Genomic DNA, 450096 nt, shown 5'->3' with positions numbered 1-450096 from the left:
GTACACGCGAGCCGGGGCACTGGTATTTTCATGACCACCCTGCTTGGGGTTTTGCCGGGGTCAGGCGGGCATGGGTGCCGCGCCGGTTCGCTTCAATCGCCACATCGGTTGCAACATAAAACCATATCGATAGAATCCATCTGGTCTTTTTTTGAAACCACAGCGGCGATGCCGCAACCGCCATGACTCACTACCGCACCACCACCGTCGACGGTCTGAAGATCTTCCATCGCGAGGCAGGCGACCCGGCCCTGCCCGCCCTGCTCCTGCTGCACGGCTTTCCGGCCTCGTCCTTCATGTACCGCGGGCTGATCGAGCAGCTGGCCCATCGCTTCCACGTCATCGCGCCGGACTACCCAGGCTTCGGGCACAGCGATGCGCCCTCGGTCGCGGAGTTCAGCTACACCTTCGACAGCCTCGCCGACATCGTCGGCAAGCTCACCGACCAGCTCGGCCTCGAGCGCTACGGCCTCTACATGCAGGACTTCGGCGGCCCGGTGGGCTTCAGGCTGGCAAGCCGCCGCCCGGAGAAGGTCGATTTCCTCGTGGTGCAGAACGCCAACGCCTACGAGGAAGGCCTGCCCGACAGCTTCTGGGGACTGGCTCGCGAGCTGTGGCGAGACCCGTCGCCCGCCAACTACGCGCGCATCCGCGACGCCGCCATGTCCGACGAAGCCCTGGCGTGGAACTACACCCACGGCGTGAAGGAGCTGGAGCGCATCGACCCCGACAGCTGGCTGCTGCAGCGCGCCCTGCTGGCGCGCCCCGGCAACAAGGACGCGATGGCGGCGCTGCTGCACGACTACGGCAGCAACCTATCGCTCTACCCCGCCTGGCAGGCCTACTTCAGGCAGCACCAGCCGCCGACGCTGATCGTCTGGGGCGCCAACGACGTGATCTTTCCGCCCTCAGGCGCCTATCCCTACCAGCGCGACCTGCGGCGGGTCGACTTCAAGCTGCTCGACACGGGCCATTTCGCGCTCGAAGAGCTCGGCGAGGTGATCGCCACCCACATCGAGCATTTCCACGACGCGCTGAACGCCTGAGGAACCCGGTCATGGAACTGAACGTCGATGCGGCGGGGGCGCGGCCATGCCCCGAGCCGTCGATATCGGGCGCGCTGGCGCTGCTGTTCGCCGTCGCCTGCGGATTCGCGGTGGCCAACGTCTACTACGCCCAACCGCTGCTGGACACGCTGTCGCACACCTTCGGCATCCGGCCCGCCACGGTCGGTGTCGTCATCACCATCACGCAGATCGGCTACGGGCTGGGGCTTCTGCTGGTGGTTCCGCTGGGCGATCTCGTCGACCGGCGACGGCTGATCGTCGGGCAATCGCTGCTGTCGGCGGTCGCCCTGCTGGCGGTGGCGCTGGCGCCGGGCGCGTCGGTGCTGCTGCCGGCGATGGCCGCCGTGGGCGTGCTGGCGGTGGTGACGCAGGTGCTGGTCGCCTATGCCGCGAGCATGGCCGCGCCGGGCGAACGCGGTCGCGTGGTGGGCACGGTCACCAGCGGCATCATCCTCGGCATCCTGCTGGCGCGGGCGGTCTCGGGCACGCTGTCGGATCTCTTCGGCTGGCGTTCGGTGTACCTGGCGTCGGCGGCGGCCACGCTGCTGGTCTCCGGCCTGCTGTGGATGGTGCTGCCGAGCCGCGCGCGGCCCGCGCCGGGCATCTCCTACGTGCAGCTGATCCGCTCGGTGTTCGCGCTCTTCGCGCAGGAGCCGGTGCTGCGCATCCGCGCCGTGCTCGCGATGCTGATCTTCATGGCCATCACCATGATGCTGACGCCGATGGTGCTGCCGCTGACGGCGCCGCCCTTCTCTCTGTCGCACACGCAGGTGGGCCTTTTCGGCCTCGCGGGTGCGGCCGGGGCCCTGGGCGCGGCCCGAGCGGGCCGTCAGGCGGATCGTGGCCGCGCGCAGCGCACCACCTTCATCGGCCTGGGGGCGATGCTGCTGTCGTGGCCGCTCATCGCGATGCTGCCGTGGTCCATCTGGGCAATGGTGGCCGGCGTGGTCGTCATCGACTTCGGGCTGCAGTCGGTGCACGTGGCCAACCAGAGCCTGATCTACCGCGTGCGCCCCGAGGCGCAGAGCCGACTGACGGCCGGGTACATGATCTTCTACTCCATCGGGTCCGCCACCGGATCGATGGCCTCGACGATGGTGTACGCCCATGCGGGCTGGAACGGCGTCTGCGTTGCCGGGGCCCTCGTCAGCGGCGTGGCGCTGGCATTCTGGGCGCTCACGCGGCACCAGACGCCGCAGGACACGGCCTCCTGAAGCCGCAACGGCTCAGTCCGTGGTGGCGAGCGGCGTGTTCTGCGCCGTGCGCAGGCCGAAGCGATCCTGCGCCTGCTGCCGGTAGGCCGAGGGTGTCATGCCCTTGAGCTGCAGGAAGCGGCGGTTGAAGTTGGCGAGATTCGCGAAGCCCACCTCGTAGCAGATGTCGCTCACCAGCCGGTCGGACACCTGCAGCATCTCGCAGGCCTTGGCCACGCGCAGCCGCGTGACGAAGTCGGTGAAGGTGGCGCCCATGTGCCGGTGGAACCAGCGCGAGAAGCTGCTCTCGGCCATGTTGGCCACGGCGCACACTGCCGGCAGCGAAAGGTCCTCGGTCAGGTGCCGGTCGAGGTAGTCGAGCACGCGGCGCATGCGGGTGTTGGCGCTCGGGTCTTCCCCGGCCGGGTCGGCGGTGCTGGAAATCTGGCGCCAGTCGGGCCAGCGGGCCAGCTCGTGCAGCAGGCCGATGAACTCCGCCAGCCGGGCCATGCCCTCCTGCGCCTGAACTCGCAGGAAGCGTTCGCGCACCAGCGAGTGGATACCGAAGAACTCGATGCCCAGCTTGGCCCGGTCGAGCATCGGCAGCACGGTCTTCAGCTCGGGAAACAGGTCGGTGCCCTTGCGCAGCGGCTCGTCGCGGAAGTGGATGACCATGCTGCGCTCGGCGATGCCCTCGGGCGGCACGTCGTGCGAGATCCAGGTGTGGGGCAGCCGGGCGCCCACCAGCGCCACGTAGCCGGGCTCGAAACGGCCGATGTGGTCGCCCACAAAAGCGTCGCCGCTGCTGCGGTTGATGCACTGCAGCTCGTATTCGTCGTGGTAGTGCCAGCAGTCGAAGGGCCAGGGCACGCCGTGCTGCAGGCAGCGCACCGAACTGCCGCCCGCCGGCTCGAAGCCGAGCCGGGGGTCGCGCATCAGTTCGTGCTCGAGTTCCGGTTTTCGCGCTGCGTTATGCCTCATGTTCGACAAGCCCTCGCGCGCAGGCCGGCGGCGCAGCCTTCAGGCGCCGGCGACCTTCATGCGGTTCACCAGGACCGATCCGGTGGTCTTGGCGCCGAAAGTGTAGGCATCCGCCCCGATGGCTTCAATACCCAGCAGCATGTCCTTCAGGTTGCCGGCGATGGTGATCTCCTGCACCGGGAAGGCGATCTTGCCCTTCTCCACCCAAAAGCCGCTGGCGCCGCGCGAGTAGTCGCCGGTCACGTAGTTCACGCCCTGCCCCATCAGCTCGATCACGAACAGGCCGGTGCCCAGCTTGGCGAGCATCGCGTCGAGGTCGTCGGTGTGCTTCGTGAGGCGCGAGCTGAGCGTGAGGTTGTGCGAGCCGCCGGCGTTGCCGGTGGTCTTCATGCCCAGCTTGCGGGCCGAGTAGGTCGAGAGGAAATAGCCCTCGAGGCGACCGGCGTCGACCACCTTGCGTGCCCGGGTGGTCACTCCTTCGTCGTCGAAGGGGGCGCTGCCCTTGCCGCGCAGCAGGTGCGGGTCTTCGGCCACGTCGACGTGCGCCGGCAGCACGGGCTTGCCCAACGAGTCGAGCAGGAAGGTGCTCTTGCGGTACAGCGACCCGCCGCTCACGGCCTGCACCAGCGAGCCCAGCAGGCCCACGGCCAGCGGCGACTCGAACAGCACCGGGCATTCGGTGGTCTTGATCTTGCGCGACTTCAGGCGGCTGAGCGCGCGCTCGGCGGCGTAGCGGCCCACGGCCTGCGGGCTGGCCAGTTCGTCGGCCGAGCGCATGGAGCTGTACCAGGCGTCGCGCTGCATGTCGTCGCCCTTGCCGGCGATGGGCGCCACCGAGATGGAATGCCGCGAGCTGGCGTAGCCGCCCCTGAAGCCATGCGTGTGGGCGCTGAAGAAATGGCTCTGCTGGGCCGAGACGCCCGCGCCTTCGCTGTTGGTGATGCGCTTGTCGGTCGACAGGGCGGCCTCTTCGCATTCCAGGGCCAGCTTCGCGGCTTGCTCGCTGGTCACGTCCCAGGGGTGGAACAGGTCGAGTTCGGGCTGGACCTTGGCGATGTCTTCCTCGTCCGGCAGGCCGCTGACGGGGTCTTCGGCCGTGAAACGGGCGATGTCGTAGGCCGCCTGCACCGTCTGGGCGATGGCCGCCTCGGAGAAATCGGAGGTGCTGGCGTTGCCGCGGCGGTGGCCCACGTAGACCGTGACGCCCAGCGACTTGTCGCGGTTGCGCTCGACGTTCTCCAGCTCGCCCTTGCGCACCGAGACGCTCAGGCCGCAGCCCTCGGAGGCCTCGGCCCCGGCGTCGGTGGCACCGAGCTTCTTGGCATGCGCCAATGCGGTGTCGACCAGGTTTTCGAAGAAGGATCGGCTGTAGGCGAAGCCGGAATCGGCGCGCGAGGAGGATGTCGTCATGTGGTGGCTATGATACTTGCGCCCCCCATTTCCGGTTTTCCCCCAGCTTCCCGCCGCGCGTTGCAACGCTGCACGGCGCGGCCCAGAATCCATCCCATGTCCCGCAAACCCAAAAAAGGCTATTACGTCCGCGGCCATTTCGTGGCCGAAGGCAGCGAGCTCGACCTCGAGCTCAAGCGCGAGCTCAAGGGCTCCGACGACGCCAGCCGCACCGACCTCAAGCGCGAAAGCGAAGAACTGCAGAAGCTGGGCGCCGAGCTGCTCACCCTGCGCGCCGGCCTGTTCGACGCGCTCCAGCTCGACGAAAAACTGGTCGAAGCCATCGCCGAGGCCAAGCGGATCACCAATTTCGAGGGCAAGCGCCGCCAGATGCAGTTCATCGGCAAGCTCATGCGCAAGCTGGAGCCCGAAGTGCTGGAAGCCGTGAAACAGGCCCTGACCGAGCAGAACACCGTGCCCGCGGCCGAAGTCGCCGCCCTGCACGAGGCCGAGCGCTGGCGCGACCGGCTGATTGCCGACGACGACGCACTCGGCGGCTGGATCGAAACCCACCCCGCCACCGATTCGCAGCAGTTGCGCGCCCTGGTCCGCCAGGCCCGCAAGGACATGAAGTCCGGCCCCGCCGGCGAGGCCCCCCGTCAGGGCAAGGCTTACCGCGAGATCTTCCAGCTGGTGCGCGCCCAGCTGGCTGTGCATGGCGGCGACGACCATGCGGCAGCTGCCGCCGCACAGGACCGGGAAGAAGACGCATGAGCGAAGCCGGCACTTTCGACCCGGTGCGCATCGGCATCGTCTCCGTCAGCGACCGCGCCTCCAGCGGCACCTACGAGGACAAGGGCCTGCCTTCGTTGAAGGATTGGCTGGGCCGTGCGCTGAAGAACCCCATCGAGTTCGAACCCCGCCTGATCCCCGACGAGGCCGAACGCATCAGCGCCACGCTGATCGAGCTGGTCGACGCCGGCTGTTCGCTGGTGCTGACCACCGGCGGCACCGGCCCCGCCTTGCGCGACGTGACGCCCGAGGCCACGTTGGCCGTTGCGCACAAGGAAATGCCGGGCTTCGGCGAGCAGATGCGCCAGATCAGCCTGCGCTTCGTGCCCACCGCGATCCTCTCGCGCCAGGTGGCGGTGATCCGCGACAAGAGCCTGATCATCAACCTGCCCGGCCAGCCGAAGTCGATCGCCGAGACGCTCGAAGGGCTGAAGGACACCGAGGGCGTGCAGGTGGTGCCGGGCATCTTCGCGGCCGTGCCCTACTGCATCGACCTGATCGGCGGGCCCTACCTCGAGACGGACGACTCGGTCTGCAAGGCGTTCCGGCCGAAATCGGCCATCCGCGCCCGCTGAGGCTGCTTACTGGGCCTCGCGCCCCCTGGCTTCCACGTCCTTAAGGCAGGCGTTGATCGCCGCGTTCGACGCGAGTTCGTAGCAGCGCGCGGCGGCTGCGCGCATCGCCTTCTGCTGCTCGTGGCGCTCCTGCGCGCTGTCGATCTGGTAGCTCATGAGCCACTTCATGGCGAAGGCGAGCACGATGCCGAAACCGATCGCGATGCCCACCACCGTCGACCGCCAGGTCCTCACGCGCGCGGCGGGAGGCGCCGCTGCGTAGCCGACATCGAAGGCCATGGGCGGCTGCGCCGACGAGCCGCCGTGGACCTTGCGGCGCTGCGACGCGCGCGCCTCGGTCTTTGCTGGGGTGAAAGACTTGTTGTCGTAGCGGCTGCTGCTCATCGATCTGCGTGCATGGGAAGGTAGTCCGGGCGCGATTGTCCAACACCCCGGCCCGGCAAGCTGAAATGGCAGCCCCGGCGCTACTTCACCGGAATGAAGAACGGCACGCCCTTGTTCTTCACCATGGTCACGATGAACTTCGCCGGCTTCGTAGCGCTCGCGTTGCGTCCCACGGTATGGATATCACCCGGGCCCTCGTAGAAGGTCTGGCCGGGCGTCAGCGTAACCTCCTGGCCACCCTTCACGCCCATCACGATGGAACCCTCGATCACGTAGACGAATGCGTGGGCGTCGTGGCGGTGGACGGGGTCGACCGAGCCAGGCGGAAAGTCCACGGCGAGCACGATGGCCTCCTTGCCGGGCATGTCCGCCAGGTCCTTCGTGCTGAGCACGGTCACGGCGGCTTCGGGGGCTGCCGAGGTGGGCATCGCGGCGAATGCGCCGAGGGCGATGCCGAGCGGGATGCAGATGGTCTTGATGAGACGGGTCATGGCTGTCTGTCCTCCGCGCTCAGGCCGCCGCGCGCTGCGCCAGCCATTCGTCGAAGCGGATCGCCCCCAGGCGCGGACTGGCGCCGGGCGTCAGCGAGCGGTCGTCGAGGCGCACGCCGAAATAGCGGGCCCCAGGATCGGTCACGACCCTGCGCGTGTCGCCCGTCGCCTCGAAGAAGCGTCGCACCAGCGCATCGAGCGGAACGGCCTGCGGCCCGGCGATCTCGATCCGGCCGCGTGCCGGGAGCTCGGTCACGACTTCGGCGAGCGCCGCGGCGACGTCGTCGGCCGCCATCGGCTGGATAAGCGCGTCCGAAAGCCGCACAACGCCGTCCTGCACGCTGGACGCCGCGATGCCACCCACGAACTCGAAGAACTGCGTGGCCTGCACGATGGTGTAGGGCACGGGCGAAGCCTCGATCAGGTCTTCCTGGAGCTGCTTGGCGCGGAAGTAGCCGCTGTCGAGCAGGCGCTCGGTGCCGACCACCGACAGCGCGACGTGATGCGCCACGCCGGCCTCCACCTCGGCCGCGAGCAGATTGCGTCCCGAGGTCTCGAAGAAGTTGCGCACCGCCTCGTCCTCGAACGAGGGCGAGTTCGCCACGTCGACGACGACCCGGGCGCCCGCGAGCGCCTCCTTCAGGCCCTCGCCGGTGAGGGTGTTGACGCCCGTGGAGGGCGATGCGGCGTTGACGTCGTGGCCGGCCTGGCGCAGCCGTGCGGCGAGCCTGGAGCCGATGAGGCCGGAGCCTCCGATGATGACGATTTTCATGGTGATTCCTTGGTCGAGAAAGAGTGCGAAAGGAGCGCCCCGATGGCGACCCTCGCCTGCAAGACGTCCGGCCGCACGCGCCTGTGACAGCCGGATCGCTCTTTCTTCCAAAAAATCGGCCTCGGAACCTTTCCTAGGCCTTCGCCGCCCCGAAACCGTGCGTATCGGCCGCCTGCTCGCATGGCACCCGCTCGACCTGCACGGTGGAGTGGTGGATGTCGAAGCGCTCGGCGAGCATCGCGCGCAACTGCTGCGTCAGCGGCGCCATGTCGCCCGTCTCCGGCGCGCACACCACGTGCACGCTCAGGTTGACCTTGCCACTCGACAGCGCCCACACATGCAGGTCATGCAGGCTCGCGACGCCTTCGCTGCCGAGCAACGCACCCTCAACCGCCGGCAGGTCCACCTCGTCGGGCACGCCCTCTAGCAGCACGTTGAGGCTCTCCCGCAACAGCCGCCAGGTGCGCGGCAGCACCCAGAGGCCGATGGCCACGGCGATCACCGAGTCGACCCAGCCCCAGCCCGTGTAGCGGATGACGATGGCGCCGACGATCACGCCGATGGAGCCCAGCATGTCGGCCCACACTTCCAGGTACGCACCCTTCACGTTGAGGCTCTCGTCCTTGCCGGAGGCCAGCAGCCGCATGCCGATGAGGTTGACCACCAGCCCGCCGGCGGCCACCAGCAGCATCATGGTCGACTGGATCTCGGCCGGCGCCGAGATGCGCCGGTAGGCCTCGTACAGCACGTAGATCGCCACGAAGAACAGCAGCACCGCGTTCAGCACCGCCGCCAGGATCTCGAAGCGGTAGTAGCCGAAGGTGCGCCGCCTGTCGGCGGGCCGCTTGCCGATCCAGATGGCGGTCAGCGAGATCGCCAGCGCCACGGTGTCGGTGAACATGTGCGCGGCGTCGGACAGCAGCGCGAGGCTGCCCGACACCAGTCCGCCCACCACCTCGGCGACGAGATAGACCGAAGTCAGCAGCAGCGCCCAGCGCAGTGCCTTCTCGTTGCCGCCGGTGGCGTGCGAATGCTCATGTGCCATGGGAACCTCGCAGTGAAGGACCTGAAGGATCGAGCGGCGCGCCGTGGGCCTGCTCCCGCCCTTCCACCTGCGCCTCTTCTGCCTCTTCTTCGTCGCGCCGGTGCGCGATGCGGTAGAGCAGCGGGAGCACCAGCAGCGTCAGCGCGGTCGACGACAGGATACCGCCGATGACCACCGTGGCCAGCGGCCGCTGCACCTCGGCGCCGGTGCCGGTGGCGATGGCCATCGGCACGAAGCCCAGCGAGGCAACCAGCGCGGTCATCAGCACCGGGCGCAGGCGCGTGAGCGCGCCTTCGCGGATGGCGGCGTCCAACGGCAGGCCGCCCTCTCTCAGGTTGCGGATGAACGAGATCATCACCAGCCCGTTGAGCACCGCCACGCCCGACAGCGCGATGAAGCCCACTGCCGCCGAGATCGACAGCGGAATGCCGCGCATCCACAGCGCCACGATGCCGCCCGTGAGCGCGAACGGAATGCCGGTGAACACCAGCAGCCCGTCCTTGATGTTGCCGAACATCGCGAACAGCAGCGTGAACACCAGCAGCAGCGACACCGGCACCACGATCTGCAGCCGCTGCGTGGCCGAGGCGAGGTTCTCGTACTGCCCGCCCCACACGGTCCAGTAGCCGGTGGGGATCTTCACGTTGCGCATGGCTTCCTCGGCCTCGGCCACGAAGGAGCCCAGGTCGCGCCCGCGCACGTTGGCGCTGACCACGATACGGCGCTTGCCGTCCTCGCGGCTCACCTGGTTGGGGCCCGGCGCGATGTCGAGCGTGGCCACCTCGCCCAGCGGAATGAAGCTGGTGCGCAGGCCTTCGGCGCCCGCGCCCTTGGGCAGGGCCACGGGCAGGCGCTTGATGGCTTCCAGGTCGGTGCGCAGGTTCTCGGGCAGGCGCACGATGATGTCGAAGCGCCGGTCGCCGTCGAACAGCGTGCCCGCCTCGCGCCCGCCGACGGCGGCGGAGATCGCGTCCTGCACGTCGCCAACATTGAGGCCGTAGCGCGCGGTCTTGCTGCGGTCGATGTTCACCGTGAGCATTGGCAGGCCCGTGGTCTGCTCGACCTTCACCTCGGCCGCGCCGGAGATGCCGTTGAGCACGCCGGCCACTTCGGCCGCGGTCTTGTTCAGCACGTCCATGTCGTCGCCGAAGATCTTCACCGCCACGTCGCTGCGCACGCCGGAGATCAGCTCGTTGAAGCGAAGCTGGATCGGCTGCGAAAACTCGTAGTTGTTGCCCGGCAGCTTCTCGACTTCTTCCTGCACCGCCGCGAGCACCTCGGCACGCGTGCGGCGCGGCTCGGGCCAGTCCTTCTCGGGCTTGAGCATGATGTAGCCGTCGGAGATGTTCGGCGGCATCGGATCGGACGCGATCTCCGCCGTGCCGGTGCGCGCGAACACGCGCTCGATCTCCGGAAACTTCTTCTTCAGCGTGCTTTCGAGCTGCTTCTGCATCTCGACCGACTGCGTGAGGCTGGTGCCCGGAATGCGCAGCGCCTGGATGGCGAAGTCGCCCTCGCTCAGGCTCGGCACGAACTCCGTGCCCAGGCGCGTGGCCAGCAGGCCCGACAGCACCACGGCCACGGCCGCGAAGGTGATGACCAGCGGCTTTGCCGACATCACGCGCGCCAGCAGAGGCTCGTAGGCGCGCTTGGCCCACAGCATCAGGCGGTTCTCCTTCTCGCTGACCTTGTTGCCGATGAACAGCGCCACGGCAGCGGGGATGAAGGTGATCGACAGGATCATCGCGCCCAGCAGCGCGATCACCACGGTGAAGGCCATCGGGTGGAACAGCTTGCCCTCGACGCCCGTGAGCGCAAAGATCGGCAGGTACACGATCATGATGATCAGCTGGCCGAACAGCAGCGCGCGCCGCGCCTCCTGCGAGGCCGCGAACACCTCGTGGAAGCGTTCGCTGCGCGTGAGCGGCCGTCCCTTGTGGGCCTGCGCGTGAGCCAGCCTTCGCACGCAGTTCTCCACGATCACCACCGCCCCGTCGATGATGATGCCGAAGTCCAGCGCGCCCAGGCTCATGAGGTTGGCGCTGACCTTCTGGTTCACCATGCCGGTGAAGGTGAAGAGCATCGACAGCGGGATCACCAGCGCGGTGATGATGGCCGCGCGGATGTTGCCCAGGAACATGAACAGGATCGCGATGACCAGCACCGCGCCCTCGAACAGGTTCTTCTTCACCGTGGCGATGGCCTTGTCGACCAGCACCGTGCGGTCATACACCGTCACCGCCTTCACGCCGGCGGGGAGCGTGCGGTTGATCTCCTGCATCTTCTTGTCGACGGCCTGCGACACGGTGCGGCTGTTCTCGCCGATCAGCATGAACACGGTGCCCAGCACCACCTCGCGGCCGTTGTCGGTGGCCGCGCCCGTGCGCAGCTCCTTGCCGATGCCGACCTCGGCCACGTCCTGCACGCGCAGCGGAATGCCGTTGGCGTTGCCGAGGATCACGTTGCCGATGTCCTCGGCCGACTTCACCTGCCCCGGCGCGCGGATGAGGTACTGCTCGCCGCGCTTCTCGATGTAGCCCGCGCCCACGTTGGCGTTGTTGCGCTCCAGTGCGAGCACGATGTCGCTCATCGTCAATCCGTGGGCCAGCAGCTTGGCCGGATCGGGCGCGATCTGGAACTCCTTGGCGAAGCCGCCGATGGAGTTGATCTCGGTCACGCCCGGCACGTTGCGCAACTGCGGCTTGATGATCCAGTCCTGTATCTCGCGCAGGTCTGTCGGCGAGTACGGCTTGCCATCGGCCTTCTTCGCGCCCTCTTCCGCCTCGACGGTCCAGAGGTAGATCTCGCCGAGGCCGGTGGAAATCGGCCCTATCACCGGCGAGATGCCGCGCGGCATGCTCTCGCGCGCGGACTGTATGCGCTCGTTGACGAGCTGCCGCGCGAAGTAGATGTCGGTGCCGTCCTTGAAGATCACCGTGACCTGCGAGAGGCCGTAGCGTGAGAGCGAGCGCGTCTGCTGCAGGCCCGGCAGGCCGGCCATGACGGTCTCGATCGGATAGGTCACGCGCTGCTCGGTCTCCAGCGGGGAGTAGCCGGGCGCGGCGGTGTTGATCTGCACCTGCACGTTGGTGATGTCGGGCACGGCGTCGATGGGCAGCTTCTGGTAGCTGAAGATGCCCAGCGCCGCCATGCCGAACACGGCGAGCAGGACCAGCCAGCGCTGCTCGATGGAGAAGCGGATGATTCGTTCGAACATGCGGGCTTCCTCAGTGGGTGTGCGTGGCCGAGCTCTTGCCCTGCTGCGACTTCACGACGAAGCTGCCGCTGGCGGCATAGGCCGCGCCGGGCTTCAGCCCGCCGACGATCTCGATGCGCTTGCCGTCGCTGCGCCCGGTCTGCACGTGCTGCGGCAAAAAGCCGCCGGGTACGCGCAGGAACACGGTGGGCTTGTCTTCCACGGTCTGCACCGCGTCGGCCGCAACCGTCACGGGCGCCTCCGTCTCGGAGGCCACCAGCTCGACGTTCACGAACAGGCCCGGGCGCCAGATGCGCTCGGGGTTGGTCAGCGTGACGCGCGCCGTGGCGGTGCGCGTCTGCGCGCCGATAAGCGAGCCGACGTACGACACCTTGCCGGTCGCGGTCTGGTCGAAGGCGGTCGAGCGGATCTTCACCTGTTCGCCGATGCGCACCAGGTTCAGGTTGTTGGCGGCCACGCTGATCTCGGCCCACACGGTCGACAGGTCGGAAATGGTGAAGACGTTGACCGCCTCGCCAACCGATTCGCCGAGCGAGATGTGCTTTTCGACCACCATGCCGTCGAAGGGCGCGCGCAGCTCGTAGCGGCCCAGTGCCGACGAGGCGGGCGTGGCGCCCAGCGCCAGCAGCTTCTGGTTGGCGTTGGCAACCGCGATCTGCGCCTCCTGCATGGCCTGCTGCGCCTGCAGGTAGTCCTGCTGCGGCGAGATCTTTTCCTCCCACAGCTTCTTCTCGCGCTCGTGGGTGGTGCGGGCCAGCTCCAGCCGGCGCTGTGCCGCCTGCAGTTCGCTGCGCTGCTCGGAAAGCCCCGGGCTCGACAGCACCGCGAGCACCTGCCCGCGCTTGACCTCCTGGCCCAGGTTGGCAGACACGCTGTCGACCACGCCCGCCACGCGCGGCACCACATGGGCCGTGCGGTCTTCGTTGAACTTGATCTCGCCGGGCAGCTGCAGCGACAGCTTGATGCGCGCGGGGCCGGCGTTCTCGATCGTGATGTCCGAGGCCTTGACCTGCTCGTCGGTGAAGGCGATCTTTTCCTCGTCCTCCTTGTGCGCGGCGGACTTCTCCTCGCCCTTGGCTTCGCCGGAGGCAGCCTTGGTTTCGCCCTTTTCTTCCTCGGCGTGGTGCTCCTTGTCGCCGTGGCCCTTGGCCTCGCCGTGGCTGTGGTCGTGGTCCTCGCCGGTCTTGGACTCCTTGTGGCCCTCTTCCTCGTGATGCTCCCCGTCGCCATGGCCGGCGGCCTCCGAATGGCCCGCTGCCTCGGGCTTGGCGGGCGCGCTACGCAGGATCAGCGCCCCGGCGCCCACGCCCAGCGCGAGCACGGCCGCGATGGCGATCAGCTGCTTCTTGCCGACACGCTCGGCGAAAGACTTGCGTTCTTCTGTGTTCATGATCTGTGAGTTCCTTGCTTGTCAGCGCGTGTCAGCGCGCCACGGGCGCCGTCGTCGTCGCGGGAGAGATGTCGCCACCTTCGCTGCCTTCATTGCCCAGCAGCCGGTCGAGATCGCCGGCCGCGCGGTGCGCGTCGGCCAGCGCGAGCAGGTATTGCGCGCGCACCTGGAACAGAGTGCGCTGCGCATCGAGCGCTTCCAGGAAGCTGAACTTGCCGAGCTCGAAGCCCTTGGTCGCGGCTTTGTAGGCGCTCTCGGCGCCGGGCAGCGCGTCGCGCTGCAGCGTCTCGGCGGTGGCGTGCGCGGAGCGCAGGCGTTCGGAGGCCTGGGCCACCTCGGTGCCGAGTTGCAGCTCGGCGGCGACGAGGTCGTCGCGCGCCTTTTCCTCGCGGCTCAGGGCCTCGGCGACGTTGCCCCGGTTGGTGTCGAAGATCGGCAGCGGCACGGAGAGGCCCAGCACCACCTGGTTGCGCCGGCTGCTGCCGGTCTCGCCCTCGGAAGCCGGCACGCGCTTGGCGCCGAGCGAGACGGTCACGTCGGGAATGCGCCTGGCCCGTTCCAGGTCGGACAGCGCCTTGCGCCGCTCGACCTCGAGCCGCGCCTGCCGCACCACGGGCGCGGCAGCCATGCGGCCGGCCACGTCCTGCTCCGACGCCATGGCCGGCAGCTGGTCGACCGCGCCATCCACCTGCGTGAAGCGCGGCGCCGGGTTGCCCCACAGCGCGGCCAGCTGCTGGCGCGCGGAGCGCAGCGTGCCCTCGGCCTGCATCAGCTCGACGCGGATGCCCGCCTCGGCCACGCGCGCCTTGGTTTCCTCCAGCGGCGAGACCTTGCCCGCCGCCACGCGATTGGCCGCGGCGCGGGTGGCCGTTTGAGCGAGCCCCACCGAATCCTGCGCGAGCCGCAGGCGCTCCTGCGCGGTCAGCACCTCGAAGAAGGCCGTGACGGTGGCCGCGCGGATCTCGGCGCGGCGGCCGGCCAGCGCCGACGCGGCCTGGTCGCGCGCCCGCTCCGCTGCCGTGACGCGGGCCGAGCGCTTGCCGCCCAGTTCGATGGGCTGGCTCAGCTGCAGCGTGGTGGTGCGGTTGTCGCGGCGCAGGTCTTCGAGCTGCGCGTCGAGCGTGGGGTTGGGCCAGGCGCCGGCCTGGACGATGGCGGCCTCGGTGGCCTCCTGCTCGCGCAATGCGGAAGACAGGCCGGGGTTGGCCTGCAACGCCATCGCGATGGCGCTGCGCAGGGTCAGCGGGCCCGCGGGCTCCTGCATGCGGGCCGCCGCGCCTGTCTGCGCGGCCTGTGAGTAACGGGGACCGGCTGAGGCCTGCGAGACCTGTGAAAAAGCCGGGGGCGCCGCCATGGCCAGCACGGCCAGCGGCACGAAGAGCGTGCGCATCGAATTCTCCTGGGTTGCGAAACAACGGACGGACGAATTCGGCGAGAGCTCGGCTAGCTGATGGTTGGTATCAGGAAGGGGTGGTTTTCTCTCGCCGAATCAGGAGGCGAGAGACCAGTCGGGACGGACCGGAACGTCGGAGACATGCGAGGCGAAACGCTCGTCGGGCGTCGCGCGCAGCGGCTGGGCCACGCGTGCGACGGATTCCAGCGGCTCGTCCAGCGCGTCGGCGTGCTGGGCATGGCCGAAATGGCAGACCGCGCAATCGCCGACGACGGCATTGGGCTGGGTGCTGGAGTTCTTCTGCGCGCCTTCGCCGCTGTGGCTGCGGTCGGTGCCGCGCGTCTCGCTTTCGTGATGGCCCCAGTGATCGGGCCGCGTGTCGCGCTCATGCTGGCAGTACGCCGATGCCGACGCCCAGCTGAACTGGAACGGCAGCAGGACGAGCATGAAGATGAGGAACCAGCGGCGCATGGAGGCAAAAAGTATATCGGCGGCCCCTGTCGGGCATTCCGGCAATGGCCCTGCGAACAGCAGGCCCGGCGCAATGTATGACGCCCGGGCGGGGCTTTGTCCGTCAATAGGATTACCAAAACGTAACCCGCGTATCGAAAGTGCTTCGATACCATCGCGCAATGCGAATCCTTGTCATCGAAGACGAGCCCAAGCTGGGCGACTACCTCAAGAAGGGCCTGGAGGAGAACGGCTACGTCGTCGACATCGCCCGCGACGGCATCGAGGGGAAGTACCTCGCCACCGAGGGCGAATACGCGCTGATCCTGCTCGACGTGATGCTGCCCGGCATCGACGGCTTTGCCGTGCTGCAGGCCATACGGCGCACCAAAAACGTGCCTGTGCTGGTTCTCACGGCGCGCGACAAGGTCGAGGACCGCGTTCAGGGGCTGCAGCAGGGAGCGGACGACTACCTCGTCAAGCCCTTCTCCTTCTCCGAGCTGCTGGCGCGCGTGCAGGCCCTGCTGCGCCGGGGCAAGCCGCAGGAATCCACCGTGCTGCGGCTGGCCGACCTGGAGGTCGACCTCGTCAGCCGCAAGTGCGTGCGCAACCGCACGCGGCTGGACCTCACGGCCAAGGAGTTCACGCTGCTGCTGGTGCTGCTGCGCCGTCGCGGGCAGATCCTTTCGCGCACCACGCTCGCCGAGCAGGTGTGGGACATGAACTTCGACAGCGACACCAACGTGGTGGAAGTGGCCATCCGGCGCCTGCGCAGCAAGCTCGACGATCCGTTCGAGGTGAAGCTGCTGCACACCGTGCGCGGCATGGGCTACGTCCTGGAAGACCGCTCCTGGGCATGACTTGACCGCCCGGCCGCAATCCCTCCAGAGCCGCCTGTCGCTCTGGTTCGCCGCCCAGACCCTGTTCGGGCTCAGCGTGATCTGCTTCGCCATCTACCTCGTGACGGCCTGGAACTTCGGGCAGAAGCAGGAGGAAGAGCTCGACCACAAGGCGGTGCTCGTGCAGCACCTGCTGAGCGAGGCCGAGAAGGGCGGCGACCTCGCCTTCCTGCGGCACAAGCTCGAGGATTTCTTTTCGATGCAGGACGACGTGCGGCTGTCGATCTCGGCCGGCGGCACGCAACTCTTCGAATCGAGGCCCGCCGAAGGCGGCCGCTGGATGCTGCGCGACGTGAAGGTGCCCTGGACGCAGGCCGGCGCCACCACGCAGCTCTCGGTGCGCATCGGCGTGAACACTGCGCAGGAGGCGCAACTGCTGCGCCGGCTGGCGTGGACCCTGGTGGGCGCCGTTGCGCTGGGCACGGCGCTGGTCTCGCTCACGGGCATGTGGCTGGTGCGGCGCGGCCTGAAGCCGCTCAAGACGCTCACCGAGCGCACCGCGGCCATGGCACCAGACAAGGCCAACCAGCCCATCGACGCCACCGACTTCGCCGAAGAACTGCGCCCCTGGATCACCCAGTTCAACGCGCTGCTGCTGCGGGTGCAGCGCGCCTACGTGCAGCTCGAGTCCTTCAACGCCGATGTGGCGCACGAGCTGCGCACGCCGCTGGCCAACCTGATCGGCTCCACCGAGCTCGCGCTCACGCGCCCGCGCAGCAACGAGGAGCTGCAGACGGTGCTCGCATCCAACCTCGAGGAAGTCGGCCGGCTCTCGGGCATCGTCACCGACATGCTGTTTCTCTCGCAGGCCGAGCGCGGCGCGCCGATGCGCACGCGAGCGGCGACGAGCCTTGCGGCACAGGCCGGCGACGTGATCGACTTCTACGACGCCATGCTGGAAGAAGCCGGCCTGCGCGCCGAGGTGCGCGGCGACGCCATGGCCGACGTGGACGCGGCGCTGGTCCGCCGCGCGCTCTTCAACCTGCTGGGCAACGCCATCCGCTTCGCGACTGCGGCTTCGACGATACGCATCGAGATCGGCGAGGAGAACGCAGGCGAGTTCGCAGTGGCGGTGGTCAACAAGGGCCGGCCCATCGACCCGGCCGCCCTGCCCCGCCTGTTCGAGCGCTTCTACCGGGCCGCGCAGGCCCGCGACGGCTCGACCCGGCACCACGGGCTGGGCCTGTCGATCGTGGAGGCCATCGCCCGCATGCATGGCGGGCGGGTGTTCGCGGCCAGCGGGGGCGGCGAGACGCGCATCGGGTTCACCGTCGCGCGTCAGTGACCGGCATCAGGGCTTGGCTGCGTGCGCGGCGTCGGCCGCCACAGCCGGCTTGCGGCCGATGAAAAGATTGATCAGCGGCCCCGTCATCGCGGTGGTCGCGAGGGCCATCACAAGCAGCATCGTGAACAGCTCGGGGCCGATCAGCCCCGCGTCGAGGCCGATCTTCATCACGATGAGTTCCATCAGCCCACGTGCATTCATGAGCGAGCCGGTGGCCAGGCTGTCGCGCCAGCCGTAGCCCGCCATGCGCGCGCCGGCAGCGCCGCCGGCGATCTTGCCCACGGTGGCCACGCCCACGATCAGCAGCATCGCGCCCAGGCTGGCACCCGAGAAGGCGTTGGGCGTGGTGCCCAGCCCGGCGAGAGCGAAGAAAAGCGGCATCAGCACCACGATGGAGATCGGCTCGATGCGCTCGGTGAGCGACTTCAGCAGGCGGTCGTCGCGCGGCAGGCAGGCTCCGAAGAGGAAGGCGCCGAACACCGCGTGCAGATGCAGCCACTCGGTGGCGAGGGACGTCGCGAGCAGGCCGATCATCAGCGCCGCCATCACGGTGGTCGAAGGCTCGCCCTCGGGCGCCTTGACGCGCAGCAGCCACGCGAAGGCCGGCTTGAGCCCGAAGAACAGCGCCGCCAGCACCACCGCCATGCCCAGCGTGATCTTCAGCAGCCCCTGGTAGCCCTCGCCCGCACCGACCATCGCGACCACGAAGGCCAGCAGGATCCAGGCGAACACGTCGACCACCGCCGCCGCGCCCAGCGAGAGTTGGCCGAAAGGCGTGCGCGTCATGCCGCGGTCCTTCAGGATGCGCGCCATCACGGGGAAGGCGGTGATCGACAACGCCGCCGCGATGAACAACGCGAAGGGCCAGAAGCCGACGCCGGCCGGCGCGAGCGAGGGATGCAGCGCCGGCGCGATCGCGAGGCCCAGCGCCATCGGCACGACCACGCTCAGCACGCCCACGTAGCCCGCCGAGCGAAGCTGCTCGCGCACGCCCTTCGAAGCCCGCAGCTCCAGGCCGACCACGAACATGAACAGCACCAGCCCCAGGGTGGAAAGCGACGAGAGCCCCTGCAGCGACTCCTTGGAGAACAGCTGCGCATGCAGCGAAGGAAAGAGCGCCCCCATCACGACCGGGCCGAGCATCAGGCCCGCTGCCATCTCGCCGACCACGCCGGGCTGGCCCACGTGGCGAAGAACCCAGCCGCAGAAGCGGGCGGTGACCAGGATGACGATGAGCTGCAGCAGGAGCGAAGTGACGGACATCGAAGGACTGGAGTCGGAGGGGATATCCGGCCTATGTTAGTTCGAAGCCGTGTCGTCCAGCCAGCGGTTGGCCCACTGGTTCAGCGGCAGCAGGCGCCGGACGAGTTCCGCGCCCGCCTCGGTCAGCACGTATCCCGCGCCCGCGAGCTCGACCACGCCGGCCGCGCGCAACTCCTTGAGCCGGTCGTTCAGCACCGAGGGCGACATCTGGTCCGTGCTCGTGCGCAGCGCCCTGAAGCTCTGCGGCAGGCCATCGCGCAGCTCCCAGAGGATGCGCAGCGTGCCCTTGCGGCCGAGCTGCTCCAGCAGCCGCATGACGGGGCGGCGCGATACGGCGGGTTGTGCTTCTTCCATGACGAGGCCTTGCTTGATCGATCAGGCGAGTGTACGCGCTTGCGCTACGCAATCCGTAGCGATAGACTGCATCCAACCGCTACGTATTTCGTAGCGATTTCAGCCTCATCGCCATCAAGGAGACTCCTCGTGACCGACACCACCGAACACCACCCGCCGCGCATCCCTCCACTCGAAGCCCCCTACCCCGAGCCCATCGGCGAACTGCTCGTGCGCATGACGCCGCCGCAAGCGCCAGAAGTACTCGCGCTGTTCCGCGTGCTGGCCGTGAACCCGGCACTGGCCGAGCGCACGCTGGACCTGGGGCGCTACCTGCTGGGCCGCAAGGCGGCCATCAGCCTGCGGGAACGCGAGATCGTCATCCTGCGCGTCTGTTTCCGTTGCGGCGCCGAATACGAATGGGGCGTGCACTGGACCGGCTTCGCCGATGCCGCCGGCTTCAGCGACACCGACCGCCGCGCGATGGCATCGGCCGACGGCGACCTCACCCTGCTCGCTCCGCGCGACCGGCTGCTGGTGTCGATGGTCGACCAGCTCCACGACACCAGCGACGTGGACGATGCGCTCTGGGAGGCCCTGCGCGCGCACTGGAGCCACGCGCAACTCATCGAGCTGATGATGCTCGCGGGCTGGTACCACTCGGTGAGCTACGTGTGCAATGCGGCGCGCGTGCCGCTGGAGAAGTGGGCGGCGCGTTGGTGACGTGGCGTCCGCAGCATGGTGCTTTCCGTTTGACCAGCCCCGGAGCGAACGCTACGATCACTTCGATGTTTGCTTTCGCATCCTTGTCTTCCCTGCTTTTCCGCGCATGCTGTCTGAGCCTGCCAAGGGGAGTCTGCGGCTAGCGCTTCGGTTCACGTCCGCATCCCTGATGGCCACCTGTTGCAAGACCGGTGGCCATTTTGTTTTTCAACGACCACCCTCGCATCACGAAAGGCCCGCATGTCCGTTGCCCTGTACGACACTTGGTCGCGCTCCCTGCGCCCGTTCACGCCCTTGCAACCTGAGCATGTGGGCCTGTACTGCTGCGGACCGACGGTGTACGACTACGCGCACATCGGCAACCTGCGCACGTACGTTTTCGAAGACGTGCTGCGCCGCGTGCTGGAATTGAACGGCTACCGCGTGCGGCATATCGTCAACATCACCGACGTCGGTCACCTTGTCTCGGATGCCGATGAGGGCGAAGACAAGATGGAGAAAGGGAGCAGGCGATCCGGAGAGACTGCCTGGTCCATTGCGCAACGCCATACGGCAGCCTTCCAGTCCGACTGGCGGGCGCTGAATCTGCTGGAGCCAGCAGAGTGGCCGCGTGCCACTGACCACATTCCCGAGCAGCTGGAATTCATCGCCGCTCTCGAACGCAAGGGCTACACCTATCGGACCTCCGACGGCATCTACTTCGACACCGTGAAGCAGGACGACTACGGCCATCTCGCCCGCCTCGAGCGCACAGGCCTGCAGGCCGGCAAGCGAGTCGCAATGGGCGAAAAACGCAATGTCTCGGATTTCGCCCTCTGGAAATTCAGCCCCACGGACAGCAGACGACAAATGGAGTGGGACAGCCCCTGGGGACGCGGCTTTCCCGGCTGGCACATCGAATGCTCGGCCATGTCGGCCAAGCACCTGGGCCCGTGGTTCGATATTCACTGCGGCGGAGAAGACCACATCGGGGTGCATCACAGCAACGAGATCGCGCAAACACAGGCATGCCACGGCACCCGGCTTGCCAACTTCTGGATGCATGGCCATTTCCTCACGCTGGACGACAAGAAGATGGCCAAGACGGAGGGCGACTTCCTCCGCCTGCAGACATTGATCGACCGAGGCTTCGACCCGTTGGCCTATCGCTACCTGTGCCTTACCGCGCACTATCGGAGCACGCTGCGCTTCACCGAGGAGGCCATGGGCGCGGCGCAAGCCACACTGGAGCGGTTGCGCAACACGTATGCAAGTTGGCCCGAGGGCGGCACGGCACACGAGGGCTTCGTGGCCCGCTTCAATGCAGAGGTGAACAAGGACCTCAACCTGCCGCGCGCTCTGGCCGTTCTGTGGGAGTTGAGCCGAAGCGATCTATCGGCAGCGACACGGCGGGCCACTGTCGATCATTTCGACGCGGTGCTCGGGCTGCGGTTGTGCGACTGGCAGGCAGACTCACCCGAGGTACCTGCGGATGTAGTGGCCTTGCTGGATCAACGCCGGGAGGCCCGTGCCGGCAAGGACTGGGCACTGTCCGACCATCTGCGCGATGCACTTGAAACGCTGGGCTGGCAAGTCGAAGACAGCGCGGAAGGGCAGCGGCTGCGCCGGGACGGGAGCGCGGCAGAAGGAAGCTAGACCCGCCTGCGGCGACCGTCGATGCGGGACGGGCCGCAGGGTCTGCCGACAGGCCTCCTCTTCACTGGTGCCTTGCCTTAGCCGCGCGCCTTGTCACCCGAAGGCACGCGCATCAACCGCAACCCGTTCGCCACCACCAGCAGACTCGCACCCATATCCGCGAACACCGCCATCCACATCGTCGCGCTGCCGAACACGGCGAGCACGAAGAACACGCCCTTGATGCCCAGCGCCAGCGTGATGTTCTGCCACAGCACCGAGTGCGCGCGGCGCGAGAGGCGGATGGTTTCGGGGATGCGGCGCAGGTCGTCGTTCATGATGACCACGTCGGCCGCTTCCATCGCGGTGTCGGTGCCGGCGCCGCCCATCGCGAAGCCGATGTCGGCCTGCGCGAGCGCGGGAGCATCGTTGATGCCGTCACCGGTCATCGCCGCTGCGCCGTAGCGCTGCTGCATGGCCTTGACGGCGTCGAGCTTCTCCTCGGGCAGCAGGTTGCCGCGCACGTCCTCGATGCCGGCGTGGGCGCCGATGGTCTTGGCGGTGGCGGTGTTGTCGCCGGTGAGCATCACCGGCACCACGCCGAGCGCGCGCAGTTCCGCAACTGCAGCCTGCGACGACTCCTTGATGGTATCGGCCACGGCGAACAGCGCGAGCACGGCCTTGTCGGATGCCAGCAGCGTGACGGTGCGGCCGGCTTCCTCATGGCGCTTGAGCTCGGCTTCGAGCGACGGCGTGCAAAGGCCGCGCTCCTCGATCAGCCGGTGATTGCCCAGCACGTAGACCTGCCCCGCGTGCGCGGCCTGCACGCCGCGTCCGGGCAGCGCGGTGAAGTCGGAGACTTCGCCCTGTTCGCTCTTCAGGCCCTCGGCGATGGCCTTCGACACGGGGTGGTCGGAGCGGCCCGCGATGCTGGCGGCAACGACGAACACCGCTGCTTCATTGCCCGCATCGCCGATCAGCGACGACTCCACCAGCTTCGGCTTGCCTTCGGTGATGGTGCCGGTCTTGTCGAGCGCCACCGCCTTGAGCTTACGCGCCTCCTCGAGGTAGGTGCCGCCCTTGATGAGAATGCCGCGCCGCGCGGCCGAAGCCAGCGCGCTCACCACCGTGACCGGCGTGGAGATCACCAGCGCGCACGGGCAGGCGATGACCAGCAGCACCAGCGCCTTGTAGACCGACTGCATCCAGGTCCAGTCCATGAAGAACGGCGCGAACACTGCAATGGCCAGTGCCAGCACGAACACGGTCGGCGTGTAGATGGCGGCGAACCTGTCGACGAAGCGCTGCGTGGGCGCGCGCGAGCCCTGCGCTTCCTCGACCGCGTGGATGATTCGCGCGAGCGTGGTGTTCGACGCCACCGCCGTCACGCGGAACTCCAGCGCGGCGGTCTGGTTGATGGTGCCGGCGAACACCTGGTCGCCGACGGTCTTGTCGACCGGAATGCTCTCGCCGGTGACCGGCGCCTGGTCGATGGCGCTGTTGCCTTCGGTGACGATGCCGTCCAGCGGCACGCGCTCGCCGGGACGGATGCGCGCGACGGCGCCGAGTTCGACCGCGCTGGCCATCACGGTCTTCCAGCTGCCGTCGGCCTGCTTCACCTCGGCCTGCTCGGGCGCGAGCGCCAGCAGGCTCTGGATGGCGTTGCGCGCGCGATCCACGGCACGGGCCTCGATGAGTTCGGCAATGGCGTAGAGCGCCATCACCATGGCGGCCTCGGGCCACTGGCCGATGATGAAGGCGCCGGTGACGGCCACGGCCATCAGGGCGTTGATGTTCAGCCGCCCGCGCACCAGCGCGGCGAAGCCCTTCTTGTAGGTGTCGAGGCCCGCGAGGCCGATGGCGCCCAGCGCCAGCAGCATTCCGGCCGCCATGAAGCCCTTGCCCTCGAGCCCCATAAAGGAGATCGACTCGGCCGCGATGGCCAGCACCAGCGCCGCGACCAGGCGGGCCAGGCCCGCGCTCATGCCCGCGATGCGTGCCGGTGCGGCCACGGCAGCCTGCGCGCCTGCGGCGGGGCCGGTTGCGTCGCCCAGAGGCTCGGGCTTGAAGCCGGCCTTGCGGATGGCTTCGAGCGCGTTGGGCAAGGCTGCGGTATCGGCCGTGATCGCCATCGTGCGTTCGCCGAGGCGAAAGCGCAGCGCCCTGACGCCCGCGACCGGTTCGAGCGCGCGGCGGATCTCCGACTCCTCGACTGCGCAGTCCATCGTGGGAATGCGAAAGAGCAAGGCGCCCTTGGGAATGTCGCCCGTGTCGATTGCGGGCGACGAGCCGCAGACCGGGTTGCCGCAGCACGATGCCGCGGCTGGAGGATGCGCGTGCCCATGCGAGTGATCGTGACCGTGGCCATGCTCGTGGCCGTGATCGTGCGGATGAAGGGCCGGCGTCACCGGCTTCAGGGCGTTCTGGTTCGTCGTCATGGAATCGATTGGAAACCCTGAAGCAGGTGTAGAGTCAACCACCCATCTCCACCCTTTCATTTGCCGCATCATGAAAATCGGTGAACTGGCCAAGGTCGCGAACACGCCTGTCGAGACCATCAGGTACTACGAGCGCGAGCAGCTGCTGCCCGAGCCCGCGCGCACCGACGGCAACTACCGCATCTACGACGAAGACCACGCCCAGCGCCTGGGCTTCATCCGCCGCTGCCGCTCGCTGGACATGACGCTCGACGAGATCCGCAGCCTGCTCAAGTTCCGCGACGCGCCGCAGGAAGACTGCGGCGAGGTCAACCAGCTGCTGGACGACCACATCGGCCACGTGGCCGCGCGCATCGCAGAGCTGAAGACGCTGGAAAAGCAGTTGAAGGCATTGCGCCAGCAGTGCTGCGGCCCCGAGTCGGCGAACGCCTGCGGCATCCTGCAGGAGCTGGACACCGCAGCGCTCGCGCCCGAGACCTTCGGGCAGCACGCGGGCCACGTGCACGGCTCGCTGCACGGTACCGGAGCGAAACGCTCGGCCTGAGGAAGGTCGAAGGCCGGACCGGCGCACGCAACGCTACACTGCGCTCCCTCATCCTTCCGAACATGGCCCGCCGGCATTCCATCCATCGCTGCCTGACCGCGCTTCTCGTGGTCATGTCGCTGCTGTTCTCGCAGCTGGCACTGGCAAGCTATGTCTGCCCGGGCACGCCGGACACGGATTCCATGGCCGAGATGATGGCGACGGGCGCTCCCTGCGAAGGCATGGACATGGCCCAGCCGGTGCTGTGCTTCCAGCATGCGGCCGACATGTCGCTCTCCTTCGAGCCCGTGAAGCTGGCCACACCCTCGCTGCCCGCCATCGTGCAGGTCGTGGTCCTCCCGCTGGTGCTGGCGTCGGAAGGCCATGCCGTTCCGCGGCAGGCCGTGCCCGAGCGGCAGCATCCGCCGCCCGATCCCGTTTTTCTCTCCACGCTCAGACTGCGAGTCTGAAATCTCCGTCGACTGACCGGTGCTGGCGCGGCTTGTCCGCCCGCCAGCGATCACCTCGTTCGTCCGCGGAGTTTTCATGTCCATTCTTTTCCCGCGCGCGGCCGTGCTGGCCGTCGCGCTGCTGCCGTACCTCGCGACGGCGGCCCCCCTGTCCCTCGAGGAAGCGCTGCGGCTCGCAGTCCGGCGCTCCGAAACCACGCGCGCCGCCCGCGCCGGCGCATCCAGCGCCACCGAAGCGGCGCATTCCGCCGCGCAGCTTCCCGACCCCACGCTGCGCATCGGCATCGACAACCTGCCCGCGACCGGCCCCGACCGCTTTCGCACGACCAGCGACTCGATGACGATGAAGCGCATCGGCATCAGCCAGGAATGGCTGTCCGCCGAGAAGCGCGCCGCGCGGCAGGCAGCCGCCGACGCATCGGTCGGCCGCGAGACGGTGCTGGTGCAGGCCGCTGCAGCCGACACCCGCCGGCAGGCCGCGCTCGCCTACGTCGATGCCTTCTACGCCGGCGAGAGCCTGAAGCTCGCCAGGCTCATGGAGCACCATGCGCACGAAGAGCTCGAGGCATCGCGCGCACGCCTGTCCTCCGCCACGGGAAGCAGCCAGGAAGCGCTGGCGCTGACCGGCGCAAGAGGCGCTTCCGAAGACGAGACGGCCGACATCCTGCAGCAGCAGGGCACCGCCGCCATCGCGTTCGAGCGCTGGACCGGCGTGCCGCCCGACGAACTGCAACCTCCCGGCGCCATCGCTCTGCCTTCCGAGGAAAGCTACGTGGCCGCGCACCCCACGGTCGCGGCGATGCAGCGCGACCTCGAAGTGGCAAGGCGGACCGCCGATGTCACCGCGTCCGACCGCAAGCCCAACTGGACCTGGGAGATCGCCTACGGCCAGCGCACCGGCTATGCCGACATGGTGTCGGTGGGCGTGAGCATCCCCCTGCCCGTCGCGCCCGGCGAACGCCAGGACCGGAACACCGCCGCCAAGCTGGCGCTGGCCACGAAGGCCGAGGCCGACCTGGCCGAAGCAACCCGGGCGGCGACGGCCGAATACCGGTCGCTGCGCAGCGATGCCCAACGCCTGGAGCAACGCGTCGACCGCTATCGCGCCGGCGTCGTCGTTCCCGCCGGCCAGCGAACCGCGGCCGCGATGGCTTCGTACCGGTCCGGCCAGGGGAGCCTCGTCTCACTGTTCGAGGCACGCCACGCCGAAGTCGAGGCGCAACGCAAGCTGCTGACGCTGCAGCGCGACCTTGCGAAAACCCAAGTCCAACTGGCCTTCCGGCCGCTCACTGCCGAGGTGGCGCAATGAACAGAACCCGCATGATCGGCGCGTCGCTGCTGGCCGCCCTGCTGCTCGCTACGGGCGCCTTCTACCTGGGCCGCAAGACGGTGCAGCCCATGGACACGCCGCCCGCCATGTCGGCGACAGACGGCCGCAAGGTCCTCTACTGGCACGACCCCATGGTGCCCGGCCAACGCTTCGACAAACCCGGCAAGTCGCCCTTCATGGACATGCAACTGGTGCCCGTGTACGCGGACAGTTCGACCGGCACGGCCAGCGAAGGCGGGGTGCAGGTCAGCCCGGGAGTGCGGCAGAACCTCGGCATCCGCCTTGCCGACGTGCGAAAGGCTGAAACCTCCGCGTCCTTCGACGCGGTGGGCAGCGTGCAATTCGACGAGCGGCTCAACGTCGCGGTGCAGACGCGCGTCGCCGGCTATGTCGAACGCCTTTCGGTGCGCGCGCCCATGGAGCGCGTGCGCAAGGGGCAGGCACTGGCGACCGTCTTCGCGCCGGAGTGGCTGGGGCCGCAGAACGAGTTTCTGGCGCTCAGGCGATCAGGCGTAGCGCCGGAACTCGTGGCGGCAGCGCGCGAGCGCATGCGGGCCATGTCCATCCCCGACGAGCTCGTCCGCCGCAGCGAGCAAAGCGGCACGGCGCAGGCGCGCTATGTGCTCTCGGCGCCGTCCGATGGCGTCGTGGCCGAGCTTGGCGTGCGCGAAGGAGCCGCCGTCACGCCGGGCATGACACTGTTCCGCATCGCGGGGCTCGAGAAGGTCTGGGCGGTCGCCGAGATTCCGGAAGCGCAGGCGGCGCGTCTCGCGCGTGGCCAGAAGGTCAAGGCGGTGCTCCAGGCGGATGCGACCCACTCCTTCGACGGAACGCTCGAAGAGCTGCTTCCCGAGATCAGCGGCTCGACACGAACCCTGAAGGCCCGCTTCGAGGTCGACAACCGGAACGGCGGGCTCACGCCCGGCATGCTGCTGCGCCTGCAGGTGACCGGCCCTGCCAGCACGCGGCTGGTCGTGCCCGCCGAAGCAGTCATCCGCACCGGCAGGCGCGCCGTCGTCATCGTGCGCAAGGCCGATGGCGCCTTCGAGCCGCGCGATGTGTCGCTTGGCGCGGACCTGGGCGACGACACCGAAGTCCTCGCGGGCCTGAACGAAGGCGAGCAGGTGGTCGCCAGCGGCCAGTTCCTGATCGACTCGGAAGCCCGTCTGCGCTCCGTGCTCGGCAACATGGCGGCCTCCGCACCTCCCTCCGCACCGCCCCCCACGCCTGCGCCCGCAGCCACGCCGGCCACGCCGGCCACGACGATCCACAAGGCGGAAGGCAAGGTCGAGAGCGTGGCGCCCGACGGCATCACCATCTCGCACGGCCCCGTCACCACGCTGAAGTGGCCGGCCATGACGATGGGCTTCGCGAAGGCGTCGCCGGATGCCTTCGCCGGAATCAGGCCCGGCGACCAGGTGCGCTTCGAATTCATGGAAGGCGGCCCCACGGGTTACGAGCTGGTCTCCGTCCAGCGCGTGCAACAGGGCGCCAAGCAATGATCGCCGCCCTCATCCGCTGGTCGGTCGGCAATCGCTTCCTGGTGCTGATCGCGACCCTGTTCCTCGTAGCCGCGGGCTGGTGGTCCGTCGCCCGCACGCCGCTCGACGCGCTGCCCGACCTGTCGGACACGCAGGTCATCATCCGCACGCCCTTCCCCGGCAAGGCGCCGCAGGTGGTCGAGGATCTCGTCACCTATCCGCTGACCACCACCATGCTCAGCGTGCCGGGCGCGAAGACGGTGCGCGGCTACTCGTTCTTCGGCGATTCCTTCGTCTACGTGCTGTTCGACGACAAGACCGATCCCTACTGGGCGCGCTCGCGCGTCGTCGAGTACCTCAACCAGGTGCAGGGCAGGCTTCCCCCGGGCGCGAACGCATCGCTGGGCCCCGATGCCACCGGCGTGGGATGGGTCTACGAGTACGCGCTGGTCGACCGCACCGGCACGCGCGACATCGGCCAGCTGCGCGCGCTGAACGACTGGTTCCTCAGGTTCGAGCTCAAGACCGTGCCCGACGTGGCCGAGGTCGCCAGCATCGGCGGCATGGTGCGTCAGTACCAGGTGGTGATCGATGCCGACCGCATGCGCGCGCTCGGCATCACGCAGCAGACGGTGGTGGAGGCGCTGCAGAAGGCCAACCAGGCCTCGGGCGGCTCGGTCGTCGAGTTCGCCGAGGCCGAGTACATGGTGCGCTCTCGCGGCTACCTGCGTTCACTGGACGACTTCCGCGCCATTCCGCTTTCGGCGACGGGCGCCACGCCCGTGCTGCTGCGCGACGTGGCGACGGTGCAGGTCGGCCCCGAGATGCGCCGCGGCATCGCCGAGCTGGATGGCGAAGGCGAAGTGGCCGGCGGCGTGATCGTCATGCGCTCGGGCAAGAACGCCCGCTCGACCATCGAGGCCGTCAAGGCGAAGCTCGAGAAGCTCAAGCCCGGCCTGCCGCCGGGCGTGGAGATCGTGCCGACCTACGACCGGTCGCTACTGATCGACCGCGCGGTGGAGAACCTGCGCGGCAAGCTGGTCGAGGAGTTCGTCGTGGTGGCGCTGGTCTGCGCGGTCTTCCTGTTCCACCTGCGCTCGGCGCTGGTGGCGGTGGTGGCGCTGCCGGTCGGCGTGCTGGCTGCCTTCATCGTCATGCACTGGCAGGGCGTCAACGCCAACATCATGTCGCTGGGCGGCATCGCGATCGCCATCGGCGCGATGGTGGACGGCGCCATCGTGATGGTCGAGAACGTGCACAAGCACCTCGAGGCCTTCGAGACGGCACAGGGCCGGCAGCCCACGACGGCACAGCGATGGCGGCTCGTCGCCGATGCTTCCGTGGAGGTGGGACCCGCGCTCTTCTTCTCGCTGCTGGTGATCACGCTCTCGTTCGTGCCCGTGTTCTCGCTCGAAGCGCAGGAGGGACGGCTGTTCTCGCCGCTGGCCTTCACCAAGACCTACGCGATGGCGGCGGCGGCCGGCCTGTCGGTGACGCTGATCCCGGTGCTCATGGGTTACCTGATACGCGGACGCATCCCGCACGAGGAGGCCAATCCGGTGAACCGCTTGCTGATGGCGGCGTACCGGCCGGCGCTGGAGCTGGTGCTTCGCTTTCCCAAGGGAACGCTCGCCGTTGCGGCGCTGCTGCTTGCGCTCACCGCCGTGCCGCTGAGCCGGCTCGGCGGCGAGTTCATGCCGCCGCTGGACGAAGGCGACCTCCTCTACATGCCCTCGGCGCTGCCGGGGCTGTCGGCGTCGAAGGCCTCCGAGCTCCTGCAGCAGACCGACCGCCTCATCAAGACGGTGCCCGAGGTCGCCCGCGTGTTCGGCAAGGCCGGCCGCGCCGACACCGCGACCGACCCCGCGCCGCTGGAGATGTTCGAGACCACCATCCAGTTCAAGCCCAGGTCGCAATGGCGCGCGGGCATGACGCCGGACAGGCTGGTCGAGGAGCTGGACCGCGCGGTCAAGGTGCCGGGCCTGACGAACGTGTGGGTGCCGCCCATCCGCAACCGCATCGACATGCTGGCCACGGGCATCAAGAGCCCCGTCGGCATCAAGGTGGCGGGCGCGGACCTGGCGACCATCGATTCGCTGACCACGCAGATCGAGGCGGCGGTCAAGGGCGTACCCGGCGTTTCGTCGGCGCTGGCGGAGCGGCTCACGGGCGGGCGCTACATCGACGTCGATGTCGACCGGCTCGCCGCCGCGCGCTACGGGCTTTCGGTGGCGGACGTGCAGGCCGTGGTGTCGACGGCCATCGGCGGCGACAACGTCGGCGAGGTCATCCAGGGCCGCGAGCGCTACCCCATCAACGTGCGCTACCCGCGCGAGATCCGCGATTCGCTGGAGCGGCTGCGGCAGCTGCCCTTCGTGACCAACAAGGGCGCGCAGCTTCTGCTGGGCGACGTCGCGCGCATCGCCGTCGAGGACGGCCCGCCCATGCTGCGCAGCGAAAACGCCCGGCTGTCGGGCTGGGTCTACGTCGACGTGCGCGGCCGCGACCTGCGCTCCGCCGTCAACGACATGCAGGCGACCGTCGACAAGGCCGTGAAGATGCCCTCGGGCTATGCGGTGTCGTGGTCGGGCCAGTTCGAGTACCTGGAACGCGCGACCGAGCGGCTGAAGCTGGTCGTGCCGGTCACGCTGGCGGTGATCTTCGTGCTGCTGTACCTGCTCTTCAGGTCGTTCGCTGACGCGGCCCTCGTGATGGCGGCCGTGCCGTTCTCGCTCGTCGGCGGCTTCTGGCTGATCTGGGCGCTGGGCCATTCGATCTCGGTGGCCACGGCGGTCGGCTTCATCGCGCTGGCCGGCGTGGCGGCCGAGTTCGGCGTGGTGATGCTGGTCTACCTGAAGAACGCGCTGGCGCGGCGCCTCGAAGCCGGCGAGCCGGAGAGCGACGAGACGCTGCTCGCCGCCATTCGCGAAGGCGCCGTGCTGCGCGTGCGGCCCAAGGCCATGACCGTGGCGGTCGTGATGGCCGGACTGCTGCCCATCATGTGGGGCAGCGGCACCGGCTCGGAGGTGATGACCCGCATTGCCGCGCCCATGGTGGGCGGCATGGTCACCGCGCCGCTGCTGAGCATGCTCGTCGTTCCCGCCGCGTGGTACCTGCTGCGCCGCCGCGGCCGCGCGGCACGGCCTTCCGTTTCCCTTCCCCCCGATCTCAACCAAGGAGCTACCCAATGAAAGTCTCGCACGCCCTCGCATTCGCACTGTTTGCCGCCTCGGCTGCCGTCGCGCACGCTCAGATGCCGAAGGACGACATGTCGTCCATGAAGATGCCGGCGCAAGGCCAGCCGGCCCAACAGGCGGGCGCCATGATGACCGACGCGGTCGTCCAGAAGATCGACACAGCCAAGGGCCTGGTCGTGCTCAAGCACGGCGACATCCCCAACCTCGCCATGCCGGCCATGACCATGGGCTTCGACGTGGCCGACAGGAAGATGCTCGACGCGATCAAGCCCGGCGACAAGGTCCGGTTTCATGTGGAGGTCGTGAAGGGCAAGCCGACCGTGACGCAGCTGGAAACTGCCCGCTGAACGACGGCCTGTGACGGGCCACGACGGGCGCGGCCTTTCGGCAAGCGCCCGTCGCCCCGTTTACTTGCCGATCAGCTGCGTGAGCTTGTCGGCCTCGAAGCTCTCGTCGCGCGCCGCGTCGCCCGGCACGCAGTCCTTGCTGCCGGGCTGGGCCGACAGCTTCTCGATGGCCTGCCACAGCAGCGCGATCTGGTGCTCCTGGCCGGAGGCGTTGTCGATCAGGCCTCGCAGCGCCTGGCTCAGCGGGTCGTCGTTCTGCGTCACGCCGTAGGCCGAGAAGCCCATGCGCGAGGCGGTTTCCTCGCGCCGCGCGGCCGCTTCGGCCTCGATGATGCGCGCCGGGTTGCCCACCGCCGTGGCGCCCGCGGGCACCGGCTTGGTGACCACCGCGTTCGAGCCCACCTTGGCGCCGTCGCCCACCACGAAGCCGCCGAGCACCTTGGCGCCCGCGCCCACCACCACGTTGCGCCCCAGCGTCGGGTGCCGCTTGGTGCCCTTGTAGAGCGAGGTGCCGCCCAGGGTCACGCCCTGGTAGATGGTGCAGCCGTCGCCGATCTCGGCCGTCTCGCCCACGACGACGCCCATGGCGTGGTCGAAGAACACGCGCTCGCCGATCTTGGCCGCGGGGTGGATCTCGATGCCGGTCAGCCAGCGGGCCCAGTGCGCGATGAAGCGCGCGGGCCACTTGAAGCCATGGGTCCAACAGGCGTGCGCCCAGCGATGCAGCACCACGGCATGGAAGCCGGGGTAGACCGTGATCACTTCCCAGGCGCTTCGGGCGGCCGGGTCGCGTTCGAGGATGCACCGGATGTCGGCGCGCAGTCTGGAGAACATCGCTGCCTTATGCCTTCTGTCTGTTGTCGTTATATCGATAGGGGCCGCGCAGTCTAAGGCCCGGGGTCTTCGCGTACGGGCGATGGGGTTTTAGTCAATCCGTCAGGAGCCCGCGCCACCCCTGGGCGGGCGCGTGGCGTCGCTCATGGCCTTGGCGATGCCGCGCAGGATGTGGATTTCCTCGGGCGTGGGCTGGGCGCGGTTGAAGAGCTGCCGCAGCCTGGGCATGAGCTTCTTGGGCGCCTCGGGGTCGAGGAAGCCGATTTCCACCAGCGAGCGCTCCCAGTGGTCGAGCATGCCGGCCACGGCCTGCGCGTCGGCCGCCTGCACGGGCTGGATGGCCTCGCGCACCTCGTAGCCGCCCAGCGCCAGCCGCCATTCGTAGGCGATCACCTGGATGGCCGCGCCCAGGTTGAGCGAGCCGAACTTCGGATCGGTGGGGATGCTCAGGGCCACGTTGCAGCGGTAGACGTCCTCGTTCCGCATGCCGAAACGCTCGGAGCCGAACAGGAAGGCCACGTGCTGGTCGCCCTTTTCCCCCTCTTTCGCGAGCGGCTCCAGGTGTTCCCGGGGCGTGCGGGTGGGCGGGCCGAAGTCGCGCGGGATCATGGCGGTGGCGCACATGTGGGTCACGCCGTCGAGGGCCTCGTCGAGCGTCTCGACGATGCGGGCGTTGGCCAGCACGTCGAGCGCGCCGCTCGCGCGCTGGATGGTTTCCTCGCGCCGCAGCACGTTGGCCCAGCGCGGGGCCACCAGCACCAGGTCGGAAAAACCCATGGTCTTCATGGCGCGGGCGGCGGCGCCCACGTTGCCGGCGTGGCTGGTCTGGATCAGGATGAAACGGGTGCGCATGACGGGTTTGGAGACACTAACGGGCGGAGCCGGTAAAATCCCCCGATTCTCGCCGCCCGCATCGCCGGGCCGTCTCCGGGGGCCCTCCCCACCGTTCTTCCCACAATCCAATGTCGTCCCCCAACCTGCATCCCATGCTCAACGTGGCCGTCAAGGCCGCACGCGCCGCTGGCGCAATCATCAATCGTGCCGCCCTCGACGTCGAGGCCGTGCGCATCTCCCAGAAGCAGGTCAACGACTTCGTCACCGAAGTCGATCACGCCAGCGAGCAAGCGATCATCGAGACGCTGCTCGGCGCGTACCCGGGGCACGGCATCCTGGCGGAAGAATCCGGCAGCCAGTACGGCGCCAAGGACTCCGACTACGTCTGGATCATCGATCCACTCGACGGCACCACCAATTTCATCCACGGCTTCCCGGTCTACTGCGTGTCCATCGCGCTGTCGGTGCGCGGCAAGATCGAGCAGGCGGTGGTCTACGACCCCACCCGCAACGACCTCTTCACCGCCACCAAGGGCCGCGGCGCCTACATGAACGAGCGCCGCATCCGCGTCTCGAAGCGCACCCGGCTCAACGAGTGCCTGATCTCCACCGGCTTCCCCTTCCGTACCGGCGACAACTTCAAGCAGTACCTGGCCATCATGGCGGACATGATGCCCCGCGCCGCCGGCCTGCGCCGCCCCGGCGCCGCCGCGCTCGACCTGGCCTACGTGGCCGCCGGCTTCACCGACGCCTTCTTCGAGACCGGCCTGAACCCCTGGGACGTGGCCGCGGGCTCGCTGCTGGTCACCGAGGCCGGCGGCCTGATCGGCAACTTCACGGGCGAGCCCGAGTTCATCGACCAGCGCGAATGCCTGGCCGGCGCCCCGCGCGTGTACGGCCAGCTGGTGCCGCTGCTCGCCAAGTACTCCAAGTTCGCCACCATCGACGAGAAGCTGCGCGCCAGCGACCGCGTGCGCGCCGTGTCCGCCTCCACCAAGGCCAGCAAGGCCGACGAATCGGTCGACCTCTACGCCCGCAGCACGGTGCCGGGCTTCGCCGACGAGGCCGCCGAAGCCCCGGCTCCGGCAGTCGCAGCGGCGGCTCCCGCTCCCCGCAAGCTCACGCGCGTGCGCCGCGACGCGCCCGCCAACGGCGCGCCCTCCGAGGGCAACTCCTCCGCCAAGTGACGATGCTGGGGCCCAGCAACGCCGCGCCCCGGGTCCGTGCCGCTCTGCGCATCGCGCTGAGCCACTACGTCGCGAGCGGGCTCACCGTCGCGCTGGGCCTGCTCTTCATCTCCGGCGGGGTCCATCTCTGGCTGGGCACCCTCGCGGCCTCGGCCGCCGCCACCGGCGTGATCGTCACCGCGCCGCCCGACCTGCCCGGCCCGCGCCGCGGCAAGTTCCTGCAGATGCTGCCGGCGCCGCTCATCGGCCTGCCGCTGTTCTTCGCGGTGCAGATGCTGCACAGCGCACCCATCCGCCTCGGCCTCGTGCTGGTGCCCGCCACCTTCATGGCCTTCCTGGCCATGGCCTGGGGCAAGCGGGGCATCCCGATCGCCATCGCGGTGATGTTCTCGATGGTGTTCTCCATGGCCACGCCGGCGCCCACCGGCATGGCCGACGCCATCGAGCGCACCTGGCACTTCGGCATTGGCGCGGGCCTCTACGTGATCTGGGCCACGCTGGCCAACCTGCTGCTCAACGGGCGCTTTCGCACCCAGTCGGTGGCCGACGTGCTGTATTCGCTGGCCGCGCTCATGCGCACCGAGGCCAGCCAGTTCCTGCCGCAGGATGAAACCCGCGACGTGCGCGACACCCCGGCGCCCATGCTGGGCCAGCTGCTGCGCGAGCAGGCCGCGCTGGCCGACCAGCTGCAGGCCACGCGCGACATCGTGCTCGAGTCGCCGCGCACCCCGCGCCGCCAGCGCCTGGCGGCCATGCTGGTGATCGTGCTCGAGATGCGCGACCAACTGCTGGCCAGCGAACTCGACCTCGACACCCTGCGCGCCCACCCCGCGCATGCCGAAGCGCTCATCGAGATGCGCCGCGTGCTCGAGGAGCTCTCCGACGAAACCATCGCGCTGGCCGATTCGCTCCTGCTGGGCCGCCAGCCCGACGCCGTGGCCGACCGCCGCCCGCGCCTCGCGGCCATCCACGTCTCGGCGGACGACAGCACCGCCAGCGGCGGCCACATCGGCCCCACGGCCGCCATGCTCGCGCGCGGGCTGGCCAGTCGCATCGGCCACATCAACGACGAGGTGCTGCGCCTGTCGGCCATGGCGCGCGGCGACGCCGAGCCCAACCTCGCCGTGGTGCGCGCCAACTGGCAGCTCTTCGTGAGCCCCACCGACTGGTCGCTGCGCCCCTTCTTCACGCTGTGGAGCTGGGACCAGCCGCCGCTGCGCCACGCCATCCGCGCCGCGCTGGCCATCGCTGCCGGCTACGCGATCGCGGTGTCGATGCCATGGGGCTCGCACGACTACTGGATCCTGCTGACCATCGTGGTCGTGCTGCGCGGCAGCCTCTCGCAGACGCTGGAGCGCCGCAATGCCCGCGTGGCCGGCACGCTGCTGGGCTGCGTGCTCGCCGTCGGCCTGCTGTCGGCACACCCGTCCGCGCTGATGCTGCTGGTCATCGTGACGGTGGCGCAGGCCATCGCGCACAGCTTCGCGGTGCGGCGCTACCTCATCACCGCGGTGGCCGCCACGGTGCTCGGCCTGGTACAGGCCCACATGCTGAACGTGGGCATCGCGCCGATCTTTGCGCTCTTCGAGCGCATCGCCGACACGCTCATCGGCGCGGCGCTGGCCTGGGGCTTCTGCTACGTACTGCCCTCGTGGGAGCGCACGCAGATTCCGGCGCTGGTCTCGCGCGTGCTCACGGCGCAGGCGCGACATGCACGGCTGGCGCTCGGCCTCGGCCAGCTCAAGGCCATCGACAGCAGCCCCGAGCTCGAATGGCGCCTCGCGCGCCGCGAAGCCTACGACAGCCTCTCCGCGCTGGTGCAGGCCACGCAGCGCTCGCTGTCGGAGCCGCGCGCGGTGCAGCCGCCGCTGGAGCCGCTTGAACACCTGCAGGCCCACAGCTACCAGCTTCTCGCGCAGCTCAGCGCGGTGAAGTCGATGCTGGTGCTGCGCCGCGACCGCCTCACGCCGGCGGAGGTCGAGGGCCCCATCGGCCGCACCGCGCAGCGCATCGAGGCGGCCATCGGAACTATTCCAACCACCGGTCCCTCCCACCCCGAGAGCGCCGGTTCGACCACGGTCGGCGGCCCGATCCCCCTGCCCGACCCGTTCGACAACGACATCAGCCCCTGGCTGCTTCGCAGGCTCGACCTGGCAACGGCACTCGCCACGCAGCTGCGCGACGACGCGGCGCGCATTCTTCAACCTCTGAACGAGACAACAGAACAAGCGAAGACGACCACCGCCTGATGACCAAAGAGATACTCGCCCACCCCTGGTTCGGCACCTGGATTGCCGCGCTGATCGCAGTTCCCCTCTCTCTTCTCGCCCACCGCATCGTCGGCCTCGTGCTCAGGCGGATCACCCGCCCCGCGCCGGCGCTGCATGCGATGGTGGTCAATTGCAGGGCGCCCGCGCGGCTGGTGTTCCCGCTGGTGGCGCTCACCGTGGTGTGGCAGGGTGCCCCCGACGACCTGCGCTTCATCGGCAACGTGCGCCACCTCACCGGCCTGCTGCTCATCGCCTCCACCACCTGGCTCGCGGTGAAGGCCATCAGCGGTTTCGCCGAGGGCGTGCTGGCGCAGCACCCTTCCGACATCGCCGACAACCTGCAGGCCCGCCGCGTGCTCACGCAGACGCGCGTGCTCGCGCGCACCGCCATGTCGGTGGTCGTGGTGGCCGGCGGCGCGATGATGCTCATGACCTTCCCCGGCGCGCGCCAGGTGGGCGCGAGCCTGCTGGCCTCGGCCGGCGTGATCGGCATCGTGGCCGGTCTGGCGGCCAAGCCGGTGTTCAGCAACCTCATCGCCGGCCTGCAGATCGCGCTGGCGCAGCCCATCCGCATCGACGACGTGCTGGTGGTCGAGGGCGAATGGGGCCGCGTCGAGGAAATCACCGGCACCTTCGTGGTCGTGAAGATCTGGGACGAGCGCCGGCTGATCCTGCCGCTCACCTACTTCATAGAGAAGCCGTTCCAGAACTGGACGCGGCATTCGGCGCAACTGCTGGGCGCGGTGTTCATCTACGTCGACTACGGCATGCCGCTCGCGCCGCTGCGCGCGGAGGTCGAGCGCATCGTGAAGGCCGCGCCCGAGTGGGACGGCCGCTTCTTCAACCTGCGCGTGACCGACGCCACCGAGCGCACCATGCAGATCCGCGTGCTGTGCACGGCCGCCACCTCGGGCCTGACCTTCGACCTGCGCTGCAGCGTGCGCGAAGGCCTCATCGACTTCATGCAGCGCGAGTACCCGCAGTTCCTGCCGAAGATGCGCATCTCGGCCGACGGCCTGCCCGAGCGCGAACAGCTGCAGCCGGCGCAACAGGGACAGGCCCCGGCCTGATCCGGCCTTGAAGCCAGAGCCAGCCCCGGCCCCCGAACGCAAATCAGCGCTCACGCGCGCGCTGCTCTATGCCTTCGCGGTGCTGTGCCTGGTGCTGGGCCTCATCGGCGTGGTCGTGCCCGGCATGCCGACCACGGTGTTCATCCTGATGGCCGCATGGGCCGCCGCGCGCAGCTCTCCGCGGCTGCATGCATGGCTGCTGAACCACCGCCTCTTCGGCCCGCTGCTGCACAACTGGGCCAACGGCCGCACCGTGAGCCGCCGCGCCAAGTGGAGCGCCACCGTCACGATGACGGTGTGCGCCGTGATCGTCTCGTTCACCGCGCATCGCGCGTGGTTGGCCGGGCTGGCCATCGGGTGCATGGCCTGCGTGCTGGCGTGGCTGTGGTCGCGGCCGCTTCCTCCGCCCTAGCGGCGAGCCTGCTTGTCCACGTCCGGCGCGGTGATGGCGCGCGCCGGAATCGGTACCGACATCACGATCGACGTGCGCGTCTCGCCCAGGTGGTTGATGCTGCTCACGAAGGCTTCGAGGTGCTCGATGTCTCGCGCGACCACCTTCAGCACGTACGAGTCCTGCCCCGTCACGTGGAAGCATTCGAGCACCTCGCTCCTGCCCTCCAGCAGCTTCAGCAGCCGCGCCTTGTCGGGCTGCGGCGTAGTCATGCCGACGAGCGCCATCACCGTGTAGCCCGCCTTGCGCGGCGGCACCACGGCGCGATAGCCGGCGAGCACGCCGGATTCTTCCAGCCGCTTCACGCGCTCCGAGGTCGAGGGCACCGACAGGCCCACCTGCCGCGCCAGCGCGGTGAGCGAAGTGCGCGCATCGGCCTGGAGCACTTCGAGGATCTGCCAGTTCTTGCTGTCGATTTCCATGGATTTCAGGCTCCGGCGAGTGATTCTTCTTGAATTTCAGGCAAGAGGCGCATTCCGCCTGAGCTTCGCCATTCTCTTCAGGCGAAGGCGTAAAGACAATTTACAAATGGACTCTACCCTCTTCCTCAAGGCCCTCGTCATCGGCCTCTCCATTGCGGCGCCCGTCGGCCCCATCGGCCTGCTCTGCATCCAGCGCACCCTTGCGCACGGCCGCACCATCGGCTTCCTCAGCGGACTGGGCGCCGCGCTGGCCGACGCCTGCTACGGAGCCATCGGCGCGCTGGGCGTATCGGCCGTCATCGCGTCGATGGTGGCCGCGCGGGTGCCGCTGGCGCTGGCCGGCGCCGCCTTTCTCGCATGGATGGGCGTGCAGCTGCTTCGCGCGCCGGTCGCCACGCAGGCTCGCCAGGCGGCAGACGCCACCACGCCGCTGAAGGCCACGCTGTCGGTCTTCCTGCTGACGCTGGCGAACCCGATGACGATCCTGTCCTTCGTCGCGGTGTTCGCCACCATCTCGACCGGCCACGCCGGCGGCAGTGGCGGCATCCCGGCGGCGACGATGGTGCTCGGCGTGTTCCTGGGCTCCGCGCTGTGGTGGCTCGGGCTGTCGACGATGGTGTCTTCGGTTCGGCACAAGCTCAGCGCGAAGACGATGCAGTCGATCAACCGGCTCTCGGGCGCGATCCTGCTGGCCTTTGCGGTCTATCAGCTGTCGACGCTGCTGCCGCGCTGAGCCGGCGCCACCGGCTTGCGGCGCATCGGCGGAAGCTCCAGGTTCGTGAAGGCGCGCAACAGCCATTCGACCGGCCCGTAGACGAAGCGGCCCAGCCACCAGCGGCTCAGCACGAGCTGCGCCGCGAAGATGACGAAGGCGATGCCCGTGGCGGCCAGCGGCCCCATGGTGCCGATCAAGCGCAGCCCGTAGGCCAGGAAGAGCCACGCGCAGACGAGCGACTGCAGCAGATAGTTGGTCAGCGCCATGCGCCCCGCCGGCGCCAGCACGCCTTCGAGCACCCGGCCGCGCGGCGTCATCATCAGCAGCACCATGCCGGCCGCATAGGCCGCCGTGAGGAAAGGCGCCGTCAGCAGCGTGGCTGCGAGCCCGTAGAGTTCCTTGACCGCGTTGTCCAGGCGGATCGACGGGAAGGCATACACGGCCGCACCCGGCAGCCCGATGACCAGCCCCCACAGCAGCAGGCGCCAGAACAGCGGCCGGTAAGCATCGGCATTCACGAAGAGCTCGCGCCGCCCCGCGATGAAGCCCGCGAAGAACATCGCCAGCGCGGTCGGCGCCTGTACCAGGCCGGTGATCCACCAGATCTGCGACAACTCGCGCAGGTGCTGCACGATCACCGTGAAGGGCGTTCCGCGATACGCGGCCAGCGCGGCGACGGCATCCGCATGGGCGGTGCGCGTATCCGACGGAATGCCGGCCTTCGTCAGCAGGAAGCCGATGCTCGCCCACAGCAGCGAGGTGACCAGCACCAGCCCGATGGCGCAGCGCGACATGAAGACATCGCCGCGCCGCCGCAGCATCAGCAGCACCGCCCCCAGCACCGCATAGGTGGTGAGGATGTCGCCGTGATACAGCGCCACGGCATGCACCAGCCCCAGCACCCACAAGCCCACCAGCCGCCGCCCCATGCGCGGCGCGAAAGCCTTGCCGTCGCGTTCGGCCGACTGCATCTGCAGCGTGAAGCTGTAGCCGAAGAGGAACGAGAACAGCAGGTAGAACTTGGTCTCGAACACCAGCGTGCGCACCAGCAGCGCCGCGCGTTCGAGCACCGACTGCGCCATCGGGTCGGGTATGCCCGCGCCGTAGTAGGTCGAGGAAAAGCTCGCGATGTTCACCACGAGGATGCCCAGCAGCGCGAAGCCGCGCAATGCATCGACCAGCGACTGGCGCTCTCGGCCTCGCGTGACCCCGGGTGGTGCCGGAGGATTGGGTAGCGACGACATGTGTTCTTTCTGCATGCCCTGCATGCTTCAGGCGGCGGTGAGGCCGCCGTCGATGACGAGCTCGCTGCCGGTCACGTAGCGCGACTCGTCGCTGGCGAGATAGAGGATGGCGTTGGCAACGTCGAGCACCGTGCCCGCATGGCCGAGCGGCACCGCGCTGCGTCCCGCCGCGCCGAGGACAGCGCGGCGCCAGAGCCTTCTCAGGCTGCACGCCACGCCGCCGCCAGGCTGCTCCGCTTGCTGCTGCTGCGCGCGGGCGTTCGTGCTCCAGATCGGCGTGTCGATCACGCCCGGGTGCAGCGAATTGACCCGCACGCCGTTGCGTGCGCGAGCGCACTCCAGCGCCACCGACTTGGAGAGCATGCGCACGCCGCCCTTGCTGGCCGAGTAGGCCGACAGCCCCGCATTGCCGACCAGGCCGGCCGTCGACGACATGTTGACGACGGAGCCGCCGCCCGACCTCGACATCAGCGGCACGCCGTGCTTCAAGCCCAGGAACACGCCGTCGAGATTCACAGCGAGCTGGCGGCGCCAGTCTTCCACGCTCATCTCGAAGGTGCTGCCCGCGAGCGCGATGCCGGCGTTGTTCACGAGCACGTGCAACGCGCCGTGGGCGGCAATGACCACGTCGATCACATCCTTCCACGCGGCCTCGCTGCTCACGTCGTGCACGACGAACATGGCTCGCCCGCCCGTGGCGCGCGCAAGGCCGGCGGTTTCCTCGCCGCCCTTCGCGTCGATATCCGTAGCGACGACGGTCGCGCCCTCGGCGGCCAGCCGCAGCACCGCCGCGCGCCCGATGCCCGACGCCGCGCCCGTCACCAGCGCCACCTTGCCGAACACGCGGCCGCTGGCGCGGTCCCATGCGGGGCGCTGCGCCGGTGCGAACGCGTACACCGATGCGGGCGCGGGCATGAAGGCGCTCATCGGGCGCTCCCGGCCTTCAGGAAGCGGCTCACCACGAGTCGCAGCATGGGTGCTTCGCGCTGCGGATCGAAGCCCGGGTCCATGGCGAGGCGCGAGAACACGCCGTCGATCAGCGCGACGATCCAGCTCGCGGCCTGTTCGGGTTCGAGGCCTGCGTCGACCTGCCCGCTCGCCATGGCGCCGCGCAGCAGCCTGGCGATGTCGGCGCGGGTCTGCGCGTCGCCGGCTGCCATCTGCGTGTTGATGGCCGGGTTGCGCGTCGCTTCTGCGGCGATTTCGAGTGCCAGCCGGGCGTAGGTCTTGTCGGCCGCAAAGGCCATCACCGCGTCGAGAAAGTCGAGCAGCGCCTCCAGCAGGTCTGAAGACTCGTCGAGCGCGGCGAAGTAGGCGGCGGTGTCGGCGCGCTCCTCTTCCACGATGGCCTCGACGATGGCGCTCTTGCTGTCGAAGTAGTGAAAGAGATTGCCGGGGCTCATGCCGGCCTCGGCGCAGATCTCGGCGGTGGTGGTGGCGTGGAAGCCGCGCCGTGCGAAGCAGTTGCCGGCCGCCTCCATGATCTGGCGGCGCTTGGCCTGCTGGCGTTCGGGGTCGATCTTTCTCATGGCGCTGACTTGGGGTTTGCGGTCATGCGCCAATTATTAGACTAACTAGTCGATCTATTTATTAAGAACCCCTGAAGCCTTCGGGACAACCGGGTTCTTTCGCTTGGCCACCACCTCTCGGATCGCCTCGATCAGCAGTCGCGCGCCCTCGCCCGGCGCGTCGCTGCGCCGCACGGTGAGCCCCACCGGCCCCTCGGTGCTGGTGGTGTCGATTGCAAGCCGCTTGAGTTCCCCGCGCGCGATCAACCCCTCGACCGCGCCCTGCGGCGCGAACCACACGGCGTCGGAACGCTGCAGCAGCCCCAGCACGAAGCTGGTGTCGGTGGCCTCCACCAGCCGGCCGGGCAGCGCCATGCCCTGCGCGATGAGGAATGCATCGGCCGTGTGCCGGATCAGCGTGCCCGACACCGGCAGCACCAGCGGATGGCCCGCCAGCGCATCGAGCGGCGGCTTGCGCCGCGCCGCCAGCGGGTGCCCCGGCCGGGCCACCAGCAGCAGCGGCTCGCTGTAGAGCTGCTCGAAGGCCAGGTCGGCCATGGCCGAGGCCTGCGCGAGGCGGCCCAGCACGAGGTCGATTTCGCCCTGGCGCAGCTGCGTCATCAGCTGCGCGTTGGTGCCGCTCACCACGCGCACCCGCAGCGCGGGATGCGAGGCATGCAGCGAGACGACCACCTCCGGCAACAGGTTGGCCACCATGTTCGGCAGCGCGCCGACGGCCACGCGCAGTTGGTCGGCCTCGGGCTGGTCCATGGCCAGCCCCAGCCCTTCGCGCAACCCGCGCAGCACCGAGACGGCATGGCGCACCAGCACCTCGGCGGCCGGCGTGAGCTCCACGCCCCGGCGGCGGCGCAGCAGCAACTGGCGGCCAACGATCTCCTCCAGCTCGGCAACCGTCTTGGAGACGGCCGGCTGCGTGAGCGACAGCGCCTTGGCGGCGCGCACCAGGTTTCGCTCCTGCGCCACCATCACGAGGCATTGCAGATGGCGCATCTTCAGGCGCGCAAAGTTCATGGCTGACACGGCGTTTCCTTGGGAGAGTGGCTGCTTCAATATAACCAGCCGGAATAGCTGGCAGAAGAGCTTTCAGTTGTGCCGCCTCGGTCGCGCACCTAGAGTCGGCCGGATAACGGAGACACGACGACATGACGACCACCGGTTCGCGCTACACGCCCTACACCTTCTTCGACGGCACCCGCCGCCGCCTCGCCATTGCCGCAGCCTGCGCGGCGCTCGCCCTTGGAGCCACCGCCACCGGCGCCTTCGCGGCCGACGCGCCCTACCCCACCAAGCCGGTGAAGTTCCTTACCAACTTCCCGGCGGGCGGCCCCATCGACATCCTCGCCCGCGCACTGGCCGACGCGCTGCAGAAAGACCTGAAGCAGCCCTTCATCGTCGACAACCGGCCCGGCGCGGGCGGCAACATCGGCGCCGACTTCGTCGCCAAGGCCCCGGCCGACGGCTACACGGTGCTGATGGGTATCGACAGCACCTTCACCATCAACCCGCACCTGTACGCCTCGATGCCCTTCGCGGCCAAGGACCTGAAGCCGCTGATGATCTTCAGCTCCTCGGGCCTTGCCTTCGGCGTGGCGCAGGGCGTGAAGGCGAAGACGCTGCCCGAATTCATCGCCCAGGCCAAGGCCGAGCCCGCCACCTTCAGTTCGGCCGGCAACGGCAGCCCCGGCCACATCGCCGCCGAGATCTTCGCCAGCGAGACGGGCGCGAAGATCACCCACGTGCCCTACAAGGGCAACGCGCCGGCCGTGCTGGCGCTGATGGGCGACGAGGTGCAGGCCGGCATCCTGGCCACGCCGGGCCTGCTGCCGCAGATTCAGGCAGGCAAGCTGCGCGCGCTGGCCGCGACCGGAAAGCAACGCTCGCCGCTGCTGCCGCAGGTGCCCACCGTGGGTGAGCTGGGCCTGAAGGGCCTGGAATTCGAGGTGCTCTACCTCGCCATGGTGCCCGCCGCCACGCCCGAGCCGGTGATGCAGACGCTGCGCGGCTCGCTGCAGAAGGCGCTGGCGCTGCCCGAGATCAAGTCGCGCCTTTCCTCTCTGGACATGGTGCCGCTCGGCGAAACCGGCGGCGCGGCCAGCGAGCACCTGGCGGCCAGCCAGGCCCGCTACGGGCGCATCGTCAAGGCGACGGGCATGAAGGTCGACTGAGCAGCAGAGCGCAGCAAGAATCAGAGCAAGGTGCGGAGCAAAGGGTAAGTCCGGGGAATGGTTGATTTGAACAATCGAGTGCCGCGTCTTCAGAATCGTCCGCAACTGCGGATCTCGCGGCCACACTGGCGCGCCATCGCCTGAACGACGAAGACAAGGACTTGCTCACCATGCTGCCGACCCAATCCCTCCCCATGACCCGCCGCCTCGCCGGCATGCTGGCCATCGCCGGCCTCACGACGGCTTTCGCCACCGGCGCAGCCGCTCAACAGCAACAACAGCAGGTCAAGTTCGACACCCCGCTGCACATCGTGGTCGGCTACGCCCCCGGCGGCGCCACCGACCGCGTGGCGCGCATCGTGGGCGACAAGCTCACCTCCCGCCTCGGCGTGCCCGTGGTGGTCGACAACAAGCCCGGCGCGGGCGGCCGCCTTGCCGCGCAGCAAGTGAAGGCCACGCCCGCCAGCCAGAACGTGCTGATGCTCGCCAACCCCGCCGTGATGGTGGTGGCGCCGCTGGTCTTCAAGGACAACAACTACGACGCCGAGCGCGACTTCGTGCCCGTGTCTTACGTCAACGACTACAACTTCGCGCTGGCCGTGTCGCCCACCCTGCCCGTGCGCGAGCTGAACCACCTGCTCGCCTGGATGCGCGCCAACCCCAACCAGGCCAACGTGGGCGTGCCGGCAACCGGCAGCCTGCCGCACTTCTTCGGCCTCATGGTGGGCGAGAAGGCCAAGGTGCAGACCCAGGTGATCGGCTATCGCGGCTCGGCCCCGCTGCTGAACGACGTGATCGGCGGGCAGGTGCCCGTTGCCGTCGACACCGAAGACGTGGCCGTGCCGCAGCACGCCGCGGGCAAGCTGCGCATCCTCGCGATCTCGGGCGCCAAGCGCTCGCCCTTCCTGCCCGACGTGCCCACCTTCAAGGAAGCCGGCCTCGACCTCGCCGCCACCGGCTGGAACACCTTCTTCGCACCGGCCACCATGCCCAAGGAAAAGGCCGAGCGCCTCGCCGTCGTGATCCGCGAAGTCATGCAGGACCCGGACACCCAACGCAAGTTCAAGGACTCGGGCATGACGCCCGTGGTGAGCACCCAGGCGCAGACCGCCGCGATGCTCAAGGCCTACCGTGCCCAGTGGGCGCCGGTCGTCCAGAAGTCGGGCTACCAACCTTAGGACAACCCCCAGTCTTCGCGCACTTCGTGTCGCTTCGCCAACCCCCTTCCAGGGGGCAACACCAGCGGCCCGGCAAAGCCGGTTCCGCGGTGTTCCCCGAAAAGACCTCCGAGCCTCGAAAGCGCGATCAATTTATGACCAGACCCAACATCATCTTCATCGTGGCCGACGACCTCGGCTATGCCGACCTCGGCTGCTACGGCGGCCGCGACGCGGCGTTCGGCCCCGTCTCGCCTGTGCTCGACGGCCTTGCCGCCAACGGCCTGAAGCTCACCCAGGGCTACTCGAACTCGCCCGTGTGCTCGCCCACGCGCTTCGGCATGATCACCGGCCGCTACCAGTACCGCCTGCGCGGCGCGGCCGAGGAGCCCATCAACAGCAAGAGCCGCGGCAGCACCACCCTCGGCCTGCCCACCGACCACCCCACCCTGCCTTCGCTCCTGAAGGCCAGCGGCTACCAGACCGCCCTCATCGGCAAGTGGCACCTGGGCTACCCGCCCACCTTCGGCCCGCTGCGCTCGGGCTACGACGAGTTCTTCGGCCCCATGTCGGGCGGCGTCGACTACTTCACCCATTGCGACTCCACCGGCCGCCACGACCTGTGGTTCGGCGAGGAAGACAGGCAGGAAGAGGGCTACCTCACCGACATCCTCTCGAAGCGCGCGGTCGACTATGTGGAGCGCATGGCAAAGCAGGACGCCCCCTTCTTCCTGAGCCTGCACTACACCGCGCCGCACTGGCCGTGGGAAACGCGCGACGACGCAGCCAAGGCCCCGAGCATCAAGGACAACCTGTTCGACCTGGCCGGCGGCAACATCAACGTGTACCGCCGCATGATCCATCACATGGACGAAGGCATCGGCTGGATCATGGCCGCGCTCGAGAAGCACGGCATGGCCGACAACACCCTGGTGGTGTTCACCAGCGACAACGGCGGCGAACGCTTCTCCGACAACTGGCCGCTGGTGGGCGGCAAGATGGACCTGACCGAAGGCGGCATCCGCGTGCCATGGATCGCGCACTGGCCCGCCGTGATCGGCAAGGGCGGCGAGAGCACCCAGCTGTGCATGACCATGGACTGGTCGGCCACCATGCTCGACGCAGCCGGCGTGGCCGCGCACCCCGACTACCCGCTCGACGGCGTCTCGCTGATGCCCGTGCTCAAGGACGCGTCGAAGAGCTTCCGCCGCCCGCTGCACTGGCGCATGAACCATCGCGGGCAGGAAGCCATGCGCGACGGCGACTGGAAGTACCTGAAGGTGGACGGCAACGAGTACCTGTTCAACATTCCCGGCGATGAGCGCGAGCGGGCGAATCTGGCGAAGAAGGAGCCGGAGAGGCTGGCTGCGATGCGGGCGGACTGGCAGGCGTGGAATGCGACGATGCCGGCGATTCCGGAGGATGCGACTGTGAGCCTTGGCTACTCGGTGAAGGACATGCCGCAGAGGTGAACGGCGACGGCGGGGCTACCACTCTGCCGTTTCGTCAGAGATGCCAGGCAGCGCGTGTGAGCCTGGCCACCTACCGGCAACGCGCGGAACAGAAAAACTACGCCGCCCGCTGGCCGAAAGCCAGAGTGCTGGAAGCCTGATCGCGCGGCAGCGCTGAGGGCGGGCGGCCCGCCAGCCGGCGACTCTCGCGTGCCAGGTGCGGCTGATCGGCATAGCCGGCCTCGGCGGCCAGATGAGCCAACGACGTCGATGGCTCCGCACGCGCCAGCTGCAGAAAGCGCTGGTAGCGCAGCACGCGTGCCAGCGTCTGCGGGCCGTAGCCGAAGTGCTTCACGAAACGGCGGCGCAGCGTGCGCTCGGGCTGCTGCAGGCGCTCGGAGAGCCAGCGCAGCGGCGAGTCTTCGGGGGCCATGCCGGACTGCAGCAAGCGGAAGGCTTCGGCCATCGCGGCATCTGGCGTGAGACTGGCGGCTGGCTGTGGCCGCACGGCCACCTTGTGCATGAATTGGGCAGACGAGTCCGCGGCGAGGCATGCCGCCGCGCGCGCACCCCACAGGTCGCGCAGCGCAACGCGGCGATCCGCGAGCGCGCTCATGTCGATGCCCAGCCACGCGGCCGCCGCGCCGGGGTGGAAGCGCAGGCCCAGCACCTGCGCGCCGGGCCGCAGCGCTTCGGCATGCGGTTGCCGGTCGGGGCCGGCCACGCGCACCACGCCATCGATCCACTGCAGGTCGATCGAGCCGTCGGGCACCACCAGCAGCGGCAGCACGCCGCCGGCATCAGCGGGCAGCACATGCATCCACTGGCAGGCAAAGATGCCGCGCAAGGAAGGCGGCACCGGGGCTTCGGCATAACGGCCGACCTCCTGCGCGAGCGGTGGCGTGGCCGTTTTGTTCAAGTCGGCGGGCATGGCGTGGAGCAATCTCGGGGCTTCCATTGAACAACAACTGCGAAGCAGGAGCCTCCCGCATGAAAGCCCGTATTTCCGTTCTCACCATCTGCGTAGACGACCTGGAGCGCGCGCTGCGCTTCTACCGCGACGGCCTGGGCCTGGCGACGCCGGGCATCATCGGCCAGGAATTCGAACACGGCGCGGTCGCCTTCTTCGACCTGCAGCCCGGCCTGAAGCTCGCGCTGTGGCCGCGCGACAGCCTGGCGCACGACAGCGGCATCGCCTCGCCCGACTTCACCATCGGCCACAACCTGCGCAGCGAAGCCGAGGTGCAGGCCACCATGGCGCAGGCCGAGGCCGCCGGCGCGACCATCGTGAAGCCCGCGCAGAAGACCTTCTGGGGCGGCTTCGCGGGCTACTTCCAGGACCTGGACGGGCATCTGTGGGAAGTGGTCTACAACCCGGCCTTCCTGCCGGAGGACTGAAGCGGGTAGGACGCCAGCACCTCGTGCCACACGGGCCGCGTCTTCAGCCACGAACGCACGAACTGAAACTCGCGCACCGGCCAGCGAACAGGCGGCATGGGCGGCGCAGCGGCCCCCGATGCCTTGCGGGCGATGGTGATGTGCGGCGCCCAGTCCTCATGGCGCCCCGACAGCCACGGCGCGAGCTGACGCACGACGGCCTGATGCAACCGGTCGAGCGCGGCGTTCGGCTGCGGGCGCACGATGGCGATGCCGTTGTGGGCCCAGACGCCGGACCAGTCCAGCAGCAGCTCGAAGTCTTCTTCCATGCGCAACTCGCCCAACGCCTGGCGGATGCCTTCGACGGCGGCATCGCCCTGCGGCGAGATGTGGCACAGCGTCATGTGCAACCGGTGCGGCTTTGGCAAGCTGGGCTTTGGCTGCGTGCGCCAGACCCACTGCGCGCGGTGCTCGGCGATGGCGGCCTGCACCGCCTCGTCGGGCTTGAGCCAGGCGTAGAGCATTGGCATTTCCAGTCGCGCGCGGCGCGCGGCATCGGCGGGGGTGAAGGGCTCGATGTCCATGGTGGGTGTCATTGGACACTAGGCGGCGGCTTGGCTGCCCCGCCGCCCTCCGGGCTTAGCGTCGGCCACCTAGCTCCGTGATCAGGTCTTCGACGCCGCCATAGATCGGCTCCAGAGGATGATCTCGGCAGTACTTGTCTAGGTACGCCAGCACCTTTGTGGGGGCAAGGGGCTTGTTTGGCGTCTGTATCCGAGCCACGTTGTTGAAGGCGCTGATGAAGCCCCATGACCACTGAACAATGCCGTCTTCATAGACGATGTTCTTGTTTCTTCGCCATGCGATGTGCTTATCGCAACCTTCGGCGCCAAGGCCGTGGAAATAGACCAGATCTTCTTTAGCGGCAGCGGCCAACGAGGTCGTTGCACAAGCGATGAGAACCGCAAGGACAGGGCGTCGCATTCTTCCTCCAGAATTTTCGTCCCGCCATTTTCCTTCGCCCAAACCCGCCCCCCCAGACGAGGTTGCGGCTTGAAATTGAACGCCGGACGCGACGCGCGAGGCCAGATCACTCTTTCAGGGGATGGCGCGATGTCGCGCTCGAAAAAACAATTCCTGTCACACAGGTTGCGTAGCGCACAGCCATCCGGAGCAAGGCATTTCTCCTACTCCAGCTATCTGCCCCGAGGTGTCTAACAAAGGCAACGCGAAGACCGACCTGCATTTCGACAACAGTCCCTGGGGAGGCTCCCGCATGGCAATAGTCAAAACCGTTCTCACCCCCGCTGTCGCCGTCGTCAACCGTACTGCCGGCCACTACGGAATCGGCGAGGTGATTGGCTTGAGTGTGCAGGTGAAGCCTGCCACCTCCAACATAGCAACATTCGGTGGCATCACATGGCGTCGGGCCGGCGGTGTCGCGGGAACACTCACTTTGGTCAATCCGGCTGCAGGCACAGCCACCTTGACCCTAGGCAGCACAGGCGGAACGATGACACTGGAAGCATGGAGCGTTAATCCGCTTGCAAAGCAGGCAACCGTCAACATTACGGTAGTCGCTCCAAATGACGTACTCTTCAAAAGAGTGGCAGGAGGGACGATTGAACACACACAGTATCAAGCGAGCGCCGGCTTTATCGGTGAAGCCGACATCCTGCCTTCCGGCGTCTCATTCGCCAACGTCGAAGTGCGCGAGGGCAGCTTTCATGGAGTTGGCAGCGGGGCTTTCGCAAACTTGAATGGCATTAATCATCCGCCGGGCCCGTGGGCTGGAATCGTCTGCACAGCAGCTACCGGAAACAACCAATGGCAGGTGTATGACCAAGTCCGCTCCGGATGGGGCGCGCACAGGACGACGCCCCAGGGCGCTCCAATACTTGACTTGCAGGGGCGGCTAACCTACGAGGCTGCAAGCTTTGAATGGAATATCCCCTGGCATTACAGGATTGTCGGTACCGTCGGCAATGGGGTGATATTCCGCTACATGCTTCACAAGCAGACTGTCAATATGGCTGGCCGCGTCACCATCAAAAAACATAACTCGGAGACCTGCGCGGCGAACTGGGGAGATCCGACCTCTACTTTTGGACTGCCCGGTATTGGTTACCCTTGAAGAACTGCAGTGCGCCTTCTTGCAGCGCTCACTGAGGCTGCCAAGGCGACCGCCAAAAATGAGCGCGCCACGCGAAGACTGTATCCAGCTAAGACACAAAAAATACGCCAACAAAATAATTGAGATCCATGCTAGAAAAAAGTACATTCAAACTCGGGGCCGCCAACTTCGGCTCGTCCACTGCGGGAGATATATATGAGTGACACAGAAGAATTAGTCCGAGTTAGGTCAATAAAAGTCTCAGGACTCTTCGGACTCTATATTCACAACGTCAACCTGACAGCCGATCGAGTAACAATCATTCATGGACCAAATGGCGTCGGAAAAACGGTCTTTTTAAAACTGACACACGCCTTCATTTCTGGGCGTTATGCTGAATTTGCGAAAATACGCTTCGACACTTTTGAAGTAATGTTCAGCGACGGAAGCGTAGCCGAATTGATATCCGTTCGATCAAAAGAAAAAAGCACAGCCGACTCCATTATTGTGAAATTCACAGACTCCAAGGGGGAGTCGGCAACGGCCGAACTGCAAGGCGACGCACTCAACATTCAAAAACATGCAACCAACCTTGCAGAACAGCTACCCTTTGTGACTCAAGTTGGGCCAGATGAATTTATTGATCGCGGCTCCGATGAATTTTTGACCGCCGAAATACTTATAGAGCGCTATGGAGATGCTCATCCGAGAACTCGCGCAAAGCTCACTTCCAAAGAACCCAAAGGGCTTCGTATTCTTCGAAATAGAATTAAATCTCACTTCATTGAAGCACAACGGTTAATTAGAGTAGCGCACGCAATCGGCCCAGAGTACCGATACCGCCCCTCTTCGTCCCGCATGACTGAGACTGTTCAAGCATATTCTGAAGATTTAAAAAAACAGATTGATGCAACACTGGCCAATTACGCCAAACAATCACAAAAACTAGATCAAAGCTTTCCTCAAAGACTTATTGAAGGAAGTGTTCAACCATTCCCCCTGAATATTTTAAAAGAAGAAATGCAACGCGTTGAGGCTTCGCGTAGCCGTCTTCGCACAATTGGATTATTAGATCGAGGAGAAGAGGCGCAAAACCCGTACCCACTTCAAATCGCGCAACTGGACAACTTAGATCCAACACAAATCTCGGTCATGTCGGTCTATGCAAGAGATACCGTCATGAAGTTAGAAGTTCTCGAGAACCTAGCATCTCGCGTCGAACTCCTTTTGAATATTTTAAATAAAAAATTCACCAATAAAACGGTCGGCATTTCACGTGAATTCGGCCTAATCGTCAAAGGATCGGACAATCAAAAAATAGCCATTAATGCGCTCTCCTCGGGAGAGCAGCACGAAATTGTTCTACTCTACGACTTGCTCTTTAAAACTTCGCCAAACACTCTTGTCCTCATTGATGAACCCGAGCTGTCTCTACACGTTAGTTGGCAGAGAAGCTTTCTCGATGATTTGCTAGAAGTAATTAGGCTCGCAAGATTCGACGTCTTGCTCGCGACTCATTCCCCGTACATTGTCGGCGACAGATCAGATTTAATGGCGGTACTATCTTCTGGCCAATCTGAATCGACTTTTGAGTAGGCACACCAGATGTTCACAAATAAAACCCCTGGCGTGGTAGTTGCCGAAATAGAAATGCTCCGCGCGGCAAATAAAATTACAGGATTTATTGTTGAAGGTCATGATGACTCTCGTTTTTGGAGGGCGCGCACCGCGCCCAAAAGGGTAACCATAATCGATTGCGAAGGGAAAGAAAATCTCATTGAAGTGGCCCGACACGCCTCTGAAGCTGGGAAAGATTATGTAGTTGGTATCTACGATGCCGATTTTGATAATCTAAGCGGAATTCGTCACTACGCCGATTTGCTCGCAATCACCGACGAAAACGATCTTGAGATTACCTTACTCAGAAGCCCTTGTTTAAATCGACTTCTTGATCATCTCGCCGAGCCAGAGAAAGTAATTTCATTCGAACAGTCAATCAATGCAACCGTAGCCGACCACATTGAATCAATTGCGCGGAAATTTGGCGAATTAAGGTTCATCAACCATCGAAATCGTTTGGGTGTAAACTTCGAATTCCTTTCGCCATATCGCTTTGTTCGAGCAGCGGATTGGAGTCTGAATCTAAACGAGCTGCACGAGCAATTTCTGCAACTATCTGGTTTAGCCAAGGAGGATCTTGATATTCATCTCGCAGGGCTGCAGAGATATGGAAAATGGATTCTCGTGCAAGGGCACGATTGCGTCAAAATCCTGACCCAAGGAATGAAAAATGTCTTGGCAAAACGACAAAGCACGGAAGCAGATATAACCCGCATGCTAGCGTTGGCGTTTGATGATGCGCAGCTTGCGGCTACACGCATGTATGCTGAATTGACTCAAATGGAAAGACGACTAGGAATTCAGTTGCTAAAAGAATAGCATTCAAAATCCCAAAGGAAGATTTTTCGAATCCTATTCATGCAAATTGCCCAAGCATCTTTGCATTATTAGCTCAATATCTTGCGAGCTTATTTCACAGCTAGTTTGATATTGAACCAAGCTCGCACAGCAACGCTGAAAGACAACAATCATTGCAAAACAATGCCGCTTCTAGCGTGACGCTGCGCGAACCGACTCTCACGACTGCACCCCAGCCGCATTGGCACCCGCAGGGGGTGAGCGGCCCATCGCACGCAGGCTGGAGCAACACATCCGAAAGCCTTACCCCTTCCCACTTACCTGGAACAACATCTCCGCCTCCCGAGCCAAATCAGAGGCAATCCAGAGCATGTGATCCCGATGCTTCTCCCCCGCCTCCTCGAACCACCCGTTGCCGTCGCCATAACAGCACCACAGTAGCGAGTTCAGCTGCGCCAGTTTGATTTCGAGTAGTTCCCTTGCCTCGTCGGGCGTCGGGGTCGGCGCCGTGGGCTTGGTGGTTGTGCCGCGCGTGGTGCTGCGGCGGCGGGAAGATTTGGGCGTGGAACGCCCGGCCATAATTCGCGTAGCCATTTGGTGTGCCTTCCTTCCAAGGTGTTGCACGTCATGTGGTCAGACGGTCAGGGTGTTTGCGCGCCCTGGCCGTCGCCTTTTGTGCCTCACGTTCGCACCAGTGCACCGAGGAGCACCGGCAACCCGCCGTGAGGTAGGCGGTTCATCAGTTCACTTGGTCAGCTGTTGGGGAGAGCTCCTTTCACGATCAGTGTTCGTCGCCCACAAGGAGGGGCGTCTTGCGACAGGGGCATTCACTGTAGAGAAGTGAAGCCGCGCAAGAGAAAAAGATTTCGTCGAGGATTTCTCGAATCGGCGAGATATCTGCCGGGGCGCTGCGACAAGAAACAAAGCTCTGACGTTTGGCGTGTCCCCGGGAGTTTTCAGGAGCGCTTCTGGGCCGTCATCAAAGCGCGACGATCAGCGATCTACGTCTGCGGCGTAGATGTCCAGGTCCAGCTTGATGCTGCGCTGCCCGAGCGAATGCAGAGTGGCTGGAGAAAGGCTGACTCCTTCGTTGTGCTCTCGCATGAACAGGCCACAGAATAGATCGAGCCTGTACTGTCTTGCGATGAGGCTCCAGACTTGGAGGTCTTGAGTCAGCCTTGCAAGCAGCTCCGCAACCTGTCTGTTCACGTCTTCAGGCTCGGCATCCTTTGCGTGCAGCTGCCAATGCCCGAAGGTTGCGATGCGCGTGCCGCTACCTGCGGCTATTGCATCGCCCTTGCGGTATGCGCGCGTGGGCGAGCGGCCTAGAAGTCGGGTGATTTCTTCTGGGTCCAGCGCGTCGCCTGCGACGCGCAGCGTTGCCACTGATCGGGAAATGTTGGCCATGGTTCGTTGCGGAGATGGGCTGCCGAGAGCCTACCGCTCGCTCTCGCGCGCCTTCCTCAAAACCGGATGATCCACTCGCCGCGCAGATACCGATACTGATAGCTGGGCCCCGCGAACGTGGTGCTGCGGCTGTAGCCGGCACCGAAGCGGAACACATGCGCTCCCCTCACCGGGCTTTGCAGGCTCACGTCGAGGAGCCTCGTGGGTTGGCTCATATCGTGGTTGATGGTCTCGTTGCCGAGGCCGGCCGTCACGGAGGCGGTCCATCCCTGGAAGCGGTGGCGCCAGCCGATGGCGAACATCGACTCGCTGTAGCTCGTGGGATTGAAGTAGGCCCTGTCGACGTCGTCGTGGGTGCTTCGGTATGTGCGGTAGCGCGCCTGCAGTGTGAGGCCGAGGTCGAGCGAGGGCTGGTAGATGAGCCGCACGCGCCCGTGGTCTCGCCGGTTGCCGTCTGAAAAGTATTGCTGCGCGAGCAGACCCACGAGGGTGAAGTGGCTGCCGAGGCCCTGGTCGACTGCGACGCCGACGAATGTGAAGTCGATCCCCCTGTCCAGCGATTTCGGGGTTTCGACCCAGTCGCGCGTGACGAGGAATTCGACCGCGGTGCTTTTCGTGGGCGATATGCGATAGCTGCCGTCGAGCGTCAGCAGCGTGTGGCCGCCCTGCTCGAACACGCCGGCCTCCATGGTGCCGCCGTCGGCAGTTCTGGTTTCTATGTTGCGGGCGAGGAACGTGAGCTTCTGGCCGCTTCTTCGCCAGCTGTCCTGCTTGTATTGGTAGTCGCCGAGCCTGAAGCCCAGGAAGCGGTCGGCATTTTCAAAGGCGGGAAAGAATTCGACCGACACGCGGCGCGACTGGAAGTGGTCGCTGTCGTTGGTCAGGAAGAACTCGGGGCCGAAGGCCATGGTGGTGGGCTTTTCCTTGTTCTCTTTTTCTTCCTGCGCCTTGCAGGGCGCGGCAGCAATGAGCATGAGTGCCGGAAGAAAAAGAAAAGCGGCGGCCGAATGCCTCGATGCCCGGGTCATTTGGTCCCCCAGGCCTTGGGCCTTTTGAAAAGCTCGTCCAGGTATCCGAGAACGCTGGCCGGCTGCAGGATCAGGCTGTAAAGCAGCACGTAGATGAAGAAGCCCTGGAAATTCTTTCGCACGACAAGACCCGTTTTCTTGAACATCCGGCGCTCGATGGAAAACATCAGCAGGCTCAATGCGAATGCGGCCGGTATGAGCGCAAGGGTCATCGGGCCGACGATCCAGAAATAGCCGAAGAGCGCGAGCACCAATCCCGGCATGAATCCGATGGTGTAGGCCAGGTCGAGCCACGGAAAAAGCAGGTTCCAGTAAATGAAGAAGGTCGACAGCCGCGGCTGCAGAAGAATGCCCGGGTGCTTGACGAAGGCCTCGGTCATGCCGCGCGCCCAACGCTGGCGCTGCTTCACCAGTTGCCGGATGCTGGTGGGCACGTTGGTGAAGAGGCAGGCGTCCTCGCAATGGCCGATGCGGTAGCCGGCCTTCAGCAGGGCCCAGGTGAGCACGATGTCTTCGCCCACGCATTCGGGCCAGCCGCCAACCTCGGTGAGCGCGTCGCGGTCGTAGAGAGAAAACGCGCCCTGTGCCACCAGCGTGCCCTGGAAGAGCGACTGCACCCGCTTGATTGCCGCAATGCCGTGGAAGTAGTCCCACTCCTGGCAGCGTGTGATCCAGTTGAAGCGCGAATTGCGCACCAGGATTTTTCCGGCCACGGCCCGCGTATTGGGCGGGTCGGAGTGGTAGCGCTCGACGATGCTGGTGAGCGCGCCCTTGTAGAGGAATGAATCGGCATCGACCGTGATGACGATGTCGTGCAGCACCTGCTTGAAGCCGATATTCAGGGCGCGCGCCTTGCCGCCGTTCTGCTTCAAATCGACGAAGGTGATCCACGGATATCGGGCGCAGGCGCGCTCGACGACGGCGGCGGTGCCGTCTTTGGAGCCATCGTTGATCACGATGACCTGCAATTCGCCGGGATAGTTTTGCCGCTCGATGCTGACGAGGGTTTCCTCGATGGAGGCTTCCTCGTTGTACGCGGCAATCAGGATGGAAATCGGGGGATACGTCAAGAGCGTGGAATGCGGCGGCCTTTTGTCCAGAAGCAGGCTGATGGCCAGGAACGCATTCATGAACCCCGGAACAATGGCAATGCCGTAAACCAGAAAAACAGCCAGCACGGTGCCGATATGGCTTTTCAGGTCGGTCAGCCAGGCCTGCGCGGCCCAGATCGAAAAGGCAACCCACGCCGCGGAGCCAATCAACGCTATAAGAAACTTACCTGACACGGGCAGGTAAATCATCGAATGCGCTGTCTTTTGGCTACTCTCGTTCATATCGCCTTTTGACAATTCCGCGAAATGTAATCTTCCGCGGAGGCGATGAATAGTCTGGTTACCCCTTCAATGCATGTTTGCAACAGTCGCGCACCGGCGTGCGCGAGTGCTGTTGCTATTTACGAGGGATCGAACCCCGGCGCCGAATTGATTTCGTTCGGCTTGTAGATCTTGTGCTGGGCCACACCGCTGCCCGCATCGGTCACCACCAACAGGCGCCACAGCGGCTCGCGCGTGGAGCAGGCGGTTTCTTCCTTGCTGAGCTTGAAGCCGGGAACGCCGGGCGCGGTGCCCTTGACGGTCACGCGCAGCAGGGTCTGGCCCTTGGCGTTCGACACTTCGAGGTCGAAGCCCTTGCCGGTCATGTTCTCGGCCTTGTAGCCGTAGCCGGTGAAGTGCTTCACCACGTATTCGAGGGCGGCGGCCTGCACTGCCTCGGGCGTGGCCTTGTCGTCGTCGGCTGCCTTGGCGGCGGCGGAGAGTTTCTGCGGCACGTTGCCGCGCTCCCTGGCGGTCTGCACTTCGGCTTCGCTGGGCGCCCAGCCGCGCGGGCCGCGCACGAGCACGGCGAGCTTCTGGTCGGGCTCCCAGCTCGCGACGTGCCATTCGTCGTCGTCGCGCACGCGGGTGGACACCTTGGCGTCCTTGTTGCTTTCCACTTCGAGAATCGCGATGCGGTTGGTCTGCACCACGGCGCGGAAGCCGCCGCCGGCGTCATGGCTGCGCTTGAGCAGCGCGAGGCGGTCCTTGGCGCGCTGCACCTGCTGGGCGCTGCGCTCGCCGCCGCCGGCGCGGTGGTGAACGTCGAGCGACTCGAGGTAGAACCAGCGCCCGTTGGCGGCCACGTTCACCCATTCGGCCCAGATGGTGGCGATGACGTTGTCGCCGGTAGCCAGCCATGCGTGCTCGAATGGCTTGTCGCGCGCGTCGAACACACCCATCTTGGCGACGATTTCCACCGGCGTGAGCCGGGGGCCTGAGAGCCGCATCTCGTCGATCACAGTGAGTACGCGGGAGTCGACTTCCTTGTCCATTCAGCGGAATTTTCTTGAGGTTGATGAGGTTGGGAGAGGGGGCTGGGAGTATGCCGCATCGCCTGCCGCCGGCCTGCGAGTGACCTGTGGACGGGCGCATCGGTATGGCACGATCCGGGGAATGAACGAGCCGTCACGCCGCATACCGTATCGCACCTGGCCGGGGGCGCTGGCGGTGCTCCTCGCCATCGCGGCCTACGTGGGCGGCCTCACCTACTGGGACCGCCACACCTCGGGCAACCGCCCTCTTCCCGCGGGCAAGACGGTCGAGGCGGGCCAGGCCCGCTTCGTGCCGGCCGAGGGGTGGGAAATGGACGTGTCGCGCTCCAAGGCGGGCCAGTCGCTCATGCTCTTCAAGGGCGGCCACAAGTTCCTGGTTTCCACCTTCCCGTGGGCGGGCGGGCCCGATGGCCCGCTGGTGCGCCAGCAGCGGCTGATGGAGCGCGGCCAGCGGCTGCAGATGGACGGCGACGTGTCCGACTTCGTCACCTCCTGGGGCCTGCAGGGCAAGACCTTCGCGTACTACGGCTCGAAGCTGGCGGGGCGCTTCTGGCAGGTGGTCGACCAGCGGCGCAAGTCGCTGGTGCAGATCGATTTCTACGGCGCCAGCGACGGCATGGAAGAGGCGCTGGCCGACGCACGCAGCATGCTCGATTCCATGGACCTGGAGGCGCCGCAGTGAACGCGCCCGTCTTCGACCGGAACGACCAGGGCATTCCCACCAACCAGGACACCGGCGCGTGGCCGGTAGGCACCGACTCCTTCTTCCAGCCGCGGCGCGTGGCCTTCTGGGTGCTGGTGGCGCTGATCGTCAACGGGCTCTTCTACCTGGCCTACATGTTCTCGATCGGCTTCCGGGTGGTGCCGGTCACCGCATTGCTGGGCCTGACGGTGTGGGGCATCTACACGCTGCTTTTCGTGCTGGCCTTCGGCACGCTCGACCTGCTGGAGCAGCACCCGCCCGAGGCGTACGTGCTGGCCTTCGCGTGGGGCGGGCTGGGGGCGGTGTATTTCGCGGCGCCGGCGAACATCGCCATACAGAGCCTGTGCGCGAAGCTGGTGTCGCCGGAGTTCGTGGCGGTGTGGGGGCCGGCCATCGCGGGGCCGATCACCGAAGAATTCTTGAAGCTCATGGGCGTGATCCTGCTGGTGCTGGTGGCGCGCAACCAGTTCCAGACGTACCTGTCGGTGCTGATCGTGGGCGCGATGGCGGGGCTGGGCTTCCAGGTGATCGAGAACCTGAGCTACACGGTGCGCTCCTCCATCCACTTTCCGCTGGAGAACCAGGTCTATCCGGTGCTGCTCAACCTGTTCACGCGCGGGCTGCTGAGTGGGCTGTGGAGCCATGCGGCCTACACCACCATCGCTTCGTTCGGCGTTGCGTGGTTCCTGCTGCATCCGCAGCGGCCGATGGTGGCGCGCATCGCGGTTGCCGTGCTGTGCTTCCTGCTCGCCTGGGCTATGCACTTCATCTGGAACTCGCCCTTTCTCGAAGACCTGTTCGACGGCGGCTACGGCGAAATGGCCGTCATGCTGGTGATCAAGGGACTGCCCGCGATCATCGTGGCGGGGCTCTTCTGGCAGGTGGCCGCGCGCGAGAACGGCACCTACCTGCACGCGCTGGCGGCCTGGTTCGTGCCCGAGCGCGACCTGATCCGCGACGACGAATGGGTGCGGCTGGGCGCGCCCATGCAGCGCTACAAGGTCCGCCGCGAAATGGGCTGGACCTACGGCTGGCGCGCCAGGCGCCTGAAGACGCACCTGCAGCGCGAGCAGTTGCGGCTGATTCGCAAGGCGGCCACTTACGGGCGCGGCGCGCAGACGCTGCGGCACGAACTGGCCGTGCGGCGCCTGCGCGCCAAGCTCGATCCGATCATCGAAGCGCGGACCTGAGGGGTGCTTCCGCCCCGGGGCGGCAGTCGGGCGGATGCGTTGGAAGCAGGCAACTCCTGCCCTTCGCCGCGAAAAAGATTGCTAAAGTTGTACGCGTCATGCGTCGACAAAAAGAACAACTCGGGCTGCGCCTGCTGATGCTGTTGGTACTGGCGGTACTGGCAGCCGGATGGAGTGCCTCCGCCCGTGCCGTGACGCTCATCGACCAGGCCCGGCTCACGCTGACCCTGCGCGGCCACGAAGCCACCGCGCCGAACCCCGACTCCCCCTCCGAACCGCACACCGTCTCGCTGCCCTACAACTGGGACCAGCGGCAAGGCGCCGTCGACGGCGAGGCGCGGTTCGCCTTCGACGTACCCGTGACCGACCCGGCCATGCCGCAGGCGCTGTTCGTGCCGCGCATCGGCAACAGCTTCAGGGTGCTGGTGAACGGGCGCGAGCTGGCGCGGTTCGGCACCTTCCCGCCGGGGCCCTACGACGATGCCTCGTTCACGCCGCAGTACTTCACGCTGCCCGCTGCGGGCTCTGCCGGGCCGCATCGGGTGGAGATCGTCGTCGCCGCGCAGGCCGCGCGCCAGGGCGGGCTCTCTCCGGTGGTGGCGGGCAGCGAGGCCGAGATTCGCCCGCTGTACGAAGACGCCCTCTTCTGGCAGATCAGCGGCGGGCGCTTCATCGCCATCGTGAGCGGCGTGCTCGGGGCGCTCTCTCTGCTGGTGTGGCTGCGGCAGCGCGAATCCGTTTATCTCTTCTACGGGCTGGGCGAGCTGCTCTGGTCCGTGCAGACGGCGCGCGTGCTGTTCACGCACGCGCCGTTGCCCTGGCCGTGGTGGGGCGTGGTGCCGCTGGCGGCGTTCCAGGCGGCGGTGCCGCTGCTGTGCCGCTTCGCGCTGGCGGTGGTGGGCAAGGGCGACACCCGGCTCGCGCGCTTCCTGGGCCTGCTGGCCTTGCTGGCGCCGGTCACGGCCACGATCGGCATCACGGTGCCGTTGCTGTGGCTGATGCCGGCGTGGCAGCTGCTGTTCTTCCTGGCCGGGCTGGCGATGGTGGTGGTGGTCGTGAAGGTGGCGGTGCGCAGCTCGGTGCTGGAGCATCGCGTGCTGGGCGTGGCGGTGGTGCTGGTGGTGCTGAGCGCCGCGCGCGACAACTGGGTGATGCGCACATCGCCCGAGGCTTATGCGGTGGTGCCGTGGATCCGCTTCGCGTGGGTGGGCTTCGCGATCTCCCTGGCCTGGGTGATCGCCGAGCGCATGCGCAAGGACGTGCGCGCCATGGCGCAGATGAACGCCTCGCTCGAAGCCGAACTGGCCGAGCGCAATGCGGCGCTCGAAGCCGTCTTCGCTCGCGAACGCGAGGGCGAGAAGGCGCGCGGCGCGCTCGAGGAGCGGCAGCGCCTCACGCAAGACCTGCACGACGGACTCGGCGGACAGCTCGTCGGCCTGCTGCAGATGGCCCAGCAGCCCGGCGCCGCCATGGGCGACGTGGCGCTGCACCTGCGCGACGCGGTGGACCAGCTCAAGCTCACGGTGGACGCCATGCACGGCTGCGAAGGCGACGTGGCCTCCGCGCTGGGCAGCGTGCGCTACCGCCTGGGGCCGCGCCTGCAGGCGGCCGGCATCGACCTGCGATGGGACGTGGGCTCGCTGCCGACCATGACGGGCTGGAGCGCGCGCGAATCGCACCAGTTGCAGATGCTGCTGTTCGAGGCCTTCGGCAACCTGATGGCGCATGCACAGGCGACGCGGGCCGGCCTTGGCGCGAGGCTGGTGGAAGGTTCGGGAGAACGTGCCATCGAGATCGAGCTGCACGACAACGGCCGGGGCTTCGACACGCAGGCCGCATTCGCTGGCAAGGGCCTCGCAAACATGCGCACGCGTGCCGCGGCGCTGGGGGGCACGCTCACCGTTCGCTCGCAGCCCGGGGAAACCAGCCTGCTGCTGCATCTGCCCGTTCCGGCAGAAGCATCAGCGCCGGTCGAACCCGGGCCGGAGCTGGATCAGCTGCCGATGCGGCCGGCGAACGGCACGCTGCGATAAGGACTGCGCGCCCCGCTCAGCAGCATGCGGTTGGTGCGCAGCAGGTTCTCTTCGCGCGCATCGGAATACTTCCAGATCAGGCCGCCGGCGATGTACGCCGCGCTCACCTGCGACCAGTCGGTGTATGCCTCGCGCACCTGCTTCGCAAGCCCGCCGGCAAAGCCCGCGAACTCCGCGCGCTCGATGTAGCCGAGCTGCACCGCCCAGCGCGACAGGCTGGCCAGGCGCACGGCGTCCCATGCGACCAGGTCGGATATCTGATCGGGCGAAGCCTTGAAATGCTTGCGCAGCGCGTCGACCCAGCTCTGGCTGCCCGTCATCAGCTGGGCCAGCTCCGCCATCGGCTTGCCGCTTTGCGCCGCGAGCTCGCGATAGTCCAGGCTCTTGCGCGCCTTGATCTGGAAGAACGAGGGGAAGAAGGCGTCCATCACCATGCGCAGGACGGCGGGCGTTTCCTGCGTTGCCGTGTCGATCGCGGCAATGGCCTTCCACAGGGGCTTGTAGGCCGAGCGCTGCCCTTCCTCGACGAGCCATCTGGCGGTCTGCTCGAAGCTGGCGCGGTCGTGCACGCTCCAGACCTCGGCGATGCTGTCGCGCAGCACGTCGCTGTCCTTGCCGGTGGGCACTGCGTTCATGAAGTCGCCGTTGAAGGCGGAGAGCGGTGCACTGAGCGTGACCAGCCACTGCTCTTCGCCCACGAGCACGTCGGCGGTATCGAAGTGAAGCTCCTGGTTGTCCATCAGCGCATGGCCGAGCGCATCCATCATTCCCATGGAAATTCCTGTGATCGAAGACAGAAGGGAGCTGCCCGGCCGGCGAGCGGGTGCCGGCCTGGCGCGACCCGCGCGCCGCAGCCCGGAAAGGGAGCGATGCTACACAGAAGCGCCGGCCGGGATTCTGATGAATTCTTCGCTCGCGCTTTGGCACTCGGCGGAACGGGAAAGGGAGACGGGCCCCGCGCCCTCCTCCCTTTCGCTTTTTCCGCGGCCGTGAAGCCCGGGACTACTTGCTGAAGCTCAGCGCGCTCGTCAGGTCGCCCATCGGACGGCTGCCGTTCTTCACGAGTGCGGCGTCGCGCTCGACCAAGCCCTTCAGCGGCGGCAGCGACCAACGGTGCGTGATGAAGCGCAGCGTGGAGGCGGTGTCGTACTGGGTCTTGTCGACGAAGCCCTTCTTGGCGAACGGCGAGACGATGAGCGCCGGGATGCGCGTGCCGGGGCCCCAGCGGTCGCCCTTCGGCACGGTGGCGTGGTCGTAGAAGCCGCCGTTTTCGTCGTATGTGACGACCACGAGCATGTTCTTCCACTGCGGGCTAGCCTGCAGCTTGGCGAGTACGTCGGCGATGTGCGCGTCGCCGTCGGCCACGCTGGCGTAGCCGGCGTGCTGGTTCAGGTTGCCCTGCGGCTTGTAGAAGCTCACGGCGGGCAGCGTGCCTGCGGCGACGTCCTTCAGGAAGTCGGCGTCGAAGTCCTTCAGGTGGGCGGCGCGTGCGTCGGGGTGAGCGCTCGGGTCGAAGGCCGCGTAGTAGTTGAAGGGCTGGTGGTGGAACTGGAAGTTCGGCGTCTGCGCGGCCGGCGGCACGGCGGCCGGGAACTGGCGGTTGCCCGTCGCGATGGCCGTGGTGCTCGTCCACGCACCGCCGTACCAGGCCCAGCTCAGGCCCTTGGCGCTGAGCAGGTCGCCGATGGTGGCCTGCGTCTGCGGCGGCAGCGTGTTGGCCTTGGTCGGGTCGGCGAACAGTTTGCTCGTGTCGGTGCCCGCCGGCGCGTTGCCGCTGGGCTGGAACGGCGGCTGCATGGTGTTCACGGCGTAGAAGTTGCCGGCGGCATCCTTCGGCGTGAGCGTGCTGTCGTTGAGGTACGTGGGCGCGGCGTTGAGCACCGAGGTCGACGCGTTGGCGGCAGGCGTGAGGCGCACGAAGTTGCCGTTGGCATCGGTGTCGATGGCCGAGATCGAGGCCTTGGCCGGCGAGGTGCTGGCGTCGGCGTTCGGATACAGCGGCGCACAGGCGCACACGAGGTACTGGTGGTTCAGGAACGAACCGCCGAAGGCGCCCATGAAGAAGTTGTCGGCCAGGGTGAAGTTCTTCGCCACCTGCCACAGCTTCATCTTGGTGCCGTCGTAGTAGCCCATGCTGAGGCCACCGGCATCGGAATAGGCGGCGAACTTGTCGTTCTTGCCGCCGTTGATCTGCATCTGGTTGTTGTAGAAGCGATGCACAAGGTCGCGCGAGATGACGGTCTGGTCGATCTTGGTGCCGGTGTTGAAGAAGCCCGCGTCGGCGTCGATCTGGAACATCTTGTTGGGCATGCCCACGGTCTGCTGCTGAGTGATCGTGGTGGTCTGGCCTGAGGCAGTGACACCGCCCCACACCGGCGGCAACGTCGGCAACGTCGAACCGTCGAAGTCCTTCTGCGGCTCCGGCGTGGCGGTCGACGACGTGGGGTTCACGCCCGGAATGCCGTTGGCGCCGGGGAACAGGCCGTACAGGTTGTCGAAGCCGCGGTTTTCCGCGTAGATGACGACGACGTTGGTGATCTGGTCGAGCGCGAAGCGGTTGCGCAGCGCGGCGATCACGTCGCCGCCCGGGCCGGCTTCTGCCACTGCTTCGGCGATGCGCTCGATGGACTGGTCGATCTCGTTCTGCAGCGCGGTCCTGATGGCCGGGTCGCTGATCTTGTTGTGGTCGGCCAGCAGCTGGGCTTCGGGCACGCCGAGGCGTGCAGCCAATGCGGTGCGGGCGGCCGCGAGGTTGCCGCCGTTGGCATCCATCAGCGCGACCAGCTCGGTGCTGATGGCGCTCACCACGCCGTTGGCGGCGGCCGGCGCACGGAACACCAGAGGCTGCGTGACGGCGGTCTCGGTGTTGGTGTCCGGATCGAAGCGCTTGCTCGAGGTGCCGATCTCGACCACCAGGGCGCCCTGGCCCGAGAGCGTGAAGGCGCCGTTGGCGTCGGTGGTGGCGCTGACCTCGCCGCTGTCGCAGCGGCCGTTGTTGTTGGCGTCGATGCAGACCTTGGCGTTGCGGTAGTAGCTGCCGGTGACCACGCCCGAGGTGGTCGGCGTGGCGCTGCCGGAAGGGAATGCGAGGAAGCCGGGGCCGTTGTCGCTGCCGCCGCAGGCCACGACCATCGCTGCCGCCGCGATGGCCGTGGGCCAGGGGGTCAGGTGGCGAACCAATTTGCGCCCGCGAGAGGACGCCTTGCTGGATTGGGAGGGGGTCATCATGTGTGGAGTTATGAGATGTGGATGAACCAGACCGGCGGTCGGGCCGCAGGATGCTCTGCCCCGGCCGTGACAGCGGCATTTCAGATGCACAGACGGCCAGGAGGTCAGGCCGGAGTCAGGTATTGATCAGGCTTCTTTGCGGCTCCTGCAGCCGCTGTTCGAGGTGTTTCGCGCGTTGCCCGATCGCGCGGCCAACACGCGGCCATCCACTAATTCGCCCCTAAGTCTTTTGCCTTTTGACTGACACAGGGCAAACCTAGATTCATCCGCGATCCGCAGCGGCGGCGCCAACTCACGGCGGCGTCGCCTGCTGTTTCTCGCGCTCCTCCCACACCCGAAAGAAGAAATTGAAAGCCACTCAAAAAACCAGATCCGGCTTGCTGTACCCCGCCCTGACCGTGCTCGCCGCTTCGCTGCTGGCGGCATGCGGAGGCGGCGGCGATTCAGCGCCTGTCGCGTTCCTCCCGCCGCCCGCCAGCCAGCCTTCGGGCTCGGGCAGCACCACCGTCAGCGGTGTGCTCACCGCCAGCGCATTCAAGCCCGGCAGCAGCACAGACCCGGTGATCGCGGCCGGCTACTACGCCGGCGCCACCGTCTGCGTGGACAGCAACGGCAACGGCCATTGCGACAGCGGCGAGCCGGCAGCCGTGACGGATGCCGGCGGCAAGTTCAGCCTCTCGCTGTCGGGCCCCTCGGCGCTCATCGCCGACATCGGCACCGGCGCGAAGAACACCGCCACCGGCACCAGCGTGCCGACGCGCGAAGTGCTGCGCGTGACGCTCGACCAGGTGAAGGAGCAAGGCACGTCGGTGGTGGTGAGCCCGCTGTCGTCGGAAGTGGCCCGCCTCGTCGAGGCCAACGGTACGAGCTACGCGACCGAGAAGCAGAACCTGGCCACGCGCCTGGGCGTGCCGGCTAGCGCCGTGCTCGCCGACGTCAACGCCGCGGCGGCCGGCGTGCAGACCGCCCTGCTCGCGGAATCGAACGCGCTCAACAACCGCTTCGCCTTCGCCACCACCAAGTTCGACCGCGGCGACCTGTACCCCGACGCGCTCGCCAACCCCGGCGGCGACCCGCGCCTGAGCGGCATGGCCGGCGTGACCGCGGCCACCGCCACCGTGGCCGACAACCGCAAGAAGATCACCTTCCTGCAGTCGCAGCAGGCCGCCTTCAACGTGGAAGGCGTTCCGCGCTACGACAACATCTTCATCGTGATGCTGGAGAACAAGGCCACGATGTCGATCCTGAACTCGGCCTACGCGCCCAAGATCAACGGCTACCTGAAGGCCGGCAACCAGCTCGCGAGCTACTACGCCACCGGCAACCCGAGCGAGCCGAACTACACGGCGCTGGGCGGTGCGGACGACTGGGGCATCACGGATGACGCGCAGTGGAACTGTGGCGCGACCGGCACCAACGCCGTGCAGGACACGCCAACACCCGATGCCTCCCAACCGGGCCTGAGCAAGTCGCCGTTCTCGGCCACTTGCGCACAGGCCACCAACCACAACATCGTCGACAAGCCCAATCTCTTCAATGCCATGACGAGCGCCGGCCTGACCTGGCGCACCTACAGCGAGTCGATGAACCCGGGCCAGGACTTCCGCACCGACAGCGTGGCCGACAACAACGTCACCGCAAAGGACAACGTGTATGCCCCGGGCACGCTCGGCGGCAACGCCGCAACCATCGGCGACCCCACGCTGGTTCTGCCGCTGCCGGCGGGCCTGTACAAAACCAAGCACCACCCCGGCATGGCCTACCAGAACGTGCGCAGCGCGCCCGAGTGGAAGTACAGCAACCGCACCATGGGCGGCGGCCAGTGGGACACAGCGCTGAAGAACAGCCTCGACTACACCATTCCCGCGAACTACGACTACGACCAGCTCGGCACCGACCTGGCCAGCGGCAATGTCGGCAACCTGAACTTCCTGGTGCCCGACCAGTGCGACGACATGCACGGCATCAGCGTGAAGGGCGTGGGCGGCACCGGCACCGCCAGCGACTGCAGCAGCGTCGCGAACAACGTATCGGCCAGCTCGGTCTCGCCGATCATCACGCGCGGCGACAACTACGTCGACTTCACGGTCCAGCGCATTCAGGCTTCGCCGCTGTGGAAGAACACGCAGAAGCGCGTGGCCATCGTGCTGATGTTCGACGAAGGCAATGCCACCAGCGGCTTCAACTCCTGCTGCGGCTGGAACGTGGCGAACAGCACCAAGGCCAATCCGATCAAGCAGAACGCCGACGGCACCTGGTCCGTGGATGCCACGATCACCAACTACACCAATGGCAACCGCGGCCACGGCGAGAGCATCTTCGGCATCCTGACGAACCAGCCCGACGCGCCGAAGGGCGTGTCCGACAGCGATGCCTACAGCCACTTCTCGTTCGTGCGCACGCTGCAGGACATGTTCCAGCTGGCGGACCCGGCCATCGACGGCTCTTACATGAACCGCTCGAAGTACACCGAGGCCTTCATCGCCCAGAACATCCTGAACCTGCCGGAGTACACGGGCAGCGCCGACACGCACTTCGACAGCGTGCGCCCGATCAACCATGCCTTCGTGATCCCGGCCGGCTACACGCAGAAGCAATCGGGTGACGTGTCGACGACCGCGCAGGTCGGCCCCGATGCAAACCAGTTCAACGTCTGGTCGCTGAAGCAATGAGCGAGCACCGTTCGGGCCCGAAAGGGCCGGCGGTGACGCGCGCGGGCTGGCTCGGCCTGGCGACGCTGGCAGTGGCCGGCGTCGCGGGCGGGGTGCTCATGTCATGCGGCGGCGGGGGCGGCGCGGCGGCTGTCGCCTTGCCGCCGGCAGCCGCGCCAGCGGCACCGGCAAACTCGCCGGCGGCACCCGCTGCTGCTGGCAGCACGCTGAGCCTCGCGGCGCAGGTGGGCCAGAAGATGTTCTTCGACAAGAACCTCTCCGGCTCGGGCGCGATGTCGTGCGCGAGTTGCCATGACCCGGCGCATGCCCACGCGCCGGCCAACGACCTGTCGGTGCAGCTCGGCGGCGTGCACATGGACCAGGCCGGCCTGCGCGCGGTGCCTTCGCTGCGCTACAAGGACATCACACCGGCCTACGCCGATCTGCTGGACAACCCCGACGGCATCAGCGTGCCGGGCCCCGGCGGCGGCTTCACCTGGGACGGCCGGGCCGACACGCTGGCCGCGCAGGCGCGCATTCCGTTGCTCGACCCGATCGAGATGGCCAACGCGAGCAGCGCCGACGTGGTGAACAAGCTCAAGGCGGCCGACTACGCGCCGCTCATGGCCAAGGCCTTCGGCGAGAAGGTATTCGACGACAGCGACGCCGCATTCGCCAATGCGCTGCTGGCCCTGCAGGCCTACCAGCTGGAGGACACGAGCTTTCATCCGTACAGCAGCAAGTTCGACCTCTACGCGGCCAACAAGATCGGCGGCAACCTCACTGCGGCCGAAACGCGCGGACTGAAGGTGTTCACCAACCCGAACACCGGCAACTGCGCCTCGTGCCACTACCAGGGCGCGGGGCTCAACGGCAGCTCGGCGCTGTTCACCGACTTCTCGTACGAGGCGATCAGCGTGCCGCGCAACGCGGGCATTCCGGCCAACAACGACCTGAAGTACTTCGACATGGGCGTGTGCGGCCCGCTGCGCACCGACCACGCACCGGCCGCGCCGAATGCCGCGAACAGCTTCTGCGGCATGTTCAAGGCGCCGACCATGCGCAACGTGGCGACGCGGCAGGCCTTCTTCCACAACGGCGTGATGCATTCGCTGGAACAGGTCATCCGCTTCTACAACACGCGCGACACGCAGCCCGAGCTCTGGTACCCCACCGTCGGCGGAACGCCCAAGGCGAAGAACGACCCGGACTTTCCGACCTATGGCCTGGTCACCACGCAGTACACGGGCGGCAAGGTGCAGAAGTACGACGACCTGCCGCCGGCCTACGCGCCGAACATCGACACGCAACTGCCGATGGACGGCCGCGCCGCCGGCACCGCACCGCCCATGTCCGAGCAGGACATCGCGGACCTGATCTGCTTCCTGAACACCCTCAGCGACGCGGACACGAAGCCCGCAACGCCCGTCAAGCCTGGGGCCTGCGTCAATTGATTCACCTGCATTCATGAACAACAAGATTCTTCCGGCCGCCCTGGGCGCCGCCCTCCTCTCCTCGCTCGCGCTGCTCTCGGGCTGCGGCCCGCAGCAGCCCGAGGCCAACCTGCAGAACCTCACGGCGGCAATGAACGCCTACCTCGCGAAGAAGGGAGACCTGTGCCTAGGCAAGACCCGGTGGCCCATCGACGTGCCGCAGCGCGAGGCCGGCACGCGCGCGCGCAATGCGCTGCAGATGCCCGTGCTGGAGCGGCTGGGGCTGGTGAGCGCCTCGAAGGCGAAGGTCGAGGACGAGAAAGACAAGGAGGCCGGCGAGATCGAGGTCACCCGCTATGCGCTGACCGGTGAAGGAAAGAAGTACTTCCTCGAGCGCGAGCCGCAGGGCGACTTCTGCGCGGCCCACCTGACGCTCGACAAGATCGTCGGCTGGGAAGCCCGCAAGGACACAAAGGAGCCGTCGGAGGTGGTGGTGACCTACACGTACAGGATCGACGCCGCCCCCTGGACGGGCGACACCGAGGTGCAGAAGGTGTTCCCGATGGTCGACCGCGTGGTGCGCGGCGCCGGCACGATACAGCTGAAGCAGAACTTCAGGCGCACCGACACCGGCTGGGTTCCGGCGGAGGTCTGAGCCCGCCGATGACGGACACGATGCTGCATTTCCAGCCCGCGCTGGGCGACTGGATACTCCACAACCTGCGCCAGGGCTGCACGGCCGCCGACGTGGCCGGGGCCATGCGCGCGCAGGCCATGCCGGCCGACGCGGCGAAGGCCATCGTCGATGCCTTCGTCTTCGCGCTGCGCACGGGGAGCCCGCTGCCCGTCGATTCGGTGAAGGTGGAGCCCGCCTTCCGCCACGAAGCGCCGAGGCTGGCGGCGGGCACGGCGATACGCACCTCGGACAGGCTCGTGCGCGTGGCCGCGCGCGCCACGCAGCCGGCACTGGCGGTGCTGAACGACGTGTTCAGCGCGCAGGAATGCAAGGAACTGATCGCGCTGGCAAGGCCGCGCCTGGCGCCGTCGACGACGGTCGACCCGCTGACGGGATGCGATCTTGCGGGCGACAGGCGCAGCAGCCAGGGCATGTTCTTCCGGCTGCGCGAGAACCCGTTCATCGCGCGGCTCGACCAGCGGGTGTCGGAGCTCATGAACCTGCCGGTGGAGAACGGCGAGGGACTGCAGGTGCTGCACTACCCGCAGGGCGCGCAGAGCATGCCGCACTTCGACTTCCTGGTACCGTCGAACGAAGCCAACAAGGCGTCGCTGGCGCGCAGCGGACAGCGCGTGAGCACGCTCGTGTGCTACCTCAACGAGGTGGAGGAAGGCGGCGAGACAGTGTTTCCGGAAACCGGCTGGTCGGTATCGCCGCAGCCCGGCAGCGCCGTGTACTTCGAGTACTGCAACAGCCTCGGGCAGGTGGAGCACGCCTCGCTGCACGCCGGAGCGCCGGTGCTGCGCGGCGAGAAATGGGTTGCGACCAAGTGGATGCGGCAGCGGCGCTTCGTCGCGGCGGGAGAGGCCGCCGCCCTGTCACACGGCTGACTTATTGGCGGCCGATTCTTCCCGGCTTCCTTGCGGCCCTGCCCGCCTTCCTCCCAGCTTCACGTGCCCGCGATTCCCCTTTTTCACCGCCGCCCGGCCCTGCTGGCCGTGGTCACGCTGCTTTGCGGATTGCTGTCGGCGTGCGGCCGCGACGAGTCGCTGTCGTCACCGACGCCTGCACCGGCGCCACAAGCGGCCCCCAAGCCTGCCGCGGCGCAGCCCGCCTACGTCGGCGCCACCTACGCGCCCGTGCCAGGCCGCCCCCAGCCCAGCGCCGCGCAGCTCACCGAGATCGGCCGGCGCATCTTCTTCGACGGCAGCCTCTCGGCCTCGGGCAAGGCGTCGTGCGCGAGCTGCCACGATCCGCAGCACGCATGGGGGCCGCCGAACGCACTGTCGGTGCAACTCGGCGGCGCCGACGGCAGGCAGGAAGGCCCGCGCGCCGCGCCCTCGCTGCGCTACCTTGAAACGCTCACCGCCTTCTCCGAGCACCACCACGACAACGACGGCGACGACAGCATCGACGCAGGCCCCACCGGCGGCCACATGTGGGACGGCCGCGCCGGCTCCGCGCACGAGCAGGCGGGCATGCCGCTGCTCTCGCCCGCCGAGATGGGCAACTCGTCGATGGCGGAGGTGGCGGCCAAGCTCGAGCGCGCGACCTATGCGGACGACCTGCGCAAGGCCTTCGGCAACGACGTGTTCGGCAGCCCCGAGGCCGCCTTCAAGGCAGCCGGCCTTGCGCTGGAGGTGTTCCAGCAATCGCCGAAGGACTTCTATCCGTTCACCAGCAAGTACGACGCGGTGCTGCGCGGACAGGCGAAGCTCAGCGTGGCCGAGGCGCGCGGGCTGCGGCTCTTCAACGACGAGAGCAAGGGCAACTGCGCCTCGTGCCACATCAGCGAGCGCACGCAGGACGGAGCATTCCCTCTCTTCACCGACTTCGGGCTGATCGCGCTCGGCGTGCCGCGCAACCGCAAGCTCAAGGCGAACGCCGACCCGGCATTCCACGATATGGGCCTGTGCGGCCCCTACCGCACTGACATGAAGGACCACCCGGAGTACTGCGGACTGTTCCGCACGCCCACGCTGCGCAACGTGGCGGTGCGGCAGAGCTTTTTCCACAACGGCGTTTTCCATTCGCTGGAGGAAGCCATCCGCTTCTACGCGCAGCGCGACACCGCGCCGCAGCGCTGGTATGCGCGCTCGGCGAACGGCATCATGCAGCAGTACGACGACCTGCCACCGCAGTACCACGCCAACATCAACACCGATGCGCCCTTCGGGCAGAAGCGCGGCGGCAAGCCGGCACTGACCGAGGCGGAGATCCGCGACGTAGCGGCCTTCCTGCGCACGCTGACGGACGCGGATCAGAAGAACGCGACGGCAGCGCCCACCGCACCCGCCACGCCGGTCGCGAAGCAGCGCGGCTAGCCGCCGCCCATCCGATCGACGTTCGCGCTGAGCCGCGCCAGCAGCGCGGTGAGCTGCTCGACTTCCTCGGGGGAAAAGCCGGCCAGCACTTCCTGCGCGTGCGAGTCCATCAGCGCCTTGGCCTTCGGCAGGCGCCGCGCGGCCAGCGGGGTCAGCGAGATCAGGCGGCTGCGCTTGTCGACCGGATCTGGCACGCGCTCGACCAGCCCGTCGCGCTCCATGCGGGCCAGCAGCTGCGCCATGCTGGGCTGCTCCACCTGCGCGATGCGCGCGAGCTCGGCCTGCGACAGCGCCTTGCTCTTCTTGAGCGACACCAGCACCGGCAGCTGCCCCACCGCGAAGCCGAACTCGCGCAGGCCGCCGTCGGCGATGCGGGTGAAGCCGCGCGTCACGCGGCCGATGAGCTTCAGGGGATGGGAGGCTTCGTCGTCGGTCATGGACGGTATTCTATCTTCATAGGCTCCTATGCTAATATGAATAGGAACCTATCCTTTCAGAGAAAACGATCCACATGCAGACGCATCCCCGAATTGCCATCATCGGCGCCGGCCCCGGCGGCCTCGCCCTGGCGCGGCTCCTTCATCTTTCCGGCATCCATGCCACCGTGTTCGAGCGCGAGGAAAGCGCCCTCGCGCGGCCCCAGGGCGGCACGCTCGACCTGCACGAAGACTCCGGGCTGCTGGCCGTGCGGCGCGCCGGGCTGGAGAGCGAGTTCCTGCGCATCGCGCGCTACGACGACCAGGGCTCGCGGCTGCTCGACAAGTCGGGCCGCGTCCTGTTCGAGGAGCCCGACTCGTCCGCCGGCAATCGTCCCGAGGTCGACCGCACCGCGCTGCGCGACATGCTCCTGGCCTCGCTGCCGGCCGGCTGCGTGCAATGGGGCTGCGCGCTCGTCGACATGCGGCTGCAGGAAGGCGGGCAATGGAATCTCTCGTTCGCCAACGGCGGCGAGGCAGGCCCCTTCGACCTGGTCGTCGGCGCGGACGGCGCATGGTCGCGCGTGCGCCCGCTGCTGTCGCCCTACAAGCCGCAGTACAGCGGCCTGACCTTCATCGAATTCGGCATCGAGGACGTGGACCGCAGCCACCCGGCCATCGCGCAGCTGGTCGGCCGGGGCAAGCTGGAGGCGCAGGGTGACGGCAAGGAAATCATCGCCCAGCGCAACGGCAACGCGCACATCCGCGGCTATGCCATCTTCCGCGTGCCGGCGGACTGGGCGTCGAAGCGCTTCGACTTCTCGTCGCCCACTGCGGTGCGCAGTGCGCTGATCGACGAGTTCTTGGGTTATGCCGACGCCATCACCGACCTCTTCCGCGCGAGCAACGACCAGTTCGTCGCGCGCCCGATCCACGCGCTGCCGGTCGGCCATTGCTGGGCGCCCCGGCGCGGGCTCACGCTGCTGGGCGACGCGGCGCACCTCATGTCGCCGTTCGGCGGCGAAGGCGTGAACGCGGCGATGCGCGACGCCGTCGAGCTCGCCGCCTCGCTGGCCCAGGAGAACGACTGGACCGCGGCCGTGACCCATTACGAAATGCAGATGTTCGAACGCGTCATCGAGGCGGCGGAAGGCTCGGCCGAAGCCGCCGCCGTGCAGATGTCGCACGTCGGCGAGGCCCTGACACTGGCGCACCTGCAGGAACACCGGGCCGGCGCGAGCTGAGCACCCGGCGCCGGGGCATCCGGCGTGTATCGATTTGACTTTATCTTAGATATATCTAAAATAATTCCGATACACCTTAGAAAGGATGCCCCACATGAGACATTTCCACCTCGGCCATCACCACTGCCGCACCGCCCGCGGCGAGCATGAAGACGGTCTTTCCGGCGGCCGCGGACACCGCGGCGGGCGTGGCGGCGGACGCGTGTTCGGCCACGGCGGCCTGCGCTTCGTGCTGCTGCAGCTCATCGCCGACAAGCCCTCCCACGGCTACGAGCTGATCAAGGCCATCGAAGACCGCCTCGGCGGCAGCTACGCGCCCAGCCCCGGCGTGGTCTACCCCACCCTCACGCTGCTCGAGGAAATGGGCTACCTCAGCGTCGAGACCGCCGACGGCAGCGGCCGCAAGAGCTACAGCATCACCGACAGCGGCCGCGAATTCCTCGCAGCCAACCGCGAGATGGCCGACGCCATGATGGCCCGCATGAGCGGCGGCGTCGACGGCGCCGGCCCGCGCGGCGGACGCCCGCCGCAGGTCACTCGCGCCATCGAGAACCTCAAGCTCGCGATGCGCATGCGCCTGACGGGCGCGCCACTGACCGAGCAGCAGGCCCACGAGTTCGCCGCAGTGCTCGACGCCGCGGCCCAGCAGATCGAAAAGATCTGAAAGGCCTGCAATCCGAATCCCAACCAACCCTGTCTCGCAACAGGATTTCCGCAATGACTGACTTCAGTACATCACCAGCGTCCACCGCGCCCGTCGCACCGGATCGCACGCCCCGCCGGGTGCGCCACGACCTGCGCTTTCGCCGGCTCTCGGTGAAGACCGTGCAGCGCGTGACGCCGCACCTGATCCGCGTCACGCTCACCGGCGACGACCTCGCCGGCTTCACCAGCCTCGGCTTCGACGACCACGCGAAGATCTTCTTCCCCGACGCCGCCGGCAAGCTCACGCTGCCCACGGCCGGCCCCGACGGCCCCGTGTGGCCCGACGGACGCCCGACCATGCGCGACTACACGCCGCGCCGCTATGACGCAGCCGCAGGCGCGCTCGAGATCGACTTCGCGCTGCACGAAGCCGGTCCCGCGACGCAGTGGGCCGAGCAGGCGAAGCCCGGCGACATCCTCGGCGTGGGCGGCCCTCGCGGCTCGTTCATCGTGCCGACCGAATTCGACTGGCACCTGCTGATCGGCGACGACACCGCCCTGCCCGCCATCTCGCGGCGCCTGGCCGAACTGCCCGCCAGCACGCGCGTGGTGGTGCTGGCCGAAGTCGACGGCGAAGCCGACGAGCTTCCGTTCGACACGAAAGCCGAACTCACGCTGAAGTGGGTGCACCGCCGCGGCGCCGAGCCGGGCCTGAGCCCCGTGCTGCTCGACGCGCTGAAATCGATGCAGCTGCCGGCCGGTGACTTCCATGCCTGGGTGGGTTGCGAATCGGCCATCGCCAAGGCACTGCGCACGCACCTGGTGGGCGAGCGCGGCGCGAACCCGAAGTGGACCCGGGCATCGGGCTACTGGCGCCGCGGCGCGGCAGCCACGCACGATTCGCACGACGAGTGATTGGTCTTGCTCCTTCCCCCTCTGGGGGAAGGTTGGGTTGGGGGCAAGCGGCGCTTGATGATCCGCTGAAGACGGATACGCAGTCTGCCCCCACCCCAGCCCTCCCCCAGCGGGGGAGGGAGAAACTCAATGAGGTACTTCAGCCGGGCCCGATGCGGTCGCGCTGCGCCTGGGGCTGCGAATGAGCAACAGCAACGGAATCGCCAGCACCGTGATGATCATCATGATGGCGAAGTCGTCGAGATAGCCGATAAGCGCGCCCTGCCGCGTCACCTCTGCATTGAGCAGCGCGAGCCCCGTGGCGGTATCGGGCGACATCATCTGCGGCAGCGTCGACAGCGCGACGTTGCCCGGCGCAACGGTCGCCGCGATCTGCGCATGCGCCTTGCTCGAGCCTTCGGTCAGCAGCGCCTGCACGATCGAGATGCCGACGCTGCTGCCGATGTTGCGCAGCAGGCTGAAGATCGGCGTGCCCTGGTTGCGCAGCCTCGGCGCCAGCGTGGCGAATGTGGCGGTGGAAAGCGGCACGAAGGTGAAGCCGATGCCCAGCCCCTGGATGAAGCCCGAGACTACGATCAGCGTGCTGTCCATCTGCAGCGTGAGCCGAGTCATCTGGTAGAGCGAGAACGCAGTGAGGCCGAAGCCCAGCGCCATGATCGCGCGCACGTCGATGCGCTGCACCAGCCGCCCGACGATGATCATCGCGATCATCGTTCCCACGCCGCGCGGCGCCGTCACCTCGCCGGTGTAGATCACCGGGTAGCCCATCAGGCCCTGCAGGAAGTTGGGCAAGAGCGCCATCGTCGCGAACAGGATCATGCCGACGATGAAGGCGAACAGCAGGCCGGTGACGAAGTTGCGGTCCTTCAGCAGGTCGCGGTCGAAGAAGGACACGCCCTGCACCGTCCATGTGTGGACCACGAAGAAGCAGAAGGCCACCAGCGCGGCCGCGGCCTCGAGCTTGATCTCCCACGACTCGAACCAGTCGAGCTGCTCGCCCCGATCCAGGAAGAGCTGCAGCATGCCGATGGCGATGCTCAGCGTGACGAAGCCGAAGATGTCGAGCCGCTCGCCCTGCGGCCGGCTTTCGGGCAGGTAGCGCGCGATGCCCCAGAAGGCGAAGACGCCCACCGGCAGGTTGATGAAGAAGACCCAGCGCCAGTCGAAGTTCTCGGTGAGCCAGCCGCCCAGCAGCGGCCCGAGGATGGGCCCGACCATGATGCCCGCGCCCCAGATAGCCATGGCCTGGCCGACCTTCTCGCGCGGGTTGATGTCCAGCAGCACCGCCTGCGACAGCGGCACCAGCGCCGCGCCGAAGATGCCCTGCAGCAGCCGCGCGGCCACGATGCCGACCAGCGAGGTCGCCAGTCCGCACAGCGCCGAGGCCACGGTGAAGCCGATCACCGAGATGATGAACACGCGCCTGCGTCCCCAGTGCCCGCACAGCCAGCCCGTGAGCGGCAGCGCGATGGCCGAGGCCACGATGTACGAGGTGAGCACCCAGGTGATCTGGTCCTGAGAGGCCTGCAGGCTGCCCTGCATGTGCGGCAGCGCCACGTTGGCGATGGTGGTGTCCAGCGCCTGCATGATGGTCGCCAGCATGATCGAGATGGTGATCATGCCGCGGTGCGGCACGGTGGTTCCCGGTGCGACGCTCACGGCTTGCGGCCTTCGCCGGAGGTGATCTCCACGAGGCTGCCGTGCACCCTGGCGAGCAGGCCCAGCAGCTGGGCGCGTTCGGCCTGCGACAGCACCGACATCACGCGGGCGTTGAGCCCGTCGCTGATGCCGAGAGCACTGTCGAGCGCCTTCTCGGCGCTGGGCTCCAGATGAATCTTGTTGACGCGGCGGTCGGTGGGGCTGGGCTCGCGGCGGATCCAGCCGGCCGCGGCCATGCGGTCGCACAGGCCGGCCACGGCCATCGGGGTCAGGTCCAGCCGCTGCGCGAGTTCGGCCTGCGAGAGCGGCTCGACCTCGTCGGGGCTGCCGTGCATGGCCAGCACGCCCAGCAGGCGGCACTGTGCGCTGGTGAGTCCGATGCGCTCGCGCGCGAGGCGGTCGAACTCTTCGCCGTAGAGCTTGCCCACGCTCTTGACGAGAAAGCCGAAGCGCTGGGTGAAGTCCCTTTTCATAAGGGACTCGATTATCTACATGTTTATTAGTTGGGCCTTAGCAGCCCATCCTCAAAGCCACCCGGCACGCCTGAACCGGTAGTAGAGATAGCCGCAGGTGCTGACGATCAGCCCCAGCGCGATCCCGTAGCCGTAGCGGAATTTCAGCTCCGGCATGTTCTCGAAGTTCATCCCCCAGATGCCGGCGAAGGCGGTGCACACCGCGAAGATGCTGGCCCAGGCCGCGAGGCGCTTGGTGACTTCGCTTTCCTCGATGGTGACCATCGACAGGTTCACCTGTATCGCCGTGCCGATGGTGTCGCGCACGGCGTCGATGGAGCCGTTGATGCGCCCGAGGTGGTCGCCAACGTCGCGGAAGTACTCCTGCGAGCTCATGCAGATCTGCGGCACGCGGCCGCCGTGCATCTTGCCCGCGGCCTCCAGCAGCGGCGCCACCGCGCGCTTGAGGATCATGCTGCGCCGCTTCAGGTCGTAGAGCTGCTTGATCTTGTCGCGCGCCGCGCCGCCCTGGCCGAAGATCTGCTGCTCGATGGATTCCAGCTCCACCTCCAGCGCGTCGATCACCGGAAAGTAGCGGTCGACCACCGCGTCCATCAGCGCATAGAGCACGAAGCCCGCGCCGTGGCGCAGCAGATCCGGCTCGCGCTCGCAGCGCTCGCGCACGCCCAGGAAGCCCTGCTTGCTGCGGTTGCGCACCGACAGCACGTAGTTGGATCCGACGAACACGTCGACCTCGCCCACGTTGGTGCAGTGCTCGCCCTCCTCCGAGGGCTCGACCAGGTGCATGACGACGAAGAGCGAATCGCCATATTCCTCCATCTTCGGGCGCTGGTGGCCGTGCTGGGCGTCTTCCACCGCCAGCGGATGCAGGCCGAATTCATGCTGCATCACGGCCAGCTCCTCGGCGGACGCGTCGCTCAGCGCCACCCACACGAAGCAGCCCGGCCGGCTGATGTAGTCGCTGATGTCCTCGACCGATATGTCGGCGAGCTTGGAGCCGTTTTCATAGGCGACGCAGTTGATCAGCATCGATACCCCTCGGAATTCACGTTGGTGGAAGCTTTCGATGGTGCCACGGGGCCGCCGCGATTCCGGTTCTGCCACCGCCGATTCAGCCCGGTCGGCTAGAGTTCGCGTGGATCTGCGTGGCAGGTGAACAAATGAACAGGGGCACAGCGCGAAACGGGCGCTGCGCCGACAGGGAGAGGGAAGGCCGTGAAAACAGGTTCGTTCGGGGAGTCGCTCAAGTGAAGCGGGACGTTCGCCTTGCGAAATTCCTGCTGCTGGCCGTCATTGTTTCGGTGTCGGCGGCCACGGGCTGGCAGCTGTACGCGTCGCGCGACCAGACGCTGGCCGCGGCCGACACCAACAATCTCAACCTGGCCAATGCGCTGAACATCTACGCCGAGGGCGTCTTCACCCAGAGCGACATGCTTCTGCAGGGCGTGGCCGAGACGCTGAAGGGCGAAGGCGACGAGCCGGAGCGGCTGCAGCGCGTGCAGTCGCTGGTCGAGCGCCAGAAGCGCCTGCTCGACCAGCTCGACGGCCTCGCCGTCCTCGACGCCCGGGGCAACTGGCTGATGTACTCCAAGGGCCGTATTCCGCCGGGCACCAACAGCGCCAACCGGGCCTACTTCATCCACCACCGCGAAACGCGCTCGAACGACGTCCTCATCAGCCCGCCGATCCGCAACCCCTTCACCGGCGAATGGGGAATCACCGTCAGCCGGCGCTTGGAAGACGGCAAGGGCGGATTCGCCGGTGTCGTCGTCGTCGGCCTGGGCCTGCAGAACTTCCTGCGCGCGTTCGGCACCATCGCCCTTCCCGGCACCGGCACCATCGGACTGACCACCAACCACGGGCAGATGCTGGTGCTCTACCCCTACAGCGAAAAGGCCATCGGGCTCGACTTTTCCGGATCGGCCAATTTCCAGCGCCACTTCGGCGGCACGTCAGGTACCGCGTCGTTCCGCTCCAGCATCGACGGAATGAAGCGGCTCTACGCATTCCGCAAGAGCGACCGCTACCCGGTGCTGACCACCGTGGCGCTCGGCCGCGACGAGGCGTTGAAGGCCTGGAGGCACCAGGCGCTGCTGACGATCGGCGTGGTGGGGGCCTTGCTGGCGATCGTCGCCGCCGTGGGCTGGCGGCTGATCGTCAACATCCAGCGCCGCATCAGCGCCGAGGCTTCGCTGCTGGCCGCGCGAGAAGACCTGCTGCGGGCCAACCGCCGGCTGGAGGTCCTGGCCACGCAGGACCAGCTCACCGGCCTGGCCAACCGCCGCAGCTTCGACGAAGTGCTGGCGCACGAGTGCCGCCGCGCGGCCAGGGAGGGCACGGCCCTGTCGCTCCTGCTGCTGGACCTGGACTACTTCAAGCGCTTCAACGACGCATACGGCCACGTGGCCGGCGACCAGTGCCTGAAGGCGGTCGCCACGGCATTGAGGCGCAGCGCCAGGCGCCCGGGCGACCTGGTGGCGCGCTACGGCGGCGAGGAGCTGGCGGTCGTCCTCCCGCGCACCGACCTGCCGGGCGCGCGGAAGGTCGCCGAACAGATACTCGCCCAGGTCCTCGCGCTCGACATCCCGCACAGCGCCAGCCAGCATGGACGGGTCACGGTCAGCATCGGCGTGGCGGCGCTGGAAGCCCGGCACTCGGACGAGCCGGAACAGCTGCTCGTCGAAGCCGCCGATCGCGCGCTGTACAAGGCCAAGGAAAGCGGGCGCAACCGCGCCGTGAGCGAGGAAGAGTTCGCCGATGCCTGAGGGTGCGCCCGGCACCGGCGCAACGGCCTGGAGATACGCGCATTGAACGTAGAATGCCCGCGGCACTTTCATCCGTGTCCGCACGCGTCGCGGCGCCACGCTCCCCATGCCCTCCCCGAGCAAGCCATCCAGCCCGGCACCCGCCGCCGTCCGCGACGCCCGCATTGCCGCAGGCCTCACGCAGACCGAGGCCGCGCAGACGGTCCAGGCCTCGCTGCGCGGATGGCAGCAATGGGAGGCCGGCGACCGCTCGATGGCGCCCGGCCTGTTCGAGCTGTTCATGCTCAAGACGAGGCAATGGCAGCTCGGGGGCAATCGCCATGCCGACTGAACGCAGCGCCGCGCGGAGAATGCCTACGAATGTCCCTCACCTGCCCCGGAGCCCGGCGGCATGGATCGCAAGCTACTGATTGAAATGAACAAGACAGACCTCTCTGGGCACACGCCGATGATGGCCCAGTACCTGGGCCTGAAAGCCGACCATCCGGACACCCTGCTGTTCTACCGGATGGGCGATTTCTACGAACTCTTCTGGGCCGACGCCGAGAAGGCCGCGCGCCTGCTCGACATCACGCTCACCCAGCGCGGCCAGTCGGCCGGCCAGCCGGTGGTGATGTGCGGCGTGCCCTTCCACTCGGTCGACACCTACCTGGCCCGCCTCATCAAGCTGGGCGAATCGGTCGCCATCTGCGAGCAGGTGGGCGAAGTCGGCGCAAGCAAGGGGCCGGTCGAGCGCAAGGTGGTGCGCGTGGTCACGCCCGGCACGCTGACCGACACTGAACTTCTCAACGACAAAAGCGATTCGCTGCTGCTCGCGGTGCACGCGGGCTCGCGCAACTTCTGCGGGCTGGCCTGGCTCAGCGTGACCGGCGCCGAGCTGCGGCTGGCCGAATGCCCCTCCGACGCGCTCGAAGCCTGGATCGCCCGCATCGCGCCGAGCGAACTGCTCTACAGCGCCGAAGTGACTCCCGCCTTCGAGCAGCGGCTGAAGGCCGCGCGCGCCGCCACGCCCTTCACGCTGTCGGTGCGCCCGGCCTGGCAGTTCGACGGCGGCCTGGGCGAGCGCAAGCTCGCCGAGCAGATGGGCAGCAACAGCCTGGCGGCATGGAACGCCGAATCGCTCGCCAACGCGCACGCCGCGGCCGCCGCCCTGCTGGGCTATGCCGAGCACACCCAGGGCCGCGCGCTCTCGCATGTTCAGCGCCTGTCGGTTGAGCGCGACGGCGACCTGATCGAGCTGCCGCCCACCACGCGCCGCAACCTCGAACTGGTGCAGACGCTGCGCGGCGAAGACTCGCCCACCATGTTCTCGCTGCTCGACACCTGCATGACGGGCATGGGCAGCCGGCTGCTCAAGCGCTGGCTGCTCGCGCCCCGGCGCGACCGTTCGGAGGCACAGGGCCGGCTCGAGGCCATCGGCGCGCTGCAGGCCACGGTGCTCGGGGCCACGGCCGCTCCCTGGCGCACGCTGCGCGAGCAGCTCAAGAACACCAGCGACGTGGAACGCATCGCCGCGCGCATCGCGCTGCGCCAGGTGCGCCCGCGCGAACTGCTGGCGCTGCAGCTGGCGCTTTCGAAGGCGGAGCATCTCGCCCCGCTGCTGCCCGCTTCGTCGGCGCTGCTCGGCCAGATCGCCGACCGGCTCGCCCCGCCGCCGGGCTGCGCCGCCCTGCTGACCAGCGCCATCAAGCCCGATCCGTCCGCCCTGGTGCGCGACGGCGGCGTGATCGCCACCGGCCACGACGCCGAGCTCGACGAACTGCGCGCCATCAGCGAGAACTGCGACGACTTCCTGCTCAAGCTCGAGATCAGCGAGCGCGAGCGCACCGGCATCAGCAACCTGCGGGTGCAGTTCAACCGCGTGCACGGCTTCTACATCGAGGTGACGCAGAGCGCGCTCTCGAAGGTGCCCGACAACTACCGCCGCCGCCAGACGCTGAAGAACGCCGAGCGCTTCATCACGCCCGAGCTGAAGGCCTTCGAGGACAAGGCCCTGAGCGCACAAGACCGTGCGCTGGCCCGCGAGAAGTGGCTCTACGAACAGCTGCTCGACGCGCTGCAGCCCTCGGTGCCCGCGCTCACGCAGCTCGCCGGCGGCCTCGCCACGCTCGACGCGCTGTGCGCGCTGGCCGAGCGCTCGCACACGCTGCACTGGCGCGCGCCGAGCTTCGTTTCGCACCCGTGTATCGAAATCCAGCATGGCCGCCACCCGGTGGTGGAGGCGCGGCTGGCCGAGAAGTCGTCGGGCGGATTCATCGCCAACGACACGCAGCTCGGGCCCCAGCAGCGCATGCAGGTCATCACCGGCCCCAACATGGGCGGTAAGTCGACCTATATGCGGCAGGTGGCGATCATCGTGCTGCTGGCCTCCATCGGCTCGCACGTGCCGGCGGCCGCCTGCCGGCTCGGGCCGATCGACGCGATCCACACCCGCATCGGCGCGGCGGACGACCTGGCCAACGCGCAGTCGACCTTCATGCTCGAGATGACCGAGGCCGCGCAGATCCTGCACAGCGCCACCGCGCAGTCGCTGGTGCTGATGGACGAAATCGGCCGCGGCACCAGCACCTTCGACGGCCTGGCGCTGGCCGCCGGCATCGCCGCCCAGCTGCACGACCGCAGCAAGGCCTTCACGCTGTTCGCCACGCACTATTTCGAACTGACCGAGTTCCCCGCCACGCACCACGGCGCGGTGAACATGCACGTGAGCGCCACCGAGGCGGGCCGCGACATCGTGTTCCTGCACGAAATGCAGCCCGGCCCGGCCAGCAAGAGCTACGGGATCCAGGTGGCCCGGCTGGCGGGCATGCCCGCGGCGGTGGTCAACCACGCGCGGCAGGCGCTGGAGGCACTCGAATCGCAACATGCGCAAACTCGTGCACAGGTCGACCTGTTCGCGCCGCCCCCGGTGGCCGAAACACCCATGGCCAGCGCCGTAGAATCCGCGCTGGCCGCGCTCGACCCCGACACGATGAGCCCGCGCGAGGCCCTCGATGCCTTGTATGCCCTTCAGAAACTGAACAAACGTGAACTCGGCGCCGCATGACCCGGCACAGTTCATGCCAGATGAACCTGAACCCATGACTTACTGCGTAGGCATCAAACTCAACGCCGGCCTGGTGTTTCTTTCCGACTCGCGCACCAACGCGGGCGTGGACCACATCAGCACATTCCGCAAGATGATCGTCTACGAGCAGCCGGGCGACCGCGTCATGGTGCTGCTGTCGTCGGGCAACCTGAGCATCTCGCAGTCGGTGCGCGAAATCCTCCAGATCGAGGAACTGCGCGAAACCCGCGAAGACGGTACGCAGGGCGACCCCATCACCATCTGGAACGCCAAGAGCATGTTCGACGCCGCGCGCGTGCTGGGCTCGGCGGTGCGCCACGTGTACGACCGCGACGCCGAAGCCCTCAAGCACGCGGGGCTGGACTTCAACGTGTCCTTCATCTTCGGCGGGCAGGTCAAGGGCGAGGGCATGCGCCTCTTCCTGGTCTACGCGGCCGGCAACTTCATCGAAGCCACCACCGAGACGCCCTACTTCCAGGTCGGCGAGTCGAAGTACGGCAAGCCCGTGCTCGACCGCGTGCTCACGCCCGAGACGCCGCTGGACGAAGCCGCCAAGTGCGCGCTGGTGTCAATGGACTCGACCATGAAGTCGAACCTGTCGGTCGGCCTGCCGCTGGACATGGTGGTCTACGAGGCCAACAAGCTCGAGACCGACCGCGTGATCTGCATCGACGCCGACAACCCCTACTACCGCATGGTGCACAACAGCTGGGGCCAGAAGCTGCGCGAGGTGTTCGACAGCATCGAGGACCCGGTGTGGGATGACAGCCAGACCGAGCACCCTCTGAAGATGCCGGCCACGCGCCACAGCCCGCTGCGCAAGATCTCCACGCCCGACGAAAAGCTCATCTGAAATGATGCCCCCCGGCTTGCCACTTCGTGTGCTTCTCCACCCCCCGAGGGGGCGGCTCGGCCGCCTTGGGGCGGCCCGGCGGCGGCCGTGATGCCCCCCGTCGTCTTCTCGCACGGCAACAGCTTTCCCGCGAGCACCTACCGCGTCGTCCTCGACAGTCTGCGCAACCGCGGCTTCGAGGTCGATGCCATCGAGAAATTCGGGCACGACCCGAAGTACCCCGTTACCGACAACTGGCCGCACCTGGTGCAGCAGCTGGCCGACTTCGCCAAGGCTCGCGCCGATCGCGCGGGCGGCCCGGTGTTCCTCATCGGCCATTCGCTGGGCGGATTCCTGAGCCTGATGTGCGCCGCGCTGCACCCGGAGCTGGCGCGCGGCGTTGTGCTGGTCGACTCGCCCATCCTCGGCGGCTGGCGCGCGAACACGCTCAACGTGGTCAAGCGCACGCCGCTCATGAAGAGCGTCTCGCCCGGCGCCATCAGCCGCAAGCGCAAGAACAGCTGGGAGCACCGCGAGGCGGTGTTCGAGCACTTCCGCGCCAAGAAGGCCTTCGCGAAGTGGGACGAGCAGGTGCTGCACGACTACATCGACCACGGCACCTTCGACGCGGACGACGCCCGCGCCCTGAGCTTCGACCGCGACGTCGAAACCGCCATCTACAACACCCTGCCCCACAACCTGGGCGCGCTGCTGCGGGCACACCCGCTCAAGTGCAAGGCGGCCTTCATCGGCGGGCGCCAGTCGGCCGAGATGAAGCGCGTGGGCATGACGATGACCCAGCAGGTCACCAAGGGCCGCATCGCCATGATGGACGGCACGCACCTCTTCCCGATGGAAAAGCCGCTGGCGACGGCGGCGGCCATCGAGGCCGCGCTGCGCAACCTCCTCTGAGGGGCTGCAGCCCCGTCACGCCTGCGTGACGTGCACCCCGGGCCTGCGGCCCGCGTTCCACTTGCCCCCGAGCGCCCGCTCGATCTGCGCGGCCAGCTGCAGCAGCAGCCCGTCGTTGGCCTGTGCCGCCTGCGCCTGGATGCCCAGCGGCATGCCGTTTTCCTGAGCAGCCATCGGCAGCGAGATGCCCGGCATGCCGCACAGGTTGGCCAGCGGCGTGTAGGCGAAGTTCTGCCAGAGGTTGGCGAACCAGTCGTGTACCGAGGGGTTCGTGCTGGTCGTGAGGTACTCGCTGGTGCCCACCTTGGGCGTGGGCAGTGCAGTGATCGGCGTGAGGATGATGTCCCAGCGCTGGAAGAAGTCGCCGAAGGCGCGCGAGGTGCTGTTGAACACCGCCTGCATCTTCGCGCGCTCGGTGTACGAGGTGTGCAGCCCGGCTTCCCAGATCTTGATGTTGATCGGCTCCAGCAGCTCCGCCGGCGGGCGCTCCAGCCCAAGCCGGTGCAGGTGGCCGTCGATGACCTGCGCGAAGTTGCTGATGTAGCAGGTGGTCTGGGCGTCGAAAGCCGTCTGGAAGTCCACCTCCGGCAGCACCCACTCCACATGGTGGCCCAAACCTTCGAGGAACTTGCCGACCCGCTCCAGCTCGGCAACGAAATGCGGCGTGGCGCGGAAATCGCCCCACTCGTGCGACAGCGCGATGCGTAGCCGCCCCGGGTCGCGCTTGATGAGCTCGCTGTACGGCTCGGCCGGCGACCAGAAGGGCATGAACTCGCCGGGTGCGCCGCCGCGGCAATGGTCGACGAAGGCGGCCGTGTCGCGCACCGTGCGGCTATGGCAGCCCTGGATCGACACCAGCCCCGAAAGATCCGACAGCCCCGGCGCCAGCGAGAACACGCCGCGCGACACCTTCAGCCCGATGTTGCCGTTCACGCCCGCCGGAATGCGGATGGAGCCGCCGCCGTCGGTGGCGTGCGACAGCGGCAGCACGCCGGCGGCCACGATCGCCGCGGTGCCGGCCGACGAGCCGCAGGTGGTGTATTCGAGGTCCCAGGGGTTGCGCGTGACGTGGAAGGCGTTCTCGGCCGAGCTGCACACGCCGAACTCCGGCGTGGTGCTGCGGCCCACGATGTTCAGGCCCGCCTTGCGCAGCTGCCGGGTGAGGAAGCTGTCGGTCGCCGGGCGATGGCCCTGCATCATCATCGAGCCGAACTCCTGCAGCCGGCCCTTCAGCGTGGGGCCCAGGTCCTTCATCAGGTAGGGCAGGCCCGCGAACACGCCCTCGGGGTTCATGCCGTCCTTGAGCGGATCGGCCACCACGTCGTCGAAGACCTCGACGACCGCGTCGAGCTGCGGATCGAGCCTCGCGATGCCGGCCGCCGCCTGCGCGGCCAGTTCCACCGCCGTCACGTCGCCCTTGCGGACCCGTTCGGCCAGGCCGATGCCGTCGTGATCGGCCCATTCGCTCCAGCTCATTGCCAGCGTCATTCGCAGTGCTCCATTTCTTGTTCGTTGAGGAAAGTGCGTCCGATTTTGCCGAGCGTGTCGGCGCGACGCATACTGGTGCGTCCTTGGGTGAGCAGGAACGAAGGACAAACAAGCGCACCGCATGACCGACGCCGACACCGCCTGGATCGCCACCACGCTGACTGCCTCGCGCCCGCGCGCCGTGGCAGCGCTGCTGCGCTACTTCCGCGAGCTCGACACGGCCGAGGAAGCCTTCCAGGAAGCCAGCCTGCGCGCCCTGCGCCACTGGCCCGAGAGCGGCCCGCCGCGCGACCCGCTGGCCTGGCTGATCTTCGTGGGGCGCAACGCGGCGCTCGACGAAGTGCGCCGGCGCAGCCAGCACGAGCCGCTGCCCGAGGACGATGCGCTCGTCTCCGACCTAGACGACACCGAAGCCGCCCTCGTCGAGCAGCTCGACCAGGCGCACTACCGCGACGACGTGCTGCGCCTGCTCTTCGTCTGCTGCCATCCCGAGCTGCCGCTGACGCAGCAGATCGCGCTGGCGCTGCGCATCGTCTCGGGCCTGTCGGTGCGCGAGATCGCGCGGGCCTTCTTGGTCGGCGAAAGCGCGATGGAGCAGCGCATCACCCGCGCCAAGAAACGCGTGGCCACGGCGGGCATTCCCTTCGACACGCCGGGCCGGCGCGAGCGCGACGAGCGGCTGGCCGCCGTCTGCACCACCGTCTACCTGCTCTTCAACGAAGGCTATTCGGCCAGCGGCGGCGAGGAGCACGTGCGCGCCGCGCTGTGCGAAGAGGCGATACGGCTCGCGCGCCTGCTGCTCGAACTGTTCCCCGGCGAGCCCGAGCTGACGGGCCTGCTCGCCCTCCTCCTGCTGCAGCATGCGCGCGCCGACGCGCGGCTCGACGCCGGCGGCATGGTCGTGCTGCTGGAAGACCAGGACCGCGCGCGCTGGAACCGCGCGCTCATCGACGAAGGCCTGGCGCTGGTCGAAGGCGCGCTGCTGCAGCGAAAGCCCGGTCCCTACCAGCTGCAGGCCGCCATCGCCGCCACCCATGCCCAGGCCGCGCGCGCCGAAGACACCGACTGGGCCGAGATCGACCGGCTCTACGCCGCGCTCGAAACCCTGCAGCCCTCGCCCGTCGTCACGCTCAACCGGGCGGTGGCGGTGCACAAGCTGCACGGACCGCAGACCGCGCTGGCGCTGACCGAGCCATTGGCGGGCGCGCTGGACGGCTACTTCCACTTCCACGGGCTGCAGGGCGCACTGCTGATGCAGCTGGAGCGCGCCGACGAAGCCCGGGCCGCATTCGCGCGCGCCCTCGGCATGGCCCGCACCGCCGCCGAGGCCGCGCACATCCGCGCGATGCTCGACCGCCTCGGCACGCCCGGCTGACCCGCTTCGACTCACCCGCCACGAACCACGGAAAGAAAAGGAAGACCATGCTCTATTCCATCCTCATCTACGGCTCCGAATCCACGGTGGCCGCCTGGGAGCCCGGCGTCGAAGAGGAGATGCTCGAACGCCACACCGACCTGCGCGAGGACCTCCAGGGACAGGGCAAGCTCGGCACCGTGCTGCGGCTGATGCCGAACGTGGCCAGCACGGTGCGCCGCGCGGGCGACCTGCATCCGCTGGTCACCGACGGCCCCTTCACCGAGACGAAGGAGCAGCTCATGGGCATCTACGTCGTGGAGTGCGAGTCGGTGGAGGAAGCCACGCATGCCGCGCACCGGCTGGCCTTCGAGGGCGGCGTGTTCGAGATCCGGCCGGTCACCTGGTACGACCCGGGCGTGATTCCGGCGCGCATTCCGCAGGTCTGAAAGAAAAAAACTGACGCGTTGTCGGATCGGGCCGCCGCTGCCCGTCCTTGGCTGGAACGCACGCATTTCGCGGGCGGCAAACCAAGGAGAAGACGATGCCTCAGACATTCAAGGACAAGTGCGTGGTGGTTCACGGTGGCAGCGGTGCCATCGGAGGCGCGGTGGCCCGCGCCTTTGCGCGCGAGGGCGCCAGGGTGTTCATCACGGGGCGCGACCGCGCCAGGCTAGACGCGGCGGCGCGGGCCATCGAGGCCGAGGGCGGGCGCGCCGAGGCTGCCGTGGTCGATGCGCTCGACGAGCAGGCCATGCTGCGCCATGCCGCAGAAGTTGCCGGGCGCGCCGGCGGCATCGACATCGCGCTCAACGCCATCGGCGTCATGCACGTGCAGGGCACGCCGCTCGCGGCGCTGGCGCTGGAAGACTTCTTTCTTCCCGTGCAGGCCTACACCCGCGCCTGCTTTCTCACGGCCAAGGCCGTTGCGCCGCACATGACGAAGCGCGGCGGCGGCGTGATTCTTTCGGTATCGACGCCCGCCTCGCGCCTGCCGGGCCCGGGCTACCTGGGCCACGCGGTCGCCTGCGCAGGCGTGGAGGCACTCTCGCGCCACATGGCGGGCGAGCTGGCAGCCTTCAACATCCGCACCGTGTGCATCCGCTCGCACGCCATTCCGGAGGCGGTGACGGCCGGCTCGCACGCCCGCGAGGTTTTCCGTCCGGCTGCGGAGAGCATGGGGCTCACGGTCGAGCAGATGCTCGCGGCCAAGCCGCCCGGCCTGCTGGTGGAGCGGTTGCCTTCGCTGGACCAGATGGCCGCCGCCGCGTTGTTCGCGGCCTCCGCGGGCGCCGCCGCGATGACCGGCGCAGTGCTCAACATGAGCGGGGGCATCACGCTGGACTGAGGCCGTGCTCGAGCGGGCTCCCTAGAATCGCCCGGGTCACTCCCGAACCTTGCCGATCCCGCATGCAGCCCGACTTCCCGTCAGCGCCCGCGCTGGCCGACGCCCTGATCGTCGATCCGTTCTACCTGGCGATCTCCGTCGATTTCGAGCACGACATGCCGGCGCGCAAGGCGGTGCTCGCCGACTACTTCGCCTACTCGCTGGGCGAGGCATCGCGCACCGGCCGCTACCTCACGGCCAGGGATGCCCGGCTCGGCGCTGCCGCCTGGCTGCTGCCTCGCGCCGATGCGGTCGATGCAACCGAATCGGCGGCGAAGGGCGAATACCTCGCCGGCGCACTGGGCCCGCGCGGCCACGACAACTACCGCCGCATCGTCGATTTCATGGCTGCGCGCTCGCCGGCCGTGGTGCCGCCCGAAGCCTGGTACCTGTCGATCCTCGGCATCTCGCCGGCCGCGCAGGGGCGCGGACTGGGCGCGCGGCTGCTGGCGCCCACGCTGGCCGAGGCCGACGCGGCGGGCGTGCCCTGCTTCCTGGAGACCTTCACGCCGCGCAGCGTGGCCTTCTACGAGCGGCTGGGCTTCAGGGGCGCGGCGGAGCACCTGGAGCCGGTCACGAATTCGGCCTACCTGATCATGTGCAGGCCGGCGCGGCAGTAGTTGGCAGCAAAACGGGAAAATAAGTAGATACGCTCCACTCGCCGCGTCAGCCTGGCCGAAGAATCCGCCGCATGTCCTCTCTCCCCGTCGAAGACGCCGAACCCGTTTCACTGAGCCCCACGCTGATCGTCGAGGACGAGCCGGCCATGCAGGAGCGCCTGCGCCGCGTGCTGTCGTCGCTCGGCTGCGACGAGAGCCGCATCGCGGTGACCGACAGCGTCGCCGGCGCCCGGCAGCTGCTCGACGGGCACGAATACGGCGTGGTGCTGGTGGACATCGGCCTGCCCGACGGCAGCGGGGTGGAGCTCATCGGCTGGCTGCAGGCGAACCGGCCGGCCATCCCGGCGGTGGTGATCTCGGCCTGGCGTACCGAGGAGATCATCTTCGCGGCGCTGCGCGCCGGTGCCATCGGCTACCTGCTGAAGGAGCGCGACGACATCGAGCTGGGCATCGCGCTGCGCAGCATCGAACAGGGCGGCGCGCCCATCGATCCGAGCATCGCGCGCCACATCCTCGGCTGGCTGGCCACGCACCAGCCGCCGGCCGACGCGCCCGCGCCGCCGGCAGGCGACGCGGCGGCGGCCGATGCACCGGCCGCGCTGACGCGCCGCGAGCGCAAGATACTCGAGCTCGTGTCGCAGGGGCTGAGCAACCGCGACATGGCCGAGTCGCTCTCGATCTCCAGACTGACCGTGGAATGCCACACCAAGAACATCTACCGCAAGCTCGCCGTCAGCTCGCGCACCGAAGCCGTCTTCGAAGCGCGAAGGCATGGCTTGCTGCGCTGACCGGCGCGATCGTTCTGCTTCTTCTCGCGGCCTGCCCGGCCCTCGCACGGGCAACCGCGACGGCCGCGCCCGAACTGCGCGTGGAGGCCGTGCGCGGCGCCGGCTGGAACGACACAGCCCCGCCCGCCGCAGGCTGGACGCCCGTGACCCTGCCCGACAGCTGGGCCACGCGCTGGCCCGGCTTCGATGGCGTGGTCTGGTATCGCCTCACGTGGAAGCAGCCCGAACAGGTGCATGAAGCCGGCCTGCTGCTGAACTACCTGAACATGGCCGGCGAGGTCTCGCTCAACGGCACGACGATCTCGCGCGACGAAAGCCTGGTCGAGCCGCTCACGCGCGCCTGGAACACGCCGCGCTACTGGCTGCTGGCGCCGCCGCTGCTCAACCCCGGCACCAACACGCTGCTGGTGCGCGTGTCGGGGCTGGCGCCCTACCAGGCGGGGCTGGGGCCGGTCGAGATCGGCGAGCCGGCGGCCGTGCAGTCGCGCTTCGAGCGCGAGCGGCTGGTGCGGCGCGACCTGCAGGTGCTGGGCCTCGCGGTCAGCGCGGCGGTCTCGGCCTTCTTCGCCGCCTGGTGGTGGCTGCGCCGGCGCGAGACGGCCTATGGCTGGTTCGCGGCGATGTCGGTGCTGTGGCTGCTGTTCGCCTACAACCAGATCGCGACCAGCCCCTGGCCGTTCGACTCCAATCACCACTGGCAGGCGCTCAACACCTCGCTGCTGCTGGTGTTCAGCGTGTCGTACCTGCTGTTCGTGCTGCGCTACTGCGGGCGCCGCCTGCCATGGCTCGAACGCGCGGCCGCGCTGGTGGCGCTGGCCGGCGTGCTCGACCTGTGGCTGGCGCCAGAGCCATCGCTGGCGGTGCACCGCGCCATCTGGACGCTGGTGGGCGGCCTCACCGTCATCGTGGTGAACAGCTGCGCCCTCGTGTACGGCTGGCGCCATCGCGGCAGCCCGGTGCGCTCCATCGCGCCCTTCATGGCGCTCTCGGCGGTGACGGGCGCGCACGACCTGCTGGTGTTCACGCAGGTGATCGACAGCAACATCTACTACACCAACATGTCGTCGTACGTGCTGCTGCTGGGCATGGCACTGACGCAGGCCGCGCGCTTCGCGCAGAGCCTGCGGCGCATCGAGAACTTCAACACCGAGCTGATCGAGGAAGTGAACGCGGCCAAGGCCGAGCTGGCGGCCACGCTTGCGCAGCAGCATGCGCTGGAACTCGCGCACGCGCGCATCGGCGAGCGCGTGAACCTTGTGAGCGACCTGCACGACGGCCTGGGCGGCATGCTGGTGGGCAGCATCGCGACGCTGGAGCGCAAGCCCGAGAACCTCAGCGCGCCCGAGCTGCTCGCCATGCTCAAGCGCCTGCGCGACGACCTGCGGCTCATCATCGATGCCACCGGCCGCGACGACGGCGCCCGCGCGCTCGGCGAGCTGCTGGTGCCATTGCGCCACCGCAGCTCGGAGCTGCTCGATGCCAACGGCATCGACTGCCGCTGGCAGGTGTCGGGCATCGACACGCTGGAACTGCCGCCCTCGCAGAGCCTGGACCTGATGCGCTTCCTGCAGGAGGCGCTGACCAACGTGCTCAAGCACAGCGCGAGCCGGCGCGTGGACGTGACGGTGGCGCGCGCGGGCGCCGAGCTTCAACTCAGCGTGCGCGACGACGGGCGCGGCTTCGCCGTCGAGGACCAGACGGCCGGCGCCGGACTGCGCAGCCTGCGCACGCGGGCGCGCCGCCTCGGCGCCGAACTGCATCTGCAGTCCCGCCCTGGCGAAACCAGTGTGGCGCTGCGCATGCCGCTGGCCGGCTGAGACTTCAAAGCTCCAGCACCAGCCGCCCCTCGCAGGCGCGCGAGCAGCAGGACATCATCTTGGTGTTGGCGTCGCGCTCCACCCGAGTGAGCACCACGTCGCGGTGATCGACCTTGCCGGAGAGCACGCGCACCTCGCAGGAGCCGCACAGGCCTTCTTCGCAATCGCTCTGCACGTCGACGTTCGCGGCGCGCAGCGCGGTCAGCAAGGTCTGGTCGGGCGGCACGGTGAGGACGAGGCCCGAATCCTTCAGCTCCACCTCGAAGGCATGTTCCTTCGACGGATCGAGCGTGGCCAGCGTGGACTCGAAATGCTCCACGCGCAGCGCGCCCTCGGGCCATGTGGCGCAGCAGTCTTCCAGCGCCTCGAGCATGCGCAGCGGGCCGCAGGCGTAGACCTGCGCGCCTTGCACCGGTTGCGCGAGCAGCGCCCGCAGGTCGTTGCGCCGCCCTTCGTCGGCGGCGTGCACGTGCAGGCGTTCGCCATGCAGCACGGCCAGCTCGTCGACGAAGGCCATGCTCGCGCGGCTCCGGCCGCTGTAGTGCAGCTCGTAGTCCATGCCGAGCGCTTTCGCGCGCCGCGCCATCGCGCTCACCGGCGTGATGCCGATGCCGCCGGCGATGAAGATCGCCTTCTTCAGCGACTCGTCGAGCCTGAAGTGGTTGCGCGGGCCGCGGATGCGCAGCCGGTCACCCTCCTTCACGTTCGCGTGCACCCACGCGGAGCCACCGCGTCCGCCCGGCTCGTGCAGCACGGCGATCTCGAACGCGCCCGTGTCGTCGGGGTCGCCGCACAGCGAGTACTGGCGCGACAGCTCCGGCGTGCCGCATTCCACGTCGATGTGCGCGCCGGCAGTCCAGCGGGGCAATGCCTTGCCGTCGGGCGAGACGAGGCGCAGCTTGACGATGCCGTCGGCCACCGGCGTCACGCCCTGTACCACCACCGGCCGCGCGATGGAATGCGCCGAGGGCTCGCCGATGCGCACCGGCACGCGCACGTCGCGCAGCCCCGGGTTCGCGCGCTCTGGGTTGGCCGCCGGGTCCCATTCCACCCACAGGTGCTCGGGCCCGCGGAAAGAGGTGTTCGGCACGTAGGTGAAGCGCTGCTCGGAAAGGCGCATGTGCGGCAGCCGGCGCGTGAACTCCTCGAGGAAGATCTGCATCTCCATGCGCGCCAGGTTCTTGCCCATGCACTGGTGCGAGCCGTAGCCGAAGGTGAGATGGTCGCTGGCGTTGTCGCGGCGGATGTCGAACAGGTCGGCATCGGAGAAATGCCCTTCGTCGTGGTTGGCCGACGAGGTGACGATCAGCAGGCGCGAGCCGGCCGGCAGGTCGACGCCGCCGACCTGCGTGTCTTTCGTGACCATGCGGCGCCACGCCGCCACCGAGCCGTTGTGGCGCAGGCATTCCTCCACCGCGTTGGGAATGAGCCCGGGGTCCTCGCACAGCTCGCGCCACACATGGGGGTGCTGCAGCAGCAGCTTCACCGCGTTGGCCGTGGCGTTGGCGGTGGTCTCGTGGGCGGCGACGATGCCGGCCATCATCATCGAGTGCAGGTACGAGTCGGTCACGACCTCGGGGTGCTGCATCTGCTTGCGGATGCCGTACTGCATCCAGCCGGGCGCGTCGGGGTCCTGCCGCATCTTGTCGAGCACCTTGCCGGCGTACTGCCAGAAGTTGCCGACCGCGTGCGCCACCGCCACCTGCTCCTCGGGCTTCGGGCGGCCCCAGGTATTGACGGTGTGCGCGATGGAGTACTTGCGCAGCGTGTCCATGTCTTCCTCGGGCACCCCGAGGAAGTGCAGCGCCACGGTGAGCGGGATCTCCCACAGCATCTGGTCGACGAGGTCGGCGCGGCCGTCGTCGATGAAGCGGTCGACGTACTCGCGCGCCAGCTCGCGCACCATGGGCTCGTGGTGCTTCAGCGCCTCGGGCGTGAAGGGGTCCATCAGCGCGCGGCGGCGCGGCATGTGGGCGGGCTCGTCCTCGTTCACCAGCGTGCGGTTGAGCGCGAAGCCGTACGAGGCCAGCACCGCGTTGGCCTCCTCGCCGGTGGGCGTGATCTTCTCCAGCGCGATCGACGGGCTGAAGGTGATGTTGTCGCGGAACACCGCCTTGATGTCCTCGTAGCGCGTGAGCACCCAGTAGCCCAGCTTCGGGCTGAAGAAGATGGGCTCCTGCTCGCGCGCCCAGCGCACGTACTCGGGCGGGTCCTGCTGGTAGCCGTCCTCGAAGGGATCGAAGCCGGCGGCGCGCTGGCTCACGGGGCAGCCGGTGGGCGTGCGCTCGGAAGACAGCGGGCCGTGCGCGACGGGACAGCCGGAGGTACGTGGAGGCGAGACGGTATCGGCAGACATGGCGAAAGACTTCAGTCGAGGGTGATCTTCAGGTCGCGGATCAGCTTGTGCCAGCGCTCGGTCTCGCTCTTGAGCAGCGCGGCGTACTGCGCGGGAGTGTTGCCCACCGGCTCGACGCCGAAGTCGACCATGCGCGTGCGCACCGAGGGCTCGTTGATGGCGGTCACGAGCTGGCGGTTGAGCGTGTTCACCACGTCGGCGGGCGTGGCCGAGGGCACCACCACGCCGACCAATGCGGCGGCCTCGACGTTCCTGTAGCCGAGCTCGGCGAAGGTGGGCACGTCGGGCAGTTGCGGCAGGCGGGTCGGGTTGGCGACCGCCAGGGCCTTCACCTTGCCGCCCTTGATGAAGCCGGAGCCCGCTGCGAGGTCGACCATCATGGCCGGCAGCTGCCCGCCGACCACGTCGGCCAGCGCGGGCGCCGCGCCGCGGTACGGCACGTGAACCATGAAGAGCTTGGCCTCCACCTTCAGCAGCTCCATCGCCAGATGGTGCGGGCTGCCCGCACCGGCCGAGGCGTAGTTGATGCCGCCCGGCTTGGCGCGGGCCTGGGCGATGAAGTCCTTGGCAGAGTTGAAGCCAGAGTTGGCGCCGACCACCAGGATCATCGGGAACTTGCCCATCAGCGTGACGGGCGCGAGATCCTTGGTGGGGCTGTAGCTCAGCGACTTGTAGAGCGCGGGGTTGAACACCAGCGTACCGTTGTCGGCCGACAGCACCGTGTAGCCGTCGGCCGGCGCGCGTGCGGTCTCGGCGGCGGCCAGCGCGGTGTTGCCGCCGGGCTTGTTGTCCACCAGCACCGGCTGCGCGACCTGGGTGGACAGCGTCTGCGCGACCGTGCGCGCCAGGAAGTCGGAGCCGCCGCCGGCCGCGTAGGGAACGATCCAGCGGATCGGCTTGGCCGGAAAGGCCTGCTGGGCGCTGGCGCCCGCGGCGACGGCAGCCAGCGAAAGAGCCGCGAGGCAGCGGACGAATTGCTTCTTCATAAGGGAGTCTCCGTACTGGATTTTGTGTATTGCGTAATTATCATACGCATTGCGTAATTCATGGATCGCGGGTTTACCCGGCCACATCGACCGAGCACCTAACATCCGAGCGTCATGACCCAGCCCTCGCCATCCGATTCCTCCCCCGCCCGCGAGCGCCGCCAGCGCGTGCAATCCGCCGAAACCGGCATGTCCGTGCTCAAGGGGCTGGCGCACCTGGGCGGGCGCAGCAGCCTGACCGCGCTGTCGGCGCACGTCGCGGAGAGCCCGGCGAAGGTGCACCGCTACCTCGCCAGCCTGATGGAAGCGGGCCTCGTGCTGCAGGACGCCGCCTCGCAGCACTACTACCTGGGCACGGAGGCGATCCAGATCGGCCTGGCTGCCATGCGGCAGGCCGACCCGATCCGCGCGGCCGAGCCCTGCCTGATCCGGCTGCGCGAATCGCTGGAGGTGACCTGCTTCGTGGCGGTGATGGGAAACAAGGGCCCGACCATCGTGCGCTTCGAGGAGCCGGGCCTGCCGGTCACGGTGAACGTGCGCGCCGGCTCGGTGATGTCGATGCTGTGGTCGGCCACCGGCCGCGCCTTCCTGGGCCTGCTCGACGAATCGCGCGTGCTCGCGCTGGCCGAACAGGAGCTGGGCGAGGCCACGCCGGAGATGCGCGCGCAGCTCGACCCGAAGGACCCGATCGGCCAGCTGCGCCGCGAGGTGCGGCAGGCGCGCTGCGCGAGCGTGAAAGACACCTACCTGCGCGGCATCAGCGCCGTGGCGGCGCCGGTCTACGACTATGCGGGGAGGGTCTGCGCCGTGATCACCGCGCTGGGTGCCACCGGCGGCTTCGATCCGGCCATCGACGGCCCCATTGCGGCGGCCGTGCGGCGGGAAGCGAAGGCCGCGAGCGCCCTGCTGGGCGCCGCGGACTCGACGGACTGAAGTTTCAGGGCCGGATCACTCGGCCCAGACGACCGTGCCGGTCCAGGCAGTGGCCAGCACCAGGATGCCGAAGGCGATGCGGTACCAGGCGAAGGGAATGAAGCTGTGGCTGCTGATGTACTTCAGCAGCCAGCGCACGCACAGCCAGGCGCTGATGAACGAGAACACCAGACCCACCGCGAACAGCGGCACGTCGGCCATCGACAGCGCCGCGCGCTCCTTGTAGATGCTGTAGAGGCCCGCACCGATCAGCGTCGGGATGGCGAGGAAGAACGAGAAGTCGGTCGCCGCCTGGCGCGAGAGGCCCAGCAGCATGCCGCCGATGATGGTCGAGCCGCTGCGGCTGGTGCCCGGGATCATCGCGAAGCACTGCACCAGGCCGACCTTGAGCGCGTCCCACGGCGTCATGTCGTCGACATGCTCGACGCGCACCGATCCGGGCGGGCGCTTCTCGGCCCAGAGGATGATGAAGCCGCCGATGATGAAGGTGCTGGCCACCACGGTCGGAATGAACAGGTGCTCCTTGATGACCTTGCCGAACAACAGGCCCAGCACCACGGCGGGCAGGAAGCCGATGAAGATGTTGAGCGCCAGGCGCTGCGCCTTCGGCTGTCGCGGCAGCGCCACGACGGTGGATCGGATCTTCTGCCAGTAGACCAGGATCACCGCGAAGATCGCGCCGGTCTGGATGGCGATCTCGAAGACCTTGCCCCGGTTGTCGCCGAAGCCGCCGAGCAGGGAGCCCGCAAGGATCAGGTGGCCGGTCGAAGAGATGGGGAGAAATTCGGTGAGACCCTCGACGATGCCCATGACGGCGGCCTTGGCCAGCAAAACAATATCCACGCGTACTCCTTTTCAAGTGCAGTCATTATCACGAGGGGACAGGTCAGCCTCGGCTCAGCATCCCCTGTTTCGGTGATGTTCAGGCCCCATCCATTGACACACAGTGACGTCTCAGGGTGTGTCAGAGATGCCCGAAGGAGTTATCGGTAATGCGAACGTTCACGCGCGGCGACAGGCTGGAAGAACACGCGTCGACTTTCGACGACCACGGCGAGGACCGCCGCAAGAACGCCCAGGACCTCGAACGCGAGCAGCGTGCCTCGATGCGGCGCGTGGTCGAGGCCACGGGCGCATCGGCCCACGAACTGCAGCAGCTGATGCAGCGGCTGCTCGACATCGACCGCGCGGGCTCCAGCGCGGGCATCGTCGCGCAGGGGCACATCGCGGCCGACCGCATGCAGTCGGGCATGGCAACGCTGGACCTGGGCGACGGCCACGTGGCCGAGCAGCGCGGCGACGCCGTGCAGAGCATCGATTTCTGGCTGCTCGAGCCGCTGGACCCCGCGCACGACAAGAAGTGGTACGCCCGCTGGAAGTTCTGGAGCTTCATCCTCGGCGCAGCCGGCTCCGAGGCCGCGCTCACCCTGCAGGGGCTGGCGCTGCGGCCCACCGAGCCCGGCGACACGCATGCCGACCTGGTGGCCAAGGCGCGCAAGGTGCTCGAGAGCTGGCGCCGAACCTCCGAGCCGCTCTTCTGGGCGGCCATGGAGTGCTACGTGCGGCAACAGTCGTTCTCGCTCGAGACGCAGGCCTACCTGATGCACTGCATCGCCGTCGTGTTCGCGGGCGATCCGATGAAGCTCTCGAACGAGCAGAGCGAGCAGCTCGCGGGCGTGCTCGCCGACACGTACTGCGACGCGCTGGGCACCTCGGCGTGCATGCCCTCGGCGGACATCTACCGGCGCCTGTCGCAAGGGCTGGAAGCGACCGACCGCGAGACCGGCCTGGTCCGCAACCTGGGGCGCAGCGACGCGGCCCAGATCGCAATGACGGCGCTGTTCTCGGTGATCGAAGGCTCGCGCCTACGCTGAGCCCGCCCCGGTGCGCCGGCGCAGCGCACGCACCGCGCTGTCGACCGTGGTGAGCACCGGCAGGCCGCTGGCGGCCTCGCAGGCCTCGCGTGCCCGCGCCATGCTGAATTGCGCCAGCGCGATGCGCGTGCAGCCGCGTTCACGCAGCGCGACGGCCTGCGCGGCGATCAGCGCGTCGTGCCGCTGGGTATCGCCTGCGTTCAGGGCGTCGAGCGCGCCTTCGGCCAGCGCGGTTTCGAGCGCGACGTTCGAAGGAAACTCCGGCGGCATCGATGCCAGCGTGGGCGCGAAGGTGGCGATCAGGCCCAGCCTGCCCTGCCCCTGCACTGCTTCGTCGATCATGGCCTCGTTCGGCTTGAGCACCGGAATGCCCGCATGCCGCCGCGCCACCGCCTCGATGCACGGCCCGAAGGCCGAGCAGGTGAAGAGGATGCCCTGCGTACCCGTGTCGACCGCGTACTGCGCGAGGCGCTGGAAGCGCTCGTGCATGACGTCGTCGAGCCCCTTGCCGTTGCGCGCCAGGTCGGCCGAGAGGCTGTCGTCGAGCAGGTTCATGCGCACGGCCGCCGGCCAGTCGCGCGCGAAGGCTTCGTTGATGGGCGCGACGGAATGCGAGAGCGCGTGGATCAGGGCAATGCGGGTCATGGATTCAAGGCAAGAGTTCAGATGCCCTTGGAGGAAGGATTCGCGAAGGCGTCCTTCGTCTCGGCATTCAGCGGGTAGTTGATGTTGATACCCTTGGGCGGGATCGGCGACATGAACCACTTGGCATAGAGCTTCTCCATCTCGCCCGACTTCATCATGCCCGAGACCACGCGGTCGACCAGCGCCTTGAAGGCCGGGTCGTCCTTGCGGAACATCAGCGACTGGTTCTCGGTGCGCAGGCTCTCGCCGGTGATGATGAAGTCCTTGGGGTTGCGCGCATTCGCGATCTGGCCGGCCAGCAGGATGTCGTCGAGCACGAAGGCCTGGGCGCGGCCGCTTTCCACCAGCAGGAAGGAATCGCTGTGGTCCTTGCCCGCGAGGCTGTTCACCTCCAGGTTGCGGCCGCGGTCGGCTTCGCGCAGCAGGCGGAACGAGGTGGTGCCGCTGGTGGTGGCCACCGTCTTGCCCTGCAGGTCGGCAATGCTCTTGATGCCCGAATCGGCCTTCACCAGCATGCGCACGTTGTAGCGGAAGATGTCCGGCGAGAACGCCACCAGCTTCTGCCGCTCGACGAGGTTGGTGGTGGAGCCGCACTCGATGTCGACCGTGCCGTTCTGCACCAACGGAATGCGGTTGGCCGAGGTGACGGCCTGGTACTTGATCTCGACGGCCGGGATCTTCAGTTCGCTCTTCACCGCCTCGACGATGCGGTTGCAGATCTCGATGCTGTAGCCCACGGGCTTGAGGTTGCCGTCGAGGTACGAGAAGCCGAAGGACGATTCGCGGTAGCCGAAGGTGATGGAGCCGCTGGCCTTGATCTTGGCGAGCGTGTCGTTTTCCTGGGCCTGCGCGGCCGTGAGCGGCACGAGGGCGGTGAAGACTGCCGCGAGCGCAGCGACGAAGGGAAACAGCGGACGAAGCTTGGGCATGGAACGCTCCTCGGAACGATGGTTGAAGAAAAAACGAACGGGAAAGTGGTAGCGCTCAGCGCGCCGCTGCGGTCGCTGCCGCGCGCGTGACCGCGTCGATGGAGGCCGCGAGGCGTGCGGCGATCTCCTGCAGGTCCTGCCGCGTGGCGATGAAGGGCGGCGCCAGCAGCACGTGGTCGCCCTGGCGGCCGTCGACCGTGCCGCCGAAGGGGTAGCACAGCAGGCCGCGCGACATGGCGTCCTTCTTGACGGTGGCGTTGACCTTCAGCGCCGGATCGAACGGCGTCTTGCTCGCGCGGTCGGCCACCAGCTCGATGCCCCAGAAGAAGCCTCGGCCGCGGATATCGCCCACGTGCGGATGCGCGCCCAGCGCCTCGGCCAGCATCGCGCCGAAGGCGATGCCGTCTTCCCGCACCTTGGCGACCAGCCCGTCGCGGCGGATCACCTGCTGCACCGCGAGCGCGGCGGCGCAGGCCATGGGGTGGCCGAGGTAGGTGTGGCCGTGCTGGAAGAAGCCGCTGCCCTTGGACATCGCCTCGACGATGCGGCGCTGCGCCAGCACCGCGCCCACCGGCTGGTAGCCGCCGCCCAGGCCCTTGGCGACGGTCATGAGGTCGGGCACCACGCCCTCCTGCTCGCAGGCGTGCAGCGAGCCAGTGCGGCCCATGCCGCACATCACCTCGTCGAGGATCAGCAGCACGCCGTACTTGTCGCACACCGCGCGCACGGCCTTGAAGTAGCCCGGCACCGGCGTGAGCACGCCGGCGGTGGCGCCGCCGACGGTCTCGGCCACGAAGGCGATCACGCGGTCGGCGCCCTGCGCGAGGATGGCCGCTTCGAGCTCGGCCGCGAGGCGCAGGCCGTACTGCTCGGCGCTCTCGTCGGCGCGCTGCTCGCGGTACGGATAGCAGGGCGACACGTGCGTGGCGGGCACGAGGATGGGCGCGAAGGGTTCGCGCCGCCAGGCGTTGCCGCCAACCGCGAGCGCACCGAGCGTGTTGCCGTGGTAGCTCTGACGGCGCGCGATGAAGTGGGTGCGCTGCGGCTGGCCGATTTCCACGAAGTACTGCCGCGCCATCTTCAGCGCGGACTCCACCGCCTCGGAGCCGCCGCTCACCAGGTAGACATGGCTCATGCCCTCGGGGGCGGAGCCGATCAGCTCGTCGGCCAGCTGCTCTGCCACTTCGCTCGTGAAGAAGCTGGTGTGGGCGTAGGCCAGCTTGTCGATCTGGGCGTGCATGGCGGCCATCACCTCCGGGTGCGCGTGGCCCAGCGACGACACGGCCGCGCCGCCCGAGGCGTCGAGGTATTCGCGGCCCTCGGCGTCGCGGATGAACATGCCGTGGGAGCTCACGGCGACGGGCGGGGTCTGGCGGAGGTGGCGGTGGAAGACGTGCGTCATGGCGGCTGGCGATCCGGGGCTCGGGTTGGGTTGGGTCGGGTTCTGTTGAATGCTGGATGGAACTAACGTTTCCATTGAATTATTGTTTGGAACATTTGTTCCGTCAACTGTTACGGCAACAGCTGCGGCGGGCCGCCTCCGGTACATTTGTTCCAACAACAGCCGAAAGAGACACGACCATGGGCGCGAAGGAACAGATCCGCCAGCGTTTCAACGAACTGAGCCCTGCCCTGCAGCAGGTGGCGCGCTACGTGCTCGACCACCCCAACGAGGTGGTCACGGGCTCGATGCGCAACGTGGGCACGCGCTCGCAGAGCACGCCCGCCACCCTCGTGCGTTTCGCGCAGCACATGGGCTTCGAGGGCTGGCCGCAGCTCAAGGAGGCCTTCGCCGCCGACATGGGGCTGGGCTCCGAGACCTATGGCGGGCGCGCCAAGCAGCTCGTCGGCCGGGCGAGCGACCAGACGCTGACCGGCGAGATGTTCGAGGTGCAGCGCCGCAATCTCGAGGCCACGCACCAGCAGAGCGGACAGGCGCTGCAGAAGGCCTGCGCGCTGATCGAGAAGGCGCCGGCCGTGCACGCCGCCGGCTTCCGGGCCTGCTTTCCGATCGCCTTTTCCTTCGTCTACGTGTACCGGCTCTTCCGCTCCAGCGTGCACCTGGTCGACGGCCAGGGCGGTTCGCTGGAAATGCAGCAGCGCGCCTTCGCCAAGGGCGATGCGCTGGTGGTGGCGAGCTTCGCGCCCTACTCCCGCGAGGCGCTGCAGGTGACGCAGGCAGCCAAGGCGGCGGGCTGCCGCATCGTCGCCATCACCGACAGCGAGGCTTCGCCGCTGTCGCTGCTGGCGGACGAGACGCTGCTGTTCACGATCCACAGCCCCTCGTTCTTCCCCTCGGTCGCCGCCGGGGTGGCGGTGACGGAAGCGCTGGTCGAGCTGCTGGCCAGCCGCGCGGGCAAGCCGGTGATCCGCCGCATCGACCAGGCCGAGGCGCAGCTGTTCGAGTCGGGGGCCTACCTCACGGCGCCGGCGGTGCGCGGCGGATAGGAAGCGATCGGGTCAGACCAGCGCCCGGGTGCGGGTGGGGTTCTTCTGGTTCAGGTAGAGCACCAGCATGTCGCGCCTGGTGTTGATGTGGTCGCGCATGAAGGCTTCGGATTCGGAGGCTTCCTGCCGGCCCAGCGACTCGACGATGCGGCAGTGCTCCGCCAGCGCCTGCAGGGCCTGTTCGTGCCGGTGCAGCAGCATCGAGGCATCGCGGTTGTGGGGCCGCAGCTTGCTGTCGAAGATGAGCGGCAGCTGGCTGGCCCGCTGCACGGCCTCGGTCAGCCAGCGGTTGTCCGCCAGGGCCAGCAGCTTGCGGTGGAAGGCCAGGTTCAGGTCCTGCCACCGCGCCGCCCGGCCTTCGCTCCACTCCCCGGTGTGGTGCAGGAGTTCGTGCTGCTCGTCGAGCATGGCCGTCAGCTGCGACAGGGCCGTGCCGTCCAGGCCGCGCTCGCTAATCAGGCGGCAGCACATGCCTTCCAGGGTGGCGCGCACGCTGAAGGCGTCGAAGACGTCCTTGGCGTTGAAACGGCGCACCTGGAAGCCCTTGTTGGGCAGATAGACCAGCAACCCCTCGTCGGCCAGCCGCGCCATGGCGCCGCGCACGGGCGTGCGCGACACGCCGAGCTCATTGGCCAGCGTGATCTCCATCAAGTGGGAGCCGGGCGCGATCTCGCCGTCGAAGATTCGGTCGCGCAGCGTTTCGGCCACGGTCAACGCTCGTGTCCGGGAAGGGTCTGGGGGAGTCATCGAAAATCGGGAACTGGGGGCGGCCGGAAGCGGGCCGCGCGGATGGTACGGCGGCGTACAAAAGCTTCATATCCCCTGTTTCCGTAAAAATTTTATTTCGCGACTTTTTCGATGATTACGGAAATTTTCTTAATTTTTGTAAACATACATGTAGCCGAAAGCGTTAGCCCGCCCCTTTCCGGCTTTCGGGCCCCTCCCGGGCCCCGCGGAAGGCCCTGCCGTCAGCCGGCCACCGACCCGGCCGCGAGATGGATCGCGGCCCGGATCCGCGGGTAGGTCCCGCAGCGGCAGATGTTGCCGCTCATGGCGCTGGAGACGTCCTCGTCGCTGGGCTTCGGCGTCTTCCTGAGCAGCGCGCAGGCCGACATCAGCTGGCCGCTCTGGCAGTAGCCGCACTGCACCACGTCGACCTCGGCCCAGGCCTGGCGCAGGGCGTCGGCTTCCTTGCCCTTCAGCCCCTCGATGGTGGTGACCTCGCGGGCCCCCACGGCCTCGACCGGCGTGACGCAGGAGCGCACCGCCTCGCCGTCGAGGTGCACGGTGCAGGCGCCGCACAGGGCCTTGCCGCAGCCGAACTTGGTGCCGACGAGCTTCATTTCGCCGCGCAGCACCCACAGCAGGGGCGTGTCGGGCTCGGCATCGACGGTGGTGGTCTTGCCGTTGACGGTGATCGTGGTGGTCATGGCGTCTCTCTTGCGTAAAAGGTACGAATGTCGGGAATCAGACAAGGCGCAGCGGCAGGCTGCGCAGGCGCTGGCCGGTGAGCGCGAAGACGGCGTTGGCCACCGCCGGCGCGATGGGCGGCGTTCCGGGCTCGCCCACGCCGCCGGGCTCCTCGCTGCCGGCGACGATGTCGACCTCGATGACGGGGCACTCGTTCATGCGCAGCGGCATGTAGTCGTGGAAGTTGCTCTGCTGCACCTGGCCCTTCTCGACCGTGATCTCGCCGTGCAGCGCGGCCGAGAGGCCGTAGACGATGGCGCCTTCCATCTGCTGGCGGACCAGGTTCGGGTTGACGGCCACGCCGCAGTCGATGACGCAGACCACGCGGTGCACGCGCAGCTGCTTCTCGGGCGATACAGACACCTCGGCCACCTGCGCGACGATGCTGCCGAAGGAACGATGGATCGCGAGGCCTCGCGCCCGCTTCGCCCCGTCGGGCCCTGCCGCGGGCGGCTGGCCCCAGCCGGACAGCTCGGCCACGCGTTTCAGCACGCGCATGTGGCGCTCGTCTTTCGATAGCAGCGCGGCGCGGAAGGCCACCGGGTCCTTGCCGGCGGCGGCCGCGCATTCGTCGATGAAGCTTTCCACGAAGAAGGCGTTCTGCGAATGCGCGACCGAGCGCCACACGCCCGTTGGCATGGCCGATTCCACCGGCTCGTGGGCCACGCGCGCATTGGGAAAGGCGTAGGCCGTGTTCCAGGCGCCGTCGGTGGCGGTGTCCATGAGCGAGGGCGCGCCCATGCTCGAGCCGGCCGTGGTGGTCTGCCAGGCGACCAGCGCGCCGGCGGCGTCGAAGCCCGCCCTGCAGCGCGCGACGTAGGCCGGCCGGTAGAAGTCGTGCGCCATGTCTTCCTCGCGCGACCAGAAGAGCTGCACCGGCGCGCCCCCGGTCTCGCGCGCCAGCGTGGCGGCCTGCGTGACGAAGTCGGTGCTGTAGCGCCGGCCGAAGCCGCCGCCGAGGTAGGTCACGTGCAGGTCGACCTTGGCGGTATCGATGCCCAGCGCCTTGGCCACCGCGCCGCGCGTGAAGCCCGGCGCCTGCGTCGGCGCCCAGACAGTCGCCGCGCCGTCCTTGAATTGCACGGTGCAATTCATCGGCTCCATGGTGGCGTGGGCCAGGAAGGGCACGCGGTACTCGGCCTCGATGGTCTTCGCCGCCGAGCGGAGTGCCGCGGCCACGTCGCCGTCGTCGAGCCGGGCGTTGCCGGGCTTGGCGCGCAGCGTCTGCGACAGGCGCTCGACCATTTCCGCGCTCGAAAGACTGGCGGCCGGGCCGTGGTCCCATTCGATCTGGAGCGCCTTCACCGCGCGCATCGCGTGGTACGGCGTATCGGCGATCACGGCCACGCCGCCCGGCGTGGCGCCGGTGCCGATGAGGGTGGCGCCGACCGGATCGAGCGCCATCACCTTGCGCACCCCGGGCAGCTTCTGCGCGGCGGTGGCGTCGAAGCTCGCGACGCGGCCTCCGGTGGTCGGGCACATCGCGATGCTCGCGTACAGCAGGCCCGGCGGCAGCACGTCGAGGCCGAAGATGGCGGAGCCGTCGAGCTTGGCCGCACCGTCGACACGCCGCGCGGGCTGGCCGATGAGCTTGAAGTCGGCCGCCTTCTTCAGCGCCACCTGCGCCGGCAGCGGCTGCTGCGCGGCCTTCGGGGCCAGTTCGCCGAAGCTGGCGCTCCTGCCGCTCGCCTGGTGCAGCACGCGCCCCGCCTCGGCACAGCATTCGGCTGCCGGCACCTGCCACAGCGCGGCCGCGGCCCCCACCAGCATGACGCGCGCCGATGCGCCGGCCTCGCGCAGCGGCATCCACTGGTCGGTGATGCTCGAGGAACCGCCGGTGCCCGAAAGCCCCGGGATCGCGCGCAGCAGCTTGCCCACCACGTGCTGCGTGGAGCGCTTCATCGCGCCCTCGTCGCCGGACCGGAAAGGCAGCGCGTCGAGGATCGCCGCCTGGTTGTTGTAGATGGCGTCGGAGCAGGCCGTCTCGTGGCGGATCTGCTCGAGCGAGGCGCCCATCTCCTCGGCCAGCAGCATCGACAGGCCGGTGTGCGTGCCCTGCCCCATTTCCGACTGCGACATCATCAGCGTGACCGTGTTGTCGCTGCCCACCTTGACCCAGCCATTGAGCGCGACCTGCCCCGGGGCGGTGGGCAACGGCTGGGCGGGCACGAGCCGCGGGGCGGCCGGCGTGGCCGACCAGCCGACGACGAGGGCGCCGACGGCCCCTACCGTGCCGAGAACGAAATGACGGCGTTTGAGCTTGGGCATGACATGGTTCTTTCGTGGGGAAATCTTTTTTCGTTCCGGCGCAGGGTCAGCTCTCGGCGATGCCGCGCCAGAAAGTCTCGAAGCCGGCCTCGCAATAGGCGGCACCGGCCTTCTTGCCGCTTGCCTGCGCGACGAAGGCCATGCTGGTCTCGGCCATCGCGCCGAACATCGCGCCGAGGAATGGCAGCGGCTGGTCGCGGATCAGCTTCTTTTTGATGCAGTCCGTCGAGAGCACCTCGAGCCGCAGGAACGGCGCCATGCCGGCCGCGCGGCTTTCGTCGCTCACCTGGTCGGACACCTTGAGCTGCGACATCACCTTGAATTTCTCCGGGTTGTCGACGCCCCAGTACACGTAGCGGTCCCAGACATGGCGGTACTTGGTCTTGGGGTCGGCCTCCTCGGGCCAGTCGGCGAGCATGACTTCGGCCAGCTCGGTCTTCAGCTGGCGGTAGAGCTCGTTGACCAGCACTTCCTTGCTCGCGAAGTAGGTGAACAGCGTGCCCTCGGCCACGCCCGCGGCGCGCGAGACGGCCGAGGTGGGCGTGCTCCATGCGCCGCGAATGGCGAACTCGGCAATGGCCGCGTCGAGGATCGCGTTGCGCTTGTCTTCGCTCCGGGGTCTGGCCATGGCTAGCGTCGGCCTTTATTGATTGAGTACATACTCAATTATAGGAACGCCTTCCGGTGGCGTGCAAGCGGCTTCAAGCGGCCTACCTGGCAAGAATCCAGGCGGCAATCTGCGCAACGACTTCGCCTTCGAGCCCGTTGAAGCCGTGATACGCCATGGCCTCGCACGGATCGCCCCGGTTCTCCCCGCCCTTGAAGCTCAGCAGTTCCTTCCTCGGCGAGTTGCCGAGCTTCTCCATGAGGGCTGGCACGTTGGAGAAGGCACAGAGCGCGCAGCCATCCTGCTCGTGATGCACGACGAGAACGGGAACGCGGATCTTCTCCAGCGGCATCGCCGGAACGGGCCGCCCCCTGTTGTCGGTGAGGATGGTCGAGCTCAGGACGATGCCGTCCGGTCCTTCAGGGCCCGCCAGCTCCGTGGCGACGTAGGCCGCGGACTGCGTGCCCCGGCTGGTGCCCACAAGCCACACGGGCACCTTCGATTGCTCGCGCATCCAAGCAATGACCGCCTTGATGTCGGCCGCGTGCTCCGGCCTCTGGCGAAAGCCGCTCAGGAAGGGCGGGCTCTGCCGATCGGACGGTGCATCGACCACCGCGACCATCAGCCCCCGGTCCGCGAACAGCTGCCGCGTGCGAACGAGGAAATTCCCGGCGCCCCAGTTGAACGAGCCGTTGGGAAAGATCTGCAGCCCGCCGTGCCCGCCCGCGAGCAGCACCACCGCGGCCTTCGCTTCCGGCGGCGACAGCACGAGCATCCGCTGCGTCACGCCGGGCCTGGTGGGAATGTCGACCACCTTCTGCGTGGTCTGCGCATGGGCCTGCACGACCAGTGCGATCAGGAAACCCGCGATCCAGTACCTGCATCCGCGCATGGGAGATCTCCCGGGAGGGTGGCGTCGAGACCGGATGCTAAGCCCGCGCCGCCGTCGCCGGGAGCCCCGCCCTCCCCCACGGAACCCTTCCACGGAACCCGAAGTCCAACTGCTGTCGCGGCGACTTGTCGCGACAGGAGGCTATGACCATGAAGCAAGTGAAGCATTGGCAAGACCCCGTCAACGCCGTAGCCGGCGCCTGGCTGATCGTCTCGCCCTGGGTTCTGGGCTTTTCGGGCATGACACCCGCCATGTGGACGATGGTGGCGACCGGCATAGTGCTCGGCGCGGTGGCGCTGGGTGCGACCTTCGTGCCACGACAGTGGGAAGAATGGACCGAGGTCGGGCTCGCGGCCTGGCTCGCGGTGTCGCCCTGGGTACTCGGCTTCCGCAGCAATGAAACGGCAATGGTCAATGCGGTGCTGGTCGCCGCGGTGATCCTGGTGCTTGCGCTGTGGGTGCTCGTGACCGACAAGGACTACCTGGGCCACACCATCGACCGCCCGGCGCATTGACCTGACCCCCGGCACGCGCTGCCGATAGCGCGGCCAGGTCCGGCAAGGCGCTCGCGCCGATGCCGGGCCTCTACTTCGATCAACCGCTCACTGCGTGCGGGGAGCGGCGGGTCGAGGTGCTGCCGGCTCCGCGCCGGCGTTGCCGCCGCCCATCCACTCCGCCTGCCAGCCCCCGCCCATCGCCTGGATCAGCGCGATGGCCGTGGTCTGGCGGCTGACCTGCAGCTGCACCAGCGTGCGCCGCGCACTCAGCGCGGCCGCCTGCGCGGTGACCACGTCGGTATAGCTCACCTGCGCGGCGCGGTAGCGGTTCAGCAACTGCTGCTCGGTCTTGTCGGCCGCGGCCGATGCCTCCCGGCGAAAGCCCTCCTGCTCGGCCAGCGTCGCGCTCGCGGTGAGCTGGTCTTCCACCGCCTGGAAGGCCGTGAGCACGGTCTGGCGGTAGCGCGCCACGCTCGACTCGTAGGCCGCCTTGGCCGAGTCGACGTTGGCGGCGATGGCGCCCGCGTCGAACACCACCTGCGCCACCGAGAAGCCCAGCGACCACAGCGAGTTGGCGGAACTGAACAGGTCCTTCACGCGGCTGGCGTTGCTGCCCACCGAAGCCGTGAGGCTGATGTTCGGGAAGTAGGCCGCGCGCGCAATGCCGATCTGCGCATTGGCCGCGGCCACCGAGCGCTCGGCGGCGGCGATGTCGGGCCGGCGCTGCAGCAGCGTCGAAGGCACGCCCAGCGGCACGCCGGGCACCGTGGGAGTCCATTGCGCGGCCGGCAGGCTGAAGTCGGCCGGCGCCACGCCCAGCAGCGCGGCAATCGCATGCTCGTAGGTGGCGCGGGTGCGCTGCAGGCCCACGCGCTCGGCCTTGGCGTTGACGAGCTGCGTCTGCGCCTGCAGCACGTCGGTCTGCGCGGCAATGCCCGCCGCATAGCGGTTGCTCGTGATCTCGAAGGCCCGCTGGTAGCCCTGGATGGTTTCGTCGAGCAGCACGATCTCGGCATCGGCCTCGCGCAGCGAGAAGTAGTTGGTGGCCAGGTCGCCGATGGCCGACAGGCGCGCGGCGGCCAGGTCGGCCTCGCTCGCCTGGGCGTTCGCCTGCGCGCTGCTCACGGCTTCGCGCAGGCGGCCCCACACGTCCGGCGTCCAGCTGGCGCCCAGGGTGGCCGAGAAGGCGTTGGTCGGGCTCGACGTGCTGCTGCCGCCCACGGTGCCCGAGCGCTTGCCGCTGCCGTCGAGCGACACCGACGGGAACAGCGCCGCCCGCTCGCCGCGCACCAGCGCCTGGGCCTGCGAGTAGTTGGCCACTGCCGCGGCGATGTTCTGGTTCGACACCTGCACGCGGCCGGCCAGCTCGTCGAGCTTGGCGTCGCCGAACAGCTTCCACCACTCGCCGCGGTCGAGCGCATCGGCCGGCGCGGCGGGCAGCCAGCCTTCGGCCGCCTTCTGCTCCTTCCAGTTGACGGACGCCGCGGTGGTCGGCTGCTCATAGCGCGGGCCGACCGCGCAGCCCGCGAGCACGGCAGCCAAGGCAAGCGCCGAGAGCGGAAAGCGGCTCGCGCGAAGGGAGGAAAGGGAAAACGATGCGTTCATGGCGATGTTGTTCTCAGGCTTGCGGCGCGACTTTGCTCAGCTCGTGCTCATGCTTGCCGCGACGGCGCAGCTTGTCGAGCAGCAGGTAGACCACCGGCGTCGTCAGCAGCGTCAGCAGCTGGCTAGCGATCAGCCCGCCGATGATGGCCACGCCCAGCGGCCGGCGCAGCTCGGCGCCCTCGCCGAAGCCGATGGCCAGCGGCAGCGCGCCCAGCGCGGCCGCCAGCGTGGTCATCAGGATCGGGCGGAAGCGCAGCAGGCAGGCCTCGCGCACGGCTTCGAGCGGCGTGAGCCCGCGCGAGCGCTCGGCTTCGAGCGCGAAGTCGATGATCAGGATGGCGTTCTTCTTCACGATGCCGATCAGCAGGAACACTCCGATCAGCGCGATGATGGAAAACTCCATGCGGAACATCAGCAGCGCCAGCACCGCGCCCACGCCGGCCGAGGGCAGCGTCGACAGCACGGTGATCGGGTGCACCAGGCTCTCGTACAGGATGCCCAGCACGATGTAGATCACGATCAGCGCCGCCAGGATCAGCATCGCCTGCTGGCCCTGCGACTGCTGCGCGCTCAGCGCGGTGCCTGCGAAGGAGCCGCGCACGTTGGTGGGCATGGCGATGTTGGCCTCGGCCTTGGCGATGGCCTCGCGCGCGTCGCCCAGGTTGGCGCCTTCGGCGAGGTTGAACGAGATGGTGGTGGCCAGCTCGCCGTCTTCGTGGCTCACCGAAGTGGCGACCGACTGCTCCTCGAACTTCGCGACCGCCGACAGCGGCACGAGCGCGGTGGCCGTGTTGCTCAGCACGTTGCCCGACGAGGCATTGCGCAGCGCCGGGTTGGCCGACACCGGCACGGAGCTGCTGCTGGCCGTGCTGGACGACGACGAAGAAGACGATGACGAGGAGGAACCCGTCGTCGTGCTCGCCGCCACCTGCGTGGTCACGGTCTGCCCCGCCACCACCGATGTCTTGGTGGCCGGCACGTACACGTCGCTCAGCGCGTTCGGCCCGCGCGTGTAGCGCGGCGCCCATTCCATCACCACGTGGTACTGGTTCAGCTCGGTGTAGATGGTCGCCACCTGCCGCTGGCCGAAGGCGTTGTACAGCGCGTTGTCGATGGCCGTGGAAGTCAGGCCGAGCCGGCGTGCGCTGTCGGGGTCGACCTTGGCCACCGTCTCCACGCCGTTCTGGTCCTGGTCGGTGTCGATGTCGGTCAGCACCGGCTGCATCTTCAGCTCGTCGGCCAGCTTCACCGCCCAGGTGCGCAGGTCGGCGAGGCTGTCGCTCTTGAGCGTGTACTGGTAGGTGGAGTTGCTCGAGCGCCCGCCCGAGCGCACGTCCTGCACCGTGCCCAGGAACACCCGCAGGCCGGTCACCTGGTTGAGCTGGGGTCGCAGCCGCGCGATCACGGCCAGGCCGCTGTCCTTGCGCTGGCTGGCCGGCTTCAGGTTGACGAACATGAAGCCGCCTCCCGCCCGGCCCGCGCCGGTGAAGCCCACCACGGTGTCGACCGCCTCGTCCTTGCGGATGATGTCGACCACCTGCCGCAGCTTCTCGGCCAGCGCCTGCGACGAGATGCTCTGGTCGGCGCGCAGCCCGCCGTTGAGCTGACCGCTGTCCTGCTGCGGGAAGAAGCCCTTGGGCACGGCGCTGAACAGATACACGTTGAGCCCGACCACCGCCACCAGGATGATCATCACCAGCGCCTTGCTGTCGAGCGCCCAGTCGAGGCTGTGCTCGTAGCGCTTGAGCACCCAGTCGTAGCTGCGCGCGGCGATGCGGCCCAATACTCGGGATACAGGCCCCTGCGGCTTGTTCTTGTCTCGCTCGCCGCCGGGCTTGAGCATCCAGGCGCACATCATGGGCGTGGTGGTCAGCGAGATGACCAGCGAGATCAGCACCGCCGCCGACAGCGTCACCGCGAACTCGCGGAACAGCCGCCCCACCTGCCCGCCCATGAACAGCAGCGGAATGAACACCGCCACCAGCGACACGCTGATCGACAGCACGGTGAAGCCCACTTCCTTCGCGCCCAGCAGCGCCGCCTTCATGCGCGTCATGCCCGACTCGATGTGCCGGCTCGTGTTCTCCAGCACCACGATGGCGTCGTCCACCACGAAGCCGGTGGCCACCGTGAGCGCCATCAGGCTCAGGTTGTTGAGGCTGAAGCCCAGCAGGTACATCACCCCGAAGGTGCCCAGCAGCGCGGCCACCGTCGCCACCGCGGGCACGATGGTCGCGCGCACGCTGCGCAGGAACAGGCTGACCACCAGCACCACCAGGATGACGGAAATGACCAGCGTGAGCTCCACCTCCCGCAGCGAGCCGCGGATGGAGTTGGTGCTGTCAGACGCCACCTGCAGCGTCACGTCAGGCGGCAGCTGCGCCTGCAGCTCGGGCAGCAGCGCGCGCACGCTGTCCACGGTCTCGATGATGTTGGCCGAGGGCTGCCGCGTGATCAGCACGATGATCGCCGGCTCGCCGTTGAACAGGCCCAGCGTGCGCGTGTCCTCCACGCCGTCGAGCACCTCCGCCACGTCCTGCAGCCGCACCGCCGCGCCGTTGCGCCAGGCGATCACCATCGGCGCGTAGTCGCTCGCGCGCAGGGCCGGCGTCTGCGTATAGATCTGCAGCTTGCGCCCGTCGCCCTGCACCAACCCCTTCGGCCGGTTGGCGTTCGAAGCCTGGATGGCGGCGCGCACGTCGTCGGTGCTGATGCCGTAGCGGCTGAGCGCGAACGGCAGCAGCTCGATGCGCACGGCCGGCAGCGAGCCCCCGCCGATCTCCACGTCGCCCACGCCGTCGACTTGCGACAGGCGCTGGCTGACGATGTTCGAGACGGCGTCGTAGATCTGGCCCGGCGTCTTCGTCTTCGACGTGAGGGCCAGGATGATGACCGGCGAAGCCGCCGGGTTGGCCTTGCGGTAGGTCGGGTTGCTCCTGAGCGTGGCGGGCAGGTCGACGCGGCTCGCGTTGATGGCGGCCTGCACTTCTCTTGCCGCGCCGTCGATGTTGCGGCTGAGGTCGAACTGCAGGGTGACCCGGGCGGAGCCTACCGAGCTGGTGGACGTCATTTCGTTGACGCCTGCGATGGTGCCCAGGTGACGCTCCAGCGGGGTGGCTACGCTGGTGGCCATCGTTTCGGGGCTGGCTCCGGGGATGGAGGCTCTTACCGAGATGACTGGGTAGTCGACCTGCGGTAGGGGGGAGACTGGCAGGACGAAGAAGGCGGCTATGCCGGCCAGTGCTACTCCGATGGTTAGCAGGACTGTGCCTATGGGGCGGCGGACGAAGGGGAGCGACAGGTTCATTGCTGCTGCTCCACTTGCTTCGTTTGCTCTCCTTGCGGAGGGCGGAAGCCGGGTCTCGCCCCGGCGGGCGACCTACTTTTCTTTGCTTCGCCAAAGAAAAGTAGGCAAAAGAAAGGCGACCCTACTGTCTGTGTCCCTTCGCTTCGCTACAGGGGCCCTGCGGTGCTCGCGTTTCGCGGGGTCCGCAGAACTCGCTTCGCTCAAACAGCTGCGGCCCTTATCCGCGAAACGCTGCGCTCCTCGGCGCAGCCAGAGGGGATTGAAAACCTGCGGGCCGTCGCGTTGCTCGGCCATCAAGGCACAGCAAGCGCTTCGCGCCTGCTGTGCTTGGAATGGGTCGTTGGTCTTGTTTGGTTCGCTGGGGTTGAATGCGCGGCCGAGCGAAGCGAAGGCCAGTCCAGGCTGTTCAAAAGCCGAGCAAAGCGATGGCCCGGGTGTTCCCCCTCCCCTCTGGCTGCGCCGAGGAGCGCAGCGTTTCGCGGATAAGGGCCGCAGCTGTTTGAGCGAAGCGAGTTCTGCGGACCCCGCGAAACGCGAGCACCGCAGGTTGCCCCGTAGCGAAGCGAAGGGGTCGCAGACAGTGGGGTCGCCTTTCTTTTGCCTACTTTCTTTTGGCGAAGCAAAAGAAAGTGAGTCGGCCGCCGGGCCGAGACCCGGCTCCGGAAAACAAACAACCGACAGGAGGCAATACAACTCAAACCGCCTCCTCCTCAATAACAACCCGCCGCGAACTCCCCCCACCCAGCCGATCAAACGCCAGATAAATAACAGGCGTAGTGAACAGAGTAAGCAGCTGACTGACGATCAACCCGCCGAAGATCGCAAGCCCAAGCGGACGACGCAACTCAGCCCCATCCCCAAAGCTCAACATCAGCGGCACGGCAGCAAACAAAGCCGCCAGCGTAGTCATCAAGATAGGCCGGAACCGCAGCAAGGCGGCTTGGTGAATGGCCTCCCGAGGAGACTTCCCCTGAGTCCTCTCGGCATCGATGGCGAAGTCGATCATCATGATCGCGTTCTTCTTCACGATGCCGATCAGCAGGATGATCCCGATGATCCCGATCACCCCCAGGTCGTTGCCGGTGATCATCAGCGCCAGCAGCGCCCCCACCCCCGCCGACGGCAGCGTGGACAGGATCGTCAGCGGATGCACGTAGCTCTCGTACAGCACCCCCAGCACGATGTACACGCAGACCACGGCCGCAAGAATCAGCCACAACTGGTTGGATAGCGACTTCTCGTAAGCGCCGGAGGCCCCGAGGAAAGTCATCGTCAGGCTGCTCGGCAAGCCGATCTCCTTCGCGGCGGCGCGAATCGCATCGACCGATGCGCCGAGCGAGACGCCCGGCGCGGTGTCGAAGTTCAGCGTGCTCGCCGGGTACTGCGCCACGTGCGTGATCTGCAGCGGCGCCTGCTGCTCCGAGATCTGGGCGATGGCCGACAGCGGCGTGGCCGTGCCCGATCCGGCGATCAGGCTGAGCTGGCCCAGCGTCTGGGGCGTGTTCACCATGCCGGGCTGCGCCTCCAGGATCACCCGGTACTGGTTCGTCTCGGTGAAGATGGTCGAGACGATGCGCTGGCCGAAGGCGCTGTAGAGCGCATCGTCCACGGTGCTCGCGGTGATCGACAGCCGCGCCGCGGTGTCGCGGTTCACGTTCACGAAGGCCGCGAGGCCCTGCGCGCCGGCGTCGCTGCTCACGTTGCGCACCTTGCCCGACTCCTGCAGCTTCGCCACGAGCTTCTTCATCCACTCGGTGACGGCCGCGCTGTCGACGCCCTCGAGCGACATGCGGTACTCGGTGGGGCCGGTCTCGGCGTCGATGGTCAGGTCCTGCGTAGGTTGCAGGTAGAGAGTGACGCCCGCCACCTGCCGCACGCGCTCGCGCAGGCGGTCCATCACCTCCTGCTGGCTGTCGCGGCTTTTCGTCAGGTTGATGAGCATGCTGCCGGTGTGCAGCATGGTGTTGTTGGCGGCGTCCACGCCGACGAAGGAACTGAGGTTCTCGACCGCCGGGTCTTCCAGGATGGCCTGCGCCGCCTGCAGCTGCAGCTGCGACATGCGGTCGAAGGACACGTCCTGCGCGGCCTGCACGCGAGCCTGGAGCTGGCCGGTGTCCTGCGTGGGAAACAGGCCCTTCGGAATCGAGAGGTAGAGCACCACCGTCAACACCAGCGTCAGCAGCGCGACCAGCAGCGTGAGCGCCTGGTGATCGATCACCCAGTGCAGCGAGCGGTCGTAGCGCACCATCACGCCGCTGAAGAAGCGCTGGGCGCGGGCGCCGAAGCCCTTGTCGGAGACCTGCTTCTTCTGCTCGTGCTTGAGCCAGCGCGCCGACATCATCGGCACCAGCGTGAGCGACACCACGGCGGAGATCAGGATGGTGATGGCCAGCGTCACCGCGAACTCGCGGAACAGGCGGCCCACCACGTCGCCCATGAAGAGCAGCGGAATCAGCACCGCAATGAGCGACACGGTCAGCGAGATGATGGTGAAGCCGATCTGCGTCGCGCCCTTGAACGCTGCCTGCAGGGGCTTCTCGCCCTCCTCGATGTAGCGCGCGATGTTCTCGATCATCACGATCGCGTCGTCCACCACGAAGCCGGTGGCGATGGTCAGCGCCATCAGGCTCAGGTTGTTGAGGCTGTAGCCCAGCAGGTACATCAGCCCGAAGGTGCCGATCAGCGAGATGGGCACCGCGACACTGGCGATGACGGTGGCGCGCAGGCTGCCCAGGAAGGCGAAGATCACCAGCACCACGAGCACCACGGCCAGCACCAGTTCCATCTCGACGTGCTCCACCGAGGCGCGGATGCCGGCCGTGCGGTCGCTCAGCACCTCGATCTTCAGCCCGGCGGGCAGGCCGGCCTGCAGCTCGGGCAGCTGCTTCTTGATGGCGTCGACGGTGGCGATCACGTTGGCGCCCGGCTGGCGCTGCACGTTCATGATGATCGCGGGCGACAGCTTGTTGGTGCCGTCGGCCTTGTTGCCGGCCCAGGCGGCGAGCTGGTTGTTCTCCGCGCTGTTGACCACCTGCGCCACGTCGACCATGCGGATCGGCGCGCCGTTCTTGTACGAGACGATCAGGTTCTTGTAGTCGTCGACCGTCATCAGCTGGTCGTTCGAGTTGATCGTGTAGGCCCGCTTCGGTCCGTCGAAGCTGCCCTTGGCGCCGTTGGAGTTGGCCGCCGAGATGGCCGTGCGCAGCGTGTCCAGCCCGATGCCGTTGGCCGCCAGCGCCTGGGTGTTGGCCTGGATGCGCATCGCCGGGCGCTGCCCGCCGCTGAGCGACACCAGCCCCACGCCCGAGACCTGGCTGATCTTCTGCGCGAGCCGGGTGTTGACCAGGTTCTGCACGTCGGTGAGCGGCAGCGTGTCGGAGGTGATGGAAAGCGTGAGCACCGGCGCGTCTGCCGGATTGACCTTGGCGTACACCGGCGGCGCCGGCAGGTCGGCCGGCAGCAGCGAGCCGCCGGCGTTGATGGCGGCCTGCACTTCCTGCTCGGCCACGTCGAGCGTGAGGCCCAGCGAGAACTGCAGCGTGATGATCGACACGCCCGCGGCGCTGGTCGAGCTCATGCGGTCGAGCCCCGACATCTGGCCGAACTGGCGTTCCAGCGGCGCGGTGACGGTGTTGCTCATGACCTCGGGGCTGCCCCCGGGGTAGAGCGTCTGGACCTGGATGGTCGGGTAGTCGACCTGCGGCAATGCCGACAGCGGCAGGAAGCGGAACGCCACCAGGCCGGCCAGCACGATGGCGACCATCAGCAGCGAGGTCGCCACCGGCCGGAGGATGAACGGACGTGACGGACTCACCGGGAAGCCTCCGCGCGATTGCGTTCAGCGCCGCTCGTCATGGGCCGCGCCTGCCCTGCCCGCCTTCGCCGCGGCCTTCGGACATGCGCTGCCAGCGCTCCAGCGCCGCCGGGTCGCCGCGGTCCAGCGCTTCCAGGAAGCGCTTGCGGCGTTCGAGCTGTTCGGGGTTGTCCTTGGCCGAATCGAGCATGCGCTGGCGCTGCTCGGCGGTCGGGAGCTTTGCGGGGGCCGGGGCTGGTTCGGCCGGGGCCTGAGCCGCCGGCGCCGCCGGGGCGGCAGGAGCCGTTGCCGCCGACGGAGCAGCCGGGGCAGCCGGCGTAGCGCCAGGTGCCGCGGGAGCCGCCGGGGCCTGGCCCGGTGCCTCGCCCTTCGACCCCGCCGTACCGTTGGCACCGCCGGCGCCGCCGTGTCGGCGCCCGCCGCGCGCACCGCCGGCGGGTGCCGACGCCGCGCCGGCCGGCCGGTCGACCTGGGTCTGCACCCGCGCGCCGTCCTTCAGCCGGTCGCCGCCTTCGGTCACGACCTGCTCGCCGGCCTTCAGGCCGGACATGATCGCCACGTTGTCCACGCTCGATTCGCCGCGCGTCACCGGACGCTGGGACACCGTGCTGTCGTCGTTCAGCACGTATACGTAGTCGCCGTTGGGCCCGTGGCGCAGCGCCGTGACGGGCACGACCACCGCGCTGTTCACGGTGCGCAGCAGCAGCCGCAGGTTGACGAACTGGTTCGGGAACAGCGCGTTGTCGGCATTGGCGAAACGGGCCTTGGCCTTCACGGTGCCGGTGGCGGTGTCGACCATGTTGTCGAGCGTGGAGAAGGTGCCGTTCGCCAGCCGCCGCGTGCGCGTGCGGTCGAAGGCGGTGGCGTCGAGCTTCGCGCCCTGGCCCAGGCGCTCCTGCACCTCGGGCACGCGGTCCTGCGGAATGGCGAATTCGACGTCGATGGGCGCGATCTGCGTGATGGTCGCCACGCCGTTGGTGGTGCCCGTGGAGATGTAGTTGCCCGCGTCCACCGGCCGCAGGCCGATGCGGCCGCTGGCCGGCGCGGTGATGCGGCTCCAGGCGAGGTTGAGCTTCGCGGTGTTCTCGTTGGCGCGGTCGATGGCCACCGTGCCCTCGAGCTGCTTGACCAGCGCGGCCTGGGTGTCCACGTCCTGCCGGGCGATGGAGTCCTGCCCCAGCAGGGTCTGGTAGCGCTGCAGCGTGACGCGCGCCGCCGCGAGCTGCGCCTCGTCGCGCTGCCGGGCGCCGGAGGCCTGGTCCAGCGCATTCTGGAAAGGCTGCGGGTCGATGGTGGCCAGCACGTCGCCCTTCTTGACCATCTGCCCTTCCTGGAAGAGCACGGAGGTGAGCACGCCCGACACCTGCGGCTGGACGACCACGTTGGCCAGCGGCGTGACGGTGCCCAGCGCCTCCAGCTGCACCGGAATGTCGGCCTGTCGGGCCGTGGCGATGCCGACGGTGCTGGAAGCCGCTCCGCCGCCGCCGCGTCCGGGGCCCCCGGGACCGCCAGGGCCGCCCGGACCTCCGGGACCGCCCTGCCGGCCTCCGCCGGGGAAGCCCCCGGGACCGGCCGCGGGCGTCTTCGAGCGCTGGATCAGGTACCAGGCGCTGCCGCCGAGCACCACGAGCAGCAGCAGGGTCAGCAGGCCGCCCACCCAGCGGCGCCTGCGCACTGTCGGATGTGTCGGAGACACGGTGGAAGGCAGCGGCTCGGTCGGTTTTTCTTGTTCCATGGACGGTGCGTGCGAAAGGTGCGGAAAGCGAACCAGCGTAGTACAGCGCGGAATGGTAGCCCCGCTCTTTGCTGCCCCGTAAAGGGGCGGTAAAGCTGTTCACCAGGCCTGCGCAATTCGCGCCGCCGGGCTGCAATTCGCGCCGCGTGCATGCATTCCGTCGCATGCCGATGGCGGCTGCGGGCGGGCGCCGGCACAGTCTGCTCCATCGATTCCAGTCCCCTTTCAGGATTCCTTCACCTTCCACGGAGTGCCGCCATGCTGATGCAGATCATCCTTCACACGCCCAAGTGGGTCTTCGCCGTGTTCTTCCTGCTGCTGTGGCTCGGCGCCCGGCAACTGCTCACCAACGAGGTGAGCCTGACCCGCGTGACGCTGATGCCCGTCGCCATGGGCGGCCTGTCGGTCTACGGCGTGGTTTCGGTCTTCGGCGACTCCTTCGGCGCCCTGCTCGGCTGGGCTGCCGCCGCGGCCGTGATGGCGGCACTGGTGCTGCAGCGCCCGCTGCCAGCCGCCACCCGCTACGACGCGGCCGCGCGCCAGTTCCAGGTGGCCGGCAGCCCGGTGCCGCTCATGCTCATGATGGGCATCTTCCTGACCAAGTACGTGGTCGGCGCCACGCTGGCCATGCACCCCGAAATGCGCCACCAGCCCGTCCTCGCCCTCGCGGTGCCCGTGCTCTACGGCGCTTTCACCGGTGTCTTCGTGGCCCGCGCCGTACGGCTGTGGAAGCTGGCCATCCGCACTGACGCTATGTCGGCCGCCGCCTGCGCCGCCTAATATTCCCGAGCCACGACTTCCCGGACCGCCGCCATGAACGCGCTCTTGCTGATCCTCAAGATCTCCGTCACGGTGGTGCTCGTCGCCTCCATCGCCGAGGCGCTGGTGCTGTCGTGGCGCAACGGCTGGCGCAGCTACGACTGGAAGGCCGCCGGCGTCTCGGTGTTCGACTTCCTGGTGCGCGAATACCCCCTGCGCTGGCTGCTGCCGCTGGCCTTCTGGACCGGGGCGATGGACTGGTTCTACGCCCACCGCCTCTTCACCCTGCCGATGGACCACTGGACCGGCTGGGCCGCCTGCTTCATCGGCCAGGAGTTCTGCTACTACTGGTATCACCGCGCGGCGCACCGGGTGCGCTGGTTCTGGTGCACCCACGCCATCCACCACTCGCCGAACCAGCTGAACCTGTCGGCCGCCTACCGCTTCGGCTGGACCGGCCGCCTCACCGGCACCCTGGCCTTCTTCATGCTGGCGCCGCTGCTGGGCATGCCGCCCCGAGTGATCCTGCTGATGCTCACGCTGAACCTGCTGTACCAGTTCTGGATCCACGCGACCTGGATCCCGCGCCTTGGCCCGCTCGAATGGGTGCTGAACACCCCCTCGGCCCACCGCGTGCACCACGCCTCGAACCTGGAATACCTGGACGGCAACTACGGCGGCGTGCTGATCGTGTTCGACCGCCTGTTCGGCACCTACATTCCCGAGCGCGCCGACCTGCCCTGCCGCTACGGGCTGGTCAACCCGGTCACCACGCACAACATCCTGGAGATCGAGTTCGGCCAGTGGCGCGCGCTCTTTCGCGACCTCGCCTCGGCCCGCTCGGTACGCGCCTTCGTCGGCTACCTCGTGAAGCCGCCGGGGTGGAAGCCCGACGGCCCCGGCGACACCACCGAGGAGCTGCGCCAGCGCGCGGCCCTGCAGGCGGTGCCGGCCGGGCAGCCGGCCGTCGCCTCCGATTTCCTTCCTGTCCAATACAAGGAACTGTCATGACTTCCTACGCATCCTCCGATTCCTCCCGCTCCGACATCGAGCGCCTCGCCCGCCGCCGCGCCGGCGCCAAGATGGGCTGGTGCATCCACGCCTTCGTCTACGTGCTGGTCAACGTCGGCCTCGTCACTATCTCGGCCGCCAACGGCCGCAGCTGGGCCATGTACCCGCTCATGGGCTGGGGCCTGGGCCTGCTGATCCATGGCGCCGTGGTCTGGTTCATCGCTCCCGGCGGTGGCTTCTACGACCGGCTGGTGGAGCGCGAACGCCGCGCGCTGGGGGGCCGGGACCGGGGATGAGCTCTACGCCGCCAGGCCGTTTCCGCGCGGAAAACATCCGGGACATGCTGCGGCATGGCCTGATCACCGCCGTCTTCTGCTGCCTCATCGCCATCGCAATGACCATCACCGGCGGCGAGAACTGGGCCGGTCATCTGGTCTATTCGCTGGCGATCGGGATGGTCAGTTGGCTGTTCATCGACACGGGGCGGCTCCTGCTCAGCGGGGCCAGTGAAACCCACTGGCCGAACTGGCCCTGGGGCTTCATGCTGATCGCGCTGGGCGTGGCCGTCGGCTTCCTCGTCGGCAACCTCATCGGCGACGCCGTGTTCGGCGCTCCCCGGTTCGACTTCCTCGACATCAGGGGCCACAAGCTGGCCACCGGCGTCACGATCACCATCATCGCGACCGTCGGCATGTGCTTCTTCTTCTACAGCCTCGGCAAGAGCAAGCACATGCAGAGCCAGATCGAGCTGGCCCAGCGCAACGCCACCGAGGCGCGGCTGAAGCTGCTCGAGACGCAGCTGGAGCCGCACATGCTCTTCAACACGCTGGCCAACCTGCGGGTGCTGATCACCGTCGACCCGCCGCGCGCCGTGGCCATGCTCGACCGGCTCAACAGCTACCTGCGCATGACGCTGAGCGGCTCGCGCGCGCTCTCGCATCCGCTGTCGGCCGAATTCGAGCGGCTGGGCGACTACCTGGAGCTGATGTCGGTGCGCATGGGTGCGCGCCTGCGCTACACGCTCGACCTGCCGCAGGAGCTGCGCGACGCGCCAGTGCCGCCGCTGCTGCTGCAGCCGCTGGTGGAGAACAGCATCCGCCACGGCCTGGAGCCGAAGGTGGAAGGCGGAGAGATCGTCGTGCGTGCGCGCACGGAAGCCGGCCAGCTGGTGATCGAGGTGAACGACACCGGTGTGGGCCTCGGCGCGGCGCCGCCCTCGGAAGGCAGCGGCTTCGGGCTGGAGCAGGTGCGCGAGCGGCTCGCCACCGTCTACGGCGCACAGGGCCGCATGAGCATCGGGCCCTCGCCTTCCGGCGGTACCAGCACCACGCTGAGCTTTCCGGCATCCGCCTGAATGCGAACACCCCACGGAACAACAACGACAAGATGACCAACCCTACCGCCCTCATCGCAGAAGACGAGCCCCTGCTCGCGCAGGCCCTCAAGGCCGAACTGGCCTCCGCATGGCCCGAGCTGCAGATCGTCGCCATGGCAGGCGACGGCCGCAGCGCGGTGCGCGAGGCCCTGCGGCTGCTGCCCCAGGTGCTGTTCTTCGATATCCGCATGCCCGGCCTCGACGGCCTCGGCGCCGCCGCCGAACTGGCCGATTGCTGGCCCGCCGACGAAGCGCCCATGCCGCAGCTGGTGTTCGTGACGGCCTACGACGAATACGCCGCCCGCGCCTTCGAGGCCCAGGCCATCGACTACGTGCTCAAGCCGGTGCAGCCCGAGCGCCTGCGCAAGACCGTGGGCCGGCTGCAGCAGGCGCTGACAGCCAGGCAGCCGGCGCCCTCCACGCCGGCCCTGGCCGACGCGGCGCTGGAGCAGACGCTCGCCCAGTGGCGCCAGGTGCTGGGCGCGGCAGGAGCCGGAGCGGCCTCGGCCACGCCCGCTCCGCTGCGCATGATCGCCGCGAGCGACGCCGGCGGCAGCACCGTGCGCATGGTGCCGATCGACGAAGTGCTGTATTTCGAGGCCGCCGACAAATACCTGCGCGTGCTGACCGCCACGCACGAATACCTGATCCGCACGCCGCTGAAGCAACTGCTGCCCCAGCTCGACGCCGACACCTTCTGGCAGGTGCATCGGGCGGTGGTGGTGCGCAGCTCGGCCATCGAATCGGTGCACCGCGACGAGGCCGGCAAGCTGCACCTGATGCTGCGCGGGCGGGCCGAGAAGATTCCGGTCAGCCGGCTGTACGCCCATCTTTTTCGCGCCATGTGAAATCGGGCAGGCGAGCGCCCAAAGAAAAAGCCGGCCCTTTCGGGGCCGGCTTTTTTCATTCAGTCACGAATGCCGTTGCGTTTTAGCGCCAGTGGCCGTGGCCATGACCGCGGTAGTAGCCGCGACCGTAGTAGCGCGGGCCGTAATAGGCCGGCGGGCCGTAGTAGACCGGGGCCGGACGGTAATACACCGGCGGCGGGCGGTAGTAGACCGGCGGCGGCGGTGCGTAATAGACGGGGGCCGGCGGCACGTAGACCGGGGCCGGGTAGTAGGCCGGGCTGCCCACGCCCACTGCCACGCCTGGAACGCCGACGCCGATCGACCAGCTCACGTCGCTGCGGGCGCTGGCCGAAGTGGCGGCGAACAATGCACCGGCTGCCACGGCGCCTGCGGCGGCCCACTTGAAAAAGGTTGAACGTGTGAAGCTCATGATCCTGCACTCCTTGTTTGGTCGGGCTGCGTTCGGGTCTGAACCGCCCATGTGATGTATTGAACGCGGCAAATGCAAAGAGGGTGCACTCGGCATTGTGAAGAAAGTTGCCAAAGGTAACCCATAAGGGGTGACCCCTAAAATGCAACGATGACCTCCCCGACCGACAAAAACGGTACCAAAACGACCGCCGCTCCGAGCAATTTCCTGCGCCACGTGATCGAGAACGACCTCGCACAGGGTGCCTATTCTGGCCGCAAGTGGGGCGGATCGCCCGGCAACGCCGCTCATCATGCGCAGGGCATGGCCGACCCGGCCAAGGTGCGCATGCGCTTTCCGCCCGAGCCCAACGGCTACCTGCACATCGGCCACGCCAAGAGCATCTGGCTCAACTTCGAGCTGGCCAAGGAATACGGCGGCGTGAGCCACCTGCGCTTCGACGACACCAACCCCGAGAAGGAAGACCAGGAATACGTCGACTCCATCCGCGATGCGGTGAAGTGGCTCGGCTACGAGACCTACCTGGCCGACCGCCCCAGCGCCCCCGGCACGCTGCAGCCGCACGAGTACTTCGCCAGCAACTACTTCGACTTCATGTACGAAGCCGCCGAATACCTCATCGGCGCCGGCCTGGCCTACGTCGACGAGCAGACCGCCGATGAAGTGCGCGCGAACCGCGGCGACTTCAACACGCCCGGCACCGACAGCCCCTTCCGCACCCGCACGCCCGAGGAAAACCTCGCGCGCTTCCGTGCCATGCGCGACGGCCAGGTAGCCGACGGCGCCGCCATCCTGCGCGCCAAGATCGACATGGCCAGCACCAACATCAACATGCGCGACCCCGCGCTGTACCGCGTGCGCCGGGCCCACCACCACAACACGGGCGACAAGTGGTGCATCTACCCGATGTACACCTACGCGCACCCCATCGAGGACGCGCTGGAGCAGATCACCCACAGCATCTGCACGCTGGAGTTCGAAGACCAGCGCCCCTTCTACGACTGGCTGCTCGACCGCCTCGCCGAGGGCGGCCTCATCGCCAGCCCGCACCCGCGCCAGTACGAATTCGCGCGCCTGAACGTGACGCACGTGCTCACCAGCAAGCGCAAGCTGCGCCAGCTGGTCGAAGAAAAATACGTCGACGGCTGGGACGACCCCCGCATGCCCACCATTGCCGGCCTGCGACGCCGCGGCTACACGCCCGAGGCGCTGCGCCTGTTCTGCGAACGCAGCGGCACCACCAAGTCGGGCGGCTGGATCGACTACGCCAGCCTCGAGGCCGCGCTGCGCGACACCCTCGACCCCGTCGCCCCGCGCGCCATGGCCGTGCTCGACCCGGTCAAGCTGGTCATCACCAACTGGGGCGAGCTGATGGGCGGTGACGACGCGCTCGACTCGTGCTCGGCCCCGGTGCACCCGCACCACCCCGAGATGGGCCAGCGCCACTTCAAGCTCGGCCGCGAAGTCTGGATCGAGCGTACCGACTACGAGGAAGTGCAGCCCAAGGGCTTCTTCCGCCTGTTCCCCGGCAACAAGGTGCGGCTGAAGTACGGCCACGTCATCGAATGCATCGGCGGCACCAAGGACGCCGATGGCAAGCTGGTCGAAGTGCAGGCCAGGCTGGTGCCCGACACCAAGAGCGGCACGCCCGGCGCCGACGCGATCAAGGTGAAGGGCAACATCACCTGGGTGGCGGCCGCCGACGCGGTGCAGGCCGAAGTGCGTCTCTACGAGCGCCTGTTCGCCGAAGCCCACCCGGGCAGCGGCGAACTGCTGGAAGAGCTGAACAAGCAGAGCCTGGAAGTGTGCTCGGCCTTCGTCGAGCCCTCGCTGGCCAAGGCGGAGCCCGGCGTCGGCATCCAGTTCGAGCGGCACGGCTACTTCGTGCTCGACGCGAAGGCCAGCGGCATCGTCGGCAAGCCGGTGTTCAACCGCGCGGCCGGCATGCGGGACAGCTGGGGCAAGTAAGCCCCACCCGCTGTCCCTCTGTCTCTATTCGGGCCGCTTGTAGACCACCCCGATCACCGCGCTGTTCTCGTCGGTGGTGCACACGGCGGATCGTCCCTGCGGCCCGACCTTCAGGTTGATCGTGTAGACGCCGTCGCGCGGCGTCGTGCCCTTGTCGGCGACGATGCTGCCCGGCGGCACCCTGAGTTCGCGCGCGGCCGCGGTCACGCAGTTCTTCACGCTGGCCTCGGGCGCGCCGCCCACGCGGATGCCCGGGCTGTTGCATGCCGCCAGCAGAAGGCCGGCGATCGCCGCCGTGCACGCTAGTTGGATGGAGCTTCGCATCGTCGTCATACCGGATTCCCCTGTGTCATGAACCAGTCGATTGGAGCCGCCGCAGCCTCCGGAGGTTGCAGGACAGACCCGGGCTATCCTGTCGGCACATGAATCGTCCGAGCCCTTCTTCTCGTTCATCTTCTTCCTCCCGGCTGATCCGCTTCAACAAGCCTTACGGCGTGCTCAGCCAGTTCACGCCCGAGGGCCGCTGGCGCGGCCTGAAGGAGTTCATCGACATTCCGGGCGTCTACGTCGCCGGCCGGCTCGACGCCGACAGCGAGGGGCTTCTGCTGCTCACCGATGACGGCAAGCTGCAGGCCCGCATCGCCGATCCGCGCTTCAAGATGGAGAAGATCTACTGGGTGCAGGTCGAAGGCGAGCCCGGCGAAGAGGCGCTTGCCTCGCTGCGCAACGGCGTGCAGCTCAACGATGGCCCCACTCTCCCCGCGCGGGCGCGGCTGCTCGACCCGCCACCCGAGGTGTGGGAGCGCCAGCCGCCCATCCGCGAGCGCAAGAGCATTCCCACCGCCTGGATCGAACTGGCGATCCGCGAAGGGCGCAACCGCCAGGTTCGGCGCATGACGGCCGCCGTGGGGCTGCCCACGCTGCGGCTGATCCGCGCCGCGATCGGACCCCACACGATCGACGGCCTGGCGCCCGGAACCTGGCGCGAATAGCGCCGCAACAGACAGACCACACGGCCTTCATCCGAACCATTCACGTCTTCCTCTCATGAAGCAAACGCACTCTTCCTTCCCTGCTCCCGCGAACCTCGATCGACGCAGCGTCATGCTCGGCACCATCGGCCTGCTTGCCGCGCTGCCCGCCGCGCACGCCAGCGCCGCAGCCCAAGCCAAGGCATCGAAGAAGCAACCCGCGCCCGCCCCCGAGGTATGGCCGCGCGCATCGCAGGTGCCGGGCGGCGTGGCCCGCCTGTCGCTGGGCCCGTCGGCGAAGCGGCCCCAGGCCTTCGCGGGCGACATCCCCCTGCTGGTGCTCGGCGACGCCATCGAATGGACCGCGCTGACCGGCATTCCCCTCGCCGCCGAACCCGGCGAGGCCGGCATCACGGTGCGCGCCGAAGGCAAGCCCGAGCGCCAGATCGCCTACACGGTCGCCCCGAAGCAATACCGAGAACAACGCCTCACGGTGGCCCCGCGCACCGTCGACCTGTCGCCCGAGGACGAGGCGCGCTATGTCAAGGAGCGCGACCACCTCACCGGCGTGATGGCCACCCTCACCGACATGCGCCCCGACACCGTGCTGAAGATGCGCGTGCCGGTGCCCGGCCGCCGCTCCAGCTCCTTCGGCCTGCGCCGCGTGTTCAACGGCCAGTCGCGCAATCCGCACAGCGGCATGGACATTGCCGCCGGCACCGGCACGCCGGTGCTCGCGCCGCTGCCCGGCAAGGTGATCGACACGGGAGACTATTTCTTCAACGGCGGCACCGTCTGGCTCGACCACGGCGGCGGCCTGCTGACCATGTATTGCCACCTGAGCCGCATCGACGTGAAGGTCGGCGACGTGATGAAGACGGGCGATCCACTGGCAGCCGTGGGTGCGACCGGACGGGTGACGGGGCCGCACCTGCATTGGTCGGTGATGCTGAACCGGGCGATGGTGGATCCGGCGTTGTTCATTGCGGCCTGACACGGAATCGCCGTGACGATGTCCGCCGCGCCCGCCTTCACCGAAGCCTGCCTCGCCACGTCGCTCCGTCCCGGCAGCCGGCGGACCATCCTCGCCCTGCTCAACGAGCGCATGCACCCAGCGCTGCAGGCCATCGTCGCGGCCGAGGTCGCCTCAGGAAATCGCGTCTGCGACGCCGGCGTCGACTGGCCCGACACCGGTTCGGTACATGTCACGCTCGACAGGCACTTCGACAACCGCCATGCCAGCGCCGAGGCCGTCTTCAGCCTCTGCGACGATCCGCACTACTGGCACGCGGACTACAGCACCGTGGACAAGCCCCGGCACCTGCTGATCTGCTGACTGGCTGGCTGGCTGGCTGACCGACCAGCTTCGCGGCCTGAGGGCCCTGGAGCAGCCAAACATTACACTCGGCCCCATGCGCCCCTCCGAAGCCCTGTCGCTGCATCGTGATCGCATCCGCGAGATCGCACTGAGCCACCATGTGAGCAGTGTGCGAGTGTTCGGTTCAGCATTGCGCGGCGAGGACGATACCGACAGCGACCTCGATCTCCTGGTCGAGCCCACGGCGCAAACCACACTCATGGACATTGGGGCCATCAGGCATGAGCTGAAGAGCCTTCTGGGCATGGAAGTGGACGTACTCACGCCCAACGGCCTGCCTCCCAAGTTTCGCGATCAGGTGCTGCGCGAGGCTGTGCCGGTATGAGCCGAAGAGATCCGCAACGGGTGGCAGATTATCTGGGCCATATCCTGCAAGCGATCGACAGCATCCGCGAATACACGAGCGGCGCTACAGCCGGCAGTTATATGGCCGATCGCAAGACCCAGGACGCGGTGGTGCGCAACCTGGAAGTCATCGGCGAAGCCAGCAACAACATCGTGAAGCACCATGCGGAATTCGCGGCGGCCCACCCTGCTGTTCCATGGCGCTTCGCCTACGAGATGCGCAACGCGCTTTCCCACGGCTACTTCACCATCGATCACACCCTTGTCTGGCAAACCATCCAGCACGATTTGCCGTCGCTTCGCGAGCAGGTCGTGCGGCTGTTGGAAACCTGAGCCCCCTGCGACACTGGCTGGCGCAGGGACGCCGAGTATCAGATCGGCTTGGTCAGGTAAACCGCCTCGCGCCCCACGATCGCGCGCTGCGCCGGCATGAAGATCGTGCAGTCGTCGCACAGCGCGCGAATCTCTTCGTCGCCATTGGTCGCGATCAGCTCGCCCTTGGCGAAGGTCTCGAAGCCGATCAGCGGGCGCACGAAGGCGAAGTCGGGCGACCTGATGACGAAGGTCTGCAGCAGCTGGAAACGCCGCTGCGGCTCGGCCGGCGGGGTGGCCGGGTCCTTGTCGACGAGGCCGAAGTAGGCGAGGAAGTCGTAGGTGACGGCGGTGGCCAGGTCGGAGGCCGAGCGCAGGAAATGCTGGCCGCACTCGACCACCATCGCCACGCCCTTGCCGTCGGGGCCGCCGTGGCTGCCGTACTGGATGAGCGGCGTGCCCGAGCCCAGGCCGTCGGGCATCACGAGGTGCACCGAGGGGCGGCCGATGGCCAGCGCGACCTTGGCGTTGCGCTCGAAGCCCGGGTACACCCAGAAAGGCACGACGGGCTGGCTGGTCGAGTGGATGTCGAGGATGTGGTCTGCCGCCTCGACCACCGGGCGCAGGATGCGCGCGCGGCTGAGTTCGGGGCTGTCCTCGGTGCCGTCGAGCCATTCGGGCGACCAGATGCGGTTGAGGTTGTGCACGAGCTGCCGGCTGTCGAAGGGCAGTGCCTCGTTGAAGGATTCGTACGCGGCCACGTTGGCGAAGCTCACGGTGAGCGTGCCGATCTTCGGGCGCACATTGTTGTCGAGCAGGTGCGTGGCGGCCGTCATGCCGCAGATCTCGTTGCCGTGCGTGAGCGCGTTGATCAGCACGTGCGGGCCGGGCTTGCCGGACTCGAAGCGGTGCACGTAGTCGACGCCCACGTTGCCCTTGCGGTAGGCGGAAAGATCGCGCGGGAGGACTTCGAGGGCGGGGGGAGCTTGGGTCATGGGGCGAATGGTTGAAGCGAAGCGACCGGCAAGTTTGCTACAGGGCGCGCGTTCGCGCCCGCCCGCGCGGCAACACCGGCGCGCGACGCTCAACCTTCACCCCGGGCCGGCTACCGGATCTGCTGGTAGTCCACCGGCACCCAGACGTAGCCCTTGCCCTCGGCCCGCACGTGGCCCAGCCCCGGGAACGGCAGGTGCGCGCTGCCCACCAGGTAGCGGCCCTTGGCCGCATCGGCGTACGCCTTCTTGCGCTCGGCCGCCGCCGGCTTGGAGTCGACGTCGAAGGAAATGGTGATCTGCGGCTGCGCGAACTGCACCGCGGCCACGTGCATCAGGTCGCCCCACAACACCAGCTTCTGGCCCTTGGACTCGACGACGTAGATGTTGTGGCCGGGCGTGTGGCCGTGGGCGGGCACGGCCCTGATGCCGGGCGCCAGCTCGGTGCCGCCCTTCATGCCCTTGAACTTGCCGGCTTCCACGTAGGGGTTCAGCGAGGCCATCGCGCCCTGGAAGAAGCCCTTCATCTCGGCCGAGGCCTTCTCCAGGTTGACCTTGTTCAGCCAGAAGTCGGCGTCTTCCTGTCCGGCGTGGATGGTGGCGTTGGGGAACACCAGCTTGCCGTCCTGCACCAGGCCACCGACGTGGTCGCCGTGCATGTGGGTGATGAGCACGTCGTCGACCTGGTCGGGCTGGTAGCCCGCTGCCTTGAGGTTGGCCTGCAGGTTGCCGAGCGTGGGGCCGAAGAGGCCGCCGGCGCCGGTGTCGACCAGCACGAGCTTGCTGCCGGTGTTGATGAGGTAGCCGTTCACCGAAGTGGGCACGGCGTCCTTCTCGAAGCCCCGGTCGAGCAGCTTGCCGACCTGTTCCTGGGTGGTGTTGGTGAGCAGCTTCTTGGGTTCGAGGTCGAGGGTGCCGTCGAAGAGCGCCGTCACCTCGAAGTCGCCGAGCATCATGCGGTAGAAGCCCGGCGCCTGGGTCTTGACCTGCGGCGCGCCGGCCAGCGCCGTGGAAGAAAACGAAAGCATCAGCAGGCTGCCGGCCAGCGCGGCGATGCCCTGGCGCAGCCAGCGAGCGGGTGTTGTTGTCATGGTTCGGCTCCTCGGTGGTTTGAAGGGGCGCCGAGAATAGCCGAGGCAGGCCGGCCCTGCTGGGCGCCTGCCTACCAGTTGACCTCACGCTCCGGCGTGGCCGAGATGTGGTGGATCGACAGGTCGGCGCCGTCGTATTCCTCCTCCTGCGACAGCCGCAGTCCCGCCACCGCCTTCAGCGCGCCGTACACCGCCGCACCGGCCAGCGCCGCCCAGGCCACGCCCATGACGGTGCCGATGAGCTGCGCCCACACGTTCACGCCGCCGATGCCGCCCAGCGCCTGCGTGCCGAAGATGCCGGCCGCGATGCCGCCCCAGGTGCCGCACAGGCCGTGCAACGGCCACACGCCCAGCACGTCGTCGATCTTCCATTTGTTCTGCGTGAGCGTGAACAGCTTGACGAAGATGCCGCCCGCCACGCCGCCCACCACCAGCGCGCCCAGCGGGTGCATCAGGTCGGAGCCGGCGCACACGGCCACGAGGCCGGCGAGCGGGCCGTTGTAGACGAAGCCGGGGTCGTTCTTGCCCATGGCCAGCGCCACCAGCGTGCCGCCAACCATCGCCATCAGCGAGTTGACGGCTACCAGGCCGGAGATCTTGTCGATGCTCTGCGCGCTCATCACGTTGAAGCCGAACCAGCCCACGCACAGCACCCAGGCGCCGAGCGCGAGAAAAGGAATGTTCGACGGCGGATGCGCGCTCAGCGAGCCGTCGCCCCTGTAGCGGTTGCGCCGCGCGCCCAGCAGCACCACCGCCGGCAGCGCCAGCCAGCCGCCCACCGCGTGCACCACCACCGAGCCCGCGAAGTCGTGGAACTCGTGGCCGGTGAGCGAGGCGATCCATTCCTGGATGCCGAAGTGCTTGTTCCAGGCGATGCCCTCGAAGAGCGGATAGACGAAGCCGACGATCACCGCCGTGGCGATCAGCTGCGGCCAGAACTTGGCGCGCTCGGCGATGCCGCCCGAGATGATGGCCGGAATGGCCGCGGCGAAGGTCAGCAGGAAGAAGAACTTCACGAGCTCGTAGCCGCTCTTTGCCGACAGTTCGGTGGCGCTCACGAAGAAATGCGTGCCGTAGGCCACGCCGTAGCCCACCAGGAAATACACGATGGTCGAGACCGAGAAGTCGACCAGGATCTTCACCAGCGCATTGACCTGGTTCTTCTTGCGCACGGTGCCCAGTTCGAGAAAGGCAAAGCCGGCGTGCATGGCCAGGACCATGATGGCGCCGAGAAGGATGAACAGCGCATCTGCGCCCTGTTTGAGTGCGTCCATTGGAGCTTCTTGCGGATTTTTGGTTTGAATTGGTGCGCCGCACCCGAATCAACCAGTGCGGCCGGCCAATGAAGCAAAAATGGTGCCAAAAAGCTCTCTGATGGTGCGAAATGAACCAATAGCGGGCCAATCACGGCCCGTCACGCACCGGATCAGGCCGCGCCGATGCCCGTGCGCAGGGCGTCCCGGTAGCGGCGGCTGCACGGCACGGTGGTGCCGTCGTGCATGTGCAGCCGGGCGTCGCCGCCGTCCAGCGGCTCGATTTCCTTGATGCGCCCCAGGTTCACCGCATGGCTGCGGTGCACGCGCGCGAAGAGCGCGGGGTCGAGCTGGGTCAGGAAGTCGGTCAGCGTGGAGCGCAGCAGGTAGTCGTGGCCGTTGACGTGCAGGCCGACGTAGTTGCCCTCGGCCTGGAGCCAGTCGATGTCGGTGGCGGCGATGAGGAATTCGCGGCGCAGCTTGCGCACCAGGAAGCGCTCGGGGCGCGCGGGCGGCGGTGGTGGTGATGGCGGCGGCTGGGGTGTTTCCGGCACCGGGGGTTCGAAACCCACCGGTTCCGCCAAAGCCGGAGCCGGGGCCGGAGGCGGCATCGCCACGCCCTCCTCCGGCGCGTCGAGCACCCGCGCCTCGCCCTGCAGGCGCAGCAGGAACAGCCGGTAGGCCCAGATGCCGAAGACGATGCTCACGTACCCCCGCACGTCCTTCAGGTACTCGTAGCTCCACTGGCCGGCCCAGCCCCAGAAGTCGTAGCGCTCCCCCGCCATGGCATAGACCAGCGCCCGCAGCCCGAACATGCCGACCACGTGGGCTACGCTGAACACCACGCTCGCCACCAGGTGCAAGCCCAGGAAGCGCGGCAGATGGGTGCGCGCCAGCGGCGACAGCCGGCGCTCGACGGCCGCCAGCACGGGCACCAGCAGCAGCAACACCAGGTGGCTCGACCCTTCCCAGGTCGCGACCTCCCAGTTGGGCCGGGGCACGGCCCGGGTGCGCATGTCGACGATCGCCACCATCGTGCTGAACACGGCGTGAAGGCTCATCAGCACGATCCAGAAAGCCACCTCCAGCGGCCGGCGGATCGGTGCGTAGCGCTCGTACAGATTCTTGCGGGGGTCTCCCATGCGGGGAATTCTCGCGAAAACAGGCCCCCGGGCCGGCTTTTTCGCCCCGGATTTCGTCCCCGCAGGCCACCGCTCGTCACAAAGCCGGGGCGATCCGTCCCCTGGCCGCGCCATGCGGAGGCGGCCGGGCCGAGCATGGCGGCCTTCCCGCTTCGAGGAACCGTTCATGACCGCCGACCCCACCCCGCCCGACCACCGCCGCCACGACATCGACGCCCTGCGCGCGCTGGCCTTCCTCTTCGTCATCCTCTATCACGTGGGCATGTACTACGTGGCCGACTGGCCCTGGCACCTCAAGAGCCCGCACGCGGCCGAGTGGCTGCAATGGCCGATGCGCGTCCTGAACCTGTGGCGCATGGACCTGGTCTTCCTGATCTCGGGCGTGTCGCTCGGCTTCCTGAGCCGGGGCCAGGGCACCTGGGGCCTGCTGCGCAGCCGGAGCCTGCGGCTGATGCTGCCGCTCGCCTTCGGCATGGCGGTGGTCGTGCCCTACCAGGCCTACGCGCAGGGCGTGGCCAACGGGCTGGTCGCGCCAGGCTTCGGTGCCTTCCTGCTGCGCTACCTGTCGATGGCCCAGCCCTGGCCGAAGCATGCCTTCGACGGCGCGGAGTTCGGCATCACCTGGAACCACCTCTGGTACCTGCCCTACCTTTTCACCTACACGGCGCTGGTCGCGCTGACGCTGCCGCTGTGGAAATCCGCCGCCGGCCAATGGGTGCGCCGCACCTTCAACGGCCTGCGCGGCTGGAAGCTGCTGCTGTTGCCGGTGGTGCCGCTGCTGATCTTCACGATGCTGCTGGCCTCACGCTTTCCGGCCACGCACAACCTGGTGCGCGACTTCCACCTGCACAGCCTCTACTTCACGATGTTCCTCTACGGCTACTGGATGGGCGTCGACACCGGCGTGTGGAAGGAACTGGAGCGGCTGCGCCGCGTGTCGCTCGCGCTGGCGGTCGCGGTGATCGCCACCTTCATCGCGCTGCGCGCAGGCGTGAAGGCCCCGCCCTCCGGCCCGCTGATGGACACCCTGCGCGTGCTCTACCTCTGGCTGGCCGTCGCGACCATCCTCGGCCACGGCCATCGCTACCTGAACCGCCCGTGGCCCTGGCTGCGCTGGGCCAACGAGTCGGTGTACCCGTGGTACGTGCTGCACCAGACGCTGATCATCGTCGGCGTGAGCCTGCTGGCGCCGCTCGCGCTCGGCCCGGTGATCGAGCCCGCGCTGCTGGTGGCGCTGACGCTGCTCGGCTGCTGGCTGCTGACGGACGGGCTGATCCGCCGCACCAACCTGCTGCGTCCGCTCTTCGGGCTGAAGCTCAGGCGGCGGCCGCTGGCTTCTTCGGCGCCGAAGCAGGCTCTTCGACCGGAACAAGGATTGCGTTCCCCGTCGCCACGAGCTTGAGCGCATCGGCACCCTCGCCGTCACCCTGCGCATAGAGCTCGGCCACCGCGAACACCTGCTTGCGCCCCGCCTTCACGACCCGCCCGCGCGCCACGAACGCGCGGCCGATGGCGGGCGAGATGCAGTTCACCGAGAAATGCGATGCCAGCACGCGGCCCGCCACGGTGGCGGCCGCGTAGCCGCTCACGGTGTCGAGCATCGCGCCGATCATTCCGGCATGCAGGAAGCCGGCGTACTGGCCCATGTCCTCCTCGCGCCAGTTCATGCGCAGTTCCGCTTCGCCGTTGGCGGCGCTCGTGACTTCGAAGCCGGCCCAGCGGTTGAAGGCGGCGGTCTTGTTGATGGCCTGGATGGTGTCGAGCATGGCTGTGTGTCCTTGTCCTGGGTTGGTGGAAAGACGATGCGGCCACTCTATGAAGCACGCCCGGCATCCGCCGTCGCGCGTGCGACCGGAAACGCCGCGGCGGTTGCATTGGCGACAGCGCCGCCGGGCTGCGTGAAATTTTCTTGACGATGCCTTAACCCCGATCGCCGGGGCCGTCCGTATGAGCTGGGGTCATTCATCACTTCCGCTCCAAAGGCACCCCATGAAAGCATCGACTTCCGCCCTCCTCCGCGCCACTGCCGGCGCCGCCGTCCTGCTGGTCCTGAGCCTCAGCGCCCAGGGGCAGGCGGCAACGCCGCAGGCCCCGGCGGCCGACTCGCGCATCACGCAGGTCAAGGTCTACCCCGGCAGCGCCACGGTGGAGCGCGTGGCCCGCGTCGCGGCCGGCGCGCGATCGGTCACCTTCGCCTGCCTGCCGGCGGGCCTCGACGTGCAGAGCCTGCAGGTGTCGGCCGATGCCTCGGTGCGCATCGGCGAGACCTCGGTGCTCAGCGAGCAGCGCGAACTCTCCGCACGATGCTCGACCAGCCCGCTCGACGGCCGCATCCGCGAACTCGAAGACCAGAAGGCCGCCCTGCAGGCGGAGACCGACGCGCTCGGCATGGTCACCGGCTACCTCAAGGGGCTGGCAGGCGGCAGCGATGCCACTTCAGGCGCTCGCGCACCGATGGACGCGCGCAACCTCGCTGCGATGACCGAGGCAATGCGCCGCGCGGGGCAGGACTCGCTGCTCAAGCAGCACCAGATCCAGCGCAGGCAGGCAGAAATCGACCGCCAGCTCAACCCGTTGCTGGCCGAGCGCACGCGCACCCAGGGCAACGGCGGCCAGGTGACGGCCGTGACTGTGACGCTGGCCGCGGGCGCCGATGCCGACGTGAAGCTCAGCTACCAGGTCAACGGCCCGGGCTGGACGCCCACCTACCGCGCGCTGCTCGACACCACCACGCGCAAGGTGCGCATCGAGCGCCAGGCCCTGGTGGCGCAGGCCACCGGCGAGGACTGGCGCGGCGTGAAGCTGGTGCTTTCCACCGGCCAGCCGCGCCGCGAGACCACCGGCCGCCTGCCCACGGCATGGCGTATCGGCATCGAGCCGCCGCCGCGTCCGGCAGCCGAGATGGCCTACCCCGCCGCGCCTGCAGCGGCCATGGCGCCATCGCCCATCATGGCCAGCAAGTCCATGGACAGCCGCGAGCGCCGGGCGGAGCCGCTGTTCGACGTGAGCGTGTTCGACAACAGCTTCGCCACCGAGTTTTCGGTGCCGCAGGCCATCGACGTGCCCTCCAACGGCCAGCGCGTGACCATGGCGCTGGGCCAGCACGAAGACACGGCCAAGCTCGCCGCGCGCACCAGCCCGCGCGTGGACGCCAGCGCCTTCCTCGTCGCCGAACTCGACCAGCCCGCCGGCGTGTGGCCCGCCGGCCCCATGCAGCTCTACCGCGACGGCGCCTTCGTGGGCAGCGGCCGGTGGAACGCGCCGAGCGATGCGCGCCTGACACTGTCCTTCGGCCGCGACGAACTGGTTCGCGTGCAGGCCGAGCCCGAGCGCGACAACCAGGGCACCGGCGGCTTCGCCGGCTCGCGCGCCGAGCGCAAGGTGCAGCGCGCCTACGTGGTCGAGAACCGCCACCGCACGCCGGTCACGGTGCAGGTGCTCGAGGCCGCCCCGGTGTCCGTCGACGAGAAGGTGCGCGTGGCTTCGGAGTTCTCGCCGCAGCCCGCCGAGCTGGCCTGGAACAAGCAGCCCGGCCTGGCCATGTGGCAGCTCGACCTGGCGGCCGGCCAGACCGCGCGGGTGACGGCCGACTACACCATCGGCTATCCGAAGGACGCGCGCCTGCAGATGCGCTGAGCGGGCACTTTCAGAAGCTCAGAAGTCGAACTTGGCCGATAGCTCGAAGGTACGCCGCGGCGCCAGCAGCACCTGACTGGTCGCGCGGCCGGCCCAAGTGGCGTAGAGCTTGTCGGTCAGGTTGCGCACGCGGAAGCTCAGCAGCACGTTCTGCAAGCGGTAGCTCACCGCCGCATCGAGCGTGGTGAAGCCGTTGATGCGGATCTGGTTGGCGTTGTCGGTGTACATGCGGCCCGTGTGGTTGAGCGAGGCGAAGTACTCGAACTTCGACCCGTCGGGCCGATAGGTGGCGAACAGGTTGGCCACACGCTCGGGCACGTTGGGCGGCGTCTTGCCCACGCGCGAGACGCCGCCGGCCTCGATCAGCGTGTCGTAGCGCGCGTCGAGCGCGGCGAGGTTGCCGGCCAGCGTCCATTCGCGCGTCGGCCGCCACACGGTCGAGAGCTCGATGCCGCGCGAGGACTGGCGCCCGTTGTTCACGGTGTTGCGGGCGTCGTTGGGGTCCCGCGAGAGCACGTTGTCGAGCGCGATCTTGTAGGCGGCGGCCGTCCACTCCAGGTTCGCCTCGGGAATGCTCTGCTTGAAACCCACCTCGGCCTGCTTGCCGCGCGACATCGGAAAAGTCGCGTTCGACGCCGACAGAAGGAACAGCGAATTCACCGGCAGCGTGGCGTTGGTGTACTGCGCATACACGCTCGACTGCGGCGTGATGTCGTACACCGCGCCGATGCGGCCCGAGGTCGAACGGTAGCTGGCGCCGAAGCGCGTGTAGCTGCCCAGGTTCAGGTCGGCGATGCCGCGCTCGACCTCGGTGCGGTCGTGGCGCAGGCCGCCCACCAGCGTGAGGTTGCGCAGCGGCTTCAGGGCGTCTTCCACGAAGACCGAGCTCACCTTCACGTTCGCGCTCGTGTTGGTGCGGTTGCCGGCGCCCGTGCTGAGCGCGGGGTTCTCATTGAACGGCGCGAGGTACGGGTCGAACACCGGCACGCGCAGCAGACTGGCTGTGGCGGCACTGCTGTCGGAGAAGCGGCGCTGGCTGCCGAAGCGCGTCTCGCTGTATTCGCCACCGACGACGAAGCGGTTGTCCATGCCGCCGAGCGTGCCCTTGTGGGTGGCGTCGAAGCGGTTCAGCCAGAAGTCCTGGTCGTGCGTGATCAGCGTCTGGTCGCGCGCGATGTTGGCCGGCGCCACGAACACCGCGCTCTCGGAGTTGCGGAACACGCGGTTCGCCCTGTTGGCCGAGAACTCGTTGCGCCACGACCAGCCGCCGTCGAGCTGGCCCGTGAGGCGCGCGCGCAGCCAGTAGGTTTCCGACGAATTCCTGTCGTCGGGCACGTTGTAGTTGTTGCGGATCAGGCGCCGGTCGATCACGCGGCCGTCGGGCGTGCTGACCACGTTCGTCGGCTGCGTGGCGAAGCTCGCCGGCACCAGCGGTGTGCCCCAATAGGCCTGGTTGTCGTCGCGCAGGTAGTCGAAGGAAAGGTCCAGTTTCACCGAGCCGCCGAAGTCGACCATCAGGCCGCTGGTGAAGTGGTCGATGCGCTCGCCGTTGCGGGCGATGGTGCCGACCTTCGTGTCGTTGCGGCTGTAGTCCAGCCGGTAGGCGCTCGCGTCGCCCAGCGCGCCGCCGAAGCCGAAGGCAGCGCGGGTGGAGCCGTAGCTGCCGTACGAAAGCAACGCCTCCTTGTTCGGGTTGCTGCGGTCGGGCCGCTTGGTCACGAAGTTGACGACGCCGCCGATGGCGCCCTCGCCGTCGATCACCGAGGCCGGGCCCTTCAGCACCTCGATGCGCTCGTAGTTCCAGGTGTCCTGCACGCGGTTGGTCACGCCCGCGCCGGAGCTGCGCACGCCGTCGTAAAGGTACTGCAGGCTGGTGAAGCCGCGCGTGGACAGCGTGGTCGGCGACGACGGCGGACCGCCGCCGGTGAGACCCGTCATGCCGCGCAGCGCCTCGCTGAAGGTGCGCGCGCCGCGCTGCTGGATGGCGTCCTGCGTGAGGATCTCGACCGAGGCCGGCGTCTCGCGCACCGAAAGCCCCAGGCGCGAGGCGGTGCCGCTCGATTCGCCCAGATGCAGGCTGTTGGCATCGCGGCTGCCCTCGACGGTGACGGTGCCGAGCTCCGCGCCCTCCTGCGCGTACGAAGCCTGGAATGCGGTGACGGCGGCCGCCGCCATGGCCGTGCGGATGAACATGGTCATTGGATTGCTTGCTCTGAATTGCAATGAGGAAAGAAAACCGGGGCGCGGCTACGCGACCGAGAAGCGGCGCAGGCGCCACGCGGCCAGGCCGAACAGCAGCAGGCTCGGCACCAGCAGCTGCAGCACGGCGAGCGCGGCCTGTCCGCGCACGAGGCTGGCGGGCTCTTCCTGCCAGGCGAACGCGGGAATGCGATCGAAGTCGGAGGGCGAGAGCGCGTCGCGCGAGTCGATGCGCGCGAAGAAGAAGCGCTTCCATGCCTCGTGGTAGGCGACGGTCTGCGCTTCGAAGCGCGCCTGCCGACGCGTGCCAGTGCCGGCCAGCGCGGTCATGCCCTCGTAGGCCACGGCCGCCGGAGACACCGCGCTGAAGCGGCCCAGCAGCGCCTGCTGCCCGGCCTGCTGCGCGTCGAAGCGGTCGAGCTCGGGCCTGATGGCCTCGTCGACTTCCTTCTCGATCAGGTAGTTGCCCAGCAACCGGCCGGCGATCTCGATCTTGCCCTCGCGCGGCACGAGGATCGCACCGCGGCCGACGTGCTGGTAGTCGGTGCTCATCAGGTCGGCGTGGCGCTTCATCGCCTCGGCGGTCACGATGCGCTGGCGCGTGGCCAGCTCGGTGCGCGAAGGCGCGGGGCTGGCCTGCGTCACGGCCAGGTTCAGCAGCACCGGCGCCACCAGCACGAGCAGCACCCAGGCGATGACCAGCACCATCGCGTTCGTCGCCGATGAGGCACCGAAGGCATTGACCGCCACCACCAGCGCGAACCAGAAGAGCGCGTACGCCCCCACCAGCAGCGCCCACCACCACAGCGTGGCGCCGGGCGAGCCGGCCAGGCCCGCCTGCCGCGCCACCAGCAGCACGGCCACCGGCAGCAGCACAGCGGGGGCCAGCAGCACCGCCGCGCGCACCGTGAGCTTGCCCGCGAGCAGCGTGCGCAGGCGCAGCGGCTGCGACAGCAGCAGGCGCAGCGTGCCGTTCTCGCGCTCGGCCGACAGCAGGTTGTAGCCGAGCGCGAAGATCAGCAGCGGCAACAGGTAGACGATGACGAAAGCCAGGTCGAAGTGCCCGCTCAGCAGATGCCATGGGCTCTCGATGTCGCTCGGGTTCATGAACACCACGCGGCTCTGGCCGGTGACCTTGAACTGGCTCGGGAACAGGTCGCTCTGCCCCAGCGCGACCGGCCCCAGCGGCGCGGTCGGCAGGATCGCGTGATGGCCGCCGTAGCCGCTGGCCATGCGCGACGGGTCGGCCGGGTTCTCGAAGGGCGTGGGCTGCGCGGTGCCGGCGAGGATGTTCTCCAGCAGCACGCGCTGCGCCGCGCGGGCGTCATGGTCGGCCCGGGCGACTGCCGCCTGCGCGCGGTCGCGGCTCGCGGTCTGCAGCAGCCCGTTGCCGAGGGCATAGGCCACCAGCAGCAGGAACAGCGCGCCGACGGCCCACAGGGTGCGCTCGGCGAGCATCAGGCGCCATTCCTGGCGCATCACGGACAGAAGCCGGCGGCCCTGCGGTGGATCGATGGGGAGTGTCATGGTCGTTGTCATGCCTTGCCTGCTTCAGAGCGCGCGCTGGCGCGAGGCGGCGAAGGCGGCAAAGGCCGCCGCCAGCAGCAGGCCGGCGCACAGCACCGCGAAGCTGCGCACCTGGTGGCGCAACGCCCAGCCCGCGTGCGGCAGGTGGTAGTCGAAGGGCGGCACGGTCGCCCACAGGTCGGGCGCGGCCTGGTAGGCGAAATGGCGGTCGCCCAGCGGATCGGCGTGCGCCACGAGGTCTTCGCTCATCAGGTCCTGGATGCGGCGGCGATGCAGTTCGGCCGCGGTGGTGAAGCTGCGGTGGTGCGCGAAGTCGGTGCCCGCCATGCCCATCGAGAAGCTGCGCACGGCGAGGATGGGCAGCAGCAGGCCGCTCCATTCCTGCACCGCCTGCTGCCGCTCCCAGGTGTCCCACAGGCGGCCGTAGTGGCGGTCGTACACGGGGTACGAGGCCTGGTCGTCCAGGCGCAGCGCGATGCCCCACTTGCTCAACGGCACGTCGCGGCCCCAGCGCTCGGTGGAGCCGAAGTTCTTCTTCCAGACGCCGTCGGACACCGTCTTGAGCTCGGCCCCGAGCGCCTGGTTGAACTCCAGCCGCGTCGGGCTCGGAAACCACGCGCGCGACAGCTCCGACAGCACGCGCGGCGCCATCACCGCCTGCGCGATCCACAGCGCCAGCAGCAGCGTGATCGCCATGCGCGAGGTCGACGAGAGGGCCGACACGCCGAGCACCACGAACACGAAGATGCCCAGGTACACGGCATAGCCGAGCGACCAGGCGCCCAGCCGGATCAGAGCGTCCAGCCGCTCGCCCTCTCCCGCGCCGGCGGCCACCGCCACCGCGGCGATAAGCGCGGCCGGCACCAGCAGCGCAGCCAGCGAGCCGGCCAGCGCGAGTGCCTTGCCGCCCAGCAGCCGCAGCGGCGGCACGCCCAGGCTCAGCGTCTGCCGCAGGATGCCCTGTTCGCGCTCGCCCGCGAAGGCGTTGAAGCCCAGCACGATCACCAGCAGGGGCCCGAGCACCTGCAGGATCCAGCCGACCGAGAGATTGCCGAAGCGCTGCAGGCCGGTCGCGTCCTGCGCGGCGTTGAACTTCACTTCGCTCTGGCGGTGCGCCTGCAGCCACACGGTGCTGCCGATGAAGGGATTGATGCCCGCGTCGATCATCGACAGCGCCGCCTCGGGCTTGAAGGCATGCATGCCCTGGTGCGCGGCGTCGTGCGGATGGCGGCGGTCCTGCCGCAGCCAGTCGCGGTAGTCCATGGCCTGCGCGGTGCGCTGCTCGGCCTGCGCGGCGCGCTGGTGCGCCCAGCCCACGGCCAGCGCGGTGAGCAGCAGCACGGCGACCAGTCCGCCGGCCCAGTAGAGGCGCCCGTCGCGCAGGCGCTCGAGGAATTCGCGGCGTGCGATCCAGCTCGTCAGCATGTCAGGCCCTCATGTGCTGCAAGTAAAGGGACTGCAGATCGGTCTTCGCGATCTGCGCCTCGCCGTCCAGGCTCTCGACGAGCCGGCCGCGCTTCATGATCCCGACGCGCGTGGCGGTCTGCTGCGCGTGGAACAGGTCGTGCGTGGTGGTGAGCACGGCCACGCCGCTGTCGGCCGCACTGCGCAACAGGCCCGAGAACTCGCTGGCCGCCTGCGGATCGAGCCCCGAGGTGGGCTCGTCGAGCAGCAGCGCCTTGGCCTGCTTGGCCAGCGCCACCGCGATCCACACCTTCTGGCGCATGCCCTTCGAATACGCGGACACGCGCTTGTCGGCCGCGGCATGGTCGAGCCCCACCTGCGTCATCAGCTCCAGCAGTCGTTCGCGCGGCAGCTCGCGGCCCAGCGCCAGGCCGGCGAAGAAGCGTAGGTTCTCCAGCCCCGAGAGCGGCCCGTACAGCGTGACCTGCTCGGGGATGTAGGCCACGTGCTGCTTGGTGGCCACCGGGTGGCGCACGACGTCGATGCCGTTGATTTCGACCGTGCCGGAACTCGGCTCGACGAAGTTCAGGAACAGGTTGATGGTCGTGGTCTTGCCGGCGCCGTTCGCGCCCAGCAGGCAGTAGATGTCGCCGGCGCGGATGTCGAGGTCGAGGCGGTCGAGCGCGGTGTGCGCGCCGTACTGCTTGGTGAGGCCGATGGCTCGGAGCATGGAAGGGACCCGGTATGAGAAGAAAAAAACGACGAGCGCAGCCGCGCGCCGGCGCATGCGCGCCGAAGCGGTCGTTCAGTGATTGGGAAGCCCGCGGCGCCGGCGATTCAGCCGGGGCGCCGACAAGCGCGTGTGCTCAGCGCTTGTGCCTGTTCTTCGCGCCGCCCTGGCGGGCCTTGAAGCGCGGATTGGACTTGCAGATGACGTAGGTGCGGCCGCGCCGCGTCACCACCTGGCAGTCGCGGTGGCGTTTCTTTGCTTCTTTGAGCGAGGACAGGACTTGCATGGTCGGGATCGGAACCAGAGGATTCGGACCCGCGACTATACGTTATTGAGAATTCATTCTCAATAAATCGAAAGCCGGATGAAAGGCGGCCGGTCAGTGCGCCTTGCCTGCACGCCCCTTGTCGGACGTTGACGCGCCGGCGCACGACGCGCACACGCCGTGCAGCGTCACTTCGTGGCTCTTCACCTGAAAGCCCTTCGGTACCAGGTCGTCCATCGGCCCGGGGCACGAGTGCAGCAGGTACACCTGCCCGCAACTAGAGCAATGGAAGTAGTGATGGTGGTGGTCGGCGTGCTTGGCGCCGTGGCCAGGCTTTCCATGCGCCTCGGGCTTGCACGCCACCTCGTAGCGGGCGGGCTCGCCGGGCAGCTCGACCTTGGCGATCTCGCCGTCCGCCAGCAGCAGCGAGACCTGGCGGTAGACGGTCGAGAGGCTGATCTCGGGAACGATCTCTCGCGCGTGCGCCAGGATCTGGGGAGCGGTGAGGACGCGGCCTGCGTCGCTGAAGGCGGAGAAGACGGCGTTGCGTTGACGCGTGAGACGTTGCATCTGGATTCTGGAGCTGGCTTCGGGGCTGGCTTTGCGGGCGACCGGTCAGCCGATGGTGCGGACCACGTTCCCCTGCGGGTCCCTGATTGTCGTCTTCTGCACCTTCCAGTGCACGGCGCCAAAACCCCGTACCTCGTAGGTACCGGCGACCGGCTTCAGCGTGCGGGCCAGTTCGCGCACGGTGGCGTCGCTCAGTCGCATCACGAGCCTGTCGTCTTCCTCGGAAACGCTGTCGGTCTCGCCATGCTCGAAGACCAGTGCCTTCTCGCGGCTCGCGAAGTGGAAGTCGCGCCCGAAAGGCAGCCGCAGCGGCAGCAGCGCGACCAGCTCGTCGACCTGCCGCGCGCCGAGGGTGATCTCGGTGACGGGCGAGCGCAGCAGCCGCTTGCTCGTCTCCCAGCCGAGCACTTCGGTGAAGAGAAAACCACTGGACGATCCGTCGCGCGCCGCGCCCTCCTCCACGCGCCGGCGAACTTCGGCGTCGTCGAGCAGCGAGGGCCTGGCGAGGTCGGTCACCCACAGCGGCATCGCGGGCAGCAGCGCTTCGAGCAGCTTGCGCGTATCCCATTGCTTGCCGGCGCGCTCCTCGTCTTCCGTGAGGCCGACGACCTGGATGAAGCTCATGCGGCCGTTCGGCGTGTCGATGGCCGGCAGCTCGGGATCGAACACGAAGCCCATCGAGCGGATCAGCGTCTCTTGCTCGAGCGCGATGGGGCCGTTGGCGGTCATCCAGTGACCGTCGTCGAACACGTTGCCGCTCTTGAACACGTAGCGCGCGAGGTTCTGCAGGAAGTTGACGGCCCATGCGGGCGGGTCTTCGTCGTCCGGCTCGCAGGCCAGGCGGAAGCTCAGCTCGAAGCCGTAGCCGCTGGTTTCGGCATCGTTCGATTCCTTGGTGTAGAGCTCGCTGAGCCCGTAGCTCAGGTAGTGCCAGTGCGGCACCGGCTCCATGCGCTTCCACACGCTCACGCCGTCGAGCGGGTCGGGCCCGCCGAGCATCCACTTGATGACCGTGGCGTAGTGCTTCGGCTCCTGGCCCGGGTAGACGCGCTCCAGCGCGGCCGTGATGGCGTCCCAGCCCGGCGAGAGATCTTCGTCGTCGTCGGCGTCCCGGCCTTGCGCTGCTTCGGTCATGTCGCTCCTTGCGCTCCTTGCGATATCGATGGCGGCAAGCCTACACCGGCCCCGGCCGCCCTCAGGCAGATGTCAGGCCCGCATGGCATCCTCGTGCGCCGAACAGACAGAGATAGACAGCTTTTTCAGTGGAGAGAACAACGTGAGATGGTTCCATCGGCGGGATGCGCTGGTACTTTCTGCCGCATGCGCCGCCACCGCCCTGCTGGCCGCGTCGGGCTGCGGGCAATCGCAGGACGCGCCCGCGGCCGCCCCGGCGACGCCGCCGCCCCAGCCGGGCAGCATAGAGATCACGCAGGCGGACATCGACTGGTTCCGCCGCAGCCATGCCGAGTGGGTCGGCTGCGAATCCGGCGCGCCCGCCATCGTGCCGCCCGACATGACGCTCGAGCAGTTCGGCGACGTGCTCGACGGCGGCAGCTCGCCGGTCTTCGACCGCTTCGTGAACGTGGCGGCCGCCTTCTTCCTGCACGCGAACTTCGTGGCCGGGCACTACGCCTTCGAGCCGCCCTTCGAGCAGCGCACGGCCTTCGACGTGACGGCCGAGCACATCCGCCTGCTGCAGCACGCCAACTGGAACAGCTTCGTGATCGACTGCAAGCGCCCCTACGGCGACTTCACGCACTTCGAGATCGACATGGCCGACATCCTGGGCCTGCCGATCACGAAGGACGCGAAGGGCCTCGCGCAGATCGGCAAGGACGCTGAAAAGCGCATGAACGCCCTGCACGCCGACGTCCTGCCCACGCTGCAGGCGTACATCCGCTTCGCGCGACTCAACCCGGGGCGCTACGTGGTGCCCGGACGCGGCATTGCGCAGACGCGCGGGAGGCCGCTGTGCAGGCCGGTGTCGGCCACGCGGCTGGCGATGTATCAGCGTGCGCTGCAGGCGGCCGGCCCGCGCTCAGACTCGCGCCGGGTCGCGGCGCTCGACGAGGCCGCGGCGGCGCTGTTCGCGCTGGATTGAACCGCCGCCCTGCGAACAGGGCGCCGAGCGCGAGGCCGAGGCGTCATCGGGCTCGGCAGGCATCTCCGGCTGCCTCAGGCGTCCTGCCCGGACGCGGCCTCGGGCTTCGGCTTGCCCTTCTGCTTGCGCGCGGCCTTCTTCGCGGCGCGTTCGGCGTCCGCACGCTGGCCCTCGGCCAGCCACACGGCGAACTCCTCGGGCGTCTCGAGCGTGATTCGCCCGAGGTTGCCGGCGCGGAACTCGTGCATCACGATCTCCGCCGCCTTCTGCAGGTTGACGCGGCCCTTGCCCAGCAGCGCGCCGCGCTTGCGGCCGATGGTGTCGAGCAGGGCCTCATCCTTCATGCCGGCCATGGTCTCGGCGTCGAGTTCCACGAGCTTGAAGCGCGCGGCGATGCCGGCGGCGTAGTTCGACTTGAGGTAGCCGAGCAGCTCGAGCGCAACCTCTTCCTCGTCGAAGGCGTTGCGCCCCACCGCGCCGCTGGCCGCGAGGTTGTAGCCGCTCCTGGGCACGATGATGCGCGGCCACAGCATGCCGGGCGTGTCCCACAGGTAGAAGTCGTCGGCCAGCGTGATGCGCTGCTCCAGCTTGGTGATGCCGGCCTCGTCGCCGGTCTTGGCCTTGCGGCTGCCGGTGAGCGTGTTGATGAGGGTGGACTTGCCCACGTTGGGAATGCCGCAGATCAGCACCCTCATCGGCTTGGCCAGGCCGCCGCGGTTGGGCGAGAGCTCGTGGCAGGCCTTCACGATCTGCTGGGCCGGGGTGGTCTGGCTCGCGTCCAGGGGGATGGCGCGGGTGGCCGGCAGCGCGTTGTAGTACGCCAGCCAGAGTGCGGTGCGCTCGGGGTCGGCCAGGTCCTGCTTGTTGAGTACCTTCAGCGTGGGCCGGCCGGCCGTGAGCTCGGCCAGCATCGGATTGGCGCTGGAGCCGGGCAGCCGCGCGTCGAGCAGCTCGATGACCACGTCGATGTCCTTCACCCGCTCGGTGATGGCCTTCTGGGTCGAATACATGTGACCGGGGAACCACTGGATCGCCATCGTGGGCTCTTCTTTCTTTCGCGCTGTCTCTGCCTGTGAATGGGGCGGCCCGCGGGGGCCGGTGCGCATTGTGAACCGGGAACCTGAACGGGAGCTTGTTGCTACGCTTTCCATAGCTGCAGGCGGGCATTCTGCCTTCGCTTTCGGGTTGTTCGCTCCTAGAATCCCTTCGCTGCCAACCGGCACCGGTGCGGCAGTTACTCCAACAACTCCGAGGGAAATCCATGTTCAAGCGCCTTGCCGCTGCCGCCCTGCTGGCAGCCACCGTCGTGCCCGCGTTCGTCACCGTCGCCCACGCCCAGCGGCCCTCCCCGCCGCCCGGCCCGCTGGTCAGCGGCTTCCTGTGCTGCAACATGCGCACCTACGGCGACTCGATCAGCGACATCAACTACGACGAGCAAGGCACGAGCATCGTGGCGGTGGGCACTCCGGCGCGCGTCACGACCTACGACTTCCGCTGGTTCGGCGTGGAGCTCGGCGGCAAGCAGCAGCGCATCAAGAACGACTACAGCCGCAACATCCCGCTGCCCACCTTCGCGCAGCGCTACGTCGTGACCCAGGACCCGAAGCAGAAGCTCGCGACCTTCCCCGCTCCGGTGCGCGACGCCATCCTCGCCGGCAAGGTGATGACCGGCATGACGCGCGAGCAGGTGCTGATGGCCATCGCCTATCCGGTGGCCAGCGAGAACCCCAGCCTCGACGCGCCCGTGTGGCGCTACTGGCGCGACAGCTGGTCGGAGTTCCAAGTGCAGTTCGACGAGAAGGGCCTCGTGAAGGCGGTGGTGGGCGACGCCGTGGCGCTGAGCCGCGTGTTCGTCGCGACTTCGGCTGCGCAGCCTTAAGTTCTCGCGCATTGCGCGTGTCTTGCACACACGCGCATTCCCTTAGAGTTTTTTGCGCCGCGCGGTCATTCATCGCCCCTATGATTTGACCGAGTGCGGCGCCCGAGCGTCGGTCGAATCGAAACCCTTTGATGGAGTTGCCAACGATGAAACCCGTCTCCGAACTGCTCAAGCGCCATGATTCCGCGGCATGGCGCACCTCCCCCGACACCAGCGTGTTCGACGCGCTTTCCATCCTGGCGCGCTTCGAGGTGGGCGCGCTGATGGTGATGGACGGCGAAAGGCTGGTGGGCTTCCTCTCCGAGCGCGACTACACCCGCAAGGTCGCGCTGCAGGGCAAGAACTCGAAGGAAGTGAAGGTGCGCGAGATCATGACGCCCGACGTGATGACCGTCACCCCCCAGACCCGCACGCGCGCCTGCATGGCGCTCATGAGTCAGCGCAAGTTCCGCCACCTGCCGGTGGTCGACGGCGACAAGGTGGTCGGCATGATCTCCATCCAGGACCTGATGGACGACATCATCACGGACCAGGAAGCCACCATCGAGCAGCTGACCACCTACATCCAGAGCTGAGCCGGTCCGCGCCATCGCAGACCCTGCCCGGCGCGCGGGTAGGGAATAGACCTACGCACCCTCCGGCGCCTCATGGCGCACAGTGGGCTTTCGTTCATCCATCCAGCGGGGACACTGAATGCAGATACAGGTCAACACGAGCAACGGCATCACCAACAAGGACGCGCTGGAGCGTTGGGCCGATGCGGAGATCAAGCAGAACCTGAGCCGTTTCGTCGACGACGTGACGCGCGTCGAGGTACACCTGAGCGACGAGAACCACGACAAGGCCGGCAGCGGCGACAAGTGCTGCGTGATGGAGGCGCGCCTGGCGCACCACCAACCGCTCGCGGTGACGCAGCACGCGGCCAGCCTCGACGAGGCCTTCCGGGGCGCGTCGGACAAGCTGAAGCGCCTGATCGAGAACACGCTGGGGCGGCTTCACAACCACCGGGACCGGGGCTCGATCCGCACCGATCCGAACTTCATCGCCGAGTAGCGCCACGCCCGCGCCTGGCGGGCACGGCGGAGGGCTCCGCGGCAATGAGCGGCGGACGGTGGCCGCTGGTCATCCACTCGTCGTAGAAGTCGATCTTGCGATCGACGAGCGACAGCGCCCTCTTCCACTCGGCAATGGTCTGGTTCACGCGCTCGCGGTGCGCCGCGAGCATGTCGCGCCGCTCGCGCAGCGTGACCTTGCCCTGCAGCGCGAGCGCGGTGTATTCGCGCATCTCGGCGATCGACATGCCGGTGCGGCGCAGCCGCTCCATCAGGTCGAGCCAGCCCACGTGAAGCTCGACGTACAGCCGCCGGCCGCCCTCGTCGCGCGCCACGCCGGGCACGAGGCCCTGCGTCTCGTACCAGCGGATGGCGTGCACGGTGCGGCCGGTGCGCGCAGCCAGCTCGCCGATGTGGAAGGGAGTCCCTCTTTCAGCCGGCATGGACGACGGCCGGAGGCAGCAGCGCCTCCTGCACCAGCGCGGTGTCGAAGTATTCGGTCAGCTCTTTCACCTTGCCTCCTTCGAGTCGGTAGACGTAGCAATAGCGGTTGTTGTAGCGCTTGCCGGCCTTGGTGGGCACGTCGCCGCTGAAGAGCACCACCACCCGGTCGCCCTCGGCGATGACGCGTTCGGTCCTGCTCCTGTAGGGCGCGGCGAACTGGGCGAAGAGCGGGTCGAGCAGCTCCTCGCGGATCGCCTTCTTGCCCCGGTAGGTGCGCGACCACGCCGTGCTGCCCTCGAGCTTCCAGCTCGCGTCGTCGGCAAGGCTGTCGACGAAGGCCCGGCCGTTGCCCTTGTCCAGCTCGTCGTGGATGTGCTGGACCAGGGCCTTGTTCTCGATCGTGTTCATGGCTTGATTTCCTCTTGTTGAATGAACCGGATACCCGGTGAATTCATTGGAAATGCTCGAGTGCGCTCTAGGTCAAGCGCGCCATGAACACGGTGCCGGACTGGTCCGGTGGTCAGCCCCGCTTCGCGTTCGCCATGCCCTTGGCGACTTCGTTCGCGCCCTGTGCCGCGCCGCTTTGCGGCACCGCCTCGCCTTCGCGGTCGGTCACCTCCGACAGGCGCGCCGCGAGCTGCTCGGGCGTGTCGGCCTCGATGCCCAGCCAGGCACCCTGCGTCAGCGTGATGTGCGCGGCCTCGAAGGTGCCGGCGCCCGCGCAGAGGACGGTGCGGTTGGGCGCGTCCTGCGCGGCCAGCACCAGCATGGCGGGCACCACGGCCTCGGGGCGGAAGGCCTCGAGCATTTCCTTGGGGAACAGGTCCTCGGTCATGCGCGTGGCCGCGGTGGGCGCCAGGCAGTTCACGCGGATGTCGTTCTTCGCACCCTCGATGCTCAGCGTCTGCATCAGGCCCACCAGCGCCAGCTTGGCCGCGCCGTAGTTGCTCTGGCCGAAGTTGCCGTACAGGCCCGTGGACGAGGTGGTCATCACGATGCGGCCGTACTTCTGCTCGTTCATGAGCGCCCAGACGGCCTTGGTGCAGTTCACGGCGCCCATCAGGTGCACGTCGACCACCAGCTTGAAGTCGGCGAGGTCCATCTTGGCGAAGCTCTTGTCGCGCAGGATGCCGGCGTTGTTGACGAGGATGTCGACGCGGCCCCAGGCATCGACCGCCTCCTTGACCATGGCCTGCACCGCCTCGAAGTCGGTGACCGAGGCGCCGTTGGCAATGGCCTCGCCGCCGGCAGCCTTGATCTCGTCGACCACCGCCTGCGCGGCGCTCACCGAACCGCCGGAGCCGTCGCGCGCGCCGCCCAGGTCGTTGACCACCACCTTCGCGCCGCGCGCCGCCAGTGCCAGCGCATGCTGGCGGCCCAGGCCGCCGCCCGCGCCGGTCACGATGGCCACGCGGCCCTTGAAATCGAGGTTGCTGCTGCCGTTGCTCATGTCTCTGTGTCGCCTTCCATGGGAGTTGCCGTTGTTCGTTGCCGTGCCGGGGGGCTTCCCCGGCGGTCGGCAGCGTGGCGTTTTACCCCAGAAAGCGGCCGCGAGGCAGCCCGCGCGCGACTGCCCCAGTCGCCAGCGCGTCAGGAAAGGAGTCAGGCGGCAACCGCCGCGCGGCTGCGCGGCATGCCCAGGCGCGCGGGCGAGACGTACTGCTCGCGGTAGATCTCGAAGGGCATGGTGTCGGCCGCCTCGATGCGCTTCTGCTCCTGGATGGACTCGGCCGTCATCTGCTCGAACTCCGCCTGCTGCGCCGCCGAGAACGGCAGGCCCAGCAGCGTGGCGCGGGTCTGCTCGGAGCGGGCACGCACGAAGCCGATGAAGGAGTTGCCGTGCTCCTTCTCGATGGCCGCGAGAACGCGCGCCGAAGGCAGGCTGTCGGGGTCCTGCAGCGCGGCCCTGGCGGCGCGCACCGCATCGGCATGCGCCGTGCCGCTGCCCTGCGCCGCGTCGAGCGCGGCGGCGATGGGCAGGCACTGCTCGACCAGCTCCAGGCCCCAGTCGGCCAGCGTCACCTCGGCGCCGTTGCGCCGCAGCTTCAGGCCCGGCTCGCGGCCGCGCGCGGCGGTGAGGTGCTGGTTCTGCGCGAGGTCGGCGATTTCCTGCGGCGTGTCGTCGGGGCTGTCGCTCAGCAGGCAGTGCAGCAGGAACACGTCGATGAAGCGCATGGTCTGCGCGTTGATGCCGACGGTCTCGAAGGGGTCGAGGTCCATCAGGCGCACTTCGACGTATTCCACGCCGCGCTCGCGCAGCGCATGCAGCGGGCGCTCGCCGGGGTTGATCACGCGCTTGGGGCGGATGGTGCCGTAGAACTCGTTCTCGATCTGCAGCAGGCTGGTGCCGAGCTGGTTGTAGTCGCCACCGAGGTTGCGGATGCCGATGGCCTCGTACGCCGGCCACGGGCGCGTGAGCGCGTCCTGCAGCGAGGCGCCGTAGCCCTCGAGGCTGTTGTAGCTCACGGCCAGCGAGGCCTGCGCGTCGCTCTGGTAGCCCAGGCGGCCCATGCGCAGCGAGGTGCCGTGCGGCATGAACATGCTGCCGTCGCCCAGCGGCTGCAGCTCGTGCGGGCGGCCCGCCACGAAGCTCGAACACAGCGCCGGCGAGGCGCCGAACAGGTACAGCAGCAGGAAGGCCTGGCGGCGGAAGTTGCGGATGAGCGCGAAATACTGTTCGCTCGACACATCGGGCAGCGACCAGTTGTAGTGAATGCCCGAGATGGTCTGCATGCGTCGACCATAGCGGTGGCTCAGGCCCATGCGGTAGACGCTCTTGGCGCGCCCCACGTTCGAGGAGCCGTAGCGGCCGATCGGAATGGTCTCGTCGGTGGGCAGGCCGCAGGGCATGCTCGACACCCAGAGGCGCTCGTCGCCCAGTCCGTCGAGCACGCGGCAGGTGAACTGGTGAACCCGCGTGAGTTCCTCGATCGCCGAATCGACGTCCGCGTGCACGCCCGTGATGAGTTCGAGCTGCGATTCGCTGAAGTCGGTGGTGATGTGCGGATGCGTGAGCGCGGAGCCCAGCGCGAGCGGATGCGGCGTCAGCGCGAGCTTGCCGTCCGGCAGCGCGCGCAGGCTTTCCTTCTCGATTCCGCGTCGCATGCCCTTCAGTCGTGCGGCTGAAAGTGCACCCAACCTCTCCTGCAATCTGTTGCTCATATTGTTATGACCCATCAATCTTCTGAGGGGCAGGAAGGTAGCACGGGCAAGCGGGCACTGCTCGTGCAGGGAATCCCGGGGCTGGCTACCCTGTTGCGCGCTATGTTTTTGATAGCTGCCGGCATTCCGGATCCCGCTCAGGCCCTGGAGCGGCCCGCCGACAGGTCGATCTCTTCCGACCGGTACACATGGATTTCCGGCGTGCCCTCGGCCATGGCCGAGAGCGCCTTGGCGAAGGCGCGCGAGGCGTCCACCCGGAAGTGCGCCTGCAGCGCGTCCATGTCGCTCCAGCGCTCCACGAAGGTCAGGCGCAGCGGCTCCTGCACGTCCGTCGACACCTCGTGCGAGATGCAGCCGGGCTCGGCGCGCGAACGCAGCACGTGCTCGGTGCTGATGGCGAGCATGGCCTGCAGGGTGTCCGGCTTGGCCAGCGCGTGTCCGATGACGAGGATCATTTTGCGGCTCCTTCGTGCGAGCGTTGATTCAGGTTCAGCCGAGCACCCGCAGGAGGAAGCGGTTCAGGTCGGCGACTTCTTCCATGCACACCGAGTGCGCCATGGTGTATTCGTGCCATTCGACGGCATAGCCCAGCGTGCCGAGCGCCTCGCGCGTGCGCACGGCCGCCGCATAGGGGACCACCGGGTCCTGCCGGCCGTGGGCGAGAAAAACGGGCGTCTCGTGGTTGGCCGCATGCCGCTCGGCCGCGGTGGTGGCCGCGATCGGCAGGTAACCCGAGAGGCCGACGATGCCGGCCAGCCGCTCGGTGTGGCGCAGGCCCGTCATCAGGGCCATCGCGCAGCCTTGCGAGAAGCCGGCCACCACGATGCGGTCGGCGGCGATGCCGCGGGCCTTCTCGCCTGCGATCACGGCCTCGACGGTCGCCTGCGAGCGGCGCAGGCCGGCTTCGTCTTCCTCAGCCTCGAGGTCGGGCACGACGATGTCGTACCAGGCAGGCATCTGGTAGCCGCCGTTGATGGTCACCGGCATGACAGGCGCATTGGGGAACACGAAGCGCACTGGCCCCACGGCCGAGAGGTCGAGCTCGCCGGCGATGGGCACGAAATCGTTGCCGTCGGCGCCGAGGCCGTGCATCACAATCACCGTGGCGGTGGGGTTGGGGGCGGTTTCGATCTCGATGGGAGGACGGGACATGGTCGGGCGAAGGTATTCGGGAACTCGGATGCCCGGACCTTAGCGCATCCCGGCCCGGGCCTCCGAAACGGCCGGTAGGCCGACTTGCACATCGTTTCGATGTGCGGCCCTGCCGTTACCTCGAGGGGCGAAACGTTGCTATTCGGCCTTGATGCCGACGGCCTTGACGATCTGCGCATAGCGCTCGTACTCGGCCGACACCTGCGTCTGGAACTGCCGCTGCGGATAGCCCGTGGCCTCGATGCCCTGCGCCGCGAGCTCGGCGCGGGCGGCCGGTGCCTGCACGATGCGCCCGGCCTCCGAGGCGATGGCGTCGAGCACCGGCTGCGGCGTGCGCGCCGGCGCGAACAGGCCGAACCAGGTACCCGAGCGGTAGCCCTTGTAGCTCTCGGCCACGGTCGGCACCTCGGGCAGCAGCGCATGGCGCTTCTCGCCGCTGGTGCCCAGCGCCACCAGCCGGCCGCTGCGTATGTGCGGCAGCGCTGGTCCGACCGCGATGAACATCACGTCGACCTGCCCCGCGATCACGTCCTGCATGCCCAGCGGACCGCCGCGGTACGGGATGTGCGTGACGTAGATGCCTGCCTTCTGCTTGAGCAGTTCCATGCTGAGCTGCTGCGGGCTGCCGTTGCCGGCCGATGCGTAGTTGATGTGCCCCGGACGGGCCTTCGCCGCGTGCACGAAGTCGGCCACCGTGCGGAAACCCGTCTTCGGGTTGGCGACGAGCACGAAGTCGATCTGGCCGAGCGACACCACCGGCACCAGGTCGCGCCGCGCGTCATAGGGAAGACCGGCCTGGATGTTGGGAAGGATGGTGATGGGGCCGTCCGCCCCCACCAGCAGCGAATAGCCGTCGGGCTGCGCCTTGGCCAGCCCGTCGGCTGCCAGGATGCCCGCCGCGCCGGCGCGGTTGTCGACCACCACCGGCTGCTTCCATTGCTCCGACAGCCGCTGCCCCAGGTAGCGCGCCAGCACGTCGGGCGAGCTTCCGGGCGTGTTCGCCACGGTGATGTGCACCGGCTTCGACGGATAGGCCGCCGCGGCCGTCTGCGCCTGAGCGGCCACGCCCAGCGAAGCACACGCCAGCAGCACGAGGGCGGGTTTCAGCAGCTTCGACAAAGGGGAATGGGCGCGCATGACGAACTTTCGATTGCAGGAGACAAAGGGCGCGATTCTGTCGCGCCCTCGCCCGCAAGCGAACGACCCATTTGTCAGATGCTTAGGCCGGTTCCGGCATATGCGGCGCCGCGAACCCGGCCAGCTGGCCATAGAAGGCATCGACCTGCTGCTGCGCGCCCTCGCGCATGGCGGCGTTGCGCCGGGCGCAGCTTTCGGCGTCTTCCAGCGCGCCCGCCTCGCCAACCCTGCGTGAAGCGTCCTGCACGAAGCGGCACATCGGGAACCGGCGCTCGCCGAACGCCCGCAGAGAGGCTTCGCCGATGCCGTCGCGCGCCAGCATGTCGGCCAGCACCACGGCGTCTTCCACCGCCATCGCCCCGCCCTGCCCCATGAAGGGCGTGGAGGCATGCGCCGCATCGCCGATCAGCAGCACGCGGCCCGCGTGCCAGGGCAGCGGCGCCTGCACTTCCTCGACCGCCGTGTAGAGCACCTCGGACCCGGCGCCGAGCTGGTCGAGGAACTGCCGGGCCGGCCCGCCGAACTCGGCGAAGCGCTCGCGCATCCGCGCGGGCCAGTCCTCCTTCGGATACCAGCGCCCGGCCGGCTCGCTCACCGTGCCGAAGATGTAGAGCCTGTCGTCGCTGATCGGCATGATGCCCAGCCGCTTGCCGATGCCCATCATCATGATCTTGGCGTCCAGCTCGCGCGGCCGCTCGTGCACGCTGCGCCAGACGCCGAAGCCGGTGTAGCGCGGCGCGATGGGGCCGGCGACGGCCTCGCGCAGCTGCGAGCGGATGCCGTCGGCGCCGACGACGAGATCGAAGCGCTGCGCCGTGCCATCGGAGAACACGACCTCCGCGCGATCGCTGCCTTCCGGCGATTCGATCTTCGTCACGGTGGTGGCCAGGCGGATCTCCACGCCCAGCGCATCGAGCCGCGCTGCCAGGATGCGATGCATCTCCGCGCGCCTGATGCCCGCGATGGGCGCCGCGCCGCCGCTGGAGCGCGGATAGAACACGTCGACGATGGGCTCGCCGTGGTGGTCGAGGTAGACGTTGCGGCCGTCCTCGATGGAGAAGCCCGCCTGCAGGATCTCCGGCAGCACCCCGACCCGGCGCAGCGCCTCCAGCCCGTTGCCGTAGATGAAGATGCCCGAGCTCTGGAAGCGCCACTCGGCCTGCTTCTCGACCAGCGTGACGCGAAAGCCCCGGTCGGCCAGCGCGATGGCGGCCGAGCAGCCCGCGATGCCTGCGCCGACGATCAATACCCGTGCCGCCTGCATCATCGCGCCACCTCGCCACCGCACACGTCGGCCAGCGCCTCGCAGACGCGGGCGATGTTCGACCCGTTGAGCCCCGCGACGCAGATGCGCCCCGACCCCACCACGTAGACCCCGTGGCGCGACTGCAGCATCGCGATCTGCCCGGCCGACAGCCCCGAGTAGCTGAACATGCCGTTGTGCTCGACGAGAAAGCCGAAGTCCTGCCCTGGCAGGGCCTCGCCCAGCATGCGGTGCAGGCCCGTGCGCATCGCGCGCATGCGGGCTCGCATGGCGTCCAGTTCGGCGCGCCACTGCGCGTTCCAGACTGCGTTCGAAAGCACGGCCTCGACCAGCGCAGCCCCTTGTGCCGGCGGGCACGAATAGCTGCGGCGGATCGCCAGCTTGAGCTGCCCCAGCAGCCGCCCCTGGTCCGCCGAGGGCGCGTGCACGGCCAGCGCGCCCACGCGCTCGCCGTACAGCGAGAAGATCTTCGAGAACGAACTCGCCACCAGGCAGGCAATGCCGCGCCGCACGCATTCGCGCACCGCCCATGCGTCCTCGTCCACGTCGTGCGCGAAGCCCTGGTAGGCCATGTCGAAGAAAGGCAGCAGGCCGCGCTGTTCGATCACGCCGAGCAGTGCCCGCCACTCGGCCTGCGACGGATCGACGCCGGTCGGGTTGTGGCAGCACGGGTGCAGCAGCACCACACTGCCGGCCTGCAGCTTCCGCAGCGCCGCGACGGCGCCGTCGATGTCGAAGCGCCCGGTCGACTTCGCGTAGTACGGATAGCTCTCGACGCGGAAACCCGCGCCGGCGAAGATGGCCGCGTGGTTGGCCCAGGTCGGGTCGGGCATCCAGATCGCGGCATCGGGCAGCACGCCCTTCAGGAAATCGGCGCCGACCTTCAGCGCGCCGGTGCCGGCGACGGTCTGCACCACCACGACGTTTCCGACGTTCCCGCCGAAGACCAGTTCGCGTACGGCATGGCGGTAGGCCTCGCCTCCCTCGGTCGGCAGGTAGACGCTGGGGCCTCGCGCCCCCGCGCCCGCTTCACGCGCGGCCCTCACCGATTCGAGCACCGGCACCTGCCCCGCTTCGTCGCAGTAGATGCCGATGCCGAGGTTGACCTTGTCGGGTCGCGGATCGGCCTTGTAGGTCTCGAACAGGCCGAGGATGGGGTCGTCGGCGTACGCCGGCAGTCGATCGAACACAGGAGCTCCAGGAGAAAGAAAAAGAGACAGCCTCAGAGCTGCGTCCGCACCGACCAAAGCTCGGGAAAGAAGCGGTGGTCGACCACGCTGCGCAGCCATCCCACGCCGGCCGAGCCGCCCGTGCCGGGCTTGAAGCCCAGGATGCGCTCGACCGACACGAAGTGCCGCCAGCGGTACTGCGAGAACACGTCGGCGATGTCCATCAGCGCCTCGCCGAGGCGGTAGAGCTCGCTCTCGGGCGTCGGGTCGCCGTACACCCACAGCCATGCCGCCTCCACGCCGGGGTTCGTCACGTAGGGCGCGGACCAGTCGCGCGACAGCGCCTCGGGCGGCACAGCGATGTCGCGGCGGTGCAGCAGCGCGAGCACGTCGTCGTAGAGGCTCGGCGAGTTCAGAGCCCGCTCCATCCAGGGCCACACGTCGGGGTTGTTGGCATGCGCCCGCGCCAGCGGCACCGACTTGTTGCCGAGGATGAACTCCACGTGCCGGTACATGTACGACTGCTGCCCCGAGGCGATGCCCAGCGTGTTGCGGAACTGGTTGAACTCGTGCGGCGTGATGGTCGAGAGCACGTCCCAGGTCTTGCCGAGGAATTCGAGCAGCGCCTTCACGCGCGGCGCCAGCTGCAGCGCGCCGGCCACGTCGTCGGCCCGCACGCGCGCCTGCATGTTGGCCAGCTCGTAGTGGATGGCCTTGAAGGTGAGCTCCTTGCAGTGCGTGATGCACATGAAGACCATCTCGTCGTGGCCTTCGCTGCGCATGTGCTGAAGGCTCAGCAGCAGGTCGTTGCGCTGGTGCTCCAGGTAGGGGTTGCTGGTGCCCTCGAAGGCGGTCAGCGGCTCGCCGTCGGTGTCGCGCACGGTCGTGGCGCGCTGCGTGTTGTCGCCGGTGGCGATGGGCTTCACCAGCGACAGCTCGAGCGCGGGGTTGCGGACTTCGGGAACGACTCTCTTGCGTGGGGTGGTGGCCATGCGCCGATTGTTCGGCGCGTGCGCGGCGGCCTCAACCTCCGGCAGGCCGGATTTGGGCACCGGGCGTACGGACGGCCGGTGCCTTCCTTCTTCAGCCGGGCTCGCCGTGCCGGCGCGCGTACGCGCTGGGCGTCATGCCCGTCCAGCGCTGGAAAGCGCGCGAGAACGCCTTCTCCGACTCATAGCCGACCGCCTCGGCCACCTGGTGCAGGCTCAGCTGCCGGTTCTTGAGCTTTTCGGCCGCCAGCGTCATGCGGTAGGAGCCCAGGTAGTGCATGGGCGTCACGCCCACCAGCGCGCGGAAGCGTTCGCTGAAGACCGTGCGAGACAGGTAGCTGGCCTGCGCCAGCGAGGCGACCGACCACGGGTGCCCCGGCTTCTCGTGCATCAGCGAGATCGCGCGGGAGATGCTCTCGTCGTCCAGCCCGCGCAGGCTGCCGAACCTGCCGCCGTGCTCCTGCGCCTGCGGCTGGGCGTAGAGGTGCTCGCAGAGGATGTGCACCAGCAGCAGGTCGGCCATGCGCGCCGCCGACAGCTGCCAGCCCGGGCGCTGGGCGACGGTCTCGTTCACCAGCGATTCCATGGCCTGCGCGAGCGAGGCGGTGGTGGGAATCTGCGCCTGCCGCAGCACGATCAGCGGCGGCAGGCTGCCGATGATCGAGCCCAGCCCCTGCGCGGGCATCCACAGGTGCAGCGAGAAGAGCTCGGTGGCCGGGCCGCCCCCGCCGTGCGAGAAGACGATGGGATGGTCGCCGTGCCGGCCGACCGAGTGCGCCTCGATCAGCGTGCGAAACGGCATCGGCTCCAGCCCCGGCGCCGACGACACGGTGTGCGCCCCGCCCTGCGGCAGCATCGCGATGTCGTGCGGCGCGACCTGCACCGGCTCGGCGCCGTCCACCGCGATCCAGTACGGCGCGCCGGTGCACATGCGGATCAGCGGGCCGGCGACGCCGGTCGAGTGCAGCGACCATGGGGCGGACAGCGAGAAGCGCGCGGTCACGGCCCTTTCGGACCTGTACGTCGCAAGCACATGGCTGAGTACGTCGCCGTCCCGCTCTGTGTCCATGCTGTTCGTGCCGCCCGGTGGTCTGTCTGTCTCGGAGATGGCGGCGATTATCTGGCATGCCAGGCGGGCGATTCGGCCGCCCGCTACCCATGGCGCCCCGGGATGCAACACAATGGCGTTTCGCAAGAAGACCGCATGAAGACAACGCCCTCGCACCCGAAGCCCCCGCGCGCCGCCCCGTTCGACAGCGAAACGCTGCTGCGCGAAAGCGGCCTGCGCGTGACGCGCGCCGCCCAGACCGTGCTCGAGCTCATCGAGCACAGCTCGCAACCCCTGACGCACGAGGAAGTGGCCGCCGCCTACACCGCCACCGCCGGCGAGGCGCCCGACCGGGTGACGGTCTATCGCGTGCTCGACCGCCTGGTGGAGGCCGGCCTGTGCGACCGCCGCGTGGGCGCCGACCGCGTCAACCGCTTCTCGCGCCACGTGGAAGCCGAGTCGGGCAACACCTTCGAATGCGACCAGTGCCACAAGGTGCTGGCGCTGCCCTCCGACCCGGAGCTGCCGAAGGTGATGGGCCGGCTGGGGCGGGCGCTGCGCAAGCAGGGCATCGACACCCGCCACACCGCCCTCACCCTGCACGGCACCTGCGGCGACTGCGCCCGCTAGCCGCTCTCTAGACGTTCCAAGACGGGAACGGATCCGGGAAGTTCTGCCACCACGAGGCGCCGAAGCGCATCTCGTCTTCCGTGAGCAGGCAGGCGTCGAGTTGGGCGCGCAGGGCGTCCTCGTCCATGCCGATGCCGATCAGCACCAGCTCCTGGCGGGCATCTCCGGTGGCCGGGTCCCAGTTCTTGCGGATGAGTTCCAGCGCATCGGGGTCGGTCGGCCAGTGCTCGCGCGGCACCGCCGCCCACCAGAAACCCGCCGCGCCATAGCGGCATGCGCCACCGGCCTGCGACCACGAGCCCGCGCGCGTGGCGCGGCTGGCGAGCCAGAAGAAGCCCTTGGAACGCACCACGCCCTCCCATTCGCTCTGCACCAGCTTCCAGAAGCGCATCGGATGGAACGGCAGCCGCGAGCGGTAGACGAAACTGCGGATGCCGTATTCCTCGCTTTCGGGCACGTGCTCGCCGCGCAGTTCGGCCAGCCAGCCGGGCGCCTGCTCGGCCTGCTCGAAGTCGAAGAGGCCGGTGTCGAGCACGCGGTCGAGCGCCACGCGGCCGAACTCCGAGACTTCGATTCGTGCGCGCGGGTTCAGGCTGCGCAATATCGCCATCAGCCGCTCGCGCTCCTCGGGCGAGACGAGGTCTGTCTTGTTCACCACCAGCACGTCGCAGAACTCGATCTGCTCGATCAGCAGGTCCACCACGGTGCGGGTGTCCTCGTCGCCGAGCGACTGTCCGCGCTGGCCGAGGCTGTCGGGCGAGCCGTAGTCGCGCAGGAAGTTGAAGGCGTCGACCACCGTCACCATGGTGTCGAGCCGCGCCACGTCGGACAGGCTCTTGCCGTCCTCGCCCGCGAAAGTGAAGGTCTCGGCCACCGGCAGCGGCTCGGAGATGCCGGTGGACTCGATCACGAGCTGGTCGAAGCGCTTCTCCTTCGCGAGGCGCCTCACCTCGACCAGCAGGTCTTCGCGCAGGGTGCAGCAGATGCAGCCGTTGCTCATCTCCACCAGCTTCTCGTCCGTGCGCGAGAGCTCGGCGCCGCCGTCGCGCACCAGCGCGGCGTCGATGTTGACCTCGCTCATGTCGTTGACGATGACGGCGACGCGCCGGCCTTCGCGGTTGTGGAGGATGTGGTTCAGCAGCGTCGTCTTGCCGGCGCCGAGAAAGCCGGAGAGCACGGTGACGGGGAGGCGGTCGGCCATGGGAGGAGGCTCCATATATGCAACAGGATTGCATTATATGAATCCAATGCAACTGCGTTGCATTTGTTGCGATGCCGGGCCTTGGCCTACCATCGGCGGCATGACCGCCCGCTCCGATTTCTCCGCCTTCGTCGCGCCGCCGCCTTCCGGCGAATCCCATGCCGCGGCGGTCGACGCCGCCTCGGCCTGCCTCGACCGCTTCACCGCCGCATTCAACGCATCGGACACCCGCGGCATGGACGCCGAGCTGCACTTTCCGCACGTGATGCTGTCGGGCGCGCAGCGGCTCGACTGGGTCGGCCCGGGCCAGCACCCGCCCGGCTTCTTCGAGGCACTGAAGGCCACCGGCTGGGCGCGCACGCAGTACGAGAAGAAAGAGCCGGTGCTGGCGGGCAACGACAAGGTCCATTTCGTCGTGACCTACACGCGGCGCGACGCGGCGGACGCCGTGCTCAGCACGCACGTCAACCTGTGGATCGTCGTGAGGACCGGCGAGCGCTGGGGCATCTCGCTGCGCTCCTACTGAAGGAAAAGACTCTCCATGCAACTCGTCTGGCCCTCGCGGGAACATCTCTCCAGCTACATCGCCGCGCTCGAGCGCGGTTGGTCGCCCAACAACCTTCGGCCCGAGGCGGGCCGGGAAGACCTTGCACAGATCCACGCCGACCCCGAAAGCTTTCTGACCAGCCTCGTCGACCCCGAAGCCAAGGGCCCGCCCGTCGCGCTGCCCGACGGCGGCACCGTGCCCCGCCTGCCGGGCTACCGGCGCTGGATGTGGGACGGCGAGTTCTGCGGCAGCATCCAGCTGCGCTGGCAGCCGGGCACCAGCGCCCTACCCGACTACTGCCTCGGCCACATCGGCTACGCCGTGGTGCCCTGGAAGAGCGGCCGGGGCTACGCCAAGGCCGCGTTGCGCGCGCTGCTGCCCGAGGCGCGCGCCAGGGGCCTCGACCACGTCGACATCACGACAGACCCCGACAACATCGCCTCGCAGCAGGTGATCCGCGCCAACGGCGGCGTGCTGGTCGAGGAGTTCGTCAAGCTGCCCGGGCTTGGCGGCACGCCGGAGCTGCGCTTTCGCATCGACGTGCGGGCGCTGCGGTAGCGCTACATCTCGAAGGCCGCTACCTGCCGGCCGTCGATGTCGGTGAAGCCGTACTCGCGCGCGAGGTCGGCCACCCGGAGCACCTCGCCGCTCCTGTCCATCACCTTCGGGTCGCCGGCCAGTGCCGCGACGGCCCGCCCCAGATAGCGCGGCGACTCGGTGCGCGACAGCGCGGGCCGCTCCTGCCAGTGCGCCTCGTCGGTCTTGTGGCCGGCCAGCACGAACTCGGTGCGCATCCAGCCGGGAGAGACGGCCACCGATGCCACGCCGTGCGGCTTCAGGTCCTGCGCCATGCCGAAGGCCAGCCGCGTCATCGACGCCTTGGCCAGGTCGTAGAAGAGGCTGCCGCGCAGGTAGTGGCCGCGGTCCCAGAAGGTGGTGGTGACGATCAGGCCCTTCTTCCGCCGCACCATCAGCGGCGCGGCGCAGCGGCTGGCCACGAGGTGGTTGCGCACGCCGCGGTCGAACATCGAGTCCCAGTTGGCGAGCGGATGCTCCCAGAACGGCGCCTCGAACACGCCGTTGAAAGTCTCGTGGCCGCCCCAGGCGTTGTTCACGAGCAGGTCGACGCGGCCGGCCTCGCGCTCCACGCGGGCGAAGAGCGCGGCGACCTCCTCTTCGTTCGTGTGGTCGCAGCGCACCGCGATGCCGCGCCCGCCCATGCGCGTGACCTCGTCCGCCGTGTCGTCGATGCTGCCGGGCACCGTCGCCATGTCGGAAAGTGCCAGCAGCTGGCCGTAGGTGTCGGCGGGCCGCTCGCGCGTGCTGCGCCCGGTGACGTACACGGTGGCGCCGGCCGCGCCCAGCTCCACTGCGATGCCGCGTCCCGCGCCGCGGCTCGCGCCGGTCACAACCGCCACGCAGTCCTTCAGCGGGCGGCCTGCCGTGTTTTCTTCGTTGTTCATCCTGTTCGTTCCTTTGATCCGTTGGCCTCAGAGCGGATGAAGATAGCCAGCGCTCAAACCGCCGTCTTGGAAGAACCCGAAACCGCCTGATCGAGGAACTCGGTCGGCGTGACGCCGCACAGCGCGCGAAACTCGTTGACCAGGTGCGACTGGTCGTAGAAGCCGCCCTCCAGCGCCACCTCGGCCCAGGCGGGCGAGGACTGCAGGCGCAGCGCCCGCAGGCAGCCGTGCATGCGCGCGAGCCGGCTCCAGGCGCGCGGCGAGAGCCCCACATGGGCATGGAAGAGCTGCTGCAGGCGCCGTTCGCCGACACCGACGGCGGCCGCCACCTCGCGCAACGGACGCCGCCCGCCCGAGTCGGCGATGAGCTGCGCGGCATGCATGGCACCGGCGTTGCCGGCACTGCCCCCCGGATTGCCGTCGCGAAGCCTGCGCTGCAGCACGGCCTGCAGCAGCGCCACCCGCGCCGCGTCGTCCCGCGCATCGATCATGCGTTCGAGCAGTTCCGCGCCTTCGCCACGCCAGAGCGCATCGAGATGCACGGCCGTGCCGCCGATCTCCCCGGCCGGCAGCCCCAGCAGCGCGGCGGCGGCACCGGGGCGAAGGGTGACGGAGAGCCCTTCCACCTTCCGCCGCATGCGCACGACGACCGGCGTGGTCGAGGCACCGATGGCCTCCACCGCCTGCCCCTGCTCGTCGCCGACGGAGGGCGCATCGCCGAAGTTGAAGACCAGCCGCACGGCGCCGTCAGGCAAGACGCGCTCGTGCACCTCGTGGCCGTCGGCGAAGCTCTCTCGGTACAGCATGACGTGCGAGACATGCCCGCGCAGCGCGGCCTCGACCGGAAACGCGCGCAGCGTGCCGGCAGGCACGCCCGATTCCGGCCCGTGCAGGGGGTCGTCGTCGAGCCGGAGGAAGAGGCGTTCGGCCATGGGCACCGATTGTGTTGAAAAACCCGCCCGGGCATGGCCGAAAATCGGCCGCCTCGCCTGTCCGAATCGAATGCCTTCCGCCCTGCCCGTTCTCTATTCGTTCCGTCGCTGCCCCTATGCGATGCGCGCCCGCCTCGCGCTGGTCGCCGCCGGACAGCGCTGCGAGCTGCGCGAGGTGGTGCTGCGCAACAAGCCCGCCGAGATGCTCGCGGCATCGCCCAAGGGCACGGTGCCCGTGCTGCTCGCGGAAGACGGCACGGTGCTGGAGCAGAGCCTCGACGTGATGCTGTGGGCCCTGCGCCGCGACGACCCGCTGCGCTGGCTGCAGCCCGCCAACGGCACGCTGCAGGACATGCTCGCGCTGGTCGCGACGTGCGACGACGAGTTCAAGCCCCAGCTCGACCGCTACAAGTACCCCGAGCGCCACGCGGACGGCGGCGAAACCGCTCGCGAGCGCGGTGCCGCCTTCCTGCGCGATCTGGAAGCCAGGCTGGCCCGCTCGCCGCAGCTGGCCGCCTCGCACGCGACACTGGCCGACGCCGCCGTCATGCCCTTCGTGCGCCAGTTCGCGATGGTCGATCAGGCATGGTTCGACTCGCAGCCGTGGCCGCGCCTGCAGGCCTGGCTGTCGGGCTGGACCGCCTCCAGGATCTTCGAGCGAGCGATGCACAAGTACGCGCCCTGGAAGTCCGGCGAGAACGGCGTCGACTTTCCGCCTTCGCCTTAGCCCGCCATCGCCGCCGCCGAGGCCCGCTGGATGCATTCGACGAAATGCTGCGCGGCCGGCGTCAGCAGTTGCCCGCGGCGCTTGATCACGCTCACGCTGAGCATCGGAAGCTCCTCCTCGATCTCCACGCGGCGGATGCCGTGGCGCTTGAAGGTCAGCGTGGCCAGCGGCTCGACGAACAGGCCGACCAGGTCCATCTGCCCGACCAGCGCCAGCGCCACCGTGACCGACTGCCCCTGTATCACCCTCGCCGGCGGCGGCAAGCCCAGCGGCAGCAGCGGCGACACGGCCTCCCGGCCGCTGAAGTGGTCGTCGCCCGGAAGAATCCACTCGGCCTTGTAGAGCTCGCGGATCGAGCGGCTGCCGCGCAGCGGATGGCGCTCGCGCATGCCCACCACCAGCTTCACCGGAAAGAGCTCCATCGCCTCGAACTGCGGGTCGAGCCGGCCTGGCACCACGTGCGCCACCGCGAAGTCGAGCGAGCCTTCGCGCAGGCGGGCCAGCATCCAGGGCAGCACGGTTTCGCTGAACTGCACGTCGACCGCCGGCAGGCGCGCGTGGAAGTCCTTGAAGGCGGCCGGCAGCACCGTGAGCGCAAACGAGGTGCTGACGGCCAGCGCCACCTTGCCGGTGAGGCCGTCGCGGATCTGTGCGATCTCGTCGCGGGCGCGCTGCATGTCGGCCAGCAGCAGCCGTGCGCGCGGCGCGAAGGCCTTGCCGAACTCGGTGAGCTGCACGCCCTTGACGCTGCGCTCCACCAGCGGCGCGCCGACCTCGCGCTCCAGCTCGCGCACGATCTTGGTGACGGCCGGCTGCGAGATGCCCAGCACGCGCGCGGCGGCGCGGATGCTCAACTGCTCGACCACGGCCACGAAGGCATGCAGCTGGTTGGGTTTCATGAAAACAAAAAGTTATCTTCGACGCCCAATTATTGTCTTTTCATGACAGCGGCGAATCTCTAGCATCCGGCGCGGCCAAGGCGTAGACCTTCGACCGACATTCCGAAAAGCAAGCCAACACTGGAGACACATGAGCACCCCAAGCATCCGGCCCGCGCCGTCCCCTTCTCCCGCGCGCCGCCGCCAGACCATCGTGGCCACCACCATCGGCAACGGGCTGGAGTTCTTCGACTTCACCGTCTACGGCTTCCTGGCGCTCGTGATCGGCAAGCTGTTCTTCCCGACCTTCAGTTCCTACGGCCAGCTGCTGCTGACGGTGGCGAGCTTCGGCGTGGGCTTCATCATGCGGCCGCTGGGCGGCATCGTCATCGGCGCGTATGCCGACCGCGCGGGCCGCAAGAAGGCCATGACGCTCACCATCTTCCTGATGGCGCTGGGCTGCGCGCTCATCGCCTTCACGCCCACCTATGCCTCCATCGGCGTCGCGGCGCCGATCGTCATCGTGCTGGCACGGCTCATCCAGGGCTTCTCGGCCGGCGGCGAGGTCGGCGCATCGACCACGCTGCTGGTGGAGCACGCCACGCCGGCCAACCGCGGCTACATGGCGAGCTGGCAGTTCGCCAGCCAGGGCCTGGGCGTGATGCTCGGTGCCGTCGTGGTGGGCCTGCTGACCTTCACGCTGTCGACGGAATCGATGCAGAGCTGGGGCTGGCGCGTGCCCTTCGTCATCGGCATGCTGATCGCGCCGGTGGGCATGTACATCCGCCGCCACCTCGAGGAATCGCTGCACGTCTCGCCCGAGCAGGCCGCCGCGCCGCGCGAGAGCAGCCTGAAGATCGTCTGCACGCAGCACGGCAAGACGGTGCTGGCCGCCATCCTCACGCTGGTGGGCGGCACCACGGCCGCGTATGTCGTGACCTTCTACATGCCGACCTACGCCGTGCGCGAGCTCGGCTTCACGCCGTCGGTGGCGCTCTTCGGCGCAGCGCTCACGGGGCTGATCTCGTTCGCCTTCGCGCCCTTCGTCGGCAAGCTGTCGGACGTGGTGGGCCGCAAGACGCTGATCGTGTGGAGCCGCATCGCGCTGGCGGTGCTTATTTACCCCGGCTTCCTGTGGCTCAACGCCTCGCCCACGCCCACGGTGCTGTTCGTGGTGCTCGGCGTGTTCAGCTTCGGCCTGGTCGTGCAGACGGTGCCCGGCATCACGATGCTGCCCGAGATGTTCCCGAAGGCCGTGCGCGCCAGCGGCATGTCGCTGGTGTACAGCGTGGGCGTGGCTCTGTTCGGCGGCTTCGCGCCCTTCATCAGCACCTGGCTGCTCAACGCCACGGGCAGCAAGCTCGCGCCCGCCTGGTACCTGGTGGCGATGACGGTGGTCTCGCTGCTGGGCCTGATCTGGCTGCGCGACCATACGGGCCGCGACATCGACGCCGCGGACGCCCACGCCGCATCGGCCTGACGATCTTCCCCATCATTCCAAGCACAGGAGTCCCCACCTCATGCAAGCACAAGCCACCGCAGCAACGCGGTTCTTCTCGGGCACCTACGTCGAGGCCCGCGCCAAGTTCCTCGAAGCCGCCGCGCAGCGCGGCGCGGCCGTCGAATCGTTCGTGCTGGAAGCGCACCGCGGCGCACTCGGCGAAGAACTGGCCACCGACGTCGCGCTGATCGGCGCCATCGACGCGAAGAAGGTGCTGCTCGTGAGCTCCGGCACGCACGGCCCCGAAGGCTTCTGCGGCTCGGGCACGCAGATCGCCACGCTCAACGACGCGGACCTGCTCTCGCGCCTGGAGCAGGCCGGCGTCTCGCTGCTGCTGGTGCACGCGGTCAACCCGCACGGCTTTTCGCACCTGCACCGCACGAACGAAGACAACATCGACCTGAACCGCAACCACATCGACTTCGACGCGCCGCTGCCGGTGAACGCCGAATACGCCGATGTCGAGCCGCTGGTGCTGCCCGCGACCTGGCCGCCGACACCCGCCGACGAAGCGGCCGTGGCGGCCTACGTGGCGAAGCACGGCATGCGCGCCTTCCGCGCCGCCGTGACGCGCGGCCAGTACACCTCGCCCGATGGCCTCTTCTACGGCGGCACCGCACCCTCGTGGAGCAACAGGACCATCCGCAAGATCCTGCGCAAGTACGCCGCCTCTGCCACGCACCTCGGCTGGATCGACGTGCACACGGGCCTGGGCCCCTACGGCCACGGCGAGAAGATCTACCCGGGCCGCAACACGCCCGAAGACCTGGCGCGGGCTCACGACTGGTGGGGCGCCGACGTGTTCGCGCCCTTCGCCGGCGACTCGGCCTCGGCCGACGTGTCGGGGCCGGTGATCTCGACCGCCTACGACGAATGCCCGAACGCGAAGATCGCGCCGATGGGCCTCGAGTTCGGCACGCTGCCCGACCTGGAAGTGCTGGACCGCCTGCGCGCCGACACCTGGCTGCGCCGCCACCCCGAGGCGCCGGAAGCGCAGAAGCGCGAGATCCGCACGCGGCTGCGCGACGGCTTCTACTGCGACAACGACGAGTGGAAGGGAATGATCCTGGGGCAGACGCGCGTCGTGCTGCTGCAGACGCTGCAGGGCCTGAAAGCGAGCTGACCCCCAGTCTTCGCGCACTTCGTGCCGCTTCGCCAACCCCCTTTCATGGGGCGACACCAGCGGCCCGGCAAAACCGGTTCCGCGGTGTCCCGCGAATAATCCGAGGCCGGTCAGCCGAAGTCCGGCGCGCGCTTCTCGCGCAGCGAGGCGACGCCCTCGCGCACGTCGGCCCCCGCGAAGCCCATGAATTCGAGCGCCAGCGATGCGTCGAAGGTCGGACCGGCCTGGCGCAGCCAGTTGTTCAGCGCGTACTTGGTGAAGCGGATGGCGCTCTGGCTGCCGGCCGCGAGCCGGTCGGCCACCTCGTAGGCGCGCGGCAAGAGCTCCGCCTCTTCCACCGCGAGAGACACGAGGCCGATGCGCTCGGCCTCCTCGCCGCTCACCGGCTCGCACAGCAGCAGGTGGTACTTGGCCTTGGCCATGCCGCACAGGAGCGGCCAGACGATGGCCGCATGGTCGCCCGCCGCCACGCCCAGGCGGGTGTGGCCGTCGACGATCTTCGCGTTCTTCGTGGCGATGGAGATGTCGGCGAGCAGCCCCGCCACCAGCCCCGCGCCCACCGCCGGGCCGTGCATGGCGCTCACGATGGGCTTGTCGCAGTTGATGATGTTGTAGACGAGGTCGCGCGCCTCGCGCCACACGCGCTGGCGCACCGCGTCGTCGGTGGTCATGTCCTGCACCATGGCCAGGTCGCCACCGCCCGAAAAGCCCAGCCCCTCGCCCCGGAGCACGGCGCAGCGCACGCTGTCGTCGGCCGACACGTCGCGCCAGATCTCGGCGAGCTCGCGATGACCGTCATGGCCCGCCGTGGGCAGCTTGCCGTTGGCCGCCAGCATCCGGATGTCGAGCACCGCGCCGTTCGCTCCGCGGCGCTCGATGGCGAGGGTCTTGTAGCGGGCGGCGTAGTCCATTGCAGGGTCTCTTTCGGTTGTTCGGCTACTTTCTTGCCGCCACTTCCCGGCAGCGCTGCACGTTTGCGTCGAAGCGCGAGGCCAGGCCCGGTTCGCACTCGTCGGAAGGGGCTAGCCTGCACATGCCGACCACAGCGTAGTCCATCACCGCCGCCGTGCACATGGGGTATGCGGCAAGCTCGGGATTGGCCTTGCTCTTGAAGCCCCAGCGCTCCGAGAACTGCACCGTGCGGACCATCGCGCCGTGGAAGAAGCTGCGGTCCTTGGCGGCGATGGCGGCCTCCATGCGGGGCAGCTCCTCGTTCAGGTAGCCGACCGAGTCGAGCGGAAAACCCGAGGGGTCCTGCTGTGCGGTGGCGAAGGACGCGGCGAGCACGAAGGGCAAGGCCGCAAGGGCGCGCAGAACGGGGGAAGGTGCGCGGCGATGAGTGGTGCGGTGGAGGTGCATGGCCCCGAATTCTGCAACGTTTTGAAGCATCTTTGAATTCGCCGCGATGCGCCGGCACCACGCCGGCCTGCGCTGCTAGCGGCCTTTCTTCTGCTTGTCGAACTTGCGCCAGTACTGGAACTCGTCCTCGTGCACCTCGAGATCGATCTCCGAAATGCGCGACTGCAGCCGTTCCTGCACCTCGGCCACAGCCTTGTTGTAGACGAGCGGACCGATCTCCTCGAGGAAGAAGCCGAGCAGCGCACCGGCCCCGATGTTGCCAATGGGCTCTTCCATGTTCTCGCGGAAATAGCGCTCGATGGAGGTGATGGCCTGCTGGCGTGCTTCCTTCGGTATCTCGATGCTCATGGGGTTCGTTCCTCGGGGCGTTCGGGCCGTCGATTGTGCCGTTCGCTACCATGCGCGCTCACAACAACACCGGAGACAGACACCGTGAAGTTCCGCCTTTTCCCTCTCACAGCGCTAGCGGCCCTCGCGGTCCTCGCCGGCTGCACGAACCTCACCCCCACCGTGCCCCAGCGCCAGCTGATGCTGGTCGCCAACGACGAGAAGCAGTCGTGGAACGACGCCGGCGCGGTGATCCTCGGCCCGATGGGGCGCGACACGGTGCAGGTGCTGGACATCGGCACCGATCCGCTGGCGCCCAAGGTGCTCGGCACGCTGCAGCTGGACAACACCATCGCCGGCCCGCCGACCAACCTCGCGATCACGCCCGGCGAAACGCTGGCGCTGGTCGCCAACTCGCTCAACGTGGTCGAGGAGAACGGCGCGCGCAAGCAGGTGCCCGACAACCGGCTCTTCGTGATCGACCTGACCACCACGCCGCCCAAGCTGCTCGACACGCTGCAGGTCGGCAAGCAGCCCTCGGGCCTGTCGATCAACCGCACGGGCGACCTGGCGCTGGTGGCCAACCGTGCCGACAACTCTGTGAGCGTGCTGCGCATCTCGGGCAAGAAGGTGACGCTGGTCGACACCGTGGCCATGGGCGACTCGGTGGCGCACGTGCGCTTCACGCCCGACGGCAAGCGCGCACTGGCGGCCAAGTTCCCGAGCCACAAGATCGCGCTGCTCGAGGTGAACGGCGAGAAGGTCAGCTACAACAAGGTCGACCTCGCCGCCGGCCTGTGGCCCTACAACGTCGACGTGACGCCCGACGGCAAGCTCGCGCTCACCGCCGACAACGGCAACTCGGGCGCCTCCGACGGCCAGGTCGACACGGTCAGCGTGATCGACATGGAAGCCGCGCCGCCGCGCGTGATCGACAAGGTGGTCGTCGGCGACGGCCCCGAGGGCCTGGCCGTGAGCCCGACCGGCCGGCACGCCGTGGCGGTGATCCTGCGCGGCAGCAACGCGGCGAAGAACGCCTACTTCTACAACCGCAACGGCTCGGTGGTGCTGCTGAAGATCGACGGCAAGAAGGTCACGCGCGCCAACGAGGTTGTGGTGCGCGGGCTGCCCGAAGGTGCGGTGTGGAGCGCCGACGGGAAATACCTGTACGTGGGGAATTTCATCGACCAGGACATCACGATCCTGCGGCTCGATGGAGACACGCTGGTGCCGACGGGCAAGTCGTTCCAGCTGCAGGGCCATCCGGCTGCGATGCGCGGGAAAATGACGCACTGACCGACCAGCACTCCTGCGAAAGAACGAAGACCCATGGCGCAACCCAAACGACCTCTCCGCACGCTCGAACGCGGCATCCTCTGCCTCGTGATCGGCGTCGCAGTCCTGCTGGGGCCGCGTTTCCTGCAGGGCACGCGCTGGTTCGAGATGGTGGCGGGGGCCTATCTGGTGGGCTGGTTCGCGGTGGTGCTGGGCGTGGCGCTGATCGTGGTCGAGCTGGTGAAGCTCGGCAGATCGCGCCGGCAATAAGAAACCCGCCTCGCGGCGGGTTTCGTTGGCAGTCGGCAGGCGCGCGTCAGGCCTTCTTGCCGCGCATCTTGCCGACCAGTTCCACCACCGCCAGCACGATGGCACCGGCCACGATGCCCACGCCGGCATTCACGCCCATCGAGCCCAGCGTGCCGAACACGCCGCCCGTGGCCTTGGCCCAGTCTTCGACCGCGTGGCCCAGTGCCGGCACGCCGTGCACCAGGATGCCGCCGCCCACGAGGAACATCGCGGCCGTGCCGGCCACCGACAGCGCCTTCATGAGCCAGGGCGCTGCCGCCAGGATGCCGCGGCCCAGCGCCCGTGCGCCCGCGCTGGCACGCTGGCTCAGGTAGAGGCCCGCGTCGTCGAGCTTCACGATGCCGGCCACGAGGCCGTAAACGCCGATGGTCATGATGAGCGCGATGCCGACGAGCACGCTCAGCTGCGTCGTGAAAGGCTGGCCCTGCACGGTGCCCAGCGTGATGGCGATGATTTCGGCCGAGAGGATGAAGTCGGTGCGCACCGCGCCCTTGATCTTGTCCTTCTCGACCGCCACCACGTCGACAGATGTGTCGGCCACGGCCTTCTCGTGGCGCTGGGTGTCGGCGTCGTGCTCCTTCTTGTGCAGGAACTTGTGGGCGAGCTTTTCGGCGCCCTCGAAGCACAGGAAGGCGCCGCCGATCATCAGCAGCGGCGTGACCAGCCAGGGCAGCCAGGTGCCGATGGCCAGCGCGGCGGGCACGAGGATCGCCTTGTTGATGAAGGAGCCCTTGCACACGGCCCACACGACCGGAATCTCGCGCTCCGCCTTGACACCCGTGACCTGCTGCGCGTTGAGCGCGAGGTCGTCGCCCAGCACGCCGGCTGTCTTCTTGGCGGCTACCTTGGTAAGGACCGATACGTCGTCGAGGACGGTCGCGATGTCGTCGAGCAGCAGGAGCAGGCTGGAGGCCATTGGCAGGATTCAGGCTGAAAAAGAAGCGGCGAGCTTATCCGCAGCCGCTGCCCGCCCCGTCAATACCCGTACGGGGGCGCTCCCCGAACAAGCGCTGGAGCGGGTCCGGGAGCGGTTCAGAGAGCGCCGAGCGCAATGACGAGCACGGCCGCCAGCGAGGCACCGAACAGCGCCAGGCCCACGCGGCGACGGCGATGCGTGAGCATCCACAGCGCCACGCCCGAGATCGACAGGAAGATCAGGCTGCCGGCCAGCGTGTCGACCAGCAGGATCCACGGCAGCGGCATGGCGCCGCCCTTGTGCATGTTGGTGAGCGTGGCCACGATACCGTTGTGCGTGGTGGTGACGCCCACCGAGCGGTTGCCCTGCCAGTACTCGGCCTGCACGATCTCGTTGGGGCCGCCGAAGTTGAACACCCAGTGCGCGGGCTGCGTGAGGGCCGGAGCGCTCTTGTCGCCCTTGTCGGCCCAGGCGACGGGCTTGGAGGGCTCGATGCGGCTGGAGTTGGGCGGGCCGCTCATACGCAGCGCCTCTTGCAGCCATCGGCTCATGGCCTCGGGCGTTTCCGGCACCGGGTCGGGCAGCGCGAGCTGGGCGCGCGTGCGCTCCTGGGCCTGCGGCAGCTTCATCACGTTGCGGTGGTTGAGCCAGATGCCGCTGAAGCCGAACAGCAGCCCCAGCACCGCGCCCCAGAGGCCGAACCAGCCGTGGGTGCGGCGGATCCACTGCACGGCGGCCGTGCGCCGCTGGTGCGAACGCACGCGCGCGGCGTGGCCGAGGGAAGAAGAACCGCCGGCGGCGTCCATGGCGTCGCGCCGGCTCAGGCCACGCTGCGCTTGAGGCGGATTTCCTCGATGCGCACGGTGCCGATGGCGGTGGTCTTGGCGGTCTTCATCTCGCGCTTGAAGCCCGCGAGTTCATGGAAGCGCATGGCGCGGTCGTTGCGGATCGGCACCCAGATGGTGACCGTGGTGCAGCCCTCGTCCTCGAGGCCTTCGCGGGCGGCGTCCCAGAGGGCCACGCCGGCGCCCTTGCCCCAGTGCTCGGGCTTGACGTAGATGGCCCAGATCTCGCCGGTGGTCGGCGGGGTCTTGGGGTCGCGCGAGCGGTCGAAGCCCACGAAGCCCACGATCTCGCTGCCGTGCACCACCACGTGGACCTGGGGTTCGCTGTACTCGATGGCCTCGCGCCACTTGGCTTCGCGCGTGGCGGGAGCCAGGGCGCGCAGTTCTTCCTCGGGAAGGATGCCTTCGTAGGCGGCCTTGACGGAGAGTGCGTGGATTTCTGCGACGGCCTTGGCGTCGCGCAGGGTCGCGGGGCGAACTTCGTAATCTGACATGAATGCGGGAAATCGGATGGAACCGCGTATTGTCGCCTCACCGCTAAACTGCAGCCCGCATACGTCGCAACTACAGGAGAAACCGACATGGCCAAGGGTCAGCAGCGCAGCAACAAGGAAGCGAAGAAACCGAAGAAGGACACCTCGCCGCCCAAGCCCGTGAGCACCGGCGGAATCGAGCCTGTCCGCACGGTCACGACCGAGGTGATTCCCCGCGGCAAGCTCAAGAACAAGTAGACAAGCAAGCAAGTGACGAACGACTCGCCCACGCCACCGCCCGCCCCCGCGGCCACGCAGGCCCAGCCGCGCAATCCGCTGCACGGGGTCACGCTGGAGGCCATCGTCACGGCGCTGGCCGGCCACTACGGCTGGCCGAGGCTGAGCGAGCTCGTTCCCATCCGCTGCTTCACGCACGACCCGAGCGTGGGCTCCAGCCTCAGGTTCCTTCGCAAGACGCCCTGGGCGCGCGAGAAGGTCGAGAGCCTCTATCTCTTCATGCTGCGCGAGCAGCGCCGCGAACAACAACAGCAGCAGCCATGAAGGTCCGGCTCGAGCCTTCGGGCCTCGACTTCGAGACCGACGGCGACATCACCCTCCTCGAGGCCGCGGAAGCCGCCGGCATCGAGCTTCCGAGCTCGTGCCGCAACGGCACTTGCCGCACCTGCATCTGCCTGCGGCTCGCGGGCGAAACCCGCCACGTCATCGAATGGCCCGGCCTGAGCGCCGAGGAAAAGGCCGAAGGCTGGATCCTGCCCTGCGTGGCGCAGGCGCTCGGCGACATCACGCTCGAAGTGCCCGGCGCACGCGCCCTGTTCGCGGATTGATCGCCGTCAGGCCGGCGGCCTGACCGAAGGCGCAGCCACCACCAGCCGGTCGCGGTGCGCCAGCGAGGGAAAGATCCTGAACCAGGTCAGCGCGACCAGCATCGTCCCCACTCCGCCCACCACCACCGAGCCGACCGGCCCGAGCAGCGCCGCCGTGGCGCCCGATTCGAACTCGCCGAGCTGGTTGCTCGCGCCGATGAAGATCGAGTTGACCGCGCTCACCCGCCCGCGCATGGCGTCGGGCGTCTCCAGCTGCACCAGCGTCTGGCGGATCACCACGTTGACCATGTCCGCGCCGCCCGAGACCGCGAGCGCGACCAGCGAGACGACAAAACTCTTCGAGATGCCGAACACCACCATGCACAGCCCGAAGAGCCCGACAGCCAGCAGCAGCGTGCGGCCCACGTTGCGCTCGACCGGCCTGCGCGTGAGCGCGATGGACATCACCAGCGCCCCCACCGCCGGCGCGCTGCGCAGCAGGCCGAGCCCCCAGGGGCCGGTGTGCAGGATGTCCTTGGCATAGATCGGCAACAGCGCCACCGCGCCGCCCAGCAGCACCGCGAACAGGTCGAGCGAGACCGCGCCGAGCACCGGCTTGCGCTTCCAGATGAAGTCGACGCCCGCGAACACCGTGGACAGCGTGACCGGCTCGCGCGCGGCCGGCGTGTAGGCGTAGCGCAGCCGCAGCACCAGCGCGCAGGCGACGGCGAAGAAGACCAGGCTCGCGCCGTACACCACCGCCATGCCCGCCACGAACAGCAGCCCGCCCAGGGCCGGCCCGCCGATGATCGCGCCCTGCATGCCCGCCGAGCTGAAGGCCATCGCGCGCGACAGCATGACAGGCGGCACCAGCAGCGGCGTCAGCGCCTGCTGGGCCGGCATCTGGAACGCCCGCACCGCGCCCAGCACCAGCGACAGGCCCAGCAGAAGGCCGCGCGTGTCGTGCTTTTCGAGCACCGCCAGCAGCAGCACGAGCGCCACCAGTCCCTGCACCGCGAAGCAGGCCGCGACGATGCGCCCGCGATGGTGACGGTCGACGATGTGCCCGGCCAGCAGCGCCAGCAGCAGCGCGGGCACGAACTGGTAGAGGCCCACCAGCCCCAGGTCCCAGGCGCTTCCGGTGAGCTCATACATGTGCCAGCCGATGGCCACCAGCAGCATCTGCGAGGCGGCCGTGCCGAACAGGCGCGCCGTCCACATCTGCATGAAGGGGCGTTCGCGCGTCAGGTCGGAGAAGCTGGGGGGAGAAGCCGCGGCACCCTGCAGGGCGGCGTCGGGAGAGGGGGAAGCGGAAGCTGGGGCGGGGCCGGACATTCGTCCGAGGATAGCCGAGGCCGGATGAGCAGGGCATGAGGGCCGGCGGCGGCCCCACGCGCCACCTCGCGGGCTGCTGTCTACACTCGGCGGCTCCCATGACCGCCCCGCCGCCGCTGCAACCCGTTCACGAAGACGCCCACCTGCTGGTGCTCGACAAGCCCGCCGGCCTGCTCTGCGTGCCCGGCCGCGGCGAAGACAAGCAGGACTGCCTGAGCGCACGCGCCATGCGGCAGTGGCCCGACGCGCTGATCGTGCACCGCCTCGACATGGCCACCAGCGGGCTGGTGGTGATGGCACGGGGCATCGAGATGCAGCGGGCGCTGAGCGCCGAATTCGCCGAGCGCCGGGTGCACAAGCGCTATGAAGCCGTCGTCGACGGCGAAATGCCGCTGCGCGAAGACTGGTCGGTGATCGACGCGCCGCTGATGGCCGACTGGCCGCGCCGTCCCCTGCAGAAAATCGACCCGGCCGGCAAGCCCAGCGTCACGCGATGGAAGGCGCTCTCGGTGTTGCCGGGAGAGCCCGCCGCCACGCATGTACTGCTGGAGCCGTTGACAGGCCGCTCGCACCAGCTGCGCGTGCATCTGCTGTCGATCGGGCATCCGATCCTGGGCGACGCGCTCTACGGCGACGCGGCCCTGCGAGCGCGAGCGCCGCGCCTGATGCTGCATGCAAGCGAGCTGGGGTTCGTGCATCCGGCGACGGGGCAGGAGCTTTGCTTCGAGCGGCCGTCTGGCTTCGTCGTCCCCTGATCCCCGATTCCGCTACGCCGCGGTTTCCGTTGTTGCGGATGCCGCCGCTCAGCCGCCCTTGACGACCAGCACGGGCATGTTCGCGTCCTGCAGCACGCGCTGCGTCACGCTGCCCAGCAGCAGTTTCTCGATGCCGCTGCGGCCGTGCGAGCCCATCACGATCAGGTCGGCCGCGATGGCGATGGCCGTGTCGACGATGCCTTCGTGCACCACGTGGCCGTCGATCACGCGCTGGTCGCTGTGCAGGCCTTCGGCCGCGAGCGCCGCCACGCCGCGCGCGAGAGCCGCATTGGCGCTGGCGGTGGCCGCCGCGAGGTATTCGTTCTGGCCGAGCGCGTAGTCAGCGCCGACGCCGATGAAGGGATAGTTGTCGATCACGTGGATCAGCGTGATGCGGCTACCGAAGGCCAGCGCGAGGCCGCTGGCCTTGCTGACGGCGAGCATGGAAGTTTCGGAGCCGTCGATCGGAACCAGGATGTGATTGAACATGGCGGGACCTCGCTTTCGTTCGCAGACAGACACACGGCCCACATGGGGCCGGCCCCGAATTTAACCGCTGTTGCGCGCCGCAGGCTGTAGGACTGCCCCGCCGCAGGGTGAGTTCAATCCCCCTGGAAACCCTTGGCCCTGCAGGTGATCACGAGCGTGTCGCGCCAGCCCTCGCCGCCCTCCTCGAGCGGCTGGATCGGCGTCGACTCGTGGATCACGCGCGCATCGTCGAGCACCAGCAGCGTCCACGGCTCGGTCATCGTGAAGCGTTCGCCGCGACGCCCGTTGGCTTCGAACACGCGCGTCTCGCCGCCCTTGATGCCGTGCCGGCCCACGAGCGCCACCGCCACGAGATCAACCCCGTCGCGGTGCGCGCCCTCGGGCGTGGGACGGCCGATGCCGCCCGCGGTGTCGATGCGGAACTGATGCGCCTCCACGTACCAGCGCTGCGCCTCGCCGCGCATCTCGCTGCTGGCCCTGCCCAGCTGCTGGAGCAGCCGATGCCACACGGGCTGTGCGACGGTGGCCTCGAGCATCGGCGCGAACCAGCGCTGCATGCCGCCATGCAGCGCGTTGTATTCGACCGGCTGCCAATGCGCGCGATGCGGCACCTGCGCCAGCGTGGCCTGCTCGTCGGCCTCGACCGTGAAGCAGGCATGGCGTCGGGTGCGGTAGCGGCCGCCGTCCTTCAGGTAATCGTCGGGCGGAAGATCGTTCCAGTCCGGGTGCAGCGCTTCGAGCTGCGAGACCGGAACACCGAGCCATTCGCCGACGCCCTGCGGGCTCAGCACGGCATAGCCCTGGTCGCGCAGCGCGGCGGGCAGCTCGGCGGGAGCGATGAACGGGGGGGTGAATGCGGCGGTGGTCACTGGGCGCTGACCTTCACGTCCTTCCAGAACGCGACGCGGTCGCGGATCTCTTCGGCTTCGGGCTTCGGATCGGCGTAGTACCAGGCGGCGTCGGTGTTGAGCTCGCCGTTGACCAGCAGCGAGTAGTAGCTCGCGGTGCCCTTCCAGGGGCAGGTGGACCTGTGGTTGCTGAAGGTGACGAAGTCGCGGTTGAGCGCGCTCATCGGGAAATAGTGGTTGCCTTCGACGAGGACGGTGTCGTCGCTTTCGGCGATGGTTACGCCGTTCCAGGTTGCTTTCATGGGTTGGGGGTCTCCGGGGGCGGCCGGGTGCCGCTTTCGGGGGTTATTGTGCCGTTGCTACGAGCTTGGCCTTTTTCCAGTGCTTATCTGCCCCTGCTAGGGAGTTTGCTTTCCGGGGCCGGGTCTCCGCCCGGCTGCGGACCTACTTTCTTTTGCTTCGCCAAAAGAAAGTAGGCAAAGAAAAGGCGACCCCACTGTCTGCGACCCTCCGCTTCGCTGCGGGCAACCTGCGGTGCTCGCGTTTCGCGGGGTCTCGCAGAACTCGCTTCGCTCAAACAGCTGCGAGCCCTTGTCCGCGAAACGCTGCGCTCCTCGGCGCAGCCAGAGGGGATTGGAAACCTGCGGGCCATCGCGTTGCTCGGCCTTCTGAACAGCCCACACTGGCCTTCGCTTCGCTCGGCCCGGAATCTCAAGCCAATCGCGACCGCTTCAAGCTTCAGCCGCCCCAACGCCTCGTTCCAAGCACAGCAGGCGCGAAGCGCTTGCTGTGCCTTGATGGCCGAGCAACGCGATGGCCCGCAGGTTTCCAATCCCCTCTGGCTGCGCCGAGGAGCGCAGCGTTTCGCGGACAAGGGCTCGCAGCTGTTTGAGCGAAGCGAGTTCTGCGAGACCCCGCGAAACGCGAGCACCGCAGGTTGCCCCGTAGCGAAGCGCAGGGGTCGCAGACAGTGGGGTCGCCTTTCTTTTGCCTACGTTTCTTTGGCGAAGCAAAGAAAAGTAGGTCGGCCGCCGGGCGGAACTCCCGGCCCCGGGAAGCAAAGGCTAAGCAGCAAGCCAATGAACGCTGAAGAGCCTCTCCGGATCCACCCAAACCGCCCCAGGCTTGAATCCAGCCCTCACAGCCAGAGCCCGAAGCCCTTCAACAGTGAACTTATGCGAGTACTCCGTATGAATAGTCTCGCCTTCCGCAAACCCAAACACTTCCCCATTCAGAGAAACGCTCTGAGCCCGCCGGCTCACAAGATGCATCTCGATCCTCTGCCGAGGCGCGTTATAGAACGCCGCATGCGAGAACCCATCAAGATCGAAGTCCGCATCCAGCTCAGCATTCGCCCGCCGCAGCAGATTGAGGTTGAACTCCCCCGTAACCCCCTGCGCATCGTTGTATGCCGCATGCAGGCGCCCAGGATCCTTGACAAGGTCCACCCCGATCAGCAACCCGCCCCCCCGCAACATCCGCGCAGCCAGCTGCAAGAACGCCAGCGCCTCGTCGGGCTCGAAGTTCCCGATAGTCGACCCCGGAAAGAACCCCACTCGCCGCCCCGCCCCGGCCATCGGCGCAGGCAGCACCAACGGCATCGTGTAGTCAGCAGCGATGGGCTGCACCACCAGCTCCGTATAGTCCGCCTTCAACCGCTCGGCAGCCGCCTCCAGGTGCTCGCCGGAGATGTCGATGGGCAGATAGCGCTTCGGCGTCTCCAGCGCATCGAGCAGCAGCCGCACCTTGGTCAGCGACCCCGCGCCGAACTCGACGATCTCCGCATTCGGGCCGATCTGCCCGGCGATCTCGCCGGCGCACTCGCCGAGGATGCGAAGCTCGGTGCGCGTCGGGTAGTACTCGGGCAGTTCGCAGATCCGGTCGAACAGCTGCGAGCCCGCGGCGTCGTAGAAGAATTTCGGCGAAATGCTGCGCGGCGAGCGCGCGAGCCCCGCCTGCATCTCGCGGCCGAACTCCGACAGCGGCGTGGCGGCTGCCGCCGGCGATGCGGCGCGCGGCTTCTGCGATGACTTCGCGGGCACGAAGGACGACAGCGAGGACGAAGAAATTGGATTGCGCATGATCAGATGTCTTTCGCGAGCCGCAGCCCCGTGAACTGCCAGCGCGCCGCCGGCGGGAAGAAGTTGCGATAGCTGGGGCGCGAATGCCCGGCCGGCGTGGCGACGCTGCCGCCGCGCAGCACCAGCTGCCCCACCATGAACTTGCCGTTGTATTCGGCCGCGATGCCCGGCATGGGGCGGAATCCCGGATACGGGTCGTACGACGAGCGCGTCCACTGCCAGACGTGCCCGGCCATCTGCGAGATGCCGGGTGCATCGAACGCGGCTTCCCATTCGAACTCGGTGGGCAGCCGCGCACCGGCCCACTCGGCATACGCGGCGGCTTCATAGAAGCTGAGCTGCGAGACCGGCGCATCAGCCTCCATCGGCCGCACGCCGTTCAGGCCGAACACATGCCAGTCGCCCGCCGCCTGCGACGAGGGCCCGGCGAAGCGCAGGCGGGGATCGTCCTGCGCGAGCCAGTACGCCGGATGCCGCCAGCCGTTCGCCTGCACCGCGGCCCAGCCGTCGGACAGCCACAGCTCGGGCCGCTGGTAGCCGCCGTCGGCGATGAACTGCGCATAGTCGCCGCAGTTCACCAGGCGGTCGGCGATGGCATGAGGCTGCAGCAGCACGCGGTGGCGCGGCGTTTCGTTGTCGAAGGAGAAACCGGCGCCCTCGTGCCCCGCCTCTGCCATGCCGCCGGCCCGCTCGATCCAGCGCACGGCAGGCGGCACGGCGGCCAGCCGCAGCGCGGGGCCGTTCGCGGGCTTGTAGGCGGGCAGCATGGGGTTGCACGACAGCGCATGCAGGATGTCGGTGAGCAGCAGCTCCTGGTGCTGCTGCTCGTGGTTCAGCCCGAGCGTGACGATGGGCTCGATCACGGCCCAGTCGGCCCCGCCCTCTTCCAGCAGCGCCACCACCGCATCGTCCACATGGCGGCGGTATTCGTGCACCTCGTCGAGCGAGGGCCGCGTCAGCAGTCCGCGCTGCGGACGCGGATGGCGCGGGCCTAGCGCCTCGTAGTACGAGTTGAAGAGGTAGAGGAAGCGCGCGTCGAAGGGCTGGTAGCCGCCGGCATGCGGCTGCAGCAGCACGCTCTCGAAGAACCAGGTGGTGTGCGCGAGGTGCCATTTGGTCGGGCTCGCGTCGGGCATCGACTGGATGCACTGGTCTTCGGCGGAGAGCGGAGCGGCAAGCGCCAGGCTCGTGGCGCGCACCTCGCGGAACCTGTCGCGCAGTGCGCCCGCCGCCTGAGTGATCGGCCGGGAAAGCGTCATGGAGTCTCCAGTCGGGTCAGCCGCAAGTTGTAGCCCATCCGGGTCGCGGCGGCACGTAGGACAAAACGCCGCAGGCCTGCCGCCGCGACTTCGGCAAAGAGCGCCAACGGGCGCAAGGGGCAGCCACTGTGGCACAAGACGCCGGGGCGTGCAGGGCGGCTGCGTATCATCCGTCGCATGCAAACGACCAACCCATCGGGCAGGCCCAAAGTCGTCATCGTCGGCTGCGGATTCGGCGGACTCGAAGCCGCGCGCAAGCTGCAGAAGGCGGACGTCGACGTGACGGTGATCGACAAGACCAACCACCACCTGTTCCAGCCGCTGCTGTACCAGGTGGCGACCGCCGGGCTCGCCGCTCCGTCGATCGCGGCGCCGGTGCGCTCGCTGTTCCGCAAGCAGCCGAACATCACGACGCTGCTGGGCGAGGTGGCCGGCATCGATCCGGCCACCCGGTCGGTGCACCTTGCCAACGGCGACCGCGTGCCCTACGACCACCTGATCGTCGCGGCCGGCGCCACGCACAGCTACTTCGGGCACGACGAATGGTCGAGCGTGGCGCCCGGGCTGAAGACGCTGGCCGATGCCTTCGAGATCCGCCGCCGCGTGCTGCTGTCGTTCGAGACCGCCGAGATCACGGCCGACCTGGAAAAGCGCCGCGCCCTGCTCACCTTCGTGGTGATCGGCGCCGGCCCCACGGGCGTCGAGATGGCCGGCACGCTGGCCGAGATCGCCAAGCACACGCTGTCGGGAGAGTTCCGCCACATCGACCCGAGCAGCGCGCAGGTGCTGCTGGTCGAGGGCGGCCCGCGCGTGCTGCAGGCCATGCCCGAATCGCTGAGCCAGAAGGCGCTCGAACAGCTGGAGCGGCTGGGCGTCGAAGTACGCCTGAATGCGCGCGTGACGGCCATCGATGCCAACGGGCTCGAGGTGCAGACCGGTGGCGGCGCAGACGGATCGCCGGTCGACAGCTACCGAATCGATAGCAGCTGCGTGGTATGGGCGGCGGGCGTCGCTGCTTCTCCGCTGGGCCGCATGCTGGGCACCGCCACGGGCGTCGAATGCGACCGCGCGGGACGCATCAAGGTCGAGCCAGACCTGAGCCTCGCGGGCCATCCCGAGATCAGCGTGGTCGGCGACCTCGCCGCCGCCATGAGCCACGCGCCCGGCAAGCCGCCCAAACCCGTGCCCGGCGTGTCGCCCGGCGCCAAGCAGATGGGGCGTGCGGCGGCCGCCAACATCCTGCGCCGCATCGCGGGCCAGCCGACGGTGCCGTTCCGCTATGCCGACTACGGCAACCTCGCCACCATCGGCCGCAATTCGGCGGTGGTCGACCTCGGCACGCCCTTCGGCCCTCTGCGCTTCAGCGGCCGGCTCGCATGGCTGTTCTGGCTGTTCGCGCACGCGTATTTCCTGATCGGCTTTCGCAACCGCGTCGTCGTGATGATGGACTGGGCCGGCGCGTACTGGAGCTTCCAGCGCAACGCGCGCGTGGTAGCCGACGTGCAAGGCAAGAGCGAATCCTGAGGGAGGAAGGCTGGCGATGCTGTCCTTCCTCGTGTGGACCGTCGCGCACGCCGCCGAGGCGCTGTTCTGCCTCTGGGTGCTGCGCTGGGGCGGTGCCGAGCGGCTCGAAGGCACTTTCGCCTCGGGCCTCATCAGCACCTTCGCGCCGCGCTGGAGCGCCGAGGGGCTCAAGCTGGCGGCGCTGATCCTGCTGTTCTTCTGTGCCGTCAGCTTCGCGGCGGGGCTTTTCGTGCCCTCGCTGCGATGCTGGGGAACCTGCTGAAGCGCGCGCGCCTTCAGGTCTTCAGGTCCCGATCACGCCGCCGTCGTTCTTCGTGATGGCAATGGTCGCCGAGCGCGGCCGGCCCGAGCCGTCGGGCCACTTCGACACGGCGAGCGGACGCTCGGGGTCGCTGCGCTCGTTGGCCGGCTCGCCCGGGTGCTGGATGTTGATGAACAGCGTGCGCAGGTCGGGCGTGGCCGTGAGGCCGGTGATCTCGCAGCCGGCCGGGCCGAGCAGGAAGCGGCGGATCTCGCCCTTGGTCGGGTCGCAGGCCAGCATCTGGTTGTTGGGCAGGTTGGCGTACTCGCCCTTGCCCAGCGTGGAGGTCGACACGTCGGTCTCGATCCACAGCACGCCGCGCGCGTCGACCATCAGGCCGTCGGGGCTGCCGAAGGTGTCGCCCTTGATGTTGCCCTGCGCCTCGTAGCGCGATTGCTTCGGGTCGCCCGCGAGCACGAGGTGGTTCCAGGCGAACTTGGTCGCGTCCAGGTCACCGGTTTCCTTCCAGCGGATGATCTGGCCCATCGTGTTGTTGGAGCGCGGATTGGCCGCGTCCATGAAAGGCTGGCCGGCGCCGCCGCGGTTGCTGTTGTTGGTCAGCGTGCAGTAGACCTCCTTGGTGAGCGGGTCCACCGTGGTCCATTCGGGGCGGTCCATCTTGGTGGCGCCCAGCAGGTCGCTGGCCTGGCGCGCCTTGATGAGCACGTCGCCCTGCGTGGTGAAGCCCTTGTCGGCCACGAGGCCGCCCTTGCCCTGCACCAGCGGCAGCCATTCGCCCGTGCCGTCCACGTCGAAGCGGGCCACGTACAGCGTGCCGTGGTCGAGCAGGTCGCGGTTGGCTGCGGCGCCGCCGGGCTTGACCGTGTCGCGGCTCACGAACTTGTAGATGTACTCGAAGCGCGAGTCCTCGCCCATGTAGATGACGGCGCGGCCGTCGTTGGTGAGCGCGGTGGCGGCGCCTTCGTGCGCGGCGCGGCCCAGCGCGGTGCGCTTGCGCGGCGTGGAGGTCGGATCCTGCGGGTCGATCTCGACCACCCAGCCGTAACGGTTCGACTCGTTCGGGTGCTTCGACACGTCGAAGCGCGCCTCGTGCTCGTGCCAGCGGTACTTGGCGCCGTTGCCCTTCTTGATGCCCCAGCGCTTCTGGTGGGCGTCGGGCGTGTCGGTGCCCTCGAAGTAGTCGGCGAAGTTCTCCTCGCAGGTGAGGTAGGTACCCCACGGCGTGTGGCCGTTTGCGCAGTTGTTGAAGGTGCCCAGCACTTGCGTGCCCGAGGGGTCGGCGGCGGTGCGCAGCATGGCGTGGCCGGCGGCGGGGCCGGTCAGCGTCATCGGCGTGAGCGCGGTGACACGGCGGGCGAAGCGCGAAGGCGCGAGCTGCGTCCACTTGCCGGCGCCGTCGCGCTGCAGTTCGATGACCGACACGCCATGCGCGTTCATCGACTTGCGCACCTTCTCGGGCGTCCAGGTCTTCATGCCGTCTGGGTGCAGCAGGCCGTCGTCGACGTATTCGTGGTTCAGCACCAGCAGGCCGCGGTTGGAGCCTTCGAGCGGAAAGAAGGCCATGCCGTCGTGATGCATGCCGGCCTGCAGCGCCTGCTCTTCGGCGGTATTGGAGGCGTCGGCCTTGAAGGCGGGCATGGCGCCCGCGATGCCGGTCGGGTCGCCCCAGCGGTAGAGAACCTGTGTGCTGTAGCCCTCGGGCACGACCACCGTGTCGACGGCCGCCATGGGCACGCTCTTGAAGCCGATGGCACGGCCCAGGCCGCTCACATTGCCGCTGCCGCCGGTGGTGGCGCATCCGGCCAGGGTGCCGGCCGCCAGCGGGCCGAAGAGCCCTGCCACCGCCGCCGCCATGCCGCCGCGCACGAACACGCGCCGGGACGGATCGGAAACTTCATGGATGGTGGGGTTGGCGGAGGGGTTGGAGTCCTCCATGCGGGCGAAGTCTTTGGCCATGTTGTTGTCGCGGGGGATTGTGGGAACCCGAAATGGTCCCGCGGTCCCGTGAATCCGCCGTGACATGGGGCCTGTCGCGGAGGCCCCGGGGGCAATCAGAAGAGGCTGCCCCAGTGGCTGCCGCCCCAGTGCTGCTGCTCCTCGCGCTGGTGCTTGCGCCATTCCCAGGGCGGCGTCGGCCTGGGGTCGGCCCAGAGGCCCGCACGCCGGGACCGGGCGCTGTCCTGCAGCTTGAAGAGCCCGCCGCCGCGCTTGGTGGCCAGGCGGTTGTAGTCGTACACCCAGGCCCAGCCGTCGGCCACCATGCGGCTGCCGGCGTCCTCGCCGTTGCAGCTCACGTCCGCCACGGTGCGGCCGTAGCGGTCGGTGTCGATCTCGGTGATGCGCGCCTGCTCGCCGAAGCAGATGCTGCTCAGCGCCTGCCTGCTGCGCTGGCCGTAGGGCTGGGCTTTTTCCGGCGCGTCGATGGCGGCAATGCGCACCTTCACGCGCTCGTAGGCGCCGATGCGCCCGCAGCGGGCGGTGAGCGTGTCGCCGTCGCTGATGCCGACGACGAGGCAGTTGCGGGGTGCGGCCTGGGAAAGAAGAGGAAAGGCAAGCAGGAGAAGACTGGAAAGCAGCGCGCGAAAGTGCATGAAAGAGCCGGAGAGACCTGGAGATTGGCAGAATCGCCAAACCGATCGAGGCTAAGTGATCCATGCGCCGGGAGGGATCGGGACACAGTTTTTTTCTTTCTCGCGTTCTTCCCAGAACGGCGCTTCGAAGGAGACCCCTCACATGCAGGAACCCACCCGGGACGACTGGTTTTCCGCGGCGAACGACGCCTGGGACGCCGGCGAGCACAAGAAGGCGCTGTCGCTGTTCCTCAAGGCGGCCGCCGCCGGCGAGATTCATGCGCTCAACAGCGTCGGCTACTTCCTCGACCACGGCATCGGCGTGAAGCAGGACAGCGCCGCCGCCCGCGAGTGGTACCGCAAGGCCGCGAAAGCGGGCGACGTGGCAGGCTGCGCCAACCTCGCCATCTGCTACCGCGACGAAGGCAACTTCCGCTGGGCCCGCTACTGGTTCGAGCGCGCCTACTCCAAGGGCGACGGCGACGCGGCGCTCGAGCTGGGCCGCCTCTTCCTCTGGGAAGGCCCGCACAAGAACCACCGCAAGGTCGTCGACTACCTGACGAAGGCGGTGGCGGCGCAGTACGTCACGCCGAACGGAAGGGAAGAAGCCGGGAAGCTGCTGAAGTCGCTGGGCCGCAAGTGAAGTTTCTACGGTATGCGCTGACGCTCCTGGTGTCGCTTGCGGTTCTGGCTCTGATTGCACTCCAGCTCTGCATCGTCGAGCCCGGCGACCTCGCCCAGCCGGTATCCATCGACGAGGTGTCATTCCTCGCCGATGGCGGAACGCTGGTAGTAGAGCTGAAAGGCGCCAACGGCAAGCGCCTCTTCGCGATCCGCCAGGGGAGCCTTTACGTCGAGTCCGACAGGCAACCCATGGCCATCGGGTGCAGTTGCTTCGGTTTCCCCTACGCCAGGAATGTGGCACGCGGCGACGAACGCGAGCGCGCCGTTCAGGCGTTGCTGGAGGGCTGGGTCACAGCCAATACAACCGCCGAAGATCGCGCTCGCATCGAGACCCGCTCGAACCTCGAGCAGATACCCGCCACGGCCTATGGCGTGCTCGAGATGCTGAACTGGATCAGGACGCGCCAATAGAACGAGAAGGACAAGGCAGGCGGGTGGGCGGCCTGCTGCCCGCCGATCTCACTTCGCCTCGCTCTCCGCCTCCTGCAGCAGCCTCCACATCACCTTCCCGCTCCCGCTCTTGGGCAGCGCGTCCACGAACTGCACCTTGCGCGGGATCTTGTAGACCGCCATGTTCTCGCGGCACCAGTCGATGATCTGCTGCTCTGTGGTGTCCTTGTGCGTGGCGCGCAGCACCACCACCGCCTTGACCGATTCGCCGCGGTAGTCGTCCTTGGTCGAGATCACGCAGGCTTCCTGGATGGCCGGGTGGCGGAACATGAGCAGCTCGACTTCGGCCGGCCACACCTTGAAGCCGCTCGCGTTGATCATGCGCTTGAGGCGGTCGGTGATGAAGAAGTAGCCGTCCTCGTCCATGCGGCCCATGTCGCCCGAGCGGAAGAAGCGCTTGCCCTCGAACTCGACGAAGGCGGCCGCGGTGGCGTCGGGGCGCTTCCAGTAGCCCTGGAACACCTCGGGGCCGTGGATGATGATTTCGCCCGATTCGCCGATGGGCATTTCCTTCAGCGTGTCGGGGTCGACCACGCGCGCGTCGGTGCTCATGAACGGAATGCCAAGGCACTGCTGCTTGGGGTGGTCCGAGGGGTTGGTGTGCGAGGGTGCCGCGGTCTCGGTGAGGCCGTAGCCTTCCTGGTACTTCAGGCCGTACTGTTCCAGCAGTCGCTGCGCCACGGCCTGCGGCATGGCGGCGCCACCGCCGCCGATGTAGGTCATGCTCGACAGGTCGTAGTTCGCGAAGTTGGGGCTGGCCATCAGGTCGATGACCATGGTCGGGATGTTGGTCCAGGCCGTGACCTTCCAGCGCGAGATGAGCCGGCCGGCCACGTCGCGGTCCCAGCGCGGCATGATGATCAGCGTGGCCGCCGCCAGGATGGCGGTGTGCATCATGCTCACCACGCCGGTGATGTGGAACATCGGCACCACGGCCAGCACCACCGTCTCCGAGGTCGAGCCGCCCCACATCAGGCCGGCGAAGGCGTTGTGCATCAGGCTCGAATGGTGGTGGATGCAGCCCTTGGGCAGGCCGGTGGTGCCGCTGGTGTAGGGCAGCAGCGCCATGTCGTTGGCGCCCACCACGTGCTCGGGCGGCGTGTGGCCGGCCTCGAGCGCGTCGGTCCAGGCGACGACCTTGCCGCCTTCCAGTTCGGGTAGCGGGTGGCGGGTGGTGAGCCAGTCCTTCCAGGCGGGCGCCGGGGCGTCGTCGCCCGATGCGTCGGCATCGAAGGCGTCGGTGAACTGGGTCACGATCATGTGGGCCAGCCGCTGCTCGGGCGGCAGCGCGTTGCTGGCCTTGGCCAGTTCGCCAGCCAAGTCGCCGGTGATGATGGCCACCTTGGCGTCCGGGTCGGTGATGTAGTGCTTGAGCTCCTCGGCCCGGTTCATCGGGTTGACCGGCACCACCACGGCGTTGGCGCGCAGGATCGCGAAATGCGCGATCACCAGCTGCGGGCAGTTCTGCATGTCCAGGATCACGCGGTCGCCGCGCTTCACGCCCAGCGCATGCAGCGCGCCGGCCAGCCGCTCGGCCTGGGCTGCGAACTCGCGGTAGCTGACGACGCGGCCGCAGAACACCAGCGCGGGCTTGTCGGGATAGCGCGCTGCCGAGGTGGTCAGGTTGTGCCACAGCGAGGTGGCCGGGACGGTGATGGAGTGTGGAAGGCGCTTGGGCCAGAACTTGTGATGCGGGCGTTGTTCCATGGTGGTCACGGGCGGGGGGACGGGAGGACGGAAAGAGGGATGCCCGCCAGCCTAAGCCGCCGCGTGCGCCGCTCCCATCGGGGAAGCCCCCGGGGGGCGTCGCCTAGGCGACGCCATTTTTTCTCACATGCCTGGCCGTCCCCGGATGCGCCCTGCGACTACAGACAAGCGCCGCTTCCCGAGCGATACCTGCAGCCTCCCCTCTCCATCCACCCACTCACCCCACCGAAGGAGCTTCCATGGCAGCAGAAAAGCACGCGAGCGTTCACTGGGAAGGCGCCGGCAAGACCGGAAAGGGCCTGGTCAGCACCGAGACCGGCGCCCTGAAGGACTACCCCTACGGCTTCGCCAGCCGCTTCGAGGACGACAAGCGCGGCACCAACCCCGAGGAAATCGTCGGCGCCGCGCACGCCGCCTGTTTCACGATGGCCTTCGCCTTCGCGCTGGAAAGAGAAGGCCTGGCGGCCACGAAGATCGACACCCGGGCGGCCGTGCGGCTGGCCAAGGATGGCGAGGGCTTCAGGATCGACCGCATCGCGCTCGAACTCGACGCCAGCGTGCCGAACCTCGACGAGGCGAAGTTCCAGCAGATCGCGGCCGCCGCCAAGGCCGGCTGCCCGCTGTCGAAGGCGCTGGCGAGCGTGCCCGAGATCACGCTGAAGGCCACGCTGGCCGGCTGAGGGCGCTGCCTATGATCGTCTCCTCACAAAAACAGGAGACGGATCATGAACAAGCCCATCCGGACCGCGCTCGCGGTCCTTTCCCTCGGCCTCGGCACAACAGCGGCAATGGCCGCCTTTCCCGACAAGCCGATCAAGATCGTCATCGGCTTCCCGGCCGGCGGCCCGCTCGACCAGCATGCGCGCCTGCTCACCGACAAGCTGCAGGCCGTGCTGGGCCAGCCGCTGATCGTCGACTACAAGCCCGGCGCGGGCGGCTCGGTGGGCGCCGACGCGGTCGCCAAGAGCCCGGCCGACGGCTACACGCTGATGCTGGCGAACACCGGCGTGGCGGTGATCAACGGCGCGCTCTACAGCAAGCTGCCCTACAACACGCAGCGCGACTTCGTGCCCATCGCGCGCACCGCCATGCAGCCGCTGGCGCTGCTGGTCACGCCCAAGCTGCCCGTGCAGAACCTGAAGCAGTTCATCGACTACGCCAAGGCGCGGCCCGGCCAGGTCAACTACGGCTCGGCGGGCAACGGCGGCATCAGCCACCTGGTGCCGGAGATGTTCAAGACCGCCACGGGCATCTTCATGGTGCACATCCCCTACCGCGGCAGCGCGCCGGCCTTCACCGACCTGATGGGCGGGCAGGTGCAGTTCATGGCCGAGTCGATCCCACAGGCGGCCAACTATCACAAGCAGGGCAAGGTGCGCGCGCTGGCCGTGACCAGCCGCGAGCGCAACCCCGCCCTGCCCGACATCCCGACCGTGATCGAGTCGGGCGTCAAGGGCTTCGAGGTGGTGGGCTTCTACGGCTTCCTCGCGCCGAAGGACACGCCCAAGGACGTCGTCGCCAAGCTGAGCGACGCCTTCAAGCAGGTGCTGAACAACCCCGAGGTGCGCGAGCGCATGGTGAGCCAGGGCGCCGACCCGGCCTTCCTGGGCAGCGAGGATTTCGCGCGCTTCCTGGCGACGGAAACCCCGCGCTGGGAAAAGGCGGTGAAGGCATCCGGCGCGCGGATGGATTGAGCCCCACGCCGCCGCCCGGCAAGGCTCAGGGCGACGTGGCCGCGTGCCGCTCCAGCTGCACGCGGTCCAGCAACTCGATGGCGCGGTAGCGCACGCGCAGCGTGCCGTCTTCCTCCCACAGCTTCAACTGCCGGTTCACGCTCTGGCGCGACACGCCGAGCATGAACGACAGGTCTTCCTGCGACACCCCCAGCAGCGTGCCGCCGCCCTCGCCCGTGCCCTCCGCGCGCGCGTCCAGCGTGAGCAGGCGATGCGCGAGCCGCACCGGCAACGGCATCAGGATCACGTCGTCGATCCACGCCAGCGCCTGGCGCAGCCGCAGGCACACCAGCCGCGTGAAGGCCATGTGCACGTCGGGATGCTCGGCCACGAGGCGATGGAAATCGGCCGCCGCGACCACCGCCATCTCGGTCGTGTCGACCGCGCAGGTGTCGTAGACGCGCTCCCGCCCCACCAGCAGCGACACCTCGCCGAACCAGTGGCCGGGTTCGAGCATCGCGATCACCGCCTCGCGCCCGCCCGGCGCGACCACGCTCACACGCAGCGATCCGGCCACCACGCCGAAGAGTGCGTCGGGCGACGAGCCCTTGTGGAAGAGCGATTCGCCGCGCGCCAGCGTGCGCCGGTGCGCCACCGCGAGCAGGCGCTGCTGCACGTCCTCGGCCAGCCGCATGTCGCCGTTGTGCACCGGCGAAGGCTGCGCGTCCGGCGGCGTGTCGGGAGATGAAGGGGGCGTGCGTGGCATCGCGGGTTTGTCCGTAGCGGCGATTGCCAACACCGGACAGTCTTGTTTCAGGGGCGTGCCGATAGTACGCAGCGAGCCCGGATAGCCGCATTCGCGGCAACCCGATGTCACCAGCCATTCCTGTCACATGGAGCACACCCCGATGAGCAACGACAACACCCCACGCACCGAACTCCAGGCCCGCCGCGAGCGCCTCGTGCTCGACCACTTCGCCGACGAGACCCGGCAAGACTTCGACGCGGTGCTCGGCACCTTCCCGCATCCGCACTACGAGCTGATTCCCAGCGGGGAGGTGCACGACGGCATGGCCGAGGTGCGCCAGTACTACATCGACACGCGCCGCGCATTCCCGGACCAGCGCCACGAGATCATCCAGCTGCGCCACGCCGACGACTCGGTGGTGGTCGAGTTCTGGCTGCTGGGCACGCACAAGGGTCCGTTGAAGGGCCTGCCGCCCACCGGCAACAGCTTCCGCTGCCGCATGAACGCCTTCTTCATCTTCGAGGGCGACCGGCTGGTGTGCGAGCGCGTGTACTTCGACACGTTGACGATGCTGCGGCAGCTGCTGGCGGGCGTGCCCGCGGAACATGTCGCCGCGCTGGTCGGCGGATTGCTGGGCCAGCAGCCGGCCGCCGCGCGCGCAGCCGAGACGGCGGCCGCATGAGCGCGCTGCGCGGCGACGCGCTCGCGGGCCGGCATGCCATCGTGACCGGCGGCGCGCGCGGCATCGGACTGGCGATCGCTCGGCGATACCTCGCGGCCGGCGCGAGCGTCGCGTTGTGGGACCTCGATGCGCCAGCGCTCGCCGATGCCCTGGAAACGCTCGCGCCGCTCGGCACCGCCACGTCGGCAGTCGTCGACGTGCGCGACGAAGACCAGATCGCCCGCGCATCCGCGCAGTCGCAGGAACGCTTCGGCGGCATCGACATCCTCGTCAACAACGCCGGCGTGCTCGGCCCGACCGTGCCGGCCTGGGAGCACACGCCCGCGCAGTGGCGCAGCGTGCTCGACATCAACCTCACGGGCGCATGGCTGTGCTGTCGCGCGATCGTGCCGGCGATGCTCGCCCGGCGGCGGGGCCGCATCGTGAACATCGCCTCGGTTGCCGGCAAGGAGGGCAACGGCTTCAACGCCGCGTACTCCGCCTCGAAGGCCGGGCTCATCGCGCTCACCAAGTCGCTGGGCAAGGAGCTGGCCTCGTCGGGCGTGCTGGTGAACTGCATCACGCCTTCGGCAGCCGACACCGAGGTGTTCGCGGCCGTGCCTGCCGAGCACCGTGAACAGCTGCGCACCGCCCTGCTCTCGCGCGTGCCGATGGGGCGCTTCGTCGAGGTCGACGAGGTGGCGGCCATGGCCGCCTGGCTCGCGTCGGACGACTGTTCCTTCAGCACCGGCGCGGTGTTCGACATCTCGGGCGGACGCTCGATGTACTGAGTGCGCCCCATCCATTTCGCTTCGCTTCCTTCGAGGCCGACAAGGAGACCCACATGATCCGAGACCCAGAACCCTCCGGGCTCGCGCAGCTGGCGGATTTCGACGGCGCGCGCGACGCCGCCATGCCGCAGGACCGCCTGCGCGCCATCCGCCGCGCCGCCGAGGTCCTGCGCGAGCGCCTGCTCGACGCGCCGCCGGTGCGCTTCGCGCGCAGCTTCAACCTGCTGCGCATTCCGTACCCCGCATGGTTCGCCTTCACCGGCGTGTACTCGCAGCAGTTGCTCAAGCCGCACATGGTGCATCTGCTGGCGCGCACCGTGCTGATCCAGTACGACGACTTCGAGGGCCGGCTGCGCACGCTGCTGTTCACGCCGGCCGACTTCGAGGCCGGCAACGAGACGCCCTACTTCAAGCGACTGGCCGAGCAGACACCGAAGTTCCTGCACAAGGCGATCGCGCCGGTCTACCAGACCGTGCCGCAGGCGCTGGCGAGCTGCGGCATCGCAGCGGAGCAGATCGACTACATCACCTACGACCACCTTCACACGCAGGACCTGCGCCGCTGGCTGGGCGGCGCCGGCACACCCGGCCTGCTGCCGAACGCGAGGCTGCTGGTGCACCGCCAGGAACTCGCCAGCGTGCAGGGCCTGCTGCCGGTGCAGGCCGAGTGGTACTGCCCGCACGGCCTCGACGGCATCCCGGCCGAACGCATCGTGCCCTTCGACGGCAGCATCCAGCTCGGCCGCGGACTGGCGCTGGTGCACACGCCGGGCCACACCGAGGGCAACCACTCGCTGGTCTACCGCAGCGGCGACGGCCTGCGGGTGAGCAGCGAGAACGGCGTGTCGGCCGACAGCTGGGCACCGCTGCAGTCGCGGCACAACGGCATCCGCCGCTATGCGAAGGCGACCGGCGCGGAAGTGATCCTCAACGGCAACACGCAGGAGAGCAGCAACGACCAGTACCTGTCGATGGTGCTGGAGAAGACGCTCGCGGGCACCTCGGCCGCGCACGGCTTCAGCAACGTGGTGCCCTCGGCCGAATGCACGCCGCACTGGCTGTTTCCGGGCGCGCCCACCAGCCACCTGTGGGGCGAGACCAGCCACGGCACGCCCACCCTCGCCTGAGGCCGACCGGAAAAACGAAGGAGACAAATCGATGAACACCGCCGCCCTGGCTGCCGCCGACTCGCGCTCGCCGGACACTTCGACCGATGCGAGCGCGCGCGACGACGCGGCCCTCTTCCGCAAGATCACCTGGCGCCTGATGCCGCTGCTGTGCGCCTGCTACGTGCTGAACTACCTGGACCGCACCAACGTAGGCTACGCCCAGCTGCAGATGAAGGACCAGCTGGGCTTCAGCGACGCCGTGTTCGGCCTGGGCGCGGGCATCTTCTTCATCGGCTACGCGGTGTTCGAGATTCCGAGCAACCTGATGCTCGCGAAGATCGGCGTACGCGCGACGCTGCTGCGCATCATGGGCCTGTGGGGGCTGGCCTCGGCCGCGATGATGTTCGCGACCACGCCCACGCAGTTCTACGTGCTGCGCTTTCTCATCGGCGTGTTCGAGGCCGGCTTCGCGCCGGGCGTGCTGTTCTACCTGACGCTGTGGTTCCCCTCGCACCGCCGCGCGCAGGCCACGGCGCTCTTCTTCATGGCCTTCGGCGCGGCGCCCATCGTGGCCGGGCCGATCGCCGGGCTCACGATGACGTATCTCGATGGCGTGCTGTCGCTGCGGGGCTGGCAGTGGCTGTTCCTTCTCGAAGGGCTGCCGAGCGTGCTGCTGGGCGTGGCGGCCTTCTGCTGGCTGTCGAACAGTCCTTCGCAGGCGGCCTGGCTGTCGGCGGCCGAGAAACAGCGCGTGGCCCGCCTGCTCGCCGAGGATCAGACCGCGCACGGCGCCGCCGGGCGCCACACCTTCGGCGCGGCGATGCGCGACGGCCGGGTCTGGCTGATCGGATTCATGTCCTTCCTCATCATCCTGGGCATCTACGCCCTGTCGTTCTGGCAGCCCACGATCCTCAAGTCGATGGGGCTGAGCGTGCTGCAGATCGGCTTCTACTCGGTGATTCCGGCGCTGGCGGGCATCGCGGCCAACATCGTCGTGGGCCGGCATTCGGACCGGCGCAAGGAGCGCCGCTGGCACTTCGCGCTGAGTGCCGTCGTCGGAGCCGCCGGGCTGGCGCTGACCACGCTCTTCATGCACAACGCCATCGCCGCCGTGCTGTGCCTGTCGCTGGCGGCCATGGGCATCTCGGCGGCATTCACCGTGCTGTGGGCGGTTCCGGGCAACTTCATGTCGAAGAGCGCGGCTGCGGCGGGCATCGCGCTCATCAGCACCATCGGGGGCAGCGCCGGGCTGGTGGCGCCGATGATGGTCGGCTGGCTCAAGACGCTGACGGGCAGCTTCACCCCCAGTCTCTATGTGCTGAGCGGAGCGCTGGTGCTGTCGGCATTGCTCATGCTTGCAGCGCTGCCGGCCAGCGCGCTGGGCCGCGCTCGGCACTGAACCGGCGCACGCCGCGAGGGCCCCCACCGGGGCCGTGCTCCATTCAGGTGCGCAAATCTTGCATACCAGTTGGCACAGAAGCTGCTGGTATGCAGGCCTATGGCCATTTCCGCATCCGAAATCAGTGCACGCATCGTCGAGGCGGTGATGGCGCAGAAGCTCGCGCCGGGTTCGCGCCTGGGCGAGCAGCAGCTGGCGATGCTGTTCGACTGCAGCCGCACCATCGTGCGCGAGGCCCTCACCCGGCTGGCGGCGCGCGGCATCGTCACGGTGAGCGCGCGGCGCGGCTGGTTCGTCATCGAGCCCTCGCAGGACGAGGCACGCGAGGCCTTCGAGGCGCGGCGCGTGATCGAACTCGGCCTCATCCGCAGCGCGGGCACCGCCGGCAAGATCGAAAAGACCGCCCTGCGCCAGCTGAAAGCGCACCTGCAGCGTGAAAAGGCCGCACTGAAAGAGAGCGACGTCGGCAACCGCAGTTTCCTGCTGGGCGACTTCCACGTGTGCCTGGCCGAGTGCCTGGGCAACACACTGCTGGCCGACACGCTGCGCGACTACACGGCCCGCACCACGCTGATCGCCATGCTCTACCAGTCTACGCACGACGCGGTGCAGTCCTGCGAAGACCACGTGCAGATCGTCGCGGCGCTGGAGCGCGGCGACCACGCCGCCGCCGAGGCGCTGATGGCCGAGCACATCGGCACGGTGCAGTCCGCCCTTCGCGTGCAGGCCCCCACCGATCCGCTGGCCCAGCTGCGCGACGCGCTGGCGCCGCTGCAGAACACGGCCGCGCCCACTGCGCCCGCCACGCCCAAGGGCAAGCGCCGCAAGCCCGGCGCGTCCCCCGATTCCGATTCTTCGACTTACCTAGGAGCCCTGCTATGACCTTCTCTGCTTCCAAACGCCGCGTCGCCCTGGCGCTCGCTTCCGCCGCCATGCTGGCCTCGGCCGGCGCCGCGCACGCCCAGAACGCGCTGGACAACGTGCTCAAGGCCAAGACCATCAAGATCGCCGTGCCCACCGACTACCCGCCCTACGGCTCGGTCGACAAGAACATGAAGCCGCAGGGCCTCGACGTGGAGATGGCCGAGCTCATCGGCGCCAAGCTCGGCGTGAAGGTCGAGCTGGTGCCCGTGACCAGCGCCAACCGCATCCCGTACCTGCAGACGAAGAAGGCCGACCTCGTGATCTCCACGCTGGGCAAGAACGCGGAGCGCGAGAAGGTGATCGACTTCTCGTCGGCCTACGCCCCCTTCTTCCAGGCCGTGTACGCCGCCAAGAGCATGAAGCTCACCAGCTTCGCCGACATGGCCGGCAAGACCGTCGCCGTGACGCGCGGCGCGATGGAAGACCAGGAGCTGAACAAGGTGGCGCCGCCGAACGTCGACTACCGCCGCTTCGAGGACAACAACGCGACCATCGCCGCTTTCGTGGCCGGCCAGACGCAGACCATCGCGACCAGCGCCGCGGTCGCCGGCGACATGCTCGCCAAGAACCCGAAGGTGAGCGCCGAATTCAAGCTGCTGCTGAAGGACAGCCCCTGCTTCGTCGGCGTCGCCAAGGGCGAGACCGCGCTGAAGACCAAGGTCAACGAGATCATCGCGGCGGCCAAGAAGGACGGCACGCTCGACGCCATGTCCAAGAAGTGGCTCGGCAAGGCCGCCGGCGACCTGCCGGTCTGAACGGGCACTCCCCCATGCTTCGCGCACTTCGTGTCGCTGCGCCCCCCTCGCCGGGGGCAACGCCCGCGACCCGGCGAAGCCGGTTCCGCGGCGTTCCACGAACAGACTGACCTATGAACATCGAGTTTGATTTCGGTGCGGTGCTCTCCGAGTGGCCGCTGCTGCTTCGCGGCGTGGCATGGACCGTCGGCCTGACCGCCATCGGCACCGTGCTGGGCATGATCGTGGGCACCTTCTGCGCGTGGGCGCGTGCCGACGGCCCCGGGTGGCTGCGCGCCGTCGTGGGCACGTACGTGGAGCTGATCCGCAACACGCCCTTCATCGTGCAGCTGTTCTTCATCTTCTTCGGGCTGCCGGCGGCGGGCGTCAAGCTCACGCCGGAGGTCGCCTCGGTGATCGCGATGGTGCTGAACCTGGGGGCCTACTCCACCGAGATCATCCGCGCCGGCATCGAGGCCACGCCCAAGGGGCAGATCGAGGCGGCCGTGAGCCTGGCGCTGAGCCGCTCGCAGGTGTTCCTGCGCGTGGTGCTGCCGCCGGCGCTGAAGAAGGTGTGGCCCGCGATGGTGAGCCAGATCGTCATCGTGATGCTGGGCTCGGCGGTGTGCGGCCAGATCTCCACCGAGGAGCTGAGCTACGCGGCCAACCTGATCCAGAGCCGAAACTTCCGCGCCTTCGAGGCCTTCATCGTCGCCACGCTGGTCTACCTGGCGCTGTCTGTGGCGCTGCGGCGGCTGCTCGACTGGGCGGGGCCGAAGTTCTTCTTCGGCCGCTGAGCGGACACGGCAAGAAAGCCCCTTTTCATCATGGCTGACTTCTCTCTCTGGGACATCCTGCGCAACCTGCTGCTGGCGCTGCGCTGGACCGTCGTTCTCTCGCTCATCGCCTTCATCGGCGGCGGCATCGTGGGCGCGCTGCTGCTCTTCCTGCGGCTGCGCGGCGGCAAGGCGATCGGCAAGGTCGTGGGCCTGTACGTGCAGCTGTTCCAGGGCACGCCGCTGCTGATGCAGCTGTTCCTGGCCTACTTCGGCATCGCACTCTTCGGCATCGACGTGTCGGCGTGGACCGCCGCCAGCGTGGCGCTCACGCTCTACACCAGCGCCTTCCTCACCGAGATCTGGCGCGGCTGCGTGGCCTCCATACCGAAGGGGCAGTGGGAGGCCTCGGGCAGCCTCGCGCTGAGCTTCGGCGAGCAGCTTCGCCACGTGATCCTGCCGCAGGCCGTGAAGATCGCCATCGCGCCCACCGTAGGCTTCCTGGTGCAGGTCATCAAGGGCACGGCGCTCGCGTCGGTGATCGGCTTCGTCGAACTCACCAAGGCCGGCAGCATGATTTCGAACGCCACCTTCAAGCCTTTCGTGGTGTTCAGCTGCGTGGCCCTGCTTTATTTCGTGCTGTGCTTTCCCGTGAGCCTGTACGCCAAGAACCTCGAGAGGAAATCCCATGGCCGCCGTACTTGAACCGCAACAACAACCCGCCACCTCGGTGGGCTCGCCCATCGTGCGCATCACGGCGCTGCGCAAGTCGTACGGCACCAACGAGGTGCTCAAGGGCATCGACCTCGACGTGAAGCGCGGCGAGGTGATCGCCATCATCGGCAAGAGCGGCTCGGGCAAGAGCACCCTGCTTCGCTGCATCAACGGCCTGGAGGTCTTCCAGGAAGGCTCGCTCACGGTGGACGGCAAGCCGCTGCTGCACGAAAGCGCCATGGCCATGCGCGAGCTGCGCCAGCGCGTGGGAATGATCTTCCAGAGCTTCAACCTGTTCCCGCACCTCACGGTCGGCAGGAACGTGATGCTCGCGCCCACGCTGGTGAAGAAGCGCAGCAGCCTCGAAGCCGCCTCGCAGGCGCGCAAGCTGCTCGCGCGCGTGGGCCTGGCCGAGAAGTTCGACGCCATGCCCGACCAGCTCTCCGGCGGCCAGCAGCAGCGCGTGGCCATCGCCCGCGCGCTGGCGATGGAGCCGGCCGTGCTGCTGTGCGACGAGATCACGTCCGCGCTCGACCCCGAGCTGGTGGGCGAGGTGCTGCGCGTGGTGGAGTCGCTGGCCGACGAGGGCATGACGCTGCTGATGGTCACGCACGAGATGAGCTTCGCGCGCAAGGTCAGCGACCGCGTGATCTTCATGCACCAGGGCCGCGTGCACGAGATGGGACCGCCGGCGGAGCTGTTCGGCAATCCGCAGACGGCGGAGCTGAAGCAGTTCCTGTCGTCGCTGCACGACTGAGCGGGCCGGCCTGGGCTATCCTCTGCCCGTGGCCTGCCTGTACATCGCGTCGATCATTCGCATCATTCCGAAAGGGATGGTGGGTTAGCGCGCGGCGTCACAAGCACACGCCACACGACCCGCCCCGAGAGGCGGGTTTTTCGTTTCCTGGGGGCGCTTCTTCAAGACCGAACCTTCAGGAGAAACGAATTGACCGTCCCATCCACACCCGTGCTTCACATGGTCTGCGGCAAGATCGGCGCGGGCAAGTCCACGCTCACGCGGCAGCTGGCGGCGATGCCCGGCACGGTGCTGATCAGCGAGGACTCATGGCTCGCCACGCTCTACCCCGGCGAGATCCGCGAACTGCCTGACTACATGCGGTGCGCGGGCCGACTGAAGCAGGCGATGGCGCCCCATGTGGCCGAGCTGCTCAGGGCCGGCGTGTCGGTGGTGCTCGACTTTCCCGCCAACACCGTGGCCAGCCGCCGGTGGATGCGCGGCATCTTCGAGGCGGCCGGCGCGGCGCACGCGCTGCACTTCCTCGACGTGCCCGACGCGGTCTGCAAGGAGCGCCTGCGCGCGCGCAACGCGAGCGGCACCCATCCCTTCGAGACGACGGACGAGCAGTTCGAGCTGATCACCAGCCACTTCGCCGCGCCGTCGCCGCAGGAAGGCTTCACCGTCGTGAGGCATGCCTGACGCCCAGGGCCGCTATGCTCCGTGCCCCATGCAGATCGAACAAGCCAGGCCCACCGAAGCCGCCACCGTCGCGGCCGTGTTGAACGAAGCCGCGCAATGGATCGCCGCCGAGGGCCGGCCGCTGTGGTCGGCGGCGGACGTCGCCCTCGAGCGCATCCAGCGCGACACCGATGTCGGCAGCTACTTCATCGCGCGCAGCAACGGCGACGTGGCCGGCGTCATGCGGCTCGACCTCGAAGATCCGCACTTCTGGCCCGAGATCGAGGCCGGCACATCGCTGTACGTGCACAAGCTCGCGGTGCGACGCGCAGCCGCGGGGCAAGGCGTGCCCCTGCAGCTGCTGGCCTTCGCGCGCGAACGCGCCCGCGGCATCGGCCGGCCCTTCCTGCGGCTGGACTGCGTGGCCGACCGGGCGCCGCTGCGCTCGCTGTACGAGCGCTTCGGCTTCTCGCTGCACAGCGTGATCCGCAAGGGCGAATCGTCCTTCGCCCGCTACGAACTCGCGGTTCAGTCGCCCGACAGCTCGTCTTCCTGAGCCGAGGGGTCGGGTTCGGGCTCGGGCTGCTGCACGCTCCACCACAGCTTGCCCGTCACCCAGTGCCGCTCCAGGCCGGGCGGCGGCGCGGAGTTCTCGTCGCCCACCCACAGCACGCCGTGCCGGCGGATCTGCGCGACGCTCAGCCATGGGCTGGCCGTCATGTCGCCGTCGAGCAGGACCAGCGGCCGCTCGGGCATGCGCAGCGCGAAGGCGCTCGCGATCCGGGCGGAGCCGGCGACGATCCTGACCGGGCCGCCGAGCACGGTACGAGCCGGCGGCCCGATCCGCGCGGCAAAGTGCTCCGAACGAAACCCGGCGGACCTGCTCTTCGACAGGCCCAGGCCGCTCATCGGCGACATCACCCAGGTCATGGCGAACAGCAGTATCTGGACCGCGAGGAAGCCGGTCACGGCGTCGCGCCGTTCGATGCGGTGCCACCGGCCCTCGGGGAGAAGGAGCATCAGCGCCGCGCAGGTGAAGGACATGAAGGCGGTCCCCCACTGGAACTGGAGGTCGGCGCCGGTGACGAGGCCGATCAGCACGATGGTCAGCAGCGGCAGCAGCCCCCAGATGAGGAGGAAGACGCGGGCATCCGGGGCGACGGCGGGAACCGGGTCGGGCGAAGCGGGCACGGTTTCGCGCCTCGTCTTCCACAGCAGGCCGGCCGCCAGCAGCAGCGCCGGACTCAGCCTGTTGCACTGGTCGGCAAGCCAGTGCACCGCGTGGGCCGCGCGCTGCGCGCAGGCCATCGCGGCGCCCAGCGAGGTATGAGCCGCGTAGCGGAACGGAAGGAAGTCGTGCGCCACCAGCCACCAAAGATGGGGCGCGAAGACCGCGGCCGCGACCATCGCGGCGTTCAGCAGGCCGCGCAGGTGCAGCGGATCGCGCCAGCCGCGTTGCGTGAGCCAGAAGACGATGACGCACAGGGCGGCCAGCACGACCTGGTACTTGGCCAGCGCGCCGAGCCCGAGCATCAGCCCCAGCGCGAGCCAGGCCCTCGGCGATCGGTCCGCGAAGGCACGCCAGCAGAACCATGCGGCCGCCGCCACGAACAGGAGCAGCACCGTGTTGTGGTTGTAGAAGTTGGTGCGGCCGCTGTAGTAGGTGATGCTCAGCGAGCCGAGCATGGCCAGGGCCGCGAAATGCCTGCCGGCCAACTCGCGCACCAGCCGCCATGAAATCAGCAGCGCCCCCGAGATGACCAGCGCGCCCGCGGCGCTGACCACCCATTCGTGAATGCCGAAGAGCTGGACCAGCGGCCAGATCATCATCGTGGGCAGCGGCGGATGCTTGTGGTAGCCCCACTCGATGGAGCGCACCCAGACGAGCTGCTCGACCGAGTCGGTGGGCGGCGACCAGCTCAGGGCCATGAGGACCGAAACCCACGCGACCGCCCAGACCGCCATCCACGCCACCGCGTCGGGCAGATGGGCGTTCGCGGAACGACAAGGCGACGATGCCGGGGCGTCGCGGGTTTCCAGGCCGGTCGGGCGACCACCCGCATCCCCGGAGCTGTCGGGTTGAAGCAGCATGAAGAGCATCCGTGTGAGGAGGAAACGGGCAGGCGCCGAGGCTGCTCCGCCGCTCGCATGGGTTGGCATTTCCACCGCGCGGGAAACGCTGCCTGGTGCGCAGGCGGGAATATAGACACTATTTACTACGACACTTTGCAATTCAGACAGAAAACTTTACGAACCGTTAAAAAACCGCGCCCGTCCTTTCCCGCCTTCTTCGCCGCGTCAGGGAAGCGGCCCACGCCTGTGGCAAGCTCCGAGAAGCATGAACATTCGTAACCTGCATCCCACCTCCCGCCGCCGGCTCCTGCGCGCGCTGCTGGGCGCCGCAGCCCTGCAGGCGCCCTTCGCGGCACTGGCCGGCTTCAATTTCTTCACCAGCGAATACACGGCCAGCCGCGACGAGCTGCAGTCGCAGATCGCCAAGCGCTTCCCGGTGGCCGAGCGCTACGCCGAGATCTTCATGGTCGGCCTGCGCGACCCGCAGCTGGGCCTGAACGCGCAGGCCAACCGCGCGGCCATCACCGCCACCCTGACCATCGCGAGCCCCCTGCTGGCCGCCTCGCCGGTGCAGGGCGTGGTGTCGGTCAGCAGCGCGCTGAAGTACGACGCCAACGCGCGTGCCCTGCGGCTCGACCAGCCCAAGGCCGAGCGCCTCGAGCTGCAGGGCGTCGAGGGCCGCGACGCCGAGCGGCTGCAGAAGGTGGGTGCGGTGGTCGCCCAGGAACTGCTGCAGGGCCAGGTGCTGCGCAGCTTCACGGCCGACGAACTCACGGTCGGGCGCAAGACCTACGAGATCGGCGACATCACGGTGCAGGACAACGGGATCAAGGTGCAGCTCAAATGAAGACATCCGCCCTCCTCGCCGGCGCGCTCGTCCTGGCCGGCTGCGCCGCCATCGCGCCCACGGCCCGCCAGCACTTCGACCTCGAGGCCCATCGCGGCGGACGCGGGCTGGCGCCCGAGAACACGCTTGCCGCGTTCTCCAACGCCATCGACATGGGCGTGACCACGCTGGAACTCGACATCGGCCTCACCGCCGACGGCGTGGTCGTGATCTCGCACGACACATCGCTCAACCCCGACCACACGCGCGACGCGAGCGGTGCCTGGCTGGCACCGAAGAGCGGCGCCCCGATCCGCTCGCTCACGCTGGCGCAGCTGCAGAGCTACGACGTGGGCCGCCTCGACCCGGCGAGCAACTACGGCAAGCAGTTCGCGCTGCAGATTCCGCGCGACGGCGAACGCATTCCCACGCTGGCCTCGCTCTTCGAGCAGGTGCAGGCGCGCGGCGCCGACGCGGCCACGGTGCGCTTCAACATCGAGACCAAGATCGACCCGTCGAAGCCCGACGAGACTGCCGCGCCCGAGCCGATGGTGCGCGCACTGCTCGCCGAGATCGACAAGGCGAAGATGGCCGACCGCGTGACCATCCAGAGCTTCGACTGGCGCACGCTGACGCTGGTCGGCAAGCTCGCGCCGCAGATGCCGCGCGCCTACCTCACGACGCCCCGCACGCTGAAGGACAAGCGCTGGACCGACGGCTTCGACCCGGCGAGCTTCGCCTCGGTGCCGCAGATGGTCAGGGCGGCGTCGGCCAACGCGCCGAGTCCGGTGATCTGGTCGCCGGCCTTCGCCGACCTGACGCCGGAAGTCATCAGGGAAGCGCAGAAGATCGGCATGAAGGTGCTGCCCTGGACCGTGAACCAGCGCGCCGACATGCAGCGGCTGATGGACTGGGGCGCGGACGGGATCATCACCGACTACCCCGACATCCTGCGCGACCTGATGCGCGAGCGGGGGCTGTCGCTGCCGCCACCGGGAAAGAACAGCAAGTCATGAGCGTCGCGCTGCAACTCGACGCCATCGCCGCGCGCATCGCGGCCCTGCGCGACGGCGGCGGATCGATCACCACGCTGTCGAACGAGGCCCGCGCCAGCACCGAGCTGCTGGGCGCCCTCCCCCCGCGCTACGGCGAGGTGCTGCTGAACCTGCTCGACCGGCTGGAGTCGGGCGCGCTCTTCAGCGAGGAAAGCTGTTCCTTCAGCCAGAAGGACCTGCTCGACAACCTGCAGGTGTGGGCGGACAAGGCCCGGAACCAGCTGGTGTCTTGAGGCACCGGTTTATCATCCCGCCCCATGCGCACCCTGCTGCTCGCCATCATGATCGTCCTGCTGCCCGTTCGCGGCTGGCTCGGCGATGCCATGGCGGTCGAGATGGTGCGGCATTCGCTGCCGGCGGCGATGGCGATGGCTTCGCAGGAAGCGGCGCCCATGGCGACCGCGGCAGCCGAGGCCCATTGCCACGAGGCGATGGATGCCGGTGGCAGCGACATGAGCATGGACATGTCCTCCCATGGCAGCAGCCATGACGGCAGCAGCTCCGATCACTCCGATCACCAGGGCTGCGGTACCTGCACCGCGTGCCAGGTCTGCCACACGGTGGCGCTGGGCGGCCTGCCCCTTGCCGATACCGTGAATGACGTCCCCCGCATGCAGCCCACGGCGCATGCCGCGCGCTTCGTCAGCGCCGAGCCCGTTTCGGGCCTGAAGCCACCCATTTCCTGATCTCCCTGCCCGTAGTCCGTCCGCAGTGAGCCCGTTCCGGCTCGCCGCGTCCGTCGTATTGCTCATGGAGATCGAACGTGAATTCCCCTGTCCGCCGGCAGCCTGCCGGCCTCCTTCGCTATCGGAAGCGTAGCGAACCGGATTCGCCTGCAGTTCGCAGGCCCCCGCTTTCATTCATCAGGTCCGGCGCCGCGCTGGCCGCCGCGCTGGTGCTCGCCGGCTGTGCGAGCCTGTCGCCGGACGGCGGCAGCGCCGACGTGCAGGCGCTGGTCGGCAACAACCCGCTGATGGCCGGCGCCACGGCGCAGCGCACGCCCGACGAAGCCTCGCAGAAGAGCGTCGACGCGCTGCTCGCCAGGCCGCTCGACGTCGAGGCCGCGGTGCGCATCGCGCTCATCAACGGCCCGCGCGTGCAGGACGCCTTCGCCACCCTGCAACTGAGCGACGCCGACCGCGTGCAGGCCGCGAGCCTGCCGAACCCGGTGCTCTCCTTCAGCCGCCTGGCGCAGGGCAGCGAGCGCGAGTTCGAGCGGATGCTCAGCTTCAACGTGCTCGGCCTCGTCACGCTGCCCTGGCAGGCCCGGTGGGCCGGCCAGCGGCACGAGGCGGCCAAGCTGCAGGCCGCGCAGAGCGTGTTGGTGCTGGCGGCCGACACCCGCCGCGCCTGGGTGCGCGCGGTGGCGGCGCAGCAAAGCGTGGCGTACCTGCGCGACGCGAAGGAAGCCGCCGAAGCCGGCGCCGAACTCGCGCACCGCATGGCCCAGGTCGGCAACTGGAGCGCGCTGCAGCGCACGCGTGAACAACTGCTGCTGGCCGATGCCGCCGCGCAGCTTGCACGCGCGGAGCAAGCGGCCGTGGCTTCGCGCGAGCAGCTCACGCGGCTGATGGGCCTGAGCGGCGAGCGCGCCGCCAGCTACACACTGCCCGATCGCCTGCCGCCGCTGCCGAAGGCACCGCCCGAGCTCGGCGACGTACAGGCGCTGGCGCTGCGCGACCGGCTCGACGTGCGCTCGGCGCAGGCGCAGAACGCCGCCGTGGCCGGCTCGCTCGGCCTCACACACGCCACGAGCGTGATCAACGCGATGGAACTCGGCGTGGTGCGCAACACCACCTTCGACAACGACGCCGACCGCACGAAGAAGACCAAGCGCGGCTTCGAGCTGGAGCTGCCCATCCCGATCTTCGACTGGGGCCAGTCGCGCAACGGCCGTGCCGAGGCGCAGTACCTGCAGTCGGCGGCCCGCGTGCGCGACGTGGGCGTGCTCGCCGCGAGCGAGGCGCGCGAGGCATGGCAGGGCTGGAACACGGCCTATGCGCTGGCCCGCCGCTACCGCGACGATGTGCTGCCGCTGCGCAAGAAGGTCAACGAGGAGATGGTCCTTCGCTACAACGGCATGCTCGCCAGCGTCTGGGAACTGCTCGGCGAAACGCGCGCCAGCATGCTCGCGGTGAACGCGGGCATCGAGGCGCAGCGCGATTTCTGGCTGGCGGACACCGATCTGCAGCTGGTGCTCACGGGCAGCTCGCCCGGTGCAATGACGGCGCCGCAGACCGCGGCGGCCGGCGATGCCCCCGCAACGGGAGGCCACTGAAATGAACCGTCGAAACTTCTTCGCGGGCGCGGCCACGGCCGTCGCCGCCACCACCGTCAGCCGCGTGTCGATGGCAGCGCTGCCCGAACCCGTCTCCCAGGGCTCCACCGCCACCGCGCCGCCGCTGGTGCCGCCGAACGGCCGGCCCTACAACCCCGTCGTCACGCTCAACGGCTGGACGCTGCCCTGGCGCATGAACGCCGGCGTCAAGGAATTCCACCTCGTCGCCGAGCCCGTGGTGCGCGAGATGGCACCCGGCTTCAAGGTCAACATGTGGGGCTACAACGGCCAGTCGCCCGGCCCGACCATCGAGGTGGTGGAAGGCGACAAGGTCCGCATCTTCGTGACCAACAGGCTGCCCGAGCACACCACCGTGCACTGGCACGGCCAGCGCCTGCCCAACGGCATGGACGGCGTGGGCGGCATCACGCAGCCGCACATACCGCCGGGCAAGACCTTCGTCTACGAGTTCACCGCGCGCCGCCCCGGCACCTTCATGTACCACCCGCACGCCGACGAGATGGTGCAGATGGCGATGGGAATGATGGGCTTCTGGGTCACGCACCCGAAGGCCGAACACCCGCTGATCGAGAAGGTCGACCGCGACTTCTGCTTCCTCCTCGGCAGCTTCGACGTGGAGCCCGGCAGCGCCACGCCCAAGGTCAACACCATGACCGACTTCAACATCTGGAGCTTCAACAGCCGCGTGTTCCCGGGCATCGACACGCTCAACGTGCGCAAGGGAGACCGCGTGCGCATCCGCGCGGGCAACCTCACGATGACCAACCACCCCATTCACATCCACGGCCACGAGTTCGAGGTGACCGGCACCGACGGCGGCCCCGTGCCGCGCACCGCGCGCTGGCCCGAGGTGTCGGTGGACGTGGCGGTGGGCCAGATGCGGCAGATGGAGTTCATCGCCGACGAGGAAGGCGACTGGGCGCTGCACTGCCACAAGTCGCACCACACCATGGGGCCGATGGGCCACGACGTGCCGACCATGATCGGCGTCGACCACAAGGGCGTGGCCGAGAAGATCCGCAAGCTCGTGCCCGACTACATGGTGATGGGCGACAAGGGCATGGCCGACATGGGCGAGATGGAGATGCCCATTCCCGACAACACCGTGCCGATGATGACCGGCACCGGCCCCTTCGGCTCGGCCGAGATGGGCGGCATGTTCACGCTGCTGAAGGTGCGGCGCGACCAGAAGCCGGGCGACTACCGCGATCCGGGCTGGTTCAGGCATCCGGCCGGTACGGTCGCGCGCGAAGTGCCGAACGCGAACGTGCCGCCGGCTACCCGCAAGGAAACGCCTGCGTCGCCAAAGGGCGGCAAGCCCGACGCGACCGTGCGCAAGCCCTCGGGGCACGACGCGCACAACCACTGACCCCTTCTCCTCTCCTCCTTTCTTTACGGAGCTCACCTCATGAAGAAGACACACCTCAAGTCCATCGCCGCCGGCCTCATGCTCGCGGCACTCGCCAGCGCCTCGTTCGCGCACGAGGCCCACGACAAACCCAAGCCGAAAGGCGCGGCCGAACTCGCCCCGGAGCAGAAGCCCTGGGGCATCGCGGGCAAGGCCGCCGCGGTGAAGCGCACCATCGACATCGCGATGGCCGACGACATGACCTTCACGCCCTCGGTCATCGAGGTTCGTGAAGGCGACACCATCCGCCTGCGGCTGAAGAACCGCGGCAAGGAGCTGCATGAGCTCGTGCTCGGCACCACCGCCGAGATCGAGGCCCACGCGGCCATGATGAAGAAGTTTCCCGACATGGAGCACGACGACCCGTGGATGGTCCACGTGCCCGCCGGCAAGACCGGCAGCATGGTCTGGACCTTCAACCGCGCCGGCGACTTCGACTTCGCCTGCCTCGTGAAGGATCACTACGAGCTCGGCATGGCCGGCCGCGTGCGCGTGCTGCCCGCCGCCGGCAAGTCCTGAAGGAGAACGCCATGCGCAGAAGAAAGATGCTGCTGGCGCTGGCCTCCACCGCCTTGCCCTTCGCCACGACGACCGCACTGGCCGCCGCGCCGATGGTCGAGATCTGGAAGGACCCGAACTGCGGCTGCTGCCAGGACTGGGTGAAGCACCTCAACAAGAACGGCTTCGCCACTCGCGTGCACGACGAAGGCAACACGGCCGCGCGCAACCGGCTGGGCATTCCCGCGAAGCTGGGCTCGTGCCACACGGGCCTGTTCGGCGGCTACGCCATCGAAGGCCACGTGCCCGCGCGCGAAGTGCAGCGGCTGCTGAAGGAAAAGCCCAAGGCCGTCGGCCTCGCGGTGCCCGGCATGCCGGTCGGCTCGCCGGGCATGGAAGGCCCCGCCTACGGCGACCAGCGCGATCCCTACGACGTGCTGCTGGTACTGGCCGACGGCAGCACGCGCGTCTACCAGAGCTATCGCTGAAACCACCTCTCATTCCCTCATCCCCTCATCCCCCAAGGAACCCATCATGAAGAAACTGTTCACCGCCCTCTCCGCCGCCCTGCTCGCCGCTGCCGCCTTCGCGCAAGCCGCCCTGCCCTCCGTCGAGGGCGAAGTCCGCAAGGTCGACACCGACGCGAAGAAGATCACGCTGAAGCACGGCGACATTCCCAACCTCGAGATGACGGGCATGACGATGGTCTTCCGCGTGAGCGACCCTGCGCTGCTCACGAAGGTGAAGCCCGGCGACAAGGTGCAGTTCACGGCCGACAAGGTCGACGGCGCGCTCACGGTGCTGTCGATCGCGCCGTCGAACTGAGGCCTGCGTTCGCCCTCGTCCTCAATGCCGCTTCGAACAGGGCATTGAGTTCGCGCTGCGGGATCTGGCTGCGCGCGTAGGACACGGTTCCGAGCGCGTGCAGCTCCTGCGCGCTGCGCCTGACCAGCGCCATCACCGAGCGCGCGATCGAGCCGCCCACGCTGATCCGCGCGGCCCCGGCCTCGATCAACTCGAAAGCGCCGGCCGTCGCGTCGTTCAGCCCCACCACGATGTTGAGGGGGCCCGCGATTTCGCGCGCCAGCGTGCGCACGAGAGCCGGGTCGGTCACGCCCGGCACGAACACGCAGTCCGCGCCCGCCTCGATGAAACGGTTGGCACGCCGGATCGCGATGCCCAGCGCGTCGTCGCCGGGAAACCGGAACTGGAACGCGTCGGTGCGCGCGTTCAGCACGAAGCCGCCGCCCGCGGCATCGATCGCGCCGCGGGCCGCCGCGATGCGATCGACGGCCGGCTTCTCGTCGAACAGGCGCCCGCGCGCGGCATCGGTGTCCTCGATGTTGCCGCCCGCCGCGCCCGCATCGATGGCCATGCGGATGGTGTCGGCGACGTCCGCGGGCTCGTCGCCGTAGCCTGCCTCCAGGTCGGCATTCACGGGAATGTCCACCGCCGCGGCGATCTTCCTCACCACCTCGAGCATCTCCTCACGGCCGACCGAGAGGCGGGCGTCCCTCACGTTGTAGTCGGGCCGTCCCAGCGAGAAGGCGATGCCCGCGCTGGTGGTTCCTATGGCTTTGAAGCCTTCCGATGCGAGCAGGACGGCGCTGCCCGGGTCCCAGGCGTTGGGCATGACGAAACCGCCGCCCGTCCTGTGCAGTTCGAGAAAGGCGCGGCCGTGCGCCGCACGTGTCTTCTGGTCCATTCCGGCTCCGTCGTGGTCGATGAAAGGCCTCGATGGTGGATTTCGGGTCGGCGTGCGTCAAACGCATAATATTTCTCCAACCCATCTATTTCTTGCATGGATTGCATCGCATGGATTCGGAAGCACTCGCCACATTCCTGATGGTCCACCGGCAAGGAGGCGTCTCCGCCGCCGCGACCGCGCTGTCGCGCACGCAGTCGGCCATCAGCCGCCGCCTCGCGCTGCTCGAGGAAGAACTCGGCGCCGCGCTGTTCGAACGCGTGGGCCGCGGGCTCCGGCTGAGCCAGGCGGGAGAGGCTCTGCTGCCGCATGCCGAGAAGGTGGCCGCGGCGCTGGGCGATGCGGTCGCCGCCGTGCAGGCCGCGAAGTCGGACGCGGCGGGCACCGTTCACATCGCGGCCGTCGGCACGCTCGCGAGCTCGGGACTGGCTGCGGTGCTCGCGAGGCTGCGCGCGTCGCTTCCGGGCCTCGACATCCGGCTGCAGACGGCCACCAGCGCGGAGGTCAGCGAGAAGGTGCGCGCCAGCGACGTTGCGGTGGGCTTGCGCTACTACGAAGACCCGTCGCCCGACCTCCTGTGCAAGGTCGTCCACCACGAGCAACTGGTGGTGGCATGCGCGCCCTCTCATCCGCTCGCGGGCAAGCGGTTGAAGTCGCTGGTGCGGCTCTCGAAGGAGCGGTGGCTGGCCTTTCCCCAGCCGCCCCGGCGCACCGAGCCTCATGCGGAGGCGATCTTTTCGCAGTTCCTGGTGCGGGGCGTGGAACAGGTCGACTGGAGCGCCGTCGACAGCCTCACGGCGCAGAAGCGGCTGGTCGAGGCCGGCTTCGGCCTGGCGTTCCTGCAGCAAAGCGGCATTGCCGAGGAAGTCGCGCGGGGAAGCCTCGCGCTGATCCACGTCGCGGACCTGGACGTGCGCGTTCCGGTGGCGTGCGTCGTGCGCCGCTCGGCGTTTCTCAGCCGCGCGACGCACGCGCTGCTTGCCGAGCTGGAGCGCGGCGAGTTCTAGCGTAGAGCTAGAAGCGAGCCGGGTCGAAGGGCTTCAGCGGAATCTCCGGCGCAATGCCCGCGAGCAGCTGCGCCGCCAGCCGCCCGGTGCGCGCCGAGCCGCACAGGCCGACGTGCCCGTGACCGAAGGCCAGCACGACGTCGGCGCTGGCCGCCGCCGGGCCGATGCAGGGCAGCCCGTCGGGCAGGCTCGGGCGGTGTCCGAGCCAGTGCTTCACCGTCGAAGGCGAGCCCGGCGCGGGCCGAGCCAGCGAGGGAAACATCGATCGAAGGTGCGTGTGCAGGATCTCCGCGCGGCGCCAGTCGGGCGCTGCCTCGAGCCCGGCGATCTCCACCTGCCCGGCCGCGCGCAGGCCGCCGTCCATCCAGTGGGCGATGAGCTTGCCGTCGGCCACCATCGTCGGCGTGCGCGGTCCGGAGGTGGCGTCTTCGACGACCACGTGATAGCCGCGCTCCGATTCCAGCGGCACCGTGGAGCCGGCCGCCGCGGCCAGCGGGCCCGAGCGCGCGCCGGCACAGATGGCGGCGCCGTCGCAGGCGATCTCGCCGGCTTCGGTGAGCACCGCGCGCAGCCGGCCTCCTTCGATGCGGAAACCCGTCGCGCGGGTCGCGATGCGTTCGGCGCCCGCCTCGAGCGCATGCCGCGCGAGGGCCGCCACGTAGCTGCCCGGATCGCGGCAATGGCCGGCCTCGGGCACGAAAATGCCGAAGGTGTAGCGCGCATGCAGGTCGGGTTCGCGGCGGCGCAGTTCGTCCTGCGGCCATTCCTCCCACTGCACCCCGGTCCGCCGGCGCACACGCCAGCCGAGCGCGTCGCCGTCGAACTCGGCGCGGGACAGGTAGGCGTGCAGCAGACCGCGCCGCTCGACAAGCTGCGGCACACCGGCCTCGGCGGCCAGCCGCGCGTGCAGGACAGGCGCATCGGCCAGCAGCGTGCGCAGGGCGTTCGCCGTGCGCTGCACGCGCGCCTCGGTCCAGCCTGAAGCCAGGTAGCGCAGCAGCCACGGCAAGGCGCGGGGCAGATAGCGCCAGCGCAGGGCGAGCGGCCCGAGCGGGTCGGCCAGCCAGCCCGGCACCTTGAGCCACGCCCCTGGCAGCGCAGGCGGCACCACGGAATGCGACGACAGCCAGCCGGCATTGCCGTAGCTCGTCGCGTGCGGGCCGCCCGGCTCGCCGGGCTCCACCACCGTCACGCGCAGGCCCGCGCGCAATGCCTCGATGGCGGTGGCGCTGCCTACCGCGCCGGCACCGATCACGACCACGTGGCGCCTGTCGTCGGCGGCACCCGCGGCGGAAGAGAAACTTCTTGCAACCGTCATGCCGGGAATCGTAAGGGGTGCGGTCTCATAATCGGCCGCCATGTCAGCCCCGTCTTCTTCACTCTCACATTCCGCCGGTGCCATCACCGACGTCGCCGGCATCGAGGTCGGCCACTTCACCGAAACCCGCCGCCCCACCGGCTGCACCGTGATCATGGCGCGCGACGGCGCCGTGGCCGGCGTGGACGTACGCGGCGCGGCGCCCGGCACGCGCGAGACCGACCTGCTCGCGCCCGGCAACTTCGTGCAGCAGGTGCACGCCGTCGTGCTCGCGGGCGGCAGCGCCTGGGGCCTGGCGGCCGCCGAGGGCGCGATGCGCTGGATGGAGGAACGCAAGATCGGCATGGACGTGCGCTTCGGCACCCTGCCCATCGTGCCGGCCGCCGTGCTGTTCGACCTGCCAATGGGCGACGCGCGCATCCGCCCCGATGCCGCGGCCGGCTATGCCGCCTGCGAGGCCGCCGGCACCGCCGCGCCCGCCGAGGGCAACGTGGGCGCCGGCACCGGCGCGCTGGTGGGCAAGCTCTTCGGCGTGCAACGTGCGATGAAGGGCGGCATCGGTACCGCCTCGGTCAAGGTCGGTGGCATCACCGTAGGCGCGCTGATCGCGGTGAACTCGCTGGGCGACGTGATCGACCACAACACCGGCCAGCCCGTGGCCGGCGCGCGCACCGAGGACGGCAAGGCCCTGCTCGACACGCGCCGCGCTCTGCTGCGCGGCCTGAGCCCCAAGCCCCTGCTCGCGGGCACCAACACCACCATCGGCGTGATCGCCACCGACGCGGTGCTGACCAAGGTGCAGGCCAACCGGCTCGCCAACGTGGCCCACGACGGCCTGGCGCGCGCCATCAATCCGGTGCACACCATGAGCGACGGCGACACGCTGTTCGCGCTGGCCACCGGCCGCGTGCCGCTGGAGGGCGATGCTCCCGGCATGACGGTGCTCAGCACCATGGCCGCCGAGGCCGTCGCCATCGCCACGCTGCGCGCGGTGCACGCGGCGCGCACGGTGACGGTGGGCGACCTGCACATTCCCTGCGCGGCGGACCTGGGCTCGGCGCGCGGCTGAAAACAGGAGGGACCACCATGGCGTTCCCCAGAACCCTGAAGCTGATACTGCTGTCGATCCGCGACCTGATCGCTTCGGCAGGGCCGATCGTGTTCATCGTCATCGGGCTGCTGATCGCCGCCTACTGGTGGCTCCAGCCCCAGCCGCCCAAGCACGTGACGCTGGCCACCGGCCCCACGGGCAGCGCCTACGCGCAGTTCGGCAAGCGCTATGCCGAGGCGCTGCGGCACAACGGCATCGAGGTGGAGCTCAAGCCCACCTCGGGCTCGACCGAGAACCTGCAGCTGCTGCGCACCGGCGGCGCCGACGTGGGCTTCGTGCGCGGCGGCAGCGCCGACCCGGTGGCCGACGAGGAAGCCGGGCTCACCTCGCTGGGCAGCCTGTTCTACGAGCCGATCTGGCTCTTCTACCGCACCGAGTCGGCCCAGAAGATCGACCGAAAGACCGCCACGCTGACCTCGCTCGCCCAGCTGCGCGGCCTGCGCGTGAACGTCGACCTGCCGGGCAGCGGGCTGCCCGACATCATGGAGCGCATGCTCAAGGCCAACAGGCTCGGCCCGGACGACCTGCTGCTGTCGAACCTGGAGCAGGCCTCCGCCGCCGAGGCGCTGGAGGCCGGCATCCTCGACGCCATCGTGCTGTCTTCCGCGCCGCAGTCTCCGCAGGTGCAGCGGCTGCTGCGCTCCGGCGACGTGAAGCTCATGGACTTCGGGCAGGCCGACGCCTACTCGCGGCGCTTCCCGTTCCTCTCCCCGGTGACGCTGCCGCGCGGGATGATCGAGCTGTCGAAGGACATGCCGCCGCAGGACGTGTCGCTGCTCGCGGCCACCACCTCGCTGCTGTCGCGCGACGAGACGCACCCGGCCCTGCGCCAGCTGTTCGCGCAGGCGGCGCAGTCGGTGCACAGCAGCGCGGGCTGGTTCAACCGGACGCGCGACTTCCCCAACACCCGCACCAGCGAACTGCCGGTGAGCCCCGAGGGCGACCGCGCCATCAACGGCACGCCGCCGATCTGGCAGCGCTACCTGCCCTTCTGGGCCAGCAACCTCGTCGAACGCATGTGGCTGGTGCTGGGCGGCCTGCTGGTGCTGATGCTGCCGCTGAGCCGCGTGGTGCCGCCGCTGTACCAGTTCCGCGTGCGCCGACGCGTGTTCCGCTGGTATGCGCGGCTGCGCGACATCGAGGCGAAGGTCGATACGGAAACGCTGGCGAAGGAGGACGAGCGGAAGTCGCTGCTCGAGGACCTCGACCAGCTCGACCGCGTGGTCAACAAGGTGGCTGTGCCGCTGTCGTACGCCGACGAGCTCTACGCGCTGCGCAACAACATCTACGCGGTGCGCAAGCGGGTGCTGGCCAAGGCGCCGCAGGCGGGCGTGGCCGGCGCGGCCACGGCAGCGGCGAACGATGCCGTCTGACAAGACCCGGCCCACGACCCCGCGCACGCTGATCGACTTCGCGCAGCCGCACGGCGACGCGCGCAGGTTGCGCCTGGGCTTCGGCGCACCGTCGCGCGTTCTGGTGGCGCGCACCGCGGCCGAGGTACGCCCCGTGCTCGATGCCGTCGAGGCGCTCGCCCGCGAGGGGCGATGGTGCGTGGGCTACCTGCGCTACGAGGCCGCCGCGGCTTTCGACCGCGCGTTCGCGGTGCACGCGGTGCACGCGGAGGACGGGCCGCTGGCCTGGTTCGGCGTGCACGACGAGGCCCTGCCCTGGCCTGAAGCACCGGGCGACGACGCCGCGCCTTCGATCGACTGGCAACCCGGCATCTCGCGCGCCGACTTCGACCGGCGCATGCAGGCCATCCACCGCGCCATCTCGAACGGCGAGCTCTACCAGCTCAACTACACCGCCGCGCTGCATGCCCGCTTCGATGGCGACGCGCAGGCCCTGTTCATGGCGCTGCGGCAGGCCCAGCCCGACGGCTACACCGCCTTCATCGACACCGGCGAGGAGCAGGTGCTGTCTGTGTCGCCCGAACTCTTCTTCGACTGGCAGGGCGACCGCATCCTGACGCGCCCCATGAAGGGCACGGCCCCGCGCGGTGCCACGCCCGCCGAGGACGAGGCGCTCGCGCAGCGGCTTCGCACGGTGCCGAAGGAGCGGGCCGAGAACGTGATGATCGTGGACCTGATCCGCAACGACCTCTCGCGCGTGGCGCGGCCTTTCTCGGTGCGCGTGCCGCGCCTGTTCCACACCGAGGCGCTGCCGACCGTGTGGCAGATGACCTCCGACGTAGAAGCGCTCGTGCGCGAAGGCACCACGCTGGCCGACGTGTTCGGGGCGCTGTTCCCTTGCGGCTCGATCACCGGCGCACCCAAGGTCAGCGCGATGCGCATGATCCGCGAGCTTGAACCCGAGGCGCGCGGCGTGTACTGCGGCGCCGTGGGCATCGTGCGGCCCGGAGGCCATGCCACCTTCAACGTGCCGATCCGCACCGTGACGCTGCGAAACGGCGAGGCGCGCTGCGGCATCGGCAGCGGCATCACGGCCGATGCGCGGGCCGATGCGGAGTGGGAGGAATGGCATCACAAGCGCGCCTTCCTGGACCGGGCAGGCCAGGCCTCGACGCCATCGTTCGACCTGCTCGAAACGCTCGCGCTGGCGGACGGCGAACTGCGCGACGCGCCCGAGCACCTGGCGCGCATGGCGGCCGCGGCAGCGCATTTCGGCCGCCCGTGGAACGAGGAGACGGTCGCCCGCTGCCTCGACGGACTGAAGGCGCGTCATGCCGCGGGCATGTGGCGCGTGCGCCTGCTGCTCGATGCGCAGGGCACGCCGCGTGCCGAGGCCTTCGCGATGGAAGCGCCGCCGGCGCGCGTGCGCCTGCAACTCGCAGAGCGGCCATTCGACGAAGCCCACGGCGACTTCACTCGATTCAAGACCACCCGCCGCGCCCACTACGAAGCCTTCGCGCCCACCGCCCCGGGCGTGTTCGACACCCTGCTGTGGAACCGCGACCGCGAAATCACCGAATGCACGCGCGGCAACATCGCCCTGCTGCTCGACGGCCGCTGGGTCACGCCGCCCTTGCACTGCGGTTTGCTGAACGGCATCGGCCGCGCCAACCGCGTGCGCGGCGGCCAGCTTGCCGAAGCGGTCGTTCGGGTGGACGATCTGCCCCGGGTGCGGGCCCTGGCCTTCGTGAACAGCCTGCGCGGCTGGCTGGATGCCGACCTGGACGGCTTTCAAAAATAGTTCGACTACGCGCTTGACTTAGAGCGCGCTCTAATTTCGAGAATCAACGCCATGGAAACCAGTCTGACCATTGCGGAAGTCGCGGAACGAACCGGCCTCACGGCCTACACGCTGCGCTACTACGAACGCATCGGGCTGATCGCCGCGGTGTCCCGTGCACCCGGCGGTCAGCGGCGCTATGCGAGCGCCGACATGGACCTGCTGGATTTCCTGTTGCGCCTGCGCGAGACCGGCATGTCCATCCAGGGCATGCAGGCCTTCGTCAGGCTTCGAAGCCAGGGGGACGCCAGCGTCGGCGAACGGCGCGAGATGCTCGAACGGCACCTCGCCGAAGTTCAGGCCAAGGTGGCGGCGCTGCAGCAATCCATGCAGGCGCTGTCGTTCAAGATCGACCACTACAGCGAGATCGAGAAAACGCAGAAGCGTCCTCCCAAGTCGGGCAAGGCCCGGGAAGGAAAGACGAGCGATGACGAACACGCAAAAAGACCAGGGCCAAAGCGACAACCAGCGCTACGCGCGTGGCCTGGCCAAGCTTCATGAGATCGACGGCGAAGGCGGCGTCAAGGTGGTCGAGAGCCTGGCCGGCATCGCGCCGGACTTCGGCCGCCTGGTGATCGAGTTTCCGTTCGGCGACATCTACTCGCGCCCCGGCCTCGACCTGCGCTCCCGCGAGATCGCGACGGTGGCCGCGCTCACCGCCATGGGCAATGCCGCGCCGCAGCTGAAGGTGCACATCCAGGCCGCACTGAACGTCGGCGTGACGCGCGACGAGGTGGTCGAGATCATGATGCAGATGGCGGTGTACGCGGGCTTCCCTGCGGCGCTCAACGGCATCTTCGCCGCACGTGAGGTTTTCGCGGCGGAGGATGAAAAAAGCGCGCGGCTCCTTGCGGAACCGCGCGCTCTTGTCGAAGCAATCTGAACCCATTCCAGGAACACCGCGGAACCGGCTTTGCCGGGCCGCAGGTGTTGCCCCCGGTAGTGGGTTGGCGTAGCGACACGAAGTGCGCGCAGCCTGGGGGCGAGCCTTATTTAAGGGCCTTGTAGCGCATGCGCTTGGGCTTGGCGCCTTCTTCACCAAGGCGCTTCTTCTTGTCGGCTTCATACTCTTGATAGTTGCCGTCGAAGAAGGTCCACTGGCTGTCGCCTTCGGCCGCGAGGATGTGCGTGGCGATGCGGTCGAGGAACCAGCGGTCGTGGCTGATCACCATGACCGTGCCGGCGAATTCGAGCAGCGCGTCTTCGAGCGCGCGCAGGGTTTCCACGTCCAGGTCGTTCGACGGTTCGTCAAGCAGCAGCACGTTGCCGCCGGCGATCAGCGTCTTGGCCAGGTGCAGGCGGCCGCGTTCACCGCCCGACAGCGTGCCGACCTTCTTCTGCTGGTCGGCGCCGTTGAAGTTGAAGCGGCCCGCATATGCGCGGCTGGCCATCTGGAACTTGCCGACGTTGATGATGTCGAGGCCGTTCGAGATGTCTTCCCACACGGTCTTCTGGTCGCCCAGCGCGTCGCGCGACTGGTCAACGAAGGCCATCTTCACGGTCTGGCCGATGACGACCTCGCCCGAATCCGGCTTTTCCTTGCCCGCGAGCAGCTTGAACAGCGTCGACTTGCCGGCGCCGTTCGGGCCGATGATGCCGACGATGGCACCCGCCGGGATGTTGAAGCTCAGGTTGTCGATCAGCATGCGGTCGCCGAAGGACTTGCTGACGTTCTTGAACTCGAACACCTGGCTGCCCAGGCGCTCGGCCACGGGAATGAAGATTTCCTGCGTTTCGTTGCGCTTCTGGTATTCGACGTCGCTCAGCTCCTCGAAGCGGGCCAGGCGCGACTTGCTCTTGGCCTGGCGGGCCTTCGGGTTCTGGCGCGACCACTCGAGTTCCTTCTTCAGGGCCTTGGCGTGGGCTTCCTCGCTCTTCTGCTCCTGCGCCAGGCGCTCGCCCTTCTGCTCGAGCCAGGTGCTGTAGTTGCCCTTCCATGGAATGCCACGGCCGCGGTCCAGTTCGAGAATCCACTCGGCGGCGTTGTCGAGGAAGTAGCGATCGTGGGTGATGGCCACCACGGTGCCCGGGAAGCGCTGAAGGAACACTTCGAGCCACTCGACCGATTCGGCGTCAAGGTGGTTGGTCGGTTCGTCGAGCAGCAGCATGTCGGGCTTGCTCAGCAGCAGGCGGCACAGCGCCACGCGGCGCTTTTCGCCGCCCGAGAGCACGCCGATCTTGGCGTCCCAGGCCGGCAGGCGCAGGGCGTCGGCGGCGATCTCGAGCTGGTGCTCGGAATCGGTGCCGGCGGTGGCGATGATGGCCTCGAGTTCGGCCTGTTCGGCGGCAAGTGCGTCGAAGTCGGCGTCTTCGGCTGCGTACAGCTCGTAGACCTCTTCCAGGCGCTTCTTGGCCGCGTTGACGGCGCCCATCGATTCCTCGACCGATTCGCGCACGGTGTGCTCGGCATTGAGCTTGGGCTCCTGCTCCAGGTAGCCGATGGTCAGGCCGGGCATCGGCAGCGCCTCGCCCTCGATTTCCTTGTCGACGCCCGCCATGATCTTGAGCAGCGTGGACTTGCCCGAGCCGTTCAGGCCGAGCACGCCGATCTTGGCGCCGGGGAAGAAGGACAGCGAAATGTCTTTCAAGATCTGCCGCTTGGGCGGCACGGTCTTGCTGACACGGTTCATCGAATAGACGTATTGAGCCATGTGTGGTTGGTTACCTTGGGTAGCGGGATTCGAAGGGATGCGCGGTCGCCGGAATGGAGGCATTCGGGCGCGGCAAACCACCGATTATCGACTCATGCGACAATAGACCCCGTTGCCGGGTCCAGTTGCCCGCAACACCGGCTCTCTGCCGGGGACGAAGAAAGCGCCATTTCAACCCTTTCGCAAGGGCGGACTTTCCGGCTCCCACCCCTGACCCTCATCTGCCTTGACTGGCTCGGCGTCGTCTTTAGACGCCTGGCGGGCCGATGCCACCGCGCCGTGTATGGCGCTTGTTGTTTCCAATGACTTTTGACGAACTGAAGCTGGCCCCCGCCATCTTGAAGGCTGTGCACGAACACGGCTACGACTCCCCCACCCCCATCCAGGCGCAAGCCATCCCCGCGGTGCTCGAGGGCCACGACCTGCTCGGCGGCGCCCAGACCGGCACCGGCAAGACCGCCGCCTTCACGCTGCCGATGCTGCACAAGCTCAGCATGACCCGCAGCGCCACCAACAAGTTCGGCGGCACCGGCGTGCGCGCCCTCGTGCTGACCCCCACCCGCGAACTCGCCGCGCAGGTCGAGGAATCGGTGCGCACCTACGGCAAGTACCTGCAGCTGAGTTCGACCGTGATCTTCGGCGGCGTCGGCATGAACCCGCAGATCAGCAAGCTCAAGAGCGGCGTCGACATCCTCGTGGCCACCCCCGGCCGCCTGCTCGACCTGCAGCAGCAGGGCATGCTCGACCTGAGCCAGGTCCAGATCCTCATCCTCGACGAAGCCGACCGCATGCTCGACATGGGCTTCATCCACGACGTGCGCAAGGTGCTGGCGCTGGTGCCCAAGGAAAAGCAGAGCCTGCTGTTCTCGGCCACCTTCAGCGACGAGATCCGCGACCTGGCCGCCACGCTGCTGCGCAACCCGCAGAGCATCCAGGTCACGCCGCGCAACACCACGGTGCAGCGCATCACCCAGGTGATCCACCCCGTGGGCCGCGGCAAGAAGAAGGCGCTGCTCGCGCACATCATCAACGAGAACAAGTGGAGCCAGGTGCTCGTGTTCACGCGCACCAAGTTCGGCGCCAACAGCGTGGCCGAATTCCTCACCAAGAACGGCATCGAGGCGATGGCGCTGCACGGCAACAAGAGCCAGAGCGCCCGTACCCAGGCACTGGCCGGCTTCAAGAGCGGCGAGTTGCGCGCGCTGGTGGCCACCGACATCGCCGCCCGCGGCATCGACATCGACGAGCTGCCGCACGTCGTGAACTACGAGATCCCGAACGTCAGCGAAGACTACGTGCACCGCATCGGTCGCACGGGCCGCGCCGGCTCCAGCGGCGAGGCCGTGAGCTTCGTGTGCCTGGACGAGGAAGGCTTCATGCAGGAGATCGAGCGCTTCACGAAGCAGACGATCCCCGTGCAGGTCATCGAGGGCTACGGCCCCGAGGAAGGCGAACGCGCCGAGCCCATCGCCATGGGCCGCCAGACCATCTGGGGCGGCGCCGGCCGTCCGCCGAGCCGCGAAGTGATGCAGGCGGCCGCCAAGGCTGCGCGCACCGAGATGCTGCAGCGCATCCGTGAGAACAAGGCCGGCCAGGGCGGCGGCAACAGCGGCGGCAACAGCGGCGGCAACGGCGGTGGCAACGGTGGCCAGCGTCGTGGCGGTGGCCAGGGCGGCGGCAACGGCCAGGGCCGCAACGCCAATGGCGGCGGCCAGGGTCAAGGCCAGGGCCCACGCGGCCAGGCCCCCCGCCCGCAGCAAGCCCGCGGCCCGCAGGGCCCGGCACGCGCGCCGCAGCGCCACCATCACGCACCGCATGAAGAGCGCCAGCCGCGCCACCACGGCAACAGCCACAGCCCGACGCAGGCCAACCAGGTCGCGCACCTGCGCGCCGAATCGGTCGGTGGCGGCGGTGCCGGCCAGCCCGATCCGCTTCGCACCAGCGTCGACCACATGGGTGGCCGTGGACGCGGCGGCCGTTCGGGTGGCGGTGGCTACGGTGGCGGCAACCGTTCGGGCGGCGGTGGCCGCTCGGGTGGTGGCGGTGGCTATGGCGGCGGCAACCGCTCCGGTGGCGGTGGCGGCCGTTCGTTCGGCCGCTGAGATGCGCGGGTAGTACGAGCTACCCGCCCCTTCCTGCGACAACAATCCCGGGCGGAGCCGGAGAACCGATCACCGCCCCGCCCCGGCAAGCCCGGGGCCGAAGACCTAGAACGGCCAGGCCGGTTTCGATGCCGTCATGTCGACCCTGACGGCGGTGTCGTGGTTGTTGGTGTTGTCGTTGGCATAGAACAGCGCGGCCTCCTTCGCGAAGCCGTAGCTGCTCACCTGGGCAGCCGCTGCAGCCGAATAGGTGATACCCCAGAGGTCGAACGTCGCCCTTTGGTCGCGCTCCGTCATCCAGGACAGCGCGATGAGCAGGTTGTCATTGCCACTCGGATCCTGCGGTCGGAGGGCGTAGTTCCCATATCCCAGCCTGTCCTTGTATGCAGCCCAATCGGCCTTGGCGAGCAGGCGCTGGTGCAGGTAGAGCTGAGTGAAGAGCTCCCATCCGCGCGCCTTGTCGCCCGTGCGTTCCGCCCAGTAGTGGATCCACTGGACATAGAACGCCAGGCGCTCCCCGTTCTGTGCCGCGTATTCAGCCGAACCCCAGATGCGGCGGTAGGCCCCCTGAACGGGGTCCGCTTCGGCGCGAGCGGCCACGATCATGTCGAACGCCGAGCGATAGTCGACCCGACCCTTCTCCAGATCGACACCAAGCTCGCGCAGCAATCGCCAGTTCTTGTGCAGCGGGAACAGGTTGTTGGAGACCTCCGCGCTGCGGTCGGTGTAGACGTTGAGAGCGCCCTGCTGCAGGTTGTGCCCCAGCTCGTGGCTCTCACCCCAGCCGCGCGGATTGAAGCCCCAGGAGATGTCGACAGGGTTGCCCGCGCAACCGATTCCGCACCTGGCACGGAAATCCGCGTTGAAGTGCTGGATGTCGGGAGTCCGGTGCAGCTTGTCGTTGGTGCAGTCCCAACCCCACGCCGCGCAGTTCTTCAGGATTGCCGTCGGCAGCGTCTTGCCCGGAACCACCAGACCAGCCAGATGGTAAGCATCATCGACCACGTAGCCGCGCAACTCCTGCAGATAGCGGCCCAGATCGCCACCGAAGACGGCATCCTTCAAGGCCTCTTTCATCATGTCCACGCGCGTGTGAATTTCGACGCCGGGCAGCCTGATCTCGGCCCAGTCGAAGTCCGTGGCATCGAACTTCGCCTTGAAGTCGGCAACGCTGCCATCGTTGGAAAGATCGAGGAACGGATGCCGGGCAACGCCGCGAATGCGCAGCCGGACCTTGGCATCGGCAGGCGCACCGGCAAACACCAGCTGCAGCGTTCCTCCATACGGGCTCGTGATGTGGGTGACGGCCTGTGCGTCCAGCGCAATGGCCGGGCTTCGGACAAACCGGGGGCGGTCGTACTTCTCGGACCACAGCTTCGTCGTGTTGGGGTCCTGGGTGTTGATCTGCAGGGAAAGAGTCGCGCCCGCTGCATCGACAACCTGCACGGCCACCGTCCGGCCGGGAACTGCGAAACGCCCGAGCGCGATGAAGCCGGACTCCTGCGTCAGCGGGATGGTCACCACCTCGTCGGCGGTCGACACTTCGAACCGCGCCGCTGTCCCTTTCATGAACGAGCCGAGATCCGACTGGGCACCGCCCTTGGGTCGAACATAGGCAACCAGGCTGTCGGCCACAGCTGCTTGCATGAAAGCCCCGGCCTGGCTCTCCTTGCTCATCGGGTACCTGATCCCTCGCCGCGTAACGTCGGCCCAGAGCACGAGCAGGCGAGACAGGTTCGTCGACGGCTGCTCGAAGAGATTGCGACCGGAGAGACTCAAGGCGTCGATCTTTTCCCTGAACATCTCGGCAGGTACGAGCACATCGCGCTGGAGGTCGACGACCCTGCTGCAGTCGTTCTCCCTGCATGCGCTCCAGTCGTAGTCGGTGCGCCAGTCGTTCTCGACCATCCTCCGCAGCAGCGGCACGACGCCGCCGAACTGAGCAAGCGCAGCCTTGTTTGCAGCGGCGTTACGCCCATGCGCCACGGCGTCGTCGTAGAAGAAATTGCCGGCGTGTCCGCCGAGCAGCATCCCCATGCCGGACAGCACCCTGCGACTCGCCTGGTTTTCGTTCCAGTACTTCGTATGAACGTACAGGACCGGCTGGCCCGCGGCTACCAGCCTGGCCATCTGCGTCTCGAGCGCCGGGTTGTTCGTGACTTCGGATCCCAGCAACAGCAATTGCGAGCCGTTGCCGCAGCTGTCGGCGACCGAAGGGTCGCATGCCGTCACGGACACATCCACGCCTGCGCGCTTGAAGCCATTCTTCACAACCGTCGGATCGATGCCTGCGTAGCTCAGCTTGATCGAGTCCGGCAGCGGCTTCGAGGCATCCGCCGTGAGCAGCCAGCTCAGCAGGCGCCGGAACGCCGGTGCATGCGCGAGGTTCTGCGACTGATCGAACTGCTGGAGGATGTTCGCGCCGTAGCCCGCACTGCGGCCACCTGCCGCCGTGCTCACGGTGGCGAGAACCTTGCCCTTGTCGCCGACGACCAGGGGCTGGGCGGTCTCGACGTTCGCCGGCAGCACGAACTGGGAGTTTCGATCCGGCTTGTACTCACTGCTCTCGACACCGTACAGCGCCGCTGGCAAGTCCGCTTGCCGGGTCGAGAGCTCCTTTGCGAAATCGTGCGCGCACCTGGCTATGGCCGCAGCGTCCGTCAGCCCCTCCGGATCTCCGGACCGCAAGGCGAGATCGATGGACTTCGAACAGAAAACCGGCGCTGGCTCCGCGGGCGGATTCGAGGACGCCCCTGCGCTTGCCCCTTCACTGGCCCCTGCCCCTGTTCCTGCCCCCGGCGCCGTTGCCGTGGACGCCGCTGCGCCCGAACCCGCGAAGACGGCGCCACCGCCATTGCTTCCACCTCCACCTCCGCATGCTGTCATGAGTCCTGCGAGGCAGGCTCCCATCAAGTACCTCGAAAAAACCATCGGCATCGTCATGCCCATCCCTCTCTTTTTAATGATCTTCAAGCCATGAAGAATGCGATGTGCTTGCATCGCATTCACCCGGCCCTCCTCTTGTTCGATGGCGCAGCCAATGACGCCCGAAGATCCTCCGTCCGCAGTTGCCCGGCGCGAAGGAATCAGGAGCAGTGGATTGGCTTGGCGCGAAGGCGCGAGCCAACGCGAGTACCGAAGCGAGTGCAATGCGCGGGGACATCCTGAACCTGGAGAGTCCGGGTGCCTTGCATCGCAAACCTTGAGCTGGTGCGCTTCATCGAACTCTTGAAGTTTGCCCAGCGGAACGGTCAAACCTGTGAAGCGGGCCGATAGTTCGCGGCATCCGTTGAAAAGTACCGGAAGTCACGAGGTGACCTGTGTCGTGAAGCATCGCGAGTCCGTACAGGCGTGATGGCCCTCGCATCACCAACGTCAGCAGCATCCGCGAGGAACCTCCCAGTGCGGCGACATAAAGGCTGCAGAGTGCAAACTCAAGCCACAATCGTCACGCCATGCAATACATCCCACCCAACTACGCGACCCTCTTCGTAGCCACCTGCAACCTCCTCAACCTCGCGGCCCCGAACCGCGTGTACTACGAGAACCAGGACGCCTACACCGAGCGCGAGTACGAGCGAAAGATCGACTGGATCGGCGAGCGCTTCAACGCGCTGAACGCCGACGTGCTGGCGGTCCAGGAGGTGTGGGACGAATCCGCGCTGAAGGCCTGCATCGCGCGCAGCGGCCTGCGCTACGACTTCATTTCGGCCCCCGGCGCGGAAAACACGCCGCCGCCCGGCAGCCCCGAAGGCACGCCCGCGCGGCCTGGCGCGCAGGGCACGCCGCGCGTAGGCATCGCAACGAGGCTGAAGGTGGACGAGGTCCGCTCCTTCGTCGACTTCCCCCCGGGCTTCGGCGTGGAAATACCGGGCCTCGGCCCCCACACGCGCTTCGAGCGGCCGCCCCTGCTCGCAACGGTGCGCATGAAGCACGGCCAGCAGGTGCACGTGCTCACGGTGCACCTGAAGTCCAAGCGCCCCAAGTTCCTGCAGGATGCGCAAGGCAATCACCTCGAGGACCGCGACGATCGCAAGGTGGGCGTGATGGCCTCGCTGCGCTCGCTGCTGATGCGCGGCGCTGAAGCGGCCGCCCTGCGCTGCATCGTGATCGACCTGCTGCAGGGCACGAACGTGCCGCTGGTGGTGATGGGCGACTTCAACGACAACCCGCACAGCGTGACCACGCAGCTCGTGGCGGCCACCTCCGAAGTGGCCTACGACAAGGCCGCGCGCGACGTGGCCCTGTTCAACGCCTACGAGATGCAGGGCGAGGCGGCGCTCAAGAAGGACGTGGCCTACTCGCACGTCCACCAGGGCTACCCGGAGGTGCTCGACCAGATCTTCGTGAGCGAGGAGTTCGTCGCCACCAGCCGGCACAGCCTGGGCGACGTGCGGCGGGTCGACTACTTCAACGACCACCTGCACGAGGGACGCGATCGCTCGCGCTCCGATCACGGCTTCGTGCGCGCCCTTCTCAGGTTGCGCACAAGCTAGGCCCGCCCCCAGCCTCGCCACACTTCGTGTGGCTCTGACACCCCCTCACGGGGCGCACCCAGCAGCCTGGCAAAGCCGGTTCCGCGCGCGCGAACACGAACAGGCCGCGCCTTCGCGGCGGGCCCTGGTTTCAGGCGGAGTCAACCCATGCGGCGGCCGGTCTGCCGGTCGAACAGGTGCACGCTCTCGGCCTCAATGGCCAACCGCACCGTGTCGTCGGGCCGGGCGTCGACGCGGCCGTGCACGGCAAGCACCAGCCTGGCCTCGCCGACCTGCACCAGCAGTTCGGTCTCGGCGCCGGTGGGCTCGACCACGATGACCCTGGCTTCCACGCCGTGCGAGCCGCCGCCCAGTGTCATGTCGCCGGGCCGGATGCCGTAGTGCACCGGCTGGCCGTCGGGCACCGCGGTGGCGGCCGGAACGGGCCAGCGTGCGCCCTGCGACTCGACCCAGCACTCCCCGCCCGAGCGCCGCACCGTGCCCTCGATCACGTTCATCGACGGCGAGCCGATGAACTGCGCGACGAACAGGTTGTCGGGCCGGTCGTACAGCTCCAGCGGCGTGCCGATCTGCTCGACGATGCCGTCGTGCATCACGACGATGCGGTCGGCCATGGTCATGGCCTCGATCTGGTCGTGCGTCACGTACACGGTGGTGGTCTTCAGCCGCTGGTGCAGCGCCTTGATCTCGGCACGCATCGCCACGCGCAGCTTGGCGTCGAGGTTCGACAGCGGCTCGTCGAACAGGAACACCTTCGGGTCGCGCACGATGGCGCGGCCCATGGCCACGCGCTGGCGCTGGCCGCCCGAGAGCTCGCGCGGGTAGCGCCCCAGCAGCGCGTCGAGGTTGAGGATCTTCGCGGCCCTGGCCACGCGCTCGTCGGTCACCGACTTCTCGGCGTTGCGCAGGCGCAGGCTGAAGCCCATGTTCTCGCCCACCGTCATGTGCGGGTAGAGCGCATAGCTCTGGAACACCATGGCGATGTCGCGGTCCTTCGACTCGAGGTCGTTGACCACGCGGCCGTCGATGACGATCTCGCCGCCGCTGATGTCCTCCAGGCCCGCGAGCATGCGCAGCAGCGTCGACTTGCCACAGCCCGAGGGGCCGACCAGCACGACGAACTCGCCGTCGGTGATGTCGAAGCCCAGGCCCTTGATGATGTGGACCTTGCCGAAGGATTTCTGGATATTGCGAAAGGATACGGATGCCATTTTTTCGTTTCCTGCGTGGGCTCTTTCAGCTCTTGACCGCTCCGGCGGTGATGCCGCCGACCATGTAGCGCTTGAATGCGTAATAGATGGCTGCCGGGGGCAGCGCGTAGATGAGGCCGGTGGCCATCAGCAGCTCCCACGGCGAATCGTCTGCCGACAGGAAGTTGCCCAGCGCCACCGCCAGCGTCACGCTCTTGTCGTTCGACAGCAGCAGGAAGGCATAGAGGTACTCGTTCCAGGCCAGCAGCAGCGAATACGTGCCCACGGCCACCAGCGACGGCACCATCAGCGGCAGGTACACGAGGCGGAACAGCTGCAGCGGCGAGGCGCCGTCCATGCGCGCGGCTTCGTCGAGCTCGTAGGGCAGCTTGTCGGAGGCCTGCTTCAGCACCCAGATGCAGTACGGCGAGGCGATGGTCACCATCGCGAGGATCAGCGCCCACTGGCTGTTGAGCAGGCCGTAGTTGCCCATGGTCTTGTACATGGGCACCGCGAGGAAGGCGGCCGGGATGAAGTACGTGAACAGCGCCATGTTCATCACCGTGCGCCCGCCGCGCACGCGCAGCCGGCTGATGGCGAACGCGGCGGTGGTCGCCACGAAGAGCGTGAGCGCGCCCACCGAAACCGCGATCAGCAGCGAATTCCACAGCTGCAACCAGAAGTGGTCGAGGTAGAAGTGCTTCTGCTGGAACACGATGCGGAAGTTGTCCAGCGTCGCGTTCTTGGGCCACAGGTGGCCCGAGGTCGCTGAGTCCTTCGACGAGATCGCGAACAGCACCATGTGGTAGACCGGGATCAGCGTCCACAGCAGCACCGGGATGCCGATGAGCAACAGCCGGGCCTCGGTCAGCACGGCTCGTGGGGTCCAGCGCTTCATTTCGAGAGCCTCTTCATCATGAAGTACACGAGGGGCAGCACGAGCGGCAATGCCACCACGATCGATGCCATCGACAGGTCTACCTGGTCGAGCCGCAGGTAGCGGATGCCCAGCGTGGCGAGCACGTGCGTCAGGTCGGCGGGGCCGCCGCCGGTCAGCAGGTAGACGCTGTTGAAGTCGCCCAGCGTCCAGATCATCGAGAGGATGAGCGAGGTGATGTAGAGCGTCTTGAGCGCGGGCCAGCTCACGAAGCGGAACTTCTGCCACGACGAGGCGCCGTCGACAGAGGCCGCCTCGTACTGCTCGGTGGGAATGGCCAGCCGCCCCGCCACGAGGATGAGCGTCCAGAACGGCAGCGACTTCCAGGTATGCACCAGCATCGCGAAGGCCAGCCCCAGCGTGGGATCGTTGAGCCAGTTGGGGCCGTCCGCGCCGGTCAGGCGGAAGATGGTGCTGTTGATCACGCCCCACTCCGGGTTCAGCATGAAGCGGATCGACAGGATGGTCGGAATCGAAGGCATCGCCCACGGGAGGATGAAGATCGCCGAGACGATCTTGATCCACCAGCGCGACGTCACGAAGAAGCCCGAGAGCACCAGCGCCACGAGCATCTTGATGTTGATCGCCACGACCAGGAAGATGGCCGTGTTGATCACCGAACGGAAGAAGATCGGGTCCTCGACCAGCTTCACGTAGCTTTGCGGATGGCGGGCCAGCCAGAGGCCATAGCCCACCGGGTACAGCACAAACACCACGAACACCAGCAGGTAGGGCACGACCATGACCGCGCCCCAGAACTGCCAGCGCGCATGCCGCGCTCCGGGATTGACGACAGGCGCCGAAGTACTCGGCGCGGCGGCGGTGGTGGCAGTGGCGCTCATGGCGTGCTGCTGCTGTTGTTGACGGTGTCGACGGGTGTCGTGCCTGGGCGGCTTACTGCCCCGCCACAGTCTTGATGCGGGCGATCATCTCGTCCACCGCCTTGTCCACCGGCACCTTGTCGGTGACGATGCGGTTCATGGCCTTGGCCCAGACGTTCTCGTTGTTCAGCACGGTGAACTTGTAGTTCTTGGTGAATTCGAAGGTCACGGTGCCGGCGGCGTACTGGTTGTAGACCGACAGGCGGTGCGGGTCGGCCTTCCAGAAGTCACGCTGCTGCGCGGTCTTGGTCACGGGGAACCAGCGGCCCAGCGAGCCCTCGACGTACGGCGTGAGGTTCTCTTCCTGCAGCAGGAACGACACGAACTCCTTGGCGCGGGCCTTGTTCTTCGCGTCCTTGAACACCACGCCCGTCTTCACCGCTGTGCGGTAGACCATCTTGCTGCCGTCGGGCTTGTTCGGAAAGCCGGCCGTGCGGATGCGCTCCGTGTAGTTCTTGCGCGCTTCCTCGCGCTGCTCGGGCGTGAGCGAGGCGTTGTTCGAGTCGTCGAGCCACTTGGCGGCGATGGAGATGGTCGCGTTGTGCGTCATCACGGTCGTCTTGTTGTGGAAGGCGACGTTGTTGTCCGGGTCCTTCCAGCTGGTGGAAGAAGGCGGCGTGCAGCCCTTGGTGTAGGGCATGGTGTAGTCGGTCATGGCGCCGATCAGGCCGGTGCGCACCTTCGGATCGTCGACCAGCAGCTTGCCGTTGTCGTCCACCAGCTTGACGTTGTAGGCGTCCATGAAGGTCAGGAACGAATAGAACGCGTCGCTCGAATCCACGCCCATCGGCATGCCGATGCCGAAGTTGCGCTTGCCGCTCTTCTGGCGGCTGGCCGGCTGCACCTTCTCGCACCAGAACGACCAGTAGTCCTTCCAGGCGGTGGGAATGTCGGACTCCTTGAACCCTGCCTCGGTCAGCATGTCGAGCCAGTACTCGATGTGCATCGTCTGCTGCTTGATCGGGAAGGCGTAGTACGCCTTGTTCTTGGTCTGGTCGTTGTAGAGGTAGGTGGTCTCGAGCGTGTTGGGCGCGAAGCGGTCCTTCATGGGCGTGAGCACGCTGCTGATGTCCTCGAGCTTGCCGTCGAAGGCCCACTTGCCGGTGACCTGGAAGTCGTACACGTCGGCGTACGCCACGTCGGGCGGACTGCCCGAGTCGAGCGCGGACACGGTCTTGGGGATCATGTCCTGGATCGGGTACTGCGACAGCTCGATCTTCACGTTCTTGTTCTTCTCCTCGAACTTCTTGATGGCTGCGTACAGCGCATCGTCCTCCGCCTTGTAGAAGCCCTTGACCCACCAGACGGTGAGTTTTTCCTGCGCGGCGACGTGGCCTGCCGACAGCAGGCCCATCGCGACCAGCGTCGGCGCGATCAGCGACTTGACGAGTTTCATGGACTTTGTCTCCTTCTCTTCTGGGGTGGAATCTGCTCGACGCGCGAGCGTGGGGTGAAAAACCGGATGAGGACTGCGGGCGGGCCCGGGCGGCTAGCCGGCCTTGAGCCGCGGTGGCGGCCGGCTCAGGCGCGGCAGCCGGCGGCGCGAGCCCAGCACGTCCTCGATGTCCTGGCGGGCGCCATCGATGAGCCGCAGGATCGCGCGCTCCGCAACGTCGGGGTCGTGCGCGATCACCGCGTCGAGCACCGCGCGATGCAGCGGCAGCGAGAGCGTGGGGCCGTCGGGCTTGGTGGTCGATATCTCGAAGCTGGTGCGCAGCAATGCGTTGAGCACCTTGCTCATCTGCGCAATCATCCTGTTGCGCGCGGCGCTCAACAGGCCGTTGTGAAAGCGCAGGTCGAAGGTGACGTAGTCGCCGCCGTTCTCCACCGCTTCCTTCATGCCTGCATAGGCACGCTCGATCTCGTCGATGTCGTCCTCGGTGGCCCTCTCCGCGGCCAGCCGCACCGCCGCAGGCTCCACCGCGCGGCGCAGATCCTGCAGGTCGCGCAGGAACTCGGGCGTGAGGCCGGCGCGCGCCTGCCAGGTGATGACATCGGGGTCGAACCAGTTCCACTTCTCCTTGGGCAGCACGCGCGTGCCGACCTTCGGGCCCGTCACGATCAGGCCCTTGGCCGCCAGCGACTTGACCGCCTCGCGCACCACGGTGCGGCTCACGCCCAGCTCCTCGCCGAGCACGGGCTCGGAGGGGATCGACGCGCCGATCGCATAGCGTCCCGACACCACGGCTTCACCGAGGAGTTCGAGCGTGCGACCGTGGATGTTCTTGATCATGCGTGATGTGAAAACTGGTATCCCGGCGCTCGAAAACACTAAGGGTCCGGCGCATTGTTCGCGCTTATCATATGATGATTGAAACGCTCTATCGGCAGGACAAACCCTGACGATCCAGCCCAGGTTTCGACAACAAAGAGAGACATCCATGAGCACCGCCCCCAGGAAGAAACCCGAAGAACTTCGCAGCCAGCAATGGTTCGGCCGCCACGATCGCGACGGCTTCATCTACCGCAGCTGGATGAAGGGCAAGGGCGTTCCGCACGACCAGTTCGACGGCCGCCCGGTCATCGGCATCTGCAACACCTTCAGCGAACTCACGCCCTGCAACTCGCACTTCAGAACGCTCGCGGAGCAGGTGAAGATCGGCGTGTACGAAGCCGGCGGCTTCCCGCTCGAATTCCCGGTGATGTCGCTCGGCGAAACGCTGCTGCGGCCCACCGCGATGCTGTATCGCAACCTCGCGAGCATGGACGTTGAAGAGAGCATCCGCGGCAATCCGCTCGACGGCGTGGTGCTGCTCATGGGCTGCGACAAGACCACGCCCGCGCTCATGATGGGCGCCGCCAGCGTCGACCTGCCGACCATCGGCGTGTCGGGCGGCCCGATGCTCTCGGGCAAGTGGCGCGGACAGGAGCTCGGCTCCGGCACCGGCGTGTGGCAGATGAGCGAACAGGTGCGCGCCGGCACGCTCAAGCTGCAGGAATTCTTCGAGGCCGAGAGCTGCATGCACCGCAGCCACGGCCACTGCATGACGATGGGCACCGCGAGCACCATGGCAAGCATGGTCGAGTCGCTGGGCATCGGCCTGCCGGGCAACGCGGCCTACCCTGCCGTTGACGGCCGCCGCAATGTGCTCGCGCGGCAGGCTGGCCGCCGCATCGTCGGCATGGTTCATGAAGACATGAACATGTCGAAAATCCTCACGCGCCAGGCCATCGAGAACGCGATCAAGGTCAACGCGGCCATCGGCGGCTCGACCAACTTCGTGATCCACCTGCTGGCCATCGCGGGACGCATGGGCGTCGAACTCACGCTGGAGGACTTCGACCGCCTCGCCTCCGAACTGCCCTGCCTCGTGAACCTGCAGCCCTCGGGCCAGTTCCTGATGGAAGACTTCTGCTACGCGGGCGGCCTGCCGGTGGTCATCAAGGAGATCGCCGACCACCTGCACAAGGACATCCTCACCGTCACCGGCCAGAGCGTGTGGGAGAACGTGAAGGACGCCGAGAACTTCAATCCGCAGGTCATCCGCACCCAGGCCGAGCCCTTCAAGGACAAGGCCGGCATCTGCGTGCTGCGCGGCAACCTCGCGCCCAACGGCGCCATCATCAAGCCCAGCGCGGCCACGCCCGAGCTGCTGGTGCACAAGGGCCGCGCGGTGGTGTTCGAGAACGCCGACGACCTGCACAAGCGCATCGACGACGAGAACCTCGACATCGACGAGAACTGCGTCATGGTGCTCAAGAACTGCGGCCCCAAGGGCTACCCCGGCATGGCGGAGGCCGGCAACATGCCGCTGCCGCCGAAGGTGCTGCGCAAGGGCATCACCGACATGGTCCGCATCAGCGACGCGCGCATGAGCGGCACGGCCTACGGCACCGTGGTGCTGCACACCGCGCCCGAGGCGGCCGCGGGAGGCCCGCTGGCGCTGGTGCAGGACGGCGACATCGTCGAGCTCGACGTGCCCAACCGCAGACTGCACCTGCACGTGAGCGACGAAGAGCTCGCGAAGCGGCGCGAGAAATGGGTCGCGCCCAAGGCGCCGCTCGAATCCGGTTACTGGAAGTTGTATGTCGATACGGTGTTGCAGGCCGACCAGGGCGCCGACCTGGCCTTCCTGCGCGGTCGCCGCGGTGCCTTCGTGCCGCGCGACAATCACTAGATGACAAGACTGGTTGCAATCGACTGGGGCACGAGTTCACTGCGCGGCGCGCTGCTGGACGCCGGCGGCAAGGTACTGGAAGAGCGCAGCGATGCGCGCGGCATTCTCACCGTGCCCGAAGGCGGCTTCCCCACCGTCTTCGACAAGCTGTTCGGCGACTGGATGCGCCTCGAAGGTGCACGCTGCCTGATCTCCGGCATGGCCGGCAGCAAGCAGGGCTGGGTGGAAGCGCCCTACTCCGCCTGCCCCGCGGGCCGCGTGGAAGTGGGCCGCAGGATCATCGACATCGACGCCATTCCGGGTGCGCGCATCGCGATCGTGCCGGGCCTGAGCGACGAGCACGCCGGCGTGCCCGACGTGATGCGCGGCGAAGAAGTGCAGATCTTCGGCGCGATGGAACTCACCGGGCTGAGCGAAGGCGTCTTCGTGCTGCCCGGCACGCACAACAAGTGGGCTTCCGTGAAGAAGGGCCGCGTGGCGGGCTTCCGCACCTACATGACGGGCGAGTTCTACGCGCTGCTGAGCCAGCACTCCATATTGGCGCGCACGCTCGACGCCTCGGCGCCGCTCGACGAGGCGGCCTTCCTCGAAGGCGTGACCCGCTCCGAGAACGGACACGGCCTGCTGCACAACGCCTTCGGCACGCGCACGCTCGCGCTGTTCGAGCGCATGCCGAAGGAGGAGCTGTCGAGCTACCTCTCGGGCCTGCTGATCGGCGAGGAATTGCGCACGCAGGCACTGCAGGCATCCGGCGAAGTGATCCTGATCGGCTCGTCCAACCTCACCGAGCGCTACACGCTGGCCCTGCGCGCCACCGGCGTCGCCACGCGCACGCTCGGCGCCGAAGCCACCTGGGCCGGGCTGCATGTGCTGTCCGGCTTCCTCGATTCCGACAGGACTCCCGCATGACCGCCCCCACTCCCCTCGAAAAATTCGATGCCGCGATGCGCGAGCTGCCCCTGGTGGCCATCCTGCGCGGCCTCTCGCCCGCCGAGGCGGCCGATGTCGGCGACGCCATCGTCGAGCCGGGCTTTCGCCTGCTCGAAGTGCCGCTCAACTCGCCCCAGCCGCTCGAAAGCATCGCGCTGATGCGCAAGCGCTTTCCGCAGGCGCTGGTCGGCGCCGGCACGGTGCTCGGCGCGCAGCAGGTGCGCGAAGTGCATGCGGCCGGCGGCGAGCTGATCGTCTCGCCGAACTTCAACGCCGAGGTCATCGCCGAGGCCGCGCGCCTCGGCATGGTGTGCCTGCCCGGCGTGATGACGCCGACCGAAGCCTTCGGCGCGCTCGCGGCCGGCGCCACCGGGCTCAAGCTGTTTCCCGCCGAGCTGGCCTCGCCCGCCGTGGTGAAGGCACTGCTGGCCGTGCTGCCCTCCGGCACGCCGGTGATGCCCGTGGGCGGCATCTCGCCCGACAACATGGCCGGATGGCGCGCGGCCGGCGCCGCCGGTTTCGGTATCGGCTCCTCGCTCTACAAGCCCGGCAAGCAGGCCGCGGCGGTGCGCGAGGACGCGAAGAAGTTCGTCGTGGCGTGGAAGAGCCTGCCGCCCGCCTGAGCCGCAAGCCACGTCCTTTCCCTGCAACAAGAAAAGAGGAGCCCCACAGAGATGTCCGCCGATGCCGACTACGCCAGCCCCGCCGTACGCAAGCTGCGCGAAGACCTTGCCCTCGCCTTGCGCGCCGCCGCCCATCACGGCCTGTCCGAAGGCGTCTGCAACCATTTCAGCGTGATGCTGCCGGGCGCCCAGGACCGCTACCTCATCAACCCGCGCGGGCTGCACTGGAGCGAGATCGGCCCCGACGACATCGTGCTCATCGACGTGCACGGCGAGGTGCTGGCGGGCCGCCACCGCGTGGAGCCAACCGCCCTGTTCATCCACGGCGCGGTGCACCGGATCACGGGCCATGCGGTGGTGCTGCACTGCCACATGCCTTACGCCACGGCGCTCACGATCACGGTCGACCGCGCGCTCGACCCGACCGCGAGCCAGAACGCGATGCGCTACATGAACCGCATCGCCGTCGACGCCGAGTACAACGGCCTGGCGCTCGACGACGCCGAGGGCGAGCGCATCGCGCGCGCCATGGCGGGCAAGGACGTGGCCTTCCTCGCGAACCACGGCGTGATCGTGGCCGGCGGCAACATCGCCCATGCCTACGACGACCTCTACTACCTGGAGCGCGCCTGCCTGCACCAGGTGATCGCGCAATCCACCGGCCGGCCGCTGGCGCCTGTGAACCCGAAGCTGGCCGCCCACGTGGCGGCGCAGATCCAGGGCGAACGCGAGCAGTCGGACCTGTTCTTCGAGGCATTGCGCCGCCTCCTGCCCGCGCCGCGCGGCTGAACCTTCGGCCGATAGAGCCGATGGCCTACCCGCGGATGTGTTCCGCGGCGCAAAGTCCATTCACAATTGTGTCTTGGGCGTGCCGCGCCTTGCGCGCACGGCCTTACAGCTCTTCATCCGAATTCGCTCCAGCCTTACAACAACTTCACAAAAGGCCGCGAGGATGAGGCTTCCAACCACAAACCGGGGGATCACGTGAAACAGCTTACTTATGCATTCGGCGCCGCGGCCTTGATGTCGCTGGCCATGCTGGGCACGCCGGCCCAGGCCCAGACGGGCGGAAACTTCATCCAGGCACAGGTGTATGTCGTGCCCGCGCCGCCGCCTCCGCGCCGCTACTACGCGCCGCCGCCTCCGCCGCGCCACTACTACGGCCCCGGCTACCACCGCGACCACCACTACGACCGCCGCTGGGACGATCGCCGCCGCTACGGCCGCCGGGACAACGACGGCGACGGCGTGCCGAACCGCTACGACCGCCGGCCCAACAATCCCTACCGCTACTGATGAAAAAACCCGGGCCGCGAGCCCGGGTTTTTCGTTCAGGCCGCCGGGGCCGTGCCGGCGTAGGGCGGCGTGGGGCTCGACAGGCCCTGCTTGAGCTGCCGCGAGGGCTCGTCGGCAAGCACTTCCGGCTTCCCGGCCTCGAGCCCTGCCAGCGCCTGGCGGGCCACGTCGTCGGGCGATGCCTTGGGGGCGCCTTGCACATGCGCGGCCATGTCGGTGTCCATGTAGCCCACGTGCAGGCTCGTCACTGTCGTGCCCTGCCCGGCCAGCTCGTTGCGCAGGCCGTTGCTCAGCGACCAGGCGGCCGACTTGGTCGCGCTGTAGGTCGCCACGCTCGGGAAGGTGGTCCAGGCCAGGGCCGAGAGCACGTTGATCACGCCTCCGCCGCCGTTGGCCGCGAGCACCGGTGCGAAGGCCTGCGTCAGCGCCCAGGGGCCGAAGAAGTTGGTTTCGAATTCGGCGCGCGCGTCGGCCACCGCATCGGGCGAGCCGAGGAAGCTCGAGCCGCGCGAGATGCCCGCGTTGTTGACCAGCAGCGTCACGTCGCCGCAGGCGCGCACGGCCGCCTCGACCTGCGCCGGCTGCGTCACGTCGAGCGCCACGGGCGTCACGCCCGGCAAGGTGATGCTCTTGGGGTCGCGCGCCGCGCCATAGACCTTGCGCGCGCCGGCAGCCAGCGCTGCCTTGGCGAATGCGAGACCGAGGCCGCGATTCGCGCCGGTGATGAAGACCACGGAGTCCTTGATTTTCATAATGCGTCTTTCGTTGATGGAAGTCGTCGTTGGGAAACTGATCGTCCGGTTCAGGCCTGCGCCACGCGCCGCAGCAGGCCGCTGGTGGTGCGCGGCCAGCCCACGCGCCCGAACCAGGCGCCGCCCGCGATGGCCGATGCGATCACGATGCCGTAAACCGCGAGCGCCACGCCCTGCGCCGCGAACACGCCGGTGAGCCCGCCGCCCCAGCGCAGCGCCAGCCAGCCGCCCGTGGCGGCCACCGCGAGGCGCGCGATGTTGCCGAGCACCGGCCACAGCAGCCGGCCCGCGCCCTGCGACGCGAAGTACAGCACCAGCCCGACACCGAAGAGGCCGTACATCGGTCCCACCACGCGCAGGTAGTGCGCGCCGGTCTCGAGCATCGCCGGGTCGTTGCCGAACAGCAGCAGCCAGGGGCGCGGGAACAGCGCCGCCGCCAGGCCGATCGCCTCGGTCAGCGCAAAGGCCAGTGCAGCGCCGGCCCAGGTCGCGCGCAGGGCACGCTCGCGCAGCCCCGCCCCCATGCAGGTGCCGACCATCGCCACCAGCGGCGCACCCAGGCCGAACACCAGCGGCACCAGCAGGTATTCGAGCCGCGAGGCCGTGCCGTAGCCGGCCAGCGCGCCCGAGCCGAAATGCCCGGTCAGCGCGGTGGCGATGCCGATGGAGAGATTGGTCGCCACCGTCGATACGGCGCCCACCAGCCCGATGCGAAGGATGTCGCGGAACAGCGGCCAGCGCAGCTTCAGCGCGTCGAGCGTGGGCTTGAGCAGGCTGCGCGGCGAGCGCAGGTATGCGATGAGCGCGATGGAGCCCAGCAGGTAGTACAGCAGCAGCGCCATCGCGCCGCCCGCGATGCCCATGCCCGGCAGCGGCCCGATGCCGAAGATCAGCAGCGGCGAAGCCGGAATGAGGAACACCACGCCCACCACCGTGACGTTGGCCGGCACCGACATGTTGCCTGTGCCGCGGATGATGGCCGCGAGCGAATTGAAGAGCCAGACCAGCGTCGCGCCGGCGAACACCCAGTTCGAGTACGTCAGTGCCGCGTCGAGCGCGGCCCCTGAGCCACCCATCACGCCGTAGAGCCAGCGCCCCCCCAGCAGCAGCGCCAGCGTGAAGCACAGGCCGAAGCCCAGCGCGATGACGATGGCATGCCACACCAGCGCGTCGGCATCGTCGCGGCGGCGCGCTCCGAGTGCGCGGGCGATCGACGAGGCGATGCCGCCGCCCATGGCGCCGCTGGAGGTCATCTGCATCAGCATGACGATGGGAAACACCAGCGCCATGCCGGCGAGCGCATCGGTGCCGAGCTTGCCGACGAAGTAGGTCTCGATGAGGCCGACGGAGGCCTGCGCCACCATCACCAGCACGTTGGGCGCGGCCAGGCGCAGCAGCGTGGGCACGATGGGCGCCTCGAGCAGGCGGCGCGTGCGCGGGTCGAGTTCGGTGTTTCCGTGGGGAGCGGTCATGGCTGGAGCCTCGGCGGGTTCAGGCGCGGGCTGCGGCCGTCGTGGCCGGAGTGCCGGACTTGGCTGCCGGGCGGCGGATCGTCATCACGATCAGCGCCGCCACCAGGCAGGCCGCGCCGGCCGTGTAGAGCGCCGGGGTGTAGGTCAGCAGCAGCGTGCGCGCGAAACCGGCGCCGTAGGCGGCCGTGGCGGCGCCCAGCTGGTGCGCGGCGAAGACCCAGCCGAACACCAGTCCGACCTTGGCGGGGCCGAAGGCGGCGCCCGCGAGCTTGACGGTCGGCGGCACGGTGGCGATCCAGTCGAGGCCGTAGAACATCGCGAAGATGCCAAGGCCGTAGATGGTGAATTCCGAGTGCGGCAGCCAGAAGAGCGACAGTCCGCGCAGGCCGTAGTACCAGAAGAGCAGCTTGCGGTTGTCGTAGCGGTCGGAGAGCCAGCCCGAGAGGATCGTGCCGACGAAGTCGAAGGCGCCCATCATCGCGAGCACCGAGGCCGCGGGCACGGCGCTCATGCCGTAGTCGCCGCACAGCGAGATGAAGTGCGTCTGCACGAGCCCGTTGGTGCTCAGGCCGCAGATGAAGAAGGTGCCGGCCAGGACCCAGAAGGTGCGGTTGGTCGAGACTTCCTTCAGCACGCGGAACGGGGTGGCGAAGTTCATTGCCGGCGATGCTGCGGCAGGCGCGGCCGGCTGGGTGCCGGGCGCTTCGCCGTAGGGCAGCAGGCCGACGTCCGAAGGCCGGTTGCGCACGAAGCACAGCGCCAGCAGACCGATGAGGATGGTGCCGATCACGACCGGAACGATGGCCGAGCGCCAGCCCCAGTGCTCGATCATCCAGGCCGCGAGCGGCAGGAAGGCCAGCTGCCCGGTCGCCGAGCTGGCCGTGAGCATGCCCACCACCAGCCCGCGCCGCGCGACGAACCAGCGGTTGGCCACCACCGCGCCGAGCACCAGCGCGGTCATGCCGGTGCCCAGGCCCAGCATCAGGCTCCACAGCACGAACAGCTGCCACAGCTGCGAGGCCATGGTCACCAGCGCCATGCCCAGGCCGACGAGCGCGAGGCCGGTGCAGATCACCGCGCGCAGGCCGTAGCGCTCCATCAGCACCGCGGCGAAGGGGCCCATGAGGCCGAAGAGCGCGAAGCGCAGTGCGAGCGACGAGGAGATCTGCTCGGTGCTCCAGCCGAACTCCTTGCCCAGCGGCTGCAGCATGGCGCCCGGCAGGCCCAGCGCGGCCGACATGGTCAGCATGGTGAGGAAGGTGATGGCGGCGACGATCCAGCCGTAGTGGATGCCGCGGCGCTGCAGCCATGCGGAAACGGGGGTGGCGAACATGGGGCCTCTGCTGTTGGAATGGAATGGAGGAAAGAAAAAAGGCGAAACGGGTCCCTCGCGCGGCTTGACGCACGATGAATGAATGGGGTGTTGGCAAGGGAAAAGTGAAGGGTCAGTCGTCGCCGACGGGCTCGTCCTCGCCGCCCAGCAGCTCCATGGCTTCGTCGATCAGCAGGTGCAGCGCGAGCACACGCTCGACGCCGAGCAGCGCGTTCAGCTTCTGTTGCGCGGTCTTCCAGTGCGCGAGGGCTTCGCGCCGCTTGATCTCGCCTTCTTCGGTGAGCTGCACCAGCCGGCTGCGCGCATCGGCGCCCGCGCCCTGGGTGATCCAGCCCGCGACGATCAGCGGCTGGAGGTTGCGGCTCAGGGTGGAGGCGGTCATCTTGAGCTCGGCCGCCAGGTCGACGGGCCGCGTGGGGCCGAGTCGCGCGAGGTGCGACAGCAGCGAGTACTGCGTGGTCTTGAGGCCGCTCTGCGAGACCTCGGCGTCGTAGTGCTGCGAGAGTCGTCGCGACAGCTGGCGAACCTTGAAGCTGGTGCAGCCGCGTGGCTTGGTGGGGGTGTCCATGGGATATTATTGTATGTGCAACTATTGCATATGCAATCAACACCCCGGGCCAAAGCCCCCAGAAGGAACACAGGCATGACACAAGCCACCAGCCAGCTCGACGCATGGATCGCCGAGGAGCAGAAGATCACCGGCCGCCTCGAGGCCGGCCCGGGCCCCGGCCTCGCCCGCCCCGACCAGATCGCCGGCAAGACCGGGCTCGAGATCATGCAGGCGATGCTGAACGGCGACATTCCCTACGCGGCCATCGCCAAGACGCTGGACTTCACGATCATCGAGGCGCGCCTGGGCGTGGCCATCTTCCAGGGCACGCCGCTGCCCCAGCACCTGAACCCGCTGGGCACCATCCACGGCGGCTGGGTCGCGACCATGCTCGACTCGGCCCTGGGCTGCTCGGTCCACACGATGATGCCGCCCGGCCGCGCCTACACCACCGCCGAACTGGGCGTGAACTACGTGAAGGGTCTCACGCCCAAGGTGCAGCGCGTGCGCGCCGAGGGCAAGGTGATCCACTGCGGCAAGCAGCTCGCCACCGCCGAAGCCCGCCTCTACGGCCCCGACGGCACGCTGTACGCGCATGCCACCACCACCTGCCTGGTGTTCGAGGTGCCCGCCGCGCGCTAGCGAACCGGACAGGAAGGCGCCAGCAGCACGAAGCGGGCGCCCCAGAGCAGCACCAGCCCCAGGCCCACCCACAGCAGCCAGTGCGGCCTGCGCCGCCGCACCGACAGCACCGCGGCCACGACCAGCAGCGGAACCAGGTACGCGAAGGACTCGATCCGCGCGTCCAGTCCGTGGTCGATGGGCAGGGTGCAGAAGGTCAGGCCGTCGCCGCGCATCGCCGGGTCTTCCAGCATCCACTCGAAGCGGTTGCGCGGAATGGCGAACAGCATCGCGGCGCAGAACAGCGCATAGAGCGCCGACACCAGCGCGAAGACTGACCGCTTCAGGCTCATCGAATCGCGTGCGTGCGCCGGGTCACCTGCCGAGCAGCGACTCGACGTGCTCGCGGTGCTTCACCATGGCACGGCCGTAGGACGAGTATTCGCGCCCCGAGCTGCCCGGCGTGGCCTTCAGCGAATCGACGATGTCGGAGAGCTGGCGCTCGATGCCGCGGTTGTAGCGCGCGCCGGCCACGACGAACTGCTCCTCCGAGAGGTTTTCCGTGTCCGCCCCGGGGTAGTCGTGCAACACCAGCCCCTGCAGATGCCTGGCGACGATCTCGAGGTTGAAGAGGTCCTGCTCGAGGCAGGAGACCAGCTTCAGTTCTTCCTCGTAGCTCAGGCTGTCGGGGTCCAGCCCCAGTTCGCGCGTCGCGGCGCGCATCTGGATGCTCACCGCGCCGAACGATGTCTGGCCCGGCGGCTTGGTGATCGTGAGGTTGCGGTCGACCCAGTCGGGGCCGCTCCAGTCGAAGCTGCGCAGGGCGAACATGGGCCGCTTGCTCCCGTCGGGCTTGCCGCCCACCTCCGCCCACGCCACGCTGCCGAGCAGCACCGGGGAAATCTGGTACTTCTTCGCCACCGCGACGATGCGCAGGCGGTTGTAGAGCACCCAGGCGTCCTTGTAGTCGCTCAGGTGCGGAAAGCCGCCTCCGAGCCGCTGGGGCAGCATCTGCCACTTGAAGGCATCCCACGACGTCCACTTCGGATAGTTGGCGTTGTCCGGCGCGCAGAACTCTCTACCACTCATCGGCACTCCCTCCGTTTCGAGAAAAAGCTGGGGCCGTTTTAGCGGGCCGGTAGCGAGTTGTCGAGCAGCGCGGACGCCTTGTTTGCAACGATGTGCAGTAGGCCTTCGATCTGTAAGTACAAAGGCATCTTGATCCTGGCCCCCAGTGATAATTATTCTCATCCGGTACCGACAACACCCAGCAATACACCTGCGGCCGGCGCCGGAGCTTTCTAGAAAACCCGCTCCTGGAGGATCTTCATGACCGAACGCTCACGCGTCCAAGGCCGCGCCGCGCGCGCCCTGCTCGGCGCCAGCGCAGCCTGGCTTGCCGCCACCGCCGTCCCCGCACTGGCCGCCACCGACGAGCTCACGCTCTACACGACGCGCGAACCGGCGCTGATCCAGCCCCTCATCTCGGCCTTCAGCGCGCAGAGCAACATCAAGGTCAACACCGTCTTCGTGAAGGACGGCCTGCTGGAACGCGTCAAGGCCGAAGGCGCCCGCTCGCCCGCCGACGTGCTGATGACGGTGGACATCGGCAACCTGATGGACCTGGTCGACGGCGGCGTGACGCAGCCCGTGAAGTCGGCGGCGCTCGAGTCGGCCATTCCGGCCAACCTGCGCGGCGCCGACGGCCAGTGGTTCTCGCTCTCGCTGCGCGCACGCGTGCTGTACGCCGACAAGAACCTGCCGCTCACCAGCTTCCGCTACGAAGACCTGGCCAACCCGAAGTACAAGGGCAAGGTCTGCATCCGCGCCGGCCAGCACCCCTACAACACCGCCCTGGTCGCCTCGCTGATCGCGCACGACGGCGAAGCCAAGGCCGAGCAGTGGCTGCGCGGCGTGAAGGCCAACCTGGCCCGCAAGGCCACCGGCGGCGACCGCGACGTGGCGCGCGACATCCTCGGCGGCATCTGCGACGTGGGCCTGGCCAACTCGTACTACGTCGGCCAGATGAAGAGCGCCAAGGAAGGCACCGACGCGCGCAAGTGGGGCGACGCCATCAAGGTGGTGCGCCCGACCTTCGCCAACGCCAAGAGCGGCGGCACGCACGTCAACATCAGCGGCGCGGCCGTGGCGAAGAACGCGCCGCAGCGCGCCAACGCGGTCAAGCTGCTCGAGTTCCTGGTGTCGGAGCCCGCGCAGGCCCTGTACGCGCAGACCAACTACGAATACCCGGTGCGCAAGGGCGTGGCGCTCGACCCGATCATCGGCCAGACCATCGGCGAGCTGAAGGTCGACCCGCTGCCGCTGACCGAGATCGCGAAGTACCGCAAGCAGGCCAGCGCCCTGGTAGACAAGGTTGGCTTCGACCAGTGACAGCGACGAGCGCCGGGCATGCCTGCCGGCGACTGACTGAATGATCTTCCCGCGGCGCCAGCCGCCGGGCCTGCAAGCCGCAGGCCCGGCTTGGCGCTGCGCGTCTTTCCTTATCGCCATCGGCGTGCTCGCGCCGGTGCTCACGCTGGCGTGGCTCGCGTTCGGCTCGGGCATCGGCCACTGGGGGCCGCTGTTCGCCCACGTGCTGCCGCAGGCGACGCTCAACACAGCCGTGCTGCTCGCGGGCGTGGGCACGCTGGTGCTGCTGATCGGCACCGGCTGCGCCTGGCTGGTGACGGCCCACGACTTCCCTGGCCGCGGCGTGCTGCACTGGGCCCTGCTGCTGCCGCTGGCGATGCCGACCTACATCGTCGCCTTCGCCTACCTCGACCTGCTGCACCCCATCGGCCCCGTACAGGGCGCGATCCGCTGGATGCTGGGCTTCGACAGCCCGCGCCAGTTCCGCCTGCCCGACCTGCGTTCCATGCCCGGCGCGATCTTCGTGCTGGGCTTCGTTCTGTATCCGTACGTCTACATGACGGCGCGCGCGATGTTCATGACGCAGCCGGCGCACCTCATGGAAGCAGCCCGCATGCTCGGCGAGAGCAGGCGCGGCGCCTTCTTCCGCGTAGCGCTGCCTCTGGCGCGGCCGGCGCTGGCGGTTGGGCTGAGCCTTGCGCTGCTCGAGACGCTCAACGACATCGGCGCTTCCGAATTCCTCGGCGTGAACACGCTGACTGTGGCGGTCTACACCACCTGGATCACTCGCTCCGACCTCGCCGGCGCAGCGCAGATCGCCTGCGCGATGCTGTTCGTGGTGGTGGCATTGGTCTGGCTGGAGCGCAACGGCCGGCGGCACCAGCGCTTCGGCTCGGCCCAGCGCATGCGCGCGGTGCAGCCGCGCCGGCTGCGTGGCGGCGCGGCCTGGGCCGCGACGGCTGCCACGGCGTTGCCGGTGCTGATCGGCTTCGTGGCTCCCGCTGCCTACCTCGTCTGGGAAAGCGCCAAGCGGCTGCGCCAGGGCGGTGGCATTTCGCAGGGACTGGTCGCGAGCCTGGGCAACACGCTGACACTGGCTTCGGGCGTCACAATCGTCGCGGTGGCGGCGGGGCTGGTCGTGGCGTGGGCCGCGCGCAGCCAGGGCTCGGGCCCCGGCCGCGCCCGCTGGCAGGCGCGCGCCGCGACGCTGGGCTACGCGGTGCCCGGCACGGTGCTGGCCATCGGGCTGCTCACGCCGGCGCTGGCTTTCGACGCGGCGCTGGCCACGGCCTTCGGCTGGCAGGGCCTGCCGCTCATGAGCTGCGGCGTGGTGCTGGTCGTGGCCTGCGCGATCCGCTTTCTGGCAATGCCGGTCGGCGGCATCGAGGCCGGCCTCTCGCGCATTCCGCCCGCCATCGAGCAGGCATCGCGCCTGCTCGGCGAAACCACCGCCGGCACGCTGCGACGCGTGCACCTGCCGCTGCTTCGCCCTGCCATGGCCTCCGCGGCGCTGCTGGTGTTCGTCGACGCGATGAAGGAACTGCCGGCCACGCTGCTGCTGCGACCCGCCAACTTCGATACCCTGGCCACCTGGCTCTATGCCGAGGCCGCGCGCGGCACGTACGAGGAAGGCGCGATCGCCGCGCTCGCCATCGTGCTGGCCGGCCTGCTGCCCGTGGTGCTGCTCGCGCGCAACCAGCTGGGCACGCCTTCGGCCACACTGGCCGCCGAGAAGACATGACATGAGCTCCCCACTGCATCTCGACGCGATCAGGCTCGCCTACGACACGCCGCGCGGCCCGCACACGGTCGTCGACGGCTTCTCGCTGTCGCTGGAAGCGGGCGACATCGCCTGCCTGTTCGGGCCCTCCGGCTGCGGCAAGACGACGGTGCTGCGCGCCATCGCGGGCTTCGAGCCGGTGCGCGCCGGCACGATCCGGCTCGGCGAGGTGCTGCTGTCGTCCGGCCAGAAACACCTGCCGCCCGAGCAGCGCCGCGTGGGCATGATGTTCCAGGAGTACGCGCTGTTCCCGCACCTGTCGGCCGCGAAGAACGTGGCCTTCGGGCTGCGCCGGCTGGATCGCGCCGCGCAGCAGGCGCGGGTTGCGGAAATGCTCGCGCTGGTCGGACTGGCCGATGCGGGCGAGCGCTATCCGCACGAGCTTTCCGGCGGCCAGCAGCAGCGCATCGCGCTGGCCCGCGCGCTCGCGCCCTCGCCGGCCCTGCTGCTGCTCGACGAGCCCTTCTCCAATCTCGACGGCGGCACGCGCGAGCGGCTGACGGCGGAAGTGCGCGACATCCTCAAGCAGGCCGGTCAGACCGCCATCCTGGTCACGCACAACGAGGCAGAAGCCCACGCGATGGCCGACCGCATCGGCGTGATGCACGGCGGACGCATCACGCACTGGCTCGATACCGTGGCCTAGCTGGCTTAGCACAAGCCGCCCGTTTCACGAATGGGCTTTCCGGGAAAAGGTTGTTCGGGCTCGCAAGAATCGCGGCGTTCCGGACCTGCACCGCCCAACAAAGGAAAGCCCCATGACGCAACAAGCCCTCACCCTAGTCAGCCACCTGCTGTGCCCCTACGTGCAGCGCGCCGCGATCGCGCTGCATGAAAAGAACGTGCCCTTCGAGCGCGTCGTGATCGACCTCGCCGACAAGCCCCAGTGGTTCCTCGACATCTCTCCGCTCGGCAAGGTGCCGCTGCTGAAAGTGCGGCGGCCCGACGGCAGCGAAGCCGTGCTGTTCGAGAGCAACGTGATCTGCGAGTACCTGGAAGAAACCCAGCCCGGCGCCCGCCTGCACCCCGAAGACCCGCTCACCCGCGCCGAGCATCGCGCATGGATGGAATTCGGCTCGGCCATCCTCGGCGACCTCTGGGGCTACGAGACCACGCAGGACGCGGCCGTGTTCGAGCAGAAGCGGCAGGCGCTGCTCGCCAAGTTCCAGCGCGTGGAAGCGGCGCTGGGCCAGGGCCCCTACTTCTCCGGCAGCGGCTTCAGCCTCGTCGATGCCGTGTTCGCGCCGGTGTTCCGCTATTTCGAGGTGTTCGACGCGATCAGCGACTCGCGCATCTTCGACGCCCTGCCCAAGGTCGACGCATGGCGCAAGGCGCTGGCCGCGCGCCCCAGCGTGCGCGACGCGGTGGTGCCCGAGTACCCGCGGCACCTGATGGAGTTCCTGAAGCGCCACCAGGCCCACCTGCTCACGCTGGCGGCTTGATCGCCTCGCCGGGAGGCCCACAATAGCGGACTCCCTTTCGGACAACTACAAGGCACCACGAGATGCGACTCCTCCACACCATGCTTCGCGTTGGCAACCTCCAGCGCTCCATCGACTTCTACACCAAGGTGCTCGGCATGAACCTGCTGCGCACTTCCGAGAACCCCGAGTACAAGTACAGCCTCGCCTTCATCGGCTACGGCAACGGCAACCCCGACCAGGCCGAGATCGAGCTCACCTACAACTGGGGCACCGAAAACTACGAACTCGGCACCGCCTACGGCCACATCGCGCTCGGCGTGCCCGACGCCTACGCGGCCTGCGAGAAGATCAAGGCCGCGGGAGGCAACGTGACGCGCGAGGCCGGCCCGGTCAAGGGCGGCACCACCGTGATCGCGTTCGTGACGGACCCCGACGGCTACAAGGTGGAACTCATCCAGCGCGACGAGAACGCCTCCGGCGGCGGCCTGCGCTGACCACCACGCCCGACGAGCCATGGCGAGCAGCGCGAAGAAGAAGCAGGCCGCGGTCCGTCATGTCGCGCTGCTGCGCGGCGTGAACGTCAACGGCATCACCATCAAGAGCGCGGACCTCAAGGCGCTCTTCGTCGAGCTGGGCTTCGGCGCGGTGCGCACCGTGCTCGCCAGCGGCAACGTGCTCTTCGACACCGATGAAAGCGATGCCGCCGCGCTGCGCACGCGCATCGAGCAGGCCCTGCGCAAGCGCTTCGGCTACGACGCCTGGATCGTGCTGCTCACGCAGAAGACCGTGGCGGAGATGGCATCGGGCTACCCCTTCGAGCGCATCGACGAGGAACGCCATCCGTACATCGTGTTCGGCTCCGACGCCGCGATGCTCGACGAGATCGTGGAAAAGGCGGGCACGGTCGATGCCGGTACCGAGCAGCTGAAGCGCGGCAAGGGCGTGCTGTATTGGCAGTGCCCTCGCGGCGAGAGCCTCGAGACGCCGGTGGCCAAGCTGCTCGGCAAGGTCCGCTACAAGACGAGCACCACCACGCGCAACCTGCGCACGGTGGAAAAGCTGCTAGGCGACTGATCAGCAGCCCAGCAGATCGGCCAGCTGGTCGATGTCGCGCGCGTGCAGGTTGTTGTCCGGCTGCGGCGACACGTCCTTCGGCCTCGCGCGGCCGAACTCGTGGGGCCGCTCGATGTAGGCCGTCTTCAGGCCGCAGGTGCGCGCGGCGGCCAGGTCGTCGTGATGCGCGGCAGCCAGCATCACCTGTCCGGGCGTCGCGTCGAACACCCCCGCCACGCCGAGGTAAGTGCGCGGGTCGGGCTTGTAGGCCTTGAACACTTCGGCCGACAGGATGCAATCCCAGGGCAGGCCGGCGCGCTTGGCCATCTCGGTGAGCAGGCCGATGTTGCCGTTCGACAGCGTGCAGATGGTGAACTTCTTCTTGAGCCGCGCGAGCCCCGCCACCGAATCGGGCCATGCCGGCAGGCGATGCCAGGCACGGCTCAGGTCGCGCCTTGCGGCGGAGTCGATGCGATCGGCCAGGCTGAAGTCGTGCAGCACCTGGTCGAGCATGCTCAGGTGCAGCTCGTCGAGCAGCGTGAAGCCGCCCTCGCCCGCGGCGATGCGCTCCATCACCGCCTTCATGGCGGGCTGGTAGCCGGCGCGCCAGGCCAGCGCGAAGGCCGCACCGTCCACGCCCGGAAACACGCGCTCGACCTCGGCGGCGATGCCGCTGTGCCAGTCGACCACCGTTCCGAAGACGTCGAACGCGATGACCTTGAGGTCGCTCGCGTCGAAATCCGCGCTGCTCATGGCACCGACGCTCAGCGCGACAGCTGGCTCGCGGCGCGTGCCAGCTGCTCGATGCGGGCCCAGTCGCCGTCGCGGATCGCGTCGGTCGGCACGATCCAGGAGCCGCCCACGCAGGCCACGTTCGACAGCGCGAGGAACTCGGCCGCGTTGCCGGCGTGGATGCCGCCGGTCGGGCAGAAGGTGACGTCGCCGAACGGGCCCTGCCATGCCTTGAGCATGGGCAGGCCGCCAGCCTGCAGCGCGGGGAAGAACTTCAGCTGGGTGTAGCCGTCTTCCTGCGCCGTCATGATCTCGCTGCCGGTGGCCACGCCGGGCAGGAGCGGCAGGCCGATGTCGTGGCAGGCCTTGCCCACCGCGCGCGTATAGCCGGGGCTCACGCCGAACTTGGCGCCGGCCAGTGCCGCAGCCTGCGCGTCGGCGGCGCTGCGGATGGTGCCTGCGCCGGCCACGGCCTCGGGCACGTCCTTGGCGATGGCCTCGATGCACTGCAGCGCCTGCGGCGTGCGCAGCGTGACCTCGAGCATGCGGATGCCGCCGGCCACCAGGGCGCGGGCGAGAGGAATGGCGTCTTTCACATCGTTCAGCACGATGACCGGAATGACCGGGGCATCGCGCATCACTTCGAGGGGGGTGAGTTTTTCAGTCATTTCTTGGCTCCAATTCATTGCGCATCGCTTCGCGGGCAGCCCTGGTCACAGCCAGGAACAGGCGCCCTCTTCGGCGGTCAGTGCGTTGCGGCGCATGCCGGCGAACAGCTCGCGGCCCAGGCCGTGTCCGTCGGCGATGCGCTGTGCCTCGGACAACGTCGCGACCTCGCGCGCGGCCCATTCGTCCTCGGGCAACAACACCGCGAGCGTACCCGCTACCGAGTCGAGGCGGATCAGGTCGCCGTCGCGCACCTTGGCGAGCGGCCCGCCCGCGGCGGCCTCGGGCGAGACGTGGATCGCGGCCGGGATCTTGCCCGACGCGCCGCTCATGCGGCCGTCGGTGACCAGCGCCACGCGGAATCCCTTGCCCTGCAGCACCGACAGCGGCGGCGTGAGCTTGTGCAGCTCGGGCATGCCGTTGGCCTGCGGGCCCTGCCAGCGCACCACGCAGACCACGTCGCGCTCCAGTTCGCCGGCGGTGAAGGCCTTCTGCAGCGCGGCCTGCGAGTCGAACACGCGCGCGGGTGCCTCGATGACATGGCGGTCGTCGGGCACCGACGAAACCTTGATGACGCTGCGGCCCAGGTTGCCGCTCAGCAGCTTGAGGCCGCCGGTGGCGCTGAACGGATCGGCAACGGTGCGGGTGACGGCGTCGTTCTGCAGTGCCGCGCCCGGTGTCCATTGCAGGCGCTTCTCTTCCGACTCGCCAGCCAGTGAAGGGATGTTGGCGAATTCGCGGATGCCGCCCGAGCGCACCGTCAGCACGTCGGCGTGCATGAGGCCGGCATCGACCAGCTCGCCGATCACGAGGCCGGGGCCGCCCGAGGCCTGGAACTCGTTCACGTCGGCGCTGCCGTTGGGGTACACGCGGGTCAGCAGCGGCACCACGTCGGAAAGCTTCGAGAAGTCGTCCCAGTCGATCAGGATGCCGGCGGCGCGCGCCACGGCCACCCAGTGGATCAGGTGGTTGGTGGAGCCGCCCGTGGCAAGCAGCGCGACCATGGCATTGACGACGCAGCGCTCGTCGACCATCTCGCCGATCGGCGGACAGTCGAATGGAGCGCTGCCGGCCTTGCCCAGCACGGTCCGCACGGCCTCGCGCGTGAGCGTCTCGCGCATCGCGTCGCCGGGCTGGATGAATGCCGTGCCGGGCACGTGCAGGCCCATGGCCTCGAGCAGCATCTGGTTGCTGTTGGCCGTGCCGTAGAAGGTGCAGGTGCCGAGTGTGTGATAGGCGGCCATCTCGGCGTCGAGCAGGCCCTGGCGTCCGACGAGGCCCTGCGCCGCCTGTTCGCGCACCTTCGACTTCGCGCTGTTCGACAGGCCCGAGGGCATCGGGCCGGCGGGCACGAACACCGTGGGAAGGTGGCCGAAATGCAGCGCGCCGATCAGCAGGCCCGGCACGATCTTGTCGCACACGCCGAGCATCAGCGCCGCGTCGAACATGTCGTGCGTGAGCGCGACGGCGGTACTCATGGCGATGAGGTCGCGGCTGAAGAGGCTGAGCTCCATGCCGGGCGTGCCCTGCGTCACGCCGTCACACATGGCGGGCACGCCGCCGGCCACCTGCGCGGTGGCGCCGAGGCTGCGGGCTTCGTTCTTGATGATGTCCGGATAGCCCTGGTACGGCGCGTGGGCCGAGAGCATGTCGTTGTAGGCGGTGACGATGCCGATGTTGGGCGCGCGCTCGGTCACCACGCGGAACTTGTCGTTGGCCGGAATGCCGGCCACGGCGTGCGCGACGTTGGCGCAGCCCATGCGGTCGGAGCCGCGGTCGCGGCTGCGGATCTCGGCAAGGCGGGAGAGGTAGGCGCTGCGCAGCCCGTGGCTGCGCTCGCGGATGCGATCGGTGACGTCGCGGACGGTGGGGTTCGTGCTGCTGCTCATGGGGGTCGATGGCTCTTGCTGCATGTCGCCAGGGCGACTGTGGGCCTGGAGGCCCATGGTAACAACTCAAGTGCGCGAGCCCGATGAAATCCGGGCGCAGGGCAATACGAATTTACCCATTTGCATCCTGTGACGAAGCACATGCGAAAAAGCCCGGCATAGCCGGGCTTCTTCTGCTGGAGTCGGTATCAGGGCAACGAGGGGCGCAGCCCTCAGTCGACCAGCTTGACCTCGACGCGGCGTGCCTCGGCGTTGTTGCCCGAACCGGCCGTCACCGCGGGCTTCTGCAGGTCGACCTTGGCGGCCGGCACGCCCAGGCCCACGAGCACGTCGCGCACCATCTCGGCGCGCTTCTTCGCGAGCTGCTCGTTGATGGCGGCATCGCCGGTGGTGTCGTGGAAGCCCGAGATCACCGCCTTGCGGCCGCTCTCGACGCCCTTGATGACCGCAGCCAGCGCTTCGGCGGCGCCAGGCGCGAGGTCGGCGCTGCCGGTCGCGAAATAGAAGTTCACCACGCCGTCGACCACGCGGATGCTCGCGCCGTCGGGGATGACCACGGTCACCGTCTCGGTGACTTCGGCCAGCCTGGGCGCCGCGCCGGCCGGCGGCGCCGAGATCACCACGGCCGCGGGCGCGGGCTTGGCGGCCGCCACGTTGTGGCCCTTGTGCCAGAGCACGATGCCGACCACGAAGAAGATCACCAGGGCGATCAGCGCCATGACGAATCCGAGGATGAAGTTCTGTTGGCTGTCGTCGTCACTCATCGGGGGTCTTGCTCCATAGGGAAGTGGCCGGTAAATAATGGTGCGGTGAACCATGATCAGGAAATTGTAGGTGCCGGTTCCGTCACGCCCGTGTCGGACCCTGCGCCGAACCCCGGTCCGCCGGGGCTCGATCCCATGCCCAGGCCCCTGCGCGATCCGCAGCCGATGCTCGAGCGGGCCATCGCCGACTGGGGCGGGCACGAGGACCTCTGGCTATTCGGCTACGGCTCGCTGATCTGGCGGCCCGAATTCGGCTTCACCGAGCGCCGCCCGGCCTGGGTGCACGGCTGGCACCGGGCGCTGAAGATGTGGAGCCGCGTGAACCGCGGCAGCGTACAGACGCCCGGCCTCGTGTTCGGGCTGCTCTCCGGCGGCAGCTGCCGCGGCATGGTGTTCCGCGTACCGAAGGCCGATGGCCTCGAAACGCTGCACCGGCTCTGGCTGCGCGAGATGCCGACCGGCGTGTACGACCCGAAGTGGCTGCGCTGCGGCACGGCCGAGGGCAATGTGCGCGCGCTGGCGTTCACGCTCTCGCGGCGCAGCCCCAACTTCACGGGCGAACTCAGCGACGAGCGCTACCGCCACATCTTCGCCAATGCCGTGGGCCGCTACGGCAGTTCGCTCGACTACGCCCAGCAGACGCTGCTGGAACTGCAGCGCCATTCGATCCACGATGCCGCGCTGGCTCGGCTGGTGGCACTGGCCGAAGTGAGGCAGCAGCTCGCATCGGAGAACGCGGCTGATTGCGATGCGCCGCAGGCTCCGGTATATGTTCCGGGGTCGGCAGACAAGTCTTCTTCCCAACCTTCCGGATCCAACAAGGAAAACACATGAACCAAAGTCGTCTCATCGCCACCGGCGCCGCCCTCCTCGCCTCGGCCCTCCTGGCCGCCTGCGGCAGCATGGGCGGCAAGCCGAGCACCGCCGTCGAGCTGGTGCCGACCGCCGCGATCACGCCCAACCCGACGCGCGGCACGGTGACCTTCACCGCCCTCGACCACGGCGTGCGCGTGGCCGGCGAGGTGCGCGGCCTGGTGCCGGGCAGCGAGCACGGCTTCCACATCCATGAAAAGGGCGACTGCGGCGACAACGGCAACGCCTCGGGCGGCCACTTCAACCCGACCGGCGGCACGCACGGCAAGTTCGGCGCCCCAGGCAGTCATGCCGGCGAACTGCCCAGCCTGGTGGCCGACGCCAAGGGCGTGGCCCGCTTCAGCGTGGAAGACCACTCGATCTCGCTCACCCCGGGCGCCGCCAACAGCGTGATCGGCCGCGCACTGGTGGTGCACCGCGACCCCGACGACTTCACGACGCAGCCCGCGGGCAACTCCGGCCCCCGCATCGCCTGCTCGGTGATCGCCAAGCCCTGATAGAAGAAGAAGAGAAAGAAGAGAGAAAGAACGCTAGGCGCCCTCGCGCGCCAGCCACAGCGCCTCGGCCTGCGCCAGCGCCTCGGGTGTGTCGATGTCGGTCACCACGCCCACGTCGTCCACCGCGAGGTCGGCGACCGAGCCGATGGCGCGCATCGCTCGCAGCACCGACGCCGCGCCGGCAGCCCCTTCCAGCGCCGCAAGCTGCGCGCCGCACGCCGCGGCGAAGCCCACGGGGTGGCCGCGCTCACCCTGGTATTGCGGCTGGACTGCATTCACCGCGCCACCGAGAGCGGTTGCCACGACCTGAAGCGTCCCTGGCTGCACCAGCGGCAGGTCGCCCGGCAGGATCAGCCAGCCCGCGGCGCCCGGCGTGGCGCGCACGGCGGCCGCGATCGAATCTCCCATTCCGGGGTGCCCGGCGTCTTCCACATGCCAGGGCAGGCCGCTGGCGCGCACGGCGTCGAGCGTGCGCTCCAGCACCGGCCTTCCGGCCAGCAGCGCCTCGAGCTTGGAGCCGGTGCCGCCGGCCGCGATGAAGCGCTCGCCTCGGCCCGAGGCCAGCACGATCACCACCGGGGAATTCGCCTTCTGCATCGTCATGGGCCGAGTATGTGCGCAACAATCCCGGCATGACTTCCCCTCTCTCCAAAGACGCGCTGGCCGCGCTGCGCAAGAGCTACGAGCGCGCCGAGCTCGACGAGACCCGCAGCGCCGACGATCCGCTGAAGCAGTTCGAACGCTGGCTCACCGAGGCCGTCGACGCCCAGGTGCCCGAGCCCAACGCGATGACGCTGTGCACCGTGGGCAGCGACCTGCGGCCTTCCAGCCGCATCGTGCTCATCAAGGGCTACGACGCGCGCGGCCTCGTCTGGTACACCAACTACGAGAGCCGAAAGGGCCGCGAGCTCTCGGGCAATCCGTATGCGTCATTGCAGTTCCACTGGGTCGAACTGGAGCGCGTGGTGCGCATCGAGGGCCGCGTGGAGAAAGCCGGCGCCGAGGAAAGCGACGCCTACTTCGCGAGCCGCCCGCTCGATTCGCGCATCGGCGCCTGGGCCAGCCCGCAGAGCGAAGTGATCAGCGGCCGCGAGGTGCTGGTGAAGAACGCAGCCGTGTTCGCCGCCAAGCACCTGCTCTCGCCGCCGCGCCCGCCGCATTGGGGCGGCTACCGGCTGGTGCCCGACCGCTGGGAGTTCTGGCAGGGCCGCAAGAGCCGGCTGCACGACCGGCTGCGCTACAGGCTCGAAGGCGCGGACTGGGTGCGCGAGCGCCTGGCTCCGTGAGGCGGATCGTCGTCAGGCCTCGCAGCCGACGACCTTGAATTCGACGCGCCGGTCGAGCGCGTCGCTCGCGTCGTCGGCGCCCGTGCCGACGATGTTCTCGCGGAAGCCCATGCCCGATTCGCGCAGCTTCTTCGACAGCGGCGGGGCCTCGCCCACCAGCCTGGTCTTCACGCTGGTCGCGCGCTGCAGCGACAGCCGCTCGTTCACCGCCTCCGAGCCCGTGCGGCTGGTGTGGCCCGTGACCACCACGCACGAATCGATCTGCGCCGCCTGCCGCGCGATCTGGCGCAGCCACATCGGATAGGCGGCGCTGATCTTCGGATCGGAAAGAAAGTCGGTCGAGCCCGGCTTGAACAGGAACTTCACGCTCAGGTTGTTGGTTTCGAGCCCCAGCCGCGCGATGGTGCCGAAGGTCTTCTCCGCATCGGCCGTGCGGCCGAGCTGCGACTGCGTGAGATACAGCCCGCTGTAGATGCGCAGCTGCTGCCCGTCGGGCCGCTTCGACGCGGCCTCGTATCGGCTCAGCGCCTCGCTCATGCGGCCGGCCTCGTAGGCGGCGGTGGCTTCCTGCAGCACGGTGGCGGTCGGCAGGCGCTCCAGGTACAGCGCGTCGGCCGCCTGGCCGGGCTGGGTTTCGGCGGTGCGGATGTAGCCCTCGACGCCGCGGTCCTTGCCGTTCACCGGGCTGTCGCGGAAGAAGGCGGTGGGGCGGGTGTCGAGCGAGGCGTCGCTGATGCGCGTCACCGATTGCGCGATCACCACGCCGCTCTTGATCTCGGTGAGCGCGAGGTTCAGCCGGTAGGGAGCGCCCGAGGCGTCCTTGTCGCGCACCAGCGTTCCGTTGAGCACGTACTGCGCGTTGCCGATCTCCGTGGCATTGAATGGCGAGACGGTGAACTGCTTGAACTGCGCCTGCATGCGCTGGACGATGCGCTGCTCGGCCACGCGGGTCACTTCGGTCTGCTGGCCGCTCGCGCCTTCGAGCAGCGGGTCGATCACGATGCGACGCTGCGTGAGCGTCGACTCCACCTTCGCCAGGAAGGCCGGCAGCTTCTGGGTCTGCACCATCAGGTCGTCCACCGCCTGGTTCACGGCCTGGTCGAAGGGCATGGCGTTGCCGGTCGCGGGGCGGTGCGCGCAGGCCGCGGCGAGCACGGCGGCGGCGCACAGCGCAAACATGCGCAGTGCCAGGCGGGCTCGTTGGATGGGTGTCGTCATCAGCATTGGCTCCTCAATGTCTTCATGTCCTGGTCCGACAGCGGCTCGCCGACGGCGGCGCGCATGTTGATTTCGCTGCAGCGCTTCGACGGCGCGGGGCGCGGCGCCGCCGCAGCCTCCCTCTGCACCGGCGGGGGTGCCGACGGCGGCGGCGCGACCGGCTGCGGGCGCGTCCTGGCCACCACCGGCTTCGGCCTCGACGGCGCTTCCTCCGCCTTGTCGGCCTTCTCTGCCTTTTCGGCCTTTTCGGCCTTGCCGGCGCCGGGCGGCTCGGCCCGCTCCCGCGGCACGTTCACCGACAGGCACGGCGTGCGACACGGCTTGGCCTCGGCAGCGTCCGCGGCCCGCACGGGACGGCCGTGCAGCGCGATCACCGTCGCGACCACCGCCATAGCAAGAAGGGGCGAAGAGCGCGCCGGGTGAATCATCAGCCGGCAAATGTAGGGGCCCGAAGGCCGCGCGGCATCTCGCCAAACGGCCACCCTGCCGAACGGCATAGGCGCGCCGCATGAAGGCGCTAAGGCGAAAGTGCGCGGGAAGCTAGCGGAAGGAGCCCGAAGGACTCAGGGCAGCCACTGCACGCACATCATCACCAGCGTGAGCGTGGCCAGCGCCAGCACCGTCGAAACCGCGACGCTGGCCGTCACCAGGTCTTCGGCCGTGCGGTAGCGCTGCGAGAACAGGAACACGTTGGCGCCGATCGGCAGCGCCGCCGCCACCACCATCACCGTGAGCGGAATGCCGCGCACGCCCAGCAGCCAGCCGATGAGGGCCACCAGCAGCGGATGCAGCAGGTTCTTCACCAGCGCCTGCACCAGCGCGCCGCGCCAGTGCCGCCCGATGGGCGTGAGCGCGAGCGTGATGCCCACCATCACCAGCGCGATCGGACCGAAGGCCTGGCCCAGCAGCTGGATCGGCTTGTCGATGGCCTCGGGCATCACCAGCCCGCTCTGCGCGAACAGCAGGCCCGCGATGATCGGCAGCGGCACCGGGTGGATGATGGCGTTGCGCAGCGCGCGCATCACGGTGCGTGCCATCGACGGGCGCTTCTCGTTGCCGGAGGCACCGGCCTGCTCGCGCGCCACGGCCAGCTCCAGCACCACCGTGGCGCTGGTGAGCAGCACCAGCGAATGCAGCGAGATCAGTGTGAGCAGCACCACCATGCCTTCCTCGCCGTAGGCCAGGCCGATCAACGCGATGCCGATCATCACGGTGTTGCTGTAGGTGTTGGCCAGCGCGATCACCGCCGCCGTGCGGTTGAACCCGCGCAGCGCCAGCGTGCCCGCGAACAGCAGGCCGGAGGCGATGAAGTACGCCGCCACCGGCTTGAGGCTCAGCTGCTCGACGTGCACCGTGCTCATGGCGCGGAACAGCAGCGCCGGCGCGAGCAGCAGGAAGATGAGGTGCGAAAGGTCCTTCACCGCACCGCCGCCGATCCAGCGCCGCTTGCCGGCCAGGTAGCCCACGGCGATCAGCACGACCACGGGCACGAGCGAGGAGATGACGAAGGAATTCACCCGGCGAGGATAGCCCAGGGGTGCAGCCGCCCTGCTCCTTCCCCCTCTGGGGGAAGGTCGGGATGGGGGCAGACGGCGCAGGCAGAAGCCATGGCGCTCTCAAAGGCCGCTTGCCCCCACCCCTGCCCTCCCCCAGAGGGGGAGGGAGCAAGGCAGGATCAGAACGTCACGCGCAGGCCGACCTTCAGCGAGCGGCCCGGCAGCGGGGCGTTCGGATACACCGTCGTCGTCAGGATCGAAGTGGCGCTGTAGGCCAGCTTGTTCGTGATGTTGTCCATGCGCGCGTACCAGGTGAGGTTGGCGCGCTGCACCTTCATGCGGTACGTGATGGCCGCGTTCCACAGCGTGTAGGCATCGGTCTCGCGCGCGCCCACCGAGGGCACGCGGCGCTGCGCCGCGTTGTAGTCGAAGCCGAAGCGCGCGCCCCACGGGCCGTTGTTGTAGGCCAGGGTCGCGCCCAGGCGCAGCGGCGCGATGCGCGGCAGCGGCTCGCCGGTGTCGAGGTTCTTCGCGCGCACGATGTCGCCGCGCCACTCCAGGTCGAGCGTGCCCGCGTCGCCCATGCGCGCGAAGCCGTCGGAGCCCAGCAGGCGCAGGTTGCCGTTGGCCTCGATGCCGGTGAAGCGCGCGCGCACGCCGCCGTAGACGTACTCGGCCAGCGTGTCGGTGGCACCGGCCTCGGCCACGTTGCCTTCCTCGTCGAGGTTGCGCCCCGTCGCGGTCAGGCCGATGTAGTTGCTGAAGCGCGTGACGTAGGCGTTCACGCGGGCCGTGTTGGGGCCCGACTTCCACTGGGCGCCCAGGTCGAAGCCGGTCGACTTCTCCTTCTTCAGGTTCGGGTCGCCCACTTCCCAGGCGCCCGTTGCCACGTGGGGGCCGTTGGCCAGCAGCTCGTAGTCCTTGGGCGCGCGCTCGGTGTAGGCGAGGTTCGAGGTCAGCTGCCACTGCGGCGCGAGGTTGACCAGCGCACCGAAGGCCGCGCTGTGCGGATTGAAGGTGCGCTCGCCGATGGCGAAACGCGTGACCGTCGGATCGTCGGGGTAGCCCAGCGAGCGGATGCGGACCTGCTCGGTGCGCGCGCCGAAGCTCAGGCGGCCCCACGAGGTGCCGTACTCCTCGAACAGGAACAGCGCGTTGGTGCGCGTGCGGCTGTGCGGCGCGAAGGCCTCCTCGCCGTCGGCGGCGAAGCGGTTGGTCTCGCTGCTGAAGCCGACCAGGCCCTCGAAGTTGCCGATCTTCTGGTGGCGCGCCTCGATGCGCAGGTCGTTGCTCATGTTCGAGAAGGTGGTGCCGGGCGCGCCGCCCTCGAACTCGGTGTGGCGGTAGTCGGTGTGGCTGAGCTTCGCGTGGATGCTGCTGATGAAGCCGCCCGGGCGCCATTCGCCCTCGAGCGCGTAGCGATCGGACTTCATGCGGATGGTGACGTCGTCCTCCGCCACGGTGCCGTAGTTGCTGCGATAGCTGCTGACCGAGGCGCCGATGTAGCCCTGGTCGAAGAACACCGTGCCGCCGAACGCGCCGCCGTTCGCCTCGTTGGCGGAGTTGCAGATCTTGCGTGCCGTCCAGGGCGAGCCCGGCTTGCTGCACTCGAGGGTGATCGGCACCGAGACGTCCTTCGAATCGCGGTTGAAGGCGTCGACGTGCACCGCGACCCGGTCGTTGCCGCCTTCGAGCACCACGCCGCCGTTCTTCTCCTTGTTGCCGGTGGCGTAGCCCAGGTCGGCGCGGCCGCCGAAGCCGTTGATGGGCTCCGTGGGAATGCGGTTGTCGATCACGTTGACCACGCCGCCCACGGCGCTGCCGCCGTACTGCAGCGCCGACGGGCCGCGCAGCACCTCGATGCGCTCGGTGACCAGCGCATCGACGGGCACGGCGTGGTCGTAGCTCAGCGACGAGGCATCGGGCGCGGCGCCGCCGTTCTGCAGGATGCGGATGCGGTCGCCGTCCTGGCCTCGGATGATCGGGCGGCTGGCGTTGGGGCCGAAGTAGCTGCTGCTCACGCCGGGCACGTTGTCCAGCGTCTGGCCGAGGGTCGATTCGGAGCGCAGCAGCAGCTTGTCGCCCGAAAGCGTGGTGGTCGGCGCGATCAGGTCGGAGGCGCCGAGCGGGTTGCCGGTGACGGTGATCTCGCGCAGGCTCGCGGCGTCGGCGGGTTGGGGCTGGGCGGCCGGGGCGGCCTGGGCGGTATCAGGTGCCTGCGTCTGGGCCATGCTCGCGAAGGAGGCAAGCGAAAGAACGGCAACGCCGATGGCGTTGCGACGGAAATTGGGAGTCATGAATGGACACTCGGTGAATCAAGGGACGACCGACCGCCACCGCGCGCGAAGCGGGTGCAGCAATCGGGAACGGGGGATTCAGCGAGTGGAAGGCGGGCCGCGCGCGTCGAACAGCGCGACCCAGCGGGCGATGGCCTCGCCCTGCAGGAAAGCGAAGGTGGCCGACGGCAGCAGCATCGGCAGCACCACCAGGGGCACGCCGGGCGCTGCGGAGCCGTGGGAAAGCTGGTCGTACAGCCGGCACTCGGCATCGGTGTGATCGCCGAACAGGCTGGCCAGCTGATGCCCGGCATGCTTGTGGACGACCTGCGACGCATGCTCCGCCGCGGCCGGCAGGCCCGGCACGTGCAGCGCGCGGTGCATCAGCCCCAGCGTGCCCGCGAACCACAGCGCGACCGCCAGCGCGAACACAAGCGCGCGGGTCGAGGGGGTGCGGTGCTGGCGGACGGCGAGGTGCACGGAAAAATGTATCGGCCGACCGCTCAGGCCTTGAGTCGCGAGGCGAAGGTCTTCTGGAACTTCTCGACCTTCGGGCCCACGACGAACGCGCAGTAGCCCTGGTTCGGGTTGTTCAGGAAGTAGTCCTGGTGGTAGGCCTCGGCCGCCGAGTAGTTGGAAAGCGGCGCCACCTCGGTCACGACGGGCGAACGGTAGGTCTTGCTGGCCTCGATCTCGCGGATGACGTCCTCGGCCACCTGCTTCTGAGCATCGTCCGTGTAGTAGATGCCGCTGCGGTACTGGGTGCCGACGTCGTTGCCCTGGCGGTTGAGCGTGGTCGGGTCGTGCACGACGAAGAAGATCTCGAGGATTTCGCGCAGGCCGATCTGCGCCGGGTCGAATTCGAGCTTCACCACCTCGGCATGACCGGTGCGGCCGGTGCAGACCTGCTCGTAGCTCGGATTGACGGTCTGGCCGTTGCAGTAGCCCGATTCGACGTCGAGCACCCCCTGGACGCGGTCGAAGACCGCCTCGGTGCACCAGAAGCAGCCCCCGCCCAAAACGATGGTTTCGGTGGGCGACGATGAAGTGGACATGGTGCTGCTCCGGAGGAGGTTGAAAAGGCGGACCCGATATTGTCGCGGCTTGACGTGGCGGATGCCCGTCACTACATTACTAACCAACGAGTCATTAAGAGCATGTCCACGCCCCGTTCCTTCGTCGACAAGATCTGTCCGGTACGCGCCAAGCGCGAGCGCCGGAAGGAGGCGCGCCCCGGCGAACTGCTGGCGGCCGCGCTCGATCTGTTCGTCGAAAAGGGCTTCGCCGCCACCCGCTCCGAGGAAGTGGCGGCACGCGCCGGCGTTTCCAAGGGCACCCTCTTTCTCTACTTTCCGAGCAAGGAAGAGCTGTTCAAGGCCGTGGTCATCGAAAACCTCGGCGGCCGTTTCACGGAGTGGAATGCCGAGTTCGAGGCTTTCGAGGGCACCACCGCCGACATGCTGCGCTACTGCATGAACGTGTGGTGGGAACGCGTCGGCAAGACCCAGGCCTCGGGCCTGACCAAGCTCATGATGAGCGAGGGCGCCAATTTTCCCGCGCTCGCGGAGTTCTACCGCGAGCAGGTGGTCCGGCCCGGCCACGATCTGCTGCGGCGCATTTTCCAGCGCGGCATCGACAGCGGCGAGTTCGCGCCGATGGACGTCGACCATGCGATCTACTCGGTGGTGGCGCCCATGGTCTTCCTCATGCTCTGGAAGCATTCGGCCATGGTCTGCGTCGACGGCGCCGCGGCGCTGGACCCCGAAAAATACCTGGCGACCCAGGCCGAAGTGGTGATCAACGGGCTCAGCGTGCGCTCCGGAAGGCCGACCGAACCGGGGGTGTCATCGGCGGCACCTAAAATTGAAGGTTTGTCCTGAGCCCACAAGGAAAGCCACGCCATGAACCCCACCCCTACCCTCGAGCGCTTGCGCTTCAACATGATCGAGCAACAGATCCGTCCCTGGGACGTGCTCGACAACGACATCCTCGAGCTGCTGGCCGAAATCCACCGCGAGGACTACGTGCCCGACGCGCACCGCACGCTCTCGTTCTTCGACATGGAACTGCCGCTGCTCGACGGCTCCGTGCCCGGCGAGATCATGCTGTCGCCCAAGGTCGAGGCCCGCACGCTGCAGGACCTGCACATCCAGAAGCACGAGACCGTGCTCGAGATCGGCACCGGCTCCGGCTTCATGGCCGCCCTGCTCGGCGCCCGCGCCGCCCAGGTGCTCTCGCTGGAAATCAACCCCGTGCTGGCCGCCCGCGCCGCCGAGACGCTGCGCCAGAACGGCGTGACCAACGTCGAGGTGCGCAATGCCGACGGCGCCGTGCCCCTGCCCAGCGGCCCGAGCTTCGACGTGATCGTGCTCAGCGGCTCCGTCGCCCGCATTCCGCAGAACCTGCTGGGTTCGCTCAAGGTCGGCGGCCGCCTCTCGGCCATCGTGGGCGAAGAGCCCATGATGCGCGCCCACTTCGTCACCCGCACCAGCGAAAGCAAGTGGGAAACCATCCAGCCCTGGGACACGATGGCCCCGCGCCTGCTGAACTTCCCCGAGCCTTCGCGCTTCTCGTTCTGAGCAGACGGTCGAGCAAAGAATGATCGATCAAGTCCGCCCCGCCGACCTTGCCGCCTGGTTCGCACAGAACGCCGACGCAGCCCCCGTGCTGCTCGACGTGCGCGAACCCTGGGAGCTGCAGACGGCGAGCGTCGCGCCCCAGGGCTTCACCCTGGTGGCGATTCCGATGAACGAGATCCCCGGGCGGCTGGCCGAGCTGAATGACGGCCAACGCATCGCCTGTTTGTGCCATCACGGCGCGCGCAGCCAGCGCGTGGCCGCCTTCCTGAACCAGAACGGCTTTGACCAGCTCGCCAACGTGGCGGGCGGCATCGACGCCTGGTCCTCGCACGACCCCACGGTCCCGCGCTACTGATTCTTTCCCCAAGGACGTTCAATGCCTTCCAGGCCCCGGCTTTCGCCTCTTTCCGCAGCGCTCGCAACCACCTTCGCAGCCCTGCTCGCATCGCCGGCCCTGACCCAGGCCCAGACACTGAACGAACTCTACGAATCCGCCCGCGGCTTCGACGCCACCTACCAGGGCGCGCGGGCCCAGTACGACGCGAGCATCGCGCGCGCCGCGCAGGCCAAGGCCGGCATCCTGCCCGCCGTGGGGCTCACGGCCGGCGTGACGCGCAGCGACCTCGACATCGAAACCCTCACGGGCACCGGCCGCGGCACCAGCACGCCGCGCGACTTCACCACGCAGAACGTCGGCATCAACGCCACCCAGCCGCTGTACCGCCCCGCCAACTGGGCGACCTACGAGCAGGGCAAGCGGCAGGCCGACATCGCGCAGGCGGTGCTCACCATCGCGGAACAGGACCTGATCGTGCGCGTGAGCCAGGCCTACTTCGACGTGCTCGCGAGCCAGGACAGCCTGGCGCTCGTGCGCGCGCAGAAGGTCGCGGTGGCCGAGCAGCTGGCTTCCGCCAAGCGCAACTTCGAGGTCGGCACCTCCACCATCACCGACTCGCGCGAGGCGCAGGCCCGCTACGACCTGGTGATCGCGCAGGAAATCGCCGCCGAGAACGACCTGCAGGTGAAGAAGGTGGTGCTCGACCAGCTGGTCGGCCGGCCCGGCAGCGTGCCGGTGCCGCTGACGGTGCCGGTGGTGCTGCCCACGGCCACGCCCGCGGACATCAACGCCTGGGTGTCGCAGGCCGACGAGGTGCATCCCGCCATCAAGCAGGCCCGCCTGGGCCTCGACGTGGCCGGGCTCGAGGTGGACAAGGCCAAGGCCGGCCACAAGCCCACCCTCGACGCCAACCTTGGCTACAACATCACGCGCAACCCGACCGGCACCAGCACGAGCACCGTCGGCACCCGCGTCAACGCGACCACGGTGGGCGTGACCTTCAACATGCCGCTGTTCGCCGGCTTCGCGACCGAGAACCGCATCAAGGAAACGCTGGCGCTGGAAGACCAGTCGCGCAGCGTGCTCGAGGGCACGCGCCGCAGCGTGGCGCAGGCCACGCGCGCGGCCTATCTCGGGCTCGTTTCCGGCGCGGGACAGGTGAAGGCGCTGGAAGCGGCCGAAGCGTCGAGTCAGAGCGCGCTCGACGCCAACCGGCTCGGCTACCAGGTCGGCGTGCGCATCAACATCGACGTGCTGAACTCGCAGAGCCAGCTCTACCAGACCAAGCGCGACCTCGCGCAGGCGCGCTACAACGTGCTGCTGGGCAACCTGAAGCTGCGCCAGGCCAACGGCACGCTGACGACCGACGACATGAATGCGATCAACGCCACGCTGGCGAGCAACGGCAGCGTGCCGGCCGTGCCGCCGGCCATCGGCCCCGATCGCGGTACGACGGCGCCCGCGGTGCCTGTGACGCCGCCGAGCATTCCGGTAGTTCCACCCGTGCCGGTGCAGCCCTTCAATCCGCCGGCGCCGACGATGCCCACGGCACCCGTGCCGCCGGTGATCCTGAACCCGCCGGTGCGCTGAGCGCCGGAGCTCCGGCCTCGATCAGTCCAGCGTGGGCTCGGCCCGCGCAGGCTCGACAGCCTCCACCGGCACGCCCTGCTCCGTCACCGGCTCCGCCGCCTGCGCGATCGCCAGCACCGCAGCGGCCGTGCGTTCGGCCGCACCGCGGTTCGACGACGAGAACGCCAGCGCGGCCTGCGCCATCGCGGCGCGGCGCTCGGGGTTCTCCACCAGCTTCAGCGCGGCCGTCACGGCCTGCTCCATGCCTTCGACGCGCAGCGATGCGCCGGCAGCCAGCGAGAGCTGCGCCGCCTCGGCGAAGTTGAATGTGGAAGGCCCCATGACCACCGGGCAGCCGCAGGCCGCTGGTTCGATCAGGTTCTGCCCGCCCAGCGGCTCGAAGCTGCCGCCGAGCAGCGCCACGTCGGCCAGGCCGTAGTACAGCGCCATTTCGCCCAGCGAGTCGCCGAGCCAGATCTCGGCCTCGGCCGGCTGGCCGGCGGCGCTGCGGCGCGCCACCGCGAAGCCCTCGGCCTCGATCAGCTCGGCCACCTCGTCGAAGCGCTGCGGATGGCGCGGCACGATCATCCATTGCACGTCGTGCACCCGCTTGGAGATCGAGCGGATCGCGCCCTGCTCCGGCGGCACCGGTGAAGTCGCGCCGAAGCGCTTGAGCACTTCGAGCAGCATGCGCTCCTCGCCGTCGCGCGAGCTCGCGAGCACGACCATCGGCTTGGGCAGGCGCTCGCGCAGCGAGTTGGCCGTGGCGAGCTGCCGCGCGTCAGGCGTGGCGTCGAACTTGAGGTTGCCGTAGATGCCGGCCACCTTGGCGCCGAGCGATACCAGGCGATGGGCGTCGGCCTCGGTCTGCGCCCAGACGGCCGTGAGGGCCGCGTAGGAGGGGCGCGCCAGCCAGGCCAGCCGCTCGGCGGCCGCCAGCGATTTCTCGTTGAGGCGCGCATTGGCCAGCACCAGCGGAATGCGGCGCTCGGCACAGGCGGCCGTCATCTCGGGCCAGACCTCGGTTTCCATCAGCACGCCGATGCGCGGCTGGAAACGGTCGAGGAAGCGTCGCACCGCGCCAGGGGTGTCCCAGGGCTGCCAGACCTGCGTATCGCCCGGCTCGAGCAGCTTGGCGCCCTCCTCGCGGCCGGTGGCGGTGCCGTGCGTGAGCAGGATCGGTACGCCCGGGTACTGGCGCCGCAGCTCGGCGATCAGGATGGCCGCCGCGCGCGTCTCGCCGAGCGAGACCGCATGCACCCAGCACTGGGCCTGGCCGGTGGTGGCTTCGTCGTAGTAGCCGAAGCGCTCCTCCACGGCCACGCCATAGCCCGGCTCGGCCTCCGCGCGGCGTCGCAGCTTGCGGCGCACCAGCGGTTGCACGACGGTGGTGAAGACGCCGTAGAGGCGCAGCAGCAGGGAACGCACGATTCAGCGCCCCTTCACACCGTTGCAGAACCCGCAACGCGTGAAGCCGGCACGGCCCTTCACGCCAGGGATACCGTGGAACCGGCTTTGCCGGGCCACCGGTATCGCCCCCTGGAAGGGGGTTGGCGCAGCGACACGAAGTGCGCGAAGACTGGGGGTCATCCTAATGTGCCGCTTCGGCCAGCTTGGCGTCGGGCTTCGCGGTTCTCAAAAGGGCCAGCATCTCGGCCTCGATGCGCTTCAGCGCGGCATCGGTCTGGCCTTCGAAGCGCAGCACCAGCACGGGGGTGGTGTTCGAAGCGCGGATCAGGCCGAAACCATCGGGCCAGTCGACGCGCAGGCCGTCGATGGTCGAGACCTTGGCGGGGGCGGCGAAGTTCGCGCCCTTCACCAGCTTGTCGACCACCGCGTGCGGCTCGCCCTCGGCGCAGGCCACGTTCAGCTCGGGCGTCGAGAAGCTCGTGGGCAGCGCGTTGAGCACCGCGTTCGCGTCCGGGCTCTTGCTCAGGATTTCGAGCAGCCGGCAGCCCGCATAGGTGCCGTCGTCGAAGCCGAACCAGCGCTCCTTGAAGAAGATGTGGCCGCTCATCTCGCCGCCCAGCGGCGAATCGATTTCCTTCATCTTCGCCTTGATGAGCGAGTGGCCGGTCTTGAAGATCATCGGCTTGCCGCCCGCGGCCTCGATGGCCGGCGCCAGGCGCTGCGAGCACTTCACGTCGTAGACGATGGTGCCGCCGGGCACGCGCGAGAGCACGTCCTGCGCAAAGAGCTGCATCTGGCGGTCGGGAAAGATGTTCTGGCCGTCCTTGGTGACGATGCCCAGCCGGTCGCCGTCGCCGTCGAAGGCCAGGCCCAGTTCGGCGTCGCCCTTGGCCAGCGCCGCGATCAGGTCCTTCAGGTTCTCGGGCTTGCTGGGGTCGGGGTGGTGGTTGGGGAAGTTGCCGTCGACCTCGCTGTAGAGCTCGGTCACCTCGCAGCCCAGGGCGCGGAAGATGGCCGGGGCCGAGGCGCCGGCGATGCCGTTGCCCGAATCGACCACGATCTTCATCGGCCGCGCCAGCTTGATGTCGCCCGCGATGCGCTCGATGTACGCCTGGGTCACGTCGACCTTGCGCACGCTGCCGCCCGCAGCGAGCTGGGCGGAGCCAGACTCCATGGTCCTGCGCAGGCCCTGGATCTCGTCGCCGTAGATCGCGCGGCCGGCCAGCACCATCTTGAAGCCGTTGTAGTCCTTGGGGTTGTGGCTGCCGGTGACCTGGATACCGCTCTTGCACAGCGTGTGGGCCGCGAAGTACAGCATCGGGGTGGTCACGGCGCCGACGTCGATCACTTCGATGCCGGTGGCCACCAGGCCCTTGATCAGCGCCTCGGACAGCGAGGGGCCCGACAGGCGGCCGTCGCGTCCCACTGCCACCGACTTCTCGCCCGCCGCGCGCGCGGCGCTGCCGAAGGCCCTTCCGAGCGCTTCCGCCACCTCCGCATCGAGAGTGACCGGCACGACGCCGCGAATGTCATAGGCCTTGAAGATCGACGCGCTGAGCTGCATGAAAGGCGTTTCCCTGCTGTGGATATGTAAACGGGGCATTGTAGGCAAGGCCCAGGGTGCCCACATGTCCGAAAACGGCCAGTTGAAACGAGTCGAAACCGTATCATTTCTTCATGCCCGCCAACCAAACCTCCACCGAAGCGCTCGAGAGCGACGCCTGCTACCTGGCGATGAAGACGCATGACGCGCGCTTCGACGGGTCGTTCTTCACCGCAGTGACCTCCACCGGCATCTATTGCCGACCGGTCTGTCGCGTCAAGCTGCCGCGGCGCGAGAACTGCCGGTTCTTCCGCCATGCGGCACAGGCCGAGGCCGCCGGCTTCCGCCCCTGCCTGCGCTGCCGGCCCGAGCTCGCGCCGCGCGCGGCCAGCTGGTCGACCGAAGACGCCTCGCGCATCCTCGCGCTGCAGGCGGCGCGGCTGATCGACGAGCCCGACGCCTGGTCGGAAGACGGCCCCGGCGCGGCGCAGATCGCGGCCCGCCTGGGCGTGAGCGACCGCCATCTGCGGCGCATCTTCGAGGCCCAGTTCGGCGTCTCGCCCCTGCAATACCTGCAAACGCGCCGCCTGCTGGCCGCCAAGCAGCTCATCGCCGACACCCGCCTGCCGATGACGCAGGTGGCGCTGGCCAGCGGATTCGCGAGCGTGCGGCGCTTCAACGCGGCCTTCCTCGAACACTACGGCCTGAACCCCAGCGCGCTGCGGCGTGCCGGCGGCGCCATCGCCGAGGGCGGCGAAGGCAGGGCCATCGAGGTGCGGCTGGGCTTCCGCCCGCCCTACGACGCCAATGCCATGCTCGGCTTCTTCGCGCGCCGTGCGCTGCGCGGCGTCGAGGTCGTCTCCACGGCCGACGGCAAGGAGCCCGCCAAGGGCAGCACGCCGGTCTATTCGAAGCTGACCCGAACGCTGCGCATCCAGCACGGCGGACAGGCCCACGCCGGCTGGCTGCAGCTGCGCTTCGACCTCGAGCGCGAGCAGATGCTGCTGTCGGTCAGCGATTCGCTGGCCGCGGTGCTGCCCATCGTCATCAGCCGCGCCCGCGCGCTGTTCGACCTCGATGCGGAGCCGATGGCCATCAACGCGGCGCTGCACGCGGCCTTTCCGCATGGCGACGGGCTGCGCGTGCCCGGCGCGGTCGACGGCTTCGAGCTCGCGGTGCGCGCGGTGCTGGGCCAGCAGATCACGGTGGCCGCGGCGCGCACGCTCGGCTCGCGGCTGGTCGAGGCCTTCGGCGAACCGCTGGCCGCGCCCATCGAGGGGCTGACTCGCCTGTTTCCCACTCCTGCGGCGATTGCCGCCGCGAGCGGCGACGAGCTGGGCCGCCTCGGCATCGTGCGGCAGCGGCAGACCGCGCTGCACGCCATCGCGCGCGAAGTCGCCTCAGGCAAGCTGGCGCTGCATGCGGGTGCCGACGTGCCTTCCACCATCGCCGCGCTGCAGGAGCTGCCCGGCATCGGCGCCTGGACCGCGCAGTACATCGCGATGCGCGCGCTGCGCTGGCCCGATGCCTTTCCGGCCGGCGACGTCGCGCTGCAGAAGGCGCTGGGCGTGACCACGGCCCGCGCCGCCAGCGAGGCCTCGCTGGCATGGCGGCCCTGGCGCAGCTACGCGGTGCTGCGGGCCTGGCATGCGCCAACCGCCGTTGCCCCGGCACCCTCCGCCAATGCAGCCGAAACGGCGGACACCGAATCTCCTCCAATCACCACGGCAGGCGTCGCAGCCTGAAGCGTCATGAAGTTCAAGAGCAAAGTCATCTACACCTCGCACATCGACACGCCGCTCGGCGGCCTCACGATGGCGGCCACCGACAAGGGGCTGGCCGGCGTCTGGTTCGACCAGCAACGCCACTGGCCCGACACCAGCGGCTGGGTCACCAAGGAAGACCACCCCGCGCTGGTCGAAGCCGCCGCCCAGCTGCGCGACTACTTCGCCGGCAAGCGCGACAGCTTCGACATGAAGCTCGACCTGTCGCACGGCACCGCCTTCCAGCAGAGCGTGTGGCAGCAATTGCTGGCCATTCCGGCGGGCGCCACCACCAGCTATGGCGCCCTCAGCGTCACCGTGGGCAATCCGGCCGCGGTGCGCGCGGTGGGAGCGGCCGTGGGGCGCAACCCGATCAGCGTGATCGTGCCCTGCCACCGCGTGCTGGGCTCGGACGGCTCGCTGACCGGTTACGCTGGGGGGCTCGAACGCAAGACAGCATTGCTGCAGCTCGAAAAGGCAATCTGAGCCTTCCGGGCGCACAGCAGAAAAGAACGACCGAGGACGCATGACCACAACGCAGAACAACAACGCCCCCGCAACCGGAACCGCCACCGCCGCCAAACCCCTCGCACCGACCGCCTGGCTCATCGACCTGGTGCTGCTGGGCGCGCTGTGGGGCGCTTCCTTTCTCTTCATGCGCATAGGCGCCGCGGAGTTCGGCGCGTTGCCGACGGCCGCGGTGCGGGTGGCGATCGCCGCGCTGTTCCTGTTGCCCATCGCGCTGCTGCGTGGACAGGGGCCGTCGCTGGCGAAGCACTGGAAGGCCAGCCTGCTGGTCGGCGTCTTCAACTCGGGCATGCCCTTCGCGCTCTTCTGCTTCGCGCTGCTGACCATCAACACCGGCCTCGCGGCGGTGCTCAACGCCACCACGCCGATGTTCGGCGCGCTCGTGGCCTGGGCCTGGTTTCGCGAGCGCCCCGCGAACTGGCGCCTCGTCGGGTTGCTGATCGGCTTCGCCGGCGTGGCGATGCTCGCCAGCCGCAGCGCCGGCCTGCATGCCGGCGCCAGCAGCAATGCCGCGCTCTTCGCGGTGCTGGCCTGCCTGGGCGCCTGCCTGTGCTACGGCATCTCGGCCAGCGCCACGCGCGCCTACCTGGGCGGCGTGCCCGCGCTGACCACGGCCACCGGCAGCCAGATCGGCGCCACCGCCTTCCTCGCCCTGCCCGCCATCCTGCTCTGGCCGGCACAGATGCCGAGCCTGCGCGCATGGCTCGCTCTGCTGGCACTGGGCATCGCCTGCACGGGGGTGGCCTACATCCTGTTCTTCCGGCTGATCGAGCGCGCCGGGCCGGCCCGCGCACTGACGGTGACCTTCCTGGTGCCGGTGTTCGCGCTCTTCTACGGCGCGGTGTTCCTGGGCGAAAACATCACGCAGTGGATGCTGATCTGCGCGCTGGTGATCGTGTGCGGCGTGGCGCTGTCGACCGGTATCGTCAAGCCGGGATGGCCGCGCAAGGCCCCGGCCTGAGCCTGCATCGCGGGGGCGCCTAGACGGCGCCCGCGACGACATTCACCGAAAGCGCCAGCACGAGCATGTTGAAGGCGAAGGCCAGCATGCTGTGCAGCAGCGTGATGCGCCGCATCTCCTTCGAGGTGGCCTGCACGTCGGATACCTGCGAGGTCATGCCGATCACGTAGGAGTAGTAGAGAAAGTCGAAGTAGTCGGGGGCGTCGTCGCCCTTGCCCGGAAAGTCGAGGCCGCCGTCGGGCGTTCCGTCCCGCTGGTCGATGTAGTAGCGGTGCGCGTAGTGGAAGGCGTAGATGGTGTGCATCGTCAGCCACGAGCCAGCCAGCGCCACGAGGCCCAGCGCCACGTGCCCGGCGCGCTCCCAGCCACTCAATCCTTTCACCTGCTGGAGCAGCAGGGCGATGGCCACCACGCTCATCGCCACGACCACCAGCATCGACACGAGGATCACCACGTTGGGCTGGTCCAGCGACTGCGCCCGTTCGCGCGTGCGCTTCGCGTCGAAGGTGCAGGCCAGCCACCATGCCAGCACCTGGTGCACGCCCACCGCCGTGCACCATCCGGTCAGCCCGCGCGTCATGCCGCTCATGGGCACCGACATCAGCGCGGCCGTGACGGCACAGCCGGCGACAGCACCGTAGAGAAGACGTTGGGGACCGGTGGTCGTGGAAAGGTGTCTGCGCATGGCGGCACTTTAGCGCCGCGGCAGCCAGTCTTCGCAAGACGCGGTTCGGCGCACGGCCTTAGGCTGCGCCCACCATCGAAGAACGGAGACGAAGAGCATGCCCGCAGCCGCCACCGGCCCTGTGCCGCCGCAGTTCCATTCGCGCATCTCGCGCATCGCGCTGGGAGACGTGATCCATCGCAGCGCCCGCCGCTTCGGCGCACGCACCGCGCTGATAGAGGGCGAGCATCGCATGACCTACGGCGAACTCGACGCCGCGTCGAACCGCTTCGCACACCACCTGCTGGGCCTTGGCCTCGCGAGCGGCGACCGCGTCGGCATGCTGTGCAACAACTCGATCCAGATGGTTGTCGCCATGCTGGGCATCCAGAAGGCTGGGTTGGTGTGGGTGCCGATCAACACCGCGCTGGCAGTGGAGGCCGTCGGCTACATCCTCGCGCACGCTGGCGTTCGCCACATCGTGATCGACACCGCGCTGCACGCGAAGCCCGAACTGCGTGGCCTGTTCGATGCGAACGGCATCGCGCCGATGCTGTGCGTGCTCGACGGAGACACGCCGCCGGCCGGCCTGCCGACCGTGCCGCAGGTCATCTCGCAAGGACCCACCACGCTGCCCGACGTGCACATCGACAGCACGCAACTCGCGCTCATCATGTACACGAGCGGCACCACCGGCCGCCAGAAGGGCGTGATGCATTCGCACGCCTCGGTGCATTCGGTGCTGCTGAGCAACATGGTCGAATGGGGCAGCAGCCCCGAGCGCGCCGACGTGTGGAGCGCCGTGCTGCCGCTCTTCCACTGCGGTCAGCACACGGTGGCGATGTCGGCACTGGCAGTGGGCGGCTCGCTGGTGGTGTTGCGCGGCTTCGATCCGGGCGCGATGCTCGCGGCCATCGAACGGCACCGCATCACCGTGACGGTGGGCTTGCCGATGATGTACGGCGCGCTGCTCGCGCACCCGCAGCGCGCGACGCGCGACCTCTCGAGCCTGAGGCTCTGCGTCTACGCGATGGCGCCGATGTCGCGCTCGCTGCTGCTGCGCCTGCTCGAGGAGTTCTGCCCCAACTTCGCGCTGGCCTCGGGCCAGACAGAGATGTACCCCGGCGCCACCATCTTCGAGACGCACGAACAGCGCCGGCGCTTCGGCTCCTACTGGGGCGTGGCCACGCTGGTGAACGAGGTCGCGGTGATGGGTGACGACGGCGCGCTGCTGGGGCCCGAGCAGGTCGGCGAGATCGTCTTTCGCGGCCCCAACGTGATGCTCGGCTACTACAACGACCCCGAGGCGACGGCGAACGCACAGCGCTTCGGCTGGCATCACTCGGGCGACCTGGGCAAGCTCGACGCTGACGGGCAGCTGGTCTTCCTCGACCGGCTGAAGGACATGGTCAAGTCGGGCGGCGAGAACGTGCCGTCGATCAAGGTCGAGGAAGTGCTGTTGCGGCACCCCGCCGTGCTCAACGCCGCGGTGGTGGGCCTGCCGCACGAGCGCTGGGGCGAGGCCATCACCGCCTTCGTCACGCGCAGGCCCGACGCGCCCGCGGACTTCGAGGAGGCCGCGCTGATCGCGCACTGCAAGGAGCACCTGGGCGGCTTCGAGGTGCCGAAGCAGGTCGTCTTCCTGCCGGCGCTACCGATGACCTCCACCGGCAAGATCCAGAAGTTCGAGCTGCGCCGGGCGCACCACGACCACTATCAGCGCGGCGGCTGATCCGCGCGCTGCAGCAGCGCAGCCCGCACCTCCTTCTTCAGCACCTTGCCCACCTTGGAGCGCGGCAGGTCGAGCCACAGCTCGATCTGCTTGGGCGCCTTCACGCTGCCGATGCGCGCCTTGACGAAGGACTTGATCTCGTCCGGGTCCACCTGCCGCCCGGCATGCAGCTGCAGCACGGCCACCACGCGCTCGCCCCACTTCTCGTCGGGCAGGCCGACGACGGCGCTGTCCTGCACGTCGGGATGCTGCATCAGCACCTGCTCGACCTCGGCCGAGTAGACGTTGAAACCGCCCGAGATGATCATGTCCTTGGCGCGGTCGACGATGTAGAGGAAGCCGTCGGCATCGAGGTAGCCGATGTCGCCCGTGTGATGCCAGCCGTGGCGCGAGGCCTCCTCGGTGGCCTGCGGGTTCCTGTAATAGCCGAGCATCACGAGCGAGCCGCGCACCACGATCTCGCCGCTCTCGCCCGTGGGCAGCAGCGCGCCATCGCCGTTCATCACGCCCACCTGCACGAGCGGACCCGGCCTGCCCGCCGAGGACAGGCGATGCCGCGCGACGGTACCGTCGGCGTTGAAGTGCTCGCGCGGCGACATCATCGAGATCATCATCGGCGCCTCGGTCTGCCCGAAGAGCTGGGCCATGACGGGGCCGATCTTCTGCAGCGCCTCTTCGAGCCTCGCGGCCGACATGGGCGCGGCGCCGTACCAGAAGCACTGCAGCGAATCGAGCTTCGTCTGTGCGAGCTGCGGGTGCTGCAGCAGCATGTAGATCAGCGTCGGCGGCAGGAAGGTGTGGGTGACGCGATGCTGCTCGATAAGGCCGAGGAACTCGCCCAGGTCGGGCCTGGGCATGATCACGACCTGCCCGCCCAGCGCCATCACCGGCAGGCACAGCACGCCGGCCGCATGCGTGAGCGGTGCCAGCGCAAGGTAGACGGGTCGGCCTTCGAAGGGATAGCCCATCAGCGTCAGCGCCGACATCGCCTCGAGATTGCGCCCCGACAGCATCACGCCCTTGGGCTGGCCGGTGGTGCCGCCTGTGCCGGCGATCATCGCGACGTCGTCGGGCGGGGCGATGTCGAAGGGTGAATCGTCCAGGCCCTCCAGCCAGTCGTCCATCGAGGGTGCGAAAGGCTGCCGCTGATCCAGGCACACCAGCGCCCGCAGCTTGGGCAGCTGCGACCGCATCTGCTCGACCATGGGCGCGTAGTTGCCGTGGAAGACCAGGCACGCGCAATCGAAGGCATCGAGCACGTAGGCGTTCTCGCCCGCCTCGTTGCGCGGATTGATCGGGCACCACACGCAGCCCGCGCGCGATATGCCGAAGACAGTGGCGAATGCCGTCGCGTCGTTGCTCGACAGCACTGCCACCTTGTCTCCGGGCCGGATGCCGGCGCGCTGCAGGCCCCGCGCCACGCGCCAGCTGATGCGCTGCACCTGGGCATAGCTCAGGCTGGTGCCGCCCATGGTGAGGCACGGCGAATGGGCGCCGAGCTGGGCGCCCTTGTCGAGGTAGTCGACCAGGCGCATGGGATCAACCCATCCGGGTGATCACGGGCTCCTGCACCAGCCCGAAGCCGCGCAGCGCGCCCAGCAGCTCACGATGCCCGAAGGCCTGGCAGCCCGATGCGAAGCCTGCGCGCCGTGGCGGCTGCTGCAGCAGCGAGGCCGCCGCATAGGCCTGCAGCAGGCCGGTCTGCTTGTAGTTGCAGTTGCCGAAGATCACGCAGTGCACGCGGCCCAGCGGACCGGAGGCGTGCACCGAGTCGACGGACTTGTTGATGCGCGGGTTCTCGCGCGGTGGCATGGTGTTCATCACGCCCGCCGCGGTCTGCGCCAGCGCGGCATAGCGGTCTTCGTCGTTCATGCCTTCGGTGGCCTTCAGCGCGGCCGCCACGATATGCGGCACGCCCTGCATCAGCGGCTTGTTGAAGACGCCGCCGAGCACCTTCACGTTGGCCACGCGCGGATCGCGCTTGAACCACACCGGGTGCGAGGTGCCGCCCCAGGGCAGCGCCAGAGCAGCCTCGTGCTGGCCGGGAATCGAGAGGTGGTACAGGCCCGCGTCGGGTTGCCATTCCACGTACTCGTTCTGCTCCAGGTAGTAGGCCTTCGAGGTGGCGGCATTGACCAGGATGGTCTGGGTGGACGCGATGGTCGGGCTGCCGCCCCAGAACACGGCGATGTCGAGCGTGTCGAGGCCGGGCGTCTCCAGGCACAGCTGCGCGGCGATCTCGCCGGTGGTGTACATGTGCGCGAGGCCCGGCGACAGCAGCAGGCCAGCGGCGGCGAACTTCGCGCCGTACTTCTGGTCGAGCGTGATGAGCCAGTCCTGCTCGCCGGTGGTGTCGGTGTAGTGGCATTCGGCTGCCAGGCAGGCATCGACCACTTCGGGACCGAACCTGGCGAAGGGCCCCACCGTGTTGAGCACCACCGAGGCGCCGGTGAAGAGCTCGGTGAGCGCGCTCACCGAATGCGCCACTTCCACCACCTCGTAGTTCGCGGTCTCGATGCCGGGCACGTTGGACTTCATCGCCGCCTCCACCTTCTGCGCGCTGCGGCCCGCGGCGATGAAGGGGATGTTGTACTCGCGCAGGTATTCGCACACCAGCCGGCCGGTGTAGCCGGAGGCACCGTATACGACGACGGGTTTCTTCTTGCTGCTGCTCATGTCGTGTCTCCTTTTTCTACGTGCTCACATGCCCATGCCGCCGTCCACCGCGATGCCGGCGCCGGTGATGAACCGAGCCGCATCGGAGCAGAGGAAGACCACCACGTCGGCCATGTCGCCGACTTCGCCCAGGCGCCCGAGCGGCGTCTGGCCGACCACATCGCCCACGGCCGCCTCCACGCTCGGCGCGAGGCCGGCGGCGACGATGTCGTGGGCGAGCTTCATGCCCATGTCGGTGGGCACCAGTCCCGGATAGATGCAGTTGACGCGAACGCCGTAGCCCAGCTTGCCGGACTCCATGGCGGCGACGCGGGTGGCGCGGTCGACGGCGGACTTGGTGGCCGAATAGCCGGAAATGGCCGGGAAGGCGATGGTCGCAGCGACCGACGCGATGTTGACCACCGCCCCGCCGTTGCCCGCGCTGCCGCCGGGGCGCATCGCGCGGAACGCGTGCTTCATGCCGAGCAGCGTGCCGGCCACGTTCACGTCGAGCATGCGGCGCAGGTCGTCGGCATTCACGTCGACCACCAGCGAGGTGATCTCGATGCCGGCGTTGTTGACGAGGATGTCGAAGCCGCCGAGCTCCTTCACCGTGGTCTCGGCGGCCGAGGCCCAGTCGCCGTCTTTCGTCACGTCGAGCGGGACGAAGCCCACCTTCGCCCCCGACGCCGACAACCTGGCGGCGGTTTCGCGCCCCAGGTCGGCGAGCACGTCGCCAATCATCACGGAAGCGCCGGCCGCGGCCAGCGCCTCGGCGATGCTCGCGCCAATGCCGCGCGCACCGCCTGTCACGAGCGCACGGCGCCCCTTCAAGTCGAACTTGGCCATCACTTGTCTCCTGTGGATGTGTTGTGAGATGGAGCGGTCATCCTAGAAATCGACTTTACGACTGTCAAGATTTTTCTTGTCACTCGTCAAGTTTTTATAAAATGGCATCCGTGACACGCCGGATGCGGGTTCTCCCGCTTGCGTGCTATGGTTTGCGATCACGAGGAACACAGGGGCCGGCAGGCATGCGGCCCGGCTTTTCAATGACGACACATCAACGGGTAAAGAAGCACGCCGAACGGGTGCCCAAGGCACGGGTCGACAAGTTCTCGGAGCGCCGCGCCGAACTGGGAGAAGCCGCGCTGACCACGCTGGCGGCGCTGGGCTACGCACGCACCAGCCTGCGCGAGATCGCGCAGAACTCCGAGTTCTCGCACGGCGTCCTGCACTACTACTTCAGCGACAAGGTCGACCTGATCATCTGCAGCGTGAAGCAGTACAAGGCCCGCTGCGTCACGCGCTACGACCACGCGGTGGAAAGCGCCACCACCTACGACGAGCTGATGGAAGGCTTCCTGCAAAGCCTCGGCGCCACCCTTTGCGACGAAGGCCACGTGCACCGCCTCTGGTACGACCTGCGCTCGCAGGCACTCTTCGAGGAAGCCTTCCGCGCCGACGTCGTGCAGATCGACAAGAGCCTCGAAGACATGATCTGGCGGATCATGAGCCGCTTCGCCGAGCTCTCGGGCGAGGAGCCCGGCATGTCGCCCTCTGCCACCTACGCGCTGTTCGACGGGCTCTTCCAGCAGGCGCTGCTCAAGCACATGTCGGGCGATGCGAAGGCCGTCGACAGCCTGAAGGCCGACGTGCGCGAAGCCATCGGCCGCCTCTTCACGCCGCCTGCAAAGGCGGCCGCGCCCCGCAAGCGCCGCGCCTGAAGCGCGACGGACCTTACTTCGCCTTCCTCGCCGGCGCGAGCGCGCGCGCGCCGGCCCACTGGCCGCTCTCGCACAGGTCGCGCACCACATCCGCGATCAGCGTGCACACCGCACGCTTGGCGTTGGTGGCCGGCAGATGCACGGACACGCACAGCCCCAGCGTGCGATGCATCGACGGCAGATCGATGCGATGCGCAACGAGTCGGCCTTCCTGCACTTCGCGCTGCGCGAGGCCGAGCGGCATGATGGTCGGCCCCAGCCCCGCTTCCACCGCCGCCTTCAGCGTATAGACCGAGTTGATCTCCGCGACCACCTGTGCCGCGGAATGCCCCGCCTGCTCCAGCACCGCATCGACCAGCCAGCGCGTGCAGTGGCCGTGCGCATGCGCTGGCCACACCAGCGGCCGCGCGGTGGCCTGTTGGATGCTCACGTCGCCGGGCGGCAGCGCATGCGGGCTCTGCGGGGAATCGAGGAACACGAAGTCTTCCTCCACCAGCGGAGTGAACTGGATGTCCTCCGCCGGCATCGCGGGCGAGAACATAGCCACGTCGACCCGGCCGCGCAGCAGCTGGTCGGCCATGTTGCCGGTGAGCTCCTCGTTCAGGTGCAGCACCACGTCGGGATAGCGGCGTGCCGCCGCGCGCATCAGCGGCAGCGCGATCATGGGCGACACGCTCTGCGGCAGCGCCGCGACCACCGATCCCGACACCGACTCGGCCGCCACATGCACCGCGGCCCTGGCGTCGCGCACCTGCTTGGTGATGCCCTGCGCGTATTCGTAGAAGACCTTGCCCGCCTCGGTCATCGCCACGCCGTTGCGGCTGCGCAGCAGCAGCTGTGTGCCGAGCTCGCTCTCCAGCTCGGCCATCTGCTTGCTCAGGGCCGACTGCGCAATGAAGAGCTGCTGCGCGGCGCGCGACAGGCTGCCGCAATCCACGATGGCAACGAAGTACTTGAACTGGCGCAACTCCATCGAAAGACCTCCGGCCGCACGCCGCGGAGCGCGGGCGAGGCCGGAGATTCTAGGCGGCACACCCTGCCCGCCGCGCTCAGCCTTCCGCCAGGCCGACGACCTTTCCGGGGTTGAAGATGTCGTGCGGATCCAGCGCCTTCTTCACCGCGCGCATCAGCGCCACGCCGTGCGCGCCGTGCTCCTCGACCAAATACTTCATCTTGTGCAGCCCCACGCCGTGCTCGCCTGTCGACGTGCCGCCGTGGCGCAGCGCGCGCTGCACCAAACGGTGGCTGAAGGCCTCGGCGGCCTCGTTCTCCTGTGCGCTGCCGGGGTCCACCAGCACCAGGCAATGGAAATTGCCATCGCCGACATGACCCAGCACCGGCACGAGCAGGCCGTGCTCGGCGATGTCGGCCTGCGTCTCCTCGATGCACTGCGCGAGCGCGGACAGCGGCACGCAGGCGTCGGTGCTCAGGCTGCGGCTGCCCGCCTTCAGCTGCAGGCAGGCGAAGTAGGCGTGATGGCGTGGTGTCCACAGCCGCGAACGCTCCTCCGGCAGCCTTGCCCACTGGAAGGCGCCACCCCCGTGACTGCCCGCGATCTCCCGCACGACCGCAGCCTGCTCGTCGACCTGCGCCTGGCTGCCGCCGAACTCCAGGAACAGCGTGGGGTGTTCGCCCAGCGTGGTGCGGCTGTGCGCATTCACCGCGCGGATGGTCAGCGCATCCAGCAGCTCGGCGCGCGCCAACGGCACGCCCGTCTGGATCGACTCGATCACGCAGTCGACCGCCGCGCGCACGGACGGAAAATGCACCACCACCGCGGCATACGTCTCCGGGTGCGGATGCAGCCGCACCGTGGCCTCGGCGATCAGCCCCAACGTGCCTTCGGATCCGCAGTACAGCTGTGTGAGGTTGTAGCCCGCCGAGCTCTTGCGAGCCCGCGAGGCGGTGCGCACGATGTCGCCGTCGGCCGTGATCACCGTCAGGCTCACGAGGTTGTCGCGCATCGTGCCGTAGCGAACGGTGTTGGTGCCCGATGCAGCCGTGGCGACCATGCCGCCGATGGACGCATCGGCGCCGGGATCGACCGAGAAGAAGAACCCCGTGCCCTGCAGCGCCGCGTTCAGCTGCCCGCGCGTGACGCCAGCTTCCACGGTGGCCGTGAGATCGCCGGGCCGGATCGCCAGCACCTTGTTCATCTGCGAGAAGTCGACGCACACGCCGCCCTCGACGGCCAGCAGATGCCCCTCCACCGACGACCCCACGCCGAAGCCGATGACCGGCACGCGCTCCCGAGCGCATGCACGCACCACGAAAGCCGCCTCCTCGGTACTGCGCACGAACACCACCGCGTCGGGCGGCTGCGGCGGGTAGGTCGATTCGTCGGTGCCGTGCTGCAGCAGCACGACCTTGCTGGTTGAAAAGCGTTCAGCGAACCTGCCTTGCAACAGCGCAAGCAGTTCCGGCGACGGGGAACGCCGCGTGTTCGAACGCACGGGAATGTTCACGACCGAATCCATGGGAGCCTCCTGAATGCCGGTCAGCGCTGCGACGAAGCGCGCCCAGGCCTGACGAACAGCACAAGCACCGCGCCGATCACCAGCAGGGCCGCCAGCATGTGCAGCCCCGCGTCGGTGCTCTGCGTCGCATCCTTGATGAGCCCGATGAGGTACGGCGCGCTGAAGCCCGAGAGATTGCCGAACGAGTTGATGAGCGCAATGCCCGCCGCCGCCGCCGCACCGCCCAGAAAGGCCGTGGGCATGCCCCAGAAGACCGGGAAGGTCGACATGATGCCCATGGTTGCCAGCGTGAGCCCTGCCATCGCGAGCGTCACGTTGCCGTGCGAGGCCACGCTCAGCACCAGCCCCGCCGCGCCGACGACCGCGCCGATCGCGCTGTGCCAGCGGTATTCGAGCCGGCGGTCCGCGCTGCGGGCCATGAAGTACATCGCGACCACACCGAAGGTCCACGGAATGGCGCTGAGCAGGCCGATGTCCAGCGCGCCCTTCACGCCCGTCGCCTTGATGATGCTGGGCAGCCAGAACGAGATACCGTAGAGCCCCGAGGTGTAGGCGAAGTACACCAGCGCCAGAAGCCATACGCGGCCGTTGCCCAGCACGCTGGCGATGCGCGGCTCGGCCTTGCCGGCCGCCTCGGCGGCGATGTCGCGGGCGATGAGCTCACGCTCGGCCGGCGTGAGCCAGCGCACGTCCTTCACGCGGTCGTCGAGGTAGCGCCACACGATCAGGCCCAGCGCGACGGTCGGCAGGCCCTGCAGCAGGAACAGCCACTGCCAGCCGGCCCAGCCGTTGACGCCGCCCATGCCCTGCAGGATCCAGCCCGAGAACGGCCCGCCGAGGATGCCCGCGAACGGGATCGCCGCGAGGAACAGCGACGTGGCCTTGCCGCGCCGCGCGGCCGGGTACCAGTAGGTGAGGTACAGGATGATGCCGGGGAAGAAGCCCGCCTCGGCCGCGCCGAGCAGGAAGCGGATCAGGTAAAACGACGTGGGCGAACTCACGAACATGGTGCCCGCCGACAGCAGGCCCCAGGTGATCATGATCCGCGCGATCCAGCGGCGCGCCCCCACGCGGTGCAGCACCACGTTGCTCGGCACCTCGAAGAGAAAGTAGCCGATGAAGAAGATGCCCGCGCCCAGCCCGTAGACCGCGTCGCTGAACTGCAGGTCGCCCTGCATCTGCAGCTTGGCGAAGCCCACGTTCACGCGGTCGAGGTAGGCCACGATGTAGCAGAGGAACAGCAGCGGAATCAGCCGCCATCCGACCTTGCGGTAGACGGCATCGGAGGTGCTGTCGAAGCGGCCCTCGTAGGGCTGCGCGATGGTGCTGGTGCTCATGGGTGCGTCGCTTTCCTTCGCCTGGTTCGGCTGCACGCGATGGTCGCGTCCGCCCCCGCCGCTCGGCTGCGGGTTTCCACGCAATATTCATATGGATTGAAGATCGGCGTATCTCGCAACGAGATGCGCGAGGCAGGTGCACGCGGCGAAGACGGTGCACGCCGCGCTGGAAATGCACCGGACCGATGCGCAGGTGCGATCGGCCGCCGTAACGTAGTGTGTGGACCGGCGAAGCGCGATACACGCGCATACGCAACATGCGGGGACAAGGAAGAAGGCGGCAGACCATCGGCGCGCCCCGGGGCGCGAACCTGCGTCCCGTCGGCATCTCGACCTTGTCCAACCAACAACCGCACACCCATGAACAATCCACACACACATCAGCCTTCCGGCATGGACGCAGCGAAGGCATCGTCCCGTTCCTTCAAGGGCGCGCCGGCGAAGCTCGCCAGCTTCGGCCTCCTCGCGCTCGCTGCCGCGCTGGCCACTTTCGCGGTCGCGCCCATCGCGGCGAAGGAGACCCGCACCGCCGCGGCAAGCTCCGACGCGTCGCCGATCTACGGCGTCACCATCCCCAAGGGCTACCGGCAATGGCAGCTGATCGCGCCCGCCATCGAGGCGGAGCCGCTGAACGAGTTGCGCGCCGTGCTCGGCAACGCCAAGGCGATCAAGGCCTACGACCAGGGCACGCTGCCCTTTCCCGACGGAACCGTGCTCGTCAAGCTCGCCTGGAAGCATGTGCAGTCGCCGGAGTTCGCGCCGGCATCCATTCCGGGTGCAGCCACCACCGTGCAGGTGATGGTGAAGGACTCGAAGAAGTACGCCGCCACCGGCGGCTGGGGCTTCGGCCGATTCATCGACGGCAAGCCCGCGGACCTGGCACAGCACCAGACCTGCTTTGCCTGCCATCAGTCGCTTGTGAAGAACCACGACTACGTGTTCACGCGGCTCGCGCCCTGACGGGTCGCAGCCGATGGCTCGCACCTGCGATTTTGAAATTTAGTGTTGACGAACACGGCCCGGATACAGAGGCATACGCAAACCGGTCATGAGGTGCCTGAGCGGCCGAACAATCTCTCCATCAGTTCGGAAAAGCACATGCGATCCGACTGACAACCGCTCTTCCGAATCGTCATCACCTACCCGAAAGGATTCATCATGAAAGCTTCTGTCCTCCTCGCCGCCGCTGCCGTCTCCTCGTTGTTCGCCTTGAGCGCGAGCGCCGAGCAATACCAGGGCGTGCTCCAGTTCCATTCGAGCGCGAGCCGCGTCAGCGTCAGGGCCGAGGCCGTCGTTGCCTCGCACGGCGCCGACCCCTACCGCGAAGGTGCTTCGGCAGACGTCGCTCCCGCACTGCCCACCTTGGCAATGCGCGCGGACACGCGTGCCGAAGCCGTGGCGGCAGCCCGCGCAGGCAACATCTACGCGGACGGCGCCAATGCCGATGCGCCCCGTGCGTTCACCAGCACGCTCGATCGCGCGGCGGTGCGTGCGCAGGCACGCGCAACGGCGGCCCGCGGCGTGACCGAGGGAACGCTGTAAGCGGCCACCACCGATGCGCATCCGCTTCCATCGCTCCTGACGCCGGGAAATCCAGATGGTCCTTTCCCGGCAGCAGCCCGCCGCTCGTTCCTGGTCAAGGAAGCGCGGCGTGGCTGCAAGGGCAGCGGACCGCACCCTGCCCTAGTCCATCGACACGTCGAGCAGCCGTTCGGCTTCCTGCAGGTCCGCAGTTTCGAAGCCCTCGGTGTATAGGGCGAGCACGCCGGCAAGCAGTTCCTTGCCCTCGCCTCCGCGCCCGGCCTTCTCCCACAGGCGGGCCAGGTCCATCGCCACACGCAATTCCCACGAGCGCGCGCCCTGCTGCCTGCTCACCGCCAGCGCTTCGAGCAGCGACTCTTCTGCGCTCGCCGCGTCCGGCGTCACCGCACCCGAGAGGGCACGCGCCTTCACGCGAAGAAGCTCCGGGAGGTTGTAGAGATCGCCCTTGGCGTGCACCAGTGCGAGCGTGTCGTTCATCAGCTCCAGCGCATCACTGTTCCTGCCGATCGCGTTCAGGCCTTCGGCGAGCGTGATGTTGAACGACGTGGTGAGCAGCTCGTAGCGCGACGCACGCAGCTCGATCAGCGAATCCTGGATCGCCTGCACGCCCCGTGCGGCGTCGCCGCGCTTGATGGCGAGTTCGCCCTTGACGCCGCGGCCTACCGCGAGATACGGCGTCAGCGAATGCGACTCCGCATAGGCGATGAACCGGTCGATGTCCTGCTCGGCGCGCGCGAGGTCGCCAACCCACATGTAGACCGACACGGCCCATATCAGGGCGATGCACAGCGTCACGGGATGGTTCAGGTGCCGCGCCTCCTCGACCGCGCGCTGGGCGACGATAACGGCCTGCGAAGGCTGCCCCTGCAGCCACAAGGTCCTGGCCAGCGCGATGCATGCGCGGTTGTGGAAATCGAAGCCGGCGTGGATGCTGCTGCGCTGCCGGGACACCGGGGCGCCGGCGATAGCCGCCTCCAGAAAATGGCGCGCACGGGGCTGGTCTCCCACCAGGTGATGGCAGAGGCCCACCAGCGAATTGGCCGTTGCCTGCGCAGTCGCGTCGTCGATGGAAGCGGCCACGGCGGCGCAGCGCCTGGCATGGCTGAGCGACTCGACGAAGTCGCCGATGCGCTCATGGAAGATCTGCAGCCGGCCCAGCAGCTCGACCTGGCTGCGCGAGTCGCCGAGCTCTTCCGCCACCTGGAGGCTGCGTTCGAGCGCGTGCCGCACCTCGTCGCTGTGGCCGCGGGTGAACATCTGCGAGAGGCCGACGGCCGCCTGCAGATGCATCTCGGCGGCGCTGCCTGCAAAGGCCGTACCCAGCTCAGCGAGCGCGCGCTTCGACCAGTCGTGGCACTCCGCCAGCAACGACATCGCCATGAAAGCCGGCACGGCCGCCAGCACCAGCGAAACGCCCAGCTCCCTTGCATCGGCGCGATCGAAGCACCAGGCGAGCGCGGCCCTCACGTTGCCGAGGTCCGCGAGATCCGACGCGCGCGCCGTGTCGCGCGAGAAGGCGTCGTCCTGCTCGGCCATCTGCTCCAGGCGCTTGCGGAAGTAGACCGCGTGGCGCCGAGCAGCCGAGTCGGCCAAATCGGCGCCGGCCTTCGAATGCGCGTACGCGCGGGTGCTCTCGAGCAAGCGGTATTGGGTCGAGGTGCCGGAGCGCCGGATGGAGAGCAGCGATTTTTCCGCGAGGCTCGCGACGGCATCGACCACCTGTACCTGCGTCAGCTCCTGGTCCGCCGCCACTTCGCGCGCGGCTTCCAGCGAAAAGTGACCCACGAAGACCGACAGCCGGCAGAGCACCAGGCGCTCCGGCATGTCCAGAAGCTCGTAGCTCCAGTCCAGCGTGGCCTGCAGGGTCTGGTGCCGGGGCTGCGCCGTGCGCTGCCCGAGCCACGAGAGCGACAGGCGCTCGTCGAGCAGGGCTGCCGTCTGCTGGAGCCCGTAGGCCGCAACGCGCCTGGCCGCGAGTTCGATGGCGAGCGCGACCCCGTCGAGCTTTCTGCAGATGCTCGCGATGACGGGTGCGTCCTCGTCGTTCAGCTCGGGCATCGCGCCGCTGGCGCCGGCCCGGTCGACGAACAGGCGAGTGGCGGGATACATGAGGATGTCGCGCGCCGCGAGCCCGGGCTGGTCGGGCGGGTTGTCCAGCGGATCGAGCAGATGGATGTGCTCCCCCTGCACGCGCAACGCCTCGCGGCTCGTGGCAAGTATGTGGATGCGCGGCGCCGCCTGGAAGAAGCGCTCGGCCAGCGAGGCGGCTGCCGCGATCACGTGCTCGCAGTTGTCCAGTATCAGCAGCATCCGCCTTTCGCGCAGGTAGGCGATCAGGCTCGGTATCGGGTCGGCGGAGCGCACCGACAGCCCCAGCATCGACGCGATGGCGCTCGGCACCAGGCTGGGGTCCAGCAGCATCGAAAGATCCACGAACACCACGGCACCGTTGAATTCGCCGAGCATGTCCTGCCCCGTGCGGACTGCGACGGAAGTCTTGCCCACGCCGCCCGAGCCAACGATGGTGACGAACCGCGTCCTGGCCAGCTGGGCCGGGATCGCGGCCAGGTCCTTCGCACGGCCGAGCAGTTCCACCGGCTGCGCGGGAAGACCGGGTTCGACAGGGCTTGCCTCGGGTTCCGGCTGCGTGTCGGGGGCGGTAGCCGCCGGGGCGATGCGGGCCACGAAACAGTAGCCGCGCCCGACGACGTTCGACAGATACCGCGCGCCCTCCTGCCCGTCGCCCAGCGCCTGCCGCAGCATCGCGATCTGGTAGCGCAGGCTCCCGTCCGAAACCACCATGCCGGGCCAGGCCAGCGCCATGAGTTCCCGCTTGCTCACGATGGTGTTGGCATTGGCGACAAGGGCGAGCAGAACGTCCATCGCCCGCCCGCCAAGATCCACCGGCACCCCGTCGCGCTCGAGGAGCCGCTGCGCGACGCGCAGGGTGAACGGCCCGAAGGAGACGGGGCCGGTGGTCTTGAAAGAGGTGTCGTCGCTCATGGAGATGGGGAACTGCGGCGTGCCGCGCAGGCGGTGCAATGCCAAGCCGGACGCGATCGATCCGATCGGCCCGGCGAACCCGCCGGCCGCCTCGGCAGCGCGGGCGGACGGAGCATAACCGAGGGTCGCAGCACGCCCAGCACCAGCCGATTTGTATGGCCGTGTGTCGGCCCGCCCCCGAGGTACCTGCGCATGCGATTCGGCCCTTTCTTCACACACGCGGGATACATCCGCCCACTTCAATGAAGGCGTTTCAACTTCACGGAAATGCCTGCATGAACACCCTCCATCCATCCCTCTCGCGCCGCCACCTCCTGGCCACGTCGATCGCCTTCGGCGCGGCGTCGGCGGCCTCCAGTGCCTTCGCCATGTTGCGGCCGTCCAGCGCCTCCGGGCCCGACGACACCTCGGTGCGGCCGTTCCGCATCAGCGTCGACCGCGAAGCGCTCGCAGACCTGCGCCGTCGGCTCGGCGCCACCCGTTGGCCGAGCGCCGAGACCGTCGCCGACGACTCGCAGGGCGTGCGGCTCGCCACGCTGCGCTCGCTGGTGCGCCACTGGTCCACCGACTACGACTGGCGCAAGGGCGAAGCCCGGCTCAACGCCGTTCCGCAGTTCGTGACCACCATCGACGGCCTCGACATCCAGTTCGCGCACATCCGCTCGCGCCACGCCGATGCGATGCCGCTGATCATGACGCACGGCTGGCCGGGCTCGATCTTCGAACTGCTCAAGGTCGTGGGCCCGCTGACCGACCCCACAGCCCACGGCGGCCGCGCGCAGGACGCGTTCCATCTCGTGCTGCCCTCGCTGCCCGGCTTCGGCTTCTCGGGCCAGCCCAAGGGCACCGGCTGGGACTCCAACCACATCGCGCGCGCGTGGGGCGTGCTGATGGCGCGCCTGGGCTACAAGCAGTTCGTCTCGCAGGGCGGCGACTGCGGCTCGGTCATCTCGCATCGCATGGCGATGCAGAAGGTGCCGGGCCTGATGGCGATCCACGTCAACATGCCGGGCACCGTGCCCGCCGAGATCGCCTCGATCCTCGCCGCGGGCGGCCCCGCGCCCGCCGGGCTGTCGACCAAGGAGCGCGCGGCCTTCGACAAGCTGGACGACTTCTACAGGAACAGCTCGGGCTACTCCGCGATGATGGTCACGCGGCCGCAGACGCTGGGCTACGCGCTGGCCGACTCGCCCGTGGGCCAGGCCGCATGGATCTACGACAAGTTCGCCACCTGGACCTACTCGGGCGGCGTGCCCGAACGGGTGCTTGCGCGCGACGAGATGCTCGACGACATCTCGCTTTACTGGCTGACCAACAGCGCGACCTCGGCCGCGCAGATCTACTGGGAAGACCATTCGAACAACTTCAACGCCGTCGACATCTCGCTGCCGGCTGCCGTGACGGTGTTTCCCGGCGAGATCTACCAGGCGCCGCGCAGTTGGGCCGACCGCGCGTACCACGACCTGATCTACTGGAACGAGGTCGACACCGGCGGTCATTTCGCCGCGTGGGAACAGCCGACGCTGTTCAGCCAGGAAGTGCGCGCGGCGTTCAGGTCGCTGCGCTGACCGGGGTTGCGTCATGCGACCACGAGCGGCAGCGTGAGCCGTGCCTCGAGCCCGCCGCAGCGACGGTTCTGCAGCTGCAGGTCGCCCTGCATCGAGCGGGCCAGGCGCCTGGCGATCGCGAGGCCGAGACCCGACCCGGTCTTGCCCTCGGAACCGCCCTGCCCTGCCCGGACCCATGGCGCGAAGACCGCCTCCATCTGTGCCGGCCGGATGCCCGGCCCCGAGTCGACCACGGCCAGCACGAGGCTCGTCGAATCGATGCGGGCGCAGACCCGCACGTCGCGGCCGTAGCGCAGCGCGTTGTCGATCAGGTTGGCGAGCACGCGGCGCAGTGCGAGGGGACAGGCCATCACCGGCTGCCCGATGCGGCCGTCGAGGACGATCGCCCGGCCGGCCTCGCGATAGTCGCGCATCATGCTGCCGAGCAGGCCGTCGGCATCGACGCGCTGCAGCGGCTCGGCCACGCTGCGCTGCATCCGTGCGCTGGCCACGCTGGCCTCGACCAGTTCGCGCATCTGGGCAAGGTCGCGCTCCATGGCTTCGCGCAGCGCATGGTCCTCCAGCATCTCGCAGCGCAGCCCCATGCGGGTCAGCGGCGTGCGCAGGTCGTGCGCATAGGCGGCCTGCACGTCCAGGTGCGCCACGTCGCGCTCGGCCTGGCGGCGGCGAAGGTTGTTGATCGCGCGCGCCAGCCGCACGATGGCGCGCGGGCCGCTTTCGACGAGCTCGGGCACGCCGGCGCCGCTGCCGCGGTGCTCAATGGCACGCGCCAGGCGCGCCGCACCCGCACGGTGGTCCATCGCCTCCAGCCAGAGGAAGACGGCAAGCAGCATGAGGCCGACGAGCACCGACACGCACACGATCCATCGCAGGCTGTCGTCGAGCGGGCAGCTCAGCGGCGACAGCGTCGCGGCATGGACGTTCTGCCCGAGCGTGGCCACCGCGATCGCGCGCGCCGCAACCAACGCCAGGCCCTGCGAACGGCGAGCGGGTTGTGCAGTTTTTGAAACAGCCCCGGCGCGCGCGTCGGATACGCACGCCGGATGGAAGGAACTGATGGATGCGCGGGACTTCTTCGTCATTGGTTTTCTCCTGCTGCCGGCGCACGGGCCGGCATGGGAGAGATGACATCACGCGAGGGGGAGCGCACACCATTGCATCAGCGTTTGTCGCACCCCTACGAAGGTTTACCCCTTCATGCGCCGGAGTAGCGCGAGGCCGGCTCGCCCCTCCTTGGCGCTTCAGTCCCGGCTCAGCGCGCGGCCGATCCAGGCCTCGAGTTCGGCGGCGTCGATCGGCTTCTCGATCAGGCAGAGGGCGGCGCTGGCCTGCACGCGCTCCCGCGTGCGGGCGTTGGCGAAGGCGCTGATGAAGATGACGGGCGGGCGCAGCCCCTCGCGTTCGAGGCGTTCGACCAGCGCGATGCCGTCCATGGCCGGCATCTGGATGTCGCAGACGAGGCAGCGCGTGCGCGCGGGAACGTCGGACGCAAGGAAGTCGATGGCCGACTCGAACGCGCGAGCCTCCCATCCGAACGAGCGAACGAGACTGCTCGTCGCGGCGCGAACGAAGGGATCGTCGTCGACGATGGAAACGAGTTCGATGGCTGCTGACAGGGACAAGGAGGAAGCCCGTTCTCTACCCCGGGGGTTTCCGGTGAAGGCACAGGAACATTCCCGCCCCTGCCCAGGATTGCAGGATACCGGCGCCGGCGCGCGGCGCCATCATCCATAGGTATGGCACCGCCTCAGCAGGCGCTCTCCACCACACCCAGCGCCTCCATCCTGCGCACCAGTTCGGCGACCGAGCGCGCGTTCATCTTGCGCATTGCCTGGCCCCGGTGGATCTTGGCGGTGATCTCGGCGATGCCCATGCGATCGGCGATCTGCTTGTTCATCAGGCCGCCGGCCACGTGCTGCACCACCTCGCACTCGCGCGGCGTGAGCGATTCCCAGCAGGCACGCGCCGCCTGCATCAGGCGCGCGCTCTCGAGGCGCCGCGCATCGCGGTCCAGCGCGGCGATCACCGCGTCGATCATGTCCTGGTCGCGGAAAGGCTTCGCCAGGAAATCCACGGCCCCGGCCTTCATCGCCTTCACGGTCATGGCGATGTCGCCGTGGCCGGTCATGAACACGATCGGCATGTGAGGCTCGCCGCGCTCCAGCAGGGCCTGCTGGAAGGAAAGGCCGCTCTGGCCGCGCAAGCGCACGTCCAGCACCAGGCAGGAGGGCTCGCCGGAGCGCGGTGCGGCGAGGAATTCCTCGGTCGTGGCGAAGGCGTGCACCGCCAGGTCGATGGAGCGCAGCAGGCTGCTCAGCGCATCGCGCACGAGTTCGTCGTCATCGACGATGAATACGCAACGAAGGGGTGCCTGAAGTGGATCGGAAGGACGCATGAAACGAAACGTTGGTGAGGGCATCGGGGTCGCCTGCCCTTTCATCGATGGCCTGGGCCCGGCCGCGGCAGGCTGAAGACGGCGCGCATGCCCGTGGGCTCGCGCTGCCGCAGCTCGAGCGTTCCGCCGTGCGCATCGAGGATCGACTTGCAGATGGCCAGCCCCATGCCCATGCCGTTGGACTTGGTGGTGAACAGCGGCTTGAGCAGATGCTCCGCCGCCCCGAGGACGACGCCCGGCCCGGCGTCTTCCACCACGATGCGCACATGCTCGTCGTCGTGCACGCAGGCCATCGACAACGGGCGCGGGCCGGGTGGGAGCGAAGCCATCGACTCGGCCCCGTTCATCAGCAGGTTGACCGCCACCTGCTGCAGCTGCACTCGGTCGCCGTGCACGGCCAGCGGCGCGTCCAGGCCCGTCGTCTCCAGCGTGACGCCCATGGTGTCCAGCGCCCCGGCGACCAGCGTCGCCGCCTCGCTCAGGGCCTCGCCGAGATCGAAGACTCCGAACTGCGGCTCCGCGTTGCGCGCCTTGGCGCGAAGGCCCTGGATGATGGTGCGGGCGCGCAATGCGCTCCTGCTGATGTGCGTGAGCATCTCGCGGGCCTCGCCGATGTCGGGCGGGCTGCGGTCGAGCCAGCGCAGCGCGGCGCTGGCCGAGGTGTCGACCGCGGCGATCGGCTGGCCGACCTCGTGCACGATGGAAGCCACCAGCTCGCCCATCGCCTTCAGGCGGGTCGCACGCTCGAGCTCTGCGAGCGTGCTGCGCAGCTGCTCCTCGGCCTGTGCGCGCTGCTGGTTCTGGTCGATCAGTTCCTCGTACAGCCGCGCGTTCTCCAGCGCGAAGGCCGCCTGCGAGGCGATCACCTCCAGCACCTCGGCCTTGGCGGGCGTGAACACGTGGGAGGCCAGGTTGTTCTCCAGGTAGAGCACGCCGACGAGCATGGCGTGCCGCATCAGCGGCACGCACAGGATCGAGCGCGGACGCCGGCGGCGGATGTAGTCGTCCTGCGCGAGCGACGCGCTCTCGCGCGCGTCGTCCACCACGATGTGCTGCTGGGTGCGCGCGACCGCCTGGACGATGGAGACCGGCAGCGTCCCGGCATCGAAGGCAACGCCACCCTGCGTGAGCGTGACGGCACCGTCGAGCACCCGCGCCTGGGCACGCACCTGCCACGCCTCGTGCCGGAACAGCGCCAGCGTGCCGGACTCGGCCCCGGCGTTCTCGAGCGCGGTGCGAAGCAGCGTCTCGACCAGGCGGACCGGCACGATCTCGCCGGCGAGCGCCGTCGAGATGCGCAGGACGGCCTGCGCATCGAGTCCCTGCATCCGACGCGTGTTCGGCACCGGGTCCTCGATCTCGAAGAGCCCCGGGTGGGAGGCCTGCAGCTGGCGCACCTTGGCCGTGGCACCCCAGCGCTGCCACGCGCCGCGTGCGTGGCGCAGGTTGCCGTGGGCCGACAGGTCGTCGCCGCGCCCGGCATGAAAGGCCGCGGCATGCTCGGCCGCCAGGGCCTCGACCTGCGTGAAGCCGTGGCGCCGCGCATGCGACACCGCCCGCGCATAGGCCTCCACCGCCGCGAGCGGATCGCCGTCGATGCGGCACATCTCCGCGCGCACCAGCTGGAAGCGGGCCAGGAAGTTGGCCGGGCAGGCCTGGCTCCAGGCCTGGAGCTGCTTCACGTCCCGCTGCAGCGCGGCCTGCTGCGACGCATCGCGCGCCGGGAGCGCGAGCAAGGCGAGCGCGCCGTAGAACGGCAGGTCGCCGCTCTCGGCGAAGGTGCGACCCGAGGCCGCGCAGGCTTCTGCCCGGTGGCGTGCCTCGATCGCCTCGGCGAGCCTGCCGCCGAGGAGCGCGGCCTGCAGCCTGTAGACCCAGTAGGCGAAGTCGACGAGCGTTGCGGGCTGGTCTTCCCGCGGCGGGCTGGGCTGTTCTTCGCGATCGCCGATGGTCCCGTCCTGCAGCTGCGCCAGCAGCACCTTCTGGGCCAGCAGCGCCTCGATCACGAGCTGGAAATTCGCGTCGCGTGCAACGGCCAGCCCGCGCTCGACCGTGTCCCGCACGTCGCCGAGGTATTCGCCGGCGAAGAGCATGCCCGTGGCCTGGTTGCGCCCGCAGTAGATCGCGAAGGTGTGGTCGCCGCTCGCCACGGCCACGTCGTAGGCGCGCCGGATGTAGTCGCGCGCCGCGCGCGCCGGCTGTGTCCATGGAACCACCATGGTGCCGAAGGTCATGTAGACCCGGCCTCGGTACTGGGCGAGCCCGCGCTCGTCGACCAGGTGCAGCGCGAGCGCGCCGAACTCCCGCGCGGCGGCGTAGTTGCCGTAGCGCACGCCGAAGACCTGCGTCATGCAGACGTAGCCGTCCGCCGAAGCGTCGGAGTGGCCTTGCGTGATGTTGAGGCCGATCATGCGCAGCAGGATCAGGTCGACCAAGTTCTGGTCGGTGTACAGCGCCGGCGGAATGAGGTCCGCGAAGATGTCGGTGATCGCACGGCGCAACGGGTCGGCCACGACGGGCAGCTGGCGCAGGGCCCCGATGCCGTGCCGGTCGATCCATTCCTGCAGCACCGCGTGCTCGCGGTCGACCGCCGCGGCATCGGGCCGCCTCGGCATGACGATGCCGGACTTGCGCAGGAAGGCCAGCCCCACGTCCAGCGCCCGGTCGAAGTTGCCGAGCGTGGTGTACAGCGCCGCGCGCAGGCGCGCGAGATCGGCCCCGAAGATGCCGTCCCCCGCGACCTCCTCCAGCGCCGACAGGCGGCCCTCCGCGGCCTCCAGCGCCCCGGTCATGAACTCGGCCTCGCCGCAGAGTGCGCGCGCGTGCAGGCCGTCTTCGCTGGTGTCGGCTTCGCCCAGGAAGGCGAGCGCGGCGCGGAAGAAGCCGAGCGCCGAATGGTGGGCGGTCGCGGCCTTCGCCTGCCGGCCGGCCTCCAGGTTGAGCCGTGCGAAGTCGCGTCGCTCCTGCGGTGCCTCGACAGCCGGGCGCGCGAGGCCGGCCTGCGCTGCGAGCGAGAACACCCGCGCGGAGTCGGACGCATGCCGCAGCTGGCGGCGCACGATCTGCAGATGCATGCGCGGCCGCTCCCCGGGCGGGATCGAGGCGTAGGCGGCTTCGCGGATGCGGTCGTGCCAGAAGCTCCAGTCCTCACCGTCGCGCTGGATGCTGCCTGCCTCACGCGCACTGTCGAGTGCAGCCTGCAGGCGCCTGTCCGCATCGGTTCCGGGCTGCACGTCCATCGCCAGCGCGAGCTCCTCGCCCGAAGTCCGGTGACCGAGGCATGCCATCACGCGCAGGACCTCCTGCGTCGCCGCGGGCAGCTGTTCGAAGCGGCGCGCCATCAGGTCGCCGACGGTATCGGCGCCGGGGTGGGACGCGAGCTGTTCGAGGCTCCAGCGCCACGAGGCGGTCTCCGCGTCGTAGGCAAGCAGGCCATCGTCAGCCAGCAGATGGAGCAGGTGCCGGGCGAAGAGCGGATTCCGCTCGGTCTTCCGGCCGATGAGGTCGGCCAGTTCGCCGACGACGCTCGCGTCCTGCTGCAGCGTGAGCGCGATCATTTCGCGCAAGGCGCCCTCGTCCAATGGACCGAGCTCGATGCGCACGGCTTGCGGCACCTCCGCGAGCCGGCCCGCGCGCAGCGGATGAGCCGCATCCACCTCGTTGTCGCGGAAGGTTCCTATGAGCAACAGCGCGGCATCGTCGTGCTGGTACAGCAGGCGCTCGAGCACCTGCAGGGTTTCGACGTCGGCCCACTGCAGGTCGTCGAGCAGCATCACGAGCGGACGCGTGGGCGCGGCGAAGCATGCGATCAGCCGCGCCATGCCCTGCAGGACGCGCTCGCGCTCGAGCGCGGGGGCCGCGTCGGGGGGAGCGGGCACGGGCTGCCCGGAAGGCGCGCCGAGGATGACGCCGAGCGCAGGCAGCAGGCCCGCCAGGGTCCGCTCCATCGGCTTCGCGGCGGCGGCGATGCGATTGCGCCAGACCGCGAACTCTTCGTTCGCGCAGCCGATCACGTGCTGCAGCAGCGGATCGAGCGCCTCCACCAGCAGCGCATACGGCTTGCCGCGGCGCCCCTGCTCGCTCTTGGCCGCGGCCAGCAGCGGCGCGCCCGGGCGCTGCATGCGGGCCACCGCCTCGCGCAGGAGCGTCGACTTGCCGATGCCCGACGGGCCCGAGACCCAGGCCGCGCGCGAACGGGCGCTGTCCGCGACCTCGCGGTAGAGCGCGAGCAATGCCTGCAGCTCGGCGTCGCGTCCCAGCACGAGGCCCGTGCCGCCGGGCTTGCGCAGGGCCGAATGGGCATCGAGCGCAAAACGGGGAATGCGCCCGTGCTGGCGCAGCAGGGTCTCGCAACGCCGCAGGTCCGCCAGCACGCCGGCAGCGTCCGCGTACCGGTGCTCCGGCGTCTTCTCGAGCAGCTTCATGACCAGCAGCGAGAGTTGCTCCGGAAGCCCCGGCACCAGCTCGGCGGGCGCACGGGCGACGCGGGTCGCATGCGCGTGCACGCGCGCGGCGGCGTCGGCGCCCTCGAAAGGAAGCCTGCCGGTCATCGACTCGTAGAAGATGCAGCCGAGCGCGTTGAGGTCGGCCCGCGCATCCACGCGCAGGTTCATGCGCGCGCCCAGCTCCGGCGCCATGTAGTTAAAGCTGTCCTCGTCCCAGGAGAGCTGGTCGTCGCCTGCGACCTTGTCCTCGCCGCCGAAGGTGGCTGCCTGGCCGAAGCCGGTGAGGCAGGCCCGGCCGTCTTCGCAGAGCAGCATGCGGTCGGGCGTGAGCGCGCGATGCAGCACGCCGGCCGCATGCATCGCGCCCACGGCGGCGGTGAGGCGCAGCGCGAACGCGACGAAAGCGCCCGCATCGGTACACGGTGCGCCGCTGCGGGGAAGCGGCTCGCCGCCGGGGTCCTTCAGGATCAGCAGGAAGCTCTCTCCATGGGGCACCAGCGCGACCGGCACCGCGGCCCATTCGTCGCGAAGCACGTGGCGCAACGAGTACTCCCGCTGAAGCAGCGCGGCAGTGGCCGGCGTGGTCTGGCCGCGCCCGGCCACGAGCGAGGAGGCCACGCCGTGCGCCCGTGCGCGCTCCAGGCGCGGCGTGCCTGCGCCCAGCTCGCGAAAGTCCCGGTATCGCACCGACGAGGTCCCGTGCTGCGCGACAACGGGAGCATCCGGCAGGACTGCTTCTGCGTCTTCTTGTCCGGGGGGTTCCTGATGTTGCATGGGCATGGATGTGGGCCTCTGCGGCCGGCCGGGCCGCGAAATGCGTGGGCGCGAGCGGAGCCCGCCGTTGTTCTTGTTTCTCCCCGTCTTCGGGCGCACTCGGGCGCATACGGGGTGCACTCGGGTACGGATGCCATTGGAACTCCGCCGATCGCGAGATTGGCGCTGCGGTCGTTGGCTGGTGTTAGGCGTTGTTAGGCGCGGGCATGCGCCGCGGCGGTTTCGGCCGGTCCGCTTGAAAAGTAATGTCACCGCACGCCCCTCGGACACACAGGCATACAGACCGGGCCGGACTTGCTTCGCATCGCCCATAGATTCAGCGCCATCGACCCGGGTCGATCCTGTTTCCACAAGTCCAACCAAGGAAGAATCGTCATGAAGAAGTTCTCTCGCCGCCTCGCCGCGACCCTGATGGCCCATGCGCTCGGCCTGGCCGCGCTGGCGCCCCTGCACTCGTTCGCGCAGCCGGCGGACCCCGCCTCGTCAGCCAAGCCCACGATCGTGCTCGTGCATGGCGCCTTCGCCGATTCGTCGAGCTGGGACGGCGTGGTGCAGCGCCTGCAGGCACGGCACTATTCCGTGATCTCCGCCGCGAACCCGCTGCGCGGACCATCGTTCGATGCGGCGTATGTCGCCGGCATCGTCGATGCGGTGAAGGGGCCCGTGGTGCTCGTCGGGCACTCGTACGGCGGCTCGGTCATCTCTGCAGCCGCGAACGGCAAGCCGAACGTGAAGGCGCTGGTCTACGTGGCAGCCTTCGCGCCAGAGGCCGGCGAAACGGCGCTCGGCCTCACGGGCAAGTTCCCGGGCAGCACGCTCGGCCCCACGCTGGCGCCGGCGGTGCCTCTCGCCGATGGCGGCAAGGACCTGTACATCCAGCAGGACAAGTTTCCCGCGCAGTTCGCGGCCGACGTTCCGCTCGCCAAGGCGCGCCTGATGGCCGTGGGGCAGCGGCCCATCGCCGAGGCGGCGCTGAACGAGGCGGCGCAGGCTCCGGCATGGAAGTCGGTGCCGTCATGGTTCGTCTACGGCGATCGCGACAAGAACATCCCGCCGCAAGCCATGGCCTTCATGGCGCAGCGCGCGAATGCTCAGAAGACGGTGGTGGTCAAGGGCGCATCGCACGTCGTGATGACCTCCCAGCCCGAGGCGGTCACCAGGGTGATCGTCGAGGCGGCCGGGCACTGAGCATCTGCGCCCGCCCGGTTTCAGGGGCCTACTGCGGCAACTCTCCGGCCGGGCGCTCCAGCCACTTCATGGACAGCCGGTCGAGCTCGCCGCTCTTCTTCGCCTCGTCGATGATGGCGTTGACCCTCTGCCTCAACGCGTCTTCGCCCTTGGTCACGCCGATGTAGTTCGGGCTTTCCTTGAGCAGCAGCTTGTACGTGGTGCCCAGCGCGGGGTTGCTGACCATGATGGTGTTCGCGACCGACGCGCCCGTGGCGATCAGCTGCGCCTGCCCGGAAACGAACGCCGCGACGGTGCGAGTGTTGTCGTCGAAGCGCCTGACGTCGACTCCCGGGGGCGCGACCTTGTTGAGCTCCTGGTCCTCGACCGAGCCGCGCGTGACCGCGATCGACTTGCCCGACAGGTCCGCGAAGCTCCTGATGTTCAGGCTCTTCGCGCCGAAGATGGCCTGGTAGAACGGCGAGTACGCGGCGGTGAAGTCGATCTGCTTCTCGCGGTCAGGGTTCTTGCCCAGGGTGGCGATCACCAGCGCGGCCTTTCTCTTCTGCAGGGTCGGGATGCGGTTGGCGCTGGTCACGGGAATCAGGTCGACCTCCACGCCGAGCTTGCTGCCGATGTAGTTGGCCATGTCGATGTCCAGGCCGTGCATCTTGAAGTCGCGGTCCATCGAGCCGTAGGGCGGGAAATCGGGGGGAACCGCGATGGCGATCTTCCGGTTCTTCAGGATGGTGTCCAGCGCGCTTTGCGCATGGACCGCACCGGTTGCCATGAGGGCGCCGAGAGCCAGCCCCAGAACGAATTGCAGTCTGCCGAGTTTCATGATGCCTGAACGATGACGAGTGGTTGTGGGTTTGATGTCGAGCGCTCGGCCGGGGCCGGCCGCGCAGGCCACGAGCCGCACGAACCGTGCCAGTGGTATACAAGACTCGTGCACCGCAGGAGAAGGACAAACGTGGTGCGCAATTCGCGAACCAGCCCCCGATTCAGGGAGCGGAGCCCCACATTGGGGACTTCGCGCATCCCATGTTCTGGCGATGAAGACATGCGGCAAACCCGTAGGCTCGGGACTGCACGGAGCGCGTTGTTTTCAGTGAAGCCCCAGACCCTCATCACCATCCGAACCATGATCGAGACAGAGACGCTGCCCGATGAAGAACTGGGTGCTCAGGCCACGGAGTGGCGTCGGCGGGCGTTGCAAGGCGAACTGCACGCCCGCGGCATCGCCCATCAGCTGGAGGCCGAACTGCGCCGGCGCGCCGGCGTCCACCGTCCCGGCTACGACACGCTCGACTTGCGGTCGCTTGAGCACCGGCAGGGAAAGCGGCCCTGGTGGAAGCCCTGGTGACCGTGCTTCCGCTCAGGCGCCGAACCACTTGTTGTTCATCGCCTGATGGAGACCATCCGATGCGCCGTCGCCCACCCACGCCACGCAGCCATCGGGCCTGACCGGCACCGCGGTCGGCGCGGCGACCGTTCCCGGCGCGGGCAGCTCCCACTGACCGTCACGCAGCTCACCTTCGGCACCTCGCCCTCGGTGCTGCCCATGGCCAAGGTCTCATCTCTTTTTCCTCCGGTTGAGGACGGCAGGAGCCTGCGTGTCCCCGGACTCCGGTCGCGTCGGACAAAGCTGGTGCGCCTCGTATTCCGTCCCCGACAGGTGGCGGGGCGTGCTGCCGCCCGAGGCTGGCCCGTTGACCCGCGTCAATGCGCAGTCCGTAGCACGAACCTACTATCGGCCGCCATCGACGCGCCATCGATCGCACGGGACTGGTGCACCAGACTGGATCAATGTAATAATTTAGTTACAAAATTCACAACCACCCTCCTCCGAAGAAAGCCCCGCCATGCAACGCCTGCCCCTTCATCCTTCGCTTCGCACCACCGTCCGCGTCGCCGCGGGCGCGCTTCTCGCGGCGAGCGCCTCGGCGCACGCCTTCGTGATCGGCGTCAGCGAAGGCGTGAGCTACGACGTGTCCGACGCGCAGATCACCGCCCGCTTCGAGCCCATCGCCGAGGTGCTCTCCAAGGCGCTCAAGCAGCCGGTGACGGTCAAGGTGCTCAACTCGTACAACGGCGCGCGCGAGGCGCTGAAGCAGCAGCAGGTCGACCTTGCCTTCGTGCATCCCTCGCACGTGGCGCTCGGCGCCATCAAGAGCGGGCAATACAAGGCCTTCGCCTGGACCACCGGCTACACCGACTACAAGGTGTCGTTCCTGTGCAAGGAGCAGCAGCCGATCTCCGACTGGAAGAGCGTGGCCGGCAAGCAGCTGGTGATGCCCGACGCGGACTCCATCACCTCCGTCATCACGCGAGCCATGCTGCGCGAGCAGGGCCTGCAGGGCGCGACGGCCGTGAAGGTGACGAACACGCGCTTCCAGGAGGCGGTGCCCTTCTACGTGCAGAACGGCTTCGCGGCCTACGGCGCGACCGCCGCCTCGAGCGTGGTCAAGACCTGGAAGGACGGCGGCGGCAAGATCTGCGCGGAATCGCGTGCGGTGCCGATCAAGCAATGGCTCGCGTCCAGCAAGCTCGACGCGGCCACGGTGAGCGCGGCGCGCGACGCGCTGCTGGGCCTGGCGCAGACCGACGCGGGCAAGCGCGCGCTGGCGGCATCGAGCTACGTGGGCTTCGTCAAGCCCTCGGCCGACGTCGAAGCCTCGCTGATGAACTGGCTCGGGATCTGATTGGGGCAAGACCGCACGCGCACGCCCGGGTGACGGCCCGGGCAGAATCCTGCGCTTGCAGTTTGCCTCTCAAGGACCCTTTCATGACCGACCTCTCGAGCTTCCCCATCACGAAGAAGTGGCCCGCGCAGCACCCCGACCGGCTGCAGCTGTACTCGCTGCCCACGCCCAACGGCGTGAAGGTGTCGATCATGCTGGAGGAAACCGGCCTGCCCTACGAGCCGCATCTCGTGAGCTTCGAGACCAACGACCAGATGTCGCCGGAATTCCTGTCGCTCAATCCGAACAACAAGATCCCGGCCATCCTCGACCCCGACGGCCCCGGCGGCAAGCCGCTGGCACTCTTCGAGTCGGGTGCGATCCTCGTGTACCTGGCCGAGAAGACCGGCAAGCTCATTCCGCAGGACGCCGCCGGCCGCTACGAGACCCTGCAGTGGGTGATGTTCCAGATGGGCGGCATCGGACCGATGTTCGGCCAGCTCGGCTTCTTCAACAAGTTCGCCGGCAAGGACTATGAAGACAAGCGCCCGCGCGACCGCTACGTGAACGAGTCGAAGCGCCTGCTGGGCGTGCTCGACAAGCGGCTCGCCGGCCGCGCATGGATCATGGGCGACAGCTACACCATCGCCGACATCGCCACCTTCCCCTGGGTGCGCAACCTGATCGGCTTCTACGAGGCGGGCGATCTGGTCGGCTTCAAGGACTTCCCGAACGTCGCGCGCGCGCTCGAGGCCTTCGTGGCGCGCCCCGCCGTCGTGGCGGGGCTGGGCATTCCGAAGCGCGGCTGAGCGGCCTCAGTTGCTGCTGCCGGACAGATCCATCAGCATGCGCGAGAGCAGGTAGAGCCGCGGCACCACGCTCTCGACTTCCGCGTATTCCTCCGGCGTGTGGATGCCGCCACCCACGATGCCGAAGCCGTCGAGCACCGGCACGCCGACGCCCGCCACAAGGCTCGCGTCGGCCGCACCGCCGCTGCTCTCGATGGTGAGCTTCTTGCCGATCTCGGCGTAGATGCCTTCGGCCATGGTCACCAGCTTGTCGGACGCGGGCGAGCGCGGCATCGGCGGCAGGCCGCGGATCAGGCGCACGCGCACCTCGGTCTCCGGAATGAGCTTGTTCTGCGAGATGCGGACCAGGTCCTTCTCCACGCGGTCGAGTTCCTCGGGCGTGGCGGCGCGCACGTCGCCCTTGGCGCTGGCCGTCGCGGGGATCACGTTGGTCGGGCCATTGGCCGTGAGCACCGTGAAGTTGACGGTGGTCTTCTTCGCCGCGTCGGCAGTCTTCGACAGCTGCAGCACCTGGTGCGCCACTTCCATCGCCGCGTTGCGGCCCGCCTCGGGCGCCACGCCCGCGTGGGCGGCAAGCCCCTTCACCTCGACGAGCGCGGTGGCCGAGCCCTTGCGCTCGACCACGAGGCCGTCGGCCGGGCGGCCCGGCTCCAGGTTCAGCGCCACGTCGTGCTGCTTGGCCACGCGCTCGATGAGCGCGCTGGTGCCCACGGAGCCGGTCTCCTCGTTGGTGTCGAGCAGGAAGGTGATCTGTCCATAGTCCTTGAAGCCGATCTGCTGCAGGATCTTCAGCGCGTAGAGGCCCGCCACCACGCCGCCCTTGTCGTCCATCACGCCGGGGCCGTAGGCTCGGCCGTCCTTGATGTAGAAGGGCTTGGCCGCGGCCGTGCCTTCCTTGAAGACGGTGTCCATGTGCGCGAGGATCAGGATCTTCTTCTTGCCCTGGCCCGTCAGCGTGGCCACCACGTTGGTGCCGGGATGCGGATCGGCCGGAAAGGTCTCGATGCGCGCGCCGAGCTTGCGCAGCTCTTCCACTGCCAGCTCGCGCACCTTGGCCAGGCCCGCGGTGTCGGCCGATCCCGAATCGATGTTGACCATCGTCTCCAGCATCTTCAGCGCGCCGTCCTTGCTCTGCGTGGCCGCATCGAGCACGCCCTGGTGCGGCTTCTGGGCCATCGCGCTGCCGGCGAGGAACGCGCATGCGAGCGCGGCGCACTGGGCGACGACGAGCATGCGGCGGCGGGCGGGTGCCGCGGATTTCATGGCCGAAGGAGCCGGGAAGGGAGCCGGGGAAAGATGGCGCGAGTGAGTCGTCATGTTGTCCGTTCTGTTGATGGAAAGCCGGGAGAGGCGCGGCAGGCTACCACCCGCCTCGCGAACGGATCAAGCTCGCGGCGCGGGTGCTGCCGCCCGCACTCTACATACGGCGCAGGCACCTCAGCCGGGAAAGTCTTCCCCGCGCAGCTCGATCGGCTGGCCGTGCGGCGTGCGACCGGCCGCGTGCTCCCAGGCATGACGGTAGCGGGCGAGCTCGTCGCCTGAGCTGGCGCCCTTGCGGGCCACCAGGCCTTCGAGAGCGGCGAGCCAATGGCGGTAGTAGGTGGTGCCGTTGTCGGGATCGCCCGCTGCCTGCGCAGTTGCGATCTGCACGGCCAGCGCCTCGGCCCATTCCGGCCAGGTGAAGAGGCCGCGCTCGTGCAGCGCCAGCGTCATCGCGAAGGCCTGCGCTTCCCAGGGGGCGTTGAAGACGGGGCCGTCGGCGTCGCGAGGCATGCCGGGCGAAAGAGGCATGCCGCTCATGCCACCGCCTCCAGATAGCTTTCCCACGCATCGACCGACACCGAGAGGTTCTGGCGCGGCGCATCGTCGCCCCACAGCTCGGCTTCGTCGAACTCCACCGTGTAGAGCCACTGCGGCTGCTCGCCGAGCCCCTGCGCGTTCGTGTCGGCGAACACGTGCGCGCCGTGCACGTGGACGACGGTGCCGCGCTTGCCCTGCACATAGCCCGGCAGCCGCGTGTGGTGGTCGACCTTGCCCAGGTGCATGCGCACCGGCTGTCCCGGTGCGAAGCGTGCCGGGGCCGGCGCCGGTCGTTCGGTGGGCGAGCCCTTGGCGAGGACGGCGGGCACATTGGCCGCCTGCAGCACGCGGGCCACGGGCGCGGCCGCGTGGCGCATCTCCCCGCTCTCGATCTCGTCCGGAAAGACCTGTCCGCGCTGCAGCATCAACTGCTCCAGCGCGGCGAGCCATATCTGGTAGTAGCTCAGTTCGCGATAGTCCGGCAGCGTCTCGCGCACGGCACGGCTCGCGTCGATGTTCCACGAGCCCGTCGCGCCCATGGCCAGCACCAGCGCCAGCGCGCGCGGCTCCCAGTCGGCGTGGAAGAGTTCGCCTTCGGCTTCGGGCACCACCTTGCCGAAGCCCGGCTGTCCGCCGAGGTCGGCCTTCGTCACGTAGCTCATGCGGCGCTCCCCGATTCGGCAGGCGCGCCGGCCAGCCGAGTGCCGATCATCGAATCGCGCGAGACCAGCGCGGCAAGCTCTTCTTCGCCCAGGCCTTCGGTGCCGGCGGGTCGCTGCGGAATGACGAGGTAGCGCACCTCGGCGGTCGAATCCCACACGCGGATGCGCCTGCTCTCGGGCAGCGCGGTGCCGAAGTCGGCGAGCACGCCGCGCGGATCCCTCACCACGCGCGAGCGGTACGGCGCGCTCTTGTACCAGGTGGGCGGCAGGCCCAGCACCGGCCACGGGTAGCAGCTGCACAGCGTGCAGACCACCATGTGATGCAGCTCGTCGGTGTTCTCCACCGCCACCATGTGCTCGCCCTGCCTGCCCGTGTAGCCGAGCGAGGCGATCGCCGCGGTGGCGTCGGCCAGCAGCCACTGCCTGAAGGCCGGATCGACCCAGGCCCTCGCCACCACCCGCGCACCGTTGCGCGGGCCGACGCGGGTCTGGTAGGTGTCGATCAGCGCGTCGAGCGCGGCGGGGTCGATGTAGCCCTTCTGCGCGAGCACGCTCTCGAGCGCGCGAACGCGCAGGTCCATCTCGCCGAGTTCGCTGTGTTCGTGGCCGTGGTCGTGGTCGTGATGCTGGTGGTCGTCGTGGGGGTGGTTCGGGCTCATCCGGGCGATGCTACGCCCGGGCACTTAAAATTCGAAGCCTCCCGCCAGATCCCCCCGGAAGCCCCTCCCCCATGACCTCCACGCCCGCCCGCCCCGTCCGCTCCCAGTACGAAGATTTCATGCGCCATGTCGACACCCATGGCGTCTTCAAGAGCGACCGCACGGGCACGGGCACCAAGAGCGTGTTCGGCCACCAGATGCGCTTCGACCTGAACGAGGGCTTTCCGCTGGTCACCACGAAGAAGGTGCACCTGAAGTCCATCATCCAGGAACTGCTGTGGTTCCTCACCGGATCGAGCAACAACAACTGGCTCAAGGAGCGCGGCGTCACCATCTGGGACGAATGGGCGCGCGAGGACGGCGACCTGGGCCCGGTGTACGGCGTTCAATGGCGCAGCTGGCCCACGCCTGAGGGCGGCCACATCGACCAGATCGCCGAAGTCATCAAGACGCTGAAGACCAACCCCGATTCGCGCCGCATCATCGTGAGCGCGTGGAACGTGGCCGAACTCTCGAAGATGGCGCTCATGCCCTGTCACGCCTTCTTCCAGTTCTACGTGGCGCCGCCTCAGGCCGAGGGCGAACGCGGCAAGCTCAGCTGCCAGCTCTACCAGCGCAGCGCAGACATCTTCCTTGGCGTGCCCTTCAACATCGCGAGCTACGCGCTGCTCACGCACATGATCGCGCAGCAGTGCGACCTCGACGTGGGCGACTTCATCTGGACCGGCGGCGACTGCCACATCTACAGCAATCACGCAGAGCAGGTGGCGCTGCAGCTCAGCCGCACGCCCTACCCCTACCCCACGCTGAACATCAAGCGCAAGCCGGCGTCCATCTTCGACTACCAGTACGAGGACTTCGAGGTGCTCGACTACCGGCACCACGAAGCCATCAAGGCACCGGTGGCGGTGTGAGCGGCGCGAGTGGAATGAGCAAGCCCCGCATCAACCTCATCTTCGCCCGCGCCGCCAACGGCGTGATCGGCGTGAACAACACCATTCCCTGGCACATCCCGGAGGACATGGCGCACTTCAAACAGCAGACCGCGGGTGCGCCGGTGATCATGGGCCGCAAGACCTGGGACTCGCTGCCGCCGCGCTTCCGCCCGCTGCCGGGCCGGCGCAACATCGTCGTCACGCGGCAGGCCGGCTGGCAGGCCGAGGGCGCGCATCGCGCGGGCAGCCTGCAGGAGGCGCTGTCGCTGTGCGAATCGCCGGAGGTCGACACCGCCTGGGTAATCGGCGGCGCGCAGATCTACGCCGAGGCCGAGCCGCTCGCGCAGCGCGCGGTGGTGACCGAGGTCGCGCGCGACTACGAAGGCGATGCCTACGCACCGGAACTCGATGCCGCCTCCTGGCGCGAGACGCAGCGCGAATCGCATGTCTCGGCCAAGGAAGGCCTGGGCTTCAGCTTCGTGACCTACGAGCGCGTCGCCCCCGCGACGAAGTGAAGCGATGAACGGCCCCGCTGCGCACCGGCCGACCCTGCCCGGCCCGCGGCGCCGTTCGGTGTTGGCGGGCGCGGCACTGCTCGCGGGACTCGCGCCGATGCGGGCGCTGCAGGCCGCGGAGCCTCTGGAGCCCGACGAAGAGGCACTCTTCATGACGGGCATCGCGCGCCCCACGATCGATGGCCGGCTCGAAGTCGACATCCACGCCTGGATCTTCGAGCGCGAACGCCGCTGGGGCCTCGACACTGCCCTCGCGCGCTATCTCGGCCTGAGCCTGAAGAAGCTCTCTCCCGCCGCGCGCCTGCGCTTCAGCCAGCGCACGGCGCTGTTCCATGCGGAGTCGGAAGAAGACAAGGTGATCGACGTCGCCTTCGACAACAGTTCCGATCGCGTGACGATGCCCGCCTCGGGCAAGGACGGCCGCACCAACCTCCGCATCGTGATCGACGTGCCGCGCGCACCGTTGCTGCCCACCTCGCCCTCGCCGCGCGAGTGGGTGCAGTTCCATGGCGTGACGGGCCCGGGCGAGCTGCTGCACCGCTTCAGGGGCCAGGCGCTCGTCGTGCCCGCGCAGGGCGTATCGGTCATCTCGGACATCGACGACACCATCAAGCGCACACAGGTGCGCGACCGGCGCGAGATGCTGCTCAACACCTTCGCGCGCCGCTTCGAGGCGGCACCGCGCATGGCGGGCTGGTACCGCGAACTCGCGAAGACACCCGACACGCGCTTTCACTATCTCTCGGCGAGCCCCATACAGCTGTACCCCGCGCTCTCGGATTTCATCCGCGCCTCGGACTTTCCCGCGGGCAGCATGCACCTGCGCGAGAGCACGACCTGGCGCACGCTGATTCCCGGCGAGGACGATTCGCGCGGGCACAAGCTCGGCGTGATCGAGCGGCTGCTCGCCGAATTTCCGCAGCGGCGCTTCGTGCTGGTGGGCGATTCGGGCGAGGCCGATCCCGAGATCTACGCGCAAACGTTTCGCTCGCATCCGCAGCGCATCGACAGCATCGTGATACGCGACGTGACCGGCGAGAGCCGCACCTCCGATCGCTATCGCGCGACCTTCGAAGACATCGATCCGGTCCGGTGGCATGTCGTGATGCCCGACACCACCGCGTGGCCCGTCCAGGCCGTCAGCTAGCGGCGCGACGACGCGAAAAACTGGTCAGCCCACAGGCAGGTTGCCGGAAACAAACTGGCACCTTCGTCGCCTCCACGGCGCGAAAGGAACACTTCGGTACACGCGAAGAAAGGCACGCGCAGCGCAGGGTTTAGACAACGCTAATTGTTTGTGCGCACAATGTCCGCAACGCCCTCAACCAAAAGGAGACGGCTCATGTCCATGGAATTTCTTCGGGCTATCGCCGAGCAGAAATTGCCATATGTCATCCACACGCCGGCGGACATCGACAGGGTCCGCGTGCTGCGTGCGGCGGAGTTGGTGACGGCCTTCATCCCGCCTTCGGATCGCGCCCCCGACGTGCGCGCGATTCAACAGCTCGCCCAGGTCGAGTCGATCACGGCCAAGGGCAGGCTGGCGCTCAACAAGGCCACCTCGGCATTCATCGAGCTCTAGGCAAACGCGGAAAGCGCCGCGGCGTTTTCCTCCGCGCAAGCCTCCTCTTTCATGCCGCCGCCATGGCTGCGGCGCCTCCATTCCGGCTGTTACAAATAGCCCTCTTTTTTCGCGTGCACTGACCGGCTCGCGAACACTCCACGCCCCTCCTCTCATGCCATCCGCGCGGCCGGATGCGCCTGCTCGCGCGCCGATTCGGTAGCACGCCGGCCATTTGCATGTCAATTACGTGACGAAACCCTCAAAAGAGGAGTTTTTGGGTACGCAATCTCTTGCTTTTTCATCGACTGCTAACCGTGACATGGGGTACCTACCCAATTCTGGGGATTGTTAGCAGATATCTCGATTTGTATCTTTCGTGCCGTCTTTGATGCATTGCCGGGACTGCAACGGCAACGGACCGCGCGCCGCCCGACCAGGCGACGGGCGTCGAAAACCGCAACGAGTGTTCTTGTCACATCAACCTTTTCTGAGAGCGAAAAATGTCGAATAGCCTGCAAAAATGGGTTGGACGCAATCGTCCGCCGCGCGTCCAGATCACCTACGACGTCGAGATCGGCGACGCAGTCGAGAAGAAGGAGCTGCCGCTGGTGGTGGGCCTGCTGGCCGACCTGTCCGGCCAGCCCGAGCAGCCGCTGCCGAAGCTCAAGGAGCGCCGCTTCGTCGAGATCGACCGCGACAACTTCGACGGCGTGCTCGGCAACATCTCGCCGCGCCTCGACCTCTCCGTGCCCGACACCATGAAGGGCGACGGCAACCTGAAGATCGAGCTGAACTTCAAGGAGTTCGCCGACTTCCATCCCGAAGCCATCGTGAGCCAGGTGCCCCGCCTGGCCAAGCTGCTCGAGGCACGCCAGCAGCTGCGCGACCTGCTCGCCAAGCTCGACGGCAACGACGAACTCGACGGCCTGCTCGAGCGCGTGGTCCAGAACAGCGAAGACCTGAAGGCGGTCCAGAGCCAGGCCAGGGCCGAAGCCGGCGCCGCTTCGACGCAAGCCGCCGCGGCAGCGCCCGAAGCCGCGCAGACCCAATCGTCCCCCGAAGCCGAAGCACCGGCAGCGTGATCAACCACGCCGGCGCCGCGCCTGCGCGCGACCCGGCACTTCATGAATGGTGATAGAGATGGCCAACAAATCCAAGGCAGCCGAAGCCGGCAGCGCAGCAACCACCGTCACGACCAGTGACCTGAGCCTGCTCGACAAGATCGTCTACGAAGGCAACATGACGACGGAGCCCTCGCAGGGCGCCTACGCGAAGAAGCTGATCGGCCAGCTGGCTTCGCAGATCCTCGACGAAGGCATGAAGACCAGCCCCGACAAGGGCGTGGTCACGCTGATCAACGAGCGCGTCGCCGAAATCGACCGCCTGCTGACCGACCAGCTCAACGCGATCCTGCACGCCGCCGAGTTCCAGGCCCTCGAAGCCTCGTGGCGCGGCCTGCACGACCTGGTGTTCGGCACCGAGACCGGCAGCAACCTGAAGCTGCGCCTGCTCAACGTGAGCAAGAAGGACCTGCTGAAGGACCTGGAGACCGCCGTCGACCACGACACCAGCGTGCTCTTCAAGAAGATCTACGAAGAGGAATACGGCACCTACGGCGGCCACCCCTACTCGCTGCTGATCGGCGACTACTACTTCGGCCGCCACCCGCAGGACATCGCACTGCTGGAGCGCATCTCCCGCGTGGCCGCCGCCGCGCACGCGCCCTTCATCGCCGCGGCCGCTCCCGCCCTGTTCGACTTCAAGTCGTTCACCGAGCTGGGCATTCCGCGCGACCTGTCCAAGACCTTCGAGAGCGCCGAGCTCGCCTCGTGGCGCGGCTTCCGCGAATCGGAAGACTCGCGCTACGTGTCGCTGGTGCTGCCCAGCTACGCGGCCCGCCTGCCCTACGGCGCCAAGACCATTCCCGTGGAGAACTTCAACTACGAGGAAGACGTGGACGGCACCGACCACGGCAAGTACCTGTGGGCCAACGCGGCCTACCAGCTGGGCCTTCGCATCACGCAGGCGCACTCGCTGTACGGCTGGACCACCGCCATCCGCGGCGTGGAAGGCGGCGGCAAGGTCGACGGCATGGTGGCTCACGCCTACAAGACGGACGAAGGCGACATCGCCCTGAAGCCGCCGACGGAAGTGACCATCACCGACCGCCGCGAGAAGGAGCTGAGCGACCTGGGCTTCATCGCCATCGTCAATTCCAAGGGCTCGAACACCGCCACCTTCTTCGGCGGCCAGACCGTGAACAAGCCCAAGGTGTACGACAAGGACGCGGCCAACGCCAACGCCGCCGTGTCGGCCCGCCTGCCCTACATCCTGGCCGCGTCGCGCTTCGCCCACTACCTGAAGGTGATCGTGCGCGACAAGATCGGCAGCTTCCAGACGCAGGCCGACATGCAGAAGCACCTGAACAACTGGGTCGCCAACTACGTGCTCGTGAGCCCGTCGGCGCCGCAGGCAATGAAGGCCAAGTACCCGCTGAGCCAGGCCCGCGTCGACGTGACCGAAGTGCCGGGCAAGCCGGGTTCGTACCGCGCCATCGCCTTCCTAAAGCCGCACTTCCAGCTCGAGGAACTCTCGGCCTCGATCCGCCTGGTGGCCGACCTGCCGGCCGCCGCGGCCTGACGCCCCACAACTTCTACGTCGACATACAGACAACCTGAAAGAACACGCACATGCCTATCTATCTCAAGATGCCAGGGGTCAAAGGTCAGACCCAGATCAAGGGCCACGAAGACCAGATGGAAGTCCAGAGCTTCCAGTTCGGTGCCGGCCTCGCCGTGACCGCGGGCACCTCCAACCAGGAACGCACCGCGGGCAAGCCCAGCTTCTCCGAAATCACGGTGACCCGCACGACCGACTCCGCCACGCCCCAGCTGCTGCAGAAGCTCGCCGGCGGCGAGGTGCTGGCGGGCGACACCGTCATCACCTTCCCGCGCGAGGACAAGAGCGGCCTGCTGCCCCTGATGGTGGTGACGCTGACCGACGTGATCCTCAGCGGCTTCTCGGTCTCCAGCGGCGGCGACCTGCCATCTGAAAGCATCTCCCTGAACTACGCGGCCATCAAGGTCGAGTACACGAAGCAGAAGGAAGAAGGCGGCCAGGAAGGCGTCGCACCGTTCGGCTGGGATATCTCGAAGAACGTCGCGGCCACCTGATGATGGCCCGACGCTGACACCCGGCGCCCACCGTGTCCGAACTCGTCAAAGGGGGCGTCACCCCCCTGTTCGACCGGCTGGCGTCGCCTCAGCAGTCCGAGCATGCCCGTGGAGGCGCGCATCTCGAGACGATGGAGTCCGTGCAGGACTCCATCGGCCGGGAGCTGCGCCGGCTGTTCAACACGCGCTCGCCGCTGTCGGCGGACGAGTACGCGCAAGGCAGCGGCACGGTGCTGGAGTACGGCATTCCCGATTTTTCCTCGCTCAGCGCACAGAACGCAGCCGACCTGCAGCAGTTGGCGGCGCTGCTGCGCACGGCCGTTTCGCGCTACGAACCGCGCCTCACCGACGTGAGCGTGCAGGTGAGCGCCGCGGCCAACCGGCACGAGGTGGCGCTGGTGCGCATCGGCGCGCAGGCGCGCGCCGGGCTCGCCCTGCGCCGCGTGGACTTCGAGATGCTGCTCGGCGCGCCGGACAGCCTGATGAAAGTCGCCTGACGTGTCCGACATACAGCACAGCGACCTGCTGCAGTACTACAAGCGCGAGCTTTCCTACCTGCGCGGACAGGGCGCGGACTTCGCGCAGCGCTATCCCAAGGTCGCATCGCGCCTCTCGCTGCACGGCGGCGAATCGCTCGACCCCCACACCGAACGGCTGATCGAGTCGGTGGCCTTCCTGTCGGCGCGCGTGCACCGCGACCTCGACCAGGAATTTCCCGACGTCGCCTACGCCCTGCTCGACAACCTCTGCCCTTCGCTGGTGCAGCCCCTGCCCTCGATGTCGGTGGCGCAGTTCGGGCTCGATCCCGCGCAGGGCAAGGTCACGGCGGGCTTTCGCGTGCCGCGCCACACCGTGCTGCATGCGCGCACCTCGCCGCACGCGCCGGGGGCATCGTCGCAGGACTGCCGCTTCCGCACCGCCTGGGACACGCTGCTGTGGCCGCTGCGCATCGCGCACGCCGCCATCGATGCCGACGCGGTGCTGCGCCTGGTGCTCGAATGCGAGGCCGAGGCGGATTTCTCCGCGCTGGAGATCGAAAGCCTGCGCATCCACCTGCAGGGCGACTGGATGACCACCATGCCGCTGTACGACGCACTGGTGTCGGGCGTGAAGTCGGTCACCGTCATTCCCGAAGGCGGCATGCCGCAGGTGCTGCCGGCCGACGCATGGCGCGAGGTCGGCTTCGCCGAGGGCGAGGAAGTGCTGCCGCAGCCCGCCAACGCGCAGCCCGCCTACGGCCTGCTGCAGGAGTACTTCGCGTTCCCGCGCAAGTTCCATTTCTTCGACCTGCATCACCTGCGCTCGCGCCTGGGCAGCGGCAGGCGCTGCGAGCTGGCGTTCCAGCTCGACCGCTCAACGCGCGCGCTGCGCTACATCGACGCCGAGAACTTCCAGCTCGGTTGCACGCCCATCGTCAACCTGTTCCCGCGCGTGAGCGAGCCGCTGGCGATGGACCAGCGCCACTACGAATACCTGCTGGTGCCCGACCGCCAGCGCGACGCCACCACCGAGGTGCACTCCATCGTCTCGGTGGTCGCCTCGGACCCGGACGCCGACAAGCCCGTCGACGTGCCGGGCTTCGCCGCGTTGGGCCACGTCGACGGCGCCAGGGGCACGCAGGAGGCGGTGTTCTGGTCCGCGCGGCGCGAGCCCTGCCTGCGCCAGAACATTCCCGGCACCGACGTCTTCCTGTCCTTCGTCGACCAGGGCAAGGCGCACACCCGGCCCGCGCAGCCCGTGGTCTACGCGCACCTGCTGTGCACCAATCGCCGCCTGGCCGAACAGGTGCCCGTGGGCGCACGCCTGCTGGCCGAAGGCCCGCCGCAGCCCACGCACGTGCGCTGCCTCTACGAACCCACCGCCCAGCGCGACCCGCCGCTGGGCAGCGAGACGCTGTGGCGGCTGGTGTCGCTGCTCACGCTCAACCACCAGTCGCTGGTCGATGGTTCCACCGGCCGCGAGCAGCTGCGCGAGATGCTGCTGCTGTTCGCCTCCGACAGCCGGCGCGACCATGCGCAGATCCGCGGCATCGCCGGGCTCACGGCGCGCGGCGTCACCGCGCACGTGGGCACCGAGGCCTGGCGCGGCTACTGCCGTGGCACGCAGGTCACGCTCGAATTCGAGGACGACGCCTTCGTCGGCGGCTCGCCGCTGATGATGTCGGCGGTGCTCGCGCGCTTCTTCGCGATGTACACCTCGGTCAACTCCTTCGTGCGCCTCGCGGTGCGCAGCGGCGAGGAGATTCGCAAGCAATGGGCGCCGATGACGGGCCGTCAGGTGGTGCTGTGATCGTCGAGGAACTCAGCGCCCGCCCGCAGGACTTCAACCTGTTCCAGGCCATCAGCCTGCTCGAGCGCGCCACGCCCGACGCGGTGCCCGTGGGCCGCTCGCAGGGCCCGCGCGAACGCGAGGCCGTGCGGCTGCATGCCTTCGTCTCGCTGGCCTTCGAGGCCAGCGACGTGCGCGCGGTCGGCACCCGCGCGCCCACCGGCGAGCCCTGGACGCTCACCACGCCCGCGCTCTCGCTGGCCGGCAGCGGCGGTCCGCTGCCGATGCCCTTCACCGAGATGCTGCTGGAACGCCGCCAGCAGCGCGACCACGCCACGGCGGACTTCCTCGACATCTTCAACCACCGCTTCCTGGCCTTCCTGTACCGCAGCCGCCGCAAGCACCACGTCGCGCTCAATCCGCAGTCGCCCTCGCGCTCCACGCTGGCCGCCACGCTCGACGCCGCCAGCGCACTGGGCCTGCGCGCCGGCGTGCGCGCACCCGACGGCTCCGCGCTGTGGCTGCGCCATGCCGGCCTGCTCGGCGGTGCGCCGCGCGGCATGACGGCGCTGTTGGCGCTGCTGCGCGACCGCCTCGGTGTGCAGGTGGATGGCACGCAATTCCGCGGCCGCTGGCTGACGCTGGAACCCGATGCATCGGCGCGGCTCGACATGCGCCAGCCGCTGGGCGGCGGCGCCGTGCTTGGCAAGCGCGTGTGGGACCAGGGCGCGGGCATCCGGCTCGTCTTCAGCGAGCTGAGCCAGCAGCGGCTGCGCGACCTGCTGCCGCGCGGTGCCGACCACGCGCTCGCCAAGTGGCTGGTGCGCCGCTTCATCCCGCAGGACCTGAAGGTCGAGATGGAACTCCGGCTGGCGCCCGCCGAGAGGCGCAGCAGCGTGCTCGGCGCCGCCAACCCCATGCGCCTGGGCTGGACCTCCTGGGTCGCCGGGCCGGGCTTCCGCGGCACGCTGCCGCCCGTTCAACACACCCTGACCAGCGACGGCGGCGACGCGCCCCACGGCTGATCCGACCACTCTCTTTTATGGACATCGACATCCGCACCCTGCTCGGCCGGCTCAACCCGGAATGCAAGCGCGCCATGGAACAGGCCGCCGAGCTGTGCGTGCAGCAGACGCACTACAACGTCGACATCGAACACCTGCTGATGAAGCTGGTGGACAACGAGGCGCCTGACCTGCGACTGGTGTTCGGCCGCTTCGGCATCCGGCCCGACGCGGTGCAGGCGCAGCTGCAGAAGTCGCTCGACACCTTCAAGCGCGGCAACGGCCGCACGCCGAGCCTGGCACCCGATTTCGCGCCGCTCTTCCAGGAAGCCTGGCTCATGAGTTCGATGCTGCTGGGCCAGCAGCACGTGCGTTCGGGCACGCTGATGCTGGCGCTGCTCGAGGTCGACCGCCTGCGCGGCCGGCTGGTGGACGCCGCGCCCGCGCTGCTGCAGATTCCGCGCGGCTCGCTGCGCGACGAGCTGGCCGGCCTGCTGCAGTCCTCGCCGGAAGACGCGGCGGGTGCGGCACTGGCCGCCGCGCCGATCGCACCGGCGCCCTCCGCCCACTCCGCCCCTGCAACGAACCAGCCTGCCGCGCCGCAACCCGCGCCCGAAGCCGGCGCGATGCAGATGCCCACCGCGCGCCGCAGCAGCTCGGCCACGCCTTCGCTCGACCAGTACACGGTCGACATGACGCAGCTCGCACGCGACGGCGCCATCGACCCCATCCGCGGCCGCGACGGCGAGATCCGCCAGATCATCGACGTGCTGCTGCGCCGCCGCCAGAACAACCCCATCCTCACCGGCGAGGCCGGCGTGGGCAAGACAGCCGTGGTCGAAGGCTTCGCGCAGCGCGTGGTGCAGGGCGACGTGCCGCCCGCGCTGCGCCAGGTGTCGGTGCGCTCGCTCGACCTTGCGCTGCTGCAGGCGGGTGCCGGCGTGAAGGGCGAGTTCGAGAACCGGCTCAAGTCGGTCATCGCCGAGGTCAAGGCCTCGCCCACGCCGGTGATCCTGTTCATCGACGAGGCGCACCAGCTCATCGGCGCGGGCGGCGCCGAGGGCCAGGGCGATGCGGCCAACCTGCTCAAGCCGGCGCTGGCGCGCGGCGAGCTGCGCACCATCGCCGCGACCACCTGGGCCGAGTACAAGAAATACGTTGAGCGCGACCCGGCGCTCGCGCGCCGCTTCCAGGTCGTGAAAGTCGAGGAGCCGAGCGAGGAAGTCGCCATCGACATGCTGCGCGGCATGGTCGAGACGCTGGAGAAGCACCACGGCGTGGAGATCGTCGACGACGCGGTGCGCGAGGCCGTCAAGCTCTCGCACCGCTACATCACCGGCCGCCAGCTGCCCGACAAGGCCATCAGCGTGCTCGACACAGCCTGCGCGCGCGTGTCCATCGGGCAGAACGGGCTGCCGGCCGAACTCGAATCGGCGGCGCGCGACATCGCCACGGGCGAGAGCGAACTGCGCGTGCTGCGCCATGAAGCGGCCACGGGAGGCGACCACCAGGAAGCCATTGCCGCGCTCTCGGCGCGGCTCGACACGCTGCGCCAGAAGCACAAGCGCCTGTCGGACAAGGTCGACGAGGAAAAGCACGCGGTGATGGAGATCGTCGCGCTGCGCCGAAAGATCGCCGACAGCCTGCGCAGCGACGCGCCGCCGGCCGACGAGGAGAACGAGCCCGCCCTGCTCACCGCCGCGCTGCGCCGGCTGGAGAAAGGCCTGGAGGCGCTGCAGAACGACGAGCCCATGGTGCCCGTGTGCGTCGACGGCACGATGGTGGCCGAGGTCATCTCCGACTGGACCGGCATCCCGGTCGGCAAGATGATGACCGACGAGCTTCACACGGTGCTCAACCTGAAAGAGAAGCTCGCCGAGCGCGTGGTCGGGCAGGACGACGCGCTCGACGCCATCGCGCGGCGCGTGCGCACCTTCCGCGCCGACCTCGACGACCCCGGCAAGCCCGTGGGCGTGTTCATGCTGGTGGGCCCGAGCGGCGTGGGCAAGACCGAGACAGCCTTCGCGCTGGCCGACCTGCTGTACGGCGGCGAGCGCAACGTCATCACCGTGAACATGTCGGAGTTCCAGGAGGTGCACACCGTCTCCAGCCTCAAGGGCGCGCCGCCCGGCTACGTGGGCTACGGACGCGGCGGCGTGCTCACCGAGGCGGTGCGCCGTCGGCCCTACAGCGTGGTGCTGCTCGACGAGATGGAGAAGGCGCACCCTGACGTGCTGGAGCTGTTCTTCCAGGTGTTCGACAAGGGCACCATGGAAGACGGCGAAGGCGTGCAGATCGACTTCAAGAACACGCTGATCCTGCTGACCTCCAACGCGGCGCAGGACGTGATCACGCAGGCATCGCAGGGCGGGCGCAGGCCCGATCCCGAGGAACTCGTGGAGCGGCTGCGCCCCGAGCTGCTCAAGCAGTTCAGCCCCGCCTTCCTCGGCCGGCTGGCGCTGGTGCCCTATCACCATCTGGGCGACGGGCAGATCCGCTCCATCGTCAATCTCAAGCTGGGCAAGCTGGCGCGGCGCTTCGCGCTGAACCATCACGCCGAGTTCACCTGGGACACGCAGGTGGAAGACGCCATCACCGCGCGCTGCACCGAGGTGGACAGCGGCGCGCGCAACATCGACCACATCCTGGCCCACGCGGTGCTGCCCGAGCTCTCGCGCCAGGTGCTGGAGCGCATCTCGATGGCCGCCGCCTTCACCGCGGTGCACATGGGCGTGGGCGCCGACGGCGCCTTCGCCTTCGGCTTCGAGCCGTCCACGCTGAGCTGAGCCGAGCCGACGAAGCAATGAACATGCGCGAAGGCTTCACCCAGCACGCCGCCTTTCTGACGGTGAAGACCGCGTTCGGGCCCGACACGCTGCTGCTGGAATCGTTCCAGGCCACCGAGGGCCTGTCGCAGCTCTTCGCCTGCTCGCTGACCATGCGCTCCTCCGACGACGCGCTGGATTCCGCCACCGTGATCGGCACCTCGGCGACGGTCGTGCTGCAGCGGCCCGAGAAGGAAAGCCGCTTCTTCAACGGCATCGTCTCGCGCTTCACCTACATGGGCAGCAACCGCGACTTCGCGACCTACACGCTCGAACTCGTGCCGCGCATGTGGCTGCTCACGCTGGGCCGCGACCGCGTGATCTACCAGAACATGAGCACGCCGGACATCGTGCAGAAGGTGCTCGGCGACTTCGGCGTGAGCTTCGCGCTACAGCTCAGCGGCACCTACACGCCGCGCGAGTACTGCGTGCGCTACGACGAGACGGCCTTCGACTTCGTCTCGCGCCTGATGGAAGAGGAAGGCATCTTCTACTTCTTCACCTTCGCGGACGGCGAGCACACGCTGGTGCTGGCCGACGCCAACTCGGCCTGTACGCCGTGCCCGCACGCCGACAAGCTGGTCGTGCGCAGTTCCGAGGAAGGCTTCGCGCATGCCCACGCCGTCACCCGCTTCGAGTCCGACGCGCGGCTGGTGACCAAGGGCCAGGAAGTGGACGACTACGACTTCCTCACGCCCGACACCAGCCTGCTGAAGAAGGTCGAAGGCAAGACCGGGCGCGGCACGGACTACGAATATCCCTCGCGCGTGCCGCTGTCGGCAGGAGAGCCGCGCGCGCGCACCCGGCTGGAGGCGCACCAGAGCGGCAGCCAGTCCGGCCGCGGCGACAGCCATTGCCACTACCTCACGCCCGGCACCACCTTCACGCTGGAAGAGCATCCGCGCGCGGACCTCAACGCGCAGCACATGGTCCACAGCGTGCGGCACCACGCCGATCTCGAGCACTACGGCAACAGCTTCGAGACCCTGCCTCCCGCTCTGCCCTTCCGCCCGCCGCGCCTCACGCCGCGGCCGGTGGTGGCCGGCAGCCACACGGCGCGGGTGGTGGGCCCGGCCGGCGAGGAAATCTGGACCGACCAGCACGGGCGCATCAAGGTGCAGTTTCCGTGGGACCGCCTGGGCAAGAAGGACGAGAAAAGCTCCTGCTGGATCCGCGTCTCGCAGATGTGGGCCGGCGAAGGCTGGGGCGCGCTCTTCCTGCCGCGCATCGGGCAGGAGGTGGTCGTGAGCTACGTCGATGGCGACCCCGACCGGCCGCTGGTCTCGGGCAGCGTCTACAACGGCACGCACGCCACGCCGGTCGCCCTGCCGGGCAGTTCCTCGCAAAGCACCATCCGCTCGAACTCGACGAAGGGCGGCGGGGGCTTCAACGAGCTGCGCTTCGAGGACAAGAAGGGCTCCGAGGAGTTCTACCTGCACGCGCAGAAAGACATGCTGGTGGAGATCGAGAACGACCTCACCACCACCGTGAAGGCCGGCAACGAGCTGCACACCGTCACCAAGGGAAATCGCACCGTCAAGGTCGACACCGGCAACGAGACACACTCGGTGAAGGGCACGCGCGCGCTCGACGTCACGGGCAACGAGACGCACGACAACAAGGCGAACTTCACGCAGACGGTCACGGGCAACTACGAGCTCAAGGTCACGGGCAACCTGGTGATCGACGTGTCGGGCACGCTGCTCATCAAGTCGGCCCAGACGCTGGACCTGAAGGCCGGCACCGACCTGGGCGCCAACGCCGGCCTCAACTTCAAGGCAGAAGCCGGCGTGGCGCTGTCGGCCAAGGGCGGCGCCACGCTGTCGAACGAGGCGCCTTCCATCAGCAGCAAGGCCTCGGGCATGAACTCCGTCGAGGGCGGCGGCATGGTCACGCTCAAGGGCGGGCTGGTGAAGATCAACTGAGCGGCGCCATGGCACTTCCTTCCTCCCTCCCAGCCAAGGACCTCGCCGCCCTTCCTGCCGCCGTGGTGCGCGAGACGCTGGACGACGCCGGCCGGACGGTGGCGCGCGCCTCGTTCGTGGGCGAGCTGCCGCACGGGCCGATGCAGGTCTTCTCGGCGACGGGCAAGCCCGTGCTCGACGCCTCCTACCAGGCCGGCCTGCCCCACGGCGCGATGCGCATGTACGACGAACGCGGCCAGCTGCTGCAGGAAACGCAGCGCCTCGGCGGCCTGGCCGAAGGCGTCACGCGCAGCTACTACCCCAGCGGCAAGCTGATGCAGACGCGGCAGCACGTGCGCGGCGTGCAGCACGGCGAAGCGGTGTCGTATGCCGAATCGGGCGACGTCACGGCGCGGCTGCCCTACGCGGCAGGCCGCCTCGAAGGCGAGGCGAGCTACTTTCACGAAGGACGCATGGTGCGGCGCGAGCGCTACCGCGCCGGGCTGCTCGACGGCGAAGTCACCGACTACGCGCCGGACGGCGGCGTGGCGCAGTCGTCGACCTACGTGGCCAACGTGCTGCACGGCCCGCTGCGCCGCTACTGGCCCGGCGGGCAGCTGATGGAAGAGATCGCCTACCGCCAGGGCAAGCCGCACGGCAAGCCGCGCCGCTTCGACGAGGCGGGCCGCGAGATCGTGGAAACCGCCGCGTCGCCGGGCTTCATGAAGAGCCTGGAAAAGCTCGTGAGGGGAGGCTGAACCATGGGCATGCACGTCTGCATGGGAGCCACGCTGCAGTGCAGCTTCGGCGCGGCGCCGTCCAACCTCGTGGTGCTGCCCGTGAGCAGCGTGCTCACCGGTGGCACGCCGGGCGCCAACATCATGGACAACAAGCCGATCGTCAACATCCTGCCCTTCGGCACCTGCAACAGCATGTCGAACCCGATGGTGGCCGCGGCCACCGCCGCCGCGCTCGGCGCCTTCACGCCCATGCCCTGCATCCCGGTGACTGCCGCGCCCTGGGCGCCCGGCTCGCCCACGGTGCTGGTCGGCAACATGCCCGCGCTGCAGGACAGCTCGAAGCTCGCCTGCAACTGGGGCGGCGTGATCCAGGTGGTCGCGCCCGGGCAGTTCACTTCCATGGTTCCCTGACACGAACGACGAACGACGAACGAGCGGCACACACCGACCACCCCATGTCCCAATACGTTTTCACCATGAGCTCGCGCATGGTCGCCATCACGGCGGCCTGCCTGGTGCTGCTGTGCGTCCTCCTGTTCCTGATGGGCGTCGAGATCGGCAAGCTGCTGGCGCCCGCGCCGGTGCCCGCACCTGCTCCCGCGGCGGTGGCGCCTTCACAGCAGCAGCAACAGCCGCTGCCGCAATCCCCTTCGCCTTCCGCGCCGGCACCCGCTCCCACGGCCCCCACCCAATGACCAAACCCACTCCAAGCATGTCGAACAACGCACGACACCTCACGGGCATGCACAACGCGCTGCGGCGCCTTGCCCTTCCTGCCCTGCTGGCTCTGGCCGGCCTCAGCGCGGGCACGAGCGCCCTTGCCGCCGGCGAAAGGCCCGTGGCGCAGGGCACGCTCGCTGCACCTGCTGCTGCCGCTGCCGTGGTCGCGACGCCCGTCGTCGCGGCGCCCGCAGCCCCCGCGGCCGCCACCTTCGCAGTGGAGCCTGCCGCCGCACCCACGCCGCCCCCGGTGCTCACCAACGGCCTCGTGCGCGTACCCGACGGCCGCCTGCTCGCGCCCGACATCGCCCGCATCGTGATGCGCGGCGAACTGGTGGTGGCCATGCTCAAGGTCGACACGCCACCCTTTTTCTTCTTCGACGACGGCGGCCAGTGGACCGGTCTCGAGGTGGGCCTCGCGCAGTCGCTCGCCAAGGAACTCGGCGTGAAGCTGCGCTTCAACCGCGAGGCCGGCACCTTCAACGCGGTGGTCGACCTGCTGGCCAACGGCCAGGCCGACCTGGCCATCAGCAAGCTGTCGCGCACGCTGGCGCGCTCGCAGACCATCGCCTTCAGCGACGCGTACCTCACGCTGAACCACTCGCTGATCCTCAACCGCGTGAAGTTCGCGCAGCTCTCGCGCGGACGGCCGCTGCCGGAGGTCATCCGCAACTTCGACGGCAGCATCGGCGTGATCGCCAAGTCGTCCTTCGCCGACTACGCGCGCACCAACTTCCCGCACGCCAAGGTGCAGGAGTACCCCACCTGGAACGACGTGCTGGTGGCCGTGCACAAGGGCGAGATCGTGAGCGCCTACCGCGACGAGTTCGAGGTCAAGCGCGTGCTCAAGGCCGACCCCACCGTCTCGCTGGTGCTGCGCACCGTGACGCTGAAGGACCTGGAGGACACACTGGGCATCGGCGTGGCCGTGACCGACACCACGCTGCTGGCCTACGTCAACCAGTTCCTCGCGCAGCGCGCCGAGAAGCTGGACATCCAGAAGGTGCTGCAGGCACTCGACCGCTGAACGGCACAGGACACGCAAACCATCATGAATACCTCCAGGATCTACGCCTTCGTCCTCAACCCGTGGGTCGTGATCATCAGCCTCGGCGCCGGTGTCGCCTTCGGCATGCTCGCGCCCTTGCTCGCCACGCCGCTGGCCTTCGTTGGCGACATCTATGTCGACCTGCTGAAGATGATCACTCTGCCCTTCATGGTCTCCGCCGTGATCTTCAGCCTGCAGCGCCTGTTCCGCGACGGCGGCACGGCCAGCCTGCTGGGCCGCGTGGCGCTCGTGTTCCTCGGCTTCTCGGCCTTCGTGGCCATCGCGGGCGCGGTCACGCTGCTGATTCTTCGCCCCGGCGAGAACCTGCCCGCCAGCACCATGCAGACCTTCGGGCAGATCGTGGGCGGCGACCTCAGCGCCAGCGACACGGCCATGAACCTGCGCGGCGTGGACGAGGTCAAGAAGACCGCCAGCTTCGCAGACATGCTGGTGAGCCTGGTGCCCGCCAACATCTTCTCGGCGCTGGCCAACGGCGACACGCTGAAGACGCTGGTGTTCGCACTGCTGTTCGGCCTGGCCGTGGGGCATGTGCCCACGCGCATCTCCGACGGCCTCACGCAGGCGCTGGAGACCGTCTACCACGCCTGCCAGACGCTGATGCGGTGGCTGAGCTTCCCGCTGCCGGTGGTGCTGTTCTGCATGAGCGCGGCACAGCTGGGCAAGACCGGCATAGAGCCGCTGAAAGCGATGGGCGCCTTCGTGGTCGCCTTCCTCATCGTGTCGGCGCTGCTGCTGGCGGTGGCGGCGATCATCATCTGGAAGCGCTCCAACGGCACGCTCGGGCAGACGCTCAACGCCCTGCGCGGCCCCTTCGCGCTGGCGCTGGCCACGCGCAGCAGCGCCACCTGCATGCCGATCATGATCGAGAGCCTGGTCACGCGCCTGGGCTTCGCGCGCTCGCGGGTGGAGCTGCTGGTGCCGCTCACGGTGTCGCTGCTGCGCATCGGGCCGGTCGTGTACTACGTGTGCGCCACGCTCTTCATCGCGCAGATCTACGGTCGCTCGCTCACGCCGGTGGAGATCGGCATCGTGCTCACGTCCTCGGTGCTCGCCGGCTTCGCCTCGGCCGGCATGACGGGGCTGGTGACGGTGTCGCTCATCGGCATGACCTGCACCTACCTGGGCCTGCCCTTCGAGGCGGCCTTCATCCTGTTCCTGGCGGTGGACCCGGTGTGCGACATGCTGCGCACGCTGGTGCTGGTCATCGGCAACACCGCCGCCGTGGCCGTGGTGTGCCCGCGGCCTCTGAAGATCTAGGGAGCGCGCCTTCATGTCACGCATAGGCGTTCTCGGCGGCATGGGTCCATCGGCGACGGTGGACTTCATGGACAAGATCATCCAGCTCACGCCGGCCACGCGCGACCAGGAGCACCTGCCGGTGATCGTCGCGAACCTGCCGCACGTGCCGGACCGCTCCAGCGCCATCCTGGGCACCGGGCCCGACCCGCTGGACGCGCTGCTCTCCGGCATCGACGTGCTCAACGACGCCGGGGTGGGCGTCATCGCGATTCCGTGCAACTCGTCGCACCACTGGTACGCGCAGATCGCGGCGCACAGCCGCGCGCCGGTGATCCACATCGCGCAGTCGTGCGTGGCCGCCATCGCGACGGCATCGGACGACCGGCCGGTGCGCGTCGCGGTGCTCGCCACGCGCGGCGCGCTGGCCTCCGGCTTCTACCAGCATGCGCTGCGCGAGCGCGGCATCGACTTTCTCGTGCCCGACGCAGACACCGGCCAGGACCACGTGGACGCCTGCATCCGCGCCGTGAAGGGCGGCGACATCCAGGCTGGCGCGACCGCGTTCGGGCTCGCGCTGCAGGCGCTGGCCGCCACGGGCGCCACCGCCGTCATCATGGGCTGCACCGAGCTGCCCATCGCCGCGCAGGCTGCGCACGCCGCCGAACACACGCCGCTGACGCTGGTCGACAGCTCGCTGGAGCTGGCCCGCGCCACGGTCGCATTCGCGCTCGACAAGGGATGGAACAAGCCGACATGGGTTTCCTGACGCGCATGTCCCACAGCCTGCTCGCCCTGCTCCTGTGCATGGCGGCAGGCGCCGTCGCGGGCGTGTATGCGCCCGCGCTGGGCGACGTTGCGTACACGGCGGCACAGGTCTACCTGGCGATCGTGAGCATGGCGGCCATTCCGCTGCTGGTGGTGGCGACCTTCTTCGGCCTGCGCCAGACCATGGGGCTGCCCTTTCCGGGACGGCGCATCGCGATGATCGCGGGCCTCGCGCTGCTGCTGGTGGTGAGCTGCGCGGCCACCGGGCTGGCGCTGGGCTGGGTGAACGCACCGGGCGCGCACCTGGACGCCGAAGCGCGCGAGCACCTCGGCGAACTGGTGCAGCGGGCCGGCGACGGCGGCGACATCGAGATGCGCCTGCACGACAGCGGCACGCAGGCCACGCCCATCGAGCGCCCGCGCGCCACCGTGGTGCCCGACAACTTCTTCCGCGTGCTGGCCGAGGGCCGCTCGCTGGGCATCCTCTCGTGCGCGCTGCTGTTCGGACTGGCCTTCGCGGCGCTGGCGCGCACGCAGCATGCGGCGCTCAATCACATGTTCGAGGGCATCTACCGCACGCTCGAGCTCATCATCGCTCGCGCCAACATCCTGCTTCCGGTGGTGGCCTTCGGCATGTCGGCGCATGTGCTTTCGCAGACCGACGCGCTGACCATCCGCGCCATGAGCGGCTTCCTGCTGCACTTCGTCGTGCTGGTTGCGCTGCTGGGCGCGCTGGCCATCGCGGTGATTCACCGGCGCGGCAACCAGCCACTGGCCGAGGTGCTCCAGCACCTGAAGACGCCGATGCTGGTGAGCCTGATGTCGTCGAGCACCACGGCGAGCATTCCGCACACCATCGAGGCGATGAGCGCGCGCCTGGGCTTCAGCCGGGGCATCGTGGAACTGGTGGTGCCCACGGCCTCGGTGTTCCTGCGCGCGGGCTCGGCGCTGTACTACGTGCTGGCGGCGCTCTTCGTGGCGAACCTCTACGACCGCACGCTCAGCGCGGCCGACATCGGGATGATCGGCACGGGCGCGACCATCGCGGCCTTCGCCTCCGCCGGCAACAGCAGCCTCACCAACGTGGGCTACGCGGGCATCGTGCTGTCGATGCTGCAACTGCCGATCGAGGCGGCGCTGGCGCTGTTCCTGGCCATCGACCTCATCTGCGAGGGCCCGCGCAACCTGCTGACGCTGCTGGCCACCTGCGCGCTGATTTCCGTGGTGTCGGCCGGCCTGCCATCGGAGCGCGTGGCCGCTCCGGTCGCCGACGTGGCACCCGCGCAGCCGCTGCGCTTCGTGCTCACTCGCGGCAACGTCATGCTGCTCACCGGCTGCAGCGTGCTGGCCTCCGTGCTGATCCTGCTGATGGGCATCGCCGTGGGTGCGCGCCAGGCGCAGGCCTCCGCCATGCAGCACGCCACCGCCGCCGCGGCGAACCCAGGAATTTCGCGATGAACCGGACGAAGACATTTCTCAAGTGGATGGCGGCGCTGCTGCTCGCCGCGCAGCTGGCCGCATGCGGCAGCCTCTTTCCCAAGGGCACGCGCGTGAGCTGGAACGAGCTCACGCTGTCGGCCGCGCCCGGCGCCAACCAGAACAGCCCCGTGGCCGTCGACGTGGTGATGGTGCTGGACGACGCCATGCTCGCGCGCGTCACCGAGCTCACCGCCGCCAAGTGGTTCGGCGCGCGCGCCGACCTGCAGAAGACCTTTCCGCAGAGCCTGTCGTACCTCTCGTGGGAGCTGGTGCCGGGCCAGACGATCCGCGTGCCCGCCAGCGCCATCGGTTCGCCGCGCGTGGCGGCCGTGCTCGTCTTCGCGAACTACACAACGCCCGGCGCGAACCGCATCCGGGTGGAAGACCTCAAGGGCTCGATCGTGGCCCGCTTCGATGCACAGAGCTTCGACGTGTCCACCGCGCCACGCTGAACAACACGGATTCCTTCAAGTGAACAAAGAACTTCAATACAGCCGCGCGGGAGAACGCCATGTCTGACCTGCACCGCGCCGCCCCCATCACCGACCGCGTCGAATGGCACGAAGGCATGCTGCTGTCGCCGCAGCACTTCCAGCAGTTCTCCGCGCGCATGGACTCCCTCGTCGCCTGGCAGACGCTGGCCGCCGCCCCCTTCAGCTGGGGCGTTCGCCGCCTGGTGTTCGACCAGAGCCTGCTGCCCGTCGGGCTGCTGCGCGTGCTGGCGCTCGAAGCCATCCTGCCGGATGGCACCGCCGTGGAGTACTCGGCCGCCGAGGCCGTGCACGGCGCTCTCGAGCTGTCGCTCGCGCCGCATGCGGAACGGCTGGCCAACGAGCCGCTGGACATCTACCTCACGCTGCCGGTGACCGGCCCCAACCGGCATCGCGCCGCGACCGTGCGCTTCCGCTCGGTGGCCGGCGCGCCGGTGGAAGACGCGGTGTCCGACGCCGAGCCGGCGAACATCCCGCGCATGCTGCCGCGCCTCGCGCTCAGCGCCGGCACGGTGCCACCCGGCACGCACGTGCACCTGCGCCTGGGCCAGGTGTTCAAGGACAACGAGGTGGTGAAGCTCGGAGACGCGCAGCCGCCGCTGCTGGAGGTGGCGCGCGACAATCCGCTGTGGACGGCCGCGTCCGCTCTGCTCGGCCAGCTGCGCGGCAAGGCCGCCTTCGTGGCCAAGCAGACGGCCGTGCCCTCCTCGCGCATCGACGACCGCCTCGCGCACCTGGAGCTCAAGGACCGGCTGCGCAGCCTGCTGTCGGGCCTGCCGCATGCGGAGGCCGTGCTGCGCACGCCGCACCTGCATCCGCTGCCGATGTACTGGTCGCTGTACGCGCTGCTGGCCTCGCTGAGCCTGCTGCGTCCCGGCGGCGTGCCGCCGGTGCCGATGGACTACGACCACGCCGATCCTTCGCGCGTGTTCCAGCCGCTGCTGCTGGCGCTGCGCGACGCGGTGTCGGAGGTGAGCCAGGAGTACCGCGAGCACAAGTTCGATTTCCGCCAGGGCGCCTTCGAGACCACGCTGCAGCCGCAATGGGTGGCCGGCGCGCGCATCGTGGTCGGCCTGCGCGGCCAGTCCGACAAGGACCTTCTGGCCTGGATGGACAGCGCCATCGTCGGCTCGCAGTCGGCCTACCCCTCGCTGCGCGAGCGCCGCGTGCTGGGCGCGGTGCGCCGCTCCATCGAATCGGCCGACGAGCTCGGCCTGCGCCCCGGTTCGGGCTACCTGCTCTACGCGATCCAGACCAGCGCAGCGCTCACCGTTGCGGGCGAGCCGTTGGTGATCGCGAACGCCAACGAAGGCGCCACCGCCCAGCCGCCGCAGGAAATCGTCCTGTTCATCAAGGACTGAAGCCATGGCACGCAACCTACCCGAGCTGGCAGTCGACGACCACATCACCCGGCAGTTCCGCGCCTTCTACGACGAGATCGTGAAGGCGCGCGACCGCACCGCCGAGTCGCGCGAGACCGACATCGACATGGTGGCGCAGACGCTGGCCCGCCACCTGGAGAACCTGCTGGAGCTGCAGTCGCTCGAGTCGCGCCGCGAGAGCACGCGCTTCGAGCTCGAGAACGTGGCCGACGCGCGCTACCTCAAGGCCGCGCTGGCCGACGAGATCCTGCTGCACACGCCGTGGATCGGGCGCGAGCGCTGGACGGCGCACCTGCTGGAGTCGTCGCTGTTCCGCACCAACATCGCGGGCGACCTCGTCTTCAGCCGCATCGAAGAGCTGCTCTCGGGCCGTGAGCCCTCCAAGCGCGACATCGCGCGGCTTTACCTCTTCGCGCTGGCGCTGGGCTTCCAGGGCAAGTACCGCGGCGGCGGGGAGGAAGCGCGCCTGCTCGGTTACCGCGAGGAACTGTTCCAGTTCGTCTACCAGCGGCCGGCCGACTTCTCGGGCCGCGACCGCGTGGTGTCCGAGCGGGCCTATGCGAGCACGCTCTCGCACATCGCGCCGCGCAAGCTGCCCACGCTGAGCCGCTGGACGGTGCTGTTCATGCTGGGCGTGGCCACGCTGCTGGCGGTGTCGGAGCTGCTGTGGCTGTGGCAGTCGTGGCCGGTGCGGCAGGTGCTGCAGCCGGGCGCGGTCGACGCATCGGGGGCTTACCAGCGATGAACGACCTGCACCACCCAAGGAGCATCAGGAGGTCGTCGACATGCTGACAGACCAGCTCTTCCTCATTTCCATCGCGGTGCTGACGCTGGTGGTGCTGCTCGTGCTCGGCATGGTGCTGTACTTCGCGGCACGCCGTTCGCACGCCAAGCCCTCGAGCGACCCGAAGGTCGCACGCATCCGCTTCGATTCGCTGCGCAGCTCGTTCCGCCAGGCGGTGGAGCTGATCGAGGGCAACATCGCCTCGCGCGCCGACCGCTACGGCATCCCGTGGATCATGCTGCTCAACGAGGGCGACGACCACCGCCAGCTGCCCATCGAGCAGTCGGGCGTGGCGAGCGCGCTGAGCACCGAATCGGCCTCGGCCGCGACCACGCAGGGCATCTCGTGGCACTTCTTCGACCGCGGCGTGGTCATCGACATCCAGGGCGCCTACCTCGGCTCGCCCGACGACGACGATGCATCGGAGAAGCCGTGGGACGAGTTCCTGGGCATGTGCCGGTCGTACCGGCCGCAGCGGCCCTTCGACTCGGTGGTCATCACCATTCCGGCGGCGCTGCTGCTCGACGACAGCACCGACGGCCGGCTCGAGCTCTCCAAGCGCGCCAAGCTCGCGCACCGGCGCCTGTGGCTCGCGCAGAACCGCTTCGCGATGCGCTTCGCGGTGTACGTGCTGGTCACCGGCGCGGAGCACCTCGAGGGCTTCAGCGCCTTCGCGAGCGCCCTGCCCGAGCCGCTGCGCGCGAGCATGCTGGGCTGGTCCTCGCCCTACGACCTGTCGACCACCTACCAGCCGGCCTGGGTCGACGAGGCGGTGGGCACCGTGGTGCGCTCGGTGTCCGACGTGTCGGCCGAGCTCTTCGCCACCGGCACCGAGCCGCAGGGCGCCGGCCCGCAGCTGCTGCTGCCATCGCGCATCGAGGCGCTGCGCGGCCAGCTGCAGCTGTACGTCGACGAGCTGATGCGCCCGAGCGCGTACCACGAACCCTTCTTCTTCCGCGGCATCTACCTGACGGGCGACAGCGGCGAATCGGCGCAGACAGTCGCGGCCATCGACTCGGAACATGACGCCTACGGCCAGAAGGACCTGGAGCCCATCGGCGGCGACCTGATCGCGCAGCTGATGCGCCAGCCGGCCTTCCTGCGCGATCTGTTCGAGAAGAAGATCTTCCTCGAATACGGCCTCACGCGGCCCTCGCGCACGCAGACGCTCACGCGCCCGGTGCTGCACCGCGCGCTGCGCTGGGCGGCGGTGCTCTTCCTCGGCGGCTGGGGCATCGGCCTGATGGTGGCGACCTGGCAGCTGAACAGGCACAACGCGACGCTGGTTTCCGCCCTCTCCCAGCTGCAACACGACGCGCAATACCGCATGCGCGCGCTGCAGCGCGGCGAGACCATTCCGACCGCGTGGTACCGCAACAAGGCGCTGTCGCTGCTGGCCATGAACGAGCGGCTGCGCACCGACGGCACGTATTCGTTCTTCATGCCTGGCTCCTGGCAGCCCTTCGACGACCTGAACGAGCGCGTGATCGAGCGCATCGAGCGCGAGTTCGGCGACATCGCGGTGAGCACGCTGCGGCGCGAGCTGATGGCGCGCGTGAGCCAGCTCAGCGGCGTGGAGCAGGACGAAGCCACCGGCGAATTCATCACCGGCGCGAGCTGCGGCCTGCCGCCCAGCTTCAAGACCATCGGCGATGCGCCGCGCAAGAACGGCCTGCTGGTGGAAGACCAGCCCGAGTTCGGCGCGCTGCAGCGCTACCTGGGTTCCGTCGAGCAGCTCGACGCCGCGCTGCAGGCGGTGGAGCGCCTGCGCCAACCCTCCACGGGCAATGCCGACGACCTGCGCGTGGCCGTGCGCTACGCACTGGGTGCCGAGCTGCCGGCCGACCTGAGCCGCAACCTGCGCTATTTCAGGCAGGCGGCCGAAGGCAATGCGCTGGCCATTCCGCTTGCTCCCGTGCAATCGGCGTTGCGCTGCGCGCTCGACAAGGGCACGGCGCAGCTGGATGCACGGCTCTTCGTCAACAACGAACTGCTGGTGTCCGAGCAGTCGCTGGCGCGGCTGCTGCCCTCGCTCGCGAGCACCGGCACCTTCGCACGCACCACGGCCAGCTACCGCGAAGTGATCGCCGCCATCAAGGACCAGGAAGACCTGATCGCCTCGGGCAAGGGCGGCTGGATGCGCCAGCCGGTGCTGGTGCTGGGCGCCTCCTACGACCGCACGATCGCGCGCATCGAGCAGAACCGGCTGCTGGGGCTGGAGCCCGCCGACGCCGTGCGCTCGCGCGCGCAGGACGCCTTCCAGAAGTTCCGCGCCGAGTTCAACCTGCGCTTTGGCGGCGCGCAGCCCGGCCTGGTGTGGCAGGACAAGGAAGGCCGCTTCGCGCTCGCACCCGAGCGCATCGCGCTGCGCGACGCGCTTACCGCGCTGCTGGCGCAGCCCTTCATGGCCGCCGCGCGCGACCGAGAACTGCCCGGCGCCGGCATGCGCGGCATGGCCGCATGGGACCTGCCGAGGCTCGACCAGGCGCTGGCCGTCGGCGACATCCGCAAGCGCTACATGAGCGAAGGCATGCAGGCATTTCCGGCGACGCTGCGCCCCGGCATCGAGGCCGCGTTGAACGCGCACTTCGCGCAGCTGGTGGTCGACCAGGTCGCGGAGGCCGCCAACGGCATGAGCGACGGGGGCCGCGCCACCGACACGCAGGCCGCCGCCTACGAGGCCTCGCGCCAGCGCCTCGCCAAGATCCAGGCGCTGCTGTACGAGCTGGGCGCGGGCGCCCGCGCCGAAGACCTGCGCGCGATGATCTCGCGCGACGCGCTGCAGCGCCTCGAGGCCGTGGACGAGGCCTTCAACCAGTCGGAGCTGTACGCCATGCGCGGGCGCGACTTCCAGGGCTGGCGCGGCGAGCGCGGGCCGATGCTGGTGGCCTTCGGCGTCTCGGACGCGGGCTCGCTCGCGGCCTACCTGGGGCAGCAGTTCAACCGCACCGAAGCGCTGGGCAAGCTGGCCGACAGCTACATCTCGGCGCTCGACGGCGCGGGCGCCGGCTCGGTGCTCGCGCAGCGCTGGCAGGCCATCAACCGCGACTTGGAGCGCTACCGGCTGAAGAACCCGAACAGCAGCCTGCTGCTGCTGGAGCAGTTCCTCGGCACGACCGGCGCCGAGATCGATCGCGAGACCTGCGGCGCGAAGCTGGCCGGCAAGGCGCCGGCCACGCGCATCGGCGACTACTTCGCGGACCGCCACCAGCAGATCTACAGCGCACTGCTCGCGCGCTGCCAGGAACTGCAGTTCGGCGACCAGCAGGAGCTGTGGACGCAGTTCTCCACCCGCTTCAACCGCTCGCTGGCCGGCCGCCACCCGTTCGGCCCGGCCACCGGCCGCGCCTTCGAGCTGGCGGACCCGGCGGACGTGAACGACCTGGCCCGCGCCTTCGACCCGCTGGCACGCGCGCTGAAGGAGAACCGCGGCATCGACGCGGGCGGCATGCGCGGCCCCGGCATGCAGGGCGCGGGCGCGCGCCGCTTCGCCGAGCAGTTCGGCCGCGCGCGCGACTTCCTGCTGCCGCTCTTCCCCACCGAGGACGGTGCGGCGCCGGGCTACGACCTGAGCGTGGACTTCCGCGCGAACACCACGGCCGAGATCGAAGGCAGCAAGATCATCGACTGGTCCTTCGAGGTCGGCGACCAGGTGCTCCGGCTGCGCGACGCGCCGCGCACGCTGCGCTGGGAGTACGGCATGCCGGTGGCGCTGGTGCTGCGCATCGCGAAGGACTCGCCGCTGATGGCGCGCGCCGACCCGCAGCAGCACGCGCTGATCACCGACGGCCAGACCGTCTCCTTCCGCTTCGCGGACCCGTGGGCGCTGTTCACGCTGGCCCAGCGCCAGCGCGAAGGCGACCCGGCGCAGCGGCCCGACGGCCGCTCGCAGCTGCTGAAGTTCGAGTTTCCGCTGGTGGCCCAGTCGGCCGGCGACGCTGCCCAGGCGCCCGACGGAGGACGCGCACGCGTGTTCCTGCGCATCGCCGCCAGCCCCGCCGGCAAGAAGAACGCCCTGATCTGGCCCACCGCTTTCCCCACGCGCGCTCCCGAATGGAACATGCCCTGATGGCCGCCCTGCTGTCCCCCTTGAATGCCGATGTCGACGAAGCCACCGGCGGCTTCGCGCCGGACCTCACGATCTTTCTCTCGCCGCTGGAGGGCCCCGAAGGCCCGGCCGGCCCCCCGCTGCGCTACGACCCGGTGTGCGCCCGCATCCGCGAGGCACGCACGGAGGAAGACGCCAGCCTGCCGATGGGCGAATGGACCCGCCCGCTGAAGAAGGCCGACTGGCGCACCGCCGAGATGCTGTGCACCGAAGTCCTGCAGCGCCGCAGCAAGGACCTGCAGATGGCCGCCTGGCTCACCGAGGCCTGGGTGCACCGCCATTCGATCGACGGCCTGGGCGCGGGCGCGCGCCTGCTCGAAGGGCTGGCGCGCGAGTTCTGGGAAGACGTGCATCCGCGCATCGGCGACGACGGCGACGCCGACATGCGCACCGCCACCTTCGTGTGGGTCAACGACACCATCGCGCAGGTGCTGCTGATGCGCGTTCCGCTGCTCGAGTGGCCGGACTTCTCCCCGCCCTTCATCACGCTGGCGGACTGGCAGCGTGCGCTGACCAGCGAGTACGGCGCCGGCGCCACCGGGGCGGCGGGCAACGCCAAGGCAAAGGCGAACGAAGTGGCGGAGGAGCCGAGCGCGCAGACCGTGTCGCGCCAGGACATTCTGGACCACGCCGCGCGCGACCTGCGTGCGCTCGCCGCGCTCGACGATCGCGTCGCCGTGGCCGCAGACGCATGGCGCAGCCTGGAAGCCCTGCTCGACGAGCGGCTGGGCGTGGACGCGCCCAGCCTGTCGAAGGTGACGGAGATGCTCGCCCGCATGCGGCAGGCGCTGCGCAGCCTGCTGCAGGGGCGCGATCCGCGTGACCAAGAGAAGCCGGAGATGCCAGCGTCGGCAGGCTGGATGCCGGACGCCGAACCTGCGCCTGCCGCAACCCCGATGGACGACAACCACATGAGCGACGCTCCTTCTCCCTCCTTTCCTCCCTTTTCCTCCGAAGCGCTCCCGCAGGCCATGGCAAGCGGCCGCATCGGCAGCCGCGCCGAGGCCTACCAACTGCTCGAGCTGGCCGCCGCCTACCTGATGCGCGAGGAGCCGCACAGCCCGACGCCCTACCTGGTCAACCGTGCGGTGGCATGGGGGCGCATGCCGCTGCCCCAGCTGATGCAGGAGGTGCTGCGCGAGGACGGGGACCTGAATCGCTACTTCTCGATGATCGGCGTCAGGCCTGACGCCTAGGGCTCGCTCGACGCTGGACGACACGGATTGCCGACGACTTCAAGACCAATGCGCTGGAGCACGCCATGCGAGACAAGTACATCTTTGAACCTTCCGGTGTTCCTGCAATCGCCGGGAGCCATCTCGAGTGCATGCGCAATCTGGTGGCGGACTACTTTTCCGGTGAAAAGAAGAAAAGAAAGGCGAGTGCGAATCTGGCAGCCGAAGCCCTGCAGAAAGCCATGGCCGCGAAGTCCGGGCAGTCCAGCTTTTCTTACGTCAAAGATCACCAGATCATCTTTGAAAAGGCACACCTGAAGATCGGCACCGCAACCATCGGACAACTGATCACCGATCTCAGATCGACGGTTTTGAAGGCCTACCGGGACACATACTGGAATTGGCCCTTTTCATGGAGCAACCCCCTACCTCACCCGGACTCGGTCGGAGACCTCACCTACGCCGCTAACGGAGCCAACTCCTGGAGCATCCGGGTTCAGGCGCGGGTGGCACCCGGTGTGGCGGTGCCGCCGGTGGTCATCGGCAGCATCTACCGCGGCAACGGCAGATTCGAATTGCTGACACCCCAACCTCCCGATGTCGTGAACACCGTGTACGTCAAACGCACGCAGCCTCACCAGCACTACGTCGGCTATCTGCGCGACGGAGCGGAGCACTTCATCAGGAGATACGTTGTCCGGGGACTGAATCAGAACGACTCGGTGCAGATCGCGGCGAAGTCGGCCCTGCAAGCGGCGGCCACGGGCAGCACAGCCAAAGCAATGGAAATACGCCAGGAAGACGCCATCGGCAGGCACAACGTCGCCGAGGGCACGGAGTTGAGCATGGACCAGCAGATCCTCAGCCATACGCGCGGCTGGAACAAGCGCTTCATCTCGGCGACCACGACCTCGCGCACCGTCTACTCGACCCGTGGCGAAGAGTTCACGAGCGTGTTCGGCAAGGTCATCATCGATCTGGCGTTCGTGCCGGGCCAGGACATCTACGACCTTCACACACCAGACGCGCTTCACCACTTCGGCACCACCGGTGACGCGCTGCTGAATCCACCCACACCGCCTCACCTGAATCTGGCCCTGCGCGCTCTTTCAGAGGAGAAGCACCTGGCTGCACGTGATGTCATCAGAACACGTGAAGTCCTCATCCGAGAGAGTGTTCCCCTTGTCGCCATTCGCTTCAAGGACTTGGGCAAGAGGGTCGTGGCGATATCGCATACGGGTGACGACGAGAATGGTTCAGAGACATTCACAGCAGTCGAAGGTGCCTGGAAACTCGCAGGCCTCGGCATTTGGCAGGGCGAGGAAACACTGACGTACCGCCGCGATCACCGTTGGTACAAGTTCTATCTTTTTGTCAGTGCGATAGAGGCACAGCGCCGGATCGATGCTGTTCCCAAAGAACACAGCAAGGCCAAGAGCACGCGGAGCTTCTTCGACATCCCGGACGAACCGCCCGAGGGCTTTGCTCGCTGAGCCCCTGCACCGCAAGATCGACCTCCACCACGGTTTCTCGACCATCGGCTTGCTGCACCACGTCCGCACGCCGTCTCTTTCCAAAGTACGTTTTCAGCGATTCGCCATGACCACCTCCACTCCCCTGTTCAACGCGCTCGCAAGCGCCAAATTCACGCACAAGTACGAAGTCGTCTGGGCCGAGCTGTCCGGCGCCGAGTTCAACACCAAGACCAAGGCCTGGCTCAAGCTGCTCGGCAAGGTGATCGGCGGACCCTCCAGCAAGGAGCGCAAGGCGCTGGCGCAGGAGTTCCTGCAGTTCCTCTACGTCTACAAGCAGATGCTGGAGAAGCTCACGCGCGGCACGCATTCGCCCGAGCCGGCGCAGGTGATGCAGAAGATGAACGACTTCAACGCCGAGTACAAGCGGCAGTTCGGCAGCCTGCTGGACATGCCCATCCTGCGCCTGCCCAACGAGCTCGCGTCGGTCGCCGACAGGATGGCCGTGAACGCGGTGCGCCGCGACCTCATCGTGCGCAAGAAGCAGTTGCTCAAGTTCTGGATGGACGGCCTGCGCGACGGTGGCGAGCACCTCGACGACGTGTCGCTCTCGCTGCAGTACATGGGCAACAACGAGCCCGCCAAGGTGCGCCTCTTCCTCGACGTACTGTGCAAGGACCTCACCAAGATCAAGTTCGGCGATCCGCGTCCGTGGCTGCAGACCAGCGGCACGGTCGAGACCGGCCTCATGCGCGGCGGCGAGAACGGCAAGTTCAGCAAGGTGACCTGGACCGACGAGGAATTCAAGAAGGCCGTGAAGGCCGAGGCCTCCGTGGGCTACGGCGTGCGTGCCACGGGCGAGTGCGTGATCGAGATCACCGGGCTGCGGGCCGAGTTCAAGGCCGATGCGTTCGTCGGCGCATCGGCCAGTGCCGAGGCGGAAGCGAGCTACGAGCGCGGCAAGGGCGTGACGGCCAAGGCGAGCGTGGAGGCGATGGTCGGCGTGAAGATCAAGCTCGATGCCAAGATCGACGTGTCCGACATCTTCCTGATCGAAGCCAGCGCCGAGGCGTTCGCGGGTGCGATGGCCAAGGCCGAGGTCGAGTTCAACGCCACGGTCGACGGCGTGAAGTTCAAGGTGGAAGCCGAGGCCTTTGCCGGTGCGCGCATCAAGGGCGAGGCGTCGCTCTCGGTGCGCATGTGCGGCTACGACATCATCAAGGGCACGGCCAAGGGCTCGCTGTCGGCGGGCGTGGGTGCGTCCTTCTCGCTGGAATTCGAATCGTCGGCGTTCGGCGGCTCCAAGCTGGGCATCGAGGCCGACCTGACGGTCGGCGTGGGCGCGGGCGGCGGCGGCGAGTTCACCGTGTACCAGGACAACATCGGCCGGGCGTTCAATTCGCTCTACTACAGCGCCTACCTCACCCTGCTGGGACAGTCGAAGGAGCGCGACACCTGGCGCACCTACTTCCGCGACCTGGAGGACAACCAGATCCTGTTCGAGCGGGCCGACAAGATCATCGACGAGGCGCTGACCAGCTGCTACATCGAGTACCAGACGAACTTCACGCAGCTGCAGGCGTGGAAGCAGATGGAGGCGCTGTCCTGCTTCAAGGCGAACAAGCCGATTGCGGATGTGATTGCGCTCTAGGACGAAGACGGCTGGCGGCCGGCAACCGGCGCCAGCTCCGCCCCGCTCAAACCGCCCCGTGCGCCTCCACATACAGCGCATACAGCGAATGGCTGCTCGCCATGTAGAGCCTGTTGCGCTTCGGCCCGCCGAACTCGAGGTTCGCGCAGCGCTCGGGCAGGCGGATGAAGCCGATGGGCTTGCCCTGCGGGTTGAAGACCTTCACTCCATCCATTTCCTCCGACTTGCCGGTGGGCAGGTAGGCCTTCATGCCGCCGCCGGCGTCGGTGGGCTCGGACGCGATGGCGCCTGAATGGCCCCAGCCGCACCAGAGGTTGCCGTCGCGGTCGACGCGGAAGCCGTCGAGCGAACCTGGGCCATCGGCGTCGATGAGCTTGGTCTTGTTCGAGACGCCCGTGCCGTCCGGTGACACGTCGTAGCTCCAGATGCTGCGGTTGGGCGTTCCCTTCCACTCGACGACGTAGAGCTTCTTCTCGTCGGGCGAGAACGCGATGCCGTTGGGGTTGACGAGGTCGGTGATCACCGCCGTCAGCTTTCCATCGGTCGCAATGCGATAGACGTTCGTCGCCGCCTGCTCGGAGGCGGCCTTGCTGCCCTCCCACTCGCCGTTGATGCCGAAGGTGGGGTCGGTGAACCAGACGGTGTCGTCGGACTTCACGACGATGTCGTTCGGCGCGTTGAGGCGCTTGCCCTGGTAGTTGTCGGCCAGCACGGTGATGCGGCCGTCCTTCTCGGTGCGGACCACGCGTCGCGTCACCGAGTGCTCGCAGGTGACGAGCCGGCCCTGGCGGTCGCGGGTGTTGCCGTTGGCGTAGTTGACGCCCGTCTTGTGCACGCTGAATTTGCCGGTCTTCTCGTCGTACTTCATGAGCCGGTTGTTCGGGATGTCGCTCAGCAGCAGGTAGCCGTGCTCGGGAAAGTACACCGGCCCTTCGGCCCAGCGCATGCCGGAACCCAGCTGCTCAAGCGTGCTGCTGTAGATGCGGTACTTGGTGAAGCTGGGGTCGAGGATCAGCACCGCCGGATCGGGATAGCGCTGGCTGGGCTTGAAGTCGAAGGATTGCGCGCCGGCGAGTCCGCTGAGGGCTGCGGTGCCGACGCCCGCAGCTGTCTTCAGGAATCGGCGCCGTTCGTTGTTGGTCTTGTTCTGCATCGGATGTCTCCTTGGATGGTCGTTCGAGAATGCTCAGTCGGCCACCGCGCCCGACTTCTTCACCAGCTCGGCCCAGCGCGGAATCTCCCTGGCCATGTGGTCGCGCAGCTCCTCGGGCGTGCTGCCCACGAGTTCCATTGCGAGCTGGCCGGAGAGCTTGGCCTGCACGTCGGGCTGGTGCAGGGCCTTCACGATCTCGGCATTGAGGCGCTGCACGATGGGCTTGGGCGTGCCCTTGGGGGCATACACCGCCTGCCATGACGACATCTCGAAGCCGGGGATGCCCGACTCGATCATGGTCGGCAGGTCGGGCACCAGGGCGATGCGCTTGGCCGTGGTCACGGCCAGCAGCTTGAGCTTGCCGCTCTTGACCAGCGGCAGCGCGGCCGTCACCTGGTCGAACATGAAGGGCACCTGCCCCGCGGCCACGTCGGTCAGCGCCGGGGGTGTTCCCTTGTACGGCACGTGGGTGAGCTTCACGCCGATGAGGTCGGCGAACATCTCGCCCGCGAGGTGCGTCGAGGTGCCCGCGCCTGAAGAGGCGAAGGTGCGCTTGCTCTCGTCCTTCTTCAGCAGGGCCACGAGCTCGGCCACCGAGTTCACGCCGAGCTGGCTGTTGACGATGAGCACGTTGGGCAGGCGCGCGACCAGCGAGACGGGCTCGAAGTCCTTCATCGGGTCGTAGGACAGCTTCTTGTAGAGGCTGGCGTTGATGGCGTGCGTGCTGATGGTTCCGCCGAAGAGCGTGTAGCCGTCGGGAGCGGCCTTCGCCACGTAGGCGGCACCGATGCCGCCGGCCTGGCCGGGCTTGTTGTCGACAACCACCGACTGCTTGAGGCTCTCGCCCAGCTTCTGGGCCAGCGTGCGGCCCACGATGTCGGTGGAACCACCGGGCGTGAACGGCACGACGTACACGATGGGCTTGGCTGCGGGCCATTCTGTTGTCTGGGCCGACGCGGCCAGTGGAGCGAGCGCAGCCGAAAGCAGCGCCGCGGCGAGGCGGATGAAACGCATGTCTTGTCTCCTTGGTTTTCTGTGGTCGATGCGGCCTCAGCGGCCGTTGGCCTGGCGCCACGCAGCGAAGTCGGTGCGGCTCTGCTCGTCGGTGGGCGGATAGAGGCCGAGGATGGAGCGGCCTTCGAGCACCTTCTCCTGCACGAAGTCTTCGAAGGCAGTCATCTCGGTAGCCTCCGCAGCGACCTCGTCGGCCATGTGCGCGGGGATGACGATCACGCCCTCCGCGTCGCCGACGACCACGTCGCCAGGGAACACCGGCGCGTCGCCACAGCCGATGGGCACGTTGATGTCGATGGCCTGGTGCAGCGTGAGGTTGGTGGGCGCGCTGGGGCGCTGGTGGTATGCGGGAAATTCGAGCTTCGCGATGTCGGGGCTGTCGCGGAAGCCGCCGTCGGTGACCACGCCTGCCACGCCGCGCTTCATGAGCCGCGTGACGAGAATGCCGCCGGCCGATGCGGCGCGCGCGTCCTTGCGGCTGTCGATGACGAGCACCGCGCCCTCGGGGCACTGCTCCACGGCCTTGCGCTGCGGGTGGTCGCGGTCGAGGAAGACGCTGATCTGGTTCAGGTCTTCGCGCGCCGGCATGTAGCGCAGCGTGAAGGCCTCGCCCACCATGTTGGGAAGTCCGGGGTTGAGCGGGCGCACGTCCTGGATGAACTGGTGGCGCAGGCCGCGCTTGAACAAGGCCGTGCACAGGGTGGCGGTGCTCACCTTCATGAGCTGGTCGCGGGTGGCGGGATTCACGTGTGGTCTCCGTTGTCGGCTGAAATGAAATCGGGTTGATGGGCGGGTCAGAAGATGTCGGGCTCGGGCACCGGCTTGCCGAAGCTGGTCTCGAGGAAGTCGAAGTCGCAGCCTTCGTCGGCCTGCCTGATGTGGCGGCCGAACATCCAGCCGTAGCCGCGCTCGTAGCGCGGCGGCGGCGGAGTCCATGCGGCCTTGCGGCGCGCGAGTTCTTCGTCGTCGATCTCGAGGTGGATGCGGCGCGCGGGCACGTCGACGGTGATGCGGTCGCCGGTCTGCACCAGCGCGAGCGGTCCGCCGACGGCGGCTTCGGGCGAGCAGTGCAGCAGGCAGCCGCCGTAGCTGGTGCCGCTCATGCGCGCGTCGGACAGGCGCAGCATGTCCTTCACGCCCTGCTTCAGCAGCTTGGTCGGGATGGGCAGCATGCCCCACTCGGGCATGCCGGCGCCGCGCGGGCCGGCATTGCGCAGCACGAGGATGTCGTCGCCAGTCACGTCGAGGTCGGGGTCTTCCACCGCTTTCTTGAGCGACGGGTAGTCGTCGAACACCAGCGCGCGGCCGGTGTGCTTCAGCAGATGCGGCGCGCAGGCACTGGGCTTGATGACCGCGCCGTCGGGCGCGAGGTTGCCGCGCAGCACGGCCAACGCTCCCTCGGCATAGATCGGGTTGGACAACGGCCGGATCACGTCGTCGTCGTAGACCTCGGCGCCTTCGATGTTCTCTCCGATGCTGCGGCCGTTGACGGTGAGCGCCTCCGTGCGAAGGTGGCCGCGGATGCGCTCCAGCATCGCCGGCAGGCCGCCCGCGTAGAAGAAGTCCTCCATCAGGTAGGCATCGCCGCTGGGCCGGATGTTGGCGATGACGGGCACGCGACGGCTGAAGGCGTCGAAGTCCTCGAGGCTCACGGCGTGGCCGGCGCGGCGCGACATCGCGATCAGGTGGATGACGGCATTGGTGCTGCAGCCCATGGCCATCGCGCAGGCGATGCCGTTCTCGAAGTTGGCGCGCGTGAGCATCTTCGCGGGCGTGAGGTCTTCCCAGACCATCTCGACGATGCGGCGGCCGCAGTCGGCGCTCATGCGGATGTGGTTGGCATCCGCCGCAGGAATGCTCGACGCGCCGGGCAGCGTCAGGCCCACAGCCTCGGCGATGCCCATCATGGTTGCCGCCGTGCCCATGGTCATGCAGGTGCCGTGGCTGCGGGCAATGCCGGCTTCCATCTCGGCCCATGCCTGCTCGCCAAGGCGGCCGGCACGGCGCTCGTCCCAGTACTTGAAGGCGTCGGAGCCGGAGCCCAGCACCTTGCCCTTCCAGTTGCCGCGCAGCATGGGGCCGGCCGGCAGGTAGATGAAGGGAATGCCCATGCTGAGCGCGCCCATCGTGAGGCCGGGCGTGGTCTTGTCGCAGCCGCCCATCAGCACGGCGCCGTCGATCGGATGGCTGCGCAGCAGCTCTTCCGTTTCCATCGCGAGGAAGTTGCGATAGAGCATGGTCGTGGGCTTGACCATGCTTTCCGAAAGCGAGATCGCCGGCAGCTCGAGCGGAAATCCGCCGGCCTGCAGCACGCCGCGCTTCACGTCTTCCACGCGCTGCTTGAAGTGCGAGTGGCACTGGTTGGCGTCGCTCCAGGTGTTGACGATAGCGATGACGGGCTTGCCCATCCAGTCGGCGTAGCTGTAGCCCATCTGCAGCACGCGCGAGCGGTGGCCGAAGGAGCGGAAGTCGTCGGGCGCGAACCAGCGGGCGCTGCGAAGGGATTCGTAGGTGCGTTTCGTCAAGGGGTTGTCTCCATGGCCGCTGCGTGAAAAGTGCGGCCTTGCCGGCCTTCGCCGGCGTCGTCCGGCGAATTAAAACACTAGTATATTAGTGCGTCAATGACACAATCGCCGGCGATGAGCGCCTCCCCGAAGATCCGACTTGACCGCACCCGCCTTGCCGCGCCGCAGGTGCTGGAGAAACTGCGCGAAGCCATCCTCGCGCTCGAACTCGTTCCCGGAACCGTGCTGCAGCGGCAGGAGCTCGCCGACCGTTTCGGCGTGAGCCAGACGCCCGTGCGCGAGGCCCTGCTTCGGCTCAACGAGGAAGGACTGGTGGACGTGTTCCCTCAGCACGCGACGCTGGTCAGCCGAATCGACATCTCCGCGGCACGCGAAGCGCACTTCCTGCGGCGCTCCATCGAACTGGAGCTGGTGCACCAGCTGGCCGTCGAAGAGTCACCGGGCCTGGTCGATCAGCTGAAAGGCGTCATCGCCCAGCAGGCCGCGCTTGCGACATCACAGCGCTACGGCGACTTCGTCAACGCCGATCGCGCATTCCATCGCCTGATGTACGAAGCCGGCGGCGTGCTCGGTCTCTGGGACCTTGTGGGCCGCGTCTCCGGCCACGTCGACCGCCTGCGCCGCCTGCACCTGCCGACCGCCGGCAAGACCGAGGCGATTCTTCGCGACCATCGCGCCATCACGCGCGCCATCGAGGCGAAGGACCCGGACGCAGCCCAGGCCGCGCTGCGCAAGCACCTGTCGGGCACGCTCAGCGCGGTGAACGAAATCTGCAAGCAGTATCCCGACTACGTGATTCCCTGAAAGGGCTTCCCTGCCCTTTCAGCCCAGCGCGTCGTTCACCTGCTCCCTGAACTCGCTCAGGCTGACCGCCGCGCCGATCTCCCTCGGCAGCGCATCGCGCACCGAGAACACGCCCAGCACCTTCGCACCCGCCACCAGCGGCAGATGGCGGAAGCCGCGCTCGAGCATGAGCACCACCGCATCGGACACCAGCGTCTCCGGCGGCACGCAGATCGGGTTGGGCGTCATCACCTCGCGCACCGGCGTGGCGTCGGGATCGAGCCCCTTGGCGAGCACGCGCGTCATGAGGTCGCGCTCGGTCAATATGCCCAGCAGCGTGTCGGGCAGCTCCATGACGAGCACGCTGCCGCAGTTGGCCCGCGTCATCGCGCAGGCTGCGTCGCGCACGCTGGCCTGCGGTGCCAGGCTGAGCACGTGCTTACGCGAAATCGATTGGAAAACGGTGCGCTCGGCCATGATGCGCCCTCCGTGAGTGCAACCCTGAATGGTGCCGCCGGCCCTTGCTCAGCGCAAGGAGGCGTTGAGCCGCTCCAGCGCCTGCGCGCCGGGACACAGCTGTTCCGGCCCCAGTGCGTTGAGCGGCCGGTCGCAGGTGTTGAGTGCCGTATGAAGGTCGGTGGCCAGCGGGTCGACGTACAGCAGCCCGGTGACCACCTCACCCATCTCCTGATGCCGCTGCATGTAGGCCATGGCGGCGAAACGATCGCCCGGATCGTAGTCCGGGTGCAGGCTGCGCAGGCGCAGCAGCGTGCCGTCGTGCTGGCGCACGTCCATCACCTCGCCAGGCTCGATGTCGACGGCGATTTCCTCCCGTCCGCTGATGAAGTCGATGCGGCTCACCGCCTCGTTGTGCTCGCGGATGTAGTCGTAGCTCTTGGTGCTGCCGGGATGGTTGTTGAAGGCCACGCAGGGGCTGATGACGTCGATGAAGGCGGAGCCGCCATGGCTGATCGCACCCTTGATGAGCGGCACCAGCTGCGCCTTGTTGCCCGAGAAGCCCCGCCCCACGTAGCTCGCACCGAGCTGCAGCGCCATGGCCACGAGGTCCACCGGGCTGTCGGTGTTGACCACGCCCTTCTTGCTCTTCGAGCCCTGGTCGGCCGTGGCCGAGAACTGGCCCTTGGTGAGGCCGTAGACGCCGTTGTTCTCCACGATGTAGGCCATGCGCACGCCGCGGCGCATCGCATGCGCGAACTGGCCCAGGCCGATGGAGGCCGAATCACCGTCGCCCGACACGCCCAGGTACAGCAGGTCGCGGTTGGCCAGGTTGGCGCCGGTCAGCACGCTGGGCATGCGGCCGTGCACGGTGTTGAAGCCGTGCGACGCACCGAGGAAGTAGTCCGGCGTCTTCGAGCTGCAGCCGATGCCCGAGAGCTTGGCCACGCGATGCGGTTCGATGTCGAGCTCCCAGCAGGCCTCGATGATGGAGGCCGAGATCGAGTCGTGGCCGCAGCCCGCGCAGAGCGTGGAGATCTTCCCCTCGTAGTCGCGCCGCGTGTAGCCGACCTTGTTGGTGGCCAGCGTCGGGTGCCGCAGCCTGGGCTTGGCGAGGTAGGTCATGCGGGCTCCTTCGCACCGGCGGTGCCTGGCGTGTGCGCCGTCTTGCCGACATGCGCTTCGATCGCCTGGACGATGAAGCGCGCGGTGATGGGCGTGCCGTCGAAGTGCAGCACCCGCACCAGCTTCGCCGGATCGGCGTCCAGCTCGTTGACCAGCAGGCTGCGCATCTGCGCGTCGCGGTTCTGCTCGACCACGAACACGCGCTCGTGCCGGGCCAGGAACTGCACCACGCTGTCAGGGAACGGAAAGGCCCGCAGCCGCAGCGCATCGAGATGGATGCCGCGTTCTTCCAGCGCCTGCAGCGCCTCGTGCATCGAGGGGCTGGTCGAGCCGAAATAGATCACGCCCAGGTCGGTCTTCCGGGCAGCAGGCTTCAGCACGGGCTGAGGCACCAGCGTGGCCGCGGTCGCGAACTTCTTCAGCAGCCGCTCCATGTTGTAGATGTAGTCCGGGCCGCGCTCCGAATAGCGGGCGTAGGCATCGCGCGTCGTGCCGCGCGTGAAGTAGCTGCCCTTGGTCGGATGCGTGCCGGGCAGCGTGCGCCACGGAATGCCGTCGCCGTCCACGTCCTTGTAGCGGCCGAAGTCGCGGCCGGCCTCCAGCTCCTCGGCGCTCATGACCTTGCCGCGGTCGTAGGCCTTGCTGTCGTCCCACTCGAAGGGCTTGCACAGGCGCTGGTTCATGCCGATGTCCAGGTCGGTCATCACGAACACCGGCGTCTGCAGCCGGTCGGCCAGGTCCAGCGCCGCCGCCGCGTGCTCGAAGCACTCGTGCGGGTCTTCGGGAAAGAGCAGCACGTGCTTGGTGTCGCCGTGCGACGCGTAGGCGCAGCAAAGTATGTCGGCCTGCTGCGTGCGCGTGGGCATGCCGGTGGAAGGGCCGCCGCGCTGCACGTTGATGAGCGTGACCGGAATCTCCGCGAAGTAGGCCAGCCCGATGAACTCCGTCATCAGCGATATGCCCGGCCCCGAGGTCGCGGTGAAGGCCCGCGCGCCGTTCCACCCCGCTCCGACCACCACGCCGATCGACGCGAGTTCGTCCTCGGCCTGCACGATGGCGAAGCGGTGCTGGCCCGTGGACGGGTCCACGCGGAACTTGGTGCAGTACTTCTGGAAGGCCTCGGCAACCGATGACGAAGGCGTGATCGGATACCACGCCGCCACCGTCGCGCCGCCGTACACGCAGCCCAGCGCCGCCGCGCTGTTGCCGTCCACGAAGATCCTGTCGCCCACGCGGTCGGCGCGCCGCACCCGCAACCCCACGGGCTCGCGCAGGTTCTCGCGCGCGAAGTCGCAGCCAAGGTGCAGCGCCTGCACGTTGGAGGCCAGCAGCTTCTCCTTGCCCTTGTACTGCTCGGAGAACAGCTTCTCGACCACCTCGGGCTCGATGCCCAGCAGGATCGAGAGCGCACCCACGTAGACGATGTTCTTGAACAGCTGCCGCTGTCGCGGGTCTTGATAGACCGCGTTGCAGATCTCGGTGAGCGGCATGCCGATCACACGGATGTCGTCGCGGAACTTCGAGGGCGGCAGCGGCCGCGTGCTGTCGTAGAAGAGATAACCGCCGGGCTCCAGCTCGGCGACGTCGGCGTCCCAGGTCTGGGGGTTCATCGCCACCATCATGTCGGTGCCGCCGCGCCGGCCGAGGTGGCCCTCTTCGGTCACGCGCACCTCGTACCAGGTGGGCAGCCCCTGGATGTTGCTGGGGAAGATGTTGCGCGGGCTCACCGGCACGCCCATGCGCAGGATGGCCTTGGCGAACAGTTCGTTGGCCGAGGCCGAGCCCGATCCGTTGACGTTGGCGAACTTGATGACGAAGTCGTTCACCGCCTCGATCTGCTTCATGCCGGCACCTCCTGGCCCTGCGCCTGCCCGGCGAGCGACATCTTCAGCAGGAACTTCTGCATGTCCCACGCGCCCGTGGGGCAGCGTTCGGCACACAGGCCGCAGTGCAGGCAGACGTCCTCGTCCTTGACCATCACGCGGCCCGTCTTGAGTCCGCCGGACACGTACAGGTCCTGCGCCAGGTTCAGCGCCGGGGCCTTCAGGCGCGAGCGCAGCCCTTCTTCCTCGCCGTTGTCGACGAAGTTGATGCAGTCCATCGGGCAGATGTCCACGCAGGCGTCGCACTCGATGCAGGCGGTTTCGGTGAACACGGTCTGCACGTCGCAGTTCAGGCAGCGTCCGGCTTCCTTGAAGGCGGTGGCGGCGTCGAAGCCCAGCTCCACTTCCACGCGGATGCTCGCCAGCGCCGCCTCGGCCTTGGCCCACGGCACCTTGTAGCGCAGGTCGTTGGAGGTGTCGTTGTCGTAGCTCCACTCGTGGATGCCCATCTTCTGCGACACCAGGTTGGTCATGGGCGGCGGCCGGTCGTCGACCGGCTCGGCGCGCAGAAGCTTGTCGATGGACACGGCCGCCTCATGGCCGTGCGCCACCGCGGTGATGATGTTCTTCGGCCCGAAGGCCGCGTCGCCGCCGAAGAACACGTTGGGCACCGACGACTGGAAGGTGCTCGCGTCCAGCACCGGCAGGCCCCACTTGTCGAAGTCGATGCCGCAGTCGCGCTCGATCCACGGGAAGGCGTTTTCCTGGCCCACCGCCACCAGCACCTCGTCGCACTCGAAGTACGCGTCGGGCTCGCCCGTGGGCTCCAGCGTGCGGCGGCCCTTGTCGTCGTAGACCGCCTTCACGATCTCGAAGCTCATGCCGACGAGCCTGCCGTTCTCGTGCACGAAGGCCTTGGGCACATGGAAGTTGATGATCGGAATGCCCTCGTGCTGGGCGTCTTCCTTCTCCCAGGGCGAGGCCTTCATCTCCTCGAAGCCGCTGCGCACGATGACCTTCACGTCTGTGCCGCCCAGCCGGCGCGCCGAGCGGCAGCAGTCCATGGCCGTGTTGCCGCCACCGAGCACGATCACGCGCTTGCCGATGCTGCTGACGTGGCCGAAGGAAACGGAGTTCAGCCAGTCGATGCCGATGTGGATGCTCTCGGCCGCTTCACGCCGACCCGGAATGTCGAGGTCGCGCCCGCGAGGCGCGCCGCAGCCGACGAAGATCGCGTCCCAGCCCTGCCCCAGCAGCGCGGTCATGGAGTCGATGCGCTCGCCGCCGCGGAACTCGACGCCCAGGTCGAGCACGTAGCCGGTTTCCTCGTCGATCACCGACTCCGGCAGCCTGAAGCGCGGAATCTGCGTGCGAATGAAGCCGCCCGGCTTGGCCTCGCCGTCGAACACCGTCACCTCGTAGCCCAGCGGCGCGAGGTCGCGCGCGACGGTGAGCGAGGCCGGCCCGGCGCCGATGCATGCGACGCGCTTGCCGTTGCTCGGTTCCGTCTTCGGCATGCGCGCGCGCACGTCCTCCTTCATGTCGGCGGCCACGCGCTTGAGCCTGCAGATGGCCACCGGCTCCGGAGCCTGCGTATTGCTTTCTTCCACCCGCCCGCGGCGGCAGGCCGGCTCGCAGGGCCGGTCGCAGGTGCGGCCCAGGATGCCCGGAAAGACGTTGGAGACCCAGTTGACCATGTACGCGTCGCCGTATCGGCGCTGCGCGATCATGCGTATGTATTCGGGGACGGGAGTGTGCGCCGGGCAGGCGTACTGGCAATCGACGACCTTGTGGAAATAGGCCGGGTTGGCAATGTTCGTTCGCTGCAACACGTGTCTCCTGGCTGTCGCCCGGAACCCCGGAGGGGCCGACGAGTGGCTTGTGGCGCTTTTGGCGGAGTATGCGCCGCTCAGGCTGGAGCGCAAGCTTGGTGAAATCCCGCAGCCACCGGAGCCCCGCCCGGGGCCTCACCCAGGGCTCATCCGAGCGCGACGGCGAACAGGGCGTCGATCAGCGGCCGTTCCCTGCGGATGGACAGGCAGCACAGCGAGTAGCTGATCGACAGCTGCTCGTCGTCGACGGCGACCGCCACGAGTCCCGGCAGCGGAATGAACTCCACCTGCGTGACGAAGGAAACGCCCATTCCATTGGCCACCGCGTGCTGGATGGCCTCGCGGCTGTTGATCTCCATCGCGCAGTGCAGGCTCACGTCCTGCTGCCGGCAGGCGCGCTCGACGCGATGCCGAGTCTTGGAGCCGGGCTCGCGCATGATGACCGTCTCGCCTTCGATGTCGCGGGTGGAGATGGACTTGCGCTTCGTCCATGCATGGCCCTCGGGCACCACCGCGACGATGCGCTCCGTGCGATAGGGCTCGATGTGCAGGCCTTCCGCCCCGGCCGGATCGACGACGATGCCGACGTCGATGCTGAAGTCCTGCAGGCCCTGCAAGGTGGACTCTTCCGACCCGATCGACACCGTGATGTCCAGCGGCGGGTGTGCTTCCTTGAAGTTGCGCGCCAGCTCCATCGCGATGGGCGGCGACACCGCGCCGACGCGCACCAGCCCCACCTTGAGCTTGCGCGCGCTCTGCAGGAAGAGCATGGCTTCCTCCTCCTGCCCGAACAGGCCCTGCGTGATGGCATAAAGCCGCTCGCCCGCTGCAGTGAGCTTCACGCTGCGGCCGCTGCGCAGGAAGAGCTCCACGCTGAAGCGGGTCTCCAGCGACTTGACCTGGTCCGTCACCGTCGGCTGCCCGATGTGCAGGTATTGCGCCGCCGAGGTGAAGCCGCCGGTCTTCGCCACGGCGTGAAAGCATCTGATCGATTTGTAGTACTGGTGGAACATGGATTCGGGTCCCGGGGGCGTGCAGCCTCTCACAGGCGCGCCCGCGCGCGAATGGGCGCTTTCCCCGGGTCGTGATGCCGGCGCGGGCCGTTCATCCATCGGTTTTCGACCAGGCGCACACCGGAAATGCGATTGGACGGAACTTCGGGCCGCTTCGACACTGCCTTCACCAAGAAAGAAACGCGCGGCACAGCGCGATGCAGAAGCAGCGAAAAGAGAAGCCACCGAAGCAACCGCCGACACGAGACAAACCCGATGCCCCACGCATATCACAACCCCGTATCCATCCACAGCGGCCGAGGCAGCCTTGAACGGCTCCCATCGATACTCGCCGGCCGCCGCGTCGCGGTCGTCACCTTTCCCGAGGCGCGCGAGCTCGGGCTGGTCGAGCGCCTCGAGAAGCTCCTGCCCGGCTCGCTTGTCGAGGTGATCGACGACGTGCGCCCCAACCCCGACGTGGCGCACCTGAGCGCCCTGTACGACCGCTTCTGGCAAACGCCCGATGCCTGCGATGCGATCGTGGCAGTCGGCGGCGGCAGCGCCATCGACACAGCCAAGGCGCTGATGGTGGGCACGGCGAGCGGTCGCTTCGACGAACTGGTCGACCTGCTGTCGGCGGGCAAGTCCTTCGAGCCCGCCAGCGTCAAGCCGCTGATCGCCGTGCCGACGACGGCCGGCACCGGCAGCGAGGTGACGCCGTGGGCGACGATCTGGGACGCAGCCCGGCAGAAGAAGTATTCGCTGCACCTGCAGGCCACCTGGCCCGAGGCAGCCATCGTCGATCCCGAGCTGATGCTCTCGGTGCCGGCGGGAACCACCGTGTCGACCGGGCTCGATGCGCTGTCCCATGCGCTGGAGTCGGTGTGGAACGTGAATGCGAACCCGGTCTCCGACACCTTCGCCATCTCCGCCGTGCAGGACATCTTCGAATGCCTGCCGGCCCTGGTGAAAGATCTGCGCAGCATCGAACTGCGCGAGCGCATGGCGATGGCCGCGCTGAAGGCCGGGCTCGCGTTCTCCAACACGAAGACGGCGCTGGCCCATTCGATCTCGTACGAGATGACGCTGCGCTACGGCCTGCCTCACGGCATCGCCTGCTCGTTCACGCTGCCGATCGTTCTCGAGAAGGCATGGGCGCGCTCGCCCGATCGCGACCGCACGCTGCAGCGCCTCTTCGGGCCCGACCTGCGCGCCGCTGCCCTGCGCCTGCGCGACTTCCTGCAGGGGCTGGGCGTGAAGACCGAGTTCGCGGACTACGGCGTGGCGGACGCCGAGGCCACGGCCATGATCGCGCGCGCCATGGACGGGGCACGCGGCAGGAACTTCATCGGCGCGGTGTCGGCCTAGCCGGTCGAAGCCGAAGAACGGCAAGAAAAAGATACCGGTGCCACAGCCGGTTCCACGGACCCAGGTCCGTCGGGAACAGGAAAAAACAGGAGACAAGACATGCAACTGGCGAACCAGGGTTTGCAGGCCGGCGCGTACGCGCAGCCCCACGAGTTTTCATTCCGGCGTGCGCAGTGGCGAATGCTGCTGGCCGCCATGTTCTGCTACCTCTTCTTCTACACCGGCCGACAGACTTTCGGCTTCGCCATTCCGGGGCTGCAGAAGGAATTCGGGTTGTCGAAGGAGGTGCTGGGCTGGGCCTCGGCCAGCCTCCTGTGGTGCTACGCCATCGGCCAGGCGATCAACGGCAACCTCGCCGACAAGTTCGGCGGCCGCCGCGTGATGACCGCGGGCGCAATCCTTTCGTGCGCGGCCAACTGGGTGGTGAGCTTCGCCGTCGGCTTCAAGACGCTCGCGATTCCATGGGGCGTCAACGGCTACTTCCAGGCGCTCGGCTGGGCGCCGGGCAGCCGCCTGCTGTCGAACTGGTGGGGCACGAGCGAGCGCGGCAAGGTGTTCGGCTTCTACACCTTCGCGGCGGGGTGCGCGTCGATCCTGTCGTTCGTCACCTCCATCATCGTCGTCAACGTGCTGCACCTGGACTGGCGCTGGATCTTCAGGCTGCCCGTGCTGCTGATGCTGGTGGGCGGCATCGCGTTCTACCTGATCGCCCGTGAACGCCCCGAGGACCTGGGCTTCAAGTCGCCCGACACCGGCATCGCCAACGCGGAAGACGCGAAGGCCGCCGCCGCGAGCCACGCCGCACCCGAGGAAAGCTCGTGGAGCCGCTACAAGGCCGTGTTGTGCAACCCGAGGCTGCTCATCGCCGCGCTCGCCATCGGCTTCCAGAACGCGGCGCGCTACGGCCTGATCGTCTGGGTGCCCGTGCACTTCCTCGGCAAGGACTGGAGCAAGATGGCCGACGGCATGATCGATCCGGCCTGGATCTCGGTGGCTCTGCCCGTGGGCATGGCCTTCGGCGCGCTCACCAACGGCTGGATCTCCGACCGCGTGTTCGGCTCGAAGCGCTACAAGGCCATCGTGCTGTACATGCTGCTGGGCGCGGCCGCCTCGATCGGCATGTACCTCACGCCCACGAGCATCGCCGGGCTGGCGCTGCTCTTCCTCGCGGGCTTCTTCGTCTACGGCCCCGCCTCCTCCTTCTGGGCCCTGTGCCCCGACCTCGTGGGAGCCAAGCGCTCGGGCACGGCCACCGGCGTCATGAACTTCTTCTCCTACCTGCTGGCGGGCCTCGGCGAGCCGCTGATCGGCCGGCTGCTGGACCACTCGGGCAGCACGTCGATGGTCTTCCCGATCGTCGCGGCCAGCTGCCTCATCAGCGCCGCCATCGCGGTCTTCATCCGGCGCTGAGGCGGGCCGCCCTTCCCTTCATCCAACCGATCGATCGATCCATCCATCTCCATCAAGGAACCCTCTGCCATGAAACCCGAATCGCTGGAAGTCAACGCCCGCAGCTACCGCTGGATGAGCCGCCCCGTCGTGGTCGTGTGCGTCGACGGCTGCGAGCCCGCCTACCTCGACGCTGCCATCGCCGCCGGCATGGCCCCGTACATCGAGCGCATGAGAAAGACCGGCGCCGACCTGCTGGCCGACTGCGTGGTGCCCTCGTTCACCAACCCGAACAACCTGTCGATCGTGACCGGTGCGCCGCCCGCGGTGCACGGCATCTGCGGCAACTACTTCTTCGACCGCGAGCTCGGCCAGGAAGTGATGATGAACGACCCGAAGTACCTGCGCGCCGGCACGGTGCTCGCGGCCTTCGCGGATGCCGGCGCCAAAGTGGCAGTGGTGACCGCCAAGGACAAGCTGCGCAAGCTGCTGGGCCACCGCATGAAGGGCATCTGCTTCTCGTCGGAGAAGGCCGACCAGGCCACCGTGGAGGAGAACGGCATCGACGGCGTGGTCGAGATGGTCGGCATGCCCGTGCCCTCGGTGTACAGCGCGGAGCTGTCGGAGTTCGTGTTCGCGGCCGGCGTGAAGCTGATGGAGTCGCGCCGCCCCGACCTGATGTACCTCTCGACCACCGACTACGTGCAGCACAAGGCTGCGCCCGGCAGCCCCGCAGCCAATGCCTTCTACGCAATGATGGACGGCTACCTCGCACGGCTCGACGAACTGGGCGCCACCATCGTCCTCACCGCCGACCACGGCATGAACGACAAGCACGACGCGCAAGGTGCGCCGAAGGTCGTCTACCTGCAGGACGTGCTCGACGACTGGTACGGCCAGGACGAAGCGCGCGTCATCCTGCCGATCACCGATCCCTACGTGGTGCACCACGGCGCGCTCGGTTCCTTCGCCACCGTGTACGCACCCGACGAGGCCCGCGTGCCGGGCTGGATCGACCGACTGCAAAGCCTGCCCGGCATGGAGCTCGTGCTCTCGCGCAAGGACGCGGCCCAGCGCTTCGAGTTGCCGCCCGACCGCATCGGCGACATCGTGGTCGTCAGCGAGCGCAGCACGGTCATCGGCACGTCTGCGAGCCGGCACGACCTCTCGGCGCTGGAGGTGCCGCTGCGCTCGCACGGAGGCGTCTCGGAGCAGCGCGTGCCGCTGATCTGCAACCGCCCCGTCGCCGGCGTCGCGGCCGATCGCCGGTTGCGCAACTTCGATGCGCTCGACCTCGCGCTGAACCACGCCCAGTAACCGCCCGGAAGACCCGCCATGAACCAGCCAATGCAAAAGACCAACGAAGTCCACCACGAAGCACTGCGCATCGCCGGCGAACGCGTCTACCGCGACGAGGTCATCGAGGTGACCTATCCCTACACCGGCGAAGTGATCGCCACCGTGCCGAAGGCCACGCTGGCGGACGTGCGGCGCGCCTATCGCATCGCCTGCGACTACAGGCCGACGCTCACGCGCTACGAGCGTTATCGCATCCTGATGCGCGCGGGCGAGATCATCGCCTCGCGCCTGGACGAGATCTCGCGCACCATCACGCTGGAGTCGGGCCTGTGCCGCAAGGATTCGCTGTACGAGGTGGGCCGCGCGTCCGACGTGCTGCTGTTCGCCGCCAACCAGGCGCTGGTGGACGACGGCCAGGTGTTCTCCTGCGACCTCACGCACCACGGCAAGAGCCGCAAGGTCTACACGCTGCGCGAGCCGCTGCAGGGCGCGATCACGGCGATCACGCCGTTCAACCATCCGCTGAACCAGGTGATCCACAAGGTGGCGCCTTCCATCGCCACCAACAACCGCATGGTGCTCAAGCCCAGCGAGAAGACACCGCTCTCGGCCTTCATCCTCGCCGACATCCTGTACGAGGCGGGCCTTCCGCCGCAGATGCTGTCAGTGATCACCGGAGACCCGCGCGAGATTGCCGACGAGATGCTCACCAGCGCCGACGTCGACCTCGTCACCTTCACAGGCGGCGTGGCCATCGGCAAGTACATCGCGGGCAAGGCGGTCTACAAGCGGCAGATCCTGGAGCTGGGCGGCAACGATCCGATCATCGTGATGGAAGACGCCGACGTGGAGGAAGCCGCGACGCTGGCCGCCAGCGGCTCCTACAAGAACTCGGGCCAGCGCTGCACGGCCATCAAGCGCATGCTGGTGCACGAGGCGGTGGCCGACCGCTTCGTCGAGCTGCTGGTGCGCAAGACCGAGGCGCTGAAGTACGGCGACCCGATGGACCCGCACACGGACATGGGCACGGTGATCGACGAGGCTGCGGCGAAGCAATTCGAGTCGGTGGTCGGCGAGGCCATTGCCGGCGGCGCGAAGCTGCTGTACGGCAACGTGCGGCGTGGCGCGCTGTACTCGCCCACTGTGCTCGACCACGTCGAACCGGGGATGACGGTCGCGAAGCACGAAACCTTCGGGCCAGTCTCGCCGGTGATCCGCTTCTCGAGCATCGAGGAGGCCATCCGCATCTCCAACGGCACGGCCTACGGCCTCTCGTCGGCGGTCTGCACGAACCGCATGGACTACATCACGCGCTTCATCCGCGAGCTGAACGTGGGCAGCGTGAACGTGCGCGAGGTGCCGGGCTACCGGCTGGAGCTCACGCCCTTCGGCGGCATCAAGGACTCGGGCCTTGGCTACAAGGAAGGCGTGCTGGAGGCGATGAAGAGCTTCACCAACACCAAGACCTACTCGCTGCCATGGTGATCTCCAGGTGAAGCGGCCCTCCGGCGAAGCCATCTGCGCCAGGAGGGCGATTCCCCCATTGCGGACTTCATGCGCTCACAATGTCCGCCGGTTACTCCACGGGACGACACCATGAGCGTTTTGCACATGTTTCTACCGGTATGCGAGCCGGCGCGCAGCGAAGCGCTGGCCCTGTTGCGGAAGACGCACCACCTGCCCCGCCACCTCGTCAAGGGCATCGCGATAAGACATCACGGCCAAAGCGAAGCGGCCGCCGCGCCCGACGCGCAGCAGGCCCAGCAGCAGGCACAGACACCGCCACCGGAAGCACAGGCACCGGCCTCGCCGCAATAGCCGCGGCGGCAGCCAGGTCGAAGATCACTCACTGGCCCGCGTTCGGCGTGGCGCGCGCCAGCAGCCGGATGTGCTCGAAATCGAGCAGGTCCAGCGCATGCCGCACCGCCTCGACCAGCGCCGAATGTCGCGCATCGGCAGCGAGGCGGTCGGCCCACTCGTGCAGGTCGCTCCAGCGGCCGTCGCGTGCGAGCGTCTCGAGTTCGTCGCGCACCGCCGCGGGCAGCGGCGCTATCGCGGGCACCGGCATGCGCCTGGCCTTGCCGGCGGGCGCCGGAACAGGCAGCACGGGGCGCGGCGGCGGCTTCACGACCACCGGCACCAGTTCCTTCGGAGCCTCCTTCACGATCACCGAGAAGCGCACGCGCGTTCCCAGGTTGCGGCGGCTTTCCAGCTGCATCCGCCCACCCATGTGCTGCACGATGCGCCGCGCTATCGTCAACCCGAAGCCGTGGCCGTTCGAGCTGGGTGCGCCCTGCTCGAAGGCTTTCACGATGCGTGCCTGGTCTTCCTTTTCGATGCCGACGCCGCTGTCCCACACGTCGAACTCGAGCCGCCATGAGTCCTGGCGCGGGCGCGCCTGCACGCGCAGGCCGATCTTGCCGTCGCGCGTGAACTTCGCGGCGTTCGACAGCAGGTTCAGCAGCAGCTGCTGGAAGCGCTTGCTGTCCAGCTGGACGGCGGTGGGCAGCGCGCCCAGCACATCCAGCTCGAAGAGGTTGCGCTGGCGCTGGGCGAGCGTGTCGGCGTACTGCGCGATGTCGTCGATCAGCGCGCGCAGGTGCACCGGCCGCGGCTCGAACGAGAAGGGAAGCAGCTCGCTCCTCGCGTAGTCGAGCAGGTCGTCGATGAGCGCGAGCTGGTAGGCCGCGCTGCGCTCGATGGCCTGCAGCCGCTCGGGCGGCGGCGGGCCGTCGACGTCGAGCAGGCGCACGTTGCCGACGATGGTCGACAGCGGCGCGCGCAGGTCGTGGCTGATGTAGGCCAGCAGCTGCGTCTGGTCGCGCGACTGCTGCTCGGCCTGCTCCAGCGCCGCGTTCAGCGCGTGCGTCTTGCGCTCCACCTCGTCCTGCAGCCGCTGCTGTTCTTCCGCCTGCCAGTGCGCCAGCGTGCGCTGCGCGGAATGCCGCTGGCGCGACAGGTGGTGCGCCCACACCGCCAGCGCCACCAGGCCGACGAGCATGCCCGGGAAGCCCAGCGCGTAGGCGTCGAAGCCGGGAATCATGTGCGATGGCATCGCCAGTTCGACCAGCCGCAAACACACGCCGACGGCGACGATGGTCATCACCGGAAATGCCAGCCGACCGCCGGGCCCAGCGCGGCGCATGTAGACGAAGGTGCTGACGGTGAGCGACAGCACCACCAGCGGCGCGCTCAGCGTGCCCGCTGTCGCGAAGGGCGCGTAGGGCCCGAGGAGCGTGCCCAGCACCACGACGCACTGCGCCAGCGCGAGCACCACGAGCCAGCGCAGCCCGGGCACGCGCACGGGACCGCGCCGCGACACGGTGTACAGGTAGAACATCAGCGACAGCACGCAGCAGCCCGCGGTGACGCCCGCCGCGCGGTAGCTCCACTCGATGCTGTCTGGCCACAGTGCGAGCCGCGCGTGGCCGCGATACGTGCTCTCGTAGAGCGCCACCAGCGCGAAGCCCATGCTCTGCAGCGCCATCGCCAGGTGGCGCGAGATGACCCACAGCGACAGCGAATACACCGACAGCACCAGCAGGCCGCCGATGAGCAGGCCGTCGAGCAGCGCATGGCTGCTTTCCGACATGCGCCACGCGTCCGCCGAATACAGCTTCGGCACGAGCTTGACGCTGCTGTTGGTGCGCACCCGCACCAGCACGCGCGCCTGCTCGCCGGGGCGCAGGTCGAGGTCCAGCGTGGGCACGCGGTCGTGGTCGCGAGCGGCGCTCGAACGCACCGACACGCCGGCCTGTTCGTGCGTCCACGTGGCCCAGCCCGCGAGTTCGCGGCGGGCATGGAAATCGACGTGCTGCAGCCATGTCGCATCGAGCACCAGCCGCAGCGGCTGGATCGCGTCGCTGCCGTTCACCACGGTCAGCCGCAGCCAGAACGCCGACTTCGAAAAGCCCGGCCGCATGCGCGCGGGCGTGCCGGGCTGGAAGCCGTCGGGTCCGTCGCCCGGCAGAGCGTCGACCTCGTCGAGCGACATGCGCGCGCCGGTGTCCTCGAACACTTCGACGCGCGTATCGAGCGCAATGGGCCAGCGGGTCTCGTCGTCGATGCGCAGCACGTCCGCCCAGGCGGCGGGAAGCGCCGTCGCCATCAGCCAGAAGACGGCGCAAAGCAGGAGCGCGCGAGTGCCGCCAAGGCCCGGGGTGGTCACCGCCTTTGCCGGTGCCGCGTCAGGCCGAAGGCACCGACGGCGGCGCGACCGGAGCCAGCCGCGCCTGGCGGAAGGCGGTGGGCGTGGTGCCGAAGCGCTCGCGGAATGCGGTCGAGAAATTGGCCGCGCCCGAAAAGCCGACGGCCAAGGCCACTTCTTCCACGCTGAGCGCCGAGTTCACGAGCAGCCGCTGCGCCTCCGCAAGGCGTGCCTCTCGCGCGAACTCGAACACCGTGCGGCCGGTCTGCTCCTTGAACACGCGCGACAGGCGCTTCTCGTGCGTGCCCACGCTCGCGGCCAATGCGGGCAACGCCGGCACGTTCGCGAGGTCGGAACGCACCAGCCGTTCGACCGCCTGCGCGAGCACGCGGTCGGCGTGGTCGGCGGCTGGTTCGCCCTTGGCGTGCTCCAGCGCGCTCTCCGCCTCTTCCATGCAGGCCTGCGCCTGGTGCCTGCAGCTCGCGAGCGCGAGGTGCACCGCCACGCGCGCCAGCACTTCCGCCGGCTCGAAGGGCTTGAGGATGTAGTCGACCGCGCCTTCGCGCAGGCCTGTGAGGCGCTCTTCCACCGAGCTGGAGGAAGTCACGAAGATCACCGGGATGCGCGCCGTCGCGCGGTCGGCCTTCAGCAGCCGGCAGGTCGCGTAGCCGTCGGTGGCGCCCATGCGCACGTCGAGCAACACCAGGTCGGGCTGCAGCGCGGTCGCCCGGCGATAGCCCTCCAGCGCATCGAACGCCAGGCTGATGCGGTGCCCCGCCTCGCGCAACACGCCTAGCAGCAACTGCAGCTCTTCGATGTTGTCGTCAATGACGAGGATGTGCGCGCGCCGGGGCGGCGTGGTCGACCAGTAGGACATGGGCGTCGAGCGTAGGAGTGCGTCGCCGAAAAGCAGCGTGAATTAGTTCACATTCAGTTCACATTATGTTGCATTGGTAAACAAATGTCATCATTAGCAAAGCTTTCGTCCTGATTCGCAAAGGCTCCCTTCGGGGCCCCGCCGAAGAATCCCGCCCTTTCCGGAGCACCCGTCGCCTTCGCGACGCCACAAGAAACGGTGCCCGGCCACCAGAGCCATCACGAGGGACGGGATGTTCAGGACCCCATCGAATCTGTCGCACGCGCAGGCGCGGCGCGACGTGTCTTCCAACGCCGCGCGCCTGCGGCACGGCCTTTGGCGCCGTTGCCTCACGCGCCTTGCCGCACCCGTTGCCGGGCTGCTCTTCGCCACGGCCGCGCATGCGGTGCCGCAGGTGTCGAGCCTGGTGCATTCGCCGGACATCCTTCCCGCCGGCGGCACGGTGACGAGCACCGTCACCATCGCCGAGACCGACAGCCTGCCGATCGGCGCGCCGGGTGCGTCCTTCACGTACACGATCCCAGGGAACAGCATCTACATGGGCACCGGCGCGGTTCCCGTGGGCACCTGCTCGGCCGACGTGTCGGTGGGCTCCGCCGGCCCCGGCACGCTGACCTGCTCGGGCATCACGCTCGCGGCGAACCAGCTGCGCAACTTCGAGGTGCTGCTGCGCACGGTCACGCAGGGAACGCTGAGCGTGACCGCCGCGCCCAGCGGCGGCGGCTCCAGCGAGACCAAGACGATCACCGTGAACCAGGGCGCCGACGTGGCCGTGGCCATCAGCGCCCCGGCCACCGCGCCCAGCGGCTCCACGGTGCCGATCGTCTTCACGGTCACCAACAACGGCCCCGACACCAGCACGGGCTCGACGCTGACCTACCCGATTCCCACGGGCCTGTCGGTCTCGGGCACCGGCCTGCCCTCGGGCTGCTCGATCAGCGGCAGCCTGCTGACCTGCAACGTGCCGGCCACGCCCGCGGGCGCCGGCAGCAACACGCGCACCTTCACCATCAACGGCGTGGTCACCGCGGGCGCGGGCTCCACCATCACGCACCAGCCGGCCGTGGCACCCGCGGGTGCGGTGGGCGACGGCGTTTCCACCAACAACAGCGCCACCGCCAACACCACCGTGACGGCGGGCTACGTGCTCGCGCTGGCCAAGAGCCATGACGGCGGCCAGCTGCTGGTGGGCCAGCGCTTCAACTTCAGGCTGAGCCCGAGCTTCAGCGGCACCGCGCCCACGGGCGTGACGCTGAGCGACACCATCCCCGCCAACTTCGCGATCCAGACGCCGATCAATGCCGCCGCCGGCTGGACCTGCTCCGTCAGCGGCCAGACGGTGAGCTGCACGCGCAGCAACATCGGCGGCAGCGGCGGCGCCAACGTGGCGCTCGGCGACATCCTGGTGCCGGTCATGGCCATGACCGCCGGCACCGGCGTCGTCAACGAAGCCACCGTGAGCGCGACCGGCCCCATCGCCAACTCGGCCACCGGCAGCGTGCCGGCCGACGTGGCCGTATCGGCCACCGACTTCCGCGCCGACAAGCGCCGCGGCTGGCCGCAGAACAACGTGCCGCTGGGCCAGGCCTTCGACTACCAGGTCGGCAGCACCAACCTCGGCGGCACGCGCCTGCTCGCGGGCAGCACGATCCAGCTGGTGGACGACCTGCCGGCCGGCGTGCAGATCAACAGCGTCACGCAGCGCGACGGCTACACCTGCACGGTGACCAAGGGCGGCGCCACCGTCGTTCCGACACCCGCCACGCCGGTGCCCGGCCCCGCCACGGTGACCTGCACGCGCACGCTCGCTTCCGACATCAGCGTCGACCTGTCCGCCGGCAACAGCGCGCGCAACGGCGGCTACATCATCGTGAACGCCACCATCCCGGCGCTGCCCTCGGGCGGCGGCCAGATCGTCAACAGCATGTGCGTGAACGTGGCGCTGCCCGCGGCCGCGCCCACGCTCGGCGCCGACCCCGACGCCAACACCGGCAACGACTGCGTGAGCCTGGGCACCGGCGTGAACGACACCGCCACCGCAGCCGACGTGAAGGTGCTCAAGCGCGTGGTCGGCATCGGCGACAGCGCGGGCAACCGCCAGGTCGCGGGCCAGAACGTCACCTGGGAACTCGAGGTGGTCAACGCCGGCCCCTCCGAGGCGCAGAACGTGGTCGTCACCGACGCCTTCGCGCAGGTGATCGGCGCGGGCAGCGTCTCGCAGACGGCCAACGGCGGCACCTTCGCCGGCACCTGCGCGCTGCCGGCCAACGGCAGCGGCTTCGGGCAGGCGTCGCTTTCCAACTGCACGCTGTCGATCCTGCCGGTGTGCCGCGCGAGCACCGACCCCGCGAGCGCCCTGCCGCTGTGCCCGGTCATCCAGGTCGTCGCCAAGCACTACGGCGACGGCGCCTCGGCCACCGATCACGGCTTCCAGATCAACAACACGGCCAATGCGCTGGCGACCACGCCGGCCGATCCGAACCTGGTCAACAACGACGGCAGCGCCACCGCCTACCTGCTCGCACGCACGGACGTGACGGTCACCAAGTCGGCCAGCCCCGCCTCGGTGCCGGTGGGCCAGCTGCTCACCTACACGCTGACCGCGCGTAACCAGAGCCTCGCCCAGGGCAGCCTCAGCCGCGCCTACGACGTCCACGTGGTCGACACGCTGCCGGCCAACCTGATGTTCATCTCGGCCACCGCCTCGGGCGGCGGCAGTTGCTCGACGGTGCCGAGCACCACCCAGCCCACGGGCACCGGCGTCACCAACAACCAGCTCGAGTGCGCCTGGACCTCGCTCGACCGCAACGTGCAGCAGACCGTGACGGTGCGCGCGCGTCCGCTGTACGTGCTCAACGGCTCCACGGTGACCAACACCGTGCACGTTTCCACCGGCACGCCCGAGCTCAACACGACCAACAACGACGCCGCCGTGCCGGCGACGGTCACCGCGCCGGCCTACGACCTGGTCGTCACCAAGCGCGACGACGTCGACCCGGTGAACGTGGGCGACGACGTGGGCTACACCATCACGGTGTCGAACAACAGCGCCTCGACGGCGGAAGACGTGCGCCTGGTCGACACGCTGCCGCTGCCGGGCCCCGGCGGCGAGGCACCGCCCACGCTGGTGTCGGTGACCGCCCCGGGCGGCACCACCTTCGCACTGGCCAGCGGCGCCGCCATCGGCTCGGCCGGCGGGCAGATCGTGTTCACCATCCCGACGCTGGGCGGCTCGGGCGCCACCTCCACCGGCGAGCCCAACACGCTGCAGTTCCGCGTGGTGCTGCGCGGCGTCTCGCGCGGCACCTTCCAGAACAACGCCAGGGTCGATTTCTTCGACGCCGCGCGCAACGCCTTCGACACCGTTCAGGGCAACAACGCGGTGGCCGAGAACACCACCTTCCGCTTCAAGGCCGACGTGCAGGTGGTCTCCAAGACCGCCGTCACCGCAGGTACCGCCACGCCGGTGACCACCGTGTCGTCGGCCGTGCCTTTCGACTGGCTCGTGCAGCTGCGCAACAACGGCCCCGACAGCGCCGAGACCACCAGCTTCACCGACACGCTGCCCGCATCGCTGGTGCTGGCCGGCCCGCCGGTGTTCACCGTGACCGGCGGCAGCTTCACGCCCGCCGCGCCCACCTGCACCGGCACGGCCGGCAGCACGGCAGTGAGCTGCGCCATCGCATCGATGCCGGCGAACGGCACGGCCACCGTGCGCATTCCGGTGCGCTTCAGCGGCGCGGCGCCGGCCAACGGCACCGTGCTCACCAACCGCGCGCACATCGTCACCACCGGCTCGGGCGACACCAACGGCGGCACCGATCCGGACGGCGGCAACAACTTCAACGACGGCAGCGTCACGGTGCAGAACAGCGCGCTCTCGGGCCGCGTGTACGAAGACCTGAACGGCAACGGCCTGATCGACAGCGGCGAACCCGCCATCGCCGGCGTGACCATCCGCCTGAACGGCACCGACAGCTCGGGCAACGCCATCGCCCTCACGACCACCACCGACGCCGCCGGCAACTGGAGCTTCACCGTGCCCGCCGGCACCTACAGCGTGGTGGAAGACCAGCCCGCGGCGTACCTGCCCGGCATCACCCGCGCGGGCACCGTCAGCGGCGCGGGCAGCACGGCCGGCACCGTGCCGCCGGGCACCGGCAACGGTCCGAACGGCTCCAACGCCAACCGCATCGACAACATCGTGCTCGGCACGGGCGGCGCGTCCACGGCCAACAACTTCGGCGAAGTGCGCGCGGCCAGCCTGGCCGGCCGCGTCTACCAGGACGCCGACTACAGCGGCGCCTCGAGCGCGGGCGACCCTGGCATCGCCGGCGTGAGCGTCACCCTCACCGGCACCGACATGTACGGCAACCCGGTGTCGCTGACCACCACCACGGCGGCGGGCACCGGCAACTACGCCTTCAACAACCTCACGCCCGGCAGCTACACGCTGACCGAGACGCAGCCGGCCGGTTTCGTCGACGGCAGCGACGCAGCCGGCACCGCCGGCGGCACCGCGGGCAACGACGTGGTGAGCGCGATCGCGCTGCACTCCAACGTGACCGGCACCGGCTACGACTTCGGCGAGCAGCTCACCCGCATCACGACGCGCGTGTTCGTCGACGGCAACAACGACGGCATCCCGCAGGCCGGCGACACCGGCATCCCGAACGTCGAGCTGCGCCTGACGGGCACCGACGCCGCGGGCAACGCGGTGAACATCCTCGCCGTGCCCACGGGCACCACGGGCGCCTACGAGTTCCGCAACGTGCCTCCCTCGGGCGCGGGCGGCTACACCATCACCGAGACGCAGCCTGCCAACTACGCACCCGGCAAGGCCAACAACAACGGCCAGCCCGGCACGCCGCAAGGCGGCGGCAACGTCATCACCGGCGTGACCGTCTCGGGCACCGCCGTGCCGTCGACTCAGGGCGAGTACTGGTTCGGCGAGCTGCTGCCCGGCGGCATCTCGGGCCGCGTGTACTACGACCGCGACGGCAACGGCGCACAGGGCGCGCCGGCCACCGAGCCGGGCCTGGCGGGCGTGACCATCACGCTCACCGGCACCGACGTCAACGGCCAGCCCGTGTCGCGCACCACCGTCACCGACGCCAGCGGCGACTACAGCTTCCCGAACCTCGCGCCGGGCAGCTACACCGTGACCGAGGCGCGGCCCGCGGGCTACCTGCCCGGCATCACGCGCGCCGGCAACGTCAGCGGCGCGGGCAGCACGCCGGGTGCGGTTCCCACCGGCGGCACCGGCGTGACCAACGGCCCCAACGGCTCGAACGCCAACGTCATCCAGAACATCGTGCTCGGCGCGGCGGGCGCGGGCTCCACCGGCAACAACTTCTCGGCCGTGAAGCCGGCGAGCCTCTCGGGCTACGTGTATGCCGACGTGGCGCCTTCCAACGGCACGCGCGATAGCGGAGAGCCCGGCATCGCCGGCACCACCATCCGCGTGACCGGCACCGACTTCCAGGGCAACGCGGTCGACCGCACGGTGCAGACCGCCGCCGACGGCCGCTATCTGGTGGACGCGCTCACGCCCGGCACCTACCAGATCGACGAGACGCAACCCGCCGGCGTGGCCGACGGCCCCGAGTCGCTCGGCACCGTGGGCGGCGCGCCGCGCGGCACCGCCAACCCCGGCGGCACCAACGACCGCTTCGGCGGCCTCGCACTCGTGTCGGAAGACGCGGGCATCGACTACAACTTCGGCGAGCGCGGCGGCCAGATCGCGGGCTGGGTGTACGTCGACACCAACAACGACGGCATCCGCCAGCCCTCCGAGGCCGGCATTCCGGGCGTGACGCTCACGCTCACCGGCCGCTCGGCCAGCGGCCTCGCGGTGAACGCCACGGTGGTCACCGACGCCAGCGGCCGCTACGTCTTCACCGGCCTGCTGCCGGCCGACGCGGCGGGCTACACCATCCGCGAGACGCAGCCCGTGACGTACGCCGACGGCCTCGACGCCGTGGGCACGGTCGAGGGCGCGGCCACCGGCACGCTGGGCAACGACGTCATCGGCGCCATTGCCTACCGCGGCGGCAACGGCGACAACTACAACTTCGGCGAACGCGGCGCATCGCTGGCGGGCACCGTCTACAACGACGCCAACCGCAACGGCAAGCGCGAGCCGCAAGACTTGCCGATCGCAGGCGTGACCATCACGCTCACCGGCACCGACGCCGCCGGCCAGCCGGTGACGCGCACCGCCGTCACCGATTCCAACGGCCGCTACGAGCTGCCCGGCCTGCCCCTGCCCGGCAGCGGCGGCTACACCGTCACCGAGACGCAGCCCAGCGGCTACGACGAAGGCGTCGCCATTCCCGGCACGCTGGGCGGCACCGCGCAGGGCACGAACCAGATCCGCGTGAACTTCACCGGCCTGGAAGCCCACGGCACCGGCTACGACTTCACCGAGCACAGCAGCCAGCCCGCATCGCTCACCGGCACAGTGTGGTTCGACCAGAACCACAACCGCAGCCGCGAATCGGGCGAAGGCCAGGGCGAAGGCTGGACGGTGGAGCTGCTGCGCTGCGCCGACGGCGGCAACGCCTGCGCCGAGAACGCGGCCACCGTGCTCTACACCGTGACCACCAACGCCGACGGCAGCTACCGCTTCGGCGACCTGGTGCCCGGCGAGTACCGCGTGCGCTTCCGCTCGCCCGACGGCCGCGTCGTGGGCGGCGTGTGGCCGACCGACACCGCGCAGAACGGCGCGAACGGCCCCTACCCGACGCCCGCGGCGAGCGATCCGCGCTTCAGCATCAAGGTGCGCGTGAGCGCGGGCGCCAACATCCAGAAGCAGGACCTGCCCTACGACCCGGGCGGCGTGGTGTACGACAGCGTGAGCGGCACGCCCGTGCCCGGCGCCGTGGTGCGAATGGTCGGCCCCGCCGGCTTCGACCCCGAGCAGCACCTGCTCGACAAGCGCGACAGCTACACCACCGGCCCCAACGGCTACTACGACTTCTTCGTGCTGCCGGGCGCGCCGGCGGGCGAATACCGCCTCGTCATCACGCCGCCGGGCGCCTACCTGCCCTCGTCGATGTACCCGGCCGCGGCCGGCGCGCTGGGCACGCAGTCGTGCTCCGCGCCCGCCAACGGACCGGCGCCCGCGCAGACCAACCCCTGCGTGGTGAGCCCCGGCGCGGCGCTGGTGCCCGGCGCTGGCTACTACCTGCTGTTCCAGAAGCCGGCAGGCGGCGGCCAGCACGTGGTGGCCAACAACATCCCGCTCGACCCGTCGGACGCCACGCTCATCGAGCTGCGCAAGACCACCTCGAAGCTCAGCGTGAAGAAGGGCGAGCTGCTGCCCTACCGCATCACGGCGCGCAACACGCGCGGCACCGCCCTGCCGGGCGTGGCCGTGGTCGACACGCTGCCGCCGGGCTTCCGCTACATCCAGGGCTCGCTCACGGTGCGCACGCTGCCGGGCGGCGTGGCGCTGCCGGTGATCCCGCAGATCAACGGTCGCCAGATCGTGATGCCGGGCCAGAACTTCGCGCCCAACGAGACCAAGGAATACCTGATGGTCGCGGGCGTGGGTGTCGGCGTGGGCGAAGGCGAGTTCGTCAACCAGGTCGTCGCGCTGCAGGGCGTGGGCGGCAGGACGCTGTCGAACCTGGCCACCGCCAGCGTGCGCGTGGTGCCCGATGCCCTCTTCGACTGCACCGACGTGATCGGCAAGGTCTACGACGACAGGAACGCCAACGGCTACCAGGACGACGGCGAACCGGGCCTGGCCAACGTGCGCATCGCCACCGTCAACGGCGTGCTGGCCACCACCGACGCCGAAGGCCGCTACCACATCGCCTGCGCCGCCATTCCGAAGGAAGGCACCGGCAGCAACCTGGTGCTCAAGCTCGACGAGCGCACCCTGCCCTCGGGCTATCGCACCACCAGCGAGAACCCGGCGGCCGAGCGCGCCACGCGCGGCAAGGTGCTGAAGATCAACTTCGGCGCCACCGTGCACCGCGTGGTGCGCCTCGCGCTGCAGGGCGCGGCCTTCGACGACGGCGCCGCCACGCTGCGCGCCGCCTTCGCGGGCGAGATCGATCGCACGGTGGCCGTGCTGGCCGAGAAGACATCGGTGCTGCGGCTGGCCTACAAGGCCGCGCCGGGCGAGCCCGCATCGCTGGGCCGCGACCGCACCGACGCGGTGAAGACCGCGGTGCTCTCGCGCTGGAAGCAGCTCGGCGAGCAGCGCGCCTCGCGCAACGAGCCACCGCTCTTCAACCTGGACGTCGAGATCGAGCTGGTGCCTGCCGCCGCCTCTTCCGGGGAGGCAAAGCCATGACGCGAGGAAGAAACATCACCGCCATGCCCCGCCCCCAGACACCGAACCCGATTCAGCGAGCCGACATGAGAAGAAAGAAGAAGACGCTGCCCAGGCGCATGGCCCTTGCCGGCGCCGTGACCGCCGCCTGCCTGAGCATGGGCCTGGCCGCCGCGCAGGAAACCGCCGTGCGCGGCCGCATGCTCGACCGCGCCGCGGCCGACCCGCGCGCAGTCGACATCGACGCCGCGCGCCACTTGCCGCGCGGCAGCGAACGCGAGCTGCCCAAGGCCACCTTCTTGCTCGGCGACGAGCGCGAAGTGCCGGCGGCCGCAGCGGCATCGCCAGTCGCCATGCCCGCCGAACGCAGCGACGCCAGCACGCCGCATTTCGATTCCGGCGCCGACGCGCTCTCCCCCGCCGACCGTGCGCAGCTCGACCGCATCGCCGACCAGGTGAAGGGCCGCGACGGACTGCGCTTCGAGATCGTCGGCCACACCGACACGCAGGCGCTGAGCGCGAAGTCGCGCGAACGCTTCGCTGACAACCACGCGCTGGGCCTGGCCCGCGCGCAGCAGGCCGCGCGCTATCTCACGCAACGGCTCGGGCTGCCGGAGACGGCCGCATCCGCGAGCTCGCGCGGCCCCGATGCGCCCGTTGCGACACCAGCCACCGACCCTGCCAACTGGGCCGCCAACCGCCGCGTCGAAGTGCGCGTGTACTGGCGCGATGCGCCCGTTGCAGCCGCACCGGCTTCAGCAGCAGTCGACCCCGGCGTGTGCCGCACCTTTACCGCCTTCGGCACCGACGACGCGCCGCTGCGCCTGAGCGTGGACGGCCAGCTGCTGTCGGCCGACGGCAAGCAGCCTTCGGCCGATGGCACCACCAGCGCCGACCGCCAGCGCTGCGTCGACGTGCAGCTCGAGCGCAACCAGCTGCGCCTGCAGTACGACAACCTCTCGCAGCCGCGCCGCCTGAGCGCCAGTGCCTGGCCCACCACCGTGGTCACCGGCGACACGGTGCGCTTCGCCGGCTACAGCAACTACCTGCTCTTCACCTCGAAGGCAGAGCTGCGCGTGTACACCGCCAACGAGGCGATGCAGCGCCGCCAGGTCGCCACCGTGCCGCTGGACGCCGGCCTGCGCGGCGAATGGCAGGTGCCCGAGGGCCTGCTCAACCGCGTGGCCGAGGGCTCGACCGGCAAGCTCTACTACCGCGTGCGCGTATACGACCGCCAGGGCCGCTTCGACGAGACCGACGATCTCTCGCTCACGCTGGTCCAGCGCCACAAGCCCGAGACCGGCACGCCGCCCGACCCGGCGCGCGAGCTGCTGCGCGGCTACGGCCAGAACAACATCGCCATCGCCAACATTCCGCTGAGTGCGGGCACCGTCACCGCCAGCGGCGCGGCCATCCGCCCCGGCGAGAGCGTACGGGCGCTGGGCTTCGCGGTGCCGGTGGACGAGAGCGGGCGCTTCGTGTTCCAGCAGCTGGTGCCGCGCCGCGTGCAGACAGGCGAGATCGCCGTCACCGACGCGCAGGGCGCCACGCGCGTCTACCGGCGCGACTTCGACCTGCCCAGCAGCGACTGGTTCTTCGTGGGCCAGGCCGACCTCACCGTGGGCAGCAACAGCGTGAGCGGCCCGGCCGCGATCATGACCAACGACAAGAACCGCTACGGCGGTGGCGGCTGGAGCGAAGGCCGCATCGCCGGCTACGCCAAGGGCCAGCTCAACGACCGCTGGACGCTCACGGCCAGTGTCGACACCGAAGAGCGCCCGCTGAAGGAGCTGTTCCGCAACCTCGACCGCAAGGACCCGACCTCCCTCTTCCGCCGCTTCGACCCGGAGGACTCGTGGAGCACCTTCGGCGACGACTCCACCACCATCGAGGACGCGCCCACACAGGGCCGCTTCTACCTGCGCGTGGACGACGGACGCTCGCAGGCGATGTGGGGCAACTTCAAGCTCAACTTCGGCGACACCGAGCTCACCCGCGTGAGCCGCGGCCTCTACGGCTTCCACGGCCGCTACCTCGGCGAGGAATCGACTGCCTTCGGCGAAGCCCGCCTGAAGATCGACGCCTACGCGGCCGAGCCCGGCACGCTGGCGGCGCGCGAAGAATTCCGCGGCACCGGCGGCTCGCTCTACTACCTGCGCAACCAGGACATCACGCGCGGCGCCGAACGCGTGACGCTGGAAATCCGCGACAAGGACTCCGGCTTCGTGCTCAAGCGCACGCAGCTGGTGCCGAGCACCGACTACGAGATCGACTACCTGCAGGGCCGCGTGCTGCTGTCGGCGCCGCTGCCCAGCCTGTCGGACGACGGCTCGCTGGTGCGCGCCGGCGGCTTCACCGGCATGCCGACCTACCTGGTGGTGGACTACGAATACACGCCGCTCACCACCTCGCTCGACACCCTCGCCGTGGGCGGCCGCGTCTCGTGGTGGGCCAACGACCACGTCGGCGTGGGCGTGACCGCATCGCGCCAGGACCAGATCGGCGGAGACCAGCGCCTGGCCGGCGCCGACCTCACGCTGCGCAAGACCGAGAACACCTACTTCAAGGGCGAGTTCGCGCGCAGCAAGGGCCCGGGCACCACGCAGCTCGACTCGATGGACGGCGGCTTCAGCTTCACCGGCCGCAATGGCTCGTTGACCAACGGCCTGGGCAACGGCCCCACCGGCAACGCCAACGCCTGGCGCCTCGAAGGCCAGGCCGACCTGGGCGACTTCGACATCCGCGGCGGCGGCCGAGTGAGCGCCTATGCGCAGTCGCGCGACGCGGGCTTCTCCGCGCCGGGCCAGTACGCGAGCAACGCCACGCGCCAGGTCGGCGTGCAGGCCACCGTGCCCTTCGGCGAGAAGGGAGAGAACGGCGAGCTGCGCCTGAAGGCCGACCGCCGCGACGAGCGCAACGGCTACAACAGCAGCGTGTTCGACGCGCAGTACTCGCTGGCCCTGTCGCCCGAATGGAAGCTGGGCCTCGGCCTGCGCTACGACGACAAGACCGGCGACGCACTCATCACCAGCCCGTCGCTGCCGACCACGCAGGCGGTATCTGGCGAGCGTGCCGACGCAGCCGTGCAGCTCGAATACACCGGCGCCGATCGCTGGAGCGCCTACGGCTTCGCGCAGAAGACGCTGCGGCGCACCGGCACGCGGCTGGAGAACGACCGGCTGGGCTTCGGCGGGCGCTACCGCGTCAACGACAAGCTCGCGCTGCGCGGCGAAGTCTCCACCGGCGACGGCGGCTTCGCCGGCAAGGCGGGCATCGACTACCAGTACGACGACCGCTCCAACCTCTACATGACCTACGTGTCCGACACCGGCCGCACCGACGAGAACCTCATCGGCCGCGGCGGCACGCTGGTGACCGGCGTGCGCTCGCGCGTGGGCGACGGCCTCACCATGTTCACCGAGCACCGCCAGGCCACCGGTACGCAGCCGGGCCTCACGCATGCCTACGGCGTGCAGTACGCGCCCGACACGCGCTGGACCTTCGGCGTGAACTTCGAGAACGGCTGGGTCGGCGCCGAGACGCTGGGCGCCACGCGACGCCAGGCGGTGGCCTTCACCAGCGGCTATTCGAGCGAACGCCTGAAGTACAGCGGCGGCCTCGAATACCGCAAGGACCGCACCACGGCCGAGACGCGCACCAGCTGGCTCGTGAAGAACTCCTTCAGCTGGAAGGTGGACGACGACTCGCGCTGGATCGGCAAGTTCAACTGGGCCGACAGCGACAGCACTACCGGCACGCTGGCCGCCGCCAAGTACACCGAAGCCATGCTCGGCTACGCGCTGCGCCCGGCCCTGAACGACAAGCTCAACCTGCTCTTCAAGTACACCTACCTGTACGACCTCTCGTCGCCGGGCCAGGTGGTGTCGGGCGGCGTCGACTCGGGCCTGGGTACCGTCTCGACCACCGGCATCGACTACCAGCAGCGCAGCCACGTGTTCGCCATCGACGCCACCTGGGACCTGAACGAGCGCTGGACGCTGGGCGGCAAGTACGCCTGGCGCCGCGGCGAACTGCGCGCGAGCCGCGACAACTCGTCGCCCTGGTTCAAGAGCTCGGCCGAACTCGCGGTGCTGCGCGTCGACTGGAAGCTGGTGCGCAACTGGGACTGGATGCTCGAATGGCGCACGCTGCGCGCGAAGGAACTCAAGGACCGCAAGAGCGGCTGGGTCACCGCCGCCTACTACCACGTCAACGAGAACCTGAAGGTGGGCATCGGCTACAACTTCACCGACTACTCCGACAACCTCACCGACATGAGCTACCGCAGCAAGGGGTGGTTCCTGAACGTGCTGGGCAAGTTCTGACGGGGCCGGCCATGCATGAACGCAAGGACGAGATCCCCATCACCGTGCCGTTGGTCGACATCGCCCAGACGCTGGCGCGCGCGGGCTTCCTCGACGCCCATGGAGACCGCTACAGGCTCTACGAGGAATGGGCGCGCGACTTCCAGGCCGACTTCGAGGCCCGCGCCGCCGCGGGCCGCAAGCCGGGGTGCACCTACCTGCGCGACGTGACCGCCTTCGCGCTGCGCCGGGCCGCCGCTTACGGTTTCGAGGTACGCTGCGAGGACTACGGCCCCCGGCTGTGCAGCGAAGTCAGGCTCATCGCCGGCGCACGCTGAGGGCGAACCGCAACGGCGAACAACGCGCCCCGCCTACCGGAAGCAGGAAGAAATGAAGAAGACCGATGTTCTCGTGACAGTGATGGGAATGGCTCGCGCGGGCCTGGGCTTCACGCCCACCGATGCGCTCGCCTGCATCTCCGAGCTGATCGAACAGGAGGATGCGGAGAGCCCGTTCCACGACGCCAACGTGGAAAGGCTGCTCAGGCTGGGCGCCTGCGTGTGGAGCCTGAGGCACGGCATGCTGGCGCAGCCGTCCTCGGAAGCGTTCTCGCGGGAAGCGCTGAAGTAGCCCGAGTGGAGGCCGCGGCGCGCCCGCGGCGGCCTCCGTCAGTTCACCGGCTGGTCTTTTCCACCGGCGCGTAGCCACCAAGGAAGACCTGCAACGCACGTCGCGTCGCCTCGCGCAGATCCTTGCGGGTCATCGGTCCCTGGATGCCCAGCAAGCTGGGCGTGACGGTCTCGGAGTGCAGCAAGGCCATCAGGTGCTGGGCCGCTATATGCGTGTCGGCCGTGCGCAGCCGGCCCTTGTGCATCTGCCGCTCCAGGAAGCCCGCGAGCTCGGCGACGCCCTTCTTCGGTCCGCCCTCGTAGAAGAGCCGTCCGATGTCGGTACGGCCCGATTCGGCGATCACCGCCCTGTGCGCCTGGATGACCTCCTGCGAGCACACCGCCACCAGCACCTTCTCGCCGAAGCGCTGCAGGACGAGCTCGAGATCGTCGTCGCCCTCCTGCGCCAGCGCCGCGAAGATCGGCTCGAAGTGGTGCTTCGCCGCGTTGTGGATCACCGCGACGAACAGCTCCTCCTTGGAAGCGAAGTAGCCATAGAGCGTTGCTCTCGAGCCGCCCACGCGCGCGGCGATTTCCACCATCGAGGCGCCCTCGAATCCCAGCTCCCTGAAGACTTCCGATGCCACCTGGACGATGGCATCGCGCTTCGCTTCGGTCTTTACCCGCATACCGTGTCCCTCCTTATTTCTGTACACGTCTGACTATTTTAATTGACAGGCCATTCAAGTCAAAATACATTTCCGTACAGCACCGTCTATTTAAACGCCGACTGAACCTCTCAGCGTCCGGTCGTTTTCCCAGGAGAACCGCAATGCGCCCCCCTCTCACCTACGGCCTGACCTTCGCAGCGGCCGTCGTGTCCACACTCATGCTCGTCGCCTGCGGCAAGCCGCCGGGCGGACCTCCCCCGGCGGCCGGCACGCCGGAGGTGGGCATCGTCACCGTGCAGCCGCAGCGCGTGGCCATCACGACCGAGCTGCCCGGGCGCACCGTGCCCTTCCTCATCGCCGACGTGCGCCCGCAGGTCGGCGGCATCGTGAAGTCGCGCAAGTTCCGCGAGGGCAGCGACGTGAAGGCCGGCGAGGCGCTCTACCAGATCGATTCCGCCACGTACAAGGCGACCTACGACAGCAATGTCGCCGCGCTCGCCAAGGCCGAGGCCAGCCTGGGCACCACGCGGCTGAAGGCCGAGCGCTACAGGGAGCTGGTGGCCATCAAGGCGGTGAGCCAGCAGGACTACGACGACGCCGCGGCCTCGCTGCGCCAGGGCGAGGCCGATGTCGCGGCGGCCAGGGCCAATGTCGAGACCAGCCGCATCAACCTCGCCTACGCGCGCATCGACGCGCCGATCTCGGGACGCATCGGCAAGTCGTCGGTCACGCCCGGCGCGCTGGTCACGGCCAGCCAGTCGAGCGCGCTCGCGACCATCCAGCAGCTCGACCCGATCTACGTCGACGTGACCCAGCCCAGCGCCGCGATGCTCCAGCTCAGGCAGGCGATGGCGCGCGGCGACCTGCAGAAGAGCGGCGCCAATGCCGCGAAGGTGCGGCTGCAGCTGGAAGACGGCAGCACCTACGCGCTCGAAGGCAAGCTCGAGTTCTCGGACGTCACCGTGGACCAGAACACCGGCGCGATCACGCTGCGCGCGGTGTTCCCCAATCCCGATGCCATCCTCCTGCCCGGCATGTACGTGCGCGCCGTGCTTCAGGAAGGCGAGAAGGAGCAGGCACTGCTGGTGCCGCAGCAGGCTGTGTCGCGCGACGGCGCCGGCAAGCCGACGGCCTACGTGGTCGACTCGCAGAACAAGCTGCAGCGACGCGCACTCGAGACCGAACGCGCCATCGGCGACCAGTGGCTGGTGCGCAGCGGCCTGCAGGCAGGCGACAAGCTCGTGGTGGACGGCCAGCAGCGCGCGGCGCCCGGCGTTGCCGTGAAGACGGTGCAGTGGAGCCCCAGGCCGAAGACAGGCACCGACACGGCCAGCGCGGCCCCGGCCGGGCACGCCGGCGCGGCGAACTGATCGATCGAGAGAGACCTTCATGGCACGCTTCTTCATCGACCGCCCCATCTTCGCGTGGGTGCTCGCCATCATCGTGATGCTGGGCGGCGCAATGTCCATCGCCACGCTGCCGATCGCGCAGTACCCGAGCATCGCGCCGCCCGCCGTCGCGATCACCGCCAACTACCCCGGCGCTTCCGCAAAGACGCTGGAAGACACCGTCACCCAGGTCATCGAGCAGAAGATGAAGGGGCTGGACCGGCTGAGCTACATGGCATCGACCAGCGAGTCCTCGGGCTCGGTCACCATCACGCTCACCTTCGACAACGGCACCGACCCCGACACGGCGCAGGTGCAGGTGCAGAACAAGCTCTCGCTGGCCACGCCGCTGCTGCCGCAGGAAGTGCAGCAGCAGGGCGTCACCGTCACGAAGTCGGCCACCAACTTCCTCAATGTGCTGGCCTTCACCTCGGAAGACGGCAGCATGAACGGCTCCGACCTGTCGGACTACGTGGCCGCGAACGTGCAGGAAGCCATCAGCCGCGTGGAAGGCGTGGGCGACACCACCCTCTTCGGCTCGCAGTACGCGATGCGCGTGTGGCTCGACCCGAACAAGCTCTCCAACTTCAGCCTCACGCCGCTGGACGTGAAGACCGCGATCCAGGCGCAGAACGCGCAGGTGTCGGCCGGCCAGCTCGGCGGCATGCCGGCGGCGGCCAACCAGCAGATCAACGCGACCATCACCTCGCAGACGCGCCTGAAGACCGCGCAGGAGTTCGAGGACATCCTGCTGCGCACGCAGACCAACGGCGCCCAGGTGCGCCTGCGCGACGTGGCGCGCATCGAGCTGGGCAGCGAGTCGTACAACACGGTCGGCCGCTACAACGGCAAGCCGGCCGCCGGCCTGGCCATCAAGCTGGCCGCGGGCGCCAACGCGCTCGACACGGTCAAGGCCATCGACGCGCGCATGGCCGAGCTCGAGAAGTTCTTCCCGCAGGGCATGAAGGTGCAGAAGCCCTACGACACGACGCCCTTCGTGCGCATCTCCATCGAGGAAGTGGTGCGCACGCTGGTCGAGGCCGTGGTGCTGGTGTTCCTGGTGATGTACCTCTTCCTGCAGAACTTCCGCGCCACGCTCATCCCCACCATCGCGGTGCCGGTGGTGCTGCTGGGCACCTTCGGCGTGCTCGCGGCCTTCGGCTTCACCATCAACACCCTCACGATGTTCGCGATGGTGCTGGCCATCGGCCTGTTGGTGGACGACGCGATCGTGGTGGTCGAGAACGTCGAGCGCGTGATGACCGAGGAAGGTCTCTCGCCCAAGGAGGCCACGCGCAAGTCGATGGGCCAGATCACCGGCGCGCTGGTGGGCGTGGCGCTGGTGCTGGCTGCCGTGTTCGTGCCGATGGCCTTCTTCGGCGGCTCCACCGGCGTGATCTACCGGCAGTTCTCGATCACCATCGTCTCGGCGATGACGCTGTCGGTGCTGGTGGCGATGGTGCTCACGCCGGCCCTGTGCGCGACGCTGCTCAAGCCCGTGCCCAAGGGCCACGCGATGGCGAGCACCGGCTTCTTCGGCTGGTTCAACCGCAGCTTCGACCGCGGCAACCGGCGCTACCAGGGCATCGTGCGCCACATGATCGGCAAGGGCTGGCGCTACATGGCCGCGTACGCGGTGGTGCTGGCGCTGGTGGTGGCCGGCTTCATGAAGCTGCCGGTGAGCTTCCTGCCCGACGAAGACCAGGGCACGATGTTCGCGCTGGTGCAGCTTCCTCCGGGCGCGACGAACGCCCGTACGGAAGAGGTCATGCGCCAGATGGAGCACCACTTCCTGGTCGACCAGAAGGACGCGGTCTCGGGCCTCTTCACGGTGGCCGGCTTCAGCTTCGCAGGCAGCGGGCAGAACACGGGCTTCGCCTTCATCAAGCTCAAGCCCTGGGACGAACGCAAGGGCGAGGCGCTGAGCGTGACCGGCGTCGCGGCGAAGGCCGGCGTCTTCTTCAACACGATCCGAGACGCGAGGGTGTTCGCCTTCGCGCCGCCGGCTGTCGCCGAACTGGGCAACGCCACCGGCTTCGATCTGATGCTGCAGGACCGCGCCAACCTCGGCCACGAGGCGCTGATGCAGGCGCGCAACCAGCTGCTCGCCACGCTGGGCAAGGACAAGCGCCTGGTGGCGGTGCGCCCCAACGGCCTGGAGGACTCGCCGGAATTCAAGCTGGAGATCGACCCGCACAAGGCGCAGGCCCAGGGGCTTTCGATGAGCGACATCAACGACACCTTCTCCGCCGCCTGGGGCAGCAGCTACGTCAACGACTTCATCGACAAGGGACGCGTGAAGAAGGTGATGCTGCAGGCCGACGCGCAGTACCGCATGCTGCCCGAGGACATCGACCGCTGGTACGTGCGCAACAGCGCGGGCACGATGGTTCCCTTCACCTCCTTCGCCAAGGCCGGCTGGAGTTCGGGCTCGCCGCGCCTGGAGCGCTACAACGGCGTTCCCTCGGTCGAGATCCTGGGCATGGCGATGCCGGGAGCCGCATCGAGCGGCGAGGCGCTCGCCATCGTCGAGGAGGCGGTGTCGAAGCTGCCCGCCGGCATCGGCTACGAATGGACCGGTCTCTCGCGCCAGGAGAAGGCCTCCAGCGGCCAGACCACCCTGCTCTACACGCTGTCGATCCTCATCGTGTTCCTGTGCCTGGCCGCGCTCTACGAGAGCTGGTCCATCCCGCTCTCGGTGATCCTGGTGGTGCCGCTGGGTGTGTTCGGCGCACTGCTCGGAGCCTTCCTCACGTGGAAGATGAACGACGTGTACTTCCAGGTGGGCCTGCTCACCACGATCGGCCTCGCGTCGAAGAACGCCATCCTGATCGTCGAGTTCGCGAAGGACCTGCACGCGCAGGGCAAGGGGCTGATCGAGTCGGCGCTGGAAGCCGCGCGCCTGCGACTGCGCCCCATCCTGATGACTTCGCTGGCCTTCATCCTCGGCGTGCTGCCGCTGGTGCTGGGCAGCGGCGCCGGGGCCGGCGCGCAGCACGCGCTGGGCACCGCGGTGATCGGCGGCATGCTGTCGGGCACCGTGCTCGCGATCTTCTTCGTGCCGCTTTTCTTCGTGCTGGTGCGCGGGCTCTTCAAGGGCGGCTCCTCCACGCACGACGAGCCAGCCGCGCCGGCCACGCACCCGCAACCGGCCGCGGCCGCATCCTGAACGAGGCATATGCCATGAATCCCTTTCGCCTTGCACCGCTCGCGGCATCGCTCACGATAGCCGCCCTGATGGTCGGCTGCAGCCTGATGCCCGCCTACCAGCAGCCCGCGCCCCCCGTGCCCGGCAAGTTCGCCGGCGATACGACGGACGCCGGCTCCACGTCCGCGCCGGTGGCCGACCTCGGCTGGCGCGACGTGTTCACCGACCCGTCGCTGCGGCGCGTGATCGAGATGAGCCTCGCCAACAACCGCGACCTGCGCGTGGCGGTGCTCAACATCGAGAAGGCGCGTGCCCAGTACCGCGTGCAGGACGCGGCGCTCTTCCCCACCGTCAACGCGAGCGCGGGCGGCAGCGGCAGCCGCACGCCGGCCAGCCTGTCGTCCACCGGCGAGACCCTCATCGCCCACCAGTACAGCGCCTCGCTGGGCTTCAGCTCGTACGAGATCGACCTCTTCGGCCGCGTGCGCAGCCTGAGCGAGCAGGCGCTGCAGCAGTTCCTTTCCACGGCCGAGGCGCGCCGCAGCACGCAGATCAGCCTGGTGGCCGAAGTGGCGACCAGCTATCTCACGCTCGCCGCCGACCAGGACCGGCTGAAGCTCGCACGCGACACGCTGCGCAACCAGAGCGACTCCTACCGGCTCAACCAGCGCAGCTTCGAGCTGGGCTCGGCCTCGGCGCTCACGCTGAGCCAGGCGCAGACCAGCGTGGACAGTGCGCGCGTGGACGTCGAGCGCTACACCGCGCAGGTCGCGCAGGACCGCAATGCGCTGGTGCTGCTCGTGGGCGCGGACGTGCCCGACGAACTGCTGCCGCAGGCCCTGCCCGACGGAGCGACGGCGGCCACGAACCCGCTGGCGGCCATTCCGCCGGGCCTGCCGTCGGAACTGCTGCAGCGCCGCCCCGACATCCTGCAGGCCGAGCGCGACCTCAGGGCGGCCAACGCCTACATCGGCGCGGCGCGCGCGGCCTTCTATCCGCGCATCAGCCTCACGGCCTCGGCGGGCTCGTCGAGCAGCGAGCTCTCGGGCCTGTTCAAGGGCGGCTCCGGCAGCTGGAGCTTCGCGCCGCAGGTCACGCTGCCGATCTTCGACGGTGGCGCCAACCGCGCCAACCTCAAGATCGCCACGGTGAGCCGCGACATCTCGGTGGCGCAGTACGAGAAGGCGATCCAGACCGCGTTCCGCGAGGTCTCTGACGCGCTCGCGCAGCGCAACACGCTCGGGCGCCAGCTCGACGCGCAGCAATCGCTGGTGAATGCCACGGCGGACAGCTACCGGCTCTCGCAGGCGCGCTTCAGCCGCGGCGTGGACAGCTACCTGAGCGTGCTCGATTCGCAGCGCTCGCTCTACACCGCCCAGCAGGACCTGATCGGCACCCGGCTGTCGCGCTTCACCAACCTGGTGACGTTCTACAAGACGCTGGGTGGTGGATGGAACGAGACCACGGGCGCCTCCGTTCCCGTGGCCGCGGCACCTTCGGAAAAGAGTGCCCGGGCAACGCCATGAGGACAGCTCGTGGCACGGCAGACGAAGCTTGATGCACAGCTCACGCGCACGCGGATCGTCGAAGCAGCGCTGGCCGCATTTGCCGGGCGCGGCGTGCGCGCGACCACGCTGGAGGACGTGGCCGCCTGCGCCGGAGTGACGCGCGGCGCCGTGTACTGGCACTTCGCGGACAAGCCGGCGCTGGTCTCGGAAGTGATCTCCGGACTCGAATGGCCGCTCGACATCGGCCCGGACATCGAGAGCTATCGCGAGCATCCGCTGCCGCTTCGGCTGCTGCGCCTGCAGCTGTGGCGGCAGATGGAGCGATGCGTGAGCGCCACGCGCCAATGGCAGCAGGTGCAGCTGGTGCTGGGCCACGGCGTGCGGTCGGAACTGGGTGGGGCCCCGCTGGCGCAACTGGAGGAGACGATGGCCCGCACCGTGCAACGCCTGGGCCGCGTGATGACGATCGCCCATCGCCGCGGCCAGCTGCGCGCCGGCCTGGCTCCCATGGCCGTCGCGCGCGGCCTGCACGCCGTCGGCAGGGCCATGCTGGCGGAACACGCGAGCGAGCCGGCTCACTCGCAACGCCCTGTTTCTCCCCTGTGCCTCGAGCTCTTCATGAAAGGGGCCGCCGCGGAGACACCCCAGATCGAACCGGCATCGAACCCGTTGCGTCGGTAGCCTGCGAATGCCGGGCCAGGCTGCGCCAGCCTCGGCTCGTCAGGGCTTCGCGCCCCCCGGGCATGGGGATGAAGCCTTGCAGGCGCTTCAGAGAAGGAAAAGCCGGCCGGCTAGGAAGCAGCCCCGCCTTCGGTCAGCGTCCGGCACAGCTCCAGCACCATCCCGCGCAGCCATCGATGCGCAGGGTCCCGATCGAGACGGGGGTGCCACATCTGCGAGATGGTGATCTGCTCCGCGGGCACGGGCAGCGGAAACGAACGCAGCGTGCTCTGCGCTCTCAGGCGCTCGAAGTACGAGGCCGGTATCAGCGCGACCAGATCGGTTGCTGCCGCTATCGACAAGGCGGTGCCGAAGCTGGGCACGACGACCGCGGCGTTGCGCGCCAGCCCCATCGCCGCGAGAGCCACGTCCACAGGGCCCTCCGTGCGGCCATGGCGGGAGGTGACCACGTGGTCGCAGGCGGCGTAGCGCTCGGGGGTGATCTCGGCTTCGGCCAGCAGAGGATGGCCTTCGCGCACCGCGGCGATGAAGCGGTCCCTGTAGAGCGCCTGGATGCGCACTTCCGGCCCCGACTCGCCCAGGACACCGACATCGAGATCGATCAGCCCCTCCCGCAGCGGACGAACGTCCTTGTCGGGCTTGGGCGCGAAGCGCAGGCGGACGCCGGGCGCCTCCTGCGCGACGCGCGCCACCAGCACATGGGCGAAGGCCTCGATGAAACCGTCGTTGGCCCGTATGGTGAAGAGGCGCTGGAGCGTGCGCGGGTCCATGCTCGCGTCGGCTGGCTGGAGGACCGCGTGCGACTCCTGCACCAGATCCCTCACGCGGTCGCGCAGTGCGAGCGCATGCGGCGTGGGCACCATGCCGCGTCCCGCGCGTACCAGCAGCGGATCCCCGGTCGCCTCCCTCAGCCGCGCCAGGGTGCGGCTCATGGCCGATTCGCTCAATCCCATGCGCTCGGCGGCCTTGGCAACGGTGCCTTCGGAAAGCAATGCGTTCAACGCGGTCAGCAGGTTGAGGTCGGCGTCCGGCATGCCCGACGCTAGCACAGAGCCGCACACCCGGACAGGCGCGGCATGCAGGAACAACCTGCACGCCGCGCTCTGGGCCGGCGCTTCATGGCGTCCTATTCTGAGCCGACGCAATCGAGCGTCTCTTCAGGTCACTCCCATGCTGCTCTCACCTCCCCTTCGATCCGGTACCTCCTCTTCCACCGGCCCTCGCAACGCCGATACCCAGGCGGCGGACGATGCCGATGGCCTGCCGCTGCCGCGGCGCATCGCAGCCGTCGCCGCCATCCTGGGCGCGGGCACCCTCGTCGTGCTCGACGGCGCGATCGCAAATGTTGCGCTGCCGAGCATCTCGCGGCAGTTGCATGCGGCACCCGCAGATGCGGTCTGGATCATCACGGCCTACCAGCTCGCGGTCGTGATGTTCCTGCTGCCCGCCTCAGCCATCGGCGCAAGGCTGGGCTATCACCGCGTGTTCGCTGGCGGCGTCGCGCTCTTCACCGCGGCGTCGGTGCTGTGCGCGATGTCTCCATCGCTGCCATGGCTCGTGGCTGCAAGATGCCTTCAGGGGCTGGGCGCGGCGGCGGTGATGCCGCTCGGCCTGGCGCTGCTGCGCTTCACCTATCCACGCCGGCTGCTGGCGCGCGCGATCGGCTGGAATGCGCTCACGATCGCGGGTGCCACCGCGGCAGGCCCTTCCATCGGCGCCTTCATCCTCTCCACGTCGAGCTGGCCGTGGCTCTTCGCGGTGAACCTTCCGATCGGCATCCTCGTGCTGGCCGCCTGCGCGAAGTTGCCGCGCCCTGCGCCGTCGCAGGACCGCATCGACCTCTGGAGCATCGCGCTCAACGCGATCATGTTCGCCTCCTTCGTGCTCGGGAGCGACAGGCTGCCGTCGAACCTGCTGCATGGCGGCGCACTGCTCGGACTGGCGATCGCCTGCATGGTGCTGCTGGTGCGCCGCGAGATGACAAAGAAGGCGCCGCTCGTCCCGCTCGACCTGCTGCGCGTGCACTCCTTCCGCATCTCGGTCATCGCCTCCGTCTGCTGCTTCACCGGCCAGATGGCGAGCTACGTGGCACTGCCCTTCTACATCCAGCACGAGTTGGGCCAGAGCACCGCGACCACCGGCCTCCTGATGACGCCGTGGCCCCTCGCGGTGATGCTGGCCGCACCGCTGTCCGCGCGCCTGGCCCAGCGAGTGCCGACAGCCTGGCTCTGCGCGGCCGGAAGCGCGTTTCTCGCGACAGGCCTGGCGCTGTGCGCGCTGTGGCCGATCCATGGCAACCCTGCCTTGCCGATCGCACTCTTCACGAGCCTCGCCGGTTTCGGCTTCGGACTCTTCCAGACACCCAACAACCAGAACATGTTGCTCTCCGCCCCCAAGGAGCGCAGCGGCGCGGCCGGTGGAGCGCAAGGGACGGCGCGGCTCACGGGGCTGACACTCGGCAGCCTGGCGATGAGCCTGATGTTCGGGCTGTTGCCTTCGCACAGCGCCGTGCATCTGGGGCTGGCGATGGCTGCATCGGCGGCTCTGGCAGGGAGCGTGGTAAGCCTGCTCAGGAGTCCGGGCAGATCTGCGGCTGTGTGATCGTCCGCGGACAGAGACTGAAATTTGGTCACTGTGACGCCTCTTAGCACGCCAATCCATTTCGCCTCATTACAGGCAGCTTTCGGACGGACTGCCCATTAAACGATTCCGGTATTGCCTTGTGGACTCTGCAGGGATAGCAGGCTGCGGCCTCCACGCGGTCGAGTGCGACTGCATCTGCTCGTTGTCATTCGAATGCAAGCGTCCCCGCCACACAACACGTGGCGCCCCGGCATATCGCTGCCCGGCGTTCCTGTGCCATGATGAAGTTCACCGATCCACTTCCTCCCCCGTACCCGGGCGCTGCCCCGCCCTGCTCGCACAGCGTCACCTTGGCCTACCTCGTCGCGCTTCTGATGTTCGTCGCATCGCTGTGCCATGCGCAGACGGCGCCTGTTCAGCGCCTGCGTATCGTCGGGGGGCTGGCCGGGGTCACGCAGTACACGGGGCAGGAGGAGCAGTTCTGGACGCGCGACCTCGCGGCGCTGTCCGGCGGGCGCTACACCGCCAGCATCGTGCCCTTCGACCGTGCCGGCGTGCCCGGCCAGGAAATGCTGAACCTGATGCAACTGGGCGTGGTGCCCTTCGGCACGGCGCTGATGAGCCAGATATCCACCCAGTTGCCGGAGCTCGGCGCTCCCGACATGGCCGGGCTGAACCCCGACATCGCCACGCTGCGCCGGGTGGTCGGTGCATTCCGCCCCTACCTGTCGCAGGCGTTGCGCGAACGCTATGGCGTGGAAGTGCTGGCGGTCTACATCTATCCGGCGCAGGTGGTGTTCTGCAGCAAGCCGATGCAGCAGCTCGGCGACCTCGCGGGCAGGCGCACACGCGTGTCCAGCTCGACGCAGGCCGACTTCATCACCGCGCTCGGCGGCACGCCTGTGTACACAGAGTTCTCGCAGATCATGACGAACATGAAATCGGGCAACACCGACTGCGCCATCACCGGCACCATGTCCGGGCACACGCTGGGCCTGCATCAGGTGACCAGCGTGCTCTATGCCATGCCGTTGAACTGGGGCGTGGCGGTCTTCGCCGCCAACCGCGAGAGCTTCGATGCGCTGCCGACCGACCTTCAGGCACTGCTGCGCAAGGAGCTGCCGCGGCTGGAAACCGCGGTGTGGGCCCAGTCGGAGCGCGAAACCGAGGAAGGCATCGCCTGCAACACGGGCGCCGCGGGCTGCAGCAGGCCCACCAAGGGACGCATGCTGGCCGTGCGGCCCTCGCCGCAGGACGAGGCCCGCCGCCGCGACATCTTCGCGACCCGCGTGCTGCCCGGGTGGGTGCAGCGCTGCGGCCCGGTGTGCGCCACGGCGTGGAACCAGACGCTCGCACCGGTGGTCGGCATCCAGGCCCGGGCTACGGCACAGTGACACCTCGATTCCCCCGCCGCATCACCGCCATCATCTATGGCGTGGCACTGGCCTTCCTCGTCACCGTGGGAACGGTGGCTTCCGTGATCGTCTGGGAGGCCAGGCAGAAGGCCATCACCGATCACGAGAACCAGACGGTCCGCTTCGTGACCGGCTCCGAGGCCGCACTCAATCGCGCGCTGCTGAGCGTCGACATGCTGCTCGCGGGCGCCAACGAAATCCTGCGCGGCTCGAAAGCCGCCAGCGCCGGCGACGACGCGGGCAGCCCCGCTCCGCACCAGCTGCTCGAGAACATGGTGCGGCAGAACCTGCTGGTGCGCCACGTCGCCTTCGTCGATGCGAGCGGCAGGTGGCTGCCGCGTCGGTCCGACGAGGCAGCCACCGCGCCGCTCGCCCTGCCCCCGGGCTTCGTGGACAGCGTGCTGGCCAAGCCCGTCTCGACACTGGCGATCAGCGCGCCGGCCATCAGCCCGGTGACCTCGCAGAAGGTGCTGTACTTCGCCCGCGCCGTAACGCTTGCGGACGGCTCGCGCATGCTGGCGGTGGCGGAGGTGCAGCTGTCGCTGCTCGCGACGATCATGACGCAGGGCACCGGCGTGCGCGACCTGGAGGTCACGCTGGAACGCGACGCCGGCCCGCTCCTGGCGAGCCTGCCGCCGCGAGACGACCTCGGTGGCCGGCAGATCGAGCCGGCCCTGCACGAGCAGACCAGCGACGGCAAGCCGCAGCGCATGGCCGCGCGCCTGAGCGGCGAACCGGCCATCGTGGTGGCCCGTCCCACGCTGCACCGCAACCTGCTGATCGTGGCGAGCATGCCGCTGAGCGCGGCGCTGCGGGACTGGCGTCGCGAGCGGGACCTGATCGCGTGGACCGGCGCGGTCACCGCTCTGATGATCGTGGCGGTGGCGCGCTTCACCCATGTCCAGCTGCGCCGGCAATGGCGCTCCCGCATGGAGCTGGTGCGGTCCAAGGCCACGCAGGACCAGGCGCTGGAATCCATGGTCGATGGCTTCATCCTGCTGGACGCCGAGCACCGCGTGCTCACCTGGAACCGCAGCTTCGTCGCGATGTTCCCGTGGACCGAATCGATCATCGCGCCGCAGTTGCCCTTTCGGCGCATCATGGACGAAACCGCGCAGCATGTGGTGCACGGCCGGGGGCCCGCCGGCTGGTCGGCATTGAATGCGCCGCAGATGACGCAGCCGCACTCCGAGCAGGAGGCGCTGCTGAAGAACGGCCAGGTGATCCGCGCCACGCGCAGCCGCACGCCGGACGGCGGCCTGGTCTGCGTCTACCACGACATCACCGAGAGGCGCCGCCACACGGCCGCCATCATCGAAAGCAAGGCGCAGCTGCAGGCCACGCTAGACGCCCTGCCCGACCTGCTGCTCGAGGTGGACCTGGAGGGCCGCTGCCACGGCCATCACGCGCCGCGCGTGCCCTTCCCCGCAGCCGGCCTCGAGAACCCCGTGGGCCGCACCCTGCAGGAACTGCTGCCGGCCGCGGCCGCCTCGCACGTGATGGCCGCGCTGCGCGAAGCCCACGCCAACGGCTACTCGGCCGGACGCCAGTTCGAGCGACGCGACAACGGCGAACGCACCTGGTTCGAGATCTCGGCATCGCGAAAGTCGGTCGACGAGACAGTCGATGAAACGGTCGACGATCCCGCCGGCAAGACCGAGGCGCCTTGCGCGCGCTTCATCGTGATCTTGCGCGACATCACGCAGAGCAAGCGCGCGGCACGCGAGATCGAACACCTGGCCTTCTACGACACGCTCACCGGCCTGCCCAACCGGCGGCAGCTGCTCGACCGGCTCCACCAGGCCACCGGCGACGCCGCGCGGCACCCGGGGCTGTGCGCGCTGCTCTTTCTCGATCTGGACAACTTCAAGACGCTGAACGACGCGCTCGGCCACGATGTCGGCGACCTGCTGCTCAAGCAGGTGGCGCAGCGGCTCAGGAGTCGTCTGCGTGCGGGGGATATCGTGGCGCGCCTGGGCGGCGACGAGTTCGTTGTCGTCCTGGAGAACCTGAGCGACCAGGTCGCGGTGGCCACCTCGCAAACCCAGACCGTGGGCGCTGCCATCCTCGCGCACCTGAACCAGCCCTATCAGCTCGGCGCGCAGCACCATCACGGCACGTGCAGCATCGGTGCCTGCCTGTTCGATGCCCATGCAGCCTCGATCGAGGAGGTGCTCAAGCAGGCCGACATCGCCATGTACCGCGCCAAGGCGGACGGCGGCAATGCGCTGCGCTTCTTCGAGGCGGACATGCAGACCCGCATCACCGCACGCGCCGCGCTGGAAAACGAACTGCACGCCGCCATCGCGGCACGGCAGTTCGTGCTGCACTACCAGAGCCAGGTCACCAGCGAGAACCGGGTGGTGGGCGCGGAAGTGCTGGTGCGCTGGCACCATCCGGTGCGCGGGCTGCTGCTGCCGGGCCAGTTCATCGACGTGGCGGAGGACACCGGGCTCATCATTCCGCTGGGCCTGTGGGTGCTGGAGACAGCCTGCAGGCAGCTCACGGCATGGCGCGATGACCCGCAGCGGCAGCACCTGCAGCTCTCGGTCAACGTGAGCGCCCGGCAGTTCCGCGAGGGAGACTTCGTCGACCAGGTGAGCCAGGTGCTGGCGCGCACCGGCGCCGATCCGCGCAAGCTCAAGCTGGAGCTCACCGAGAGCCTGCTGCACGAGAAGGTGGCCGACGCGATCGGGAAGATGGAAGCGCTCGCCGCGCTGGGCATCCGGTTCTCCATGGACGACTTCGGCACCGGCTACTCGTCGCTGTCCTACATGACCCAGTTGCCGCTGAGCCAGGTGAAGGTCGACAAGTTCTTCGTGCACCGCATCGGGCTCGATGCGAAGGTGGAATCGATCATCCAGGCCATCATCGGCATGGCGCGCAGCCTGGAACTGGAGATCGTGGCCGAAGGCGTGGAGACGCCTGCGCAGCGCGACTTCCTGGTGCGCCACGGCTGCGGCCTGTGCCAGGGCTACCTGTTCGGTGTGCCGCAGCCGCTGGAAATCTACGAACGCGAGCTCGACGGGGAGCTTCCCGCATCGAATCCCGCATTCCTGCCGCAATAGGCAGACGCCTGGCGTGGCGAATGGGTGGATGTGTTCGAGGATCACAGGCTCGTGTGTCGGCCGCCCCCTTGCTCCTCCGCCACCTGGAAGTGACTCTGGCAAGCCTCGTCATCTCCCTTCCATCCCATCCCTTGCTGCGTCGCAGGCCATGCTGCGGCCGTGAGGTGAGGCCCGTTGGAGGTGGCCATCTGTGCGGCCCTACTTGCGCGCCAGCGGGATCTGCAGATTGGTTGGCCGGTTCTGCTCGGTGTCGAAACCTCGGCCGTCTACGTTGCGCGCGCCCCAGAACAGCAGGCCGTGCGAGACGTACACCAAGTCGTACTCCATGAAGTTCTTGCCTGCGCTCAGGCCGAAGGGCGTGAAGCTCTTGCCGAAGATGCTCTGCGTCTGGCCCACCTCCCATTTGGCGTAACCCTGGACGGCGACCTGGTTGAGCACATCGGCGAAGGCCTGCAGCAAGGGCGTGACCTCGTAGGCCTCGTCGGCCACGAAGTCCACCTTCTGCGCGCCGGGGGCAATGGGATGCTCGCCCTTCCAGTGCATGTGCCCCCTGATCAGGATCTTCGCCAGCGGCACCTTGCCGTAGGGATCGGCCGAGTTGGCGATGACCAGCTCGAAACGATCACCCACCAACACCTTGAACTCGCGCTTCAGATAGAAGGGCTTGAGCGCGCCATCGGGGGCCCTCTGGGCGCTGGGGCGGATCTCGGGGGCGATGCTGATCCAGTCGCCAATGATGGCCTGCCTGGTCTGTTCGATGGTCATGGATGGAGCTCCTGGAGAGGGTGAAGAAGAGGTGGAGGGGATCGCGCCGCAGGCGGCAAGGGCCAGAGGCAGGGTCATGGACAGGAGGGCATGGCGGCGAACGGGCACGGTGTGTTCCTCGGATTGAAATTATGACAGTCGTCATAGCAGTCCAAATTATGATGGCCGTCATAGATTTTTGTGAGTCCGACTCGAACAAGGAAACAACGGCATGGCGGGTGACGTACGCGATCGCATGGTCGAAGGGGCGATGGCGCTGCTGGCGCAGCGCGGCTTGCAGGCCACGTCGTTTTCCGAGGTACTCGCGGCCACGGGGGCACCGCGCGGATCGCTGTACCACCACTTCCCGGATGGCAAAGACCAGCTTGTGGCCGCAGCCGTCGACCGCGCGGGCGCCGTGCTGACCGACGCGATGGCCTCCATCGCCGGCGCACCGGCCGAGGCGGTGGTCGAGCGTTTCCTCGCGATCTGGCGCGCCGTACTCACGCGCTCCCAGTGCGAGGCCGGCTGCGCCGTGCTGGCCGTCACGGTGGCCACTGACTCAGCCGAGCTGCTCTCGCACGCCACCGCCGTGTTTCGCGCCTGGCGCGAGCGTCTGACGGATCTGCTGCACAAGGGTGGCCTCCCGCCGGCGCGGGCCCGCTCGCTCGCCATGATGCTGATCGCCTCGGCGGAAGGCGCGGTGGTGCTAAGCCGAGCCGACCGGAGCCTTGACCCCTTCGAGGCGGTCGCGCAGCAGCTGATGGCCCAGGTGCGCCAGGCGGCCAGCGCAGGTTAACGCCGGCCTTCCCGCTCCGTCACTCGATCCGGAGAGACGCTCGAGAGGCCGGGTGCAGATGGCCACATCTCTCGAGCCGCCTATGCCACGGCATGGCGCCTCACGCTCCGTTGCTGCTTCGCGTGAGCACGGATCATTCGGCTCGGCGTCGAAATGCCACCTGAATGCGGAAGCATGAAGCTCCTGCCGGGGATCAGGGCTTTGCGATACCAGGCATTCCCACGAACCCCGGGAGCCGCTTCATTCGCTCGATCCATGCCAGCACATTCGGATACGGGGCAAGGTCAATACCACCTTCGCCAGCCAGCGCCGTGTACGGGAAGCAAGCAATATCAGCGATCGTCGGGTGGCCCAGTTCCAGGAACTCGCGGCTCGCCAGGTGCGCGTCCATGATGCCGAACACGCGGTTCGCGCCGGCATGCAGCTTCTCGAGGTCGAGCGGGTAGTTCAGCACCTTCACCAGCCGCGCGCCCGCTGCATTCATGATCTCGCCGCCGCCAGTCGACAGCCACTGCGCGATCTGGCCCTGCGACCTGGCGTCTGCGGGAAACCAGTTTCCCGACTTGTCGTACTTGCGTGCCAGGTAGATCAGGATGGCCTGCGCGTCGCGCAGGCGCAGATCGCCGTCCTCGAAGATCGGGATCTCGCCGAACGGGTTCAGCGCGAGGTAGGGAGCCGTCTTGTGTTCCTTGTTGACGAAGTCGACGGGCACCGCTTCGTAGGACACATCGAGGATGTTGAGGAACAGGCGGATCTTGTAGCAGCTGCCGGAAATGTCGCAGTCGTAAAGCTTGGGCATGGTTTCTTCTTTCGTTGATGAAGGTCAGGAGGGTTGGAAAAGAATGCGGTGGTGATGCCTCAGGTGGTCGGCCATGAAGCTCTGCACGAAGTAGTAGCCGTGGTCGTAGCCGATGTGCCGGCGCATGTTGAGCGGCTGGCCGACCGCGAGGCATGCCGCCTCGAAGAGATGCGGATGCAGTTGCTCGGAGAGGAATTTGTCCTCGAGGCCCTGGTCGATCAGGATGCCCTGCGGATAGGGGGCGGCCTTCTGGCGAGACATCAGGCTGGAGGCGTCGTGCTCGGCCCAGTGCCCGCTGTCCGCCCCCAGATAGCCCGCCAGCGCCTTGCGGCCCCACGGGCATCGCGTGGGCGCGCACACCGGCGCCAACGCCGACACCGATCGAAATCTCCCCGGATGCCGCAGGGCCAGCGTGAGCGCACCGTGGCCGCCCATCGAATGACCGGTGAGGCCCACCCGCCGCGTGTCGATGGGCAGGCGGTCGCCGAGCATCGGCAACAGTTCGTTGAGCAGGTAGCTCTCCATCCGCCAGTGCGCGGCCCACGGGGCCCGCGTCGCGTCAAGGTAGAAGCCTGCGCCGACACCGAAGTCCCAGCTCTCCGCCTCACCCGGCACATCCGCGCCACGCGGGCTCGTGTCGGGTGCGATGAGGGCCATGCCGAGCTCGGCCGCGAGCTGCTGTGCGCCCGCCTTCACCGCAAAGGTCTCTTCGTTGCAGGTGAGCCCGGCCAAGTACACCAGTGCAGGCACGCGGGCCAGCGCGGCTTGTGGCGGCAGGAACACCGAAATGCGCATCGGCAAGCCGATTTCGTGCGAGTCGTGCTCGATGAAGCGCTGGATGCCGCCGAAGCAACGGTGCTCGCCCAGCGTCCGCAGTTGTTGCACGAACTCCATCAGAACAGCACCACGCCGCGGATCGACTCGCCGCGCTTCATCAGGTCGAAGCCCTCGTTGATCTTCTCCAGCGGCATGGTGTGCGTGATCAGGCTGTCGATGTCGATCTTGCCTTCCATGTACCAGTCCACGATCTTCGGCACGTCCGTGCGCCCGCGTGCGCCGCCGAAGGCCGAGCCCTCCCACTTGCGGCCCGTGACCAGCTGGAACGGCCGCGTGCTGATCTCCGCACCAGCCTCCGCCACGCCGATGATGATGCTGCGCCCCCAGCCCTTGTGCGTGCACTCCAGCGCCTGGCGCATCACCTTCGTGTTGCCGATGCACTCGAAGCTGTAGTCCGCGCCGCCGTCGGTCAGCTGCACGATCGCATCCACGATGTTCTCGTGGTCCTTCGGGTTCAGGAAGTGCGTCATGCCGAACTTGCGTGCCATTTCCTCGCGCGCGGGATTCAGGTCGATGCCGATGATCTTGTCGGCGCCCACCATCTTCGCGCCCTGGATCACGTTCAGGCCGATGCCGCCCAGGCCGAACACGACCACGTTGGCACCTGCTTCCACCTTGGCCGTGAAGATCACCGCGCCGATGCCGGTGGTCACGCCGCAGCCGATGTAGCAGACCTTGTCGAAGGGGGCGTCCTCGCGGATCTTGGCCAGGGAGATCTCGGGCGCCACCGTGTAGTTGCTGAAGGTGCTGGTACCCATGTAGTGGGCGATGGGCTTGCCGTCGAGGCTGAAGCGGCTGGTGCCGTCGGGCATCAGGCCCTTGCCCTGGGTGCCGCGGATGAGCTGGCACAGGTTGGTCTTGCGGCTCAGGCAGAACTTGCACTGGCGGCATTCGGGGGTGTACAGCGGAATGACGTGGTCGCCCTTCTTCAGGGTGGTGACGCCGGGGCCGACGTCGACCACGATGCCCGCGCCTTCATGGCCCAGGATGGCGGGGAAGATGCCTTCGGGGTCGGCGCCCGAGAGGGTGTAGTAGTCGGTGTGGCAGATGCCGGTGGCCTTGATCTCGACGAGCACTTCGCCGAACTTCGGGCCTTCGAGGTCCACGGTTTCGATGGTGAGCGGGGCTGCGGATTTCCAGGCGACGGCGGCTTTGGTTTTCATGTGTCGTTGACGAAAAGTGAGTGAGTTGCAGGAAGAGAAGAAATGCGTGGCGCGGCTCAGATGCCGTGCAGGAACCATCCACCGTCGACCATCAAGTCGGTGCCCGTCACGTAGCTCGCCATTGGCGAAGCCAGGAACAGCACCGTGCTCGCGATCTCGAAAGGCTCGGCCTGCCGGCGCAGCGGGATGCTGTCGAGCACGCCGCTGTCCTGCAGCTGGCGGAACAGCTCCGGCTTGAGGTTTCCCGGCGTGGCGGTCAGCCCCGGCGACACCGAGTTCACGCGGATGCCGTGCGGCGCCAGGGCGAGCGCGAGGCTGCGCGTCATCGCCAGCACGGCGCCTTTCGATGCGTCGTAGGCGCAGTGGTTGGGCATGGGCTTGTGGCCGCAGATCGACGACAGGTTGACGATCGCCCCGCCCTGCCCGTGCGCCTTCATGCGCCGGCTCGCCGCCCGCGCGCCGAAGAACATCGCCTTGCAGTTCACCGCGAACATGTGGTCCCAGAAGGCGGCATCGATCTCCTCGATCGCGCGCAGCGGATAGATGCCCGCGTTGTTCACGAAGACGTCGATGCGCCCGTGCATGGCGACCGCCGCATCGAGCAGGCCCTCGATCTGGTCGTGTTCGGTCACGTCGGTGGGGACATGGCGCACGTCGAAGCCTTCAGCCGCGAGTTCGCCGCAGCGACCTGGATGAAGATCGCCGACGACCACGCGCGAGCCGGCCTCCGCGAAACGCCGGGCGATGGCCAGGCCGATGCCTTCGCCACCGCCCGTCACCACGGCGGTCTTGCCGCTGAAGTCGAGCAGGTCGGCGAAGGGCACGTGCGGCAGCGCCCGATAGGAAGGTGCGTCGCTCATCAGTAGATGGAACGGACGATGCCGCCGTCCACGCGCAGCGCCGCGCCGTTGATGGCGCTCGCGCGCCGGCTGCACACGAAGGCCACGAGATCGGCTACTTCCAACGGATCGATGAGCCGCGCGATGATCGATGTGCCGCGGTTCTCCGCGACGAAGCGTCGCTCGGCTTCCTCGTAGGGCAGTTCCGGGAACAGCTCCTGCACGAAAGCCCGGACGCCCTCGGTGCGGGTAGATCCGGGCACGACGGCGTTGACCGTCACGGCCGAACCCCGGGTCAGCTCCGCCAGCGTGCGCGAGACCGACAGCAGCATCGACTTCGATGCGCTGTAGTGCGGCAACTCCGGTGCGGGCACGATGGCCGCCTCGCTCGACAGGAACACAATGCGGCCCCTGCCCCGCTGCAGCATGCCCTGTATGTAGTGGCGGCCCAGCCGCACGCCGCTCATCACGTTCACCTCGAAGCTCTCGAGCCACTGAGCGTCGGTGGTCTGCGTGAAAGGCACGGCCTCGTAGATGCCGAGGTTGTTCACGAGGATGTCGATCTCTGGCAGCAGCGCGATGGTCTCGCCGCAGCCCCGGGCATCGCCGTTGTTGGCGACCAGCCCCTCGAGCCGCGCGCCGGGCGCGCTCTCGCGCAGGTCGACGAGCGCGGCGTCGACCGCCTGCGCGGTGCGTCCGTTGACGTGGACGATGGCGCCTTCGCGCGCCAGCGCGCGGGCAATTTCGCGTCCGATGCCGCCTGTCGATGCTGTGACGAGCGCGCGTGCGCCCTCGAGTCCGAGATCCATAAAGTGTCCTGTTGTCGTGGAGGAAGATTTCTTGGAGGAAGCGGCTGACCGCCTTCAGCCGTCGAAGCGCGGCGCCCCGTTGTGCGCCGTCAGCCCGCCATCCACCGGCAGGTTGACGCCGTTGACGAACGAGGCATCGTCCGAAGCAAGGAAGGCCACGGCAGCAGCGACCTCGGCCGGCTCCGCGATGCGACCCATCGGGTAGGCCCTGGCAAAGGCCTCCTCGACCTTGGCTGGGTCGAGCTTCGCGATCGCGGCGTCGAACATCGGCGTTCTCACGGAGCCCGGGCACACCGCATTCACGCGGATGCCGAACTTCGCGAGGTCGAGCGCCATGCTGCGCGTGAGGTGCGTGACGGCACCCTTGCTCGTGGCGTAGGCCGCCTGCCCGAAGTCTCCGCCCAGGCCGGAGATCGAGGAGAGATTGACGATGGCCGTCGGTCGGCCCGCCGCCTTCAGCAGCGGCAGTGCCGCCAGCGACAGGCCCATGGTGCCTTCGACGTTCACCGCCATGAGCCGGCGCCAGTGCGCCATGTCGGTCTCCTCGAAACTGCCGCCGTGGTGGATGCCCGCGTTGTTCACAAGCGCGTCGAGCCGGCCGTGCCGCGCGCGGATGCGCTCGATGGCGGCGGCGATGTCGTCGCTGCTCGTGACATCGAGCCCGATGGCGAATGCGCCCTGCCCCTTGGCCTCCAGCGAAGCGGCGACGGCAGTAGCGGCCGACAGGTCGCGATCGGCCACGACCACCGCGGCGCCCTCCTGCGCCAGGCGCTGTGCGATCGCAGCGCCGATGCCCGAGCCCGCGCCGGTCACGAGCACGATGCGCTGTTCGAAGCGTTGCATGCCCGCGCTCCTCACACGAACTTGGTCACGCCGCCGTTCACCGCGAGCTCCACGCCGGTGATGAAGTCGGCCTGGTCCGAGGCGAGGAACAACACTGCCGCCGCCACGTCCTCGGGGCGACCCAACCGGCCCGAGGGGATGTTCGCGGTCTTGAGGAAGATGTCGACCGCTTCCTCGCGGCCCGAGCCGTACTTGGCGGCGAGCGAGTCGAGGAAGCCGCCGGGGCGGTCCCACAGCGCGGTGCGCACATGCGCGGGCGACACCACGTTGGAGCGCACGCCCTGGCCGGTGAACTCGGTCGCGAGGATCTTCGACAACATCAGGATCGCTGCCTTCGACACGCTGTAGTCGGGCAACAGCGGATGCGGGATGCGCCCCGTCTCCGAGGCGCAGTGCACCAGCGCCCCGCGCTTGCGCTCGAGCATGTGCGGCAGCACCGCGCGGCTCATGCGCACGTAGCCCATGAGGTTCAGGTTGAAGGTCGCCTGCCAGTCCTCATCGCTGATCTTCAGGAAGCCGTCGCGCGCGGTCGCCACGCCCGCGTTGTTGAAGAGGATGTCGATCTGGCCGAAGCGTTGCAGCGCTTCGCGCGTGAGCTGCCCGGCGGCGTCGGCGTCGCGCATGTCGGCCTTCACGGGGTGCAGGCCGTCGCCAGCCAGCGCCTGCAGCGCCGAGGTGTCGAGGTCGGCGGCGACCACGCGCGCACCGGCCTCCAGAAACTGCCGCGTGGTCGCCAGGCCGATGCCGGCTCCAGCGCCCGTGACGATCGCGACGCGATCCTTCAAGCTGTTGTCCATGGTGTTGTTCTCCGTTGGTTGTCTCTTCAGGGAATGATTCGTTCGTGGCGCAGCTGGTCGAACAGGTCGAGGAACGACCGCTCGGTGTCCTGGAAGCCGAGGAAGCCCAGGCGCCGGCTCTTGTTCATGTCGTTGACGCACTCCATGGGGCGGCCCAGGTCGAGGTCGGTGTGCCAGGCCGAGGCCAGCTCGTCGATGCCGTGCGGCTGCAGGCGATGCGCCTGCACGAGGCCGCTCCACAGCGGCGCCATGTCGGCCATCTGCTGCTTCAGCGGCACCTGTTCGCCCGGATACGGCGCGGCCTCGAGACCGAAGTAGCCGCCGATCACGCTCCACAGCCGCTTCCAGCGGAACACATCGCCGTTGGCGACGTTGAAGGCCTCGTTGCGCGCCGCGGGCGCTGTGGCGGCCCAGGCCAGGTGCCGTGCCAGCAGGCGCGCATCGGTCACGTCGCTGAGGCCCGCATGCTGCGTGGGCGAGCCGGGAAACAGGAAGGGCCGTCCGTGCGCCTTGCAGACCGAGGCATACACCGCAAGCGTGACGCCGATGTTCATCGCATTGCCCACGGCGTAGCCGACGATGGTGTGCGGCCGATGCACGCTCCACGACCAGCCGTTGCGCGCGGCGAACTCGAACACCACGTCTTCCTGCACGTAGTAGAAGTTGTCGATCGGAAGGCGCGGCTGGTCCTCGCGGAACGGCGTCTCGGGCTGGTTGCGCGCGTACATGTCGAACGGTCCGAGGTAGTTCTTGGTGCCGGTGACAAGGGCTACGTGCCGCACCGAGACCTGACCGGGGCCGCTCACGGCATCGAGCACGTGGCGCACCATCGCGCCGTTGACGCGACAGTTCTCGGCCTCGCTGGACATGCGCGTCCAGGTGCAGAAGAAGACGTGGGTCGGCCGAGCATCGGCCAGCGCGCGTCGCGTGGCCTCGACATCGAGCACATCGAGCGCGACGTGCTTCACGCGCGACAGGCCCGAAGGCGGTTTGCGAGAGATGCCCAGCACCTCCCAGCCGCCTTCGGCCAGCAGCTGGCGTGCGAGGTTGTTGCCGACTATGCCGGTGACGCCGACGATGAGTGCGCGTTTGTCGAACATGGAATTCCTTTCGATGTGAAAGCAGCAAGGGCCGCGACCTCAGCCGCCCTGTCTGCGGCTGTAGAGGCCGACCATGACGACGATGACCAGCCCGTAGCAGATCTGCTTGACGGCCTCGGGCACGTGCATCAGCGACAGCATGCTGCTCATCAGCGTGATCAGCAGCACGCCCGCCACGGTGCCGCTGTAACGACCGCGACCGCCCAGGATGCTGGTGCCCCCGACCACCACGGCCGCGATGCCCGGCAACAGGAACGGGTCGCCCATGCGCTGGTACGACTGCCCGGCGTAGCCAGCCAGCAGCAGCCCCGCGATGGCGCTGCAGACGCCCGAGGCCACGAAGGCGCCGAGGATGACGCGGCGGGTGTCGATGCCCGACATGTGGGCAGCCACCTCGCGCGTGCCGACCGCGTAGATGTAGCGCCCCATCAACGTGCGCCGCAGCACCCACACCACGAAGGCCGACACCGCCAGCCACACCAGCACCGCGTTGGGCAGCACGCCGAAGCTGCGGCCCGCGCCCAGCGCGGCCATGACGGGCGAGGGCTCGCTCGATATGACGGTGTTGCCGGCATAGAAGGCCACCGCGCCCAGCAGGATGGTGTTGACCGCCAGGGTCCAGATCAGCGACGGAATGCGCAGATAGGCCACGCCCACGCCATTCAGCAACCCGATGAGAGCGCCGGCGGCGATGCCCGCCAGCGGGCCGAGCTCGGCCCAGGCGCCGCCGCCGGCGCGCGTCACGGCCGTGCCGACGGTGGCCGCGACCGTCAGCGTCCAGGGCACCGACAGGTCGATGTGCCCGAGCAGGATGACCAGCGTCGCACCTGCGGCGATCACACCGAGGAACGCACCGCTCTGCAGCTGCAGCAGCAGGTAGGTCGGAGAGAAGAACTGGCTGTTGAGGGTGCCGCCCAGCAGCAGCAGGGCCGCGAGCGCCAGCAGCACGGCGCCGGTGGGGGTCTTGAAGTGGGAGCGCAGATTGGTACTGGGTGCGAGCGTGCTCATCGGAAGATCTCCAGGCGGTTGCGGATGCGCAGCAGGCGCGTGGCGCCGAGCGCGACGGCGCAGATCAGCACGAGCCCCTCGAACAGCGGCTGCGCGAGCGGCGGCACGCCGGTGAAGAACATCAGGCTGCCGATGGTGCGCAACATGAAGGCGCCGGCGATGGTGCCGAGCACGCTGGCCACGCCGCCGCTGAGTGCCGCGCCGCCGAGCACCACCGCGGCCACCGAGTTGAGCGTGTACGGCAGGCCGATGGCGGCGTCGCCGCTGGCGGTCTGGAAGCCGAGGAAGAGGCCCGCCATCGCCGCGAAGAGGCCCGCGGTGGCATAGGCCACGACCTTGGCCCGGTCGACCGACAGGCCCGACATGTAGGCGGCCTGCTCGGCAGAACCCAGCGCGAACAGCGTGCGGCCGGTGAGAGAGCGGCGCAGCGGCTCCCACACCAGGAGCACCACCAGCGCCAGCGCGACCAGCGAGGTGGGCACGAGATCGCCCAGCGTACCGGTCATGGCGTCGCTCAGGCCTGCGTCGACCTCCCCGCCCGGCGTGGGCCGCACGAGCAGCGCGACGCCGGTGTAGATGGTGCCGGTGGCCAGTGTCGCGACGATGGGCTGGATGCGCGCGTAGACGACGATCATCCCGTTGACCACGCCGCACAGGGTGCCCACCAGCAGGACCGCTGCGACGCCCAGCGCGACCTGCAAGGGATCGCCCTGCACGAGCACCGAGGCCACGCAGTTGCACAGCGCCATGATGGCGCCGATGGAGATGTCGATGCCGCTCGTGAGCACTACCAGCGTCTGCCCGATGGCGACCAGCGCGAGCGCCGCGCCCTGGTTGAACCAGGCGGTGAGCACGCTGGCCGAGGCGCCGCGCGGATGAATGGCCAGGAAGGCGACCAGCAGCACGGCCAGCAGACCGAACGCGAGCAGCGTGCGCGCATGGTGGCGCAGGTGAAGGGAGGCGGACTTCATGCTGCGCACTCCCAGGCCGCGGCATGCACCCGGCTGTCGTTGGCGGGCGCATCCCTGCGCCCGAGATTCATAGCGTTCATGAGGATCTGTTCTTCGGTGAGCATCGCGCCCGCGAGCGAGGCGCGGACCTGGCCGTCGTACATCACGAGCACGCGGTCGCACAGGCCGATGAGCTCGTCGCAGTCGGTCGAATAGAAAAGAATGGCCAGGCCCTTGGCGGCCAGGTCACGGAACAGGCGGTAGATCTCCTGCTTGGTGCCGACGTCGACGCCGCGCGTCGGGTCCATCAGCAGCAGCAGACGCGGCTGCGTGGCGAGCCACTTCGCCAGCACCACCTTCTGCTGGTTGCCGCCCGACAGCGTGGAGACGGCCACGCGCGTGTCGGGCGCCTTGATCTGCAGCGTCTTCACCAGGTCGGCGATCAGCGCGCGCTCGGCGGCGTGGTCGACCACGCCCCAGCGGCTGATGCGGTCGAGCGCGCAGACGCCGAGGTTGTCGTGCACCGACTGGCCCAGCGCCAGCCCTTCGGTCTTGCGGTCCTCGGGGATCAGCGCCATGCGGTAGGCCTCGCGCTTGCCCCCGCGCGGCCCGTTCGGCGGCGTGGACTGCTCGCCGATGCGGATGTCCCCGCGCACGTCGCGCAGCAGCCCCGCGAGCGCCAGCATCAGCTCGCGCTGCCCCTGCCCATCGAGGCCGCCGAGGCCGACGATCTCGCCGGGACGCACCGCGAGCTCGACGCCCTTGAGCTGCGTGCCCGAGCGCAGGCCACTCACCTGCAGGTAGGGCCGCACGGAGGCAGCCGGCGGCTGCGGCTTGGGCGGATACACCTGTGCGATCGGCCGCCCGATCATGAGCCGCACGATCTCCTCGTGCGGCTTGGAGCCCGCGGGAAAGGTGCTCACGTGCTCGCCGTTGCGGAACACCGAGCAGGTATCGGCCAGCGCGTCGACCTCGTGCATGCGGTGCGAGATGAAGAGCACGCAGGTGCCCTCCTCGCGCAGCGTGCGCAGCAGGCGCATGACCTTCTCCACGTCTTCCGCAGTGAGCGCCGAGGTGGCCTCGTCGAGGATCAGCACGCGCGGGCGCCGCACCACGGCCTTGGCGATCTCCACGATCTGCCGCTGCGACAGCGGCAGATCGATGCAGCGCTCGCGCAGGTCGATCTGGCGGTCGCAGCCGATGCGCGCGAGCGCCTCGCGCGCCATCTCGTTCTGGCGGTGCCGGTCGATCAGGCCCAGCCGGTTGCGCGGCGGATTCGCCAGGCAGATGTTGGCTGCCACGCTCAGGTGCGGCACCAGCGACAGCTCCTGGAAGATGCAGACGATGCCTTCGTCGAGCGCCTGCGCGGGCCCCGTCATGCGAAGCTCGCGGCCGTCGAGCCGCACCACGCCGGCGTCGGGCCGCACCACGCCGGCCAGCGTCTTCATGAGCGTGCTCTTGCCCGCGCCGTTCTCGCCGAGGATGGCGTGGATCGAGCCGCGCGCGGCGCTGAAGGACACGTCGCTGAGCGCGGCGATGCCTCCGTAGCGCTTGCTGACGCCGACGAGCTGCAGATAGTCGTTGTTCACTCGGAATCTCCTGGCTTTGCAGGCCGGGGCCTGCTCAGTTGTTGTCCGGGTTGAACTTGTTGATCTCGTCGGGCGTGAAGCTGATGCCGCAGCTCGCGTAGCTCGACACCGTCTCGTAGCTGTCGGGCAGGTTCGGGAAGTAGTTGACGTCGGGCTTCATGTCCTTCGTCAGCACGTTCGGCGTGGGCAGGTTCACCAGCGAGGGCAGCGTCTGGCCCTGCAGCAGCGCGATGGCCGCGCGCATCGCGACCGGGCCTTGTCCCGGCGAAGTCGACACCGAGATGCCCGGGATCTTCTGCTCGATCAACGCCTTGACGAAGCCGTTCTCCGCGTCGCCGCCCACGGGCACCGGCGGGTGGTTGGCGGCCTTCATGGCGCTGGTGACGCCGCGGCAGCCATGCTGGCACACGACCGCGTCGAACTTGCCGTTGACCGCGATGGCGTCGGCCACCACCTTCTGCACGGTGCCGGTGTCCCAGTTGCCGGTGACCTCGACCACCGAGATGTCCTTGTACTTGTCGAGGATCTTGCGCACGCCCGCATGGCGGTCGCGGTCGGTGGAGTTGCCGGGCAGCCCGCGCACCTCGAGCAGCTTGCCCTTCTTCACCGGCATCAGGTCGACCACGGCCTGGGTCTTGATGTCGCCCTCGAACTCGACCCATTCGGGCGTGATGCGCAGCACGTCCGGGCTGTCGACCGGGTTGTCGAAGGACACGAGCACGGTGCCCGCCTTCTTCGCTCGGCGGATCACGGCGTCGAAGGCCTTGGGATTCACTGCGATGAAGGCGATGGCGTCGTATCCGGCCTGGATGAAGTTGTCGATGGCGGCGATCTGGCTCGCCACGTCGGCGCCGGTGCTGACCACCTTCAGCTCCTTGATGTCCTTGGCCACGTCGGGGCGCGCGGCCCAGGCGCGGGTCTGCTGGATCATCTGCATGCGCCATGGGATGCCGGTATGGCCGTTGACCAGCGCCACGCGGTAAGGCCCCTTGCGCGCCGGGTAGCTCACGGTGGTGCTGACACCGGCTGCGGGCTTGTAGCAGGCGGGCAGGAAGGTCTCGGCTGCATTCGATACCGAGACGGCGGTGGCCGCGGCGGCGAAGGCGACCGCCGGCAGGACGCGGCGAAGGTTGCGCTGGAAGGTGGGGTTCATGGTTTGTCTCCGGTTTTGTTGAAAGGCAGAAGCTGGAAGGCAGCAGGGCTGGCGCCGGGGCTCTAGGCGACCTCGTGCGCGGGAAAGTTCATTTCGATCGTGACCCCCGAGGGATCCTCGAAGAACACCTGGTGCAGGCGCAGGCCGGGCACGGTGCGTTCGCGGAAGGCCACGCCTTCGCGCGACAAGCCCTTGCGGAACTCGGCGACGCCGGTGGCGATGAACGCGAGGTGGTCCAGCGTGCCGGTGCCGCTGGCCGCGGCCTTGTCGCCGAGGTAGTCGCGCAGACCCGACGGGTTGCGTTCGTCGATGCCGATGAGGTGGACCACCCCGTAGTCGGACTCGTCGTCGCCGTTGTAGAGCCACGCGCCGGGGAAATCGAACGCGGGGCGAAAGCCTTCGCGCAGGCCGAGGACCCGCGTATAGAACTGCACGGACGCGGCGAGCTGCGCTGTCCGCACCGAGTAGTGACCGAGCCGCGAGATGGGCATCTTTTGCATCCTTTTAATGATCGATTGATAAATAGTAGTTTGCAAGAATCCGATGGAGACATCTCGTTTTCCCTAGGTTGCAATGGATGGGAAGAAAGAAAGGCCGTGGTGCTAGAGATGCCTTTTGTATCGAACCTACGAGGATGGAGTGTCTGGAAGCCGTAGCGCCGGGCGATCCCCTAACATGCAGGGCGGCAGGGAACTCCTCGTGCCCATGCAGAGAGCCATCCACCCGCCAATTTAATGTTCAATCGATAATTAAAATACCCAACGAAAGCAGCAAGCCCATGCGCACGACGAGCACCGCATCCGCCGCCGACGAGGCCGCCCCGGCCGCGCGGCGGCGCCTCGCGCCGGAGGACCGGGAGCACCAGATCGTCCAGAAGGCGATCGCCTTCTATGCGAGCCACGGTTTCGAGGCCAGCACCCGCGACCTCGCGAAGGAACTGGGCATCACGCAGCCGCTGCTGTATCGCTACTTCCCGACCAAGGACGCACTGGTGGACCGCGTCTACGAGGAAATCTTCGTGCGGCGCTGGAACCCCGAATGGGAAGAGTGGCTCGCCGACCGCGCGGTGCCGCTGGCCGACCGCCTGAAGAGATACCTGCAGGACTACGCGCGCTTCATCCTGCGCAGCGAATGGGTGCGTATCTTCATGTTCGCCGGACTGACGCGCGGCGGCATCAACCAGAAGTACCTCAGCCGCCTGCGCGAGCGGCACTTCAAGGTCATCGCCGCCGAGATGCGGCACAGCTTCGGCATCCCCGATCCGAAGACGCCACAGGAGGAGGAAGACGAGCTCGAGCTGGTCTGGGCCATGCACTCCAGCGTGTTCTACATCGGCGTTCGCAAGTGGGTGTACGAACAGCCGGTGCCGAAGGATCTCGATCGCACGATCGGCTTTCGCGTCGACGCGTTCCTCGCCGGCACGCCGATGGTGCTCAAGAACGCACGCAGCTGAGCCGCGCTATTCGTCGAGCGTGACGCGCTCGTAGAGAAAGTCGAGCACGGCGCGCACCCGCGCCGGCAGTTCCTTGCCCGGGCCGATGAACACGGCGTGCACCGGGTCGGTGTCGCCGGGATTGAAAGACTCGAGCAGCGGCACGAGCAGCCCCTCGTCGAGGTCGCGGCCCACGTGGAAGCGCGCGAGCCGCGCGATGCCCACGCCTTCGAGCGCCAGCTGGCGCATGGTCTCGCCGTCGCTCACGTGCATGTTGCCGCGCGGCACCACCGACAGGCGTGTGCCGTCCGCCTCGACGAAAGGCCAGACCTGTGTGTGGCGGATGAAGCCGAAGCCCAGGCAGTTGTGGCGGGCCAGGTCCTGCGGGTGCACCAGCGTTGCGCGGCCTTCGAGGTAGGCCGGCGAAGCGACCACCGCGAAGCGGCTCTGGCCCAGCTCACGGCTGACGAGCCCCGAGTCCTTGAGCGGGCCGGTGCGGATGGCGATGTCGGTTTTCTCCTCGCGCACATTCACGACCTGATCGGTCAGCACGAGGTCGATGAAGATCTCTGGATAGCGCGCGAGAAATTCCGACATCAACGGCAGCAGGCAGCGCCGGCCGAAGGGCACGTTCGAGTTGATGCGCACTCGCCCGCGCGGCGTGGAGGCCTGCGACACCTCACGCTCGGCCTCGGCCATCGACTCGAGGATGCCGCGCGCGCGCTCGTGAAAGCCTGCGCCCTCGGGCGTCAGGTGCAGCCCCCGCGTCGAACGCACCAGCAGACGCGCCCCCAGCCGCGCCTCGAGCCGCGCGACCAGCTTGCTCACCGCGGACGGCGTGAGCGACAGGCGCCGCGCCGCGGCGGAGAAGCTCTGAGAGTCCACCACCTGCACGAAGACTTCCATCTCGCCTGAACGATTGATCTCCTGGCGGGCCATGCGAAGTTATTTCACAACTGTTATTCCAACTGTGAGTCTAGTTCACCGACTCGGGTCTCCCTAGAGTCCGGGGGCATCGTTCATCCAAGGAGACACGCATGCTGTTCACCCCTCACAAATTCGGCCGCCTGAACCTGGCGAACCGGGTCGTCATGGCCCCCATGACCCGCTCGCGCGCGGACCAGCCCGGCGACGTGCCCAACGAGTTGATGGCGACCTACTACGCCCAGCGCGCCGGTGCCGGGCTGATCGTCACCGAGGGCACGCCGGTCTCCGAGGTGGGGCGCGGCTACTCGCTGACTCCCGGCATCTACTCGCCGGCCCAGGTGGCGGGCTGGAAGAAGGTGACCGATGCGGTGCACCGCCGCGATGGCCGCATCTTCGTGCAGCTGTGGCACGTGGGTCGCCGCTCGCATGCGTCGATCTCCGGGCATACGCCGGTGTCGGCCTCGGCCGTGAAGCACCCCGACAAGGTCTACGGCCCGCTGCCCGAGGGTGGTTTCGGGATGATCGAGACCGGCATGCCGCGCGCGATGACGCTCGCCGACATCGAGGACACCATCGGCGACTTCGTCACCGCCGCACGCAACGCCATCGAGGCCGGTTTCGACGGCGTGGAGCTGCACGCCGCCCACGGCTACCTGATCGACCAGTTCATGCGCCTGCACAGCAACCAGCGCAACGACGCCTACGGCGGCAGCCAGGAAAAGCGCGTGCGTTTGCTGCACGAGGTCACGCAGGCCGTGGCGAACGCGGTGGGCGCAGACAGGGTCGGCATCCGCGTGTCACCCTTCGTGACCGAGGGCTACGCCGACGAAGACCCCGAGATTCCCGCCGTGACTCTCAAGGCACTGCAGGCGCTGGCCCCGATGGACCTGGCCTACGTGCACTTCTCGGAGAACATCTCGCGCTACACGACCATGCCGCCGGCCTACCGCCAGGAGGCGCGCGCTCTCTATCGCAACCCGATCATGGTGGCCGGCAAATACACCAAGGAAAGCGCGCAGGAAATCCTGCATCAAGGCCTTGCCGACCTCGTCGCATTCGGCCAGCCCTTCATCACCAACCCGGACTTCGTCGCGCGCATTGCCAACGACCATGCGCTCACGCCCGTCAACTACGACGCCCATGCCACCTTCTACGGCGGAGACGGCAAGGGCTACACCGACTACCCCGCCTTCGCGGAGGCCGCGTGACCGCCGCGCTGGAGCGCCTGTTGCACGGGGGCTTCAGCATCGGACTGGAATTGCCGCTGGACAACGACTGGAGCGCTGCCGGCGAAGCGGCGCGCCAGGCCGCCGGCCGCCTGCGCGGCGAGCCTGACATCGCGCGGCACGCGACGCTCGCCCAGTTGGCGGACCGGCTGGGCTTCCGGGCGCTCTGGGTGCGCGACGTGCCGCTGTACGACCCGAAGTTCGGGGACGCGGCTCAGGTGTTCGAGGTCTTCACCTACCTCGGTTTCCTGGCCGGTGTGACGCGCGACATCCTGCTCGGCACGGCCGCCGTGGTGCTGCCGCTGCGCGAACCGGTGCTCACGATGAAAGCCGCGGCCACGGCGGACATCTTGAGCAACGGGCGCCTGTTGATGGGCGTGGCCAGCGGCGACCGGCCCGTGGAGTACCCGGTGTTCGGCCGCTCATTCGAGGCACGCGGCGACGCCTTCCGCGAACAGGTCGGGATGCTGCGCCGCTGGACCTCGGACGCCCTGGGCGAGGGACTCGAGGTCCTGCCCCGCCCCGTCCGGCCGCTGTCATTGCTGGTGGCAGGCCTCGGGCAGCAGTCGATCGAATGGGTGGGCCGGCACATGGACGGACTGCTTGCCTATCCTCGCACGCCGGAAGAGCACCTCGTGCGCACCCGCGCATGGCACGCCGTGGCAGGTCCGGCCAAGCCCTACACGAGCTTCATCCACCTCGACCTGCTTGCGCAGGCCGACGCACCGGTCACGCGGCATCACTTCGGGGTGATGACGGGGCGCCAGGGCCTGATTGCCGAGCTGGAGGCCATGCGCGAAGCCGGCGTGCAGCACATCGGCCTGCATCTGCGCCGCTGCCAGCGGCCCGTGGCGGAGGTGCTGGAGGAGATCGGCAGCTACGTGCTTCCGGTCTTCCACGAGCGCTGAAAAGGCAGCCCCGACCGCCCGCAGGCAGCCGCCGGCCTCGCGGCCTTGGCAAGCAATGCGCGATCTGCATGCTGCCCCAGGGGCGCGCGGGCAATGCCGCCCCTCCCTGCCCCCTCTCTCCCTCCGTCCGTTTCACCTGCTTACCCTGCGTGCCACGGGGAAATCGAGTGCTTTTGCTAAGCTGGCCGCCCGCGCGCCGCCGCCATACTGCAGCGTCCCCGGCCAAGACGGGTGCCTTGCCTGGGCATGCGGCGACAGCAAGAGATCGAGAACAACGAAATCCCCTTGAAATCAGGACCTCCGAGAGCCTCATGAAAATCGCCACCTGGAACGTCAACTCCCTCACCGCGCGCCTGCAGCACGTGCTCGACTGGCTCATCGCCAACCCTGTCGACGTGCTCTGCCTGCAGGAGCTCAAGATGACGGACGACAAATTCCCGCTCGACGTGCTCAAGTCGGCCGGCTACGAGGCCGCGGTGTTCGGCCAGAAGACGTACAACGGCGTCGCGATCCTGAGCCTCGCGCCGGTGCGCGACGTGGTGAGGAACATCACCGGCTTCAGCGACGACCAGTCGCGCGTGATCGCGGCCACGGTGGAGACGCCCTCGGGCCCGCTGCGCGTGGTCAACGGCTACTTCGTGAACGGACAGGCGCCGGGCACCGACAAGTTCGAATACAAGATGAAGTGGCTCGATGCCCTGCGCGACGCGCTGCGCCAGGAGCTTGCGAGCAACCCCGACCTCGTGCTGCTGGGCGACTTCAACATCACGCCCGAGGACCGCGACAGCTTCGACCCCGTGGGCCTGAAGGAAACGATCCACCACACGACCGAGGAGCGCAACCACTTCAAGGCGCTGCTCGACCTGGGCCTGAAGGACAGCTTCCGCATGTTCGACCAGCCCGAGAAGAGCTACTCGTGGTGGGACTACCGCATGCTGGGCTATCAGAAGAACCGCGGCCTGCGCATCGACCACATCCTGGTGGGCGAGTCGCTGGTGCCGAGCGTGAAGGGCTGCATCATCGACCGCGTGCCGCGCAAGTGGGAAAAGCCGAGCGACCACGCACCGGTGGTGCTCGACCTCGACCGTGGTGCCTGACCCCATGCGCTCGACGCTCCTTCGGACCGGCCGTCATCTGGCGCTTGCAGCGGCGGCGCTATCGCTCGCGGCCTGCTCGCTGCTGAAGCCGGCCGACAAGGCCGGGGAAGGCGACAAGGGCACCACCGCGACCACGCCCTCCGGCGAGACGGCGACCGACAGCCGCGATGTGCCGACGGTGCGTCTGATCACCGCGCAGACGCCCGCGATACGCACCTACCGCAAGATCGGCGCACGCCACATCTACAACAAGTACGCGAACCGCATCTACAAGGGCAAGCTTCCGCCGCTGGTGTACGCCGTGGTGGTGGTCGAGACCGACATCGACGCGACGGGCAAGGTGACGAACGTCACCTTCAGCCGCACGCCGAGCCACGCGCCGGAAGTGGCGCCGATGATCGCGGAGATGATCAAGGCCGCGTCGCCCCTGCCCAGTCCGGGCAAGCTGGGCGGCCACACCTACGTGGACACCTGGCTCTGGGACCGCAGCGACAAGTTCCAGATCGATTCGCTGACCCAGGGGCAAAGAAGCCGCTGAAAGAAAAAAGGCCCTGAAGGGGCCTTTTTCATTCGATGCCGAGTTCCTGGATCTTCCGGGTGATGGTGTTGCGCCCGATGCCCAGCTTCTGCGCGGCCTCGATGCGGCGGCCGCGCGTGTTGGCCAGCGCGGTGAGTATCAGCCTCGACTCGAAGCGGCGCGAGAGCACGTCCCACACGTCGGTGCGGCCGGCGGCCAGCAGGGCCTGGGCCTCGGCCTCTAGGCCGCTTTCCCAGTTGCTGGTGCCGGTTGCGGGAGCATGGGCTTCGGCGGGTTCGGAAACGGCATGCACCGGGGACGCCAGTTCGCCGCCCGACGCCGGGAACGACGGCGCGGGCTGCGCCGTCAGGGTCGATGCAACGGCCGGTGCTTCGGATGCCGCATGCGCTTCGGCGCTGCCGCCGCCCGCCATCACTTCCGGCGGCAGATCTTTCGCCTCGATCAGCTGGGCCGGCGCCATCACCGTCAGCCAGTGGCAGATGTTCTCCAGCTGGCGCACGTTGCCCGGGAAATTGAATGCCGCGAGCTTCGCCAATGCGGCATCCGAGATGCGCTTGGGCTCCACGCCGAGCTGGCGCGCGCTCACCTGCAGGAAGTGACGCGTGAGCGCGGGCACGTCTTCGCCGCGTTCGCGCAGGGCCGGCAGGCGCAGGCGGATCACGTTGAGGCGGTGGAACAAGTCTTCGCGGAAGCCGCCGAGCTTGACGCGCTGTTCCAGGTCCTGGTGAGTGGCCGCGATGACGCGCACGTTGGCCTTCACCGAGTTGTGGCCGCCCACGCGGTAGAAATGGCCGTCGCTCAGCACGCGCAGCAGGCGCGTCTGCAGGTCGAAGGGCATGTCGCCGATTTCGTCGAGGAAGAGCGTGCCGCCCTCGGCCTGCTCGAAGCGGCCGCGGCGCATGGTCTGCGCGCCGGTGAAGGCGCCGCGCTCATGGCCGAAGAGTTCGCTCTCCAGCAGGTCCTTCGGAATGGCGGCCGTGTTGATGGCCACGAACGGGCCGTTGGCGCGCGGCGAGTGCTTGTGCAGCGCACGCGCCACCAGCTCCTTGCCCGAGCCCGATTCGCCGGTGATGAGCACCGTGACGTTGCTTTGCGAGAGCCTGCCGATCGCGCGGAACACGTCCTGCATGGCGGGCGCCTGGCCGAGCATCTCGGGGGCGGCGACCATGCGCTCTTCCGCCACTTCCTCGCGCTGGCTCTCGTCGACGGCGCGACGGATGAGTTCGACCGCGCGCGGCAGATCGAAGGGCTTGGGCAGGTATTCGAAGGCGCCGCCCTGGAAGGCCGAGACGGCGCTGTCGAGGTCGGAGAAGGCCGTCATGATGATGACGGGCAGGCCCGGATGCAGGGCCTTGATCTTGTCGAGCAGATCCAGCCCGGAACCGCCGGGCATGCGGATGTCGCTCACCAGGACCTGGGGCGCCAGCTGATCGTCGTCGGCGGCCTGTTCGAGTGCTGCGAGCACCTCGCGCGTGTTGGTGAAACTGCGCGTGGGCAGGTCTTCGCGCAGCAGAGCCTTCTCGAGCACGAAGCGAATCGATTGGTCGTCATCAACTATCCAGATCGGCTTCATGCATCTCCTCTGTTGCCGGTGGCTGCGCTAGGGCAGCGGTATCAATATCTTGAAATCGGTTCGGCCCGGGACGCTGTCGCACTCGATCACGCCGTGATGCTGTTGCACAAAAGTTTGTGCAAGCGTCAATCCCAGCCCGGTCCCGCCTTCCCTGCCCGATACGAGCGGATAGAAGATGCGGTCCTTGATCGTGTCCGGCACACCCGGTCCATTGTCGATTACATGCAATTCCAATGCCAATCGATACCACTGCTTGTTGAAGATCACCTGACGGGCCACCCGCGTCTTGAAAGTGATCTGCGCATCACCCGCCGCACGGCGCTCGGCCAGCGCCTGCGCCGCGTTGTGCGCGATGTTGAGCGTGGCCTGGATGAGCTGCTCGCGGTCGCCGCGGAACTCGGGAATGGAGACGTCGAAGTCGCGCTCGATGTGCAGGTCGCGCGGAAACTCCGCGAGGATGACCGAGCGCACGCGCTCGCAGACTTCGTGGATGTTGACGTCGCCCACCACGTGCGGGCGGCGGTGCGGCGCCAATAGACGGTCGACCAACGTCTGCAGCCGGTCGGCCTCGTGGATGATGACCTGGGTGTACTCGATGAGGTCGCGTGACTCGACCTCCATCTGCAGCAGCTGCGCCGCGCCGCGGATGCCGCCCAGCGGGTTCTTGATCTCGTGCGCGAGGTTGCGGATGAGTTCCTTGTTGGCCTGCGCCTGGTCGATGAGCCGCTCCTCGCGGTCCTGTCGCACCTGCTGCTCGAGCGGCGACATCTCGATGATGAGCTCGCCCTTCTTCTCGCCGTGCGCGAGGGACACCTGCACCGGCATCAGCTCGTGGTTCACGCGGCGCAGGAAGGCTTCGTAGCGCAGCGTGGCGAAGTCGTTGCTGCTGGCACCGTCGATGGCCGTGCGCAGCACCTGCGGCTCATGGAAGCATGCGCCGAACTGCGAGCCTTCGAGGGTGCGGCGCGATGTGCCCAGTGCGTCTTCGAGGCCTGCGTTGGCGAACAGCACGGAGCCGTTGCTGTTGACCACGGCGATCATCGTGGACAGCAGGTCGAAGGACTGGAAGCGCGAGTTGGCGCCGGCCGCCTTCTTCCCGAACACCATGACGTCTTACTGAGGCTGCTGCTTGGCAGGCAGCCGGGCGATCTCGCGGCGGATGCCGGCGATGTCGCTCTCGTTGCGCGCCAGCTCGGACTTCATTTCGGCGACGCGGTCCAGGTACTTCTGGTAGTTGCGGCCTTCGCTGCCCTGCTTCTCGGGCTCGCCGTTGTTGTATTCCTTCTGCAGCTCGGCCTGGCGCGCCTCGGCCTTCTTGAGCTCGGCCTCGAGCACCGAACGCGCCTCGCCGTCACGGGCACGCTGGTCGACGCCTTCCACGCGCGGGCTGCCTGCCGGCGAACGCGCCGCGGACGAACCGCCCGACGACGAGGAAGAAGCGGAACCGCCGCCCGACGCCCGCGTGCCCTGCACGACCGTGACGTTGCCGCCTTCCATGATCTTGCAGCCCTTCTGCTGCGCGATGGTGGCGTTGTTGGTGTACTCGTTGCCGCAACGCCAGACACGCTCCTGCGCGAGCGCCGGCAGCGCGATCAGTGAACCGGCCAGAAAGATGAGGGAAGCTGTCTTCATGTGTATCGGTGGAGAGCGGCGACAAAGGGGCATTTTCGTGCAATTCGACGGTAAAAGTGACCAGATGTTCCACCCCAAAGAAAAAGGACGGCCAGGCCGTCCTTCCATAACCCATCAGGCTTACATCCCCAATCACTGCCCCCTTCGGGAGATACCGCGGAACCGGCTCCGCCGGGCCGCAGGTATCGCCCCCGGAAGGGGGTTGGCGTAGCGACACGAAGTGCGCGCAGCCTGGGGGCGAGCCAATTACAGGGAGTAATACATGTCGAACTCGACGGGGTGCGTCGCCATGCGGAAGCGCGTGACTTCCTGCATCTTCAGTTCGATGTACGCGTCGATGTAGGCATCGGTGAACACGCCGCCCTTGGTCAGGAACGCACGGTCCTTGTCCAGGTATTCCAGGGCCTGGTCGAGGCTGTGGCAGACGGTCGGGATCAGTGCGTCTTCTTCCGGCGGCAGGTGGTACAGGTCCTTGCTGGCGGCTTCGCCCGGGTGGATCTTGTTTTCCACGCCGTCGAGACCGGCCATCAGCAGCGCGGCGAAGCCCAGGTACGGGTTCATCAGCGGATCGGGGAAGCGCGCTTCGACGCGGCGGCCCTTCGGGTTGGCCACGAACGGGATGCGGATCGATGCCGAGCGGTTCTTGGCCGAGTAGGCCAGCTTCACCGGGGCTTCGAAGCCGGGGACCAGGCGCTTGTAGCTGTTGGTGCCGGGGTTCGTGATGGCGTTCAGGGCACGGGCGTGCTTGATGATGCCGCCGATGTAGTGCAGGGCGAAGTCCGAGAGGCCTGCATAGCCGTCGCCGGCGAACAGGTTCTTGCCGTCCTTCCAGACCGACTGGTGCACGTGCATGCCGGAGCCGTTGTCGCCGACGATGGGCTTGGGCATGAAGGTGGCGGTCTTGCCGTAGGCGTGGGCCACGTTGTGGATCACGTACTTCTGCAGCTGGACCCAGTCGGCGCGCTGGACCAGCGTGCTGAACTTGGTGCCGAGTTCCATCTGGCCGGCGTTGGCCACTTCATGGTGGTGAACTTCGACCGGGATGCCCAGCGATTCGAGCACCAGGCACATTTCCGAGCGCATGTCCTGGAAGCTGTCGACCGGGGGAACCGGGAAGTAGCCGCCCTTGACCGCGGGACGGTGGCCGGTGTTGCCGTGTTCGAATTCCTTGTCGGTGTTCCACGAGGCTTCTTCGGATTCGATCTTCACGAAGCAGCCCGACATGTCGTTCTTCCAGCGCACGCCGTCGAACACGAAGAATTCGGGTTCCGGACCGAAGTAGGCGGTGTCGCCCAGGCCCGATGCCTTCATGTAGGCCTCGGCGCGCTTGGCGAGCGAACGCGGATCGCGCTCGTAGGCCTTGCCGTCGGCGGGGTCGATCACGTCGCAGGTCAGGATCAGCGTCGTTTCTTCGAAGAAGGGATCGATGTTGGCGGTGTTCGGGTCGGGCATGAGTTGCATGTCCGAAGCTTCGATCCCCTTCCAGCCGGCGATGGACGAGCCGTCGAATGCGTGGCCCGAGGTGAATTTGTCTTCATCGAAAGCCGAGACCGGCACGGTCACGTGCTGCTCTTTGCCGCGGGTATCGGTGAAGCGGAAGTCGACGAACTTGACCTCGTTTTCCTTGACGAGCTTGAGTACATCGGCGACGGTCTTTGCCATCAGTTTCTCCTGAGTTGGATGGTGGTTAGGAATACAGGGACGTGGGATGCAGTTTCTGTGCCATTGTCGCCTCACCGGATGAGGCTTCGATGGCCGCCGCAGAACCCAAATGAAGGCGGAAATTCACTATTTTGGTGCATTGATTTTTATCGCACCAATTCGGGGCCGAGCTTGGCGTCAAAAGTGTGCAGGCCTTCGATCAGCTGAGCATATGCGGCATCGAGCCGCTCGGCATCGCCCTTGACGCCCAGTTCGATGTGCCGGCCGTAAGTCGGATGGTCGACACTGGGCAGGCTGAACACCTTGATTCCGGCGTGGGTGGCCTCGATGGCCTGCATGAGCGGCGTCAGCGTGGCCTCCATGGCACCGAAAACGATCACGGATTTCTCGGCGACGGTCTTGCTGGCGAACAGGCCGGCATAGCGGCCGTCGAGCACGGATTCGATCATCGGCCAGGCCATGACGGGGAAGCCCGGCACGAAGTGCACGTCGCCGACGCTGAAGCCCGGGATCTTGTTGTACGGGTTGTAGATGAGCGTGGCGCCCTGCGGGAACACGCCCATGTTGAGCCGATGCACGTTGTCGGCCCGGTCGGGCTCGTAGGGCAGGCCCTGCTCGCGCGCCGTGTCCTGCATGCGCTCGCGGATCAGCAACTCGGCCTCGGGGTGCAGCGCCAGCGGCACGCCCAGCGCCTTCGCGGCGCATTGGCGGGTGTGGTCGTCGGGCGTGGCGCCGATGCCGCCGGTCGAGAAGACGATGTCGCCAGAGGCGAAGGCCCGCTCGAGCGCGGCGGTGATGCGTTCGGGCTCGTCGCCCACGTACTCGGCCCAGCTCAGTTGAAGGCCGCGCGCGGCAAGCAGTTCGATGACCTTGGCCATGTGCTTGTCGGCACGCTTGCCGGAAAGGATCTCGTCGCCGACGACGATGAGACCGAATGCGCGTGTCATGGAGAACCCCATTGGGAAAGAGCGGCCTTGCTGGCTTCGTCGGCCTCGATGGCCGGCGTGCCGCCGCCGGCAGCCGGTGCTTCGGCCGCCGCGCGCTGGGCGCGAAGCTGCGCGAGCGCATCGAGGCAGTAGTGAGCGAACCACAGGGCCGAGAAGGCGAAAACCAGCGTGTAGATCCAGATGGCGATCGGCACCAGCACGAAGAATGCGGCGGCGAACAGCAGGCCCGAGGCCCAGACGATGCTGGGCGCGGCGCCCAGGTAGCCGCACAGCACGCCGATGCACAGCAGCGGAAGCCGGTGCGCGCGCAGCAGCGCGGCGCGCTCCTCGGGGCTGGCGTGCTCGGCCAGCGCGTCGAAGCTCATCACGCGGTAGGTGAGCCAGCCCCAGATCAGCGGCGGCAATATCAGCACCAGCGGCGGAATGAGCCACAGCGGCATGGAAACGACGAGGGCGATCAGCGCCAGGACGGTGGCGCCCAGCGAGCGCGCGACGCTGCCGAAGAACGAGGCGCCCTTCTTCTGCTCGAGCGCCGGAAAGCGCCGCACGCCCACCAGCTTGGTCAGGGCGGGTGCCATCAAGCCGGCCACGATCAACAGGCAGACCACCACGATCACCGGCGTGGCGGCGAACACCACGACCAGCGCGGCCAGCGCCGAGGTGACGTCGCCCGAGAAGAGACGGCCGATCCAGGCCCAGAAGCTCGACAGCAGCGGCCAGGCGTCGAGCGCGCCGCGCGTCCAGTTCACCGCGGCGTCCCAGTAGAAGTAGCCGAGCAGCGAGGCCAGCACGATCATCAGCCCCAGCGGAAGCAGCGACAGCACGATCACGCGCGGCAGCATGCAGTAGGCGACCGCGCGCCAGAAGGAGTCGAGGAGCAGGCGCATGAAGCAGCGAGGATAACGCCTCGGGCGGGCCGCTCAGGGCCCGGAGCCCCTCAGCCGCGACCGACCATTCGCTTCAGCCCGAGCCACTGCTGGGCCCAGAAGCCCCGGCCGTACTCGCGCACGCGGCCGTCGGCGCCGGGCTCGACCTGGTCGCGGATGCCGGTCGGGTCGTAGCGGTCCTCGAAGTTGGCGGTGCGGAACAGCATGTCCCACCAGGGCAGCAGCACGCCGAAGTTGTGGCCGCCGAGCGTGCTGCGCCCGTTCGATTCATGCCCCAGCCCGATGCTGTGGTGCAGCCGGTGGAAGCGCGGGCTGATCCACAGCCGCTCGCCGATGGCGCCGAAGCTCAGCCGCAGGTTGGCGTGCTGCAGGCTCTCGCTGAGCTGGGTGAAGGCAACGAAGGCGATGAACTGCCCCGGCGCCACGCCGATGAGCTGCGCCACGATGACGATCAGCGTGTCGTGGACGATGTCGTCGAGCAGGTGGTTGCGGTCGTCGCTCCACATGGTCATCTGGCGCTGCGAGTGGTGCAGCGAATGCAGGCCCCACCACCAGTTGAACTGGTGCTGGCCGCGATGGATCCAGTAGCCGACGAAGTCGAGCACCACGAGGTAGATGGCGAAGGCCACCCACGCGATGTCGGTCACGCCGGGCCACACCTCGTCGAGGTGGAAGGTGCCCCACCCCGCCGTGCGCAGCGCCCCCAAGGCGTCATCGAAGAAGGGCTGCAGCGTGAAGAAGAGCGCCAGCCGGAACAGCCCCAGCCGGTGGATCAGCGTGTAGAGCACGTCGATGCGGATCGCGTGGCGGTCGACCACTGGCTCCACCGAGCGCCAACGCTGCAGCGGGCCGATCACCGCGATCAGCACCAGGATCTGGATGACGCCCACCAGCAGCCAGCCGGTGGCGTCGAAGGCGTCCTCGGTCCAGCCACCCAGGCCCACGGCGTAGACCAGCGGCTGCACGGCGGTCTCGAAGAACCAGCCCTGCATGGCGGAAAAGGCGTCTGTCAGCCAGTCGATCACGATCAGGAAACTCGTCGTTCAGGGGTGGGAGGCGATCCAGGCCTTGAAGTCAGGGTGCTGGCGCAGCGTGCGGAAGCAGAAGCCCTTGGCCTTCAGGCCGACGATCAGCGGCTCGAGGTTGGCCGGCGCCCACGGATCCTTGCGCGACCAGATGCCCAGGTGCGCGAGCAGGATGTCGCCGGGGCGGATGGTGTCCAGGGCCTGCGTCAGCAGCTTCGCGTTGCTGAATTTCTCGCTCGGCAGCTCGTCGCCGAGGAAACCGGCGGGTGCCCAGCCCACGTACTTGTAGCCGCAGCCCTCGGCGGCGGCCAGCAGCGCGGGCGAGGTCTTGCCGCCCGGCGCGCGGTACAGCGGCAACGGCTTCTTGCCGGTGACTGCCGCCAGCCGGTCGGAGGCCTTCTTGATGTTGGCACAGTACTCGGCCGCGCTCCAGGTCGATTCCTTGCCGTTCTGCGGGCCGGCCGAGGGCTTGATGCGGAAGCTGGGCGGCGAGCCCTTCACGTCGGCGCGCCAGTAGGAGTGGTCGTAGGTGTGCGAGCCGAACTCGTTGCCCTCGGCCGCCCTCGCCTTCCACCAGGGCGCCCAGTGGTCGTCGAGGCTGTCGCCGTCGGTCTGGGTTCGCTCGGCGGCGGCGAAGAAGGTGACGCGCACGTCCTGCCGCTTGAGCACGTCGGCCACCAGGGGCGCTATGCCCATGTGGCCGGTGTCGAAGGTCAGGTAGACGGGCTTCTCGCAGGCGGCCGGTTCCGTGGCCGCCCATGCGCCGGGCGACAGCGCCACCGCCAGGACGACCATGGAAGCCGCGGCGGCGACTCCGACGTGCCTAGATGCGCTTCGCATGGTCCAGTGTCCACACGCCGTGCGGCGAACGGCCGACGTTGACCTGGCGCACGACCTTGTTGCTGGCCAGATCCACAACGCTGAGCTTCTTGGCCCAGCGCGAGGTCACGTAGAGCGTCTTGCCGTCGGCCGAGACGTCCATGCAGTCGGGGCCGCCGGGCACCGGGTAGGTCGCGACCACCTTCAGCGTCGTCAGGTCGATGCGGCTGATGGAGTTGGCAACCCGGTTGCTCACGAAGACGCTCTTGCCGTCGCCGGCCGAGCGGAAGGCGTGGGCGCCCTTGCCGGTGGGGATCTTGCCGACCAGCTTGGGCTCGGCGCCGGCCACGTCGAACACCTGCACGCCGTCGCTGCCGGTCAGGCCCACGAGCAGCGTCTTGTCGTTGTGCACGCCGAAGATGTCGGCCGGCATGGCGCCGGTGGTGGTGCGCCACTTGATGGTCTGCGTGGGCAGGTCGACGGCGATCATCTCGTCGCTGTCCTGCATCGTCACGTAGGCGATGGTGCTGGTGTTGTCGATCCAGATGTGGCTGGGCGTCTTGCCGCTGGCGATGCGCTTGGCCAGCTTCAGGTCCTTGCCGTCCCAGCGGTAGACGTCGACGTGGTTCAGGCGGTTGCCGGCGGTGACGAACCACTTCATGTCGCGCGAGAACTGCAGCTGGTACGGATCGAGGATGCCGTAGACCACGCGCTGCACTTCCGCCGTGCGCGGGTTGAGGAAGGTCAGCGAATCGCCCGCCGAATTGGCCACGATGACCGACTTCTCGTCGGGCGTCATGTAGATGTGGTGCGGCTCCTTGCCGGTGGGAATGCGCAGCTTTTCCGTCCAGTCGACCGGATTGATGACGCTCACGTTGGCGTCCAGCGAGTTGAGCACGAAGATCGGGGGAGGCTCGGCCGCCGTGGCGGCGGCCGGGTACATCGCGAGAGCCGTCAGGCAGGAGAACAGGAAGGCCGTGACGCGGCGGCCGTTCGATCGGGCAGGAAGTCGCAAGGGAAGGTTCCGGGAGAGAGTTCGAAATGTTAACGGCCCGCCCTTAAGACTGGCTGACCGGGACTGTGCCCTTTCCCCCGCTTTTCCCGTCTATTTCGGCGCTTTCCCAGATTTGGCGGGCTTGGCAGGTGCGCGCAGGGCCGCGACCTCGTCGGCGGCCAGCCAGCGCCACTGCCCAGGCGCAAGGTCGGCCGGCAGCGCCAGGTCGCCGATGCGCGAACGGTGCAACCCCTCGACCCTGTTACCGACCGCCGCCAGCATCCGCTTGACCTGGTGGTACTTGCCCTCGGTGAGCGTGAGCCGCAGGTGCAGCGGGCTGTCGGACTCGCAGGCGGCGGCGCGCACCGGCTTCGGGTCGTCGTCGAGCACCACGCCGGCCAGCAGCTTCGCGATCTGGGCCTCGTCCACCGGATGCTTGGCCGTCACCTCGTAGACCTTGGGCACGTGGTGCTTGGGCGAGCCCATCTTGTGGATGAACTGGCCGTCGTCGGTCAGCAACAGCAGGCCGGTGGTGTCCTGGTCGAGCCGGCCGATGGCCTGCACGCCCTGCACCGCGCCCTTGTTGGGGCGCAGGCGCAGCGGCGACGGCAGCAGCGTGTAGATGCTCGGGTAGGTCGAGGGCTTCTGCGAGCACTCGGTGCCGGCGGGCTTGTGCAGCATCAGGTAGGCCTTCTCGTGGTACTCCCACGGGGTGCCCTGCACCGTGTATTGGAGGCCTTCGGGGTCGATGTCGGCGAACGGATCGTCCACCGCCTTGCCGCCGATGATCACGTGGCCCTGCTGGACCAGCCCCGCGCACACGCGCCGCGTGCCGAAGCCCTGGGTATAGAGGATGTCTTGCAGATGCATGGAGAAATGAAAAAGCGGCCGCGCCGCAAGGGGCACGACCGCCTTCGAGTTTGCCGCAGGATCAGTACCCTGCCGCCAGGCCCGTGTTGCGGCGCGGGTCGTTGGCGCCGTAGAAGCGGTTGTTGCCGACCGGCTTGCCGCCCAGCGACGGCGCACCGACGATGATCGCCGCCAGGTGGTTGGCCGGCTGCGGCACGCCCAGGTTGTGGCCCATGTCGGTCAGGATCTTGCGGGTGTCGGGGCTCAGCGCGTAGGTCTCGACGTTGGTGACGTCGGGCAGCCACTGCTGGTGGAAGCGCGGCGCATCGACGGCTTCCTGCACGTTCATGCCGTAGTCGATGGCGTTGATCATGGTCAGCATCACCGCGGTGATGATGCGGCTGCCGCCCGGCGTGCCGACCACCATCACCGGCTTGCCGTCCTTGGACACGATGGTCGGGCTCATCGAGCTCAGCGGGCGCTTGCCTGGCTCGATCTTGTTGGCCTCGCCCTGCACCAGGCCGTAGAGGTTGGGCACGCCCACCTTCGAGGTGAAGTCGTCCATCTCGTCGTTCAGCAGCACGCCGGTCTTGGCGGCCGTGACCTTGGCGCCGAACCAGTCGTTCAGCGTGTAGGTCACCGAGACCGCGTTGCCCCACTTGTCGGCGATCGAGTAGTGGGTGGTGTTGCTGCCTTCATGCGGCGCGACGCCGGGCTTGATGTCCTTCGAAACGCCGGCCTTCTTCGGGTCGATGACGGCACGGATCTTCTCGGCGTAGCCCTTGTCGAGCAGGCGATCGAGCGGGTTCTTCACGAAGTCCGGGTCGCCCAGGTAGCTGTTGCGGTCCACGTAGGCGTGGCGCATGGCCTCGATCTGGTAGTGCACGGCCTGTGCCGAGTGGTAGCCCAGGTCCTTGAGCGGATAGCCCTCGAGGATGTTGAGCATCTCGCAGATGATCACGCCGCCCGAGCTCGGCGGGGGCGCCGACACGACGCGGTAGCCGCGGTAGTCGCATTCCACCGGCGCGAGTTCGCGCGTCTTGTACTGGTCGAGGTCGGCCTGCGTGATCAGGCCCTTGCCTGCCTGGCTCGACGCCACGATGGCGCTGCCGACCCAGCCCTTGTAGAAGCCGTCGGTGCCCTTGGAGCTGATCTCGCGCAGGGTCTTGGCCAGGTCCTTCTGGACCAGCTTGTCGCCGACCTTGTAGGGCTCGCCCTTGTTCAGGAAGATGGCGGCCGTGGCCGCGTCGTCCTTGAAGTCGGCCGTGGCGGTAGCGAGCAGGTCGATGTCGCCCTGCTGCAGCGCGAAGCCCTTGTCCGCCAGCTGGATCGACGGGGCGAGCAGCTCGCCGCGCTTCATGGTGCCGTACTTCTCGCGCGCGTATTCCATGCCCGAGACGCTGCCCGGCACGCCCACGGCGAGGTGACCCTTGGTGCTCAGCCCCTTGATGACGTTGCCGTCCTTGTCGAGGTACATGTTGGCCGTGGCGGCCAGCGGCGCCTTCTCGCGGAAATCGAGGAAGGTCTTGCGGCCGTCGGCCAGCTGCACGGTCATGAAGCCGCCGCCGCCGAGATTGCCGGCCGCGGGGTACACCACGGCGAGCGCATAGCCCACGGCCACTGCCGCGTCGACGGCATTGCCGCCGCGCTTGAGCACGTCTACACCGACCTTGGTGGCCAGGTGCTGCGCACTCACGACCATGCCGTTCTCGGCGGCGACGGGCGCCACCGACGCGGCGGTCGACGCGCCGGCGGCCGTCAGCGCGAGCACGGCCGCGACGGCGGTGCGTAGCTTGGGAGTCCAGTGGATTTGTTGCATGTAAGAGTCTCCTCTAGAGCGTGATGAAGGAAAGGTGAGCGGATGAATGAAAGAAGGATGGATGGACGAGCGCGGTTCAGGCCGTGAGCAGCGCCTTGCGGCGCAGGGCATCGAGCGCCACGGCCACCTGGCCGCGAGCGAATTCCCTGATTACCGACGGCTCGGTCAACGGCTTGTCGTCCTTGACGAAACGCAGGCGGTCGCTGCGCACTTCAGCCTCGAGATGCTCGGCCAGCGCCTCGTGCGAATGCCGTCCGTCGAGCAGCGGCAGCAGGCTTCGCTCGAGCAGCGACACCGTCACGTGTTCGTGCCATTGGTTGCAGGTGTTGATCGTGACACCGGAGCCCTGCACGAGGCCGACCGTGTTGCGCACCGCGGGCAACGCCTGAGGCAGGTTGGAGACCGCATCGGCCGCGGGCACCGGCGAGCGCCTGATGCGCAAGGCGCCGAGGATCAGCAGTTCCTCGACCATCGCCATCACGACCGGTTCAGCGGCCGCCGGGGGCTGCCCCGCCAGCCCGGCCGCGGCCTCGACGAGGGCCGACACGGACATCGAGGCGGGATAGCGCGTGTCGAGCACATGCGCCACGGCCTTCTGCACTGGCTGGCGCATCGTGACCTTCAGATTCCGGATCGCGGTGCACGGCTGCTCGCGGGCATCGAGCGTGAACGCGCCGCCATCGTCGGTCTTGAACATGCCGGCGAATTCGAGCCGGCGGATGCGCGCTGGGTCCAGCTTGTAGCGGATGCGCCCGGCCTGCGGCTGCCTGACGAGCAGAGTCTGGCGAAAGGTGCGGTTGATCAGGAAATCGAGGTACTGCTCCATCATCACCTGGCTGCCGCCGCATTCGCGCAGCAGCGGGTCGCGCACCTTGTCGCCGTAGTTCTGCACGAACATCGTCGACGGCTCGGCATCGCACAGGTAGGCCAGGCCACGGGCTTCAGCGCGTGCGACGAATTCCTTGAAGTAGCAAGGCGCGTTGCAGGGCTCGAGGAACTCGTGCAGCAGGTACGAACTGTTGGCGCTGCGCACGATGGGCATCGCCTCTTCGAGCGTCTTCTTGAGCACGCTGTCGGGGCGGGCCGACTGCTCGAGGAAGTCGAGCATGCCGCGCGCGTAGGAGAGCTTTTCTTCCGGCGTGTCGCGCGGGCCGCCGCGCAGGATCATCGCGTCGCGCACGATCTCGCGCGCCTTCCAGCCGGGGTACACGTTGTAGCTGACGTAGGCCACGCCGTTGGGTGCGAGGTTCTCCTGGCAGATGCGCAGGATCGCATCCTGCACCGGCCCCGGCACCCAGCTGTAGACGCCATGACAGACGATGTAGTCGAACTCGCCGAACGAGGCATCGATGTCGGCGAGATTGAAGGCCTTGAGCTCGATGTTCGACAGTCCTGCACGCCCGATGACCGCCATGCCCTGAGCCACCTGCACCGTCGACAGGTCGACGCCGATCGCGCGCGCCTCAGGATGGCGTGCCGCGAACGGAATCAGGTTGCCGCCGGCCGCGCAGCCGAGCTCAAGCACGCGGGCTCGCGCGGGCGGAGGAACGTCGAGACCGAAGAGAAAAGCCAGCGCTTCCAGATGCTCCATCGCCGACTGAGGGAACGGATGCGAGTCGTAGGGCACCGCGTCGTAGTAATTCGTCAACTCGGAGGTCAGGGAATCCGACACGGGCGTCCTTTTCGGGATCTGGGCAGGCAGCAAGAGCGGGAGATTGCAGTGACTGCAATGTGACAGTGCTTGCCGACTATAGCCTCGCGCCCAGGCAAAAAGAAGCGCAGCTGCACGGGGCTGCATCGCGAACACCGCACGCATAAAAAAAGCCCAGCACGAGGCTGGGCTTGAAACGCCTATCTGCTTGGCAATGCATCAAGGCCCCCGCACAGGTTGACCAGCGGGGGACGGTTTACCCGTCAAGGAGAAATCGGATGGACAGGACAAGCAGGCAGCGAACCGTGGGACCGGTTTGTGAACAGCTTGTTTTCCATGGGCATAGTCTACTGTATATTTGTACAGTCTTTCAGCAAGGATGCCCGCCATGTCCCCAACCGAAGAAACACCCGCCCCGCCCAATCATGCGCTCAAGGAAGCGCTGGCCTGGATCTCGAAGTTCGCACATGCATGGAAGGCGATAGAGCCCTCCCCGAAGAGCCTCAGCATCGACGGCTTCATCATCTGGGGCCCCGTGCTCTACGAGAAGCACAAGGGCGAAGATCCGGTCCAGCTGGCGCGGCAATTGTTCGGGCGGTCGGGCGAATACTTCAAGTATCTCTACCCCGAGCGCGGGCGCAGCTCGAACGATCCGCGGTCTTAGAATGCCCCGATGAATTGGCGCACACTGCTTCCGCTTGCTCTCCTGGTCCTGGCCGGCTGTTCGACCCCTCCCAACGAAGTGATGCAAGTCCGCGAAGGCGTGCTGCGCGCCATGACTTATGTCCAGGCCTCGGACTACTGCGATGCGCGCGACAAGACGCCGCGCTGGCTTGGCAGGGCTCCTGCGGAACAGGGCGTGCTCTTTCAGTGCTACTGAGTTGAAGTCGGGCGGCTGAGCGCCGCCTCAAGGAAACCAAGGGAAGGCTCGAAACGTACCGCTGCAGTACGTTCTTCAGTGAGCCTTTCACCTGATGAAGGGCGTCGCCCTCATCAGGAAGGAATATGGTGGAGCTGGGGGGATTTGAACCCCCGTCCGCAAGCCTTCATCGCGCAGTTCTACATGTTTAGTGATCTGTTTTGAATCTCGCTTCCGGAGTCGCGCAGTCACACGCTAAACCGGACGCCAGCACCCTATTTTCTCGCCCCGACCCAAGGTACCCGGATCGGAGCCAGCCCATGTAGTTATCCTTGCAGCCGGGAGGTCAGGATTGCTCCAGACCCCCTTGCCCAGCCCATCGGCCAACTGTTGCAAGGCTCACTGGCAATTAAGCAGCGAGTGCGAAACGTTCGTCGTTTGCAGTTAGTTTGTTTGAATCTGTTTTACGAGCGCATTCAGCTCGACATGCCCCGCTGCGACTCCGAACCCACGTCGAAACCAGTGCAGCCCCAAGGGAAGAGTATTTTAGGCGGTATCGAGCAACTTCAAGAGCTCGAGGGGTGAAGTTATCGAAGCATCTGCTTCCCAGAGCGTCGAATCGGCCTGGTTTCCCATGTAGCCGTATGTCGCCGCGACGGTGCGCATGCCTGCCGCGCGGCCCGCGATGATGTCGCGCTCGTCGTCGCCGACGTAGATGCACGCCTCGGACGGCACGCCAAGCCGGCGCGCAGCCTCATGCAGAGGCTCGGGATGCGGCTTGGCGAACGGCGTGGTATCGCCGCTCACCACCGCACCCGCACTCCCGAACAACGGGATGGCCCGCGTGAGCGGATCGGTGAAGCGCATCGACTTGTTGGTCACGACACCCCACAGGAGCCCACGCTCGCGCAGCGCCTCGATCAGCGCCTGGATACCGTCGAACACCTGGGTGTTGAGCAGCATGCGGCGCTCGTAGGTCACGAAGAATTCCTCGCGCAGTTCGGGAAACTCGGGCGACTCCGGCGTGATGCCGAACGCAACTCCGAGCATGCCGCGTGCGCCCGCTCCGGCCATGGGGCGGTAGCGCTCCAGCGGGAGCGAGTCGAGGCCGCGGTCTGTACGCATCTTGTCTGCCGCAGCGCCCAGGTCGGGAGCGCTGTCGATCAACGTGCCGTCGAGGTCGAACAGCACGGCCTTTGTCTCGACGCCCATCATCCTTGCGATCCCGGTTTCTGCGTCGCGAACATGTAGTTGACGCTGGTGTCGTTGCTCAGCCAGTAGCGGCGGGTCAATGGGTTGTGCTCCAGCCCGCGGGTTTGCCTCAGATCGAGGCCAGCCGCGCGGCAGTAGCCGGCCAGTTCGCTGGGCCGGATCAGCTTCGCATATTCGTGAGTGCCGCGCGGCAGCATGCCGAGCACGTACTCCGCGCCCACGATCGCCAGCATGAAAGCTTTCAGGTTCCGGTTGATCGTCGAGAAGAACACCCACCCGCCAGGCTTCACAAGCGAGGCGCAGGCCTGGATCACCGAGGCCGGCTGCGGCACATGCTCGAGCATCTCCATGCAGGTGACGACGTCGAAGCTCCCCGGTTGCTCCGCAGCAAGCGCTTCAGCACTGATCTCGCGGTACTTCACGCCCTTGGTGCCGGCCTCGAGCGCATGCAGTTGCGCAACCTTGAGCGCCTTGCCCGCGAGGTCGATCCCCAGAACCTCGGCTCCCTTGCGGGCCATCGAATCGGCCAGGATGCCGCCACCGCAGCCGATATCCAACACACGACGTTGCGAAATTGGCGCAATACCGTCAATCCATTCCAGGCGCAATGGATTGATTTCATGCAGCGGGCGAAATTCGCTTTCCAAATCCCACCAGCGATGCGCGAGCTCTGAAAACTTGGCCAGTTCGGCCGGATCCGCATTCAGGTTTTCTGTCATGAAGCGATTATGAAACGAGCGATGTCCGATAAACACCGAGCAGTCTTTACCGAAGATCAATCGCGAATTCGGCAGCCATAAAAAAACCCCGCCGAAGCGGGGTTTCATTGTCGATGGAATCGATCGATTAGTTGGCGCGGGTGCCGACCACTTCGATTTCCACGCGACGGTTCTTGGCGCGGCCTTCCTTGGTGCGGTTGTCAGCCACAGGCTGCTTCTTGCCCTTGCCTTCGGTGTAGACGCGGTTGCGTTCGATGCCCTTCGAGACCAGGAAGGCCTTGACGGCTTCGGCGCGACGCACCGACAGACGCTGGTTGTAGGCGTCCGTACCGATCGAGTCGGTGTGGCCCACGGCAATGATGACTTCCAGGTTGACGCCACGGATCTTCTCGACCAGATCGGTCAGCTTGGCGCGGCCTTCGGGCTTCAGAACCGACTTGTCGAAGTCGAAGAAGGCGTCAGCAGCGAAGGTCACCTTCGAAGCAGCGACTTGAGCAGCGGGCGGGGGAGTCGGGGTACCGGGGGTCGGAGCCACGGCAGCCGGAGCGGGAGGAACCAGAGCGCCGTCGCAACCAGCAGCAGCCGTTGCGGGCGTCCAGTTGGCATCGCGCCAGCACAGTTCGTTCGTGCCGTTCTTCCAAACCAGTTCGCCGGTGCCGTTTTGCCAGTTGTCGATCGTAGGACCGCCGTCCGCAGCGGTGACACGGGTCTGCGCGCCGGCGGCAGTGGCGAGCGCAGCGACTGCAAACATCATCGCCACTTTATTCAGTTTCTTCATGGTTCTCCTCTTGGGGAAAAAGCCGCAGCCGCGCTGCGAATCAAGGACGCTTTAAGTGACCACCACCCAAAACGTTGAGGCGATTGTGCCATAGGGTCTTTGGCAAACAGGCCGCTGGACAGCCCGGAAGCGTAGGACGGAGGCGGAATAGGCGCCTTGTGTTGCGGCGGTGCGACACCCCTCACAGCGTAAAATTTCGCCTTCCTGCCGCCAGCCCCTTGCTCATGACCTCCTTCGCAAAAGAAACCCTGCCCATCAGTCTCGAAGAGGAAATGCGCAGCAGCTATCTCGATTACGCCATGAGCGTGATCGTGGGCCGAGCGCTCCCCGATGCCCGCGACGGCCTCAAGCCGGTGCACCGCCGCGTGCTCTACGCGATGCACGAGCTCAACAACGACTGGAACCGGCCGTACAAGAAGTCGGCCCGTATCGTCGGCGACGTCATCGGTAAGTACCACCCGCACGGCGACCAGTCGGTCTACGACACCATCGTCCGCCTGGCCCAGGACTTCTCGATGCGTCACATGCTGGTCGACGGCCAGGGCAACTTCGGGTCGGTCGATGGAGACAACGCGGCCGCAATGCGGTATACGGAAATCCGGCTGGCCAAAATTGCACACGAAATGCTGGCCGATATCGACAAGGAAACTGTCGACTTTCAGGACAATTACGACGGCTCCGAAAAAGAGCCCAAGGTGCTGCCGAGCCAGCTGCCGAATTTGCTGGTCAATGGCTCCGGCGGTATTGCGGTCGGCATGGCCACGAATATCCCGCCGCACAACCTGAACGAGGTTGTAGACGCCTGCCTGCACCTGCTGCGCAACCCCGAAGCCAGCATCGACGAGCTGATGGAGATCGTGCCCGCGCCCGACTTCCCCACGGCCGGCATCATCTACGGCATCAACGGCGTGAAGGACGGCTACCGCACCGGCCGCGGCAAGGTCGTGATGCGCGCCAAGTGCCACTTCGAGGACATCGACCGCGGCCAGCGCCAGGCGATCATCGTCGACGAGCTCCCCTACCAGGTCAACAAGAAGACGCTGCAGGAGCGCATGGCCGAGCTGGTGCACGAGAAGAAGATCGAAGGCATCAGCCACATCCAGGACGAGTCCGACAAGTCGGGCATGCGCCTGGTCATCGAGCTCAAGCGCGGCGAAGTGCCCGAGGTGGTGCTCAACAACCTCTACAAGCAGACCCAGCTGCAGGACACCTTCGGCATCAACATGGTGGCGCTGGTCGACGGCCAGCCGAAGCTGTGCAACCTGAAGGACCTGATCGAGGTCTTCCTGCAGCACCGCCGCGAGGTGGTCACCCGCCGCACGGTCTTCAACCTGCGCAAGGCACGCGAGCGCGGCCATGTGCTCGAAGGCCTGGCGGTGGCGCTGGCGAACATCGACGAGTTCATCCGCATCATCCGCGAATCGCCGACGCCGCCCGTGGCCAAAGCCGAGCTCATGACGCGCAGCTGGGACAGCAAGCTGGTGCGCGAGATGCTCACCCGCACGCGCGCTGACGGCGGTGTGATCAACGCCGACGACTATCGTCCCGAGGGCCTCGAGCGCGAATTCGGCATGGGCAACGACGGCCTCTACCGCCTGTCGGAAACGCAGGCCCAGGAAATCCTGCAGATGCGCCTGCAGCGCCTGACCGGCCTCGAGCAGGACAAGATCGTGGCCGAGTACAAGGAAGTCATGGCCGAGATCGACGACCTGCTCGACATCCTGGCCCGGCCCGAGCGCGTCTCGACCATCATCGGCGAAGAGCTCGGCACCCTCAAGCAGGAGTTCGGCCAGTCGAAGATCGGCGCGCGCCGCAGCCAGGTGGAGCACAGCGCCTACGACCTATCGACCGAAGACCTGATCACGCCGACCGACATGGTGGTCACGCTCTCGCACAGCGGCTACATCAAGAGCCAGCCGCTGGGCGAGTACCGCGCACAGAAGCGCGGCGGCCGCGGCAAGCAGGCCACCACCACCAAGGACGACGACTGGATCGACCAGCTCTTCATCGCCAACACGCACGACTACATCCTGTGCTTCTCCAACCGTGGCCGGCTCTACTGGCTCAAGGTGTGGGAAGTGCCGGCGGGTTCGCGCGGCTCGCGCGGACGCCCCATCGTCAACATGTTCCCGCTGCAGGAAGGCGAGAAGATCAACGTCGCGCTCGCGCTGACGGGTGAAAAGCGCAACTTCCCGGCCGACCAGTACGTGTTCATGGCAACCTCGATGGGCACGGTCAAGAAGACTGCACTCGACGAGTTCAGCAACCCGCGCAAGGGCGGCATCATCGCCGTGAACCTCGACGAGGGCGACTACCTGATCGGCGCCGCCCTCACCGACGGCAAGCACGACGTGATGCTCTTCAGCGACGGCGGCAAGGCCGTGCGCTTCGACGAGGAAGACGTCCGCCCGCTGGGCCGCAATGCCCGCGGCGTGCGCGGCATGTCGCTCGAAGCCGGCCAGGGCGTGATCGCCATGCTGGTGGCCGAGGACGAGCAGCAGAGCGTGCTCACCGCCACGGAAAATGGTTACGGAAAGCGAACAAGCATTACCGAATACACCCGTCACGGACGGGGAACCAAGGGCATGATCGCGATTCAACAGAGTGAGCGCAACGGCAAGGTCGTTGCTGCGACTCTCGTGCACGCCGATGATGAGATCATGCTCATCACCGACAAGGGTGTGCTGGTGCGCACCCGGGTTGCCGAAATTCGTGAACTAGGTCGCGCGACGCAAGGCGTTACGCTGATCGGGCTCGACGAAGGCGCCAAACTCAGCGGGCTACAACGTATCGTCGAAAACGACGCGAACGGCGAAACCGAGCCGGACGCGGACGATACTTCCTCATCTTCAACGGAGAATCCTCAGTGAAAACAATCAAACTCGCACTTCTGACGGTCGCCCTGGCAAGCAGCTCGATGGCGGCGATGGCCCAGGACAAGGCCACGCTCATCAAGCAGTTCATCGACATCCAGCGTCCCGGCATCGAATCGCTGGCACGCGGCCTGGTCGAGCAGTCGAGCGCCCCGATCGCACAGGCGGGTTCGCAGTACCTGCAGACGCAAGTGCCCGAAGCCAAGCGCGAAGCCGCCGCCAAGGCAGCCGACGCCGAGCTGAAGAAGTACTTCGACGAGACCTACCCCATCGTGCGCGACAAGGCAGTGCAGCTGGCGCCCGGCGCCCTCACCCCGCTGATGGAGCAGAACTTCAACGAAGACGAGCTCAAGCAGCTGCTGGCCTGGATCAACTCGCCCCTGAGCAAGAAGTACCAGGAGCTGAACCCCAAGATGCAGACCGCCCTGACGGAAAAGCTCGTGTCCGAAACGCGTGCAACGGTCGAGCCCAAGATGCAGGCACTCGACACCGCCGTCGCCAAGGCCCTCGGCGCTCCGACCGACGGTGCCGCTCCCGCCAAGGCACCTGCCAAGGCTCCAGCCAAGAAGTAAGGGCAACGTGACCCAGCAGCAGACCCCGACCGGCAAGCGTCCCTACAACTTCTCGGCCGGTCCGGCCGCCATGCCGGAGGCGGTGCTGCAACGCGCCGCCGCCGAAATGCTCGACTGGCAAGGCAGTGGCATGAGCGTGATGGAGATGAGCCATCGCGGCAAGGAGTTCGGTTCGATCTGCACGCAGGCCGAAGCCGACCTCCGCACGCTGCTGGCGATTCCCTCGAACTTCCAAATCCTGTTCATGCAGGGCGGCGGGCTCGGCGAGAACGCCATCGTTCCGCTGAACCTGTCGCGCGGCAAGACCGCCGACTTCGTCATCACAGGCAGCTGGAGCAGCAAGTCGCACAAGGAAGCGCAGCGCTACTGCGCCGCTCGCGTGGCCGCCAGCAATGCCGACGACCAGCACACGAAACTGCCCGATCCCGCGACCTGGCAGCTCTCGAAGGATGCCTCGTACGTGCACGTGTGCTCGAACGAGACCATCAACGGCATCGAATTCCAGCAATTGCCCGACCTGGCCGCGCTCGGCAGCAGTGCGCCGCTGGTCATCGACTTCTCGTCGCACGTCGCCTCGCGCAGCGTCGACTGGAGCCGCGTGGGCCTCGCGTTCGGCGGCGCCCAAAAGAACCTCGGCCCCGCCGGCCTGACCATCGTGGTTGTGCGCGACGACCTGCTCGGCCATGCGCTCGAGATCTGCCCGAGCGCGTTCAACTACAAGACCGTGGCGGACAACCACTCCATGTACAACACCCCGCCGACCTGGGGCATCTACATGGCGGGGCTCACGTTCAAGTGGCTGCTGGAGCAGACCGAGGGCTCCCACACCGGTGTCGCCGCCATGGAGCAGCGCAACATCGCCAAGGCGAAGCTGCTGTACGACTTCATCGATGGCTCCGATTTCTACGCCAACCGTATCGACCCGACCTGCCGCTCGCGGATGAACGTGCCGTTCTTCCTGGCCGACGAGGGCCGCAACGAGGCCTTCCTGGCCGGCGCGCGCGAAGCCGGGCTGCTGCAGCTCAAGGGCCACAAGTCGGTCGGAGGCATGCGCGCGAGCATTTACAACGCCATGCCGCTGGCAGGGGTGCAGGCTCTCGTGGCCTACATGCGAGAATTCGAGCGATCGCATGCCTAGGCGCATGCCCAGCCGCTCGCACCGATGACCGCCTCCGTACCCACACCGCCCTCCTCCTCTCCCGACAATTCCGAAAGCCTGGCCGATCTGCGCGTGCAGATCGACTCGCTCGACCAGCGACTGCTCAGCCTGCTCAACGAGCGGGCCCACGTGGCCGAGCTGGTCGGCGAGGTCAAGAAGCGCGAGGGCACGCCGTACTTCCGCCCCGATCGCGTGGCGCAGGTCATCGACAAGATGCAGAAGAGCAATGGCGGCCCGCTCAAGGACATCCACGTGGCCGCCATCTGGCGCGAGATCATGTCGGCCTGTCTGGCGCTCGAGTCGCCGCAGCGCGTGGCCGTGCTCGGCCCCGAAGGCACCTTCTGCGAACAGGCCGCCATCGAGTACTTCGGCGGCGCCGCCGACCTGATCTACTGCGCCAGCTTCGACGAGGTGTTCCACGCCACCGCCGCGGGCAGCGCCCAGTACGGCGTTGTCGGCGTCGAGAACTCGACCGAAGGCGTGGTCACGCGTTCGCTCGACCTGTTCCTGCACTCGCCTACCCATGTGGTCGGCGAAGTCAGCCTGCTGGTCCGCCACCACCTGCTGCGCAGCAGCAACTCGCTCGAAGGCATCGAGGCCGTGCTGGCTCATCCCCAGGCGCTGGCGCAATGCCAGACCTGGCTGTCCAAGCACCTGCCCAACGCCGAGCGGCGCGCCGTGTCGAGCAACGCCGAGGGCGCCCGACTCGCGGCCACCAATCCGAACTGGGCCGCGCTGGCCGGCGAACGCGCCGCCACGCGCTTCGGCCTGCACATCGTGGCGCACGCGATCCAGGACGACTCCTACAACCGCACCCGCTTCTCGGTGATCTGCCTGCCGCAGACGCTGGCCATGCCGCCGGCATCGGGCCGCGACTGCACGAGCCTGATCGTCTCGGTGCCGAACCGCCCCGGCGCGGTGCACGACCTGCTGGTGCCGCTGAAGGTCAACAACGTCTCGATGACGCGCTTCGAGTCGCGCCCCGCGCGCACCGGCCAGTGGGAGTACTACTTCTACATCGACCTCGACGGCCACCCCTCGCAGCCCAACGTGGCTGCCGCGCTGGCCGAGCTGCGCGGACTCTGCGCCTTCTACAAGGTACTGGGCGCCTATCCCGTCAAGGCCTGAACGGCAGGCAGACACACAGAGACAGCATGTTCGAACAACTGGGACTGATCGGCTGCGGCCTGATGGGCGGCTCCTTCGCGCTCGCACTCAAGCGCGCGAAGCTGGTGAAACGCGTGGTGGGCTACAGCAAGTCGCCCTCCACCACCGAAAGGGCGCGCCAGCTCGGCGTGATCGACGTGGCGGCGCCCTCGGCGCTGCTGGCGGTGTCGGGTGCCGACATCGTGTTGCTGGCGGTGCCGGTGGCAGCGTCGGAGGCCACTTTCAAGGCCATCCGCCACGGCATCTCGAGCGAGACGCTGGTCATGGACGTGGGCTCGACCAAGGGCGACGTGATCGAGGCCGCACGCAACGGCCTGCAGCGCCAGTTCGCGAGCTTCGTTCCAGCGCACCCCATTGCCGGCAAGGAGCTCTCGGGCATCGAGCATGCCGAGGCCTCGCTCTTCACCGGCCGCCAGGTCGTGCTGACCCCCGTGAAGACCACGCTGCGCTCGAACGTGCAGCGGGCCACGCAGGTCTGGAGCGGCATCGGCGCCAACGTCGTCACGATGACGCACGAGGAGCACGACGGTGCCTTCGCCGCCGTGAGCCATTTGCCGCACCTGCTGGCCTTCGCGTACATCAACGGCCTGGCCGCGCAGCCGCAGGGCGAGCGCTTCCTGAGCCTCGCCGGGCCGGGCTTCCGCGACTTTTCGCGCATCGCCGCGAGCGATCCGGTCATGTGGCGCGACGTGCTGCTGGCCAACCGCGAGCACGTGCTGGAGCAGTCGCGCGCCTTCCGCAAGGCCCTGGACGACTTCGAGGCGATGATGTCCGCAAGCGACCTGCAGGGCCTGGAGCTCTCCATCGCCGCGGCCAGCAAGACGCGGGCGGCCTGGAAGCCGGCCGCCGACACCGCGTCGCAGCAGCAGGACAACTGAGATGTTCTCGACGACCTTCCTCGACCTCCCGCCCCTGACGGGCGCGGCCGGCACGGTACGGCTGCCGGGTTCCAAGAGCATCTCGAACCGCGTGCTCCTGCTGGCGGCGCTCGCCAGCGGCACCACGACCATCCACGACCTGCTCGACTCCGACGACACGCGCGTGATGCTCGACGCGCTGCGCGCCCTGGGCTGCGGCGTCGATCCCGACGGCAGCACGCTGCGCATCACCGGCCTCGGCGGGCAGTTGAAGAAGCCCAATGAGGCGCTGCTCCCCCTCTTCCTCGGCAATGCCGGCACGGCCATGCGCCCGCTCACCGCGGCGCTGTCGCTGCTGGGCGGTGAATTCGAGCTCAGTGGCGTGCCGCGCATGCACGAGCGCCCCATTGGCGACCTCGTCGACGCGCTGACGCAGCTCGGCTGCCGCATCGACTACCTCGGCAACCCCGGCTACCCGCCGCTGCGCATCCGCCCGGTGCCGCATGGCGAGCTGGCGCTCGACGCCCCGATCCGCGTGCGCGGCGACGTGTCGAGCCAGTTCCTCACCGCGCTGCTGCTGGCGCTGCCGATCGCGGCGGCCGGCGACATCGTGATCGAGGTGGTCGGCGAGCTGATCTCCAAGCCGTACATCGAGATCACGCTGAACCTGCTGGCGCGATTCGGCATCCAGGTGCAGCGCGAAGGCTGGGAGCGCTTCACCATCCCCGCCGGCAGCCGCTACAGCTCGCCCGGCGACATCCACGTCGAGGCCGACGCCTCGTCCGCCAGCTATTTCATCGCGCTCGGCGCCATCGCCACGGGTGTTTCCGGCAAGGACGGCATCCGCATCGAGGGCGTGGGCGCGGACTCGATCCAGGGCGACATCCGCTTCATCGACGCCGCCCGCCAGATGGGCGCGCTGGTCGACAGCGGGCCGAACTGGCTCGAGATCCGCCGCGGCGCCTGGCCGCTCAAGGCCATCGACCTCGACGCGAACCACATTCCGGACGCCGCGATGACGCTGGCCGTGATGGCGCTGTACGCCGACGGCCCCACCACGCTGCGCAACATCGCGAGCTGGCGCGTGAAGGAAACCGACCGCATCGACGCCATGGCCAACGAGCTTCAGAAGCTCGGCGCCACGGTCGAGGCCGGGCCCGATTTCATCCGGGTGCATCCGCTGGCGCAGGCCGGCTGGCGCGCCGCGAGCATCCGCACCTATGACGACCACCGCGTGGCCATGTGCTTCTCGCTGGCGGCGTTCAACCCGGCCGGCGTGCCGGTGCGCATCCTCGATCCGCACTGCGTCGCCAAGACCTTCCCCGACTATTTCGAAACGCTCTTCTCGGTGGCCGAGACCGCCGAGGTGCCGGTGATCTGCATCGACGGCCCGACCGCCTCGGGCAAGGGCACGCTGGCGGCCGAAGTGGCGCGCCTGCTGGGCTACCACTACCTCGATTCGGGCTCGCTCTACCGCGTGACCGGCCTGGCCATGCGCCGCGCCGGCCTGAGCGCCGATTCGCAGCACGAGGCTCAGATAGCCGCCCTCGCCGCCGCCCTGCCCCTGCAGTTCACCGAGGGCAAGGTGCTGCTGAACGGGGAAGACGTCAGCGAAGAGATCCGCACCGAGGCTGCCGGCATGGACGCCTCCCGCGTATCCACGCTGCCGGCCGTGCGCGAGGCGCTGCTGGCCCTGCAGCAGCGTTTTCGCCGGCTGCCGGGACTGGTGGCCGACGGCCGCGACATGGGCACCGTGATTTTCCCCGACGCCACGCTCAAGGTCTTCCTCACCGCCAGCGCCGCCCAGCGTGCCGAACGGCGGCATAAGCAGTTGATTTCAAAGGGAATTTCGACTACACTCGACAGTCTTCGCTCCGACTTGGAGGCACGTGACGCCAGGGATTCTTCCCGCAGCGTCGCCCCCCTGAAGCCGGCGCAGGACGCCCGCCATCTCGACAACTCCCAGTTGTCCATCGAGCAATCGATCGATACGGTGTTGGACTGGTGGCAGGAAATTCAGCCGTTCAAGCCCGCTTGAGCGGTTTGAAGTGACAGCCTTTCAAGTCCGCTTGAAAAGCTGGCGCCAGACGGAATATCCGGAGGCGCATACCGCTCCAGCAGGCTCCTTCCGCGCGACAGCGCACCGGCCTGCTGGTTGTTCAACCAACCGGGCTCATGCCCACAAAACCGCCGTCTACAGACCCACAGCAGCCGCACGCAATTTCGCAAGAGCGCCTGCCAACCCTGCCTGACGGAAGGAAACATAAATGTCTGAATCTTTTGCCGATCTGTTCGAAGAGTCCCTGAAGCGTTCCGAAATGCGCACGGGCGAGGTCATCACCGCCGAAGTCGTGCGTGTGGAACACAACCACGTCGTCGTCAACGCCGGTCTGAAGTCCGAAGCGTACGTGCCGATCGAAGAGTTCAAGAACGACAAGGGCGAACTCGAAGTGCAGGCCGGCGACTTCGTTTCCGTTGCCATCGGCAGCGTTGAAAACGGCTACGGCGACACCATCCTCTCGCGCGACACCGCCAAGCGTCTGGCTTCGTGGCTCGCCCTCGAGAAGGCACTGGAATCGGGCGACTTCGTCACCGGCACCACCAGCGGCAAGGTCAAGGGCGGCCTGACCGTCCTGGTCAACGGCATCCGCGCGTTCCTGCCGGGCTCGCTGATCGACACGCGTCCGATCAAGGACCTGACCCCCTACGAGAACAAGACCCTCGAATTCAAGGTCATCAAGCTGGACCGCAAGCGCAACAACGTCGTGCTGTCGCGCCGTGCCGTGGTCGAAGCCAGCATGGGCGAAGAACGCGCCAAGCTGATGGAAACGCTGAAGGAAGGCGCAGTCGTGCGCGGCGTGGTCAAGAACATCACCGAATACGGTGCGTTCGTGGACCTCGGCGGCATCGACGGCCTGCTGCACATCACCGACATGGCATGGCGTCGCGTGCGTCACCCGAGCGAAGTCGTTCAGGCCGGCCAGGAAATCACCGCCAAGATCCTCAAGTTCGACACCGAGAAGAACCGTGTGTCGCTGGGTCTGAAGCAGATGGGCGACGACCCGTGGATGGGCGTTTCGCGCCGCTACCCGCAAGGCACCCGTCTGTTCGGCAAGGTCACGAACATTGCCGACTACGGCGCGTTCGTCGAACTCGAACCCGGCATCGAAGGCCTGGTGCACGTCTCCGAAATGGACTGGACCAACAAGAACATCGCTCCGAACAAGATCGTCTCGCTGGGCGACGAAGTCGAAGTCATGGTCCTGGAAATCGACGAAGACAAGCGCCGTATCAGCCTGGGCATGAAGCAGTGCAAGGCCAACCCGTGGCAAGAGTTCGCGCAGAACACCAAGCGCGGCGACCGCGTCAAGGGCCCGATCAAGTCGATCACCGACTTCGGCGTGTTCGTGGGTCTGGCTGCCGGCATCGACGGCCTGGTTCACCTGTCCGACCTCTCGTGGAACGAAGCTGGCGAAACCGCCGTTCGCAACTACAAGAAGGGCCAGGAAGTCGAAGCGATCGTGCTGGCAGTCGACGTCGACCGCGAGCGCATCTCGCTGGGCATCAAGCAGCTCGACAGCGACCCGTTCACCACGTTCACCACGGTGAACGACAAGGGCCAGATCGTGACCGGCAAGGTCAAGACGGTCGACGCCCGCGGCGCCGAGATCGACCTGGGCGAGGACATCGTCGGCTACCTGCGTGCTTCGGAAATCTCGCGCGACCGCGTCGAAGATGCCCGCAACGTGCTGAAGGAAGGCGACGAAGTCACGGCCATCGTCGTGAACGTGGATCGCAAGACCCGCAACATCCAGCTGTCGATCAAGCAGAAGGACATGGTCGACGAGCAAGGCGCCATGGCCAGCCTGAGCCAGCAGTCGGCACGCGAGAACGCGGGCACGACCAGCCTGGGCGCCCTGCTGCGCGCCAAGCTGGACAACAACGACAGCAAGTAAGCTGAGCCGGAAGACAGAGCAGGCCCTGGGGCCGCTCTGTCTTTTTTTTCGTCCACGTTTTTCGTTTATGTTTGGCCTATGACACGCTCGGACCTCGTCGAAGAACTCGCAGCCCGCTTTGCACAGCTCACGCACCGCGATGCCGAATACGCCGTCAAGACCATCCTCGACGCGATGAGCGACGCGCTGGTACGCGGGCACCGCATCGAGATCCGCGGCTTCGGCAGCTTCTCGGTCAACCGACGCCCGCCGCGCATCGGCCGCAACCCGCGCTCGGGCGAGAGCGTGCAGATCCCCGAGAAGCGGGTGCCGCACTTCAAGCCTGGCAAGGCACTGCGCGAAGCCGTCGACGCAAAGACTGTCGAGCTCGACGCCAAGGACGCCAAGAGCAAACTCAAGTGACAATCGCACAGCTCCTTTCAGGGGGCCGCTGCGCGCGGCCGCCCGAAGCGGCCGGCACGCCCCCGGTAGGGGGTTGGCGAAGCGACACGAAGTGCGCGCAGCCTGGGGGCGAGCAATAATTCACCGCCAACGGGAACGTGCATGAAATACCTCCTGTGGCTGCTCAAGGCAGCCATTTTTTTTACGCTCTTCGCCTTCGCGCTGAACAACCAGCACGACGCGACCGTCTACTTCTTCTTCGGCACCTACTGGCGCGCGCCACTGGTGCTCGTGGTGCTCGCGGCCTTTGCGGGCGGGCTCGTGGTGGGAGCGCTGGGCATGCTGCCGGGCTGGTGGAAGCATCGCGCCGCGGCAGCGCAGGCACCGGCCAGCACCGAAGCCCAGCCGCCCGCACCGGCGGCCACCGCGGCAGCCGCAACCCCGGCAGCACCGACCATCTCCGCCACCGATCTCCCCGCCGTACGTCAACATGGACTTTGATCCCAGCTGGCTGCTGATCAGCCTGCCCGTCGCCTTCGTGCTGGGCTGGCTCGCATCGCGCTTCGACATCCGCCAGCTCAAGCTGGAGAACCGGCAGGCGCCCAAGGCCTACTTCCGCGGTCTCAACTTCCTGCTCAACGAACAGCAGGACCAGGCCATCGACGCCTTCATCGAGGCCGTGCAGAACGACCCCGACACGCAGGAACTGCACTTCGCGCTCGGCAACCTGTTCCGCCGCCGCGGCGAGTACCAGCGCGCCGTGCGCGTGCACGAGCACCTGTTGGGACGTGGCGACCTGAGCCGCAGCGACCGCGAGCGCGCGCAGCACGCACTCGCGCAAGACTTCCTTCGCGCCGGCCTGCTCGACCGCGCCGAGGCCGCGCTGCAGAAGCTCGAAGGCACGCGCTACGAGAACGAGGCACGGCTCGCGCTGCTCGCCATCTACGAGCGCTCGCGCGAATGGGCGCAGGCCGCCGACGTGGCGCAGAAGCTCGACGAGTCCGACCAGGCCAGCTACAGCACGCGCCGCGCGCACCACCTCTGCGAGCAGGCGACGGAACGCGTCGCCGCAGGCGACCTGCCCGGCGCCGAAAAGCTGCTGGCGCAGGCCGTCGAGCTGGCGCCCCAAGCTCCACGCCCGGCCATCGACACCGCCAGCCTGCAGATGCGCAAGGGCGACGCGAACGCGGCCTTCGACACGCTCGTGGCCCTGAGCGACACCGCGCCGCTGGCGCTGCCGCTCTATGCCGCCACGCTGCAGCAGGCCGCCGTGGCCGCGCATCGCGAGGCCGATGCGCTCGAACTGCTGCAGCGGCGCTATGTCGAGTCGCCTTCCATCGACGTGCTCGAGGCGCTGATGGCGCTCGGCGGCAAGCCGTCCGCGACCACGGAAGAACCGAACCCCACGCCGCGCGACGGCTACATTGCACATCTCGCGCAGCAGCCCTCGCTGGTCGCCGCGTCGCGCTGGCTCGCGGGCGAAAAGTTCGAGCACGAGCAGTTCCATCCGCAGGTGCAGCGCGCGCTCGACCAGGCCACGCGTCCGCTCATGCGCTACCGCTGCGCGGCCTGCGGTTTCGAGGCACACCAGTACTTCTGGCACTGCCCCGGCTGCCAGGCCTGGGACAGCTATCCGCCGCGCCGCGTCGAAGAACTCTGATCACTTTTCTGAACAATGGTCACGTGGAGGCCGGCACGGCCTTCATGCGTCAACGCCCTGCTTTCGTGTCTCGTTGAGCGCGGGCCGACATTTCCGTCGGCTGTCACTCATCAACAAGATTCAGGGAGTTTTAATTACCATGTTCAAGAAGATCCTGGCTACCACGGCCATGCTGTTCGCGGTCGCATCGTTCGCCGCCGTCGACGTCAACAAGGGCACGGAAGCCGATCTCGACGGCATCAAGGGCGTCGGCCCGTCGATGTCCAAGCGCATCCTCGATGCACGCAAGACGGGCGAGTTCAAGGACTGGCCCGACTTCATGCAGCGCGTGAAGGGCGTGAAGGAGAAGAAGGCGGCCAAGCTCTCGGCAGAAGGCCTGACCGTCAACGGCAAGAGCTTCGGCGACGCGGCGCCCGCCCCATCGAAGGGAGAGAAGGGAACGAAGGAAGCGAAGGCCGCCAAGCCCTGATTCCGCTTAGGTAGAAATATGCAAAGCCGCCTTCGGGCGGCTTTTTCATGCGCGCGAGCATGCACGCGATGGCAGGGAAAAGCCTCAGGAAGTGGCCCGGAATTTGCACGTAAGCTTCCTTTCGTTTTGCTTTCACTACATTCCGGAGCGAGTCAATGAATCACAAGTTCGGCATTGCCCTCGCGGGCCTCACCCTCGGCGCCGCGGCCTTCGCCCAGACCAAGTGGGACCTCCCCACCGCCTACCCGGCAACCAACTACCACACGGAAAACATCACGCAGTTCGCGAAGGACGTCGACGCGGCCACGGGCGGCAAGGTGAAGATCACGGTGCATGCCAACGCTTCGCTGTTCAAGGCGCCCGAGATCAAGCGCGCGGTGCAGAGCGGCCAGGCGCAGGCCGGCGAGATCCTGCTGGCCAACTTCGCCAACGAGAACCCGATCTACGCGCTCGATGGCGTTCCCTTCCTCGCCACCACCTACCCCGACGCCAGGAAGCTCTACGACGCATCGAAGCCCGCCATGGAGAAGCTGCTCGCGGCCCAGGGCATCAAGGTGCTCTTCGTGGTGCCGTGGGCGCCGCAGGGCATCTACACCAAAAAGGAAATCGGCTCGGTGGCCGATCTGCGCGGCATCAAGTGGCGTGCCTACAGCCCGGCCACAGCCAAGATCGCCGAACTCATCGGCGCGCAGCCGGTGCAGATCCAGCAGGCCGAACTCAGCGCGGCCATGGCCACGGGCGTGATCGAGAGCTACATGAGCTCCGGCTCCACCGGCTACGACACCAAGACCTACGAGCACATCAAGAACTTCTACGACACGCAGGCCTGGATCCCCAAGAACGCGATCCTCGTGAATGCCAAGGCCTTCGACGCGCTCGACGCGACCACCAAGGCCGCCGTCACCAAGGCCGCAGCCGATGCCGAGGCACGCGGCTGGAAGGTGGCCCAGGAGAAGAACGAGGAATACAAGCGCCTGCTCGCCGAGCGCGGCATGAAGATCCACAAGCCCTCGCCCAAGCTCGACGCCGACATGCGCCAGGTCGGCGGCATCATGCAGGCCGACTGGCTGAAGGTTGCCGGCGCCGACGGCGCTGCCATCGTCGACACCTACAAGAAGAAATGATGACGCCCCCACGCTCATCGCTTCGCGTATCGCTGCCCCCCGAGGGGGCGCAGGCCTCCCTTGGGGCGGCCCGGCGGGAGACCTGAGCCATGCGCCGACTCCTCGACCGCCTGTACGACGGTGCAGGCGCGCTGGGCGCGCTCTGCGTGTTCCTGATCTTCGTGCTGATGATCCTGGCCGGCGTGGGCCGGCAGATGAACTGGCACGTGAGCGGCCTCAACGACGTGGTGGCCTGGCTGTGCGCCGCCGCCGCGTTCTTCGCGATGGCGCATGCGTTCCGCCACGGCGACTTCGTGCGCGTGACGCTGCTGCTGGAAGCGGTGTCGCCCAAGGTGCGCCGCGCGCTCGACGTGACCTGCCTGCTGATCGCCGCGGTGTCGGTGGCCTACCTCACCTACTGGGCCACCAGCTTCACTTATGAAAGCTACGAGTTCGCCGAGATGGCGACAGGCCTGGTCGTCATTCCGATCTGGATTCCGCAATCGACCTTCGTGATCGGCTGCTGGCTGCTGCTGATCGCCATGATCGACGAGCTGGTCGGCGTGGTGCGCGGCGAGAAGCCCAGTTACCAGCGCGCCATCGAGGAGCGCCACGCGGCGGGCGACTTCTCATCCGACGTCTGAGCGCACACGACACAACGACAACAACAGCAAAGACACCCGATGTTCGAAAACCTCTGGATGGGCGCGCTGCTGCTCGCGATCATGCTGCTGCTCCTGGCGGGCGGCGTGTGGATCGCGATGACACTGGCCATCGTCGGCTGGGTCGGCCAGGCCTTCTTCACCAACACGCTGCCGGGCAAGAACCTGTTCTCGGCCTTCTGGGAGAGCAATGCGAGCTGGGAGCTCGCGGCGCTGCCGCTCTTCATATGGATGGGCGAGATCCTGTTCCGGACCAAGCTCAGCGAGGAGATGTTCGAGGGCCTGCGCCCCTGGCTCAACCGCGTGCCCGGCCGGCTGATGCACACCACCATCCTCGGCTGCGGCGTGTTCGGCTCGGTCTCGGGCTCGTCGGCCGCCACCTGCGCGACCATCGCCAAGGTGGCGCTGCCCGAGCTCAAGCGCCGCGGCTACAACGAGAAGCTGGCCATCGGCTCGCTGGCCACCGCCGGCACGCTGGGCATCCTGATCCCGCCGTCGATCACCATGGTGGTGTACGCGGTGGCGGCCGATGCCTCGATCATCCGCATCTTCCTGGCCGGCTTCCTGCCGGGCCTGCTGCTGATGGTGCTGTTCTCGGGCTACATCGGCTGGTGGAGCCTGCGCAACCCGGGCCAGGTGCCGCCCGCGGATCCGCCTACGACCTTCATGGAGAAGATCCGGCTGTCGGGCAACCTCATTCCCTGCGCGCTGCTGATCGTCTTCATCGTCTGGGTGCTGGTGGCCGGCTGGGCCACCGCCACCGAGTGCGCGGCCTTCGGCGTGCTGGGCTCGCTGGCCATCGCGGCCTGGGGCCGCAGCCTCACCTGGAAGAACTTCAAGGACGGCATCATGGGCGCCACGCGCACCAGCTGCATGATCATGTTCATCCTGGCCGGCGCCGCCTTCCTCACCAAGACCATGGCCTTCACCGGCATTCCGCGCGAGCTGGCGGAGTGGGTCGACAGCATGCACCTGTCGCCCTACGCGCTGATCGGCGCGCTGGTGCTGGTGTACCTGGTGCTGGGCACCGCGCTCGACGGCATCTCGATGATCGTGCTCACCAGCGCGGTAGTGCTGCCCATGATCCAGAAGGCGGGCTTCGACCTGATCTGGTTCGGCATCTTCATCGTGCTGCTGGTCGAGATCGCCGAGGTCACGCCGCCGGTGGGCTTCAACCTCTTCGTGCTGCAGAACATGACCGGCAAGGACAGCAACGTGATCGCGAAGGCGGCGATCCCGTTCTTCTTCTGCCTGGTGCTGTGCATCGTGCTGATCACGCTGTTCCCGAGCATCGTGACGATCCTGCCGGACGTCGTGATGGGCCGCGAGAAGTAGCCCGGCCGGGCCGCCGCGCGGCTTGCGGATAATCGCGGCCATGCTGCTGAACGTCATCGTCATCTGTCTCGCCGCATGCGTCGGCGCCCTCATGCGCTGGGGCTTCGCCCTCTGGCTCAACCCCGGCGGCATCCTGCCCTGGGGCACGCTGGCCGTGAACCTGATCGGCGGCTATCTCATCGGCGTGGCCATCGGCGTGTTCAGCGGCCTGCCCGACATCAACCCCGCATGGCGGCTCATGGTCATCACCGGCTTCCTCGGCACGCTCACCACCTTCTCGAGCTTCTCGGCGGAAGTCGTGGGCATGCTGACCGGCGGCCGCGTCGGACTCGCAATGGGCACCATCGCGCTGCACCTGGGCGGCTCGCTGTGCATGACCTGGCTCGGGCTGCGCACGGTTCAGGCGTTCTCCTCCTGAATTGCATGAAAACCAGGTGAAAAACTGCCTTATGTCTTGCGGTTATAGATAAGGCTTTCCATAGGGTCGGCCGATAGAATCGACCCCAATGCCCCTGGTCTTTCTCGTCGCACTCCCCTTCATCGCCAGCGTGCTGGCCGCGTTGATGCCGTCCAACGCGCGCAACAGGGAGTCGACCCTCGCGGGGCTGGTCGCGCTGGGCTGCGCCATCCAGGCCGCGTGGTTCTTCCCGCAGATCGCCAACGGCGGAGTGCTGCGGCAGCAGATCGAATGGCTGCCGGCCCTGGGCCTCAACCTCGTGTTCCGCATGGACGGCTTCGCATGGCTGTTCTGCATGCTGGTACTGGGCATCGGCGCGCTGGTGGTGCTCTACGCGCGCTACTACATGTCGGCCTCCGACCCGGTGCCGCGCTTCTTCTCCTTCTTCCTCGCGTTCATGGGCGCGATGATGGGCGTGGTGCTCTCGGGCAACCTCATCCAGATGGTGCTGTTCTGGGAGCTCACCAGCCTGTTCTCATTCCTGCTGATCGGCTACTGGCATCACCGCCGCGACGCGCGGCGCGGCGCGCGCATGGCGCTCACCGTCACCGGCGCGGGCGGGCTGTGCCTGCTGGCCGGCGTGCTGGTGCTGGGCCGCATCACCGGCAGCTACGAGCTCGACAAGGTGCTGGCCTCGGGCGATCTCATTCGCGCGCACGAGTTCTACCCGGCCGCGCTCACGCTGATATTGCTCGGCGCCTTCACCAAGAGCGCGCAGTTCCCGTTCCATTTCTGGCTGCCGCGCGCCATGGCCGCGCCCACGCCGGTGTCGGCCTACCTGCACTCGGCCACCATGGTGAAGCTGGGCGTGTTCCTGATGGCGCGGCTGTGGCCCGTGCTCTCGGGCACCGAGCAGTGGTTCTGGATGGTGGGCGGCGCCGGTGCCATCACGCTGCTGCTCGGCGGCTTCATCGCGATGTTCCAGCGCGACCTGAAGGCGCTGCTGGCCTACTCCACCATCTCGCACCTCGGGCTCATCACGCTGCTGCTGGGCCTGAACAGCCCGCTCGCGGCGGTGGCGGCGGTCTTCCACGTGATGAACCACGCCACCTTCAAGGCGTCGCTCTTCATGGCGGCCGGCATCATCGACCACGAGACAGGCACGCGCGACATACGCAAGCTCAGCGGCCTGATGCGGCTCATGCCCATCACGGGCACGCTGGCCATCATCGCCAGCGCCTCGATGGCCGGCGTGCCGCTGCTCAACGGCTTTCTCTCGAAGGAAATGTTCTTCGCCGAGACGGTGTTCATCCAGGCCACCCCGTGGGTCGACTCCAGCCTGCCGCTGATCGCCACGCTGGCGGGCATCTTCAGCGTGGCCTACTCGGCGCGCTTCGTGTTCGACGTGTTCTTCGGTCCGCCCTGCGGCGACGAGGTGCCCAAGCATCCGCACGAGCCTCCGCACTGGATGCGCGTGCCGGTCGAGCTTCTGGTGCTGGTGTGCCTGGTGGTAGGGGTGGCGCCGGCGTGGTCCGTCGGGCCGATGCTCGCGGCGGCCGCCACGCCTGTCGTCGGCGGCACGCTGCCCGAATACAGCCTCGCCGTGTGGCACGGCTTCAACCTGCCGCTGCTGATGAGCTTCGTGGCGCTGGCGGGCGGCGCCGCGCTGTACCTGCTGCAGCGCCGCCAGCGCGCGCGCGGCGGCCTCGAGAACACGCCGCTGCTGCATCGCTTCGACGGCCAGGTCATCTTCGAGCACCTCATCGCGCTGCTGAGCGAAGCCGGCCGCCGCAGCCGCCGCCTCTTCGGCACGAAGCGCATGCAGTGGCAGTTGCTGCTGCTGGTGGTGGTGGCCGTCGCGGGCGCAAGCGCTTCGCTGTGGCTCACGCCCGCCGCGCCCGGCACGCGCGAGCTGCTGCCCTTCTCGCCGATGTTCGCCATGACCTGGCTCATCGGCGGCACCTGCGCGGTGGCTGCCGCGTGGCAGGCCAAGTTCCACCGGCTGGCGGCGCTGATGCTGGCCGCGGGCGCGGGCCTGGTCTCGTGCGTCACCTACATCTGGTTCTCGGCGCCCGACCTCGCGCTGACCCAGCTGGTGGTCGAGGCCGTCACCACCGTGCTGATCCTGCTGGGCCTGCGCTGGCTGCCGATGCGCAGCAAGGACGTGGTGCAGCCCGCGCGCGCACGGCTCAAGCCCTGGGGCCGCCGCGGCCGCGACCTGCTGATCGCCGCCATCGCGGGCAGCGGCATGGCCGCGCTGGCCTGGGCCATGATGACGCGCACCTTCCCGCAGAGCATCTCGCCTTTCTTCCTCGAGCGTGCGCTCACCGAGGGCGGCGGCACCAACGTGGTCAACGTGATGCTGGTCGACTTCCGCGGCTTCGACACCTTCGGCGAGATCACCGTGCTGGGCATCGTCGCGCTCACGGTGTATGCGCTGCTGCGGCGCTTCCGCCCCGCCATCGAATCGATGGCGCTGCCGATCCAGCAGCGGCTGCAGGCCGACGACGGCAGCAGCGACCTGCTGAACCCGCGCCGCGCCAAGGACACCGCCGTGGGCTACCTGATGGTGCCGGCCGTGCTGGTGCGGCTGCTGCTGCCCGTCTCGGTGCTGGTGTCGGTCTACTTCTTCATGCGCGGCCACAACGCGCCGGGCGGCGGCTTCGTCGCGGGGCTGGTGATGTCGGTCGCGCTGGTGCTGCAGTTCATCGTGTCGGGCACCGAATGGGTGGAAGAGCACCTGCGCATCTACCCGCGCCGCTGGATCGCCATCGGCCTGCTGCTGGCGCTGGCCACCGGAGGCGGCGCCGTGTTCTTCGGCTACCCCTTCCTCACCACGCACACCGCGCACTTGCACCTGCCGCTGCTGGGCGAAGTGCACGTGCCCAGCGCCCTCTTCTTCGACATCGGCGTGTTCGCGCTGGTGCTCGGTGCCACCATGCTGATCCTGACCGCGCTGGCCCACCAGTCGATACGAAGCCACCGCTGGGCCGACGAGCAAAAAGAAAAAGAGGCGGAGGCGACCGCCACCGCCACCTCCGAGGGAGGAGCCGGCTGATGGAAATCGTGCTCGCACTCGCCATCGGCGTGCTCACCGGCTCGGGCGTCTACATGCTGCTGCGCCCGCGCACCTTCCAGGTCATCATGGGCCTGACGCTGATCTCGTACGCGGTCAATCTCTTCATCTTCAGCATGGGGCGGCTCAAGGTCGACAGCGAGCCGGTGCTCATCAAGGGCCTGACCGCCACGCTGGCCAACACGGCCGACCCGATGCCGCAGGCGCTGGTGCTCACCGCCATCGTGATCGGCTTCGCGATGACGGCACTCTTCCTCGTCGTGATGCTCGCCTCGCGCGGCATCACCGGCACCGACCACGTGGACGGTGAAGAACGGCAGGAGGCGGAGTGACGGAACTCTTCCATCTGCTCGACCGGCTGCTCGAGTTCAGCATGCCGCACCTGGTGGCGGTGCCGATCCTCGTGCCCATGCTCACGGCAGCGCTCATGCTGCTGCTGGGCGAGAACCGCCGGCGCACCAAGTCGGCCCTGAGCGTGGTCTCGGGCCTCGTCGGCCTGCTGGCCGCGCTCGCGCTGCTGCGCTGGGTGAACGCACCCGACACCGGCGGCGGGCCCGGCTCCATCGGTGTCTACCTGCCGGGCAACTGGCGCGCGCCCTTCGGCATCGTGCTGGTGGCGGACCGGCTCTCGACCATGATGGTGGCGCTCACCGGCGTGATCGCCTTCGCCGCGTCCATCTATTCCACCTCGCGCTGGGACCGCGCGGGCGTGCATTTCCATCCGCTGCTGCAGCTGCAGCTCATGGGCCTGAACGGCGCCTTCCTCACGGGCGACCTGTTCAACCTGTTCGTGTTCTTCGAGGTGATGCTCGCGGCCTCCTACGGCCTGCTGCTGCACGGCTCGGGCCGGCTGCGCGTGCAGGCTGGGCTGCACTACATCGCGATCAATCTCGCGGCGTCCTCCCTGTTCCTGATCGGCGCAGCCATCCTCTACGGCGTGACCGGTACGCTCAACATGGCCGACCTGGGCATGCGCATCGCTGAGCTCGCGCCGGGCGACCGCGGCCTGGTGCACGCGGCCACGGCGATCCTCTTCACAGCCTTCTTCGCCAAGGCGGGCGCGTGGCCACTCAATTTCTGGCTGGTGCCGGCCTACAGCTCCGCAGTCTCGCCGGTGGGCGCGGTGTTCGCGCTGCTCACCAAATTGGGCGTCTACACCGTGCTGCGGCTGTGGACTGTGCTCTTCGCGCCCGACACCGGCGCGTCGGCCGCCTTCGGCCAGCCGGTGCTGGTGGGCGCGGGCATCGCCACGCTGTTCGTGGCGGCCTTCGGCATCCTCGGCACGCAACGGCTTTCCAACCTCGCGGGCTTCAGCGTGCTGATGTCGGCCGGCACGCTGCTCGCCGCGGTGGGGCTGGGGCAGCCGGCCGTGTGGGCCGGCGCGCTCTTCTACATGCTGAGCTCCACCCTCGCGGTGAGTGCCTTCTTCCTGCTGATCGACATGATCGAGCGCTGGCGCAATGCCGGCATGAGCGTGGCGCCGCACGAGGCCGCGGGCACCGCGCCCTTCCTGGCCGAGGACCTGAGCGCACTGAGCGACGTGAACCTCGACGACGACGCGCAGGCGCTCTACGGGCGGGCGATTCCGGCCGGCGTCGCCTTCCTCGGCCTGAGCTTCATGATCTGCACGCTGCTGCTGACCGGCCTGCCGCCGCTGTCGGGCTTCGTCGGCAAGTTCGCGATGCTCTCGGGGCTCATGGGCGGCAGCGGCGCGATCGGCGCGACCGACTGGACTTTCCTGGTGCTGCTGATCGCCTCCGGCTTCCTCGCATTGATCGCGCTGAGCCGCACCGGCATCCGCCATTTCTGGACCCAGCCGCACGGCAACCTGCCCTCGCTGCCAGCGCTCGAGGTGCTGCCGGTGGCCGGGCTCATCGTGGCCTGCATCGCGCTCACGGTCTGGGCCGAGCCGGTGTTGCGCCACGCGCAAGCCACAGCCGAAGGCCTGCGCACGCCAACGGCCTACCGCGCAGCGGTGATGGAGGCGCGGCAGGTGCCGAATCCGGTGCCGTCCGCCAAGGCCGAAGGAAAGGGCGCCACGCCATGAAACGCCTGATTCCCTCCCCGCCGCTTTCGCTGGCGCTGCTCGTCATCTGGCTGCTGCTCAACCAGTCGCTCGAGGCCAGCACGCTGCTGTCGGGCGTGCTGCTGGCCATTGCCGTGCCGCTGCTGACCCAGGGCCTGCGGCCCGCCACGGTGCGCATGCGCCGCCCCGGCGTGGCGCTGCGGCTGTGCTGCATCGTGCTCTACGACATGTCGGTGTCGGTGTTCGCGGTGTCGCGCGCGCTGCTCACGCGCCGCAGCGAGCACATCCAGGCGAGCTTCCTGCGCATCCCGCTCGACATGCGCGATCCCAACGGGCTCGCGGTGCTCTCGATGATCATGTGCCTCACGCCCGGCACCGCCTGGGGCGAGGTGGCCTTCGATCGCAGCACCCTGCTGATCCACGTGTTCGACCTCGAGGACGAGGCGGCCTTCATCGCGCAGATCAAGAGCCGCTACGAACGTCCGCTGATGGAGATCTTCGAATCATGACGCCCATCCTTTTCTGGTCGCTCAAGTTCGCGCTGTTCCTGCTGGCTGTGGCGATGCTCTGCGCCGTCGCGCGCCTGCTGATCGGCCCTTCCGCGCAAGACCGCGTGATGGCGCTGGACTGCCTCTACATCAACGGCATGCTGATGATGCTGGTGCTGGGCATTGTCTACGCGAGCGACGTGTACTTCGCCGCCGCGATGCTGATCGCGCTGTTCGGCTTCGTGAGCTCGACGGCGATGGCCAAGTTCTTGCTGCGCGGGGAGGTGATTGAATGAACGATTTCATCTTGGGCCCGCTGCCGCTGTGGGCCGAGATCGTCACCGCCGTCTTCGCGGTGCTGGGCGCGGCCTTCGCCGCCATCGGCTCCTTCGGCCTGGTTCGGCTGCCGACCTTCTTCCGCCGCATCCATGCACCCACGCTGGGCGCCACCGGAGGCGTGTGGTCGATGACGGTCGCCACCATCGTGTACTTCTCGGTGCAGGGCCACAGCCTCTCGCTGCACGGCGTGCTGATCGTGCTCTTTGTGGCGCTCACCACGCCGGTCACCACCATCTTCCTGATGCGCGCCGCCTTGTTCCGCGAACGCCAGAAGAACGGCGACGTGCCGCCGCCCTCGCCTTCGGACCAGGGGCCGATCCCGCCCTACGAGGGCTGATCGAAAGAAGGCTGCAGCGGGGTCACGCGGCCAGCAGCCGCTCCTTGGCCTGCGCCACTTCCATCTCGCGCGGCAGCGTCACCGCGTTCTTCACTGCGAGAATTTCCGCCATCACGCTCACCGCGATCTCCGGCGGCGTCTTGCTGCCGATGTAGATGCCGATGGGCCCGCGCAGCCGCGCGAGCGATTCCTCGGTCTGGTCGAAGTGCTCGATCATGCGGTCGCGCCGCGCGTCGGCATTGCGCCGCGAGCCGATGGCGCCGACGTAGAAGGCATCGCTCTGCAGCGCTTCGAGCAGCGCGAGGTCGTCGAGCTTGGGGTCGTGCGTGAGAGCGACCACGCAGCTGCGGCGGTCGGGCCTGAAGGCGGTCACCGCGTCGTCGGGCATCTCGGTCGTGATCTGCACGCCGGGCAGCGACCAGGCTGTGCGGTACTCGGCGCGCGGGTCGCACAGCGTGACCGCGAAGCCGCTGAACTTGGCCATGGTGGCCAGGTACTCGGCGAGCTGGCCGGCGCCGATCAGCAGCATGCGGTACTCGGGGCCGAAGGTGTTGGTCAGCTCGGTGTCGTTCACCGTGAGCTCGTCGGGCGCCGTCGCCTCGGCAAGCCTCACCGCGCCGGTGGCGAGCGTCACCGTGCGCTGCATGAGCCTGCCCTGCTCCAGCTGCGCCACCAGCAGCTCGAGCGAGCCGGCATCGGGCGCGTACTCGAGCAGCAGCTCCAGCGTGCCGCCGCAGGGCAGCCCGAAGCGGTGCGCCTCGTCGGCGGTGATGCCGTACTTCACGAGCGAGGGCGGCGCGCCCAGCGGTACGTTCTCGGCCTTTCCGTGGGCGTGGCTGTAGCGCGCGATCAGGTCGTCCTCGATGCAGCCGCCCGAGACCGAACCGACCACCGCGCCTTCTTCGGCCAGGGCCATGATCGAGCCCACCGGCCGGGGCGACGAGCCCCAGGTTCGCACCACCGTCGCCAGCAGCGCGCGCTTGCCGGCACGCCGCCAGTCGCGCAGCGTGCGAAGCACCATGACGTCGAGGTTTTCCATGACGGCAAGCCCCGCAGTTTCAGGCAGCGTCGCCGCCCGGTGCGGCGGGCTCGTCCTTGTCGTCCTTCTTGCCGAGGCCGATCTTCTTCATGAGGCCCGACATCATCCCGGCCTTCTCGGCAGGCGCCTCGGCGGCTTCCGCCGCGGGCGCGGGCGGCGGGCCGTAGCGGCTCTGCATCTCGGCCTCGAAGCGCTTGAAGAAATCGTCGGCGGTGGACTTGGCCGCGCCATCGATCAGGCGCTGTCCGAGCTGGGCGATCTTGCCGCCGACCTGGGCCTGCACGGTGTAGTCGAGCTCGCAGCCTGCGGCGGGAGCAGGCGGTGTGGCGGCATCCGCCTCGTGCGCGATGCCAGCGTCCGCCGGTGCGGCAACAGCAACAGGCGCTTCAGCCGCCACGGGCTTGAGCGTGACTCTCGAGGAGCCCTTGGCGAATCCGGCCACGCCGCCCTGCCCTTCGAAGGTGAGCTTGTAGCCGTCGGGCGCCACGATGTCCGACAGCAGCACCTTGCCGTTGAACTTGGCCGAGACCGGGCCGATCTTGACCGCCAGCGCGACGCTGTACTGGTTGTCGCCCGTGAGCTCGAACTTGTCGCAGCCGGGAATGCACTTCTTCAATGTTTCCGGGTCGTTGAGCGCTTCCCAGGCCTGTTGTTGGGTGACGCCGAGGCGGCGGTTTCCGAGCATTTCCATGGTGGGTTTCCTTTGTCTTCCTTCCCGTGCGCCGCTAGCGGCCGGACCGCATCAGGGTGGCCAGGCTCGCTGCGAGCTGTTCGAGTGCGCTGAGATTGTGAACCGCCAGCATCGCGTCCGCTTGCCGGTGCAACACGGCGGCCCCACGCGCCAGAGGGGCGTAGCCCTCGAAGCGCAGCAGCGGGTTGAGCCACAGCAGGCGGCGCGAATGGCGCTTGAGCCACAGCAACTCCTGCTCCAGCAGCGAGGGCTCGCCGGTGTCGAGGCCATCGCTGATCACCAGCACCAGCGTGCGGCGGCCGGTCAGGCGGCGGGCATGCGCGCGGCGCAGCTCGGCCAGCGAGGCGCCGAGCCGGGTGCCGCCCGCGAAGTCGTCGATGGCGAGGCTGGCGGCGCCCAGCATGGCGTCGGTGTCGGCCAGCCGGAAGGCCGGCGTCAGGTCGGTCAGCCGGGTGCCGAAGGCGAACACGTCTCGCCGGCCGGCCCGCCGGGTCGCGGCATGCAGGAAGGCCAGCAGCAGGCGTGCGTAGCGCTCCATCGAGCCGGAGACGTCGACCAGCACCAGCAGCGGCAACGGCTGCTCACGCCGGGCGAGCCGGGGCAGCCGCATGATCTCGCCGCCGGTGCGCGCCGCCTCGTGCAGCACGCCCGGCCAGTGCATGCGCGCATGCTGCCGGCCCGCGTCGCCGGCCACACGCAGGCGGCGCGACGGCAGCTCGGGAATGGGCAGGCGGATGTCGCGCGCGAGCCGCTCCACCAGCCGGTATTCGGCGGCGCCGAGCGCATTGAAGTCGGCATGCTGCAGGCGCTGCCTGTCGCTCGAGGTCATGGCGGCATCGAACTCGATCTCGCGGTCGGGCTTGGCCGGCTCCACCGGCTTGGCGAGGGTGCGTGGCGCACTGAGCGCCTCGCGCACGCGCGGGCGGCGCTTCGAGGGCTCGGCCTTGCCTTCTGCGCTCGGCAGCATCTGGGCGAGCAGCTTGTTGGCCAGTTCCGGGTCGCGGAACCAGGCATCGAAGAGTTCGCGGAACACCATGCGGTCCTGCTCGCGGCTGACCATCACCGCCTCCATGGCTGCGCTCAGGTCGAGCTTGTCTTCCACGCCCACCAGCGTGGCGGCCTCGGCGGCCAGCGCGATGCGCATGGCGTCGGTGCGAACGCCCGCGCGACGCAGCGCCCTGCCGAACGCGGCGATGTTGCCCGCGAGCTTGCCGCTGCGGACGTCGCCGAGTTGCTGCACGCCGGTGGTGGCCATCGACAGCTCACGCCTCGGGCTTGAGCAGGTCCGACGCCAGCTCCTGCGTCAGCGCGGCCACGTCGTCGCGCTGCTTGAACAGGATGCCTGCGGTGTCGACCACTACTTCGGGATCGAGCTCAACGGTGTCGAGCGCGATCAGCGCCCTCGCCCACTCGACGCTCTCCGCGATGCCGGGCGCGCGCTGGAAGGCGTTGGCGAAAGGCGCCTCGCGCAGCCGCGCGACGAAGGTCGCCACCTGGGCCGACAGCTTCTCGCCGGCCTCGGGCACCTGCGCGCGCACGATGGCCAGCTCGCGCTCACGCTCCGGGTAGTCGAGCCAGTGATAGAGACAGCGGCGCTTGACCGCATCGTTGAGCTCGCGCGTGCGGTTGCTCGTGAGGATGGTGACGGGCGGCGCCACCGCGCGCACCGTGCCCAGTTCGGGAATGCTCACCTGGTATTCGCCCAGGTACTCGAGCAGGAAGGCCTCGAAGGGCTCGTCGGCGCGGTCCACCTCGTCGATCAGCAGCACGGCACCGGGCAGCGGCGTCTGCAGCGCCTGCAGCAGCGGCCGGCGGATCAGGTAGTGCGGCTGGTAGACCTCGGCCTCCACGTCGCGCGCCGCGCCGGTGGCCTCGGCTGCGCGCATGTGCAGCAACTGCGCTGCGTAGTTCCATTCGTAGAGCGCCTCGCGCTGCTCCAGGCCGTCGTAGCACTGCAGGCGCAGCAACTCGCGGCCCAGCGCCGTCGACAGCGCCTTCGCCAGCTCGGTCTTGCCGACGCCGGGCTCGCCTTCGAGCAGCAGCGGGCGCTGCAGCTTCAGCGCGAGGAACACGGCCGTGGCCAGCCGGCGGTCGGCGAAGTAGCCGGCCTGCACGAGTCCGGCGGAGAGGGAATCGATGCTCGGGAAGATCATGGCGAAGCGTAGCGGAAGACGCGAGGCTGTCGCGTCTTCCAGCAAGCGAACAGAGCGCCCCCGGGGTTCTTCAGCCCAGGGCCTTGGTGACTGCGCGTTGGGTCAGCACGCTGATCAGGTTGGCCCGATACGCGGCCGACGCATGCAGGTCGCTGTTCAGGTCGCTCGCGTCGATCTTCACGGCGGCGGCGGCCGCGGCGGTGAAGCTCTTGTTCAGCGCGTCTTCCAGCCCCGCGTGGCGGAACACACCGTTGCCCGCGCCGGTGATCGCCACGCGCACGCCGCTGTCGTACTGCGCGAGGAACACGCCGACCAGCGGGAAATTCGACGCCTTCTGGCGCAGCTTCTCGTAGACGGCGCGCTTCGGAACGGGGAAGCGGATCGCGGTGATCAGCTCGTCGTCTTCCAGTGCCGTGGTGAAGAGGCCGAGGAAGAAGTCGTCGGCGGCGATCTCGCGCTTCGAGGTGACGATGGTCGCGCCCGAGGCCAGCACCGCGCTGGGGTAGCACGCGGCCGGGTCGTTGTTGGCCACCGAGCCGCCGATGGTGCCCATCGCGCGCACCTGCCGGTCGCCGATGCGCGAGGCCAGGTCGGCCAGCGCCGGGTAGGCGGCCTTCACGTCGGCGTTGTTCGCCACGTCGAGGTGGCGCGACATGGCGCCGATGGTGATGGCATTGCCGTTCTTCGCGATGCCGGTGAGTTCCTTGATGCCGCTCAGGTCCACGAGCTGTTCGGGGGCCGAGAGGCGCAGCTTCATCGAAGCCAGCAGGGTCTGTCCGCCGGCCAGCGGCTTTCCGCCGGCGCCGATGAGCTTGGCCGCGTCGGCCACGGAAGCGGGCCGTTCGAGTGTGAAGGCGTACATGGCGTGATTCCTTCTTTGTTGTACTTAAGGGTTGGCGGCTGCGGCCTGCATCGCTTCCCAGACGCGGCTGGGCGAGGCAGGCATGTCGAAATCCTTGACGCCCAGCGGCGCCAGCGCGTCGAGCACGGCATTGATCACGGCCGGCGGCGAGCCGATGGCCCCGGCCTCACCGCAGCCCTTGGTGCCCAGCGGGTTGTGCGTGCACGGGGTGCACACGGTGTCGAGCTTGAACTGCGGGAAGTCTCCCGCGCGCGGCATGGCGTAGTCCATGAAGCTGCCGGTGAGCAGCTGGCCGGTTTCCTTGTCGTAGACGCAGTTCTCGAGCAGCGCCTGCCCGATGCCCTGCACCAGCCCGCCGTGCACCTGGCCCTCGACGATCATCGGATTGATGATGGTGCCGAAGTCGTCCACCGCGGTGAAGCGGTCGACCCTGACCTCGCCGGTCTGCTTGTCGACCTCGACCTCGCAGATGTAGGTGCCGCCCGGGAAGGTGAAGTTGGTCGGGTCGTAGAAGGCGGTTTCGTTCAGGCCCGGCTCGAGCTTGTCGAGCGGGTAGTTGTGCGGCACATAGGCCGTGAGCGCCACCTGGCCGAACGGGATCTTCTTGTCGGTGCCCTTGACCGTGAACTCGCCGTTGGCGAACTCGATGTCGGCGTCGCTCGCCTCCATCAGGTGCGCGGCGATCTTCTTGGCCTTGGTCTCGATCTTGTCGAGCGCCTTCATGATGGCCGCGCCGCCCACCGAGATGGAACGCGAGCCGTAGGTGCCCATGCCGAAGGGCACGCGGCCGGTGTCGCCGTGCACCACGTCGACGTTCTCGACCGGAATGCCCAACCGCGCCGCCACCACCTGCGCGAAGGTGGTTTCATGCCCTTGCCCGTGGCTGTGCGAGCCGGTGAACACCGTCACGCTGCCGGTCGGGTGCACGCGGATCTCGCCGCATTCGAACAGGCCTGCCCGCGCACCGAGCGCACCCGCGATGTTCGACGGCGCGATGCCGCAGGCCTCGATGTAGCTCGAATACCCGATGCCGCGCAGCTTGCCCTTGCCCTCGCTCGCCGTCTTGCGCGCGGCGTAGCCGTCGACCTCGGCCAGCACCCGGGCCTTGTCCATGCAGGCGTGGAAGTCGCCGGTGTCGTACTGCAGCGCCACCGGCGTCTGGTACGGGAAGCTGCTGATGAAGTTGCGCTTGCGGATCTCGTCCTGCCCCAGGTTCATTTCCCAGGCGCAGCGCGACACCAGGCGCTCCAGCAAGTAGGTGGCCTCGGGCCGCCCTGCCCCGCGATAGGCATCGACCGGGGCGGTGTTGGTGAACCAGGCATCCACCTCGACGTAGATCTGCGGCGTGGTGTACTGGCCCGCCAGCAGCGTGGCGTAGAGGATGGTGGGCACCGCCGTCGAGAAGGTCGACAGGTAGGCGCCCAGGTTGGCGTCGGTATGCACGCGCAGCGCGAGGAACTTGCCGTCCTTGTCCATCGCCATCTCGGCGTGGCTCACGTGGTCGCGGCCGTGCGCGTCGGACAGGAAGCATTCGGAGCGCTCGGCCGTCCACTTGATGTTGCGGTTGAGCTGTCTGGCGGCCCAGGTCAGGCACACGTCCTCTGCATACAAGAAGATCTTGGAGCCGAAGCCGCCGCCCACGTCGGGGGCGATCACGCGCACCTTGTGCTCGGGCAGGCCCAGCACGAAGGCCGTCATGAGCAGTCGCTCGACGTGCGGGTTCTGGTTGGACACGTACAGCGTGTAGTCGTCGCTCGCCCGGCTGTAGCTGCCGATGGCCACGCGCGGCTCGATGGGGTTGGGCACCAGCCGGTTGTTGATCAGGTCGAGCTTGGTCACATGCGCCGCGCCGGCGAACACAGCGTCGACCGCGGCCTTGTCGCCCAGCGCCCACTTGTAGCACTGGTTGTCGGGCGCCTCGTCGTGCAGGGTGACGCCGCCGGCCTTCTTCGCCGCGTCGGCCACGCTCACGAGCGCGGGTAGCACCTCGTAGTCGACCACCACCGCCTCGGCCGCGTTCTTCGCCTGCTCGACGGTCTCTGCCACCACCATGGCCACGTGGTCGCCCACGTAGCGCACCTTGTTGATCGCCAGGATCGGGTGCATCGGCTCCTTCATGGGGGTGCCGTCGGGGTTGTTGATGAGCCAGCCGCAGGGCAGCCCGCCCATCTTTCCCTCGATGTCCTTGCCGCTGAAGATGCCGATCACGCCGGGCATCTTCAGCGCCTCGGCCGTGTCGACCGACTTGATGGCGGCGTGGGCGTGCGGCGAGCGCACGAAGACCGCATGGCTCTGGTTGGCCAGCGTGATGTCGTCGGTGTAGTTGCCGGCACCGGTCAGGAAGCGGTAGTCCTCCTTGCGCCGCAGAGCCTCGCCGATGTGCGGCAGGTTCGAGAAGTCGGAAGCGCCCATGATGTCACTCCCTTCAAGCCATTGCGGTTGTCTTGACGGGGGTGCCCGAGGCCATCGCCTCGCCGCCCATCTTCACTGCCTTCACGATGTTCTGGTAGCCCGTGCAGCGGCACAGGTTGCCGTCGAGCAGCTCGCGGATTTCCGACTCGCTCGACTTGGGGTGGTGGGTGCACAGGTCGATGGCGCTCATGACCATGCCGGGCGTGCAGAAACCGCACTGCAGGCCGTGGCATTCCTTGAAGGCCGCCTGCATGGGGTGCATGGTGCCGTCGGCCTCGGCGATGCCCTCGATGGTGGTGATTTCTGCGCCGGCCGCCTGGGCCACCAGCACGTTGCACGACTTGACGGCACGGCCGTTCACGTGGACGGTGCAGGCGCCGCACTGGGCGGTGTCGCAGCCGACGTGGGTTCCGGTGAGGTGGAGGTGCTCTCGGAGAGCGTGGACCAGGAAGGTGTTGGGAGGAGCGTCGACCGTGACCTGACGGCCGTTGACCTTGAAAGCGACCTGCATTTGGCTGTCTCCGTAAAAGGTGATGGCTGTTTCAGCAAAAGCATCTTGGATGCCGACCTTTCGCACTATCCTAGGCAAAACCCTTGACACTTGCACAGACCGCGCGAAATTCTCAAAATGAAACAGCTTGCCATCCGGCGGGCCAGGAAAAGCCTGCATACATGCGCGAAAAACCACGATGTCTGTATCAATCGTTTCGCCGCCTCCTGAGCGTTCCCTGGCCATTGCCCAAGCCCGCCGCGAACTGATCGAAGGCGAGTCGCCCGTACGGGCTCGCGGGGCCGACTGCATCGATTCGTGGATCACCCGCTCCTGGCAGCGCTGCATCGAGGCCGGGCACAGCCCGCGGCAGCGCGTCAGCTTCGATCCGGTGAGCCGGTCGGCCAGCATCGACATCGCCGAGCGCAACCGGGCGCTGGTCTCGGCGGCCCGACCGGTGATCGACCAGCTCTCCCGAGCCATCGCCGACACCCGCTACTTCGCCGTGCTGACCGATGCCGACGGCATCGTGGTCGACGTGGGCAGGCTACCCGACGGTACCGACGCCGCCACCCGCTATGCGCGCGACCTCGCGCGCATCGGCGTCGACCTGTCGGAGCGCGCCATCGGCACCAGCGCCATCGGTACCGCGCTGGCCGAGCAGGAATCGGTCTGGCTGCACCGCGGCGAGCATTTCTTCGACGACACCAGCGTCTACAGCTGCGCCGGCGCTCCGCTCTTCGGTCCCCGGGGCGACTGCATCGGCATGCTCGACCTGACCGGCGTGCAGGTGGTCGAGCGGCCCGAGCTGCGCCACCTGGCGACCCTTTCCGCGCGCAGCATCGAGAACATGCTGGTGATGCGCGAGCCCTGCGAGCTGCTGCTGCGCCTGGCCTGGCCGGGCAACTCCGGCAGCGAGGCCACCGAGGGCCTGCTGTGCATCGACGCCGTGGGCAACGTGACGGGCGCCAACGCGGCGGCGCGGCAGATGCTGCACCAGCCGTTGCCGCGCAGCGAGCATGCGCTGAACTTCAACGATCTCTTCGCGCTGCCGCTTCACATGATGTTCGACGCGGCCCGCCGCGGCGACGCCGTGCTCGAGGTGCCGCTCTGGTCGGGCCTGCGGGTGCAGGTACGGCCCCAGCGCGGCGGCAACGGCGGCACGGCGCCCGCAAACGTTTCCGACAACCGGCCGCGGCTGCGCGACGTGGAAACCGCGCTGATCCGCAAGGCGGTGGCCGATGCGCGCGGCAACGTGGCCGAGGCCGCGCGGGCCCTGGGCATCAGCCGGGCGACCGTCTACCGCAAGCTGTGGCGCGGACGGCCCGCCGGCGCGCCGGACTGAGCTCGCGGCTGAAGGCCCGGCCGTTCATCCCTCGTTCAGTTTTCTTCGCTCAGGCGCCGACCGGCACCTTGTCCAGGAAGCCGGTCACCGAACGCAGCTTGCCCGAGTCGACCTGCGCGAAGTCGGTGCCCTGGATCAGGTCTTCCGCACCGCTCGGCCCCAGCGTCCACGAGAAGCGCAGGTGGTCGCCGTGCGCGTCGGCCTTGCCGAGCAGGTTGAAGCGGAAGCCCGGATAGCGCTGGTGCACCGCGCCGACCAGCGCGCTGATCTGCTCGTGCCCGCTGGCCTGCGCGATCGGGTCGACGTAGTGCGCGTCGGCGGTCCATCCGGCTTCGATGAGCGCCGCGCGGCGCGCCGCGTCGGTTTCGTTCCAGACGGCGATGTAGCGTTGGGCAATGGCGGTGGCGTCGTGTGCGGCGGTGTTCATGGTGACCATTCCTTTCGGTGTCCAGACCCGCAACATCGCGGGGTGAAGGAATGGTCGCGTCGCACGCGATTCGCGTCGATGACCTCTCAGGTCATGGGATCCGGCTGCCGTAGCGGATGCTCTTGAGCACGCCGTTCTGGAACAGCAGCATCGTCTCGAACTGCCCCGAGCCAGGCCGGTAGGTCCACTCCTCGCTCTGGTCGCAATTGCTGTTGTTGTTGACGATGACGGTCTTGCTTCCGGTCGAGGAAGCCGGCGGCACGATCACCTGCGGGTTCGGGTCGGGCTTGGCGCAGAAGTTGTCCTTGAACACCGGCTCGCCGCACTTCTGCAGGATGGTGAACTTGGAATCGCCCTTCTGCGCGAAGTCGCGATTGCAGTTGAGTGTCTGCGCCTGCGCCGGCGCGACGAACGACAGTGCGGCCAGCAAGGCGGCGGGAATGAACGGAGATCGCTTCACGGTGTTTCCTGTGTCTTGTGCGAGCGATGGTAGTGACATTCCGGCGCCGAACCTGAAGCCAAGACCCCGTCAGACCGCGTCGAGCGGGAACACCGGCCTCCTTACCTTGCTGAACGGGAACAGGCTGTAATCCGAACTGGTGACACCGGGGCTGTCGCACTCCACCAGCGCGGCCGACAGCGGCTCGAACACGGGCCGGCAGTACATGCGCGACTTGAGCAGCAGAAAGCGTTCGTTTCGCGGGTCGAGCCCCGCGCATTCGAAGACGCCGATGTCCCACGGCTCCTGCGTGCGCTCGGTCACCACGATTCGCGCCGCGCCCGTGTCGAAGAGCACTGTGCGCCCCATGCTGCTGCGCTGGCCGGTGTAGGTGGGGCCGGTGATCACGTACTCGCCGTCGGAGATGGCGCGCACCGTGCCCGTCAGACGCACCGGCGTCTTCTCGAGGCCGATGCCCGCGAGCGAGACCTTGTTGCCGAGTGCCACCGTCGCCTGCGCGCCCTCGCCCGCCGCGATGAGTTGCGCCACGGCCTCGGGGTCGCACAGCGGCCCCACGCCGATGCCGTGCAGGCCCTGCGCGAGCGCTTCCTGCAGCACGTCCATGGTGTCGCAGCTGCCGCCCGACATGCAGTTGTCGCCGTGGTCGAGCAGCAGCACCGGGCGCGTCGCGCCTTCGGCAATCAGCTTGGCGCGTGCGACCGACTCCGCCAGCGGCTCGCTGCGGTAGACGAAGGCTTCGCGCTCCGCCCACATCTGCGCGGCGATGCGGTCGGCCGTGGCCTGCGCGCGCTCGGGCGAATGCGCGTCGACGACGATCACGCTCATGCACGGCGCCTCGATGTCCGACAGCGAGAAGCCGGCCAGGATCGACACCGCCAGCGATTCCGACTTCTCGGCCTCGCAAGCCGCTTCGATCGCGCGCTTCATCGCGCCGGTGAAGGAGGCGCTGCGCAGCGTGTGTGCCATCAGCGGCAGCCGGTGCCAGCGCATCGCAGGCTTGCTGCGGCCGGCCAGCAGGTCGAGCAGCAGGCGGCCGGCGTGCTCGCCGGTCTCGTACATGTCGACGTGCGGATAGGTCTTGAAGCCGACGATGACATCGGCGTTCTCCACCATCGCCGGCGTGACGTTGGCATGCAGGTCGAGCGCCACGCCGATGGGCACGCCCGGCGCCGCCGCACGCAGGCGCAGCAGCAGGTCGCC

Annotated in this window: 415 protein-coding genes and 1 other RNA gene (1 of these 416 cut by a window edge); 219 read left to right on the top strand and 197 right to left on the bottom strand. The window is 68.2% G+C overall.

Going from position 1 to position 450096, the window contains the following annotated elements; all coding sequences use genetic code 11:
* Nucleotides 1–182 precede the first annotated feature (182 nt).
* Both ABL840_RS13350 and ABL840_RS13345 read left to right on the top strand, forming a co-directional pair.
* Nucleotides 183–1046, top strand: a complete 864-nt coding sequence (locus ABL840_RS13350; protein ID WP_093300684.1) for an alpha/beta fold hydrolase — start codon at nt 183–185, stop codon at nt 1044–1046.
* Nucleotides 1047–1057: 11 nt separating this feature from the next.
* Nucleotides 1058–2281: an MFS transporter gene (locus tag ABL840_RS13345; protein WP_093300686.1), complete on the top strand. Its 1224-nt coding sequence runs from the start codon at nt 1058–1060 to the stop codon at nt 2279–2281.
* 12 nt (nt 2282–2293) lie between these two features.
* Here ABL840_RS13345 and ABL840_RS13340 read toward each other — a convergent pair whose 3' ends face one another.
* Together ABL840_RS13340 and pmbA are read right to left on the bottom strand one after the other, a co-directional pair.
* Nucleotides 2294–3241, bottom strand: a complete 948-nt coding sequence (locus tag ABL840_RS13340; protein WP_093301187.1) for an AraC family transcriptional regulator — start codon at nt 3239–3241, stop codon at nt 2294–2296.
* 39 nt (nt 3242–3280) lie between these two features.
* On the bottom strand, nt 3281–4651 hold the full coding sequence (gene pmbA, locus ABL840_RS13335; RefSeq protein WP_093300687.1) for a metalloprotease PmbA: 1371 nt from the start codon (nt 4649–4651) through the stop codon (nt 3281–3283).
* Nucleotides 4652–4747: 96 nt separating this feature from the next.
* Between pmbA and yjgA the strand changes: the two genes are divergently transcribed.
* Together yjgA and mog are read left to right on the top strand one after the other, a co-directional pair.
* A complete protein-coding gene (yjgA, locus tag ABL840_RS13330; protein ID WP_093300689.1) occupies nt 4748–5404 on the top strand; it encodes a ribosome biogenesis factor YjgA in 657 nt (218 codons plus the stop codon).
* Nucleotides 5401–5997 (top strand): molybdopterin adenylyltransferase, encoded by a 597-nt coding sequence (gene mog / locus ABL840_RS13325; protein ID WP_093300690.1) that lies wholly within the window; start codon nt 5401–5403, stop codon nt 5995–5997. Before yjgA ends, mog begins: the two co-directional genes overlap by 4 nt.
* 6 nt (nt 5998–6003) lie before the next feature.
* Here mog and ABL840_RS13320 read toward each other — a convergent pair whose 3' ends face one another.
* The 8 genes from ABL840_RS13320 to czcI form a co-directional block, all read right to left on the bottom strand.
* Complete coding sequence (locus tag ABL840_RS13320; protein WP_093300692.1) at nt 6004–6381, bottom strand: hypothetical protein; 378 nt, start codon at nt 6379–6381, stop codon at nt 6004–6006.
* An 80-nt stretch (nt 6382–6461) separates the two neighbouring features.
* The gene (locus ABL840_RS13315) at nt 6462–6872 is read right to left on the bottom strand and encodes a cupin domain-containing protein (RefSeq protein WP_093204691.1); all 411 of its coding nucleotides are present in this window, start codon (nt 6870–6872) and stop codon (nt 6462–6464) included.
* Nucleotides 6873–6891: 19 nt separating this feature from the next.
* A complete protein-coding gene (locus ABL840_RS13310; protein WP_093300693.1) occupies nt 6892–7644 on the bottom strand; it encodes an SDR family oxidoreductase in 753 nt (250 codons plus the stop codon).
* Between the two features lie 133 nt (nt 7645–7777).
* Nucleotides 7778–8689, bottom strand: coding sequence for a cation diffusion facilitator family transporter (locus tag ABL840_RS13305; RefSeq protein WP_093300694.1), 912 nt, complete (start codon nt 8687–8689; stop codon nt 7778–7780).
* A complete protein-coding gene (locus ABL840_RS13300; RefSeq protein WP_093300696.1) occupies nt 8679–11906 on the bottom strand; it encodes a CusA/CzcA family heavy metal efflux RND transporter in 3228 nt (1075 codons plus the stop codon). The genes ABL840_RS13305 and ABL840_RS13300 overlap by 11 nt, the downstream gene beginning before the upstream one ends.
* A 10-nt stretch (nt 11907–11916) precedes the next feature.
* Nucleotides 11917–13296, bottom strand: coding sequence for an efflux RND transporter periplasmic adaptor subunit (locus tag ABL840_RS13295; protein WP_093300697.1), 1380 nt, complete (start codon nt 13294–13296; stop codon nt 11917–11919).
* 31 nt (nt 13297–13327) lie between these two features.
* Complete coding sequence (locus tag ABL840_RS13290) at nt 13328–14686, bottom strand: TolC family protein (RefSeq protein WP_093300699.1); 1359 nt, start codon at nt 14684–14686, stop codon at nt 13328–13330.
* A gap of 99 nt (nt 14687–14785) precedes the next feature.
* Complete coding sequence (czcI, locus tag ABL840_RS13285; protein ID WP_093300700.1) at nt 14786–15160, bottom strand: cation efflux protein, CzcI family; 375 nt, start codon at nt 15158–15160, stop codon at nt 14786–14788.
* Between the two features lie 161 nt (nt 15161–15321).
* Between czcI and ABL840_RS13280 the strand changes: the two genes are divergently transcribed.
* The gene (locus tag ABL840_RS13280; protein ID WP_093204673.1) at nt 15322–15999 is read left to right on the top strand and encodes a heavy metal response regulator transcription factor; all 678 of its coding nucleotides are present in this window, start codon (nt 15322–15324) and stop codon (nt 15997–15999) included.
* Nucleotide 16000: 1 nt separating this feature from the next.
* The gene (locus ABL840_RS13275; RefSeq protein WP_093300701.1) at nt 16001–17323 is read left to right on the top strand and encodes a heavy metal sensor histidine kinase; all 1323 of its coding nucleotides are present in this window, start codon (nt 16001–16003) and stop codon (nt 17321–17323) included.
* 6 nt (nt 17324–17329) lie between these two features.
* Here the strand turns inward: ABL840_RS13275 and ABL840_RS13270 are convergent, their stop codons facing one another.
* On the bottom strand, nt 17330–18586 hold the full coding sequence (locus ABL840_RS13270) for a cation:proton antiporter (RefSeq protein WP_093204669.1): 1257 nt from the start codon (nt 18584–18586) through the stop codon (nt 17330–17332).
* A gap of 36 nt (nt 18587–18622) precedes the next feature.
* Nucleotides 18623–18940 (bottom strand): winged helix-turn-helix transcriptional regulator, encoded by a 318-nt coding sequence (locus ABL840_RS13265; RefSeq protein ID WP_093300703.1) that lies wholly within the window; start codon nt 18938–18940, stop codon nt 18623–18625.
* A gap of 129 nt (nt 18941–19069) precedes the next feature.
* Here ABL840_RS13265 and ABL840_RS13260 point away from each other — a divergent pair, with 129 nt between their 5' ends.
* Both ABL840_RS13260 and cysS read left to right on the top strand, forming a co-directional pair.
* Entirely contained in the window at nt 19070–19642 is a 573-nt protein-coding gene (locus ABL840_RS13260) for a carboxymuconolactone decarboxylase family protein (protein WP_093300704.1), read from the top strand.
* 240 nt (nt 19643–19882) lie between these two features.
* Nucleotides 19883–21277, top strand: coding sequence for a cysteine--tRNA ligase (cysS, locus tag ABL840_RS13255; RefSeq protein ID WP_093300705.1), 1395 nt, complete (start codon nt 19883–19885; stop codon nt 21275–21277).
* A 77-nt stretch (nt 21278–21354) separates the two neighbouring features.
* On the opposite strand, the gene ABL840_RS13250 is transcribed toward cysS, so the two are convergent.
* Entirely contained in the window at nt 21355–23694 is a 2340-nt protein-coding gene (locus tag ABL840_RS13250) for a heavy metal translocating P-type ATPase (RefSeq protein WP_093300707.1), read from the bottom strand.
* 70 nt (nt 23695–23764) lie between these two features.
* On the opposite strand from ABL840_RS13250, the gene cadR reads away from it, so the two are divergent.
* From cadR to ABL840_RS13220, 6 genes are all read left to right on the top strand, one after another.
* Nucleotides 23765–24238, top strand: coding sequence for a Cd(II)/Pb(II)-responsive transcriptional regulator (gene cadR / locus ABL840_RS13245; protein ID WP_093300708.1), 474 nt, complete (start codon nt 23765–23767; stop codon nt 24236–24238).
* Between the two features lie 62 nt (nt 24239–24300).
* On the top strand, nt 24301–24687 hold the full coding sequence (locus tag ABL840_RS13240; protein ID WP_093300710.1) for a hypothetical protein: 387 nt from the start codon (nt 24301–24303) through the stop codon (nt 24685–24687).
* Nucleotides 24688–24763: 76 nt separating this feature from the next.
* On the top strand, nt 24764–25996 hold the full coding sequence (locus tag ABL840_RS13235) for a TolC family protein (RefSeq protein ID WP_093300711.1): 1233 nt from the start codon (nt 24764–24766) through the stop codon (nt 25994–25996).
* Entirely contained in the window at nt 25993–27519 is a 1527-nt protein-coding gene (locus ABL840_RS13230) for an efflux RND transporter periplasmic adaptor subunit (protein WP_093300713.1), read from the top strand. The genes ABL840_RS13235 and ABL840_RS13230 overlap by 4 nt, the downstream gene beginning before the upstream one ends.
* Entirely contained in the window at nt 27516–30689 is a 3174-nt protein-coding gene (locus ABL840_RS13225; protein WP_093300714.1) for an efflux RND transporter permease subunit, read from the top strand. Before ABL840_RS13230 ends, ABL840_RS13225 begins: the two co-directional genes overlap by 4 nt.
* Nucleotides 30686–31042, top strand: coding sequence for a copper-binding protein (locus ABL840_RS13220; RefSeq protein WP_093300716.1), 357 nt, complete (start codon nt 30686–30688; stop codon nt 31040–31042). The genes ABL840_RS13225 and ABL840_RS13220 overlap by 4 nt, the downstream gene beginning before the upstream one ends.
* Nucleotides 31043–31102: 60 nt before the next feature.
* On the opposite strand, the gene cysE is transcribed toward ABL840_RS13220, so the two are convergent.
* Together cysE and ABL840_RS13210 are read right to left on the bottom strand one after the other, a co-directional pair.
* Complete coding sequence (gene cysE, locus ABL840_RS13215) at nt 31103–31876, bottom strand: serine O-acetyltransferase (RefSeq protein ID WP_093204653.1); 774 nt, start codon at nt 31874–31876, stop codon at nt 31103–31105.
* Between the two features lie 102 nt (nt 31877–31978).
* Nucleotides 31979–32728, bottom strand: coding sequence for an RNA methyltransferase (locus ABL840_RS13210; protein WP_093300717.1), 750 nt, complete (start codon nt 32726–32728; stop codon nt 31979–31981).
* 110 nt (nt 32729–32838) lie between these two features.
* Here ABL840_RS13210 and ABL840_RS13205 point away from each other — a divergent pair, with 110 nt between their 5' ends.
* From ABL840_RS13205 to ABL840_RS13190, 4 genes are read left to right on the top strand one after another with little or no spacing between them, the layout of a single operon-like run.
* Nucleotides 32839–33897 (top strand): inositol monophosphatase family protein, encoded by a 1059-nt coding sequence (locus ABL840_RS13205; RefSeq protein ID WP_093300719.1) that lies wholly within the window; start codon nt 32839–32841, stop codon nt 33895–33897.
* Between the two features lie 2 nt (nt 33898–33899).
* Nucleotides 33900–36146, top strand: a complete 2247-nt coding sequence (locus ABL840_RS13200) for an FUSC family protein (RefSeq protein ID WP_093300720.1) — start codon at nt 33900–33902, stop codon at nt 36144–36146.
* A complete protein-coding gene (locus ABL840_RS13195; protein ID WP_093300721.1) occupies nt 36146–37237 on the top strand; it encodes a mechanosensitive ion channel family protein in 1092 nt (363 codons plus the stop codon). The genes ABL840_RS13200 and ABL840_RS13195 overlap by 1 nt, the downstream gene beginning before the upstream one ends.
* Nucleotides 37238–37244: 7 nt before the next feature.
* Complete coding sequence (locus ABL840_RS13190) at nt 37245–37649, top strand: YbaN family protein (protein ID WP_093300723.1); 405 nt, start codon at nt 37245–37247, stop codon at nt 37647–37649.
* Here ABL840_RS13190 and ABL840_RS13185 read toward each other — a convergent pair.
* Nucleotides 37646–38110: an Lrp/AsnC family transcriptional regulator gene (locus ABL840_RS13185; protein WP_093300724.1), complete on the bottom strand. Its 465-nt coding sequence runs from the start codon at nt 38108–38110 to the stop codon at nt 37646–37648. The two genes, ABL840_RS13190 and ABL840_RS13185, sit on opposite strands and share 4 nt — an antisense overlap.
* Nucleotides 38111–38216: 106 nt before the next feature.
* Between ABL840_RS13185 and ABL840_RS13180 the strand changes: the two genes are divergently transcribed.
* On the top strand, nt 38217–38843 hold the full coding sequence (locus tag ABL840_RS13180) for a LysE/ArgO family amino acid transporter (RefSeq protein WP_093300726.1): 627 nt from the start codon (nt 38217–38219) through the stop codon (nt 38841–38843).
* Here the strand turns inward: ABL840_RS13180 and ABL840_RS13175 are convergent.
* Genes ABL840_RS13175 through ABL840_RS13160 form a run of 4 tightly spaced genes read right to left on the bottom strand, consistent with a single transcriptional unit; the run spans nt 38816 to nt 42609 of the window.
* A complete protein-coding gene (locus ABL840_RS13175) occupies nt 38816–40069 on the bottom strand; it encodes a DUF418 domain-containing protein (RefSeq protein ID WP_093301188.1) in 1254 nt (417 codons plus the stop codon). The genes ABL840_RS13180 and ABL840_RS13175 overlap by 28 nt on opposite strands.
* Nucleotides 40070–40096: 27 nt before the next feature.
* On the bottom strand, nt 40097–40996 hold the full coding sequence (locus ABL840_RS13170) for an SDR family oxidoreductase (RefSeq protein ID WP_418116261.1): 900 nt from the start codon (nt 40994–40996) through the stop codon (nt 40097–40099).
* Nucleotides 40993–41598 (bottom strand): TetR/AcrR family transcriptional regulator, encoded by a 606-nt coding sequence (locus ABL840_RS13165; protein WP_093204630.1) that lies wholly within the window; start codon nt 41596–41598, stop codon nt 40993–40995. The genes ABL840_RS13170 and ABL840_RS13165 overlap by 4 nt, the downstream gene beginning before the upstream one ends.
* Before the next feature lie 54 nt (nt 41599–41652).
* Nucleotides 41653–42609: a LysR substrate-binding domain-containing protein gene (locus ABL840_RS13160; RefSeq protein WP_093300727.1), complete on the bottom strand. Its 957-nt coding sequence runs from the start codon at nt 42607–42609 to the stop codon at nt 41653–41655.
* A 131-nt stretch (nt 42610–42740) separates the two neighbouring features.
* On the opposite strand from ABL840_RS13160, the gene ABL840_RS13155 reads away from it, so the two are divergent.
* From ABL840_RS13155 to ABL840_RS13145, 3 genes are all read left to right on the top strand, one after another.
* A complete protein-coding gene (locus ABL840_RS13155) occupies nt 42741–43763 on the top strand; it encodes a Bug family tripartite tricarboxylate transporter substrate binding protein (protein WP_093300728.1) in 1023 nt (340 codons plus the stop codon).
* Between the two features lie 194 nt (nt 43764–43957).
* Nucleotides 43958–44941 carry a Bug family tripartite tricarboxylate transporter substrate binding protein gene (locus ABL840_RS13150; protein WP_176947430.1) on the top strand — a complete coding sequence of 328 codons (984 nt, stop codon included), beginning with the start codon at nt 43958–43960 and terminating at the stop codon, nt 44939–44941.
* 134 nt (nt 44942–45075) lie between these two features.
* Nucleotides 45076–46392, top strand: a complete 1317-nt coding sequence (locus tag ABL840_RS13145) for a sulfatase (protein ID WP_093300730.1) — start codon at nt 45076–45078, stop codon at nt 46390–46392.
* A 97-nt stretch (nt 46393–46489) separates the two neighbouring features.
* Here ABL840_RS13145 and ABL840_RS13140 read toward each other — a convergent pair whose 3' ends face one another.
* Nucleotides 46490–47302, bottom strand: a complete 813-nt coding sequence (locus ABL840_RS13140; protein ID WP_176947431.1) for a helix-turn-helix domain-containing protein — start codon at nt 47300–47302, stop codon at nt 46490–46492.
* Between the two features lie 59 nt (nt 47303–47361).
* Here ABL840_RS13140 and ABL840_RS13135 point away from each other — a divergent pair, with 59 nt between their 5' ends.
* On the top strand, nt 47362–47769 hold the full coding sequence (locus ABL840_RS13135) for a VOC family protein (protein ID WP_093300733.1): 408 nt from the start codon (nt 47362–47364) through the stop codon (nt 47767–47769).
* Here ABL840_RS13135 and ABL840_RS13130 read toward each other — a convergent pair.
* Nucleotides 47739–48332 (bottom strand): 2'-5' RNA ligase family protein, encoded by a 594-nt coding sequence (locus ABL840_RS13130; protein ID WP_176947432.1) that lies wholly within the window; start codon nt 48330–48332, stop codon nt 47739–47741. The two genes, ABL840_RS13135 and ABL840_RS13130, sit on opposite strands and share 31 nt — an antisense overlap.
* Nucleotides 48333–48387: 55 nt before the next feature.
* The gene (locus ABL840_RS13125) at nt 48388–48732 is read right to left on the bottom strand and encodes a hypothetical protein (protein ID WP_093300736.1); all 345 of its coding nucleotides are present in this window, start codon (nt 48730–48732) and stop codon (nt 48388–48390) included.
* Between the two features lie 292 nt (nt 48733–49024).
* Between ABL840_RS13125 and ABL840_RS13120 the strand changes: the two genes are divergently transcribed.
* The 3 genes from ABL840_RS13120 to ABL840_RS13110 all read left to right on the top strand — a co-directional run bounded on the left by ABL840_RS13120 (nt 49025) and on the right by ABL840_RS13110 (nt 52300).
* Complete coding sequence (locus ABL840_RS13120) at nt 49025–49882, top strand: hypothetical protein (RefSeq protein WP_143093962.1); 858 nt, start codon at nt 49025–49027, stop codon at nt 49880–49882.
* A 195-nt stretch (nt 49883–50077) separates the two neighbouring features.
* Nucleotides 50078–51457, top strand: coding sequence for an AAA family ATPase (locus ABL840_RS13115; RefSeq protein WP_093300738.1), 1380 nt, complete (start codon nt 50078–50080; stop codon nt 51455–51457).
* Nucleotides 51458–51466: 9 nt separating this feature from the next.
* Nucleotides 51467–52300, top strand: coding sequence for a DUF4435 domain-containing protein (locus tag ABL840_RS13110; RefSeq protein WP_093300739.1), 834 nt, complete (start codon nt 51467–51469; stop codon nt 52298–52300).
* A 282-nt stretch (nt 52301–52582) separates the two neighbouring features.
* On the opposite strand, the gene ABL840_RS13105 is transcribed toward ABL840_RS13110, so the two are convergent.
* The 5 genes from ABL840_RS13105 to ABL840_RS13085 all read right to left on the bottom strand — a co-directional run bounded on the left by ABL840_RS13105 (nt 52583) and on the right by ABL840_RS13085 (nt 57082).
* Nucleotides 52583–52873: a hypothetical protein gene (locus ABL840_RS13105; protein ID WP_176947433.1), complete on the bottom strand. Its 291-nt coding sequence runs from the start codon at nt 52871–52873 to the stop codon at nt 52583–52585.
* Nucleotides 52874–53272: 399 nt separating this feature from the next.
* Complete coding sequence (locus ABL840_RS13100; protein WP_093300740.1) at nt 53273–53686, bottom strand: DUF4279 domain-containing protein; 414 nt, start codon at nt 53684–53686, stop codon at nt 53273–53275.
* Between the two features lie 56 nt (nt 53687–53742).
* Nucleotides 53743–54660: a hypothetical protein gene (locus ABL840_RS13095; RefSeq protein WP_093300742.1), complete on the bottom strand. Its 918-nt coding sequence runs from the start codon at nt 54658–54660 to the stop codon at nt 53743–53745.
* 50 nt (nt 54661–54710) lie between these two features.
* Complete coding sequence (locus ABL840_RS13090) at nt 54711–56015, bottom strand: glycosyltransferase (RefSeq protein WP_240652058.1); 1305 nt, start codon at nt 56013–56015, stop codon at nt 54711–54713.
* A 152-nt stretch (nt 56016–56167) separates the two neighbouring features.
* Nucleotides 56168–57082: a protein NO VEIN domain-containing protein gene (locus tag ABL840_RS13085; RefSeq protein ID WP_093300745.1), complete on the bottom strand. Its 915-nt coding sequence runs from the start codon at nt 57080–57082 to the stop codon at nt 56168–56170.
* 121 nt (nt 57083–57203) lie between these two features.
* Between ABL840_RS13085 and ABL840_RS13080 the strand changes: the two genes are divergently transcribed.
* The 3 genes from ABL840_RS13080 (at nt 57204) to ABL840_RS13070 (ending at nt 61008) form a co-directional block, all read left to right on the top strand.
* Nucleotides 57204–57764 carry a hypothetical protein gene (locus ABL840_RS13080; protein ID WP_093204584.1) on the top strand — a complete coding sequence of 187 codons (561 nt, stop codon included), beginning with the start codon at nt 57204–57206 and terminating at the stop codon, nt 57762–57764.
* A complete protein-coding gene (locus tag ABL840_RS13075) occupies nt 57761–58975 on the top strand; it encodes a PrsW family intramembrane metalloprotease (protein WP_093300746.1) in 1215 nt (404 codons plus the stop codon). The genes ABL840_RS13080 and ABL840_RS13075 overlap by 4 nt, the downstream gene beginning before the upstream one ends.
* A 98-nt stretch (nt 58976–59073) precedes the next feature.
* Nucleotides 59074–61008, top strand: coding sequence for a sensor histidine kinase (locus ABL840_RS13070; RefSeq protein ID WP_093429317.1), 1935 nt, complete (start codon nt 59074–59076; stop codon nt 61006–61008).
* Here ABL840_RS13070 and ABL840_RS13065 read toward each other — a convergent pair.
* Nucleotides 60969–61781, bottom strand: coding sequence for a DUF1266 domain-containing protein (locus ABL840_RS13065; RefSeq protein ID WP_093300749.1), 813 nt, complete (start codon nt 61779–61781; stop codon nt 60969–60971). The two genes, ABL840_RS13070 and ABL840_RS13065, sit on opposite strands and share 40 nt — an antisense overlap.
* Nucleotides 61782–62010: 229 nt before the next feature.
* Nucleotides 62011–64140: an acid phosphatase gene (gene acpA / locus ABL840_RS13060; RefSeq protein ID WP_093301193.1), complete on the bottom strand. Its 2130-nt coding sequence runs from the start codon at nt 64138–64140 to the stop codon at nt 62011–62013.
* A gap of 473 nt (nt 64141–64613) precedes the next feature.
* On the opposite strand from acpA, the gene ABL840_RS13055 reads away from it, so the two are divergent.
* The 5 genes from ABL840_RS13055 (at nt 64614) to ABL840_RS13035 (ending at nt 71320) form a co-directional block, all read left to right on the top strand.
* Nucleotides 64614–66908 carry an alkaline phosphatase family protein gene (locus tag ABL840_RS13055; protein WP_093204575.1) on the top strand — a complete coding sequence of 765 codons (2295 nt, stop codon included), beginning with the start codon at nt 64614–64616 and terminating at the stop codon, nt 66906–66908.
* A complete protein-coding gene (locus ABL840_RS13050) occupies nt 66905–68341 on the top strand; it encodes a cytochrome-c peroxidase (RefSeq protein ID WP_093300751.1) in 1437 nt (478 codons plus the stop codon). The genes ABL840_RS13055 and ABL840_RS13050 overlap by 4 nt, the downstream gene beginning before the upstream one ends.
* A 13-nt stretch (nt 68342–68354) precedes the next feature.
* A complete protein-coding gene (locus ABL840_RS13045; protein WP_093300752.1) occupies nt 68355–68975 on the top strand; it encodes a hypothetical protein in 621 nt (206 codons plus the stop codon).
* 8 nt (nt 68976–68983) lie between these two features.
* Entirely contained in the window at nt 68984–69886 is a 903-nt protein-coding gene (locus ABL840_RS13040) for a 2OG-Fe(II) oxygenase (RefSeq protein WP_093300754.1), read from the top strand.
* Between the two features lie 63 nt (nt 69887–69949).
* Nucleotides 69950–71320, top strand: a complete 1371-nt coding sequence (locus ABL840_RS13035) for a cytochrome-c peroxidase (protein WP_240652059.1) — start codon at nt 69950–69952, stop codon at nt 71318–71320.
* On the opposite strand, the gene ABL840_RS13030 is transcribed toward ABL840_RS13035, so the two are convergent.
* Entirely contained in the window at nt 71317–71757 is a 441-nt protein-coding gene (locus ABL840_RS13030; protein ID WP_093300755.1) for a MarR family winged helix-turn-helix transcriptional regulator, read from the bottom strand. The genes ABL840_RS13035 and ABL840_RS13030 overlap by 4 nt on opposite strands.
* Before the next feature lie 74 nt (nt 71758–71831).
* On the opposite strand from ABL840_RS13030, the gene ABL840_RS13025 reads away from it, so the two are divergent.
* The 3 genes from ABL840_RS13025 to ABL840_RS13015 all read left to right on the top strand — a co-directional run bounded on the left by ABL840_RS13025 (nt 71832) and on the right by ABL840_RS13015 (nt 74540).
* Nucleotides 71832–72980: an FAD-dependent oxidoreductase gene (locus tag ABL840_RS13025; protein ID WP_093300757.1), complete on the top strand. Its 1149-nt coding sequence runs from the start codon at nt 71832–71834 to the stop codon at nt 72978–72980.
* 94 nt (nt 72981–73074) lie between these two features.
* On the top strand, nt 73075–73644 hold the full coding sequence (locus ABL840_RS13020; RefSeq protein WP_093300758.1) for a PadR family transcriptional regulator: 570 nt from the start codon (nt 73075–73077) through the stop codon (nt 73642–73644).
* A gap of 53 nt (nt 73645–73697) precedes the next feature.
* Entirely contained in the window at nt 73698–74540 is an 843-nt protein-coding gene (locus tag ABL840_RS13015) for a siderophore-interacting protein (protein WP_093300760.1), read from the top strand.
* Nucleotides 74541–74666: 126 nt separating this feature from the next.
* Here the strand turns inward: ABL840_RS13015 and ABL840_RS13010 are convergent, their stop codons facing one another.
* The 3 genes from ABL840_RS13010 to ABL840_RS13000 are packed head-to-tail and all read right to left on the bottom strand — an operon-like array spanning nt 74667 to nt 77701.
* A complete protein-coding gene (locus ABL840_RS13010) occupies nt 74667–76160 on the bottom strand; it encodes a DHA2 family efflux MFS transporter permease subunit (protein WP_170217063.1) in 1494 nt (497 codons plus the stop codon).
* Between the two features lie 35 nt (nt 76161–76195).
* The gene (locus ABL840_RS13005; RefSeq protein ID WP_093300763.1) at nt 76196–76672 is read right to left on the bottom strand and encodes a MarR family winged helix-turn-helix transcriptional regulator; all 477 of its coding nucleotides are present in this window, start codon (nt 76670–76672) and stop codon (nt 76196–76198) included.
* A gap of 51 nt (nt 76673–76723) precedes the next feature.
* The gene (locus ABL840_RS13000) at nt 76724–77701 is read right to left on the bottom strand and encodes a magnesium and cobalt transport protein CorA (protein ID WP_093204552.1); all 978 of its coding nucleotides are present in this window, start codon (nt 77699–77701) and stop codon (nt 76724–76726) included.
* Nucleotides 77702–77919: 218 nt separating this feature from the next.
* Here ABL840_RS13000 and ABL840_RS12995 point away from each other — a divergent pair, with 218 nt between their 5' ends.
* The 5 genes from ABL840_RS12995 (at nt 77920) to ABL840_RS12975 (ending at nt 84248) form a co-directional block, all read left to right on the top strand.
* A complete protein-coding gene (locus ABL840_RS12995; protein ID WP_093300764.1) occupies nt 77920–79437 on the top strand; it encodes a sensor domain-containing diguanylate cyclase in 1518 nt (505 codons plus the stop codon).
* Between the two features lie 106 nt (nt 79438–79543).
* Nucleotides 79544–79768 (top strand): helix-turn-helix domain-containing protein, encoded by a 225-nt coding sequence (locus ABL840_RS12990; RefSeq protein ID WP_093300766.1) that lies wholly within the window; start codon nt 79544–79546, stop codon nt 79766–79768.
* A gap of 84 nt (nt 79769–79852) precedes the next feature.
* Nucleotides 79853–82483 (top strand): DNA mismatch repair protein MutS, encoded by a 2631-nt coding sequence (gene mutS, locus ABL840_RS12985; RefSeq protein WP_176947434.1) that lies wholly within the window; start codon nt 79853–79855, stop codon nt 82481–82483.
* A gap of 34 nt (nt 82484–82517) precedes the next feature.
* On the top strand, nt 82518–83357 hold the full coding sequence (locus tag ABL840_RS12980) for a proteasome-type protease (protein WP_093300769.1): 840 nt from the start codon (nt 82518–82520) through the stop codon (nt 83355–83357).
* A 90-nt stretch (nt 83358–83447) separates the two neighbouring features.
* Complete coding sequence (locus ABL840_RS12975) at nt 83448–84248, top strand: alpha/beta fold hydrolase (protein ID WP_093300770.1); 801 nt, start codon at nt 83448–83450, stop codon at nt 84246–84248.
* Nucleotides 84249–84263: 15 nt separating this feature from the next.
* Here the strand turns inward: ABL840_RS12975 and ABL840_RS12970 are convergent, their stop codons facing one another.
* Entirely contained in the window at nt 84264–85736 is a 1473-nt protein-coding gene (locus ABL840_RS12970) for an amidase (RefSeq protein WP_093300772.1), read from the bottom strand.
* Nucleotides 85737–85857: 121 nt separating this feature from the next.
* Here ABL840_RS12970 and ABL840_RS12965 point away from each other — a divergent pair, with 121 nt between their 5' ends.
* The 6 genes from ABL840_RS12965 to ABL840_RS12940 all read left to right on the top strand — a co-directional run bounded on the left by ABL840_RS12965 (nt 85858) and on the right by ABL840_RS12940 (nt 91702).
* Nucleotides 85858–87111 carry an RNA polymerase sigma factor gene (locus ABL840_RS12965; RefSeq protein WP_093300773.1) on the top strand — a complete coding sequence of 418 codons (1254 nt, stop codon included), beginning with the start codon at nt 85858–85860 and terminating at the stop codon, nt 87109–87111.
* A 47-nt stretch (nt 87112–87158) separates the two neighbouring features.
* Nucleotides 87159–87539, top strand: a complete 381-nt coding sequence (locus tag ABL840_RS12960) for a YciI family protein (RefSeq protein ID WP_093300775.1) — start codon at nt 87159–87161, stop codon at nt 87537–87539.
* 95 nt (nt 87540–87634) lie between these two features.
* A complete protein-coding gene (locus ABL840_RS12955) occupies nt 87635–88438 on the top strand; it encodes an SDR family NAD(P)-dependent oxidoreductase (protein ID WP_093300776.1) in 804 nt (267 codons plus the stop codon).
* A gap of 62 nt (nt 88439–88500) precedes the next feature.
* Nucleotides 88501–89097, top strand: coding sequence for a GNAT family N-acetyltransferase (locus tag ABL840_RS12950; protein ID WP_093300778.1), 597 nt, complete (start codon nt 88501–88503; stop codon nt 89095–89097).
* A gap of 71 nt (nt 89098–89168) precedes the next feature.
* Nucleotides 89169–89885 carry a response regulator transcription factor gene (locus ABL840_RS12945; protein ID WP_093300779.1) on the top strand — a complete coding sequence of 239 codons (717 nt, stop codon included), beginning with the start codon at nt 89169–89171 and terminating at the stop codon, nt 89883–89885.
* A gap of 80 nt (nt 89886–89965) precedes the next feature.
* The gene (locus ABL840_RS12940) at nt 89966–91702 is read left to right on the top strand and encodes an ATP-binding protein (RefSeq protein ID WP_418116260.1); all 1737 of its coding nucleotides are present in this window, start codon (nt 89966–89968) and stop codon (nt 91700–91702) included.
* A 4-nt stretch (nt 91703–91706) separates the two neighbouring features.
* Here ABL840_RS12940 and ABL840_RS12935 read toward each other — a convergent pair whose 3' ends face one another.
* Complete coding sequence (locus tag ABL840_RS12935; RefSeq protein WP_093300782.1) at nt 91707–94058, bottom strand: cytochrome P450/oxidoreductase; 2352 nt, start codon at nt 94056–94058, stop codon at nt 91707–91709.
* Between the two features lie 11 nt (nt 94059–94069).
* Complete coding sequence (locus ABL840_RS12930) at nt 94070–95044, bottom strand: Bug family tripartite tricarboxylate transporter substrate binding protein (RefSeq protein ID WP_093300784.1); 975 nt, start codon at nt 95042–95044, stop codon at nt 94070–94072.
* Nucleotides 95045–95158: 114 nt separating this feature from the next.
* On the opposite strand from ABL840_RS12930, the gene ABL840_RS12925 reads away from it, so the two are divergent.
* Nucleotides 95159–95977, top strand: a complete 819-nt coding sequence (locus ABL840_RS12925; RefSeq protein WP_093300785.1) for an IclR family transcriptional regulator — start codon at nt 95159–95161, stop codon at nt 95975–95977.
* A 15-nt stretch (nt 95978–95992) separates the two neighbouring features.
* Here ABL840_RS12925 and ABL840_RS12920 read toward each other — a convergent pair whose 3' ends face one another.
* Complete coding sequence (locus ABL840_RS12920) at nt 95993–96820, bottom strand: undecaprenyl-diphosphate phosphatase (RefSeq protein ID WP_093204513.1); 828 nt, start codon at nt 96818–96820, stop codon at nt 95993–95995.
* A gap of 149 nt (nt 96821–96969) precedes the next feature.
* On the opposite strand from ABL840_RS12920, the gene ABL840_RS12915 reads away from it, so the two are divergent.
* Entirely contained in the window at nt 96970–97851 is an 882-nt protein-coding gene (locus ABL840_RS12915) for a hypothetical protein (RefSeq protein ID WP_093204511.1), read from the top strand.
* Here the strand turns inward: ABL840_RS12915 and ABL840_RS12910 are convergent.
* The 3 genes from ABL840_RS12910 to ABL840_RS12900 are packed head-to-tail and all read right to left on the bottom strand — an operon-like array spanning nt 97843 to nt 100827.
* Entirely contained in the window at nt 97843–98496 is a 654-nt protein-coding gene (locus ABL840_RS12910) for an aspartate/glutamate racemase family protein (protein ID WP_093300787.1), read from the bottom strand. The genes ABL840_RS12915 and ABL840_RS12910 overlap by 9 nt on opposite strands.
* A 17-nt stretch (nt 98497–98513) precedes the next feature.
* Nucleotides 98514–99425 carry a transporter substrate-binding domain-containing protein gene (locus ABL840_RS12905; protein ID WP_093204505.1) on the bottom strand — a complete coding sequence of 304 codons (912 nt, stop codon included), beginning with the start codon at nt 99423–99425 and terminating at the stop codon, nt 98514–98516.
* Nucleotides 99426–99480: 55 nt separating this feature from the next.
* Entirely contained in the window at nt 99481–100827 is a 1347-nt protein-coding gene (locus ABL840_RS12900; protein ID WP_093300788.1) for an aspartate aminotransferase family protein, read from the bottom strand.
* A gap of 179 nt (nt 100828–101006) precedes the next feature.
* Between ABL840_RS12900 and ABL840_RS12895 the strand changes: the two genes are divergently transcribed.
* Complete coding sequence (locus tag ABL840_RS12895) at nt 101007–101873, top strand: MurR/RpiR family transcriptional regulator (RefSeq protein WP_093204500.1); 867 nt, start codon at nt 101007–101009, stop codon at nt 101871–101873.
* 12 nt (nt 101874–101885) lie between these two features.
* Here ABL840_RS12895 and ABL840_RS12890 read toward each other — a convergent pair whose 3' ends face one another.
* From ABL840_RS12890 to ABL840_RS12870, 5 genes are all read right to left on the bottom strand, one after another.
* Nucleotides 101886–102581 carry a GntR family transcriptional regulator gene (locus ABL840_RS12890; protein WP_177227980.1) on the bottom strand — a complete coding sequence of 232 codons (696 nt, stop codon included), beginning with the start codon at nt 102579–102581 and terminating at the stop codon, nt 101886–101888.
* A gap of 260 nt (nt 102582–102841) precedes the next feature.
* Nucleotides 102842–103303 (bottom strand): (2Fe-2S)-binding protein, encoded by a 462-nt coding sequence (locus ABL840_RS12885; RefSeq protein ID WP_093204495.1) that lies wholly within the window; start codon nt 103301–103303, stop codon nt 102842–102844.
* Nucleotides 103304–103340: 37 nt separating this feature from the next.
* A complete protein-coding gene (locus ABL840_RS12880) occupies nt 103341–105611 on the bottom strand; it encodes a xanthine dehydrogenase family protein molybdopterin-binding subunit (protein ID WP_093300790.1) in 2271 nt (756 codons plus the stop codon).
* Between the two features lie 46 nt (nt 105612–105657).
* Complete coding sequence (locus tag ABL840_RS12875; protein WP_093300791.1) at nt 105658–106239, bottom strand: TetR/AcrR family transcriptional regulator; 582 nt, start codon at nt 106237–106239, stop codon at nt 105658–105660.
* A gap of 82 nt (nt 106240–106321) precedes the next feature.
* On the bottom strand, nt 106322–107110 hold the full coding sequence (locus ABL840_RS12870; RefSeq protein ID WP_093300793.1) for an alpha/beta hydrolase: 789 nt from the start codon (nt 107108–107110) through the stop codon (nt 106322–106324).
* A gap of 149 nt (nt 107111–107259) precedes the next feature.
* On the opposite strand from ABL840_RS12870, the gene ABL840_RS12865 reads away from it, so the two are divergent.
* A complete protein-coding gene (locus ABL840_RS12865) occupies nt 107260–107625 on the top strand; it encodes an SPW repeat protein (protein ID WP_093204929.1) in 366 nt (121 codons plus the stop codon).
* Nucleotides 107626–107712: 87 nt separating this feature from the next.
* Here ABL840_RS12865 and ABL840_RS12860 read toward each other — a convergent pair whose 3' ends face one another.
* The 4 genes from ABL840_RS12860 to ABL840_RS12845 all read right to left on the bottom strand — a co-directional run bounded on the left by ABL840_RS12860 (nt 107713) and on the right by ABL840_RS12845 (nt 118068).
* Nucleotides 107713–109212: an efflux transporter outer membrane subunit gene (locus tag ABL840_RS12860; RefSeq protein ID WP_093300795.1), complete on the bottom strand. Its 1500-nt coding sequence runs from the start codon at nt 109210–109212 to the stop codon at nt 107713–107715.
* 13 nt (nt 109213–109225) lie between these two features.
* On the bottom strand, nt 109226–112519 hold the full coding sequence (locus tag ABL840_RS12855; RefSeq protein WP_093300797.1) for an efflux RND transporter permease subunit: 3294 nt from the start codon (nt 112517–112519) through the stop codon (nt 109226–109228).
* 694 nt (nt 112520–113213) lie between these two features.
* Nucleotides 113214–116333 (bottom strand): efflux RND transporter permease subunit, encoded by a 3120-nt coding sequence (locus ABL840_RS12850; RefSeq protein WP_093204480.1) that lies wholly within the window; start codon nt 116331–116333, stop codon nt 113214–113216.
* A 37-nt stretch (nt 116334–116370) separates the two neighbouring features.
* The gene (locus ABL840_RS12845; RefSeq protein ID WP_093300799.1) at nt 116371–118068 is read right to left on the bottom strand and encodes an efflux RND transporter periplasmic adaptor subunit; all 1698 of its coding nucleotides are present in this window, start codon (nt 118066–118068) and stop codon (nt 116371–116373) included.
* A gap of 258 nt (nt 118069–118326) precedes the next feature.
* Here ABL840_RS12845 and ABL840_RS12840 point away from each other — a divergent pair, with 258 nt between their 5' ends.
* The 5 genes from ABL840_RS12840 to ABL840_RS12820 are packed head-to-tail and all read left to right on the top strand — an operon-like array spanning nt 118327 to nt 122061.
* On the top strand, nt 118327–118848 hold the full coding sequence (locus ABL840_RS12840; protein ID WP_093300801.1) for a DUF6622 family protein: 522 nt from the start codon (nt 118327–118329) through the stop codon (nt 118846–118848).
* 33 nt (nt 118849–118881) lie between these two features.
* The gene (locus ABL840_RS12835) at nt 118882–119838 is read left to right on the top strand and encodes a sterol desaturase family protein (RefSeq protein ID WP_093300802.1); all 957 of its coding nucleotides are present in this window, start codon (nt 118882–118884) and stop codon (nt 119836–119838) included.
* Nucleotides 119835–120134, top strand: coding sequence for a 2TM domain-containing protein (locus ABL840_RS12830; protein WP_093300804.1), 300 nt, complete (start codon nt 119835–119837; stop codon nt 120132–120134). Before ABL840_RS12835 ends, ABL840_RS12830 begins: the two co-directional genes overlap by 4 nt.
* Nucleotides 120135–120178: 44 nt before the next feature.
* On the top strand, nt 120179–121192 hold the full coding sequence (locus ABL840_RS12825) for a sensor histidine kinase (RefSeq protein WP_418116259.1): 1014 nt from the start codon (nt 120179–120181) through the stop codon (nt 121190–121192).
* Between the two features lie 32 nt (nt 121193–121224).
* Entirely contained in the window at nt 121225–122061 is an 837-nt protein-coding gene (locus ABL840_RS12820) for a LytR/AlgR family response regulator transcription factor (protein ID WP_093300807.1), read from the top strand.
* Between the two features lie 82 nt (nt 122062–122143).
* Here the strand turns inward: ABL840_RS12820 and ABL840_RS12815 are convergent, their stop codons facing one another.
* A complete protein-coding gene (locus tag ABL840_RS12815) occupies nt 122144–122491 on the bottom strand; it encodes a hypothetical protein (protein WP_093204464.1) in 348 nt (115 codons plus the stop codon).
* Nucleotides 122492–122641: 150 nt separating this feature from the next.
* Here ABL840_RS12815 and ABL840_RS12810 point away from each other — a divergent pair, with 150 nt between their 5' ends.
* Nucleotides 122642–124459: a glutamine--tRNA ligase/YqeY domain fusion protein gene (locus tag ABL840_RS12810; protein ID WP_093300808.1), complete on the top strand. Its 1818-nt coding sequence runs from the start codon at nt 122642–122644 to the stop codon at nt 124457–124459.
* A 24-nt stretch (nt 124460–124483) separates the two neighbouring features.
* Here the strand turns inward: ABL840_RS12810 and ABL840_RS12805 are convergent, their stop codons facing one another.
* Nucleotides 124484–124792 (bottom strand): hypothetical protein, encoded by a 309-nt coding sequence (locus tag ABL840_RS12805; RefSeq protein WP_093300810.1) that lies wholly within the window; start codon nt 124790–124792, stop codon nt 124484–124486.
* Between the two features lie 89 nt (nt 124793–124881).
* Here ABL840_RS12805 and ABL840_RS12800 point away from each other — a divergent pair, with 89 nt between their 5' ends.
* The 5 genes from ABL840_RS12800 to ABL840_RS12780 all read left to right on the top strand — a co-directional run bounded on the left by ABL840_RS12800 (nt 124882) and on the right by ABL840_RS12780 (nt 127486).
* Nucleotides 124882–125451 carry a pseudouridine synthase gene (locus ABL840_RS12800; protein WP_093300811.1) on the top strand — a complete coding sequence of 190 codons (570 nt, stop codon included), beginning with the start codon at nt 124882–124884 and terminating at the stop codon, nt 125449–125451.
* Nucleotides 125452–125506: 55 nt separating this feature from the next.
* Nucleotides 125507–126424: a M23 family metallopeptidase gene (locus tag ABL840_RS12795; RefSeq protein ID WP_093300813.1), complete on the top strand. Its 918-nt coding sequence runs from the start codon at nt 125507–125509 to the stop codon at nt 126422–126424.
* 12 nt (nt 126425–126436) lie between these two features.
* A complete protein-coding gene (locus ABL840_RS12790; RefSeq protein WP_143042918.1) occupies nt 126437–126766 on the top strand; it encodes a hypothetical protein in 330 nt (109 codons plus the stop codon).
* A 76-nt stretch (nt 126767–126842) separates the two neighbouring features.
* Complete coding sequence (locus ABL840_RS12785; protein ID WP_093300816.1) at nt 126843–127133, top strand: nucleotidyltransferase family protein; 291 nt, start codon at nt 126843–126845, stop codon at nt 127131–127133.
* Between the two features lie 20 nt (nt 127134–127153).
* Nucleotides 127154–127486, top strand: coding sequence for a DUF86 domain-containing protein (locus tag ABL840_RS12780; RefSeq protein WP_418116258.1), 333 nt, complete (start codon nt 127154–127156; stop codon nt 127484–127486).
* A 38-nt stretch (nt 127487–127524) separates the two neighbouring features.
* Here the strand turns inward: ABL840_RS12780 and ABL840_RS12775 are convergent, their stop codons facing one another.
* From ABL840_RS12775 to ABL840_RS12760, 4 genes are all read right to left on the bottom strand, one after another.
* Nucleotides 127525–128460 (bottom strand): succinylglutamate desuccinylase/aspartoacylase domain-containing protein, encoded by a 936-nt coding sequence (locus tag ABL840_RS12775; RefSeq protein ID WP_093300819.1) that lies wholly within the window; start codon nt 128458–128460, stop codon nt 127525–127527.
* A 110-nt stretch (nt 128461–128570) separates the two neighbouring features.
* Nucleotides 128571–129548 carry an MBL fold metallo-hydrolase gene (locus ABL840_RS12770; protein WP_093300820.1) on the bottom strand — a complete coding sequence of 326 codons (978 nt, stop codon included), beginning with the start codon at nt 129546–129548 and terminating at the stop codon, nt 128571–128573.
* Between the two features lie 71 nt (nt 129549–129619).
* Nucleotides 129620–130822 carry an ammonium transporter gene (locus tag ABL840_RS12765; protein ID WP_093300822.1) on the bottom strand — a complete coding sequence of 401 codons (1203 nt, stop codon included), beginning with the start codon at nt 130820–130822 and terminating at the stop codon, nt 129620–129622.
* Nucleotides 130823–130974: 152 nt separating this feature from the next.
* Complete coding sequence (locus ABL840_RS12760) at nt 130975–131943, bottom strand: LytTR family DNA-binding domain-containing protein (RefSeq protein ID WP_093300823.1); 969 nt, start codon at nt 131941–131943, stop codon at nt 130975–130977.
* A 166-nt stretch (nt 131944–132109) separates the two neighbouring features.
* Here ABL840_RS12760 and ABL840_RS12755 point away from each other — a divergent pair, with 166 nt between their 5' ends.
* Complete coding sequence (locus ABL840_RS12755; protein ID WP_093300824.1) at nt 132110–133345, top strand: acyltransferase family protein; 1236 nt, start codon at nt 132110–132112, stop codon at nt 133343–133345.
* Here the strand turns inward: ABL840_RS12755 and ABL840_RS12750 are convergent.
* On the bottom strand, nt 133260–133709 hold the full coding sequence (locus ABL840_RS12750; protein ID WP_093204435.1) for a PaaI family thioesterase: 450 nt from the start codon (nt 133707–133709) through the stop codon (nt 133260–133262). The genes ABL840_RS12755 and ABL840_RS12750 overlap by 86 nt on opposite strands.
* A 223-nt stretch (nt 133710–133932) precedes the next feature.
* Between ABL840_RS12750 and ABL840_RS12745 the strand changes: the two genes are divergently transcribed.
* Nucleotides 133933–135579 (top strand): DUF4139 domain-containing protein, encoded by a 1647-nt coding sequence (locus tag ABL840_RS12745; protein WP_093300826.1) that lies wholly within the window; start codon nt 133933–133935, stop codon nt 135577–135579.
* Nucleotides 135580–135597: 18 nt separating this feature from the next.
* Here the strand turns inward: ABL840_RS12745 and ABL840_RS12740 are convergent, their stop codons facing one another.
* The 7 genes from ABL840_RS12740 to ABL840_RS12710 form a co-directional block, all read right to left on the bottom strand.
* Nucleotides 135598–137778 carry a TonB-dependent receptor gene (locus tag ABL840_RS12740; protein WP_093300827.1) on the bottom strand — a complete coding sequence of 727 codons (2181 nt, stop codon included), beginning with the start codon at nt 137776–137778 and terminating at the stop codon, nt 135598–135600.
* Nucleotides 137779–137826: 48 nt separating this feature from the next.
* On the bottom strand, nt 137827–139305 hold the full coding sequence (locus ABL840_RS12735; RefSeq protein WP_093300829.1) for an ABC transporter permease subunit: 1479 nt from the start codon (nt 139303–139305) through the stop codon (nt 137827–137829).
* 24 nt (nt 139306–139329) lie between these two features.
* A complete protein-coding gene (locus ABL840_RS12730; RefSeq protein ID WP_176947435.1) occupies nt 139330–140730 on the bottom strand; it encodes a DUF3526 domain-containing protein in 1401 nt (466 codons plus the stop codon).
* 1 nt (nt 140731) lies between these two features.
* Nucleotides 140732–141439, bottom strand: coding sequence for an ABC transporter ATP-binding protein (locus ABL840_RS12725; RefSeq protein WP_093204925.1), 708 nt, complete (start codon nt 141437–141439; stop codon nt 140732–140734).
* 136 nt (nt 141440–141575) lie between these two features.
* Nucleotides 141576–141725, bottom strand: a complete 150-nt coding sequence (ykgO, locus tag ABL840_RS12720; protein WP_019654976.1) for a type B 50S ribosomal protein L36 — start codon at nt 141723–141725, stop codon at nt 141576–141578.
* 93 nt (nt 141726–141818) lie between these two features.
* Complete coding sequence (locus tag ABL840_RS12715) at nt 141819–142274, bottom strand: Fur family transcriptional regulator (protein WP_093204424.1); 456 nt, start codon at nt 142272–142274, stop codon at nt 141819–141821.
* A 45-nt stretch (nt 142275–142319) separates the two neighbouring features.
* Nucleotides 142320–143408 (bottom strand): suppressor of fused domain protein, encoded by a 1089-nt coding sequence (locus ABL840_RS12710; RefSeq protein WP_093300830.1) that lies wholly within the window; start codon nt 143406–143408, stop codon nt 142320–142322.
* A 142-nt stretch (nt 143409–143550) separates the two neighbouring features.
* Here ABL840_RS12710 and ABL840_RS12705 point away from each other — a divergent pair, with 142 nt between their 5' ends.
* Complete coding sequence (locus ABL840_RS12705) at nt 143551–144375, top strand: hypothetical protein (protein ID WP_093300832.1); 825 nt, start codon at nt 143551–143553, stop codon at nt 144373–144375.
* A gap of 74 nt (nt 144376–144449) precedes the next feature.
* On the opposite strand, the gene ylqF is transcribed toward ABL840_RS12705, so the two are convergent.
* Nucleotides 144450–145412 carry a ribosome biogenesis GTPase YlqF gene (ylqF, locus tag ABL840_RS12700; RefSeq protein ID WP_093300833.1) on the bottom strand — a complete coding sequence of 321 codons (963 nt, stop codon included), beginning with the start codon at nt 145410–145412 and terminating at the stop codon, nt 144450–144452.
* 224 nt (nt 145413–145636) lie between these two features.
* On the opposite strand from ylqF, the gene ABL840_RS12695 reads away from it, so the two are divergent.
* From ABL840_RS12695 to ABL840_RS12685, 3 genes are all read left to right on the top strand, one after another.
* Nucleotides 145637–146254, top strand: a complete 618-nt coding sequence (locus ABL840_RS12695) for a cell envelope protein SmpA (protein ID WP_093300835.1) — start codon at nt 145637–145639, stop codon at nt 146252–146254.
* A gap of 146 nt (nt 146255–146400) precedes the next feature.
* Complete coding sequence (locus ABL840_RS12690) at nt 146401–146829, top strand: CBS domain-containing protein (RefSeq protein ID WP_093300836.1); 429 nt, start codon at nt 146401–146403, stop codon at nt 146827–146829.
* A gap of 118 nt (nt 146830–146947) precedes the next feature.
* Nucleotides 146948–147307 (top strand): HPF/RaiA family ribosome-associated protein, encoded by a 360-nt coding sequence (locus ABL840_RS12685; RefSeq protein ID WP_093204408.1) that lies wholly within the window; start codon nt 146948–146950, stop codon nt 147305–147307.
* Here ABL840_RS12685 and ABL840_RS12680 read toward each other — a convergent pair.
* The 11 genes from ABL840_RS12680 to ABL840_RS12630 form a co-directional block, all read right to left on the bottom strand.
* A complete protein-coding gene (locus ABL840_RS12680) occupies nt 147294–147749 on the bottom strand; it encodes a MerR family transcriptional regulator (RefSeq protein ID WP_093300838.1) in 456 nt (151 codons plus the stop codon). The genes ABL840_RS12685 and ABL840_RS12680 overlap by 14 nt on opposite strands.
* Complete coding sequence (locus ABL840_RS12675; protein ID WP_093300839.1) at nt 147739–148158, bottom strand: nuclear transport factor 2 family protein; 420 nt, start codon at nt 148156–148158, stop codon at nt 147739–147741. Before ABL840_RS12675 ends, ABL840_RS12680 begins: the two co-directional genes overlap by 11 nt.
* A 112-nt stretch (nt 148159–148270) precedes the next feature.
* Nucleotides 148271–149200 carry an SDR family NAD(P)-dependent oxidoreductase gene (locus tag ABL840_RS12670; RefSeq protein ID WP_093300841.1) on the bottom strand — a complete coding sequence of 310 codons (930 nt, stop codon included), beginning with the start codon at nt 149198–149200 and terminating at the stop codon, nt 148271–148273.
* 152 nt (nt 149201–149352) lie between these two features.
* Nucleotides 149353–150912: a glutamate--cysteine ligase gene (gshA, locus tag ABL840_RS12665; protein ID WP_093300842.1), complete on the bottom strand. Its 1560-nt coding sequence runs from the start codon at nt 150910–150912 to the stop codon at nt 149353–149355.
* A gap of 137 nt (nt 150913–151049) precedes the next feature.
* On the bottom strand, nt 151050–151367 hold the full coding sequence (locus tag ABL840_RS12660; RefSeq protein WP_093300844.1) for a putative quinol monooxygenase: 318 nt from the start codon (nt 151365–151367) through the stop codon (nt 151050–151052).
* Between the two features lie 34 nt (nt 151368–151401).
* Nucleotides 151402–152064 (bottom strand): alpha/beta hydrolase, encoded by a 663-nt coding sequence (locus tag ABL840_RS12655; RefSeq protein WP_093300845.1) that lies wholly within the window; start codon nt 152062–152064, stop codon nt 151402–151404.
* 138 nt (nt 152065–152202) lie between these two features.
* Nucleotides 152203–153201: a Bug family tripartite tricarboxylate transporter substrate binding protein gene (locus ABL840_RS12650; RefSeq protein ID WP_093300847.1), complete on the bottom strand. Its 999-nt coding sequence runs from the start codon at nt 153199–153201 to the stop codon at nt 152203–152205.
* 82 nt (nt 153202–153283) lie between these two features.
* Nucleotides 153284–154468 carry an FAD-dependent oxidoreductase gene (locus tag ABL840_RS12645; RefSeq protein WP_093300849.1) on the bottom strand — a complete coding sequence of 395 codons (1185 nt, stop codon included), beginning with the start codon at nt 154466–154468 and terminating at the stop codon, nt 153284–153286.
* Nucleotides 154465–155655 carry an aromatic amino acid transaminase gene (locus ABL840_RS12640; protein ID WP_093300850.1) on the bottom strand — a complete coding sequence of 397 codons (1191 nt, stop codon included), beginning with the start codon at nt 155653–155655 and terminating at the stop codon, nt 154465–154467. Before ABL840_RS12640 ends, ABL840_RS12645 begins: the two co-directional genes overlap by 4 nt.
* Nucleotides 155656–155687: 32 nt before the next feature.
* Nucleotides 155688–156626: a tryptophan 2,3-dioxygenase gene (locus ABL840_RS12635; protein WP_093301197.1), complete on the bottom strand. Its 939-nt coding sequence runs from the start codon at nt 156624–156626 to the stop codon at nt 155688–155690.
* Nucleotides 156627–156717: 91 nt separating this feature from the next.
* On the bottom strand, nt 156718–157692 hold the full coding sequence (locus ABL840_RS12630; protein ID WP_093300852.1) for an AraC family transcriptional regulator: 975 nt from the start codon (nt 157690–157692) through the stop codon (nt 156718–156720).
* 135 nt (nt 157693–157827) lie between these two features.
* Here ABL840_RS12630 and ABL840_RS12625 point away from each other — a divergent pair, with 135 nt between their 5' ends.
* Nucleotides 157828–158301: a Fur family transcriptional regulator gene (locus ABL840_RS12625; RefSeq protein WP_093204376.1), complete on the top strand. Its 474-nt coding sequence runs from the start codon at nt 157828–157830 to the stop codon at nt 158299–158301.
* A gap of 7 nt (nt 158302–158308) precedes the next feature.
* On the opposite strand, the gene zigA is transcribed toward ABL840_RS12625, so the two are convergent.
* Complete coding sequence (gene zigA, locus ABL840_RS12620; protein ID WP_093300854.1) at nt 158309–159502, bottom strand: zinc metallochaperone GTPase ZigA; 1194 nt, start codon at nt 159500–159502, stop codon at nt 158309–158311.
* A 100-nt stretch (nt 159503–159602) separates the two neighbouring features.
* Here zigA and ABL840_RS12615 point away from each other — a divergent pair, with 100 nt between their 5' ends.
* Nucleotides 159603–160028, top strand: a complete 426-nt coding sequence (locus ABL840_RS12615; protein ID WP_093300855.1) for a hypothetical protein — start codon at nt 159603–159605, stop codon at nt 160026–160028.
* 15 nt (nt 160029–160043) lie between these two features.
* Nucleotides 160044–160607: a GNAT family N-acetyltransferase gene (locus tag ABL840_RS12610; protein WP_093300857.1), complete on the top strand. Its 564-nt coding sequence runs from the start codon at nt 160044–160046 to the stop codon at nt 160605–160607.
* Between the two features lie 2 nt (nt 160608–160609).
* Here ABL840_RS12610 and ABL840_RS12605 read toward each other — a convergent pair whose 3' ends face one another.
* Both ABL840_RS12605 and ABL840_RS12600 read right to left on the bottom strand, forming a co-directional pair.
* Entirely contained in the window at nt 160610–161512 is a 903-nt protein-coding gene (locus ABL840_RS12605; RefSeq protein WP_093204367.1) for an SDR family NAD(P)-dependent oxidoreductase, read from the bottom strand.
* Nucleotides 161513–161565: 53 nt separating this feature from the next.
* Nucleotides 161566–162444, bottom strand: a complete 879-nt coding sequence (locus tag ABL840_RS12600; protein WP_093300858.1) for a helix-turn-helix transcriptional regulator — start codon at nt 162442–162444, stop codon at nt 161566–161568.
* A gap of 70 nt (nt 162445–162514) precedes the next feature.
* Between ABL840_RS12600 and ABL840_RS12595 the strand changes: the two genes are divergently transcribed.
* The gene (locus ABL840_RS12595; protein ID WP_093300860.1) at nt 162515–163171 is read left to right on the top strand and encodes a glutathione S-transferase; all 657 of its coding nucleotides are present in this window, start codon (nt 162515–162517) and stop codon (nt 163169–163171) included.
* On the opposite strand, the gene ABL840_RS12590 is transcribed toward ABL840_RS12595, so the two are convergent.
* Nucleotides 163168–164070, bottom strand: a complete 903-nt coding sequence (locus ABL840_RS12590; protein WP_093204360.1) for a LysR family transcriptional regulator — start codon at nt 164068–164070, stop codon at nt 163168–163170. The genes ABL840_RS12595 and ABL840_RS12590 overlap by 4 nt on opposite strands.
* 130 nt (nt 164071–164200) lie before the next feature.
* Here ABL840_RS12590 and ABL840_RS12585 point away from each other — a divergent pair, with 130 nt between their 5' ends.
* Both ABL840_RS12585 and ABL840_RS12580 read left to right on the top strand, forming a co-directional pair.
* Nucleotides 164201–165529 (top strand): MFS transporter, encoded by a 1329-nt coding sequence (locus ABL840_RS12585; protein WP_093300862.1) that lies wholly within the window; start codon nt 164201–164203, stop codon nt 165527–165529.
* 40 nt (nt 165530–165569) lie between these two features.
* Nucleotides 165570–166673: a M14 family metallopeptidase gene (locus ABL840_RS12580; RefSeq protein WP_093300863.1), complete on the top strand. Its 1104-nt coding sequence runs from the start codon at nt 165570–165572 to the stop codon at nt 166671–166673.
* 110 nt (nt 166674–166783) lie between these two features.
* Here the strand turns inward: ABL840_RS12580 and ABL840_RS12575 are convergent, their stop codons facing one another.
* The 3 genes from ABL840_RS12575 to ABL840_RS12565 form a co-directional block, all read right to left on the bottom strand.
* Nucleotides 166784–167584 (bottom strand): enoyl-CoA hydratase/isomerase family protein, encoded by an 801-nt coding sequence (locus tag ABL840_RS12575; protein ID WP_093204352.1) that lies wholly within the window; start codon nt 167582–167584, stop codon nt 166784–166786.
* A 25-nt stretch (nt 167585–167609) separates the two neighbouring features.
* Entirely contained in the window at nt 167610–168032 is a 423-nt protein-coding gene (locus tag ABL840_RS12570; RefSeq protein WP_093300865.1) for a hypothetical protein, read from the bottom strand.
* Between the two features lie 75 nt (nt 168033–168107).
* Complete coding sequence (locus ABL840_RS12565) at nt 168108–168380, bottom strand: DUF2164 domain-containing protein (RefSeq protein ID WP_093300867.1); 273 nt, start codon at nt 168378–168380, stop codon at nt 168108–168110.
* Between the two features lie 84 nt (nt 168381–168464).
* On the opposite strand from ABL840_RS12565, the gene ABL840_RS12560 reads away from it, so the two are divergent.
* Nucleotides 168465–169655, top strand: a complete 1191-nt coding sequence (locus ABL840_RS12560; protein ID WP_093300868.1) for a lactonase family protein — start codon at nt 168465–168467, stop codon at nt 169653–169655.
* A gap of 33 nt (nt 169656–169688) precedes the next feature.
* Nucleotides 169689–169904, top strand: a complete 216-nt coding sequence (locus tag ABL840_RS12555) for a hypothetical protein (protein ID WP_093300870.1) — start codon at nt 169689–169691, stop codon at nt 169902–169904.
* A 46-nt stretch (nt 169905–169950) separates the two neighbouring features.
* Here the strand turns inward: ABL840_RS12555 and ABL840_RS12550 are convergent, their stop codons facing one another.
* From ABL840_RS12550 to ABL840_RS12540, 3 genes are all read right to left on the bottom strand, one after another.
* Nucleotides 169951–170859: a DUF808 domain-containing protein gene (locus ABL840_RS12550; protein ID WP_093300871.1), complete on the bottom strand. Its 909-nt coding sequence runs from the start codon at nt 170857–170859 to the stop codon at nt 169951–169953.
* A 116-nt stretch (nt 170860–170975) separates the two neighbouring features.
* A complete protein-coding gene (locus ABL840_RS12545; RefSeq protein WP_093300873.1) occupies nt 170976–171665 on the bottom strand; it encodes a PepSY-associated TM helix domain-containing protein in 690 nt (229 codons plus the stop codon).
* 14 nt (nt 171666–171679) lie between these two features.
* Nucleotides 171680–172198 carry a GNAT family N-acetyltransferase gene (locus ABL840_RS12540; RefSeq protein WP_093300875.1) on the bottom strand — a complete coding sequence of 173 codons (519 nt, stop codon included), beginning with the start codon at nt 172196–172198 and terminating at the stop codon, nt 171680–171682.
* An 87-nt stretch (nt 172199–172285) separates the two neighbouring features.
* On the opposite strand from ABL840_RS12540, the gene ABL840_RS12535 reads away from it, so the two are divergent.
* Genes ABL840_RS12535 through ABL840_RS12525 form a run of 3 tightly spaced genes read left to right on the top strand, consistent with a single transcriptional unit; the run spans nt 172286 to nt 173022 of the window.
* Entirely contained in the window at nt 172286–172435 is a 150-nt protein-coding gene (locus ABL840_RS12535) for a hypothetical protein (RefSeq protein ID WP_170217229.1), read from the top strand.
* A gap of 12 nt (nt 172436–172447) precedes the next feature.
* Nucleotides 172448–172738, top strand: coding sequence for a VF530 family DNA-binding protein (locus ABL840_RS12530; RefSeq protein ID WP_093300876.1), 291 nt, complete (start codon nt 172448–172450; stop codon nt 172736–172738).
* Entirely contained in the window at nt 172735–173022 is a 288-nt protein-coding gene (locus ABL840_RS12525; protein ID WP_093300878.1) for a 2Fe-2S iron-sulfur cluster-binding protein, read from the top strand. The genes ABL840_RS12530 and ABL840_RS12525 overlap by 4 nt, the downstream gene beginning before the upstream one ends.
* Nucleotides 173023–173028: 6 nt before the next feature.
* On the opposite strand, the gene ABL840_RS12520 is transcribed toward ABL840_RS12525, so the two are convergent.
* A complete protein-coding gene (locus ABL840_RS12520; protein ID WP_093204320.1) occupies nt 173029–174228 on the bottom strand; it encodes an MFS transporter in 1200 nt (399 codons plus the stop codon).
* Between the two features lie 206 nt (nt 174229–174434).
* On the opposite strand from ABL840_RS12520, the gene ABL840_RS12515 reads away from it, so the two are divergent.
* Nucleotides 174435–175091 (top strand): RluA family pseudouridine synthase, encoded by a 657-nt coding sequence (locus ABL840_RS12515; RefSeq protein ID WP_093300880.1) that lies wholly within the window; start codon nt 174435–174437, stop codon nt 175089–175091.
* 48 nt (nt 175092–175139) lie between these two features.
* Here the strand turns inward: ABL840_RS12515 and ABL840_RS12510 are convergent, their stop codons facing one another.
* From ABL840_RS12510 to egtB, 5 genes are all read right to left on the bottom strand, one after another.
* A complete protein-coding gene (locus ABL840_RS12510; protein ID WP_007833935.1) occupies nt 175140–175580 on the bottom strand; it encodes a universal stress protein in 441 nt (146 codons plus the stop codon).
* A 113-nt stretch (nt 175581–175693) separates the two neighbouring features.
* Nucleotides 175694–176449 (bottom strand): 2OG-Fe dioxygenase family protein, encoded by a 756-nt coding sequence (locus ABL840_RS12505; RefSeq protein ID WP_093204314.1) that lies wholly within the window; start codon nt 176447–176449, stop codon nt 175694–175696.
* Nucleotides 176446–176730 carry a DUF427 domain-containing protein gene (locus tag ABL840_RS12500; protein ID WP_093204311.1) on the bottom strand — a complete coding sequence of 95 codons (285 nt, stop codon included), beginning with the start codon at nt 176728–176730 and terminating at the stop codon, nt 176446–176448. Before ABL840_RS12500 ends, ABL840_RS12505 begins: the two co-directional genes overlap by 4 nt.
* 762 nt (nt 176731–177492) lie before the next feature.
* Nucleotides 177493–178509, bottom strand: a complete 1017-nt coding sequence (egtD, locus tag ABL840_RS12495) for an L-histidine N(alpha)-methyltransferase (RefSeq protein WP_093300881.1) — start codon at nt 178507–178509, stop codon at nt 177493–177495.
* 2 nt (nt 178510–178511) lie between these two features.
* Nucleotides 178512–179768, bottom strand: coding sequence for an ergothioneine biosynthesis protein EgtB (egtB, locus tag ABL840_RS12490; RefSeq protein ID WP_093300883.1), 1257 nt, complete (start codon nt 179766–179768; stop codon nt 178512–178514).
* Between the two features lie 177 nt (nt 179769–179945).
* On the opposite strand from egtB, the gene ABL840_RS12485 reads away from it, so the two are divergent.
* Together ABL840_RS12485 and ABL840_RS12480 are read left to right on the top strand one after the other, a co-directional pair.
* Complete coding sequence (locus ABL840_RS12485; protein WP_093199585.1) at nt 179946–181292, top strand: NAD(P)/FAD-dependent oxidoreductase; 1347 nt, start codon at nt 179946–179948, stop codon at nt 181290–181292.
* Nucleotides 181293–181308: 16 nt separating this feature from the next.
* Nucleotides 181309–181554: a hypothetical protein gene (locus ABL840_RS12480; protein WP_093199582.1), complete on the top strand. Its 246-nt coding sequence runs from the start codon at nt 181309–181311 to the stop codon at nt 181552–181554.
* A 21-nt stretch (nt 181555–181575) separates the two neighbouring features.
* On the opposite strand, the gene ABL840_RS12475 is transcribed toward ABL840_RS12480, so the two are convergent.
* Nucleotides 181576–183510 carry a PhoX family protein gene (locus ABL840_RS12475; protein ID WP_093300885.1) on the bottom strand — a complete coding sequence of 645 codons (1935 nt, stop codon included), beginning with the start codon at nt 183508–183510 and terminating at the stop codon, nt 181576–181578.
* 95 nt (nt 183511–183605) lie between these two features.
* Nucleotides 183606–184145 carry a thermonuclease family protein gene (locus ABL840_RS12470; RefSeq protein WP_093199576.1) on the bottom strand — a complete coding sequence of 180 codons (540 nt, stop codon included), beginning with the start codon at nt 184143–184145 and terminating at the stop codon, nt 183606–183608.
* A 142-nt stretch (nt 184146–184287) separates the two neighbouring features.
* Here ABL840_RS12470 and ABL840_RS12465 point away from each other — a divergent pair, with 142 nt between their 5' ends.
* Nucleotides 184288–184767, top strand: a complete 480-nt coding sequence (locus tag ABL840_RS12465; protein WP_093300886.1) for a tetratricopeptide repeat protein — start codon at nt 184288–184290, stop codon at nt 184765–184767.
* Nucleotides 184764–185219 carry a hypothetical protein gene (locus ABL840_RS12460; RefSeq protein WP_093300888.1) on the top strand — a complete coding sequence of 152 codons (456 nt, stop codon included), beginning with the start codon at nt 184764–184766 and terminating at the stop codon, nt 185217–185219. The genes ABL840_RS12465 and ABL840_RS12460 overlap by 4 nt, the downstream gene beginning before the upstream one ends.
* 48 nt (nt 185220–185267) lie before the next feature.
* Here ABL840_RS12460 and ABL840_RS12455 read toward each other — a convergent pair whose 3' ends face one another.
* Entirely contained in the window at nt 185268–186965 is a 1698-nt protein-coding gene (locus ABL840_RS12455; RefSeq protein ID WP_093301199.1) for a long-chain fatty acid--CoA ligase, read from the bottom strand.
* A 239-nt stretch (nt 186966–187204) separates the two neighbouring features.
* Here ABL840_RS12455 and ABL840_RS12450 point away from each other — a divergent pair, with 239 nt between their 5' ends.
* Together ABL840_RS12450 and ABL840_RS12445 are read left to right on the top strand one after the other, a co-directional pair.
* Nucleotides 187205–187645, top strand: a complete 441-nt coding sequence (locus tag ABL840_RS12450) for an OsmC family protein (protein ID WP_093300890.1) — start codon at nt 187205–187207, stop codon at nt 187643–187645.
* Between the two features lie 45 nt (nt 187646–187690).
* The gene (locus ABL840_RS12445) at nt 187691–188659 is read left to right on the top strand and encodes a Bug family tripartite tricarboxylate transporter substrate binding protein (RefSeq protein WP_093300891.1); all 969 of its coding nucleotides are present in this window, start codon (nt 187691–187693) and stop codon (nt 188657–188659) included.
* A gap of 25 nt (nt 188660–188684) precedes the next feature.
* On the opposite strand, the gene ABL840_RS12440 is transcribed toward ABL840_RS12445, so the two are convergent.
* The gene (locus ABL840_RS12440) at nt 188685–189404 is read right to left on the bottom strand and encodes a Crp/Fnr family transcriptional regulator (RefSeq protein ID WP_093300893.1); all 720 of its coding nucleotides are present in this window, start codon (nt 189402–189404) and stop codon (nt 188685–188687) included.
* Nucleotides 189405–189546: 142 nt separating this feature from the next.
* Here ABL840_RS12440 and ABL840_RS12435 point away from each other — a divergent pair, with 142 nt between their 5' ends.
* From ABL840_RS12435 to ABL840_RS12385, 11 genes are all read left to right on the top strand, one after another.
* On the top strand, nt 189547–190068 hold the full coding sequence (locus ABL840_RS12435; RefSeq protein WP_093300894.1) for an ester cyclase: 522 nt from the start codon (nt 189547–189549) through the stop codon (nt 190066–190068).
* Complete coding sequence (locus ABL840_RS12430; protein ID WP_093300896.1) at nt 190065–190838, top strand: SDR family NAD(P)-dependent oxidoreductase; 774 nt, start codon at nt 190065–190067, stop codon at nt 190836–190838. Before ABL840_RS12435 ends, ABL840_RS12430 begins: the two co-directional genes overlap by 4 nt.
* Nucleotides 190839–190891: 53 nt before the next feature.
* Complete coding sequence (locus tag ABL840_RS12425; protein ID WP_093300898.1) at nt 190892–191965, top strand: hypothetical protein; 1074 nt, start codon at nt 190892–190894, stop codon at nt 191963–191965.
* Nucleotides 191966–191996: 31 nt separating this feature from the next.
* Nucleotides 191997–193346, top strand: coding sequence for an MFS transporter (locus ABL840_RS12420; protein ID WP_093300899.1), 1350 nt, complete (start codon nt 191997–191999; stop codon nt 193344–193346).
* A 99-nt stretch (nt 193347–193445) separates the two neighbouring features.
* Nucleotides 193446–194228: a GntR family transcriptional regulator gene (locus tag ABL840_RS12415; protein ID WP_093199547.1), complete on the top strand. Its 783-nt coding sequence runs from the start codon at nt 193446–193448 to the stop codon at nt 194226–194228.
* Nucleotides 194225–195025 carry a transporter substrate-binding domain-containing protein gene (locus tag ABL840_RS12410; RefSeq protein WP_093199545.1) on the top strand — a complete coding sequence of 267 codons (801 nt, stop codon included), beginning with the start codon at nt 194225–194227 and terminating at the stop codon, nt 195023–195025. Before ABL840_RS12415 ends, ABL840_RS12410 begins: the two co-directional genes overlap by 4 nt.
* A 113-nt stretch (nt 195026–195138) precedes the next feature.
* Entirely contained in the window at nt 195139–195801 is a 663-nt protein-coding gene (locus ABL840_RS12405) for an amino acid ABC transporter permease (RefSeq protein WP_093300901.1), read from the top strand.
* A 30-nt stretch (nt 195802–195831) separates the two neighbouring features.
* Nucleotides 195832–196485 carry an amino acid ABC transporter permease gene (locus ABL840_RS12400; RefSeq protein ID WP_093300903.1) on the top strand — a complete coding sequence of 218 codons (654 nt, stop codon included), beginning with the start codon at nt 195832–195834 and terminating at the stop codon, nt 196483–196485.
* The gene (locus tag ABL840_RS12395) at nt 196469–197251 is read left to right on the top strand and encodes an amino acid ABC transporter ATP-binding protein (protein ID WP_093300904.1); all 783 of its coding nucleotides are present in this window, start codon (nt 196469–196471) and stop codon (nt 197249–197251) included. Before ABL840_RS12400 ends, ABL840_RS12395 begins: the two co-directional genes overlap by 17 nt.
* Nucleotides 197252–197470: 219 nt before the next feature.
* The gene (locus ABL840_RS12390; RefSeq protein WP_093300906.1) at nt 197471–197932 is read left to right on the top strand and encodes an AAA family ATPase; all 462 of its coding nucleotides are present in this window, start codon (nt 197471–197473) and stop codon (nt 197930–197932) included.
* A gap of 28 nt (nt 197933–197960) precedes the next feature.
* Entirely contained in the window at nt 197961–198467 is a 507-nt protein-coding gene (locus ABL840_RS12385; RefSeq protein ID WP_093301200.1) for a GNAT family N-acetyltransferase, read from the top strand.
* Here the strand turns inward: ABL840_RS12385 and ABL840_RS12380 are convergent.
* Nucleotides 198440–200002 carry an ArnT family glycosyltransferase gene (locus tag ABL840_RS12380; RefSeq protein ID WP_176947436.1) on the bottom strand — a complete coding sequence of 521 codons (1563 nt, stop codon included), beginning with the start codon at nt 200000–200002 and terminating at the stop codon, nt 198440–198442. The genes ABL840_RS12385 and ABL840_RS12380 overlap by 28 nt on opposite strands.
* 247 nt (nt 200003–200249) lie before the next feature.
* On the opposite strand from ABL840_RS12380, the gene ABL840_RS12375 reads away from it, so the two are divergent.
* From ABL840_RS12375 to ABL840_RS12335, 9 genes are all read left to right on the top strand, one after another.
* Nucleotides 200250–200831, top strand: a complete 582-nt coding sequence (locus ABL840_RS12375; protein ID WP_093199530.1) for a DUF1439 domain-containing protein — start codon at nt 200250–200252, stop codon at nt 200829–200831.
* Complete coding sequence (locus ABL840_RS12370) at nt 200828–201826, top strand: glycerophosphodiester phosphodiesterase (RefSeq protein WP_093199528.1); 999 nt, start codon at nt 200828–200830, stop codon at nt 201824–201826. The genes ABL840_RS12375 and ABL840_RS12370 overlap by 4 nt, the downstream gene beginning before the upstream one ends.
* A complete protein-coding gene (locus ABL840_RS12365; protein WP_093300909.1) occupies nt 201823–202098 on the top strand; it encodes a hypothetical protein in 276 nt (91 codons plus the stop codon). The genes ABL840_RS12370 and ABL840_RS12365 overlap by 4 nt, the downstream gene beginning before the upstream one ends.
* Nucleotides 202099–202122: 24 nt before the next feature.
* Nucleotides 202123–202551 carry a hypothetical protein gene (locus tag ABL840_RS12360; RefSeq protein WP_093199523.1) on the top strand — a complete coding sequence of 143 codons (429 nt, stop codon included), beginning with the start codon at nt 202123–202125 and terminating at the stop codon, nt 202549–202551.
* Between the two features lie 77 nt (nt 202552–202628).
* Nucleotides 202629–204143, top strand: a complete 1515-nt coding sequence (locus tag ABL840_RS12355; RefSeq protein ID WP_093199521.1) for a TolC family protein — start codon at nt 202629–202631, stop codon at nt 204141–204143.
* 1 nt (nt 204144) lies between these two features.
* A complete protein-coding gene (locus tag ABL840_RS12350) occupies nt 204145–205533 on the top strand; it encodes a multicopper oxidase family protein (RefSeq protein ID WP_093199518.1) in 1389 nt (462 codons plus the stop codon).
* Between the two features lie 39 nt (nt 205534–205572).
* Nucleotides 205573–206091: a cupredoxin domain-containing protein gene (locus tag ABL840_RS12345; protein WP_093199516.1), complete on the top strand. Its 519-nt coding sequence runs from the start codon at nt 205573–205575 to the stop codon at nt 206089–206091.
* An 11-nt stretch (nt 206092–206102) separates the two neighbouring features.
* Nucleotides 206103–206558, top strand: a complete 456-nt coding sequence (locus ABL840_RS12340; protein ID WP_093300910.1) for a DUF411 domain-containing protein — start codon at nt 206103–206105, stop codon at nt 206556–206558.
* 46 nt (nt 206559–206604) lie between these two features.
* A complete protein-coding gene (locus tag ABL840_RS12335) occupies nt 206605–206895 on the top strand; it encodes a copper-binding protein (protein WP_093300912.1) in 291 nt (96 codons plus the stop codon).
* Here the strand turns inward: ABL840_RS12335 and ABL840_RS12330 are convergent.
* On the bottom strand, nt 206864–207775 hold the full coding sequence (locus ABL840_RS12330) for an isocitrate lyase/PEP mutase family protein (RefSeq protein WP_093300913.1): 912 nt from the start codon (nt 207773–207775) through the stop codon (nt 206864–206866). The genes ABL840_RS12335 and ABL840_RS12330 overlap by 32 nt on opposite strands.
* A gap of 110 nt (nt 207776–207885) precedes the next feature.
* On the opposite strand from ABL840_RS12330, the gene ABL840_RS12325 reads away from it, so the two are divergent.
* The gene (locus tag ABL840_RS12325) at nt 207886–208782 is read left to right on the top strand and encodes a LysR family transcriptional regulator (protein WP_093300915.1); all 897 of its coding nucleotides are present in this window, start codon (nt 207886–207888) and stop codon (nt 208780–208782) included.
* Nucleotides 208783–208789: 7 nt separating this feature from the next.
* Here the strand turns inward: ABL840_RS12325 and ABL840_RS12320 are convergent, their stop codons facing one another.
* Complete coding sequence (locus ABL840_RS12320; protein ID WP_093301202.1) at nt 208790–210100, bottom strand: NAD(P)/FAD-dependent oxidoreductase; 1311 nt, start codon at nt 210098–210100, stop codon at nt 208790–208792.
* A 40-nt stretch (nt 210101–210140) separates the two neighbouring features.
* Between ABL840_RS12320 and ABL840_RS12315 the strand changes: the two genes are divergently transcribed.
* The 5 genes from ABL840_RS12315 to ABL840_RS12295 are packed head-to-tail and all read left to right on the top strand — an operon-like array spanning nt 210141 to nt 215286.
* On the top strand, nt 210141–211169 hold the full coding sequence (locus ABL840_RS12315) for a P1 family peptidase (RefSeq protein WP_093300916.1): 1029 nt from the start codon (nt 210141–210143) through the stop codon (nt 211167–211169).
* A 17-nt stretch (nt 211170–211186) separates the two neighbouring features.
* Nucleotides 211187–212584, top strand: a complete 1398-nt coding sequence (locus ABL840_RS12310; RefSeq protein WP_093199500.1) for a TAXI family TRAP transporter solute-binding subunit — start codon at nt 211187–211189, stop codon at nt 212582–212584.
* Nucleotides 212574–214364, top strand: coding sequence for an aminodeoxychorismate synthase component I (pabB, locus tag ABL840_RS12305; protein ID WP_093300918.1), 1791 nt, complete (start codon nt 212574–212576; stop codon nt 214362–214364). Before ABL840_RS12310 ends, pabB begins: the two co-directional genes overlap by 11 nt.
* A 51-nt stretch (nt 214365–214415) precedes the next feature.
* Nucleotides 214416–214904, top strand: coding sequence for a MerR family transcriptional regulator (locus ABL840_RS12300; RefSeq protein ID WP_093300919.1), 489 nt, complete (start codon nt 214416–214418; stop codon nt 214902–214904).
* Entirely contained in the window at nt 214831–215286 is a 456-nt protein-coding gene (locus ABL840_RS12295; protein ID WP_093300921.1) for a carboxymuconolactone decarboxylase family protein, read from the top strand. The genes ABL840_RS12300 and ABL840_RS12295 overlap by 74 nt, the downstream gene beginning before the upstream one ends.
* 106 nt (nt 215287–215392) lie before the next feature.
* Here ABL840_RS12295 and ettA read toward each other — a convergent pair whose 3' ends face one another.
* The gene (gene ettA, locus ABL840_RS12290) at nt 215393–217054 is read right to left on the bottom strand and encodes an energy-dependent translational throttle protein EttA (RefSeq protein WP_093199490.1); all 1662 of its coding nucleotides are present in this window, start codon (nt 217052–217054) and stop codon (nt 215393–215395) included.
* A gap of 302 nt (nt 217055–217356) precedes the next feature.
* Between ettA and ABL840_RS12285 the strand changes: the two genes are divergently transcribed.
* Nucleotides 217357–219156 (top strand): DEAD/DEAH box helicase, encoded by a 1800-nt coding sequence (locus ABL840_RS12285; RefSeq protein WP_093300922.1) that lies wholly within the window; start codon nt 217357–217359, stop codon nt 219154–219156.
* Nucleotides 219157–219261: 105 nt separating this feature from the next.
* Here ABL840_RS12285 and ABL840_RS12280 read toward each other — a convergent pair whose 3' ends face one another.
* A complete protein-coding gene (locus tag ABL840_RS12280; protein WP_418116358.1) occupies nt 219262–222042 on the bottom strand; it encodes an ImpA family metalloprotease in 2781 nt (926 codons plus the stop codon).
* A 569-nt stretch (nt 222043–222611) separates the two neighbouring features.
* On the opposite strand from ABL840_RS12280, the gene ABL840_RS12275 reads away from it, so the two are divergent.
* The gene (locus ABL840_RS12275; RefSeq protein ID WP_093300926.1) at nt 222612–223652 is read left to right on the top strand and encodes an endonuclease/exonuclease/phosphatase family protein; all 1041 of its coding nucleotides are present in this window, start codon (nt 222612–222614) and stop codon (nt 223650–223652) included.
* Nucleotides 223653–223792: 140 nt separating this feature from the next.
* On the opposite strand, the gene ABL840_RS12270 is transcribed toward ABL840_RS12275, so the two are convergent.
* From ABL840_RS12270 to ABL840_RS12250, 5 genes are all read right to left on the bottom strand, one after another.
* Nucleotides 223793–224863, bottom strand: a complete 1071-nt coding sequence (locus ABL840_RS12270) for an ABC transporter ATP-binding protein (protein WP_093199482.1) — start codon at nt 224861–224863, stop codon at nt 223793–223795.
* A gap of 25 nt (nt 224864–224888) precedes the next feature.
* Nucleotides 224889–225740 carry a carbohydrate ABC transporter permease gene (locus ABL840_RS12265; RefSeq protein WP_093199479.1) on the bottom strand — a complete coding sequence of 284 codons (852 nt, stop codon included), beginning with the start codon at nt 225738–225740 and terminating at the stop codon, nt 224889–224891.
* Entirely contained in the window at nt 225737–226621 is an 885-nt protein-coding gene (locus ABL840_RS12260; protein ID WP_093199477.1) for a carbohydrate ABC transporter permease, read from the bottom strand. Before ABL840_RS12260 ends, ABL840_RS12265 begins: the two co-directional genes overlap by 4 nt.
* Before the next feature lie 52 nt (nt 226622–226673).
* A complete protein-coding gene (locus ABL840_RS12255) occupies nt 226674–228056 on the bottom strand; it encodes an ABC transporter substrate-binding protein (protein ID WP_093300927.1) in 1383 nt (460 codons plus the stop codon).
* 93 nt (nt 228057–228149) lie between these two features.
* Nucleotides 228150–228893 carry a FadR/GntR family transcriptional regulator gene (locus ABL840_RS12250; RefSeq protein WP_093300929.1) on the bottom strand — a complete coding sequence of 248 codons (744 nt, stop codon included), beginning with the start codon at nt 228891–228893 and terminating at the stop codon, nt 228150–228152.
* A gap of 148 nt (nt 228894–229041) precedes the next feature.
* Between ABL840_RS12250 and ABL840_RS12245 the strand changes: the two genes are divergently transcribed.
* The 5 genes from ABL840_RS12245 to ABL840_RS12225 all read left to right on the top strand — a co-directional run bounded on the left by ABL840_RS12245 (nt 229042) and on the right by ABL840_RS12225 (nt 233627).
* On the top strand, nt 229042–230778 hold the full coding sequence (locus ABL840_RS12245) for an IlvD/Edd family dehydratase (RefSeq protein ID WP_093199469.1): 1737 nt from the start codon (nt 229042–229044) through the stop codon (nt 230776–230778).
* Nucleotides 230779–231687: a 2-dehydro-3-deoxygalactonokinase gene (locus tag ABL840_RS12240; RefSeq protein WP_093300930.1), complete on the top strand. Its 909-nt coding sequence runs from the start codon at nt 230779–230781 to the stop codon at nt 231685–231687. It abuts the gene before it with no gap.
* Nucleotides 231684–232331 (top strand): 2-dehydro-3-deoxy-6-phosphogalactonate aldolase, encoded by a 648-nt coding sequence (locus ABL840_RS12235; RefSeq protein WP_093199464.1) that lies wholly within the window; start codon nt 231684–231686, stop codon nt 232329–232331. The genes ABL840_RS12240 and ABL840_RS12235 overlap by 4 nt, the downstream gene beginning before the upstream one ends.
* Nucleotides 232332–232382: 51 nt before the next feature.
* Entirely contained in the window at nt 232383–233120 is a 738-nt protein-coding gene (locus ABL840_RS12230; RefSeq protein ID WP_093300932.1) for an aldolase, read from the top strand.
* Nucleotides 233121–233315: 195 nt separating this feature from the next.
* Nucleotides 233316–233627, top strand: coding sequence for a hypothetical protein (locus ABL840_RS12225; protein ID WP_093300934.1), 312 nt, complete (start codon nt 233316–233318; stop codon nt 233625–233627).
* 35 nt (nt 233628–233662) lie between these two features.
* Here the strand turns inward: ABL840_RS12225 and ABL840_RS12220 are convergent, their stop codons facing one another.
* From ABL840_RS12220 to ABL840_RS12205, 4 genes are all read right to left on the bottom strand, one after another.
* Nucleotides 233663–234379: an SDR family oxidoreductase gene (locus ABL840_RS12220; RefSeq protein WP_093199456.1), complete on the bottom strand. Its 717-nt coding sequence runs from the start codon at nt 234377–234379 to the stop codon at nt 233663–233665.
* Between the two features lie 50 nt (nt 234380–234429).
* On the bottom strand, nt 234430–235851 hold the full coding sequence (locus tag ABL840_RS12215; protein WP_093199453.1) for an MATE family efflux transporter: 1422 nt from the start codon (nt 235849–235851) through the stop codon (nt 234430–234432).
* A gap of 19 nt (nt 235852–235870) precedes the next feature.
* The gene (locus ABL840_RS12210) at nt 235871–237184 is read right to left on the bottom strand and encodes an MFS transporter (RefSeq protein WP_093300935.1); all 1314 of its coding nucleotides are present in this window, start codon (nt 237182–237184) and stop codon (nt 235871–235873) included.
* 112 nt (nt 237185–237296) lie between these two features.
* Nucleotides 237297–237752 (bottom strand): MarR family winged helix-turn-helix transcriptional regulator, encoded by a 456-nt coding sequence (locus tag ABL840_RS12205; RefSeq protein WP_093199445.1) that lies wholly within the window; start codon nt 237750–237752, stop codon nt 237297–237299.
* 75 nt (nt 237753–237827) lie between these two features.
* On the opposite strand from ABL840_RS12205, the gene ABL840_RS12200 reads away from it, so the two are divergent.
* Nucleotides 237828–238376, top strand: a complete 549-nt coding sequence (locus ABL840_RS12200) for a PaaI family thioesterase (RefSeq protein WP_093199442.1) — start codon at nt 237828–237830, stop codon at nt 238374–238376.
* On the opposite strand, the gene ABL840_RS12195 is transcribed toward ABL840_RS12200, so the two are convergent.
* Together ABL840_RS12195 and ABL840_RS12190 are read right to left on the bottom strand one after the other, a co-directional pair.
* A complete protein-coding gene (locus ABL840_RS12195) occupies nt 238373–238708 on the bottom strand; it encodes a hypothetical protein (RefSeq protein WP_093199440.1) in 336 nt (111 codons plus the stop codon). The genes ABL840_RS12200 and ABL840_RS12195 overlap by 4 nt on opposite strands.
* A gap of 22 nt (nt 238709–238730) precedes the next feature.
* The gene (locus tag ABL840_RS12190) at nt 238731–239444 is read right to left on the bottom strand and encodes a hypothetical protein (protein WP_093300937.1); all 714 of its coding nucleotides are present in this window, start codon (nt 239442–239444) and stop codon (nt 238731–238733) included.
* Between the two features lie 240 nt (nt 239445–239684).
* Here ABL840_RS12190 and ABL840_RS12185 point away from each other — a divergent pair, with 240 nt between their 5' ends.
* The 6 genes from ABL840_RS12185 to ABL840_RS12160 all read left to right on the top strand — a co-directional run bounded on the left by ABL840_RS12185 (nt 239685) and on the right by ABL840_RS12160 (nt 245003).
* Nucleotides 239685–240746 carry a Fe(3+) ABC transporter substrate-binding protein gene (locus ABL840_RS12185; RefSeq protein WP_093300938.1) on the top strand — a complete coding sequence of 354 codons (1062 nt, stop codon included), beginning with the start codon at nt 239685–239687 and terminating at the stop codon, nt 240744–240746.
* Between the two features lie 40 nt (nt 240747–240786).
* Nucleotides 240787–242466, top strand: a complete 1680-nt coding sequence (locus ABL840_RS12180) for an ABC transporter permease (RefSeq protein ID WP_093300940.1) — start codon at nt 240787–240789, stop codon at nt 242464–242466.
* A 1-nt stretch (nt 242467) separates the two neighbouring features.
* Nucleotides 242468–243151, top strand: coding sequence for an ABC transporter ATP-binding protein (locus ABL840_RS12175; protein ID WP_093300941.1), 684 nt, complete (start codon nt 242468–242470; stop codon nt 243149–243151).
* 112 nt (nt 243152–243263) lie between these two features.
* Entirely contained in the window at nt 243264–243947 is a 684-nt protein-coding gene (locus tag ABL840_RS12170) for a glutathione S-transferase family protein (RefSeq protein ID WP_093199427.1), read from the top strand.
* A 62-nt stretch (nt 243948–244009) separates the two neighbouring features.
* Complete coding sequence (gloA, locus tag ABL840_RS12165) at nt 244010–244423, top strand: lactoylglutathione lyase (RefSeq protein ID WP_093300943.1); 414 nt, start codon at nt 244010–244012, stop codon at nt 244421–244423.
* A 19-nt stretch (nt 244424–244442) separates the two neighbouring features.
* Nucleotides 244443–245003 (top strand): DUF1697 domain-containing protein, encoded by a 561-nt coding sequence (locus ABL840_RS12160; RefSeq protein ID WP_093300945.1) that lies wholly within the window; start codon nt 244443–244445, stop codon nt 245001–245003.
* Here the strand turns inward: ABL840_RS12160 and ABL840_RS12155 are convergent, their stop codons facing one another.
* From ABL840_RS12155 to ABL840_RS12140, 4 genes are all read right to left on the bottom strand, one after another.
* A complete protein-coding gene (locus tag ABL840_RS12155) occupies nt 245004–245735 on the bottom strand; it encodes a haloacid dehalogenase type II (protein WP_093199420.1) in 732 nt (243 codons plus the stop codon). It lies immediately after the preceding gene.
* 11 nt (nt 245736–245746) lie between these two features.
* Nucleotides 245747–246382 (bottom strand): bifunctional 4-hydroxy-2-oxoglutarate aldolase/2-dehydro-3-deoxy-phosphogluconate aldolase, encoded by a 636-nt coding sequence (gene eda / locus ABL840_RS12150; protein WP_093199417.1) that lies wholly within the window; start codon nt 246380–246382, stop codon nt 245747–245749.
* A 45-nt stretch (nt 246383–246427) separates the two neighbouring features.
* The gene (gene edd / locus ABL840_RS12145) at nt 246428–248269 is read right to left on the bottom strand and encodes a phosphogluconate dehydratase (protein ID WP_093300946.1); all 1842 of its coding nucleotides are present in this window, start codon (nt 248267–248269) and stop codon (nt 246428–246430) included.
* Nucleotides 248270–248481: 212 nt separating this feature from the next.
* Nucleotides 248482–249033: an OmpA family protein gene (locus ABL840_RS12140; protein ID WP_093300948.1), complete on the bottom strand. Its 552-nt coding sequence runs from the start codon at nt 249031–249033 to the stop codon at nt 248482–248484.
* 135 nt (nt 249034–249168) lie between these two features.
* Between ABL840_RS12140 and ABL840_RS12135 the strand changes: the two genes are divergently transcribed.
* Nucleotides 249169–249867: a gamma-glutamylcyclotransferase gene (locus tag ABL840_RS12135; protein WP_093301203.1), complete on the top strand. Its 699-nt coding sequence runs from the start codon at nt 249169–249171 to the stop codon at nt 249865–249867.
* Complete coding sequence (locus ABL840_RS12130) at nt 249864–250403, top strand: superoxide dismutase family protein (protein WP_093300950.1); 540 nt, start codon at nt 249864–249866, stop codon at nt 250401–250403. The genes ABL840_RS12135 and ABL840_RS12130 overlap by 4 nt, the downstream gene beginning before the upstream one ends.
* Nucleotides 250404–250436: 33 nt before the next feature.
* Here ABL840_RS12130 and ABL840_RS12125 read toward each other — a convergent pair whose 3' ends face one another.
* Entirely contained in the window at nt 250437–251006 is a 570-nt protein-coding gene (locus tag ABL840_RS12125; RefSeq protein WP_093300951.1) for a nucleotidyltransferase family protein, read from the bottom strand.
* A gap of 29 nt (nt 251007–251035) precedes the next feature.
* Between ABL840_RS12125 and pdxH the strand changes: the two genes are divergently transcribed.
* A complete protein-coding gene (gene pdxH / locus ABL840_RS12120; protein ID WP_093199404.1) occupies nt 251036–251689 on the top strand; it encodes a pyridoxamine 5'-phosphate oxidase in 654 nt (217 codons plus the stop codon).
* Nucleotides 251690–251701: 12 nt separating this feature from the next.
* On the opposite strand, the gene ABL840_RS12115 is transcribed toward pdxH, so the two are convergent.
* From ABL840_RS12115 to msrA, 6 genes are all read right to left on the bottom strand, one after another.
* Nucleotides 251702–252913 (bottom strand): OmpA family protein, encoded by a 1212-nt coding sequence (locus ABL840_RS12115; protein WP_093300953.1) that lies wholly within the window; start codon nt 252911–252913, stop codon nt 251702–251704.
* The gene (locus ABL840_RS12110) at nt 252907–253299 is read right to left on the bottom strand and encodes a hypothetical protein (RefSeq protein ID WP_176947437.1); all 393 of its coding nucleotides are present in this window, start codon (nt 253297–253299) and stop codon (nt 252907–252909) included. Before ABL840_RS12110 ends, ABL840_RS12115 begins: the two co-directional genes overlap by 7 nt.
* A gap of 171 nt (nt 253300–253470) precedes the next feature.
* Nucleotides 253471–254424, bottom strand: a complete 954-nt coding sequence (locus ABL840_RS12105) for an AEC family transporter (RefSeq protein WP_093300955.1) — start codon at nt 254422–254424, stop codon at nt 253471–253473.
* A gap of 158 nt (nt 254425–254582) precedes the next feature.
* Nucleotides 254583–256700: a TonB-dependent receptor gene (locus tag ABL840_RS12100; RefSeq protein WP_093199397.1), complete on the bottom strand. Its 2118-nt coding sequence runs from the start codon at nt 256698–256700 to the stop codon at nt 254583–254585.
* Nucleotides 256701–256778: 78 nt separating this feature from the next.
* Nucleotides 256779–257159, bottom strand: coding sequence for a hypothetical protein (locus ABL840_RS12095; protein WP_093300956.1), 381 nt, complete (start codon nt 257157–257159; stop codon nt 256779–256781).
* A gap of 23 nt (nt 257160–257182) precedes the next feature.
* On the bottom strand, nt 257183–257734 hold the full coding sequence (gene msrA / locus ABL840_RS12090) for a peptide-methionine (S)-S-oxide reductase MsrA (protein ID WP_093300958.1): 552 nt from the start codon (nt 257732–257734) through the stop codon (nt 257183–257185).
* 102 nt (nt 257735–257836) lie between these two features.
* Here msrA and ABL840_RS12085 point away from each other — a divergent pair, with 102 nt between their 5' ends.
* From ABL840_RS12085 to ABL840_RS12070, 4 genes are read left to right on the top strand one after another with little or no spacing between them, the layout of a single operon-like run.
* Nucleotides 257837–258559, top strand: coding sequence for a TetR/AcrR family transcriptional regulator (locus tag ABL840_RS12085; RefSeq protein WP_093300959.1), 723 nt, complete (start codon nt 257837–257839; stop codon nt 258557–258559).
* 21 nt (nt 258560–258580) lie between these two features.
* Complete coding sequence (locus ABL840_RS12080; RefSeq protein WP_093199388.1) at nt 258581–259258, top strand: protein-L-isoaspartate O-methyltransferase family protein; 678 nt, start codon at nt 258581–258583, stop codon at nt 259256–259258.
* Nucleotides 259259–259277: 19 nt separating this feature from the next.
* Nucleotides 259278–259613 (top strand): rhodanese-like domain-containing protein, encoded by a 336-nt coding sequence (locus ABL840_RS12075; RefSeq protein ID WP_093300961.1) that lies wholly within the window; start codon nt 259278–259280, stop codon nt 259611–259613.
* Nucleotides 259614–259634: 21 nt separating this feature from the next.
* Nucleotides 259635–261185 carry a TolC family outer membrane protein gene (locus ABL840_RS12070; protein ID WP_093300962.1) on the top strand — a complete coding sequence of 517 codons (1551 nt, stop codon included), beginning with the start codon at nt 259635–259637 and terminating at the stop codon, nt 261183–261185.
* 21 nt (nt 261186–261206) lie between these two features.
* On the opposite strand, the gene ABL840_RS12065 is transcribed toward ABL840_RS12070, so the two are convergent.
* Nucleotides 261207–262592 carry a 3-deoxy-D-manno-octulosonic acid transferase gene (locus ABL840_RS12065; RefSeq protein ID WP_093300964.1) on the bottom strand — a complete coding sequence of 462 codons (1386 nt, stop codon included), beginning with the start codon at nt 262590–262592 and terminating at the stop codon, nt 261207–261209.
* 163 nt (nt 262593–262755) lie between these two features.
* A complete protein-coding gene (locus tag ABL840_RS12060) occupies nt 262756–264138 on the bottom strand; it encodes a phosphomannomutase/phosphoglucomutase (RefSeq protein WP_093300965.1) in 1383 nt (460 codons plus the stop codon).
* A 113-nt stretch (nt 264139–264251) separates the two neighbouring features.
* On the opposite strand from ABL840_RS12060, the gene ABL840_RS12055 reads away from it, so the two are divergent.
* From ABL840_RS12055 to ABL840_RS12045, 3 genes are read left to right on the top strand one after another with little or no spacing between them, the layout of a single operon-like run.
* Complete coding sequence (locus ABL840_RS12055) at nt 264252–265862, top strand: DNA-3-methyladenine glycosylase 2 family protein (RefSeq protein ID WP_093300967.1); 1611 nt, start codon at nt 264252–264254, stop codon at nt 265860–265862.
* 6 nt (nt 265863–265868) lie between these two features.
* Complete coding sequence (locus ABL840_RS12050) at nt 265869–266366, top strand: methylated-DNA--[protein]-cysteine S-methyltransferase (RefSeq protein WP_093300968.1); 498 nt, start codon at nt 265869–265871, stop codon at nt 266364–266366.
* Nucleotides 266367–266406: 40 nt separating this feature from the next.
* Nucleotides 266407–267369, top strand: coding sequence for a DMT family transporter (locus tag ABL840_RS12045; protein WP_093300970.1), 963 nt, complete (start codon nt 266407–266409; stop codon nt 267367–267369).
* 19 nt (nt 267370–267388) lie between these two features.
* On the opposite strand, the gene ABL840_RS12040 is transcribed toward ABL840_RS12045, so the two are convergent.
* Nucleotides 267389–268054, bottom strand: a complete 666-nt coding sequence (locus tag ABL840_RS12040; protein WP_093300971.1) for a DUF1345 domain-containing protein — start codon at nt 268052–268054, stop codon at nt 267389–267391.
* Nucleotides 268055–268151: 97 nt separating this feature from the next.
* Between ABL840_RS12040 and ABL840_RS12035 the strand changes: the two genes are divergently transcribed.
* Nucleotides 268152–269765: a class I adenylate-forming enzyme family protein gene (locus ABL840_RS12035; RefSeq protein ID WP_093300973.1), complete on the top strand. Its 1614-nt coding sequence runs from the start codon at nt 268152–268154 to the stop codon at nt 269763–269765.
* On the opposite strand, the gene ABL840_RS12030 is transcribed toward ABL840_RS12035, so the two are convergent.
* From ABL840_RS12030 to ABL840_RS12020, 3 genes are read right to left on the bottom strand one after another with little or no spacing between them, the layout of a single operon-like run.
* The gene (locus ABL840_RS12030; protein WP_093300975.1) at nt 269750–271300 is read right to left on the bottom strand and encodes an acyl-CoA synthetase; all 1551 of its coding nucleotides are present in this window, start codon (nt 271298–271300) and stop codon (nt 269750–269752) included. The genes ABL840_RS12035 and ABL840_RS12030 overlap by 16 nt on opposite strands.
* Before the next feature lie 4 nt (nt 271301–271304).
* A complete protein-coding gene (locus ABL840_RS12025) occupies nt 271305–272441 on the bottom strand; it encodes a DUF5938 domain-containing protein (RefSeq protein WP_093300976.1) in 1137 nt (378 codons plus the stop codon).
* 24 nt (nt 272442–272465) lie between these two features.
* The gene (locus ABL840_RS12020; protein WP_093300978.1) at nt 272466–273269 is read right to left on the bottom strand and encodes an SDR family NAD(P)-dependent oxidoreductase; all 804 of its coding nucleotides are present in this window, start codon (nt 273267–273269) and stop codon (nt 272466–272468) included.
* Between the two features lie 203 nt (nt 273270–273472).
* On the opposite strand from ABL840_RS12020, the gene ABL840_RS12015 reads away from it, so the two are divergent.
* Entirely contained in the window at nt 273473–274147 is a 675-nt protein-coding gene (locus tag ABL840_RS12015) for a TetR/AcrR family transcriptional regulator (protein ID WP_103893584.1), read from the top strand.
* 13 nt (nt 274148–274160) lie between these two features.
* On the opposite strand, the gene ABL840_RS12010 is transcribed toward ABL840_RS12015, so the two are convergent.
* The 3 genes from ABL840_RS12010 to ABL840_RS12000 all read right to left on the bottom strand — a co-directional run bounded on the left by ABL840_RS12010 (nt 274161) and on the right by ABL840_RS12000 (nt 277961).
* Nucleotides 274161–275120, bottom strand: a complete 960-nt coding sequence (locus tag ABL840_RS12010; RefSeq protein ID WP_093300979.1) for a LysR substrate-binding domain-containing protein — start codon at nt 275118–275120, stop codon at nt 274161–274163.
* A gap of 76 nt (nt 275121–275196) precedes the next feature.
* Nucleotides 275197–276624, bottom strand: a complete 1428-nt coding sequence (locus ABL840_RS12005) for an FAD-binding oxidoreductase (protein ID WP_093300981.1) — start codon at nt 276622–276624, stop codon at nt 275197–275199.
* Nucleotides 276625–276644: 20 nt separating this feature from the next.
* Nucleotides 276645–277961 carry an MFS transporter gene (locus ABL840_RS12000; protein WP_093300982.1) on the bottom strand — a complete coding sequence of 439 codons (1317 nt, stop codon included), beginning with the start codon at nt 277959–277961 and terminating at the stop codon, nt 276645–276647.
* Nucleotides 277962–278354: 393 nt separating this feature from the next.
* Here ABL840_RS12000 and ABL840_RS11995 point away from each other — a divergent pair, with 393 nt between their 5' ends.
* Nucleotides 278355–278921: a cytochrome P460 family protein gene (locus tag ABL840_RS11995; protein ID WP_093300984.1), complete on the top strand. Its 567-nt coding sequence runs from the start codon at nt 278355–278357 to the stop codon at nt 278919–278921.
* A gap of 198 nt (nt 278922–279119) precedes the next feature.
* On the top strand, nt 279120–279503 hold the full coding sequence (locus ABL840_RS11990; RefSeq protein WP_093300985.1) for a helicase SNF2: 384 nt from the start codon (nt 279120–279122) through the stop codon (nt 279501–279503).
* A gap of 141 nt (nt 279504–279644) precedes the next feature.
* Here the strand turns inward: ABL840_RS11990 and ABL840_RS11985 are convergent, their stop codons facing one another.
* Entirely contained in the window at nt 279645–282551 is a 2907-nt protein-coding gene (locus ABL840_RS11985; RefSeq protein WP_418116257.1) for an ATP-binding protein, read from the bottom strand.
* 323 nt (nt 282552–282874) lie between these two features.
* Between ABL840_RS11985 and ABL840_RS11980 the strand changes: the two genes are divergently transcribed.
* On the top strand, nt 282875–284074 hold the full coding sequence (locus ABL840_RS11980) for an epoxide hydrolase family protein (RefSeq protein ID WP_418116357.1): 1200 nt from the start codon (nt 282875–282877) through the stop codon (nt 284072–284074).
* 11 nt (nt 284075–284085) lie between these two features.
* Here the strand turns inward: ABL840_RS11980 and ABL840_RS11975 are convergent, their stop codons facing one another.
* The 4 genes from ABL840_RS11975 to ABL840_RS11960 all read right to left on the bottom strand — a co-directional run bounded on the left by ABL840_RS11975 (nt 284086) and on the right by ABL840_RS11960 (nt 291694).
* Nucleotides 284086–285156, bottom strand: a complete 1071-nt coding sequence (locus ABL840_RS11975) for a sensor histidine kinase (RefSeq protein WP_093300988.1) — start codon at nt 285154–285156, stop codon at nt 284086–284088.
* 159 nt (nt 285157–285315) lie between these two features.
* On the bottom strand, nt 285316–285696 hold the full coding sequence (locus ABL840_RS11970; RefSeq protein WP_093300990.1) for a response regulator transcription factor: 381 nt from the start codon (nt 285694–285696) through the stop codon (nt 285316–285318).
* A gap of 125 nt (nt 285697–285821) precedes the next feature.
* Nucleotides 285822–286469, bottom strand: coding sequence for a response regulator (locus tag ABL840_RS11965; protein ID WP_093300991.1), 648 nt, complete (start codon nt 286467–286469; stop codon nt 285822–285824).
* Between the two features lie 41 nt (nt 286470–286510).
* Nucleotides 286511–291694, bottom strand: coding sequence for a trifunctional serine/threonine-protein kinase/ATP-binding protein/sensor histidine kinase (locus ABL840_RS11960; protein ID WP_418116256.1), 5184 nt, complete (start codon nt 291692–291694; stop codon nt 286511–286513).
* Between the two features lie 369 nt (nt 291695–292063).
* On the opposite strand from ABL840_RS11960, the gene ABL840_RS11955 reads away from it, so the two are divergent.
* Nucleotides 292064–292876, top strand: a complete 813-nt coding sequence (locus ABL840_RS11955) for an alpha/beta fold hydrolase (protein WP_093300993.1) — start codon at nt 292064–292066, stop codon at nt 292874–292876.
* Between the two features lie 28 nt (nt 292877–292904).
* Here ABL840_RS11955 and ABL840_RS11950 read toward each other — a convergent pair whose 3' ends face one another.
* Nucleotides 292905–293696 carry a transporter substrate-binding domain-containing protein gene (locus ABL840_RS11950; protein WP_093300995.1) on the bottom strand — a complete coding sequence of 264 codons (792 nt, stop codon included), beginning with the start codon at nt 293694–293696 and terminating at the stop codon, nt 292905–292907.
* A gap of 303 nt (nt 293697–293999) precedes the next feature.
* On the opposite strand from ABL840_RS11950, the gene ABL840_RS11945 reads away from it, so the two are divergent.
* Nucleotides 294000–294221, top strand: coding sequence for a hypothetical protein (locus ABL840_RS11945; RefSeq protein ID WP_143042919.1), 222 nt, complete (start codon nt 294000–294002; stop codon nt 294219–294221).
* A 12-nt stretch (nt 294222–294233) separates the two neighbouring features.
* Here ABL840_RS11945 and ABL840_RS11940 read toward each other — a convergent pair whose 3' ends face one another.
* Nucleotides 294234–294365, bottom strand: coding sequence for a hypothetical protein (locus ABL840_RS11940; RefSeq protein WP_418116356.1), 132 nt, complete (start codon nt 294363–294365; stop codon nt 294234–294236).
* 355 nt (nt 294366–294720) lie between these two features.
* Here ABL840_RS11940 and ABL840_RS11935 point away from each other — a divergent pair, with 355 nt between their 5' ends.
* Nucleotides 294721–295560 carry a phosphate/phosphite/phosphonate ABC transporter substrate-binding protein gene (locus ABL840_RS11935; protein WP_093199315.1) on the top strand — a complete coding sequence of 280 codons (840 nt, stop codon included), beginning with the start codon at nt 294721–294723 and terminating at the stop codon, nt 295558–295560.
* 83 nt (nt 295561–295643) lie between these two features.
* On the top strand, nt 295644–296348 hold the full coding sequence (locus tag ABL840_RS11930; RefSeq protein WP_093300998.1) for a glutathione S-transferase N-terminal domain-containing protein: 705 nt from the start codon (nt 295644–295646) through the stop codon (nt 296346–296348).
* A gap of 6 nt (nt 296349–296354) precedes the next feature.
* Here ABL840_RS11930 and ABL840_RS11925 read toward each other — a convergent pair whose 3' ends face one another.
* The 4 genes from ABL840_RS11925 to nthA form a co-directional block, all read right to left on the bottom strand.
* The gene (locus ABL840_RS11925) at nt 296355–297611 is read right to left on the bottom strand and encodes a glutamate carboxypeptidase (RefSeq protein WP_418116255.1); all 1257 of its coding nucleotides are present in this window, start codon (nt 297609–297611) and stop codon (nt 296355–296357) included.
* A gap of 174 nt (nt 297612–297785) precedes the next feature.
* Nucleotides 297786–298148 carry a nitrile hydratase accessory protein gene (locus ABL840_RS11920; RefSeq protein ID WP_093301001.1) on the bottom strand — a complete coding sequence of 121 codons (363 nt, stop codon included), beginning with the start codon at nt 298146–298148 and terminating at the stop codon, nt 297786–297788.
* Entirely contained in the window at nt 298145–298810 is a 666-nt protein-coding gene (gene nthB / locus ABL840_RS11915) for a nitrile hydratase subunit beta (protein WP_093301003.1), read from the bottom strand. The genes ABL840_RS11920 and nthB overlap by 4 nt, the downstream gene beginning before the upstream one ends.
* A complete protein-coding gene (nthA, locus tag ABL840_RS11910; RefSeq protein ID WP_093301004.1) occupies nt 298807–299469 on the bottom strand; it encodes a nitrile hydratase subunit alpha in 663 nt (220 codons plus the stop codon). The genes nthB and nthA overlap by 4 nt, the downstream gene beginning before the upstream one ends.
* A 71-nt stretch (nt 299470–299540) precedes the next feature.
* Here nthA and ABL840_RS11905 point away from each other — a divergent pair, with 71 nt between their 5' ends.
* The 26 genes from ABL840_RS11905 (at nt 299541) to ABL840_RS11780 (ending at nt 330732) form a co-directional block, all read left to right on the top strand.
* On the top strand, nt 299541–300383 hold the full coding sequence (locus ABL840_RS11905) for a thymidylate synthase (RefSeq protein ID WP_093301006.1): 843 nt from the start codon (nt 299541–299543) through the stop codon (nt 300381–300383).
* 14 nt (nt 300384–300397) lie between these two features.
* Nucleotides 300398–300919: a dihydrofolate reductase gene (locus ABL840_RS11900; RefSeq protein WP_093199295.1), complete on the top strand. Its 522-nt coding sequence runs from the start codon at nt 300398–300400 to the stop codon at nt 300917–300919.
* A 4-nt stretch (nt 300920–300923) separates the two neighbouring features.
* On the top strand, nt 300924–302066 hold the full coding sequence (locus ABL840_RS11895) for a phosphatidate phosphatase App1 family protein (RefSeq protein WP_093301007.1): 1143 nt from the start codon (nt 300924–300926) through the stop codon (nt 302064–302066).
* 195 nt (nt 302067–302261) lie between these two features.
* On the top strand, nt 302262–302501 hold the full coding sequence (locus tag ABL840_RS11890; RefSeq protein WP_093199289.1) for a hypothetical protein: 240 nt from the start codon (nt 302262–302264) through the stop codon (nt 302499–302501).
* Between the two features lie 482 nt (nt 302502–302983).
* Nucleotides 302984–303565 (top strand): type VI secretion system contractile sheath small subunit, encoded by a 582-nt coding sequence (gene tssB, locus ABL840_RS11885; protein WP_093199286.1) that lies wholly within the window; start codon nt 302984–302986, stop codon nt 303563–303565.
* A 58-nt stretch (nt 303566–303623) separates the two neighbouring features.
* Nucleotides 303624–305123 carry a type VI secretion system contractile sheath large subunit gene (tssC, locus tag ABL840_RS11880; RefSeq protein ID WP_093199283.1) on the top strand — a complete coding sequence of 500 codons (1500 nt, stop codon included), beginning with the start codon at nt 303624–303626 and terminating at the stop codon, nt 305121–305123.
* 50 nt (nt 305124–305173) lie between these two features.
* Entirely contained in the window at nt 305174–305656 is a 483-nt protein-coding gene (locus tag ABL840_RS11875) for an Hcp family type VI secretion system effector (protein ID WP_093199281.1), read from the top strand.
* A gap of 32 nt (nt 305657–305688) precedes the next feature.
* On the top strand, nt 305689–306153 hold the full coding sequence (tssE, locus tag ABL840_RS11870) for a type VI secretion system baseplate subunit TssE (protein WP_093301009.1): 465 nt from the start codon (nt 305689–305691) through the stop codon (nt 306151–306153).
* 10 nt (nt 306154–306163) lie between these two features.
* Complete coding sequence (gene tssF, locus ABL840_RS11865) at nt 306164–307945, top strand: type VI secretion system baseplate subunit TssF (protein WP_093199653.1); 1782 nt, start codon at nt 306164–306166, stop codon at nt 307943–307945.
* Nucleotides 307909–308949 carry a type VI secretion system baseplate subunit TssG gene (gene tssG, locus ABL840_RS11860; protein ID WP_093301011.1) on the top strand — a complete coding sequence of 347 codons (1041 nt, stop codon included), beginning with the start codon at nt 307909–307911 and terminating at the stop codon, nt 308947–308949. The genes tssF and tssG overlap by 37 nt, the downstream gene beginning before the upstream one ends.
* Nucleotides 308950–308966: 17 nt before the next feature.
* Nucleotides 308967–311714 (top strand): type VI secretion system ATPase TssH, encoded by a 2748-nt coding sequence (tssH, locus tag ABL840_RS11855; RefSeq protein ID WP_093301013.1) that lies wholly within the window; start codon nt 308967–308969, stop codon nt 311712–311714.
* A 17-nt stretch (nt 311715–311731) separates the two neighbouring features.
* Complete coding sequence (locus ABL840_RS11850) at nt 311732–313678, top strand: type VI secretion system Vgr family protein (protein WP_418116254.1); 1947 nt, start codon at nt 311732–311734, stop codon at nt 313676–313678.
* Nucleotides 313679–313686: 8 nt separating this feature from the next.
* Entirely contained in the window at nt 313687–314415 is a 729-nt protein-coding gene (locus ABL840_RS11845) for a toxin-antitoxin system YwqK family antitoxin (protein WP_093301015.1), read from the top strand.
* A gap of 3 nt (nt 314416–314418) precedes the next feature.
* Entirely contained in the window at nt 314419–314808 is a 390-nt protein-coding gene (locus ABL840_RS11840; protein WP_093199265.1) for a DUF4280 domain-containing protein, read from the top strand.
* Between the two features lie 44 nt (nt 314809–314852).
* A complete protein-coding gene (locus tag ABL840_RS11835) occupies nt 314853–315092 on the top strand; it encodes a hypothetical protein (protein ID WP_093301017.1) in 240 nt (79 codons plus the stop codon).
* 17 nt (nt 315093–315109) lie between these two features.
* Entirely contained in the window at nt 315110–316144 is a 1035-nt protein-coding gene (locus ABL840_RS11830; protein WP_093301019.1) for an ABC transporter substrate-binding protein, read from the top strand.
* 24 nt (nt 316145–316168) lie between these two features.
* Nucleotides 316169–317443 (top strand): dicarboxylate/amino acid:cation symporter, encoded by a 1275-nt coding sequence (locus ABL840_RS11825; RefSeq protein WP_093199247.1) that lies wholly within the window; start codon nt 316169–316171, stop codon nt 317441–317443.
* 13 nt (nt 317444–317456) lie between these two features.
* Nucleotides 317457–318191, top strand: coding sequence for an aspartate/glutamate racemase family protein (locus ABL840_RS11820; protein ID WP_093301021.1), 735 nt, complete (start codon nt 317457–317459; stop codon nt 318189–318191).
* Nucleotides 318164–319648, top strand: a complete 1485-nt coding sequence (locus tag ABL840_RS11815; protein WP_418116253.1) for a dicarboxylate/amino acid:cation symporter — start codon at nt 318164–318166, stop codon at nt 319646–319648. Before ABL840_RS11820 ends, ABL840_RS11815 begins: the two co-directional genes overlap by 28 nt.
* Nucleotides 319645–320121: a hypothetical protein gene (locus tag ABL840_RS11810; RefSeq protein ID WP_093301025.1), complete on the top strand. Its 477-nt coding sequence runs from the start codon at nt 319645–319647 to the stop codon at nt 320119–320121. The genes ABL840_RS11815 and ABL840_RS11810 overlap by 4 nt, the downstream gene beginning before the upstream one ends.
* Before the next feature lie 59 nt (nt 320122–320180).
* Complete coding sequence (tssK, locus tag ABL840_RS11805; protein ID WP_093301026.1) at nt 320181–321521, top strand: type VI secretion system baseplate subunit TssK; 1341 nt, start codon at nt 320181–320183, stop codon at nt 321519–321521.
* Between the two features lie 4 nt (nt 321522–321525).
* Nucleotides 321526–322287: a DotU family type IV/VI secretion system protein gene (locus tag ABL840_RS11800; RefSeq protein WP_093199224.1), complete on the top strand. Its 762-nt coding sequence runs from the start codon at nt 321526–321528 to the stop codon at nt 322285–322287.
* A 40-nt stretch (nt 322288–322327) separates the two neighbouring features.
* Complete coding sequence (locus ABL840_RS11795) at nt 322328–326395, top strand: type VI secretion system protein (protein ID WP_093301028.1); 4068 nt, start codon at nt 322328–322330, stop codon at nt 326393–326395.
* Entirely contained in the window at nt 326380–327630 is a 1251-nt protein-coding gene (gene tssA / locus ABL840_RS11790; protein ID WP_093301029.1) for a type VI secretion system protein TssA, read from the top strand. The genes ABL840_RS11795 and tssA overlap by 16 nt, the downstream gene beginning before the upstream one ends.
* Nucleotides 327631–327695: 65 nt before the next feature.
* Complete coding sequence (locus tag ABL840_RS11785) at nt 327696–329102, top strand: hypothetical protein (RefSeq protein WP_093301031.1); 1407 nt, start codon at nt 327696–327698, stop codon at nt 329100–329102.
* Nucleotides 329103–329208: 106 nt separating this feature from the next.
* Nucleotides 329209–330732 (top strand): hypothetical protein, encoded by a 1524-nt coding sequence (locus ABL840_RS11780; RefSeq protein WP_093429314.1) that lies wholly within the window; start codon nt 329209–329211, stop codon nt 330730–330732.
* 46 nt (nt 330733–330778) lie between these two features.
* Here ABL840_RS11780 and ABL840_RS11775 read toward each other — a convergent pair whose 3' ends face one another.
* Genes ABL840_RS11775 through araD form a run of 4 tightly spaced genes read right to left on the bottom strand, consistent with a single transcriptional unit; the run spans nt 330779 to nt 335424 of the window.
* A complete protein-coding gene (locus ABL840_RS11775) occupies nt 330779–331885 on the bottom strand; it encodes an SMP-30/gluconolactonase/LRE family protein (RefSeq protein WP_093301034.1) in 1107 nt (368 codons plus the stop codon).
* Nucleotides 331886–331918: 33 nt separating this feature from the next.
* Nucleotides 331919–332899, bottom strand: coding sequence for a Bug family tripartite tricarboxylate transporter substrate binding protein (locus ABL840_RS11770; RefSeq protein ID WP_093301035.1), 981 nt, complete (start codon nt 332897–332899; stop codon nt 331919–331921).
* A gap of 36 nt (nt 332900–332935) precedes the next feature.
* Entirely contained in the window at nt 332936–333646 is a 711-nt protein-coding gene (locus ABL840_RS11765) for a ribonuclease activity regulator RraA (RefSeq protein WP_093199205.1), read from the bottom strand.
* Nucleotides 333647–333693: 47 nt separating this feature from the next.
* A complete protein-coding gene (gene araD, locus ABL840_RS11760; RefSeq protein WP_093301037.1) occupies nt 333694–335424 on the bottom strand; it encodes an L-arabinonate dehydratase in 1731 nt (576 codons plus the stop codon).
* A 114-nt stretch (nt 335425–335538) separates the two neighbouring features.
* Between araD and ABL840_RS11755 the strand changes: the two genes are divergently transcribed.
* A complete protein-coding gene (locus tag ABL840_RS11755; protein WP_093199199.1) occupies nt 335539–336228 on the top strand; it encodes a GntR family transcriptional regulator in 690 nt (229 codons plus the stop codon).
* Between the two features lie 18 nt (nt 336229–336246).
* Here ABL840_RS11755 and ABL840_RS11750 read toward each other — a convergent pair whose 3' ends face one another.
* From ABL840_RS11750 to ABL840_RS11730, 5 genes are all read right to left on the bottom strand, one after another.
* Nucleotides 336247–336684, bottom strand: a complete 438-nt coding sequence (locus ABL840_RS11750) for a CBS domain-containing protein (protein ID WP_093199197.1) — start codon at nt 336682–336684, stop codon at nt 336247–336249.
* A 48-nt stretch (nt 336685–336732) separates the two neighbouring features.
* The gene (locus ABL840_RS11745) at nt 336733–337788 is read right to left on the bottom strand and encodes a 2-oxoacid:ferredoxin oxidoreductase subunit beta (protein ID WP_093199194.1); all 1056 of its coding nucleotides are present in this window, start codon (nt 337786–337788) and stop codon (nt 336733–336735) included.
* On the bottom strand, nt 337785–339632 hold the full coding sequence (locus ABL840_RS11740) for a 2-oxoacid:acceptor oxidoreductase subunit alpha (RefSeq protein ID WP_093301039.1): 1848 nt from the start codon (nt 339630–339632) through the stop codon (nt 337785–337787). Before ABL840_RS11740 ends, ABL840_RS11745 begins: the two co-directional genes overlap by 4 nt.
* Nucleotides 339629–341440, bottom strand: coding sequence for an FAD-dependent oxidoreductase (locus ABL840_RS11735; protein WP_093301041.1), 1812 nt, complete (start codon nt 341438–341440; stop codon nt 339629–339631). Before ABL840_RS11735 ends, ABL840_RS11740 begins: the two co-directional genes overlap by 4 nt.
* 149 nt (nt 341441–341589) lie before the next feature.
* A complete protein-coding gene (locus tag ABL840_RS11730) occupies nt 341590–342456 on the bottom strand; it encodes a LysR substrate-binding domain-containing protein (RefSeq protein WP_093199183.1) in 867 nt (288 codons plus the stop codon).
* Between the two features lie 255 nt (nt 342457–342711).
* Between ABL840_RS11730 and psrA the strand changes: the two genes are divergently transcribed.
* The 5 genes from psrA (at nt 342712) to ABL840_RS11705 (ending at nt 348309) form a co-directional block, all read left to right on the top strand.
* The gene (psrA, locus tag ABL840_RS11725) at nt 342712–343803 is read left to right on the top strand and encodes an iron-containing alcohol dehydrogenase PsrA (RefSeq protein WP_093301043.1); all 1092 of its coding nucleotides are present in this window, start codon (nt 342712–342714) and stop codon (nt 343801–343803) included.
* Nucleotides 343804–343902: 99 nt separating this feature from the next.
* Complete coding sequence (locus ABL840_RS11720; protein ID WP_093199176.1) at nt 343903–345213, top strand: MFS transporter; 1311 nt, start codon at nt 343903–343905, stop codon at nt 345211–345213.
* Between the two features lie 69 nt (nt 345214–345282).
* Complete coding sequence (phnA, locus tag ABL840_RS11715; protein WP_093301044.1) at nt 345283–346509, top strand: phosphonoacetate hydrolase; 1227 nt, start codon at nt 345283–345285, stop codon at nt 346507–346509.
* 30 nt (nt 346510–346539) lie between these two features.
* Nucleotides 346540–347976, top strand: a complete 1437-nt coding sequence (phnY, locus tag ABL840_RS11710; protein WP_418116252.1) for a phosphonoacetaldehyde dehydrogenase — start codon at nt 346540–346542, stop codon at nt 347974–347976.
* A 111-nt stretch (nt 347977–348087) separates the two neighbouring features.
* Nucleotides 348088–348309, top strand: a complete 222-nt coding sequence (locus ABL840_RS11705; RefSeq protein WP_418116251.1) for a hypothetical protein — start codon at nt 348088–348090, stop codon at nt 348307–348309.
* Between the two features lie 28 nt (nt 348310–348337).
* Here ABL840_RS11705 and ABL840_RS11700 read toward each other — a convergent pair whose 3' ends face one another.
* Both ABL840_RS11700 and ABL840_RS11695 read right to left on the bottom strand, forming a co-directional pair.
* Nucleotides 348338–350659, bottom strand: coding sequence for a sensor histidine kinase (locus ABL840_RS11700; protein ID WP_093301048.1), 2322 nt, complete (start codon nt 350657–350659; stop codon nt 348338–348340).
* 19 nt (nt 350660–350678) lie between these two features.
* Entirely contained in the window at nt 350679–351515 is an 837-nt protein-coding gene (locus ABL840_RS11695) for a helix-turn-helix domain-containing protein (protein ID WP_093199160.1), read from the bottom strand.
* Nucleotides 351516–351747: 232 nt separating this feature from the next.
* Between ABL840_RS11695 and ABL840_RS11690 the strand changes: the two genes are divergently transcribed.
* The 4 genes from ABL840_RS11690 (at nt 351748) to ABL840_RS11675 (ending at nt 364736) form a co-directional block, all read left to right on the top strand.
* Entirely contained in the window at nt 351748–359823 is an 8076-nt protein-coding gene (locus tag ABL840_RS11690; RefSeq protein ID WP_093301050.1) for an SdrD B-like domain-containing protein, read from the top strand.
* A gap of 65 nt (nt 359824–359888) precedes the next feature.
* A complete protein-coding gene (locus tag ABL840_RS11685; RefSeq protein ID WP_093429313.1) occupies nt 359889–364127 on the top strand; it encodes an OmpA family protein in 4239 nt (1412 codons plus the stop codon).
* An 11-nt stretch (nt 364128–364138) separates the two neighbouring features.
* A complete protein-coding gene (locus tag ABL840_RS11680) occupies nt 364139–364444 on the top strand; it encodes a hypothetical protein (protein ID WP_093199153.1) in 306 nt (101 codons plus the stop codon).
* A 52-nt stretch (nt 364445–364496) separates the two neighbouring features.
* Nucleotides 364497–364736, top strand: a complete 240-nt coding sequence (locus ABL840_RS11675; RefSeq protein WP_093301053.1) for a hypothetical protein — start codon at nt 364497–364499, stop codon at nt 364734–364736.
* 43 nt (nt 364737–364779) lie between these two features.
* Here ABL840_RS11675 and ABL840_RS11670 read toward each other — a convergent pair whose 3' ends face one another.
* Nucleotides 364780–365403: a TetR/AcrR family transcriptional regulator gene (locus ABL840_RS11670; protein ID WP_093301054.1), complete on the bottom strand. Its 624-nt coding sequence runs from the start codon at nt 365401–365403 to the stop codon at nt 364780–364782.
* A 143-nt stretch (nt 365404–365546) separates the two neighbouring features.
* Between ABL840_RS11670 and ABL840_RS11665 the strand changes: the two genes are divergently transcribed.
* The 4 genes from ABL840_RS11665 to ABL840_RS11650 are packed head-to-tail and all read left to right on the top strand — an operon-like array spanning nt 365547 to nt 372110.
* A complete protein-coding gene (locus tag ABL840_RS11665) occupies nt 365547–366755 on the top strand; it encodes an efflux RND transporter periplasmic adaptor subunit (protein WP_093301056.1) in 1209 nt (402 codons plus the stop codon).
* 19 nt (nt 366756–366774) lie between these two features.
* The gene (locus tag ABL840_RS11660) at nt 366775–369942 is read left to right on the top strand and encodes an efflux RND transporter permease subunit (RefSeq protein ID WP_093301057.1); all 3168 of its coding nucleotides are present in this window, start codon (nt 366775–366777) and stop codon (nt 369940–369942) included.
* 14 nt (nt 369943–369956) lie between these two features.
* Nucleotides 369957–371447 carry an AdeC/AdeK/OprM family multidrug efflux complex outer membrane factor gene (gene adeC, locus ABL840_RS11655; RefSeq protein ID WP_093301059.1) on the top strand — a complete coding sequence of 497 codons (1491 nt, stop codon included), beginning with the start codon at nt 369957–369959 and terminating at the stop codon, nt 371445–371447.
* Nucleotides 371448–371456: 9 nt separating this feature from the next.
* A complete protein-coding gene (locus tag ABL840_RS11650; RefSeq protein WP_093301061.1) occupies nt 371457–372110 on the top strand; it encodes a TetR/AcrR family transcriptional regulator in 654 nt (217 codons plus the stop codon).
* Nucleotides 372111–372220: 110 nt separating this feature from the next.
* Here the strand turns inward: ABL840_RS11650 and ABL840_RS11645 are convergent, their stop codons facing one another.
* Nucleotides 372221–373144: a LysR family transcriptional regulator gene (locus ABL840_RS11645; protein ID WP_093199130.1), complete on the bottom strand. Its 924-nt coding sequence runs from the start codon at nt 373142–373144 to the stop codon at nt 372221–372223.
* 136 nt (nt 373145–373280) lie between these two features.
* Between ABL840_RS11645 and ABL840_RS11640 the strand changes: the two genes are divergently transcribed.
* The 3 genes from ABL840_RS11640 to ABL840_RS11630 all read left to right on the top strand — a co-directional run bounded on the left by ABL840_RS11640 (nt 373281) and on the right by ABL840_RS11630 (nt 379176).
* Complete coding sequence (locus ABL840_RS11640; RefSeq protein ID WP_093301062.1) at nt 373281–374711, top strand: MFS transporter; 1431 nt, start codon at nt 373281–373283, stop codon at nt 374709–374711.
* Nucleotides 374712–375067: 356 nt separating this feature from the next.
* Complete coding sequence (locus ABL840_RS11635; protein WP_093301212.1) at nt 375068–376087, top strand: TRAP transporter substrate-binding protein; 1020 nt, start codon at nt 375068–375070, stop codon at nt 376085–376087.
* Entirely contained in the window at nt 376084–379176 is a 3093-nt protein-coding gene (locus ABL840_RS11630; protein ID WP_418116250.1) for an EAL domain-containing protein, read from the top strand. Before ABL840_RS11635 ends, ABL840_RS11630 begins: the two co-directional genes overlap by 4 nt.
* A 198-nt stretch (nt 379177–379374) precedes the next feature.
* Here the strand turns inward: ABL840_RS11630 and ABL840_RS11625 are convergent, their stop codons facing one another.
* The gene (locus ABL840_RS11625; protein WP_093301065.1) at nt 379375–379941 is read right to left on the bottom strand and encodes a hypothetical protein; all 567 of its coding nucleotides are present in this window, start codon (nt 379939–379941) and stop codon (nt 379375–379377) included.
* Between the two features lie 211 nt (nt 379942–380152).
* Between ABL840_RS11625 and ABL840_RS11620 the strand changes: the two genes are divergently transcribed.
* Nucleotides 380153–380719 (top strand): TetR/AcrR family transcriptional regulator, encoded by a 567-nt coding sequence (locus ABL840_RS11620; protein WP_093301067.1) that lies wholly within the window; start codon nt 380153–380155, stop codon nt 380717–380719.
* A gap of 193 nt (nt 380720–380912) precedes the next feature.
* Here the strand turns inward: ABL840_RS11620 and ABL840_RS11615 are convergent, their stop codons facing one another.
* The 13 genes from ABL840_RS11615 to ABL840_RS11555 all read right to left on the bottom strand — a co-directional run bounded on the left by ABL840_RS11615 (nt 380913) and on the right by ABL840_RS11555 (nt 393097).
* The gene (locus ABL840_RS11615) at nt 380913–381518 is read right to left on the bottom strand and encodes a glutathione S-transferase family protein (RefSeq protein WP_093301068.1); all 606 of its coding nucleotides are present in this window, start codon (nt 381516–381518) and stop codon (nt 380913–380915) included.
* 24 nt (nt 381519–381542) lie between these two features.
* The gene (gene fghA, locus ABL840_RS11610) at nt 381543–382394 is read right to left on the bottom strand and encodes an S-formylglutathione hydrolase (protein ID WP_418116355.1); all 852 of its coding nucleotides are present in this window, start codon (nt 382392–382394) and stop codon (nt 381543–381545) included.
* 17 nt (nt 382395–382411) lie between these two features.
* Nucleotides 382412–383518 carry an S-(hydroxymethyl)glutathione dehydrogenase/class III alcohol dehydrogenase gene (locus ABL840_RS11605; RefSeq protein ID WP_093301071.1) on the bottom strand — a complete coding sequence of 369 codons (1107 nt, stop codon included), beginning with the start codon at nt 383516–383518 and terminating at the stop codon, nt 382412–382414.
* A gap of 56 nt (nt 383519–383574) precedes the next feature.
* Nucleotides 383575–384378 (bottom strand): SDR family NAD(P)-dependent oxidoreductase, encoded by an 804-nt coding sequence (locus ABL840_RS11600; protein WP_093301073.1) that lies wholly within the window; start codon nt 384376–384378, stop codon nt 383575–383577.
* Nucleotides 384378–385166 carry an SDR family NAD(P)-dependent oxidoreductase gene (locus tag ABL840_RS11595; protein WP_093301074.1) on the bottom strand — a complete coding sequence of 263 codons (789 nt, stop codon included), beginning with the start codon at nt 385164–385166 and terminating at the stop codon, nt 384378–384380. The genes ABL840_RS11600 and ABL840_RS11595 overlap by 1 nt, the downstream gene beginning before the upstream one ends.
* Before the next feature lie 54 nt (nt 385167–385220).
* Nucleotides 385221–386009: an SDR family NAD(P)-dependent oxidoreductase gene (locus ABL840_RS11590; RefSeq protein ID WP_093301076.1), complete on the bottom strand. Its 789-nt coding sequence runs from the start codon at nt 386007–386009 to the stop codon at nt 385221–385223.
* Nucleotides 386010–386020: 11 nt separating this feature from the next.
* Nucleotides 386021–386806 carry an SDR family NAD(P)-dependent oxidoreductase gene (locus ABL840_RS11585; protein WP_093301077.1) on the bottom strand — a complete coding sequence of 262 codons (786 nt, stop codon included), beginning with the start codon at nt 386804–386806 and terminating at the stop codon, nt 386021–386023.
* 26 nt (nt 386807–386832) lie between these two features.
* Nucleotides 386833–387906 carry an SDR family oxidoreductase gene (locus tag ABL840_RS11580; protein WP_093301079.1) on the bottom strand — a complete coding sequence of 358 codons (1074 nt, stop codon included), beginning with the start codon at nt 387904–387906 and terminating at the stop codon, nt 386833–386835.
* Nucleotides 387907–387945: 39 nt separating this feature from the next.
* On the bottom strand, nt 387946–388914 hold the full coding sequence (locus ABL840_RS11575) for an ABC transporter permease (RefSeq protein ID WP_093301080.1): 969 nt from the start codon (nt 388912–388914) through the stop codon (nt 387946–387948).
* Nucleotides 388911–389885: an ABC transporter permease gene (locus ABL840_RS11570; RefSeq protein WP_093301082.1), complete on the bottom strand. Its 975-nt coding sequence runs from the start codon at nt 389883–389885 to the stop codon at nt 388911–388913. The genes ABL840_RS11575 and ABL840_RS11570 overlap by 4 nt, the downstream gene beginning before the upstream one ends.
* On the bottom strand, nt 389882–391453 hold the full coding sequence (locus tag ABL840_RS11565; protein ID WP_093301083.1) for a sugar ABC transporter ATP-binding protein: 1572 nt from the start codon (nt 391451–391453) through the stop codon (nt 389882–389884). The genes ABL840_RS11570 and ABL840_RS11565 overlap by 4 nt, the downstream gene beginning before the upstream one ends.
* A gap of 34 nt (nt 391454–391487) precedes the next feature.
* Nucleotides 391488–392606, bottom strand: a complete 1119-nt coding sequence (locus ABL840_RS11560; RefSeq protein WP_093301085.1) for a sugar ABC transporter substrate-binding protein — start codon at nt 392604–392606, stop codon at nt 391488–391490.
* A gap of 62 nt (nt 392607–392668) precedes the next feature.
* A complete protein-coding gene (locus tag ABL840_RS11555; protein ID WP_093301086.1) occupies nt 392669–393097 on the bottom strand; it encodes a VOC family protein in 429 nt (142 codons plus the stop codon).
* Between the two features lie 287 nt (nt 393098–393384).
* Here ABL840_RS11555 and ABL840_RS11550 point away from each other — a divergent pair, with 287 nt between their 5' ends.
* A complete protein-coding gene (locus ABL840_RS11550; RefSeq protein WP_093301088.1) occupies nt 393385–394059 on the top strand; it encodes a TetR/AcrR family transcriptional regulator in 675 nt (224 codons plus the stop codon).
* A gap of 6 nt (nt 394060–394065) precedes the next feature.
* Here the strand turns inward: ABL840_RS11550 and ABL840_RS11545 are convergent, their stop codons facing one another.
* Nucleotides 394066–394977: a LysR family transcriptional regulator gene (locus ABL840_RS11545; RefSeq protein ID WP_093301089.1), complete on the bottom strand. Its 912-nt coding sequence runs from the start codon at nt 394975–394977 to the stop codon at nt 394066–394068.
* 98 nt (nt 394978–395075) lie between these two features.
* Between ABL840_RS11545 and ABL840_RS11540 the strand changes: the two genes are divergently transcribed.
* From ABL840_RS11540 to ABL840_RS11525, 4 genes are all read left to right on the top strand, one after another.
* Entirely contained in the window at nt 395076–396173 is a 1098-nt protein-coding gene (locus ABL840_RS11540) for an alkene reductase (protein ID WP_093301091.1), read from the top strand.
* Nucleotides 396170–397099, top strand: coding sequence for a TIGR03571 family LLM class oxidoreductase (locus ABL840_RS11535; protein WP_093301092.1), 930 nt, complete (start codon nt 396170–396172; stop codon nt 397097–397099). Before ABL840_RS11540 ends, ABL840_RS11535 begins: the two co-directional genes overlap by 4 nt.
* Nucleotides 397100–397410: 311 nt before the next feature.
* Nucleotides 397411–398196 (top strand): exodeoxyribonuclease III, encoded by a 786-nt coding sequence (gene xth, locus ABL840_RS11530; RefSeq protein WP_093199123.1) that lies wholly within the window; start codon nt 397411–397413, stop codon nt 398194–398196.
* 4 nt (nt 398197–398200) lie between these two features.
* A complete protein-coding gene (locus ABL840_RS11525) occupies nt 398201–398734 on the top strand; it encodes a hypothetical protein (RefSeq protein WP_093199646.1) in 534 nt (177 codons plus the stop codon).
* A gap of 28 nt (nt 398735–398762) precedes the next feature.
* On the opposite strand, the gene ntrC is transcribed toward ABL840_RS11525, so the two are convergent.
* From ntrC to ABL840_RS11465, 12 genes are all read right to left on the bottom strand, one after another.
* On the bottom strand, nt 398763–400307 hold the full coding sequence (gene ntrC / locus ABL840_RS11520; RefSeq protein WP_093301094.1) for a nitrogen regulation protein NR(I): 1545 nt from the start codon (nt 400305–400307) through the stop codon (nt 398763–398765).
* 27 nt (nt 400308–400334) lie between these two features.
* Nucleotides 400335–401414, bottom strand: a complete 1080-nt coding sequence (glnL, locus tag ABL840_RS11515; RefSeq protein ID WP_093199118.1) for a nitrogen regulation protein NR(II) — start codon at nt 401412–401414, stop codon at nt 400335–400337.
* 6 nt (nt 401415–401420) lie between these two features.
* Complete coding sequence (locus ABL840_RS11510; protein ID WP_093301095.1) at nt 401421–401939, bottom strand: hypothetical protein; 519 nt, start codon at nt 401937–401939, stop codon at nt 401421–401423.
* Between the two features lie 246 nt (nt 401940–402185).
* Nucleotides 402186–403601: a type I glutamate--ammonia ligase gene (gene glnA, locus ABL840_RS11505; RefSeq protein WP_093199113.1), complete on the bottom strand. Its 1416-nt coding sequence runs from the start codon at nt 403599–403601 to the stop codon at nt 402186–402188.
* Between the two features lie 146 nt (nt 403602–403747).
* Entirely contained in the window at nt 403748–404548 is an 801-nt protein-coding gene (locus ABL840_RS11500; protein ID WP_176947438.1) for a competence/damage-inducible protein A, read from the bottom strand.
* Nucleotides 404545–405435 (bottom strand): EI24 domain-containing protein, encoded by an 891-nt coding sequence (locus ABL840_RS11495; RefSeq protein WP_093199107.1) that lies wholly within the window; start codon nt 405433–405435, stop codon nt 404545–404547. Before ABL840_RS11495 ends, ABL840_RS11500 begins: the two co-directional genes overlap by 4 nt.
* Before the next feature lie 50 nt (nt 405436–405485).
* Nucleotides 405486–406460 carry a sterol desaturase family protein gene (locus ABL840_RS11490; RefSeq protein WP_093199104.1) on the bottom strand — a complete coding sequence of 325 codons (975 nt, stop codon included), beginning with the start codon at nt 406458–406460 and terminating at the stop codon, nt 405486–405488.
* Between the two features lie 18 nt (nt 406461–406478).
* Entirely contained in the window at nt 406479–407255 is a 777-nt protein-coding gene (locus ABL840_RS11485) for a polysaccharide deacetylase family protein (protein WP_418116354.1), read from the bottom strand.
* A gap of 28 nt (nt 407256–407283) precedes the next feature.
* A complete protein-coding gene (locus ABL840_RS11480; protein WP_093301100.1) occupies nt 407284–408294 on the bottom strand; it encodes a beta-propeller fold lactonase family protein in 1011 nt (336 codons plus the stop codon).
* A gap of 90 nt (nt 408295–408384) precedes the next feature.
* Nucleotides 408385–409143, bottom strand: a complete 759-nt coding sequence (locus tag ABL840_RS11475) for a pseudouridine synthase (RefSeq protein ID WP_093301101.1) — start codon at nt 409141–409143, stop codon at nt 408385–408387.
* A gap of 61 nt (nt 409144–409204) precedes the next feature.
* Nucleotides 409205–410941 carry a gamma-glutamyltransferase gene (ggt, locus tag ABL840_RS11470; protein WP_093199093.1) on the bottom strand — a complete coding sequence of 579 codons (1737 nt, stop codon included), beginning with the start codon at nt 410939–410941 and terminating at the stop codon, nt 409205–409207.
* 76 nt (nt 410942–411017) lie between these two features.
* Complete coding sequence (locus ABL840_RS11465; protein WP_176947439.1) at nt 411018–412613, bottom strand: class I SAM-dependent methyltransferase; 1596 nt, start codon at nt 412611–412613, stop codon at nt 411018–411020.
* Between the two features lie 367 nt (nt 412614–412980).
* Between ABL840_RS11465 and ABL840_RS11460 the strand changes: the two genes are divergently transcribed.
* Entirely contained in the window at nt 412981–413256 is a 276-nt protein-coding gene (locus tag ABL840_RS11460) for a hypothetical protein (protein WP_093199090.1), read from the top strand.
* A gap of 81 nt (nt 413257–413337) precedes the next feature.
* Entirely contained in the window at nt 413338–413472 is a 135-nt protein-coding gene (locus ABL840_RS11455) for a hypothetical protein (RefSeq protein ID WP_256228313.1), read from the top strand.
* 126 nt (nt 413473–413598) lie between these two features.
* On the opposite strand, the gene ssrA is transcribed toward ABL840_RS11455, so the two are convergent.
* The 4 genes from ssrA to ompA all read right to left on the bottom strand — a co-directional run bounded on the left by ssrA (nt 413599) and on the right by ompA (nt 416160).
* Nucleotides 413599–413983: a transfer-messenger RNA gene (ssrA, locus tag ABL840_RS11450) on the bottom strand.
* Between the two features lie 14 nt (nt 413984–413997).
* A complete protein-coding gene (locus ABL840_RS11445; RefSeq protein ID WP_176947440.1) occupies nt 413998–414666 on the bottom strand; it encodes an HAD family hydrolase in 669 nt (222 codons plus the stop codon).
* Nucleotides 414663–415382, bottom strand: a complete 720-nt coding sequence (gene ubiG, locus ABL840_RS11440; protein ID WP_093199083.1) for a bifunctional 2-polyprenyl-6-hydroxyphenol methylase/3-demethylubiquinol 3-O-methyltransferase UbiG — start codon at nt 415380–415382, stop codon at nt 414663–414665. The genes ABL840_RS11445 and ubiG overlap by 4 nt, the downstream gene beginning before the upstream one ends.
* A 127-nt stretch (nt 415383–415509) precedes the next feature.
* Nucleotides 415510–416160: an outer membrane protein OmpA gene (ompA, locus tag ABL840_RS11435; protein ID WP_093199080.1), complete on the bottom strand. Its 651-nt coding sequence runs from the start codon at nt 416158–416160 to the stop codon at nt 415510–415512.
* Between the two features lie 224 nt (nt 416161–416384).
* Between ompA and gyrA the strand changes: the two genes are divergently transcribed.
* The 21 genes from gyrA to mnhG all read left to right on the top strand — a co-directional run bounded on the left by gyrA (nt 416385) and on the right by mnhG (nt 439017).
* Nucleotides 416385–419030 (top strand): DNA gyrase subunit A, encoded by a 2646-nt coding sequence (gene gyrA / locus ABL840_RS11430; protein WP_093199077.1) that lies wholly within the window; start codon nt 416385–416387, stop codon nt 419028–419030.
* Nucleotides 419027–419605: a DUF2059 domain-containing protein gene (locus ABL840_RS11425; protein ID WP_093199075.1), complete on the top strand. Its 579-nt coding sequence runs from the start codon at nt 419027–419029 to the stop codon at nt 419603–419605. Before gyrA ends, ABL840_RS11425 begins: the two co-directional genes overlap by 4 nt.
* Before the next feature lie 70 nt (nt 419606–419675).
* Nucleotides 419676–420743: a 3-phosphoserine/phosphohydroxythreonine transaminase gene (serC, locus tag ABL840_RS11420; protein WP_418116353.1), complete on the top strand. Its 1068-nt coding sequence runs from the start codon at nt 419676–419678 to the stop codon at nt 420741–420743.
* Between the two features lie 24 nt (nt 420744–420767).
* Nucleotides 420768–421892, top strand: a complete 1125-nt coding sequence (pheA, locus tag ABL840_RS11415) for a prephenate dehydratase (protein WP_093301104.1) — start codon at nt 420768–420770, stop codon at nt 421890–421892.
* Nucleotides 421893–421918: 26 nt separating this feature from the next.
* A complete protein-coding gene (locus ABL840_RS11410; protein ID WP_093199067.1) occupies nt 421919–422809 on the top strand; it encodes a prephenate dehydrogenase in 891 nt (296 codons plus the stop codon).
* A 1-nt stretch (nt 422810) separates the two neighbouring features.
* Nucleotides 422811–424826, top strand: a complete 2016-nt coding sequence (locus ABL840_RS11405) for a bifunctional 3-phosphoshikimate 1-carboxyvinyltransferase/cytidylate kinase (RefSeq protein ID WP_093301105.1) — start codon at nt 422811–422813, stop codon at nt 424824–424826.
* Between the two features lie 229 nt (nt 424827–425055).
* Complete coding sequence (rpsA, locus tag ABL840_RS11400; protein WP_019654767.1) at nt 425056–426744, top strand: 30S ribosomal protein S1; 1689 nt, start codon at nt 425056–425058, stop codon at nt 426742–426744.
* 78 nt (nt 426745–426822) lie between these two features.
* Nucleotides 426823–427146 (top strand): integration host factor subunit beta, encoded by a 324-nt coding sequence (locus tag ABL840_RS11395; RefSeq protein ID WP_093301107.1) that lies wholly within the window; start codon nt 426823–426825, stop codon nt 427144–427146.
* A 141-nt stretch (nt 427147–427287) separates the two neighbouring features.
* On the top strand, nt 427288–427626 hold the full coding sequence (locus ABL840_RS11390) for a LapA family protein (protein ID WP_093199060.1): 339 nt from the start codon (nt 427288–427290) through the stop codon (nt 427624–427626).
* Nucleotides 427616–428785: a lipopolysaccharide assembly protein LapB gene (gene lapB / locus ABL840_RS11385; RefSeq protein ID WP_093301108.1), complete on the top strand. Its 1170-nt coding sequence runs from the start codon at nt 427616–427618 to the stop codon at nt 428783–428785. The genes ABL840_RS11390 and lapB overlap by 11 nt, the downstream gene beginning before the upstream one ends.
* A 139-nt stretch (nt 428786–428924) precedes the next feature.
* Nucleotides 428925–429254, top strand: a complete 330-nt coding sequence (locus ABL840_RS11380; protein ID WP_093301110.1) for a ComEA family DNA-binding protein — start codon at nt 428925–428927, stop codon at nt 429252–429254.
* A gap of 155 nt (nt 429255–429409) precedes the next feature.
* Nucleotides 429410–430378, top strand: coding sequence for a TRAP transporter substrate-binding protein (locus ABL840_RS11375; RefSeq protein ID WP_093199053.1), 969 nt, complete (start codon nt 429410–429412; stop codon nt 430376–430378).
* An 89-nt stretch (nt 430379–430467) separates the two neighbouring features.
* The gene (locus ABL840_RS11370) at nt 430468–431001 is read left to right on the top strand and encodes a TRAP transporter small permease (protein ID WP_093301112.1); all 534 of its coding nucleotides are present in this window, start codon (nt 430468–430470) and stop codon (nt 430999–431001) included.
* A gap of 39 nt (nt 431002–431040) precedes the next feature.
* Nucleotides 431041–432354 carry a TRAP transporter large permease gene (locus tag ABL840_RS11365; RefSeq protein ID WP_176947441.1) on the top strand — a complete coding sequence of 438 codons (1314 nt, stop codon included), beginning with the start codon at nt 431041–431043 and terminating at the stop codon, nt 432352–432354.
* Between the two features lie 40 nt (nt 432355–432394).
* Nucleotides 432395–432772 carry a fluoride efflux transporter CrcB gene (crcB, locus tag ABL840_RS11360; RefSeq protein WP_093301113.1) on the top strand — a complete coding sequence of 126 codons (378 nt, stop codon included), beginning with the start codon at nt 432395–432397 and terminating at the stop codon, nt 432770–432772.
* 88 nt (nt 432773–432860) lie between these two features.
* Nucleotides 432861–435809 carry a monovalent cation/H+ antiporter subunit A gene (locus tag ABL840_RS11355; RefSeq protein WP_093301115.1) on the top strand — a complete coding sequence of 983 codons (2949 nt, stop codon included), beginning with the start codon at nt 432861–432863 and terminating at the stop codon, nt 435807–435809.
* Nucleotides 435809–436159 (top strand): Na+/H+ antiporter subunit C, encoded by a 351-nt coding sequence (locus tag ABL840_RS11350; protein ID WP_093199043.1) that lies wholly within the window; start codon nt 435809–435811, stop codon nt 436157–436159. Before ABL840_RS11355 ends, ABL840_RS11350 begins: the two co-directional genes overlap by 1 nt.
* A gap of 41 nt (nt 436160–436200) precedes the next feature.
* Nucleotides 436201–437874 (top strand): monovalent cation/H+ antiporter subunit D, encoded by a 1674-nt coding sequence (locus tag ABL840_RS11345; RefSeq protein ID WP_093301217.1) that lies wholly within the window; start codon nt 436201–436203, stop codon nt 437872–437874.
* Nucleotides 437871–438362: a Na+/H+ antiporter subunit E gene (locus tag ABL840_RS11340; RefSeq protein ID WP_093199040.1), complete on the top strand. Its 492-nt coding sequence runs from the start codon at nt 437871–437873 to the stop codon at nt 438360–438362. Before ABL840_RS11345 ends, ABL840_RS11340 begins: the two co-directional genes overlap by 4 nt.
* The gene (locus tag ABL840_RS11335; RefSeq protein WP_019654754.1) at nt 438359–438637 is read left to right on the top strand and encodes a K+/H+ antiporter subunit F; all 279 of its coding nucleotides are present in this window, start codon (nt 438359–438361) and stop codon (nt 438635–438637) included. Before ABL840_RS11340 ends, ABL840_RS11335 begins: the two co-directional genes overlap by 4 nt.
* Nucleotides 438634–439017 (top strand): monovalent cation/H(+) antiporter subunit G, encoded by a 384-nt coding sequence (gene mnhG / locus ABL840_RS11330; protein WP_093199037.1) that lies wholly within the window; start codon nt 438634–438636, stop codon nt 439015–439017. The genes ABL840_RS11335 and mnhG overlap by 4 nt, the downstream gene beginning before the upstream one ends.
* A 22-nt stretch (nt 439018–439039) precedes the next feature.
* Here mnhG and ABL840_RS11325 read toward each other — a convergent pair whose 3' ends face one another.
* The 7 genes from ABL840_RS11325 to ABL840_RS11295 all read right to left on the bottom strand — a co-directional run bounded on the left by ABL840_RS11325 (nt 439040) and on the right by ABL840_RS11295 (nt 446685).
* A complete protein-coding gene (locus tag ABL840_RS11325) occupies nt 439040–440056 on the bottom strand; it encodes an XdhC family protein (protein WP_093301117.1) in 1017 nt (338 codons plus the stop codon).
* 19 nt (nt 440057–440075) lie between these two features.
* Entirely contained in the window at nt 440076–440747 is a 672-nt protein-coding gene (locus ABL840_RS11320) for a CoxG family protein (RefSeq protein ID WP_093301119.1), read from the bottom strand.
* A 34-nt stretch (nt 440748–440781) separates the two neighbouring features.
* Complete coding sequence (locus ABL840_RS11315) at nt 440782–442002, bottom strand: vWA domain-containing protein (RefSeq protein WP_093301121.1); 1221 nt, start codon at nt 442000–442002, stop codon at nt 440782–440784.
* A 7-nt stretch (nt 442003–442009) separates the two neighbouring features.
* On the bottom strand, nt 442010–442900 hold the full coding sequence (locus tag ABL840_RS11310) for an AAA family ATPase (RefSeq protein WP_093301123.1): 891 nt from the start codon (nt 442898–442900) through the stop codon (nt 442010–442012).
* A gap of 70 nt (nt 442901–442970) precedes the next feature.
* Nucleotides 442971–443762 carry an FAD binding domain-containing protein gene (locus tag ABL840_RS11305; protein ID WP_093199021.1) on the bottom strand — a complete coding sequence of 264 codons (792 nt, stop codon included), beginning with the start codon at nt 443760–443762 and terminating at the stop codon, nt 442971–442973.
* Nucleotides 443763–443786: 24 nt separating this feature from the next.
* Nucleotides 443787–446174 carry a xanthine dehydrogenase family protein molybdopterin-binding subunit gene (locus ABL840_RS11300; protein WP_093199018.1) on the bottom strand — a complete coding sequence of 796 codons (2388 nt, stop codon included), beginning with the start codon at nt 446172–446174 and terminating at the stop codon, nt 443787–443789.
* Between the two features lie 13 nt (nt 446175–446187).
* Nucleotides 446188–446685 carry a (2Fe-2S)-binding protein gene (locus tag ABL840_RS11295; protein ID WP_093199016.1) on the bottom strand — a complete coding sequence of 166 codons (498 nt, stop codon included), beginning with the start codon at nt 446683–446685 and terminating at the stop codon, nt 446188–446190.
* Between the two features lie 178 nt (nt 446686–446863).
* Here ABL840_RS11295 and ABL840_RS11290 point away from each other — a divergent pair, with 178 nt between their 5' ends.
* Nucleotides 446864–448009: a helix-turn-helix domain-containing protein gene (locus ABL840_RS11290; protein ID WP_093301125.1), complete on the top strand. Its 1146-nt coding sequence runs from the start codon at nt 446864–446866 to the stop codon at nt 448007–448009.
* Between the two features lie 49 nt (nt 448010–448058).
* Here the strand turns inward: ABL840_RS11290 and ABL840_RS11285 are convergent, their stop codons facing one another.
* From ABL840_RS11285 to ABL840_RS11275, 3 genes are all read right to left on the bottom strand, one after another.
* Entirely contained in the window at nt 448059–448436 is a 378-nt protein-coding gene (locus ABL840_RS11285) for a nuclear transport factor 2 family protein (RefSeq protein WP_093301127.1), read from the bottom strand.
* Between the two features lie 91 nt (nt 448437–448527).
* Nucleotides 448528–448896 (bottom strand): DUF2845 domain-containing protein, encoded by a 369-nt coding sequence (locus ABL840_RS11280; RefSeq protein WP_176947443.1) that lies wholly within the window; start codon nt 448894–448896, stop codon nt 448528–448530.
* A 69-nt stretch (nt 448897–448965) separates the two neighbouring features.
* On the bottom strand, nt 448966–450096 hold the 3' portion of the coding sequence (locus ABL840_RS11275) for a M81 family metallopeptidase (RefSeq protein ID WP_093199003.1). 342 nt of this gene lie beyond the right edge of the window; only the last 1131 of its 1473 coding nucleotides appear in the window; the start codon falls outside the window, past its right edge; its stop codon occupies nt 448966–448968.

It is taken from the genome of Variovorax sp. NFACC27 (genome assembly GCF_048301545.1).
In the GTDB taxonomy this organism is placed as follows: Bacteria; Pseudomonadota; Gammaproteobacteria; order Burkholderiales; family Burkholderiaceae_C; genus Variovorax; species Variovorax gossypii.
Note: the sequence above shows the minus strand (reverse complement) of the source record. Positions and strands in the feature narration are given on the sequence as shown.

Excerpts from the sequence above, each read along its gene's own strand:
- ABL840_RS13210 (WP_093300717.1), bottom strand. The coding sequence starts at position 32,728 with ATGCGCACCCGTTTCATCCTGATCCAGACCAGCCACGCCGGCAACGTG.
- ABL840_RS11290 (WP_093301125.1), top strand. The coding sequence starts at position 446,864 with ATGTCTGTATCAATCGTTTCGCCGCCTCCTGAGCGTTCCCTGGCCATT.
- ABL840_RS12815 (WP_093204464.1), bottom strand. The coding sequence starts at position 122,491 with ATGAGCTTCACACGTTCAACCTTTTTCAAGTGGGCCGCCGCAGGCGCC.
- ABL840_RS12905 (WP_093204505.1), bottom strand. The coding sequence starts at position 99,425 with ATGCCCAAGCTTCGTCCGCTGTTTCCCTTCGTCGCTGCGCTCGCGGCA.
- cysS (WP_093300705.1), top strand. The coding sequence starts at position 19,883 with ATGTCCGTTGCCCTGTACGACACTTGGTCGCGCTCCCTGCGCCCGTTC.
- ABL840_RS12295 (WP_093300921.1), top strand. The coding sequence starts at position 214,831 with ATGACGAACACGCAAAAAGACCAGGGCCAAAGCGACAACCAGCGCTAC.
- ABL840_RS12440 (WP_093300893.1), bottom strand. The coding sequence starts at position 189,404 with ATGCCACGCACGCCCCCTTCATCTCCCGACACGCCGCCGGACGCGCAG.
- ABL840_RS11670 (WP_093301054.1), bottom strand. The coding sequence starts at position 365,403 with ATGCGGGTAAAGACCGAAGCGAAGCGCGATGCCATCGTCCAGGTGGCA.
- ABL840_RS11680 (WP_093199153.1), top strand. The coding sequence starts at position 364,139 with ATGCATGAACGCAAGGACGAGATCCCCATCACCGTGCCGTTGGTCGAC.
- mnhG (WP_093199037.1), top strand. The coding sequence starts at position 438,634 with ATGAACGATTTCATCTTGGGCCCGCTGCCGCTGTGGGCCGAGATCGTC.
- ABL840_RS11575 (WP_093301080.1), bottom strand. The coding sequence starts at position 388,914 with ATGAGCACGCTCGCACCCAGTACCAATCTGCGCTCCCACTTCAAGACC.
- ABL840_RS11300 (WP_093199018.1), bottom strand. The coding sequence starts at position 446,174 with ATGGGCGCTTCCGACTTCTCGAACCTGCCGCACATCGGCGAGGCTCTG.
- egtD (WP_093300881.1), bottom strand. The coding sequence starts at position 178,509 with ATGCGCAATCCAATTTCTTCGTCCTCGCTGTCGTCCTTCGTGCCCGCG.
- ABL840_RS12615 (WP_093300855.1), top strand. The coding sequence starts at position 159,603 with ATGACCGCCCGCTCCGATTTCTCCGCCTTCGTCGCGCCGCCGCCTTCC.
- ntrC (WP_093301094.1), bottom strand. The coding sequence starts at position 400,307 with ATGAAGCCGATCTGGATAGTTGATGACGACCAATCGATTCGCTTCGTG.
- ABL840_RS13270 (WP_093204669.1), bottom strand. The coding sequence starts at position 18,586 with ATGTCCGTCACTTCGCTCCTGCTGCAGCTCATCGTCATCCTGGTCACC.
- ABL840_RS12515 (WP_093300880.1), top strand. The coding sequence starts at position 174,435 with ATGACCGCCCCGCCGCCGCTGCAACCCGTTCACGAAGACGCCCACCTG.
- eda (WP_093199417.1), bottom strand. The coding sequence starts at position 246,382 with ATGACTGAAAAACTCACCCCCCTCGAAGTGATGCGCGATGCCCCGGTC.
- ABL840_RS11500 (WP_176947438.1), bottom strand. The coding sequence starts at position 404,548 with ATGACACGCGCATTCGGTCTCATCGTCGTCGGCGACGAGATCCTTTCC.
- yjgA (WP_093300689.1), top strand. The coding sequence starts at position 4,748 with ATGTCCCGCAAACCCAAAAAAGGCTATTACGTCCGCGGCCATTTCGTG.
- ABL840_RS11820 (WP_093301021.1), top strand. The coding sequence starts at position 317,457 with ATGTCACGCATAGGCGTTCTCGGCGGCATGGGTCCATCGGCGACGGTG.
- zigA (WP_093300854.1), bottom strand. The coding sequence starts at position 159,502 with ATGGCCGACCGCCTCCCCGTCACCGTGCTCTCCGGCTTTCTCGGCGCC.
- ABL840_RS12755 (WP_093300824.1), top strand. The coding sequence starts at position 132,110 with ATGACCGCCGACCCCACCCCGCCCGACCACCGCCGCCACGACATCGAC.
- ABL840_RS11665 (WP_093301056.1), top strand. The coding sequence starts at position 365,547 with ATGCGCCCCCCTCTCACCTACGGCCTGACCTTCGCAGCGGCCGTCGTG.
- ABL840_RS11920 (WP_093301001.1), bottom strand. The coding sequence starts at position 298,148 with ATGAGCGGCATGCCTCTTTCGCCCGGCATGCCTCGCGACGCCGACGGC.
- ABL840_RS12875 (WP_093300791.1), bottom strand. The coding sequence starts at position 106,239 with ATGGCCAGACCCCGGAGCGAAGACAAGCGCAACGCGATCCTCGACGCG.
- ABL840_RS12135 (WP_093301203.1), top strand. The coding sequence starts at position 249,169 with ATGCCCAGGCCCCTGCGCGATCCGCAGCCGATGCTCGAGCGGGCCATC.
- ABL840_RS11730 (WP_093199183.1), bottom strand. The coding sequence starts at position 342,456 with ATGTTCCACCAGTACTACAAATCGATCAGATGCTTTCACGCCGTGGCG.
- ABL840_RS12960 (WP_093300775.1), top strand. The coding sequence starts at position 87,159 with ATGCTCTATTCCATCCTCATCTACGGCTCCGAATCCACGGTGGCCGCC.
- ABL840_RS12470 (WP_093199576.1), bottom strand. The coding sequence starts at position 184,145 with ATGCACTTTCGCGCGCTGCTTTCCAGTCTTCTCCTGCTTGCCTTTCCT.
- ABL840_RS13015 (WP_093300760.1), top strand. The coding sequence starts at position 73,698 with ATGACTGACTTCAGTACATCACCAGCGTCCACCGCGCCCGTCGCACCG.
- ykgO (WP_019654976.1), bottom strand. The coding sequence starts at position 141,725 with ATGCAAGTCCTGTCCTCGCTCAAAGAAGCAAAGAAACGCCACCGCGAC.
- ABL840_RS12695 (WP_093300835.1), top strand. The coding sequence starts at position 145,637 with ATGTTCAAGCGCCTTGCCGCTGCCGCCCTGCTGGCAGCCACCGTCGTG.
- ABL840_RS12125 (WP_093300951.1), bottom strand. The coding sequence starts at position 251,006 with ATGACGATGCAGAAGGCGAATTCCCCGGTGGTGATCGTGCTGGCCTCG.
- cadR (WP_093300708.1), top strand. The coding sequence starts at position 23,765 with ATGAAAATCGGTGAACTGGCCAAGGTCGCGAACACGCCTGTCGAGACC.
- ABL840_RS11305 (WP_093199021.1), bottom strand. The coding sequence starts at position 443,762 with ATGTACGCCTTCACACTCGAACGGCCCGCTTCCGTGGCCGACGCGGCC.
- ABL840_RS11390 (WP_093199060.1), top strand. The coding sequence starts at position 427,288 with ATGAAATACCTCCTGTGGCTGCTCAAGGCAGCCATTTTTTTTACGCTC.
- ABL840_RS11890 (WP_093199289.1), top strand. The coding sequence starts at position 302,262 with ATGTCCATGGAATTTCTTCGGGCTATCGCCGAGCAGAAATTGCCATAT.
- ABL840_RS12770 (WP_093300820.1), bottom strand. The coding sequence starts at position 129,548 with ATGACAACAACACCCGCTCGCTGGCTGCGCCAGGGCATCGCCGCGCTG.
- ABL840_RS12980 (WP_093300769.1), top strand. The coding sequence starts at position 82,518 with ATGACTTACTGCGTAGGCATCAAACTCAACGCCGGCCTGGTGTTTCTT.
- ABL840_RS12880 (WP_093300790.1), bottom strand. The coding sequence starts at position 105,611 with ATGCCCAAGCTCAAACGCCGTCATTTCGTTCTCGGCACGGTAGGGGCC.
- ABL840_RS12210 (WP_093300935.1), bottom strand. The coding sequence starts at position 237,184 with ATGTTCGCCACCCCCGTTTCCGCATGGCTGCAGCGCCGCGGCATCCAC.
- ABL840_RS13205 (WP_093300719.1), top strand. The coding sequence starts at position 32,839 with ATGTCGTCCCCCAACCTGCATCCCATGCTCAACGTGGCCGTCAAGGCC.
- ABL840_RS12550 (WP_093300871.1), bottom strand. The coding sequence starts at position 170,859 with ATGGCCTCCAGCCTGCTCCTGCTGCTCGACGACATCGCGACCGTCCTC.
- ABL840_RS12545 (WP_093300873.1), bottom strand. The coding sequence starts at position 171,665 with ATGGACGCCGCCGGCGGTTCTTCTTCCCTCGGCCACGCCGCGCGCGTG.
- ABL840_RS11830 (WP_093301019.1), top strand. The coding sequence starts at position 315,110 with ATGTCGAACAACGCACGACACCTCACGGGCATGCACAACGCGCTGCGG.
- ABL840_RS11625 (WP_093301065.1), bottom strand. The coding sequence starts at position 379,941 with ATGACCATCGAACAGACCAGGCAGGCCATCATTGGCGACTGGATCAGC.
- serC (WP_418116353.1), top strand. The coding sequence starts at position 419,676 with ATGCCGGAGGCGGTGCTGCAACGCGCCGCCGCCGAAATGCTCGACTGG.
- ABL840_RS12765 (WP_093300822.1), bottom strand. The coding sequence starts at position 130,822 with ATGGACGCACTCAAACAGGGCGCAGATGCGCTGTTCATCCTTCTCGGC.
- ABL840_RS11780 (WP_093429314.1), top strand. The coding sequence starts at position 329,209 with ATGACCACCTCCACTCCCCTGTTCAACGCGCTCGCAAGCGCCAAATTC.
- ABL840_RS13135 (WP_093300733.1), top strand. The coding sequence starts at position 47,362 with ATGAAAGCCCGTATTTCCGTTCTCACCATCTGCGTAGACGACCTGGAG.
- ABL840_RS11370 (WP_093301112.1), top strand. The coding sequence starts at position 430,468 with ATGCGCCGACTCCTCGACCGCCTGTACGACGGTGCAGGCGCGCTGGGC.
- ABL840_RS13120 (WP_143093962.1), top strand. The coding sequence starts at position 49,025 with ATGGCAATAGTCAAAACCGTTCTCACCCCCGCTGTCGCCGTCGTCAAC.
- ABL840_RS11850 (WP_418116254.1), top strand. The coding sequence starts at position 311,732 with ATGAACATGCGCGAAGGCTTCACCCAGCACGCCGCCTTTCTGACGGTG.
- ABL840_RS13090 (WP_240652058.1), bottom strand. The coding sequence starts at position 56,015 with ATGATTTACCTGCCCGTGTCAGGTAAGTTTCTTATAGCGTTGATTGGC.
- ABL840_RS13045 (WP_093300752.1), top strand. The coding sequence starts at position 68,355 with ATGAACAACAAGATTCTTCCGGCCGCCCTGGGCGCCGCCCTCCTCTCC.
- ABL840_RS12655 (WP_093300845.1), bottom strand. The coding sequence starts at position 152,064 with ATGTCCCGTCCTCCCATCGAGATCGAAACCGCCCCCAACCCCACCGCC.
- ABL840_RS12000 (WP_093300982.1), bottom strand. The coding sequence starts at position 277,961 with ATGAGCACCAGCACCATCGCGCAGCCCTACGAGGGCCGCTTCGACAGC.
- ABL840_RS13180 (WP_093300726.1), top strand. The coding sequence starts at position 38,217 with ATGGACTCTACCCTCTTCCTCAAGGCCCTCGTCATCGGCCTCTCCATT.
- ABL840_RS12945 (WP_093300779.1), top strand. The coding sequence starts at position 89,169 with ATGTCCTCTCTCCCCGTCGAAGACGCCGAACCCGTTTCACTGAGCCCC.
- ABL840_RS12475 (WP_093300885.1), bottom strand. The coding sequence starts at position 183,510 with ATGGCCAAAGACTTCGCCCGCATGGAGGACTCCAACCCCTCCGCCAAC.
- gyrA (WP_093199077.1), top strand. The coding sequence starts at position 416,385 with ATGACCTCCTTCGCAAAAGAAACCCTGCCCATCAGTCTCGAAGAGGAA.
- ABL840_RS12480 (WP_093199582.1), top strand. The coding sequence starts at position 181,309 with ATGCTGTCCTTCCTCGTGTGGACCGTCGCGCACGCCGCCGAGGCGCTG.
- ABL840_RS12015 (WP_103893584.1), top strand. The coding sequence starts at position 273,473 with ATGACGACACATCAACGGGTAAAGAAGCACGCCGAACGGGTGCCCAAG.
- ABL840_RS11310 (WP_093301123.1), bottom strand. The coding sequence starts at position 442,900 with ATGATCTTCCCGAGCATCGATTCCCTCTCCGCCGGACTCGTGCAGGCC.
- ABL840_RS11560 (WP_093301085.1), bottom strand. The coding sequence starts at position 392,606 with ATGAACCCCACCTTCCAGCGCAACCTTCGCCGCGTCCTGCCGGCGGTC.
- tssH (WP_093301013.1), top strand. The coding sequence starts at position 308,967 with ATGGACATCGACATCCGCACCCTGCTCGGCCGGCTCAACCCGGAATGC.
- ABL840_RS12740 (WP_093300827.1), bottom strand. The coding sequence starts at position 137,778 with ATGACCATGTTCATCCGCACGGCCATGGCGGCGGCCGCCGTCACCGCA.
- ABL840_RS13230 (WP_093300713.1), top strand. The coding sequence starts at position 25,993 with ATGAACAGAACCCGCATGATCGGCGCGTCGCTGCTGGCCGCCCTGCTG.
- ABL840_RS12185 (WP_093300938.1), top strand. The coding sequence starts at position 239,685 with ATGACCGAACGCTCACGCGTCCAAGGCCGCGCCGCGCGCGCCCTGCTC.
- ABL840_RS12325 (WP_093300915.1), top strand. The coding sequence starts at position 207,886 with ATGGATTCGGAAGCACTCGCCACATTCCTGATGGTCCACCGGCAAGGA.
- ABL840_RS12535 (WP_170217229.1), top strand. The coding sequence starts at position 172,286 with ATGGCCAAGGGTCAGCAGCGCAGCAACAAGGAAGCGAAGAAACCGAAG.
- ABL840_RS12200 (WP_093199442.1), top strand. The coding sequence starts at position 237,828 with ATGACACAAGCCACCAGCCAGCTCGACGCATGGATCGCCGAGGAGCAG.
- ABL840_RS12310 (WP_093199500.1), top strand. The coding sequence starts at position 211,187 with ATGGCGTTCCCCAGAACCCTGAAGCTGATACTGCTGTCGATCCGCGAC.
- pabB (WP_093300918.1), top strand. The coding sequence starts at position 212,574 with ATGCCGTCTGACAAGACCCGGCCCACGACCCCGCGCACGCTGATCGAC.
- ABL840_RS12045 (WP_093300970.1), top strand. The coding sequence starts at position 266,407 with ATGACCACAACGCAGAACAACAACGCCCCCGCAACCGGAACCGCCACC.
- ABL840_RS11965 (WP_093300991.1), bottom strand. The coding sequence starts at position 286,469 with ATGCGTCCTTCCGATCCACTTCAGGCACCCCTTCGTTGCGTATTCATC.
- ABL840_RS12060 (WP_093300965.1), bottom strand. The coding sequence starts at position 264,138 with ATGCAGCTCAGCGCGTCGATCTTCAAGGCCTATGACATTCGCGGCGTC.
- ABL840_RS12645 (WP_093300849.1), bottom strand. The coding sequence starts at position 154,468 with ATGATGCAGGCGGCACGGGTATTGATCGTCGGCGCAGGCATCGCGGGC.
- ABL840_RS13185 (WP_093300724.1), bottom strand. The coding sequence starts at position 38,110 with ATGGAAATCGACAGCAAGAACTGGCAGATCCTCGAAGTGCTCCAGGCC.
- ABL840_RS12010 (WP_093300979.1), bottom strand. The coding sequence starts at position 275,120 with ATGGAGTTGCGCCAGTTCAAGTACTTCGTTGCCATCGTGGATTGCGGC.
- ABL840_RS11350 (WP_093199043.1), top strand. The coding sequence starts at position 435,809 with ATGGAAATCGTGCTCGCACTCGCCATCGGCGTGCTCACCGGCTCGGGC.
- ABL840_RS13085 (WP_093300745.1), bottom strand. The coding sequence starts at position 57,082 with ATGGACAAGGAAGTCGACTCCCGCGTACTCACTGTGATCGACGAGATG.
- ABL840_RS12990 (WP_093300766.1), top strand. The coding sequence starts at position 79,544 with ATGCCCTCCCCGAGCAAGCCATCCAGCCCGGCACCCGCCGCCGTCCGC.
- ABL840_RS11315 (WP_093301121.1), bottom strand. The coding sequence starts at position 442,002 with ATGGCCACCACCGGCGTGCAGCAACTCGGCGACGTCCGCAGCGGCAAG.
- ABL840_RS11640 (WP_093301062.1), top strand. The coding sequence starts at position 373,281 with ATGCTGCTCTCACCTCCCCTTCGATCCGGTACCTCCTCTTCCACCGGC.
- tssC (WP_093199283.1), top strand. The coding sequence starts at position 303,624 with ATGGCCAACAAATCCAAGGCAGCCGAAGCCGGCAGCGCAGCAACCACC.
- ABL840_RS11380 (WP_093301110.1), top strand. The coding sequence starts at position 428,925 with ATGTTCAAGAAGATCCTGGCTACCACGGCCATGCTGTTCGCGGTCGCA.
- ABL840_RS12595 (WP_093300860.1), top strand. The coding sequence starts at position 162,515 with ATGCCTTCCGCCCTGCCCGTTCTCTATTCGTTCCGTCGCTGCCCCTAT.
- ABL840_RS11810 (WP_093301025.1), top strand. The coding sequence starts at position 319,645 with ATGAACCGGACGAAGACATTTCTCAAGTGGATGGCGGCGCTGCTGCTC.
- ABL840_RS11585 (WP_093301077.1), bottom strand. The coding sequence starts at position 386,806 with ATGGACAACAGCTTGAAGGATCGCGTCGCGATCGTCACGGGCGCTGGA.
- ABL840_RS12055 (WP_093300967.1), top strand. The coding sequence starts at position 264,252 with ATGCCCGCCAACCAAACCTCCACCGAAGCGCTCGAGAGCGACGCCTGC.
- ABL840_RS11595 (WP_093301074.1), bottom strand. The coding sequence starts at position 385,166 with ATGGATCTCGGACTCGAGGGCGCACGCGCGCTCGTCACAGCATCGACA.
- ABL840_RS12710 (WP_093300830.1), bottom strand. The coding sequence starts at position 143,408 with ATGACCGAAGCAGCGCAAGGCCGGGACGCCGACGACGACGAAGATCTC.
- ABL840_RS13220 (WP_093300716.1), top strand. The coding sequence starts at position 30,686 with ATGAAAGTCTCGCACGCCCTCGCATTCGCACTGTTTGCCGCCTCGGCT.
- ABL840_RS13250 (WP_093300707.1), bottom strand. The coding sequence starts at position 23,694 with ATGACGACGAACCAGAACGCCCTGAAGCCGGTGACGCCGGCCCTTCAT.
- mutS (WP_176947434.1), top strand. The coding sequence starts at position 79,853 with ATGAACAAGACAGACCTCTCTGGGCACACGCCGATGATGGCCCAGTAC.
- ABL840_RS12750 (WP_093204435.1), bottom strand. The coding sequence starts at position 133,709 with ATGCTCGACACCATCCAGGCCATCAACAAGACCGCCGCCTTCAACCGC.
- ABL840_RS12330 (WP_093300913.1), bottom strand. The coding sequence starts at position 207,775 with ATGGACCAGAAGACACGTGCGGCGCACGGCCGCGCCTTTCTCGAACTG.
- ABL840_RS12180 (WP_093300940.1), top strand. The coding sequence starts at position 240,787 with ATGATCTTCCCGCGGCGCCAGCCGCCGGGCCTGCAAGCCGCAGGCCCG.
- ABL840_RS12860 (WP_093300795.1), bottom strand. The coding sequence starts at position 109,212 with ATGAACGCATCGTTTTCCCTTTCCTCCCTTCGCGCGAGCCGCTTTCCG.
- ABL840_RS12100 (WP_093199397.1), bottom strand. The coding sequence starts at position 256,700 with ATGACTCCCAATTTCCGTCGCAACGCCATCGGCGTTGCCGTTCTTTCG.
- ABL840_RS12540 (WP_093300875.1), bottom strand. The coding sequence starts at position 172,198 with ATGTCAGATTACGAAGTTCGCCCCGCGACCCTGCGCGACGCCAAGGCC.
- ABL840_RS12775 (WP_093300819.1), bottom strand. The coding sequence starts at position 128,460 with ATGACCCAAGCTCCCCCCGCCCTCGAAGTCCTCCCGCGCGATCTTTCC.
- ABL840_RS11660 (WP_093301057.1), top strand. The coding sequence starts at position 366,775 with ATGGCACGCTTCTTCATCGACCGCCCCATCTTCGCGTGGGTGCTCGCC.
- ABL840_RS13005 (WP_093300763.1), bottom strand. The coding sequence starts at position 76,672 with ATGAAAAGGGACTTCACCCAGCGCTTCGGCTTTCTCGTCAAGAGCGTG.
- ABL840_RS13295 (WP_093300697.1), bottom strand. The coding sequence starts at position 13,296 with ATGAACACAGAAGAACGCAAGTCTTTCGCCGAGCGTGTCGGCAAGAAG.
- ABL840_RS12800 (WP_093300811.1), top strand. The coding sequence starts at position 124,882 with ATGAATCGTCCGAGCCCTTCTTCTCGTTCATCTTCTTCCTCCCGGCTG.
- ABL840_RS12020 (WP_093300978.1), bottom strand. The coding sequence starts at position 273,269 with ATGGCCAAGTTCGACTTGAAGGGGCGCCGTGCGCTCGTGACAGGCGGT.
- ABL840_RS11375 (WP_093199053.1), top strand. The coding sequence starts at position 429,410 with ATGAATCACAAGTTCGGCATTGCCCTCGCGGGCCTCACCCTCGGCGCC.
- msrA (WP_093300958.1), bottom strand. The coding sequence starts at position 257,734 with ATGTCCACTTCATCGTCGCCCACCGAAACCATCGTTTTGGGCGGGGGC.
- ABL840_RS13125 (WP_093300736.1), bottom strand. The coding sequence starts at position 48,732 with ATGCGACGCCCTGTCCTTGCGGTTCTCATCGCTTGTGCAACGACCTCG.
- ABL840_RS12600 (WP_093300858.1), bottom strand. The coding sequence starts at position 162,444 with ATGGCCGAACGCCTCTTCCTCCGGCTCGACGACGACCCCCTGCACGGG.
- ABL840_RS12260 (WP_093199477.1), bottom strand. The coding sequence starts at position 226,621 with ATGAGCGCCACTGCCACCACCGCCGCCGCGCCGAGTACTTCGGCGCCT.
- ABL840_RS12610 (WP_093300857.1), top strand. The coding sequence starts at position 160,044 with ATGCAACTCGTCTGGCCCTCGCGGGAACATCTCTCCAGCTACATCGCC.
- ABL840_RS12485 (WP_093199585.1), top strand. The coding sequence starts at position 179,946 with ATGCAAACGACCAACCCATCGGGCAGGCCCAAAGTCGTCATCGTCGGC.
- pdxH (WP_093199404.1), top strand. The coding sequence starts at position 251,036 with ATGACTTCCCCTCTCTCCAAAGACGCGCTGGCCGCGCTGCGCAAGAGC.
- ABL840_RS11510 (WP_093301095.1), bottom strand. The coding sequence starts at position 401,939 with ATGAAGACAGCTTCCCTCATCTTTCTGGCCGGTTCACTGATCGCGCTG.
- ABL840_RS13070 (WP_093429317.1), top strand. The coding sequence starts at position 59,074 with ATGCGTCGACAAAAAGAACAACTCGGGCTGCGCCTGCTGATGCTGTTG.
- ABL840_RS13175 (WP_093301188.1), bottom strand. The coding sequence starts at position 40,069 with ATGTCGTCGCTACCCAATCCTCCGGCACCACCCGGGGTCACGCGAGGC.
- ABL840_RS12570 (WP_093300865.1), bottom strand. The coding sequence starts at position 168,032 with ATGCACCTCCACCGCACCACTCATCGCCGCGCACCTTCCCCCGTTCTG.
- ABL840_RS12580 (WP_093300863.1), top strand. The coding sequence starts at position 165,570 with ATGCAAGCACAAGCCACCGCAGCAACGCGGTTCTTCTCGGGCACCTAC.
- ABL840_RS11975 (WP_093300988.1), bottom strand. The coding sequence starts at position 285,156 with ATGACGAAGAAGTCCCGCGCATCCATCAGTTCCTTCCATCCGGCGTGC.
- ABL840_RS12725 (WP_093204925.1), bottom strand. The coding sequence starts at position 141,439 with ATGCTCCGAGCCATCGGCCTCACCAAGCAGTACGGCGCGCACACCGCG.
- ABL840_RS11590 (WP_093301076.1), bottom strand. The coding sequence starts at position 386,009 with ATGCAACGCTTCGAACAGCGCATCGTGCTCGTGACCGGCGCGGGCTCG.
- ABL840_RS13165 (WP_093204630.1), bottom strand. The coding sequence starts at position 41,598 with ATGAGAAAGATCGACCCCGAACGCCAGCAGGCCAAGCGCCGCCAGATC.
- ABL840_RS12425 (WP_093300898.1), top strand. The coding sequence starts at position 190,892 with ATGATCCGAGACCCAGAACCCTCCGGGCTCGCGCAGCTGGCGGATTTC.
- ABL840_RS12760 (WP_093300823.1), bottom strand. The coding sequence starts at position 131,943 with ATGGGAGACCCCCGCAAGAATCTGTACGAGCGCTACGCACCGATCCGC.
- ABL840_RS12845 (WP_093300799.1), bottom strand. The coding sequence starts at position 118,068 with ATGGAACAAGAAAAACCGACCGAGCCGCTGCCTTCCACCGTGTCTCCG.
- ABL840_RS11365 (WP_176947441.1), top strand. The coding sequence starts at position 431,041 with ATGTTCGAAAACCTCTGGATGGGCGCGCTGCTGCTCGCGATCATGCTG.
- ABL840_RS11550 (WP_093301088.1), top strand. The coding sequence starts at position 393,385 with ATGCGCACGACGAGCACCGCATCCGCCGCCGACGAGGCCGCCCCGGCC.
- ABL840_RS12350 (WP_093199518.1), top strand. The coding sequence starts at position 204,145 with ATGAACCGTCGAAACTTCTTCGCGGGCGCGGCCACGGCCGTCGCCGCC.
- ABL840_RS12445 (WP_093300891.1), top strand. The coding sequence starts at position 187,691 with ATGAACAAGCCCATCCGGACCGCGCTCGCGGTCCTTTCCCTCGGCCTC.
- ABL840_RS13110 (WP_093300739.1), top strand. The coding sequence starts at position 51,467 with ATGTTCACAAATAAAACCCCTGGCGTGGTAGTTGCCGAAATAGAAATG.
- ABL840_RS12190 (WP_093300937.1), bottom strand. The coding sequence starts at position 239,444 with ATGAGTGGTAGAGAGTTCTGCGCGCCGGACAACGCCAACTATCCGAAG.
- tssK (WP_093301026.1), top strand. The coding sequence starts at position 320,181 with ATGTCTGACCTGCACCGCGCCGCCCCCATCACCGACCGCGTCGAATGG.
- ettA (WP_093199490.1), bottom strand. The coding sequence starts at position 217,054 with ATGGCTCAATACGTCTATTCGATGAACCGTGTCAGCAAGACCGTGCCG.
- ABL840_RS12240 (WP_093300930.1), top strand. The coding sequence starts at position 230,779 with ATGACAAGACTGGTTGCAATCGACTGGGGCACGAGTTCACTGCGCGGC.
- ABL840_RS12950 (WP_093300778.1), top strand. The coding sequence starts at position 88,501 with ATGCAGCCCGACTTCCCGTCAGCGCCCGCGCTGGCCGACGCCCTGATC.
- ABL840_RS13340 (WP_093301187.1), bottom strand. The coding sequence starts at position 3,241 with ATGAGGCATAACGCAGCGCGAAAACCGGAACTCGAGCACGAACTGATG.
- ABL840_RS12395 (WP_093300904.1), top strand. The coding sequence starts at position 196,469 with ATGGCCGCCGTACTTGAACCGCAACAACAACCCGCCACCTCGGTGGGC.
- ABL840_RS12805 (WP_093300810.1), bottom strand. The coding sequence starts at position 124,792 with ATGACGACGATGCGAAGCTCCATCCAACTAGCGTGCACGGCGGCGATC.
- glnL (WP_093199118.1), bottom strand. The coding sequence starts at position 401,414 with ATGGTGTTCGGGAAGAAGGCGGCCGGCGCCAACTCGCGCTTCCAGTCC.
- ABL840_RS11355 (WP_093301115.1), top strand. The coding sequence starts at position 432,861 with ATGCCCCTGGTCTTTCTCGTCGCACTCCCCTTCATCGCCAGCGTGCTG.
- ABL840_RS12080 (WP_093199388.1), top strand. The coding sequence starts at position 258,581 with ATGAACCCCACCCCTACCCTCGAGCGCTTGCGCTTCAACATGATCGAG.
- ABL840_RS12900 (WP_093300788.1), bottom strand. The coding sequence starts at position 100,827 with ATGACGCACGTCTTCCACCGCCACCTCCGCCAGACCCCGCCCGTCGCC.
- ABL840_RS11755 (WP_093199199.1), top strand. The coding sequence starts at position 335,539 with ATGAGCGCCTCCCCGAAGATCCGACTTGACCGCACCCGCCTTGCCGCG.
- ABL840_RS12390 (WP_093300906.1), top strand. The coding sequence starts at position 197,471 with ATGGTCTGCGGCAAGATCGGCGCGGGCAAGTCCACGCTCACGCGGCAG.
- ABL840_RS12435 (WP_093300894.1), top strand. The coding sequence starts at position 189,547 with ATGAGCAACGACAACACCCCACGCACCGAACTCCAGGCCCGCCGCGAG.
- xth (WP_093199123.1), top strand. The coding sequence starts at position 397,411 with ATGAAAATCGCCACCTGGAACGTCAACTCCCTCACCGCGCGCCTGCAG.
- ABL840_RS12160 (WP_093300945.1), top strand. The coding sequence starts at position 244,443 with ATGGCGAGCAGCGCGAAGAAGAAGCAGGCCGCGGTCCGTCATGTCGCG.
- ABL840_RS13265 (WP_093300703.1), bottom strand. The coding sequence starts at position 18,940 with ATGGAAGAAGCACAACCCGCCGTATCGCGCCGCCCCGTCATGCGGCTG.
- ABL840_RS12525 (WP_093300878.1), top strand. The coding sequence starts at position 172,735 with ATGAAGGTCCGGCTCGAGCCTTCGGGCCTCGACTTCGAGACCGACGGC.
- ABL840_RS12300 (WP_093300919.1), top strand. The coding sequence starts at position 214,416 with ATGGAAACCAGTCTGACCATTGCGGAAGTCGCGGAACGAACCGGCCTC.
- ABL840_RS12680 (WP_093300838.1), bottom strand. The coding sequence starts at position 147,749 with ATGCCGGCTGAAAGAGGGACTCCCTTCCACATCGGCGAGCTGGCTGCG.
- psrA (WP_093301043.1), top strand. The coding sequence starts at position 342,712 with ATGCCCCACGCATATCACAACCCCGTATCCATCCACAGCGGCCGAGGC.
- ABL840_RS11815 (WP_418116253.1), top strand. The coding sequence starts at position 318,164 with ATGGAACAAGCCGACATGGGTTTCCTGACGCGCATGTCCCACAGCCTG.
- ABL840_RS11540 (WP_093301091.1), top strand. The coding sequence starts at position 395,076 with ATGCTGTTCACCCCTCACAAATTCGGCCGCCTGAACCTGGCGAACCGG.
- ABL840_RS11580 (WP_093301079.1), bottom strand. The coding sequence starts at position 387,906 with ATGTTCGACAAACGCGCACTCATCGTCGGCGTCACCGGCATAGTCGGC.
- ABL840_RS12605 (WP_093204367.1), bottom strand. The coding sequence starts at position 161,512 with ATGAACAACGAAGAAAACACGGCAGGCCGCCCGCTGAAGGACTGCGTG.
- mog (WP_093300690.1), top strand. The coding sequence starts at position 5,401 with ATGAGCGAAGCCGGCACTTTCGACCCGGTGCGCATCGGCATCGTCTCC.
- ABL840_RS12405 (WP_093300901.1), top strand. The coding sequence starts at position 195,139 with ATGAACATCGAGTTTGATTTCGGTGCGGTGCTCTCCGAGTGGCCGCTG.
- ABL840_RS11840 (WP_093199265.1), top strand. The coding sequence starts at position 314,419 with ATGGGCATGCACGTCTGCATGGGAGCCACGCTGCAGTGCAGCTTCGGC.
- ABL840_RS12555 (WP_093300870.1), top strand. The coding sequence starts at position 169,689 with ATGGCGCAACCCAAACGACCTCTCCGCACGCTCGAACGCGGCATCCTC.
- ABL840_RS12810 (WP_093300808.1), top strand. The coding sequence starts at position 122,642 with ATGACCTCCCCGACCGACAAAAACGGTACCAAAACGACCGCCGCTCCG.
- ABL840_RS12025 (WP_093300976.1), bottom strand. The coding sequence starts at position 272,441 with ATGAGCAGCAGCAAGAAGAAACCCGTCGTCGTATACGGTGCCTCCGGC.
- ABL840_RS13100 (WP_093300740.1), bottom strand. The coding sequence starts at position 53,686 with ATGGCCAACATTTCCCGATCAGTGGCAACGCTGCGCGTCGCAGGCGAC.
- ABL840_RS11395 (WP_093301107.1), top strand. The coding sequence starts at position 426,823 with ATGACACGCTCGGACCTCGTCGAAGAACTCGCAGCCCGCTTTGCACAG.
- ABL840_RS12365 (WP_093300909.1), top strand. The coding sequence starts at position 201,823 with ATGAGCGTCGCGCTGCAACTCGACGCCATCGCCGCGCGCATCGCGGCC.
- ABL840_RS12230 (WP_093300932.1), top strand. The coding sequence starts at position 232,383 with ATGTCCGCCGATGCCGACTACGCCAGCCCCGCCGTACGCAAGCTGCGC.
- ABL840_RS13280 (WP_093204673.1), top strand. The coding sequence starts at position 15,322 with ATGCGAATCCTTGTCATCGAAGACGAGCCCAAGCTGGGCGACTACCTC.
- ABL840_RS12340 (WP_093300910.1), top strand. The coding sequence starts at position 206,103 with ATGCGCAGAAGAAAGATGCTGCTGGCGCTGGCCTCCACCGCCTTGCCC.
- ABL840_RS12930 (WP_093300784.1), bottom strand. The coding sequence starts at position 95,044 with ATGAAGAAGCAATTCGTCCGCTGCCTCGCGGCTCTTTCGCTGGCTGCC.
- ABL840_RS12220 (WP_093199456.1), bottom strand. The coding sequence starts at position 234,379 with ATGAAAATCAAGGACTCCGTGGTCTTCATCACCGGCGCGAATCGCGGC.
- ABL840_RS11525 (WP_093199646.1), top strand. The coding sequence starts at position 398,201 with ATGCGCTCGACGCTCCTTCGGACCGGCCGTCATCTGGCGCTTGCAGCG.
- ABL840_RS13115 (WP_093300738.1), top strand. The coding sequence starts at position 50,078 with ATGAGTGACACAGAAGAATTAGTCCGAGTTAGGTCAATAAAAGTCTCA.
- phnA (WP_093301044.1), top strand. The coding sequence starts at position 345,283 with ATGAAACCCGAATCGCTGGAAGTCAACGCCCGCAGCTACCGCTGGATG.
- ABL840_RS11620 (WP_093301067.1), top strand. The coding sequence starts at position 380,153 with ATGGCGGGTGACGTACGCGATCGCATGGTCGAAGGGGCGATGGCGCTG.
- edd (WP_093300946.1), bottom strand. The coding sequence starts at position 248,269 with ATGAGCAGCAGCACGAACCCCACCGTCCGCGACGTCACCGATCGCATC.
- ABL840_RS12965 (WP_093300773.1), top strand. The coding sequence starts at position 85,858 with ATGACCGACGCCGACACCGCCTGGATCGCCACCACGCTGACTGCCTCG.
- ABL840_RS11740 (WP_093301039.1), bottom strand. The coding sequence starts at position 339,632 with ATGAAGCAGATCGAGGCGGTGAACGACTTCGTCATCAAGTTCGCCAAC.
- ABL840_RS12685 (WP_093204408.1), top strand. The coding sequence starts at position 146,948 with ATGCAGATACAGGTCAACACGAGCAACGGCATCACCAACAAGGACGCG.
- ABL840_RS12735 (WP_093300829.1), bottom strand. The coding sequence starts at position 139,305 with ATGACACTCCCCATCGATCCACCGCAGGGCCGCCGGCTTCTGTCCGTG.
- ABL840_RS13300 (WP_093300696.1), bottom strand. The coding sequence starts at position 11,906 with ATGTTCGAACGAATCATCCGCTTCTCCATCGAGCAGCGCTGGCTGGTC.
- ABL840_RS11690 (WP_093301050.1), top strand. The coding sequence starts at position 351,748 with ATGTTCAGGACCCCATCGAATCTGTCGCACGCGCAGGCGCGGCGCGAC.
- ABL840_RS12925 (WP_093300785.1), top strand. The coding sequence starts at position 95,159 with ATGACCCAGCCCTCGCCATCCGATTCCTCCCCCGCCCGCGAGCGCCGC.
- ABL840_RS12270 (WP_093199482.1), bottom strand. The coding sequence starts at position 224,863 with ATGGCATCCGTATCCTTTCGCAATATCCAGAAATCCTTCGGCAAGGTC.
- ABL840_RS11705 (WP_418116251.1), top strand. The coding sequence starts at position 348,088 with ATGAGCGTTTTGCACATGTTTCTACCGGTATGCGAGCCGGCGCGCAGC.
- ABL840_RS11695 (WP_093199160.1), bottom strand. The coding sequence starts at position 351,515 with ATGTCCTACTGGTCGACCACGCCGCCCCGGCGCGCGCACATCCTCGTC.
- ABL840_RS12070 (WP_093300962.1), top strand. The coding sequence starts at position 259,635 with ATGCCTTCCAGGCCCCGGCTTTCGCCTCTTTCCGCAGCGCTCGCAACC.
- ABL840_RS13140 (WP_176947431.1), bottom strand. The coding sequence starts at position 47,302 with ATGCCCGCCGACTTGAACAAAACGGCCACGCCACCGCTCGCGCAGGAG.
- ABL840_RS13020 (WP_093300758.1), top strand. The coding sequence starts at position 73,075 with ATGAGACATTTCCACCTCGGCCATCACCACTGCCGCACCGCCCGCGGC.
- ABL840_RS11570 (WP_093301082.1), bottom strand. The coding sequence starts at position 389,885 with ATGAAGTCCGCCTCCCTTCACCTGCGCCACCATGCGCGCACGCTGCTC.
- ABL840_RS12385 (WP_093301200.1), top strand. The coding sequence starts at position 197,961 with ATGCAGATCGAACAAGCCAGGCCCACCGAAGCCGCCACCGTCGCGGCC.
- ABL840_RS13150 (WP_176947430.1), top strand. The coding sequence starts at position 43,958 with ATGACCCGCCGCCTCGCCGGCATGCTGGCCATCGCCGGCCTCACGACG.
- ylqF (WP_093300833.1), bottom strand. The coding sequence starts at position 145,412 with ATGGCGATCCAGTGGTTCCCCGGTCACATGTATTCGACCCAGAAGGCC.
- ABL840_RS11410 (WP_093199067.1), top strand. The coding sequence starts at position 421,919 with ATGTTCGAACAACTGGGACTGATCGGCTGCGGCCTGATGGGCGGCTCC.
- ABL840_RS12915 (WP_093204511.1), top strand. The coding sequence starts at position 96,970 with ATGCGAACGTTCACGCGCGGCGACAGGCTGGAAGAACACGCGTCGACT.
- tssG (WP_093301011.1), top strand. The coding sequence starts at position 307,909 with ATGGGCGCCGATGACGGGCCGTCAGGTGGTGCTGTGATCGTCGAGGAA.
- egtB (WP_093300883.1), bottom strand. The coding sequence starts at position 179,768 with ATGACGCTTTCCCGGCCGATCACTCAGGCGGCGGGCGCACTGCGCGAC.
- ABL840_RS12465 (WP_093300886.1), top strand. The coding sequence starts at position 184,288 with ATGCAGGAACCCACCCGGGACGACTGGTTTTCCGCGGCGAACGACGCC.
- ABL840_RS13065 (WP_093300749.1), bottom strand. The coding sequence starts at position 61,781 with ATGGGAATGATGGATGCGCTCGGCCATGCGCTGATGGACAACCAGGAG.
- ABL840_RS11930 (WP_093300998.1), top strand. The coding sequence starts at position 295,644 with ATGACCGACCTCTCGAGCTTCCCCATCACGAAGAAGTGGCCCGCGCAG.
- ABL840_RS11600 (WP_093301073.1), bottom strand. The coding sequence starts at position 384,378 with ATGAGCGACGCACCTTCCTATCGGGCGCTGCCGCACGTGCCCTTCGCC.
- ABL840_RS11745 (WP_093199194.1), bottom strand. The coding sequence starts at position 337,788 with ATGACCTACCTCGCCAAGCCCAGGCTGCGGCACCCGACGCTGGCCACC.
- ABL840_RS11955 (WP_093300993.1), top strand. The coding sequence starts at position 292,064 with ATGAAGAAGTTCTCTCGCCGCCTCGCCGCGACCCTGATGGCCCATGCG.
- ABL840_RS12865 (WP_093204929.1), top strand. The coding sequence starts at position 107,260 with ATGAAGCAAGTGAAGCATTGGCAAGACCCCGTCAACGCCGTAGCCGGC.
- ABL840_RS12410 (WP_093199545.1), top strand. The coding sequence starts at position 194,225 with ATGACCTTCTCTGCTTCCAAACGCCGCGTCGCCCTGGCGCTCGCTTCC.
- ABL840_RS12110 (WP_176947437.1), bottom strand. The coding sequence starts at position 253,299 with ATGGCGGTGGTCGCGACGGTGATCGCGCTGCACGGCCGTCCCGTGCGG.
- ABL840_RS12895 (WP_093204500.1), top strand. The coding sequence starts at position 101,007 with ATGGGCGCGAAGGAACAGATCCGCCAGCGTTTCAACGAACTGAGCCCT.
- ABL840_RS11825 (WP_093199247.1), top strand. The coding sequence starts at position 316,169 with ATGAATACCTCCAGGATCTACGCCTTCGTCCTCAACCCGTGGGTCGTG.
- ABL840_RS12630 (WP_093300852.1), bottom strand. The coding sequence starts at position 157,692 with ATGGACACAGAGCGGGACGGCGACGTACTCAGCCATGTGCTTGCGACG.
- ABL840_RS12130 (WP_093300950.1), top strand. The coding sequence starts at position 249,864 with ATGAACCAAAGTCGTCTCATCGCCACCGGCGCCGCCCTCCTCGCCTCG.
- ABL840_RS11295 (WP_093199016.1), bottom strand. The coding sequence starts at position 446,685 with ATGCAGGTCGCTTTCAAGGTCAACGGCCGTCAGGTCACGGTCGACGCT.
- ompA (WP_093199080.1), bottom strand. The coding sequence starts at position 416,160 with ATGAAGAAACTGAATAAAGTGGCGATGATGTTTGCAGTCGCTGCGCTC.
- crcB (WP_093301113.1), top strand. The coding sequence starts at position 432,395 with ATGCTGCTGAACGTCATCGTCATCTGTCTCGCCGCATGCGTCGGCGCC.
- ABL840_RS12500 (WP_093204311.1), bottom strand. The coding sequence starts at position 176,730 with ATGAAAGCAACCTGGAACGGCGTAACCATCGCCGAAAGCGACGACACC.
- ABL840_RS11995 (WP_093300984.1), top strand. The coding sequence starts at position 278,355 with ATGGACGCAGCGAAGGCATCGTCCCGTTCCTTCAAGGGCGCGCCGGCG.
- ABL840_RS13345 (WP_093300686.1), top strand. The coding sequence starts at position 1,058 with ATGGAACTGAACGTCGATGCGGCGGGGGCGCGGCCATGCCCCGAGCCG.
- ABL840_RS11605 (WP_093301071.1), bottom strand. The coding sequence starts at position 383,518 with ATGAAAACCAAAGCCGCCGTCGCCTGGAAATCCGCAGCCCCGCTCACC.
- rpsA (WP_019654767.1), top strand. The coding sequence starts at position 425,056 with ATGTCTGAATCTTTTGCCGATCTGTTCGAAGAGTCCCTGAAGCGTTCC.
- ABL840_RS13310 (WP_093300693.1), bottom strand. The coding sequence starts at position 7,644 with ATGAAAATCGTCATCATCGGAGGCTCCGGCCTCATCGGCTCCAGGCTC.
- ABL840_RS12690 (WP_093300836.1), top strand. The coding sequence starts at position 146,401 with ATGAAACCCGTCTCCGAACTGCTCAAGCGCCATGATTCCGCGGCATGG.
- ABL840_RS12935 (WP_093300782.1), bottom strand. The coding sequence starts at position 94,058 with ATGTCTGCCGATACCGTCTCGCCTCCACGTACCTCCGGCTGTCCCGTC.
- ABL840_RS13170 (WP_418116261.1), bottom strand. The coding sequence starts at position 40,996 with ATGAGCGCCTTCATGCCCGCGCCCGCATCGGTGTACGCGTTCGCACCG.
- ABL840_RS11980 (WP_418116357.1), top strand. The coding sequence starts at position 282,875 with ATGTTGCGGCCGTCCAGCGCCTCCGGGCCCGACGACACCTCGGTGCGG.
- ggt (WP_093199093.1), bottom strand. The coding sequence starts at position 410,941 with ATGCAACAAATCCACTGGACTCCCAAGCTACGCACCGCCGTCGCGGCC.
- ABL840_RS12380 (WP_176947436.1), bottom strand. The coding sequence starts at position 200,002 with ATGCTGCTTCAACCCGACAGCTCCGGGGATGCGGGTGGTCGCCCGACC.
- ABL840_RS12415 (WP_093199547.1), top strand. The coding sequence starts at position 193,446 with ATGGCCATTTCCGCATCCGAAATCAGTGCACGCATCGTCGAGGCGGTG.
- ABL840_RS12660 (WP_093300844.1), bottom strand. The coding sequence starts at position 151,367 with ATGATCCTCGTCATCGGACACGCGCTGGCCAAGCCGGACACCCTGCAG.
- ABL840_RS12835 (WP_093300802.1), top strand. The coding sequence starts at position 118,882 with ATGAACGCGCTCTTGCTGATCCTCAAGATCTCCGTCACGGTGGTGCTC.
- ABL840_RS12040 (WP_093300971.1), bottom strand. The coding sequence starts at position 268,054 with ATGCGCAGACACCTTTCCACGACCACCGGTCCCCAACGTCTTCTCTAC.
- ABL840_RS12715 (WP_093204424.1), bottom strand. The coding sequence starts at position 142,274 with ATGCAACGTCTCACGCGTCAACGCAACGCCGTCTTCTCCGCCTTCAGC.
- ABL840_RS13095 (WP_093300742.1), bottom strand. The coding sequence starts at position 54,660 with ATGCTCATTGCTGCCGCGCCCTGCAAGGCGCAGGAAGAAAAAGAGAAC.
- ABL840_RS12450 (WP_093300890.1), top strand. The coding sequence starts at position 187,205 with ATGGCAGCAGAAAAGCACGCGAGCGTTCACTGGGAAGGCGCCGGCAAG.
- ABL840_RS13305 (WP_093300694.1), bottom strand. The coding sequence starts at position 8,689 with ATGGCACATGAGCATTCGCACGCCACCGGCGGCAACGAGAAGGCACTG.
- glnA (WP_093199113.1), bottom strand. The coding sequence starts at position 403,601 with ATGGCAAAGACCGTCGCCGATGTACTCAAGCTCGTCAAGGAAAACGAG.
- ABL840_RS12335 (WP_093300912.1), top strand. The coding sequence starts at position 206,605 with ATGAAGAAACTGTTCACCGCCCTCTCCGCCGCCCTGCTCGCCGCTGCC.
- ABL840_RS13155 (WP_093300728.1), top strand. The coding sequence starts at position 42,741 with ATGACGACCACCGGTTCGCGCTACACGCCCTACACCTTCTTCGACGGC.
- nthA (WP_093301004.1), bottom strand. The coding sequence starts at position 299,469 with ATGAGCCCGAACCACCCCCACGACGACCACCAGCATCACGACCACGAC.
- ABL840_RS13235 (WP_093300711.1), top strand. The coding sequence starts at position 24,764 with ATGTCCATTCTTTTCCCGCGCGCGGCCGTGCTGGCCGTCGCGCTGCTG.
- ABL840_RS11895 (WP_093301007.1), top strand. The coding sequence starts at position 300,924 with ATGAACGGCCCCGCTGCGCACCGGCCGACCCTGCCCGGCCCGCGGCGC.
- ABL840_RS13225 (WP_093300714.1), top strand. The coding sequence starts at position 27,516 with ATGATCGCCGCCCTCATCCGCTGGTCGGTCGGCAATCGCTTCCTGGTG.
- ABL840_RS12320 (WP_093301202.1), bottom strand. The coding sequence starts at position 210,100 with ATGACGGTTGCAAGAAGTTTCTCTTCCGCCGCGGGTGCCGCCGACGAC.
- ABL840_RS11545 (WP_093301089.1), bottom strand. The coding sequence starts at position 394,977 with ATGGCCCGCCAGGAGATCAATCGTTCAGGCGAGATGGAAGTCTTCGTG.
- ABL840_RS12795 (WP_093300813.1), top strand. The coding sequence starts at position 125,507 with ATGAAGCAAACGCACTCTTCCTTCCCTGCTCCCGCGAACCTCGATCGA.
- ABL840_RS12510 (WP_007833935.1), bottom strand. The coding sequence starts at position 175,580 with ATGTTCAATCACATCCTGGTTCCGATCGACGGCTCCGAAACTTCCATG.
- ABL840_RS11485 (WP_418116354.1), bottom strand. The coding sequence starts at position 407,255 with ATGGTCGTCCTGGCGGTGGCGCTGTCGCCCGGCGCATGGGCGGCCACG.
- ABL840_RS11945 (WP_143042919.1), top strand. The coding sequence starts at position 294,000 with ATGATCGAGACAGAGACGCTGCCCGATGAAGAACTGGGTGCTCAGGCC.
- ABL840_RS13105 (WP_176947433.1), bottom strand. The coding sequence starts at position 52,873 with ATGGCTACGCGAATTATGGCCGGGCGTTCCACGCCCAAATCTTCCCGC.
- cysE (WP_093204653.1), bottom strand. The coding sequence starts at position 31,876 with ATGTTCTCCAGACTGCGCGCCGACATCCGGTGCATCCTCGAACGCGAC.
- ABL840_RS12255 (WP_093300927.1), bottom strand. The coding sequence starts at position 228,056 with ATGAAACTCGTCAAGTCGCTGATCGCGCCGACGCTGGTCGCGATGGGC.
- nthB (WP_093301003.1), bottom strand. The coding sequence starts at position 298,810 with ATGAGCTACGTGACGAAGGCCGACCTCGGCGGACAGCCGGGCTTCGGC.
- ABL840_RS12455 (WP_093301199.1), bottom strand. The coding sequence starts at position 186,965 with ATGGAACAACGCCCGCATCACAAGTTCTGGCCCAAGCGCCTTCCACAC.
- ABL840_RS12730 (WP_176947435.1), bottom strand. The coding sequence starts at position 140,730 with ATGCTGACGAGCTGGATCGCACGCCGCGAATTCCTCGAGCGCCTGCGC.
- ABL840_RS12075 (WP_093300961.1), top strand. The coding sequence starts at position 259,278 with ATGATCGATCAAGTCCGCCCCGCCGACCTTGCCGCCTGGTTCGCACAG.
- ABL840_RS11905 (WP_093301006.1), top strand. The coding sequence starts at position 299,541 with ATGACCTCCACGCCCGCCCGCCCCGTCCGCTCCCAGTACGAAGATTTC.
- gshA (WP_093300842.1), bottom strand. The coding sequence starts at position 150,912 with ATGAGCAACAGATTGCAGGAGAGGTTGGGTGCACTTTCAGCCGCACGA.
- ABL840_RS12870 (WP_093300793.1), bottom strand. The coding sequence starts at position 107,110 with ATGCGCGGATGCAGGTACTGGATCGCGGGTTTCCTGATCGCACTGGTC.
- ABL840_RS12840 (WP_093300801.1), top strand. The coding sequence starts at position 118,327 with ATGCTGATGCAGATCATCCTTCACACGCCCAAGTGGGTCTTCGCCGTG.
- ABL840_RS13145 (WP_093300730.1), top strand. The coding sequence starts at position 45,076 with ATGACCAGACCCAACATCATCTTCATCGTGGCCGACGACCTCGGCTAT.
- ABL840_RS12400 (WP_093300903.1), top strand. The coding sequence starts at position 195,832 with ATGGCTGACTTCTCTCTCTGGGACATCCTGCGCAACCTGCTGCTGGCG.
- pheA (WP_093301104.1), top strand. The coding sequence starts at position 420,768 with ATGACCGCCTCCGTACCCACACCGCCCTCCTCCTCTCCCGACAATTCC.
- ABL840_RS12520 (WP_093204320.1), bottom strand. The coding sequence starts at position 174,228 with ATGCAGATGTGGACGGCGCGCCTGTTCGGCACGGCCGCCTCGCAGATG.
- ABL840_RS12855 (WP_093300797.1), bottom strand. The coding sequence starts at position 112,519 with ATGAACCTGTCGCTCCCCTTCGTCCGCCGCCCCATAGGCACAGTCCTG.
- ABL840_RS11960 (WP_418116256.1), bottom strand. The coding sequence starts at position 291,694 with ATGCCCATGCAACATCAGGAACCCCCCGGACAAGAAGACGCAGAAGCA.
- ABL840_RS12675 (WP_093300839.1), bottom strand. The coding sequence starts at position 148,158 with ATGAACACGATCGAGAACAAGGCCCTGGTCCAGCACATCCACGACGAG.
- ABL840_RS12585 (WP_093300862.1), top strand. The coding sequence starts at position 164,201 with ATGAGCACCCCAAGCATCCGGCCCGCGCCGTCCCCTTCTCCCGCGCGC.
- acpA (WP_093301193.1), bottom strand. The coding sequence starts at position 64,140 with ATGGTCGTGGCCTGCGGCGGCAGCGACAACGGCCCCGGCTTCCTCGCA.
- ABL840_RS12590 (WP_093204360.1), bottom strand. The coding sequence starts at position 164,070 with ATGAAACCCAACCAGCTGCATGCCTTCGTGGCCGTGGTCGAGCAGTTG.
- ABL840_RS11615 (WP_093301068.1), bottom strand. The coding sequence starts at position 381,518 with ATGCCCAAGCTTTACGACTGCGACATTTCCGGCAGCTGCTACAAGATC.
- ABL840_RS13040 (WP_093300754.1), top strand. The coding sequence starts at position 68,984 with ATGACGGACACGATGCTGCATTTCCAGCCCGCGCTGGGCGACTGGATA.
- ABL840_RS11685 (WP_093429313.1), top strand. The coding sequence starts at position 359,889 with ATGAGAAGAAAGAAGAAGACGCTGCCCAGGCGCATGGCCCTTGCCGGC.
- ABL840_RS11785 (WP_093301031.1), top strand. The coding sequence starts at position 327,696 with ATGCGAGACAAGTACATCTTTGAACCTTCCGGTGTTCCTGCAATCGCC.
- ABL840_RS13010 (WP_170217063.1), bottom strand. The coding sequence starts at position 76,160 with ATGATCACCATCTCGATCATGCTGGCGACCATCATGCAGGCGCTGGAC.
- ABL840_RS11875 (WP_093199281.1), top strand. The coding sequence starts at position 305,174 with ATGCCTATCTATCTCAAGATGCCAGGGGTCAAAGGTCAGACCCAGATC.
- ABL840_RS11320 (WP_093301119.1), bottom strand. The coding sequence starts at position 440,747 with ATGGAAATGCTCGGAAACCGCCGCCTCGGCGTCACCCAACAACAGGCC.
- ABL840_RS11325 (WP_093301117.1), bottom strand. The coding sequence starts at position 440,056 with ATGGAAAACCTCGACGTCATGGTGCTTCGCACGCTGCGCGACTGGCGG.
- ABL840_RS12360 (WP_093199523.1), top strand. The coding sequence starts at position 202,123 with ATGCGCACCCTGCTGCTCGCCATCATGATCGTCCTGCTGCCCGTTCGC.
- gloA (WP_093300943.1), top strand. The coding sequence starts at position 244,010 with ATGCGACTCCTCCACACCATGCTTCGCGTTGGCAACCTCCAGCGCTCC.
- ABL840_RS11335 (WP_019654754.1), top strand. The coding sequence starts at position 438,359 with ATGACGCCCATCCTTTTCTGGTCGCTCAAGTTCGCGCTGTTCCTGCTG.
- ABL840_RS11845 (WP_093301015.1), top strand. The coding sequence starts at position 313,687 with ATGGCACTTCCTTCCTCCCTCCCAGCCAAGGACCTCGCCGCCCTTCCT.
- ABL840_RS12625 (WP_093204376.1), top strand. The coding sequence starts at position 157,828 with ATGAAGACAACGCCCTCGCACCCGAAGCCCCCGCGCGCCGCCCCGTTC.
- ABL840_RS13025 (WP_093300757.1), top strand. The coding sequence starts at position 71,832 with ATGCAGACGCATCCCCGAATTGCCATCATCGGCGCCGGCCCCGGCGGC.
- ABL840_RS12275 (WP_093300926.1), top strand. The coding sequence starts at position 222,612 with ATGCAATACATCCCACCCAACTACGCGACCCTCTTCGTAGCCACCTGC.
- ABL840_RS12115 (WP_093300953.1), bottom strand. The coding sequence starts at position 252,913 with ATGCTGATGACGACACCCATCCAACGAGCCCGCCTGGCACTGCGCATG.
- ABL840_RS11495 (WP_093199107.1), bottom strand. The coding sequence starts at position 405,435 with ATGCGCCTGCTCCTCGACTCCTTCTGGCGCGCGGTCGCCTACTGCATG.
- ABL840_RS11770 (WP_093301035.1), bottom strand. The coding sequence starts at position 332,899 with ATGCGTTTCATCCGCCTCGCCGCGGCGCTGCTTTCGGCTGCGCTCGCT.
- ABL840_RS11795 (WP_093301028.1), top strand. The coding sequence starts at position 322,328 with ATGCTGACAGACCAGCTCTTCCTCATTTCCATCGCGGTGCTGACGCTG.
- ABL840_RS11990 (WP_093300985.1), top strand. The coding sequence starts at position 279,120 with ATGAAAGCTTCTGTCCTCCTCGCCGCCGCTGCCGTCTCCTCGTTGTTC.
- ABL840_RS12970 (WP_093300772.1), bottom strand. The coding sequence starts at position 85,736 with ATGACGCTGGCAATGAGCTGGAGCGAATGGGCCGATCACGACGGCATC.
- ABL840_RS11555 (WP_093301086.1), bottom strand. The coding sequence starts at position 393,097 with ATGCCCATCTCGCGGCTCGGTCACTACTCGGTGCGGACAGCGCAGCTC.
- ABL840_RS12650 (WP_093300847.1), bottom strand. The coding sequence starts at position 153,201 with ATGCGCGCCCATTCCCCTTTGTCGAAGCTGCTGAAACCCGCCCTCGTG.
- phnY (WP_418116252.1), top strand. The coding sequence starts at position 346,540 with ATGCAAAAGACCAACGAAGTCCACCACGAAGCACTGCGCATCGCCGGC.
- ABL840_RS11775 (WP_093301034.1), bottom strand. The coding sequence starts at position 331,885 with ATGCAGAACAAGACCAACAACGAACGGCGCCGATTCCTGAAGACAGCT.
- ABL840_RS12370 (WP_093199528.1), top strand. The coding sequence starts at position 200,828 with ATGAAGACATCCGCCCTCCTCGCCGGCGCGCTCGTCCTGGCCGGCTGC.
- ABL840_RS12830 (WP_093300804.1), top strand. The coding sequence starts at position 119,835 with ATGACTTCCTACGCATCCTCCGATTCCTCCCGCTCCGACATCGAGCGC.
- ABL840_RS13350 (WP_093300684.1), top strand. The coding sequence starts at position 183 with ATGACTCACTACCGCACCACCACCGTCGACGGTCTGAAGATCTTCCAT.
- ABL840_RS11475 (WP_093301101.1), bottom strand. The coding sequence starts at position 409,143 with ATGCATCTGCAAGACATCCTCTATACCCAGGGCTTCGGCACGCGGCGC.
- ABL840_RS12910 (WP_093300787.1), bottom strand. The coding sequence starts at position 98,496 with ATGACCCGCATTGCCCTGATCCACGCGCTCTCGCATTCCGTCGCGCCC.
- ABL840_RS12235 (WP_093199464.1), top strand. The coding sequence starts at position 231,684 with ATGACCGCCCCCACTCCCCTCGAAAAATTCGATGCCGCGATGCGCGAG.
- ABL840_RS13000 (WP_093204552.1), bottom strand. The coding sequence starts at position 77,701 with ATGCTGATCAACTGCGTCGCCTATGAAAACGGCTCCAAGCTCGCCGAC.
- ABL840_RS11635 (WP_093301212.1), top strand. The coding sequence starts at position 375,068 with ATGTTCGTCGCATCGCTGTGCCATGCGCAGACGGCGCCTGTTCAGCGC.
- ABL840_RS11950 (WP_093300995.1), bottom strand. The coding sequence starts at position 293,696 with ATGAAACTCGGCAGACTGCAATTCGTTCTGGGGCTGGCTCTCGGCGCC.
- ABL840_RS11750 (WP_093199197.1), bottom strand. The coding sequence starts at position 336,684 with ATGGCCGAGCGCACCGTTTTCCAATCGATTTCGCGTAAGCACGTGCTC.
- ABL840_RS12820 (WP_093300807.1), top strand. The coding sequence starts at position 121,225 with ATGACCAACCCTACCGCCCTCATCGCAGAAGACGAGCCCCTGCTCGCG.
- ABL840_RS11675 (WP_093301053.1), top strand. The coding sequence starts at position 364,497 with ATGAAGAAGACCGATGTTCTCGTGACAGTGATGGGAATGGCTCGCGCG.
- ABL840_RS11340 (WP_093199040.1), top strand. The coding sequence starts at position 437,871 with ATGAAACGCCTGATTCCCTCCCCGCCGCTTTCGCTGGCGCTGCTCGTC.
- ABL840_RS12565 (WP_093300867.1), bottom strand. The coding sequence starts at position 168,380 with ATGAGCATCGAGATACCGAAGGAAGCACGCCAGCAGGCCATCACCTCC.
- ABL840_RS12635 (WP_093301197.1), bottom strand. The coding sequence starts at position 156,626 with ATGGCCACCACCCCACGCAAGAGAGTCGTTCCCGAAGTCCGCAACCCC.
- ABL840_RS12575 (WP_093204352.1), bottom strand. The coding sequence starts at position 167,584 with ATGGACTACGCCGCCCGCTACAAGACCCTCGCCATCGAGCGCCGCGGA.
- ABL840_RS13195 (WP_093300721.1), top strand. The coding sequence starts at position 36,146 with ATGACCAAAGAGATACTCGCCCACCCCTGGTTCGGCACCTGGATTGCC.
- ABL840_RS13320 (WP_093300692.1), bottom strand. The coding sequence starts at position 6,381 with ATGAGCAGCAGCCGCTACGACAACAAGTCTTTCACCCCAGCAAAGACC.
- ABL840_RS11345 (WP_093301217.1), top strand. The coding sequence starts at position 436,201 with ATGCCGCACCTGGTGGCGGTGCCGATCCTCGTGCCCATGCTCACGGCA.
- ABL840_RS12175 (WP_093300941.1), top strand. The coding sequence starts at position 242,468 with ATGAGCTCCCCACTGCATCTCGACGCGATCAGGCTCGCCTACGACACG.
- ABL840_RS12955 (WP_093300776.1), top strand. The coding sequence starts at position 87,635 with ATGCCTCAGACATTCAAGGACAAGTGCGTGGTGGTTCACGGTGGCAGC.
- ABL840_RS12140 (WP_093300948.1), bottom strand. The coding sequence starts at position 249,033 with ATGAGTGACGACGACAGCCAACAGAACTTCATCCTCGGATTCGTCATG.
- ABL840_RS11445 (WP_176947440.1), bottom strand. The coding sequence starts at position 414,666 with ATGATGGGCGTCGAGACAAAGGCCGTGCTGTTCGACCTCGACGGCACG.
- ABL840_RS12155 (WP_093199420.1), bottom strand. The coding sequence starts at position 245,735 with ATGAGCAGCGCGGATTTCGACGCGAGCGACCTCAAGGTCATCGCGTTC.
- ABL840_RS12825 (WP_418116259.1), top strand. The coding sequence starts at position 120,179 with ATGCTGCGGCATGGCCTGATCACCGCCGTCTTCTGCTGCCTCATCGCC.
- ABL840_RS13130 (WP_176947432.1), bottom strand. The coding sequence starts at position 48,332 with ATGGACATCGAGCCCTTCACCCCCGCCGATGCCGCGCGCCGCGCGCGA.
- ABL840_RS13290 (WP_093300699.1), bottom strand. The coding sequence starts at position 14,686 with ATGCGCACGCTCTTCGTGCCGCTGGCCGTGCTGGCCATGGCGGCGCCC.
- ABL840_RS11900 (WP_093199295.1), top strand. The coding sequence starts at position 300,398 with ATGAGCAAGCCCCGCATCAACCTCATCTTCGCCCGCGCCGCCAACGGC.
- pmbA (WP_093300687.1), bottom strand. The coding sequence starts at position 4,651 with ATGACGACATCCTCCTCGCGCGCCGATTCCGGCTTCGCCTACAGCCGA.
- ABL840_RS11935 (WP_093199315.1), top strand. The coding sequence starts at position 294,721 with ATGCAACGCCTGCCCCTTCATCCTTCGCTTCGCACCACCGTCCGCGTC.
- czcI (WP_093300700.1), bottom strand. The coding sequence starts at position 15,160 with ATGCGCCGCTGGTTCCTCATCTTCATGCTCGTCCTGCTGCCGTTCCAG.
- tssB (WP_093199286.1), top strand. The coding sequence starts at position 302,984 with ATGTCGAATAGCCTGCAAAAATGGGTTGGACGCAATCGTCCGCCGCGC.
- ABL840_RS12785 (WP_093300816.1), top strand. The coding sequence starts at position 126,843 with ATGCGCCCCTCCGAAGCCCTGTCGCTGCATCGTGATCGCATCCGCGAG.
- ABL840_RS12245 (WP_093199469.1), top strand. The coding sequence starts at position 229,042 with ATGAGCACCGCCCCCAGGAAGAAACCCGAAGAACTTCGCAGCCAGCAA.
- ABL840_RS11285 (WP_093301127.1), bottom strand. The coding sequence starts at position 448,436 with ATGAACACCGCCGCACACGACGCCACCGCCATTGCCCAACGCTACATC.
- ABL840_RS12250 (WP_093300929.1), bottom strand. The coding sequence starts at position 228,893 with ATGATCAAGAACATCCACGGTCGCACGCTCGAACTCCTCGGTGAAGCC.
- ABL840_RS12885 (WP_093204495.1), bottom strand. The coding sequence starts at position 103,303 with ATGACCACCACGATCACCGTCAACGGCAAGACCACCACCGTCGATGCC.
- ABL840_RS12050 (WP_093300968.1), top strand. The coding sequence starts at position 265,869 with ATGAAGTTCAAGAGCAAAGTCATCTACACCTCGCACATCGACACGCCG.
- ABL840_RS12315 (WP_093300916.1), top strand. The coding sequence starts at position 210,141 with ATGTCAGCCCCGTCTTCTTCACTCTCACATTCCGCCGGTGCCATCACC.
- ABL840_RS11925 (WP_418116255.1), bottom strand. The coding sequence starts at position 297,611 with ATGAAATCCGCGGCACCCGCCCGCCGCCGCATGCTCGTCGTCGCCCAG.
- ABL840_RS12170 (WP_093199427.1), top strand. The coding sequence starts at position 243,264 with ATGACGCAACAAGCCCTCACCCTAGTCAGCCACCTGCTGTGCCCCTAC.
- ABL840_RS12030 (WP_093300975.1), bottom strand. The coding sequence starts at position 271,300 with ATGCGCCTGGTCGACTACCTCGACAAGGGCGCCCAGCTCGGCGCCCAT.
- ABL840_RS11720 (WP_093199176.1), top strand. The coding sequence starts at position 343,903 with ATGCAACTGGCGAACCAGGGTTTGCAGGCCGGCGCGTACGCGCAGCCC.
- ABL840_RS12085 (WP_093300959.1), top strand. The coding sequence starts at position 257,837 with ATGTCCACGCCCCGTTCCTTCGTCGACAAGATCTGTCCGGTACGCGCC.
- ABL840_RS12670 (WP_093300841.1), bottom strand. The coding sequence starts at position 149,200 with ATGAGCAACGGCAGCAGCAACCTCGATTTCAAGGGCCGCGTGGCCATC.
- ABL840_RS13200 (WP_093300720.1), top strand. The coding sequence starts at position 33,900 with ATGCTGGGGCCCAGCAACGCCGCGCCCCGGGTCCGTGCCGCTCTGCGC.
- ABL840_RS11460 (WP_093199090.1), top strand. The coding sequence starts at position 412,981 with ATGTCCCCAACCGAAGAAACACCCGCCCCGCCCAATCATGCGCTCAAG.
- ABL840_RS12345 (WP_093199516.1), top strand. The coding sequence starts at position 205,573 with ATGAAGAAGACACACCTCAAGTCCATCGCCGCCGGCCTCATGCTCGCG.
- ABL840_RS13315 (WP_093204691.1), bottom strand. The coding sequence starts at position 6,872 with ATGACCCGTCTCATCAAGACCATCTGCATCCCGCTCGGCATCGCCCTC.
- ABL840_RS12375 (WP_093199530.1), top strand. The coding sequence starts at position 200,250 with ATGAACATTCGTAACCTGCATCCCACCTCCCGCCGCCGGCTCCTGCGC.
- ABL840_RS12430 (WP_093300896.1), top strand. The coding sequence starts at position 190,065 with ATGAGCGCGCTGCGCGGCGACGCGCTCGCGGGCCGGCATGCCATCGTG.
- ABL840_RS11835 (WP_093301017.1), top strand. The coding sequence starts at position 314,853 with ATGTCCCAATACGTTTTCACCATGAGCTCGCGCATGGTCGCCATCACG.
- ABL840_RS12205 (WP_093199445.1), bottom strand. The coding sequence starts at position 237,752 with ATGGACACCCCCACCAAGCCACGCGGCTGCACCAGCTTCAAGGTTCGC.
- ABL840_RS12035 (WP_093300973.1), top strand. The coding sequence starts at position 268,152 with ATGCCCGCAGCCGCCACCGGCCCTGTGCCGCCGCAGTTCCATTCGCGC.
- ABL840_RS13240 (WP_093300710.1), top strand. The coding sequence starts at position 24,301 with ATGGCCCGCCGGCATTCCATCCATCGCTGCCTGACCGCGCTTCTCGTG.
- ABL840_RS11455 (WP_256228313.1), top strand. The coding sequence starts at position 413,338 with ATGCAAGTCCGCGAAGGCGTGCTGCGCGCCATGACTTATGTCCAGGCC.
- ABL840_RS11800 (WP_093199224.1), top strand. The coding sequence starts at position 321,526 with ATGGCACGCAACCTACCCGAGCTGGCAGTCGACGACCACATCACCCGG.
- ABL840_RS12420 (WP_093300899.1), top strand. The coding sequence starts at position 191,997 with ATGAACACCGCCGCCCTGGCTGCCGCCGACTCGCGCTCGCCGGACACT.
- ABL840_RS12745 (WP_093300826.1), top strand. The coding sequence starts at position 133,933 with ATGAAAGCATCGACTTCCGCCCTCCTCCGCGCCACTGCCGGCGCCGCC.
- ABL840_RS13050 (WP_093300751.1), top strand. The coding sequence starts at position 66,905 with ATGAGCGAGCACCGTTCGGGCCCGAAAGGGCCGGCGGTGACGCGCGCG.
- ABL840_RS13080 (WP_093204584.1), top strand. The coding sequence starts at position 57,204 with ATGAACGAGCCGTCACGCCGCATACCGTATCGCACCTGGCCGGGGGCG.
- adeC (WP_093301059.1), top strand. The coding sequence starts at position 369,957 with ATGAATCCCTTTCGCCTTGCACCGCTCGCGGCATCGCTCACGATAGCC.
- ABL840_RS13160 (WP_093300727.1), bottom strand. The coding sequence starts at position 42,609 with ATGAACTTTGCGCGCCTGAAGATGCGCCATCTGCAATGCCTCGTGATG.
- ABL840_RS11405 (WP_093301105.1), top strand. The coding sequence starts at position 422,811 with ATGTTCTCGACGACCTTCCTCGACCTCCCGCCCCTGACGGGCGCGGCC.
- ABL840_RS12265 (WP_093199479.1), bottom strand. The coding sequence starts at position 225,740 with ATGAAGCGCTGGACCCCACGAGCCGTGCTGACCGAGGCCCGGCTGTTG.
- ABL840_RS12975 (WP_093300770.1), top strand. The coding sequence starts at position 83,448 with ATGCCCCCCGTCGTCTTCTCGCACGGCAACAGCTTTCCCGCGAGCACC.
- ABL840_RS12195 (WP_093199440.1), bottom strand. The coding sequence starts at position 238,708 with ATGAGCCTGAAGCGGTCAGTCTTCGCGCTGGTGTCGGCGCTCTATGCG.
- ABL840_RS11645 (WP_093199130.1), bottom strand. The coding sequence starts at position 373,144 with ATGCCGGACGCCGACCTCAACCTGCTGACCGCGTTGAACGCATTGCTT.
- ABL840_RS12285 (WP_093300922.1), top strand. The coding sequence starts at position 217,357 with ATGACTTTTGACGAACTGAAGCTGGCCCCCGCCATCTTGAAGGCTGTG.
- ubiG (WP_093199083.1), bottom strand. The coding sequence starts at position 415,382 with ATGACAGAAAACCTGAATGCGGATCCGGCCGAACTGGCCAAGTTTTCA.
- ABL840_RS12280 (WP_418116358.1), bottom strand. The coding sequence starts at position 222,042 with ATGACAGCATGCGGAGGTGGAGGTGGAAGCAATGGCGGTGGCGCCGTC.
- ABL840_RS13030 (WP_093300755.1), bottom strand. The coding sequence starts at position 71,757 with ATGACCGACGACGAAGCCTCCCATCCCCTGAAGCTCATCGGCCGCGTG.
- ABL840_RS12005 (WP_093300981.1), bottom strand. The coding sequence starts at position 276,624 with ATGGATTCGGTCGTGAACATTCCCGTGCGTTCGAACACGCGGCGTTCC.
- tssA (WP_093301029.1), top strand. The coding sequence starts at position 326,380 with ATGGAACATGCCCTGATGGCCGCCCTGCTGTCCCCCTTGAATGCCGAT.
- lapB (WP_093301108.1), top strand. The coding sequence starts at position 427,616 with ATGGACTTTGATCCCAGCTGGCTGCTGATCAGCCTGCCCGTCGCCTTC.
- ABL840_RS12215 (WP_093199453.1), bottom strand. The coding sequence starts at position 235,851 with ATGACCGCTCCCCACGGAAACACCGAACTCGACCCGCGCACGCGCCGC.